This window comes from Mucilaginibacter koreensis (genome assembly GCF_054783355.1).
On the sequence record NZ_BAAGQS010000001.1, the window covers coordinates 2,272,485 to 2,733,857 of the forward strand.

The following is a 461,373-nucleotide window of genomic DNA, read 5'->3' on the forward strand; positions in this document are numbered from 1 at the left end:
GTGCTGCGCCTGCTGCGTGTGTTTCAAATGAAACACACGCAGCACCCTAATTTTTACATCCGCCTTACGCCTACCCTGCCCTTTGTTGCGTATATTTACGTAGTAAATCATGACACCCAACGCAGCTTCCCAATACAACGAACGTTTTCAAAAAATCATTGCCGGCCTCAATGCCGAGCAGCTAAGTGCCGTTAATAAAACCGACGGCCCTGTGCTGGTGGTGGCTGGCCCGGGCACGGGTAAAACACAGATATTAGCCGCCCGCATTGGTAAAATACTGCTCGAAACCGATGCTCAGCCCAACGAAATTCTGTGCTTAACCTATACCGACGCTGGCGCTGTAGCCATGCGCAAGCGCCTGTTTGAGTTTATCGGTCCCGATGCTTACCGCATCAGCATCTATACTTTCCATGCTTTTTGCAATGATGTCATCCAGGAAAACCTGGAGTACTTTGGCAAGCTAAGCCTGGAGCCGCTCACCGATTTGGAATCGGCTATGCTATTCCGCGAACTGGTGGATAATTTTGGTTCCGACCACTTATTGAAGCGCTTTACCGGCGATATTTACTTTGACGTTCCCCGCCTGCGCAGCCTGTTCTCCACCATGAAGCGGGAGAACTGGACATTGCCGCAAATTGAACTTGCCGTTCAGGAATATATGGACGACCTGCCCAACCGCGAGGACTTCGTTTATAAAAGAGCTAACGCAGCTAAAGGCATTCAGAAGGGAGATGTAAAACAATCGGCCATAGATGCGGCCAAAGAAGTAATGGATAAGCTGCTGTGCGCCGTGGGTGAATATGCCAACTACGAGCAGGCCATGAAAGACCGTAACCGTTATGATTATGACGACATGATCATCTGGGTACTGCGTGCTTTTACCGAAAACGAAGCCCTGCTGCGCCGTTACCAGGAAAAATACCAGTATATACTGGTAGATGAGTTTCAGGACACCAGTGGTTCACAGAATGAACTGCTCAAGTTCTTGCTGGCCTACTGGCATACACCCAACATTTTTGTGGTGGGCGATGATGACCAGTCTATCTTCCGTTTTCAGGGTGCCAACATGAAAAACATACTGGATTTTGCCGGCGATTATGTAGATACCTTGTATACCGTAGTATTAAAGGATAATTACCGATCCAACCAATCCATTCTGGATATATCGCGCCTGCTCATTAACAACAACAAGGAACGCCTGACCTCACAATTGCGGCTGGATAAAAATCTGAAAGCCTCTCATCCCCGCTTTTTGCAGGACGAGGTGGAACCTGCGGTACGTGAATACCTCAACCCCGATCAGGAAATAACCGATGTGGCCCTGCAAATCAAAAACCTGATTGCCAAAGGTACGCCGCCTGCCGAAATAGCGGTCATCTACCGTAACCACAACCAGGCTGAGGAGCTCATCCGCTATTTGGACCAGCATAAGATAGCTGTCAATACCAAAAAGAAAGTGGATATTTTGTCGTTGCCATTCGGGGAGAAGATCATCAACATATTGCGCTACCTGGCCATGGAGCTGGACATGCCTTACAGCGGCGATGAACTGCTGTTTGAAATCATGCACTATGATTTCTTCGATATTCCACCTATAGAAATTGCCAAGGCCAGCATTGCGGTATCGAAAGAAAACTATTCGGCCATGATGAGCAATGAGCCCAAAACCTCATTGCGCCGCTACGTAAGCGAGATGACACCTTCGCAGCAGTTGGGCCTGTTCGAAGAGCCGGAAACCAATGTAGCTATGCGCCAGTTGGTAAGTGATATCAACTTTTTGCTTAAGGCATCAGTGAGTTTGAGCTTGCAGCAATTCTTTCAGCAGGTAATTACCTGCATGGGTATTCTGAAGCATATTATGGAACAGCCCAACAAGGGCTGGTATATGGAGGTGCTTAATAGTTTATTCAACTTCATAAAAGATGAGAACCGCAAGACCCCTGAAATCCATCTGAAGCAAATTACGCAAACTATCGAACTGATGAAGCGCAACCGTATTCCACTGGAATTGAATCAGGTGATGTATACAGAGGATGGCGTAAACTTTATTACCGCTCATGGATCTAAAGGGCTGGAATTTGAGCATGTATTTTTAATAGGTTGCAATAAAAAGATATGGGATACCAAAGGCCGCAATACCGGCTTTGCTTTCCCGGATACACTGATGCAGGCTTCGGCCGATGACCTGGCACAGCAGGAAGAAGGCCGCCGCTTGTTTTATGTATCGCTCACCCGTGCCAAGCAGTGCCTCATGATCTCCTACCCTGCCAAAGACCGCAATGGCAAAGATTTGGAGCCTTCTCAATTTGTTGGCGAAATATTAGCTGAAACACACCTGCAAACGCAGCACCCTAAAGTAAGCGAAGAAGATATGATGTCTTTTTACCTCACCCAGTTTAATGAGGAAGACAAGCCGAAAGTGGAGTTGCTGGATAAGAACTATATTAATATGTTGCTGCAGAATTATGTAATTTCTGTAACTCATTTGAATACTTATTTAGATTGCCCGCTGAAGTTTTACTTCCAGAACCTCATTAGGGTACCTGCCGGGCGCAGCGCGGCTATGGCCTTCGGTTCGGCAGTGCACCATGCTTTGCAGAAAGTGTATAACCGCATGGAAAATCACCCGGAAAAGAACTTCCCGCCGGTGAATGACTTTATGCGCGAGTTCAGGTGGTACATGAACCGTAACCGCGATGCCTTTACCAGCGATGAATTCAGGCTGCGTTCTGAATACGGCGAAAAGATTTTGCCGGTATTCTATAACCAGAATGTGCCACACTGGAACAAGAACGCCCGTGTGGAGCTTCCGGTAAAAGATGTGGTAATTAATGGCGTACCGGTAAAAGGCCATCTGGATAAAGTAGAGTTCAACGGCAAGCAGGTAGTGATTGTAGATTACAAAACCGGCAAAATCAAGTACGCGAAAGAAAAACTGGTGCGCCCCGGCAATGCTCAGCCCAACGGCGGTGACTATTGGCGGCAGGCCGTATTTTATAAATTACTAATTGACAACGACCGCACCAAAGACTGGCAGGTACAGGCCTCTGTATTTGATTTTGTGGAGCCTATTAATCCCAATGAGTATCATAAAGAATATGTACACATTACGCCGGAAGATGAGCAATCCGTAACCGAGCAGCTCACCACCGTGTACCATAAAATTATGAACCACGAGTTTGATACCGGCTGCGGAAAAAAAGATTGCGACTGGTGCCACTTTGTGCGCAGTAACTTCAGGCAACCAGGCCGGATACTGGAGCGCACAGCGGATGACGCCGATGATGAATAAGCTTTAGCTACTGATTAAGTACATGTTTGCTGTGTGCAAGGCACCACTGGTACCTATCGGTAATTAAACCGAAAAGTATAAGGCTGAGCGAAGCTGACGGACCTGAGAAGAACAGGAAAAACATGGATTCGCCGCCGTATAAAGGAATACCTGTACCTAATATAAAAATGAGTACATCAATCAGTACATAATTGGCTACGCAAAACAAGGAGAATACGTTTTTGAACGCCGATTTACCTGTGGCAGCATAAGCACGTACATAATAAGCAAAAGCTGACATTACCCCGGCGAGCAGTAGCAGGCAAAAAATAATAAATATCCAGGTAGCTTGTAGGGGTGTCAACTGTGCATAATTGTTACCGCTTACTACAAACCAAAAGGCAGGGTATACCGCCACCAGCGGAAACACCGGAATCAGGCTGATTAAGGCCATAACGGCCGCATGAGTGGTGTAAGTTAATTTCATGAATTATATTCTCATCAAAATCACAAGCATACCGGGCGTCTAAACAAAAACTGATCAGCTGTTATGCTTCTGCAACTTTATTGGTACATTAAAATATTTAGAGCTTAGTTGTTTTAAACTAAATTTTTGTTTGTAATTTAACCACATCAACAAACTAAAATAAACCTTAAAACGATGCAAAGTTACGAAACGTACGACACAGGCTCGTCTGCTGCAGCTGCCGGTATTATAGGCGCTTTAATGATTCCACTTTTAGTGCTATCGGTAATCATGATTATCTCTTACTGGAAAATTTTTACCAAAGCAGGCAAACCCGGATGGGCCGCCATTATTCCTATTTATAATCTTATCGTGCTTCTGGAAATTGTGGGCAAACCAGCTTGGTGGTTCTTATTGTTCATCATCCCTTGTGTAAACATCATCTTCCTGGTATGGACATTCAACCTGCTCAGCAAGAGCTTTGGCCAGAGTGAAGGCTTTACTATTGGCTTACTGCTTTTAGGCATCGTATTCTTCCCTCTGTTGGCCTTTGGCAATTATCCTTACTTGGGCCCTGCCGGCGCAGGTCCGCTGCACTCTTATGACCCTTCAAAAGATTACAGGGATCCGTTTTCAAATAACAACCCACCTCCGCAGGTGTAATGAACTTAATTTTAGCAAATCAATTATGGCCCTGTAGCTTATTGTTCATCAATTGGCTGCGGGGCCATTTGCTTCCCTGCCCTATCAAATACCTTACGGGTATAGATTGCCCCGGCTGTGGTTTTCAGCGTTCTTTTGTTGCCTTATTGCATGGCAATTTTCATCAAAGCTTTTTATTTTATCCAGCAACATTACCCCTGTTGACTGTAACGGTATATACCATTGCCGACAACCGCTTCAAACTGGACACGGCAAATAACAGCATCAAAAAATGTGTTTACATTTTAACAGCAAGCCTGATATGGATCAGCTATGCCTTTAAAATGCTGCATATTTACACCATACCTTCCTGAGCTGAAACCAGGTAGCCGTAATCTTTAATAATGGTTTGCAAAAACTTCATGTCGTTCATACCGGCCGGCGGGGTAACACCCAGGTGTTCTTTAATACGTAAGGCCATATTATAAACCAGCATACTGTTTTGTGTTTTTACATAGGTATTAATTACATCCTGTATCAGCGCTACATTTTTTTCGCTTAACTGAACGGCCTCTTTAAATACAGGCTCGTAAACCAACCCTTCATCGGGCATAAAAGATATCTGGTTCATTTGGGTACGCGGGTTGGTTTTAATTAATGTGGTACCTGCCACCATATCTCCTATACGCTGCTTGCGCTCACTTACCGCAACAGCAATAAGTCCACCCAATTGTGCGGTTAAGCTAAAATCTACAATGCGGAATAGCCAGCGCAATAAATACTGCCCAATGGTGGGCTGCTTGCCCTCCAGGCTGATGACCTTAATCTTCATGATGCGCTTACCTATGCTCTGCCCGTGCATAAATATCTCGCACAATAAGTCGTAAAACACAAAAAGAAGGCCGTAAACAACAGCCAAGATGCCAATAATCAAGTAAGGCTCGTCATTGCTTCCCCTATTATCTGCCTTCAAACCTATTATGATTAAGGAAGCAATCAGGATAACGAAAAATAGCCCCATGTCTATAATCCGGGCTACCATGCGCTCACCCAAACCGGCCAGTTCGTAATCAATATCTATGTTTTGTGATGTGGTTATTCTTATGGTATCCATACGCTAACAAATATAATTTTTTAGTTGAAAGCTAACATATTTGTATTTAATTTATGCCACTGTAAAGCCTTATCATAAACTGATGCGCGAACCGCTGTTTGTAAAACAAAATGCCGAGAAATGGAAGGAGTTTGAGCACCAGCCCACCACCAACCCCGATGAGCTGGCTAATCGCTTTATCCGCATTACGGACGATCTGGCCTACGCCAAAACATTTTATCCGCAATCAAATACCACTGCTTATTTAAACGGATTGGCAGCCCGGCTACACCAGTCTATTTACAAAAACAAATCAGAAAGGCGCAGTCGCTTTGTTGAGTTTTGGGTGGCCGAACTACCGCTGTTATTTAAACAGTACCAAAAGCAACTACTCTATTCCTTTTGCTTCTTCATAGTATTTACATTAATGGGTGTACTATCCGCCAAGTACGACGATAGCTTTGTACGGCTGATTTTGGGCGACGGCTATGTAGACATGACTAACGAAAACATAGCCAAAGGTGATCCCTTCGGCGTATACAAAAGTCAGAACGCTTTTACTATGTTTTTCGCTATTGCTACCAATAACATCTATGTATCGCTGGTGATGTTTGTAAGCGGCGCGCTGTTTTCGCTGGGCACAGTTTACTATCTTTTTCGTAATGGGTTAATGCTGGGCTCATTTCAATATTATTTCATCAGCAAAGGATTGGGTGTAGCTTCGGTACTCACTATATTTATACATGGCACCATCGAAATTTCATCATTAATTATAGCCGGCGCTGCCGGGTTGGTATTGGGTAACGGCTTGCTTTTTCCGCGCACTTACAGCCGCATGGTATCTTTTAAACGCGGCGCTAAAGATGGGATGAAGATTGCCATTGGCCTGGTGCCCTTATTTATCATAGCTGCTATATTTGAAAGCTTTGTTACCCGCCACACTGAAATGCCGGTTTGGTTAAGCTGCGGCATTTTAGCCGGATCGTTATGCTTCATGATCTGGTACGTTATTATTTATCCTAACCAATTGTATAAACGCAACTCTTATGAAACCCAGAATTGAGCTCTCTAAACCCCGTGATTTTGGCGAGGTAGTGAATGATACCTTTACCTTTATCAAGCAAAATTTCAAGCCGCTGATGAGCTGCTTCTTTACTTTTTGCGGTTTCTTTTTGCTGGGTAGTGTTGTAGCTGCATCACTGCAGCAAATACGCATGGCTGATGCACTTAACAATGCAAGCGCTTACGGCACCGAAACGCCTACTATATTTTCAAACCTGGGCGTAATAGGTGTTGAGTATGTAGTAACCGTCATATTTGTTATACTTACGTATATGATGCTGCTGGTTACCATACTGAGCTACATGCACTTGTATAAAGATAAAGGCAGCGTACCGCCTACTACTGCCGAGGTTTGGGCTTATATCAAATACTTTTTTTGGCGTGTACTGGCAGCCGGCCTGCTCCTTACTGTAGCCATGGGCTTGGTATTCGGCTTGTTTATGTTGTTTGGTTATGGTTCGCGCTCGTTAAGCCTCATTATATTTGGTGGGTTGGTATGCTTTGGGCTGGCCTTCTGGATTTACCCTATCGCCTCTGTTATGTTCCCTATCATAGTAATAGAGAATGGCAGTATTGGTTATGCCATGAGACAAAGCTTCCGCCTGGTTAAAGGCAACTGGTGGGTAACATTTGGTACCTTGTTCGTTATTGGCCTTATTACCGCGGCTTGTGCCGGTTTGGTGGCACTGCCGCTGGCAGTAGCCAATGCCATCAGCATGGTATTCTCTATAAAAAATGGTGTCGGCACTTTCAATAAAACGCTGATGGTAGCCACAGCAGTTGTACAGCATATCGCGTATGTATTTTACATTATTCCGGTAGTGGCTGCGGCGCTGTGTTATTTTAATTTAACTGAAGTAAAAGAAGGTACCGGTATGCTGAGCCGTATCAACAAATTCGGCATGGCCGATGATGCCGAGAGCAAAAACTCCGGCATCGAAGAATATTAATATGCGGCAGCTATTTCTTATACTGAGTTTAATTTTATTAACTGCGGCTACTCCGTTATCAGCGCAGCCCAAAGTTAAAAAAGCGCCGTTGGTGTTAAAAACAGATACCAGCCAGTTGCAGGTACGCCACTTCAATGCCAGCAGCATTAACGAATACCGTAACCAGTCAGATTTTCAATATCAGGAAACCGTACCCCAGGAGTCATGGTGGGATAGATTTTGGCGTTGGTTCTGGAGTTTGTTCAAACCGGTAAAAACCAGTAAACGTGGCATTTCCTTATTTATGACGGCCTTAAAATACCTGTTTATCATATCGGGTATTGCGGCTATTGCCTTTATCATATTAAGGGTAATGGGCGTGGACATGGCTACCCTGTTCAGGCGTAAGCCGAAAGCTGCCGAAATGCCTTACAGTGAAGTTTTTGAAAACATTCACGAGATTAATTTTGATACCGAACTTGAAAACGTACTGGCTCAACATAATTACCGCCTGGCCATCAGGCTACTGTATTTGAAGAGCCTGAAACAGTTAAATGATGCCGGTTTAATTAACTGGCAATTGAACAAAACCAATAGTGCCTACATCGCTGAGTTACAAAATGCCGAACGCCGGCAGGAATTTAGCCAGCTCACCCGGCAATTTGAATACGCATGGTACGGCGAATTTGCCATTGATGCCCAGGTCTATCAAAACATCAACACACTGTTTGTAAATTTTAAAAAGCACATGGCATGAAGGACTTTAAAATTTACATCACCATCGCTTCATTGCTGCTGGTTGGCTATATAATAGCGCAGTATAACCGCCCAAAACCCACCAACTGGAAATCGACTTTATATTATAATGATAAAATTCCCTATGGTACTTTTATTCTGCATCATCAGCTAAAGCAGCTGTTTCCGGGGGCTGAGGTGAGCCGCACCAATTTATCACCTAGCCAAGTATTTCAGGATACTGATATGGCACCAGGTAATTACCTGATCATCGCACACGGTGTGGCATTTCAAAAAACCGATTGGAAAGCGCTTGAAGGGTACATCCGCAGGGGCAATAATGTATTTATATCAGCATTTAGCTGGCGTGGCACATTGGCAGACACTTTAAACCTTGAAACTGGTTATACAGATGCCAAAGAGATGAGGTTTGCCTTTACTAATCCTCAACTAAAAGCTGGCACCGATTATAAATTTAAAGGTGAACTTGGAGCGCAATATTTTAGCAGTTTTGATACCACCCGTGCCATTTCATTGAGCCGTAACCAGCAGGGGCAAACCAATTATTTGCGCTATCAGTTTGGCAAGGGTAACTTGTACCTGTTTGCCACCCCGCATTTGCTTACCAATTACAGTTTATTGAAACCTGCGGGAGCGGCGTATATTTCGCATGTACTCTCTTACCTGCCTGATGCCGAGCACATTTACTGGGATCAATATCAAAACCATGATATTCCGGAAGATGAATCACCTTTGCGGGTACTGTTTGCTCATGAAAATTTGCGTTGGGCTTATTACATTAGTTTGGCAGCCATGCTGCTTTTTATCGCATTTGAGGCCAAACGCCGCCAGCGCATTATCCCAGTTATCGAGCCGCTTAGTAATGCCACTACCGATTTTGTGAACGTAGTAGGCCGTGTATATTACGAGCAGCGGAACCACAATGACATTGCCTTAAAGAAGATCACTTACCTGGCCGATTACCTAAGAACCCGCTACCAACTGCGTGCTGCTTTTGGTACTAAAGAGTTTGCCGAGAAACTGACGCAAAAAACCGGCATGCAACCGGCCTTTATTCATGAGTTATTATCGCACATCAATTATGTGAGTGTTCAAAGCAAGATTGATGACCATGAACTGATTCTACTAAACAACCTGATTGATAAATTTTACGCCCAAGCCTAAACGCTGATATGGAAGAACAACCCTTATTCGAACAAAGAACTGATTTGAGCCGCCTGAATACTGCGGTTGAGCAAATTAAAACTGCGCTGGCTACCATCATCATCGGCCAGCACGATACCATTGACCTGCTGATTGCCGGCATACTGGCCGACGGCCATATTTTGATTGAGGGCGTACCCGGCGTAGCCAAAACTCTGACGGCTAAACTGATTGCTAAAGCCATTGATGCCAAGTTTTCAAGGGTACAGTTTACGCCCGATTTAATGCCGTCTGATGTGATTGGTACCTCAGTATTCAACCCGAAAACCACAGCTTTTGAATTTAAGCATGGCCCGGTATTCGGCAATATTGTACTGGTAGATGAAATTAACCGCGCACCGGCCAAAACCCAGTCTGCCCTGTTTGAGGTGATGGAAGAACGGCAAATTACAGTTGACGGGCAAAGCTACCCCATGGATGAGCCCTTTATGGTGCTGGCCACCCAAAACCCTGTAGAGCAGGAAGGTACTTACCGCTTACCGGAAGCACAGTTGGACCGTTTTCTGTTTAAAATTGAGGTTAAATATCCATCGCTGGAAGAAGAAATACACATCCTGACCCAGCAGCATCAGCAAAAAACAACAGATCAGTTGCAGCACATTCAACCCGTATTAAGCGCAGCAGATGTGGTTGCCTTACGCCAACAGGTACGCAGCCTGCATGTGGAAAGCAAAATATTGGAGTTTGTGGCTAAAATTGTACACGAAACACGCAACCATAAATCGTTGTATTTAGGGGCTTCACCAAGGGCTTCGCTGGCTATTGTTAACAGTGCCAAAGCCATTGCTGCCATGAGCGGGCGCGATTTTGTAACGCCCGAAGATGTCATTAAAGTAGTAACGCCTGTGTTGCGCCACCGCATTATTTTAACTCCCGACAAGGAAATGGAGGGTGCTACGCCCGATGAAGTAATTACACAACTGGTACAAAAGATAGAAATACCCCGCTAAGTCACTTGAAAAAGTTTACCCGCTTTTATAAAACTTTGTTTTTAACGCCGCGCTTGTTTGCCGTGCTCACGGGTTGCGCTGTGTTTTTTATACTGGCTTTCTTTTTTCCGTGGCTGGGCGTGTTGCCTCAGCTTGCCTTTTTCGTCTTTCTTTTATTGTTACTGGTAGACACTATATTGCTATACCGTACACCAAACAGTATGTTTGCCCGTCGCCATGCCCCGGAAAGACTAAGCAACAGCGATGAGAACGAATTGGGTATTTATGTTGAGAATCGCTACCCTTTTACTATTCGGGCAGCCATTATTGATGAGATTCCATTCCAGTTTCAGCGGCGTGATATTTGGTTTACCACTACAATTAACTCTGGGCAGCACAAACTGATTAATTACCAGTTGCGCCCCACCAAACGCGGCGAATATGAGTTTGGTGATGTACGGGTTTTCGTGATGTCATCACTGGGCTTTGTTCGGCGGCGGTTTACCTTTCCGCAGGCGGAGATGTTACCGGTGTACCCCTCATTTTTACAAATGCGGAAGTATGAATTAATGGCCATATCTAACCGCTTAAGCGAAATTGGCATCAAGAAGATACGCCGCCTGGGCCAGAGTATGGAATTTGAGCAGGTAAAGAATTATGTAGCCGGTGATGATTACCGTACCATTAACTGGAAAGCCACTGCCCGCCGGGGCGATTTAATGACCAACTCATTTACCGACGAGAAATCGCAGCAGGTATATTGTGTTATCGATAAATCACGGGCGATGAAAATGCCTTTCGAGGGATTGAGCCTGTTAGATTATGCCATCAATGCCTGCCTGGTGCTTAGCAACGTGGCGATGTTAAAGGAAGATAAAGCCGGACTGATTACCATTGCTGAAAAATTAGGTGCCGTAGTGCCGGCCGAGCGTAAACCTGCACAGCTCAACCGCATTTTGGAAGTGCTATATCGCGAGAAAACCCGGTATCTGGAAACTAACCTGGAGTTGCTCTACGCAACCATCCGCAGGGTAATTAAACAACGTAGCTTGGTGGTATTCTTCACCAATTATGAGAGCTTGTCGGCTTTAGAGCGGCAGTTGCCCTTGTTGAAACGCATTAACCGTTATCATTTATTGCTGGTGGTGTTTTTCGAAAATACCGAATTGAGTAAACTAAGCGATAAGCCTGCGGCAGATGTGGAAGAGATTTATATTAAAACGATTGCTGAAAAATTTGCCTATGATAAAAAGCTCATTGTAAAAGAGCTGAGCAAACATGGCATTCTTTCCATTTTAACACCACCCGAACAGCTTACTATAAACACCATCAATCGTTATTTGGAGATAAAAGCTCGCAAGGGTATTTAAATATTTAGCTGAACACCTTTTGTTAAGGCATCATATATTAAATGTTTTGGCCCTGACGGATGTCTCCGTCAGGGCCTTTTTCTATATATAGTTTCTGCGCGTCTATAGTCCCAGACTGTAGACTATGCATACGTCATTGTTTATGACATAAAGCTATGGATGATCTCCGGGCCATTTACTGCCACCCACTCAATAATCCTTGACTGCAGTTGTTTCCGATTTTGAAGTATCTGTTTCATAGTACTGAACTATATTCAAAGCGTATGCCTTTTGACAGGCTGTTTCAAATATTTATTCACATTATTTACATTTATACTAAAAACAACTAAAATCAATCAAATGATTAACAATTATCTATACAGAACTGCTTTTAAATCACACAGAAGCGGTTCTGTATAGTATACAAAACAAAAGGCCTTGTCTGAAAAATCAGACAAGGCCTTTATATATGTGGAAAACAATGATGATTACATCATGCCGCCCATGCCGCCGCCCATTGGAGGCATACCAGCACCGGCTTTCTCTTCTTCCGGATCATCAGCTAACACACACTCAGTGGTTAACAGCATTGCAGCGATAGAAGCAGCGTTTTCTAAAGCAACACGAGATACTTTGGTTGGGTCAATTACACCGGCACCAATTAAGTTTTCAAACTTATCAGTACGGGCATTGTAACCGTAATCAGCAGTACCTTCTTTTACTTTTTGTACAATGATAGAACCTTCGATACCTGCATTTGCACAGATTTGACGCAATGGCTCTTCGATAGCACGTTTGATGATTTGGATACCGGTTTTTTCGTCTTCGTTGTCTCCCTGAACACCATCTAAAGCAGCAACGGCACGAATGAAGGCTACACCACCACCAGCTACGATACCTTCTTCAACGGCAGCGCGGGTTGCGTGTAAAGCATCGTCAACACGGTCTTTCTTTTCTTTCATTTCTACCTCGGTAGCAGCACCTACATAAAGTACAGCCACACCACCTGATAATTTAGCTAAACGCTCTTGCAGTTTTTCTCTGTCGTAATCAGATGTAGTAGTTTCAATCTGGGCTCTGATTTGGTTTACACGAGCTTTAATCTCGTCTGGAGAACCAGCACCATTGATAATCGTAGTATTGTCTTTATCTACTACTACTTTTTCAGCAGTACCTAAGTAGCTCAGGTCAGCATTTTCCAATTTATAACCTCTTTCTTCAGAAATTACAGTACCACCAGTCAGGATAGCGATATCTTCCAGCATGGCTTTACGACGGTCGCCGAAACCAGGCGCTTTAACAGCAGCCACTTTCAGCGAACCACGAATTTTGTTTACCACCAAAGTAGCCAGTGCTTCACCGTCTAAATCTTCAGCAATAATTAACAATGGCTTGCCGGTTTGTACTTGTTTTTCCAGGATAGGAAGCAATTCCTTCATTGAAGAAATCTTTTTGTCGTAGATCAGGATGTAAGGGTTATCCAGATCGGCTTCCATTTTATCAGCGTTGGTCACAAAGTATGGAGAAAGGTAACCACGGTCAAACTGCATACCTTCTACAGTTCTAACTTCAGTTTCAGTACCTTTTGCTTCTTCAACAGTAATTACACCATCTTTACCTACTTTACCCATTGCGTCAGCAATCAATGAACCGATTACTTCGTCATTGTTGGCAGAGATAGAGGCAACTTGTTTGATTTTGTTATTGTCTTCGCCTACAGTTTGAGACTGGCTTTGCAGGTTAGCTACTACAGCAGCAACGGCTTTGTCAATACCACGTTTCAAATCCATTGGGTTGGCACCGGCAGCTACGTTTTTAATACCTGCGGTTACAATAGCTTGTGCTAATACTGTAGCAGTAGTAGTACCATCACCGGCAATATCAGCAGTTTTTGAAGCTACTTCTTTCACCATCTGGGCACCCATGTTTTCTAAAGAATCTTTCAGTTCGATTTCTTTAGCTACAGTTACACCATCTTTAGTGATAGATGGAGAACCAAATTTTTTGTCGATGATTACGTTACGACCTTTAGGGCCCAGGGTTACTTTAACCGCATTAGCCAGTATATCCACACCGCGTTTTAAAGCATCGCGGGCTTCTACGTTATATTTTACAACTTTTGCCATGTTCTTAAGATTTGAGATGTGAGATTTGAGATGTGAGATTTATTTCTGCAACATTCAAATTTCAAATCATTTTTTTCTTTTTATTAAATAAGTTCAATTAAGCGAATGAGGTTGAGCACTTTCTAATGTCTCAAATCTCATATCTAACATCTTTTTATAATACTGCGTAGATGTCTGATTCACGCATAATCAAATACTCTTTACCTTCGTAAGTAATTTCAGTACCTGAGTATTTGCCATATAATACCTTATCGCCAACTTTAACGGTAAGCGGCTCGTCTTTTTTACCTTCGCCTACAGCAACAATAGTACCTTGCTGAGGTTTCTCTTTGGCTGTATCAGGAATAAAGATACCTGAAGCAGTCTTCTCTTCGGCAGGAGCAGCTTCTACTACTACTCTGTCTCCAATAGGCTTAATGTTTACTGACATAATTATAATTTAATGTTGATTGATTAAAGTTATTTTCGCTTCCTGTTGCACAGCAATTGTGCCAACTGCCGCTTTAAAGCTGATTTGACAGTTTTGCTGTTGTATTGTCATGACAATGTTTGCATTTCCATATACGTGTCAGGCTGACAGGCAGGCATAAAATAAAAAAGGCTTTGAAACGTATTCAAAGCCTTTTTTATTAATGGTATGTATTATTTTTTGGCTGGTGCCGGAGCCGGTGTAGTTGGCTTGGCAGCGCCCGGTAAATTCAGAGGCCCTGTGCTTACCGGCGCGGTAGGCTTAGAAGCTTTTTGAATCTGATCGCGGTATTCAGAACCTGCGCTGCTGGCAGGTGCAGTTTTTACAGCTACGTTAATGGCTAATGAAAGTACAATTAAAGTAATGGCTAAAATCCAGGTACCTTTTTCTAAAATGTCTCCTGTTTTTTGTACGCCCAGCAATTGCGATGAACTTGAAAAGTTAGAAGTAAGGCCACCACCCTTAGGATTTTGTATCAGCACAATAACGGCTAACAGCAAGCAAACCAGGATGATTAAAATCAATAATAACGTATACATAATATTTAATTAGCTTATTTTTTGTTGTAGTCGAGCAATTTGGTCTGCAAAGTACGTGCTTTTTTCCGGAAATTTCAATATTAATTTTTTGTAAGTAGCTATGGCTTTTGCATATAGCATTTGGTCGGCATAAATGCGGGCCAGGGTTTCCGTTATTAACTCATCCTGGTCTTCGGCGCTGCGCTTGGCCTTGTTTTCACTACCCAATTTTTCGCTGCTGGGCGGTTTGATTTGCGGTTCTTCCTGTATAAAACGCTCAATAATTTTATGCTCTTTATCGCGTATGGCAGGGTTTACCGTTTGGGTATGGTCGGCCTCAAAACCATCCACCGGGGTTTGATGTAAAATACTTTCTATATACTGATGCTGCAAATTCGCATCGGGCTCAGTAGTTGTACCCTGTGGCTGCACCGGCGCAGATTGCGGCTTGATGTAAGGCTGATAAATACCGGCATGCTCGCGGCGGGTTTTATCCAGCCACCACATAAAGCTGTACGGCATCTTTTCGTCGTGGTATTTAGATACATCACTGTTTTCGTCAGCTATTGGCGGCGTAGATGCAGCGGCAGGCTGCGGTACAGCTTCCTGTACCGGTGCTGATTGCTCTTTAGCTGTTGCCGGGTTACGATCGCGAAAGGCCTGATCAAAAATAAAATAATCGGTAGCTGCTATATTTTCAATAATCAGCTTTTCAGTTACATCTGTAGTTTTTGGTGTTGCTACCTCGGCGGGACTATCCTCAGCTATTAGCTCATCCCCGGCAGGGTGAGTGGCCGGCGGTTCGGGTTCAGTAGCAAATTGCTCACCCTCTACTATTGCATTATCACTTTGCTGTGCTTCCTCAGCCGGCTGAATTTCATCTTGCTGGTCTGCCAAAGCGGCTTGGTATTCTGCCTCATCCTCAACTTCATCATCTGCATCTGCCGATATTGATGGTTCCTCTATGGCTTCAGTAGTTTCCGGCGCTTCAGCAACTATTTCTTCATCCTGCTGCTGAACAACTTCTTCAATAACTGATGGTTCTTCCGCAGGCGCTTCTGTTACGGGTAGTGAAGTATTTTCGTTGTCTTCTTCGGTTTCCTGTGCGCCGGTAAATCCTTCTTCAGGTTGCTCTTCATTATCAACAAGAGTCGCGCTGTCAGGCTCTGCAACTTGTTCCAGCTCAGCCATTTCTTCAGTCACCTGTTGTGGTTCGGCCTCCTGCTCAGCCAGTACAGCTACGGGCGGCGTAGCAGGTTGTTGCTCGGGTGCATTTTCTTCGGCGGTTACTTCATCCGCCATTTCAGCCAGGTGTTCAGAAGCAGCTACAGCTGCCAGCGGCTGGTTAATGGGTGTAAAGTTGATATCTTCAATACCAACAATCTCCTCATATATCTCATCATCCTCTGCTGCAATTACAGGTTGAACAGGAGGCTCATGAGTAACTACAGGTTCAGAAGCTGCTACTTGCAGGTTTTCGGATTCGCTTTCACCGCTTAAGGATTCATCAGAAAAACTTTCTTCTGTCTCTGAAGCGTCGTCGATTGGCTGATGCTCCGTATGGTTAATGTGATCATCCTCACCTGCTTCTGATTGACCATCAACAGCATCGGGCAAATCATCAACTTTTGGTGATTCAGATAGCCCTGTTCCGGTACTTGCTTCAGAATCCTGCACTTCTTGCTCAAGAGACGGCTCAATTCTGGTTGATTCAGCAGAGTTTAACTCTTCCAAATCTCCGGCTGGCACAGCTCCGGGTTGAATTTCTGCTAATGATGTATCACTTACCGATATAGATTCTGCTGCATCTTCAGCAGGAACATCCGCCTTATCAAATTCAGGCGATGGATCAAGCGCTGCAGGTGATGCGGTTGCAAGCGGCGATGAGATGACCAGTTGCCCTTCGTTTAATGCCGCAAGAGCCGAGGGAGAATGCGCTGTTTTATATAAAGCAGCACTGTTAAAATATACACCGGCCTGCTTTAATGCAGCGCGATCAGCTATGCAGGCATACAGCGCTTGCAGCAATCCGCTTTGCGGATGCTCTTTTACCAGTTGCTTTAAAAGGTTCTGCTCCTCGTAACCTGCATTACCCGGCTTACTCAGTAATTCCTGTAAAGTTTGGTTACGTTTGGCAGTTTGTTCCTGTTCCATATTTGTGCGAGGTTGAAACTACGAATTACCTACCAATTTGCAAAAGCCCGGTTAAAAATATCTTCGGTTAATTGCTGGTTGATGCGCTGTATGAGGGTTTGCTCCTGCGCAGCCAAATCGCCGGTAAAGTCGATATACCGGGTAAATTGCTGCTCATAGTTATATTTAGGGTTGGCCTCATTGGTATACTTTACGTTTACGGTAATAGATAAACGTGTAGCGTTGGCAATAGGCGCCTGGTTGTTATTGGTAGCCTGTACAGATACCGGCGCATAACTATAATTGGTAATAGTACCGGTAAGGCTGCCGCTTGATTTATCGGCAGTTACCTCCGGGTTTTGGGTAATCACCAAACGTGTTTGCGAACGGATGCGGTTTTTGAGCGCATCGGTAAAAATCTGGCTCAGGTTGGTCACTACCAGTTGCGAGGTATTTTCGAAATAACCCACATAAATAGTCTTCATAGTGCCCGGAATAGAGGCACCACTGAGGGTTACCGAACAGGAAGAACACAGGCATACCATAGTCATGATCATGACCACTATGCCACTCAACTTTTTCATGTATGCGTTTATAAGTTTAATTCTTTTATTTTACGGTAAAGGGTGCGTTCTGATATACCCAACTCATTGGCAGCCAGCTTACGCTTGCCTTTATGCTTTTTGAGCGCCTTTCGTATCAAATCCGACTCCTTCTCTATCAGAGATAACGATTCTTCTACCTCTTCCGCGTGGTGAGTGATAAAATTATCGTTATGTGAATTAGTGGCAGGCTGCACTACGGGCTGCTGTATGGTGAATTGAGGTTCGGTATGCACAGGCAGCTCCAAATCAGGATAGATTTTATTGAGCGTTTGGATATTGCCGCTGTAATTGGCTGCACCGGCGCCGTTTTCAATAATATCGGCCACCAGTTTTTTCAGTTCCACCATATCGCGCTTCATATCAAACAGCACCTTGTACAGGATGTCGCGCTCTGAAAAATCTTCCTTCCCCTGGTTTTCTACCCGCATGGGCAGATTACTGCGCCCGCTTTCATAAGGGATATAGTTTTGCAAAATCTGGGCAGTAATGGTACGGTCGCGCTCAAGCACGGCCAGTTGTTCGGCCATATTACGCAGTTGCCTTACGTTGCCCGGCCATGAGTAACTCATCAACATTTGCTGTGCAGCCTCATCTAACTGGATGGGCGGCGTACGATATTTATCAGTAAAATCGGCCGCAAACTTGCGGAACAATAGGTACACATCCTCCTTACGGTCGCGCAGGGGCGGAATGCGTAGCGGAACGGTATTCAAACGATAGTATAAATCTTCGCGAAACTTACCGGCTTTTACTGCCTCATATACATCTACGTTAGTAGCTGCAATTACCCGCACGTTGGTTTTTTCCACTTTTGATGAACCTACACGGATGAACTGCCCCGACTCTAATACCCGCAGCAAACGGGCCTGTGTACCCAAGGGCATCTCTCCTATTTCATCTAAAAATATGGTACCACCGTTTACGGTTTCAAAATACCCTTTACGCTCGCCTACAGCACCAGTGTAAGCGCCTTTTTCATGACCAAATAATTCAGAGTCAATAGTACCCTCAGGGATAGCGCCACAGTTTACGGCAATAAAAGGCCCATGCTTGCGCGCACTCAATTGGTGGATAATATGCGAAAAAGCCTCTTTACCACTGCCGCTTTCCCCGGTAATGAGCACCGAAATATCGGTAGGTGCTACCTGGTTAGCTATATCTATCGCCCGGTTCAACAACGGCGAATTGCCGATGATGCCAAAGCGTTGTTTTATTTCTTGTACGTTCATAAAGTAGAATCAAGAGCCAAGAATCAAGAGTCAAGATGTGCTTTCTTTTAAAATGTAATCTCTAAAAGAAAAAAGCATTCTTTGAATTTCTTGTACTAACTCTAAACATTTATTTAACCTTAATTCATCCCCATAATCTCTTCTTCTACAAATCAGCAACTGTGTTTCCAATTCAAAGGAAGAAGTGAGTGCAGTTGATAGAAACTCTGCTGTATGTATTGTTGTACGTTTCCCTGAACCTTCGGCTATATTTGATGGGATTGAACAAGAACATCTATTTATTTGATCAATTAAATTAAAACGCTCATCTGACGGTAAGCCCTTACAATATTGATAAGTTAAGTCTGTTAAATCCATCGCCTTTTGCCAAACCAATAAATTCTTAAAATTATGCTTTATCATAAGAAAACTCTTGGTTCTTGATTCTTGGCTCTTGGCTCTATATAACCTGGCCTAATAAAGTTGCCGTTGTACACCTGTCCACCAGTACATCAACATACTGGCCTGGTTTGTAGTTTTCACTTACCGGGAACACCACCATGGCGTTCTGGTCGTTACGGCCGCAGTAATCCTGGTCTGATTTTTTAGAGAAACCTTCAATCAGTACGCGTTGCACCTTGCCTACCTGCTGCTGCAAGCGCACATGCGAATATTGCTGTTGCTTGGCAATAATTTCTTTCAGGCGACGGTTCTTTATGGCTTCGGGTACATCATCAGCGTAGCGTTTAGCGGCTAAAGTGCCGGGGCGCTCAGAGTAAGAGAACATGTAGGCGTAATCATACTGTACGTAGTCAATCATGCTAAGGGTATCCTGGTGTTCTTCTTCAGTTTCGGTACAAAAGCCGGCAATCACGTCGGTTGAAATAGCACAGCCCGGTAAAATACGCCGAATAGCATCCACGCGGTTCATGTACCATTCGCGGTCATAAGTACGGTTCATCAGTTCAAGCACCCGGCTGTTGCCTGATTGTACCGGCAGGTGAATATACTTGCAGATATTATTGTACTTCGCCATGGTATAAAGCACCTCATCGGTAATATCTTTAGGGTGCGAAGTAGAGAAGCGAACCCGCAGCTCAGGGCTAATGTTCGCCACCATTTCGAGCAGGTTGGCAAAATTAACTACCCCTCCAACCTCCCCGAAGGGGAGATTTTCAATAGTGCTTGCCCCCTCCCCTCCAGGGAGGATGGGTGGGGTAAATTTATAAGAATCCACATTTTGCCCCAGCAAAGTTACCTCGCGGTACCCTTGGTCAAATAGCGACTGGCACTCATTGAGGATAGATTGCGGATCTCGGCTGCGCTCGCGGCCACGAGTAAATGGCACTACGCAGAACGAGCACATATTATCGCAGCCACGCATAATGGATACAAAAGCGTTGATACCATTGCTGTTTAAACGCACGGGGTTAATGTCGGCATAAGTTTCCTCACGCGACAGCAGTACGTTTACCGCTTTCTGGCCGCCATCTACCTGATCAATCAGGTTAGGCAAATCGCGGTAAGCATCAGGGCCCACTACTACGTCTACCAGTTTTTCTTCTTCTAAAAACTTAGCTTTTAAACGCTCGGCCATACAGCCCAGCACCCCCACTACCATGCCGGGGTTTTTAATTTTGGCAATGGTAAATTCTCTCAGGCGGTTGCGTACACGCTGCTCGGCATTTTCACGTATAGAGCAGGTATTGATGAAAATTACATCGGCCACCTTAAAATCATTGGTGGTTTCAAATCCCTTTTCCATCAGGATGGAAGCCACAATCTCACTATCCGAAAAGTTCATGGCGCAACCGTAACTTTCAATGTACAGCTTGCGACCATTCTTTTTTTCAGTATCTATATCCAGCATTAATGCCTCACCCTGCCTGCTTTCGTCGTGCGTTTTATCCGGAATCAACAAATCCATCAATTTTCTATTTTTTTAGCGCAGCAAAAATACAGAATTTTAATTATAGAATGACACTTTGGCAGCATTTAACAAAATCGAATTTGCTGTGTTATCCATAAGTTGATGCAAGTGCTTGTGTAACAATTATGCGTTTGTGTACAAATGTTTATATTAGGAGAGTTAAATACTAATACCATTTAATAACCACAGCTGTTGAGGAAGGCCGTATTGTTTTTACATGACCGTTAAGTTTTTAGGATATACCTGTAGAAAAAAAATATTCTACCCTGTAATCAGCCTCATTGGCCTTGTGATTATCGTTTCTTTCCTGATTAACCGCTACTGGTCGCCCATTTTGGCCGATAAAGTTAAAAGCACGGTACTGACCAGTACGGACAGCCTTTATACTGTTACTTTTAAAGATGCCCGCCTGCACATTCTGCAGGGAAAACTGATAATATATGATATTACCATCAAACCCAACTTGCCGGTTTACAACAAGCGCAAACAGCAACACCTGGCGCCCAATAACTTGTATGAACTGCATGTAAAAAAGCTGGTGCTGCGACGTATACATCCTTTTCGACTGTATTTCAGAAACAAGTTATTGATAGACCAGATAGTGGTGAGCGCCCCGGATTTGCATGTGAGGTACCAACTAAATTATACTAAAGATACCGTTAGGAACGACAGGCGCACAGCCTGGCAGCGCATACGCTCCATGCTTAAATCCATCGAAATTAAGGAGATTAATTTAAATGATATTAAGTTCAGGTATGATGATTACTCGGGCATCAAGCTGGATATCTCCGAGCTGCGTGAGATGAATATTACTGCGAAAGATCTGCTGATTGACTCTACTACCCAACATGATAAATCGCGCTTTTATTACTGCCGGGATTTGATTACCGAGTTAAACAACTACCATGGCATGTCGAAAAATAACCTGTACCGGTATGAGGTAAAATCACTGGTATTTTCAACACTCACCTCAAAACTGCAGGCTTACGATATGGCTTTGCTGCCTGCTCAACCTGAAGTATATTACCGCCAGGCCATGCACAACCGTTATGCGGTGCATTTAGACACCCTGCAAGCCGACCGCTTTGATTACCGTAATTATATTAAATACCATACCCTTAAATGCTCAAAACTTTCCTTAACCGGTGGGCGGATCAATTTTACAAGTAATGCTGCTATTGATTCGGCCAGTAAAAAAAATAAGTTGGGCAGCTTCCCTAATGTAGCTATACATCGCTTACATAGCCGTTTCCGAATAGATAGTGTAGCTTTGCGCCGCTTTGATGTGCGTTACGAAGCCTATAGCAAACGATCAAAAAAAGCAGGTTTTATCAGTTTCAACAACACTTATGGCCTGATGCAAAACGTGAGTTCAGACCCGGAGGTATTGCAGAAAAATTATATATGTGACATGCAATTCACCACATGGCTGATGGATAAAGGCCGGGCCGATTTGCAGTTTAAATTTAATTTAACCGATAGCGCTAAAAGCTACCGTGCGCACGGACGGGTAGATGCCATGAAACTGAATGCATTGAACCCTGCTACCAAGCCACTGGCCCTGCTGGAATTAAAATCGGGCCAGTTAAACAGTTTCACATTTGACATTACCGGCAACCGCAAACGGGCAGACGGCCAGGTAAAAATGCTGTATAATAACTTAAAGGTACACATTTTACGCCCTGATACTTTAAACGATAAATTCAAGCACTTTGCCATTGGTTCCATATTTGCTAACTACGTAATTTTGGAGCGCGATAACCCATCGGTAGCTGGCGCAACGCCCCGCACTTACCCCGTGAGCTACCTGCGGCCGGATAATGCCGGCTTTTTCAAGACATTGTTTAAAACCCTGTTGCCGGGTGTAAAAGCCAGCGTGGGTTATGGGGCAGCTGTTGAGCAGAAGGTAAAGGCAGAAATTATTCAACGCCGGCAGCAGAAACAAGAACGCCAACTGAAAAAGCAGCTGCGTAAAGAGCGCAAAGCCTTGAAGATGCGCCTGCAATCGCAAACCCGTCCGCATCATAACTTTTTAGATGCGATTGCCAGGTATGATGCCAAATTGAGCGCAAGGCGGTAACCATGCTTTGTCATGGCGAGGAGAAACGACGTGGCCATCGCACGGAGGCATTTACGCCTCTGCATAGCAAGCGATGGCCACGTCGTTCCTCCTCGCCATGACAGTTGATTTGCATTTTTGAACTCTACTACTGGAACAATAACTTCAAATTCACCCCAAAATTGGTGTAAGCCGTGTTGAAGTTTTGTGAAGTATATGGCCGGGTGATATTGGAGTCATAGAACAGGTTGACATTGAACCGCTGGCTGATGATATAATCAATAGAAGGCCGGACAGTAATATTTTTGGCACCTGATGATACTTCTGCTGTTTCCACATCGGCACGGTAAATTAATATTTTATTATCGCGCAGCGCCAAATCCACTTTAAAGGTAACATCATTATCAGTTCCGCGCGAGCGCAGGAATGGAATGCGAATATTGCGGGTGTGGTAACCAAAGCCAAATACCCCAATGTTTTCGGTTTGCTGCGCCAGCTGACTGTTCAACAAACTTAAACTCAGTGTACGGCTTTTGCGGTATTCGGATGTAACCGTCATACCATTCTTAAAGCGCATATTGGCGCCCAACAACGGTACAAATTGCTCAAATATGGTTACCTGCGTAAATTGATAAAAAGGCAGAAAGTCGTTGTTCACATCGCGCGTTACCACTTTACCGTTTGCTTCCTGATAACGGATTAGCGTGTTATAGCTATTTACGGTATAAGCCGAGCGGTAACCATGCGTTAACTCCAGGCCATCAAAAAGGGTATTGAAGAAAGGCAAACGGCTCAGGCCATTATAGCGGATATCCCAGTTAGGTACCGGAATGCGCGGGAAACTATTCAAGCTGGCTGAAGCCGCATTTTTACCGGTATAAGCAGCCAGGAAGGCAGTGTTCAACACGTCCTGCTGATTAGCGCTGTAGCCGTCGGCATAACCGCCGTTAGCACCTGCAGAGTTTGGATTTTGCTGGCCCAATCGCTGAGAAATGATTACCCGGTTGGCCAGCATTTTCTGGAAGGTGCCTGATTGATTGTTAATGCCGCTTTCTTTAGTAAATGCAGTACCTATGGTTAAGAAAGATATACTGTAATTACCAGAGGTAATAGGGCTTTGGCTCTGAAAAGCGCCGGTAACTGAATTGTATTTAAAATTGGTGTTAAACTCCCGGTTTTGGGTACGGAAAGCCAACAGCTCGATATGCAGATCGCGTATCGGCTCAATGATGCTTCGCAAATGAATATCTTCATTCAGCGAGGTATGATATAACAGGTTTTGTAAAGTATCGGTACTTAACCAACCGTTAGCGGCGGCTTTGTACCGAATATCGGCTTGACTACCCAGTAAGAAGCCTATGCCGGGTGCATTGTAATTTAAGTCCTGCCCGGCAAGGTTGCTTTGTGGCAGGTACCCCGGCAGAAAAGTGCTTTCGGTACGTGTATAGGTACCGGTGATGCTTTTAATACTGGTTAACAAATCAACTAGGTAACGCAAACCCGAACGGCTTTGTGAACTGTTGTTTACCGCGTTAGGGTTGCTTTGCCCGTTTGGTGTTAAGCGCAGCATACGGTACAGGTTACTAAAGTTGAGGTTAGGATTCAGCTGTATAGTACGCCCGTTTTGGATGCTGTTGCCTACGTTATAGGTAGGATCATTAATGGCAAACAGCGGCTGGGTTATCCAGGTAAACTGGGTGGTATAACGTGCGGTTAAAGTAGTCCAGCTCAGGCCGGGTATTTTATTGATTGGTGTATTGTAGGTAAAGTTTAAAGTATGATTATAATTGGTGGTACGGCCCAGTTTCAACAAGTTATTCCACAGGGTATCTTTTTTCAAACCGTTCACCCGGCCGGCCGGCTCATCAACTACTGACAGGTTGGTGGCATCAATATCCATTTGCAGAGATTTCGATAAATTCCAGCCAATACCGTACACCCTAGTAATGTTGAAATTTTTGTTAAATGTGGTTGGGATCGGAATAAAGTTATTCGGATCATTATCACGCAGCGTATTCTCCGAATAGAAACGATCAAAGTTAATCTGGAAATTTAACCTCGAAGGCAGCAAGCTAAAATTCACATCGCGCAGCAAAGCCAGGGTATTGCTTTTGATGATCTTGCTGAGCGGACTGTAATATTTGGGTGCATTATTATAATTATAAGCTAAGCTTACGTGATACGTTTTTTGCAAATCGCTCAGCGTAATAAAATCCCGGTGCTGGTATTCGGTATAAGCATAGGTCGCATTGAAGTTCTCTACATCCCACAAGTGATTCACTGCCGCCGGATTGGTTTTAGAGATATGTACATTGGTAAAGTTAATGCTCTTACGCTTGGTAAAATTCTCTGCAGCATTTTTAATTGAATCGCGCTGCTGGCCGTTAGCAGCACCGTTGAGGCTTTGCTTCAGCTCCACATCGGGCGAGGCCGGATCATACAGCGGGGTGCTGCTCAGGGTAGACACGTTCATGTACACCGGGATATGCACACCGCTTTTAGCCGGAAAGAATTTACCCAGCTCGGCGCTGGCCGCTACATCAATGGTGCGGGTATTATCCAAAGTGCGCTCTTCCATAGTTTGCTGCAGCGTGCCAAAACCTGGCGTGGTCTGGCTACCGGCTACACTAATATTGGCAAAATCGGCCAGTTGTGTATTTAAACGTGCGGTGGCTGCATAGCCGCCACGCTGGTTAAAGTCGGTTAAACGCAGTTCGTTGAACCAAACAATAGCCGATTTATCGGCACCATCGTCTGTTCGGCTTTCATTACCTGAGTATGGGTTACGTACACCCAGCATAATGGTGCGCAGGCGGCTTAAATCGGGTTGGCCTTTAATGGTTACCCTGCTGGTGCCAATGGTTACAGTATAAGGTATATTCAGAGGCCAGGGCTGCCCGTTCAGGCGGGCATTATTACGCTTTACTTTAGCCTGGGTAAGTACATCCAACTGGATATCGATATTATTAGCGTTGGGCCAAATCAGGTCGGGGTCGGTAGTGCCCGATGGGGTTACCTGCAAAGGAATCTCGTATTCATAGAAGTTATCCTGATAATCAACACCCAAACGGATAAAGGCGTTCATATCATTGGTACGCAGTTGTGCGCCCTCGGCGTGTACAAACATTTGCAGGTGCTTGTAAAAGCGCAAATCGTTATAAAAGGTCTTATAAGCCGTACGCGAATAACCATCGCGCAGGTTGGTGACTGTTAACTGCAACGATTGTTCGTTCAGGCGGGTATCGGTGCGCAGGTTATTATAATCGCGCTGGCGGGTAATGCCGGGTGGCACTACATAAGGTATAGGGCTGCGGTTACCGTTAGCTTCAATATTAATGGTACCAATGTCCAGATTTGACCTGTCTACCGGCGGGTTAATAATGGCCGGGTCGGCAATAACCTTAGCAGGATTATTCTCAATATTATAATTGCGCCACTCGCCGCGTACCAACTGCATGGTGGCCATACGCAGAATAGCAGTATCGGCAAAATTGGTCATGAACATACGGACGAAGCGGATCGCTTTAAAATCCTGAATATTGCCGGTTTTAGATGTATAGCTATCAATAGGAATGCGGAACTGGTACCAGTTGACGCTTTGGGTGGTACCATCGGGCAGCTTTACCTGGGCGGTTACTTTATCATTGATGAAGTTCTGGCCTACTACCAAATCCTGAGGCCGCACAGATACTTTGTACTGGAAGTACTCATCCGTTTGGCTCATGTTGTTATCCCGGTTGATATCTTCACCATCGGGCAATGAGGTGGATGCCGAAGTGGTTAAACCCAGTTCGGCGCGAGATTGCTCGGCCGTTTTGGAGTTACCTTCAGTACCATTGTAACGACTATAACGCTGCAAGATGCCTGCGCGTGCCTGATCGAGCGCCGGGCCCTGGTAGTACTGGTAGTCGTCTGATGAAGGGTCGGCAATAATAGCGGCTGCGGTTGCGGCATTTACTGTACCTTTAATTTGTTGTAAAAAGGTATTAAACTTCTTTTGTTCGTCGGTACTGCTCAACCCATCCAAACCAATATCCTGCAGGCGGCGGGCATCAGGGTTGGTATCAAAGGCATTAATAACGGGTTGCAGTTTGGGTACACGGCCCCAGTTGGTTTCATCTACTTTGGTTAAATCGCCATCTACCGGCAACCCGTTCTCCAAACCTTTACGGCCGTCTTTCAATATATCTTCGGAGAGGCTGCCCAGGTTCAAATACAAGTCACCACCTTGTGAATTGGGCTTATAGATGAAAGGATCCATCATCCAGAACTCTACATATTGCACGTTGAGCGATTCAAAATCATTAGTCTCCAGTTTACGGAAAATACCTCCCCAGCGTGAGCGTGGGTTTTGCAGCGTACCGTCAGCGTTTACGCCAGTAGTGGTATAGTTATACTGTCCGCGGATGTTAGGGTAAAACGCCAAATCCAGCGTAGGCAGAATAAGCGGCTGCCCGGTTACCGATTGTTTGTAAGGGAATACCTCGTTCTCCAGTACCTGCCTTACATAGTGGTTGGATAACTCTATGCGGGAGTTAGACAATAGCGAACTTGAGTTGGTATAAAATATAGGGTCAATGTTGTAAAAAGCTAAACGGGCACGATTATACCCATAGCTCAAATCATTAAACAACTGCGACTCCGGGAACAATTGCGGTGTTGATGAGATTTGCCAGTTAATGGCAGATTTTAAGTCAATAATAGACTGGCTACTTTCAAAATCATCCAGATAAGAGGTACCTTTTTTAGAACCGGCAAAATTAAGCGCACTCGGGTTGCCCGGAAACAACTTGGCAAACTCACCCGCAAAACTTACGGTTGAAGGTGCTTTGGTATCAATAAACGGAATCTTATCTACCAAGCGGGTAAGCAGGCGGGAATTGGAGTTGTAATTCACATCAAACCCGGCAATGGTATTAGAAATAGACTCATCGCCTATCTGCTCTTTTTGAGTAAGCGGCAGTTCAGACAGGTGCATTACCGTAGCCCCGAGGTTCAGTTTATTATTCATCCGGTAATCAAACCGTGCACCGTATAATGATTTTTGCTGTACGCCGAACAACTCATTGTTCTCAATATTTACCGTAATGGGCTGCCCGGAGGATAAAATGGCCGTGTTGAGAATGTGGATACGCCCAATGTTATAATCTACTGTATAATCTGTTCCTTCAGTCAGCCTCAGCGTTCCGGCATTTACAACCACCGAGCCTTGCGGGATGTTTACCGCATTCAATTGAAACTCCGAACCGGATTGCGATGAGTAAGTACCTTTTATAACGTAGCGGTTCAACCTCGGGAATAACTGCTGTGCTATGGTTTTCAAAGAGTCGTACAAGGGCTGGTATACATACCGGTCACGTAGTGCTTGCTCTGTATTGGTAAATTTCGCAGATAGATCAGCGCCGAAAGGCTCTATAGTAGGGAACATAATGCGCCCGTTCTGCGAATCAATAGTGATGCCTTCCAGAAAATCGAAATAACCATCCGGCTGTTTGTTATTTTGCTGGTTCAGGTTATCCAAGCCGGTAAGTTGCAACCATAGTTTGCTGGTGGTGTTCTGCCCTTCGTCCATAATGGGCTTCTCAATACCGGATTTATCGTCCAAACGCGATACGGTTAGCCTGAAATTCACCGGGCTTACCTGATAAGCACCGAGCGAATAGATGTTTTTCATCATCAAATCCCAGGTGGGCAGGCTGGTTTTTAGTATTTCGTTCTTCAACAACTTGGTGTACAACACCTGCGGTGTGTTCGGGTCTACCGGACGGTCGGTCGAAAACTCACCCACTTGATACTCTACCCCATTGTAGGTGTAACGGTACGCTACGGCCAGCACTTCATCGTTATTAAGCGGGTTGTTCAATGAGATGTAACCCAATTGTGGATTTAAAACAAATTCCTTCTCGCTCAGCTTACGGGCGTAAGTTAAACGGGCATAATTATCCGTTCCGCCGGTAGACTGGAAGAAAGCCACCACATCATTAGAATTGGTTTGGCGTGCCCCTGCCGGTAACCGGCTTAATAAGGAGTTAGACTGCTGTGCAAAACCCGGCCCGTTAAACCCTGCGGGCAGTGCCGAACCCCCACCTGTAATTAAAGTACGGTTGTAAGGTACGTTCTCTCCCAAATCGGTAAAACCCAGAATGTCACGCGAGTTGGTGGTTACGTTAGTACGGTTGGTGGTCCATACCTCTATTTTGGTGATGGTGATGTTTGAGCTGATAATAGGGATATTCGCCAGCGCCTTGTTGTAATTATTGCGAAAGTACTGCGATAAGAAATAATGCCGGTTTGCTTCGTAATCCGACGGACTTAGCCTGAACTCACCTTGTTGTGCACCATTGGTAATGGTAATGGTTTTGGCTTGTGAACGCTGTTGCGAAAAGATGGTATTGACATCCAGTTTGCCAAATTTGAGCTTGGCCTTTACCCCGAACAGCGACTGGCTGCCCTGAATTAAAGTGGTGGGCAGCGGCAAGCTTACTGTACCGGCCTCTATCTTTTGTATAATTTCGTCGGCATGGCCAGTATAGTCCAGCTTGATTTGGTTTTCAAACTGAAACTGAGCATCGGTATTATAGTTAGTGGCAATCCGCAGTTTATCACCAATAGTACCGGTGAGGTTCATTTGAATGCGCTGATCGAAATTAAAATTGAACTGTGTGCGCTGCCTGGAATTGAATAGCGGGTTCTGGTTGGTATTCACCTGCCCGGCCAGTATCATTTGCGCCGAACCTTGTGGCCGGATATCAATTGTTGGACTACCAAAAATTTGCTCAAACGTGCGGCTGCGTACTTTTATTTGCGGAATAAAGCCCGGCTGTTGCGACTGGTAGTTATAATTATCAGAAAGCTGCTGATAGTATGTACGTTGATTTTGCCTCGAAGTGAGCTGCAAATACTCATCAAACGTAAGATAACGTGTGGGGCGGTATAACAGGTTGCCCACCTTTTCGGTTAAAATATAGCGGTTGGTAATGGCATCGTACTGGATGGTACGCACCAAGTTAGGCGGATCAGGATCTAAAATACCTTTGCGGAGTTGATTGTTGCGCGAGCCCGTACTTTTGAGCGGAATGCTTACTGTTGCCGTATCATTATTGCGGTTAACAGGGCGGCTTTTTTGGGCAATAGCGTTGTGTATTCCGCAAAATGCGAAAAAACATAAGGTGCCCACTAATAACTTTGAAGTAAAGTTGTTACCCAAGCGCTACGCGTAAAAAATCAATCAATAGTTATAAACTTTTCAGTGCTGCCTTTATCAGTTGTTCAACCGTCTGATCGGGCTGCTTTTTGATTTCCTGATCCAGTACTTTCTCGGCAGCATTACGCACAAAGCCCAGCATTACCAATGCCGACAGGGCTTCATCCTTAGCTGTTTGAATGGACGGAGCGGAAATCAGGGAATCAGGCCCATCTTTGCGCAATTTATCCTGGAGTTCCAGAATAAGGCGTTGCGCTGATTTGGGACCGATACCCTTTATACGTTGTATAACGGATACATTACCTTGAACGATGGCGGCCTGAATTTCTTCGGGCGAAATAGATGACAGCATCATACGGGCCGTATTAGGGCCAATACCTGACACTGAAATTAAATGCACAAATAATCTCTTCTCGCCTTCGTCAACAAACCCGTACAGGGTATGGGCATCCTCTTTCACATGCAGCCAGGTATACAAGCGGCAACGCTCGGCATCGCCCAGCTTTGCATACGTATTTACCGATATATTGATCTGATAACCAACCCCTCCCACATCAATTATGACATAAGCGGGGCTCTTAAAGGCTAATTTACCATCAATATAGGCGTACATGTTAGTATTATAGTATCTGTTAAATTAATTTTTGTATACGATAAATTTAGCGTTTGGGTTATACCTAAATGCCTTCTTTTTCTTGCGCGTCTACTACCGCTATGGTCACCATGTTTACAATCTCGCGTACTGAACTGCCTAATTGCAATACGTGCACTGGTTTGTTCAAGCCTAATAAAATCGGGCCTACCGCCTCGGCGCCACCTACTTCCTGCAACAGCTTATAGGCAATATTACCTGCATCCAGCGTTGGGAAAATTAAGGTATTAGCCGGTTTACCGTTCAAAGTAGAAAACGGAAAATTATCAGCCAGCAAATCGCGGTTCATGGCAAAGTTGGCCTGCATTTCACCATCCACTATCATTTCAGGATGTTGATCATGCAATATCCGCACGGCTTCTCGCATTTTTTCCGGCACTTCCCCTTCATTTGAGCCAAAATTGGAGTAAGATAGTAATGCTACCCTCGGACTAACATTTAGGCGCTGAACAGTACGTTCAATTAATACGGTAATGTCTACCAGGTCTTTGGCAGTTGGGTTTACATTAATCGTAGTATCACCAAAAAACAATGGGCCCTTTTTGGTCAGCATCATATACATACCTGCTAATTTAGGTACACCAGGCTCAGTACCAATTACCTGCAATGCCGGTTTGATAGTACTTGCATAATTTTTGGTTAAACCCGAAATCAGGGCATCGGCATCACCAAACTGTACCATTGAGGAGCCGTAATAATTACGGTCGCGCAGCATTTTTTTGGCCTCGTACAAAGTTACGCCACGGCGCTGGCGCTTATTGAACAGGAACTCAGCGTACTTTTCTGATTCGCAGGTACCCTCACGCGGGTCAATAATTTCTACATTGCCTAAATCCAGTTCATTATCATGAATGATTTGCTGGATTTTTTGAACATTGCCTAATAAAATAGGGGTAGCAATACCTTCGTCTTTTACAATCTGGGCGGCACGCAGAATTTTATAGTTATCAGCCTCAGCAAATACTACCCGTTTAGGGTTCTGCTTGGCTTTTAATGACAGGCCCCGCAGTAATTTATCATCACTCGTGGTACGGTTACGCAATTCTTCACTGTATGCATCCCAATCCGTAATTTCTTTACGTGCCACACCGGATGCAATAGCCGCTTTGGCTACCGCTACTGATACCTCGGTGATCAAACGCGGGTCCATCGGTTTAGGAATGATATAATCGCGGCCAAAGCGCAGGTTACGGGTGTCATAAGCCAGGTTCACCGCTTCCGGTACCGGCTTTTTGGCCAGTTCGGCAATTGCTTCGGCAGCGGCCAGCTTCATTTCTTCGTTAATGGCGGTTGCTCTAACATCCAATGCGCCCCTAAAAATGTAAGGGAAACCCAGTACGTTGTTTACCTGGTTAGGATAATCAGAGCGGCCGGTGGCCATGATAATATCTTCGCGGGCAGCAATACCAATTTCATAAGATACTTCAGGCTCGGGATTAGCCATGGCAAACACAATAGGATTAGGTGCCATGCTTTGCAGCATTTCGGCATTCACCAAATTACCTGCCGATAGGCCAATAAATACATCAGCGCCTTTCATGGCATCAGCCAGGCTGTGTATATCGGTACGACTGGTGACGAAGGCTTTGCGAATATCGTCCAGATCCGTACGGCTTTCATCCAGTACGCCGTTCACATCGAACATCACCAGGTTTTCTTTACGTACACCTAATGACAAGTATATTTTGGTACAGGAAACAGCAGCAGCGCCTGCTCCGTTTACTACCAGTTTAATATCTTTTACATCTTTACCCTGAATTTCGCAGGCATTAAGCAGGGCAGCTCCTGAAATAATGGCGGTACCATGCTGGTCATCGTGCATTACCGGAATGTTCATTTCTTCCTTTAGCCTGCGCTCAATTTCAAAACATGTAGGAGCCGAAATATCTTCGAGGTTTACGCCGCCAAAAGTTGGTTCCAGCGCTTTAACAATCGTTACAAACTCATCTACGGTTTTAGCATTCAACTCCAGGTCGAACACATCAATATCAGCGTAAATTTTAAACAGCAGGCCTTTACCTTCCATTACCGGCTTACTGGCTTCGGGACCAATGTTGCCTAAGCCCAACACAGCCGTACCATTGCTGATTACGGCTACCAGGTTACCTTTAGCTGTGTATTTATATACATCATCAACGTTATCGGCTATGCGCAAACATGGCTCGGCTACACCAGGCGAATAGGCCATGGTTAAGTCGCGCTGTGAGTTGGTAGGTTTGGTGGGTACCACCTGTATCTTGCCCGGGCGGCCCTTGGCATGATAGTTTAAGGCATCCAGTTTACGATTGGTTTTTTTCATCTCTCAATAATTCAAGCCCCCAAAAGTACAATTCTTTTCAGGCGAACATGAAATATAAATCAGGTTTGCCGTTTCAACTATAAAAATTCAAGCAGTTTCCACATGGCCCATCACCCGAAAACTCCCCTTTTTACAGTCGAAACGACAACGGTATATAATCAATAATTGGTTTTAAAGCTTCGCTGCTACGGTGTTGTTAGGTTGTGTTTTGTAAATAACCTGTGCTGAGGCATTGCCTGTATCAGCAGCCACTCTAAGCGTTTGACCCGGCACAGCCTGGCGGTTACGCAAATGGTTCCACTGAATCAGGTCATCTACCTCAACCCCGTATTTATCGGCTATACTACTCAGTGTTTCGCCCTTTTTTATTTTATGGATAGATGGCAACCGCGGCTCAATGGCAGCAGAATAAGCTACCGCCGGGCTCACATTGGTTTCATTCAGTTCGGCATACACCGGCTCAATAGGTGCATTGGCTACGTCTGAGTTCAAAGCATTGTATAAAGCTGTAAACTTTTCTTTACCTAACTGCGGTAATATCATGCGGCGTGGCGCTTTCACTGTACCATTAATGATGTGCTTTTTATAGGCCGGGTTCAGTAAACACAATTGATTATAATCAATATTTAATACGCGGGCAATGTTAGGCAACGAGATAAACTTGTTCACCAGCACCGTATCAGTATTCACGGCCAGGCTTGATGTGCGTGGCGCGATATTGTGCTGGTTATAATAATTCATAATATAAGCTACCGCGATGTAAGCAGGTACATAACCGCGGGTTTCAGCCGGCAGGAATGGGCGGATATCCCAGTAATCTAATGAATTGGCCTGTTGCACGGCGCGGGCAATAGTACCTTTACCGCAATTGTATGAGGCGATAGCCAGCAGCCAGTCGCCAAACTCTTGATAAGCATCTTTAATATAGGCTGCGGCGGCGTAGCTGGCTTGTATAGGGTCGCGGCGCTCGTCTACATAATTATTCATGTTCAAGCCATAAATTTTAGCGGTACTGAACATAAACTGCCATGGTCCGGTGGCGCCCACACGCGATACCGCATTAGGATTTAATGCCGACTCTACAATAGATAAGTACTTAAGTTCTTCAGGAATACCGGCATCACGAAAAGCCTTTTCGTAAATCGGGAAATAATATTTGGATAGGCCTAAAATCTGGCTTACTTCGTCGCGGCGGTTAACAGAGGTGTAGCTGTCAATATAATTTTGTACGTAATCATTATAATCCAGCTGAACATCTTTAGCAATAGAATCAAGCCGGCGTTTAACCGGTGAAAAACTGTAAGCGGTGGCACGCAGGTTAGCATTGGTTTTGGGTGCATAATCTACATGTAAGTTTTGGATGGGGAAAAGGCTGAATTGGCCCGGCTTTTGTAGTATTAAATCAGAGTCGCCCTTGGCGATTATAGGTAGGTTAGAAATAGCTGCTTTGCCTGAGAGTGCCGCAAAAAGGCACACTGCCATGGTAAAAAGTCTCTTCATTCGCTAAGGGGTTTAATCAATACAACACTTTACACTTTCCGGTTACTAATTTATTAACTTCGAAGCAATTTTAAAGAATATTTCGAAAAATTTAACAGTTGCTGTTCGCCAAAACGCGAACCCATGAGTTGAATACCTAACGGTAAACCTGCCGAGTTGTTTCCGGCAGGTAAAGAAATTGCCGGCACACCGGCCAAAGAAGCCTGCACTGTATAAATATCTGCCAGGTAGGTAGTTACCGGATCCTTCTCTGCAATACCAAACTCAAATGCAGGTTCGGGCGCTGTAGGCAGTACTAAAAAATCATATTGTTGCAGTAATTGTTCGGTTTCCTCGCGTATTAAACGGCGGATTCTTTGTGCCTTGGCGTAGTAGGCGTCATAGTAACCAGCACTCAGCACAAATGTACCCAGCATAATACGGCGCTTTACCTCTTTACCGAAACCTTCGGAACGGGATTTTTTGTAAGTGCTCATTAAATCGGTAGCCTGCGAACTGCGGTAACCATAGTGCACACCATCATACCGGGCCAGGTTAGACGAAGCTTCGGCCATGGCCAGTATATAATAGGCCGGTACAATATAATCGAGGTATTTAAAGGTAACCGGTTCTACAGTGTGTCCTTCTTCAAGCAAGGCGTCCAAATATGCAGACATTGCCTGTTTAACTTCCCGGGCGGTGCCTTCGCTATCCAATGCTTCTTTCAAATAACCTATTTTTTTCTTTCTGGGGTTTGCGGTCAAGTCAGCGCTATAAGCAGGAACCGTACGTTGTGAGAGGGTGCTATCATATTCATCGGCACCTGCCAAAACTTCCAGCAGCAAAGCGGCATCATCAACATCATTGGTAATAATGCCCGGCTGATCGAATGAGGAAGCGTAAGCGATAACACCATAACGTGAAATGCTGCCATAAGTAGGTTTCAGGCCAATGACACCGCAAAAAGATGCTGGTTGCCTTACCGAGCCGCCGGTATCAGTACCGATGGCCGCATGGCACATGCCTGCCTGCACCGCCACAGCCGAACCACCCGATGAACCACCGGCTACGCGGTTTTCATCAGTCATGTTTTTTACCGGGCCGAAATAGGAACTTTCGTTAGATGCCCCCATGGCAAACTCATCGCAATTGCAGCGGCCAATAATAATGGCATCTTCTGCCAGCAAGCGTTCGGCAATGGTAGATGAATAAATGGAAGTAAAATTTTCTAAAATCCTGGAAGAGGCACTTACTTTATGGTCTTTATAGCAAATGTTATCCTTCAGGCTGATGACCATACCGGCCAGGCGCCCGGTTGGATGACCCGCAGCTATTTTCTCGTCAAGTTCGGCTGCTTTTTGTAAAGCCTCATCTGCAAAAACCTCGTTGAAAGCGTTGAGATGCACATATTGCTCAATGCGCAGTAAACAGGTGTCCACCAGTTCTTTAACCGTTATGGCCTTGGCTTTAAGATCAGCCCGGATATCGGTTAATGTAGAATATGATTTAGCCATAGGGGCCTAAAATAAAAAAACTTATCTGTTGATGAAGCAATTCATCAACAGATAAGTTAATATCCTTTAATTAAAATACCAGTTAGCGCTGCTTACGGGTTAACGTTAGTATGCGTATTTGTGGTATTGGTAGTGCTGGTTGTACGAGCGTCGTCTTTACGGTCGCTGTTTGATGCGTCTTTAAATTCTTTAACGCCCTGGCCCAAACCTTTCATTAGTTCAGGAATTTTGCGTCCGCCGAACAGAATTAAAATTGCAATGATGATCAGAATAATTTCTGGTGCGCCTAATCCACCCATGATTTTTAGTTTTTTATGAATTAATATCTTTCTTTACAGGTTCTTCTGTTGCAGTTTCAACTACAACCGGTGTATGTTCCGGCACTTCAGTTACCTCGGTAACGGCAGGTGTATGTTCTTCAACAGTATTATTGGTATACGTATTTATATGCTCTGATGGTTTTGGCTCATCATAACTATTAATCTGGTTATGTATTTCGCGCTTTACGCCTTCAGAGGCATCTTTGAAATCGCGCAGGCCTTTTCCTAAGCCCCTTGCCAGTTCCGGCAATTTTTTACCCCCAAACAGCAGCAAGGCTGCAAACAGTATTACTATTAATTCGGGAGTGCCGATGTTTAAAAATAAAAGAACAGAGCTTAACATGCTTTTGAGTTAATAAATACAAATATATAAACAAATATAGCGTATACAGTTTGGAACGTTCAAATTAATATTTTATTGTGGTGCCAGCCATTCTTTAGGGTTTACCGGCTGGCGCACATTATACAACTGGAATTGCAGGATGGCATCGCCCGAGGCAGGATCTGTAGCCACAGAACCAATAGTTTGACGGGTACTTACTTTCTGGCCCTTGCTTACACTTACCGAACGTAATCCATTATAGGTAGTAAAATATTTACCATGTTGAATGATGACCATGTAGGCACCGCTTACGTCTACTACTGTAGTTACTTCGCCTTCAAATACGGCACGTGCGGCTGCACCAGCCGAGGTACGGATGTCAACACCTAAACTTTCGTTTTTGATACCATCAGTATAATACACGCCAAATCCCTGAATAATAACCCCATTACCTACCGGCCAAGGCAAGCGGCCACGGTTACCCATAAAGTTATTTGACAGGTTAGCGGCTTCCGGCGTAGCGGTTAACACCTCGCTATCACTTAAAGATTTGGTTGGCTTGGCAGGCGCTGGCGCTTTTGCTACAGGTGCGGGCCGGTTGTTAGCGGCTGCCTCGCGGGCTTCACGTTCGGCTTTTGCTTTTTCTGCAGCTGCTAATGCTGCGGCACGGGCACGGGCTTCAGCTTCGGCCTTACGGCGGGCTTCAGCAATTTCGCGGGCAATGGCGGCGTTAATTTCACGACTGGCGCGGGCAATTTGGGTACGCTTGTCGCGTTGCTGTTTTTTCAATAATCCCTGCTGCTTGCTTAAGTTGGCCGCAATCTCAGCTTGGGTAAGCTCTTGCTTGCCCAACGTTTCTTTTTCCTGTTGCTGATCTTTTAACAGTGTACTTTTTTCGTTTTTAGTACGATCGAGCTGATTAATTTTGACATGCAAATCTTTCTGGGTACCCTGAATAGACTCAGCCTGGCGCTGACGGTAGGTTCCGAACTGCTGTAAATATTTTAAACGTTTATAAGCCTGATTAAAATCTTTAGCAGCAAAAATGAACATCAGCTTATTGTAAGCGCTTTGATTGTGATAGGCAAACACAATCATGGCCGCATATTCCTTTTTCAGGGCATCCAACTGCTCCTGTAAAGTATGCACAGTATTGGTGCTTTGCGATATCTGGTTATCCAGTAACCGGATATCGGAGTTGATATTGGTAATCTTGTCCTCACGCAGTGTAATCTGCGCTTTCAAGATATTGAGCTGCTTAAGGGTGGCCTTCTTATTACTGGCCGTTTGACGGTATTCTTCGTTCAACTGCTCCAGTTCTTGGTTGAGCCTTTCGCGCTTGCGCTTTAATTCGGCACTGCTTTGCGCATGGGCGTTAAAGGCCACAAACAAGCCAGCTGCCAGTAATAATAGTTTAAATCGCTTCATTCAGGTTCAAAAGTATTGAAATTAATCTGCAGGTGAAAACCTGGAAGGAATACTGAACGGATATTCCAACACCTGATTAAATTCGGTACGGCTATAACGCAAATCGGCCTGTATATTATTATTTTTCACCTCTGATTTAATATTGATTTGCGAAGGCACCACTTTACCATCAGCCTGCACAAATTCACTGTTGGCTACCTGTAAACTTTGCCCTGCTGCCTGGTTGCTCAAATTGGTTTGCGTTACCCGGTAACCCTGATTTAAAGTTAACTGGTAGATTAAGCTCTGCAAATTTCCTGACAATACTGTGTTGCCATTAGTACCAGTTTGTAGTTGCACATTGGCATCATTTACCAGTTCAGGGATGGCATTACCAATCAACAATGACTCAACCGTTTTATAATTTACCTGCCGGCCAGCGTAATTATAAATATAACTGAATGGCTTTTTTAAATATATACTCTGCAGACGGTTAATTACCTGTATACTATCGGGCGTAATTAAGGCACGGGCTACTTCTACTCCTAACAAAGCTGTAATAGACACCCATATCCGTTGGTTTTTTTGAATGCGGATATTCAACGTTACATCATTGCTTTTGCCGTTAATATCCAGTTTGGTTTTAGCTTTACCCGAAAAGGTGTTAAAATCAATCTGATTGGCGCGTATTGCTGCCAGTTTAGCAATCATGGGGTTGGCTGCTGGTTTTTCTGCCACTTTGGGTTTGTTAATTACTACCGCCTGCTTACGTGCTTTGCAACTGGCTAATACTGCCAGAACTGCAATCAGCAGCAGTTTATTCCAAATATTTCTTCTCATTTATTTTTCGTTCTAAAGTGGGCGACTGGGCGCCGTATTGCCTGGCTTTGAGCCAGTTTTGCATAGCCCCTGCTGTATCACCTAAGTGAAACAAAATATCGCCGTAATGTTCGGTTTGCGTACTGCTTTTTGTTTTACCGTGCTGCAACGCCTTTTCCATCCAAAGCCTGGCATCTGCATACTTTTGTTGCTTAAATAGTATCCAGGCATAGGTATCTTCAAACGAAGCATTTTCGGGCTGCAGCACATTGGAACGGGCCGACATTTGTGCCGCCTTGTCCAATCGTTCATTTCTTAACGATAAATAATAGGCATAATTATTAAGCGTATAGGCATTATCTGCATTGATCAGCAAAGCTTTATCATAGGCATCATCCGATGCGGCATTGTTTTTCAGTTCATGATAACAATCGCCAAGTACCGAATAAATCTGCCCTGACAATTCCTCGCCCAACGCAGGTAATGAGGCCGCTCTGTTCAGCTTTTCTACGGCCTTGGCCGGTTGACGGGTTTGCTGGTAAGCCACTCCTGCAAAATAATTAATCCATCCCTCGTTAGGGAACAGGGCAAGCGCCCGTTCGCTATCCGCAATAGCCGCTTTGTAGTCGTTCTCCGATAAATCGAGCCTTACCAATTGCTCGTGAACGGCATAAACGCTGTTGTTGAGTTGTATGGATTTATCAAAAGCCTGCCTGGCTTCATGGTACTGTTTGTTTTGCACCAGCATATCACCATATAAAGCGAAAGCTTTAGCATCTTCTGGGTGAGCTTTTGTGATGATCTGGCTTAATTCAAGCGCACTGTTCAGCGCATTTTGATCAGGAAACTTAGGTACATAGCCCAATACAATTTTCACCTTTTGATCAATGCCTAAATCGGCTATGGCAAAAGCCAGCTTTAATTGGTTATAGCTGTTTTGATAATCTTTTTTATCTCTGTAAATATCGGCCAGCCCTAAATGGACAAAAGCATTTTCGGGGTGTTGGGCCTGCGCTTTTTGCAATACTTCGAGCGCCTTGTTAGGCGAACCGTTTGAATTATAAATTTCGGCTAACAGCAATTGATAGCGTACCTGTTCGGGGTGGTCGGCAATTACTTGCTGCACCTGAGCAGCAGCCTCATCTACCCTACCTTGTTTCAGGTAAATTTTCTGCCGGCCTGAAAGTATCTCATCCGTTAGGCCGGTTTGCTGCTCCAGTTGCGTATAAATAGCCAGCGCTTCTGCATACTTTTTTTGCAAATACAGCGCACTGGCTTCATCCATATAGTACTCCGGCTTATCCGGATTAATCTTTACTAACTCCCTGAAAGCATTGGCAATTTTGGGCAGGTCGTTTGTTTTTTCGTAACTATCGGTAAGTGCTACCCAGTACCATTCGTTTTCAGGCTTTACGGTTACAGCACGTTCCAGTAACTCACGTGCTTCGGTGAGGCTGTTCTTGCGCTTTTTAATCAAGGCAAGCTCATACATAGCGGCATCATTGGCTGGGTCAGTTTGCAATACCTGGTTAAATAGCTCGGCAGCTAAATCAGTATTACCCATAGTACGTTCGCGTAGCGCCGAAAGGAAGATACGTTTGGCATCTGTACTGTCTGAAGCAGTCATAGGTTTGCCTACCACCATTACAATGGCGCCGGAGCTTTCTTTACTTTGTGCCGAAGCTGCTAAAGAAATCCCTGTAAATATAATAGCAAGCCAATGTGCTCTCATCAGGTTTGAATTAAACGCCGGTATGCCCGTAACCTCCTGTTCCGCGCAAAGTTTCCGAAAGTATAGCTACTTCTTCCCATTCTACTTTTTCATGCTTGGCTACTACCATTTGGGCAATACGGTCGCCGGGCTGAATTTCAAATACCTCGGCAGATAAATTCACCAGCAATACTTTAATCTCGCCCCGGTAATCCGCATCAATAGTACCCGGCGAGTTGACGATGCTGATACCGTGCTTATAAGCCAAACCGCTGCGCGGGCGAATCTGCGCCTCATAGCCTTCGGGCAATTCTATATACAAACCGGTAGGAATAAGTTTACGCTCCAACGATTGTAACCGGATAGGTTCTTCGATATCAGCACGCAAATCCATCCCGGCGGCATGCATGGTTTCGTAAGCCGGTAACGTATTGTTCGATTTATTGACTACTCTAATAATCATAGGTTTATTTTCTAAGTATGGCCATTAATTCTTTTTTCTCACTTACAAACGCACCTGCTGCAAATAGAAGCAGTAAAGCATTGCCTATAAATATATTGCGATTGAACACATGGAAAGATAGAAATACCAATACAACTGAAACTCCAATATACGCCAGGCACTTTTTTAAGTTATACGGAATGGGGTAATTTTTTTGCCCCCATAGGTAAGACAACACCATCATGGTGGCATAGGCTATTAACGATACCCATGCGGAGGCCATGTAGCTGTACTTGGGAATAAAAATTACGTTAAGCACAATGGTAAGTATGGCACCAATACCCGATATGTAAAGGCCGTATTTGGTTTGATCAGACAATTTATACCATACCGATAAATTCATGTAAATACCCAAACTCACATAACCGAATAGCAAAGGCGGCACTACATTTAACCCTACCCAATAAGCCGGGTTGTTGACATAGTACTTGAGAATTTGAATATTAGCAATAATACCCACGAACATGATGCAGATGGTCATGACAAAATAGGTCATGATACGGGAGTAGGTTTGACCCGAATTTTTGTTTTTGGCGTGACTAAAGAAAAACGGTTCGGCCCCCAGCCTGAAGGCTTGCACAAAAATACTAAGGAAGATAGACAACTTGGCACAACCCGAGTATACGCCTAAATCATGTTCGCTGATTTGATCGGGCAATAGTTTGCCTAATAGAAGTTTATCCAGGTTTTCATTGATAATAAAGGACAGGTTGGCGATGAGTATGGGCCAACTGTACAGTAGCATTTCACTAAATAAGCCTTTATTGAACCTTAATTGCACCCAAGTTAATTGCGGCAACAGCATCAGCAGGGAAATAAAACTTGCAATCAGGTTAGACAAAAACACATAGCCTACCCATCCTTTTACATACCAGCTGCTTAGCCAGCCGGCGCCTGCCAAATGATGGCTAATCCAAAACGGAATACCGAAAATAAAGATGAGGTTGAGCGAAACCATCACAAAAATATTGGTCAGTTTTACTACCGCATACATCATAGGCCGGCCATCGGCTCGTAGCTTGGCAAAAGGCAATACGCATAAAGCATCCAGTACCAGTATGCCTATAAAAAAACGGATATAGGGTTCAAACTCTGCACGCTGGTTGCTTTTACCAATATTGATAATACCTGCCAGCTGATGTACAAACGGAAAGGTAAGCAGAAAGAAGGCTGCGGCCAGCAATGCCACCGCCCAGAAACCATTATTATATACCTGCCTCTTATTTTCAGGAAACTTATTCAAGTACCTGAAAAAAGTAGTCTCCATCCCGAAGGAAAGTATCGCGTTCAGAATAGAAGCGTAGCTGAACATGGTAGTAAACACGGCATATACCTTTGGCAAATACGCGGTAGTATAAAGCGGTGTAAGTACCGAGCCTAACAGGCGCTGCACAATAGTGCTTAAGCCATAAATAGCCGTTTGCCCGGCAAACTTCTTAGCGGTTGACAAGTAATAATCGGATTATAAATGAATAAAGCAGCAAAACGCCTAACGCTTTACCACCTCAAAGTTACGATAGTTTTTGAGTTCGCCTTCAGTGCTTTCCACGCTTTCTACACGGGCACGTTCAGGGCCTTCGTGGCACCAGTCTAAAAACATTTCCAGGGTACCGGCATCAGCCTCAGCTTCAATCAGCACGTTGCCATCTTCTGCATTTTTTACCGTGCCGCGTACGCCCAGCTGGTCGGCCACGGCTTTGGTACTTGCACGGTAAAACACACCCTGTACTTTGCCTTTTACGGTAATATTTAAATGTTGTATGGCCATAGCACCAGCAAAAATAAAATTAATTCAGCAATCTACGCCAAACGCTGCACCCGGGTTTCGGGCGTTAAAGTGTAACCATCCATCCCGGTAAGCAGGTTAAGGCCGGGCGCTTTTCCGGCTTCAAGGCTTCCCATTCGGTCAGTTACCCCTAAAAAGCGTGCGCCGTTTATGGTAGCCCACTCCAACAGGCGGCTAAATTCCAGGTTTGGAAATCCCTGCTGCAGCGTAAGCATTTCGTTCAGGATGGATAATTTATGATTAGAAGCCAAACTATCAGTACCTAAAGTGATATTAAAGCCCTGATCCAAAAATAAATCTACCTTAGGTAATTTGTTTTGAATAAACAGATTGGCATTTGGGCAAAAGCACCAGCTGATCTTACGATCAAAACGTTTGGCAAAGTAAATGTCCTTCAGGTTGGTACAGGTATTATGCACCAGCAATATTTTTTGCTTATGGGTAAGCAAGGGCACCACAGTTTGCAGCGAGTTACGGGCCTGGGGCTTAAAATAGCTGATATCTATTCCAAAATGCTCGTACAAATCATTAAACTCTCCCTGTTTGTACCTGAAAAATTTATTCTCCTCATCGCACTCCTGGTTGTGAAGGCTAAGCAAATTTTCATGGGTTTCACAGTAATCACGAATCAGCCTGAATAACTCCTTAGATACTGAATACGGTGCATGCGGCGCTATAGATACCGGCAGCGGCCTGAACTCTTCCTGTAACTCTAAGGCTTTATTAAAAGCCGGAACTGCATTTTCGGGCAGAAAGCTAAAGATCTCTATGAATGTATGATAATATAATTTACTGTTTTTTTTCAGGCCAATGGTAAGCGCTGTGTTCGAAATATCGCCCACGGCCACAATACCGTTGTTGTACATTTCTTCATCGGCCTGCAGGGCGGCTTCAGTTACCTCGGCCAAATCGGCATTACGAAATTGCTGTACGTTTTTAATAAACCCTACCAAACGGGTATGTTGCGGCAATTTCCCCTTAAGATGTGAAAGCTCCACATGGCAGTGGGTATTAATAAAACCCGGGCAAAGGATGCCTTTAAGGGTTTGAACCTGTACCCCAGGCTCACCTGTGGTATTAACGCTGATAATATTCCCGTAATCATCTACGGTAACTACACCATTTTTTATCGGATCGGCACTAACTGGAAAAACGTAATCGGCTCTAAAACTTTTCATTAAAGTAAAAATAACGGTATACTCAAGCCTTGTTCATTAAATTCATTAATTGTTAAAACTTAAGCTACAATTAACTTTGAGTTGTTGTTTTTTAATTTTTACAATTAAGCAACACCTGCGCTGTAAGAACAGCATTTAAAATTAGTTATCTTTGCTAAAGTGAGCGCAATTAATAAAAAAACAGACATCCGCAGCCTTAGCTTAGAGGCACTTCAGCAACAGTTTATACAACTGGGCGAAAAGGCATTCCGGGCTAAGCAAGTTTATGAATGGCTTTGGAAAAAATCATGTTTTTCATTTGATGACATGAGCAATATTTCAAAAGAACTTCGTAATAAACTGAAAGACAATTATATTATTAATGCTGTTAAAATTAATTCCTCGCAGTTTAGTGCTGATAAAACTATAAAAAATTCTTTTATTCTGCACGATACCCATTTAATTGAGGGTGTTTTAATTCCGGCTACCGACCGGATGACGGCCTGCGTTTCCTCACAGGTGGGCTGTAGCCTTACCTGTAAGTTTTGCGCCACCGGTTATATGGAGCGTAAGCGCAACCTTAACCCCGATGAAATTTATGACCAGGTGGTACTCATTGCCCGCCAGGCGCAGGAAAATTATAACCAGCCCCTTACCAATATTGTATACATGGGCATGGGCGAGCCTTTGCTGAACTACAGCAATGTTTTAAAATCAATAGAGCGCATTACTGCCGAAGATGGACTGAACATGGCGGCCAAACGCATTACGGTATCTACTGCGGGTATTGCCAAAATGATTAAAAAATTGGGCGACGACCAGGTAAAGTTTAACCTGGCGCTTTCGCTGCACGCGGCCAATGATGAAAAGCGCAATACCATTATGCCCATCAACGAGCAAAACTCGCTGAAAGCGCTGGCTGAAGCGTTGAAATATTATTATCAGAAAACCAAAAATGCAGTTACCTATGAGTACATCGTGTTTGACGGTTTTAACGACAATATTCAGGATGCGATGGAGCTGGCCAAATTTTGCAAGCATCTGCCTTGTAAAGTGAATATCATTGAATATAACCCTATCTCATTCGCCAGCTTTTTAAATGCAGGCGAAGATAAGATAGAAGCTTTTGCCGCTTACCTGCGCAAGCAGGGCATCATTACCAATGTACGCCGCAGCCGTGGCAAAGATATTGATGCGGCCTGCGGGCAGTTGGCTGTAAAAGAAAAAGCAGCAGCTTTGGCCGTCTAATCAGATTTCAGTTATCTTTAAGCCATGAAGCTGCAGCGCACTTACCTGGCCGATTTTCTATCTCTGCTCTTCCCGCAATTGTGCCAGGCCTGCAACACCGGTTTGTTAGGGCACGAGGAGGTATTGTGCACGCAATGCCTGTTCACTTTACCCTATACCGATTATCATCAGCAATCTGCCAACCCGGTAGCGCAGCAATTTTGGGGGCGCATACCTCTACAAGGTGGTTATGCCTTACTGCATTTCAGCAAAGGTGGTAAAGTACAACACCTTATTCACCAGTTAAAATACCAGAACATGCCGCAAATTGGCAATAAGCTGGGCTATCTGGCAGGCGAACAATTGCTGGCTAACGATATATTTCGAACGGTTGATTATATCATCCCGGTACCTTTGCATCGCAGCAAACTACGTAAACGCGGGTACAACCAGAGCACCCGTTTTGCCGAGGGCATAGCAAAGGCAATGCATCGGAATGTTGAAGACGGCAACCTGATGCGTACCAAAGCCACCGAAACACAAACCCATAAGTCGCGCTTTTCAAGGTTTGAGAACATGAAGGCGGTTTTTGCGGTTCGTTATCCCGAACGCCTGGCTGGCAAGCACATACTTTTGGTGGATGATGTGGTAACTACCGGCTCTACATTAGAGGCGTGTGCTCTTGCCTTACTTGCAGTGCCGGGCTTAAGCTTAAGCATTGCTACCATTGCATATGCCGAGTAAAAAAGCACACCGGCATCTCTACTCAGCATAGTTGTATACTTATTGAATTACCTTTACTTCTACCCTGCGATTTTGGGCTTTGCCTTCTTCGGTGTTGTTGCTGGCTATAGGCTTGGTTTCGCCATAACCTTTAACAGTAAGGCGGCTGCCATCAACACCGGTATTGGTTAAATAAAGTTTTACTGAATTAGCGCGCTCTACTGATAAAGCCATATTATGCTCGGCTGTACCTTCTGTTGAAGAATGCCCGTTCAGCATAAATTTAGCGGTATTATCCTTTTTCATTTCAGCAGCGATATGGTCAAGTACCGGGTAAGAACCTGTTTTTAGTACCGCAGAATTAAACTCAAATTGGATGTTTGAAAAATTATAATCAGGCGCGGCAGGTGCAGGCGCTGCCTCTTGTGGGGCTTGTGCTGGGGGCTCGGCCTTTTGCTCTGCTACAGGCGCAGGCTGTGCTGTTTGTACAGGCGGCGCTGGCTTTTGCGCTATCTTTTTAGTTTTACAGGCCTGAAATGTAAACGCAGTGCAGGCCAAAGCCAATAGCAAATAATTAGGTGATGCGGATTTCATGTTTGGGGTTGTTTTAAGCAAAACTAAACATAAAACTTTTGAATATAGAAGAGGCCCGGGCTTTACTTATGCATCTTTCTTTATTACACTCACTTCGCCGCTGGGTTCCATGTGTATTTCTTTCACCGCCGCCAGGTTATCTATACTCCCTTTGGTGCGTACATCACTCATTAAATCTTTTTCACTCATAATAGCCTGCCTCAGGTTATCGTGTAAAATTTCGTCGTTTTGGAATAACAGTAAATTTTCGCCTTTAATATATTGCCTTACAATATCACTTTTTGTACTTAACCAGGCCAGTAGCCTGTGCAAACCTACCAGTACAAAACAGCAACTCACGGTAGGCACAAAAGCAGAGGCACCTACCACTGCCCTGCTTAATACAGCTCCTAAAATCAAAGCAATTGAATTATCAAAAGCTGACTTTTTACCGAATGTACGCCGGCCTGCAATCCGTATCAATACCAATGCAATAAAATACACCACAAATGCCCGGCAGCACATCTGGCTTACCGACAAATCCTTCCCCTCACCAAATATTTTTATTAAAATATCTTCCATACCCGTTATTAAAAGCCAATGTTAACACACAGTAAATTTAACGTTAACCCAATTTAATAACACGTATAGCGCTGTGGTGTTTACAGCATACAAATCATTATTGTAAACTCAATATGCTGCTGTTACAAGCCTCCCAAATTTTAATGGCTTCTACCGCTTGTTTAACGTCGTGTACCCGCAAAATAGAGCCACCTTTGGTAAGGGCAATAGTATTTAAAGCGGTGGTACCATTCAGGGCATCAGCCGCTGTTCCGCCGGTTAGGCCGTAAATCATGCGCTTACGGGAGATGCCAACTAAAACCGGTAAACCTAAAAGCTGGAAATCCTGCAAACGGTTAATGAGTTCGTAGCTGTGCTCCGCTTTTTTGGCAAAGCCAAAACCGGGGTCAATAATTACGTCATGTACACCTAAGTTGCGCAATTGGCGATATTTACCAGCCAAATGATCAAACACTTCGTTAAATACATTTTGATAATCAGCTAACTGCACCATATTTTGCGGGGTACCTTTCATGTGCATTAAAATGTAGGGGACCTGCAATCGGGCCACAGTGGCAAACATCAGTTCATCTAACTGCCCGCCCGAAATATCATTAATGATATGTGCACCTGCTTTAATGGCCTCCTCGGCTACCGAAGCACGAAAAGTATCTATTGAAATTATAGCATCAGGGTAGTTTTTTACTACAGCCTCTACCGCCGGCAGCAAACGGTCGGTTTCCTCCTGCACCGAAATATCCGTAGCGCCAGGACGGGAAGAATAAGCGCCCAGGTCTAAAAATGCAGCGCCCTCATTCAGCATCTTATGCGCTTGCTGCAACACAGTTTCCGTATCTGTTTTGCGGCTGTCGGCATAAAAAGAATCGGGCGTGAGGTTGATGATACCCATCACCTTCGGGCGGCTCAAATCTATCAAACGCCCTCGGGCATTTATCGTGGTCTTTTTATTAAAAACTGTATCTTTAGCCATTATTGGCAGTTGTTAAAAAGGCTGCCGTAGCAAATATCGTTAAAAATTAAAATCTACCGAGTTGAGCAATACCGCAGCCGAATACGATGCCGTTATAAAGGTTTGTAAAAATCTGTTTATCAAAAAAACACGTGACTACGGCACCGCCTGGCGCATTTTGAGGCCATCTTCTATCACCGACCAAATTTTTATCAAAGCGCAGCGCATCCGCACGCTCGAAGAAAAAAAGGTATCTATGGTGGGCGATGATGTGATTGGTGAATACATCGGCATCATCAACTATTGTGTAATTGCTGTAATGCAGCTGGAATGTGAGCCCGGTACGCCTACCGAGCTCTCAGCCGAACACGTGAGCCAGCGGTTTGATGTTTGCGTAAATGAAACGCGCGACCTTATGTTTGCCAAAAACCATGATTATGGCGAGGCCTGGCGCGATATGCGCGTTAGTTCGTTAACCGACCTGATTTTAATGAAGTTGCTGCGCGTAAAACAAATTGAAGATAATGCCGGGCAAACGCTGGCCTCAGAGGGGGTAAAGGCCAATTATCAAGACATGCTTAACTATTCAGTATTTGCACTCATTAAACTGGGCGTAAAATGAAAAACACACTTATTTGGGTTTGTCGCATTGCGGTAGGCCTCCTCTTCATTTTTTCAGGATTAATTAAAGCCAACGATCCGCTTGGCTTTTCTTATAAATTACAGGAATACTTTGAGGTATTTCACCTCACGGCATTAAATGGCTTAGCGTTGAGCACCGCTATTTTATTATGCGCGCTGGAAATGCTGCTGGGCTTTGCGCTCATTATAGGTATCCGTGTCAATGCAGTAGCCTGGGGCTTATTGCTGTTGATTGTATTCTTTGGTTTTCTTACTTTTTACTCGGCCTACTTTAAAGTTGTGCAAACCTGCGGCTGCTTTGGCGATGCTATACCGCTGACTCCTTGGCAATCTTTCAGTAAAGACATGGTGCTGTTGGCACTGGTGCTGGTATTGTTTTTTAACCGCAAACAGATGCAGTTGCTAGTGAACCAAAAACTGGAAAATACTTTATTAATTATAGCAGTTATCGCATCGGTAGGTGTGGGGTTATATACCTATAACTTTTTGCCGGTAATTGATTTTTTACCTTACAAGGTTGGCGCTAACCTGCCCAATGAAATGAAAACGCCACCCGGAGCGCAGCCGGATGAGTACGAACTAACTTATCATTTAAAAAATAAGTCAACAAGCGCCACCAAAGACATCACTGATAAAGAATACCTGAAAAGCGGTATCTGGAAAGATGCCAACTGGCAGGTGCAGGGCGACCCGGAACGCCGCCTGGTAAAAACTGGTTTTACCCCGAAGATACGCGACCTTTCAATTCAGGATGCACAGGGAAACAGTTATACTGATGAATTACTATCCAATCCGTTTTACAGTTTATGGATTGTAGCATACGATTTAAAGCATACCAATGCCGAGGCCATTGACCGCGCCAATGCCTTAGCCATGAACCTGACGCAGAATTATAACGTGCGCACGGTTTTTCTTACCTCAGCCAACGCACAGGAGGCAACAGCATTTGCCAAGGCCCATCGTTTGGTATCTGAAATATTTTATGCTGATGGCGTACCCCTGAAAACTATGGTGCGCGCTAACCCAGGCCTCATATTGTTAAAGAATGGAACTGTGGTTAATAAATGGCATTATCACACCATGCCGAAGTATGACCGGCTGGTAAAAGAGTACCTGCAACAACAGTAACATGCTGCGCTATCTGCTACGTAAAACCGTATATGGATTGGCTGTAATGCTGGGCGTGGCCACGGTAGTATTTATCTTGTTCAACATTTTACCAGTTGACCCCGCCCGCATGACGCAGGGGCAGCGCAGTGATGTACAATCATTACAAGCTGTACGCAAAGAGTTTGGCCTAGATAAGCCTGTACCCGTGCAATACTTGTATTACTTGAACGACTTATCACCCATCAGCTTCAATGAGCGGAGTGCAGAAGCGCAGGAACAATATAGCTATATTACTTTATTACCCATATCAAAGAACAATGTACTGGTTTTAAAATGGCCTTATTTGCGCCGCTCCTATCAAACGCACAAAGCTGTAGCACAATTATTATCTGAGGTAATCCCTAATACGCTCATCTTGGCTACCACCGCCATGGCCTTGGCTATTGTATTAGGTATATTGTTAGGTATGTTAAGCGCCGTTTATCAGGGTAGCTGGATAGATAAAGCGGCTTTATCCTTTTCGGTATTAGGTATATCGGCACCTTCTTTTTTTGCAGGTATTATTATTGCCTGGCTGTTTGGCTTTGTACTGAGCCGGTATACCGGCCTGGATATGTCGGGCAGTTTATACAGCTACGATCCGTTCAGAGGCGAGGTAATTACTTGGCGCAACCTGGTACTGCCTATGGTTACGCTGGGGTTACGCCCATTAGCCATTATAGTTCAATTAACCCGCAATGCCATGCTGGACGTATTGAGCCAGGATTATATTCGCACCGCCAAAGCCAAAGGATTGGGGCGCTGGCGCATTGTGTTCCGGCATGCTTTACCCAATGCGCTTAACCCGGTAATTACGGCTATTGCCAATTGGTTTGCCTCTTTGCTGGCCGGCTCCTTTTTTGTAGAATACGTATTTGGTTATAACGGCTTGGGTAAGGTAACGGTGGATGCGCTGGAGATGTCGGATTTCCCAGTCATTATGGGCTCTATTTTATTTATTGCCCTTATTTTTGTGATCATCAATATACTGGTAGATTTATTGTATGTGTGGATTGACCCGCGGGTGAAATTAAGTTAAGTGTTATGATTATTTTTTTAACCGGCTTTATGGGTTGCGGCAAAACTACACTGGGTCGCAAATTGGCCACACGGCTTAATTATGAGTTTATAGATCTGGACCATGTGCTGGAAGCACAGGCCGGAATGAGTATACCGGAGTACTTTTCCAAATTTGGTGAGCCACATTTCAGAGTTATGGAATCACGCGTGTTAAAAACGATGGATTATCCCGAAAATGCCGTGGTTTCTACCGGTGGCGGCTTACCATGCTTTGACGATCACATGGCTTGGATGAACCGGCACGGGCGCACTATTTATATTAAGCTTGCCCCAAAAGTATTAGCCAGCCGCCTGGAAAATGGCAAAGCCGACCGCCCCCTATTGCGCGACAAACAAGGTGATGAGCTGATTGCCTTTATTGAGGAAAAATTAGCGGAACGAGAGCCTTATTATATGCAAGCCCATGTAATTGCAGATGGCTTAAGTTTAACAGCAGAGAAGCTGGAGGAGATTATAAAAGCGGAATAATTCATTACTTTTCATTGCGAGCGATAGCGTGACTATCGCTCGCAATGAAAAAAACGATTTTACTTCAACGCCACCAGCCTCTCACCTTCCAGTACAGGTATAGCAGTGGTTATATCCACGTTCAAACAAAAGGCAATATCTTCTTCGATGCCTAATTTTTTCAGGCGTTCGCCATGAGAAGTTTTTTTGAGGTAGCCGCTTAAATCATCTTTGCCTAACTGGTATAAATCATTGGCAGCAATGGCAGGATCATCCAGTTTCATGCTTCCGGCCTTGAGTTGTTCCACTACAGCCCCGGCAAACAGAGTATCTTCAAGGTTGAAGTTATTTTTCCAGCCGGCACAAACCAGTAATATGTTTTCGTGCTGGGTTTTCAGCCAGTTGCATAATGCAGTCAAATTCAAAAAAGAGCCGATAACTACCCGTTTGGCGCTGCGCGATAAATGCAGGGCGTGGGTACCATTGGTGGTAGTAAGCACTACCGTTTTACCGGCCACTTTATCAGCTGTGTAAGCAAAGGGCGAATTGCCAAAATCAAACCCGGCTACTACTTCACCGTTACGTTCGGCAGCCAGCAAGTAATTCAGTCCCTTTTCACGATAGGCAGCACATTCCTCCACCTGCGATACCGGAATAATAGCCTCTGCCCCATTATCAATACCATAGCAAATAGAAGAAGTGGCACGAAATATATCTATAATGACCACCACATACTCCTCTACGTTGTAGAGTGGCAACAAAGCAGGCGTAAGGCAAACCTCGAGTTTAGCCCCCCAGCCCCCTGAAGGGGGAGTAGAATTGATATACATATCAGTAAAGTATTAAGTTCCCCTTCAGGGGATGTAGGGAGTTCTTATTTATAAAAAGGCGGCTTGGCTACTTGTGCTTTCACCTTATTATCGCGGATCTTTATATAAATTTCAGTACCTTCTTTAGCAAAATCAGTATTCACATAACCCATACCGATAGCTTTTTGCAGTGAGGGCGACTGCGTACCTGAAGTTACTTTACCAATGGTGTTACCTTCGGCATCCACAATTTCATAATCGTGGCGGGGAATACCGCGCTCCAGCATTTCGAAACCGACCAGCTTTTTGCTTACGCCTTGCTGCTTTTGCTCTTTCAGCGCAGCAGAATTGGTGAACTCTTTGGTAAATTTGGTTACCCAGCCCAAACCTGCTTCTAAAGGCGAGGTGGTATCATCAATATCATTACCATACAGGCAGAAACCCATTTCCAAACGCAGGGTATCACGTGCACCTAAACCGATAGGTTTGATACCGTAGGGCTCGCCGGCTTTAAAAATGGCGTCCCAAACCTCTTGCACGTGTTCATTGTCTACATAAATCTCGAACCCGCCTGCCCCAGTATAGCCTGTGGCAGATACCAGAACGTTGTCAACCCCTGCAAACTTACCTCTGCTAAAGGTGTAATACTCCATAGAGGCTAAGTCTAACTCAGTCAGGCTTTGTAATGCTTCAGCAGCCTTAGGGCCTTGTACGGCGAGTAATGAGGTGCGGTCAGAGATATCTTTCATCTCTACTCCGTTAGTATTGTATTTACTGATCCAGTTCCAGTCTTTTTCAATGTTGGACGCATTTACCACCAGCATATACGTTTTTTCGTCGATGCGGTATACCAGCAGGTCGTCCACAATGCCGCCCTGCTCATTGGGCAAACAAGAGTACTGCACCTTACCATCATACAATTTAGAAGCATCATTACTGGTTACACGCTGAATCAGGTCAAGCGCCTGGTCGCCTTTCAGAATAAATTCGCCCATGTGGCTCACATCAAACACCCCTACCGACTTGCGTACGGTATCATGTTCAGCATTAATACCTACGTATTGCACAGGCATGTTGTAACCTGCAAACGGTACCATTTTGGCACCCAATTGTATATGAGTATCGGTTAGTGCAGTATTTTTCATTCAAACAACGGTTTTAAGGCCACAAAAGTAGTAAATTAACTATGCTTTTTCGGCTAAAACCTGTGCATAAAAGGCGAGCAACCTTTGGGTAACGGCGCTGATGTTGTGCTGCTCTTCTACCAGCAGGCGTGCATTACGGCCAATAGTGCGGCAATATTCCTCATCGGCAATGCAGCGCTTAATAGCCCGGGAGAACTCTTCGTGCGTGTTGGCAATCAAAATATTTTTACCATGCTCATACGCAATACCCTCAGCACCTAACGAGGTGGAAATAATACATTTCTGCATAGCCATCCCCTCTACAATTTTCACACGCATTCCTCCTCCCGAGAGCAGGGGCACAATCATAATAGCTTTGCTGTTTACAAACTCCAGCGCATCATCCACCTCACCCTGAATATAAATGCGGCCCATTACCTCGTAGTCATCAAAACTCTCGGGAATGTCATTACCGGCCACATAAAATTTCACTCGAAGGTCATCACTGCTCAGCTCGGTATGAAAGGTATCTAAAAACCACTCAATACCCTCACGGTTTGGCATCCAGTCCAGCGAGCCTAAAAAGAACAAGCTGGGAAATTCGACCTTACTCAAATCGGGGTGGTAATTTTCAATATTTACCCCTACCGGCAAAATTTCGATGGGTGGTTTGGCACCATATTGCAGCATGGTGTTTTTATCCTGATCGGTAAATACGCCTATGGCATCAAAACGGTTTAACTGCTGCAACTCGTAGCGCTTAATACGTTTAGCTATACGGTTGAGATAAAAACGCTTGAAAGGATCTTTTTTCTGTGCGGCCAAGCGCTGCCATACCTGGTGTTCGATATGATGTGCACGGTATACCAGCTTAGCTTTTGATGCTTTGCGCAGCGCAGCTACATAAGTACCCACAAACAAACCCTCAAACTGTATAATATCATAAGCCCCGCCTTTTACCTCCTGCACGAGTGCCTGCTCAAATTCTTCGCTGTAAAACCGCTCAATATTACTGGCACTGCGCCCGAAGATATTAACAATGGCCTGCCCCACCGACACACTGATATCTACCGGCACCACCCGATAGTTAATACTGCCCATCAATTCCCGGTCATGCTCACCTTCTTCGGTGTGATGGGATGTATGATGCTTAGGATTGAGTGAAAAAAGGGAAACGGTATGACCTTGAGCCACAAAACCACGAATGGTATTGCCTATAACAATAGGATAACCTCCGTTTTGCGGAAACGGCGGACGATGGGTAATGACCAGTATCTTCAAAGCGGGCTAAAATCGGTTGATAACAAAGGTATCAACGTTGAAAGCCTTATGCAAAGTATTTTAAAAAATACGTAATTGCGGATCTGTTACCTTGAAACTGCGGCGGTGATGCGGCGTTAAGCCATGGGTCAGAATACTGGTGCGGTGTTTAATACTGGGATAACCTTTATTTTTTTTCCAATGATATTCGGGAAAAGCTTCGGCCAGTTGCATCATATAATCATCACGATAGGTTTTGGCCAGTATGGATGCTGCCGCAATACTGAAATATTTACTATCGCCTTTTACAATGCACTGGTGGGGCACATGCGGATAGGCCTTAAAGCGGTTACCATCAATAATCAGATATTCAGGCTTAATTTTTAACTGCTCCACCGCGCGGTGCATGGCCAAAAAAGAGGCATTCAGGATATTAATTTCATCAATTTCGGCTGCACTTACCGAGGCTACGGCATAGGCCAGCGCCTGCTGCTCAATTTCGGGCCGCAGTTGATAACGCTGCGCTTCGGTAAGTTGCTTGGAATCATTTAAAAGCGGGTGCTCAAAATCATCAGGCAAAATTACGGCTGCGGCAAATACCGGCCCCGCCAGGCAGCCACGCCCCGCTTCATCGCATCCGGCTTCTATAAAATCTTGCTGATATCTGGCTAATAACATTTGGTAGAAAAGTCAAAATTAAAAATTCAAAAGTCAAAAAAGGAGATACAATTTTGAAAATACTATTGTACAATGAGCAATATGAAGGTTAATTTAAAGCACAACTTATGCTGTCATTTCGACCGCAGGCAGAAATTTTCTGTAGCATGGCTTGGTGAAGAAGATTTCTCCCTGCGGTCGAAATGACAAGTTGGAAAGTAGTTATTCAGGAGATTTAATAATAGCCTTTTTTAAATTTTTAAGTTTGATTTAACGCTCAACTGATCTTCAAGGTTAGCAAGGTAATATCATCAATGGGTTTGCCTTTGATAATCAGGTTGAGATAATCCATTAATGTTTGGTTAAACTTGTCGGGAACCAGGTGCCCGTTTTGTACCACAAAGTTCACCAGCACGTCTTCGTTCCAGCTATTTTCTTTGTCCAGCTCGTAATCCATCAAGCCATCGGTGTAATTGAAAATCAGCGTATCGGGTTCTACATCAATTTCGCCTTCATTAATAAACGGCAGCGGGTCGAATACACCAATCATGGTGGTTCCTAATTTCAAAGGCATGGCTTCCCCTTTTGAATATAGTATAGACGGATTATGGCCCGCATTCACATAAGTAAGTTTTCGGGTTTCTTCGTTATAGCGGGCTAAAAAGAGAGTAATAAAGCGTTCGCCTTTGGTATTTTGAATTACAATCTGGTTCAACCGCTCCACCACATTGGTTAAATCATCTTCTACCGTAGCCCAGGCCCGTAAGCTGGCCTGAAAGTTGGCCATCAGCAAGGCGGCCGATATTCCTTTGCCCGATACATCGGCAATACACCATAAAAATTCCTTATCGTTAAGCCTGATGAAATCGAAATAATCGCCGCCAATGTTCTGGTGCGGTAAATATTTGGCACCAATTTCCACCGCTGCATCTTTATGCAACTTTACCGGAATCAGCATGTTCTGCACCTCAACAGCCAGCTCCATCTCGCGCTGAAAGCGTTCAGCTTCCAAACGCTCGCGAAACAGGCGCTTATTTTCCAACGCTACCACAATTACATTAATCAGCGTTTGCAGAAAGTTAAGGTCGTTGTCCAGCATATCGCCCGTGGTGTGAAAATCACCAATCAGGGCATAAGCCAGTATTTTAGTTTTATGATAAAAAGGAATGTAATAATTATACTGCTTTAGTAACGGATGCGGGTGCTTATGCAAGGCTGTAAGCCTGCGTACCTTTTTAAGCTGCTGATAGGCTTGATGTAATGCCGCCGGACTTTCAAATTCGCCCCCATATTTAGCCAGGCAAATAAAGCCACCGCGTTTTTCTACCATAAAACGCAGTTTACCCACTTTAAGGTAATTTTGTAAAATTACCTCCAGCATTTGTATTAAGGTTGGGGTAGATGAGTTTTTATTAATGGCCCTTGTAACCTCGAGCAATGAGTTTAACTCCGACTGCCTTTTCAACAGCAGCTGGATTAACTCACCCTCACCCGAACCATTTTCAAAACCTTGCATGAATAGTGGAAAACCCGAAAATATAAAATTATTTTCAGATGCGAATATTTTGTGATTTTACGTCAAAAGCATCCCGCAAACCTACGGTAACCATGTTAAAGGCATACACCATTAACATGATAGCTAAACCCGGCAATATGGCTAAATAGGCAGCATCCATAATAATGTAACCATAATGTTCTTTAATCATGCTGCCCCAGGTAGGCATAGGCGGCTGTGCACCAAAACCTAAAAAACTCAATCCGGCTTCTAATAAAATGGCAGCCGCAAAATTAGATGAAGCCAATACTAAAACCGGCCCGGTAATGTTGGGCAAAATATGCCGGGTAATAATTCGAAAGTTACCGTAGCCAAGCGCACGTGCAGCTTCAATATACTCAGCCTGCTTAAGGCCGATGACCTGCCCGCGCACAAGCCGGGCTACCTCTACCCACATAGACAGGCCTACAGCGATGAATATTTGCCATAGTCCTTTACCCAATGCGAATGACAGGGCAATCACCAGCAGCAAGGCAGGCAAAGCCCACAAAATATTCATAATCCAACTGAGCGTACTATCCAGCCAGCCGCCAGAATAACCTGCAAGTGCGCCTATGCTAATACCCACCAACAAGCTAATGATAACAGACATTAAACCTACCGCCAGGGATACACGTGCACCTAAAATTAAACGGCTTAGTAAATCGCGCCCGTAAATATCGGTACCAAGCCAGTATGTGCGGGTAATAATGTCCTCGTGCAATATCTGGGCTCTGAGATCTTTGTACTTCTTGCTTTCAAGCTTAGACGCTTTTACCACATCAGTTAATGCATAGGCTTTAACTTCCGGTTTGTCTTCGGCGCTGATGTATTGGTTTACGTAAACTGAATCGCCATTGAAATGATAACCTGTTATCGGCACCTGATCGTAAAACGCAGGTTGCCCGAACAGCATTTTTTGCAATATATTCAGGGTATCTACCGGCTCGGCTTTGCGGATGCGCAACATCATCATACGGGTACTCGGCTTTTTAATACTGAGCTGGAGGGTCATGCTGTTGGCATTGGGCGTACTGTCGGGCATAACGATGTACCCCAGTACTGCTGCCAGCACCGTTAAGCTGATAATGACTAAGCCTGCCACCGCCGTTTTACTACGTTTAAAATTTTTCCAGGCCTGCTGTACCGGTGTAAGGGAATTGTTCAAAGCTTTTGTAAAAGATGACCCGGTTAAATATCGTTGATTTTAGCAGAACTGCAAAGGCATTACCGTACTACCCTGCCCTTCCAGGCGTATTTACGTGTATTACCGATAAGGCCTACATATACAAAGTATAAAATATGGATGGGCGACAATAACAGCAGCAAAGGCAACAATCCCATGCGTTTAAAAAAAGCGGTGATCGGCAGTAAAAATGCCGCCTCGAAACAGTATTTCACCAGCATTTGCAGCAGGAACAGCCATAAAAAGTGAATATTAAAAATCCCGGCAATCAGGTTCACCAGCAATGACAAGTTGAATAACCAAATACCCACCGCCAGCGCCACTACTTTTTTGTCTTTGTATTTGGTTGATTTTGAAGCCCAGCGGCGGCGCTGTTGCATAAACTCCTTGAGGTTGGGTTTAGCCTCAGTAAAAACTACGGCTTCTTCTTTTTTCAAAAAAGCAATTTTACCCGGGTATTGCTCTGCTACTTTTTGCAGCAACAGTTCATCATCGCCCGAGGCCAAGTCATCAATTCCTTTAAACCCGCCCACGGCATAAAAAGTATCTTTACGGTAGGCCAGGTTGGCCCCATTACAGGTAGAAGCCCTTTTATTGCCGATAAAAGCAGCCCCAATACCAATCAGATAAGAAAACTCAAGTGTTTGCAAACGCTCAAACAAACTTTTTTCCCGAAAGTATACTACCGGAGATGAAATCATGACCGGATGCTCAGTTTCATAATAGCTCACAATACTGCTTAACCAGTTAGAGCCCATGCGGCAATCGGCATCAGTAGCCACCAGCAAGTCGCCGGAGGACAAGTCAATTACCTTAGCGATGGCTTTCTTTTTATAAGAGTTGAGCTTTTCAGCCTCATTGAGCTGCAACAATTTCACCCCTTGCGCTGCGTAGCTTCGAATAATATTGGCCGTATTGTCGGTAGAGTGATCATCAGCAATGATGATTTCTAATAAGTGTTTAGGATAATTTTGAGCCAGTATATCGTCAATAGTAAAACGGATGTTCGCTTCCTCATTACGGGCCGCAATCATTACCGTTACTTTGGTATTAAAGTTTTGCATACTCAATACCGGGCGCTTTAAAGCCGCCCAACCTTTAATCAGATATAATAGCACTACCAGGTAAAGGCTAGTGAGCAGGAAGATAATAACGTTATATAGTGTTATCAAAAAACTTAACTTTTAAAACGAATACCGAACCTAAAACCGCCGGTATAATTAAATTAATAAACCAGATGGAGGCTACTGCCGCAATAGCCGCCAGGTGCTGGTTGGTCACATAGGCAAACAGGGTATCGGCAGTTGCTGTACGCACGCCGATATCCAGCAAATCAATAGAGGGCAGCGCCGATTGTACAAAGAACACAATAAATACGAAAAAGTAAGTTTGATATGCCGGAATTTCTGGAATTAATAAATGCACCACAAAATAGTACTGGGTGGAAAACACGGCAAAGCGGGCCAGGCAATAGCCCATTACCTGCATTAGCTCATGGAGCCGGTAACGGCGCATGATATCAAAAAAACGGTGAAACTTTTTTAAAGGCTTAATACTATTCAGCATTCCGGCCAGCCAGCGGATATTGAAATAGAACAACACAAAAAAGAGCATGAACCCTATGGCCAGTATACATACCCCAACATACAGCCAGCCCTGCAAATGCATAAAATGGTATAAGAACCAAAGGATAGCTGTTGCCCCCACCACATTGGTTACCACGTTTTGCCCGAAAGAGCCTACCGCCATGGCAAAAACACCGTATACCCGCTTACGGGTTGGCAGGTACATTACCCGCCCTCCGTACTCGCCAAGGCGGTTGGGAGTAAAAATAGCAAAGGTAAGCCCGCAAAATACACCTTCGATGGCCTGCCACACACTTACCTGGTGCAGGCGCCGAATTAAGTAGCGCCACTTAAAGGCTTCCAGCACCCAGTTCATCAGCATAAACAGCACCACCAGCGCCAGCGTGAAATACACAGTGGTTGTGTTAATGTGCTTAATAAGCTGCTGAAAGTTGTGAAGATCAGACTTATTGGTGAGCTGCCTGTAGATGTACGAAAAAGCTATAATTATAATGCCTGCCTTAAGCAGCCACGAAATTATGGTTTTAGCTTTTTTTGTTAACACAAGGTTGATTTTTGTGCAATGTTAAGGAAAAATAAATAGCCCCCCAACCCCCTGAAGGGGGAGTAGAAGGTAAATAGTTGTACAGTTATATTTCTGCTCCCCTTCAGGGGGCTGGGGGGCACCAATTACTTCAGCCTTTGCTTTAAATAAGCGATGGTGTAACCATAAGCTTCTTTGGTAGCTTCGCTGTTATAAATAGGATTGCTGGGGTTGGCAAAGCCGTGGTCGGCATCGTACTGGTGCAGGTACAAGGTTTTGCCTGCTTTTTGCATGTTCTCTTTAAACTGCGCTACCACTTTGGTATTAATAAATTGGTCTTTGTTGGCAAAATTGCCCAATACATCGCTGTGCAGGGTTTTCAGTTTGTTTACATCCTGCTCGGGCATACCATAGTACATTACGCAGGCTACAGCTTGCTTGCCGGCCAGCAGGGCGCTTTGCAAACTCCAGCCACCGCCAAAGCACCAACCCAACGTGGCAATTCGGGCTTTAGAGCCGGCATAAGTTAGCGCACCTTTAATGATAGCCTGAGCACGATCTTCTTTTACGGCCTGCATATATTTACCGGCATCCTGGCGGTTGTCGGCTATTTTGCCATCATACAAATCAAGCGCAATTACATTTACATTGCCCAAATCATTGTACACTTTTTCTGCTTCATGTTTAATAAAATCATTTAGTCCGTACCATTCATGAATGACCAGCAGGTAATTTTGAGTCGGCTTTTTAGCTTTCAGCAAATAGGCGTTTGCGGTACCGCCATCGGGCGTTTTGTAAGTGATGCTTTTACCTATTTCGCTTTGAAAATGATAGCGCTTCGGGTTTAAATGCGCCATCCTGAACGCCTTACTGGAAGCCAACATGGCAAACTGACGGGTAGCACTGGGCTTCTCACAGCAGGCCATCTTACTTTGGCTGAATACGGTAAAGCTGCCCATAATTAAGGCAAGTAAAAGGAATAGTTTTTTCATGGTATCGTATAATTATGTGAATGAGCTTCTAAGATACCGGTTTTACAAGGATATTTTGAAATATTTGCAGCCATGGATCATCAGGCAAAATACGAGCGGCTGGTAAAACTAAGCCAAGGCGACTTTAAAGCTTTTTTATATGATTGTGACGGCACCCTGGCCGATAACATGCAAGCGCATAAAGACTCTTATATACGTGTAGCGGCCGATAAAGGCGTAATGATGGACGGGGCCATTATTGATGAATTTGCAGGCCTGCCTATTACGCAGGTGATCGGTAAAATCAATGAGCGCTACAATGCCACGCTTGACCCGGATGAGTTTTATACCCTAAAGTACAGGTTGTTTTATGACGAGTATATTGAACATACCCAACCTATTGAGTATGTAGTAAACCACCTGAAAAGCCATGCCGGTAAAGTACGCATTGGCGTAGTAAGTGGCAGCAGCCGTGCCACGGTAGAAAAAACTTTAAGCGTGCTGGGCATATTAAATTTGGTGGAGGTATTGGTATGCAGCGGCGATACCGGGCGCGGCAAACCCTACCCCGATCCCTTTCTGGCTGCGGCCGAACAGCTGGGTGTGCCTCCGCATCAATGCTTGGTGTTCGAAGACGGCAACGCCGGTGTTGAAGCCGCTAAAGCCGCAGGTATGGAATGGATAAGGATAGATCAGATATAAAAGCGTAAGTTATTTTGGTAAAAGCGAAGGGCCTATAAGTTTAATTAAGCGCATTTTGATTTAATACAGTGCTTACCTACCCCTTATAAAAATCATTATACTCTATATTTAAGAGGATTGGAAAACACTACCGCTGTCATGCTGAGGTACTCGAAGCATGGGGTGCATAGGCCGTACCGATGAACGTTACTACAACCATGCTTCGAGTGCCTCAGCATGACGGTGTGGGTTCGCTTGCAGCTATCATCATGTATATAGCTATTTTGCTGCCGCCTATGCTGATAAGTGATAGTTTGATGCAATTACCTTACCAGCTTCCCCTTAAAACTTATACCCGAATTTCAGCCTAAACTCCGGAAATAGGTACATACTGCTGGGCGTAGCCGAAAGTTCAGTTACATAAAAAAAGCGCTTAATCTGCATGTAAAAGCTGGCTGCCATGTACACGCTTTGCAGGGTAACGGCATCACCATCATACTGCCCGGCCCTGCGGTTATAATTGCCAAATGTTCGGCCCAAAAAGCCGCGTAAGGCGTATTGGCGGTCTTTGTTGTAGGCACCATGCCATAAGGCTTCGCTGGTTAACCCCACCGTAAGCAGGCGGGTATTAGTGTAAGCATAATAGTCATCCACACCAGAAACCCGTTTACGATACCGGGCATAATCGCCAAATTCTTTGCTGTATACCGCTTCGAAACCAATAAAGCGAAAATCTACATTATCAATTTTAGTATACAAGTTACCCGACAGCCGTGCACCTGCTCCGTAAAAACTTTTGGAACCCTGATAAGCGTAAGGATCGGAGTTGGTATATTGATAATTATCATCGTCGCCCGAATCGCCGTTGGTAATGCTTCCGGCAAAGCCAAAAACACCATAGGCCAAATTAGCGCCTTTAAAGGTATGAGCGGCGGTGGCTTCAATACTGCCAAAACCGATGCCATCGTGATTGATATCGGCCCCCTGGCCAAAGCCCGTACCGCCCGAAACGTATACAGCGCTTTTTACCGAATCGAACGAAGCCGGCTTGGGCAGGTAAGAAATATCATTGTTAAACAACGCCGGGGCGTAATAATGCTGTGAGCATGATGCCAGCAGGAATGCCGCAATCACAAAAAAGTATGAATACCGCTTCATGAAATTGTAAATAAGGTAGGCCGAAGATAAGAAATACTCTCTTAAGCCCTTACATCATCACAGCGTATAATTTTACTTAACTTATGCTTGGGTTACCTCTACCGGCAGCGTGAACCAAAAAATACTGCCTGCTCCAATTTTACTTCTCACACCAATTTGGCCTTTATGCCGGTCAATAATCTCTTTACACAAATACAGCCCGATACCAAAGCCTGCTATTGATTTTGTATGCTCGGTTTTTACACGATAATAACGCTCAAATAATTTTTCGCGGTCTTCCTCGGCTATGCCTGCGCCTTCATCCTGTACACTTACATGCGCCATGCCATCTTTGGTAACGCAGGCTACCTGTATGGTACTATCAGGCGGTGAATATTTAACGGCATTGCTGATCAGGTTGTTAATTACCTGGCCTATTTTATCGCGGTCGGCGTGAACCAGGGTTTTTACTACCGGTGCAAATACGACTTTATGGGTTGATATTGTGGCGATTGATTCTTCCTCTACTTCCTTAACCAGTTCGGCCATATCAAACACCTTAAGGTCCATATGTATCTTACCCGATTCCAGGCGGCTTACGTTCAGAAAGCCGTTAATCATGATGGTCATTTTTGATATCTGCTTATTGGCTTTGTCCAATATGCCAGCAGTTGAATGATCCTCATTGCGTTTAGCTTTTAAAAGCAGCATTTGAATATAACCGTTCATTGAGGTGAGCGGGGTTTTTAATTCGTGGCTTACCATGCCAATAAAATCGTTTTTACGCTGCTCGTCCCGCTTTTCCTCAGTAATATCCATTACAGTACCAATAAAACGCTGCGGCTGGCCGGTTTCATCAAAAAACACCTGCCCTATAGCGCGTACATGCCTTATTAGTCCGTCATCGGCTCCAATAGTACGATATTCTATATCATACCTTCCGCCGGTAAGCTGCTTATTATAGGCGGCTGCTACGGCTTGTAATGTTCGTTCTTTATCTTCGGGGTGCAGGCCGCTTACAAAATCGGTGCTATAGGTCACCTGTTTTTCGGCACTTACACCAAATAGCTCCTTACAGCGGTCATCCCATACCAGTATATCACGCGCTACATCTAAATCAAACAAACCCAGCTTTGCGGCCTGCTTAGCCAGGCTGGTTTGCTCCAGCGCATCAGCTAACCGCTGTTTTGATGCCGTGAGCTGTTCATTGATAGAAAACAGCTCTTCGTTGGTTGTGCGCAATTCTTCATTCACTACAGCAGCCTCTTCGTTGGCACTTTGCAAATCCGACTTATATTTGTCCAACTCCACATTCATGGCGCTGATTTGTAAGTTTGCAGCTTCCAATTCTTTCAGCTTTTTGCGCAGCTCCAGTTTATCCATCACCTGCCGGCCCAATACTTTCAATGCCATTTGCTGCTGGGTGGTTAATTGCTTAGGCTTTTGATCTAACACGCAAAGCGTACCTAAGGCATAACCCTGCCTGTTTACCAGTGGCACGCCGGCATAAAAACTAAGGTTCATGCCTGTTACCACGGGGCTTTGGGCAAATCGCGGATCAAGGGTAGCATCAGGCACCACCATAATTTCCTGGGGCTCAGCAATGGCATGGGCACAAAAAGAAATATCCTTGCCTGATTCGGTTAATGCAGTGCCTTTGCGGGCTTTAAACCAATGCCGCTTATCATCAATAAACCCAATAAGGGCAATAGGGGTATCGCAAATTGCAGAAGCCAGTTCGGCAATATCATCAAAATCCTGCTCGCTGGCAGTATCCAGTATATGGTAAGTTTCAAGTACGGCCTGACGCTCATTTTCGTTAGGCAGGAGCGGAATATTTGACATGGGTGGGCTATAGCAAAAATCGGACTAAAGGTAACTTTTTTATTACATCTTTCAGAGAACTAACTGTTTATTAAGCGGTGATCTATTTCCATATCATTTCCCATCAAGGTCTTAAGCAGCTACCAGTGATCTATGAATTATGACGGCCACTATCTATCCTAAAAAATGAAAAGCGTACCGTTACTTCAATACGCTTTTCATCTTTTAAAATATGGATTTGTAATTAACCTAACCGAACAATTCGCTGCTCTACTTCTTTTAATGCTTCCTGTATGCCACTACGCTGTTCTTTCAGCAGTTCCAAGTGGTCGGCATGGTCTGCGTAATCGGCTATGCACTGGTCATATTTTTCTATAGCCGCCTTTTCGCCGGTGGTAATGGCCTGTAAAATTGCCTTATCTTCTTTGCTGCTAAATGCTTGTTTTAAGGTAAGCCAGGTACGGTGCAAGCCGCCCAGCAAGCCACCTTCATCATTACCAGCCTCACCACCGTGTGCCGCTATATGTTCTTTTAATTCTGCCTCGTAAACAATGCGTTCGCCAGATAATTTCAAAAACAATGCTTTTAGCTCGGGTGAATCTGTTGCTTCCGCAGCCGATTGATAGCCCTCTTTGCCATCATTAACCAGTACCAGCAACTGCTTCAAATCAGCGATTACTTCGGGTTTGGTTTTTAACGAGGATGATTGAATGTTTTCCATAGTAAATAGATAGTATATCGTAAATAGAATACCGAGCTGCAAAAAGCCAGCCATGATACGTATTAATCGATGTCACACTACGCTGCACATTTTCAATCCTTCCCCCTTATTCTATTATTGAGGTGATTAAAGTACAATTCGTAGTTTATCCGGTACTTATGCAAAAATCTTATCTATCATTATTTCCCCTTTGCCATCATGTAATCAATCGTTAAGTCGCACAAAGCTTTTACCCCCAGCGTAAAGCCGCTTTCATCGATATAAAAATCGGGCGTATGGTGGGCCGGGGCAGTTAGCGGATCTTGGTTTTTCGGCATACCACCTAAAAAGAAAAACAGGCCGGGTACTTTCTCCTGATAAAAGCTAAAATCTTCGGCACCGGTTACGGCAGGGCGCAGCAATACGTTGCTGGTACCGGCCACAGCCTGTAAAGTGGGCAGCATCCGATCGGTAAGTGTAGGGTCATTATAAGTTACCGGATAGTGGGTGGTATAAGGTATTTTTACTTCGGCTTCGGCACCGGCGGCTTCAGCGGTGTGGGTTACAATTTGCTTTACGCGGCTAATGAGCATTTGCTCGTCGCTTTTGCTCAAAGCCCGCAGAGTACCTGTCATTTCTACCCGTTCGGGGATAATGTTGGAACGGTTGCCGCCGTTGATGGAGCCAATAGTTACCACTGCTGCGTTTTCTGTTACGTTCAAATTTCGGCTCACAATGGTTTGCAGGGCATTCACAATTTGAGCAGAAGTTACGATAGGGTCAACGCTCGACCACGGGTAAGCTCCGTGTGAGGATTTACCCTTTACGACGATTTGCATATCATTTACCGCAGCCATAGTACCACCCGGGCGGTAAGTTAATTTACCCACCTCGGTTTGCGAATTGATGTGCAGCCCGAAAATAACATCCACCTTTGGATTTTGCAGTACGCCCTCTTTCACCATCAGCGCTGCGCCGCCCTCCTCACCTACCGGCGGACCTTCTTCTGCCGGTTGAAATATAAACTTTACCGTGCCGTGCAAGTCGCTCTTCATGGAGCTGAGTATTTGCGCTACGCCCATCAGGATGGCCATATGTGAATCGTGCCCGCAGGCATGCATGGCGCCTACCTCCTGCCCGTTAAATGTAGTTTTTATTTTGGAAGCAAAAGGAACCGGGGTGCGTTCAACTACAGGCAAGGCATCCATATCCGCCCGCAGGGCTACCACCGGGCCGGGCTTACCACCCTTTAGCACACCCACCACACCGGTTTTGGCTACGCCCGTTTTTACTTCGATGCCTAATGATTTCAGATAACCGGCGATGATGCCCGAAGTACGTACTTCATGATTGCCTAATTCGGGGTTGGCATGGAAATCGCGCCGCCAAGCCACTACTTTGCCGCTCAGGGCATCTGCCTTTTTGCTCACCTCGCTTTTTAAGGCATCAGTTTGGGCAAAGGCGGAAAGCGAAAGCAGAGAAAAAGCTAATAGTAAAGGTTTCTTCATATCAGGGGATTGTGTTCTAATATAAAAACAAAAAGCCGGCTTTAATAAGCCGGCTTTTTGTTTTTATATGAATTTTATTTAGTTAAACCCTAATAAATCAATAGTAAATACCAATACAGAGTTTGGAGGTATACTACCCGCAGCCTGGTTGGCGTATCCCAACCCTGATGGAATGAGTAGCAGTATACGTCCGCCTTTATTGATATGAGGTACACCATATTGCCAGCCTGCAATTAGGCGGGCTAAAGGAGAGCTGTTAATTGTACCGCTATCAAACACAGTTCCATCCAATAACTCTCCTTTGTAAACTACAGATACTGTAGAAGTACTGGTTGGATAAGTACCGCTACCAGGCGTAAGTACCTGATAGTATACGCCTGACGGATCTTTTTGTGCATCAATGTTTTTGCGTTTGATATAAGATTGGATAGCATTATCATCAGCCACTGCCTGGGCAGCAGGATCAAAATTATCCTTCTTATCTTTTTTGCAGGCGGTAAGTGTAGTGGCCGCAATGAAAAATAGTAATAGAAATTTCTTCATCCTTTTATAACGCTTAAACGGTGGTTTTAATATTCAGTTCTTTCATTTGCGCTTCGGCAATGGTAGACGGCGAATCAATCATCACATCGCGGCCTGAATTATTTTTAGGGAAGGCTATCACATCACGAATGGAATCCAGGCCGGCAAAAATAGAGCAGAGGCGGTCAAACCCAAAAGCAATACCACCATGCGGCGGTGCGCCGTATTCAAAGGCATCCATTAAAAAGCCAAACTGCTTTTGGGCTTCTTCGGCTGAAAAGCCCAGGTGCTTAAACATCAGCGCCTGTACATTACGGTCATGTATACGGATGGAGCCGCCGCCAATTTCAGTACCGTTAATCACCAAATCATAAGCATTGGCGCGTACCGCATCAGGATCGGTATCCAGCAGGGCAATATCTTCTGGCTTAGGTGAAGTGAACGGGTGGTGCATGGCATGGTGGCGCTGGGTTTCCTCGTCCCACTCCAGCAGCGGGAAGTCAACCACCCACAGCGGTGCAAACTCATCTTTTTTACGCAAACCTAAGCGATTGCCCATTTCCAGGCGCAGTTCGTTCAGTTGCTTGCGTACCTTATCCGTTTTACCGGCCAGCAGCAGCATCATATCGCCAGGCTCGGCACCAAAGGCAGCAGCCCACTGTTTCAGGTCTTCTTCGTTGTAAAACTTATCAACTGATGATTTGATGGTACCATCGGTATTGTAACGGGCATATATTAAACCGGTAGCACCAATTTGCGGGCGTTTCAGCCAGTCAGTTAACTCATCTACCTGCTTACGGGTGTAACCGGCGCAGCCTTTGGCATTGATACCAACCACCAGTTCGGCATTATCGAATATTCCAAAGTTTTTACCTTTTACAATATCGTTCAGCTCTACAAATGGCATCCCAAAACGCAGATCTGGTTTATCAGAGCCATACAAGCGCATAGCATCAGCATACTGCATGCGCGGAAAGTTGTCCAGCTCCAAACCTTTTACCTGTTTAAACAGGTGGCGTGTTAAGCCTTCAAATATATTCAGGATATCTTCCTGGGTAATGAAAGACAGTTCGCAGTCAATCTGGGTAAATTCCGGCTGACGGTCGGCACGTAGGTCCTCATCACGGAAACACTTTACAATCTGGAAATAACGGTCAAACCCGCTCACCATTAGCAACTGCTTGAAGGTTTGCGGCGATTGCGGCAAGGCGTAAAACTCGCCCGGATTCATGCGGCTTGGTACCACGAAATCGCGCGCCCCTTCGGGGGTTGATTTTATCAGCACCGGGGTTTCTACCTCAATAAATTCCTGCTCGGTTAAGTAACGGCGAATCTCTTGTGCAATTTTGCTGCGCATCATCAGGTTATTGCGCAGCGGGTTACGGCGTAAATCCAGGTAACGGTATTTGGCACGCAGTTCCTCGCCCCCATCGGTATCATCCTCAATTAAAAACGGTGGAATTTTTGATTCGTTCAGTATAGTTAATTCTGATACGGCAATTTCAATTTCACCGGTCGGAATTTTCAGGTTCTTGTTAAATCGCTCCAACACCTTTCCGGTTACCTGAATCACAAACTCGCGGCCCAGGTTACGGCCTTTTTCACGCAGTTCAGCATCGGTATCTGCATTCAGTACCAATTGGGTTAGGCCATAGCGGTCGCGCACATCAATAAAGGTAGTACCACCTAAATCGCGCGATTTCTGTACCCATCCGCACAAAACTACTTCCTGCCCTAAATGACTGAGATTTAACTCGCCACAAGTGTGTGTTCTTAACATTGTTACCGAAATTTTGTAAAGTTCGCAAAAGTAGTATTTTTTGAATAAAAGGGTTTGCTTAATGTTATCACAGTGTTGGTGTTTCATTAGGACAAGGATGTACTGTTATGAAAGCCGGTGGATGTTACTTTTCTTTTTCCGCAAAAGAAAAGTAACCAAAAGAAAACTCGTGGCTGCGTCTTTTTCTATGAGTGTGCAGTAAGTAGGCAACTGTAGTGGTAGCCGAAAAAGCCAAGGCCACAGGTGGAGGTATTTAAGGTTTTGTGGTTGCAGGTGCTTAAATTAGAATTTGTAGGATTTAAGAATGAGCAGGATGCTTTGCGGCACTTTGTTATTCACCACGTCATTGCGAGGAACGAAGCAATCTTTCACCACCTGACTAAGGCAGGATGCATAGAGATTGCTTCGTACCTCGCAATGACGTGGGGGTGTATGTGTGGTACCAAGTATTTCTTGATTCTTGCGTCTTACCCTTGGTACTTGTCAGCCCCTCAGCTTTGGGCGAAAGGCAGGCAGCACTAGGTGGGCAGTGTGGTGGCAAGAGGCCTTTTAGTGTTTGCACTGTCAACGGGCAAAGCACAGCCCGTTCATACGCAAACACTAAACAGCCTGTGGTGCTGCCTGCCTTTGCAGGATTGGCCTCGTGCGGCAAAAAGCCTAATGGGGCTGTACTTGATTTTTTGTTACTTTTTGATCAAGCAAAAAGTAAACAGACGACAATAAAGCACACCCCCCGCAAAGCGGATAGCAGCATAACTAACCGCCTTTACCTTGCAATTACATCATTAAACAACAAAATCTTTATCTTTGCTCTTACATCCGGGATAAAAACCCGGCAGTAATAACCATGATTAAAGAAGCAGAAATTGTATGCTCACCCCAGGAGCATGAAGATGCGGCGGCATTAAAACGCATCGCCTCGGCCAAAATTAATTTTCCTGTCAAACGCATACAGGACGTACAAATTGTTAAACGCTCCATTGACGCCCGTGGGCGTAAAGTACTGTACCGTATGCAGGTGCGCGTGTTTATTGACGAACAACGCCCGGTTGAACATTATACGGTTCAATACCCAACAGTACAGGAAGCCCAGCCGGTGATCATTATCGGCGCAGGCCCGGCCGGATTATTTGCTGCCCTGCAGTGTTTACAACAAGGATTGAAACCTATAGTACTGGAACGCGGCAAAGATGTAAAGCAGCGCCGGCGCGATTTGGCTAATATTAACAAGCAGGGACTGGTGAACCCGGAATCTAACTATTGTTTTGGAGAAGGCGGCGCCGGCACGTATTCGGACGGTAAACTGTACACCCGTTCCACCAAGCGAGGCGACGTAAATAAAGTACTGGAGGTATTTGTAGCGCATGGCGCTACTGAAGACATTTTGGTAGACGCCCGTCCGCATATCGGTACCAACAAGCTGCCACAGATCATCACCGCTATCCGAGAAACCATATTAAACGCCGGGGGAGAGATTCATTTTGATACAAAAGTAACTGCTTTACAAGTAGCTTTTGATAAAATTAAAGGCGTACAAACAGCCAATGGGCAACAGTTCAACGCTGATGCGGTTATCTTGGCTACCGGCCACTCAGCACGCGATGTATTTGAAATGCTGCACCGCCAGAATATTTTAATTGAAGCCAAACCCTTTGCCCTGGGTGTACGCATTGAACATCCGCAGCAAATTATTGACCAGGCGCAGTACCATTGTGAATACCGCGGCCCGCATTTGCCGCCTTCGTACTACAGTTTGGTAGAGCAGGTGGATAACCGCGGAGTATTTTCCTTTTGCATGTGCCCGGGCGGCATCATTGCCCCCTGTGCCACCGACCCGAACGAGATTGTGGTGAACGGTTGGAGCCCATCCAAGCGCAATAACCCTTTTGCTAATTCGGGCACTGTAGTGCAAATCAACCTGGAAGATGTACCGGGTAATGATAACGACCCATTCAAATTACTGCGCTTTCAGCAGCAGATAGAGCAAGTAGCCTTTACTGCCGGCGGTGGCAATTTAGTAGCCCCGGCGCAGCGCATGGTTGATTTTGCAGAAGGGCGTATCTCTGCCGATTTACCCGTAAACTCTTACTTGCCTGGCACCACAAGTGTAGCCTTAAAAGAAGTATTACCCGACTGGATTGCCGAGCGCCTACGCAAAGCCCTGCCTGCATTTGGGCGCAAAATGAAGGGTTATTATACTAATGAGGCGATATTGGTGGGTGTAGAATCGCGCACCTCATCGCCGGTAAAGGTGCCGCGCGACCGTGAAACGCTGCAACATCCGCAGATTAAAGGATTATTTCCATGTGGTGAGGGTGCCGGTTATGCAGGTGGCATTATTTCTGCTGCGATAGATGGTATCAACTGTGCCGCAGCAGCGGCCAAAATTTTAGCATAATGGCAACATCCGCACAACTGGCAAAACAGTTTACCGAAATTTTTTCGGGGCAGCCCTGGTATGGCAATCATATTTATTCAATACTGGAGCCGGTAGATTTTGAAACGGCGTATGACCGGCCGGTAAACGCAGGGCATTCTATCATCGAAATTTTGCTGCACATGCTCAGCTGGACGGAGGAAGTAACAGCACGTATGGGCGGTAAAATGGCCAGCGAACCGGCAGGTGGCGACTGGCCTGAGGCCGGCGACCCTGACGAACAAAAATGGCCCCAGCTGGTTAATAATTTAAAGCTGGCCAATGTAAATCTGGAAAAAGTGATTCAGGATTTTCCTGCTGAGCGGTGGAGCGAGCCGGTAAACGACCAGCGCGGCACCGAGCCGGTGAGCACTTACCAGGGTTTGATAGAAGGCTTTTTACAACATCAGATTTACCATGCCGGCCAGATTGCATTACTAACCAAACAACTCCATGGCTGATAAAAAAACATTAGTACTGGGTGCCACGCCAGATTCAAGCCGGTATGCGAACCTGGCTGCTAACCGCCTGGTGCGCACGGGGCACACCATTGTAAACGTGGGCATTAAGACCGGCGAAGTAGCAGGTGTCCCCATTGAGAAGCCTGAAACCATACATGATGATATTGATACAGTGACTTTGTATATCGGCACCCGCAACCAGCCGCCTTTGTATGATTACATACTGGCGACTAACCCCAAGCGCATTATTTTTAACCCGGGTACTGAGAACAATGAACTGCGCCAGCTGGCCCGCGAGCGTGGCATTGAAACCATATCGGCTTGCACACTGGTGATGCTGGCAACGGGGGAATATTAAGGGCTTTTCTGTTTCAAACAATAATACCAATTTACGTCATTGCGAGGTACGAAGCAATCTCTCTGCGCCTTAACTAAGACTGATATATAGAGATTGCTTCGTACCTCGCAATGACGTGTTAGGGGTCGGGATGAAGCTTTTATATTAACTAAAGATGGATGACGCTACACGTCCTTCACCTCATACCCTGCCTTCACAAAATCCGTCCAGAATGCAGGGTATGATTTTTCTACTACGGGTGCATCTTCAATTTCTATCTGCGGTATCAGCAGTGCCAGTGGCGCGAAAGCCATCGCCATACGGTGATCTTCGTATGTACGGATCAGGATATGTTCGGGAATGAACTTTTCGCTGCAATCCAGTTTATAAACCAATCCTTTTTCAATCAGCTTTACGCCCATTTTGGCCAACTCGTTTTGCAGGGCATTAATGCGGTCGGTTTCTTTTATTTTTAAAGTTTCCAGTCCGGTAAACGAGGCATTATGGCCCAAGGCTGCACATACCACAATCAGCGTTTGCGCTAAATCGGGACATGATTTCAGGTCAAATATCTTTCTCACAACCGGCTTGGGTTCCTTCTTCAGGTACACACCGCCGTTTTTGAATTGCGAAGTGATACCGAAGTTGGCCATTAGTTCAGTAATTACACTATCGCCTTGCAAACTGTAAGCGGTTAAGCCGGGCAAAAACAGTTCAGCCTCATCGGCCAAAGCCGCTACCGAATACCAGTAAGATGCAGCACTCCAGTCAGGTTCCACCCAAAGGCTGCCTTCTTTAAAAGGTTGCGGCGCAATGCTGATGGTATTTTCATTCCAGTTGTGTTGAATACCGGCTTGCTGCAACATGCTCAAAGTCATTTCCACATAAGGGCGCGAAGTGAGTTCGCCTTTAATATGCAGGTTTAACCCTTGCGGCAATTGCGAAGCAATTAATAACAAGGCGGTAATATACTGGCTGCTGATATCGCCTTTAACGCTGATATCGGCTGTAGTTTGCTGAAAGCCGCCGGCAATATGCAGGGGCGGATAGCCTTCCTGCTCTGCGTAGCTGATGTTAGCGCCCAAGGCACGCAATGCATCTACCAGTATGCCGATAGGCCGCTGTTTCATCCGCTCCGAGCCGGTGAGCAGTACCTCACCTTCCTGTAAAGCAAAATAAGCAGTTAAAAACCGCATAGCTGTACCTGCCGGGCCTATGTTCACCACAGGTACTCCCTCTATATCAGCAACTTTTTGACTTTTTACTTTTGAATTTTGATTTCGGAGTATCTCTGCCAAAGTTACTGCATCAGCAGCATCCGATATGTTTTCTACCTTAACAGCTCCTTTGCTCAAAGCCTCTATCACCAGTGCCCGGTTGCACTCACTTTTAGAACCGGTGAGCTGTATGGTTGCATTAATGATTTTAGAAGGCGCAGAAACGATGATATTTTTTGATGACATGCGTAAGTTTTATAATGACGATAAAAAACCTTGTCATTGCGAGCGCTAGCGTGGCAATCGCTTGCTCTACCGAGGCGCAGATGCCTACGTGCGTTTGCCGCGCTATCGCTCGCAATGACAGAAAGAACAATTACGCGTGTGTTAAATTTTCTTTGGGCTGCTCTGTGGCCTGGCCTTCGTTCATAATTTCAGTTTGCTTGCGGATGGATTCGCCGTGGATAAGTTCCAGCAGTTTCTCGGTAAACTCGCCGCTTAGTTTTAAGGCTTTGGCGTAGTTGGTACGTTTCTGCAAAATCTCGTCCCAACGGTTTACCTGTAAAATGGTAATGCCGTTTTCTTTTTTGTGGTTACCAATTTTCTCTACAATCTGCATACGCTCGGCCAGTTTCTGTATCACCAGGTCATCGAGCTTGTCAATTTGTGAGCGCAGGTCGGCCAGTTTATCTTTCAGGTCAGTGCTTACGGCTTCTGGTTTGCGCAGGGTCAGGCGGTCAATCAAATCAGCCAGTGCCGATGGGGTTAACTGCTGCTTGGCATCCGTCCAGGCTACTGATGGGTCAATATGCGATTCGATCATCAAACCCTGCATATCCAAATCCAACGCTTTTTGAGAAACGTAAGGAATCAGTTCGCGGTTACCCGAAATGTGGCTTGGGTCGTTAATGATTGGCAATTCAGGTGCATGAGTTTTCAGGTTGATGGCTAAATCCCACATCGGTTCGTTACGGAAAGCGGTTTTTTCGAAAGAAGAGAAACCACGGTGAATAGCCGCCAGTTTAGTGATGCCCGCACGGTTAATACGCTCCAGCGCACCAATCCACAAAGACAAATCAGGGTTAACCGGGTTTTTTACCATTACCGGGATATCTACACCTTGTAGTGCATCGGCAATTTCCTGTACGGTGAAAGGATTAACGGTTGAACGGGCACCTACCCAAAAAATATCAACCCCTGCCTTCAACGCCTCCTCAACGTGTTTACCGGTGGCTACTTCTACTGCGGTAGGCAGGCCGGTTTCCGCTTTAGCACGCTTCAGCCACTCGAGGCCAATGCTGCCAATGCCTTCAAACTCGCCGGGGCGGGTACGGGGTTTCCATATACCGGCGCGCAGGGCGCTTACTTTACCGGTATTGGCCAGCAGGTGTGCGGTGGCTACCAGTTGCTCCTCGGTTTCGGCACTGCAGGGGCCGGCAATTAATAAAGGTTGTTTGCCGGTATTGATCCAGCTGCTCAGGGGTTGTATGTTCAAATCCAGTTTCATCTTTGTTGGGTTTTAAGTTTAATTCATGGACCATAGTTCATGGTTCATGGTATGTTTAAATATTTTAATTTTTGTATTTACTTCTTTTATCAGTTAAGCTTTTAGCAACAGACACCTATAATCTCTCTCGCTATGGTCTATTAACTATCGACTATTAACTACGAGCCGTCCGCTCCCCGCTCATACTCGCCTAGTATGTTAAAGTTGTGGGTGTATTTGAGTATCTGCCTGATGGCGGTATCATAGTTTTGGCTGTCATCCCACTCTACATCTACATAAAAGTTATACTCATTACGCTTACCCAGCACCGGCATGGATTGTATTTTGCTCATGTTCACATTTTCCTGCGCCAGTATATTCAGCACTTTGGCCAGCGCGCCTACTTCGTTGCTCACTTGGAAGCATAGCGAGGCTTTGTTGGCCTTTACCACCTGTGCGTTTTCATGATGGGTAAGGATTAGGAAACGGGTAAAATTCTTTTTGTTGGATTCGATGCGGCGCTCCATTACCTGCAAATCGTACAACTCGGCGGCCAGTGTATTGGCAATAGCCACGGTATCGGTCAGTTGCTCCTCGCGGATGCGGCGGGCGCAAGCGGCGGTATCATTACTTTCGATGACTTTCAGTTGCGGGTACTCATCAATAAAATCAACGCACTGGCGGATGGCAATGGGGTGTGAGATTACCGTTTTTACATCCTCAAAATTCACACCCGGTAAGGCCAGCAGGTGCAACTGAATGGGCAGGTACACCTCGCCCACTACCGGAAAGTTGTAGCTGAGCAGCAGCGAGTAATTAGGCAGGATGCTGCCGGCAATGCTGTTTTCAATAGCCATTACCACATAATCAGCTTCCTTGTTTTTAAGCGCCTCAAAGGTTTGCTTAAAAGAGTTACACTCCACGGTTTCTATATCGGTGCCGAAATACCGGAAGGCGGCTTCCTCGTGAAAGGAAGCGCGGATGCCCTGGATGGCTACTCTTGGCTTTTGTGTTTCCATTTTTGCGTTAAAGCAAAAAGTCCCGGCTCTCTTTCGAGGCCGGGACTTTTTGTGTGTTTTATATGCTTTAGTTTACACAAATCAGTTCCGGCCCTTACTGCTAAAGTAAAAGTAATAACCAAAACCAAAAGTGTATGCGTTGTTCATTGCGTTGTTATAAAAGTAAAAGTACAGGTTAAAATGAATTTGTCAAGAGAAAATTTTAAATTTTTAAAAATAAATGAGGTGAACAGAATTTTATTTGCCTAAGCACCCTTACAGCTTACAATTATAAAGTTCATTATATAATAACTGATACGAAACAATCGCACAGAGGCTTCTATGCCCTGCACCCTAATGCTGTGAAGCAAGCGGGTGCCACGCTATCGCTCACAATGACAGAAATCAGTATAAGGGTAATACGTAATGCTAATCAAGCAACTCTGTATTCGGAAACTTTTCCATCAGGACGAGTGGCGGAATAATGTATCTTGAAATATGCAGCCGGCGGCCGTTCTTAAACTCCACGTAGTCAACTTCGGCATTTTTACCCCGTTTCACCTTTACTAACCGTACATCAGATTTTAAATAAGTCGTTTCTTCACCCACAGTACCATAATAAAACTCATTTTTACCCCGTGAAATAATGAGGCGTAGGTTTTTAACTTTCTGATAAGTGGAATAATTGAACAGTATAACAGTAAGGCCGATGATAAAAATAACCAAAGACACAATCACGGTACCGGTACTCTCCGTGTAAAAAGAAAATAGAACTGATACAAGCTGCAAGCCGAACACTCCTGTAAGCAAAGCACCCATAAGCAGGTAGGGTAACATGTATATCCACTTAAAGGTATATTCAAAATTACGGGTAATAAAATGCCTGGCTGCACCAATACTAAAGGTATGCTTTTCGAAAGGTTTAAGCGGCAAAGCAGTTTCATAAAAAGAGGTGACCACCACACAAGCTTCTTCCAGCGTAGCTACATGCATTTCGTACAAATGGTGCCCGGCATCCAAATAGTACAGGCAATATTTGTGGTTAAAATACGGGCCTAATTTTAAATATTCACCCAGTTCATTCATCACCGTAACCGAAGGACAGGTCGGTTCCACCTCAACCATATAACGCTCAGTTTCCCAAGGGTAATTTTTAATAATAGCCAATGTTTCTTCCAACGTACGCGGCTGCTCATCAGTAAACTCGCCGGGTTCGTAATTTTTGTATTGAAGTTTGGAGATAAAGGCGGACATATAGACGAGGTACTCAAATATGAATGGTACCTATTGTTAGATTTTGATGGTATGCATTAGTTACAGTAGCAATATGTAAATATTATACTGCCCAAACCTCGTTACACAGTTAAGTGAGAGCGTAAATAAGCAAGTAAATATGACTAACGTTGTCATGCTGAGGCCCTCGAAGCATAGGTGCACAGGCTTGATATCGCAGCGTTTCTGCACCTGCCCTTCAACGGAGCTCAGGGTGACAACGGAGGTGTTTGCTTTACCCTTTTGAGCAGCAACAGTATGTATTATATTACTCAAATAATACTGTTAACCACTTTAACTTATGAATACCTCACCAGTTCTTCCCGGTTCACAAACTTGTTCAGCAGAGTTTCACCGGCAATCAACCCTGAGGGAATTTCCAGTGTATGACCATCGTTAAACTTAATATATTTAACGCTAACAGATTTACCCCGCCAGGCTTGGATATATTTGATATCTGATTTTAAATATTTCACTTCCTTACCCACCGTTCCAAAGTAAAATTTCTCCTTGCCTCTGGAAATAAACAACCGAAAATGGAATGATGATTTATATAGCTTATAAACTGCCCTTAAAATAACAATGCCTATACCCAAGAAAAAAGCCATCCCTAAGAAAAAGAAGTACAGGTTACGACTATGGGGCGCATGTATTTCATCCGCAGTTAACCATACGGCAAGCGAGATCATCATCAAACCAATTAATATGAGCGGCACCATCTCAACCGGCTTAAATTTATATTCGAAATTATTAGTTACAAAATGCCGGGCAACACCGATGCTGAACATCCGCTTTTTGAATAATTTGAGTGGCAAAGCATCCTGAAAAAATGAGGTAACCAGATTATACACTTCATCCAATTGCTCAACCACCATTTTGTGCAACTGCCGCTTTCGGTTTAAAAAATAGATACCGAATTTATGGTTAAAGTAGATAGCTACCTTCAGATACTCCCCTTTTGCATTCATGATGGTAACCGATGGACAGGTGAGCCCAATAATAGCATAATCCCTCTCGGCCTGCCACGGAAAGTTGCGGATGCGCTTAAGAGTATCATCCAGGTTGCGCGGCTCCTCCATAATGAACTCACCTATTTCATAATTTTTATATTGAAGTTTGGAAATAAGTTCAACCATAGCTGACAGATAATGTGAGTGTGATGAATGGCAGTGATTATTTAACAAGCTTGAACCGAAAATGATTTTTTACAAATCTAAAGCTCCTGTTACGCTTATTATGCCCCCACCAAGGAGGGACAAAAACGCATTATCATTTCTATTAATATCACTGCACACTCATACCCTCCACCTGTGGCCTTGGCTTTTTCGGCTACCACTACAGTTGCCTACTCACCGCACACCTCAAAGAAGAAGACGCAGCCACGAGTGTATTCGCTAACGCTCATGAGATCGCTTACGCTAAGTCTTCTTTGGTTACTTTCTTTTTGCGGAAAAAAGAAAGTAACATCCACTGACGTTCATAAATGGCAACCCTTGCCTCATGAAAAACTAAACTTAAAGTTCATTCCACCCATCAAAATTCAAATCTGTTACACTTAACTATCTAAAAAGCACTGACACATTTACGCCAGTGCTGCGCCTGCTGCGTAGTGCTGCGGGTGCTGCGCACTGCTTCAGGGTGCTGCGCCTGCTGCGTAGTGCTGCACATGCTGCACCCGCTGCGCGCAGCACCACGCAACACCTGCACTATACAAACAAGTCCGCCGCAAAAACCTTATCTTTGCAAACTTATTTATAAACCCCATGACGGCTAAAGAAATACGCCAGGCTTTTCTGGACTTTTTTGCAGCCAAAGGCCACCAAATTGTGCCTTCGGCCCCTATCGTAGTTAAAAACGACCCAACACTGATGTTCACCAATGCAGGGATGAACCAGTTTAAAGATATTTTTCTGGGTGAAACCACACCCAAATTCACCCGTGCGGTAGACACCCAACGCTGCCTGCGGGTATCGGGCAAGCATAATGATCTGGAGGAAGTAGGTGTAGATACCTACCACCATACCATGTTCGAGATGCTGGGTAACTGGAGCTTTGGCGACTACTTTAAAAAAGAAGCCATTGCCTGGAGCTGGGAACTGCTGACCGAAGTATACAAAATAGATAAAAGCCGCCTCTACGTCACCATTTTTGAGGGCGATGAGAAGGAAGGCCTGGCGCGTGACCAGGAAGCGTACGACTACTGGGCGCAGTACGTAGAGCCCAGCCACATTCTGAACGGCAACAAGAAGGATAACTTTTGGGAAATGGGCGAAACCGGCCCTTGCGGCCCATGCTCCGAAATTCACTACGATGGCCGTACCGATGAGCAGCGCGCTGCTGTGGATGGTGCCACCCTGGTGAATGGCGATGATGCGCAGGTAATTGAAATTTGGAACAACGTATTCATGCAGTTCAACCGCCTTAAAGATGGTTTGCTGCAGCCGCTGCCGGCTAAGCACGTAGATACCGGTATGGGCTTTGAGCGCCTGGTGCGCGTATTGCAGGGCAAAACCTCCAACTACGATACGGATGTATTTATGCCGCTGATTGATTATGTTTCTCAAAAATCGGGCATTGCATACGGTGCTGAAGAGCGCACTGACATTGCCATGCGTGTAATGGCCGATCATATCCGCGCCATCAGCTTCGCCGTAGCCGATGGGCAGTTGCCGAGCAACAACAAAGCTGGTTACGTGATCCGCCGTATTTTGCGCCGGGCGGTGCGGTATGCTTACCAGTACCTCAACTTTAAAGAGCCATTTTTGAATCAGTTGGTGCCTTTACTGGCTGCGCAGTTTGAGGGGGTGTTTGATGAGTTGTACTCGCAGAGGGATTTTGTGCAGAAGGTGGTGTTGGAAGAGGAGGTTTCTTTTCTTAAAACATTAGAAAGAGGACTCAATCAATTTGATATTATTCTTAGCGATTATACGTCTCAACTAATCAATACCATAGCTTTTGACAGCTCAGAAAAAGCCAATTACGAGTCAACTTTAACAGACTTTGATAAAAAGCTACTCAATGGTATCATACCTGGCGAATCAGCATTTTTATTACAGGACACATATGGGTTCCCAATTGATTTAACAGAATTATTAGCCCGTGAAAGAGGCTTGGTTGTAGACATTGAAGGCTACAACCAAGCCCTCGAACAACAAAAAAACCGCTCACGCGCTGCTACAGCCATTGATACCGGCGACTGGGTAACTCTGCGTGAGGATGATACCGTTGAATTTACCGGTTATGATGAAACTGAAACCGTAGCCCACATAGTAAAATACCGTAAAGTAACCGCCAAAGGCAAAGAGCAATACCAGTTGGTGCTGGATAAAACCCCATTCTACGCCGAAAGCGGCGGTCAGGTAGGCGATACCGGCGAGCTGGTATTCCCTGATGGTGAAATTGTGCCGGTAACCGATACCAAAAAGGAAAACGGCCTGATTGTACATTTTACCGACATACTGCCCGAAGATATTGATGATGCACTAACCGCCATTGTAGATGCCGGCAAACGTACCAGCACCGAGAACAATCACTCGGCTACCCACCTGCTGCATGCGGCCATGAAACAAGTACTGGGCAGCCACGTAAACCAAAAAGGCTCCCTGGTAAATGCCGATTACCTGCGCTTCGACTTTTCGCATTTTGCCAAGGTAACCGAAGCAGAGCTGGCGCAGATTGAAGCCATTGTAAACCAGAAGATACGCGAGAACGTGAACCTGGTTGAGCAGCGCAATGTACCTTACCAGGAAGCCATCAGCAGCGGTGTAACCGCCCTGTTTGGCGAAAAGTATGGCGACTACGTGCGGGTAATTACCTTTGACGAAACATTCTCCAAAGAATTGTGCGGTGGTACTCACGTAAAAGCCACAGGGCAAATTGGTTATTTTAAAATAGTAGCTGAAAGCGCCGTAGCAGCCGGAGTACGCCGTATTGAGGCCATTACCGGTGCAGCTGCCGAGCGTTTTATCAACGAGCAGAACCAATTGGTGCAGCAATTAAAAGAGCTGCTGAAAAATCCAAAGGATATTTCAAAAAGCATTGAAAGCCTGCTGGAAGAGAATACCCGACTGAAAAAGGAAATTGAAAAAACGGTACTGGAAAAAGCAGCCGGCCTAAAGCATGACCTGGCCAAACAGGCCGAAAACATCAACGGTATCAACTTTATTGCTGCCAAAGTAGACTTGCCTAATGCCGATGCAGTAAAGAACCTGGCCTACCAGTTAAAAGATATCGTTTCTGACTTGTTCCTGGTGCTGGCGGCCGATTTTGAAGGCAAGCCCAACCTCACCGTAATGATTGCCGAAAATTTGGTGAAAGATAAAGGCCTGAATGCAGGCACCATTGTACGCGAACTGGCGAAGGAAATACAAGGCGGTGGCGGCGGTCAGCCATTCTTTGCTACAGCAGGTGGTAAAAACCCTGCTGGTTTAGATGCGGCTTTAACAAAAGCCAAAACATTCGTTAGCTAATGAGGTTGTAAATCCAGCCAATTATAAACGCATCATATAGTAGGCATAGTCTCCCACATATGATGCGTTAACAAGATTTTAAAAGCCATCCCTGTTCATAAAGGATGGCTTTTTTCATGGTTGCTTATTCTTTGATTTTTTTAAGGCACCCTGTAACATTCCGTTGTTTTATCTCGTCAGATATGGTATTAAAACTCAACCTTATCATGATTACCATACAACACAAAACCACATTTAAAAAGAAACAGGTAGATGTTCGGGAATGGCTGGACTACCGTCCCTGGCAGGCAAGTCAGTACACTATTGTTCAAGTAAACCAGATAGTGAAACTATTTTACAACAACCGCTACATGGGCCTGTTCGAGGAAAGCCTGGCGCAAGATTTCTTGAAAACCAACCAGTACTGGATTGTAAAAGAACTTAACCAGTTCGATTATTTTAACCTGGCTCACCGTACTACACCGCAACGTATAAAAGGCTTACTGGCAATAATCAGTGGCAAACCCTTAAACTTCATTAAGGCAACTTAGCATATTATAAGCTTTTGTCATTTCGAGGGACGAAGCAACTTCGTAGCTGTGTACTTCGCTTTGTAAACGATGAGATGGCGCCCGCTCCTCGCAATGGCAAGCTTTTGGCTATACTATTTTAAACCTTTACAACGCTCTCACTCGTTGCCATATTTGCTCATCTACCGGTATACCTTCAGCCAGATTGCGTTGGCGGGTGCGTAACGTATTTTCGCCGGGGTAGGTAATGGTGCGGCCTAGCTGTACAGGCTCACTGCTTTTAGTATAATCTAAAATTTGCTCAATTAACTGCCCGGTAAGTGCATCATCATCCGGCCTGATGCAAATAAACACCTGCGATACGCCGGATTCAATTTTACCTTTGGTAATTGCTGCTGTAGAGTTGCCCCGGCTCAGTATAGTGGCCAATAAATCGAGCATTAAGGATAAGCCCGAACCTTTCCAAAAGCCGGCAGGTAATAGGCGTTTAGATGCAATAATAGCTGAGGCATCGGTGCTCAGGTTCCCCTGTTCATCATAACCGCCGGGCAAAGGCAGTTCTTCGCCCGATGACTGGTATTGCAAAAGCTTACCGAAAGAATACTGCGAAACCGCCATATCCAATACCACATGCCCTTCTGCACGGGGCACGGCAATTACCAGCGGGTTATTGCCCAGGCGTGGGTCGAGGCCACCCCAAGGCGGCAAATTTGCAATGGTATTGGTAAAGCAGATGCCTATACACCCGGCATCGGCAGCCTGCCAGCCATAGGTACCGCCGCGCATCCAGTGGTTGGTATTTTTGATAGCCACACACCCAATGCCATGCTGCTTCGCCAGTTGAATAGCCCTGTCCATACAAAAGCGGGCATTTAACATGCCGGGGCCTAAATTTCCGTTCCAGCGTTCTATCAATCCTAAACTCTGTTCGGCTGTTGGCTCCGCATCAACATGAATCACCCCCTGCTTAACGTAATCCACAAATACAGGGAAACGGTTTAAGCCATGCGTATATACACCGTTTAAGCTGTTCTCCGCAAAAATAGCAGCCACATCGCTGGCTTTTCCGGCTGCGAATTGCAGCCCAAGCAGTACACGCTCGAATTCGGCTTTTAGTTGGTGAAAGGGGATACGCATAAATTGGGGTAAATAACAGAAGGACAAAGGATGAAAGGTAAAGGTTTTTTAAAATGTAACTCAACTGATTTTTTCGGTATTGCCAACTTTCTTACCACATTGGGGTTGTAACCACCACTACATGATGACATCTGCTATTAACCCCTTTCAATCTTTTTGGATGGCTGGCTATGAATGTGCCGACCAGCTCAATTGCCACCGCCAGCGGGTAGACCTGCTTACCCAAACCGGGCATTTACAACTTATTGATGAAGATTACCAGCTATTACAGCCTTTTGGTATTAAAACCGTGCGCGAAGGCATTCGCTGGAGCGTAGTGGAAAAGACGCCTTACCATTACGATTGGAGCACAGTTGCACTGATGCTGCAAGCCGGCCAGCGTGACGGCATACAGCAAATATGGGATATCTGCCATTTCGGCTTTCCGGATGACCTGCATCCGCTGCACCCTGATTTTACCAGCCGCTTTGTGGCTTTATGCGAGGCGTTTGCGCGCTTCTATCGCTCTCAGTATCCAACCGCAACACTAATAGTAACGCCTGTAAATGAGGTGAGCTTTCTTTCCTGGTTGGGTGGCGAAAACTGCGGTACAGCGCCTTACTTAACCAATCAGGGGTGGGAGGTGAAATATCACCTTATGAAGGCTTTTATTGCAGGCGTGGCCGCCATGCGTAACATCGATCCGTCGGTAAAAATATTAACTACCGAGCCGCTGGTAAACATGGTACCCCCATTGAACCCTACTGATGAGCAAATAGAAGAAGCAGCCTTTCAGCAAAACTTGCAATTTCAGTCGCTGGATATGCTGTGCGGTTTTATTTGTCCCGAACTGGGCGGTAAGCCGGAGTATGCAGACGTTTTGGGGTTCAACTTTTATTATAATAACCAATGGGTAATCGGCCAGGAAGAGTTTTTGCCCTGGTTTAATGAGAACCCCGATCCGCGCTGGATGCCTTTGCATGAATTGCTTAGTGTAGCCTACGCCCGCTACCAAAAGCCCATGATACTGAGCGAAACCAGCCACTCGGGTGTTGACCGCCCCAACTGGTTGGATTTTATTACCAACCAATGCGCTGTATTATTACAGCAACACATACCGCTTTGGGGTGTATGCCTTTACCCCATTATTGACCGGCCCGACTGGAATGATTTATCCTGCTGGCACCATTCTGGCCTATGGGATGTAACAAACCCTGATGCATCGGTGCCTGAACGGCTGTTGCATCAGCCCTATGCTGAGGCATTGCTCAAAGCCCGGCATCAGTTAGAACAAATACCCGGCGCAATACGCGCAGATACAAAAGTTGAAGAGATTGAGAATGATATTCAAACTATAAGTTAATAGCTGCTGTTATTTTCTTGAAATACAATTAAACCAATGGAAAACCAGCACCCTAACCCCGATGCGCAAATTACCTCGGGCACCCATGTTTCTTACTGGACAGATAGCGTTCAGCCACTGAATTATGAACCGCTAACGCAGGATGTAAATGCTGAAGTGGCCATCGTAGGTGCTGGTATATCAGGGCTTACTGTTGCCTATCGCTTAGCTAAACAGGGTAAGCAAGTTATCGTTTTAGAGGATGGCACTATTGGCAGCGGCGAAACTGGCCGTACCACAGCCCACCTGGTAAATGCCCTTGATGACCGGTATAGTGAATTAGAAAGCTATTTTGGCGAAGAAGGTGCTAAAGCCGCAGCCGAAAGTCATACAGCAGCCATTGACCTGATTGAGCAGATTGTAAAAGAAGAAAACATCAATTGCGATTTTATACGCCTGGATGGCTATCTCTTTTTACACCCTACTGATAAACAGAAAACTTTAGATGAAGAACTAAAAGCTACCAATAAAGCAGGCATAGCCACACAAATGGTAGATGCCGCCCCCAGCATTAACCAACAGGGGCCATTTTTAAAATATCCGCAGCAGGCACAGTTTCACCCGATGAAGTATCTGAACGGATTGGCAAAAGCCTTTGTTGAACTGGGTGGAAAAATTTATACGCAAACACGGGTAAAAGATGTAAAAGAAGGAGAACTTACAGCTAATGGACACAAAGTTTCGGCCCAGCACATTGTAGTAGCTACCAACAGCCCGATTAACGACCGCGTGGTAATGCACACCAAGCAATATGCTTACCGCTCTTATGTAATAGGCGCTAAAATACCTGCAAGCAAAATTGAGCCCGCTTTGTGGTGGGACACCGGCGACCAGGATTCGAAGTGGCCCAGCTACCCTTACAATTATGTGCGTACCCAGCCTTACGATGATGAGTACCTGCTGCTGATACATGGTGGTGCCGACCATGAAACCGGGCAGGCCAACCGCGAGGATCTGCCGGAAGAAGACCGCTACCTGCAACTTGAAACGTGGCTGCGCGAACGCTTTCCGCAGGCCGAGGATGTGGTATACCGCTGGTCGGGCCAGGTAATGGAGCCGGTGGATGACCTGGCTTACATCGGCAAAAACCCGGGTGATAAAAATGTATACATTGTAACCGGCGACTCGGGCAATGGAATGACGCATGGCACTATAGCGGGCATTTTAATTCCGGATTTGATTGATGGGAAAGATAACGCCTGGGCTAAATTTTATGATCCAGATCGCATTACGCTTAAATCAGCCCCGCATTATATCAAAGAAATGTTTTTTGTAGGCGGGCAGTACCTCGACTACCTGCTGCCATCAGATGTAAAATCTATCACCCAAATAAGGCCAAACGAAGCCGCCATTGTAGGTAACCTGAAAAAAGTAGCCGTTTACCGCGATTTAGATGGTAATTACCAGGCTTACAATGCTATTTGCCCGCACCTGGGTTGTATTGTACAATGGAACAATGATGAAAAATCATTTGACTGCCCTTGCCACGGCTCACGTTTTACCTGTGAAGGTAAATTGATGAACGGGCCTGCAGTAAGCGATTTAAGTAAAGTAGAGGTGCCCGAAAAATAAACCTGCTGTTTTTACGTTATCAGAAAATATCTCCCGGCAACATGAGGGTTTGCCGGGATTATTTATTTTTGTCAGGTGCATCGTACTTCCGTCTCCGTTTTTATGGTATTGCTGGCCGGCGTTTTAACCACGCTGCTGTTTAACTCCTGCAAAAAAGATAAGCAAGAATCGCTGCGCGATTATTTAAGCACTTACGGCAGCTGGCAACTGGTTTCGCTGCAAAGCACCTCGGTAAAGCGGTTTAATACACCGGTTACTGATACGCTGGTTACCACCTGCGGAACTGACCGGCTTAGCTTTGACTTTGACGGATCGGGCAACGTGATTTGCAGAAATTTTCAATGTCTTAAAAACACCACCAGCGGTAACTGGACACTGAACAAAGATTCATTGATGCTGCATATCAATGTTAAAGTAAAAGACATGATTTCAAAATCTACCACACAAAACAAAGATGTACCCTTTGCCGATGCTTACATTGAAACTCTGGGCCGCAATGCTTTTGTAATTATAGTGGGCGATATTAAACCTTACTACGCTGACGATAAAACGCATGTATCCTATCGTTATAGCTTCATTCACCCCGCAGGCGTTATAACTAAATAAGGTTGTGATAAACTTTTGCTGCTAACGTAAACAAATTACAAGCTTACGCTTCAGTTGGCTACTTGCGTTTACAAAAATTTCAATAATTTTATTTTCCCTGTTGTCATTTCGACCGCAGGGAGAAATCTTCTTCGGGCTGTAAACTTACCGTAGACCGGCTTAGTAAAGAAAATTTCTCCCTGCGTTCGGAAATGACAGGTATGAAGTTTCACAACAAAAAACATCCCCTTTATCATGACCGACAACCTAGCCAATCCTAAAGTTGTTTTCTTTTTTAATAAAGCCGGAAAGTGGCAGGAAGCCGCTATACACTTACGAGATGTATGCCTGAGCACAGGGCTAAATGAAGAATTAAAATGGGGTTGCCCTTGCTACACCTTGCAAAAAAGCAATGTGGTGCTTATTCATGTATTTAAAGAATACTGCGCCCTGCTGTTTTTTAAAGGTGCACTACTGAGCGATGCCGAAGGTATGCTCATACAGCAAACCGAAAATGTGCAATCTTCGCGGCAGATACGGTTTACACATACAGATGAAGTTACCGGCAACGAAGCCAACCTGAAAGCTTATATTTATGAAGCGATAGAAGTGGAAAAAGCCGGGTTAAAAGTAGAGTTGAAAAAGACGGAGCAATTTGCGGTACCCGAAGAATTTCAGCACAAGTTAGATGGCGATAAAATTCTTAAAGCTGCCTTCACTGCATTAATGCCGGGAAGACAGCGAGCTTACCTGCTGCATTTTGCCCAGCCTAAGCAAGCCAAAACCCGTGAGGCCAGAATAGAAAAATGGGCGCCTCATATTTTAAGCGGTAAAGGCATGAATGATTGAAGTAGCATCAGGCATTATATTAAAAAGGCCGGTATGCATATACCGGCCTTTTTTTATTCTTGTGTTGCTGCATTTTCTGCAACAGGTACTTCATCTTCAATAACAACACCCATGGAACAAAACTTATCGATACGCTCGGCTACCAGTTGGTCAATGTTATATTCTTTTAAAGTTTTCAAGTCTTTCAGCAATTGCTTTTTCAGCGTAGCTGCCATAGCTACAGGATCTTGGTGTGCCCCACCCAGTGGTTCTTTAATGATACCGTCTATCAGCCGGTTCTTATACATTTCAGTTGAAGTCAGCTTTAATACTTCAGCAGCCCGCTCCTTGTAATCCCAGCTGCGCCATAAAATAGACGAGCAAGACTCAGGGGAGATTACCGAATACCAGGTATTTTCCAGCATGTATACCCGGTCGCCAATGCCGATACCGATAGCACCACCCGAAGCACCTTCGCCAATAATGATACAGATAACCGGCACCTTCAATACCGACATTTCCAGCAGGTTACGGGCAATAGCTTCACCTTGTCCGCGTTCCTCAGCTTCCAAACCGGGAAAAGCACCGGGGGTATCAATTAAGGTAATGATGGGCTTATTGAACTTTTCGGCCATTTTCATCAGGCGCAAAGCTTTACGATAACCTTCAGGGTTAGCCATACCAAAATTACGATACTGGCGGTCCTTGGTGTTTTTACCTTTTTGCTGACCGATGAACATAGCAGTATGGCCGCCAATGGACCCGAAGCCGCCAATAATGGCTTTATCATCACCTATAGTACGGTCGCCATGCAACTCAATAAAATCGTCGCACATCATTTCAATGTACTCCAGGGTATATGGGCGGTCGGGATGACGAGAGATCTGTACTTTTTGCCAGCCGCTCAGGTTACTGTATACATCCTTTTTCAGCTGCTCAAATTTCTCCTGCATTTCATTCACCGTGGCCGACATGTCGACTTTGGTTTTCTCCTCTGCCTGCTTTACTTTGTCAATCTGCTGCTGCAGTTCGGCCAAAGGTTTTTCAAAATCAAACGTAATCTTCATACACTTAATAACGGGGCGCTAAATTACGTAAATGAAACCGTATATTAATCATTAGGTTTTTGCAGTTGCTCAAACTTTGTATTTTGCCTTGGGGTAAGCACCTTGCCGGTTTGGGCGCAGGCGTTTAATACGGCTGTGCGCATCTCCCCTTCATACAGGCCATAGCGGTTACCATAAAATATCAGTGCACCTTCTTCGGGCTTGCGGGTATCAAATAATTTATTCAGCGTTTTTTCATTGGCCGTTACCGATTGCCTGATTTCAGCCTTCTTTAAATTCAGGGTTTTGATGATGGCCTGTAGTTTAGCCAGTTGTTCCGGCGTTAATTCTAATTGCTTTTGGTAAACCAAAACATCATCAGGCAATGGATAATGGTGCAGGTTGGCTACTTTAGCCATCGTGCGGATGTCCATCCCGGCAGTCATGCCTTTGCCGGCTGCTGAGCTATCAGCAACAGACTGGGCCATCAGGTGATTACTCCATACCACAACGGCTAATACCATAAATGCTCTAACCGTCTGCTTTTTCAGGTTTACTATTAACTCCATCTTTAACTACATACTTTAAAGTTAAACCATTTATACAAATACAAGTTACCAAAGAAAACACATCTACTATGAAAAAGCAACTTTTAGGTATTGCACTGGCATTATCGGTGCTGGGTTCAATGTTTGCCGGCTGTGCAGCGCCACGCCACCCGCACCATCCGGGGCCGCCAAGGTTTGGGCAACACCATTTTCGTAATTTTTAGCACATAAAAAAAGCACCTGCCTTTAAAGGGCAGGTGCTTTACGATTAAATTTATAGTGATATTTAAACTACTCTAACTTTTACCGCGTTCGGGCCTTTTCTGCCCTCTTCAACTTCGTAGCTTACTTTATCGTTTTCACGAACCTGGTCAATTAAACCTGTAGTGTGTACAAACACATCTGCACGGCCATCATTCGGTGTGATAAATCCAAAGCCTTTCTCGGTGTTGAAAAACTTAATTGTTCCTTCTTGTTGCATTATATTATTGTATTAAAGGCTGCAAGGTACACATTTAAATTGGCATCGCTTTACTTTTAGTAAAATACTTTAAACAAGTGTTTAAACAACAGCCGCCTATAAATTTATAACCCAGTAAATACAATAAGGAATGACATTCATCGTTATTGTATTTTACATTAAGCAACTGGTTAAAAAATATCACTGCATATTTTGTGAAATAAATACTTATATTTATACGCTACCTCTACCTGCTTAAGCATTGCTATTTTTTCTGATACAGTGATATTTAAGAGACATTTATAAACCACGTATCAGATGCAAAATATTAGTAATGCCATTTTTAGATTACGTACTGCAGGCACCATCTTACGGATGGAAAGACGAGCAGGGCAAATTGATTAAACCCACCGCAACACAAATTTTTAAAGAATTCTTTTCCCGGCTAAACATCTTTGCCACACGTAAAAACTGGCTTCCGTTTGTGAGCTGGTTAAGAGTGTTGCTGCTGGTTCCATTCCTGCTGCTATTTATCTTCAAGTTCTTTACCATTCCTTTATTGATCGCCGCCTTCTTTTACAGCATGATCGTAATGGGAACACATGGTACCATTTGGCACCACCGGTACTGCACCCATGGCGCCTATACTTTTAAGAACGGCTTTTGGCGTTTTTTCACTCAAAATTTAACCCCTCGCATTATACCTGAGGAAATTTATGTGATCTCGCACCATGTGCACCATTCTAAATCCGATCAACCCGGCGATCCTTATAATGCGCAGGCCGGTTTTTTATACTGCTTTCTGGCCGATGTTAATCACCAGCCTATAGCCAAAAACCTAAGCGAAGGTGATTACAACCGCGTAACATCATTAATGAAGCATACCGGTATCAAAGGCAATACGTATAAGCAATATCAAAAATGGGGCTCGTATGTAAACCCTGCCAATGAAGTACTCAGCTGGATTTTAAGTTGGGGGTTTTGGTATCTGGCCTTTTACCTTATAGGTGGCCATGCGCTGGCTTGTACACTTTTGGGCGCGGCTGGTTTTTGGGCAGTAGGCGTACGCACTTACAATTATGAAGGCCACGCCAAAGGTGAGGACAAACAACGTGCAGGTACAGATTACAGTGATAATGATAAATCTATCAACCAGCTATGGCCTGGTATTGTGGCCGGCGAGTGGCATAATAATCATCACCTGTATCCTAAGAGTGCACGCAGCGGCTTTAAACCCTACCAGGTAGATTCGGCCTGGTACTACATAAAATTCATGAATATAATGGGGGCTGTAAGCAGCTATCGCGATTCAAAGAAAGATTTTTATGAGCGCTACCATAAACCCTATTTGCAAAGCAAAGCTGCCATAGTTCCGGTGCCGTCTGTTAGGGCAGGCAAAATATTAGAAGTTTAATTCACAAAAAAGCTTCAGATTCAGGTCTGAAGCTTTTTTGTTAGCTGGCTATTGCCTTGCATCCGGTTTACCAGAAGACTCAATCACCAAATCTTCGTCACTCAATTTACTTATGGCTACCCGCTGCGAAGTATATATTCCTGAACGGCCACTAAAAAAGTAAGCGGTAAAACAGGCTACTGCATATAGTAAAGCATGCTCGCCGCCAAACAGCTCAATGCCCATTAAGGTACAGGCGAGTGGCGTATTGGTAGCGCCTGCAAACACCGCAATAAAACCCAGGCCTGCAAATAAGCTTACAGGTGCGTCCATTAATCCGGATAAAGTATTACCCAATGTGGCGCCAATGTAAAACAGCGGCGTTACTTCTCCTCCTTTAAAACCTGTGCCTAATGTTAACGCTGTATAAACGGTTTTCCATAACCAACTCCAGGCATCGGCCCCGCCGCTATGAAAAGCCGATGGAATGGTAACTGCGCCGGGGTATTCGGCATCTACACCCAAACTCAAGTAATCGGGCTTACCTAAAATCAGCGTTAATAAAATTATGCTTAAGCCTCCGCAAAGCGGAATCAGCCATCGGCGGTTAAACAAATTTAAACTGATGTTTTTTACCTGATGCACCATTTGGGCAAAAAGTGCGCTAGCCAGGCCGAATATTGCTGAGGCGATAACTACTTTACTCAACAGCAATACATCAAAAGGCAGGTAGGCAGATAAGAAATAAGGCGTTTTGGCTAAGGCATCAATATGATAGGCAGTATGGTGCACGTGCCAAGCCGATACCGTAAAATCGCCTACAATGGCAGCCACAAGCGCAGGCAACATGGCATTGTACTGGATGCGGCCAATACTCAATACCTCAAGCGCAAACACAGCGCCGGTAAGTGGCGTACCGAATACGGCCCCAAAGCCGGCAGCCACCCCGGCGGTCAGCATTAATTGCAAATCAACTGCACCGAGCTTGAACCATTTACCAAACATAGCCGCTACACTGCCGCCAATTTGTACCGCTGTACCCTCGCGCCCCGCAGAACCTCCAAACAAGTGGGTAATTACCGTGGTGACTAAAATAACTGGCCCCATACGCTTGGGTACACCTGCGCCGGGCTGATGTATTTCATTAATAATGAGGTTGTTGCCCTTTTCGGCTGATTTGCCTAAGCCTTGATAAATCATGTGAATCAGTAAACCGGCGAGCGGCAACAAGTATAATAACCAGGGGTGACTAAACCTGTAATGAATAGCCTGGCCGAGCAACCACAAAAATAGCGCTACCATACTACCGATAGCCGCCGCCGCAGGCAATACCAAAATTGTCCATCTTAAAGATTGTATCAGGATGCGTAAAGGCGGCAATGCAGTTAAGCGTTTAAGCATGGGATGAATGTAATAAATAATGGTAAAGTGTATAATAAAACGATGGACCAAATTTCAACAACAGTGCTTTGCAATACAAGCAAACAATGATGTATTTAAATTTGAACTGAAATTGATACTGAGACCTGAACTTAAAAAAGATTTTCACCTGCAAAATATTTCAGGCTGCCTGTATTTACAGGAAGCCGGTTTGCAGGCGTCATCAGCGAAATGCGGTTTGTTGGAAGAGCATCCAACCGGAAGAACACCATTTCCGTGCTGCAAATATATACAACCAAAGTGCGTAAATAGGTTGTTGCGTAAACAAATTATTTACTAAAATCTTAATATTGTTCAATAACATGTGCTTTCAGATGCAGATATTTCAATTCTGATAAAGAACTGAATTGCCCATTGGTGTTGTTTCTGCTTTTGAATGCTTTTACCGAATTTGATACTTTTAGTTATTGTAATTGTGTTGTGCTTATGAAATCAATCTTTTTGCTGCTCCTCTTTACACTCAACACTTTTACCCTTTGGGCCCAGCAAGATACCTCCGGGCAGGTAGTTGATTCTACTACCAACCAAATAAATTCACAATTGAACCGCATCCGGCAACTTTCGGCGGAACGCTTGGCTGATTCATTGAAAAGAGTAGATCTGGAACAGCAGGTGGCCCGCTTGTCAAATGCAGACAATCTAAAAAAATCTACCCTGCTGAAAGAGTTGAATGGTTTAAAGCAACAGGATTCACTGCGCCTTATCCGCCAGAAACACCAGATAGATTCATTGCGGCGTTTTGTAAAAGGTTACCCTGTGGTGTTTGCCCATCAAACACTGTTTACCTTGTTCGTAAGGCAAGGGAGCTTCACTCCAGCCGAACGTGCCCAGGCTATTGAGCACAGATTGGAGAAACTGGGCGAAACGTATGGCTTTAAAACAGACTCGCTGAAGCTGGTACCTGCAGAGCAAACTACCGATATTGTATATCATGAGCAATTATTATTGTCGGTATCAGAGCAGGATGCCTTGTGGCAAAACAGCAACAGACCTGCGCTGGCGGCTCAATATCGCAATGCCATTGGCAAAGCGGTAGTATTGTACCAGCAAGAGCATAGCTGGCAAACGCTGCTTAAAGAAGGATTGATGGCAGCGCTGGTTATTGCTTCAGTTCTTTTATTTATCTATTGCATTAACCGCTTGTTTTCCTGGCTGCTAATGAAATTCAGAGCTCACCCGGGTAAACACACCAATGGTATATACATCCGTAATTACGAGCTGCTCAATGCCGAGCAGCAATTCAGGATGGTTACCGGGGCATTAAAGCTGATTAAATGGGGGTTAATTTTACTGGCGGTATTCCTGGCTTTACCGGCGCTGTTCAGCATTTTTCCGTTTACCAAAAATATATCAACCACTTTACTGGGTTATGTGATCAATCCTTTACGGGCCGTAGGTTTGGCTATATGGCGTTATGTTCCAAACCTGATTACCATTTTGGTGCTGATTATCATTTTCAGGTATGTGCTGCGTTTTTTCAAGTACATTAAAACTGAAGTTGAACGCGAGCGCCTAAGCATACCCGGCTTTTACCCCGACTGGGCCAACCCTACCTATCAGATTTTAAGGGTACTGATTTTGCTGTTCATGCTGATTATCATTTACCCTTACCTGCCGGGGTCGGAGTCGCCTATATTTAAAGGGGTATCGGTTTTCGCAGGCGTATTGTTCACTTTTGGCTCGGCAGGGGCGCTTGGCAATATTGTGGCGGGGCTGGTGCTTACCTATATGCGTGCTTTTAAAATTGGCGACCGTGTAAAGATAAACGATGTTACGGGCGATATTATTGAGAAAAGCCTGCTGGTTACCCGTGTAAAAACCATCCAGAATGAAATTATTTCTATTCCTAATTCGATGGTGATGGGCAACTACACGGTAAACTACAGCAGCGATGCTTCAGGCAACGGTTTGATTGTAAACACTACAGTAACGATGGGGTATGATACACCATGGCGGCAGGTGCACCAATTACTCATTAAGGCTGCATTGGCCACTCCAATGATTGAACCTATGCCCGAACCTTATGTACTGCAAACCAGTTTGGATGATTATTATGTGAGTTACCGGCTGAATGCTTATACCAAACAGCCCAGCCGGCAGGCGGTCATCTACTCAGCCCTGCATGCTAACATACAAGATAAGTTTTTTGAGGCCGGTGTAGAAATTATGTCGCCGCATTACAGGGCCGTGCGTGATGGCAGCGCATTAGCCGTCCCACCTCCTGATCAGCAAACGAGATCTGCGCCACCCACACAAAACTAAACGGCTACTTTCTTTTTGATAACAAAAAGCCTATCCCTGTTGCCATCAGCGCTACTGCGCCGGTAAATAGCACACGTTGGGTGCCAATCCAAAAATTAGGGTTAGCCGCCCAGGTTGACCCCTCGAAATTACCATGTGCACCATGGTCGCCAGGCAGGGGTTCATATAGATTATCTTTACGGTTAGGGTCGGCCGGTACTTCTGTTTGCTGACCCTCTATACCGGTTTTACCTAAAAAATAATCTAAAAACCACGGAATAAATTTATTACCCAATATGGTTTGCAGCGTAGGGTACCCCACCATAATTTCGCGCTGATGATGAAGTGCATTGGCCACAATGGCGCGCGCAGCAGCTTCGGGCTGGTATACCGCCCCCATAGGTTTAGGCTTGTTGGGCAAATAGCTCTTTACAAAGCCGAACTGTGTGGTATTCATGCCCGGCAGTTGAGCCATACTTAGTTTTACATTACTTTTTTGATGAACCAACTCGGCCCGTAGGGATTCAAAGAAACCCAGTATACCATGCTTGGCCCCGCAATAGGCAGATTGTAGCGGGATGCCACGGTAGGCTAAAGCAGAGCCCACCAAAATAATAGTTCCTTCATCTTTAGGCAGCATTCTTTTAAGGGCTGCTTGGGTGCCGTATACCTGCCCCAGGTAAGTCACCTCGGTTACCCGCCTGAAATCTTTTACATCCAGCTCTTTAAACTCCCCGAACACACTGTTCATGGCGTTGTTTACCCATACATCTATACTGCCAAAATCCGTTTCAATGGCTTGCGCAGCGGCCTCAACAGCATCCGGGTCGGCTACATCGGTAGGATAAGCTTTAGCCTGGCCACCTAAAGCTTCTACTTCTTTAACTGCAGCGTTCAGTCCATCTTCGCCACGAGCAATCAGGGCTACGTTAGCGCCCTGTTTGGCAAACTCCCGTACAATGGCACGGCCCAAACCGGCTGATGCACCTGTAACTACTACTGTTTTATTTTTGAAATTTTGCTCTGCCATAAGTGTATTGTAAAACTTAATCATTAAACAGCCGATGCTTAAATTGTTTAACTTTTGAGCAAAATAAAAGCCCGATAATATTTTACCGGGCTTTACAGATGTAAGTATGCGAATACTTATTCCATTACCAATTCGGCCAAAGCCTCTTTACTGAAACCTTTCAGCTCATCCAAACGGTGCTCCTGTATTTTTTTAACCCAGTTCGGGTCAGATAATAACGGACGGCCTACAGCTACCAAATCAAAATCTCCCCTATCCATACGGCGGGTTAATTCATCCAGTGAGCTGGGCTGAGAACTTTCGCCGGCAAAGGCGCCAAAGAAATCGCCGCTTAAACCTACAGAACCTACGGTGATGGTAGGCGTACCTGTAATCTTTTTAGCCCATCCGGCAAAGTTCAGGTTCGAGCCCTCAAACTCAGGTTCCCAGAAACGGCGCTGCGAGCAATGCAGAATATCTACACCAGCATCTACCAACGGCGTAAGCCAGGCTTCCATTTCCTGCGGGTTAGCAGCCAGTTTGGTATCATAAGCCGAAGGCTTGAACTGTGACAAACGAATAATCAGCGCGAAATCATCGCCCACCTGGCGGCGCACTTCTTTGATGACTTCCACGCCGAAGCGGGTACGCTCGGCCAGTGTTTTACCGCCGTAGCTATCTGTACGCTCATTGGTACCGCTCCAAAAGAACTGGTCAATCAGATAACCATGCGCACCATGCAGTTCTACTGAGTCGAAACCCAATCTCTTGGCATCGGCAGCAGCACGGGCATAAGCGGCTATGGTATCAGCAATGTCAGCATCCGTCATGGTGTTACCGTTATTATTGCCGGGGCGGTTTAAGCCTGATGGTCCTTCGAACGGTTGATTAGGCACCCAACCTGATTGGTGATTATCCATCACACCCATGTGCCAAATTTGTGGGGCCATAGCACCACCGGCTTGGTGTACGCTATCAATTACATTCTTCCAGCCGGCTAAAGACTCCTCGCCATAAAAATGAGGAATATTAGGATCATTAGAGGAGGACACACGCTCGATTACCGTACCTTCTGATAAAATTAACCCCACTTGTCCTTCGGCACGCTTACGATAATAGGCGGCTACATCGGCAGTAGGTACACCATTGGGTGAAAAAGAGCGCGTCATGGGTGCCATCACCAGGCGGTTTTTAATATTTAATGATTTCAGGCTGAATGGCCTGAATAAACTTTCTGTGCTCATGTTAATTTAATTTATGTTTTTGTTATAAAGTAGTTTGAATAATTTCGCTTAACTGCGCAAACGCTTCTTCGTTACGCTGATAGTAAGTCCATTGCCCCTTACGTACTGATTTTACCAGTCCTGCTCTTTGCAGGGTAGACAAATATTCGGATACGGTGGATTGGGTAAGCCCGGCTTTTTGCTGAATCTGGCCCACGCATACGCCGTTATCATACCCATATACCGCCTGTTCAGGAAAGTTTTTCTCCGGTTGTTTTAACCAGTTTAAGATTTGCAACCGGGTTTTGTTAGATAGTGCTTTAAATATCTCTGCCTGATCCATGCCACAAATATATATCGGCTTTTCCCGATATACCTTTTTAAATTCTATTGATGACATCAGGTTGATGGTATTAAGACTAACTGACAATACGCTGATTTTATGCAACGCGCAGAGTAAAATTTGCTTCCATTATAAACTTTCATATATTTGACTACCAAATCTATAGATTATGTATAAATATACTTTAACCTATTGCTCTCCTTATCCCCTAATCATCTGCACTGCCTTCTGCTGTTGTTGCTGTTAATTCGCTTTTCGGCTTTTAATCACATCATTCCTTCATTTTCATTCACTTATTCAAATGCAATTTTTTATTCAATGGCTGCGCTATGCAGCGGCGGTAAGCTTTATTATATTCACTTTCAACTCAAGCCATGCGCAGGAAAGCACATTAATTGTTATTTCCGGCCAGGTAATAGATCAAAACACCCGCGAAACCTTGCCGGGAGTAAGCGTTAGTATTAAAGGTACCGTTGCTGGTACCACTACCAATAACCGGGGCGAGTTTGCCCTTAAAACCCGCCTAAAATTTCCGCTTACATTGGTGTTTACTTACGTAGGCTTTCAACAGCAGGAGTTTGTGATTCAGAACGCCAACTCTAAAGTAAATGTGGAACTGGTCACCCAAACTATGCTGGGCAAAGAGGTGGTTGTTACAGCTTCAAGAGTAGCAGAAAATATTTTGCGCTCGCCGGTAGCTATTGAAAAGTTAGATATCAGGGCTATTAAAGAATCACCGGCTCCCAGCTTTTACGATGCTTTGGAAAATGTAAAAGGGGTACAAATGACCACATCCAGTTTAACCTTTAAAGTACCCAATACACGCGGCTTTAACATTCCCAACAACTTCCGCTTTATGCAACTGGTAGATGGCGTAGATATGCAGGCTGCTACCCTGGGTGTACCATTAGGCAACGCCATTGGCCCCACCGAGCTCGATATTGCCAGCGTAGAAATTACACCGGGTGCCGCATCGGCCTTATATGGAATGAATGCCATTAACGGTATGGCTAATTTACTCACCAAAAGCCCGTTCACTTACCAGGGCTTGAGCCTGTACCAGCGTACCGGCGTCAACCATGTAGATGGTGTTGACCATAGTCCGGCCGTATTAACCGAAACCGCTTTACGGTACGCCAAAGCTTTTAATAACAAGTTTGCCTTTAAAATTAACGGCAGCTATATGCATGGTATCGACTGGATATCGAACACCCGCAAAGATCAGAACCCGAATAATTTGAACAGTGCCAATCCTGGTTTTCCGGCGCTGAACAATGCCAACACCGCTTATGATGGTTGGAACCGTTATGGCGATGATGCTTTAGCCGGCAGTAATTTAGTTTCATTGAGCGGATTAACTATTGATGGTAAAGCCAACCAAACCCTGCGTGTGGCCCGCACCGGTTACTGGGAGAACGAACTGGTAAGTCCGGAAGTATCGAACTTAAAACTGGATGGCTCATTGCACTACCGGGTGAATGATAAAATTGAACTTTCGTACGGTTACCGCTATGGTAAAATGGATGGCGTATTTCAGCGGGGCAACAAAATACGGCTGGATGGCGTAACCGTGCAGAACCACAGCTTTGAAGTAAAAGGCAGCGATTTCAAGGTACTAAGCTATGTATCCATCGAAAACACCGGCGACTCCTATAACGTAAAACCACTGGCTGATAATTTGGACTTGTACAGCGGAGGTTCCAACAATGCCTGGGCCACCAAATACCGTAATGCATTAAATGCTTATGCAACAGCCAATGGTGGCGCGCTCACCTCAACCAACCTGGCGGCTGCCAACAATTATGCCCGCCAAATGGCGGATGCCAGCCGTGTGGTGCCGGGCACTGATGCCTTTAACCAGTTAAAAAATACCATCATTGGTATCAACAATTGGGACATTAAATCAAGCACTATACCCGATGCGCCCGAAACCGGCGGCGCGGCTTTGGTACAAAGCAGCCGCCTATACCATGTTGAGGGCCAATGGGATTTATCGAAGCGGGTAAAAATATTTGATTTACTGATTGGCGGCGATACCCGCATTTACCAGATCATCCCCGACGGTAATAATTTTGTAGACTTCTCGCGCCCTATTGCCGACCGCAACAAACCTTTAGAGGACGGCTCTTTTGGCAAAGATGTATATTACAAAAAGTTCGGTGCCTTCTCTCAGGTGACCAAAACCTTCTTTGATAATACTTTGAAACTGTTTGGCTCTTTGCGCTTTGATTACAACCCGGAATTCAACCCGAAAATAACCCCTCGCTTGGCGGCGGTATATTCACCTGTAGAAAACCAGAATTTTAGAGTTACTTACCAGCAGGGTTACCGTTTTCCATCTATTTTTGAGGCGCTGTCTTACGTAAACAACGGGCGGGTAAAACGTGTAGGTAGTTTATCTTATATCAATGAGGGCTTGGGTTACCTGGAGAACAGCTATACACAAGCCTCTGTAATTCAGTACAACGCTGCGGTAAGTGCAGCAGGTAATACCGATGCTGCCGCTTTGGCTAACCGTAACCTGCTACAGGTAGCTAACCTGCCCCAAGCAAGGCCGGAACACATTACCTCTTACGAAATTGGCTACAAAAGCGTACTGGCCAATAACAAAGTAACAGTAGACATTGATGCTTACACCAATAAATACGATGGCTTTTTGGGTCAGGTGCAGGTATATGTACCCAAAGGCACCACGGTAGGCACCGATGCCGCCGTACTGGCCATGCTCGACCGTAACCGCGATGCCACTACGGCCACCTCTACCACCGCCGCCAGCAACGGGCAGGACCGCTACCGGGTGTATACCAATGCCAAGAATAATTATTACAACTATGGTTCGGCCATCGGTGTTACCTACAATTTCTACAAACGGTACACCATAGCCGGTAATGCCAGCTTTAACAAGCTAAAAAGCAACCATACCGACGACATTTTTGTAACCGGCTTCAATACGCCTGAATGGACGACTAACATCTCATTCGGTAACCGCGAAGTGGTTAAAAATTTAGGCTTTAGTGTAGTGTACCGTTGGCAACAGGCCTTTTTATGGGAAAGCCCATTGGTAACTGGCGAGGTACCGGCCATTACCACTTTTGATGCGCAGGTGACCTTAAAAGTACCGGCCTACAAAGCCAACTTAAAGCTGGGCGCTTCAGATCTATTTAACAAACGCTATATCCAATACGCCGGCGGCCCTACCATTGGCGGCTTGTATTATCTGGCAGTAACTTTTGATGGATTGTTGAATTAGAAGCCCCCTAACCCCCTGAAGGGGGAACTTTTATTTTCCTGCTGCATTCAAATTTTGTCATTGCGAGCGGCAGCGTGGCAATCGCTTGCTGTACAGAGGCGCAGATGCCTACGTGCGATTGCCACGCTACCGCTCGCAATGACAAGGCGATTCAAAAGCAAAAGGGTGAAAATAATTTTCACCCTTTTGCTTTTATGTTTATAAAACTTTAGCTTGTTAAGTACTTTCCCTTCCGGGAAAATTTGGAAGGCCATCACTCTACATTAGCCCTTAACATCAATGCCCCTACTGTTACGTTAGTACGGCTATCAATGAGAATAGCGCCGCCGTTGGCTTTGTTGTTTTGATAAAGGTCAAAGGCCAGCGGTTCGGCTGTTTTAATAACGATGCGACCGATATCGTTGAGTTTGAAGTCTTCATCGTATACCTTATCCAGCGTGTTAATGTTCACTTTGTACAATATTTCCTGCACACGGCAGCGGGTAAGCTTGCTGTTGTGTTGGATGAAATAGGTATGCGAGCTGTCCAGCGCGCGGGTATCCATCCAGCATAAATCGGCCTCAACCAACTGCGATACTTCGGGTCGTGCTGAAGCGTTCACCAACACATCGCCGCGACTAATGTCGATGTTATCTTTCAAATGCAAAGTAACCGACATACCGGCAACAGCTTCCTCGAAATCTTTATCTAATAATTCGATTTTGGTAATGGTAGAGCTAAAGCCCGACGGCAGTACCGTTACTGTGTCATTCACCTTAAATGCGCCACTCAATACCCGGCCGGCATAACCGCGATAATCGTGTAACTCGTCAGTTTGCGGGCGTACCACCCATTGTACCGGGAAGCGGGCATGGGCAGTACTGTCATCTACCGTTACTTGTACAGTTTCCAGATGATTGAGCAAGCTTTTACCATTGTACCAATCCATCTGTGTAGAAGAATTCACAATATTATCGCCTTTTAAAGCACTCACCGGGATATAACTTACCTGTTGCAGTTTCACCTTGGCGGCTAAAGCTTTATAATCGGCCACAATTTGGTTAAATAGTTCTTCACTGTAGTCCACCATATCCATTTTATTTACACAGACCACTACCTGCGGTAAACCGAGCAGTGATACCAAAAAAGAGTGCCGGATGGTTTGCTCTACCACGCCCTTGCGGGCATCAATCATGATAATAGCCAGGTTGGCGTTTGATGCACCCGTCACCATGTTGCGGGTATACTGAATATGGCCTGGCGCATCGGCAATAATGAACTTACGCTTATCGGTTTGGAAGTATTTATAAGCCACATCAATGGTGATACCCTGCTCGCGCTCAGCTTTCAATCCGTCGGTCAGGATGGCCAGGTCAATGGTGCCGTCGTCATTTTTACGGTTAGAGCGGTGCAGGGCTTCCAGTTGATCGGCCAGAATAGCGTCACTATCATATAACAAGCGGCCAATCAGGGTACTTTTGCCATCGTCTACACTGCCGGCAGTAATAAATTTGAGTATTTCCATCTTAAAAATAACCTCCTTTCTTGCGGTCTTCCATGGCCGCTTCCGATACCTTGTCGTCCATACGGGCACCACGTTCACTTATTTTGGAGGTGCTGATTTCGTTTATAATATCATCAATTAAAAAAGCTTCAGATTCTACCGCAGCGGTACAGGTCATATCTCCTACCGTACGAAAACGTACCGTTTTCGGCACAATCACATCTTCCTCATCCATATTCAGGTACTCGGCAGCGGCCATCAACTGGCCATTGCGGGTAATGCAATCGCGCTGGTGGGCGAAGTAGATGGTAGGTAGGGGGATGTTTTCGCGACGGATATAATTCCATACATCCAATTCCGTCCAGTTGCTGATGGGGAATACCCTTACGTTTTCGCCCTTGTGAATTTTACCATTGTAAATATTCCACAGCTCAGGGCGCTGGCGCTTAGGGTCCCACTGGCCAAATTCATCACGAACGGAAAAAATTCGTTCTTTGGCGCGTGCCTTTTCCTCATCGCGGCGGGCGCCGCCAATACAAGCATCAAACTGGTAATGGGCAATGGTATCCAGCAAGGTTACGGTTTGCAAGGCGTTACGGCTGGCATTTTTACCTCTTTGCTCTACTACGCGGCCTTGGTCGATTGAATCCTGCACATGGCCCACGATTAGCTTTTCACCCAAGCGGGCCACCATTTCGTCACGGTACTGTATGGTTTCCGGAAAATTATGCCCGGTATCAATATGCACCAGCGGAAACGGGAACTTACCGGGGCGAAATGCCTTCTCGGCCAAACGCACCAGCGTAATGGAATCCTTACCGCCCGAAAACAGCAGGGCGGGGCGCTCAAACTGCCCGGCTACCTCACGCAAAATATGAATAGCTTCTGCCTCAAGCTCATCTAAATAATCTAAAGATCGTGTACTCATTTTTCTGTAATAATCTCCTGTGCCGAATGCAAACCACACTCTTTTTTCGACTGGTCTTCCCACCACCACCGGCCGGCCCTGAAATCTTCGCCCGGCTGAACGGCACGGGTGCAGGGCTGACAGCCAATGCTGGGAAAACCCCGGTCATGCAAAACATTATAAGGTATCTGGTTAGTTTTAATGTACGCTTTCACCTCATCCAGCGTCCAGTTAAATATGGGATGAAATTTAACCAACTGGTTGCCCTCGTCCCATTCCACATTTTCCATATCCTCACGGTTGGGTGATTGCTCGGCTCGAATGCCTGTTATCCAACATTTATTGCCAGCCAGAGCCCGCTTCAAAGGTTCAATTTTACGTATGCCGCAGCATTCCTTCCGGTTCTCCACCGAATCGTAAAAGCTGCTGGGTCCTTTGGCAGTCACCATTTGCTGCAACGCTTCGTGCTGCGGGTAGTAGGCATGTATGGGTTGGCCGTATTTTTCCATAGTGCGGTTCCAAACATAATAAGTTTCAGGGAACAGCCTGCCGGTTTCTAAAGTAAATACTTTAATGGGCAGGTTATTGCTGAATATCATGTGGGTAATTACTTGGTCTTCCCAGCCAAAACTGGTGGAAAATACAACCTCGCCCGGGAATGTATCGGCCAGCCGGGCTAGCGCCTGTTCGGGCGTTTTGCCCGTGGTGTGTTGTTTTAATTCTTCGGTCAGCCTGTTCATGTACTATATCAGTTTAGCCACAAAGGCATAAATACTTTTTAAACTTACTAATATCACAATGATGCCTACGGCAATCATAATCACTTTGGCCGATATTCGGTTTGAAATACGCGCTGCAATAGGCGAGGCCAGCGCACTGCCAATAATAAGCCCGGCAACGGCATCCCATCGGGCACCGTTAAGCATGGCAATGAAAGTGAGCGAGCCCATCATGGCAATAAAAAACCGGGTCAGCTTTACGGTACCTAATGAAAACCGCGGATGCCGGCCACCGGCAATCAGGGTGGATAGCACGATAGAACCCCAGCCACCGCCGCCTACTGCATCAATAAAACCGCCGCCTAAGCCCAGCAGCGAGATCCGTTTAATTTTATCGGCAGACTTTTTCCGTTTTATATTCGCAGCCTTGTTTAAAATCACGAAGCCTAAAACTAAGGTGTATATAGATACCAGTGGTTTGGTATAGTGGGCATAATGTTCTAACGAGGACAGCAGGTAAGCACCGGTAACAGCACCGGCAATACCAGGCAGCAATAGTAACCTGAACAACTTCCAGTTGATGTTACCCATGCGGTAGTGCATCCAGCCGGCAATGCCGTTGCTCATAATTTCGGATAAGTGCACACCCATACTTGCCGAGGCCGGTGGGATGCCCATAGACAGTGAAAAAGTAGTAGAAGTTACCCCGTACGACATACCAATGGCCCCGTCAATCATGGCAAACACAAAACCTGCACCCAAGAAGTAATAGAAGGCAGGTTGTATATTTTGCACATAATTTTTAAAAGCCGGCTCGTTCATCCATAAAGCCGTAATTCCAACAACTAACGAAAAGATGATGGTGAGCCAGATGAGCCATTTAAAATTAGGCTTTTGCACCGGCTTATTGCTTACCAGCACCGCAGTTGCTTTATTGAGCGCTTTTACCTTGCCTGCAAAATCACCGCTCAGTGTATTACGCAATGCGCTCATTTGTTGCAGGGTCTGGTTAAGTTCGTTAGGTAGTGCCGTGTTAAGCACTTCTTTTAAACGCTTGGCTACGGTGGGTGATTTGCCGTTCGTAGAGATCGCTATTTTTAAATCGCCTTTTTTAACAATGGAGCCTAAATAAAAATCGCATAAATCTGGCTTATCGGCTACGTTTACCAGCAGCTTACGCTCGTGTGCCGCAGCGCGGATGTACTGGTTCAGGTCATTATCAGCCGTGGCGGCAATAACCATATCCGCCTGATTCAAATCGTCTTCGGCAAACGCTTTTTGTATAACTCTCACCTGCGGATAAGCAGCAATAAATTCATTTACCTCGGGCAATATGGTTTTAGCAATGATTGTGACACGCGCCAGCGGACTGTTGTTCAAAACAGCCGTCAGCTTCTCCAGTCCTACAGGGCCGGCACCAATCAGCACGGTATGCAGCTCGTTCAGTTTTAGAAAAACCGGAAAGAGCTGATTACCGCCAACAGTGGCTGCATCACTATCAGCAGCTAAAATTTTACTGCCCGGCGCTGAACTCATAAAATTCGCGAATGGGTTGAAACTTAGGGTGCAGGGAAACCACTTCGCCGAATACCATCAGGGCAGGCGCTTTAATTTTATGATCCTGCGCTACCTCGGCAATGGTATCTACTATACCTATGGCTACTTTCTCTTCAGCGGTAGAACCACTCTGAATCAGTGCCACCGGCAACTTGCCTTTTCCTTGTTGCTTGAATACTTCGGCAATTTCGGCCAGTTTATTGATGCCCATCAGTACCACTACTGTAGCTTTGGTTTTGGCGGCTTCGTACAAATCGGCCGAAATCTGTCCGCTGGCTGTGGTACCGGTTACCACCCAAAAGCTCTCGCTCATGCCCCGGTGAGTTACCGGTATTTGCTGCAGGCCGGGTACTGCAATAGAGCTTGATATGCCCGGAATTACTTTAGCCGGAATGCTGTAGGAGGCAGCAAAATCAAGCTCCTCGTACCCACGGCCAAACACAAAGGGGTCGCCACCTTTCAAGCGTACCACATGGCCATAATTAATCGCGTAATCAATCATCAGCTTATTCACAGCATCCTGCGAGTAAGAATGATCACCGCTGCGCTTGCCTACATATACTTTTACGGCATGAGCGGGCGCAAAATCCAGCAATTCTTCATTTACCAGTGCATCGTACAATACCACATCGGCCGTTTGCAGGGCTTTAATACCTTTTACGGTAATCAATTCCGCATCGCCGGGACCGGCACCTACCAGAGTAATGTGCGGTTCTTTAATTTGAGTTTGAGTTGTGGTGGTTAGTTTCATACGTGTAATTCCTCCCGTTTGGCTTTCATTTCGTTTAAAAATTCATTGGCCTGCTGCAGGTAAGTAGCTGCAAAGGCTTCTGAGGGTTCATTTTGGTTAATTTGCAGCACCAGCTCGTTAAAACTGGTAGGCAGGCTGATCAGGCCGGTATCTATAAACTGGGCATCAAATTCTTTAATTACGCCGGTTTGGGTGCTGCTGTTTACGCCTTTGTCCAGCAGCAATGCTTTAGCCGAACTGACCAGCGTATTGTAGCTATGGTAAATGGCATCCGCCCAGCGGCTCTCGGCAAAGGCAGCTTTGGCCCAGCCTAATTTTTCTTCGGCCTCAAACAATAGTGTAGCAACCAGATCAATCATTACCCCGGCACATTCGCCTACACCTATAGCGGTGGCAAAGGTTTCTTCGTGGCCCCAATCTACAAATTCATCTTCGGTGAGGTTGGTTAAATCGGCCAGGGGTTTCAATAGTTGATAGAAATAATCTTTGCCTTTACTGTCGTAATAATTATGAAAAGTTTCGCCGCCTATGGCATTGGCCTGGTAATCATCCAGCACATAACGCAATACATGGGTAGCACGCTTTGCCGGCACTTTAATTACTTTATCGGCCGCACGGCCTATGCCGTTACCTACTGTACCACCACCTAACAGCACTTGTACTGACGGCAGCACCCGACGGTCGGCCTTCAACGAGCTGCCATGGAAACCGATATGCGCCAACCCGTGCTGACCGCAGGAGTTCATGCAGCCGCTGATTTTAATTTTGATATCGCGGTTATATACCAGTTGCTCGTATTCAGTAAAAATCAATTCCTCCAGCACACGCGAAAGGGTCATGCTGTTGGAAATCCCTAAATTACAGGTGTCGGTACCCGGACAAGTGGTCACATCGGCAATACTGTCAAAACCCGGGTCGGCCAAACCCGCAGCCGTTAAAGCTTCGAATAAAGCAGGCAAAGCTTCTGCACGTACATATTTTAATAAAAGCCCCTGATTTTGGGTGATGCGGATTTCATCGGCCACTAAATCTTTAATACCTTCAATGAGCTGACGGGCCTGTGGCGTATGGATATCGCCCATGGTGACCTTAATGTATACGCCATAAAAACCCTCTTGCTTTTGCTCAAATACATTGGTAGCGCGCCAGATGTCGTATTTCAACTGGTTGCTGATGGTTACTTCCGGGTAAGCAGTTGCCTGAGGAATTACCGGTTCACTCAACGCTTCGCGGTTAATTTTGAAAACTTTTACCTTGTTTGCCGTCTTTTCAATTTCGGCTAAACGTAATAATTCATCCAGCCCGATTTTTTGCACCAGAAACTTCATGCGGGCTTTGTTACGGTTATTGCGCTCCCCATAACGGTCAAATACCCGGATGATGGATTCAATAAAAGGAATCAGTTCGTCTTCGGGTAAAAACTCGTGTACCGGCGCAGCCATGGCGGGCTGTGCGCCTAAGCCGCCGCCTAATAGTACCTTGAACCCGCGCTCCTCGCCGTTGCGCAGTTTGGGGATAAAACCCAAGTCATGTATATAACTGAACGCCGTATCGGCATCACTGGAGGAAAAAGATATTTTAAATTTCCGCCCCATCTCTTGGCATATGGGGTTGCGCAGAAAGTATTGAAACACGGCCTGTGCATAAGGCGATACATCAAAAGGCTCCAGCGGGTCAATTCCTGCCGTGGGCGATGAGGTCACATTACGTACGGTATTACCGCAAGCTTCCCGCAGCGTAATATCGTCCTGCTCCAGTTCGGCCCAAAGTTGTGGGGTACGGTCGAGGCTTACATAATGAATCTGTATATCCTGGCGGGTGGTGAGGTGCAGGTTGCCGCTGCCATACTCATCGGCAATATAAGCAATGCGTAACAACTGCTTGAAAGTCACCTTGCCAAAAGGCAGCTTAATGCGTACCATTTGCACGCCGGGTTGCCGCTGCCCGTACACCCCACGGGCCAGGCGCAGGCTCCTGAATTTTTCCTCATGTATTTTACCTTCTCGAAACAGCTGGATCTTTCTTTCCAGATCAACAATATCCTGCTCTACTATCGGGTTCTCCAGCTCGGTTCTGAAACTTTGCATGTGTTGTAATTACCAATATGAATAAAAATGCCTCTTCATCCTGTACGGCTAAAGAGGCATAGTTCTAGTTTAGTTAGTTTAAAATACTATCCTGCCGCAGCCATTAAATGTCAGGGCACATACAACAAAATATAGTTCCTATTACTGTCATAGCTGAATGTATAATCACAAATATAGATATACTATACAGAAATAGTAGACTTTTTTGAAAAAAGTTTTTTGATGACGCTGGATTAACAAATAGATGGGGCGATTTTCAATTTTTAATGTCATGCTGAACTTGTTTCAGCACCTCATTTGTTAAGTCTGCGCATTATCTGTCGCTTTGCTTGTCCTGTGGGGTGCTGAAACAAGTTCAGCATGACATTTGGATTCATAATATTGCTATTTGAAGAAGATTTCTCCCTACGACCAAAGGCAAAGCAGTTCATAAAGAAAGCATACACAAACTACAAAACATTCCTTACTTTGCCTGTTCAAATCTGCGCTATGAAATTAATACGCTATGGTGCCTTCGGCCAAGAAAAAACAGGCATTGTACTCAACGATGCCTACTATGATACTTCGGCCTTTGGCGAAGATTATAATGAGCACTTTTTCGAAACGGATGGGTTAAAGCGCCTGACCGAACTTGTGGAAAGCAATAAAAACCAATTACCTCTGGTAGCAGCAGGAGAACGGATTGGCGCTCCTATAGCACGGCCGTCCAAAATAGTATGCATCGGCCTTAATTATAAAGACCATGCGGAGGAAACCGGCTCGCCGCTGCCAAAAGAGCCGATTATCTTTTTTAAATCTACTACTGCGCTGGTTGGTCCTTTTGATGATATCATTATCCCCAAAAATTCAGTAAAAACAGATTGGGAAGCAGAGTTGGCTATTGTTATCGGTAAAAGGGCAAGTTATATAGATGAAGCAAATGCGCTCAATTATGTAGCCGGATATTGTTTATTGAATGATGTATCAGAGCGGGAGTTTCAGATGGAGCGCAATGGCACCTGGGATAAAGGTAAGGGCTGCGATACTTTTGCCCCCGCCGGCCCATACCTGGTTACGCCTGATGAAATTGAAGATGTACACCAGTTGGGCATCTGGCTTAAGGTAAACGGCCAAACAATGCAGAATGGCAGCACCTCAAACCTCATCTTCAATGTACCTTACCTGGTATCGTACATTAGTCAATTTATGACACTGCTGCCCGGTGATATCATTTCTACCGGTACCCCTGCCGGCGTAGGCCTGGGCATGAAACCACCTGTGTTTCTAAAACCCGGCGATGTAATAGAATTGGGTGCCGACGGCCTGGGCACTGCTAAACAAAAAGTAAAAGCTTACCAGCCATAAAACGAAAAAGCGCGCCGGCTTTAACCGGTGCGCTTTTAATATATAATAGAGTTAGTATAGGGCTTAGTTTACTTTGGCAAATTCGCCTGAAGCTTTGAAAGTAACTTCGTCGCTCAGCATAGGTGAACCATATTTGCTGCCGAATTTAAAATCAGAACGTTTGATGGTACCGGTTACGGTAAAACCAGCATCAGGCGCTTTGCTCATAGGGTTAGTGATAGTACCACGGTAAATCATATCAAATACTACCGGTTTGGTTACACCACCTAAGGTCATGTTACCGCCTAATTTATAGTGGTTTTTGCCGGCAGGCTTAATTGAAGTGCTTTTGAAAGTAACGTTAGGATTTTTAGCTACGTTAAAAAAGTCTTCGCCTTTCAGGTGGCCATCGCGCTGATCGTTGTCAGTACTTACTGAATTGGCATTGGCAGTGAACTCAACTTTAGCATCGCTGAAATCAGGCTTTGCAGCTACAATAGTAGCGTCGAAATCTTTAAACGAACCGTCAACATCAGATACCGCTAAGTGGGTAATAGTGAAAGTGATGTGTGAGTGTGCTTTGTCAACCTTCCAGGTTTGTGCAAATACAGCAGTGTTTAAAGCAACTGCAGCGATAAGGGTTAAAATCTTTTTCATTATGTGTTTTGTTTGAGTTTAATAACAGTGCAAATATAGAGGCTTATTTTAATTTAAATGTTTAAACACATACTTTTTGTGTCTGCAAATTGTAAAGAAGATATTCACCTCATTTCCATGTCCAACATTCACCTGTTGGAGTATACCGCTTGCATTTGGTTTAATTAGCTTTTACTATCCCTAATGCTTTTCTTACGGCCGGTGCCACATGGGTGCCCAGCAACTCAATAGTTTTTAGCATGTCTTTATGTGGTGTATGCCCTGTTACCAATTGCGCCAGAAAACGGGTATTGCCAAATAGCTCATGCTGGCCTAATATTTTATCAATAGCCTGCTGCACATTGCCTACCACCAACGGCCCATCGTTACGCAGGTATTCAAACTGTGCTTTCGACATCGGCGACCAGCCTCTATCGCGCCCCACCCGGTTCATCAGCGCCTCATATGAAGGGTAAAAAGCATCAACCGCCTGTTGATCGCTTTCACCCACAAAAAACTGTGAGCTGATGCCTAATTGCAGTTTACTTACATCATGCCCTGCCTTCTCAGCTGATTCGCGGTACAACTCCACAAAAGGCAAAAAATGCTTAGGAGCGCTGCCTAAAATGGCAATCATCATGGGCAGGTTCAGTTGCCCGGCCCGCACCGCAGATGCCGGCGTACCACCCACACCCAGCCATACCGGGATAGCCGGCTGCAACGGGCGCGGATACACGCCCTGATTGGTAAGCGGTGCCCGGTGCTTACCGCGCCAGGTAACTACAGTTTGTTTATTGAGCTGTAAGAACAAGTTCAGCTTTTCAGTGAAAAGCTCATCATAGTTGTTTAAATCATACCCAAACAGCGGATAAGATTCGATAAAGGAACCCCGACCTGCAATAATTTCGGCACGGCCTCCCGAAATTAAATCTACCGTAGCAAGGTTTTGAAAGGTACGTACCGGGTCGGCCGAACTTAGTACAATTACAGAACTTGACAGCTTGATTTGTTTGGTAACTGATGCTGCGGCTGCCATCATAATTTCGGGTGCCGAGATCACAAAATCGGGGCGGTGGTGTTCGCCAAAGGCATATACATCTAAGCCTACCTCGTCGGCCAGTTTAACTTCTTCCAGCAGTTGCTGCACGCGCTGGTGTGCATGCGTGGCATTGCCAGCCTTGCTATCCGGCTGTACTTCGCCGAAGGTGCTTATTCCTATTTCCATGGGTTGATGTTTTATAAGGGTAAAAGTATAAACTCAATTGCCATTTAAAAAATCAATCCATCATCAGCTTAATATATACCTTAACTTTGTTAATTGTAAATAGATGAGCCAGCTATTAGAATTTATACCCAGCAAAAGTTTTACTACCGGCACCCGCCGGTGGATATTGTATGCTTTTTTGCTTGCACTGGCTTATGCACTTGTGCGCTTCTATGCCCCCGAATTTAAGATTCTGGTTTTGATTGCGGCCATAGTATTGCTCATTAGTGCCTGGCTGGCAAAAGACCCGGTAAGCGTACATATTGATATTGAACGCCACTGGTTATACTATACTTATACTAACGGCTTTAACCGAAAACATACCACTACAGTGGATTTAACTACCGCGGGCGGGCGCTATGAATATGAAAATACCCGCAACCACCATGGCTGGTACCTGCTGCTATTTAGTGGCGGTTACTTTAAAAACAGGGTACTATTACTGCAAAAGTTTCAAGGGGGATTTACTAAGCAGCAGTTAGATGAAATAGCGGCCTGGGTGCGCCGGTGCAAGCAGGGTTAAATTCTCCGCTTCAGCGTAATAATTACATTTTCATACTTATGCTGATTTTGAACTTCCAGTAACAGATTGCGCCCATCACGTGAGCGAAAGAGCTGGTCAATCTCCTCTAAGCTCATTTTGGCTACAGGTTTAAAGTTGATGGCGGTTAGCTCGTCACCGCTACGCAAATTGGCCAGTTCGGCCGGCGAACCAGGCTCTACCCGGCTAATGATGATATGTTTTAGATCATCGCCTGCGGCATAATATTCCAGGCCGGTCATATCATGTTCAAATGGTTCTTTAAAACTACCGCTACGGTCTTTGAAATATACTTTTTCGTTCGTGTAATCAAATATTACAGTAAACTTCTTTAAAATGTTCATACCGATATTGCCATCAAAATCGGTTTCAGTGAAAGAGTAAAGTGCAGTATCCGGAATAGACGACAATACTGATTTCAAGCGGTATTTACCTAAGTTGAGTTCATCTACCCTTCCTATCCGCCCCTCGATGATACCGGTTAGTCCTACGCCTAAATTGGCAGGTATAGTTTGGTTAAAAGGCCAGATACGCTTTTTCATTCCGTTGAATATTAACGCCTGCCCCGATCCTAAGTCGGCAATGAGCTTACAATAGCGGGTAGAACCATCGTTAAAATGGATGGGAACATTAAGATAAGGTTTGTTTCGTTCAATGGTAATGGGCATCACCGTGTATTTTTTGAGCTTTTTTAAACGCCCGGGGTCACATGCGGTGATGGTACTGTCAGAAAAATCGATTTTTACGGCCAAGCGTGTAAAAAACTCGTACCCCAGCAAGCCATGAATGGGCATACCAGTATAATTAGACAAACCAAAATGATCTTCGGTAAATACGGCAGCCCCTACCCCATGCGCTGTAAATCCGGGTATATCCACATCAAGCGAAGGTATCACCTTGGCTTCATACAAATCCTTACCATCGACCCCAACAAGCTTCATGGTACGATATAATTGGGGCTGGAGATTTTGAAAAAGAGAAGGGTCGGTGATTACCATCAGGCCCACACCGGTATCTAATATAAAATTGTAAGGCCCGGTTTGGTTGATCCGCAGGCGGATAACCACCAAATTGCGCACTATTTTAAAATGCAGCACACTTTTTTTGCGGTAAGGTTCCACATCAAAATACTGCGCCTTAGCACTCCACATCGGCATTGATACCCAACACAGGGCTATCCATGCAATTATACGCAAGCATCGCACCCACATATCCTCAAAAATTAAACTATCTGTTAAAAATAGACAATGCCTTTATTCAGGCCTGCGCTGCAGGCAGCGCTTATACAATTGGTTTGTAATAATAAAGTTACGTTATATATTTATAATTCAAAGGCTTACCCTAATAAATTATTTGCATTCACCGTGTGTTAATTGCCCCATCTGCTTATGGTAAACTTTACACCGCGGTAACACATTTACCATTTATTGCTGTTAATTTGGCAACCGTAAAATACAGGTCAACCATCTGCAAATGAAAATCGGAATTGTTTGTTACCCAACCTTTGGCGGCAGCGGGGTGGTAGCTACTGAACTGGGCAAGGCTTTAGCCGCCCGAGGCCACCAGGTCCATTTTGTTACCTATAACCAGCCCGTCAGGCTCGACTTCTTTTCCGAGAACCTGTTTTACCACGAAGTTGCCGTAAGCAAATATCCTTTATTTGAATATCCGCCTTACGAACTGGCCTTGGCCAGCCGCCTGGTGGATGTGGTGCGTTTTGAAAAACTGGATGTTTTGCACGTACATTATGCCATCCCCCATGCTTCGGCTGCATTTATGGCCAAGCAGATACTGGCCACCTACGGCATTCATATCCCGGTAATTACCACTTTGCACGGTACCGATATTACCCTGGTAGGTAAAGACCGTACGTACCAGCCGGTGGTTACCTTTTCCATTAACCAGAGCGATGGTGTTACCTCGGTATCTGAGCATTTAAAGCAGGATACTTACCGCTTTTTCCCGGAGGTTACCAAAGATATTAAGGTGATACCGAACTTTATTGACTTGGAACGCTTTAACCACAAGCCCAAAAGCCATTTCAAAAAAGCAATTGCGCCCGAAGGCGAAAAGATACTGGTGCATGCTTCCAACTTCAGACGGGTAAAGCGCGTGAACGATGTGGTACGCATTTTTGCCGAAGTAAACAAGCAGATACCTTCCAAACTATTAATGGTGGGCGACGGGCAGGACCGCGCCGAGGCCGAGCAGTTAGCGCGCGACCTGGATGTAAAGCAAAATGTACGCTTTTTGGGCAAGCAGGATGCGGTGGAAGAAATACTGTCGGTATCTGATTTGTTTTTGATGCCTTCGCAATCCGAAAGCTTTGGTTTGGCTGCTTTAGAAGCTATGGCCTGCCAGGTACCGGTCATCAGTTCTAACACCGGCGGCTTACCCGAACTAAATGTAGACGGCGTAACCGGATTTTTGAAAGATGTAGGCGATGTAGACGGAATGGCACAAAAAGCTATTTATATGCTGGAAGACGAAGAACGCCTGAACCAGTTTAAGGCAAACGCTCTGGCGCATGCCCAAACCTTTACGCTGGCCAACATTATGCCCATTTACGAAAGCTTTTACCAGGAAACTATAGATAACAGCAAACGGGTTTTGGTATAATTATACCGCTTCACTTATAGTATTATTACAATAATGGCAAGGTTTATGCTTGGTTGGTGGTGAACTTATATCTATCAACTATGAAAAAGTTACTTTCCATTTTAATAGCGGTAAGCGCTATCACTTTATTATTTGCTTCATGCTCGGGCCCCAAAAATACCGCAGGCGGCGACGTAGCCTCGAGAAGTAAATTCACCGGTAACTGGACCATTACCAATGTTACTTACGACGGTTTGGTTGAAAATGCAGTACAATCGGTATTTGACCAGGCCCCTCCACGTGCTTTTGTAGGCAGTACCTGGCAACTCACTAACAGTGGCAACGGTTTATACACCTTAACCAACGGTACTTCGCAAACCATCTACTGGTCGGTAAACAACAATGACCCACGCGGGCAGCTGTTCCAGTTTAAAAAGATTTATCAGGGCGATAAAGCTAAAAATGTAGAAACTGGCTACCAATTGATCGTCTCCGGCAATGATGGTTCAACCATGACCCTGAGAACCCCCATCAGCATTGGCAGCAGCACCGGCTATGTGGTGTATACGTTTAGAAAATCATAATTGATTTATTGACAAAAAGAGAAAGGACAAAAGATAAAGGAGTTACATCCTCAATCTTTTGTCCTTTCTCTTTTTTTGTCCTCCGTCAGTAGCCTATCTTGATTCTTGGCTCTTACTTTACTATTTCGAAAACTACCCTTACGCTGTAAGTCAGTTTCACATTTTTAAAGCTGACATCGCTTTCAGGCATCGAGGCGTCAGCAACTTTCTCCATCCGGGCCATATACATTACCGGGCGTGGAGAAGGCAGGTTAATATCATCGTTCTCTACAATACTGATGGGGCGGCCCAGTTTTTCACCAATACCGGTCAGCATATCACCTGCTTTTTCGCGGGCATTTAACAAAGCTTTTACCCGCATCTGCTTACGCAAATCATTCAGTTTAGAATAATCATAACCTTCCACGTTGGTAGACTGAATACCTTTAGGATCCACTGCGGCCATGATCTGATCTAAACGGTTTAAATCGTGCAATTTCAGGCGGTATTGCTTAGAAGCCAGAAAATCAGGGTTCTTCTTTTTCTCAGTAGTATAATTGTAAGAAGATACGTTGCTGATGGTAAAATCCGCTTTAACTACTCCGGCTGCGGTTACTGCTTTTTCCAGCTGATTTTCCAGGCGGTCAATCGTCACTTTATTTTTCCCGTCCATGTATTCTCTCAATGATACAGACACATAAATAATGTCGGGGGTAATTTCCTGTTCGGCACTACCCGAAACTTCAATGCGGTTACGCAGGTCAACTGCTTGTGAAAATCCGGCTAAGGTTGAGCATAATAGACCGGCTAATAAGAATAACTTTTTCATATTTCAATTTTAAGATATGACTATAAGACGTACTGAGCGTCTAATTTGCAACACGAATGTTACAAAAAATCAGACATTATGTTTCAGCAATCAACCTTAAATGCAGTTAAAACGCAGGTATTCAGTTGAGTTATTACACGGGCTTTATTACATTTGAAAACAAAGCATTGCTAAATTTAACATGAATCATAAACCACTTTATGCGTTAATGGCTGCAGGTTTGGGCCTGTTAGCTGCCTGTAACCAGCAGGAGAATACCAAACTCAACTACGCCATTAAACCCGAAGACATTAAAGCCCATATTGCAGTACTGGCCGATGATTCGCTGATGGGCCGCAAGCCCTTTACCGCCGGCGAAACCAAAACCATTAACTACATTGCCGGCCAGTATAAAAAGCTCGGACTGCAACCGGGTAACGGCAGCAGCTATTTTCAGGATGTGCCGATGGTAGAAGTCACCAGCAAACCCGCCGGCGATATGCAGATTGGAGGCAAGGTCAACCTTTCGCTTAAATCGTTAACCGACTTTGTGGCCACCACCCGCCAGGAAGTGCCTACGGTAGAAGTAAAAAACTCTCCCCTGGTGTTTGCCGGCTATGGCATTGTAGCCCCTGAATTTGGTTGGAATGACTATAAAGGCCTTGATGTGAAAGGCAAAACTGTAGTGGTATTGGTAAACGATCCTGGCTTTAAAGCCAAAGATAAAAAGCTGTTCCACGGCGATACGATGACTTATTATGGTCGTTGGACTTACAAATACGAAGAAGCTGCCCGCCAGGGTGCTGCCGGCGTATTGATTGTACACCAGAAAGACCCGGCCAGTTATGATTGGCAGGTACCCGTTAACAGCTTTTCGGGCGCTAAATTATACTTACAGCAGGCCGATAAGCACATGAGTCGCTGCAAAATTGAAGGCTGGCTTACCGAAGGCACAGCAACCAAAATGCTGAACGCTGCAGGTATCAAAGGCGACATCCGTGAGTATGCCCGCAACAAAGATTTCAAAGCGGTGCCCTTAAACGAAACTGTAAGCGTTACGCTGAATAACAAACTCAAATACTCTACCTCGCACAATGTGGTAGCCATGCTGAAAGGCAGTACGCACCCCAATGAATACATTGTATACTCGGCCCATTGGGACCACCTGGGCATTGGCAAACCTGACGCCAAAGGCGACAGCATTTATAACGGCGCAGTAGATAATGCCAGCGGTGTGGCCGCCCTGTTAAGCGTAGCTAAAACCTTTGCACAGCAAAAACAGAAACCCGGCCGCTCCATTGTATTCTTAGCAGTGACCGCCGAAGAGCAGGGCTTGCTGGGTTCGGAGTATTACGCTACCCACCCGCTTTACCCTCTGAACAAAACTGTGGCTAACCTGAATATGGATGCCTTGGGCAATTACGGCGAAACCCATGACATTGCTGTAACCGGCAAAGGCCAGAACGAATTAGAAGACCAGCTGGAAGCCATTGTTAAGAAAGAAAAACTAAAACTCACCGGTGATAAAAACCCAGGCGCCGGCAGCTACTACCGTTCTGACCATTTTAACTTTGCCAAAGTAGGTGTACCTGCGCTGGACATCAACACCGGCGCCGACAGTTTTGAGCGTGGCCCGGACTGGGGCAAACAGCAGCAAACCGACTATAATGATAACCACTACCACCAGCCCTCAGACAGTTACTCGCCTGGCATGTTTGTGCAGGGTATGGCCGAAATTGCTGACCTGATGTATAAGTTAGGTGTACAGCTCAGCAACGAAACCACCTTCCCCGGCTGGAAACCCGGTTCGGAATTTAAAGCGGTGAGAGAAAAATCAATGCAAAAGTAGTTGCGCTTATTATCCTTTCTTGTCATTCCGACCGTAGGGAGAAATCTTCTTCATCATGCTGATCTGCTGTAGACTCATCGCTTGAAGAAGATTTCTCCCTACGGTCGAAATGACAACGGGGTATTTAATCTAAAGCTTCTTAAACAGCAAAGCCAGCGCTCATTACGCTGGCTTTGCTGTTTAAAAATAAATAAAAGTATCCGATCAGGCTTGCAGTTCAATATCAAACTTGGCCAGCTTCACAAATTCCTGCACACGGGCAGATACCTCCTCCTGGCTTAAGTTCTTAATTTTTTCGGTACCGAACTTTTCTACACAGAATGAAGCCAGTGCCGAGCCGTAGATAATAGCGTTCTTCATGTTATTAAAATTGATGGTACCTACCTTGGCCAGGTAACCAATAAAGCCGCCGGCAAAAGTATCACCTGCACCGGTGGGGTCAAACACTTCGGCTAAAGGCAATGCCGGGGCTGAGAATACCTCATTCTCGTGGAACAATAAGGCTCCGTGTTCTCCTTTTTTGATAATTAAGTATTTAGGCCCCATGGTTAATATTTTGCGGGCTGCCTTAACCAGCGAGTATTCGCCTGATAACTGGCGGGCCTCGGCATCGTTAATGGTGAGCACATCTACCATTTTGATCGTATCCAGCAAATCGTTCATAGCAATATCCATCCAAAAGTTCATGGTATCCATTACAATCAGCTTAGGGCGGTTATGCAGGCGGTTAATTACCGTTTGCTGTACTTGCGGGGTCAGGTTGCCCAGCATCAGGTATTCGCAATCCTGGTAGTTGTCCGGAATGATGGGGTCAAAGTCGGCCAGTACATTCAGTTCGGTAGCCAGGGTATCGCGGCTGTTCATATCGTTATGGTAACGACCGCTCCAGAAAAACGATTTTTCGCCCTGTTTTACCTGTAAACCCTCGGTATCAATATAATGTTCGCCAAAGCTGTCAATGTCTTGCTGCGGGAAATCATCCCCTACTACGGCTACAATCTTCACCTTATCATAAAAGTACGAAGCGGCCAGGCTGGCAAAGGTAGCAGCGCCACCTACAATTTTATCTGTCTTCCCGAAAGGGGTCTCAATGGCGTCAAATGCCACAGTACCAATCACTACCAAACTCATTGAAAAATATTTTAAATTTTTTTTGTGCAAATATTGTGAAATTAACTCAGAAACTCTACTTTTGCATCACTCTAATCGAGACACACACTCCTGAGTAGCTCAGCCGGTTAGAGCATCTGACTGTTAATCAGAGGGTCGCTGGTTCGAGCCCAGCCTCAGGAGCACAAGCCTTGCACGTCTGCAAGGCTTTTTTTGTTTTTGACCTTTTTTCTGTCGTCAGAAATTAATGTTTATTAACAACTTATAAATACACTTCAGCCTGTCGATAACATTGATTTACTCTATCAAAAATGATAATCTTTTGCATATCCAGTTAACAATTGCGCCATTACAAGTGCAGACTTTTTGCGGTAAACCCCTACCGGCCAGGTAATATTGGCCTGCCGAGTCATATTATCGCCGGTAAGCTTTATCGCTTTTAATTCCGGATAGCTTAAAATAGACGAGCCCATGAGTATCGTCGCCCAGTTACCGCTATTCACCAATTGCAGAAGCATATTGATGTCATTGACTTCCATTTGTGTATCAATTGACACACCGTGTTGTGATAGCAGAAGATCAAAATAATTACGAATACTAAACCCTTTGGACGGTAAAATCAATGACAGCTTTTTTAACTCTTTGAGATCAATCTGTTTTTCTACACACAAAGGATGCCCCGCATGTATAATTAATGCGAGGCACGAAGAAAACAGGCGCTCGACCTGGTAGCTTCCGGATTTTTCTTCCTGCGAGAAAGACAGCATCATATCTATACGGCTTTGGTCAAGTTTCTCTAGCAGGTCTTGTGTGGTACCAAAAACAATTTCGAGGTGAATATTGGCAAACTGCTTCGAAAAATCCAGCACCGCTTTAGCCAGCAGATGAGTTAAGCCATAGGTTACCCCAATCTTTAAAGTTCCGGTATTGAGGTTCATCAAATCTTTCAATATGCTTTTACCGTCGCTGGCATCCTGTACTGTTTTATTAGCATAGGGCAAAAACATCCTTCCGGCCTCTGTTAACCGCACCCGCTTGGCAATCCGGTCAAACAAGGGTATACCCAGTTCATCCTCCAACTGCTTTATCTGTTGCGATAAGGTACTTTGGGTGATGTATAAAGCGCCTGCGGCCTCCGTAAAATTTTGCAGCTCTGCGGCCTTAATGAAATACTTAAGTTGACGAAGTTCCATTTTTCAAAAATATCAAGCTAATCGGTTTTACCAATTAAGTATATCGAAAATAAAAGTTTAGACGATTAACATTAGATGCCGACCTTTGAAATATCAAACACAAAACACCTCATGGAATTTATACAAACCTCGGAAAACGCGCTTTCGCATTCAATAGTTAAAGCCATTATCAATGCACCAATTGAAAAAGTAAACATTGCCGACTGGTTGTTTAATCTGCCCGACGAAGAATATCAAAGGTGCTCCACAGCTCACATTGCTGCCGGCTTTACCCGCACCATGAATGGCGAACCCATGTCTATCAACGTTGAAACCATTGGCGGTGCGCTGGTTATTCAGCATTATGTAGCTACGGAGTACAGGGCCGATTACTGCCGGATGCTGTCTGTTTCTGATACCATCTCTGCAAACGGCCGCAGTAAAGTTCAGGTATTATGGGAATTAAAAGCCGTTAAAATAGATGACTATACCTGTGAATACATCAATGAAATTCATGCGACAGCTACGCCTGAATTTTTTGAGTTTATGAAAGCTCATCAAATTACGCTGGAGCAGGCCGCTCAAGCCCGCCAAGCTGCTTCAGATGCACATAATCATGAAGAAACACCGTTGTTTGCAAAAAGCATTGAGAAAAAGGCGCTCACCGGCGCTTATGGCATTTAATTAAATCTTTAAACATGAAAAGCAAATTAATCAGGTTAATGCATATCCCGGAAGGTATACCCCAAGCCGGCGACTTTCAGATAGAACAAGACGAAACATTCCCCCTCGCTGATGGGGAGTTATTATTAAAGCCGCGATATATTTCTGTTGACCCCTATTTGCGGGTTGCAATGAGCGGCAGCCACCCGCCCAATTTAAATGCCGGTGATATCATTACATCGCGCGGTATAGCCGAAGTGCTCAACTCCACCCATCCAGGCTTTTCGCAAGGTGATATAGTAATGGGGCTCATGCAATGGCGGGATGTTTTGACCACCAAGGCAGACGGATTAACCCGCCTGGAAACTGAGGGTCTGCCGTTAAGCAGCTATTTAAGCGTATTGGGTTCTACCGGTTTATCAGCCTATTTTTCGCTTACGGAAATAGGCAAGCCCAAAAGAGGAGAAACGATACTTGTCTCGGGCGCAGCAGGTGCTGTAGGGAGCATTGCCGGCCAAATTGGCAAAATTTATGGCTGCAAGGTTATTGGTATTTTAGGAAGTGATGAAAAAGCAGCACTGATCACCTCCGGGTTTGGGTTTGATGCAGCCATTAATTACAAAGCTGAGAATATTTATAATGCTATAAAAGAACTTTGCCCTGAAGGGGTTGATGTTTACTTTGATAATGTTGGCGGCGATATATCCGATGCAGTAATTGGCCATATGAACGACTATGGGCGTGTAGTAGTTTGCGGCACTATAGCAGAGTATAATGATAAGCCGGGAGCTGTGGGGCCAAGATTATTCCCCCTTGTTGTTTATAAAAAATTGCTGATACAGGGCTTTCTTATTAGTGATTATAAAGAGCGTTTTGAAGAAGGCAGAACTGTGCTGAAACAATGGCTGGCCGAAGACAAAATTCGTTACAAAGAAACAATTGTCAAGGGCTTCGAAAAACTCCCCAATGCCTTTATCGGGCTTTTTAATGGCAGCAACGAAGGTAAGATGTTGGTGGAGATATAAGCGTAGTGTACCATTCTAATAATGCAATGACTCGGTAGAATACACAAGACTACTAAAAACCAATGCATAACATTGAATCAATAATGTCATTACTTTTTCGCTACCATAGTAAGCTAAAAAATAATGCCCAGCCTTTAAAAAAGCTTTGCACGCCTGCAAGGCTTTTTGTTTTAGTTGGACTTTGTTAAGCTTTAAAGTCATTTCTGACTTATCTCGATACCATCATTTTACGAATCCGGCTTAGTGATTGAGGTGTGATATTTAGATAGGAGGCAATATCTGCAAGTGCAACCTGTTTGGCCACCTCGGGTTGATCTTTTAAAAACAGCTCGTATTTAGCTTTCGCGTCACCTACCAGATAAGCGTTCTTAACAGTAACCATCTTCGCCATCGACAATTGTGCAATCTCATCAATTAAGGCTCGCACATACGGCAGTTGTTCAAATAGTTTCTGTAAGTCAGAGTAGTTGATTGCCAAAGCACTGGTTACAGAAGCAGCCTGAAGGCCCTGCTGTGCAGGCACTCGTCCGTACATACTGTATAAGAAAGACATGAATTGCCCCGGCTCCATAAAGTAGTAAACCAAATCTTTCTCTGTAGGATGCGGAACAGTGATCTTCAAGATTCCTTCCTGAATAAAAAACAACTTGTTAGTGACTTCACCTGCTTTAAGCAACCAATCGCCGGCTTTAAATTGATAACCTTTAAAATAGCTATTGATTACTGTTTGATCTGATGATGCTAAAGGATGAAATTGACTAAGGTATTTGATCAGTTCGACATTCATGAGTTACTTAAACGAAAAATCAGCCATTGCATTGCCACTCATTAAAAGAACACAGATCATATATTATTTAACCTATGTTAAGTGCGGGTAGTGGTGTTTGCAATTACGTTTGCTACTGTTAAATAAATAAGTTTTTTATGATACCAACTTACTGGCTGTTTGGTTCAAAACAGCGAATTTTAAAAAATGCAAATGACACCGATGGTCATTATGATTTGATTGAAGGCGTTTTTCCACCGAGCGCCCAATCTCCTTTGCATGTACACGCAAATTACTCAGAAACCGTTATTGTTCTCGAAGGCCATCTCACCATTTTTATGCCAAACGAGCAGCATGATTTAAATGCTGGTGAAAGCCATTTTATTCCGAAGAATGTTCCTCATGCTATCGTAAACTCGTCAGATAGTAAACCCTTTAAAGCACTTGCCATTGCATCGCCAAGCGGATTTGCACACTTGATTGAAAGTGTTGGAATTATTGCTGATGAAAACAGTGACCAGCCTGCGCTCAACCATAATATGCAACTTGCAGGCCAGGTAATGGCAGAGTTGGGAGACACCATTTTGGGTCCTCCAGGAGCCCGCCCATAAGCTGTAAATATTCAGATCAACGGGCACAACAAAAGAGCCTTGCATATCTGCAAGGCTCTTTTGTTTCGAATCATCCTTTATAAATTACTTCAATCCTCTCAGTATAACATTGCATTTCAATCTGCACTGCATAAAAGCGCTTTGCTTCATTGTTTCAGATAAGACGACGAAGCGGTTGTTGACTTACAAAATACCACACCATCAAACGCGGTATTTATGATGCCGAGGTCACGGTAATCTTCATCATTACTGGTTTGGATGTAGGGTATGTCCAATTGCTTCATGGGTATACGGAGCCAGGCGGCTCCTTTTTCTTTCACTGCAGATGTATTAAGGGATAAAAAGTAAAGGGCCTTTTTTGCTTTGGCAAAAATGTAGGGGTAAGTACCTCTATAGGCGGTTTCAAACAGGTACGCTTTCCATACCTGCTGCGTATAATCAGCCGCTGCCGTATAACTGCCCGAGGCGGAGGTGAAGGCAATAGGTATGTAAGCTTTACCATACAAATCTTTCAGCCATGCTCCCATCATTTTGGAGCCGCCATTGGTCAAATTAGCAATGTGTGCATTGTGTGCCCATACCAATATTTTATCACTTGGGTGCTGGTCGGTATAATATTTCAGATTTTCTGCCATATAACGGTCGCGCGCATCGGCCGATTGATTGTAAAAACGGGTATCGAGCCACTGCTGGCATACACGCACGTACGTTTTCAATTTAAATAACTGTTCAGGAGCAATCTTTTTGTACTGTGCATTTATATAAGTATCCAACTTGTTTAATTCGTCTTTTAAATTATTGGCAAGGCTTTGTATAAACGCCTGATTGTTTTTTGATGAATTAGCGGCAATCAGGGTATCCAGTTTGATACTGATTTGATCTACCTGTTTCGCAATGGCCGGATCATGCTGAAGCCCGATTTGCTTTATGATCCGTCGGGACGACTGTATACGGACATCTTCCATATCTATTCCTATCAATTTTACTTTGCCCGAATGCGTTTGATTGTAGCGGCTTATCCACGCAAAAAGCTCATTCATTTCAACAGATTTCCACAACTTATAAAATGGCATACTCAAAAGGCTATCCTTAATTGCGACGGGGTTGTTATTTAATACATCATTCATTTTATCGCAGGTGGGTATTACCTCTTCCAGCGCAATTGTATTGAAGCCTTTTTCATTTACCAGATAATCCAGTAAACGGAGTTTGAACTGCAGGGCTTCGTGCGTACCGTGGGTAGGTTCGCCAATACCCACTACGGTAGCCTCACCGCAAAACTTACCTATACCTGCCATGTCTGCATGCGATGGCTGAACCTGAACTGATGCTAATGGATATAAATTTTTGTTCAGCCAATTGACATCATTAACCGTAGGTTCGTAGTACAGGCTTAGAGGATCGGCAACCGGTTTTCCGTCCACCTTTACAGTTACATCATCCAACCAGGCCAGCGCGGTACGGTTCAGGGCAACACCGTAATAAAACCCTGCCCATGGCTGTTTACTGTTAACGGTATGGTGTATGGTTACTTTTTGCCATTTATTAAGCATGGAGGATGCCACCTTTGCATAACCCTTATAAATTTGCCTGCCGCTTAGGCTCTGAATAAATAGGCTGACTGCAGAATCGGCCGCATGCGTTATTTTTATCCATCCGCTAACTTCAATGGTGGCAATAGTTTTATACGAAGATAGCCCATAGCTGTTATAAGCAATTATTTCTGAGGCTTTAACTGCATTTGACGCCTCTAATTTTAAGGCACATTTGCCGGTATGTGTATTTGTCGAATCAAGATAAATTTCATTACCAGGTGAATTGCCCGACACGCTCCACCCCCTTGAAATGCCTTTAGCACTTTTGAGTTCAAAGCTTCCGTTTACAGTTTCCTGCGCCTTGCTCGTTTTGTTGATGATTAATAAGGCTATTAACAGTTTAAAAAGATGTTTCATTTGTTTAACTCTTTTGGTTGAATAGCTGCAAATAAAAGGGCGCTTTATTACAGTTATTCAACTTTTTCGACAGGCCGTCTTAAGCGCTCCATCAAATAATGGGGCACGCTATTCGTCGTGCAAAAACCACAATTCGCCGAAAAGCAGTTGCCCGGCATAGAGAATTTATTACATCTTAGCATCGTGTTAAAAACAACAAAAATTACCTTTCCACTGGCTTTTGAATTGCTGATCTGGCTCTCATACGTAGGTATGTACAAATACTCATATCTGGTCGAGCAGGCACATTTGCCGCACATTCCAAATTCCAGTTTTCCATATTTTGAGGTTTGTCTTTATGGCCTCGCTACTACCCTGTATCTTATACCTTATTACCGCTGGGTAGTACCCAGGCTACTTAATCAAAAAAGCTACGGGTGGTTGCTGGCCTCAACCCTTATAGTATTGTTGTTTTTTAGCATTTGGAACAATGCCGCCATTGCATGGCTATTTATGCAATTTACCGATGGCCCCTTGCACCATTACTTTTACCTGCGCAGCCAAACCCGTTTCGTTGATTTTAACCTGCTGGTTACTGATTTTCTTGCCTTCTTCTGCCTCGCCTTCGCCCGTTTCTCTTACCATAATGAAGTACTGCGCCGCAGGATAGAAACCGACCACCTGAACCTGCAGTTAAGTATGCTGAAAGCTCAATTACAGCCGCATTTTCTATTCAACACGTTGAATGGCTTATATGGCATGAGCCTGACGGGGTCAAAAGATACACCGCGTTATATCCTGTTGCTCTCGCAAATGATGCAGTATATTTTGTATGATTGCGATAAAGAGCGGGTTGACATGGCAAACGAACTTGATTTTATGAACGGGTATTTCGAACTGGAACATAAAAAGTTTCCCGGTGCCAGCATTCATTTGGAGGCTGTGGGTACTGCTGCCCATCTTGAAATACCGCCCTTGTTATTTTTACCCTTGATAGAGAACAGCTTTAAGCACGGCCGCCACAAACTTACTGACCAGGCCACGGTAAAAGCCCATTTGCAAATACAGCCCGAGGATGTAGTATTCAGCATTATGAATGATGTTATGCCACAGATGAACGCCACCGAAAAAGCACCTAAAGGCGGCATAGGCCTTCGCAATCTTGAAAAACGGCTGGAGTTATATTATCCTAACGGGCGCCACCAGTTAGCCATTATACAGGATGACGATACTTATACAGCTACCTTAACGTTAAAGCGCTCATGACCTGTGTAATTATAGATGATGAACCGCTGGCCCACCAGGTGCTGCAGCATTATATAAATGAAACGCCGGGGCTGATACTGGCAGCAAGCTTCCGCAACACCATTGAGGCTTTTGAGTATTTAGGCAAAACACGTGTTGACTTGCTGTTTTTAGACATTGAAATGCCCTTGGTGAACGGACTCCATTTTCTTAAAGCCCTTACAGAACCTCCGCCTACTATATTTACTACCGCTTACAAGCAATATGCTTATGATGGATTCGAATTGAATGCTATTGACTATCTACTGAAGCCTTTTTCATACGAGCGCTTTGTTAAAGCCGTACAGAAAGCGGAGAGTTTACGGCCTAAAATGCAGCCCGTTCAAAACGGCACTTTACTCATTAAAGACAAGCAGGGTGCACAATTAATTACCCAAGCAGAGATTTTATACATAGAAGGCTTTGGTGATTACGTGAAGATACATACCGTAAAACAAACCCATGTAACCTACCATACTTTAAAAGGATTACTTGAAAAACTGGATTCTACCCTGTTTATACAAGTGCACCGTTCACATATTGTAAACAAAACCCAGGTTAGCCGCATTACGGCTGATGCGCTTATTCTTCACAATCAAACCTTTGTGCCTTTAGGGCAGGTATACAAAAAAGAAGTACTTGATAAACTTTCCGGTAACTCATAAAATCGCTTAAATGCAAAACGCCCAAATCATGATTAGTGAATTTGGGCGTTTTGCAAATGCCATCAACCGCATAAACAACTTATTATCCGGCTATCTGACCATATAGCGGCCTTTTGTTTAAGGCATTGGTGAAGCCGCTATTTTCAACAGGGCTGCGTCAGGATGATTGCGCAGTACCGGCTTTACATCAAATATCATGGTTGCACCATTGGCTGCTGTATACGCCGGCCATTGTGGTAAGCCGGGGGCATTAGGGTTGCCGGTTTTGGCAAAATTAATCCAGGCACTGCTCATTTTTGCAGCCAGTGCATAGGCGTCTTTGCCTCCGCCTGTCATTTCCTCACAGCGTTTAATGTTATCAAACTGAAACGCAATATCCATGCAGTGCATGGCTTTGTACATACCATCGTTTACCGGAGACTGCCAGGTAAACAAATACATATACACAGGCGCAGCACCTGCCAGGCCCGATTTCTGGTCGGCCTGCTTTATGGCCAATGACCGGAAACCAAACTCAATATCGGTATATTCTGATGGTTTTGTGGTATTAGGATATGCCTGCTTAACAGCAGCAATGTAGGCATCGGTATTGCTTCCGTATTTTTTCTGAAGTGAAGCTTTTACCTGGTCCATAGTCAACCCTTTTGGAGTAGGCGCAAAAGCCGCAAATTCGTTTTTGGTGGTTCCAACCAGCAGGGGCACGTTTTTGGCAAGTTCCATGGCTTTGGCATCAGTAGGTTGATAAGGGAACATTTCTCCATCAAGTACAGCATTCCATCCTACATTGGCGGATTTGCCTTCCTTGCGTAATTCTGCACTTACTTTTCCCATCGCTTTTTTGCTGGCTACGTTCAACGTTTCGTACGGAATTTTCTGAAGTGAATCTACCTGTGAGGGTTGCAGGTGTAACTCAGTAAGTACAGCCGCTGCCAACTTTTGCGAAACAGCTTTATCTGTAAACGAGGTAATGTAACTACCGCTTTCCACAATCGCTTTCTGAAACAGGCCTTTCGCCATTGGCGTATTCATCATACATGTTACTTTACCGCCGCCGCCAGACTGCCCGAAGATGGTTACGTTATCCGGATCACCCCCAAACTGGGCGATATTTTCTTTTACCCACTGTAAGGCCGCAACCAGATCGGCGAGGCCTGCGTTGCCAGAGTTTTTATACTTTTCGCCATAAGCCGACAAGTCGAGAAAGCCAAGCACATTTAAGCGGTGATTAACGGAAACCAAAACCACATCGCCTTTTTTGGCCAGATTTTCACCATCATATGATGGCAGTTCAATAGACGAGCCGGCCGTAAAGCCTCCGCCATGCAGCCAAACCATTACCGGCCGCTTTTTACCGTCATTCAGTTTTTGAGTCCAAACATTTAAAGTTTGGCAATGCTCATTGGAGTAGCCCAAATTGTGGTTAAAGGCAAATTCAAAAGCGTCATTTACTTGCGTAGTTGGGTCGGTAGGGCAAACAGGGCCATAAGCCATTGAGCTGCGTACATCCGTCCAAGGCTTAGGTTTCTGTGGAAGTGTAAAACGGTCAGCCTGTGCGTAAGGGATACCCTTAAAAGTAAAAATGTTATTGTGGATATAGCCTTTTACTTTTCCATACACGGTAGAAGTAACAGCAATATTTTCACCGGCTTTCACGGCGTCCTGGTTCTGGCAAAAGGCCGGCGAACTTAAAAAGCAGGCGGTTGCCAGCGTTAAAGTAGTAATGAGTTTTTTCATGAGGTTATATAATGGGTTACTGATGCTATTGTGTAAATATAACTCAATGAGATGAAAAAGCAACTTATAGGGTAGAAAATATGAAAATAGCATACTTTATAAAACTAAGTTTTATAAAGTATTTTTATGTTTTAAATGTAAAACCCCTTTTAGCACAGATGTAATTGAAAAAAGGAATTTTAGTTGGAGAAATGCTGGTTCAGGCCCGGCCTCAGGAGTATAATACTCGCATACCTGCAAAGTGCTCTTTGCTTTTGGTGAGCTTTATTAAGTTATAGTGGAAAGATGTAGCAGTACTTGTTTAATTTTTACACTCAGAATAATGAGCTTGATTGGTAACTGTTATATTAGCCGTAACATTATACTACCATGATATATATTAAGTGCCGCCTTATATTTACCATTCTGTTAATATCATCGCTACATCTCTTTTCTCAACCGAAACAATTGAATGTTGGCAATTCGTTCTGGCACAATTATAATACTTTAAACCAAAGCAGGTTAGGCATACCCGACTTGGCACTAACTACTGACAACGGCTTTCATTGGCGATTATGGTATAATGGGCAAGCAGCATCATATGTTCTTAATCTTGACAAGAAAATTGATTCAAATTATAAGGCAAACATTTACCTGTTCACAAAAAAATATGTTGACACATGGAAAGAGAAGCCAACAAACAGGATATTTATTAAAACATATCAGCTAACTGCACAACAGGCTAATCAAATAGCAACCCTATTGCAAGATCAACACATTAGTGAAATACCTACTGATAGCCTTATTAAAGGGTGGGGCGATATAATAGGGTTTGATGGTATTACTTATAACATAGAAGAGGTAAGCGACAATGCTTACAGCTCTAAATCCTATTGGACACCTTCATCAATTAACGTAAAAGAAGCAAAGCATATACAGGCTTTCTTAAATAGTATCGAAAACATTGTTGATAGCAAGCAGCTCTTTGTAGATTTTACCAAGCATGTACCTTTTGCAGCTTATAAAACAGGAGGTCCTACGACAGGCATTAAGATTATGACCAAGAAGCAGCAAAGTGAGCTAAAAAAGGAACGCGATGCTTACCGTAAAACTCATGAACTTGTTGATCAATAATAATGCTACGCACGGAAATATTCTGTGCGTATTTCTAAAGTGAAATTAAAAATAATTCAAGATACACTAAAGCATTTAAAAGCATTAAACAATATTCACTAGTTAAAAAGCTTTTACTGTTTATACATCTCTCCCTTTTTGCATCTCCCCCACAATTGCACGATATTAGCGAACCATGAAAACACCAATCCACTGGTTTGCTACCCTCATCACTATATTTTCACTGCTCTGCACCACTGCATTTGCTGCCGGGCCAACTCACCTGAAAACCGAATACCTGATTAACCCCATCGGCCTAGACAATACCCACCCTCGCTTCACCTGGATGATGGATGATACCCGGCAAGGTGCTAAACAAACCGCTTATCAACTGCTAATTGGTACCGATTCGGGCGAGGTAAGCCATGGCAAGGGCAACGTTTGGTCTACTTCAAAAATCAGCTCCCCGGCGGCACTGGTTACCTATCAGGGGCAAGCACTTCAGCCTTTTACCCGCTATTATTGGCGTGTATCGCTTTGGGATAAAAATGGTAAAGTCATGCCTGCATCTGCTGTCAATAACTTTGAAATGGGAATGCTGAAAATTACCAACTGGCGCGGTACCTGGATCAGCGACCAAGAAAGTCGCAATTTTGGCCCGGCACCTTATTTCCGTACCACGTTTAGCAGTGGTAAACAAATCAAATCGGCACGGGCATACATTGCTGCAGCGGGGTTGTACGAATTATATATTAACGGCCAGAAAATAGGTAACCACCGCCTCGACCCCATGTATACCCGCTTCGACCGGCGCAACCTGTATGTTACCTATGATGTAACACCTCAGCTCACCGCAGGCAAAAATGCTATAGGCGTATTGCTGGGCAACGGTTGGTATAACCATCAATCTACCGCCGTTTGGGATTACCACCTGGCGCCCTGGCGGCAACGGCCTACCTTCTGCCTAGATCTGCGCATTACCTATATCGATGGCAGCGTGGAAATCATCAGTTCTAACGAACGCTGGAAAACAGCGCCAAGTCCAGTCATCATGAACAACATTTACACTGCCGAACATTATGATGCCCGGCTGGAGCAAACCGGCTGGAACACCGCTAATTTTGACGACAGTAAATGGAAAGCTGCCTTTAACCGCCCTGCCCCATCGCAAAACGTAACAGCCCAGGCTATGGTGCCAGTACGTAATGTGGAAAAAATTCCGGCTCAATCCATTACCCGTTTCAGTGATGAAAATTATGTGTTCAATATCGGTCGCAATATCTCCGGCGTGTCTAAAATCACCGTAAGCGGCAAAGTCGGAACCCTGATTCGTTTAAAGCACGGAGAGCGTTTGCAGAAGAACGGGCATGTGGATTTGTCGAATATCGATATCCATTATCGCCCCACTGATGATACCGACCCTTTCCAAGTGGACATCTTTATTCTGAGCGGCAAAGGCCCGGAAACTTTTATGCCTAAATTTAACTACAAAGGCTTTCAGTACGTGGAGGTGAACAGCAGTGAACCTATCCAATTGAGCAAAGAGAACTTAACCGCTTACTTTATGCACAGTGATGTGGAACCCATTGGTCAACTAAGCACCTCAAACCCCACCATCAACAAAATATGGAGCGCCACCAATAATTCCTACCTCAGCAACCTGTTTGGCTACCCCACCGATTGTCCGCAGCGCGAAAAGAATGGCTGGACGGGTGATGCCCATATTGCGGCCGAAACCGGCTTGTACAGTTTTGACGGTATTACGGTGTATGAAAAGTGGATGGCCGACCACCGCGATGAGCAGCAGCCCAATGGTACACTGCCTTCTATCATTCCATCACCAGGTTGGGGTTACGAGTGGGGCAATGGCCCCGACTGGACAAGCACCGTGGCCCTCATCCCCTGGAATGTGTATTTGTTTTATGGTGATACCAAAATACTGGCCGATAATTATGAGAACATCAAGCGCTATGTCAACCATATCAACAACCTCTACCCTACCGGCTTAACCACCTGGGGCTTGGGAGACTGGGTGCCGGTAAAATCAAAATCGCCGGTAGAGCTCACCTCAACTGCTTACTATTTTGCAGATGTAACCATTGCCGCTAAAATTGCAGGCATGCTGGATCACAAAGCCGAACAGGAGCAGTACTTGGCTTTAGCCGATAAAATTAAAAAGGCGTTTAACAACAAGTACCTCAACCCAAAAACAGGAGTTTATAACACCGGCCTACAAACCGAACTGGCCGTGCCCCTGTATTGGGGCTTGGTACCGCAAGATGCAAAGGCTAAAACCGCTGCACGTTTAGCAGAACGGGTGAAAGCAGACAACTATCATCTGGATGTAGGAATATTAGGTGCTAAAGCCATTCTGAGTGCGTTAAGCGACAATGGCTACGCCGATGTAGCTTACAAAATCGCTTCGCAGGAAACCTACCCTTCATGGGGATGGTGGATGGTGAACGGGGCTACCACTCTGTATGAGAACTGGAATATTGAAGCCAAAAATGATATCTCACTTAACCACATTATGTTTGGCGAAATTGGTGCGTGGCTGTATAAAGGCATAGGCGGCATTAAACCGGATGAAAAGCAGGCCGGATTTAAACATGTGGTATTACAGCCCAACTTTGTAACCGGCCTTGAGCAGTATACCTCAAGCCATACCGGCCCTTATGGTAAAATCATATCTGCGTGGAAGCGTGATGGCGGCACCATTGAATATGCCGTAACCGTTCCGGCTAATTCATCGGCTGATATTCAATTCCCGGCGGGAACCAAGGCTTTTTTGAGTGGTAAACCGGTAAGCAGCACCTATCACATCGAAGCAGGTAATTATCGTTTTTTCATACAAAAAGTAATAACGGCATACGCCAAAACCAACTATTAAAGGTTATATAAACGCTTTTTGGCTGGTGGTAATACATCAGCTGTGATTGCCGATATAATTAAATATTAAGCATTTACGTACAATGCTAAAGTATTAAGTCATTGCGAGCGATAGCGTGGCAATGACATCTCAATTGGGCTTTTATGCCATCTTAGGGTTAAAATATTTTATCCTATTGCATTCAACAGTGCACATTAATTATCATTGTTTAATTAATCGCCAACCCTTATGTTATCAGAACCGACTTACTTAGCAGCACGCATGGTATCCGCTACCATAGCCCGGCATTTTGCCAGGCACCTGCAGGCGGTTTCTGCCCTAACTAATCAGCCTTTGGCCTCGCCGCCTGAGGCTTCTATGATTGAAGCTATTATCGACATTGCCTTCTGGGCAAGTTTGCAGCGCGAAGAAGGCCATTCGCCCAAGATATCTATTGCCTTACTACAACCCGAACAATCGGAAAAGCCGCTGCTGTTTGGTGAAAAGCTGCGGATGACACCTCAAAATCTGGTCAAACTGGCCCCGGCAGTAGCACAACCGGGCATCCATTTAGGGGTTTGGCCCGATGGTGATAACCTGTGCATCTGGGGCACCACCCACAGCGTTCCGGGTATTTGCTTTGTGCTGGAAGTAGTAGAACCCGGATTGCTGGTCATCAAACACCGCCGGGTGGAAGGCTTTGGCAAGTTTGTGAACGTAGCGGTATTACAGGGCGATCAGATTAAAATTCTGGATGAAGACCGTATGGGTATTGCCGATTGCCCGGCGCTGATGGCCTCGTTAAATAGTATGCCCCTACCCTCTACCATGGGCGAATCTTTCAATCTGCTGGTACAGCTGGCGGCTTCTATGCGCCTGCACGGCAAAGGCGGACTGGTGCTTATGGTACCCGAAAACTCGTATGACTGGCAAAATTCCATCATTCAACCCATCAAATATCCGGTAAGCCCGCCCTATAGTGCTATTTCAGATTTGATGGCACAATCAGAAGCCGAACAAGATGAACTGGAATGGCAGGAGGCCCTGCTGCAAGCGATTGACCTCATTGGCGGCTTTACCGCAGTTGACGGCGCTACCATCATCACCCAAAACTATAACCTCCTGGCTTTCGGCGCTAAAGTAGCCCGTTCGGCAGCCAGCATTCCGGTAGAAGAAATGGTACTCACCGAGCCTTTGGCCGATGGCAAAGCTACCCGCATACACCCCGCCCAGCATGGCGGCACCCGGCACCTGGCCGCCGCCCAATTCGTGCACGATCAGCCCGAGGCTGTGGCCCTGGTGGCCTCTCAGGATGGGCAGTTCACCATATTTGCCTGGTCGGCAGCATTGAAAAGGGTACATGCCCACCGAATTGATGCTTTATTGTTATAATTTCAGTAGCGCATCATCGCAGCTTTTGTTATATAAGCAGCGAATGTATAGCCGAATATTAAGATGCAATAAACTGAGCTACATCTTTGGCTAAATCTGATAAAAAGGCATTTCGGTTGGGTTGGCAATCTTCAATCTGAGGCGGCAGTTCATCCATGTAACTAAAATGCCCGGCTTCCTCATCCAGCACCAATTTTATTTGATCCTGGTTATCAAATGTTTCTTTGAATAGTAACGCCTTAGCGGCCGGAGTGATATTATCCTTGCCACCATTGCGCAGATAGATTTGCGTATCGACTAACTGCAATGCGCCCGGGTGCAGAAAAAAATCAACTGGTGGTGCCAAAAGGGCAAGCCTGTCAAACTTTTGAATTGACTTGGCACCCAAATGATTACCAGAAAACGTAATTGCTTTTCCTCCGGCAAGAGTAAGCAACAACGTTGCGCCAATAGAATGCCCTATACCTGCCATAGGCTGATCGAAATGCGAATACATTTTCAAACTGATTTCAAGCCGCTCAATACGAGCCTCTAACTCCTCTTTGGCAGGGGTCAGAGCGTTCAGCATATCAAAATATGGAGCGACAACAGTGCATCCACAGCTGGCTGTAGTTCTCAATAACGCAAGGTGCCGATCAGGGCTTCCACCACGCCCTGCTGCAAAGGTAACTATGCGCTTAGGCTGTTCAGCTTCAAAAACTTTTACGTCAAAACCCTTTCCGCCATTCCGTATCTGCCGGATACTCTCAGAAAATTTCATGCTTTGAATTGATTCTCCTGTAAAACTAATGATAGCATATACATCCAGAAAACTTCCATAAAAATAATAAAGCATCAATATTTTTACTTGTCAGCAGTACATTTTTATCAGTTAAATTGCTTTATCTTTAGCTAAACGGCTGCGGCGCTGTGCCTTCCCGGGCAAGCATTACAGCTAAACTGATAACCAATTTGTACCTATGAACAAAAAAACTTTGTTGTTACCGGCGTTTGCATTGTTAATGCTTACTGCCGCCACCCGCACTTCTGCACAACAGCCCCATTCGCTTAATCAACTAACCGCTCAGGAAAAAAAGGAAGGTTATAAACTTCTTTGGGATGGAAAAACTACTACGGGCTGGCGTGGTATTTTTAAAGACCGTTTTCCTGAAAAAGGATGGACGATGAATGAGGGTGTGCTTACCATTCAGGCATCCAACGGTAAAGAAGAAGGTTTAGGTGGCGATTTGGTTACAGATAAAGAATACAGCGCCTTTATCTTAAAATTCGATTTCAAACTCACCGAAGGCGCTAACAGCGGTGTTAAGTATTTTGTGACCGAACAGGAAAAAACCTCGCAATCCGGTATCGGCCTGGAGTACCAGGTGCTGGATGATGAGCGCCACCCAGACGCCAAACTGGGGCGTGACGGTGACCGTACCTTAGCTTCGTTATATGATTTGATTACCGCACAAAAACCGGCAGCGTCCATCAGGCCTATAGGCGAATGGAATTCTGGTATCATTAAAGTATTCCCGAATAACCATGTGGAGCATTGGCTCAACGGTTATAAAGTATTGGAATATGAACGTGGGTCGAAATCATTTGAAGATTTAGTAGCGATTAGTAAATACAAGGTTTGGGAGCATTTTGGGGAGGCTGCTAAAGGCCATATACTGTTGCAAGATCACGGCAACACAGTATCCTACAGAAATCTTAAAATTAAAGAATTGAAATAAGTTGGCTTATGAAAAACTCAAGAAGAAAGTTTATCAAACAGGCAGCCATTGCCTCGGCCGGAACTTATATAGGCACCATAGGCTTATCGGCAAAAAGTTATGCCAACATTATGGGTGCTAATGACCGGGTTCGTGTAGGCATAGTAGGTTTTTCCGACCGCTTTAAAGACACACTGTTCCCCTGCTTTTTAAACCACCACCAAGATTTAAATTTTGATGTGGTGGCCTTGTCCGACTTATGGAGTTACCGGCGCAATTTAGGCCTGGCTCATATTAAAGATAAGATAGGTCATGAGATAACCGCCTGTCGTAATAATGATGAGTTGTACAATTTAAAAGATGTAGATGCAGTTATCATCAGTTCGCCCGATTTTGCCCATGCCTCGCATGCCATTGAAGCCGTGAACCATAAAAAGGATGTGTATTGTGAAAAGCCCTTTGCCGAAACTATGGAGGATAACCGGGCGGCATTGAAAGCAGTAAAAGCATCGAAGCAGATCCTGCAAATTGGCTCACAACGGCGCAGTGGGCAAAACTATCAGGCCGCGGCCGATTTCATTAAAGAGGGCAAATTTGGCAACATCACCATGGTAGAACTTACCTGGAACGTAAACCAGCCCGGCCGCTGGCGCCGGCCCGATTTGGTAGCCAAGTTGAAAGAAGAAGATACCGACTGGAAACGTTTTTTACTCAACCGCCCCTACGAGTCTTTTAACCCGCGCATTTATTTAGAGTACCGCCTGTTTTGGCCGTATTCATCGGGTATGCCGGGGCAATGGATGTCGCACCAGATTGATACCGTACACTGGTTTACCGGCCTGCCGCATCCGCGCAGCGTAACCGCTAACGGCGGCATTTATATGTGGAAAGATGGCCGCCGCAACTGGGATACAACTACGGCGGTGTTTGATTACGGTCCGCTGGATGACATGAGCAAAGGGTTTCAGGTTACCTTCTCTTCGCGCATGCACAATGGCGACGAAAATCCTGCTGAGATCTACTACGCTAATGGAGGCGAGTTGAACCTCATCACCAATACCGTTTCGCCCAAAGGCGGATTAAGTGAACGGGCTGCGGCAGCTATGCGCATGAAGCCTAACCTGCTGCCCGAACTGAAACTGGCCTCCCCAACCTTAAAAGCAGTAGCCTCAGCCAACACCGGTGCCGATATATTAAGCTCCAACCACATGCGCAACTGGATGGAGTGCATCCGCAGCCGCCAGCAACCCAACGCCCCGGTGGAAGCTGGTTACGCTCACTCCATTGCCAACATCATGACCAACGCCGCCGTACACACCGGAGGCAAAGCCACATTTGATGCCGCAAGGCAGGAGGTGATGGTAAATGGTAAGGTGTTTAAGTATTAGGCTTTTCCCTATCTCTGCCTCTTGTCATTTCTACCGCAGGAAGAAATCTTTTTCATCAAGCCGGTCTATAGTAGACTCATCACACGAAGAAGATTTCTTCCTGCGGTAGAAATGACACCTTAACTGAGGCTTACAAACCACCATACACCTTCAATTTTGTCACTTCCTTCTGAAACAGCGTCTGCGGCAAATCATAAAACCGTTTAAAATCTGCAGCCGAGACATGCCCGGTATAAGGCACGTAGTATTCCATCGAGTCATCTTGCTTTTTATATCCGGCATTGCGCCAAAGCATCACATAAGCAATGCGGTGAGTACCTATGCCTTTGGCCAGTACCTGCGTCCACCAATTGGCATCGGGGACTAAATTGTACCCAATCTCACCAATAGCCGGAACTTTGTGCTGTTGTGCAGTAACTTGTTCTAATATGGTTAATTTACTATCCAGCATCCGGGCGAATGCTGCACCATTGTTGGGATCACCGGTTTGGTAGGTGTCGAAGCTTACCAAGTCCACCATATCATCGCCGGGGTATCGTTCTAAAAACTCAGCTACTGAGTTAAACTCAGTGCCGGTATTGTATACATAAAGCAGGTTGTGCAGTTGCTTCACATCCCTCAGATAATGCACCGTGAAGCGGTACAATTGTTTAAACTCATCTGCGTTGCCGGAGTTTTTGCCCCACCAAAACCAGCCACCGGTCAGCTCGTGCAAAGGGCGGTACAAAATGGGGATCGGCTCCCCATGTTTACCTTTTAAACCGGCTAAAAATTCTGCTACTTTATCCAATTGCTGCCGGTATACTTCATATTTGGCTCCACCGGGCAAAGCTGCGGCAATACTGCCTGCCGCCGGATCCCAAGCCGATTTACCCGTGAGCGGATTGGTACCATGCCAGCTAATGGTGTTGATGCCGCCACGCTCATATACTTCTTTAATATGCTGCTTGATATTATTAAACGGCACAGTATCAATATTCACAGCTTCATTCAGTTCCAAGTGTGAAAGCTCCCAGCCGTACAGGGCCGGGTAATCGCCGGCGGTCTCTTTTACATCGCTGCGATCGGGTTGGTATTTCCATTTTACGCCATAAGCCAAATCATCCTGATGGCCGAACAGGTAAGCCTGTTGCCGGATTTGATTCAGATGATTAAGTAAGTTGCGGGTTTGTGGTGTAACTTTAATATCAGCAGGCAGTAGTTGTTGGGCTTCTGTTATAGTAAAGCACATGGCCAGTAACAAAACAAATGCGGCTCTCATCATATCAGTTAATTTAACTTTATACTTTAAAATCTCATTGGTGTTTCTTCCAATTAAATTTTGCATATTGAATTACCAATTATTGCACCTTCAATATGTCAGTAAATTTCTCGGGGGCTGGGGCAGGTGATGCGCAGGCCCGCACTTTTGATGCCATTGTGGTAGGCTCGGGCATCAGCGGCGGCTGGGCAGCCAAAGAGCTTTGTGAACAAGGGTTGAAAACCTTGGTACTGGAGCGTGGCCGGCCGGTAGAGCACATCAAAGATTACCCTACCGCTACCACACCGCCCTGGGAGTTCCCCTATCGCGGCCGCATGAGCGCTGCCTTTTACAGGGAGAACCCTTTAATTACCAAAGCCGCCGGTTATGGCGACGATTGCGACCACTTTTTTGTGAAAGATGCCGACCATCCCTATGTGCAGGAAAAACCTTTCGACTGGATACGTGGCTACCAGGTAGGCGGCAAATCACTTACCTGGGGGCGGGCTACTCAGCGCTGGAGCAATTTTGAATTTACCGCCCCTAAACGCTTTGGCTATGGCATTGAGTGGCCCATTGGTTATAATGATGTAGCGCCCTGGTACTCGCATGTAGAAAAATTTATTGGTATCTGCGGCAGTAAGGATGGGCTGGAAGCCATGCCCGACGGCGAGTTTCTACCCCCTTTTGAGATGAACGCCCCCTTGAAAGCTTTTAAGGAAAATCTAAAGGATAATTACACCGACCGCCACCTGGTACATGCCCGCTGGGCGCACCTCACCGAGCCAAAAGAAATTCATTTGCAGCAAGGCCGGGGCAAATGCCAGGCACGTAATATGTGTATGCGGGGCTGCCCGTTCGGAGGCTATTTTAGCTCGGTAAGTTCTACGCTGCCCTGGGCACAGAAAACAGGCAACTTAACTATCCGGCCGCACTCGGTAGTACATTCCATCATTTACGATGAGCAATTGGGCAAAGCTAAAGGCGTACGGGTGATTGATGCACAGACCAAAGAACCTGTAGAGTATTATGCCAAGATTATCTTCATGAATGCTTCGGCCTTGAATACCAATTTGGTACTGCTTAATTCTACCTCCAACCGTTTTCCTAACGGTTTGGGAAATGATAACGGGCTGCTGGGTAAATACATTGCTTTCCATAACTACCGCGCATCCATTGGCGGCACGCTGGCAGGTTATGAGGACAAATACTATTACGGCCGAAACCCTACAGATTTGATATTGGTAAACTACCGCAACCTGCATAAACAGGAAACCGATTACTTTGGCGGTTTTACCACTTTTGTGAACGCCTACCGCGAGTCGCCTATGGGGCACCAGTTAGACGGCCCTGAGATTGGCGCTAATTATAAAGATACCATCAGCGAACCTGGTGGCTGGCATGTGTTTATGTATCTGCAAGGCGAAACTGTGCCCAAAGAAAGCAACCATGTACGCCTGAGCAAGACCGAAAAAGACCAATGGGGTATTCCGTTATTAGTTACTTCGGTAGCGTATGATGATAACGACGAGCGCATGATAACCGACTTTTTAAAACAGGGCACCGAAATGCTGGAAAAACTGGGCTGCAAAAACATTAAGGGGAATAATAACAAGCAAGCTCCGGGTCTGGACATTCACGAGATGGGTGGCGTACGCATGGGCAAAGACCCTAAAACATCGCTATTGAACGAATGGAACCAGCTGCATCTATGCAAAAATGTATTTGTAACCGATGGGGCATGCATGACCAGTACCGGTAACCAAAGCCCATCTATTTTATACATGGCACTTACGGCACGGGCAGCCAATTATGCGGCTGATGCCGTTAAAAAAGGCATACTTTAACATATTATCATCAAAATCTATATTTAAACATGAAAGTTATTGCATTAGCATTGGCCGCAGCAGCGTTGCTCAGCAGCTGCCAATCGCCAACAAAACAAACCCAAAGCAAAGCCGACTCCACTACCACCGGTAACCAAAGCACTGATGATTGGACCACGCTTTTCCCTAACAATTCAACTACTGGCTGGCATGCCTATGGCAAATCGGCTCCTGGCAAGGCCTGGCAGATAAAAGACGGCATATTGCACCTGGATGCCAGCCAAAAGGCCGACTGGCAAACCAAAGATGGCGGCGACCTTATCAGTAACGATGAATATGAAAATTTTGATTTCAAAGTAGATTGGAAGATATCGCCCAAAGGCAATAGCGGTATTATGTTTTATGTGCACGAGGATACGACCCAGTTTAAATATCCATGGCAAAGTGGCCCCGAAACGCAGATTGCCGACAATGTGGGTAATGAAGATGGCCGGTTACCCAAACGCCATGCCGGCGATCTTTACGATATCATCTCCTGCTCAAAAGATGTAACCAAACCAGCCGGTGAGTGGAACCAAACCGAAGTGATTGCCAACCACGGCAAACTGGAGATACTGGTGAACCAGCAAAAAGTAATCAGCACCACATTGTGGGATGAGCATTGGAAGCAACTGGTTGCAGGCAGCAAATTTAAGGAGTGGCCCGGCTTCGGCACCTACAAAAAAGGCCATGTGGCATTACAGGATCACGGCGCTGATGTGTGGTTCAGGAACGTGATGATTAAACGATTAGACTAAGCAAAAAAGGCCGGAGAAATCTCCGGCCCTTTTTAATTTATAAAATATATAAATACGTTACATTCCCTTCTGTATAGCTTCATAAATGGCATCCTGGATGCGTGGACGGATGCGGAGGTTAGAAAGCTTATCGGTTACCTGTGGATAAACACGGTTAGACAAGAAGATATACACCAGGTTATATTTCGGATCTACCCAAACGCAGGTGCCGGTGTAGCCAGTGTGGCCGTAAGTGCCCGGCGAAGCAAGTGTGGATGGGTAATGACTTGCTTCTAAAGGACCCCAGCCATCAAAACCTAAACCACGACGGCTTCTGTTCGACTGACGCGAAGTAAACTCCGTTACAGTTTCGGGCTTAAAATATTGTACACCGCCGTAAGTGCCCTTGTTCAGTAACATTTGAAACTGTATGGCCAGATCATTGGCACTGGCAAAGTTACCGGCATGGCCTGATACGCCCCCTACCATGGCCGCACCCTGGTCGTGCACATAACCCACGAGCAATGAATGGCGGAAATAGGTATCATTTTCTGTAGGAATAATACGATCGGCCGCAAAGCGGTTACGGGGCAAAAAGCCTTCGGTTTGTGCGCCCAGCGGATTAAAAAACTGTTCCTGCACATAAACATTCAACGGCTGGGCTGTAATGCTTTCTACTACCTCTTTGGTAAAATACATGCTTAAATCGCTGTATACATACTGCCCGGGGGTACGCAGACCGCTGTTCAGCATTTGCGGCAGCATCACATCCCTAAAATAATCCTTACGCAGGTAGTACCCTTCGGCTACCTTAGTAGGGTAAGCGGCTGATGAATCAGTGCTGTGGTCGCTGGCCCGCAGCTTTTCATAAAATGGGATATAGGGCACCAAACCGGCCTCGTGCAGCATCAACTCACGTATCTTGATATTACGCTTATTGGTGTTTGCAGCTACAGGCACATAAGTACTCAGGGTAGAATCCAGGTTGAGTTTGCCCTGCTCCACCAAACGCATTACCTCCATAGTGGTGGTGGTAATTTTGGTTACTGATGCCAAGTCGAAAATGTCGGTTATTTTCTCAGGCTGGGTATGGTCGTACTTATGGTAGCCGTAAGCTTTGTTAAAAATCACCTTACCATCCTTAGCCACCAACACTACGCAGCCCGGTGCGGCCTGCCGGTCAATAGCTTCCTGCGCAATCTGGTCAATGGGGCGCAGATTGGCTGAGTTGATGCCCACCTCTTCAGGAATGCTGTATTGCAAACGGGTTTTACCGGTGGTAAAGCCCGTACCTGCGGCATATTTGGCCGAAAAACTTTGCGGCAGCTTTTGAATGAAAGCAATACCGCCAAAAATAGATTGCGCTGCATTGGCAGTAGCTACTTCGGTTTGGCGCTGGCACCACACAATGGGGTTGCTTACCTCGCCCAACTGCGCCAAAATTCTGCCGCTCCCGAATACTGTAATAATCAAATTCTTCAGATGATCCACCGAATTGATAAATTGCATTACCTGCGGATTGGTCAGATCGCCATCGGCTACCTGCAGAATAACGGTGTTATACAGCTTCAAATCGTTCGCCAGCTGCATGGTGCCTGCCGAGCCATATTTGGTGGCATCAAAGGGCTGCACTTTGGTATACTTGTTCAGCAGGCTATCAAACACCGCCGCGTTACTGTAAGTATAATGCACGCTGGCAATCTTAGCCGTTTCGAGGTGGTTAATGGGAATGAGCTGCTTTTCATTGTTCAGCAGCACGGTACTTTGTTGCGCCAGGCGCTCCTCGGCTAAATAAGCATTGGGTGTCAGGCTCATTTGCGGTGGCACCTGTGCACAGGCAGCACTAATTAACATTGTACAGCCGCCGAATACACCCAGCAACTTTAACCACTTATTTTTGCTCATATACTTTCTCACCGTTTACATAGGTTTTAAGCACTTTCACTTTGGGTAGCTCATTGCCTTTTACCTTCATAATATCTTTATCCAAAATCACAAAGTCAGCATACTTGCCTACCTGGATGCTGCCTTTTTCATTCTCCTCAAAATTAGAACGGGCCGCCCAAATCGTCATGCCGCGTAAAGCCTCTGTACGGCTTAGCGCATTCTCAGGCTGAAAGCCGTTTACCGGCTGGCCTTTTAAATCTTTACGCTCTACTGCTGCATAAAACGTATACAAAGGATTAATATTTTCAACCGGCATATCAGTACCTAGCGGGATCCAGCCGTTTTGTTTTAGCAGCTGCTTATAAATATAAGCCGATTTCAAACGCTCGGCACCCAAACGCTGCCCGGCCCAGTACATATCGGATGTAGCGTGGGTAGGCTGCACCGAAGGCACTACATTGTTATCACCAAACAGGTGCACATCTTGCGGGTTAATTACCTGTGCGTGCTCAATGCGCCAGCGGCGGTCGTTTTTCCCTTTCAATACACTGGCATATATTTTCAGTATCGCCCGGTTAGCCGAATCGCCAATACAGTGCGTAGCCATCTGGAAGCCTTTATCGGCAATCTTTTGCGCCACTTCGGCAAAATGCTTTTGGTCACTTAACAGAAAACCTTTCCACCCTTTCTGGTCGCTGTAATCCTGCAACATGCAAGCCCCTCTCGAACCCAAAGCGCCATCGGCATATACCTTAAACGAGCGTACATTTAAGCCGGGCGTTTTGTAGGCACCACGTTTGAACAGGTAATCAAAGTTTTCCTGCTTGTCTGATAACATCAGGTACATGCGCATTTTCAGGCTGCCTTTGTGCTGCAGGGCGGCAATGGTATTTACCATAGGGTAATCCAGCCCGGCATCATCTACCGTGGTTAAGCCTACAGCAAAGCAGTTGCGTTGTGCATCCAACAGGGCAGCTTCAGTAATCTGGTCGGTAGGCTCAGGAATTTTATGGGTAACCAGTCCGACCGCATTATCAACCAGTATCCCGGTAAGTTTCCCGTTTATGGTTTCAATTTCGCCGCCATTAATTTTTTGTCCCGCCTTGATGCCTGCAATATTTAATGCGGCCTGGTTGGCAATGGCTGCGTGGCCATCTACACGGGTTAGCACTACAGGCCTGATGGGAAAGATAGAATCCAGCGCTGCCTTGTTCGGAAACTGCTTGGCTTTCCAGTCGTTTTGGTCCCAACCACGGCCAATAATCCAGCCTTCGGTATTGCGTTTGGCATAGCTTTGTACACTGTCTAATACCGCATCCCAACTGTTGGTGCCCGCCAGCTTGGCTTCCTGCAAGCTTAAGCCATAACGGTAAAAATGGGTATGGGCATCAATAAAGCCGGGGTATACGGCTTTGCCCTGGGCATCTATAACCTCGCGGGCGGTGTATTTTTTTTCCAAGCTATCTTCATCGCCTACGGCTACTATTTTGCCGCCGCTTACCACAAAGGCCTGCGCAGTGGTAAACAGGCTGTCTACCGTGTAAACGGTGGCATTTTTAACCAGTAAATCGGCGTTATATTCTTTTTTGTGGCAGGCGCCCAGCCCGAGGGCTAACAGCGCAGGCCATAATTTTTTGAGGGTCATGCTAAAATATCAATAGGTACAAATGTAAACGCAATGCTATATACAAGGTTACAAACATAAAGTTATGGGTGCAAATAAAGAAGTTGCGTTTTTGGGGGCCGGGTAAATAATGCAGCGGTGCTTGAGCAAGATTTATGAACTATATACCTTTGTAAAATATTTGATCCGGATTTGATAAATTAAGTAACCAAAAATCGATATTCAAATATTTTCACATCAATAATGACCTGTTTAATTTTAAATCGTATTCCACGTTCTTCGAAGTTTTCAACTTCGAGGCTTTATGCACGTAGGTTGCATCTACCTAAAAAATTTACTGACACGTTTATGCCACTGTTACGGGTGTTGTGCCTGTTGCAAATATTACACCTGCCCCCTTCAAGAAATCATGCGCAACAGGCATTGAATGCAATAACCAACACAATTCAACATCCGCACTCCGAAATCCCCGATTATCCGCTTCTCCTTCTATCGAAATAACCTTAATTTAGCACCGAAACGAAATTGAAGGGATTTGTTACATGTCTGATATTATACAGCTTTTACCTGATGCCGTTGCCAACCAGATTGCCGCCGGTGAGGTGGTGCAGCGCCCGGCTTCAGCGGTAAAAGAATTGGTTGAGAATGCCATAGATGCCGGCGCCGACAAAATACAGCTGATTTTGAAGGATGCCGGTAAAAGCCTGATCCAGGTGATTGACAATGGCTGCGGCATGAGCATTACCGATGCCCGCATGTGCTTTGAGCGCCATGCCACTTCCAAAATACGTAAGGCTGACGACTTGTTTGCCATCCGTACCATGGGTTTCAGGGGAGAGGCCATGGCTTCTATTGCCGCTATTGCGCATGTAGAGCTCAAAACCCGCCGGCATGAGGATGAGCTGGGTACCTGTATTGAAATTGAAGGCTCGGAGGTGATTAGTCAGGAGGCTTGTGCAGCCAGTGCCGGTACGTCCATCTGCGTTAAAAACCTGTTTTACAATGTACCTGCCCGCCGCACTTTCTTGAAAAGTAACCCGGTAGAGATGCGCCATGTGCTGGATGAATTTCAGCGTGTAGCGCTGGCCCACCCGCAAATATTTTTTACCCTGCATCATGACGGGCAGGAGGTATACCATTTACCACCCGTAGCCCTTAAACAGCGCATTGTACACCTGCTGGGCAACAACTACAACCAGCGTTTAGTACCGGTGGAGGAAGATACCACCATCATTAAACTGCGTGGCTTTATCGGCAAACCGGAGTTTGCCCGCAAAACCCGCGGCGAACAGTTCTTTTTTGTGAACAACCGCTTCATCCGCGATGCCTATTTGAACCATGCGGTGATGACGGCCTATGAGGAACTGCTGCCCGATGACAGTTTCCCGCTATATGTGCTGTTCATTGAGATTGACCCGGCCAAGATTGATATTAACGTCCATCCCACCAAAACAGAAATTAAGTACCAGGATGAAAAGGCATTATATGCCATCATCCGCTCGGCGGTAAAACGAGCGCTGGGTAGGTACAACATCACCCCCACGCTTGATTTTGATCAGGAGAATAACATTGAGCGCATGATTACCCATAAACCGCTCGATCAGATTGTGCCGCCTACCATTACCATAAATCCTGAGTTTAATCCTTTTGGCACTCCATCGCCCAAGCGCGAAACGCCTTTTATGCGCGATGTAGCCGAGAGTAAACCGGCTATTCCGCAAAACTGGGAAACATTGTACGAAATCAGCAAAAAGGACACCCACCGGCAGGAGGAATTGCAGGTACAGCAACTCATTGAGGTAAACAACCAGCCGGTAAGCAAACCCAGCGAGCGGCAGTTGTTCCAGATTCATAACCGCTTCATCCTGTCGCAAATTAAATCAGGCTTTATCCTCATTAACCAGCAGGCGGCGCACGAACGTATTTTGTATGAGCGCTTTTTACAGCAATTGCAAAATCATTCGGGTGTTAGCCAGCAAAGCCTCTTTCCGCAAACGGTAAGTTTTAACAGCAGCGACTTTGAACTGTTGCGCGAACTGCTGCCCGACATTCGTGCGCTGGGTTTTGATGTACGCGAGTTTGGCCGTAACACCGTAGTGGTAGAAGGCATCCCCGCCGATTTAAATAAGGCTAATGAGCATATTTTACTGGAGAACTTGCTTGAAGGCTTTAAAAACAATCTGGCTATACTGAAGTTAGATAAGCGCGATACCCTGGCCCGTACACTGGCCCGCAATGCAGCCACCAAAGCCGGTACGCCACTCAGCCTCGAAGAAATGAATTTACTGATTGACCAACTTTTTGCCTGCCAGATGCCGAACTTGGCCCTTAATGGCAAACCAGTCATCAGTACCTTCAGCCTGGCCGAGTTACTGGAACGATTTGAGAAATAGTTAGACCGAGTCCTTGTCCGCTGAAACTGAAAAGGACAAAAATATATTACCTATGAGCGCCTACCGACGGAATCCGCTGGCCAACTTAACGCCGGTTGTAAAAAATATACTGATACTGAATGTCATATTCTTTATTGCAACCTATGTGCTTGAAAAATCAGGAATTGATTTGAGTCAACACCTGGCGGCTTATTACTTTGACTCGCCTAATTTCAGGGTATGGCAAATCATCTCTTACATGTTCATGCATGCCAACATCATGCACATCTTTTTCAACATGTTTGCGTTGTTCGTATTTGGCCCGGCACTGGAGTATAGCTTAGGGCCAAAGCGGTTTTTGCAACTATACTTTATTACCGGCGTGGGCGCACTTTTATTGCAATGGGCCGTGCAAGCCATACAGGTTCACCCTATCATCGGAGGATACCTGATTTACCATCATGATATTTCTCCTTTTACAAACCGGCCAGGTTTCGAGCAATTGCAAGAAGTATATTATGGTGCTATAGTAGGTGCATCAGGCGCTATATTTGGCCTGCTGGTGGCTTTTGGTATGCTGTTCCCCAACGTAGAATTATTTATTATGTTTATCCCACTGCCTATTAAAGCCAAGTATGCGGTAATTGGGTATATTTTGATTGAATTGTACTCGGGGGTGGCTCAATACGGCGGCGATAACGTAGCACACTTCGCCCACCTGGGCGGTGCCTTGTTCGGCTTTATATTAATTAAAATTTGGGGCCTGCGCCGACCGAACAATTTTTTCAATTAATGGTAGTTATCAAATAAAAACCTCTGCATTTTTATGAGTACCCTTTGGCAGGAAATACGTACAAAAATGCTGCATTCCGGCAGTAAACTCGGCTTGCTGATCGGTATCAATGTAGCGGTCTATGTCATCATCGCTGTGGCCGGCGTGTTTGAATTTTTAACGCTTGGCCGCAACAGCCAGCAGGTGGCTTCGTTTGCAAGCGATTACCTGGCCCTTACCTCTTACTTACCCAAACTGCTCACCCGTTTTTGGACGCCCGTAACTTATATGTTTATGCATGCGGGCTTTTTTCATATCCTGTTCAATATGCTATGGCTGTATTGGATGGGGCAGATATTTGAAGAATATTTAGGCACCAAGCGTACCGTTGGCTTATACCTGATGGGGGGCCTGGCCGGTGCATTGCTGTTTTTAGCGGCCTATAACCTGATTCCGGCGTTTGCTGACGTGAGAGATACAGCCTTAATTGTAGGCGCTTCGGCCAGTGTAATGGCTATTGTAATTGCCACAGCTACGTTACTGCCCGATTATACTATTTACCTGATGTTTTTAGGTCCGGTAAAATTGAAATGGCTTGCCATTGCTTATGTTATTATTGACTTTATCGGCATAGCCGGAGCCAATGCAGGCGGCGAGATTGCACACCTGGGCGGCGCCTTGCTGGGCTTCATTTACATTAAGCAACTGCAGCGCGGCAACGACTGGAATAAACCGGTGAGTAAAATATTTACGCCTCCGGCCAAGGTAAAAGTGGTTTACCGTAGCAACTCGGGGTATACTACCCGCACTGCCGCACCTGCTTATCCCGACCAGGATGAGATTGACCGTATATTAGATAAAATTTCGCATACCGGCTACAAAAGCTTAAGCAAGCAGGAGCGTGATACCCTGCAACGTGCCAGCAATAACGAATGAAAAGTAAAAAGCGCGGCATATTTACCACCTTTATGCTTGGGCTTAACGGGCTGGCTGTTTTAGGCTTGCTGTTAAGTTATCTTTCGCCGTATGTAGACCCTCAGAGCAACAGTTATATTGCCTTCTTTGGTTTAGCTTATCCTCCATTGCTACTGGTGAACGGATTGTTTATAGCTTTCTGGCTATTGGTCAACTTCAGGTATGCTTTACTTTCATTCATCATTATTCTGATAGGCTGGAACAGTTTATCGAATCACATCGGTTTTCATTCGTCCAAAAAACAACGCCGACCGGATAGTACCAATATCCGGATGATGACCTACAACGTGCATAACTTTCAACGTTATGGTGCCACGCATGATGGCAGTACCCGGCACGAAATACTAGAAATTATTAACCAGCAGCAGCCTGATATCATCGGTATACAAGAGTTTTATACCCGTAAGCGCGGCAAATATGCAATGAGCGATTCGATACAAAAAATTCTTAACAGCAAGCTGTATTACTTTTTACAGGTAAACAACAATCCTAATGATGCACTGGGTATTGCTTTATTTACGAAGCTCCCAATCACAAATCAAGGCATCATTCATTTATCTGAGCCGGAAAGCGGCAACCAATGCCTCTTTGTAGACTTAAAAAAAGGCAATCAGGCCTTTAGAGTTTACAGCATGCACCTGCAATCTATTAAGTTTCAACCTCCGGATTATGACTATTTAGATAGTGTGACCCATCAGGGTAAAACCAACATTACTTCCTTCAGGCGTATTTGCAGCAAACTGAAGCTGGCTTTTATTAAGCGCAGCCAGCAGGTGGCTTTAATTAAACAACATGCCCAACAGTGCCCTTATCCTTATATATTTTCGGGGGATTTTAATGATACGCCGTCCTCCTATGCTGTACATCAGTTAAGCGAGGGCTTACAAAACACGTTCAGAAAATGCGGACGTGGCTTAGGGCGCACCTACAATGGCGATTTCCCGAATTATCAAATTGATTACATCTTGGTGAGCCCGCAATTTAAGGTAAAGAGCTACCAGGTGGTAGAGAAAAAACTGTCAGACCATTATCCGGTGTACAGCGATTTGTCTTTAGTACCTCAGCCCACTGAAGGGGGAGTTAAAAGCGGGAAGTAATTTATCTTCTCAATACTGCACACCTTATTTACTTAAAGTACGTCATTGCGAGGAACGAAGCAATCTCTTTACGCCTAATTAAGCAGGATACAGAAAGATTGCTTCGTTCCTCGCAATGACGTGTTAGATAGCACGAAGTTGATTTGAAAAGTAACTACTGTTTCGGATTGGCCCTTGTGGTATCTTTAGCTGCCGGGTTGATGGTGCCATTCCTTGTGGCTGTACTATCTTTTGCGGGTGCAGCTTTGATACCGTTTGCGTGTGCGCTGTCTGGCCGGCTAACCGGCTTGCTGCTGTTGGGTATCACAGGTTTTGCGGCTGCGGTGCTACTTGCCGAAGGCTTTGCCCCTGCACCAGTTACAGCTTTAGCTGCAGGTTTTACAGTGGGCGGCGCTTTGGGTCTGCTGGCAGCGGCACGTGCTTCGGCCTGTCGGCGGCTGTAAGCTTTGATTACATATTCTTTAGAAGTGGGGCGGTCTTTGGGTTTCCAGATGAAATTTTTGAGCAGGCGCTCATCTTCTTTAAACTTACTAAGCGGCCCATACCTGAACTCTGGCTTAATGAGCCATTTAATATTGGCTACCTTATTATCCTTAAAATTCACTTTAATGCGGCTCGTTAATGAGCGTTGCATTTCAGTAACACGGCCACTATCGCGGTTAAAGTAAATGGTTTCGGCATTGCCATCCACATACATCTGGCTCATTTTGTTGTCCACAAAAAAGCCGCGCATCCGTTTACCGGCTACCTGATTGAAATGGGTAGAATCGTTTTCTTCAATATTTACTGCAAAGGCATTTTGGAACAATTCCATGTTGTTCAACTTCCGGTTTTTCATTTGCAGGTGAATGGTATCGCCTGATAACTGCGAGCCTTGCGTCCACAACATGGGTTTTACATATAGCCGGATAATGGAGTCGCTGGCACTGTAAAACATCGAGTCGGCCTTGCCCTGCAAATCTGATTTAAACAGCAGGGCATGGTGATGAGCAGTTAAGATCCGTATGCGCGAAGTATCGCTTAGATTTATCTTATAGCCCATATTCATGTAAACTGAATCGCGCACGTCGGCCTTTTTCGCTTTTGGAGCCACAGGCTTTTTAGCCGCAGCTTTGGCTTGTTTTTGTTTGGCCGTATCGGGTGGCAACACGCGGGGCGGGCCAAACAAATTGCGGTGCAAAGCGCCGGTATCGCGGGGAACACCAGCCATAGGCGGACTGTAAATATGCTTAGCGGTACTTTGGGTGTAAAGCGGCACACGCTGGGCCTTTGCCATTTTGGCCAAGGAGTCGCGCAGCTTATTAGGCCGCATATTTTCCTGCTTCAGCTTTAGGGCTTTAAAAGTTAATATCTGCGTTTCAAGTGTGTCGGCACCAATGTAAACCGAATCAATTTTGGTGCGTTTGACTGGCGGCGTTAAAACCGGCCGTTTACTTTGTGTAGTATCGCCTGGTGCAGCAGGCGGTTGATTTGCAGTTTTTGCCGGGGCTGATGCAAGTGCCGGTTTATTTTTATCGGTTTGCTTAACCACTTTGGTAGAATCTTTTGCCGTAACCGTTTTACTTGTACTATCCGTTTTGGTAGAATCGGTTTGCTCGGTTTCCATTATTACATAAGCATTTTTGGTAACTACTGCCCGTTCGTCGGCATTAAAGTAGGTACCCAAATCGCCTTTAATGGTGATTTTTTGCTCGCGGTCATTAAAGGTAACATGCCCCATAGCACGGCCAAAGCCCTTAAGCCGGTCATAAAATAAACTATCGCCTTTAAGGGTTTTTGTACCCTGTGCATAGCGGTTTTTGCGACCAAAAAAAGCCTGTTCAATCACTGTATTGTAAGTTCCGTTTTCGGTGTATAAGGTATCCTTATTTTTATTGCCGTAAATATGACTGGGGCCCAAAAAATAAGCAATACGCGAACCGGAGTTATACCGTAATGTATCTGTTTTAATTACCGCATCTACAGTGGTTAATACCACATCATACCTAAAAAAGGCATCGCGTGTAAACGCATAATAATAACCATTTTTACTTACCAGCGTGTTTTGCTTGTTTACCAGTTTACCACCGCCGGTATAAGTACCAATGCGGGTGGCAGTGTTATAAGTAAGGTAATTGGTAGATAATGTGGCATCTTTATCTACCATGCGCACATTGTCGGTTAAGATAGCAGTATGTGTATTGCCGTTATAATTTAGTTTATCGGCATAAATATTCAATGTATCGCCCTGGTTGATAACCACGTGACCAAAAGCATCGAACGAATTATTTTTTGAATAAAAATAAGCGCTGTCTGAACTGAGCTTAGAAGATTCTTGTTGAAAAGTACCTTGATAAACTTTAAGTACACCGTTATCTTTAGTCCCCATACTTTTACGCGACTGAATTAAGTTCACGATAGACTTTGGGGTTTTAGCAGCCGGCTTGCGCTGGGCAGCAGCTCCTAAAGTTAGCAACAGTAATACGCAGAAACAGATATATTTATTCACCAAGTGCAAAATTAACTTTTTGGTTCGGTTTTGATTAAGCGTGTAATGAATAATGTAAATACACAATGTGATGACTTGAGCCAAGCAGGCAAAGTTTAACATTAAACAAATGTTTTACTTACCGCTGACTGGTAAGCACCTTCTTATTTTTCAAATCGAACACCAATGAGTTGGCTACTAAGGCTGGTTGGTTACCCTCTTGTAAAAATGCATGGGCAGTTTTGTGCCCCTGGGCATCAGGGCTGCTTTTTACATAAGCTTTCATGCTTATTTCATCAACTGTAATCTGGTCGCCCTCAATACCAATATTCCCATAACTGAGTTTGGCGTGTCCGTAAAACGTAATCAGATGATTTTGTTGATCATAATAGCTGGAATCGCTGCCACTCATTTTTACTCCTTTTAATGTAAGGCTGCTATCAGCTGGCAATACAGCTACGCTATGTAAACCTTTTAATTCACCAACCGAATAAGATTCAGTACTGCACATGGCTATACCCACCACCAACATACTGCAAATTAAAAATTTGCATGAGTTACTTTGCAAAAGGATAGATTTTGATTTCATATGATAAGTTATATTTGAAACGGTTTACAATTTGTGCTCGATTACCATGCTGCAACGCTTTGTCCAGTTTATTACCGAAAATCAGCTGCTTATTCCTCAAAGCCGGGTACTGGCAGCAGTAAGCGGCGGCAAGGATTCTGTGCTGATGGCCCATTTGCTGAAAGCGGCCAACTACCAGTTCGGCATTGCCCATTGTAATTTTCAGCTACGCGGTGATGAGGCGCTGGCCGATGAGCAGTTTTGCCGGCAGCTGGCCGGGCAATTGGATGTCCCTATCTACGTTATCCGTTTTGACACCGAAGCTTATGCCCACACTCATCACGTTTCCATTCAGATGGCTGCCCGCGAGTTGCGCTACCAATGGTTTGAACAAATCAGGCAACAGCATCATTATGATGTGATTGCAACAGCGCACCATCAGAACGATACAATTGAAACAATATTGCTTAACCTGGTACGGGGTACCGGCATAGCAGGACTGCATGGTATATTACCCCTTAACAATTATATCGTACGCCCTTTACTGGACCTTACCCAAACTGAAATTACAATAGCCGTGAGGAATGGGAAAATTAACTATCGCGAAGACAGCTCTAACGCCTCTGCCAAATATGCCCGGAACCTGTTACGCCTCGAGGTAATACCCCGCTTAAAGCAGCTTAACCCCAATTTAGAGCAAACCTTTCAGCGTAACCTGGATCACTTTCGCGAACTGGAAATGCTTTTGCAACAACAGGTAGCACAGGCCCGTCTTCAGGTATTTGGCACTTATCAGGGCGAACCTGCCCTATCTGTTAAAGCACTGCAGCAGTTACCTTCGCAACGTTTGTTGCTAAGTGAATTACTGAAACCCTATGGGTTTAACCAAACTGTTGCAGATGATTTAATATCCTCATTGCGCAAACACTCAGGCAGGCAATTTGCTTCGGTCACCCACCAACTTACACTTGATAGAGATTGGGTTATACTTACTCCAGTTGTTCAGGAAGCCAGACAGCCATCAGTGATGATTGAATCCGGAGACGAAATAGCCCAGTTCGATCGTTATCAAATACGTATTCATACTACAGATAGCCATAAAGCTGATGCCGGTAAAAATACAGCGGCACTGGATGCTGAATTACTTAGTTATCCGCTCAGCTTACGCAGTTGGCAGCAGGGTGATGAATTTTACCCGCTGGGGATGAAAGGCCGCAAAAAACTGAGCGATTTTTTTATTAATCAGAAAGTACCTTTAAACCAAAAGCACCGTATACCCATCTTAGTTAATGGTAACGGTGATATATTGTGGGTAGCCGGTTACCGTATCAGCGACCGGTACAAACTCACGCCCAACACCAAAAAAGTTATTATCTTCGAACTGGAATAACAGCCTTATGAGTAAAGCCATATTTGTAGAAAAACAGTACCTGGGCCGGGAGTGGATCCCGATCAGCATTCGTATGGTGCTGGCTGTATTTTGTTTTGCCGTATATGTATTTACCGACTCGCATGACCCCAACGGTGATGTAATGGCTGTGGTAGGCTTTGCCATTATCATTGTATCCATTGTGCTCGGCTTCGTACTGCATTTCAGTACTTGTGTGGAGGATGGCTGCCTGATTATTGATGGCTTGTGGACATCCCGCCGGGTAAGAATTGACCTTAACACCATTGTAAGTGCCGAAAAAGGAATATATAGCCGCTACCTGTTTAACAGCCCGGTATACAACCTGCATAAAAAAGACACCATTCGCTTCTATACCGCCGGTAACGAGGCCATTCACCTCACCGACCGTGATGGTTTGGAGTATATCATCGGCTCACAACACCCCAATGAGCTATTGAGAGCTATACAGGCAGAAATGGGAAAAATTAAAAAGTAATATTTTAACTATCATGCTGAGCGTCAGTGAAGCATCTGTACATTGTCTATAGGCATCTGCAAACGAGCCAACGTTGTCATGCTGAGGCACTCGAAGCATGGGCGCACAAGCTTCAGCCATGAACGCCTCTGCACCCACCCTTCGACGGAGCTCAGGGTGACAACGTCAGACCATACAAAAATAAAATAGCGAAGAACCATAAGTGCAGATTCCTCGCTATCATTTAATAACAATATAGTTGCTTTTATATCTTACTCCAGGTAGTCCCCTCTTTACTGTCTTTTAACTGGAAACCGATTTTTTGCAAGCCGTCACGAATTTTGTCAGAAGTGGCGTAATCGCGGTTCTGTTTGGCATCGCTGCGCAGGTTGGTAATAAAATCAAGCACGGCAGGCAGTTCATTGCTTTCTACCTGCTCATTCTTCAAACCTAAAATGTCGGTTACAAAGTTTTGCATCAGCTGCTTCAGCAAAGTAAGGTTAGCTTCGTCAATTTTCAGCTTATTATCATGCACTGAGTTGATGATACGGGTAGCCTCAAATACCTCAGCAATCAGCACAGGACTGTTGAAATCATCATTCAGCGCAGCGTAGCAACGCTCAATCAGGGGCTGAACTTCTACCTCAGTAGTTCCTGATGCTTTTAAGCCATTCAATAAACTGTAAGCATTCATTAAACGCTTAAAGCCTTTCTCCGAAGCTTCCATAGCATCGCTGCTAAAATCGAGCGTACTGCGGTAATGCGCCTGCAACATAAAGAAACGCACCGTCATGGGGCTGTAGCCCTTGCTCAGAATGTTGTTATTACCTGTAAACAATTCATCAGGCAAAAAGCTGTTCCCTAACGATTTCGACATTTTCTGGCCGTTTACCGTCAGCATATTGGTGTGTATCCAATAAGTAGCCGGGTTAGTGCCGCAGCAAGCCACGCTTTGCGCAATCTCGTTGGTATGGTGGGTAGGTATGAGATCCAAACCGCCGCCATGAATATCAAACTGGTCGCCCAGATATTTCTGACTCATGGCCGAGCACTCCAAATGCCAGCCCGGAAAGCCAACGCCCCAGGGCGATGGCCATTTCATCAGGTGTTCGGGTTTGGCTTTAATCCACAGGGCAAAATCAAGCTTGCCGCGTTTCTCCTCCTGCCCGCCCAGGGTACGGGTATTGTTCAGCAAATCCTCCAGGTGACGGCCATTCAGGATACCATAATCCTGGCGGCTGTTGTATTTTTCTACATCAAAATATACAGAGCCATCTACCTCATACGCATAACCGGCATCCATAATGCTCTTCACCATTTCAATCTGCTCAATGATGTGGCCGGTAGCCGTTGGCTCAATACTGGGTGGCCAGGTATTGAAAACCTGCATCATCTCGCGGAAACCCAGCGTATATTTTTGCACAATCTCCATCGGCTCCAGTTGCGAGAGCTTTGCTTTTTTAGCAATCTTATCTTCGCCGCTGTCGGCATCGCCTTCCAGGTGACCGGCATCCGTAATGTTGCGCACATAGCGTACCTTGTACCCCAGGTGGGTAAGGTAACGGAAAATTAAATCGAACGAAATATAGGTACGGCAATTGCCCAGATGCACATCACTGTAAACGGTTGGCCCGCAAACATACATGCCCACATGCGGGGCATTAAGGGCTTTAAATTCTTCTTTGGTACGTGTTAAACTATTGTAAACAAAAAGCTTTTGTTCCATGCGGACGAAGTTACAGTTTTTTAAGCGGTGATGGTAAAACGGGCCATTGGAATTACGAAATATTGGCAAAGATGATAAAGGACTGAAGTAAGTAAGAGAAAGTTTAGAAGGTATGAGTAAATATTAACGAATGTTATTAATAAGCATTTTCAATCGAATTATTTAGTCACCAATTCACGCCTCCATTCATTATTCAGATGGGCGTTGCCTTTCAGGCCGGGCTATCCACTGCAAGTCCTCGCTCGTACCTCGCTGCGGGCTTTACGCTGCTATCCCTAACGCATTGTCTGAACCGGAATTTGTAGAATTGGAGGAACGAACAGAATTTTGAAAATGATGGGCTATTTTAACGCTCACAATGATGTCATTTTGAGCGTTAGCAAAGCACCCATACCCCTGGGTCCTGTAAGCGAACCAACGTTGTCATGCTGAGGCACTCGAAGCATGGGCGCACAGGCCCTTACATAGCAACGCTTCTGCACCTACCCTTCGAGTGCCTCAGGGTGACAAGCGTTTGCAGTACCTTATCACACAAATCAACACTCCGGTAAGCTGATTGGGATATTTACCGCCAAGCCGCCGTCGGAAGTTTCTTTGTATTTGGAGTTCATATCCAGTGCCGTTTGCCACATGGTACGTACTACGGCATCCAAGCTAACTTTAGCCTGGTCGGGGTTGCTTTGCAGGGCAAGTTGCGAGGCGGTAATGGCCTTAATGGCGCCCATGGTGTTCCGCTCAATGCAGGGCACCTGTACCAGGCCACCAATCGGATCGCAAGTGAGGCCAAGGTGATGCTCCATTGCAATTTCGGCAGCCATTAATACCTGCCGCTGTGAGCCACCCAAGCATTCGGTTAAAGCCGCTGCTGCCATCGCAGAAGATACTCCAATTTCGGCCTGGCAACCACCCATCGCGGCTGATATGGTGGCGCCTTTTTTGAAGATACTGCCAATTTCGGATGCAGTAGCCAGAAACTGTAAAATGCGCTCTTTGCTATACCCATCGCAAAATGCCATAAAGTATAGCAGCACTGCCGGAATTACCCCTGCAGCACCATTGGTAGGCGCTGTAACCACCCGGCCGAAAGAAGCATTCTCTTCATTTACAGCCAGGGCAAAGCAGCTTACCCAATCTAATATATTTTGAAAGCCATTGCCGGTTTGGCGGATGGCTGCAATCCACTCATCAAAGTTATGATAAGCAATACCTTTGACCAGCCGGCGGTTCAGGCTGGCAGCGCGGCGGGCCACGTTGAGGCCGCCGGGCAGGTAACCGGTGGTATGGCAACCCCGGTAAGTACATTCTTTAATTACCCTGAAAATATCCAGCATCCCGGTTTCGGTCTCCTGCTCCGAGCGCCAGGCCTGTTCATTTTCCATCACCACTTCTGATATTTTCAGGCCGGTTTTGCGGCACCAGTGCAGTAACTCGGCTGCAGTTTCAATCGGGAAGGGCAAATCCACTTCTGGGCGTTGGTGTCCGCCACCATCTTCTTTTACTACAAAGCCGCCACCTATCGAATAGTAAGTTTCTGATATGGCCCTGCCATTTTGCAATAATGCCTGAAAGGTAACCGCATTGGGGTGGAACGGCAGGCTTTCATTAAACAAGAACAGCAAGTTATCCTCGTAAGAAAAAGGAATAGTTTTGTGCCCGCCTAATTGTATAAAATGGCTGGTTTTAATTTGGTTTACCTTGTCATCAATGCGGTTAACATCAAAGGTAACCGGATCATCACCACTTAGCCCCAGTAAAATAGCAATATCGGTACCGTGGCCCTTACCGGTTTTGGCTAAAGAGCCATACAACAGTATTTGTACACCACTAACTTCATTCAAAACGTGGCGTTCCTGCAAAAGTGCTACAAATTGTTGCGCCGCACGCCAGGGACCCAATGTGTGCGAACTGGACGGACCGATGCCGATTTTAAAAATATCAAATACCGAAATTTGCTCCTTTTGCATTACCGCAAAGTTACGCACCGGAGCTATGGATTGAGGCATGAAGATTTATTTAATTAAGATTATTATAGATAACGTGGTAATGAGAAAAAAGTGTCGTACCAAACATGGTCATTGCGAGCGATTGCCATGCTATGGCTCGCAACGAAAAATTATAATTTAATGATAGGACTACGCTTTCATTACCCCAATCCGTTCACCTTTCCAATCGGGGAACAGCACACGGTCGTTACTAATACCCAAATGCTTATCTGCAACTTCGCTGAATACGCTCCTGAAATCGGTAGTTACCGCTAAATCGCGGCCATCGGCTAAATTTTCTACTGCCAGCGGTTGTATATTGCCATGTACCAAACCGCCGTTGGCATTATTGCTCAATATAAAATTGCAGGAAGCTCTGCCATGGTCGGTACCGCCGGTGCCGTTTTGATGCACGGTGCGGCCAAATTCGGTCATGGTCATTACGGTAACGTCATCCTGGTAAGCCCCCAAATCTGTCCAGAAGGCCATCATACTGTTGCTTAAATCGGCTACGTTGTTGGCAAATGTCCCTTTGGCTGTACCCTGGTTAAAGTGCGTGTCCCATCCGTTAGATTCGGCAAAAGCCACTTCCAGCCCCACATCCATTTTTATCAGCTGGGCAATCTGCTTTAAAGAATTACCCAAAGCAGAGTTAGGATAAACCGCGTTATTAGCCGGTTTGTAATTACGGATATCAGTTTTCTGCAGCATCTTCATGGCATCAAAACTTTCCTTGCCGGTTTGCTTTAACAGGCCGGATGAAGTTTGATCATACAAATCTTCAAAGCTTTTAGCGGCCAGATTAACGCCGCCGGGGTTGCCGCGCATTTGCAGGGCAAAATCTTGCAGGTTACTGATGGCCAGCGCCGGGTTATCACCATAAAATGAGCGGGGCATAGCCGAGGTCATGCTCACGGCACTGAACGGTGTTAAGGTATCGTGCCCTAACAGACCTACGGCACGGTTCAGCCAGCCGCTGGCTGTGCCTTTATTGAATGGCGTACCTGCCTCCATATAATCCTGCGCATCAAAATGCGAGCGGGTGGTGTTGGGCGAACCAATGCCATGCACAATGCTCAGGCGCTTTTCGAGGAACATAGGCTCAAAAGCCTTCATCATGGGGTGCAGGCCAAACTTACCATCCAAGTCAATCAGCGCTACATCACCTGCCGCCTTTGCGGCCGACATCATTAGTGTTGGGCGGGCCTGCTGCAAATAATTATCATTAAACGGTGTAACAGCCATCAAGCCATCCATCGCACCGCGCTGAAAAATACACACCAGTGCTTTGCGTTTTTTATATAATGGAATGATTTTATCGCTGGCGGCAGCTTCGGCCAAAAAGCCGGGTATACCGCCCATTAAGCCTACACCAAACAGGCTTAGGCCGCCTGCTTTTAAAAATGCTCTTCTGTTTAACATGAGTTAAATATTTTATTTAGCGCCGTTGATATTCAGGCGACCCGATAATTACCCCTACCACCTGCGATAGCATTGAGTTGCTGCCACCGGCATTTTGCATAGCCAGCATATTGCCAGTACCGGCCCTCTTGGGCCTGAACTTTTGCATTGTATCTGTTGCTGCAACCTGCGTGTTCATATTGTTGCCTGCCGGTGTTACTTTGGCGCTTGCGGCATCTACTTTAACTGCCAAAGCCGGATCATTCAGCATGGGCGTTAAACGCTTAATGGTGGCATCCAGATTACGCTCGGGCATAATTAGTTTACTGTATACCACCAGTGCCTGCTCTGCACTTTCCGGTTCTCGGTGGTGATTTAAGGCTGCAAGATCAATCTTCACCCCCGGTATGCGCCCTGAAGCCAGCGCCAGGCCGAAGTTCATTCGGGTAAGCAACGAGCCGGTGTTGATCCAGTATTGCCCTTTATCAGGGAAACCGGTAGGGGCCTGGTAATAATATTTTTTTTCGCCCATGCGCGCTACCCAGTTGTATAACTGGTAAGGTTGGGTAATGGTAGCATTCAAGCTGCGTACTGCACCAATAGCCAGTTCAAACGGCGATTTGGTTTTTTCGCGCAGGGCATTACTGCCCCAAAATTCAGGTGCGCTTACCATCGTAATTAATACCTGTTTAATATCGCCATCCTTTTGCTCAAAAGTTTTCGCCATTTTATCAGTCAGGGTTTTGGGTGGGTTATCACTCACAAAGTGTACCGCCAGTTTACGGGCAATAAACTGAGCTGTAGCATGCTGATGGGCCAGCATATTCAATAAGTCTACACCATCCTGGTAGCCCCCGTTGGGGCCGAAATGCTTGCCCAACACCATGGCTTCTCCTTTATCATGCTTGTTCATGTTAAAAAAGAAATCACAATCATGCACAAAACCGCGTTGGGCCAATTGGTCGGGTGTAAATCTTTTCAGGATGCCTTGTGCTCCGTTACCATAAGTACCCAGTGGGGCAATAGTCCAGCCGGTGAGCACACGGGCGGCTTGAGTAACATCCTGCTGGGTATAGCCGCCGTCTACGCCCAGGGTATGCAGTTCCATTACTTCGCGGGCGTAGTTCTCATTTAAACCACCCTGGTTGGCTTTTACCTGCTTTAGCTTTGCGGTAATTACCTTCCGCACGTTGGTATCCATTTGCATACCCGTTAAAGCGTTTTGAGTCATCATGGCATCCACCACCGGAGTGGCTGTATTGGGTGCAACGCTGGTAAAATTATCCAGATAGTACAGCATGGCCGGTGATTTAGCCGTAGCCAGCAGCAAGTCACTAAATTTTCCTAATGCATTTGGACGAATCACATCCCGCTCATAAGCAGGAATGAACTGGGCACAATCGTTTTTAGTGATAGATACATTAAAGTGGTTAAACCAGAAATCAGACATCACCTCCTGTAACTGATTATGGGTATATGCTGCCCGTAGTACTTTCTGGTTGATGAACTGACGAAATAATTCCTGTTCGGGTTTATAACCCTTTTGCTGCATATAAACCTGGAGCGTATCACGATAAGCTTTGCGACCGGCACTTTTCACCGAATCTTTATTGATAAAGCCATCCTTTACTGCCATGCGAATGAGTTGCCCAGGCTTAGGGTAAGTTTCTGCAATTTGTACATTGCTCAGCTTAAGTGCATCGTATTGGTTAAGCGTTTGGTTCAAAGAGTCATCAGGCAAACCGCCATCTAACTGTTGTTGAAACCAGTTTTCTAAACCCTGCTGTACTACCTCGTCCACCTGCCCGGGCGTACTGCCGTAAGTAAACCGGCTGAGCAGGTGCGCTGCCGCCTGACGCTCGGTTAAGCCTTGTTTTTTGTAAGGAAATTTGGCACCACGATATAATGAGGTATTAAAAAAAGAAGACAGCAAAAAGACACTGCTCAAAAAAAGCATCCCTATACTTAAAAACTTTAAAACTGGTTTCATGGCACCTGCCTGTAAATCAATAATGTTTAGACCACCGATAAAGCTATAGGTTCAATATATATAACGTATAAACTACGAGTTAAATTAAAGTTACGCACAAAAAAAGGCCGTTCAAATTTGATTTTGAACGGCCTTGTATATTTACAGGAACATATTATCTGCTGCCTGCTGAAATTTGCATTGGGTTTACGCCAACAGACTGGCCACGGGCGGCGCCTGAACGCTGCTTAAACACCTGGAATTTTGAAGGCGAAGGCAATTTACCCCAATAGTTATTGGTTTCATCAATATCGGCGGTTTCGCGCAATGGGTCTAACTTAATAGAAGCCACTTCTTTATCCTGTACATAGAATTTAGAGGCAGTCCGCTCATTCATGCGCCAAATTTGTGCCGGAATGCGATCGGTCATTTTGGTACCGTCTTTAAAGGTAAACTCTACAATAATCGGCATTACCAAACCACCTTTGTTGCTAAAGTCTAACTCATAAAAGTACTTGTTACCGTATTTACCTTGTTCTGCCTCGGTAAACTCCTGCTGGGTGGCAGGGCTGGCCGGTGGCATTTGTGCTTTAACTACACCGGCAAATTTAGCAGTATCTACAGCGGCTAAACCACGGTCGTATTTCCAATAGAAATCGCGTACAGCGGTATCACGGTCGGTATAAAATTTGATGTTTTTATCCTGACGGTTACGGATTTTCGAGATATCATCGAAATCATTCACCGCCGGTGCAATAGCCTGAGCGTTCAACCTCGGGCCACCACGGCGACCACCAAAGTTAACCGCATTGCCTTTGCTCAAATCGGCACGGCCTACCCTAACTGAGTCTAACGAAATATCGCAGGCATCAGTACCGTAAAACCAGCCTCTCCAGAACCAGTCCAAATCTTCGCCGCTGGCATCTTCCATAGTGCGGAAGAAATCGGCAGGTGTAGGGTGCTTGAAAGCCCAGCGTTTAGCATATTCTTTAAAAGCATAATCGAACAGTTCGCGGCCCATGATGGTTTCGCGCAGAATATTCAAACCGGTAGCCGGTTTTGAGTATGCGTTCGGACCAAAACGAACAATGTTTTCAGAGTTGGTCATGATCGGCTCCAGCTCATTTTTAGGCAGCTTCATGTAATCTACAATGGTATAGGCTGCGCCTTTTTTGCTGGGATATTTATTATCCCAAAGCTCTTCGGTCAAATATTCTACAAATGAGTTCAGGCCTTCGTCCATCCAGGTCCACTGGCGCTCATCGCTGTTAATTACCATCGGGAAGAAGTTGTGACCCACTTCGTGGATAACCACACCAATCATACCGTTCTTGGTGCTTTCGCTATAAGTACCGTCTTTTTCGGTACGGCCATAGTTAAAGCAAATCATCGGGTATTCCATACCGTTTGAAGCCTCAACACTCTGGGCTACCGGGTATGGGTAAGGGATAGAGAAATCAGAATAGGTTTTAATGGTATGCGCTACCAAACGGGTTGAGTATTTGCTGTACAGGTTATAAGCCTCTTTACCATAATAGCTCATGGCCATTACTTTTTTGCCATTCATGTTTACGCCCATGCCATCCCATACAAATTTGCGGGAAGAACCCCAGGCAAAATCACGCACGTTATTGGCTTGAAATACCCAAGTCTTCTTAGCTGAACTTGGGTTAGCTTCGGCACGTTTAGCTTCGGCCAGGGTAACAATTTCAACCGGTACAGCAGAAGTTTTGGCTTTTTCATAGCGGCCCAATTGCTGAGGCGTTAATACAGCGCTATAGTTTACACACTCGCCGGTGGCACCGATTACGTGGTCGGCAGGGACGGTCATTTGCACGCGGAAGTTGCCAAAAGTTAAAGCGAACTCACCACGACCAGCAAACTGGTGGTTTTGCCATCCCTGAAAATCACTGTACACGCATAAGCGCGGGTACCATTGGGTCATGGTAAACAGGTAATTTTTATCTTCGGGGAAATACTCATAACCACCACGGCCACCAAACACAGCGCGTTCTGATATTTTATAATTCCAATTGACGTTGAATACGAATTTCTGCCCCGGCATTAAACGTGCAGGCAGGTTAATGCGCATCATGGTTTTATTAATCACATAGCTCAGCTTCTTGCCGGTAGCATCGGTAAGTGAGGTAATTTTATCACCATAACCATTATCCTGGCTGTTTTCAGCAGCACGTTCCAGAAGCTGTGCGCTTACGCCACCGCGTGGCATGGCCGAGCTGGTTTGATAACCGGCGTTATTTACACTGCTGTGCTCGTTTTCATCTAACTGCAGCCACAGGTAATCCAATGGGTCGGGCGAGTTGTTGAAATAAGTAATGGTTTCGCTGCCGGTCAGGTGCTGATTCTTTTCATCCAGCTCGCACTTAATGTTATAATCTGCACGTTGTTGCCAGTATTTATTGCCTGGCGCGCCGCTTGCCGTGCGCTGTTCATTAGGTGTGGTAAGGATAGTACCCAACTGCTCAAATTTGTTGCCGTGGTTACTGCCCGGATTGTTCTGGATGTTTTGCGCCACTGCAAATTGCAGCAGGCTCACCGAGAAGATGGTAGTAGAGAGTAATTTTTTAATCATGTGAAAAGCTATGCGTGCACTAAAGCACTAAAAATAAATGTTTTTTATTAAAAAGGCCACCTTTCTATCGCCATTTTTACAGAAAGCGCAAACACACCGGCCGAAAGGAACAAAATCCAGTCGCGCCGTTTAATTTTAAGCAGATTTAACACTACAAATGCAGCTGCTAATATAAAAGCCACCACAAAAATTTGCCCCGCTTCCAGGCCAACATTAAAACCAAACAAGCCCAGGCCCAGCGCCTGATCTTTGGCCAGCATCATACGTATGGCATTGGCAAAGCCCATCCCGTGTATCAACCCGAAACCCAGGGCCAGGTAATAGTTAATTTTTGCGCTCCGGCCCTTGTGGTTAATTTGTACCAGGTTATTCAACGCTGTAATTACAATGGTACAAGGAATCAGAAATTCTACCCATTTGGTTGAAAAACGAATAATATCGAGCACGCTCAGCACCAATGTGAGCGAATGCCCAATGGTGAAAGCGGTTACCAGAATCAGCACCTGCTTAATGTCTTTAAACACATATACCGAGGCCAAAGCAAGTACAAACAGTTGATGATCGAGCGCTTCAGCGCTGATGATATGCTCCCAGCCCAGCTTGAAATAGAAACCAAAATCAGACATGCTATAGAATTTCGTTGAGAAAGCGCTAAATTTAAGGCGTTTTTTGATATTTAAAACTATTGTGCGGAATGATGACCCTGATGGCCAAGCCCTTGTTGATAGGCGCCCTGCTTTTTGAATTAATTTTACCTGTTAAATTCAACAAACCGGCTTTTCATCCGCTGCATGTGAGTACCAGCGATATCAGTTATAACAACGCTGACCATCAGTTGGAAGTCATCTGCACCATTTATACTGACGACTTTGAGACGGCCTTGGGCAGACAGTACAAAACCCACACCGATTTAACCAAGCCCGAGATGCACAAGGCGATGGATGCCCTGATAAAAAATTACATTGGCAGCCATGTTATCCTTAAAGCCGGCACTGCCGCAGTACCGCTTAATTATTTAGGTTATGAGATTGAACGTGAGGCCGTAAATGTTTACCTGGAATCAAACGCTATCAGCTCGCCAAAAAAATTGATTGCCGATATTAGCCTGCTGCATAATTTGTACGACGATCAAATCAACATTGTGCACATGACGGTAAACAAAGTGCGCAAAAGCGAAAAACTGGATTATCCGAATACCAGGGTAGTGCAGGACTTTTAATTCAAGTTCCTTTTTTAGTGAAGTTCCTTCTTGCTTTTTTATTATCTATCTTAACTTTCGCTACCGTATATGCACAGCATAACCAGGTAAGCGGCATAGTTACCGACAGCGCTTCGCACCTACCACTGAGGGGTGTAACTGTAATGCTAAAACCCAAAAATCAGACCTTCATCACCGATGAAAGCGGCCACTTTTCGTTTAAAGCCCCTATGTCAAATTCGGCTTACGTTTTATTGTCGGCTGTTGGGTACCGGCAGAAAAATATTCCTGTTACTGCCATTTCTACAAACCGCATTATTACACTGATACCTCAGCAAACGCAGTTGTCTGATATTTTAATTACGGTCTCAAACATCAACCCTTACAAAATCATCAGCGAGGCTGATATCAAACTGCGCGGCATTACCAACTCGCAGGAAGTGCTGCGTATAGTACCGGGCTTGTTTATAGGCCAGCACCAAGGCGGCGGCAAAGCAGAGCAGATTTTTCTGCGCGGTTTTGATAACGACCATGGCACCGATATTAACATGAGCGTAGATGGTATGCCGATCAACATGGTATCGCATGCGCACGGGCAGGGTTATGCCGACAGCCATTTCATCATTCCGGAAGTTATTGAAAGCACTACTTATCAGAAAGGGATGTACAACGCCGAAAAAGGCGACTTGGCCGTAACCGGCTTTGTGGATTTTCATACCATGGATGCACTGAGCAGTAATGTGATTAAAGCCGAGGCGGGCCAATTTAATACCTACAGATTGCTGGGTATGGTTAATTTATTGGGTAAAAATGCTAAGGCTAAAAATCAATCTTGGTACGCGGCATCGGAGTATCGGTACAGCGATAGTTATTTTGAAAATCCGCAGCACTTTAAACGGTTTAACTTTTTTACCAAATACCATGGGCAGCTTAATGCCAGCAATTGGCTTACCTTGAGTGCCTCTACTTTATACAGCAAGTGGGACGCCTCGGGCCAGATACCCGAAGATGCTGTAAACCGCGAACTGGTTAGTTTTTATGGTGCGCTTGACCCAAATGAAGGCGGTGAAACTTCGCGCACTAATGTAAACTCACAGTTACTGACCACGCTTTCCAATAACGATGTTATTAAAAACCAGCTGTATTACTCACGCTACAAATTTAACCTACGCAGCAATTTTACTTTCTTTCTGGAAGACAGCATCAATGGTGATGAAATTAAGCAGCGTGAAGCAAGAAACTTGATAGGCTACAACGGCAGCTATACACACGAAGGCTATTGGGGCAGCACCCGCCTTACTACCACCGCCGGTTTAACCGCACGTTTTGATGCCACTCAAAATTCAGAACTTTCGCATGTTACCAACGGCTATACGCTGGTAAACCCCATTAAGCTGGGCGATATTACAGAACTGAGTACCGGTGCTTATGCAAGCGAAATTTTTAAATTTAATACCCAATTCACTTTAAATGCCGGATTACGGTTCGATCAGTTTTATTACCGTTACAACAACAAACTGGCAAGTGATAGCACACTAAGTGGTGCCGGTGTTTACTCGGCCCGTAATAATACCATTAGCCCTAAACTCAATTTGTATTACCAGGCTACTGATAAGGCTCAGTTCTACTTATTCTTGGGCAAAGGCTTTCATTCTAATGATGCCCGTGTGGTGGTAGCCGAAAAAGGCTTGCAAACATTACCAGCCGCTTATGGTGCTGATTTGGGTACCGTTTTAAAACCAACAAAAAACTTAGTGCTCAACGCTGCCTTATGGTACAGCTATTTACAAAAAGAGTATGTGTATGCAGGCGATGGCGGCAATGTAGAGTTTAGTGGCCGCACCCGGCGAATTGGGGTTGATATATCTGCCCGTTACCAGCCGGTGCAAAGCATTTACCTGGATGCGGATGTAAACTATGCGCACGGTCGTTCTTTAGATGACCCTGCAGGAGAAGATTACATTCCCTTAGCCCCGGTTTGGAGCAGCACCGGTGGATTAACTTATATTTTCAAAAACGGCTTTAATGGTAGTTTGCGTTACCGCTGGCTGGGGCACCGCCCGGCCAACGCCGATTACAGCCTTACGGCACAAGGCTATTTCATTAACGATTTGGTATTGAATTACACAAAAAACCGTTACGAGATTGGCCTTACCGTCAATAACCTGCTTGGTATACGCTGGAAAGAAACGCAGTTTGAAACTTTAACCCGTCTGCGTAACGAAGCACCCGTAAATGGCATTGCTTTTACTGCCGGCACCAGGTTTACAGCGCTGCTGCATGTGAGCTATTTTTTCAACTAATAAAGATTTCTCCCCGCGGCAAAGCAGCAAACCTGAATTTCTACGCAGTACTTACTGGTCAAAGCGACGGTGCAGCAGGGCGTAAAATTTATCGGCAGTGGTTGTTTTACCTGCCCAGTTGTTTTTGGTGATGTAATCTGTTTTAAGCAGGCGGTCGGCCTCCTCAAAAGTTTTGCAGCGGTTTAAACGATCAATAGCTTCTTTGTAAGCCAGGTTGTAGCCATTAAACAGGTCTTTTACAAATAGCAATTTATCATTCAAATTTACGGCCGATGCAAGGTCACTTACCGGTTTACCGGCAGGCGCAGCAGATGAGGTTACAGGTTGTCCGCCATTACGCTGGGCAGATAAACGCTGGTTTAACGTTAAAGGCACTTCCGGCTGTACTTCAGTCGGCTCAGCGCTGGCTGCATCCGCAGTTACTTCAGGTTTTAAAGGTTCTGCCGGTTCGGCGTTCCCTAATCCTGATATACCTGCTACCGGTGCTGCCGGTTCTTCGGCGGTACGGCCACTGCTGATGCTAAAGGTACTTTCAGTTGCCGGCTCAGGCGTTTGCCTCACATAATTATACGTATCTGTTTGGCCACCTAAATCAATACTGGGCACAGGTGCCGGCTCGTTTACTTCAGCAACAACCGGGGGTGCTGGTTCGGTATTCTGCACCGGTTTGGGTTCCGGCTCAATTTGCTCCGGTTCAATTGGTCCTGCTTCAACTTCACCCGGTCCAATTAATTCTACTTCAATTGGTTCAGGTTCAACCGGCGCTGGCTCGGGCAGGTTAATTTCTTTGGGTTCGGGCGCTGTAACTTCAACTGGGGCCTCTTCAGGTTCCGGCAGTGCAGCTTCGGGTGCATCCTGCGGACCTTCGGTTATGGTTTGCACATGCTCCCATTGCATTACAGGTGCCGCAGGTTCTTCCGTTATCACCGGGGTGATAACCGGTAATTCGGGTGCCGGAGGCAATTCTTTAACTGGTGGAGCAGCATTGCATATTTTTCGCAGTATTTCGGCATGGTCGGCTAAAAAATGTGCATTGGCCACAAACAGCTCCAGCTCCAGTTGATTTAAATGCTCCGGTTCGGCTTGCATGTATTGGTATTGCTCACTCAGTTCGCTGATAATTCCGCCTATCTTTTTTAATACTTCCTGCTGCTTCATGGGGGTATATGTTGAAAACGTACCTCTTCAAAAATAAGAGATATTTCTGATATTAGCAGGCTGTAAATTGTAGCGCATGCTGTTTAGTGACGAGATATTTAAAAGAAGGGGTGAGTTGGGCGGAAGCGTGGAAGTAATCTGCGGCTCCATGTTTTCGGGCAAAACCGAAGAGTTGATTCGCAGGCTGCGCCGGGCGCAGATTGCCAAACTGCATGTAGAAATATTTAAGCCCAATACCGATACCCGCTACGATGAAACCGCCGTTGTAAGCCACAACCGAGATTCTGTCCCGTCATCGCCGGTTGAAAACTCGCAGGCTATTTTGCTGCTGAGCAGCCATGCCCAGGTAGTAGGCATTGATGAGGCCCAGTTTTTTGATGAAGAATTACCCCATGTATGCAATGTGCTGGCCAACCGTGGTGTGCGTGTAATTGTGGCCGGCCTGGATATGGATTTTCAGGGCCGCCCCTTTGGCCCGATGCCGGCACTGATGGCCATGGCCGAAAGTGTAACCAAGGTGCAGGCTGTATGTGTGAAATGCGGTAATCCTGCCTTATACTCCTACCGCCTGGTGCCCGATAATGCACGGGTGCTGCTGGGCGAAAAGGAAAGCTACGAGCCCCGCTGCCGCAGCTGCTACCAGGCCGATGGCCTGCTGTAGAATTTAATTCAGGGACTTTGAACAAATTGCAGGCACTGCAGGTTATATCCTCATTTAACAATACAGTTAATGGGAATAAAACTGATAGCCTTGTTACAGGGCAAGGCAGATGCCGAAGAAACAATTGAACTGGAATTGCAGCGCCTGGTAGAAGCTTCTGCAAAAGAAGAGGGTTGCCTGCAATATGAACTTTATAAAGATGGCAGCAAACGGTGCGCGTACGTAATTGTGGAGGACTGGGCCAGTGAGGAAGCCTTACAAAACCACAACGAAGCATCCCATCACAAATACTTTAAACGCATTGCCCCGGTACTGCTCGAAAAACCGGCCGAACTGCTTTTTCTTAACCGACTGGCCTGACTTTACGGCTTTGTTGACTTAAAATCTCTATTCATCAAAAACAAAAATAGAGATTTGTGTTGTTTAGTAATTATTGCTGATGAGCGGCACTTTAAACGCGCTGAGCATCATTTTTTGACGATACGATTTTTTAAATTATGGCCCGGAAAGTTTTACTTATTGAAGACGACAGAGACATCAGAGATACGATTGTGTATGCATTGGAAGATGCAGGTATGGAGGTGATTGCCTCTGACAATGCCCGTATCCTGAAATCACTGAACGAAATTAAGCCGGACCTGATTTTGCTCGATAACTGGCTAACCGACTGGAAAAGCGATGCCAACGGCCAGCAAATCAGTAAAGAATTAAAATCAAATCCTGCCACACAGCATATTCCTGTAATCATAGTATCGGCCGTGAGCAACATCCAGGAAATTACCAAAGCCGGCCTGGCCGACGGTTACATCAAAAAACCTTTCGAACTGGATGATTTAGTTAGAGTAGTGAACCAACATATAAACAACGCTGCCTCTAAAGCTTAACATCTCATTACTTATTCTAATCACACTTTCTACCTTCAAAGCGGTTCTGCTTTGGGATTTTAATTACGTACAGTAATTTATTAGTTGTTAAACTACTGACTTTCATTCATTTTGAGTTGCGGGCGGCTTGCATTTTAGTATAAGTTTTATAATTTCGTTGCCAACCAATTATAAACTTATTTAAACCTATGTCACTGCATGTGATGCATGAGATTACTCCGCTTACGCCCGGAGATTGTTTTACTGTGTTTGCGAGGCAGAAAACCATGTTTGATTTTCCGCTTCATTACCATGACGAATTTGAGCTCAACCTCTTGCTGGGCGCTGCCGGCACTAAGCGCATCATAGGCGACCATGCCGGGGTAATTGATGACTTAGAGCTGATACTGATTGGCCCTAACCTGTACCATACCTGGCTGAAACACCAGTGCCATAGCGCAACGGTTACCGAAGTTACCATACAATTTCCGAGTGATTTGCTGGATGAAAAATTTTTGCGCCGCAATCAATTAAGCGATATCAAAGCCATGTTTGATGCAGCCCGGCACGGATTAAAGTTTTCGGCCGAAACGGTGAATACACTTAAGCCACGGTTGCTCCAATTGGGTAACAGCAACGGCTTTGCCTCAGTACTTGAACTCATTACCATTTTACACGATTTATCGATTTCGCCCGGCAGGGAGGCCTTATCGGTAAGGGGTACACTGCAAGACAGATTGCTTTTTAACAGTCGGCGCATCGAAAAAGTGTATGAGTACATGAATACCTATTATTACCGCTCCATCACACTGGCAGATGTAGCTAAAATTGCCGGGATGCCCGAGGCTTCGTTCAGCCGCTTTATTAGGCGGCGCACGCATAAAACTTTTGTTGATACCCTGAACGAGATACGCCTGGGGCATGCTTCGCGCCTGCTGATGGATACCCAGTTAACCATAGCCGAAATTGCCCTGAAGTGCGGTTTTACCAATATTTCCAATTTTAACCGCCTGTTTAAACGCAAAAAGATGTGCATCCCTAAAGAGTTCAGGGAACTGCATACGGGCGGACGGATATTTATATAAATTTATACCAGCAACACCTCCACATGAAACTCATAAATCTCTATATAAATATTGGCTGCGCGCTCGGTATGTTACTGGCCGGCAGCGCAGCAAGGGCACAATCTGCTCACATCAGGCTAAATCAAATCGGCTTTTACCCCAATGCACCAAAGATAGCCGTCATCACCACAGGTAATGTTCAAAGTTTTACGCTGGTTAATTCAACAGGCAAAACCAAGTATACTGGTCGGCTTGTGGTTTCCCCTACACCAAGCCTGGCTGGTAAAACCGTTTACTTAGCTTATTTTTCGGCATTTCATCAGCCCGGTACATATACATTGCATCTGGCCGATGGCAGCGCCTCTTACCCTTTTCGCATTGCGGCGCAGGTGCACCGCGGGGTAGCTGCCGGCAGCATAAAAGCTTTTTATTATCAGCGGGCCTCGGTGGCTTTGCCTGAGCGCTATGCCGGGCAATGGCATCGTGCCGAAGGGCACCCGGACAATGAAGTACTGATACATCCATCGGCCGCGAGCAGCAGCCGGCCCGAGGGCACGGTCATTGCCTCGCCGCGCGGCTGGTACGATGCCGGTGATTACAATAAATACATTGTAAACAGTGGCATTACCATGGGCACAATGCTGTCGCTGTATGAAGATTTCCCTGCTCATGTTAAAGCCCTGAAACTGAACATTCCGGAAAGCAATAATGCCGTACCAGACTTGTTGGATGAACTATTGTGGAACCTGCGCTGGATGCTTACTATGCAAGACCCTGCCGATGGCGGTGTGTATCACAAGCTCACCAACGCAGCTTTTGATGGTATGATTATGCCGGATAAAGCCACCAAACCCCGTTATGTGGTGCAAAAAAGCACTGCAGCCACACTTGATTTTGCTGCGGTAACTGCACAGGCTGCACGGATATTTAAAGCATACCAACAACAATTGCCCGGCCTCGCCGACTCGTGTATGTGGGCATCTGAGCTGGCCTGGCAATGGGCAGTTAAAAACCCCAAAGTGCTGTACCGGCAGGAAGAAATGAACCAGCATTTTCAGCCAGCTGTAAGCACCGGTACTTATGGCGATAACGATGTACAGGATGAATGGATATGGGCAGCCTGCGAACTATACATCAGCACTCAACAGGATCAGTATTTGAAAGCGGTTAATATCATCCCCGATGATCAAATGCCTATCCCATCCTGGGGTCAGGTGAGATTACTAGGTTATTATTCCTTGTTGAGAAATAAAAATCAACTAACTGCAGCAGGTAAAGCACCGGTGGCCCGGCTCAGTAAACAACTAATTGCCCTGGCCGATGGCATGGTTAAGCATAGCAAAGCCAGCGCTTACCAAACCGTAATGGGCCGTTCGGTAAAAGATTTTGGTTGGGGTAGCAACAGCGAAGCCGCTAACCAGGGTATAGCCTTGCTACAAGCTTACCGCCTCACGCACCAGCAAACGTATTTAAATGCAGCGTTAAGCAATCTGGATTACCTGTTGGGCCGTAATGGCAGTGGTTATGCTTATGTTACAGGCTTTGGCAGCAAAACACCTATGCACCCGCACCATCGTCCGTCGGTAGCTGATGGCGTAACAGCGCCAATACCGGGCCTGCTGGCAGGAGGCCCCAACCCGGGCATGCAAGACCATATTCAGGTGCCAAGTATCGTACCCGATGAAGCTTATATCGATGACGACCGCGCCTATGCAGTTAATGAAATTGCCATTAACTGGAATGCGCCTTTAGTATATTTAGCCAATGCAATAGAGGCCCTGCAACAACAGTGGCATCATCAATAAAATAAGGTACTTAAACAAACAGGCCCGGCTTTGCAAAGCCGGGCCTGTTTGTTTAATAATATCAGGATTACTTTTTAGTAGTATCAGTAGCATTGGAGTCCAGCCGTGCAGCTGCGTTTGAATCGGCGGCCATGGTACCCGCCTTGTGGTTAAGGGCCGATGTAGAATCCATACGATCGCGGTCTAACATGGTCGAATCTTGTTTTTCGCCGCTAACGCCGCCTTTACAGGCGCTTAGTATACTCACTGTAGCCAACATTACTATGGCTGCTTTAAATCCGTTTTTCATACTTTGTTGTGTTTGTCGCTTAATGTTATTAAGTAATAACTTTGGGTTTTGTTTGCTTGTACAGCTCCACAACAAGGCCATTTTAATTTCCTGCATAAAACACCTATATTTGCAACATTCCTGTTACAAAATGTTGCTTAAAAAATCCATTAATTCCTTTAAACTGGTGTGCTTGCTATGGTTCGCGGTGTCGGTAGCCATGTGGGCATTCAAGTATTTCAACAATCGCTATAATAACTATCTCATATTTAAATACGTTTATTACCATACTGTTGCCCATAAAAACCTGTACAATTTTTATCCGCTCGAGTATGGCGACTCCAATCACTATGGCCCGGTATTCAGCGTTGTAATTGCGCCTTTTGCCTTATTGCCCGATGCCGCAGGCTTACTGTTATGGAACTTAATGAACGCTGGGTTGCTGCTTTGGGCTATCTCTTTACTCCCCATTACCAACAGGCAAAAAACATTTGTAGCACTACTCAGCTCCCTCGAATTTGCAGCAGCAGAACATTATATCCAATTTAATGCGGTAATTACCGCCTTCATCATTTTCAGCTTTATACTGGTAAATAAGCAAAAAGATCAATGGGCTACATTATTTATTGCTTTGGGTACGCTGATTAAGCTATACCCCATTATTGGCCTCGCATTTTTCATGTTCTCAAAGCAGAAAAAGAGGTTTATAATTTCAGGTTTGTGCTGGATGGCGCTGTTCTTTGTATTGCCAATGCTGATATCGAGCCCACAGTTCGTGGTGCAATCCTACGCCGACTGGTATGCTTCCCTGCATGAAAAGGTAGGCTTAAACATTGATTTCTCCAGTTCGCAGGATATATCAGTGATGGGCACCTTCAGGCGGCTAACCAATAATGTGAACTTGCCTAACCTGCCTTTTGTTATTGCCGGTGCCGTGTTGTTTGCTGTTCCTATGTTCAGGTTTAGTCAGCATCAATCTGTCACTTTCAGGTTATATGTACTGGCAACCGCACTGCTTACCGTAGTGCTTTTCAGCAGCGGTTCCGAACATCCTACTTATATTATTGCAGCCGTGGGTGCTATGCTGTGGCTAATGTTGCAGACCAAGCCTTTTAGCGGCTATAATTTGATAGTGCTTATTTTATTCCTGCTCATTACAGGCCTGGGGCCTACCGATGCTTTCCCGAAAACCATCAGGCACGAGTACATTAATAAATATGTAATGAAAGCCTGGCCATGTATATTGATATGGGCTACCATTTGCTGGCAGCTATGGTTCAAAAAGTTCAACATTGTGGTAAATAAGCACCAGGCCGAATTACCGGTGCTCCATTCATTAGCTTCCTGAGCTTTACACCACATAAAAAAATGTGGGTATGCTATAATTATCCGCAATTAATTGAAATTTGTTGCAAACAAGCAATTGCAGCATGCTTAGGGCAGCTAAACTGCTATATCAGGCTTGTTTAGTTTCTGAATGATATCAATAATTATTTCATCTGCTAATGCAGCGCAGCTTCACCAGGTTAAACAAAACATAGCTCAAACTATTGGTGTGCCTTATGAAGTGATTGGTATTGATAATAGTACCGGCAGCAAAGGTATATGCCAGATTTATAACGAAGGCACCCGGCAAGCCGCATACGATCTGATATGCTATATGCACGAGGATATAGAACTGCTAACACCGGACTGGGGCGTATATGTTACCGAAACGTTTAAACAACATAGCCGCCTGGGCGCTTTAGGTGTAGCCGGATGCAGCTACAAAACGGTCGCGCCATCAGGTTGGGTAGCTTATGGGAACCTCAAAATATTGCATTATAATTTAATGCAATCTTATAAACACACCGCAAAAGCCACCGAGCATTTGCACCATAATTCTACCCAAACACAACTGGCCAAAGTAGTTACACTGGATGGCGTATGGATTTGTGCCCGTAAGTCTGCAGCTTTAGCTTACCCTTTTGATGAGCAACTGCTCACTGGCTTTCATGGTTATGATATTGATTTTACTTTGGCTCTTAGCCGGCATTACGATATTGCAGTAACCTATGAGGTATTGCTTCGCCATTTTTCGGAAGGGCGTTTTGAGGCCGAGTGGCTGGCAGCAACATTGCAGGTAGCTGATAAATATAGAAAGCACCTGCCCCTCTCCACTATCTCTTTAAGTAAAAAGGAGCAGGCAGATATTGAAGTTAAAACGGCTAAGCATATTATTTTAAAAATGTTGGAAGCCGGCTATTCAGCAGCAAATATCAGAGCCGAGGTATGGAAGTTGAAAGGGACACTTAATTTATTTAAGCGGCTAAAATTATGGAACTATACCCGCAAAAAAGCTTAATTATTGGGGTTTAACTGACCTTAATACCCCTGGCGTATTTATATGCAAAGTTGAAGAGCGAAAATCCCGTTCTGTTTTTGGCGTTAAATAGCGAATGATAATGCTGATACACCAACTTCAATAAAGGCACAGACAGCCGCCCCTCCTGTTTTAACATCAAAGCTGCTTTCAGCTCACCGATGAATGTGCGGTCTTCGGGCTTCAGGTTTTTATAGTGCTCCATTTCAACCATCATATCTAAAATCACAGCAAGGTTATGCTTATTCATCTGAGCTGCATTTTTTTGCTGTTCCTGCTGAATTACGGATGCGGCATGTACCCGGTAATGAGTTAATGCTTTGTTGAGATAAGTTATTTTATGGTGATAAAAGGCAATAAAGCCCATCCACCAGTCATAATATCCTTTTTGAGGAAAGGGTAAAATGTAAGCTAACAACTCCCGTTTAAATAGCGTGGTGTGCCCGGTTACCCAGTTTTGCAGCAGCATACCCCTATAATTGCTTTTTTCAAAATTAAAACCGTCCAGCAATAGTGTGGGCAAGCGTTCACCCTCCGGACTCATATTAACAGAGTTGGAAAAAACCAGCCAGTTATCTCCGATATGAGCTAAAAGCAGCTCCAGTTTATTTAATTCCCATATATCATCCTGGTCGCTTATGGCAATGTACTCTCCTGTGGTTAAAGATAGTGCCTTTTCAAAATTACGGTTGAAGCCTAAATTATGCTCGTTCTTGATGCACCGTACCCGCTTATCCTGCTGCGCGTAAGTTTGCGCCAGTTCGAAGGTACGGTCGGTTGAGCCATCATCTACAATAACAAGCTCTAGGTTTGTATGGGTTTGGTGGAGTATACTTTCAATTTGCTCCCGCAGATACCGTTCACCATTGTAAGTGCACATGGCTACCGAAATTAAAGGCATTTCACTCATGTTACAGGTATTGGTTTAAGCCGTTGGGGCAATATACTGTTTTGTTTTTTACGGCATCCTGCAATAGCTCATCATTACGGTTCAAACCGGAACGCGATTTTTCCGGGTGATAAATATGATATACTACACCTCCAAACTTAATTACCCGCTTTTGCAGTCCGATGTTCAGCAAGCGAATGGCAACCTCGTTATCTTCACGGCCCCAGCCTGAAAAGTCTTCGTTATATCCGTTTACGGTTACTAAATCATTCCTCCAAAAGGCCATATTACACCCACGCATAAAATAAATATCATTAATGCGGTAGCGGGAGGCCATGTAGTTTCTTAGCCATAAATTACGAATGCCATTCGAGCGGTTAGACATTCCCCCGGTAAAAAGGCTCAGTTTAACTGAACCCGATTGCAACAGCCTGGCTGATAATTGCGGATTAAGCACCACCCGGCTTCCGGTTACAAAGGTACCAGGGGCCGCAAACCGGGCATGGTCACGTATAAAATGCGGATGCAGTATCAGGTCGCCGTCTACCTGGATGATATAGCTCCCTTTTGAAGCGGCAATGCCTTTATTACGTATACGCGCCAGCTGGAAGCCTTCATCGGGTTGCCATACATGCACCAGTGGTACCGGAAAATCCTTTTGAAAGCGCTGTATCAGTTCAGTAGTTTCGGCAGTTGAGCCATCATCAGCTATAATTACCTCTGCAGGCAGCTGGCTTTGGTTCAATACGCTTTTTAAGCACAGCTCCAGCGCCTGCGGCCAGTTATAAGTGGATATATTTAAAGAAATGTCGGTTAACTTATTCATAATTTAAACACTGGCTATAGCCATCGGCACATACCGAAATATGCTGCGCTTTAATGTGATTAATTTTGCTCCGCTGCTCGAGGGCACTGTTACGATGATCGCCGGAGTGGTGCAGGTGAAACTGTACCGCCAGCAGCTTTACCGACTTTTTTACCAACCCGTAGTTAATCAGGCGGGTAGCCAGCTCCTCATCCTCGTGGCCCCAGCCTGCAATGGTATTATCATACCCGTTAACTGCTGCAAAATCGGCTTTCCAAAAAGCAAAATTACTGCCCCGCACCTGTCTTGATGATTTTTCCTTTTTAACCATCAAACTGCTTAACAGCGGTAAGCGTAAAGCATTAAAACGGTGCTCAACCCCTGCTGAAAAAGCATTTAATTGCGCCCGGCCTTGCTGTAATAAAGCCTGGGTTTTACCGGCTGTCAGCATTCCGCGGGTTCCGCGTATAAAAGTACCCGGTTCCCTGATATACAAATGGTCGGCAATAAAATGCCTGTTCAGTATCACATCGCCATCAATCTGAATGACATAGTCAGACTGCGACCTGCTAACTGCTTTATTTAATATGATGGTTTTTCTGAAACCTTCGTCTTTATGCCACACGTGGTACAAGGGAACAGGGAAACCGGCTTGAAATTGCTTAATCAGCGCAGTAGTTTCCTGGCCGGAACCGTCATCTGCTATAATTACTTCATCGGGGAGCTGCGTTTGCCCGGCTACGCTTTGCAGGCAAAGTGCTAACGCTGCAGGCCAGTTGTACGTTGAAATTAGTAAAGAGCACTTGCTTTTTGCCATGCATTACGGTTTGTGCAAAAATACAGAAATATTTTTAGCGACTGGCTTATGCTAAGTTAAGGCTACCTGTGCGTTGCTGTCGCCAAACTTGCGGGTCCAGCTTTCGTACACAATTTTGAGCCAGATGATAAAGCAAGGCAAGGCCTTTAAAGCATAGGGCTTTACATAATGCTTATTGATGTACTGAGGAAATAAATCGGACGGCGAAAAACTGGTGAGCACGAGGGCAAACACCAGTAAAAATACCTCGAACCTGGCTACCGGGCGCTGCAGGTTCTGATACCAGATAGCCACGCCGGTAAAGGCAATAATATAAGTAGGCGACTCGGAGCCGGTACTGAATATAACTGTAAAAATTAAGGTGGAGGCCAAAATTAGCAACTGGTAAGAGCGATTTTGAAAATCTTTTATCCTGATGTAAGAGGATAGAAATACAAGCACAGCAATCAGCAGTACCCAGGCATCTTTAAAAGCCGGGTAGCTAAAAATACGGCGTATCATACCCATTACGCATATATCCTGCATGGTTGAGGTGGCATTGGCCATGTTTTTTTCGGTGAGGCTATGGTACCAGTCTACATAACTTTCGATCACAAAAGCCGGAGACGAAAAAAGCATGGGCAGCAAAAACAGCGCTATCCCCCAAAACAATACAGACAGGGTAAACTTTCCTTTTTGCCTTGAAAAAAAGAAAAACGCCAGCCCCACAATACCATATAATTTGATAAAAGTGCCCAGCACAATAACAAATGCCGCCCAAAAATCCTGCTTTTTGCTGATGAGGAGGTATGACCATACAATGAGGGCTGCCATAGAGGGATTGAACTGCACGTTGTAAGACGCCGTCATTAGCTCATGGGCACACAGCAAGATAATGATGGTACGCTGCGGCAATGAAAAAGGCAACTGCTGTATCACATAATACAAAAATGCAGTATTCACCATTACCCACAGCACCGCTGCCACACCATCAGGCAACAAGGTAAACGGACTGATGACCAACGCAAACAGCGGCCCGTAATGGTTGGTATCGGCAAAATGCTCGGGCTGCGGTATATACAGGTTGATACGGCTCACCAAGTTGATGAACGTATATTTATAAATAAGGTAATTATTGATGTTATGCCGTGCGGCTTGCTTAATTACCGCAAACAGGCTTAACCCGAACCATAAAAAAGCAACAACATATCTATTGGTAAAAAATCGGGCTAAACGGGTCATTCATCAAGAGTATTTTCAAATATACAAATACAGGCTTAAATTTGAAGTGATGGCATAAACGGAGCCTCGGGGTATATTGACGAAGTGGATCTGTCAACGGCTTTTTAGCAACTGCTGCCCATATGTTTAAGGCTTTGAAAATTTTGAAGCACAGCACAATAATGAGGTGATTAAAATTGTAAGAAGGCACCGCTACGGGATATAACAGATATTAAAAGCAGAACGCTCAAACCCCTATAAAAGCAAAACGGAGACCGATCTCTGTTCGAAATGGTCTCCGTTTCTTAACTTCTTCGCTAACCGTAGCTGGCGCCGAAGCATCAATAACGTTTTCTCGTATTTAACCGACCGGCTTTATTTGCTAACTCGCAGCATTTACTCACCTGGCCATAGCAAATTGCACTATTTTCCGTAGATTACGGTGCTTGCCATACCTCTTTTAAATCAACTCCGGTAATTTAACTCCTTTTGAATTGCAACAACTTGATGATTTTGCACTTGCGTGAATGTTCATCCTGCCGTTAGCTTCAATTCCTGCGCTCACTTGCATGAATTCAGGTTTTGCGGTGCCAGTGATTTTCCGTAGCCACTTAGAGTTGTCCCTTGATCTTTAGTTCGCCCGAAGGGTCACCCGATTCAATTTCTGTCACTCAAGGCTGTCAAAGTACGTCGTTCTTGATAAATGAAATATCGGATAAAAAATATATACGTGTCAAGTAAAAAATGAAAAATATTTTCTTTTTTACTTATATCATTGATTATCAACATAATAATTTTTTTTTAAAATTATATACAATAGGGTTATTCACATTTCAATCACACAAAAATTTCAGATTTTTCCTTCAGCCAAATCGACATTTTGTTTTTTAAGAACATGCAACTATATTTAGCTCACCTGAACTTAAAACTATGCCTAAAATATTGATCCTGTTCCTGTTTACCACTTTTGGGGCTCTCAACTACACCTATGCGCAGGATGAGAACAAAAAACCCTGGGATGCTACGCAGCCATTGCAATGGTCCGACTTTCAGGGCGAGGTTGATGGCACGAGCCCGTTTACGGCATGGACTTATACCGGCATCAGTTACACCTGGAAGGTTCAAATTGATCCACAAACCGCACCCAAATTTTCTTTTACGGTATTTGGCTATATGGATAAGTCAAAATCATGGCTGCGCGAAGGCCGGCCAACTGAAGGCTTGCTGGCACACGAACAGCTGCATTTTGATATTAACGAATACTTTGCCCGTATGCTGCTCGAAGCGTTAAAAACTTCCACCTACTCTACCACTAACTACCGCGATGAAATTAAGCAGGTATATGACCAGATTATGAAAGTGCGCCGCGAAACTCAGGAAAATTACGACAGGCAAACTGAGCACTCTAAAAATAAAGCATACCAGGCTGCCTGGGAGGAGCATATGGCTAAACTGCTCAGTTCGCCCATTCAACTGGATAATGCGCCCGCTAAAAATGCTTCGGCTCCATAAGCTAATCTACATGCGTTTATTTACGGTTGCCAATTGCTATAACCGGCAAACAACTACAGCAGGTTGCGCTTTTTACAATAATGGATGATGTATTTTTACTACCGGTAACTTATAAAGGCGAGGAACTGGAACTGGAAACCCAGCTACGCCCCTGGGGCTACACTTACCGCTTTGAGGTACAGGTAAACGGCATACCCGTACAATTTGAACCAGACGAGGAACGCAACTACCGCGCCCTTATTGACCCCGAGCAGGTAGAGGCCAAAGGCAGCCAACTGAGCATTGAATTATTACAGGCCATAGCGCTGCAACTGGCCACTTTACATGGGTAACAGTTCAGCGTAGCTGCTCATTAATCTGGTAAAAAGATTTTAAGTAATTAACCGGCTTATGCACACCGGTGAGGCGCCTATTGATTTCTGTGCTGTTGTTTAAGTTGAAATAGCCAGATGTTAATGCAGCTTCGTCTGCCGCTAATATTTTAAATCCCATGCTCCAGGTGGGGAAATTACGCTTGTTGGCGCTGGCTTCATCCAGTACCTGTATTTCATGATGCCGGTTATCCTTGCTAATGCTGGCAAATACGGCGGCTACTGCCTGCTCCTCACCTTCTATTACCTGCATAAAACGCCCTTCGGGCTGGTTGCCGCTGTTGCGCGAGGCGTAGAGCAGCATACCGGTAATTCCCATAGCCAGGTTATGCGTTCGTGCCTGCACCAGCAAATCAGCCAGCTGCACTTCGCTCATGGGCTGTACCGCCTTGCTGATGTAGATCAGGTAATAAATCATGGCACTTGCAAGGTATATTTTTTTAGGATAAGGCAGTCTATACCCCATGCTGTAGCATGAATATTACAATTAAAGAGATTTGTCTCTTCTGCAGATTGACCATAACTCTTCACCTGAGCAGCCGGATATACAGGTATATTCTTACACACCTATTAGCCTTGATAATACATAAACCATGACATCTATTTACCTCACTTTAATCTACTTGGCTTTAAGCCCGGCCTGGTCAAGATACTTCTTTTGCATAGCCAGCACCTGATCAGGCATTTGATTCAAAGCTTTGTATTCATTCATCAACAGTGCGTAGAGAGCGGCCTTTTTATCGCCACCGGCCGAGAGCATGGCTTTGGCAGTAATGCCATACTGTTGTATCTTACCAAAGTAACCCAGCACACTTTCATGAAAGTTTTTGGCCGCATCACTTGGCTTAAGGTCCTGCATGTTTTGAATATCCTGCCGGGCATTGTTTTGGGTGTTCTCTGCTTTCATGTTTAATGAGATCAGATCACCTGCATCGGCATGTAAAACCTTAACCGAGTCGGCAAAAGATTTTTGCACGTCATCAATCTGCCGCATTTCGTTTAAAAACAAATCGGTGGTCTTTTCATTGTAAGCCAGCTCCTTGTTTGAACAGCCATAAAATACACATGCAGCCATAGCGTAAAAAAGCAAGCAAATCAGTTTCATAAAAAATTGACTTATGATTTCATAACACCGTAAAAGCTCAAAAGTTATATTACTTGACTCCTTTTGCTTGCGGCATTTACTGTTAATCCATTTTTCAGCTTACTTTCATCATTATTTACTTGCAGTTGGCGCTTTGACATTAAATAAACCTGTGCTATTTCATGCTGTCAATCTTAGCGGTCAATTCGCCTTTCAGTTCTTTGTAAAAACCGCTATATGATTGTGCAATCTGCCCCTGTTTATCTACCAGGTAAAAAGCCGGGTAACCTGCATAAGGGTAAATTTCACGTACAGATTTATCGGTGGTAAAGCTTGGGGCTTTGGAAGGAAACTTGTGCCCATATTTGGTAATGGCCGCCCTATCATCCAGCGGGTAAATACTGGCCAGCACCACATCGGTACCGGTATATTGCGCTGCCAGGGCATCCATCATTTGGGTAGCGCCTACACAGTGCGGGCAGCCAATCCAGGTAAAGTTGAGTAGTACGGTTTTGCCTTTTAGGTCAGACACGCGCAGTTCCTTCCCTTTTAAATCATACAATTTCAGTTCGGGTGCTGGGGTGCCCTGGGTTAACCAGGCCACAGGCTTACGGGGTGGCGGCAGCTTAAACCCTGCCGGAACCGAGGCCAGCGACAAATCGGGAAAATGAGTATCATCAAACTTCAGATTCTGATAAGCATGCAGTTCGGACAGGCTGAATTGAGAACCATCATCGGCCTGGCCGCTAAACTCATCCCTGATCATCACAGGCAAATCTGTTTTCTTGTCTACGATGTAATCGGCATGGGAGAAAGTGCGGATCTTATTTTTCAATGAATCAAAAGCTGTGTAGCGAATATGGCTGTAGCGAACGTTACGGATTATGGTATCGGGCAATACACTCAACTTTTGAGGCGTTTGCTGATATTTTTCGAGCTGTTTAACATAGTACGCCAGCGTACGCGAGTTTTGCCCGGTAACAGCCTCACTGCTCAATTCGTAAGTACTATCAGTAAGATAAAGTTTAACATGATTGCGACCATCATAGGCATCGCGCGCTGTGGGGATAGATAGCCGGTAGTACCCACCTGTTTGCGCCTCACCGGGCATAAAGGCCACCATGGAGCGAACAGTATCGGTATAAGGTTTATCCTGAAAGGAGAAGCGGGTAGTCACCAAATCGGTATAGGTGGCGGTGCGGTGCGCTTTGAGGCGTTGCAATGTACGAGCCAGCGGCTGCTGCGCGTTTACTGTTGCCGAGCAGGCCAGCATCATTACTATACTCAAGGAAAAAATTGCTTTCATACGGAAAGGGTGTAAACCGTAAATGTAAAATAAAACTGGTTAAAAGCCAGCCCTTTAATGTTAAATTATGTTAAGGTGAATGTGGATAGCAAATAGTTAACAGCAACCCAAACACCACGGCTTACCAATAGTTAAATTTGCTTACAACAGGTAATATAATTAACCATGAAAATAGTCACCTTAGAAGAACATGTATCATTTCCGGAAATGACGGATTTGTTACCACCCGATATACAGCAGAACAGAAAACCATCAGCTGCCGCTATGCAAATGATGCCTAAACTTTCCGATATCTCCGGCGAGCGTTTAGAGAGCATGAACGCATCGGGTATTACCATGCAGGTGCTTTCGGTTGAATCTACCGATGTAAATTTATTAGGCCCCGATGCAGCCCCGTTCTTTGCTGCCAGGTATAATGATTTACTGGCAGCTAAAATAAAAGATCATCCGGACAGATTTACAGCTTTTGCCCACCTGCCCATGCCAGCACCGGATGCTGCTGCCGATGAGCTGGAGCGCACCGTAAAAACCTACGGCTTTAAAGGTGCCATGATCAGGGGGCACACAAACGGCGAGTTTTTAGACCATCCGAAGTTTGACCCCATATTTGCCAGGGCCGAAAAGCTGGGTGTACCCATTTACATTCACCCCGGCTTGCCGCCGCAACCCGTTATGGATGCTTATTACAGCAACATTGGTGATAAAACCGGCCCTTTTGATGCCATTGCCTGCTGGGGTTGGGGCTGGCACTCAGAAACTGCCATCCATGTGCTGCGCCTGCTGGCGGCAGGTACATTCGACAAATACCCGAAGTTAAAAATCATCATCGGCCATATGGGCGAAATGCTGCCGATGATGTGGGCACGGTCTGAACGGGCATTCAGCCCCGGTGCAGGCGGCACCAACCAGCGTACAATGGCCGATACGTTCCGTCAGCAGCTTTACATCACCACCAGCGGCTTCTTCACCCAGCCGCCTCTGCAACTGGCTTTAGATACCATTGGCATTGACAATATCTTATTCTCGGTAGACTACCCCTTCAGCAACAACCAGATGGGTATTGATTTTTTGAACAACACCCGGTTACCGCATGACCAGCTGGAAAAGCTCGCCTATAAAAATGCTGAACAACTACTAGGGTTGAGCTAATTTAATGGGCTGTGGTTGTTTGAGCAGTAACCGCAGCCCATTAAATTATCATTACTTTTAACCATGCTTAAATCCATCTTCCTTACCTTAACATGTATAGTCTTCTCGCTATGCTTAAAAGCACAGCCATTTGTGATTGGTGGCCAACATTATACTATCCCCCGGTTTGATACCGATACGGTGGAACTTACCAACGGTTGGGCAATGGCAAGTAAAATGCTGCCACCTGTCCGCTCGTCGAAGGATGATATAGAGATCAGAATTCATATGGGCACGGTGTGGCTATCGGAGCCGGAAACCTTGCTGTGCATTCGGGGCAACCGGGATAGTTTGACAGCTACGGCTTACGAAGTTCATTTATTCCGTGCACCTGAGCCATCCGGCCAGTACCATAAACTACGTATAGACAGCACCCATAATCTATTCTATAAAACGCGGCGCATAAGCAATACCCCGGCGCTTCATGCGCTCTTACACCGGCTCATTGAGCACCACTTGTTCACCTACCAGGATGAAATGCACATCATTAAAGCTTTGAATGAGGCAGGCGTTCAACCCACCACGCATACCACCATGGATGTGTACACCGATAACCTGGTAGAAATTAATTTGCAAGGCAAATACCACAGCTTTTATTACAACGAGCAAAACCACACCCTGTACCCCAAGCGCAAAGAACTGGCCTGGAACAGAAAGATGGGTGCAGATGTGAATAATTTGCTGAAGCTGATTAAAGATTGATTTTACTTTATGGCCTGCGGTTGGTGCTCACACTAAACGCAGGCCATAAAGCCTTTTCTTTACAACCCGAATTTCTGACGTGCTTCGGGCGTAACCGGAGTGAAGAAATTGACCAGGTTACCATCCGGATCGCGGAAGAGCAGGGAGCGGTTACCCCAGGGCATGGTGGTGGGTGGCTGTGCAATTACAGCAGCGGTAGCCTTCACCTTTTCATAGGCGGCATCCACATCCGGTACCCTGAACTCGATAATGACGCTCCTGTTACTGCCGGGCGTCATCAGCCCTTCTCCAAACAGGGCCATTGTTTCTGTACTGCCGATGGCTAAGGTAGCGGTAGCGGTAACCACTTCGGCAAACTGCCCGGTATACCAGGTGGCTGTAATGCCGGTAACTTGTTCATAAAACTTCACCAGGGAGCTAATCTCTGCGGTAATAATTCTTAAAGATGTTAAATGCATGGAAAATTCACTAAATGTTTTAAATCATGACAAAGATGAATTCCTTTAGTGACAACCTTATGTCAGCAGGAAAGCGGAGGCATAATTAAAGTTTATTTTTGCCAGCAACGGTGTTATTGCCTATTATGCTTTTATTATTTTAGGGCAGGGCAATTTAAATCAATGAGGGAGGGGTTGTCCTTACTGCTACCGGATTACCACCAACACCTTTTCAACTAAATTTAATTAAGATTTAGTTTATTCACTGAATATCAGTATCAGGTTGGTAGTCAATGGGCAGCAGATCGCCGAGACGCAGGCCGGCCCAGTAACGCTCCACTTTTAAACTCATGGGATTAACCACAACGCCGTTCCGGTCAAATACAACATGCCCGTCAACAACAGAAATCAAGCTGGCCATTTTGTCCATTTCAGGCGTAGGTGTAAATGACTCGGCATAGCTGTAATTACGCCCTTTGGCACTTACTGCGAGTTTTTTAGGAATATTTTTAATATAAGTAACGTACAGCAAGTTTTTAAACGAGCAGGTATCGCATGTGAACCTCTTTTTGCCTTTTACACCGGGCACACTTATATTACCCCACTTTTTAATATAATTGCTATCGGTATTCAGCTTCAGTGCATATAAGCCACTTTGGTCGGTTAACTGCACCAAATTGCCTGCGCGCATCTTTGTGGTATCAAGTACTTCAATGTACCGGGCCTGCCTGAACATCGTATTCCAATATAGAAGCGAATCCCGGTATTCCCTGTTGTATTTGCTACTATATAAACTTATTTTCTCTTTAATTTTAGCATCTGCTGCCCGGTTTTTGTTCAATACTCTGGTATCTGTAACTACCAAAAAGCCCGGCTCTTCTTCCCTGCTCACCGCATTACCAATTACCGATCTGAAAAAATGCTGCAATGAACCCGTATACGCCTCTAATCGCTTTTTTTTCCACTCCAAACGCTGCTGCTCGCTACCTTGCATTTCTTCAAATAAAACATAGCCTACGTATGACAGGATTTCTGCATTTTCATTACGTTCAAAATCCTCAACCAAGTATTTCAAACGGTAACCCAGGGCCTGGTTTTCAATAATCATAAAATCAGAGGTGTAGCCCGTAAGTTTATTTTTACGCTGATCAAAATTAAGCTGTATTACTTTCGGATTCATAATTTGGCACTGCCTGCCAAATTTAGAAGTACCCAGTATTTCCTGCTTGAACATATCCAGGTACTTATTTTCCGGCTTTTTGGTAGTTATAATCTGCACTTCATTTAAAGCCGTAGTTCTTTCGTTTATCAAAATTGCAGGCACCTTTATGTCAGCTTGTACATTGATGGAAACCTTATTGGATTTAAAGCCGACCATAGAAACAACAAGTTCATAATGTCCGGCCCGCAGCTTAGAAATTACGAAATTTCCGTATGAATCTGTTTTTGTGCCATAACTTGTATTATTTACAAACACAGTAGCCCCCTCCAGCGGTTTGCTGTCTGCTGTGTTCAATACCCTGCCTGATATCTTGAATTGTGCAAACAACAAGGTGGAAGTCAGTAAAAAGAGTAAGGTAAAACAGGTTCTTTTCATTGCAGCAATCTATTAATATAAGTTACAATAAACAGTATTTAACGCAAAGGCTTTGCTCTAAACCTCCACGCTGGTGCGAGTTTACAACTCGTACCCCTTTGTGAAGATCAATCAAAAGAGCGGATATACTTACGTGGTCACGAGTTGCAAACTCGCGCCAGCATAGGGGACACGAGTTACAAACTCGCGCCAGCGGAGGGGGGGCACGTGTGCGCCAGCAACAAAAAAAAGACCATTATGCTTAAGGAAGCTTAACACTTTGATGGGCGACAAACTTCCACTGCGCATCATCCTGTTTCCATACACCCACATAAGCGCAATGCAGAAAGACAGGCGCTGATTGAATAATTGCCTCCACCTTAACTTCCCCGTTTAAAGTAAATGCGCTGCACCCCAAGTCGACCACCTGATGCACCTGTGTAGTAACTGCATCATATCGGACAGAACCGGAGGTCAGACGCTCAATGAAACTCTCGAAAGTATCAGAAAAGCCACCTGCATGTCCGTAAAATAAGCTTTCCGAAAAGTATTTCTTTAAATCTTCAACGTTGCCGGTCACCATTGCCGCACAGCGCTCTTCTTCCAATTGAACCGCCAGCGCTAATAAATCTTGATTATCCATTTTTGTTGCATACTTGTTGAACGGCAAGTTAAAAAAAAAGCAGGATTGGTGCTTTATACAGCGCACTAAGCCCTCGCACTATCAACTCCAAAACCTGACCGGAAAACCCTTCCGCTGGTGCGAGTTTGTAACCCGTACCATTTTGAAATTATGATTACGTGGTCACGAGTTACAAACTCGCGCCAGCGAAGAGGCAAGGAGGCACGAGCTACAAGCCCGCACCAGCGAAGGAATCGTCTGCAACTTGGTAATTGAATCTTACTTATTCCAGAACACAATAAAGGAAATTGCAATAGCCACTATCCCAATGATTATCAAAACTGGTATGATGAGTTTTGTATCTCCACCCTTGCTTTCAATTTCAAAAGTTCCAGAACCTGTTTTTAACGTTTGTTTTGATTTAACATACATCCCCTTTTTATTCAAGGCTGATAGCTCACCCATAACAGTAACCAAATCATTATGAGCTATACTACTTTGGGTCATTTTTTCAAGTGCCTCTCTCCGTATTTGAATATCATCTGAAGCTATTTTCAAAGCTAGTTGATGTCTATCTTCATCACTTATGTTTGGAATTTTGGCGATAATTTCGAGCATATTTAAACTATCAATTTTCGCTAATTGACTATTTTCCATATCTGTTTATTTGTTGAATTGTTGAATAAACTTTTCTCACGAGTGTTGAAATACCTGATAGCAATGATAGTGTAACAATGAGCCCAATCCAAGCAGCAGCTGGATAATGGAACAAGATAATAATCAAGGCAGATATTATCAGCAACAAAACTGTAATTTTAATTGAATCCTTTAAAACAGCGGCTCTTAACATATTAAGTGGTATATGTTCGATGCTTAACCTTAATGTTCCTCCACTACCTTCAAAGGTCGACTTTATTGATATTTCTGTTTGGTTCAACTTCAATTTGTTAAACTCAGTAAATGAAAAATTTAAATCGTGTTCCATTACAACTGAACGTGATTGTTTCTCTTTTGCATTGAATGATACCTTTAATAACTCGTTCAGATAGTACTCCTGACCAAAGCCATCAAAAGAGTTGTTAAATTCAAATTTGATCGTTTCTAATTTATTTAGCACAAATGTTTGTCTATTTGCATTAAGAAGATCAATCTCCTGATTGAATGAGGTTACCATATAGTCAGCCGATTTTATGTTATTACGGAAATGGCTGATTTTTGGAAATAAAATATTTAGATCGTCATATATTGATTTATGAAGTTGAATCAAGTTTTGGTTCAAAACATACTTACACATCTCCAAATATTTCTCCACTAAGTCATTAGTAAAAATATTCTTTCCAATAAACCATTTTAAATTATCTGCATTGAATGTAAGTACTTGGCGTTGAAATTCCTCAAACCTATTATTAAGCTGTATAATAGTAGTTTTTTTGTCTTTCGGATTTGTAATAAAAAGTTCATCAACAAATCTTTCGACCTCCGATTTTAAAATATAGAACCGCTTTTCTTTTGTGAGATAAAGAGGCATAAAAGTAACTACTCGTCCAAAAGTCTGTGATGATACTCCTGTGGAACCCATCTTCCAAGAATAATAGGTGTTTCTTAAATAGTTACCAGCACCGTTCCCGTACTGCCGATAATAATGATCTATGATTGCAGAAAGAGTCTTTTGATCTGCATTCAGAAACTCATCTAAAAGAAAGTTATAAATTTTATTACGAGTCTTATATGATATTTCTGATTGACTCATCTGTGGCATTAATGCTTCCAATTTTAACAAAAACTATAGTTTCAATAACTCAATGACTGCTTTTATAATTTATAGCATTATTTAGATTAACTTTTCTAAATTATTATGTTTTGACTTTAATTGTTCAAACAGTTGAAATTAAATTTTAAAAGTATTCTTATACAGTTGGTTCTACGTTCTGTCTATTCTATAATTGGAGTATATTCATCCCCCGCTCTTTGAAGTTTCCAACTTTGAAGCTTTATGCCAGTAGATTGCATCTACCCAAAAACCACTGACACATTTATGCCACTGCTGCGCCTGCTGCGGGTGCTGCGCACTGCTTCAGGGTGCTGCGCCTGCTGCGTAGTGCTTCACCTGCTGCACCCGCTGCGCGCAGCACCTTGCCTGCGCTTGCTTATCATTGCTCTCCTTCCCCACTCCCAAAATATCACAGCATCCTTGCGATATCCCCAAGCAAAACCCTAACTTTGCGGCGTTAAAAAACAGATAAACCCTATGAGTTTCAGAACCGAACATGATACCATGGGCGAGGTACAGGTACCTGCCGATAAATACTGGGGCGCACAAACCGAGCGTTCCCGCAATAACTTCCGCATCGGCCCGCCGGCCTCCATGCCCAAAGAAATCATCGAGGCCTTTGCCTACCTCAAAAAAGCAGCCGCCTACACCAATACCGACCTGGGCGTACTCCCCGCCGAAAAGCGCGATTTAATCGGTCAGGTATGCGACGAGATCCTGGCCGGTCAGCTGGACGGCGAGTTTCCGCTGGTGATCTGGCAAACCGGCTCGGGCACCCAAAGCAACATGAATGTGAACGAGGTGGTAGCCAACCGTGCCCACGTATTGCAGGGTAACCAGCTGGGCGAAGGCAAAACCTTCATCCACCCCAATGATGATGTGAACAAATCACAATCCTCAAACGATACTTACCCTACTGCTATGCACATTGCCGCCTACAAAGTGGTAATGGAGTGCACTATACCCGGCGTAGAGAAACTGCGCGATGCCCTGAAAGCCAAATCAGAGCAATTTATGAACGTGGTGAAAATCGGCCGCACCCACCTGATGGATGCCACGCCGTTAACCCTGGGTCAGGAGTTCTCGGGCTACGTATCACAATTAGACCACGGCCTGAAAGCTCTGCGCAATACGTTAGACCACCTGAGCGAATTAGCTTTAGGCGGCACCGCCGTAGGCACCGGCATCAATACCCCTAAAGGTTATGATGTAAAGGTAGCCGAATATATCGCCCGGTTTACTGGCCTGCCCTTCCGCACTGCCGAAAACAAATTTGAGGCCCTGGCCGCACATGATGCCATTGTAGAAAGTCACGGCGCCCTGAAACAACTGGCCGTAGCCCTGATGAAAATTGCCAATGATATCCGTATGCTGGCCTCCGGTCCGCGTTCAGGTATCGGCGAAATCCATATTCCGGACAATGAGCCGGGTTCATCCATTATGCCGGGCAAGGTAAACCCTACCCAAAACGAGGCCGTTACCATGGTAGCTGCCCAGGTAATGGGTAATGATGTAGCCATCAGCATTGGCGGCTCTAACGGTCATTACGAACTGAACGTGTTTAAGCCGGTAATGGCCGCCAACTTCCTGCAATCGGCCCGCTTAATCGGCGATGCCTGCGTATCCTTTACCGACCATTGCGCCGTAGGCATTGAGCCTAACTACGAGGGCATCAAAAAGCACCTGGAAAACTCCCTGATGCTGGTAACCGCCCTTAACCCGCACATTGGTTACGAGAACGCCGCCAAAATTGCCAAAACCGCCCTCAAAGAAGGCACCTCCCTGCGCGAAGCCGCCATCGGCCTCAGCCTGCTCACCAACGAGCAGTTCGACCAGTGGGTGAAGCCTGAAGACATGATCGGCAGTTTAAAATAAACCCAAAGCCCCCCAGCCCCCTAAAGGGGGAGCTTTTGAAAAATATGCTAACTTATTTTATACCCAAAGCCAGAAACTTCCGCTCCCCCTTTAGGGGGCTGGGGGGCATGGCTTTGGGGTTCTTACTGCTCTTTGCGTCCTGCTCTTCCAACCCGCCCCTGCAACAGCCCGGACAGGCTTACCTGCAGGGTGAATGGCAGCAGGATTCGGTAGCCGGGCAGCAAAAGCTTTTGCAATACTCGCTGTACCGCTTCAAGTTCACCTGCGATTCTTTTTACGTACAGCAGCAATCGTTCAGTAAAGTCAACAACGGTGCTGATACCTGCATGGCTCACGGCCGGTGGACGGAATACATGAAAGGCCAGTACATACAACGGAATGATACCCTGCGCCTGCGTGGCTTTTTTTGCCAGGCCAACTACCGTTTAAAAGAACCGGGCGGCTGTTTCCGTACTGGTGTGTATGATGAGTATTTTAAAGTAACCCGCAAAGCGGATTCATTGCTGCAACTGCAAAGCACCCTGGAGGTAGTACCCCTGCAACTGCACCTCACCAAAAAATTGGATTGTCATCCCCAACATTTGTAAACGATATGAAATTGAACTTATTTAAAAAACTGGCCATTGGCGCTGCGCTGCTGTATGCACCGCTGCAAAGCATGGCCTGGGGCACCGAAGGCCACCGAGTGGCCGGGCAAATTGCCTCTACCTACCTCACCCCCAAAGCCCGCCAGGCCGTAGCCGCCATTTTGGGCCACGAAACTATTGCCTTAAGCAGCACCTGGGCCGATTTTATTAAATCAGACCCAAACTACAGCTACCTGTCGCCTTGGCATTATGTAGATTTGGATAAAGAATATACTTATCCCGAACTACAGGAGTTTTTAAAGGGCGATACCCAGGTAGATGCCTACACCAAAATGAACTTCCTGATTGCAGAACTGAAAAAGAAGAACCTGCCGCAGGAGCAAAAACTGCTATACCTGCGCGTACTGATTCACCTGGTAGAAGATGTACACCAGCCCATGCACGTAGCCCATACCTCTGATAAAGGCGGCAACGATGTAAAAGTACAATGGGGCAATAACCCGAACCTCACCAACCTGCACTCCATTTGGGATAGCCAGCTGATCGAGAGCCAGGAATTGAGTTATACCGAGTATGCCGCAGCCATCAACTTCACCACGCCCGAGCAACGTGCCGAGTGGCAGAAGGACCCGATCAGTAAATGGCTGTATGAGTCGAGCCAACTGGCTACCCAGGTTTACGCCAGTGTAAAGCCTAATGAGCCGGTTCGTACCTACCAATACATCTTTAATAATATTGGCACCGTAAACCAGCAATTACTGAAAGCCGGTGTACGTTTGGCCGGTGTGCTGAACAGTATTTTCGGATAAGCCGAATTTGTATAATCGTTAAAGCGCCATTGCCCACCCGCAATGGCGTTTTTGTTAAAGTATGTTAAGATATCGGCCACCATCCCGAAAATACTTTATACTTACCGCATCAATCATCCTTTTGCATGAAAACCTTTTATATATTCTTACTGCTAAGTTGTACCTGCTCCATTGTATTTGCACAAGCTATTCACATCAGCGGACAGGTTACTGATGCTAAAACCCATCAGCCTGTAGGCTATGCTACAATTGGCGTTAAGGGCAAAAGCATTGGCACCGTTACAGATGAGCAGGGCCGCTATAATTTTCAGGTTGCAGAAACGCAGGTGCAGGCGAATGATGCAGTGGTGGTTTCATCCATAGGTTATCAAGCGGTAAGTATGCCTTATTCAACCTTTAAATCTTCTACCCGTATACTTCTTGCCCCGGCAGTTACCCAACTGCGTGCGGTTAAGGTAAACCCCGGCAAGGTAAAAACCAAAACCTACGGGCGCACGGGTACCAGCACCCTTATGGTATCGAACATGTTTACACAAAAGCAGCTGGTGGATGATAATTTGGGGAAAGAGCAGGCCGCTATTCTTAACATTGATAACAATTGCTATCTCAAAAACTTCAACATGTTTGTGGTCACCAACCGCTTTAAAAATGTAAAGTTCAGGTTAAACTTATACAGCGTTAAAGATGGTTATCCCGATAGCCTGATCAACGACAAGAATATCCTGTTTGATGTACCTCAAAAGCACGGTTGGGTAAATGTAGATTTAACGCCTTACCAAATCTATCTCACCGGGTACCGTAAAATTGCAGTAGCCATACAATGGCTCAAAAGTGAGAAGATAGACAGCGCCTCTAAGTTCTTCACGGTATCGGCCACCTTATCGCCGGGGCATGCTATTTTTTTCCGGGATAAAAGTCAGGCCGAATGGAATAAAATCAGCAGCGCCTATGTATCATTCAACCTCACGGCAGATTACTTTAAAGGCAGCAGTAATGAGGTAGAAACAACCGCGGCCAACGAGCCAGAGCCGGCATTTAGCGACAGCCTGCAAAACCTGCTCAATTACACCAAATACGCAGAAGAAGCAGCTGCTTCACCCTATGGCAGAAATGAACGGACAGGCCACAGCATACACTTAAATAATTCGGTTATTTATTACGAGGTATATGGCAAAGGCCAGCCCCTCTTATTATTGCACGGCAATGGCCAATCCATTTCGGCTTTTTACAGGCAAATTGAACCCCTATCGAGGCATTATCAGGTAATTGCGGTAGATACCCGCGCTCAGGGAAAAAGCCGCGATTCATTGAACCATGATTTGAAATATGAGTTATTTGCTTCGGATATGAAGCAATTACTGGATAGCCTTCAGCTCAAAAAAGTGAATGTAGTAGGCTGGAGCGATGGCGGTATTACGGCCCTGATGATGGCCATTAAATACCCGGAATATGTGAATAAAATAGCCGTAATGGGTGCTAACCTTTTCCCCGAGGGCATTGCCCCCGGCACCTTGCAGTACTTTCAGAAAAATTATCATCCGGCATCAAAAGATACTGATTATGCTTCAGCAAATCGCCAGCGCCTACTAAAACTGCTGCTTACAGAACCGCATCTACGGTTCGAAGATTTACACACCATTAAAGCCCCTACTTTGGTAATGGCAGGTGAACACGATGTAATTTTGCCTGAACATACCCAAGGTATTGCCAAAGCTATTGCTCACTCGCAACTGATTATATTTAAAGGAGCCACTCACTATGCGCCTCAGGAAGTGCCCGATGCGTTTAATAAAGCGGTATTAGATTTTATGCGATAGTCCGTTCAAACATTCTTTTACCGGCTTGTCATTTCAATCATCATCCGCATATTTGCACTTTTAACGCATTACATTTCTCTTATATGAAAGTATTAATGGTTTGCTTAGGCAACATCTGCCGTTCGCCGCTGGCTGAAGGAATTATGCAGCACCTGGCTGATGAACAAAGATTAGGCTGGCAGGTGGATTCGGCCGGTACCGGTAATTGGCATATTGGCAAGCCGCCTCATTATGGCTCTATTAATGCGGCCCGCGGACACGGTATCGACATCAGCCAGCAGGTTTGCCGCCAGTTCAAAGTAAGTGATTTTGATGAGTTTGACCTCATCTTCGCCATGGATCAATCTAACCTGAGCGATATCCTTTCGCTTGCCCGCAACGAACAGGATGCGGCCAAAGTAAAATTACTATTAAACGACAAGGAAGTACCCGACCCTTACTTTGACCATACCCAGTTTGAGCCGGTATATGAATTAATTGAAGAGGGATGTAAGGATGTAATCAGGGAGTATACCCGAGATTATAAATAATAGCTGGGTGATTATGAATTGTCATTGCGAGCAAGAAAGTGACAATTGCTCGCAATGACACATAAAACCAATTCTTTTATAACTTCAACCCAATCCCCACATTAAAAGTGGTACCATCAGCAGGTAAAATACCAGGACCAGGGTACATATTGATGCGGCGGGTAAAATATTTAGCGTTGAAGATATTGTTCACATTAGCGGTTACATGATAATGTTGCAAAAAGCTGTAGCTAAACGCCCAGTCGAACACATGATAGGCCGGCACAATGCCCGATAAGCCGGTAGCATTAAATACGGTATTATTGGCATCACTGTAATTTTTGCCTACATAGCTATATTGCAGTGTGGTAAGCACATGGCGATTCAAGTAACTTAAACCGGCCCTGTTAATTATGGCTGGCGTACCTTCCGCCCTTTTGCCCACCAAGCTCACATTTACGCCCGATTGATTAACCAAGCCGCTGATATAGCGCGCATGGTCATAAGCCAGCGAGTTAAACAGTTTGATATCGTTTGATGCAGAAGGGTTAATGAGATGCAGCAGGGAAAAATTCACATACGCTTCTATGCCTTTGGCTACCAGGTTACCAATATTAGTGGTATACAAGTGCGGGCCGCTGGCATCTGCTACCGTTAAGTTACCTACACGGTTGCCATAATATACATAGTAGGCGGCTATATCATAGCTCAGCACATTGTGTAAATTGCCCCGGTAGCCCAAATCAATATCATATCCTTTGGTATCTTTCAAGTTAGGATCAATAATAGCCAGTTGATCAGCAGGGGTAACGTTGGCATAAATATAAGGGCGATAAGCCTGCGAAATGTTGCTGTATACTTGTGCACTGCCTGACACCTGATACTGTAAGCCCGTACCAAACAATGGAAACCTACGCTTGCCCGTATAGGCTACCGGCGTTTGGCGGCTATTAATCACACCTTTGGTATCAGTATTAATCATCTCGAACCGTACCCCCGGCGTAACCGAAAAACGCGGCGTAAGCTGAAAAATATTCTCTGCAAAGGCCGCATAATTTACGGTATTCAAATTCAGGTCGATGCCGTAGGGTTGGGTCAGCGTTAAATCGTAATCAAAGCCAGTGGTACCCACACCCTTTTGCTTGCGGCGGGTTTCTTCGGTAAAATATCGTATGCCACCAGTGATAGTACTTCGCAGGTTGCCCAATTGATAAGTGTGCAGTAAGCGGGCCTCTGTGGTGAATCCCAGATAATAGTCGCGGTCTACCTGGCGCGGATTGTAGGTTTTAAGTGTGGTATTTGCGGTATCGGGCACATTGGCATTAGCCAGAAACTGCACACTGTTGCGCTGCCCAAACAGTACATGCGAGGTGACTTCCAGTTTAGTAGCAGGATTGAAATTATAGTTAAAGATAAGGGCGGGCAGGTTAATCTCCGGACTAAAGAAGTTACGGAAACGGGTACTCTGGTGGTTATCAGCCACAAATTGGGCATCAGTTAAGCCGCCGGCTATCTGCTGCCGGTAGCTCATCCGCGAAAACTCAAAGGTGATGCTGCCTTTAGCATTAAACTGGTAACGCAGGTGTGCATAAAAAGCCTGATAATTGAAGTCGGCATTACTGCGCCAGCCATCGCCACTGCGGTTATCAAAATAAGCATAGTAGTTGAGTTTGCCAGTGGTACCGCCTATGGCATTGAACGAATTGAAGAAGCGGTTAGAACCGGCCGACTGTTCACTTTCAATAGTAAAGGGTTTATCCGGGTCGCCTTCTTTCATTTTAAAGTTGAACATGCCACCATACTGACTGCCGAATTGCAGTGCAGCCGAACCACGCACTACCTGTATTTGTCCAACACCTTGCATAGGCGGGGTATAGTGCGCCTCGGGATAACCAAATATATCAGAATTAAAATTATAGCCGTTCTGGCGCATATTGGTTTCAATAGAGCGGTGGGTATCGGTACCACGGGTGCCCACATTAATTTGTGTACCTGCCCCATCCATTTCCCACACGTTTACACCCGGTATTTGGGCAAACAGCATCCGGGCATTATTATTTGCCAAATTGGCGCTGCCTGATGCCGGGTATATTAAATGAGTACGTTTACCAGAGAATACGTTTGTACCTGCTACATCAGGTAAAAAACGGTTGCGGCTTTCGCGGATGAGTACACTATCAAGCGTAACACTATCACGACTGTTGATCCGTTGCGCCTTTACGGTAAAGGCATTGGCCACAAGAAAAAATATAATCAGTGCAAAAAAGTAGTTTTTAAAGTTCATATCAACAGCTGAAGGAGGTAATACTGGCAGGTATGCGCATAAGCATGGTGCTGGTACCGGTTGTCAAAAAAATAGAATAAGTTAAATTCCACCTTATACTTTTACAGGCTGCATAATAGTAAAGCAACGATGTTTCACAGCAAGGCCTCTGCTTTAATGCAGAATGATAATGCTGTGAAAATAAGAGGTTAAATAAAAGAATTTCAACTGATGAGCTGAGGCGGTTGTTTAATTGTTTTTAGTTCGCCGCTGTGCACAGGCGGCGCGCCTGCTATTTGTTGAGCAGATTCAATAATAACTGGAGGCAGCACCGCTACATGCGGCTGATGCACCGTATATGCGGCCATCATAAATATACCAGCTTCGGGTACATGGTGCTTTTTGGGTGCAGGTATGTCCTTAATTGGGTCGGCCCGGAGGATATTATCTTCGCTGAAACGGGTGGTTTTATAGTTTGGTACGCATTTAAGGTACAGGTAATGGCTGGTCATGCGCATTTGCACATAGTTGTACACATTATCCCGAAAATGTATTTGTCCGCTGATATGTTCGTATGCATCCCAATCATGTATCCCTGGCAAATTTACCGGTATTTTTACCTCAAATAAATCTGGAATGTAATAACGATTTTTGGCTACTTCGGCATTAAAGAACTGCTCGGAGCGATGCACCAAGTATTGCCGTAGCGCCAAGTAACCACCAATGGTATACAATTGTATGCTTAATAACACCAGGGCAATAACTTTTCTCAATGCGGCAATAAATAAATTGGTTACCGCTAAAATACTATTTTATATTCTTTCTAAATAAGTGAATGAGAAAATAATATTATAAAAAAAGCGCCGGATGAAAATCATCGTCCGGCGCTGTAAGTATGCTGAATAAGCAGGAATTGCTGGGATTATGACCAGCGTCCGCCGCCTCTGTTATCACCACCTTTAGAGTAGCCGCCACGATCGCCGCCGCCGTAACCACCACGGTCACCGCCGCCGCCATAGCCACCACCACGGTTGCCACCGCCGCCGTAACCGCCACGGCTACCGCCGCCGCCACGGTTGCCACCGCCGAAACCACCGCCACCGCTTGGTTTGCGTTGCTCAGCCTGGCTTACTGCAATAGCACGGCCGCTAATTTCACTACCGTTCAGACCTTGGATAGCTTTTTGAGCTGTCTCATCATCCGGCATTTCAACAAAGCCGAAACCTTTGCTGCGGCCTGTTTCTCTGTCTGTAATTAATTTCACAGAGCTTACTTCGCCATAAGCTTCAAACAGCTCTTTCAAATCTGCTTCCTCTAAACGATAGGGAAGGCTTCCTACAAAAATGTTCATTATTTAATTTTTACAAAGTGCTAAGCTAATGTTTTATTTTTCAGTTTCACAATAGCAAGATATTAATATTTGTTTAATTTTTAAAAAAGTGGTATTATTTAGGCGAACAAACCCCGATAGCACCATTTTAACCAGTAATTAAAACCGGAGTAGGGGTTTGTTTTCGATATTTGCAATTAAAAGATTATTTTAACCAGCCTGTTTCACTTTGTTCGGCCAGCGAATGATGGCTATTGCAAAGCCTGCTACTTTCCATTTACATTTTCAAACTAACCTATAAACTCAAAAACAATGAAAATCACAATGATTATTGTACGTACACTGATGGGGCTTTTGTTACTTTTTGCCTCGGTTACTTACTTTTTTAAACTGGTACCGGTGCCACCTGTTACCGGCGATGCTAAAATTTATAACGATGGCCTGGCCGTTGTAAATTTAATGGTTGTTGTTAAAGTACTGGAATTGCTTTGTGGCCTGGCTTTTGTAACCGGCCGGTTCGTTACGCTGGCTATAGCAGTTATCTTTCCAATTTTAATCAACATCGTAATTTTCCATGCGGTGGTTGCGCCCAGCGGCTTAGGTGCAGGTGCGTTTTTATTGATAGGAGATTTGTTTTTGGCTTACTACTATCGTCATAACTACAAAAGCTTATTTGCGGTAAAGTGAAACACTTAGCCCTTGAAACTTATGGAACAAAAAATATTCAAAGACTTTGATTTCACTGATTTTTGGGATGACAATGCTTATGCCTTAAAGGCTTATGTAGAAGATACGCCGCCCGATGATCAGCTCATTGCAGACATTGAAAATGAACTGGGATACAAATTACCGGATTCCTACATCGAACTGATGAAACTGCATAATGGTGGCATACCACGCAACACCTGTTTCCCCACGCAAACGCCTACCTCATGGGCAGAAGACCATGTGGCTATTACCGGTATAGCCGGCATTGGACGTAAAAAAACATATTCATTAGCCGGCGAATTGGGCAGTCAGTTTATGATGGAAGAATGGGGCTACCCCAATATTGGCGTTTACATTTGCGACTGCCCCTCGGCGGGGCATGACATGATTGCGCTTGACTATACCAAATGCGGCAAAAACGGCGATCCGGAGGTAGTACACGTTGACCAGGAGTTTGATTATAAAATCACTTTCCTGGCTAAAGATTTTGAAACTTTCATTCGCGGTTTAGTCAGTGAGGACAAATATGACAACCTAAGCTGATCGAATAGTGTAAATTACAGTTACTAAATCAAAGAAGCCAACTACTTATAAACTCTAATATTAAACTTTACCCTTATGCAAACAACGCAACCAGAACCTCTTGCAGAAAACTCGTCGACTATCTTAAATGGAGATATTAATTTGGTGTGGAGCGCATCTCGTAAAGTACTGTTTCGGTTTGTCTTTGTTTTTCTCCTCTTGTATGCACTGGTGTTTAGTAATGGTGCCTACCCTTATTTGTACCCGCTTATTATGCTTATTACTATGGGCTTGCATGCATTTACGCCCTGGGTAGGCGCTCACCTGCTGCACCTGCCCGAAGCCATTACCATATTTACCAATGGCAGCGGCGATACCACGTATGATTATGTGAACCTGCTGATAGTACTCATCATTTCACTGATTGGCTGCGCCGTCTGGAGCCTGGTCGACCGCAAGACTATCGGCTATCCTAAAATGTATTACTGGCTTACTGTAGCCGTACGGTATTATATAGCCTTTACCATGGTAACTTACGGCCTGGTGAAAGTTTTCCAGTTGCAATTTCCGCCCACGGCTTACAGCCGCATGCTGCAAACCTTTGGCGATTTTTCGCCCATGGGCCTGGCCTGGACGTTTTATGGCTTTTCGCACGGCTATAACATCCTGATCGGGATAGCTGAACTGAGCGCCATAACGCTGCTGTTCAGGCGCACGGTTACTTTCGGGGCTATTATTGCGCTGTTTACCTCGCTCAATATCATGGCCGTTAATTACTTTTTTGATGTCCCGGTTAAAATCGTATCTACAGGCTTGGTAGTAATGTCGTTGTTCCTGCTCTCGCCAAACATCGTAAACTTATGCCGTTTCTTTTTTAAAGATGAGCAGGTGAAATTGTGGGTGATCCGTATGGCCCCCTTCCGTAAAAAATGGATGTGTATTACCCGCTTGGTACTTAAAGCATTACTGGTGCTTTATGTGGTAGCCGGCTTTGTAGGTACTGGTATGCGGTACGCAGAAATGACCAAAATTACCAATACGTTGCACGGCGCCTATAAAATTGACAGCTATACGGTAAACGGGCAGCAGTTACCACCCAATAGTCCCAATTTACAAAACCAGTGGAAAAGCATCGCCTTTGAAAAAAACGGGTTTGGCAGTATACAGCACCCTGGCAGCAAAACGGAATATTTTAGTGTAACTCAAAATTCAGCTAAAAAAATGTTGCTGCTCAAAAGGCAGAGCAGTCAGCAAACGGACACCCTAAACTACAAACAACTATCGCCTACCCAACTGCAGCTTTTTGGCAAATTTGAGGGGCAAAGAATAGACGTTGCTTTAAGCCGTATAAAATTTGAGTTGAACGACAGGGGCTTTCATTGGGTGAGCGAGCAACCGTATAACAGGTAGATGAAAAGCTGATTTGTAGTTAGTGTTGATTAGTATATAGCGTTTGATCTACCAGCGGGTGGTGCGGTGATAACACCGACCACAGGCAAGGAAATAAATTAAGAGAATATGGCGAATTTGAAACAGCATCAGGAAAAGCACCTGCAAAGCTCAGATACGATAAAAGATATTGTAATTGGTATGTCTGATGGGCTTACCGTTCCATTCGCATTAGCAGCTGGATTAAGTGGCGCCGTGAATTCGTCGGGAATAGTAGTGACTGCCGGAATAGCCGAGATTGTCGCAGGTTCCATCGCGATGGGTTTGGGCGGTTTTTTGGCGGGACGTACCGAAGCTGACCATTACACGTCAGAACTTCGCCGGGAGTATGAGGAGGTAGAACGTGTACCTGAAATGGAAAAAGAAGAAGTCAAACAAGTCTTTGCAGAATTTGGTTTATCAGACTCATTGCAAATTCAAATTGCTGATGAACTGGCCAAAGACAAGGATAAATGGGTGGATTTTATGATGCGCTATGAACTGGGGCTGGAGGAACCCGCACCAGGTCGGGCAACAAAAAGTGCAGTCACAATAGGGCTTTCTTACGTGGTGGGAGGCATAATTCCTTTATCGCCTTATTTCTTTGAAAGAGATTCAACCCATGCATTGTACAGATCATGTCTTGTTACCATATCTGTCTTTTTGTTTTTGGGTATTTTAAAAGCAAAGTTACCGGTCAGCCAGCCATTGGAGGCGCATTTAAGGTGCTGGTTATCGGAGCGCTTGCTGCCGGAGCGGCATTTGCAATGGCAAAACTGATAAACGGAAAATAATTGGAATATGGCTATTATCGAACCTGTTAGAAATGACATTGAACAACCAGAAAGAATTAAAAAGAATTCTGCCTCTTTGAGGCTTTGGCATTGGGCCAGCGTTTTAATCATTTCGGGATCCTTAATTACAGTGCTCATCAATTCCACTGTTTTGGATGAACATGAAAGCGGTAATTTTATTAAGAGCAAACTTGCTAACCCAACTGTAACGGATCAGCAGGCATCAGGCGTTTCTCATGCCTTGAGCGATGAGATTTGGGGTGTACACATATATTTTGGGTATGCACTGGCAGCATTCCTGCTTTTTCGCCTTATTCTAGAAGGTTTTCCAAGCACCAAACAGCGCTTTTTTAAGAAGCTTGGGAAAGCCTGGAAAGATTTTAAACTTAAAAACTCAGATTACGCAATTGCCCGTCACGAGCTGGCTGTAAAAATCACTTACCTGGTATTTTATATAACACTGATGGTTATTGTCGTCACAGGCTTAAGCCTAGCTTTTAAAAAACAATTAGGCATTCCGCGAAGCATTAGTCATAGTATAAAAGAAGTGCATGGGTTCTGCATGTACATTGTCATTGCTTTTATTTTAGTTCACATCATTGGTGTGATATTAGCGGAACGCAAGGCAAATGCGGGTATCGTATCGGATATGATCAATGGCGGGCGGGACGAATAATTAGCCCGCTACTACAAAATTATTTCCGCTCTTCGAAGTTTCCAACTTCGAAGCCGTATGCCCGTAGATTGCATCTACCCGAAAAATCACTGACACGCTTCTGCCACTGCTGCGGGTGCTGCGTGGTGCTGCATCTACTGCGCGCAGCACCTATCGTACACTACACATAAAAGGCCGTTGCTATCATTCAGCAACGGCCTTTCATATATCAAGTAAAATCCGAAATCAAACCTCCAACTTCCAAAATCAAAACTTATTTCTTAGCTGCCTTAGCCCAAGTATCTTTTAAGGTTACGGTACGATTAAACACCGGCTTTTCGGCAGTTGAGGTTTTATCCAGCGTAAAATAGCCTTTACGGATGAACTGGTAACCTTTACCGGGCAGAGCTGTGGCTAAATCGGGTTCTATGTAGGCGGTTTGTACTTGTAAACTCTCGGGGTTCAGGTATTCTTTAAAATCGCCCTCCTCATTACTGGGGTCTTCTACCTGGAACAGGCGCTCATACATGCGCACTTCGGCTTGTTGGGCATGGGCAACGCTCACCCAATGGATGGTGCCTTTCACTACTAAGCCGCTGGTATCATGGCCCGATTTAGAGTTGGCCACATGCGTACAACGAATTTCAGTGATATTGCCTTCGGCATCTTTTACAAAATCTTCGCATTTAATAATATAGGCATTCTTAAGGCGTACCATCAGGCCCGGGCCCAAGCGGAAATACTTCTTAGTCGGCTCCTCCATAAAGTCGTCGCGCTCAATATACAGCTCGCGACTGAACGGGATTTCACGGCCGCCCTCGCCACCTTCTACCTCGGGGTTATTCTCACCAAACAGGGTTTCGGTTTGGCCTTCAGGGTAATCGGTAATCACCAGTTTCACCGGGTCCAGCACGGCCATACGGCGCCAGGCGGTTTTATTCAAATCCTCGCGGATGCAGAACTCCAGCAAACTCACATCAATCATGTTCTCGCGCTTGGCCACACCAATGCGGTCGCAAAACTCACGGATGGAAGCCGGCGTGTAACCACGGCGGCGCAAACCGCTGATGGTCGGCATACGTGGGTCATCCCAATCCTCTACATGGCCCTCGTTTACCAGTTGCAGCAGCTTACGCTTGCTCATTACGGTATAGGTCATGTTCAGGCGCGCAAACTCATACTGGCGCGATGGGAAGATTTCCAGCTTATCAATAAACCACTCGTACAGCGGACGGTGCGGCACAAACTCCAGTGTACACAGCGAGTGGGTAATTTCCTCAATCGAATCCGACTGGCCGTGGGCAAAGTCGTACATGGGGTAAATACACCATTTGTCGCCAGTGCGGTGGTGGTGCGCGTGCTTAATGCGGTACATCAATGGGTCACGCAGCAGCATATTGGGCGAAGCCAGGTCAATTTTAGCACGAAGCACTTTGGCCCCATCGGGATATTTACCGGCTTTCATGTCTTCAAACAGTTGCAGGTTTTCTTCAACGCTGCGGCTACGGTAAGCATTAGGCGTACCCGGCTCGGTAGGCGTACCTTTCTGAGCAGCAATTTCCTCCGAAGTGCTGTCATCCACATAGGCCAATCCCTGCCTGATCATGTTCAGGGCAAACGCATACAACAGGTCGAAGTAATCGGAAGCATACAGCTCATTGGCCCATTCAAAACCCAGCCAGCGCACATCTTCCTTAATGCTTTCTACGTATTCAGTATCTTCGGTTACCGGGTTGGTATCATCGAAACGCAGGTTGGTTTTACCGTTATATTTTTTCGCCAGGCCGAAGTTCAGGCAAATAGATTTGGCATGACCAATATGCAGATAGCCATTCGGCTCGGGTGGGAAACGGGTATGTACCCGGCCCAGGTGCTTGCCCTCGCGGATATCCTCCTCAATAATTTCCTCTATAAAGTTTAATGATTTTTCTTCGCTCATGGTATTGCATACAGCATTAATGATATGCCGATACTTAAGGGCAAAAGTAGTAAATTTTTGCAGCAGCTAAGTAAGGGGATTTTGAGCGTGATATAATGACTGATGTGATATTGCTATCTACTTTGTTGGTATTGTACTTTAATGTACATAATTTATCTTTTTGCTTACTCAAAAAGTAAACAGATATTCATAACAGCACAGAACGCCAAAGCGCATAGCGGCACTTTACCAAACACTCACCAACACACTTACTTTACATTTAAAACTTTGTACATTTACCGCTATACAACACTATAGAACTCGTTTCTACCAATGAGTAACCAATTTAACCGCCCCATCAGGGTATTAGTAGCTAAAGTAGGATTAGACGGGCACGACCGCGGTGCGCGCATTATTGCCACCACCCTGCGTGATGCCGGCATGGAAGTCATTTACACCGGTCTGCGACAAACGCCCGAAATGGTGGTGAACACTGCCCTGCAGGAAGATGTGGATGTAATCGGCATTTCCATACTTTCAGGCGCACACATGACGGTGTTTCCCAAAATCATCAACCTCGTTAAAGCCAATGGTATGGATGACGTATTGCTTACCGGCGGGGGCATTATTCCGCAAACCGATGCAGATGCATTAAAAAATATGGGTGTAGGCGAACTTTTTCCGCCCGGCACCAGTACACAGGATATAGTGAGCTACATTACCGGCTGGGTGCATGAGCACCGTAATTTTTAAATATCATGACATTTGAAAATCTGCGAATAGAAGATAAAGAACGCATACGTTACATTATCATCAACCGCGAAAGCAAACTGAATGCGCTTAACAAAGCTACTTTAAACGAATTGCACGATGCCATGCTGGAGGCCATAAAAGATGTAGCGATTGGCGGCATCGTTATCACCGGATCGGGCACTAGGGCTTTTGTAGCCGGCGCTGATATTGCCGAACTGGCCGGGCTGAATATCAGTCAGGGCGATGACCTGGCACGCACAGCGCAAACACGGGTATTTAACTTCATTGAAAAATCGCCAAAGCCGGTGGTTGCTGCAATAAACGGTTTTGCCTTAGGCGGTGGTTTAGAACTGGCCATGGCATGCCACATACGCGTGGCTTCTGAAAATGCAAAAATGGGTTTGCCCGAAGTATCACTGGGATTAATTCCGGGTTATGGCGGCACGCAGCGTTTAACCCACTTGGTAGGCAAAGGTAAAGCCATGGAAATGATTTTAACCGGCGCTATGGTTACAGCAACCGAAGCACATACTTATGGCTTGGTTAACTATGCAGTAAGTAGCGAAGAGCTGTTGCCAAAAGCCGAAGAATTACTGGGCAAAATGCTGGCGCATTCTCCGGCGGCTTTGTCATCGGCCATTACGGCTATCAATGCAGCACACAAGCCGGTTAATGGTTTTGAAACCGAAATTAACTTGTTTGCCAACTGCTTTGGCACCGATGATATGAAGGAGGGCACGGCAGCATTTCTACAAAAACGAAAGCCCAATTTTACCGGTGGTTAAATTGATATGATATCAGTAAAAAACTGTGGTGTTTTTTACCCGTTTTTAATATATTTACAAAAACTATGCCCATTATTCTTTTAATATTGTAGAAAAAACTAGCCGGATTGAATCTGATATGAATAAAATTCTGATTGTTGATGATGAGGTGAACACCTCCTTGCTGCTTTCGCGGTTCTTAACCCGTAATGGGTTTAATGTAACCACAGCATCAAGTGGTGCCAGTGCAATGGAGTACCTGAAATCGGAAGAATACAACCTGGTACTGTGTGATTTCAGGCTGGAGGATACTGATGGAAGGGAAATGCTGAAAAATATCAAACAGCAATACCCAACCACCGGGGTAATTATTATTACCGGCTATTCTGATATTAAAATGGCGGTAGAACTCATTAAAATGGGGGCTTACGATTATATCACCAAGCCGCTGTACCCCGATGAGATTCTCAACACCATCAACAAAGCCATTGAAACCCACAACGCACTGGTGGTTGACCCACAGGTAGAGCCTGCGGCAGTAACACCGGCCAAAGCAGCCAAAGAAGGCAAGAAGCAGGTACTGGCTAATGAATTTGTAGTAGGCCACAGCCGCGCTTCAAAAGAACTACTGCGCCAGATTGAGCTGGTAGCGCCTACCAACTACAGCGTTATTATTTTAGGTGAAAGCGGCACAGGTAAGGAGTCGGTAGCCAAAAGCATCCACCTCAACAGTCCTCGGGCCGATCAGCCTTTTATTGCGATGGATTGCGGCTCCTTAACCAAAGAGCTGGCCCAAAGCGAATTTTTCGGGCACGAGAAAGGGTCATTTACCGGTGCCCTGTATACCAAAATCGGCCACTTTGAGATGGCCAACGGCGGTACACTCTTTTTAGATGAAGTAGGCAACCTATCATACGATATTCAGGCCGCCCTGCTGCGTACTGTACAGGAGCGCAAAGTAAAGCGCATTGGCAGCACCAAAGAGATTGATTTGGATGTGCGCATTATTGTAGCTACCAATGAGAACCTGCAAGACGGCATTCAGAGAGGCCGCTTCCGCGAGGATTTGTATCACCGCTTCAACGAGTTTAGTATTCATATGCCGCCATTGCGTGAGCGGGGCAACGATATTATGCTGCTGGCCAACCACTTTTTAAAAATGGCCAACCAGGAACTGGGCCGCAATGTTGAAACGTTTTCGCCCGAGGTAGAAGACTGCTTTTTGCACTACCGCTGGCAAGGCAACATTCGCGAACTGAAAAACGTGGTACGCCGGGCTACACTGCTTACCGAAGGCAGCGAAATTCAGCTTAAAGCCCTGCCGCTCGAGATATCCACCTATAATCAAAGCCGGCAATTAACAGCTACGGAGCAACCGGTTTTCACGGAAACGCAGTTACCAAAAGAGCCCAAGCATGATTTGAAAAATGCAGCCCTCGAAGCAGAATATGATACCATTTTAAAAGTACTGCGTGAGGTAAACTTCAATAAAACCAAAGCGGCCGAGATTTTGAAGATTGACCGCAAAACGCTGTATAACAAAATGAAGGCCATTAATTTAGGAAAATAGTAACAATGCAGCCCGAAGATGATAAACAAAAACTACGCGAAATAAAGCACGATATCAAAAACCAGTTATCAAACGTATATTTTGCCATTGACCAGTTACGGCATGAGCTTAGCAATTCGGAAACCAATTCATTTACTACGTTTTGTATTGATACGATAGCCAATAGCTGCCAGGCCATTAATAAACATATTGAAGATTTAAACTGATACATTTTATAGCTGCTTCATAAAGCACGCGCTTGCAGCAGATTAGCTGTCATCACACTTTTAAAACATAAAAAATTATACAGATTGATAAAGCTGCCATGAACAATGTGCAGCTTTGTTGGTTAGATAATTGACGAATATAAGAGTTGAATAACCTATAAATACCAAACATATGTCAAACAACCAATTCTCCCGGATAAATAAAAAATTGCCGAGCAACCTTAAATTTAAGCAAGATAACAGCGGTGTTAAAATTGCCGTAGCCATACTGGCCGGTTTAGCCGCAGGTGCAGCTCTGGGTATTTTATTTGCCCCTGATAAAGGCGCCGAAACGCGCGATAAATTAACCGACTCATTTGGCAACCTTACTGATAGCATTAAAGAAACTGCCGCCGCCGAGCTTGACCGCCTGGCTGATTTAAAAGAGCGCGTAGTAGGCAATCTAAAAAACCGCATGAACGGTGTTGAAGAAGAATACCAGGACGATTTAGAGCACGCATAAATTAAGAAGTAAATTTATTCTGGCTGAATTTGCTTTAACCGGAATGATATAAAAGTGTTATGGAAGAACAAAAGGATACGCAGCAAACCCCGCCACAGCCAATTTTGGAGCAGGTACGTGAATTTGCCGAAACCCAGATTAAGCTGGCCAAGTACAAAGCCATTGAGAAGGGAACATCGGCCGCAGCAGGTGCCATGATTGGTACAGTAATCGCCGTATTTTCGCTGCTGTTGTTTTTGTTCCTGCTGTTTACGCTTGCGCTCTACCTGGGCGAAGTGCTGGGCGCATACTGGAAAGGCTTCGGCTGTGTGTCGCTGTTATTTCTGATCATCGTACTGGTTTGCGTATTCGCGAAGAAGTCGGTTGAAAAACCATTAGTTAATTTACTGATTAAAAAGATTTTCAAGTAAGATGGATTTACCTGTTCAGAACATAACCGATTTACAATCAGAAATACTGCGCCTCGAAAAATTGCGCCAGCAGCAAAAAATCGATCTGAGAAAGCGCTTCAGCAGCCCTTCAGCTATTTTTGCTACTGCAAAAACCCTGTTTCCGCGTAGCCAGGAAGATTCACATTCCAATCACCTGTTCGGTCAGGATATACTGGGGCTTTTATCCCGCGTGGTACTACCGTTTACATTGAACAAAACTTTGTTCAAAAACTCCAATTTCATTGTTAAATCATTAGTGGGCTTAATTTCACAAAAGGCATCTACGTATGTAAATGAAGGCGCTGTAACCGGCGCATGGGGGAAAGTAAAAAACCTGTTCAGTAAATTGCCCAAAAAGCCTAAAGCAGCTGTAGTTACCGCACCGCCAACCGGCGTACCTGCTGAGGTAGATGCTGCTTTGCCGATGCCGGTAGCTGCAGTTCCGGTTCAGCAGGAAAGTACCATTACAGAAGGCTATCCTGAACCACCTAAAAATTATTAAACTACGGCACTTACAATTAGCCGATGTTAAAAGCAGCAAAAGATTTACTTTTGCTGCTTTTATTATTTATAGTGGGAAAAGATAAATTAAAGCGTTTTGCAGAAATTGCAACTTTCAGCAATGTTATAGAATTAGAAGCCGGCCAGCCTTATAAAGGCACATGGGCTCAGCAGTTTTTTAAAAACAGCAATCCGGTGGTGCTGGAGCTGGCCTGCGGTAAAGGCGAGTATACAGTAAACCTGGCACAGCTGTTTCCGGACAAAAATTTTATTGGTATTGATTATAAAGGCAACCGCATTTGGCGGGGCGCTAAAACTGCACTGGAAGATGGCGTACCCAACGTGGCCTTTCTACGCATTCAGATTGAAAATCTGCTGGATTATTTCGGCCCGGGCGAAGTAGACGAGATCTGGATTACTTTTCCTGATCCGCAGCCGCAAATCAGCCGTGAAAAGAAACGCCTCACCTCTCCCCGCTTTTTAGAAAAATATAAACTGATATTGAAACCGGGCGGCTTTGTAAACTTAAAAACCGACAATGACAACCTATATGCCTATACAGTAGAAAAACTCTCAGAAGCAGGCGTTAAACCGGTAATTAAAACCGAGCATTTGTACAATTCTGTTTATGCTGATGAAGTACTCTCTATCAAAACATATTATGAGAAGAAATACTTACAGCATAACAAGAATATCAATTACCTGAAATTCGCGTTATCATAAATTCAACCTCAATGGCGCAGGATAACTTTTTTGAGCGGGTGTATGAAGTAGTGCGGCAAATACCAGCCGGGCGGGTAACTTCTTACGGTGCCATTGCCGAATATTTGGGCAGTAAAGGTTCATCACGTGTGGTGGGTTATGCCATGGGCGCATCACATACGGCCATGCCGCCGGTACCGGCGCACCGGGTGGTTAACCGCCAGGGCTTATTAACCGGCAAATTTCATTTTGGCTCATTTGAACGCATGCAGCAAATGCTGGAAAGCGAAGGCGTCAAGGTAGAAGATAACCAGGTGCTTAACTTCAAGGAGCTATTCTGGAACCCGGCCGTGGAGTTAGCTTGATTGGGTAACCACCTCATCTTCGGCAAAAGTGAGCAAGTAATTATTGTTGTCTACAATAGAAAACTCCGTGGAACCGTAAAAAGTAGTTTCTAAACCTTTAGCTACCGTAACTTTGTCCTTTATATTTTCAAAAAACACCCGGATATCCTGAGTTTTGATGTATAATAACAATGAACCGCCGTCTTGCCGACTGATTTGCGGTAAGTCCTCAGCTAAACTTTCAAAAGTTTGGAACATCAGCATTACTTCGCCGCAGGTTAGCATTGCCCAAACTGCAGCATCGCCGCTTTCTGGCGGTACAGCGTTTACTACTTCGAAGCCCAGCATACGGTAAAAGGCCAGGGTTTCGCTCATACTGCGCACAAAAATATTGGGGGTAAGGCTTTGCATGGTTTGTTGAAGTTGAAGGTCAAATTTAAAAAGTAAAAATTCAGAAACAAGGTATAATGTAAGGATATTACCTTCCAATATATTTATTTAATAATTCAATAATTTAAGTTAGATATGGGACAATTAGTTGATGATTTTAACGCCTACCGTACGCGGATGAACGACCGCATTATGGACTCGGCCAATACCAATATTAAGCGTTTTTTTGCTTTGGATACCACCAGCTATGCTGAAGGTGCGCTTGATGTAAAAACCAAAGAAATGCTGGGCCTGGTAGCCAGTATGGTATTACGTTGCGACGACTGCATTAAATACCACCTCGGCAAATGCCACGAAGCCGGCGTAAATACCGATGAGATGAATGAGATCTTTATGATTGCCAACCTGGTGGGTGGTTCTATCGTCATCCCGCATTATCGCCGGGCGGTGGAGTATTGGGATGAGTTGTGCGGGGTGTAGTTTTGCATTGGTGGTGCTATCCGCTTTTAAGTTCTGTGTTTCATTAATGTCTGTTTACTTTTTGCTTGATCAAAAAGTAACAAAAAATCAAGGCAGAAAAAAAGCTTCCCCGCGCAAGGCCACTGCATGGCCCACTTTTTCCGCCGGGCCACAGCGCTTGAGTGCATAGGCGCTTTGCCTTGCACTTATGTGTTCCTCCCTTGGGAGAGTAGGAGAGATTTTGTACACAAGGCTTTTCCAGTCAGTGCTTCATAATGTAGCCATCCTACCATAGCTCACCGCATCCCTCACCGATCAGGCAGATGGAAACACCGCCCATCTCATTAATACAAATAGGGCGCTTACTCATCGTAAGCGCCCTATTTGTATTAATGAGATGTATTACTTAATTCCGTAATGGTCACACATCAGCTTTTCAAATAAGCTGCCCGGTAGTATACGTTTCAGTTTTGGGGCGATAGTTTGACCTATTAAGCCTACCAGGTAACTGTGGTTGGGATTGCTGGTACTTACAATGTTTACCAGCTTTTTGGCCAGCATATCGGGGCTCGGGGCAATACTTTCGTCTTTTTCCATGCTGGCAACCGCTACGTCGTAAGCATTCTTCAGTTCGGCATTATCTAAATTGAAGTTGATTTTTTGGCGGTTCTGGCTAAAATCAGACTTAAAATCGCCAGGGTTAATCACCACTATTTTAATACCGGTTTTACGCAGTTCCATCCGCAAACTTTCCGAGTAACCCTCAACGGCATATTTAGAAGCGCTATACATACTTTGATAGGGTAAACCAAACAAGCCAGCCAGTGAGCTAATATTCACAATCATGCCGGCGTTGCTTTTAATCATGCCAGGCAGTACGGCGCTGCACATACGTACTACACCGAAAAAATTTACTTCAAACTGCTTTTTCGCATCTTCAACCGGCATCGCATAAGCAGGGCCAGCTACACCGTTACCGGCATTGTTTACCAGTACATCCAGTTTGCCTTCGGCGCTTACAATTTTATCAATAGCGTTTTTCGCTGAGGCATCATCAGTTACATCCAGTTCTATAGGTTTAAAGCTTACATTAGCTAAACGGCTCAAGCTGCGGGCCGAACCATATACCGTATGCCCGGCGGCTTGCAAAGCATTAGCGCAGGCCAGGCCGATGCCTGATGAGGCGCCTGTTACCAGTATTACTTTTTTCATATTTGTTTTGAGGGGAAAGTCTATTGTCAAAAATCAGGTTCTAAAGTACTGATTATTGCCGAATTACCTGCTTTGACAACAAAACTGCGGTAACTTTTATACATTTAAAATATTAGATGCCTGCAAAAGCAGAACAGGCAGCATGGATTACATGCTGCCTGTTCTGCTTTTGAGTTCGGATAGATTACCGGCTTTCAATAGCTGTTGTAATGGCGTTCATCAATTCAGCATCAATGGGCTGACCTAACAACATTTGCCATCCTTCGGGTTGCTTTTTTAACCAGCATAAACACTGGTTACCACATACCCTGCTGTTAAGTACCACTTTATAAAAAGATTCTGCTTCGGTGCGGCCTACTTTTACCACGCGGCTACGATGCACATAATTTTGGTAATAGTAAGTGATGGAAAAGACATCAGCCATATCACGAAGGCTTTTAGTAGTAGCAAGGGTATCGATATCCTGCCCTGGTATGGCATGCATAGCCGGTTCAATAACCGGGTTTACCACTTTTAATTCTGTATTAGATAGTTGGTATGGTTCAGAGACTGTCATGTTGATGTTGCAATTAATAGTATGGTATCAGCGTATCGCTTTAATAACCCTGATACCATACAAAAGTTTTCATAACAGTTAAATATCACCAACTTAAATTTAATATCTAATATATGTAGCCGAGCTTAGTTTTTACGTTTGGGATGAGTGTTGAGTTAAATAATTCAAACCATAATACAGATACACAGTTCTTAATTAACGCGCAACACCTGCAATGCGGCTGCGTTTAAACACCCAATGGCTATGGAAAATCCGATTAAAAGCAACCCGGAAGAAAAAAATCAGGAAGAGGAAAAGCTAAAAACACAGCATCCTATGAGTGAGAAAGATGAAGTGAAACAAGCCGAAGAAAATACAACGCCGGCTTCGAAAGAAGACATGGAAAACCTGCTGAACAAACCCGATAACAAGGAAACTCATTAAGCTATTAAAAGGAAGCAATAGCTGATCATAATCATACCTTTTTTACATGAGTAAAGGCTTTGTAACTTACTGTGAATTTAAAGTGTTCATTTTGTCCAGTTTTACAAAACACTAATTTAATCCAAAGGTTACATATTAAATCTACAGTTAAATTTAATAAACATGAAAGTAATAACATCATTCATCGCCGCTGTGGCGCTCGCCTTTACCTTCCAGGCATCCTCAGCACAGGTTACTATGCCTTCGGCTTCAAAGCCAGATACAGTAACCGCTAACTTTTTACATAACGCCACCGTAGGCGGATTAAAAGAAATTAAAACCGGCCAGTTGGCAGCCCGCAAAGGCAAAAGCATGAGCGTAAAGGCTTACGGCACCAGAATGGTGGTTGATCATACCAAGGCCAATAGCAAACTCAAAAAGCTGGCCGAAGGTAAAGGCTATATCATTAAAGCCCCTACCAGTGCCGAGTTGGCTACACCTGCTATGTTAGCCAACACCACCGGTGCTGCCTTCGACAAAAACTATGTAAGCATGATGCTGGTAGATCACCAGAACACCATTAAGATGTTTGAAAACGCGGCGCTCAATTCATCAGACGCCAGCATTAAAGCTTATGCCAACCAAACATTGCCCACTTTAAGGGCACATTTAACCTCGCTGCAATCCATAGCTAAAAATATGGGTATAACTACCATGCAGTAATTGTTATTATCCTTACACAAAGAGGGCCATGTTAATCAACGTGGCCCTCTTTGTGTATAATGGCTACGTTTCCCTTATCCACCCTTTGCCTTCTGCAAAACGTGCCACCAGCATGGCAGCTACGGTATCACCTGTGGCATTCAACAGGGTAGCCATGGGATCTACCAAAGTACCGATAATCATGGCTGGCGGTAAAGCTTCGGGCGGGAAGCCGTATGCCGATATGAACAGCAATTCGCCCACATAGCCTCCGTTAGGTATACCGCCCTCTACTACGCTTACCAGCACCGTCATCCCCAATGCAATAGCAATTACGCTCGCACTATCAAAACTGCGCCCAAACAGGGCAAACACCACTGCCATTTTAATAATAGATGATATGCTGGATCCATCTTTATGCAAGGTGCCTCCCAAGGGGATAGCTACGCTGGCAATGGTATCGGGCACACCTATGTTCTTTGCAGCTTCCAGATTGGCAGGTATGGTAGCAATGCTGCTGCAGGTGCCAACAGCGGTAGCCGAGGGCACAATATTGTTGCGCCAATATTTTTTAAAGCCGGTAACTCCGCCGGCAATAAACGCATATAAACTATAAAACACTACGTAATAAAAAGCGCCCACCGCATAATACAGTCCCAATGAGCGGGCATAAGTACCAAATAACTGCGGCCCAAAGATGCCTACCTGGTAAGCAAAATAAGCCCCCAGTCCCAAAGGCCCCAGTTTCATAATCAGCACGAACAGCTGCCCGAACACCTCGTTGCCTGAGTGCAGTAAACGGGCAAAAGCAGTCCCTTTTTCTCCGGCACGCAGGGTGGCAAAGCCAATCAGTAAGGAAAAGATGATAAGCGCCAGCATACTTTTGCGCGAAAGCAGTTCATAAAATTCGCCGGTGGTAAACAACTGCGTAATCTGGTCGCCGATATTATTTTTCTGTATGGTTTCAATCAACGGAGCTGATACCAGCCGTTCGTGCACCGGGAACAGGTGTACAGCAGCCATGGTAACCAGGGCCGCTACCAGTACTGTGCCTAAAAACACCAAAGTCATTACGCCCATTACCCGGCTCAACCGTTTTGAGTTATCCAAGCCGGCAATGGCCGAAGCGATGGCAAAGAACACCAGCGGTATTACGGCTGTGAACAGTAGATTTAAAAAAATATCACCAATGGGCTTAAGTACAGCTACGCGGTTACCCAGCAGCAATCCGGCTACACTGCCTGCTACAATGCCACCCAGCAGAAAGATAATGCCCTTATAATTTTTAAACCAGCTATTCATGGCTTCTAACATAAAAAATAATTGGGATAAAGGATGTAAGGAAGAAAGATGAAGGATGGAAAAAATATGCGTGAAAATCAATTTTCACATCTTTTGTTCTTTATCCTTTCATCATTTGTCAATACCGCCATTCATCCTTTATCACTCTAACATTTTTTATCCAGAAATCCTTCGTACTTTCAGCGCTGTAAATACTTTTTTGCACATCATGAAAACATTAGGCACTATGGCTGCAGCGCTTTTGTGCGCAACGGCAGCTTTTGCACAACCGGCTCAAAAAGCCATTTACTACAGAGTATCATTTCCCAATGCGGAACACCATGAGGCCGAAATAGAAATGACCGTACCTCAGGCTCCTTCGGGTAAACTCAGGGTACGCATGAGCCGTTCATCGCCGGGGCGCTATGCCACGCATGAATTTGGAAAAAACATTTACAACGTAAAAGCCAGTGGCCCGGATGGTTCAGCTTTAGAACTAAAACAGGTAGAAGGCGATGTGTATGAAGTACCCGAGCACGGAAGTACTGTTGTAATTAAATACACCTTATTTGGCAACTGGACCGATGGTACCTACGCCGGAATTGACCCCAGCCACGCCCACCTGAATATGCCTGCCGCCTTTATGTGGGCTGTAGGGCTGGATGACCGTCCGGTTAAGTTTGAATTCAGGGATATGGATAAGTACGGATGGAAAGTGGCCAGCCAACTGCACCCCGAAGGCGACAATGTTTATAGTGCCCCCAACCTGCAATATATGATGGACAGCCCTACCGAACTGGCCGCTTATAAGCAAGCCAGCTGGGAGGTAACCAACACCAATGGCAAAAAGGAAACCATCCGCCTTACCACGCATAGCGACGATGACCAGGATGTAATTGACAATTTTGCTAAAATGGTGCAAAAAGTAGTACTGGAGGCCAAGGCTGTATTTGGCGAATTGCCTACATACGATTATGGCAATTATACTTTTTTACAGGATGTATACCCTACTGATAGCGGCGACGGCATGGAGCACCGCAACTCTACCTGCATTGTGCAGCCCGTAGCAAAAGTAGCAGGCATGGAAGTACCGTTACTGGGCACTTTCTCGCACGAGTATTTTCACAGCTGGAATGTGGAGCGCATTCGCCCAAAAACCCTGGAGCCATTTAATTTTGAGCATGCCAACATGAGCAATGAATTATGGTTTGCCGAAGGCTTTACCCAGTATTACGGCGAACTGCTGCTGGTACGTGCGGGCTTTCATACGCCCGAAGAATATACCCGCACCGTAGCCGGACTGGTAAACTCAGTGCTGAATACACCTGCGGCTGCGCACTATAGTCCGGCGCAAATGAGCCGCTACGCTGTATTTGCTGATGCAGGAGTATCTATTGATCCTAATAATAATACCAACGTATTTACCAGCTACTATGTATATGGCGGCGCTACTGCCCTGGCTTTAGATTTACGCCTGCGCAGCGAGTTTAATTTAACGCTGGACGATTACATGTGCCAGGTATGGCTTACCCATGGCAAAACTGAAAAGCCTTACACCATAGCCGACTTACAAAATGTACTTGCCAAATTTACAGGTAAGCCAGCCTTTGCTGCCGATTTTTTTAAGCGCTACATTAACGGCGTAGAAAAAAATAACTATGCCGCGCTACTGGCCAATGCCGGTATGGAGTTGCGCCAGGCTCAGCCCGGCAAAGCCTGGATTGGCCTGGTACCGGCCACCCCTGCCCGCGGCCGCTCGGGCATGGCCCGCACAATTGATAGTGAGGGATTGCCCATACAATCAAGCACGGTAATGGGTTCGCCTATTTATAATGCCGGTATTGATGCAGGTGATATTATTACCAAAGCCGACGGCAAGGACATTAAATCCGTGCAGGATTTAAACGGCGTTGTAAACGGTAAAAAACCGGGTGACCCAATCAGCGTAGAATATAAAAACCGCACAGGTGCCCATACCACCACTATTACCTTAGCCGAAAACCCGGCGCTGGAAGTAGTGACTTTTGAAAAAGCCGGCAAAACCCCTACTCAGGCACAGCAAGAATTCAGAACCAAATGGCTGGCCTCTAAAGTAAAATAGAAGCCCCCTAACCCCCTAAAGGGAAAATATAAATTAATATAGACAAATTATAATATAGGACACATTAAAAACAAGCCTCAATCACTCCCCCTTTAGGGAGTTAGGGGGCATCAAATCATGAAAAAACAACTCATTACCTTATCACTTCTGGCAGCTACATTAACGAGCTTTGGCCAGGATGTAAACAAGCTGATACAGCAAAACGATGTAGAGCGCATCATTAAAACCCTCACTGCAGATGACATGCAGGGCCGCGCCACTTTTACACCCGGCATTGAGAAAGCCGCGCAGTTTATTGAAAGCGAGTATAAAAAAATCGGTTTAAAACCTATGGCGGGTAATACCGGCTATCGCCAGAATTTTACCATGTTGAAAAACACACCGGTAAAAACGTTGGCCAGCATTAATGGCACTGCCATACCTGCAGAAAAAGTATTTGCTGCCAGCAGCACATCTTTCGAATGGGCAAATAACGCCGACGTACAGGTAACTAAAATCAGCTCTGATAAAAACTTTATTGCTGAGTACAGGGCTGCTTTGGGCACCGACAAAAAGATGCTGATCCTGGTTGACCCTACCTTTGAAGCCATCTTTAAAAGAATACAGAATTTTAGCGCCAGAGGAAGCGTATCCTTTAAATCGGGAGCGAGTAAGCCCGAAAAGGTATTCATTTTAACCGATGCTGCTGAGGTAAAAAATTTCCAGGTAAGCTATATGGTAAATAGCCAGGAGTTGCCACTTTTCAATGTAGCCGGTGTAATTCCGGGTAAAAGTAAGCCGAATGAATATGTGGTATTCTCAGGCCATTATGACCACCTGGGCATCATTAAACCGGTAGAAGGCGACAGCATTGCCAACGGTGCTGATGATGATGCATCAGGCACTACAGCCGTAATTACTTTAGCCAAGTACTACAAAAAACTGAACAACAACGCCCGCACCTTAATTTTTGTAGCTTTTACGGCCGAAGAGATTGGTGAGTACGGTTCTACCTATTTTGCCACCCAAGTAAACCCCGAAGAAGTAAAAGCCATGTTTAATATTGAGATGATTGGTAAAGCTTCCAAGTTTGGCGAAAACTCTGCCTTTATTACCGGTTACGAGCGGTCTGACTTTGGAAAAATACTACAGCGCAACTTAGAGGGCACTGCTTTTAAATTTTACCCGGACCCTTATCCTCAGCAAGATTTATTTTACCGCAGCGATAATGCCTCCCTGGCGCGCGTAGGCGTACCGGCCCATACCATTTCTACCGACCAGATTGATGTGGACAAATATTACCACACTGTAAAAGACGAGCTCAGTACGCTTGATGTAGCTAACATTACCTCAACCATCCGTGCCATTGCCCTCAGCTCCCGCAGCATTGTAGACGGCAAAGACACCCCAACCCGGGTACCAAAACTGGAAAGATAAAGGGGAGTTAGAGCCAAGAAACAAGACCTGGACAATATCTTTAAAAGAGAAAGGACAAAAGATTGGGAATTACTCCTACATCTTTTGTCCTTTCTCTTTTATCCGAAATTTATCTTGTCTCTTGGCTCTTGTCTCTTGATTCTTATTTTTTGTCTCTTGCTTCTAATTCTTTCCTCATCACATAATCATTCATCCAGTACGGGCCAATTGCAATATCCTCTTCGTAAGCTACATTGAAGCCCATTTTTTCATAAAACGTTTTTGCATTATTATAGCGGTTTACATTAAGTTCGAGTAAGTGGCTTCCTGCAGTTAAAGCGCGGGCGGCTACTTCTTCCACTAATATGCGTCCGTAACCTTTGCCCTGGGTTTGGGGCAGGCAATACAGTTTATGCAGCTTGTAAACTTCGGGCTTTTCTTCGCGCGGAGAGTAAGCAGCAAAGGCTACCGCTTCTTTGCCTTCTTTTAACAGCAGGTAAGTCTGGCTGCCTGTCGCCAGCTGCCGGGTAATATTTTCAGGTGAATAAATAGTATCGAGCATGTATTGCAGTTGCTCAGCTGACAAAATAGAGGAATATGTTGGCCACCAGATTTGTTCTGCCAAACGGATGATGGTAGAAGCGTCAGTAGTAGTGGCTTGTTGGATGGTGTACATGTAATAAATTATTTTATTTACGCTACCCTCAGCACGTCATTGCGAGGTACGAAGCAATCTTTCAATATCACGCCTCAACGGGAGCAGAAAGATTGCTTCGTACCTCGCAATGACATGCCTAATAGTATTAATAATCACTAAAAATCCTTATTCAACAACTTCTCCAGCTCAGCAAAGCTGATGTTCATCTTTACTTTGCCCTGTTTGGCATAAGAGATCTCCCCGGTTTCTTCAGATACAATAAGTGCCGTGGCATCATTGTTCTCGGTTACACCAATACCTGCCCGGTGGCGCAGCCCGAATTGCGAAGGCAGATTGGTATTGTCTGTTAATGGCAGAATACAACTGGCCGATTTTATTTTATTGTTTGAAATAACCACCGCCCCATCATGCAGGGGACTGCTTTTCTGAAAAATACTCTCTAAAAGCCGCCTCGATATTTTGGCTTCCATTACCTCGCAACTGTTTTGGTAAAATTGCTCGTCATAATCTTTCACAAACACAATTAGCGCACCCGTTCGGGTTTGTTTCATGCTTTTGCAAGCATCAATAATGGGTTTAATGCGGGCGTAATTATCTTTTTCAGCTTCATTTTTACCCAGCAGATACCGCCACCAGGCCCGGTTGCGCTGCAAGGAAGCATTACGCCCCACCAATAGCAAAAACCTGCGTATCTCGGGCTGAAATACCACAATAATAGCAATGATACCCACATCAACAAACTTACCCAGTATACCGGTAAGCATAGTCATCTGCAATGATTTAACTACATAGTACAGCAGATAAATAATAGCCAGCCCGATAAATATATTGGAAGCTATGGTACCCCGTATTAAGTTATATAATTGGTACAACAAAAAAGCTACCAGTAAAATATCCAGTATGCTAAAAAAGTTGAGCTTTAGAAAGCTAAGATCGAGGCCATGCATAAGAACGAAGTTAGCCAATTTTGATGGATATGATTAGAGATATTCCGCATGAATTCTATTACTGCTTTATCAATTTACGCACGGTGTTTGAAACAAAACAAGTTTAACTATTGTGTAATTAGAAATTTTAATAACTAATAGTCAAAACATCTCACCTCATGAAATATTTAGATCATTTAATGAAATCGGCCGTAGAACCGGTTACCGGATATAACCGGCGGGAATTTATCGGTAATGCCAGTAAAGGGATCATTGCCGCAACAGTGATTGGCGGACTTACCTCGGGTGGCTCGGCCGAAGCGCAAACCACCAGCAGCGCAGGTCCGGGGCCGCGTTCCATGGCCGATGCGATCAAAGTTGAGGTACCTACCCAACATGCGCCAAGCGAAGGCAGCCAGTCCTCTTTCCCATCTATTCTGCCTAAAGACAAACGGGTAGGCTATGCCATAGTTGGCTTGGGTGAGCTTACGTTGGGTGAAATTATGCCCGCCTTTGCCGAATGTAAAAATTCCAAGCCGGTAGCTTTGGTAAGCGGCAACCCCGATAAGGCCCATAAGGTAGCCCTGCAATATGGCATCGACCCTAAAAATGTATACAGTTATCAAAACTTCGATACTATAAAAAACAACCCGGAGATTGAAGCGGTGTATATCGTACTGCCCAACAGCATGCACGAAGAATATACCATACGTGCCGCCCAGGCTGGTAAACACGTACTGTGCGAAAAACCGATGGCTGCCAACTCAAAAGAAGCACAGCGCATGATTGAGGCTTGCAAAAAAGCGGGCAAAAAACTGATGATTGCCTACCGCATACAGTATGAGCCTAACAACCGCCAAATGATGGAATGGACCCGCAAACAGAAATTTGGCAAGGTGAAGGTGATTACTTCTACCAACGTGCAAAATATTGGCAACCCCAACCAGTGGCGTTTAAAGAAGGCATTGGCAGGTGGTGGCTCATTGCCTGATATTGGCTTGTACGATATTAATACCAACCGCTTTTTGTTAGGAGAAGAACCATATATGGTAAATGCCAGCATCTTTACCACACCTAACGATCCGCGCTTTAAAGAGGTAGAAGAAACCGTGATGTTCCAGATGTTTTTCCCGAGTGGAGCAGTAGCCAACAATACCTGCAGCTATGGCGTGCATGATTCTAAACACTATCGGTGCTATGCCGATAACGGTGGTTGGTTTGGCTTAGACCCGGCTTTTAACTACAAGGGCCTGATGCCGGAGGCCTCACATGCTGAAGGAAAGGTAGAAAATAAAATGCAACCCAAAATTCAGGAAAAGAACCAGTTTGCGCTGGAGATTGACCATTTTTCGGAATGTGTGATTGAAAACAAGGAACCCTACACACCTGGTGAAGAAGGCCTGCAGGATCATAGAATTATGGAAGCCATCTATGAATCGGCCCGCACCCATAAACCGGTGGAATTAGAACGTATAGTAACGGTGGATACGTTTAGAAAAACACCGCCGAAAGAGGATTAACGTAAACCATATACTTATGGTTGTCATTGCGAGGTACGAAGCAATCTCGTCGTATACAAAACGAATAAGCATAACTACGAGATTGCTTCGTACCTCGCAATGACAAGCTTTTATGAATTACATTATTGTAAGTATTCTTACTGCGCCTTTAAAAAAGCAATCAGCTTTTCCATCGCCTTAGCACGATGACTGATGGCGTTTTTCTCCTCCATGCTCATTTCGGCAAAAGTGATATCATATCCTTCGGGTTCAAAAATGGGATCGTAACCGAAGCCTTTGGCCCCCGAACGTTCCTGGCGAATGCTGCCTTCGGCTACGCCTTCAAAAAAGTGTTCTTCACCATTCCACAGCAAAGAAATTACCGTTTTAAAACGAGCTTTGCGGTTAGCCTGACCTTGCAGGCGCTCTAAAAGCTTATCCATATTGGCTTCGCTATCTGAAGGTTCGCCTGCATAGCGTGCGGAGTACACGCCGGGTTCACCATTTAGGGCATCTACCTCAAGGCCACTGTCATCAGCAAAGCAGTTCAGTTGGTAGTTTTCGGCCACAAAATGGCTTTTAAGAGATGCATTTTGGTGGAATGTATTGCCGGTTTCGGGTATTTCGTCATGGCAATTCAAATCAGTCAAGCTAAGCAATTGAACCACGTCGCCCACTTTGGCCGCCACTTCCTGTAATTTATGCTGATTATGGGTAGCAAATACTAATTGATAAGCCATGTTTAAAACTGTTTAATTTCATTCCAGAATAATTTGGTGTTCTCTTTGTTACCCATCATTTCGTTAAAACTAAAGGTATACAGCAACTGTACCTCATTTACCACCTGCGGCTGGTTAAGGGTAACAAAAGGAGCTTCGGCCGGCAGTGCGTATTGCCCCAGCATCACCATCTTTTGTGGTTGCAAATGCTTTAAAAACAACTCATAATTTACGTCTGAATGCGTAGCCAGGTTTAATATCGCTACTTCATCCAAACTTAAGTTGATCCGTTTCAGCGTGCTCTCCAGTGCGGTTAAATGCGCCGGTTCCATGTGCTCATGCTCCGGATAGTGAGCAATAATCAAAAATGCTTTTTTATAACCACCCATGTACTTAAATTCCGGCTCAGGCGTTTGTTCCTCAGCAGCAGGCTGTTCGGGCCGGTGCAGGTAAAACTCGCGGTCGGCAGGCAGTAAATACAGGTCTTCCGGAAGGAAATAGCGAAGCGTGGCAGTGGTATCGGGCGTCATTTAACAATTTTTAACAAAAATAAGTAAAGCGTTCAGGTTTTGAACCGCCATATTCGCATAAAAGTATAACAGCCGGCATATTAATGACACTATTATGCTGCCTGAGTTGAGAAATTTTGCGAAATTCGGAAATTCATTTTTAAAGAGATTAGCAGTAGTAAATTATACATGAGAAAGTTTGGGTTAACCCTTTTATGTTTAGTATTTGCCCTAAGCTTTGCACAGGCGCAAAAACAAACTTTAGACAAAATTGCCGGTGTAGTAGGCAACAGCATCATATTAAAATCTGATATTGAATTTCAGTATGCCCGTTACCTGGCGCAAGGTGGCCAGCCTGATGAGGCAGTTAAATGTCAACTCATGCAGCGTTTGCTGATGCAAAAATTACTGGCCCAGCAGGCAGTAATTGACAGCGTAACCGTTAGCGACGATGATGTAGATAACAACATTGACCGCAAAATGCGTTACATGATACAAAACGCAGGCGGTCAGGAACGCCTGGAGCAGTTTTTAGGTCGTTCCATCATCCAGTATAAAGATGAAATCCGTCCGGATGAAAAAGAGCAGGCCGTAGCTGAAAAAATGCAGCGCAAAATCACCGAAAAGGTGGCCGTAACTCCGCAGGAGGTAAAACGCTTTTATGAATCCATACCGAAAGACAGTTTGCCATCATACAACAAAGAAGTAGAAGTGGGCGAAATTGTGTTTCAGCCTAAATTAAGCAAGGATGAAAAAGCGATATATAAAAAGAAAGCTGAAGAACTGCGCGACCGTGTAAAAGCAGGCGAAGACTTTGGTAACCTGGCACGCTTATATTCACAAGACCCTGGTTCAGCGCCACAAGGTGGTGATTTAGGCTTCTTTGACCGCTCTACCATGGTAACCGAGTTTACCGCCGTAGCATTTAAGTTAAAAGCCGGCGAATTGTCTAACGTGTTTGAAACTGAAAACGGCTTTCACTTTCTACAGGTAATAGAACGCCGCGGTGAGCAGGTGCATGCCCGCCACATCTTGATTATGCCATCCATTACCCAGGCTGCTTTAGACCGCGACAAAGCCAAAGCCGATAGTATTTATACCATCATGAAAAAGAACGACAAGATTTCTTTTTCAGAAGCGGCAGCTGTGTACTCAGATAGCAAAGACACCAAATACAATGGTGGTATGCTGATGAATGAAAGAAACGTAGATACCCGTACCACTTTCATCCCTACCGACCAGTTGGATCCGCAAATGGCCCTGGTACTGGATACCATGAAGGTAGGCAGCATCAGCAAACCGCAACTGTTTACCGACCAGCAGGGGAAAAAAACGTACAAAATTTTATACCTGCGCTCGGCAACCCCGGCTCACAAAGCCAGCCTGGAGCAGGATTATCCTAAACTGAAAGAACTGGCGCAAAGCAGCAAAACCAACCGCACCGCAAGCGAGTGGTTTGAAAAACGCCGCAAGGAAACTTTCATAAAAATTGATCCGGAGTTTCAGAGCTGCCCGATATTGAAACCATGGGTGGCCTCAGCCGCAGCCAATTTAACTACCGCACAGGTAGCAGTAGCGCCACCGGCTAAAACCGAAGACACTGTAAAGCCATAATTATTACATGACGGCATACCTGTCTGACGTAGAAGCAGCTGATGCTTTAAAGCAAACCTATCAAACCATCAGGGCAGAAATTGCCAAGGTGATTGTAGGGCAGGATGAAGTGGTAAAATCAGTATTGATTTCCATCTTCAGTAATGGCCATTGCTTGCTGGTAGGGGTGCCCGGTTTGGCTAAAACATTACTGATACAAACTATAGCTCAGGTGTTGGACCTGAGCTATAACCGTATCCAGTTTACGCCTGACCTGATGCCATCAGACATTACCGGTGCCGAAATTTTAGGCGAAGACCGCAATTTCAAGTTCATCCCCGGCCCGGTGTTTGCCAACATTGTACTGGCCGACGAGATTAACCGTACGCCACCCAAAACCCAGGCCGCCTTGTTGGAGGCTATGCAGGAAAAAGCGGTAACCACCGCAGGTGTTACCCGCAAATTATCCCCGCCTTTTTTTGTACTGGCTACCCAAAACCCCATTGAGCAGGAAGGCACCTACCCCCTGCCCGAAGCGCAGTTAGACCGCTTTATGTTTAACGTAACGCTGGGCTACCCTACCCTGCAAGAAGAGCTACAGGTGGTTAAAGCTACCACCGGCAGCACTAAACCACAGCTTAGTAAAATCATTACCGCAGAAGAAATCATTGCTTTTCAGCAACTGGTGCGCAACATCCCGGTAACCGACCACGTGCTGGAATATGCCGTAAAGCTGGCCGCCAAAACCCGCCCCCAGGGCGAACTGGCTACGCCGCAGGTTAAACGCCTGCTGAGCTGGGGCGCAGGGCCAAGAGCTTCGCAATTTTTAGTACTGGGCGCCAAATGCCATGCCGTAATCAGCGGTAAATACTCGCCCGATATTGAGGATGTGCAAGCCATAGCCAAACCTATATTGAGGCACCGTATTGTGCGCAGCTACCATGCCGAAGCCGAAGGTTTATCGGCCGATGCCATTATTGAACAGTTGTTTTAAGCACGGTTCTCACTGCATCTTATTGTTCGTACTGATTTTGGATACATCTATCCGTAATACGGATACGTTTACTCACTACTGCTTCATGACCTTTGTATTCAAATCATACAAACATCATGAACAGCATTAAAAAAGTAAAATTAGGCAATCAAGGGCTCGAAGTACCTGCTATTGGTTTGGGCTGCATGGGCATGACCCAAATTTCGGGCATAGACATTTATGGCAAGGCCGATGAGCAGGAAGCCATTGCCACTATCCACCGCTCGCTTGAACTGGGCGGCAATTTTTTAGATACCGCAGATTTATATGGCCCGCTTGCCAATGAGCGGCTGGTAGCTAAAGCCATTCAAGGCAATCGTGATCAATACATCATTGCTACTAAATTTGGTTACGAAATTGATGACCAGGAGCAAATGACCTGGAAGATTAACGGCAGCCCGGCATATGTTAAAAAAGCGGTTGAGCGTTCATTAAAGAACTTAGGTACTGATTATATTGACCTTTACTACCTGCACCGTTTAGACCCCAATACCCCGATTGAGGAAACGGTAGGCGCCATGGCAGATTTGATTAAAGAAGGCAAAGTGGGCTACATCGGCCTATCCGAAGTTTCATCAGCCACCATCCGGAAGGCACATGCCGTGCATCCTTTAACCGCTGTACAAACCGAATACTCATTGTTTGAACGCAGCGTTGAGGAAGACGGCATTTTAAATACCCTGAATGAATTAGGTATAGGCTTTGTAGCCTACTCGCCACTGGGCAGGGGCTTCATCAGCGGTGAAATACAGAAACCGGAAGATTTTCCGGCAGGTGATTTCAGGGCGGCCATTCCACGTTTTCAGGGCGAGCAGTTTGAAAAAAATATTGAGCTGGTGAATGAGATTAAACAAATGGCCGATAAAAAAGGTATCACCTCGTCGCAACTGGCTATTGCATGGGTAATAGCCAAAGGGCATTTGCCTATTCCGGGCACTAAACGGGTAAAGTATGTGGAGCAAAACATTGCTGCTGCCCAAATCAGTTTAACCGAAACAGAGTTGAACCAGTTAGAAGCCATCATCCCACTCGGCACCCAAACCGGAGCCAGGTACGATGAAATGAACATGGGCTATATTAACCAGTAATTATTATGCTTGGCTGTCCAATCATGGAAAGGGTTTAAACAGCTTCTTCCATGATTAATATCTATATTGTAATTATGAAAGTTGTTACCGCACCGCATATCATTAATTCCATATCCGATTTGCACCGTTTACTGGAATTGCCCAAACCTCTGCACCCACTAATTAGTGTAATTGATTTGGGAAGCATTAACTGCCGGCTCACTAACGAACTTAAAAGCTTCGGTTATAATTTCTATTCAGTTTGCACCAAAAAGGATTTCAATGGCAAAATGAAGTACGGGCAAAATTATTACGATTTTGATGAGGGCATACTTACATTAATGGCTCCGGGGCAAATTATTGCCACAGAGGTAACCGAAAATCCCTCTTTATCTGGCTACTGGCTCGTATTTCACGCCGATTTTATTCAGCAATACTCATTGGCAACCACAATAAAGCGCTACGGTTACTTTTCCTATACGGCTTATGAGGCGCTGCACATGTCGGAACAGGAAGAACGCATGATTGAAAATACTATGCTGAACATCAGGCAGGAATATAGCAGCGCTACTGATACAAGCAGCCATGATGTATTGATTGCCCACATGGAGCTCTTACTGAATTATTGCAACCGCTTTTACAACCGGCAATTTATTACCCGCAAGCAAGCCAGCAATGATTTACTGAGCCGTATGGAAAAACTACTGTCGGCTTACTTTGATAATACCACTACCCACAATACCCTGCCAACCGTACAAGAACTGGCCAGCCAACTCAATGTATCGCCTAATTACCTGAGCGATATGTTGCGCACGCTTACCGGGCAAAGTGCCCAGCAGCACATCCATCAGGCGCTTATTGAAAAAGCTAAAGCTTTAATTACCACTACCTCGCTCTCGGTAAGTGAAATTGCGTATCAACTGGGCTTTGAGTACCCACAGTCTTTTAATAAACTGTTTAAAAGTAAAACCCAGCTTTCACCACTTGAGTACAGGCAATCTTTTAATTAATGATGCTAAAATATCCTTTAAACAAAAAGCCCCGCAGTAGCGGGGCTTTTTGTTTAATTCTCAACTGCTGAGAATACCTCAAGCAGGATATTCCATTTATGGCTGGCATCTACTTCCCAGATGCGCACATAGTTGTAATTGCTCACAATATCACCTTTACGCACGCGGGCCTTACCATAGCTATACCCTAAATCGCCGCTGCTTGAACGGCCGGAGTTCAAGGTTTCGTCACTCATGCTGATGCCTTCGTTGGCAATAAATTTCATTACCTTATCACGTCCGGCAATGGGTTCAAACCCTGGGAAATACATACGTCCTTCGGGGCTTAAAAATTCTTTGTAAGAAGCCAGCACCGACAGGCCCAGCGTAGCATTAAACTGCCGGTCGGTATTGGTAATGATTTGCTTACCGTTAAAGGGATCTTTGCTCGGGCCGGTACGCTTGGCCGAGTCAGGCTCTCTGAAATCGATCAGTTGTTCCTGCTCAGGCTCAGGGTGCTGTATACCCAAATCAACCAATAACTTCAGCTTATTGCTGGCCGGGTCGAGCCGCCAGATGGATACATAATCGCCAAATACTTTATCATCCTCATTTTTTTTATCTTTTTGATAAACATAAGGGCCGGCGCTAAATCCCAAGTCGCCATTGGCTGATATACGGGCAAACTTAGGCGTCCAGGTTAAGGTACCTGGTTGCTTGTCTACATGTGAATAAAAGTCTGTAATTTTTACCGGTTCTGGTTTAAATACCATCCCCTCAGGATCGGCAACACTAATAAAAGCATCTTTAATGCCTTTTTTAGCAACTAATTTATCAAAGCTTTCTTCAGCAGCTACTATACTTTGTACTGTAGCCGCAGGTTTAGCTTTTTGAGCCAGCGCCATGCCGCAATATCCGGTTAATAAAGTTGCAGCAATAGCTACCTTTTTGATCATCATAAGTAAGAAGTGTAGTGATAAATGTGTTTAAATTAAAGTGGCTTTGCCTGCCATTTGGCCCGACATCCGCTGTGTTATTAACTTAAACTGCGCCAATTTATTATAATAATCAGGCCGAAGTATAATTTTTAAGCTTTTTTAACACTTACGAAATATTATTAGCCCGACGATTAATCAATTTCGGTTGCAGGCAAGCAGAGGGAACACGAATGTGTTGTTTTCAGGGCAAAGAGGATTTAGACAAAGGACGAAAAGACAAAATATAATGGATTTACCTTATTTAAAAGCTCGTCCTTCATCTTTTGTCCTTCCATCCTTAATCCAAATAGTTATTTCTTCAAACCAATTTCACGCAGGCGCTCATCCAGGTACTCGCCGGCGGTCATGTCGCTATATTGTTTGGGATGCTGCTCATCAATGGTAGATGGCAGGCTGGTTAAATCCATATCTGATTTGGGGTGCAAAAAGAATGGCACCGAAAAACGTGACTGGGTCATCAGTTCGCGTGGTGGGTTCACCACACGGTGTGTGGTCGATTTCAGCTTGTTGTTGGTTAAACGTTGCAACATATCGCCTACGTTTACTACAATATCTTCGCCGTGTGCTTTTACCGGGAACCAATCGCCCTCGCGGGTTAATACCTCCAAACCATCGGCGCTGGCGCCAATAAGCAGCGTAATCAGGTTAATATCTTCGTGAGCACCCGCACGCACCGCGTCAGCAGGCACTTCATCAGGGTTTTCGATAGGGAAATAATGCAGGGTACGCAATATGGAGTTACCATTGTGCACCTTGTCATCAAAATAATTTTCGGGCAGGTTTAAGTAAACGGCAATCGCCCTTAACAGGTGCTGACCTGCTGTTTCCAGTTTCTGGTAAATCTCCCGGGTAACTGAGTTAAACTCCGGCAGTTCTTTTACCTGCAGGTTTTCAGGATATTCATCTTTCACCGGATCGTTATCGGTAACGGTTTGGCCGATTTGCCAAAACTCCTTTAAATCGGGTACTTTAAAGCCTTTAGCAGTTTCTTTTCCTTTACTTGTATAGCCACGCTGGCCTGATAACTCAGGTTTTTCATAGCTTAATTTTACTTCTTCGGGTAAAGCAAATAAAGCTTTTACCTGCTCATAAAGTTTATCTATCAGCTCTTTGCTCAGGCCGTGGTTAGCAATGGTCACAAACCCGGTTTCGTTAAAAGCTTTGCCAATCGCATCTGAAAATTGCTTGCGCTCTTCGGCAGTACCGTTCAGGTACATATTGAGGTCAAGCCGTGGAATATTTACTGTGCTCATAATTTAGTGTATAAAACCGGGCAAAATTACTTATTAAGTGGTGACCGGGCAAATTATTAACATCGGCTTCGTGTAAATTGTTGAAAACAATGCACCGGGTTAAACGATTGAACCTGAATGCAGTCGAATAAATACGAACCCCTAAGCATAAACCTCATATGAAGAGATTACATAAACTTTGGCTTGCAATGTTACTTATAGTAACTACAGCTTTCACTCATACACAAAAAGCAGTTGCTCAGGGTGATGAAACCATTACGTTTCAAACATTTTATGATGAGCTTTCGCCCTACGGTACATGGATTGAAGACCCTGACTACGGCGCAGTATGGCTACCCGATGTAAATGATGATTTCAGGCCCTATGCCAATGCCGGTCATTGGGCACTTACCGATTATGGTAATACCTGGGTTTCTGATTACGAATGGGGATGGGCGCCTTTCCATTATGGCCGCTGGCGCTTTGATGATTATTATGGCTGGGAATGGATACCCGGCTATGAGTGGGGACCTGCCTGGGTGAACTGGCGCAGCGGCGATGGCTATTACGGCTGGGCACCTTTAAGCCCGGGTATTGATATTGACGTAGCGTTTGGTGGTTACAACGTGCCCGATTTTTACTGGACATTCGCTCCGCAGACCTACATTACCAGTCCGCGCATTTACAATTATTATCTGCCGCGTACCCGTGTAGGCAACATTATTAGCCGCACCAATATTATACAAAATACTTACAACAACCGTAATATACGTTATATAACAGGCCCCCGCATTAATGATATCCGTACTGTAACCCGTAACAACAATATCAGGGTATATCACATTAATAATTCCGGTCGTCCGGGTATTACCCAAGTTAATAATACAACCATTAATATTTATCGCCCTGCGGTAAATCGTGGTGGCAATGCGCGCCCGCCCCGTATTATAAACGCACAGGCGTACCGTAATGCCAACCCCAACAGCGCTATTGCCAACCGTTATAACGGCACTAATAATGGCAGCCGGGCAGCTGATTTTTCGCGCACTGCACGTACCAACAACAATTATAATTACAATAATAGCAACATACCTGTACGTCGCGGCGATTACCGGAATGACAACCGCAATAACAATAACTTTCCTGCTAACCGGCCATACCAGCAGCCAGCCAACGGGCAAAGCAATGTAAACAATGCTCCGGTGCCTAACGCAGGCCAGCCTGCAGGTACTCCTGCCGACCGCAATCGTTTTGGCAGGCCAAACCCAAATAGCGGTGAAAACAATAACGGAACAGACAATGGTTACCGCAGATACCGCTTTAACCGCGACAACGGGCAAAACCCCGGTCAGCCGCAACCAAATAACGGGCAGCTCAACCAGCAGCAAAATGCCACTCAGCAGCAGCAGTTAAATCAGCAGCAACAACAGCAAAATGAGCAGCGACGCCAGCAATGGCAGCAACGCTGGCAGGAGCAGCAGCAGCGCCATTCGCAACAACAGCAAGATCAACAAGGCCAGGCTCAGCAACAACAAATGCAACAGCAGCAAGCCGAACAACAACGCCAGGCCCGCCAAATGCAACAACAACAGCAAGTGCAAAGGCAGCAGCAAATGGAGCAGCAGCGCCAGCAACAGCAAATGCAACGCCAGCAAGAAGACCAACAACGCCAACAAATGCAACAGCAACAGGCAGAACAACAAAGGCGGCAGCAAGAACAACAACAGCGTCAGCAGCAAGATCAACAAAGGCAGCAGGAGCAGCAACAGCGCCAACAACAAGAGCAACAGCAACGCCAACAGCAGCAAATGCAGCGGCAACAAGAGCAGCAACAGCGTCAGCAGCAAGACCAGCAACAGCGCGAGCAGCGCCGGCAGGCCTTTCCAGAAGGTGGCCGGCGTGGAGGCCGCCCGTAATATCAATTAAAATAACACATACGGCATAGTTGCAGTATGTGTTATTTTTATAACCCTATATTTAAACCCGATGTTAAAACTATTCAAACACTTTTCTAAACTGCATGTAACCTTAGCCATAGTGGCTTTAATGCTTACGCAAGTAGCCTGTTCACAAAGCCCGGCTTATGTGGCCGGAGCAGGTAACGGGCAAATTAACTTTATTGAGAATTCATGGCCGGAGGCTTTACGCCAGGCCAAAATACAGCATAAATATATTTTTGTAGATGCTTACGCCACCTGGTGCGGCCCTTGCAAAATGTTAAAAGCGATCACTTTTAAAAACAATAAAGCAGCCGCTTTCTTTAATCAGAACTTTGTAAATGTAGCCTTAGATATGGAGAAAGGTATCGGTCCGCAATTGGCTGCACGGTGGGGAATGCAGGCTTATCCTACCTTGATTGTTTTTGATGAAAACGGTAACCCGGTAGCCGGTACAGTAGGTTTCATGAATGCCAAAAACCTGATTGAATTTGGCCAGCAGGCACTCAACAAAAAGGCCTATAATTAAAAAGGCCGGAACAGCTCTCGCAGCTTCTCCGACCCTACATCTACCTATGAAAAACAGCCCTTGAGAGGGCATTAATATATATCCAAAACTCATACCAATAGTTAAAAATGGCGTTTTAAGCACAAAAACATTAACTATTTAATTGCTTTTTGTTCTATTGTAGAAATATTTACTGTGGAGTGTGGAATTTTAACCTCTTCTTAACATTAATTTTCCACAGTTTCACGAAGCGAATTGCTGTGGTGGTACCTGACCTATCAGCACAATAATTTCTCAAAAGCCGGCAGCAGTTGCAATTACCTGTCGGCCCGGTCTCCTGCTGAACTGGTATCGCGGCGGGAAATGGATGTATCTTGCGGGCGGTTAGATGGGCCACCGAACGTATTATTAGGATTGGGATGACAAGCCTGCGCTAAAACCAAACTCAAAACCGACATACACAAATACACTAAACGTTTCATTTTAAAGCATGTTGATATATAGCAGACAATTAACAGCGAATTAATGTTTAGCATTTATTCTATTTACACATTATTATAAAACAGAAACCTAATTGCCTGTTTGTTGTTGAAACTCCTATGCACGAAAATGTTTATTTACTGGCTACTGATCCGCACGACCCCTGCCGTGATGTGATTCATTCGCGCGATACCAGCCTGAAGATAAAGGTGTTTTGTGTGAGCGAAGAAGAGTTCAGCCCCAACACAGACGAAATACAATTGTATGCCTACGCCGGCGAAAAATTGTACGCTTTTGAAACCATTAATATCAGTGCCGATGATGCCATGGATGTGGTAAGCGCCATACAATGGTATGCTAATTACATTAATTTCCCCAATATGGAAATTTTACCTGAAGACCCCAGGGCAGATCATGACCAAACGGCCTGAGGCAGGAATTTAGTGAATGCATTTGCGCTATCGGTTCAAAATCTGGTAGTTACAAATAAATATTACATTTGCTCAGATTACATCGAAAACTATGGCAAATATTACCGAAAAAGACATTATTGATCACCTGAAAGAAAAAATCAGGTTTCATCAGCACGAAGCCAAACGCATTGAAGGCTTACTGAGCGCGTTTACCGGCGACACCTCTACCCAGCGTGGCCGCGGGGCAAAAGTAGAAGCTGTAAATGAAGCCATTGATGGCGACGAACAGCAAACAGCAACAACCCGCAAAAAACGAAACACGTCTGGCACACCGGCTAAAGCTTTGGAAGTACCCGAAAAGTACACGGATGATTTAACCATTAATGCCCGTATTGCCTTCGCCTTAAACGAGATAGGTTCGGGTTTTAATGAAGACATTGCCGCCGCTATGGCGCAATATGAGCCTAAGTCAGACGCCCAAAAAATCAGCAAGCAAATCTCGGGCGTGTTATCTACTTTAAAAAGCAAAGGCCAGCTTAAAACTGTAAAAGAAGGCCGGAAAGACAAATACTCCCTCGCTTAGTTTAGCGCTGAATTTAAACTTACATAAAAGCCGCTTTATTAATTAAAGCGGCTTTTATGGTATATATGAAGGCCAGGCTGATTGTAACAATTGGATTTGACGGCAAACACCTCACCACAATTGATGTTGTAACCTGTGCTTTATTATTTGCAGATCTTATTTTATACCCGAATGCGAACTCATTATAAAATTTTAACCTCTATCCTGTTCGTTTTGCTATTGGGCTGTACTCGTGCTCAGGCCTTTTCCATACTGGCGCACGAAGCCATCATTGATGCCGAATGGGATATTGGCATTAAACCGCTGCTGGTTAAAAAATTTGGCGAACTCACCGGCCCGCAATTTAAAGAAGCACATTCTTACGCTTATGGCGGCGCACTGATGGCTGATATGGGCTACATGCCAGGCGGCAATTCATTGTTTACCGATTTACTGCATTACGTACGCAGCGGCGATTTGGTAATGAATTTATTTAACGAGGCACACACCATAGATGAATATGCCTTTGCACTTGGTGCAATGTCGCATTACATGGCCGATAAGTACGGGCACTCCCTGGCTACCAACCGTACCGTACCGCTGGTATATCCAAAACTGCGCAATAAATTTGGGGATGTGGTTACCTACGGAGAAGACCATACCTCACATAGCCGCATGGAATTTACTTATGATGTATTGCAGGTAACGGAGGGCAGCTATGCTTCAAACGCTTATCATGATTTTATTGGGTTCAACATGAACGTACCTTTGCTGGAACGGGCATTTAGAATGACTTATGGACAAAATTTAAATGAGTATTTTAAAGATATCAATTCAAGCATCAATACTTTCAGGTGGGGTATACGCAACCTGTTTCCGCGCCTGATTAAGAATGCAGGGAAAGCACATAAAAACACCATTGACCAAATTAACCCTACCCCGGTAGCCAAAGTATTTCGTTACCGCATGAAACGGCATATGTTTAATTTGGAGTATGGTAAAAAGAAGCATATCCAAAGCTTTACAGCTTCGTTATTGGCAACATTGGTAACCATTTTGCCCAAAGTAGGGCCACTTAAATCGTTGAAATTTATTGATCCTACCCCTAAAGGTGAACAGTTATTTGCAGAAAGTTTTAAGGTCATTATCCAAAATTACTCTGCAGCCCTGACAGCCGCAGGCAACAATCAACTCAATTTGCCAGATATTAATTTTGATACCGGTGGCACCACAAGTTTAGGCCAGTATTCAATTACAGACCAGTCTTACGCCAAATTAATCACCAATTTGCATCAAGACAATTTCGCGCATCTCACTCCAGATCTGAAGCAAAACATACTAGACTTTTACAAAGGTGCCAGTATGCCATCTTTTAATAATATTGAAAAAAAGAAGGACAGAAAGAAAGCAATAGCTGCTTATACCGCATTGAAAGAAGCCAGGCCGGTTACAGCCAGCCTGAACCAGGAAGACATGGCGAACAGCAAATAAGCAAGTAGTGCCTGTGCTTATTTAATTAGCTTATAATTCCGGTATTCGCCCACGCGCCACCCGGTTACATCCTCCACCCATTGCAACAGGCGGCGGCGTAAATCCATATACTTAGATGCAGCGTTGGGGTCTACTTCCAGTTTCCAGTTTTGGGCGGCAATGCGCTTTTGCATTACGACCGGGTGGGTTCCCTCGAAAGGCAGCAGGCGGTCGGCATTCCCGAAATCAAATTTAAAAGTGGTACCCATGTGCTCGTTCATCCAGTTTTCATCATGATAAAACTGGTTAAAATTGCGCACTTTGTTTTCTAAACCTTTAGGCGGCTTCACCCAGCCATAATGATAAATCCAGGCATCAATTAATTTTACCTGAATTTTGCGATCATCAAACCTAAAGCCTTGCGCATCGCGGTAAGAGTGAATATGCTGCGGATTATTGCGCAGCACCCTGATTTCGCGCCGGTACCAGCGGCGCGAGTGGCTGTAATAATCATAAGAACCATAAAAGTGCTTATATTTAAACAGCAGGCCTTCCACAGCAGTATCTTTCAGGTTATTTTCCATTTCCTGTTTAATAACCGGCAGATATTTTTCATGCACTACCTCATCGCCTTGAATATAAAAAGCCCAGTCTGCATCGGGCGAAATGGCCGCAAAGGCCTTATCTGTTTCCTGTGCAAACACAGTGCCTCCTTCGCGCAAGCTTTCATCCCATACAGTATGAATAACGCGGATTTTAGGCGACTGAATATTATAAATAAGCTGCTCGGTACCATCATCACTGTTACCCAATGCCACTATAAACTCATCGCAAATGGGTAAAATAGAGGTGATGGCTTCAACCACCGGATAATCATTTTTTATCGCGTTGCGGATAAATGTACAACCGGCTACTTTCATGATTTAAACACGTTTTTGAAGTTTCAAACGTAATTATTTTAAACAGAACTTCGAACCTCAGCTCACAAAGTTTATTAATTAGCTAATATTGTAACATGGCAGGCATCCCGGCACATACTCCGCTTAGCATCAGCATTTACAGGCAAATAGCCCGCAAACTAACCATAGTGGAAAATGATTTAACCGGGGCCGATGAATTGCTGAAAAACTTACCAAAGGTAACTCATGTACCGGTAATTGGTATTACTGGCCCGCCGGGCGCAGGTAAAAGCACTTTGGTTAATTCCCTCATCAGCACCCTGGTGGCTGATGATAAAAAGGTGGCGGTTTTAGCTGTTGACCCTACTTCTCCCTTCAACTTCGGCTCCCTGCTGGGCGACCGTATACGTATGGCTACCCATTTTAATCACCCTAATGTGTTTATCCGCTCGCTGGCTACCCGTGGTTCATTGGGTGGGCTATCCATAAAAACTATGGAGATGGCTGATGTGCTGCGGACTTCGGGGTTTGACTATATATTGGTAGAAACTGTAGGCGTGGGCCAGTCTGAGGTAGAAGTAGCAGGTTTGGCCGATGTAACTATGGTAGTATTGGTACCTGAGGCTGGTGATGAGATACAAAACATCAAATCGGGTTTGATGGAAATTGCAGATGCTTTTATTATAAATAAAGCCGACCGGGCCGGGGCTGATGAGTTTGCCAACAATTTGCAAAAGCTGCTGCACCAAAACCATAAAACCATCCCCGTCTTTAAAACTGCAGCCACGCGCCACGAGGGGATTGAACATATTTATAATTATATACATACCTCAGCCTATACTGCCAACACCCGCCGGGAACTGTTGCTCACCGAAAAGGTATACCGCCTTATTCAGCAAAAGCAGATGGCCGGTATTGATAAAAAAAAGCTTCGGCAAGCAATTACCAAAGCTTTTGTGCAACCTGATTTTAACTTATACCGCTTTGCCGATAGGTATTTAAGATAATACGGCTTGCGAGTTCATGATTTCTTCTATCTCCTCCGCCTCTACCGGAATATCAGCCATCAAATCTATATTTCCGCCTTCAGTAATTAATATATCGTTCTCAATGCGGATGCCCAAACCTTCTTCTGGTATATAAATACCCGGTTCGCAGGTAAGTATATTGCCTGCCTCGAACGCGCGGTAACGACTGGCATAGTCATGCACATCCAGGCCCAAATGGTGCGAGGTGCCGTGCATAAAATATTTTTTATACAAAGGCATTTTAGCATCCTGCTTTTCTACGTCGTGCTTATCCAACAAGCCCAACCCAATGAGTTCGCTGGTCATCACCTTGCCTACTTCTTCATGGTACTCGTTCCAGATGGTACCGGCCTGCAACATTTGGGTGGCGGCGCGCATTACACGCAACACTGCATCATACACCTGGCGCTGGCGTGGTGTAAACCGGCCATTTACCGGTATGGAACGGCTTAAATCTGCATTGTAGTTAGCATACTCAGCACCGAAATCAAACAGGATTACATCACCATCTTTACAGATTTGGTTGTTATCATTATAATGCAGTACTATGGCATTAGCTCCAGAGGCAATAATAGGGCTATAAGCATGCCCCGTTGCCCGCTGGCGCACAAACTCGTGGATAATCTCTGCCTCTATTTCATACTCTGCTACACCCGGCTTGGTAAACTTCAGTACCCTAACGAAGGCATCACGTGTAATACTGCATGCTTTTTTTGTAAGCTCAACTTCAATGGCCGATTTTACCGGGCGTAAATCGCGCAGTATAGGAGCAGCACGCTCATATTTATGTAAAGGGTATTTGCTGCGCAAATCCTCCAGTACCCGTATATCGCGGTAAGGAACGGTATGCGCGTAGCGATCATTTTCGTTTAAATTGATATAAATATGCTCGGTATAATTAATAATACTGTGCAATATATTTTCAAAATCATTCAGCCAGTAAATTTGCTCTATGCCCGAGGCCGCTCTGGCTTCTGCTTTGGTATACTTGTGTCCTTCCCAGATGGCAATGTGTTCATTGGTTTGTCTTAAAAAGAGTACTTCTCTGTATAGTGGATTAGGACAATCCGGAAAAAGCAACAAAATACTTTGTTCTTGGTCAATGCCACTGAGGTAAAAAAAGTCCGGGTTCTGCTTAAATAAAAAAGCCTGATCTCCGCTGCGGGGAAATTCATCGTTTGCATTGAAAACAGCCAGAGAATGAGGCTTTAGTCGTGAAACGAAATTTTTTCTATTAAAAGAAAATAAACTATTATCCGGCAGTATATATTTCATGTTTTAACAATTTTTAATTTTTCGAAAACATTTTTTTGCAGTTATTTGTCCAGTGTACAACGCAAAGTTGGAACGGTGTTTGGTAACCATTCAAACATAATTACTAATTTTGTAAAAAATCACAATTAAAATTGTTTAATCTTTAAAAACTATGAACTACTCTACATTAAAGAAAACAGCCGCACTCTCAGTTGCGTCTTTGATGGCAGTTGGTGTGTTGAAAGCTCAAACTACAGATTCAACCAGAACAGCCACTACCACCACAACCACCATGTCTACCGACTCTACTATGATGTCTAACGGTATGACTAACGCTAAAGTATTTGGCGGTGCGAAACAGTACAACCGTTTCAGCATTGGTATCAACGCAGGTGTTTTATCACCATCTTTAGCTACCGGCGGCTCATTCAATGATTTTACCGACAAAAACCTGAAATTAGGTTACGGTGCGTCAATCAGATGGCAAGTTGCCCACGTGTTCGGCTTACAATTAGACGCTCACGGTGGTAAAGTATCAGGTGATAACTTCTCTGCTCCTGGTAAATACCGCGTTTACCCTGCTCCAAGCCCTGCTGGCGTAGGTGTTTACAACTATGAAACCCGTATCTGGACCGGTACTTTAAGTGGTGTAATCAACTTCGGTACTATCGACTTCTTACACCGCAAAAATGCAGTTAACTTCTTCGGTACTGCAGGTGGTGGTTTAGCGTTCTACCATCCGGTATTGCAGTTAACTCCTAACGGCGGTAACAACTTTGCTTATGTAAACTCTGATGGTTCAGCTCATTACGTAAAAGAATTAATTATCCCTGTAGGCGTAGGTGCTAAATTCAGACTGAATGACGCCGTACAATTCGTATTAGGTTACACTCAAACTTATGTTGACGGTGATAACTTTGACGGTGTTAAAACCAGCGGTGGCGGTTACTCAGCCAGAGATCATTACTCATACGGTTACGGTGGTTTCGAATTCACTTTGGGTTCAAAATCAAAACCAAACCTGGATTGGGTAAACCCAGTAGCTATGATGTATGACGAACTGTATGATGCAGCTTTACGTCAAGAAGTTGAAGCTTTGAAAGGCCGTGTAACTAACGTTGAAAACGCAGTTAACGATCTGAAAAAAGATTCTGACGGTGACGGTGTATCTGATCAATTCGACAAATGCCCTAACACTCCAGCTGGTACTGTAGTTGATGGTGCAGGTTGCGAACTGAAAATGCCTACTCAAGACAGCACTATGCAAAATGGTACTGCTTACTCAAACATTCAGTTTGACTTCGATAGCTCAGTATTACGTACATCTTCTTACCCAGTATTAGATGCTACTTCTGCTGACCTGCGTTCAAGCACTTCAAAAACTGTTGAAATTGACGGCTTTGCTTCATCAGAAGGTACTGCTGCTCACAACATGACTTTATCTAAAGACCGTGCTAACTCAGTAAAAACTTACTTAGTTAACTCAGGTGTTGAAGCTCGTCGCTTAAAAGTTAAAGGTTACGGTGAAACTAAACCAATCGCTGATAACTCAACTGAAGAAGGCCGCGTTCAAAACCGTCGTGTTGAATTCAAACAAAAATAAATTTCAGTAAAACACTGGTTTATAATCAGAGGGCTCCGGAAACATCCGGAGCCCTCTTTTTTTGTTATATTTGTGTATGTATTTCTTTCGAAAAAAAGATCCCAACAGGCCTCAAAGCTTCAACCTAAAAGTAATGCATATTATCAATGCTACGGCCATCATCATGTTTGTGCTGGGCATCATTTATAAACTGATTGACATCTTCATTCTGAAAAAATGAACACCATTATTAATACGACTAACGCACCTGCACCTATTGGTCCTTACAGCCAGGCCGTAGCAACCGGTAACCTGCTGTTTGTATCAGGCCAAATTCCACTGCACCCGCAAAGCGGCGAACTGGTAATGGACAGTATTGAGGCCCAAACCACTCAAGTGATGGAAAACATCAAAGCCATCCTTACTGAAGCCGGGGCTGATTTTGGTTCAATTGTAAAAAGCAGTATCTTTTTAACTAACATGGGCGATTTTGCTAAAGTTAATGAGGTGTATGGCTCCTATTTTACTGCTGACTTTCCGGCCCGCGAAACCATACAAGTAGCCGCCCTGCCTAAAAACGTGAATGTTGAAATTTCGGTAATTGCTGCTTTAAAATAACACCCTCCAGCCGGGAGTTTGCTTTGTATATACTGGCATCCGGTTGAAGTAATTATATTCGATGCCGAGCAATTACCTTTGCCGTTAATGAAGAAGCGGCTGTTGAAAATTGTCCTCCAATTGTACTCTCGTGAATCAGCCCTTTCAAACCCCTATTGATTATTTAAAAGGTGTAGGCACCTCACGAGCCGATGTGCTGAAAAAAGATCTGGCTATTTTCACCTACGAAGACCTGCTAAAGCACTACCCTTTCCGTTATATAGACCGCACCAAATTTTACAAAGTGCGCGAAATAGATGCTGAACTTCCCTACGTACAGGTAATTGCCCGCCTGGTTTCAAAAGAATTATTAGGCGAAAAACATACCAAGCGCCTGGTAGCCCAGGTGCAGGATGATACTGGTGTAATGGAACTGGTGTGGTTTCAGGGCATCAAATGGATTGAAAAGAGCCTAATACCCGGTAAAGCCTACATTATTTTTGGTAAGCCTGGCATGTTTAATGGCAAGCCCCAAATGTCGCATCCGGAATTGGAACAGTATAGTCCGGAGGCGTTAAAAAAGAAGGGGAATCTTACGCTTCAGCCCATTTATAGTTCCACCGAAAAGTTAAAGCAGTTTTCGCTGGATACCAAAGGCATTCAGAAACTCACGGCCATTTTATTGGATCAGCACCTAAAAGACATCCATGAAAATCTGCCGCTATACGTTCTACAACAGCTCAATTTAATGGGCCGTGCAGAAGCTTATAAAAACATTCACTTCCCCGAAGATGCTGTGGTTTTAAATGAAGCCGAACACCGGCTGAAATTTGAAGAACTGTTTTTCATTCAGCTCAAACTACTCCGTAACAAACTGCTGCGTACGCAAAAATTTAAAGGAAATGTATTTGGCAATGTAGGCGAGTATTTCAACGAGTTTTATCATCATAAGCTCCCCTTCCCGCTTACCAATGCGCAAAAACGGGTAATCAAAGAAATCCGGCTTGACACACAGCGCGGCGTACAGATGAACCGCCTCTTACAGGGCGATGTAGGTAGTGGCAAAACTGTAGTGGCCTTAATGAGCATGCTGCTGGCTATTGATAACGGCTTTCAAACCTGCATGATGGCCCCTACCGAAATATTGGCTAACCAACATTATATTTCAATCAAAAGCCTGCTGGGTGATGATTTCCTGACCGTAGGTTTACTTACCGGTTCCACCCCCAAAAAGCAGCGCAAAATTATACATGAGCAACTGGTAAGCGGCGAACTGAAAATTCTGATTGGCACCCATGCTTTAATTGAAGATACCGTACAATTTGCTAATCTCGGCTTTGTGGTAATAGATGAGCAGCACCGTTTTGGCGTAGAGCAGCGTGCAAAACTGTGGAAGAAGAATGTGTTGCCGCCGCACGTACTGGTAATGACGGCCACGCCTATTCCGCGCACCCTGGCCATGACTTTGTATGGCGATTTAGATGTATCTGTAATTGATGAACTGCCCGCCGGACGTAAGCCCATTGAAACCAAGCATGCCTATGAAAATCAGCGCCTGGCCGTGTTCGGATTGATGAAGCGCGAAATTGCTTTAGGCCGACAGGTGTATATTGTTTACCCGCTGATACAGGAGAGTGAAAAGCTGGATTTAAAAAATCTTCAGGATGGCGTGGATACCATCTCGCATGAATTCCCGCTGCCGGAGTACCGCATCAGTATTGTGCATGGTAAAATGCCTGCCGCCGATAAAGATTTCGAGATGCAGCGCTTTGTAAAAGGCGAAACTCAGATTATGGTGGCTACTACTGTAATCGAGGTTGGCGTGAATGTACCCAATGCATCAGTTATGATTATTGAAAACGCCGAGCGCTTCGGACTTTCGCAACTGCACCAGCTACGCGGCCGCGTAGGCCGTGGAGCCGAGCATTCGTATTGTATTTTACTAAGCAGCCACAAACTGAGCCGCGAAGGCAGAATCAGGATGGACACGATGGTGCGTACCAACAACGGCTTCGAAATATCGGAGATTGACCTGGAACTGCGCGGCCCAGGCAACATTGAAGGTACACAACAAAGCGGCGTGTTAGACCTTAAACTGGCTAACCTGGCTACAGATCAGCCGCTGCTGTTACAAGCACGCCATGTAGTAGAAGATATTTTCACCAATGACCCGCAACTTACCAAGCCTGAACATCAGGTACTGCTCCTGGCATTTCAGGCAAAAAATGCAGGTTTAAGTTGGGATAAGATTTCATAATTTTTATCTTAACCGCATTATTACAACAAAACCTGCGGTTCTCATGAAAAAATCCCTGCTCTTTTCTGCATTTCTTTCCTTAACACTGGCTGCGCCACTGGCAAAAGCACAAGATTCGGCCATGATTCGTAAAATTTATGATGAGGCGTTGGTCAACGGACAATGTTATGGCAATTTGCGCTACCTGTGCAAACAAATTGGCCCGCGCTTAAGCGGTTCGGCCAATGCAGAAAAGGCCGTGCAGTGGAGTAAAAAGTTAATGGAAGGCTATGGTTTCGACCGCGTGTACCTGCAGCCGGTAATGGTACCCCATTGGGTACGCGGCGCCAAAGAACAGGGCAAAATTATTTTTGGAAAAACAGAAATACCGGTAGCCATCTGCGCCTTGGGTGGCTCGGTGGCTACGCCGACCAATGGCTTAACCGCAAAAATAGTTGAAGTAAAAAGCTTAGCCGAACTGCAAACACTGGGTGAAAGCGTTATCAAAGGTAAAATTGTGTTTTTCAACCGTCCGTTCGATCAGCGTTTTATTGAAACCGGGCAGGCCTACGGCACTGCCGGCGATCAGCGTAATGCCGGTCCGGCCGCTGCTGCCAAATATGGCGCAGTGGGTGTAATTGTACGTTCGCTGAGCAGTACACTGGATGATTATCCACATACAGGGGGTACCAATTATGGCAACGGCCCGAAAATTCCGGCTGCGGCTATTTCCACCATTGCAGCCGATAGATTAACACAATTGTTAAGGCAGCGCTCGGCCATTCCGCTTACATTCTATTTTAAGCAAAACTGCGAAACCCTCCCCGATGCACCATCATACAATGTAGTAGCCGAAATTAAAGGCACCGAAAGCCCTAATGACTATATCACCGTAGGCGGCCACCTTGACTCCTGGGATTTGGCCGAAGGCGCCCATGATGACGGTACCGGCGTAATGCAATCAGTTGAAGTATTGCGTGTGCTGAAAGCGGTAGGCTATCACCCCAAACATTCCATTCGGGCTGTATTTTTCATGAACGAGGAAAACGGCCATCGCGGCGGTACCGAATATGCACGCCTGGCTGCAGCTAACAAAGAAAACCATATTGCCGCTATTGAAACCGATGAGGGCGGCTTTACACCCCGGGGATTTAGCTTTAGCGGCGTAGATGCCAACTTTGTAAAAGCCGTAAACCAGCGCTGGCAACCGCTGCTGGCACCTTACGAAGCTGACCGCTTAACGCAAGGCGGCGCTGGTACCGATATTGAACCACTGCAAAGCCAGGTGCCGGGCATTAAACTTATTGGCTTCCGCCCCGATTCGCAGCGTTACTTTGATATTCACCATACCCCGAATGATGTGTTTGAAAATGTGAATAAGCGCGAACTGGAACTAGGTGCAGCCGCCATTACCTCACTGGTATATTTGATTGACCAGCAAGGATTGACATTTTAATAGGTTAACCAACCCGCTTTTTGTAATTTTGCAGTGCATCAATCCTTTTGCCCTGTGAGTAACGAAGACCCGAGTAGTGTTAAGCCTGATAGTTTTGCCGCATTAAGATATAAAGATTTCCGCTCGTACATTGGTATGCGTTTCTTTTTTACGTTCGCTTACCAAATGCAGGCCGTTATTATTGGTTTCTACATTTATCATATTACCCAAAACCCATTTAATTTGGGTATTGTGGGTTTATGTGAAGCTATACCCGCTATCAGCATTGCGTTGTATGGCGGTTACGTGGCCGATAAATCGGAGAAGCGGAAGATGTTGCTCATCATTTTCTTCCTGGTGTTTTTTGCCTCATTGGCTATGATGGCCGTTACCATGCACAGTGTAGCCACTCACCTTACCACCGGCTGGATTGTGGCTGTTATTTACAGTATGATTTTTTTAAATGGTGTGGCCCGAGCTTTTTACGGCCCTGCTACTTTCGCCATTTATGCCCAAAGCATCCCCAAAGAACTGTACCCCAACGGCAGTACCTGGAGCAGTTCCAGTTGGCAGATTGCTACTATTTTAGGCCCTGCGCTGGGTGGTTTAGTTTACGGCTTTGCCGGGATTACGCCCACCTTTGCCATTATTGTAGTATTCGAACTTGTTTCGTTAGTACTGGTATTTTTGCTGCGCCGCTACCCGCCGGTGTTTATACCTAAAGAAGATATTAAGGAAAGCCTGATGCAGGGTATACGCTTTGTGTTTAACAACAAAATGATGGTGGGTGCGATGAGCCTCGACCTCTTTTCGGTTTTCTTTGGCGGCGCGGTAGCTCTACTACCTGTATTTGCCAATACCATATTAAAGGTTGGCCCCGAAGGTTTGGGCATTATGCGCGCTACTACAGCCTTAGGTGCAGTGTTAACCATGCTGGCCATGACCCGCTTCTCGCCCATGAACCGCCCATGGCGTAATCTGTTGATTGCTGTAACCGGTTTTGGCTGCTCTATTATCGGTTTCGGCCTGTCGCGTACGTTTTATCTTTCTTTACTATTTCTCTTCACTGAGGGCGCCTTTGATAGTGTGAGCGTAATTATTCGCAGTACCATCATGCAGCTGCTCACCCCCGAAGATATGCGCGGACGAGTTTCGGCAGTAAATTCCATGTTTATTGGCTCTTCCAACGAGATTGGAGAATTTGAATCAGGCACGGCAGCGAAACTATTAGGCACTATACCGGCCGTTATTTTTGGCGGTAGTATGACGTTGCTGGTAGTTGGTTTTACTTACCTGAAAACGAAATCGCTAATTCCAAGTAAGCTAAAGGATATTACGGTACCAAAAACTTCTTAGTTATTCATTTAATTTTTTTTCTCCTCTACGTCATTGCGAGGAACGAAGCAATCTCTCTGCACATTGTCATAACCAAACGTATAGAGATTGCTTCGTTCCTCGCAATGACGCGGTGGAGTTTACGCCTGCGCTACAGTTGCATCATCAGTAATACGCTCACCTATCTGCTGGCGCCACATGGCGTAGTATAAACCTTTTTGCTGCAATAAATCCGCATGTTTGCCGGATTCTATGATGCGCCCTTTCTCTAATACGTAAATCTGGTCGGCGTGCATAATGGTACTCAGGCGATGGGCAATCAGGATGGTAATATGATCTTTCAATACAGATACATCCTTAATCGTTTCGGTGATTTCCTCTTCTGTTAAAGAATCCAATGCCGAAGTAGCTTCGTCAAAAATCAAAATATCCGGACGGCGCAGTAGTGCGCGGGCGATGGACAGGCGCTGCTTTTCGCCACCTGATACTTTTACTCCGCCCTCACCTATTACAGTGTCCAAACCTTTGTCGGCACGGGCCAGCAGGGTTTGGCAGGCGGCCCGGCGCAGAGCCTGCATACAATCTTCATCAGTAGCATCGGGGCGTACAAACTTTAAATTCTCACGAATGGTACCTGAAAACAATTGGGTATCCTGCGTCACAAAACCAATCTTTTCGCGCAGCTGGTCTAAATCAATTTCCTTACCGGCAGTGCCATTATAACAAATTGAGCCTTCTAAAGGCTGATACAAACCTACCAGTAACTTTACGAGTGTAGTTTTACCTGAGCCTGAAGGACCTACAAAGGCAATAGTTTCGCCGGTTGCGGTGGTAAAGTTAACCTGCTGCAAAGCGTTACGATTGGCAGTAAGGTGTTTGAAGCTCACGTTCTCAAACTCCAACTGCTTTATCTTTTCAATTAATATCGGCTTTTCCGGCTTCTCTTCAATCGGGATAGATAATATGCGTTTGAAGTTGGCTAATGATACTTCCGCCTCGCGCCAGTATTGGATAACGTTGCCCAGCTCCTGTAAAGGGTTAAACAAAAAGAAGGAATAAAACAGGAACTTAAAATAATCACCGGGCGTAAGCGTGTTCTTAAAAATCAGCACCAATAGTACCAATACCATGGCACTGCGAACCAGGTTAACTACGGTGCCCTGCACAAAGCTCATACTACGTACAAATTTTACTTTACGCAACTCGAGGTCTAATATTTTATAAGTGGTTTTGTTGAGGCGTTCAATCTCCTGCTTGGCTAAACCCAAGCTTTTTACCAGCTCGATATTGCGTAATGATTCTGTAGTGGAACCTGCCAATGCCGTAGTTTCGGCCACAATACTGCGCTGAATATTTTTGATGCGTTTGCTTAATGCCAAACTCACAAAGGTAATTACCGGTATGGCCGCAAAGTATACCAGCGTTACCTTGTAGCTTACACTCAGGGAATACACAATTACAAAAATCATCCCTACTAAGCTTACAAACAGTACGCTGATGAAGGAAGTAATAAACTTTTCGCAATCCAACCTCACCTTTTGCAGAATGCCCAGAGTTTCGCCGCTGCGCTGGTCTTCAAATACCTGATAAGGTAGTTCTAATGAATGACGCAAGCCATCAGAATACATTTTAGCACCTACCTTTTGTACAATGATATTGGTAAAATAATCCTGAAAATTTTTAGCAATGCGCGATACCATGGCGGCACCAATGGCTAAACCAATCAGCCCCAGTGAACCATACAGGCGGTATTCAAATGAGTAGTTCTTTCCGTCCTTGGGCACCATATAGCGGTCTACAATGTTACCGGTAATCATAGGGTCGAGCAGGGAAAAGCCAATATTGAAGGCGGCCAGCACCAGGGCCAGTATCACCAGCCAACGGTGTTGCGATAGATAAGATAATAGTAACTTCATACGTGTAGGTACAAAAGTAAAAAAGGGAATGGCGCAATACGCTCATTCCCTTTAATTTGACATTTGCTTGGCGGTATTATACCGTCATGATATCTTTTTCTTTGGCTTCGGCCAGTTGATCAACCTTTACAATGAAAGAGTCGGTCAGCTTTTGTACTTCGCCTTCGCCGGTTTTCATCTCATCTTCAGATACACCTTCGGTTTTCAGCTTCTTGATTTTATCGTTGATGTCTTTACGAATATTACGTACAGCCACTTTACCGTTTTCGGCCTCACCTTTTAACTGTTTTACCAAATTACGGCGGCGCTCTTCAGTTAACGGCGGTACATTGATACGGATAATGGTACCATCGTTTTGTGGGTTTAAACCTAAGTTTGACTCCATAATGGCCTTCTCAATTGGCACCAGCAATGATTTTTCCCAAGGCTGAATCACCAGGGTACGGGCGTCAGGCGTGTTTACGCTGCCTACCTGGGTTAAAGGGGTTGGTGTACCGTAGTAATCTACAGTCAGGCCATCCAGCATAGCCGGGCTGGCTTTACCTGCACGGATCTTTGATAATTCGTTATCGGTATGTTCAATGGCCTTTTGCATCAGGGCCTTTGCATCATTTAACTGCTTCTTAATGAGTTCGCTCATCTTAATTGGTATTTGGTGCAAAAATAAGGTTTATCAAAGCAAGAAGCAATAGGAAGCTTACAGTATTCTAAAGCTTGTATTTAAAAGCAGATTTTAAAGTAATTCAGGCAGATCTTTTTTACTTCTGGCTTTTAGACTTTTAATTCAATAAAAGGCATTGCCCTGCGTTCCGCGCTTTACGCTGCAATTGCTAACGCGAGAGGATGTAGCCCCATTAACTGTTTTTCGCTCCATTTGTAACCAATCTTTCGTTTTGATATCTTAATTATAACACGCCACATAGCTTTTACATATCTCTAAATTAAACCTGAATGAAAAAATTAATTTTTACTGCTTTCAGCCTTATATACACATTGGCAGCCTTTACTCAGCAGAATAACACGGTTGATGAATATGCGAAGGCAAAAGCTATTATTAAAGATTTAGACTCTATTGTAACGCCCAATGGTGTACAAGAAACTTATCAGGTTCAAATTAACGGTGTAAAGCAATGGGTGTATGTACGTGGGCAAGACCGCGACAATCCTATCATCTTGTTTGTGCACGGCGGTCCGGCTTCGCCTATGGCACCGCTCACCTGGATGTTTCAACGCCCGATAGAAGAATATTTTACGGTGGTGAACTACGACCAGCGTGCCTCGGGTAAAACTTATGCTACTAATGATACATTACATTTGGCCGCAACACTGCACATTGAGCAGTATGTAAACGATGCCATTGAACTGGCAGAGCAAGTCTGCAAAAGATACCGTAAACAAAAGCTGATTTTAATAGGCCATAGTTGGGGTACCATTATAGGGATGAAAGCCGCATTGAAGCGCCCTGACTTATTTTATGCCTATGCAGGAATAGGCCAGGTAATTAATACCACGGAAAATGAGCGGCTAAGCTTTGAATATGGTATGGCCCAAGCCAAAAAGTTTAGAAATGAAAAAGCCTTAAAAGAGCTGCAATCTATTGCGCCCTACCCGGGCAACAAACCCATCACACGCGAAAGAATTATCATTGCCCGAACCTGGCCGCAGTATTATGGCGGATTATCGGCTTACCGCAATAACTCGTTTTACTTTTTTAACGGCCCGCTGCTGTCACCTGCTTATAATTTAACGGATGCAGATGCTATCAGTAACGGTAGTCTCTTTACATTATGGCGGGTGATGCCGGAGTTTTTAAACGTGAATTTTAAGCCGGTACACCGCTTCCCTATCCCGGTGTTTATGTTTATGGGCCGGCATGATTATACCACGCCCAATGTTCCTACCGAGGTTTGGCTTAGTCAGGTGAAAGCCCCGATGAAGAGAGGCATATGGTTTGAGCACTCCGCACATTTGATTCCGTTGGAAGAACCGGGTAAACTACTGGTATCGTTGCTTAATTATGTGCGGCCACTTGCTGTTGGTAAGCATAAGTAGATACAGCAATAAAACAAGTATGGCGACAACATAAACACTTATGCTGTCGCCTTATTTTTATTTTGTATAAATGGATTTACTTTACTAAAGTACCAATGGCAGCACCTTCGGCAATCTGTTTAAAGTTGCCTTCTTTGTTCATATCGAATACGATGATCGGCAATTTATTTTCCTGGCAGAGGGTAATGGCGGTCATGTCCATTACGTTTAGGCCTTTGTCGTACACTTCCTGGAAAGTGATCTCATCATAACGGGTAGCGGTTGGGTCCTTTTCCGGGTCGGCAGTATAAATGCCATCTACACGAGTGCCTTTCAATACCACATCAGCTTTAATTTCAATAGCACGTAAAGAGGCAGCGGTATCGGTAGTAAAATAAGGGTTACCGGTACCTGCACCGAATATCACAATTCGACCTGATGCCAGGTGGCCCATGGCACGACGGCGAATATACGGCTCGCAAATCTGCTCCATTTTAATGGCCGATTGCAGGCGGGTTTCAATACCAATACCTTCTAAGGCGCTTTGCAGGGCCATACAGTTAATTACGGTGGCCAGCATACCCATATAATCGGCCTGCGCACGTTCCATGCCCGATTTTTCGGCACTTAAGCCTCTGAATATATTACCTCCGCCTACTACAATGGCTATCTCTATCCCGGCATCAGCTACGGCCTTAATATCGTGTGCATATTGCAACACCCGGTTATTATCAATACCGTATTGCCTGCTGCCCATTAATGATTCGCCGCTCAGTTTCAGTAATATTCTTTTGTATTTCATTGGGTTTGAATAGTTTTCAGTTCAGCTTAAAATAATTATTTGTTGATATGAATGGACTGCCCCAGCAGGTAAGCGCCCTGCACTTCGTAACCGGGGTTAAAAATAATCAAATCTGCATCATATCCGGCAGCAATTTTCCCTTTGGTTAACTGCCCGGCCAGTTGTGCAGGGTACAAAGAGGCCATGTTAATGGCTTCGGCTAATTCAATGCCTACCTGCTCTACACAATTTTGAACTGCTTTTAGCATGGTTAAGCAAGAGCCGGATAAGGTACCATCAGGCATGGTATAGCGATCGCCGGTAAACTGGTGCTGGTAAGCACCTTCAGTCGCGGCAGTTACCGCGTCGGTAATCAGGAACAACTTATCGCCCAGTTGCCTTTTGGCCAGCCTGATCATTGGGAAACTTACGTGAATACCATCGGCTACCACACTGGTATAAGGCCGCTCTTCAAATATGGCCGGAATGATGCCCGGCTCGCGGTGATGCATTTGCGGCATGGCATTATATAAGTGGGTAATAGCCTGTATAGGGTTATTGATAAATGCTTTAGCCTGCTCATAAGTAGCATCGCTATGACCTGAGGAAATAACAATATTCTGGCTGTGCAGATAATCAATCACCTCCTGATCCTGCAGCTCAGGTGCAATTGTCATCATTTTAATTTCGCCTTCGGCCATTTCTACCCAGCGCTGTACTTCAGCAAGCGTTGCTTTCTTGATATACTTTTCGGGATGGGCACCTTTGCGCCTGGCGTTCAGGTAAGGACCTTCTAAATGTAGCCCCCAAAAGCTGCCTTTGGCTTGGGCGCGGTAAGCTTTGGCAGCAGTGATGCCTGCTTCTACCACCTCATTGCTATTGGTAGCCATACAGGCGAAAAAGCCGGTGGTGCCCTGGCTTAGCATGTCGCTTTCCATTTGCTGCAGTGCGGCTACTTCTGGCAAACTGCCAAACATTTTGCCGCCACTGCCATAAATTTGCAAATCGATTAAACCGGGCGCTACGTAGGCGCCTTGCAGATCTACCTGTTGGGCATCGGCCGGAATTTGAGCGCTATCAACAATGGCACTGATCTGTTTGCCATCAATCAGAATGGCTTTGCCTGAACTGATGCTACCATTAGTAATGAGCTTGAGGTTAAATAGTGCAGTTAGCATGGCTGTATAGAAATGTAATTGCAAAAAAAATCCCCGCCTTGTAGGGCGGGGATAAATATAAATGACTTAGGCTCCTAAAGCAACCCGCTTAAATGCGGTTACAGTTAAACCTTTTTGTACGGTATCTAAAAACTGAGAAACGTTTTTAGAAGAATCCTTCACAAACTCTTGGTTTAACAGGGTTGAGTCTTTGTAGAATTTGTTCAGTTTACCGGCAGCAATTTTTTCTACCATTTCTTCTGGTTTACCTTCAGCGCGAATTTGCTCTTTAGCAATATCCAATTCGCGTTGAATGGTGGTAGCATCTACACCGTCTTTATCAACGGCTACAGGGTTCATGGCAGCAATTTGCATTGCGATGTCTTTACCTGCGGCTTCTACGTTATCACCATCAGCGCTCAGGCCTACCAATACGCCTAAACGGAAGTTACCGTGAATGTAAGCTACTACTTTATCACCTTCTAATACTTCGTATTTAGATACACCAATTTTCTCTCCGATTTTACCGGTTTTGTCGATAATCAGGTTACCAATGGTATGGCGTTCGGTTTCAGTATCCAGTTCTAAAGCGTTCAGTTCATCCAGGTTAGCTGGTTTTTCCTGAACGGCTGCATTAGCAATGGCATTACCGAAAGCAATGAACTCTGCGTTTTTAGCCACGAAATCGGTTTCGCAGTTCAGCTCGATAATTACACCGCGTTTGCCATCTTCAGAGGTACGGGCAATTACCACACCTTCGTTAGACTCACGGTCCTGACGGCTGGCAGCTACTTTAGCACCTTTTTTTCTTAAATAGTCAATTGCTGCTTCAAAATCGCCGTTAGTTTCGGTCAGCGCTTTTTTGCAGTCCATCATACCTGCACCGGTTTGCTGGCGCAGTTTGTTTACGTCTGATGCAGAAATTTGTACTGTAGACATTGTATTGTGAATTGTGAGTAATGAAATTGTGAGTAGTTAACTCCCTTTTCACTACACCAGTTAATTATTCAATTTATGTAAATGGCAGCTTACGGTATATAGCAATAGTTTAATACTACCCACTGCATACTGTAAGCTGCCAAGTTATAATTACTCTTCTGAAGTTTCAGTAGCCGGAGCTGGTGCTTCTGCAGTAGCTGCAGCGCCTTCAGCGTTGCCTCTTCTTCTGCGGCCGCCTTCTGGTGCTTCGCCACCGTTATCAGCTTTAGCTTTAGAAGCTGCTGCTTCTTTTTCAGCTTCGTCGTCTTTCTCGCGTTTGCGCTCGTCTAAACCTTCCTGGATAGCCTGTATCATGATACCGGTAATCAAAGAGATTGATTTGGTAGCATCATCGTTAGCCGGGATAGGGAAGTCGATGTTTGACGGATCAGAGTTGGTATCTACCATTGCAAAGGTAGGGATGCTTAATTTTAAAGCTTCGGCTACGGCAATGTGCTCTTTCTTTACGTCAATCAGGAATAAGGCGGCTGGTAAACGGTTCAGGTCGGCAATACCACCCAACAGGTTTTCCAGTTTCACGCGCTCACGCTGAATCATCAGACGCTCTTTTTTAGATAAGTTGCTGTAAGTACCGTCTTTGGTCAATTTATCGATGTTTGACATCTTTTTGATTGACTTGCGTACGGTAGCAAAGTTGGTTAACATACCACCTAACCAACGCTCGGTTACGAAAGGCATGTTTACGCTTTTTGCATAATCAGCCACGATATCTTTCGCTTGCTTTTTGGTAGCTACGAATAATACTTTACGGCCTGATTTTACTATTTGTTTGATGGCCGCTGCGGCATCTTCAACCTTTGATAAGGTTTTATTTAAATCGATAATGTGGATACCGTTGCGCTCCATGAAAATGTACTGCGCCATTTTCGGATCCCATTTGCGGGTAAGGTGACCAAAGTGTACACCTGCATCCAGTAAGTCCTGATATGTTGTTCTTGCCATTGTTGTGTCCTCCTTAAAATATTAACGTTTACTGAACTGGAATCTTCTGCGTGCTTTGCGGCGTCCTGGTTTTTTACGTTCCACCATACGTGGGTCACGGGTCATTAAACCTTTAGCGCGCAATGCAGGTTTCTTTTCAGCATCGAGCTCAACAATAGCTTTAGCAATGGCTAAACGAACGGCCTCGGCCTGTCCTTTTACGCCACCACCGGCTACGTTTACCTGTACATCAAATTTACCCTCTGAACCAGATACCAGTAAAGATTGGGTAACTACGTATTGTAAAGGCAAAGTAGGAAAGTACTCTTTGTAATCTTTACCGTTAACGGTAATAGCGCCATTGCCTTCGCTCAGGTAAATGCGGGCAACAGCTGTTTTTCTTCTGCCTGAAGTGTTAGTTGTTGGCATGGTGTGTTTCTCTTTTTAGAAAATTAATGGTTAAACGGTTTTAGGGTTTTGTGCAGCATGAGGATGCTCAGCACCGGCATAAACATGCAGGTTGCCATAAATTGCACGGCCCAAACGATTTTTAGGTAACATACCACGAACGGCTTTTTCAATTACGCGCTCAGGGAATTTAGCCATTAACTCCTTAGGAGAAATGAAACGCTGACCACCCGGATAGCCGGTATAAGAAACATATTGCTTGTCGGCAAATTTGTTTCCGGTCAGTTTTACCTTGTCTGCATTGATAACAATTACATTATCACCGCAGTCTACGTTTGGGGTGAAGCCTGGTTTGTGTTTACCGCGAATCATCATCGCGATTTTTGAACACAAGCGCCCCAAAATCTCGCCTTGAGCGTCAACAACAACCCATTCCTTGTTAACGGTCTTTTTGTTGGCTGAGACAGTTTTGTAACTTAACGTATTCACTTGCTTTAAATTAAATAAATTAAACAGTTTGTATTACCCCGTAATTTCGGGACTGCAAAGATAGTGGTAGTTTAATTAATTTGCAAGAGGCTGAAATATATTTATGCACTTGCAGATGAGAAAGTTAAGCAGGTGTTGCATAGGTGCTGCGCGCAGCGGGTGCAGCAGGTGAAGCACTACGCAGCAGGCGCAGCACCCTGAAGCGGTGCGCAGCACACGCAGCACCACGCAGCAGTGGTATGAATGTGTCAGTGGTTTAGGGTAGATATAATCTACTTGCATATAGCTTCGATTTGGAAACTTCGAAGAGCGGAGCTATTACCCTTTATATTGACTGCGATAAACTTTTAAAAAAACAAGCTTAAAGTTAATGCTTGATATAACCGTAAGGCGCAAATTTAATCTTACCGCTTTTTACCCTGTAGTATGTTCCTGATTCATTTGTACCCACTATTTTATAAATATTTGCAGTGAGCGAAGTGTGCTTAATAATATAGCCATGCAAATTGTGACTGGATTTACTCTGTTTGGAAAAATCATCGCCCATGTGATAGTGCAGGGCGCAGCCGGAATTTAAGCATGCGCCAAAAGCGATGATTACAGGCTTAATCAGCACTTTCCTGAACAGTAAACAAACCCATATGGTAACCAACGCTGCGGCCAGCGCTCCACATAAACCATATTGCTTATACATGCTTGCAGAAAAGAGCCAGAAAAACAGCAACCCCAGAAGGATTAAAACAGTGGAGTGGGTTTTGGTACTAACCCGTTTTCTTTTCATATAAGGAGTAGTTTTGTTGAGCGTTTCACCCGTTAAGTTTAGCTTCGCCCAATCTCAATACTTCCCACATCTGCCACCTGTAACGACTATAAATTTTTATGCCCTGCCGCTACCGGCATTTTACTTAACGTTAAGCCGGTTTGCTTTTTAAGCAGTGCAATACAAAACTATGTGCTGTATAATTAAGCCCTTTACGGTTTACCGTAAAGGGCTTAATTAAAAGATAAATTTTAAAGAATGCGATACTGCGCCTGATACGATGATTAATAATCAAGCGAACGAGTTGCTGCTGAATAAGAGTAGAAAATTGCGGTATATGCGTGGTTTGTATTATTACAGATGACAAACAAGATATAGGTTGAACGTAAAACAACTTATATTTGAAGTTCAACTATGAACCTAAAACTTACATCAATTGCACTATTAACTGCCGGCTTATTGGGCAGTTGCACTAAAACCCCACAAACCCCTGCGCCACCAACAAACAGCGGCTTAAAACTGGAAATTATAAAAGGCGATGCACAAACAGATACTGTGGGCAATGAACTCCGTACACCTGTAACTGTTAAGGTGAGTAAAGACGGAAAGCCGGCAGCTAATTACACTTTGAATTTCCAGGCGAGCGGCTGCGACGAAAACTCATTTACACAAAAAACAACGGGCTCCGATGGCCAGGCTGAGTTTACATGGCAGCTCAACGGACTTACAGGGAAGCAGGTAGCCAAAATTGTAGCCCTGGATGATAAAAAGCAAAGGCTGGATTCTATCAATGCCAGCGCAACCGGCATAAAAACAACGAGAGGTTATGTAAGGTCAGCCTGTGTGCCTGATGCCCCTACAAATACACTTTGCAGATTGCCAAACGGCCGATTGTTAGCCACATTTTATGATGATGCATCTCTTTATTACTCGGATGACATTGGCATTTCTTGGCATAAAATGGCTTCTACATTATCATTTTTAAGAACCGACCCTATTGTTTCAACCCCTACTGGAGATTTATTTATAACTACTCCTTTAGGCCTTTATTTTTCAAAAGATGGTGGAAAAAGCTGGGATAACCGCAATCCTGCCAGCGTTCCAAGTACTTCAATAAAAGTTATATATTACAATTATACGCGCAGTGGTAAACTCATAGCAGTTATTAATACCGATGACAACAAAAGTACAGCATGGGTTTCAAGTGATAAAGGTGTAAGCTGGATTAAATTTTCAGCTCCGATTACCAGTCTCAACTATGATTATATAGATGAGCTATCAAACGGCGACTTTTTATTATTAACTGATAACAGTCAACTCTATGGTTTAAATAGCACGGGCAATCAATGGCGTACTGTTTTTAGTAACCCTTTGAGAAGATTTTCTGGATTTGTGGTTGCTAACGATGGCACTATGTATGCATCTATACAAAGCCAAAACACTGCCAATTTAAACGATTTCGTTAAATCTGTAGACAATGGGCTCAACTTTACTACAATCAGCAGTAACAGATACTCAGCCATGAAATTTTCTATATTAACTGATGGAACCATTTGTTTTATCAGAGATTTTGATGGTATCTATAAATTTATTGCGCCTAATACCTTCATTAAATTAAGTCCTGCAGACATAAAAAGCGTTGCGTCATTATATTTATATACTGGTAGTAATCTCCTTTTTAACTATTCGGATCCTAATTCTAATACTTGGCCAAAATTATATGTAACAATACCTTAAATAGTAACACAAACTGTTTGTTTATATTCAACATAGTATACTTATAGGCAACAATTGTTAACTATTACCACATCTGGTACAACTGCACCCAATTCCCGCAAGTATCATCTAAAATGGCTATAGTAACCCCACCTGCTGCCTGGGGCGCTGCTTTGAACTCAACACCCAGCGCTTGCAGACGCTCGTATTCATGGGTAATGTCATTTACCACAAAAGCGGTGGCAGGTATACCCTGCTGATATATGGCTTGTTGAAAGGTTAGTGCAGCCGGGTTGGCGTTGGGTTCCAGCAGTAGCTCAGTGCCGTCGGGTTCATCGGCCGCGGTTACGGTGAGCCAGTTGTGCTCACCCATCGGGATGTTGTGCTTCACTACAAAACCTAACTTTTCGGTATAAAATTGCAGGGCCTCAATTTGGTTGTTCACAAAGATGCTGCTGAGTTTGATTTTCATTGATGTTGTAGTTTATGCAGTTGCGGGCTGGTTAAGATTGGCTTTACGTTTTAATATCAGTGCACTAATGAGGGTAACAATCAAGCCCACCGGTAAAACTTCAAAGTAGGTAAACAGGATAACCCCAAGCGGATTTTTATACATTTCGCGGTATTCGGTAATGCTGTCCATTTCCTTGCGCAACTCAGCAACGCTGGCACCCGAGGCTTTGGCCTCCTGCAAGGTATGGGCGGCGTACTTATCTATAAAATCTGGCACGAATACATAATAATCCACCAGCCAGGTAAGCACATACATAGTAGAGCCAATGAGGGCAATCAAACCGCCTACTTTAAACGCCTGCCCGAAGCTGATGTAGCCGCCGTTATACTGATCCCGATAATTTTTAATGCCCACAAAAGCAAACGAAAAAGCGATGAGCATGCCGGTATACCCCAGCAGCATACTGGTAGTGCCCGAAAAATTAGGATTGCGGTAACATAACGTAGTAGTGACCAACATAAACAGGGCCACCACCAAACCGGCCGACAGGCCAAAAGTCCATACATTTTTTTTCATGTGTGTTATTGAGTTGAGTGGTTCAAATTTGCCTTATCGAGCCATTATACGCTTCATACTTTCGGGTGATTTTAATGAGAACAGCCGTTTTCATCCTTTAAGGCTATTTTCATTATGCAATTAAATTCAAGTTCCGGGCTTTATCTACGGCTTGTGTACGGCGCTTCACCTCCAATTTTTCATATATCCGTGCCGAATGGGTTTTTATGGTATTGAGTGAAACAAACAACCGTTCGCCTATTTCCTGATTGCTCAGGCCTTCTGCCATCAATTCCAATACTTCCAATTCGCGCCGGCTTAGGTTCAGGCGGGTTTGGGCCTCCTGGTTAAATGTAAATGTAGCGGCAATTGGTTCAGGCACCGGCTTCTCTATCACCAGGGTTTGTATTTTAGGGCGGGCCAGTTTGAGGGCCAGCCATATGCCCAAAGCCGTAAAAATTATGGCGATGAGGCCGGCATAAACTTCAAACGAATGATGTAAAATCAGCAAACGCAGCTCAAGCCAGCGCAATACAAACAATAACGCCGCCATGGCTATACCATAAATGATGGTTTGTTTATGCCTGTTTAAAAATGCGGTGTTCATGTAATTTCAGCTACGGTTATTTAGGTGGCTGAAAATTAAGAAATAAAATTAACACGGATTGATAACTAGATGGTGGAAACAACAACACGGGTGATATGAATAAGACCACGGCCTTGTCGCTACCGAACTCTATCTTACTTTAACAAGTTCTTTGAGGTAAGCATAATCATCAGGAGATATTAACATCAGGCTGGCAATTAAGGTAGCTTGATGCAAAAATTCTTCATCAACTTTAATTTCATATTCATACAACTGGGTTACTATGGTATCGAAAGCCAATTTTTGTTCGTTATGTGTTAAAAATCCGTGTGCATTTAAGCAGTCCTGTTCAGGCAATCCAAACGCTTTTGCTTTTTGAATAAACTCTTTCAATAACGTGTTTAGTTTAGCCATATTAATCTTGACAAATAGCTTTCATCATTATTTAAACTATCCGCGTGTAGCGCCATAAATAAACCAAACATTTAGCACCACGTAAATACCCAGCAGTAATTGTGCAGCTATGAAATCAAACCGGCGCGATTGCTCCATCTTATCCTGTTTAATGAGCCGCAAAGAGTAAGCCGTACAGGTAACCACCGTAAGGATGAACAGCAATGTGATGCCGTGCAGGGTATCTACCAGCGTAAATGAGCTGGACTCGGGCAGTGAAGAATCAATAATATACTTATTACCCACCACGGCAAACAGGGCGCCTACGCTAAGGCCAAAGCGCGAATCAATGCTGTCGGCATGGATATAAAAACACATGTAAGCAATCAGGAAGGCCACGTACATACCTAAAAACATTTTCCAAAACAGACCAAAAGCGCTCCGGTCAATTTGCATTACTACTTTGTAGTTGCTGTATTCGGTATGCGGCTTTTTCAGGCTCTGATCGCCAAAGGCAGTTTCATAAGATTTTACCCCTGTGGTGATAGCCATACTGTCAATATACCATCCCCGCAGGGTAAATTTGGGGTCGAAATGCTTACCGGCGGTATCGGTAGCAAATACCAGCGCTTTACGATCAAACTGGGAGTTTTCTATCGAGAATCGCAGCTTTTGCTTATCAAACGGAAAGTTCTCGGTCGACCATGAATCTTTCATTACGCATTGCAGCTTCATCATCAAAAACGTTTGGTTATTGCTCGAGTCCACCGTAGAAAAAGAGCGGGTTACGCTTTTGGCCTGCGGCACTTCCAGATTTTGCAGAAAATCGAATTTCTTATTTTTATAACGCAGCCACAGCCACATGGTGATGGCGTACTCTTTGTCTTTAAAATTGATATCATGAATACTGGTGATGTAAACACCGGTATAAACGGTATCGGGCCTGGTTTGCTGTGCCCGGGCAGGCACAAAGGCAAACAGGCCTATCATCAGCAGTAAAAATTTAATGCAATAGCTAAGTAAGTATTTCTTCATAAACGCCCAACTTAAACCCATTTAAGTTTTTGATGTGAATGTAACGAAAAAACAGCCGCTTTGGTTGTAGCAACCAATGGTGTACATACAAAAACGGCCTGTTATTTTCATAACAGGCCGTTTTTGTATGTGATGTTACGCTTATTACATTTCTTTCAGAAAGTTAGCCGCACAAAATCCATCTATACCACTATCGGTATGTATGTAGTACCAGTTGTTATACATGCGTTTAATCAACTGCACCGTGGAACCATGCGCCGCTTTGCCTACAATATCAAACTGGGTACCCGGCCCTTTCCTAATGTTCAGGTTCGACTCCTGGGTGGCAATTTTCATTTTAATGTTTTTCGCCGTCAGGTCTTCCATTTCCAGCAGGTTTACTACGGTAGTAATGCCTGGCTGGCTTTGCAGCACTGATACTGCCTTTTCGCCGGTTTGAGTATCGGGCACAGTACCTACTATGGTTAATATACCATCTTTACCCTGTACCCTTAAATTTTGCACAGTTACACCTGCAGCCTGCAGGGCAGCACTATAATCGTTTTGCTGTTGTTGGTTTACAACTGCATTGTTTACTTCATCAAATAGTCCCATAAATTTATAGTATTTAATTTACAGCGATACAGGTTACGGTATTGCCTTTATTGGTAAGCACTAAATTGTCTTTGTCCAGTTTTTTAATTTCATACACTTCGTTGCTTTTACCCGCGGTTGAAGTAGTTGAAAGGTCTTTGCCATCCTCATTCAAAACATAAGTACCTTGGTCGGCACCGATACCGCCTGTGGTTGTGTAGTTACCTTCTTTGGTAAAGGTCATTTTCGAATTGGCAATCATGGCATTAGTTACACTTTCTGGCAATTTGGTGGCGGTTTCAATTTTGTTTACCTGCCAGGTTTTGGCCAATTCCTCTTTAGGGTTTTTACTGCAAGAGGAAACCAGCAGCGTGAGCAGCACCACACTTAGGGAAAGCAGCTTGTTTATGTTTTTCATAGGAGTAAATTTTTATCGTTAACAGAAAAACGCTACTGATGTTTGGTGCACGGATAACCTCGGTATGAAAATCATCCCTACTAAATAGTTGGTGTACCGCCGGTTACCTGCACGGTTGAACCTACCATATAGCTCGAATCATCAGAAGCCAGCAGCACATAAATGGGTGCCAATTCGGCCGGCTGACCAGCACGCTTGAGGGGTACGCTCTGGCCAAAATTCTTTACCTCTTCGGGCGGCATGGTAGCGGGGATGAGCGGTGTCCAGATAGGCCCCGGCGCTACACAGTTCACCCGGATACCTTTTTCCGCCCAAAGCTGCCCTAAACTGGCCGTAAAGTTTTGAATCGCCCCTTTAGTTGCCGAGTAAGCAATTAATTGCGGCGGCGCTTTATAAGCATTTACCGAGGTAGTATTTACTACGGTGCTTCCCGGCTTCATGTGCGGTTCGGCGGCTTTGCACAGGTAAAACATGGGGTAAATATTAGTTTTAAAGGTGCGGTCCCATTCCTCAGCGGGCACTTCCTGCAAAGAAGTTCGCGCCATTTGGAAAGCCGCATTATTTACCAGCACATCAATCTGGCCAAACTCCTGCACCGCCTTTTCAATAATGCTTAGGCAGTGCGCTTCCTCGCTGATATCACCAGGAACCAGCACAGCTTTTTGGCCGGCCTCTTCTACCAGCCGGGCGGTGGCCTGAGCATCTTCATGCTCATTCAGATAAGAAATCAGCACATCGGCACCTTCGCGAGCAAAGGCCAGCGCTACGGCCCGGCCAATGCCGGAATCTCCCCCGGTAATGATGGCTTTTTTACCGGTTAACTTACCTGAACCTTTATAAGTTTTCTCGCCGTAATCAGGCTGCGGATGCATTTCGGCCGATGAGCCGGGCACTTCTTGCTTTTGCTCTTCCTGCGGCGGGGTAGGATACTTTGTTGTAGGGTCTTGATTCATGGCTTTTGTGTTGTAATTACTTCATTCAGCAGTTAATATAAATTTCAAATATTAACTTTTAATTAATTACAAAAGCTACGCTTCAACAAATAAATGGTTTTATGTTTTTCGAATTAAGCCACTTGTGCCTCATTCACCCACTGCTGATAAAACCGCACCGCCTCATCAGGCGAGATCAGCAGGGTACGGTTATTTTTGGTAATGATGGCCAGCACATGATCTTTATTGGTGAGGTACCAGGTCATGTCACCCAATTGCTGGTTGGCAAATTTGCCATAATAGCCAAACAAGCCGCCCACACCAAAGGTGCGCAGGGTGCCTGACAAATGTTCGGGACCTAACACCTTAATTTGTTTTATATCGGCTTTCCATATGGTTTTACTGCCAATGTATTTGTTGATAACAATACCATTGGCCGACAGGCTATAATTTTTAACGCTAAACAAAAACACGACAGTTCCAATCAGCACCAGTCCGGCGGTTACCATACCATAATCCTGTTGCCTGCCTGTTAAAGTGAGTGTAAGAGGAATAAGGGTGATGATGCCGTAAGCTGTACTTACCCAGCGCACGGTGGTATCATAAGAGGCTTTATAAGTGGTATTCATCTGTTGCGGATAGCAGGCATTGATGACCCGCTATTCACAAAATAAGACAGTAAACTCAGCGAGTTGTTACTCACCTACAGTATAAATTGTAAAAATTTACAAGAAAATAATTCATTGTAAATAAGCTATTTAATTAAGCATTATTAAAATATTTGCCTGCCAGTGTAACGCATTTGTTGCAACAGTCGTCAATACATCCGAAAAACGCAATGGAAGCGCAGCCGGTACCCTGCCTTCTATTGCAACTCAAGTAAATGTCAACAGGGCTATAGCGCCCGCTAATTTTTTATTACAATGAAAAAACTTCTGTTTTCTTTAACCGCCTTATCTGTATTGTTTTTTGCTTCGTGCAAGAAAGATGACAACCAAAAACCGGGTGATGATACCGCCGGTGCTTATCAGCCTGTAACCAACGGCTCTACCTGGAGCTACCGCAATACCTTTAATGCCATCCCGGATGTAACAGCCGGCAGCGTAGACACCACAGTGACTACCATGACTGCCGGTACCGAAAAAATTGGTAATATTACTTATCATAAATTAAACGCCGTAAGTGGCGGCACCACTGAAACCTCTTATTTAGGGTACAACAACGGCATTTACAGCGCCTACATGAGCGGTGAAATGGCCATGGAAGCGATGGATTTGCCTTACCTGGATGAGCGTGAAGCTGCCGGCGAAAGCTGGACCAACCAATTTACTGTTGTGGATGAAGGTGAAACTATCCAGTTACAAACCAAAACTACCGTTGCCGAAAAAGGCATTAGCAAAACCATACTGGGCAAAGCTTATAGCAACGTTATTCATACCACAGTTGATGTACAGCTTAAACAAGCAGGCCAGTATAACACCGTAATGACATACGACTATTATATTGCCAAAAACGTTGGTGTAATTGGCATCTATACCAAATTTATGGGTGCTGAGCGTTTTAAATCTGAACTGATCAGCGCTACGATTAAATAATTGAGTAAGCTGAAATTGAAATAAAAAAGGCGCGCCTCTCTGGCCCGCCTTTTTTATTTCAATTCATGCCTCGTTATGAAGTCTTTAGCAAATGTTATTGGATGTAGTGTGAGCGTAAAAATGACGAGGTTGTAAAGTTTAGCTATTCCACTTTATCTTTCATATCAGCTACCGAAAACTGTTCCTCCGTATTATTTACAATAGTTTTAATCACACTATCCAGTTCTTTTACAGATACATCCAGGTAACTTAATAATTTGGGGTCGGTTTTATCCTGGTCTTCCTGCACTATTAAATTGGTTAAAGCCATAATCCGGGCCAGCGGTGCACGCACTACATGCGATTGCATAAAAGCAATTTCGCGTAGCTTGCTGTTTTGCTGTTCAATGGCCCTGATGTGTAAAATTTGAGTAGAAATATTCCGGGCCATTACCAACCTGGCCTGCTTGCCGTTAAAAGGGATAGTGCTGCAGCGTACGTCTACATCGAAAATACTCCCGTCTTTGCGCTGATGCCGGGTAACTAATTGTGAGCGCCCGGTATCATTCAATACATCCAGCAGTGCATCAATACTGCTTTCCTGCCTTATATCTTTAATGGTCATCCCTAAAAATTCATCTTCGTTATAACCATATTTATGCATAGCCGCATTGTTTACCTGCAAAAAGCGTAAACTGTCCGCATCAAAGATCCACATGGGCGTAGGGTTCAGAAAAAACAAGCTCTTGTAATGTGCTTCTGATTCTTTTAACTGTTCGTTACGCCGGTTCTTTTGCGCCATTTCGGCTTTCAGCTCTTGCATTAGGCTTACCTCGGTATCAATGGCATCTTCAAAACCACTGATCACATGCCGTATCTGCACTGCAATAATGATATTAAGCAGAATAAAATTCAAACTGTAAGTAAACCAGATATCGGTAGTATAATACTGAGTAATTGGCAAATTAAAAAGCTTGAAGTAGATAACCAGTCCGAAAGCGGTATAGATAGCTGCATTACCTGCAATAGATTGCATAATCAGCTTATTACTGAACAGCAATGAAATGCAAACGCTCATGGTAAGCAGGTAGATGGATCCTATACCAAAGTCACCCAATACAGCGATCAGCACAATGCCTAATAAATACAGGATACCAATTACTGCCTTTTTCTTGGTTACAATTTTAAGCTGTTTATTAAATAAAACAACTCCAATGCCCAGAACCGAAGCAGAGGCAAAACCTATAAGATAGAAGTATTGGTTGGCAAACAGCACATAAATGCACGGCACCAAAATAATTAAACCAATGGGCAGGCAGTATAAAATGCAGTTTAAAAAAAGCCGTTCGCGCCAGTAAGCCATGTTTACCTTGTCATCCGGCGCACACTCTTGCATCGCGTTTTCTACAAACACTTTATATCGATGCCAAATTTGCCCGAATGCATGTACCATTATTATCGGATAAGCGCTAAAAATTACTACAGCCCAAGAAGGTTGAAGAGCCGGGCAGTAGATGTTTGATATCTAAATTAAGACAATATTAAGAAATAAGATGTTTTTATTTTTACACAACTTTTATGTTTAAAGACGTTTTAAGCAGAAAACACCGTTGCATAACAACAACAATAGGTTCAAATCATCTAAAAGTATCAATTTTGTTACAATTGATAAGTGGCTCTCTTTTTTGAACATCTGCCTTAACTATACCTATTATTTTTCACCTACCTGCTACCGGCAAATTCAACTCCAGCAGCTGTAGTTTATTTACATTTGGAAAAAACACATACCGATGTCATTTGCTACCAAAAAATATAAAATCGATACTGATCGCCGCAATTTCATCCGGCAATCTGCCATTGCTGCCGGAGCTGCATTGCTAAGTACTACACCTGTATTAAGTAAAGCCTCTGCCCTGTTAAGCACCAACGCGCCAGTTACGGTAGGGCAAATTATAGATTTGTTTATTAGCCAGGTACCGGGCGGCGCTATAAACAATACAGTTGACACCTTAAAAGCGGGCAGCCGAGATACGGTGGTAACCGGCGTAGTAACTACCATGTTTGCCACCATTGAGGTAATTAAAAAAGCGATTGATTTGGGCGCCAACTTTATTATTGCCCATGAGCCTACTTTTTATAACCATGCTGATAACACCCAATGGCTGGAAAGCAGTGATGTATACCAATACAAAGCAAAATTGCTGAAAGAGCACAACATAGCGATATGGCGCAACCACGATTATATTCACACCACGAGGCCGGATGGGGTACGAAAAGCCATTACTGAGCAGTTAGGCTGGCAAAAGTTTTTAGTGGCCGATGAGCGCCTGTACGAGCTTAACCCTGCCCCTACCCTTGCACAGCTAATTGCAAATGCCAAACAAAGATTAAATATTCAAATGGTAAGATACATAGGCAACCCTGCGCAAATATGCAAGAAAGCGCTGTTACTGGTAGGTGCTCCCGGTGGACAGCGCCAAATTACCGATTTAATTAACTATCAGCCCGATGTACTGCTGTGCGGCGAATTATCAGAATGGGAAACTGCCGAATATGTGCGTGATGCACGCGCTATGGGTAAGCCGCTGGCTTTAGTGGTATTGGGCCATATCGCCAGTGAGGAGCCTGGTTCGGCCTTTATGCTGCAATGGCTGAAAACCAATGTGCCGCAGGTAAAAGCCATGCACATTCCACCCGGCAACTCTTTATCGTTTATGTAAGCCGGCAACACCGGCATGGCTGCTACTTGGGTTTACATACCAGTTGCAGCTGCGTCATACCGTTTGATGCCGGCATAGACGGGCTTTTGGGTAAGTCGACAGCTAAAATCATCTCGTTGGTTTTCAGCGAAGAAACTTTCAGGCGTTCGCCACCTTTAACCGCCATGCTGATGCAGTGCTGCTTGAGATCGTACACCCAAGTGCCCTGGCCCTTTTTACTGCTTAAATTACCCGATGTTTTAAAAGTTCTGTCTTTAAAAAACTCAAACTCCATTTGCTGATTGCCCGGCATCTGGCCTATACGCATGCCCTGCATAGTAGCGTAGCTGATTGTCCATTTTTTGCACAGCATTTTTTCCACCGCCGCTACAGGCTGCGTAACTTGCTGTGCCCGGGCGCTACTGGTTACACCTATAATTACAACCGAAAGTATATATATGAATTGTTTTGTGCTCATTACAGATGATTAAAGAGGTACGCACCAAATATAAATTAAGACAGTTTATTTTAAGCAATCGTAACTTATTTAAATGTCTTGCCTATTTCATTAAGCAAGGCGTTGATTTCCAAACACGAACTGTTTATATTTGAAGCCAATCTAAACCACATGAGCAAAATCAACCTTTGTTTACTGGGGCTGCTGTCTGCATTATTCATCAGTTCCTGCAAAATTTCAGAACCGGTTTTTCCTGAGAGCAATTTTGGCAATGCGCCTGCAACAGCAGATACCTATCAGCCTGTTACCAAGGGTTCTTTTTGGAAATATCAGGCTATTGTTGGCAATATTCAGGATACCTCTACCAATACCATTACGGGAGCTACGGCAACTTTCAACAATAAAAACTACTATGTAACCAATAGTGTTTCGCATGCTGCAGGCTCAAATAACGGATATTATTATGCAGCAGATCATAAATACATGCTGCGCTCATCAACAATTGCCAGCGGCATTACCCTCGAATTTTATTACCTGAACGATACCATGGCTGTAAACCACACCTGGACCGCCCCTTTGAGTGATAACGGTTTAGTAAACGGCGTACCCGGGCGTGTGGTAGGAAAAGTGATGGAAAAAGGCATCAACAAAACTGTGGGCGGCAAAGCTTTCAGTAATGTAATCCACACACAAATCGATCTTCAGTATGACCTTTTGGGCACCGGTTTTCAATCCATTACACTTTATGATTACTATGTGGCCAAAGGGATAGGTATCATTAAGATAGAAACTTCAGCCATGGGAGTACTGGTAGGCAGCAGTGACCTGATTGATTACAGCATTAAATAGCATTTGTAAGCTAAATGCCATAAAATAGCTGACAGCACTGCCAGTTGGCTGCCACTGCCCGGTTTTTGTGCAGCTAAAAGCATGAATACAAACCCCATCCGCCTTAGCGTATTGGATCAGTCGCCGGTGCGTAAAGGTGTAACCGCAGCGCAGGCCGTACAGGAAACCATTGCCCTGGCTAAACATACCGAACAATTGGGCTACACCCGCTTTTGGGTAGCCGAACACCATAATACCACCAGCCTGGCCGGCTCTACACCCGAGGTGTTGCTGGCCAACCTGGCTGCACAAACCGAGCGTATCCGCTTAGGTTCGGGCGGTGTAATGATGCCAAACCATAGCGCCCTCAAGGTGGCCGAAAACTTCAGGATGCTGGAAGCCTTGGCTCCCGGCCGCATTGATTTGGGCATGGGCCGTGCACCTGGTACCGACCGCATTACAGCATCAGTACTTAACCCCAGCAACCAGTTTAAAGAGCAGGATTTTATTGAGCAGTTAGCCGACTTGCAGGATTACTTTCATGATACCGCTACACCCGGCACCATACAAGAACGGGTGCAGGCTATCCCAAAAGTGAAAACCGTGCCTGAAATGTGGCTATTAAGCTCGAGCGGTCAAAGCGGCTTGTTTGCCGCACACTTCGGCATGGGCTTGTCTTTTGCACATTTTATTAACCCGGTGGGCGGAGCGCAAGCCGTTGATTTGTACCGCAGCCGTTTTAAGCCTTCGGCAGATATGCCTACACCACAGGCCAGCGTAGCTATTTTTGCGTATTGCAGCGAGGATGAAGAAGCCATACGCCGCCACGAAGCCCTGATGCAGCACCGCTTTTTACAACTGGAGCGCGGCGGGAGTTTAGAGCCGGTATCGTATGAAGATATTGAACACGAAGATTATACCCCAGCCGAGCTTGAGCGCATGGCCTACCATGCCCGCCGTATGGTAACCGGTACACCCGCGCAAATAAAAGATAAGCTGACCCGCATGGCGTATACTTACCAGGTAGATGAGATCATCCTGATTACCATTACTGAAACTTTTGAGGAGCGCCTGCAATCGTATAGCTTAATTGCCGAGCAGTTATTGCAACCGGCTGCTGTTGCTGCCGGTGAGTAAATGTTGGCAAGGTTATTGTTTTTATCTCAGCACATCTATTTAAAAACATATATTATGGCAACTACAACAGAAAATTCGCAAGAGGTACTGAGTGACCTGGTAAAGATCAATAACGATCGTGTAGACGGTTTTGAGAAAGCGATCAAAGACCTGAGTGATGAGAACCAAGACTTAAAATCGGTATTTGAAGAATACAGCCAGCAGAGCCGCAAGTTCTCTCAGGAACTGACTGCAGAGCTGGGCAGACTGGGCGGCGATGCCGAGACTTCTAACTCGGTAAGCGGCACATTGCACCGGGCATGGATTGACGTCAAAGCGCTGTTTGGCGGCTCAGACCGCAAGAGCATCCTGGAGGAGTGTGAGCGCGGTGAGGACGCCATCAAGAAAGCTTACCGTGATGCCCTGTCACCAAACAGCGGCTTGTCGGCCGAGTACAGCTCAGTGGTGAGCCAGCAGGCCAGCCAGATCAACGCTGCACATGACCGCATCAAAGCACTGCGCGATAGCCAGTAAGCTCAATATTATACAGCTAACAGAAAAGCCCTGCAATGATAATTGCAGGGCGTTTTGTTGATACAAATTTGCAGATTAGTGATTATACTTAATAAAGGTACCCTGATATTTAGTTACTTTTATACAGTGAACCTTCAGCCCGAACCTTATTACCCTCAGCATCCGCTTTTAAAAGAGCATATCAGTTACTTTTATTTCCTCCGTACCGATGCTGATTTTGAAGCTAAATACTATGCTTTTCCCCATACCCACACTGTGCTTAATATACATCAGCACGCAGCTACCGTATTTGAACAGCAATATATTACGCGGGTTTATGGAGATGTAACAGTGCCTTATCTAACTTCGGTTCAAGGCATCAGGGAGGTACCATTGCTGGCACACCTTTGTGGTTGCCTGAACAAGGTTACCATTCTATTTAAGCCGCTTGGCTTAAATCAGTTCATCCGTAGTCCGCTTCAGGAAATCATTATAAGCCCGAGTCAATTATTTACCCATTGGGATCATTCTCCAGGTTACTCTTACTTTCTGAAAAAATTTTATGCAACCAGCAACAATCATATTCGGGCACAGTTACTCGAAGCTTATTTGTTGCAACAATATTGCCCGCTACCCGAATACCAGCTATTGAAAAGGGCTGTTGAATTATTATCAGATTTTGAAGCCGAATTACCTATTGAAGAAATAAGTATACAAATCGGTTTAAAAGAACGCACTTTCAACCGTTTATTTAACAGGCATTTGGGCGTTTCGCCGGTAACTTACAGAAAGGTGGCCCGTTTCAGGCACTCCTTACAAAATAAGCTGTTCGAAAAAAACTTCAACCGCATGACGGATCTCGCCTATCGCAGCAATTTTTATGATCAGGCGTATTTCAATAAAATCTATAAGAAACTCACCGGGCTCAATCCGCAAAAATTTTTCAGCGATATTAATCAGCTGGCTGATGATCAGCTGATATTTCAATTCATAAAATCAGAGGTTGTCTGAAAAATACAAGTTTGCGCCAATTATACCTCCTTAATTTGGAGCTATGAAAACGAACGATATGAAAACTTACATTGCTGTCTTTTTACTGTTATTTACCCAACTATCATTCGCGCAAACCTATAATAAAACTTTATCAGCACAGCTGGACAGCATTGGCAAAACCGACGAGTTGTACAGAGGAAGCCAAGTTGAAACTTTGGCAAAAAAATATGGATGGGAATCTGCACAGGTAAAATCCATGATGAACCAGCAAGCACAAATTGACCTGCAAAACTTAAAGCAGGTAGAGGCCATTATTAAACAATATGGTTACCCGGGCAAAAGTTTGGTAGGCGAAAACCGCAAATCGATTGCTTTCCTGGTCATTCAGCATAATGATCTGGAGGTACAGGAAAAATACTTGCCTTTACTTACCGAAGCTGCCAACAAAGGCGAACTGAACAAATCATCACTAGCCATTATGATTGACAGGATAAATACAGGGCATGGCAGAAAGCAAATTTACGGATCTCAACTTCATGATAGCGACCATGGCACTCAGATACAAATGATTGAAGATGAAATTAACGTAAACAAAAGAAGAAAAGAAGTTGGGTTGATGCCTTTGCAAGATTATTTGAAGCAGTATTACGATGTTACTTACTTGCCGGTTACGGCAAAAGGTAACCTAAACCCGCCAAGTTTATATTATGACCAGTCGGCAGTACGCAAAGAAGAAAGCCCTGTAGAACCGGTTAATGGCTATAATGATCTATATAGCAGATTACAATATCCGCCGGCAGCTCAAAAAAATCATATTGCGGGTAAAGTAACCCTCCAGTTTACAGTTGATAAAGATGGCTTTACAAAAGATATAATGGTAGTTAAAAGTTTAGGCTATGGCTGCGATGAGGAAGCTATCAAGGCAATCAAAGCTACCCGGTACAGTAATAAATTGGGCGAGGATCATGATTTGCGTGTAGCTTTACCCTTTCCCTATAAAAAATAATGAATAGCCATTGAATGGATACCCTGTTCGTTTCTCTCTATTAGTTTTTAATTAAGCGCTTAACCAGTAGCAGCGATCTGTGCAATCTACTTTTACAATAACAGCCTAATTGCCTATTGGTATATATATTTAATCAATAAGATACAAATCCAACTTTCCATAATACTTCCTGTCTAAGACGCCTTTGCCTTAGTGTTACCTGTACACTCATTTGTCATGCAATCGTCTTATTTGGTCAACTTATTTGACTAATATAGTCAACTTAGTTTACCTTTGTTGCGTTATCATTCAAAGTGTTATGAAAGTTCTCAACCTACCGCAATATTTTACTACGCTACCCCTTACAAGGTTACCCATAAAATCATTCGCTAACATTGCCGTTAACGAATTGCTTAAACAAGCTATTCCGGGCAATGAAGATATTAACGCCAATTACTTAAAACTGGTGCTCAGTATGCAATTACATACTGTAGTAGCTGCAGCTATAGTGTTGTTTACAGTAGTTAGAAAATTCAACCAAAATTTAAGCTGTACGTTGCGCAAAGCGGCACATTATGTGTCATCGGTTGCAGCACACCATACCTTTAAGGTTCCGCATAATTCAGGCTGGTTAAAAGGCTGTGCCATGTTATTTGTGCTGATGAATTTTGGCTTACTGGCCCATGCACAGAACCCTACTACAGTAAAAGGTACCGTTACCGATGCCAAAACACACGAAGGTTTGGGCTTTGTTACCGTATCATTTGCCGGCAGCACCAAAGCGGTAAGCACTAATGAACAAGGTAAATTTACGTTAACTGCCAATGGCGATTATAACCAGGTAAAAGTATCTTTTGTAGGCTACAAAACTGTATTAAAAACCATAGAAGCCGGTAAAGAGCAAACTATTAACGTAGCATTGGCAGAAGACAAGCAAATGCTGAATGCTGTAGTAGTAACCGGCGCTAAAAAAACAAAGTATCGTAATAAAGGTAACCCGGCAGTTGAACTCATCCGCAAGGTAATTGCCCATAAAGACCAAAACCGCCTGGAAAACTTTAGCTACGCGGAGTATCGCCAGTACGAGCGCATGAATTTTTATTTGAGCAACCTGTCTGACAAGTTTAAAAACAAACGGTTGTTCAAAAACTACCAGTTTATGTTCAGGGAGCAAGACTCGCTGGCTATGGGTGGTAAAACCATGTTGCCTATCTACATGGAAGAAAAGCTGTCTAAAAATTATTTCCGCAAAGCTCCTTTCACCAAAAAGCAGATTATTGAGGGCAGCAAGCAGGTAAAATATGATGAAAAATATATTGATAACGCCGGTTTAGCCGCTTATTTTAACCGCCTGTACCAGGATATCAATATTTACGATAACAACATTTCACTGGTAACTAACCAGTTGTTAAGCCCTATTGCCGACCATTCTCCTGAATTTTATAAATTCTTTATTACCGATACCTTAAAAGATCAGTCACCTAATCTGATCGAACTGAGCTTTACCCCGCGCAACACCACCGACCTGTTGTTTGAAGGTAAGTTGTACGTTACCATGGACGGTAATTATGCAGTGGAGCATGCGGTATTAACAGTAAACAAAAACATCAACCTCAACTTTGTGCGCCAGATGCAAACCACTCTGGCTTATGAAAAAACTACCGGTGGCAAATACCGCCTGGCACAAAGTGATTTGCGCATGGAGTTTGGGTTAAATAAAAATAAAGGCGGCGGTATTTACGGCGAGCGAAAGGTGATTTTAGATAGTTTTGCCGTAAACACCCCACGCCCTAAGCAAGTATATGATGGCCCTGCCCTGGTATACGCCATGCACTCCGACGATAAAAACGATAAATACTGGGCCCTAAGCCGCCCCGACAGCCTGAGCAATGCCGAAGCCAGTGTATACCGTGATATTGACAGTTTGCAAACCATCCCGTCATTTAAGCGCACCGCCGATTTAGTGACGCTGTTTGTGGCAGGTTATAAAAACGTTGGTCCGTTTGAAATTGGCCCTGTTAACACTTTTTATAGCTTTAACCCGGTAGAAGGCTTCCGCGGCCGTTTGGGTGGCCGCAGCACGCCGGAGTTCAGCAAACGTTATTATTTTGAAACCTATGGCGCTTACGGTACCCGCGATCAGCAATTTAAATACTTTTTAAGCTCCACTTATTCCATCAACAATAAATCCATCTACGCATTCCCGCAAAATTATGTACGGGTAAGCTATCAGCACGATACCAAAATACCCGGCCAGGAACTGCAGTTTGTGCAGGAGGATAACTTCCTGCTGTCATTCAAACGCGGCGACAATGACATTTGGTTATATAATAACATCTTCCGACTGGATTATGTGCATGAGTATCAAAACCACTTCTCATACAAGGTGGGTTTCAAAAAATGGGATCAGAGTGCCGCAGGTTCGCTCTACTTCAAAGATTTGGTGAACAATCAATTGAACAACGTAGATGCCATCCATACCTCTGAAGCCAGTTTAGAACTGCGCTATGCACCCAACGAGCGTTTTTACCAGGGCAAGCTTTACCGCACGCCTATTATTGACAAGTACCCTATATTTACCTTACGTTATACCCAGGGCCTGAAAGGTTTTGCGGGTGGCGATTATAATTACTCCAGCTTTACCGGCAATATCAGCAAGCGCTTTTATCTGTCGCAATTGGGTTATACTGATGTATTTGCTGAGGGTAATTATATTTTCGGCAACCATATTCCTTTCCCGCTCCTGGATATACACCATGCCAACCAAACTTATGCTTTCCAGCTGCAATCCTACAACCTGATGAACTTCCTGGAGTTTGTGAGCGATCACTACGCCAGCATCAATGTAGATCATAATTTCAACGGCTTTTTGTTCAACAAGGTGCCGCTGTTTAAAAAGCTGAAATGGCGCGAGGTGATAGATGTGAAAGCCTTGTGGGGCGGCGTGCAAAGCCAAAACAACCCGGCCAATGACCCTTCACTGCTGCGCTTCCCGCTCAATGGCGTAAACAGTGCAGGCACCTATACGCTTAACAACGGCCCTTATGTAGAAGGCAGCGTAGGCATCAGTAACATTTTTAAATTTTTAAGGGTGGATCTGGTAAAACGCTTTACCTATCTGAACAATCCGGGCGCGCCTGAATGGGGTATCCGGGCTATGGTGAAACTGGATTTTTAATCACTATATTGGTCATAAATATTGCCTTTGTTGCGTTATAAATACAATTAGAATGGCCCTGTACATTATGGGACGATATTTGCTGTAATTGCTATGGAGATGGACATGAAAATAACAGAGCCTAAAATTCCGCTGATTAAACTGGTGTACATGCTGAAACGCGCCACCGAAGACTGGGCCGATAAGCAGCTCTGCTGCGGTGCGCAATGCTTTAATAATGCGCACCTGCCCATGTTTATGAGTATAGGCACGCAGGGTATCTCCAACAATGCACTGGCTTCAAAGCTTAACGTTACTAAACAGGCAGCCAGTAAGGTGATTAAATTATTGGAGGCCGACGGATTGGTAAAAAGCGAAAAAAGCCCTACTGATGCACGCAGTGTAATGTTATACCTTACGCCCAACGGCATGCAGTTGTTTGAGCATTTGAAAAGCCAGGTTACCTACCTGGAAACCAAATATCAGGAATTGGTAGGCTCAGAAAACTACGCTATTGCACTTGAAGTAATGTCGAAACTGGTAGAGTTTCATGATGCCAATAAGTGCCCGGGTACCGGGGATTGATTAACTTTGATAGCATACACTATAGTTTAGCTATGCGTTGCAGATAGCCATTTATGGTGCCGGGCTTGCTATTGCAGCCTGCTCAACCTGCGCCACACTCTTCTTTTTACCTAATTTCATGAATGGCCGTTCGCAACAGATAAAAAATAAATAAGCCAACGGAATAATTACCACCAAACTCAGCGCTAACAAGAGCAAGGCAGAGTTGTATCTGCTTAAATGTAATGGTGCAATTATATACTGACTAAGCACTTGCAGTATAGGGGCATGTATGAGATAAATGCTGTAAGCAAAGCTCCCGAAAAACACCAGCGGTTGCCATGAAAGTGCATTTTTCAGCCACTTAACACTACCTGAAGAATTTGTATAAATACTTGAACAAAATATAAGCGCACAGCAGCAGCACAATCCAAAGGCAATAGGAATCCATTGATAAACAAAACTGTCAGCGTCTGCATGGGTGGTAGCTACCAGTTTCCTGGCCATAAAGAACACGATTACTGACAGAAAGAGCAACAATCCTCCGAGCAAGTATTTGCCTTTTATGCCCCTGCGGTTAGATGAATCTGTTATCTCTGCAGCAAACATCCCCATACAAAACAACACTATATAGGGGCTTACTCCCGGAGAAGGCACATCAATATTGCTGTAATATTGATGTGCATAGCCTAATACCAAGTAACCGGCATAAGAACCTGCCAAAGCAACCAGAATGGTAACAAAAGGCCCTGTTTTACGCCATAAATAAATAAGTACCGGAAACAGAATATAGATGCGGCACTCCACTGAAACAGACCAAAATGAATGGTTGATCTGATAGATTTCATTAATGAAAAAATCATGAATTAGCAGCAAGTGAGTTAACAGGCCATTAAAAGTAATTGGAATACTGATATCCCAATGGGTACCTGTTTTTTGCCCTACCAAAAACACAATCAGAATTGCGGATAATGTCATAGCCAAATAATACGGTGGCAAAATTCTGATAATGCGGCGTTTATAAAACAACCAGTTCCCTCCCTTTAGCTGTAGATTATTATAAATTACAGGCCGCATGAGGCAAAATCCGGAAAGCACAATAAAAAGATTAACAGCAAACTGACCAAAGAAAAAAGCACTGATACCGGCTTTCTTTATACCAGTAAGGTCAAACACATTAAAATCATAATATTGCAAAACCGCATGGTGCAACATTACATAGATGGCTGCTAAACCCCTTAAAGTATCTATGTACAATAAATTTTGTTGAGCGCCGACAGCTTTTTGCATTGTAGAATATTTGGTACTGATAATTTCCTATAGCAACAGCCGAATAGTATTCATTAACGTTTTCGAAGCGGCGCTTATACAGGAAAGCACAATCTGAATTGATTTTTTATTTGATTGATTGCTAAAATGTGAATATAACTTAAGGTTTCAAATTTACTGCGCTTTTTTGTTAAAAAGCCTTCTATTACCTACATACACTATTTTAACTGTTAAGTCCGGCATTTTCTTATGACATTCAACTGCCAAAAATAACTGTACCTTTGTGTATATGTTATGAGCAACAGTACAGTTGCTTGCAACACAATACCAATACATGTTATTTAAAGAGTTAAATTTAATAGCGCCCATTTTAAAAGCGCTCGAAACCGAAGGATATACCAATCCTACCCCTATACAAGAGAAATCAATCCCCCTTATATTACAGCAGAAAGATTTATTAGGTTGTGCCCAAACCGGCACTGGTAAAACGGCTGCATTTTCCATTCCGCTATTGCAGCTGATGTATCAGCAACGCAGCCAGCACAAAGAGCCCAAAGCCATTAAAGCGCTGATTTTAACGCCTACCCGTGAGCTGGCTATCCAGATTGATGAAAGCCTGGAAGCTTATGGTAAACACACTGGCTTAAAGCACCTGGTAATTTTCGGCGGCGTATCGCAAAACCCACAAACCGATGCTTTGAAAAGAGGCGTGGATATTTTAGTAGCTACGCCAGGCCGGTTGATCGATTTGGTTAATCAAGGCTACATCCACTTAAACCAGGTTAAGTTTTTGGTACTGGATGAAGCCGACCGTATGCTGGATATGGGTTTTGTGCACGATGTGAAACGCATTATTGCCAAACTGCCTTCCAAACGCCAAACTTTATTCTTTTCGGCTACCATGCCTAAAGAAATTCAGCAACTGGCCGATACCATTTTGCACGAACCAGCTTATGTTGAAGTAACTCCGGTGTCATCTACTGCCGATACCATTCAGCAATGCGTGTATATGGTGAACCGCGAAAACAAAAAGGCACTGTTGGCACATGTGTTAGAAGATGATACCATTGCTACAGCGCTGGTGTTTACACGTACCAAGCACGGTGCCGATAAAGTGGTAAAAGATTTAGCCAAAGTAGGTGTTACTGCCGAAGCTATACACGGCAATAAATCACAAAATGCCAGACAGCGTGCGCTTACTAATTTTAAAAACCGCACTACCCGCGTATTGGTAGCCACTGATATTGCCGCCCGCGGTATTGATATTGATGAATTAACCCATGTCATCAATTTTGAATTACCTAACGTGCCCGAAACATATGTACACCGTATTGGCCGCACCGGCCGGGCAGGAGCTAATGGCATTGCGCTATCTTTTTGCGATGATGAAGAAAAAGACTTCCTGAAAGATATTGAAAAGCTTATTGCCCGTAAAGTACCGGTAAACGATGCGCATCCTTACCCGATGAAGCAGCTGAGCCAGACCGAACGCTTGCGCGAAGAGTTAAAGAAGAATCCGCAGCATCGCAACACACCATCCAGCAGTCAGCGAAATCAGCAGCGCCGCAAACAACAAAACAGCCGCCGGCCTGCCGGAAAAACAGGCCACAGAAGCAGCAAGAGCAACGCTTAAGTTTCGGTTTAAAAAATTTGTAAAAGCCATTTTTCTGATGCTTGAAACGAGCTTAAGAAAGATGGCTTTATAGTAATCATTCGGTTGGGCAATTATAAAATCTGCCTTATACTTTATTGCTTTTTCTTCATATTTGCATCCCTCAAAACTTTCAGTTAATTTTAAGATGAAATTACCCCTGCGCCCTGACATGAAACGTTTGATTGATTTGCTCAAAAATAAGTTCTTTTTAGTCACCTTGGTATTCATTGCTTGGATGCTATTTTTTGATAAAAATGATTTGTTTTCGCAGTATGAGTACCGTCAGCAACTCAGCAAACTGGAACAGGAACGCGATTTTTATCTAAAGGAAACCGCCCAGGTTTCTAAAGAACTGGATGAACTCTCCTCCAACCGCGCCAAACTTGAAAAATTTGCCCGCGAGAAATACCTGATGAAAAAGGATAACGAGGATGTATTTGTAATTGTTAAAGAGAAGAAAGAAGAAAAGAAATCGTTGTTTTAAAGGTGTCTTTTTAGCCTCTATCCGCTATATGGTTTTGTGCTGTGCTGATTGGCAGTTTACTTTTTGCTTGATCAAAAAGTAACAAAAAATCAAGGCAGAAACAATCCTTCCCCCACACGATGCCAACGCATGGCCCGGGCGGTTTCTGCCAGCCCACCACGCCTGGGCGAAGAGGCATTCCCTCAAGCACGTCATTGCGAGGAACGAAGCAATCTCTCTGTTCAATGCCTTTACTCGACGTATAGAGATGGCGCCCGTTCCTCGCAATGACGGTGGGATAATATGTGTACGTTGTTTGTTCCTTCTTAATCTCTGTTTCTTGGCTCTTTGCTCTTGACTCTCCTTTTCTCCCTGTCAGCCCCTCAGCTTTGGGCGAAAGGCGGGCAGCACTGATGGCTTTGTGTGGTGGAGAGAGGCCTTTTAGTGTTTGCACTGGCAACGGGCAAAGTACAAGCCGCACATACGCAAACACTAAACAGCCTGTAGTGCTGACTGCCTTTGCAGCCAAGGCCCCGTGCGGCAAAAAGCCTTACGGGGCTGTACTTTATTTTCGTTGTTGTTCTTTTGTATCAAGACAAAAGAACAACAACGAAAATAAAGCACAGACAAGAACTAACCGTTAACACCACAATGTTCAAAACCCCTTCCTCACTACAAACACATTCTCTCCCTCCTTATACTCATACCCAAACTCATCAGCTACTTTAGCAATAATTAATAAACCAAAGTGCTCAGGTAATTGATGATAATCAGGTATGCTAACATTCCAATCATGTTTTGTACAGGTAAAACTTATTCGCTGAGGTGCGGTTAATGAGGCGTGTAAGGCATGTAAGGCATCATGAGTGATACAGGTGGTATCTCCCGGTTTACACAGCTGTGGGTGCTGTAACAAAGCCATTGCGCGTCCGCTATCTTTTTTTACAAAGCAGATACTATTTTTCTCTATCTCTATGCGCAGACAGGTAACCTGACCGCCGGAATGCTTAATTCCATTGGTGAGCAACTCCGTTAACACGACCTTGGCTTCAAATAATAGCTGCTCGGTAGCGGCATCGGGCAAAATTATATGTTGCCGAATGTACTGCAGCATTTGCTGCAACAAAGGCACAAACCGGTGCTCGCCGGCCGCTAACTTAAACTCCTGTAATGGCATAATTACTGCAATCGACTCATTAAGACAGCGACTGAACAGCCTCAGGTAAGGTATTATAAATTTTAAATACTTTATCCAGCCTAATGAGCGCCATCAGGTTATGTACGTCTTTATGCAGATCAGTCAACAACACTTCTTTTTTCAAGCTGATGGCATGTTTCAACACGGCTACCAATGCGCCTAAAAAAGAACTATCTACATACTCCACCTGCTTTAAATCAATAATCAGATTATTTTGATAGCGGTTAAGCAGATCAATCAGTTGTTGTTTGAGGCTCTCAGAATTATTTAAGCTGGCTTCGGTTACATCTATGTTGGCCACTATGTAATTGGCATGCTGGTCTATCAGGTTTATCATGTTCGTTCAATATGTATAATACTGCTGTCATCCACCTGCTGGCTTACCGACAGGTTGAACAATGTATTTTTAAGTTCAGTAAATGATATGCGCTGCTGTAGTAAAGGATGCAGGCGCTGGGCAAAAAGTTGGTAGTCTGTCTTTTTACCTTCGTTATCTGCAAAATCAATTAGTCCATCGGTAAAAAGCAGCAGGCGGTCGCCAATTTGCAGTTCAATCTGCTGCTCATCATAACCACCATCAGCAAACAGGCCCAGCAACAGGCCTGATGAACGTATTTGCTGCAATTCGGCAGTATTGGCTTCATATTTCAGCAAAGGCAAATCGCCGGCACCTGAGTAACTAACGAGGCCTGTCTGCCTGTCGAGCATCAACAGGGCGGTACTGGCCATCATATCTTTTAGCACTTCATCCTCACAAATCACCGCATTCACTTTTTGCAGAATACTGGCGGTAGAATAATCCTGGTTAAATACGCCAAACCGGATGGCCGCCCGCAGATAGCTTAGAAAACTGAAGGTAAAAAACCAGGCTGTCCATTTTTTACCCATAATGTCACCCAATACAATAAAGGTGTAACGGTTCTCTACTTCAACAAAATCGATAAAATCTCCCCCGGGGATATCCTGATAAGAACGGTGCCAGAAATCCAATGAAAAACCCTCTGCCGTGGGAGCTTTGGCCGGAACCGAACGTACATTTAATGCTTCGGCAGCCCGCTTTAGCTCCTGCGCCGATAACTGGCGCTGGGTTTCAACGGTATGCAGCAGATTGTTAATCTTGGTAATAATTACATTAACGGGCGTATTTTTTAAAATATAATCTGCCGCCTGCATACCCAAACCTTTAATCATTACATCCTGGTCGGTATCATAAGTAAGAAATACAAAGGGGATATCTTTTAACGTATCATCACTCAATACGTGCTGCCTGAACTCCAGCCCGTTCATTTCGGGCATCTGATAATCAGATAAAATTAAATCGGGCTTGTGGCCAGCCAGATAGGCTATAGCTTCGGTGGCCGACTCGCAAGTATAGCACCGGAGCCCGGCCTTTTGAATGGCATGGCATAACACTTTTAAAAACAGGGGATTATCATCCACCAATAACACATGCCTTACCAAAGCTTCTGCCATATTATTTCTTCAGGCCCGAAGGTTGTATCAGGGCTCTGATAAACAAATATATGCCGGTAAATACAATCAGCAAAGAAATTAAGTCCATCAATGTCACCCCATCTTCGCGGTTAAAGTAAAAAATGGTAAACATTTCAAAATAAGGAGGCGCGGGCATTACAATCATGGCAAAGCCCAGGGCAATTAAAATGATGCCGATAGCCCCGCTAACCAGTCGCTTCATCTGCTTGGCCAGCAAATATTTGCGCGAATCTTTACTATTTACTTCGTGGGCAGAAAGCAGCATGCTAAATTCATCCAGCAGTGCGTCCCGGGAGGTCATTTCATCCGGATTAAAATCGCGGAAGGCTTCAATAGATTCTGTGCGACTTACTGATTTCTCAACCGCAGTATTAAAGCGTTGCTTAAATTCACGGGCTTTTACACTATCAATATCACTTATAGAAAGCAGATTGAGCAGTTCATCCAATTTTTGGTCAATAGCCGTATTACTTTGGGCAATATGCTCAAAACTGTTTAAGTCTTTTTTTATATTATCTTTAATATCCAATTTAATTGATATTTTCATCAAACCATTTGCACACCGTTACCGTAAGCAAGCATAATGAGCAAGGTTTCAATCATTACGATAAATTTCAACCAAAGTTTCGTTACTGAGCAACTTTTAAATTCAATAGCCGCCACCAATACGTATACCGATATTGAAATTATTGTGGTAGATAATGCCAGCAAGATCAATAGCATACCCGAGTGGAAGAACAAGTATCCTGATATTAAGTTTATCCGCTCCGAAAAGAACCTGGGGTTTGCCGGCGGCAATAACCTGGGCATTGCAGCGGCTACCGGCAATTACCTGTTTTTGGTAAATAATGATACCGAGTTTACCCCCGGTTTGGTACAAACGCTGGTAAATGTATTAGACACTCATAACAACGTAGGTGCAGTATCGCCCAAAATTAACTACTTCGATCAGCCCGATACGTTGCAATATGTTGGCTATACGCCCATGAATTATTATACCGCCCGTAATTATTGCATTGGGCAGTTTGAAAAGGATAACGGGCAATATGACCAGCCCGCCCATGCCACCGGTTTTGCCCATGGCGCGGCTATGATGGTGAAGCGTGAAGCCATTGATAAAGCCGGACTGATGGCCGAGCACTTCTTTTTATATTATGAAGAAATGGACTGGTGCGACCATATTAAGCGTGCCGGTTACGAAATATGGGTAGAGCCTGCTGCCAAAATTTATCATAAAGAATCCATGTCGGTAGGTAAAGCCAGCGGATTGAAGGAATATTTTATGAATCGCAACCGCATACTATTCATCCGCCGCAATGCACCGCTGGCAGCCAAGCTGTTTTTTTACCCTTACTTTCTTTTGTTGGTAGCGCCCCGAAACATTATCAGCTATATGCGCAAAGGCTATAAAGGTTTTACCGGCCTGCTGCTCAAAGCTATTGGCTGGAATTTTACGCATAACCAAAACAGCACCGATTTAGGATACCCGATACAAACACTATGACCCTGTTACTCTGGATAAGTCTTTTTATTGTTTTTTATGCCTTCTTTGGTTATGGCATTTTAATGTTTTTGATTATTAAAATTAAACGGGCACTGCGTGGCAAACCGGTAATTCCTGTAGTAAGCGACAATGAACTTCCCGAATGTACATTAGTAGTAGCTGCCTATAATGAGGAAGCGTTTATTACTGAAAAAATACAAAACAGTTTAGCCCTAAATTACCCGGCAAGTAAACTCAAATTAATTTTCATTACAGATGGGTCATCTGACCGTACGCCTGATATTATTGCACAATACCCGCAGATCCAGTTGATGCATTCGGCAGCACGGAGCGGTAAAATTGCGGCGGTGCATCGGGCCATGACGCAGGTAAACACCGAAATTGTAGTGTTTACTGATGCCAATACCTTTTTAAATGCTGATTCCATGCGCAATATTTGTCGCCACTATGCTAACCCTAAGGTGGGTGCTGTAGCCGGCGAAAAGCGGGTACAGGTAGAAGAAACAGCCGATGCCACTGCAGGTGAAGGTTTCTACTGGAAATACGAATCGAAGCTAAAAACCTGGGATTCGGAATTGTATTCGGTAGTAGGCGCCGCAGGCGAACTGTTCAGCATTCGTACGGCACTGTACCAGCCCGTACCACCAGATACAATTCTGGATGATTTTATGATTTCATTGCTGGTGGCCGAGGATGGCTACCGGGTAATTTATGAGCCCGAAGCTTATGCCTCAGAAACCTCATCGGCCAATGTAAAAGAAGAGTTAAAGCGAAAAATACGTATAGCAGCTGGCGGTATTCAATCCATTGTACGCCTGAAAGGTTTGCTTAATCCGTTTAAAATACCGGTACTTACCTTTGAATACATCAGCCACCGCGTACTGCGCTGGACGGTTGTACCCTTTTTAATGATACTGGCATTAATTCTTAACATTATTATTGTTACCCAAGGCAACGCTGCGCTTATTTATCAGTTACTATTGGTAGCCCAGGTTGGGTTTTATTTAGCTTCGTTAGCCGGCTGGCTGCTAGAAACCCGGCAGATGAAAATAAAGCTGCTCTTTATACCGTATTATTTTTGCATGATGAATTATGCCGTAGTACGTGGAATATTCCGTTACATGGCCGGTAGCCAGAGCGCGGTTTGGGAAAAAGCCAAGCGTAAATAAAGCCTGCTGTTTATTTTAAATTAACTTTAGTTACCTGATGTCAGTAAAAGATACCATAAAAAATAACCCAAAAATCAAAAAGCTGGTGCACCGCATGCTCATTCCCAAAGGGGAAGCACGGCCGCGCGGCTGGGTGAAGTTACTGGTAAACCCTTTTATTCATAAAGCTGGTAAAGGCGCTACTGTACGCAGCCGAACCCGTATGGATGTGTTGCCTTTCAACAAATTTGAGCTGGGCGAAAGATCGGTAATTGAAGATTTTTGTACCGTAAATAATGGTGTGGGCGATGTTATCATCGGCAGCAATACGCTGATTGGGATGAGCAATGTTATCATCGGCCCCATCACCATTGGCAATAATGTAATACTGGCGCAAAATATTGTAGCCAGTGGCCTGAACCATGAATATCGTGACATTAACACCCCAATACTTGAACAGCCCATTCTAACCGCACCAATTGTAATTGAAGATGATTGCTGGATAGCCGCCAACTCGGTAATCACCGCCGGGGTAACCATTGGCAAGCACAGTGTAGTGGCTGCCGGGGCTGTAGTTACCAAGAGTATTCCGCCTTATTCGGTAGCCGTAGGCAACCCTGCCAAGGTGATTAAAAAATATGATTTCGAGCAGCAGGATTGGGTAAGGGTATAACTGCGGATTATACTGCTTCTTATTTTTTATACTGATTTAATAAGTGCTCAAATGTATAGCGGGGCTGATAATTTAGTATCTGCTCTGCTTTATCACAACAGTAAACACGATCTATACTATCGGGCAATGACCAATTATTGCGCCGATAAATATCTAAAGCTTCAGGGAAATATTTAGCAATTACTGAAGGTGCATTGTGTTTCAAATCAGTTACATCTTCTTGCCGGAAAGGTGAACCACTGGAGATATTAAAAATTTCAAATTTTTCGAAATTGTGCATCAGGGCTAACCCCAACGCCTCTGCACCGTCACGCTCATCAAGTCCCCGGTACATCCGATGGGTTAATTTAAGGTGATCCGGCTCAGGCAAGAAACGCCCTACCCTATATACTGTAGCCTGGATGTGCTCCTTTTCAAAAAAGTCGCGGCACAATTCCTCGCAGGCTTGCTTAGTAATGTCATAAATGTCCCGGGGCTGTACAGGCAAGTTCTCATCTACCCAAACGGCTTTACGGCTATCAACTAAATATTTCCCGTAAATTGAAGTTGTACTGGTAAACAAAAATTTGCCAACACCATTGGCTACACATGCATTCAATAAATTTAAAGTGCCTTTGATGTTTGTATCCACAAAGTCCTCCCTGGGACATTGCAAATCCATGTGCCTGCCATGCAAGGCCGCAGTATGTATAACAGCCTCCATGTTTTGGGTAACCTCAAGCATCCGGCTCTTACTTCTTACGTCAGCAAGCAGGTGCGTAGTTTCACTGCTTGTAAGGTCTATACCTGTTACCTCATGGCCGAAACTTTTTAAAAGATGAACGGTAACACTACCCAACCTGCCAGATGAACCAGTTACCAAGATTTTCATCTTACAAAAAAATAAGGTTTTTTACGCTGCCCGACGATTACTAAAGCGCTGTTTTAAAGCAATATATATAGGTGGCAGTATAGACACCAGAATGATTCCTAAAGCAATGAGCGAAAAGTTCTTTTTAAAGAAGAGGATATTACCCAGCAGGTAACCAGCAGCCAGAAACAGTACAATCCACAGCAGGCCGCCCACAATATTATAGATACTGTAACGGATAAAACTCATGCGCCCCACCCCGGCCACAAATGGAGCCACCGTGCGAATGATGGGCATAAAGCGGCTTAAAATCACCGCTGTGGCACCATACTTATTAAAAAACTCCTGGGTTTTATTGTAATACTCCAGCTTCAATATTTTATTCTCCGGTTTAAACACCCTCGCCCCTAAAAAATGCCCTAAGGTGTAATTTAGGGTATTACCTAAAAAAGCCGCCGCCACAAGGATAATCCCCAGCAGATAAATATCTAAGCCGGTTTGCCCGCCTGCAATTAAGGCCCCGGCAGCAAACAGCAATGAATCGCCAGGCAAAAATGGAGTAACTACAAACCCGGTTTCAGCAAAAATGATAGCAAAGAGAATGAGGTAAGTCCAGCCCTGGTATTGGCTGATAATTTCGCTCAGGTGCTTATCAATATGAAGTATAAAATCAATAACGTGGTGCAGCAGTTCCAAAGTGTGGTGATTTAAGCCTCAAAAATAAAAATACATTTGGTATACCTGCTTACTTATTCACAATAACCCCTGCACCCAGGGCTGCTGTGTCTGTGCGCCCGGTAATGCCGCGACTATATAAGGTATACAGCCGTCCATCTTGCACTCTTACACCCGTTTGAGCAAAGAGCACATTGGTGTTCGTATTTACATTACGCCCTGCATATACAAACTTAAAATCGTAAGTACCGGCTGGTAGCTCAACATAATCTGTCACTTTCAACGATCCTACGTTGGAAAAAGCTTTGGTTCCGTTGGCATACACATCATAACTTGGCGAACCTATGGGCAGGCGCAATGAACCGTTTACATAGCGAATCTTCCCACGTCCTAAAGCTGGGGTAGCGGTGCTATCCAACGTTAAAATAGCGCCCAGCGTACCATCGGTTAACAGCCCGGTCAGAAACAGCGTGTATCGCTTTAATGATTGCAGCTTAGTTGTATCAAGGGTAACAAAAATAGAGTCGCCGGGGCGGGTGGAGCGCAATTGCAAGGGCCCGTCTGAAGAGCGTATGCCAAAGTAAGCTGAAGGCGCATTGTAACCATACGAGGCATAAGTTTGCAAACCCACCAGATTGGTAGTGGTATTGGTTTGGTTTTGCCGCTGGTTATTGATCCATAACTGTACCGGATATGCATCCGGACTTAAATTGTTAATAGTCAGCAGTACGTTTGAACCTATAGTACCGCCATTGCTTTCCTTTTTGCATGACACCAGAAAAGCATTAATTAACAACACTACCAAAGGCAATGCAAATAAATAAGAAAGGTTAAATTTGCGGTTACTCATATCAAACAAATCTTAATCGTCATGGCGGCCTATACTCACCGTGTTATTGGCTGAATCGCGTGCAAATATGGTATACTTCTTACCGGTTTCAAATTCAAACGTCTGACTTGTATAAGCAGGCGTGGTACCATTTGCCTTATACAGCTTAACTACCATACTTACAGGGCTGGCCGCAGGAGTAATTGACTGACTGTGTACACTTTGATATTTTACATTATTCAATTGCAGCACATTATCATTAAGCGTAACGCGTAATGGGCCAGAAACGGGTGCTGCGTGCACAAAGCGGATTGACACTTTACCGGCATCAACATTAGCAGTAGTATCGGGCACTAAAAAGGTAGTAGTAGTTTTTGTAGTCCCTCCTACAAATAACGAATACTGCTTGCCACTGTCTAAAGTTAGCACCCGTGCAGATAAAGTATCATTACGGGCTATATCCTGTCCGGTAGTTAACACATCGTATGGAGTTTTAAAAGCAAAACGCTGCTGGTTAGCCAGTACCTCAAGAGAATTTGAGGCCCCACCTACACCAATATTAGCTGAATTGCTTAAACGTGTACCGTTTTGATATACGTTAAATATATAATCGGTTGCATTATACACCCGCAAGCTGGCTTTATCAGGGGCGATGTAAATATCACCATCCTGCTTTTTGCACCCGCCTGCAATTAAGCCTAGCGCCAACAAAAACAATAAGTATTGATAATGAAACTTCATGGCTATATGCAGCTATAACTGAATAATTTGGCGTTTGTTATCCCGTTAATTAAAAAGTCCGGCTATTTGCATACCCGGACTTACGTTTTTCTATTACTGAGTTTATAATTAGGCGTAGCTATTCAACATTACCGGCATCACCAGCATTAATACGTCCTCACTGTCATCACCTCCCTGCGGCAGCAACAATCCGGCACGGTTAGGGGTCGACATATGCAGTGATACTTCCTCGCTGCCCAAATTTTTCAGCATTTCAATCAGGAAACGGGCATTGAAGCCAATTTCCAAATCTTCGCCTTCGTACTGGCAGCTCAGGCGCTCGTGCGCTTCATTGGCAAAGTCAATATCTTCTGATGAAATATTCAGTTCGTTACCACTGATTTTCAAACGCACCTGGTGGGTAGTTTTATTGGCGTAAATAGCCACACGACTCAGGGTACTTAAAAACGACTGGCGATCAATAGTTAACTGGTTAGGATTGTTTTGCGGAATTACAGCTTCGTAATCAGGGTAACGCTCATCAATCAGGCGGCACACCAAATTGATGTTACCAAACTTGAAGAAAGCGCTGGTATTGTTATATTCAACCGACACATTCACATCCTCGGCCGGTAAAGCTGATTTCAACAGATTTAATGCCTTTTTAGGCAGAATAAAAGAGGCATTGCTGGCGGCACGTGCATCGGTGCGGCGGTAGCGTACCAATTTATGCGCATCGGTAGATACGAAAGTTAGCGCATTGGTTGACAGTTGGCAGTAAACCCCTGTCATGGCCGGGCGCAGTTCATCGTTGCTAACCGCGAAGATGGTTTTGTTAATAGCCTCGGCCAATACCGATGCCGGCAGGTTAACTGAAGAGGCATTCTCTACCGTCGGGATTTTAGGGAAATCTTCACCGTTCTCACCGCTCAGTTTATACTTACCATCACCGGCGCTTATTTCCACACCGAAGGTACGGTCATCAACCGAAAAGCTTACCGGCTGTTCAGGCAATGATTTCAGGGTATCCAGTAAAATGCGTGAAGGAATAGCAATGCGGCCGTTTTGCTGTGCTTCTACCGGTAAAGAGGTAGTCATGCTGGTTTGCAAATCAGTGGCCGATATCTTTAAATTACCATCAGTAATTTCGAACAAAAAGTTTTCCAGTATAGGCAATACTGTGCTGTTGCTTAACGCACCGCTTACCGATTGTAATTGCTTCAGTAATGTGGATGTAGAAACAATGAAATTCATAATCTATAATTGATTAACCCAAAAGTATTAAAAATTAACGGGCATACTTTCTTTTGCGCTGGTAATGTTGAAAAATCGCCCAAATTGTTAATAGTACTAAAGGCAACACGGTATTTACCAATTGCCAATATGTTTTTTCGCTGCGAATGCGCGCCCTATCCAGCAGCCGCAGTTTAATTTCTTTATTGCGCAGGCCAATCAGGCCGCTGTCGTCGGTCAGGTAATCGGCCATGTTCAACAGCAGGTTTTTGTTGCCATAGGTTTGCTGCGAGTAGCGGTTATAGCCCAATGGGAAAGGAGAACCGTCTTGCCCTACCTGGTTTTTCAGCACATCACCATCACTAATTACTATCATTTTGGCAGGTTTGCTAATGTTAGCCACAGGGCCATTATAACCAGCACCTATAGGTACAGGCCGGTTCATAAAGGCCGATTTAAATTTACCTTCCAGCAATACCGCAACCGGCTTGGGCGCACTTTGAAATTTACGCGGATCGGGTTCCTGCTCCAGTGCTTGTAACGATAAGGGGTATGGGGCCGAGAAAACTTTGTTATAAGGCGATGAGGCCAGCAATACTGTTTTACGCACATTCTTAATGGCCAAGGTATCGATAGTGCCGGCAAACTCACTGTATATACCATCAAGGTTGCGTACTATCGGGTGCTTGGTTACGGGCATAAACACCGGGTAAAATAACCAGGGCAGCAGTTGTATTTGTGCCTGCCCACCTACATTACCGGTAGCTACCGGTATTTGGGCACAGTTCATATCGGCTATCAGGTTATAATTGAGGCGCACACCGTAGGTAAACAACTGGTCATCCAGGTTCAGCTGCTTCGGGAAGCTCAACTGCTCCCCGCCGTGGCCGCGCAAGCTATCCAGTTCGGCATTTACCTGGTCAATGGTCCACAATATGCTGCCGCCATGCATCAAATATTGATCTATCTTGAACTTCTCGGCCTCGTTAAAAGCAGTATCAGGTTTAGGGATAACCAATAATTTGAGCCGATTCAGCCCGTCAAGCGAAATACTGTTTAAGTTAACCCTGCCCACCCGGTAACCGTCTGATAATGATTTCAGGGCATCGTTGAGCTGAACATCATTAAGTTCATGATGCCCTTCGGTGAAACCTACCAACGGTTTACCGGCACCGGTTACTTTTTTAATAGCCGAAGTAAAAGCATACTCCAGGTTCTCAATCGAGTTATTCAGCACCTCATCGGGCGAAAGGCCAATGCGGTTCTGCAGCAAGCGTACCGGCACCTCATTCTCCCCCGACTTTACCAGCGCTGCCGGAAATATCAATTTCTGCGATACACCATCATCGGTTTTTACACTGAAATTAGTAGCCTCCACCCCATGCCGCTGCAAACTATCCAACACTGCATTTTGCTGATCCTGCGGCACATCTTTCATAGGGTCTACAAATTCATATTGCAATTTGCGGTGACTGTAAGCCTGCAACTCGTTCAGCATATCGCGAGTAGCGCCTTGCAGCCTTTTCATGCCCCCCGGAAAGCCATTACCCTGCAGGTATACAATAATTTTTACTGGCTGCGGCAGCTGCTCTTCAATATTGCGGCTGATTTGCGTTAGGGTAAAGCGCTTATCTGCAGTGAAATCAATACGTAACAAAACAAACGAGGAGAGTACAGCAAACACCAGCAAACCGGCTGCATACTCGTAAAACCGGCTTTGTTTAACTGACGACTGCCGTTGCAGCGTAAGCACCAGCAAGGTAAGCAGCAGGAAACCCCAACTGAGTACTAGGAAATAAGCCAGATCGCGCATATCCAGCACACCACGACTAATTGATTCATAGTGCTGGGTGATGCCTAAAGCCTGCAGGTTGAGTTCTTGCAGGGAGAGCAATTGGCTCAAAGCATCAAACCCGGCATAAAAAAAGTAGCATACAAATACCGCAATGGTGAACGCTATAATTTGATTTTTGCTGATGGCCGAGGTAAAAATACCAATAGCAGTAAAGCCGGCACCTAATAAAAATAAACCGATATACGAACCAATAACAGCCCCTGTATCTATATTGCCCTGTGGGATGCCCAGCGTATATACCGAGTAATAATAAATGAGTGTGGGCAATAAGGCAAACAACACCAAAGCCAGGCAGGCTAAATACTTGCCCCATATAATTTGCCAGTTGGTTAAAGGCCGTGTAGCCAGCAATTCCATAGTACCCTCACGCCGCTCTTCGGCTACCGAGCGCATGGTAATGGCCGGAATAAGGAACATGAACAGGTAAGGGGCAATATTAAATAAGCTATCTAACCCGGCATAGCCATTGGTAAGAATACTGGTATCAGGAAACACCCACAGAAATAAGCCCAGCACCAGCAGGAATACACCAATGGTAATATATGCCACCAGTGAACTAAGGTAGGCTGCTATTTCTTTTTTAAATATGCTAAACATGTTATTAATGCTAAACGCCGGCTTACTGTTTTAGTTACTCCCTTGGTATGAATATAATGCGAAATTGTACTTTTCCTACCCAATAAAAAAGGCCGGTGATAATTTTCGCCCGACCGTTTATATGAAATCTTATTCTAAAGTTTGTTATAACCGTACCCGGTTGAATTTATAAGCCAAACGCAGTACTAAATTATTAATGTTATCAGCGCCTTTAATCCAGCTTTCGTACCTGAACCCAATATCTACCGCATTTCTGGCAGCCGTAGTTAAAGAAACACCTACACCCGGCGCATAAGCAAAATACCTGCCGGGGCGATAACTGCTTACACTGTTAGATATACCGGCTTCACCCTCAGCATAAAAAACAGAGCCGGCATAATATTTTAACCCCAACTTTACCGGAATGTAAGCTACATTAGGGTTACGGTAGCTGCTCTGATAAGTACCACTTCCGGTGTATTGTAAATAGTCTACCTTTTTACCAAAGTAATTGAAGTATCCTGCAGTGAAGGTAGCATGCAATCCTGATTGGGAAAACGGCACTTCCAGTTTAAAACTCCCACCGGCACCCAGATCATATCGCTGGCTTTCCGGTCTGCCAATGGGCAAACCCACTTCCGGGCCAATGCTGATTTTTACAGGATTCTTTTGAGCAAAACTCATGCTGACGGACAGACAAAATAAAGCAGCTAAAAATATTCGTTTCATTGTTACAGGTTTAAGTATGAGTGGTTAAATAGCGTATTAATTAAATATACGCATGTTGTTTTTAATAAGTTAGTTTGATAAATATCTTTTCCAGGTTGGGTTCCTGATATTTTGCGGTAAGAGCCGGCAGACTGTCATCAGCTACAATTCTCCCTTTGTTAATAATAATCACCTGGTTACACACGGCTTCTACTTCCTGCATAATGTGGGTGGAAAGAATTACGGTTTTGGTTTTCCCTAATTCAATAATGAGCTGCCGGATACCCACTAGTTGGTTAGGGTCGAGACCGGAGGTAGGTTCATCCAACACAAGCACCTCAGGGTTATGCAGTATAGCCTGGGCTAGCCCGACCCGCTGCCGGTAACCTTTGGAGAGCTGACCAATCAGTTTATGCTGCTCGGGGCCAAGCCCGGTTTGTTCTATTACTTCAGCAATACGTTTTTGCGGCTCCGGCAACCGGTGCAAGCCAGCTACAAAATTCAAAGCCTCTTTTACATACATATCGGTATACAAGGGGTTGCTCTCGGGCAGATAACCGATATGCCGACGCACTTCTAAAGATTGTGTGCTTACATCAAATCCATTTACCGTAGCCGTACCCGAAGTTTGCGGAATAAAGCCGGTCAGTATTTTCATGGTGGTAGATTTACCCGCACCGTTAGGCCCTAAAAACCCTAGTACGCCCTTCCCTGCCGTAAAGCTAATCCCGTCTACTGCCCGCTGCTGCCCGTATACTTTAGTCAGGTTTTCTACCTTGATACTCATATGGCTTCAAAAATAAAGATTTCGGGCGGAAGTAAATAACACATATTCGAAGGCTGGCTGTAACCTGATGCTCAGTTTTGTCATCTTATAGTGTAAATTTACCATCAGAACTTTACACCTCATGTTCAAAAACACAATCTGTTCCTTTTTCGCTACAGCTTTAACGGCTGCTTTCCCTTGTATAAGCCGGGCTCAAACTACGCCGCTCGAGAAAAAAACCGACACCGTAGCCCGGCAGGTGATGCGATTAATGAACGCCCATCAAACCGACAGCTTATATATACTCGCCGGTGAGCACTTTAAAATGCAGTTTGATGCTGCCACCTTCAAAAAGGTTTGCGACAACGGATTATATACCCTCACCCCGTTACCGCAGGCGGTGTTTGTGAGCAGCAAAAACGGCGTAAACAAATACAAGCTGAATGAATTGCAATTTCTTGTTAGCCTGGATAAGCAAAACAAGTATGAGGTACTGGCGGTACAGGGATACCAGGAAGATGCGCAAAAGACGACGAAAGCATTAACCGACAACCCACTGAAAACCCATTTAGACAGCTTGGTTGATGAAGCGGCATCAGCTTACATACAGACTAAAGGCAATGTTGGGGTAAGCATAGCCGTATATGCCAAAGGCACCGACCATTATTATAACTACGGCGAAACGAAATTGAATAACAACCAGCTGCCGAACCGCAATACATTGTATGATATTGGCTCCATTACCAAAACGTTTACCTCCACCTTGTTGGCAATGGCCGTAAACAGCGGTAAAGTAACTTTTAAAACCCCCATCGTCCAACTGTTGCCCGATTCGGTAGCTGCCAATCCAGCCTTAAAAAGCATCACATTAATGCAGCTGGCCAACCACACTTCCGGCCTGCCACGCATGGCAAGTAACATGGACGAGGCAGTGCTTAACTCTGGTCAGCCTTATGCAGATTATGATGTACCTCAGTTGTTTGCTTATCTGAAAAGTTTTAAACCCACACACCAACCCGGAACACAATACGAATACAGTAATTTAGGCGCCGCTTTGTTAGGTGTATTGCTGGAACGCATTTACCATCAGCCTTATGCGCAATTAGTAAACACTTATATTATTAAACCCACCGGCATGACTTCAACCGGCATGAACATCAGCACCCCAAATACCAGCCGCATAGCACAGGGATATGACGAGGCCCTGAAGCCTGTAGCGCCTTGGTATTTTAAAGCGTTTCAATCTGCCGGCGGCTTAAAAAGCTCAGCTGCCGATATGTTGCGCTATGCCAAACTGCAACTGCAAACCGGAACCACAACATTAAATAAAGCCGTTCAGCTTACCCATCAAACTACTTATCAGGATGGTCAGCAAATAGTTGGTTTGGGCTGGCATTATTTAGGCAAAACATCCAAAGTATTACAACACTCTGGTGGCACCGGCGGCTACCGTTCACTTACCGCTGCCGATTTAGAGCATAACATGGCCGTGGTAGTACTTACTAATAATGCCACTAGTGGTGATGCATTAGGAATTAAGTTGATACAGGCTTTGAGAAAGGATTGATTTTTTATTGCTGCTACGCGCTTGTTTGGTTAGTGCTATGCTTTCGTTAGTGTTCTTTTGTCTTGATACAAAAGAACCAAAAACTTAGCGTAGCGGTCTCATGAGCGATAGCGAATAAATCAAGTACAGCCCCGTAAGGCTTTTTTGCCGCACAAGGCCTTGGCTGCAAAGGCTGGCAGCACCACAGGCTGTTTAGTGTTTGCGTATGAACAGGCTGTACTTTGCCCGTTGGCAGTGCAAACACTAAAAGGCCTTTTCCCTCCGCGCAAGGCCAACGAGTGCTGCCCGCCTTTCGCCCAAAGCTGAGGGGCTGACAGAGGAAGGAGAGTCAAGAGTCAAGAACCAAGAAGTAGGGATTAAGAAGGAACAAGCAGCACACACATCACCATCACGTCATTGCGAGGTACGAAGCAATCTCTATAAGCTTGAAGAGGTTAAACGCAGAGAGATGGCGCCCGTTCCTCGCAATGACGTGGTGGATAATAAAGTGTCATAAAGCATTCTGCTCATTCTTAAATTCTATACATTCTGATTCAAATAATTACACCCACTGCACACCTATACCCTCAACCTGTGGCCTTGGCTTTTTCGGCCACCACTACAGTTGCCTACTTACTACCCACCTCAAAGAAAAAGACGCAGCCACGAGTTTTCTTTTTGGTTCTTTTTCTTTTGCGGAAAAAGAAAAAGAACATCCACTAACACTTCATAACTGGCAACCCTTTCCTAACGAAGCATAATTACGTTCCCAACTCCCACATCCCTCTTCACAACTTCCTGACAAATACCTACATTTGCCAAGTTATGAGCAAAACGACTGACGAACAGTTTAAAAACGTGGTGGCCCATGCCAAAGAGTATGGCTTTGTGTTTCCTTCGAGCGAAATTTATGATGGTTTAAGCGCGGTGTATGACTACGGTCAGAATGGTGCCGAACTGAAAAATAACATTAAAACCTACTGGTGGAAGGCCATGGTGCAGATGAATGAAAACATCGTCGGCATTGATTCGGCTATTTTTATGCACCCCAAAATTTGGGAGGCCAGCGGCCACGTTGGCGGCTTTAACGACCCCATGATTGACAACAAGGATTCGAAAAAGCGTTACCGTGCCGATCAGTTGATTGAAGACAAAATTGCCAAGTACGATGAAGAAGGCTTAACCGATCAGGCAGAAGCTTTGCAAACGGCAATGGACAACGCCCTGAAAAGCGACGACCTGAACAGCTTGCGCGATTTAATATTGGAACATGACATTAAAGATCCGGTTAGTGGTACCGCCAACTGGACCGAAGTTCGTCAGTTCAACCTGATGTTCAGTACTCAAATGGGCGCCATGGCTGAGAATGCAGATGTAGTTTATCTTCGTCCCGAAACCGCCCAAGGTATCTTTGTAAATTACCTGAACGTACAGAAATCGGGCCGGATGAAAATTCCGTTTGGTATTGCACAAATAGGTAAGGCTTTCCGTAACGAGGTAATTGCCCGCCAGTTCATTATCCGCATGCGCGAGTTTGAGCAAATGGAGATGCAATTTTTTGTACGCCCCGGTACCGAAATGCAATGGTACGAGCACTGGAAGCAAGCGCGCCTTAACTGGCACTTAGCCCTGGGCACCGATACTGCCAAATACCGTTACCACGATCATACTAAGCTGGCACACTACGCCAATGCCGCCGTAGATATCGAGTACGATTTTCCGTTTGGCTTCAAAGAAGTGGAAGGTATACACAGCCGTACCGATTTCGATTTAAGCCAGCACCAAAAGTTCTCGGGTAAAAAGATGCAGTACTTTGACCCAGAACTGGGTGAAGACGGCAAGCCATACGGCAACTATATCCCTTACGTGATTGAAACCTCTATTGGTTTAGACCGTATGTTCCTGCTCACGCTGATTAACGCTTACGAGGAAGAAGACCTGAGCACACCTGAAAAGCAGGACAGCCGTACCGTATTGCGCCTGCACCCTTGTTTGGCCCCGGTAAAAGCTGCCATTTTCCCGTTAACCAAAAAAGACGGTTTACCTGAAAAAGCACGCGAGATTATGGCTAACTTAAAAACCGACTTCAACCTACAATATGAGGAAAAAGATGCCATCGGCAAGCGTTACCGCCGCCAGGATGCTATTGGTACGCCTTTCTGTATCACGGTTGACCACCAAACTTTAGAAGACAATACCGTTACCATACGCCACCGCGATACCATGGCCCAGGAACGTGTTCCGGCCGACCAGCTGGACCGCATTATTGGCGATTTGGTGAGCTGGAAAAATGTGTTGAAGTAAAACTGCTTCTATATTAAAATATAAAAGCCGCTGTCATATCTACAGCGGCTTTTATGTTGAGGTTTGAATCTGATTATAACTTCGAATCTGCTTTCTTTACCATTTTAGGCATATCTTTTTGTAAATCAACCATCAGTTCTTCTAAAGCGCTTTCGCACATAGGTAATATCTTTTCGGGCGTTAATACCGGCACACCCGCAATCAAAGGACTACCACCTTTTGATTTAGCATCTTCTTTCACAGAAAATACTTTATCTCCCGCTTTATTGAACAGTGTAATACTAGCGTGCGCATTTACTTTAACTACGCCCATACCGCCAAAACCTATTTTAACCAAGTCAAAATCAATATATACTTTTAATATACCATCAGCCTGATTAAATATTTTAAGCATATTATCCTCATTGCCATGACCTGCCAGCGGTAATAATATTTTGTATCCTGGATAAGGCATGATAACTGTTTCTGCACTTACACCGGCAATGCTACCAAGGCCAGCTGGAGTAAACGCTTTATAAGCTTCATTGTTAATTATTTGATCTTCAGGAAGTAACTGGAACGGAAAGTCCTTAGCGTAAGAGTTAAAAAATTGATCATGAAATTTTTGCAGCAAAGGATTCATATTGAAATTGGGATCCTCGCTTAATTTTGTCATGGAAGCTATAACTGCGCCAGAGCCAAATTCCTGAACACCAATCGCTTTATTGATGTAAAAAGTAACTACAGCCACCTTCTTCTGGGCATAACTGCTTGTCGAAATTAAAATAAAAAACAGAACGCTAAATAGTAAGTTTTTTTTCATACTTAAGTTTAAATAATGGGGTTTGCTTTAGCCAATAAAGGTAACCAAATCATTTAAACCACTAACCTCAGTTGCTCTTCTTATATACAAGTAGCGTACTTTTACTTAAACTCCAACACCACCTTTTTACCAGAAATATTTTCCAGCAAAGGTTTAAATATCAATTGGGCATTGCTTTGAGCTTTGCCGAGGATGTTCATTTGGGTGGCATTGTCCAGCAGGCGCTTTTCAGCAATTTTGTAGGTATCTTCTACCATGTTTTTGGTGTGCTCAGAAAAGAAGGTACCACTTACGTCGTATACTTTTGATTTGTCGTGGTCGAGTTTAAAATAACAAATTTCGGCTCTGGGCAGGCGTACGGTTACGGTACTGTCGCCAGAAATGATGTCTTTGGGAGTAACTTTAGCGAGGTCAATACAGGCGGCTACCTCGCCTACGGCCACCAATAGTACACGCTCATCAGGCAGTAAAGTATGGGGCTGGCGTTTTTCAATCACATCTTTCATGCTGTACTTAACCAGTTCGAGTTTGCCCATGCTGGTAATCTTTTGCACCATTACATCTTCGGCTATGATGGGCTTTTTAGCCTGCTGATGGCGGATGTACAGGTACAACATGCCGCCAAAAAGTATAATCAGAATAAAAGCAAATACAAAAGGAAAGCGCGAACGGGTAGAATATGCCATGTATAAAATTAAATATTAAACCTATAAAACCAACAAAGCAGGCCCTTATTGCCTGCTTTGTTGGTTTTTACAGTAAGCTTACTTTTTGCTTATTGGTAAGATACCGATAAAGTGATATTGGTATTTAATACTTTAGAGATAATACAATTAGCTTTAGCGCCTTCGGCTATCTCATTAAATTTCGCTTCGTCTACACCTTCAATTTTTGATGCTTTCAAATCCAGGTGAATAGCTGTAATGCTCAGGGCATTCATATCTAAATCCAATACCGCTTCAGTATTTAAATCACCGGGAGTAAAACCGGCCTGGGTTAAGGCAGCGCCTACGGCCATAGTAAAGCAGCCGGCATGTGCAGCGGCAATCAATTCTTCGGGGTTGGTGCCTACACCTTCTTCAAAACGGGTTTTGAATGAATATTGAGTATTATTTAAAGTAGTACTTTGCGTAGTTAACTCGCCTTTACCATCTTTTAAAGTGCCGTTCCAATGGGCTTTTGCAGTACGTTTCATTGCTTTGTGTTTTATTTGGTTAAATGTAATTCAAATATAGTTGCTACACTGCACATTTAATGCCACTGTGCACGTTCATATTGTTTGGGCCATTCAATTTGCTGACCTAACTCGTGTGCAGCCCTTAGCGGGAAATGAGGGTCACGCAACAGTTCGCGGGCCAGCAGCACCATATCGGCTTCGCCTTTTTGTATAATTTGGTTAGCTTGCTCCGGCTCGGTGATTAACCCTACTGCCCCGGTGGCAATACCGGCTTCGTTACGTATTTTTGCCGCATACTCAACCTGATAACCGGGTTTCAAAGGAATTTCGGCATGTATATTACCTCCTGACGAGCAGTCAATCAAATCAACGCCCTGCGCCTTCAATACTTTGCTTAGTTCCACAGAATCTTCGGGAGTCCAGCCGCCCTCCGTCCAGTCGGTGGCCGAAATGCGTACAAACAATGGGTATTCTGCAGGCCAAACTTCTTGCACTGCGCTGACGGTTTCAGTTAATAACCGGATACGATTCTCGAAACTACCGCCATATTCATCGCTGCGCTGATTGCTCAATGGCGATAAGAACTGGTGAAATAAATACCCATGTGCACCATGAATTTCAACCACCTTAAATCCGGCCGCTAATGAGCGGTGTGCAGCTGCTTTAAAATCGGCTTTCACTTTCTCAATGCCTGCCTTATCCAGTTCAACAGGTGCCTCCGGGCTGCGCCCGAATGGAATAGCACTTGGCGCAACCGTTTCCCACCCCCTGGCATCACCAGATGGGATTTGCTTGCCGCCCTCCCAGGGCCGCTGCTGGCTGGCTTTACGGCCTGCATGCGCCAGTTGTATACCGGCTACACTCCCCTGCTGTTCAATGAAGGTGGTAATTTCTTTCAGCTTTTCAATGTGTTCGTCTTTCCAGATGCCCAAATCGGCCCAGGTGATACGTCCTTCGGGCGATACGGCTGCTGCTTCAGTAATCACAAGGGCAGCACCGCCCACGGCCCGGCTGCCCAAATGCACCAAGTGCCAGTTGTTGGCAAAACCATCCTCACTGGAGTATTCGCACATTGGCGAAACCACCAGGCGGTTTTTGAATTCAATACTTTTTATAGTGAATGGTGAAAATAAAGTTGCCATATAATAATTTGTACAAATTAACACCATATACCGGCAGGCAGTTTTAACCCGATATCATTAACTCAAAACATCACCCAGCGATGACAAAATAAGAAAAATGAACCGAGCAGACATCATCAAAACTTTCTTACCTCTGTTTGTTAAAGTATTAACTTATATTAAGCAAAACTGATAATACTGTTTTATATTGAGCACTTATACTACACTCATTGTACTCAGCGGACTGGTAATTTTCTCGTACCTGTTTGATCTACTTGCCGGGAAAACGCGAATCCCCTCGGTATTGCTGCTATTGTTTTTGGGTATTGGTTTAAGGCAATCAGTTACCTACTTTCATTTAACGCTGTTTAATTTTGCCAATATCTTACCCACACTGGGCACCCTCGGATTGATTTTGATTGTATTTGAAGGAGCACTGGAGTTAAAATATAGTCCGGACAAGAACACGGTTATACGAAAGTCCTTTTTTTCGGCTTTTTTTATTTTGCTCAGTACCGCTTCCATTATTACCTGGATATTTCATGAGTTGAGTGGATTTGATTATTACCGCTGCCTGGTAAATGCAATTCCGTTTTGTGTAGTAAGTTCGGCTATTGCCATTCCCTCTGCTGCAAGCATCAATAAAGTTAAGCGCGAGTTTATCATCTATGAATCTTCGTTTTCTGATATCCTGACCATTGTATTCTTCAACTTCATTATCCGCAACCCACATATTAGTGTAGGTTCATTTGCGAGTTTGGGGGCCGAACTGGGTATTATTTTAGTAATGGCATTATGCGCCTGCTTGTTCCTGCTGTTTCTGATTGGCCGTATTTCACACCATGTTAAGTTCTTCCTGATTATTTCTATACTGGTATTGGTGTATGCCATCGGGCAATCTTTCCACTTATCGGCTTTAATTATTGTATTGGCTTTAGGGCTGTTTCTGAATAATGCCAATCAAATTCAATGGCCCTGGTTCCGTAAGTATTTTTTGTACCCGCACCTGCATATTGATTTACGGCAGCTATTTCAGCTTTCGGCGGAGAGTGCCTTTCTGATGCGCACATTCTTCTTTGTGCTTTTCGGCTTTACAATGGAGGTTGATCAGCTACAACGCTGGTCAGTACTGCTGATTGGCGGTATTGTTTTACTTGCTATTTACTTGATCCGTTTTTTATATATCTCTTTCATTTCAAAAACCGATTTGATGCCAGAGCTGGTAATTATCCCTCGCGGACTCATCAGCGTATTGCTCTATTACAATTTGCCACAGCAATTTAAAATACCCGGCATAGAAACCAGCCTGCTGTTTATTGTTATTCTGGCTACCAGTGTGATTATGAGTATTGGACTGCTCATCAGCAACCGAAAAGTGGAAGGCAGTAAAGAGTTTTTGGATGTGTAAAGCCCCCAACCCCCTAAAGGGGGAATAGTAAAGAATCAAGATACAAGAGCCAAGAAACAAGACAGGTACAAATGAAAAAAGAGAAGTAAAAAGGCAAAAGAGCGATCGTTTCTCTGTCATTTGTCTTTTTTTCTTTTTATCAACGCTTTCCCAACTCCTGTTCCCCCTTCAGGGGGTTAGGGGGCGGCAATTCCTTTACGGCGTGGTCACTGCAACTGGTAGTATCTTTCCATTAAAGAATTTATGCCCGGTGGTGGCAAAATCAGCCACATATTTACCCATTTCGAAAGCCATTACCGGCGATTGATAATCAGGAAATGCAGCCTCCAGCATCTCGGTTTGTACCGAACCTAAGGCCAGGCAGTTCACGCTGATTTGCTGTTCAATTAGTTCTTGCGCCAGGCACTCGGTTAAATTGGCCAGCGCCGCTTTACTGGCCGAATAGGCCGAAAGCCCTGTAAATTTGGCGCTGCCCTGTACCCCACCCATACTACCAATGTTTACAATATGGCTGCCCTGCGGCATTATCGGCAGCAGGCTTTGAATGATGCGCACATGCCCTAAAAAATTACTTTGCAGCATTTCTACAAAATCACTTTCACCGGTTTTTATGAAAGGTTTGTTCACTAAGGCACCGGCATTATTAATAAGCACTTCTACCCGGTTATCAAAACGGGAGGCGATGAAATTGCGCAAGCCGTCGTAATCATCATGTACAATATCAAAAGCAATAGGATATAAGGTACAATCAGGATTCAGGCCTTTGGCAATTTCCAGTAAGCGGGTCAGTTTCTCCTGCGAACGGGCCAGGGCAATTACTTTATGATGGTTAGACAGTATCAGTTCCAGCACAGTTTCAAAACCTACGCCACTGCTGGCTCCGGTTACAATAATATTCATAGGGTAAATGGTTCTGTATCTCACAAATGTACATAAAAGCGTTATTGCTTCATTTTTGGCATCAGCAAGATGAATACTTTATACTTCCAGTTTCTGTTCTACAGGATGAGCAATGAGGTAAAAGCCATCCTCAATCAGTTTTTTATATTCAGGCTGCGTAGCTGCCTTGTGCTCCAAAAACTGCTTGATTTCCTGCGCCAGACCAGCGTGCGTTTCGTCCTCATTGGCCAGCTCCAGTATTTCTAAAGCACACAGCCAATCAGTGGGATGATTGGCTCGTAGTTGTTGCCATATAGTGGTTAGTTGTTGGTAATTACCATGGTGTTCGCGGCAATTGCGCACCTGCTGGTAAAGCCAATGCAGTTCTTTAGTGTGCTTGTCATACACTGCATGGTGAGTTTGGGTGGATGATTGCAGCACCACTGGTTCAAATGCATCTTTATCTGCTGCACCGCAAAATACTGAGGTGATGGTTTCCCCAACGGCCATATCATACACCCCCCAGGCCGGATCAAATAAAACTTCGCCCTGAGCATTAGTAACCGTACATGATGTAAAAGTGATCAATTGAACTTTATCGCCTGCAGCAATTACATGCTGAACAGTACCTTTTACAATGATACCGCTTTCAAATTCAAGTTGGGTTTCATTACCGGTTACCATACCGGCTGCTTCTAAATCAGCAGCAGTAAAGTTTTCTAATGCTATATCATACCCTTTCAATTTGCCTACAGGCGAGCTGAAACCGTCCGGGTGCTGTGCTTTGCCTTGACCTTCTAATTCTTTATTGTTTACAGCCAAAGCCGTGGCTCCGGCGGTTTTAATAAAGGCTACTTGGCCATTTTCTTCTTCAAATTCAGTAAATGTCCCACTCACCTGTAAACCCGAACTGTATATGGCTGTGCAAGTATTGCGGCTCTCTACCGCCTTTTGTAAACCGTAAGCACCTCCCCGACGGAAGGACATTGTATCAGCAAATTGCTCCAGCACATCAATCAGGTTCTGGAAGGTTGGCGTTACAAACAACTGGGGCTGCGGCTTGGTAATATCATAAGTATAATTAACCGCATCCGGCGTGTAAGGTATTTTTTTTACTTCGGGCTGCATACAGCTTACGCTTTCACCAATAGAGGATAGCAGGCCCGCGCCATAAATTTTAGGATTATCCAAAGTACCAATAAGGCCGTACTCTACCGTCCACCAGTGCAGCCGGCTTAATAAGGCCATTTCCGAAGGCTCACCCATGTTTTCCTGCCTATAGGCCAACCGCTGTTCAGCATCGGCTATAGCGGCCGGATCGGCATCGGGCATTTCTTTCAGGATGGATAGTTCACGTATAACTTCATATAACTCAAAATCCTGCGCCGAGAACATTGCTTTCGCCCCTATTGAACCAAAATAACTTAAATAATCATGGTAATCTTTATCGGCAATAATGGGCGCATGTCCGGCAGACTCGTGGATAATATCGGGTGCAGGGGTATATTCAATATGATTAAGTTGCCGTATATCTGCCGCAATCACCAGTACCCGGTAAGCCTGGTACTCCATAAAGGCCGCAGGCGGAATAAATCCATCTACCGTAACCGCCCCCCAGCCAATTTTGCCCAAAGCATCGTTCACCTCCTGCATATCGGGTATATGCTCAATGGTTAAACCAGCTTTTTGCAGGCCTGGGATATAAGGGTAATAAGCAACGTCTTTTAAGTAACTGTAGTTTTGGCGCATTACATACCGCCACACGGCCTGGTCAACCGGGGTATAATGCTCATAATGCTGCTGTACAATAAACTGCTTTAAATGGCGTGGCAACGCACGTACCTGTGCGTTATTAAAATCATTAAAACTGTCCATTTACGTATAATTGGTTTATAGGTAAACGTAAAGGTAGGGAATAAGTTATGAATGCTACAGCCAAATGACCGCTAGCATAACTACTTTTCTTCTATTGAGGGCAAGCCTTCTTCCAGTTTAGCAGGGCGAAGCAAATAATAAATACCCAGCAGGGCTACCACCAGTGATACCAGATAAAATGAGATACTCAAAAAAACCGCCAAGCCTACATCCATATTGAACACGGGCGAAAGCTGGGTAAATATCCATTCGCGTATACCCGCACCTCCCACGCTGATAGGAATAACCGAGGCCATAGAAGATAGCAAAAATGATAATAGGTAGGGCGCATATTTACCAGTAAAATTCTGCCCCTGCATAATCAATATAATTGTGCATACCTGCATGGATTGCACCAGTACGGCCTTCACATGCCCCTGCCAAAAGTACCGGGTATATTCTTTAAAAAAGTAATGGGCAACAATATAATAAACCAGTGTGCCCACCACAAAGATACTGCCGGGTATAGCAATATGAATATAATCGCTGATTTTGGGGATGAACAAAATCAGCGACACCAAAATCAGCCCGATGGCCCACATACCGCTCAGACGATCGAATAAAATGGCCCAGAACATTTTTTTGGCGGGTTGTTTATAGCGTTTGTTTAACAACCATATTTTATAACCATCGCCGCCGATACCACCGGGCAGCAAAAAGTTATAGAACATACCCAGTAAGTACAAACGCAAGTTAAACCGGGAGTCGAGCTGCAAATCAATCGACTTAAAGAAACTCATTAACCGCCATGCTGATATTACTGTAGATGCAAAAAAGCAGACCACAGCCGCAGCCATCCACCAGTAATTGGCATGCAGCAAGCGCGATTTCACTTCGCCGAACGGCACCTTGCTGAATACATACCAAAGCAACGCAGTAGTTACACCAATTTTTAATAGCAGTTTAGTGGCACTCCATAGTTGATCTTTCCAGGTTTTAGGCTTCGGTATTTCGGCAATTTCTGTCATTACGGCGGCAAAGGTAGGTATTTGGCTGAATTAGTTAAATGGGTTAACAATTCATTGACTTTGCAAATACGTAACAATCTTATTTAGAGCATCCCATTAGATGGTTTTATGATGACGATTGAATCCATAAACCCATCAACTATTTATGTATTTTTGCGCAAAATTTGATAAACGCTATGGCTAAAGTAAAAGTAGGATTGGTACAAACCACTTGTACGGCTGACAAGCAGCAAAACTTGCAGAAAGCTATTGAAAAAGTACGTGAGGCGGCTGCCAAGGGTGCACAAATTGTGTGCCTGCAGGAATTGTTTACCTCTCTGTATTTTTGCGATGTAGAGGATTATGATAATTTCAAATTGGCCGAACCTATTCCGGGCCCGTCAACTGATGAATTATCAAAAGTAGCTGCCGAGCTGGGCGTAGTAATTATTGCTTCGCTGTTTGAAAAGCGCACACAAGGTCTATATCATAATACAACTGCGGTATTAGATGCCGATGGCACTTATTTGGGCAAATACCGTAAAATGCACATTCCTGATGATCCTGGCTTTTACGAGAAATTTTACTTTACCCCTGGCGATTTAGGCTATAAAGTATTCAAAACCAAATTTGCTACTATAGGCGTACTCATTTGCTGGGATCAATGGTACCCGGAAGCTGCACGTATTACCTCATTGATGGGTGCTGAAATTTTATTTTACCCTACCGCTATTGGCTGGGCATCTACCCAGGAGCCTGACACCAATACCGAGCAGTACAATGCATGGCAAACCATACAGCGCTCGCATGCGGTGGCTAACGGCGTACACGTGGTAAGTGTAAACCGTGTGGGCGAAGAAGCCGGCCTGAAATTTTGGGGTGGTTCGTTTGTAGCCAATCCTTTCGGTACCGTCATGTTCCAGGGTTCGCATCATGATGAGCAGGTAACCGTAGTAGATATTGATACCGAGCAAACCGACCATTACCGCACCCACTGGCCGTTTTTGCGTGATCGCCGCATTGACAGCTATGCGCCGGTAACTAAAAGATTAATTGACGAAGACTAATTACTGTAATCCCCAATCATTACTCCCACTTCGTCATTGCGAGGCACGAAGCAATCCTCTATTTACAGAGCCACTATGCAAGCCCTGCATATTTAGGATTGCTTCATTCCTTGCAATGACATATTATATTTGACAGCCCCCGATGTCTACACCCCATAATCCACATATCGACAGCATTTTAAAAGCAAGCAGCGAAATCCTGAAATCCGGCTTTCCTGCTCAGGCAGGCTACTTTTTCCCGGCTGAATGGCATCCGCATACGGCTACCTGGCTGAGCTGGCCGCACAAAGAGGCATCATGGCCTGGCAAATTGCACAGCATATTTGAACATTACTGCGCTTTTATTAAAGCCTTAACGCCTGGCGAACTGGTACGCATTAATGTAGGTAGTGATGACATGAAAGCTTTTGCCATTGAGCAGTTGCAGATAGCAGGTGCCGATTTGAGCCGAATTGAGTTTTACAACTTCCCCACCAATGATGCCTGGTGCCGCGACCATGGACCAGCATTTCTAATCAATCCGCAGGAAGGTAAGAAAGCCATTGTAGATTGGGGTTACAATGCCTGGGGCGGCAAATACCCGCCTTTTGATCTGGATGATGTGATACCTACACACATTGCCCAGCATTTCGGCTTACCGGTATACCATCCGGGCATAGTAATGGAGGGCGGCTCGGTTGATTTTAATGGCAAAGGCACTTTGTTAACTACTACCGCCTGCCTGCTCAACCCGAACCGTAACCCGCATTTAAACCAGCAGGAGATTGAAGCCTTTTTACACAACTACTATGGTGTTGAACAAGTGCTTTGGCTGGGCGATGGCATTGTAGGCGATGATACCGACGGCCACATTGATGACATTACCCGCTTTGTGAATGAGGACACCGTAGTTACTGTGGTTGAAGAAGATAAAAACGACGAAAACTTCCACATCTTACAAGAAAACCTGCAAACGCTCAACACCATGCGCCTGCTTAACGGCAAGCAACTTAACGTGGTTGAACTGCCGATGCCGGATAGTGTAACCCACGAAGACCAGCGTTTGCCGGCCTCTTATGCCAACTTTTACATCGGCAACGAGGTGGTGGCTGTACCTACCTACCGCTGCGATAAAGATGATAAAGCATTGGATATTCTGCAACAATGCTTCCCCGACCGTAAGGTGATCGGCATTGATTCTACCGATTTGGTTTGGGGCTTGGGCAGTTTCCACTGCCTCAGCCAGCAGGAACCGGCGGTGTAGTGTGATTATAAAGTATAAAAAAGCAGCGGTTAAGTAACCGCTGCTTTTTTATTGCCCAATTTTTCACCGACAAAATACACCGCTTTACCGACTTGTTACCTTAAATTACCATGTTCGCTTAGGTAACATTGCAGTAGCCTGTTACCTTTGAAGCATAATAATTACACAAAGCCATGAATATTCAATCTCCATATCCACGCAAAAACCGCAACGGCAAAGTACTTGCCGGGCTCATTTTGTTAGCGGTAGGCGGCATACTACTGTTAAACCGCCTTGATTTATTCTTCTTTCCCGGATGGCTGTTTAGCTTTCCTACTTTTTTAATTGTACTGGGTTTGTTTGTGGGTGCGAAAAACGACTTTCGCAAACCGGGTTGGTTTATCCTGGTGATACTGGGTGTAGCTTTCCTGATTGATGATATTTTTGATACCCACGAAATGCGCCACTTGGTTTGGCCAATCCTGCTGATTGCCTTAGGAACATGGCTGGTGCTTAAGCGCAACCACCGCACTGAACCTATCACCTGGGATGCCCGCATCAACCCTAACCCTACCACTACTACCGACGCAGATAAAATGGCGGCCGACCCTTTTGCCGGTCAGTTTGAAAGCACAGATACTTATACCCAGCAAGAGGCAGACAGCACCGGCAGCACTACTTCTAACCCGCCGCCGCATCCGCACGATGATTTTGTAGATGCCACCTCAGTATTTGCCGGGGTAAAGCGCAGAATTTTATCTAAAAATTTTAAAGGCGGCGATATTGTCAACATCTTCGGCGGCACCGAGATAGATTTCAGTCAGGCCGATATCAATGGAAAAGTGATGCTTGATATTACCCAGCTAATGGGCGGCATTAAGTTGATTGTCCCTCCACACTGGCAGGTGATCTCGGCCATGTCGGCCGTGCTGAGCGGCGTGGATGACAAACGCAAAGCCTTTGGTGCTGTACAACAATCGCCCGATAAGATACTGGAATTGCATGGCGTATCTATTTTGGGTGGTGTAGATATCCGCGCATATTAAGAAACAACCTATACTTCATATAAAACCTAAACCTTATCACATTTTGCATTAAAACTCCCCTTTTAGGGGGCGGGAGGCCAAATGTCAACATCAAACAACCTGTTCATCAAACTTAACATTACCATTATCAGCGGAAGCCTGATGTGGGCTGCTTTACAAGCCTACATTATACACAGCTTCGGCTTTTGGTGGTATACGGCATTAATTGATAGCCTGATTTTTACTATTCCTTTAGGCATAGCCTGCTGGCTGATCAACAATAGCCTTAGCTATTATCAACCCGGCAAAGGCAGTTACTTTAATTTACTGATTGGCTGCCTGGTGCTGGCCGGCATCAGCACTGCAGTAAGCTGGGGTATGCTCACCTACATACTGCCCAACGATATTTACAGCAGCTTTTTAATGCAATCGCTTATTCTTCGCTTTTGCATCGGGTTTATGGCCATCGGTTGGATAGCCATGATCAGCGTGGTATGGTATACGCAATTGGATCAGAAAGAGAACGAGCAACGCAAAACTGAAGCTGAAAAGCTGGCACGTGATGCCGAGCTATACAACCTGCGCCAGCAATTACAGCCACACTTTTTATTTAACAGTCTAAACTCCATCAACGCCCTCATCGGCTTTAAACCCGACCAAGCCCGCACCATGATTCACCAGCTATCTGAGTTTTTGCGCGGCACCCTTAAGCGCGACGACCAGCAGCAAACTACTCTGCAGGAGGAATTGCAGCACCTCAATTTATATTTAGCTATTGAGAAGGTACGCTTTGGGCACCGCCTGCAAACCGAAATCAGCTGTGATGATAAATGCCGTGAGGCTGTAATGCCCTCACTGCTATTGCAGCCGGTGGTAGAAAATGCCATCAAATTTGGCCTTTATGATACTACGGGCGAAGTAACCGTAAGTATTCGGGCTGAGCTAGATAAACCCAATCTCACCCTTACCATACAAAATCCTTTTGATTTACAAACTGCCCGGCCGCGCGAAGGTACCGGCTTTGGCCTGCGTGGCTTGAAGCGCCGCCTGTATTTACTGTTTGGCCGTAATGATTTGGTAGAAACTTATGCAAATGATGGTATATTTACCACCATTATCACTGTACCACAACCATGAAACGCGCCCTCATTATTGACGACGAACCCTTAGCCCGTATGGTAGTAATGGAGTACTTGCAACAGTACCCGCAAATAGAACTATTGCAGGAATGCGGGGATGGTTTTGAAGGCGTAAAAGCCATACAGCAGTACCAACCCGACCTGATTTTTCTGGATGTACAGATGCCCAAAATTAACGGCTTTGAAATGCTGGAGTTGATTGAGCAGCCCCCTGCAGTTATTTTCACCACGGCGTTTGATGAGTATGCCATCAAAGCCTTTGAAGCCCATGCGGTGGATTATTTGCTGAAACCCTTTTCGCGTGAGCGCTTCAATAAAGCCATAGATAAATACTTAGCGCAAGTTCCAGCAGCTGCACCACAGCAACAGCAACAAACCGAGCAGTTGTTGAATGCCGTAACCCAAACAGCCGCCGCCCAGGAGCGGGTAGTGGTTAAAACCGGTACTAAAGTAAAAATCATCCCTGTACATGATATTTTATACCTGGCCGCCGATGATGATTATGTAAGCATTCATACGGCAGAAGGCTCGTTTTTGAAAAACAAAACGATGGGTTATTTTGAACAGGCGCTTAATCCCAGTCAATTTGTGCGGGTACACCGCTCCTACATTCTCAAAATATCAGAAATTACGCGGATCGACCCTTACGAAAAGGATGCACATTTGGCCATCCTCAAATCGGGCGATAAAATACCGGTTAGTAAAACGGGGTATGTGAAGCTGAAGCAAGTATTGGGGATATAGAAATTTGCTTTTCCTAACTCTCATGGCGAGGAACGAAGCAATCTCTCCACATAAAGCCTTAACGCGCGCAGAGAGATTGCTTCGTTCCTCGCCATGACGCGTTAAAAATATTAGAAAAAATAAAACTTACTTATTTCGCTCTGTAGTATATCTTACCAACTGCTCCAAACCCGTACGGGCTTCGCCGGAAGGAAAAGTGTTGAGAATTTCGAAAGCTTCTTCCTGATATTTTTTCATCTGGCTTTCCGCATATTCTAATCCTCCAGCGGTTTTAACAAAGCTGATGATTTCCGCGATTTTAGCAGCATCATCGTTATGATTTTTTACCAGGTTGATCATGCGTTTGCGTTCGGCAGGTTTGCTGTTGTTCAGCGCATAAATAAGCGGCAACGTTACTTTCTTTTCTTTGATATCGATACCCAATGGTTTACCTACGTCATCGGTACCAAAATCAAACATATCATCCTTAATCTGAAAAGCGATACCAATTTTCTCACCAAACAAACGCATTTTTTCAACCGTAGCGTCATCCGCCCCGGCCGAAGAAGCGCCACTGGCACAACACGAGGCAATTAAGGAAGCCGTTTTTTGGCGAATGACCTCATAGTATACCGGCTCACCAATATCCATGCGGCGTACTTTTTCAATTTGCAGCAGTTCCCCTTCGCTCATTTGCTTTACCGCCTCATTCACAATGCGCAGCAACTGAAAATCATTATTGGCTAAGGATAAATCCATCCCTTTAGCCAGCAGAAAATCACCTACCAATACAGCGATTTTATTTTTCCATAAAGCATTAATAGAAAAGAACCCACGGCGTTGGTAAGAGTTATCAACTACATCATCGTGCACTAAAGTAGCGGTATGCAATAATTCAACTAAGGCAGCTCCCCGGTGGGTAGCCTCGGTGATGCCGCCGCAAAGGCTGGCCGCAAAAAAAACAAACATAGGCCGTATCTGCTTGCCCTTACGCTTTACTATGTAATGGGTAATTCTGTCGAGCAGGGGCACCGAACTTTGCATGGAGGCTTTAAACCTTTCCTCAAAAACATCAATCTCGGCAGCTATGGGTTTTTTAATCTCGTTGAGGCTCAGCATTTTAATCTAAACAGCCCGATATAGGGGTACCTTGGGTAATTTGTGGCAAACATACTCAAAATTATTTACCTGTGTGCAAACATCTGTTTTTCAGGCGATGTTCACATTAAACCATTTAACAATACTTCAATCTATTACTTAAAACTAAAAAACTATGAAAAGCAAATTTTTTGGAGGTGTATTGATTGCTGCTTTAGCATTCACCTCAGTAGCCGAAGCGCAAACCAGAACACCATTACTTAACGCCCGCGAACGTAACCATGTGGCCCGTATACATGAGGGTGTGAACACTGGCACACTTACCCGTAAAGAAACCCGCCGGATAGTGAAACGGGAAAAACATTTGAGAAAAGACATCCGCAAAGCGAAATCTGATGGCTATGTATCGCCAAAAGAGAATGCTAAACTGCTGCGCAAACAAGCTCGTATTAACCGTGCCATTGTACGCAAAAAAACAAATAGCCGCAATCGTTATTAATAATATTAATTATTATTTAAAACATTGCACTATGAAATTAGCAATCATGGGAGGTATATTTATGGCTGCTTTGGCCTTTACCTCTGCCACACAGGCGCAAACCAAGCCCGGGCATACCGAGCAGCAAAAGAAAATTAATCAGGGCCGCAGCTCGGGCAAACTCACCGGCAGTGAAGCGCACAACCTGAGTAAGGAAGACAAAATGCTTGACCGTGAACGCAAGCACGCATTGAAAGATGGCAAGGTAACCCCAAGCGAACGTAAGCGCCTCAACATACAAGAGAAACGTGTGAGTAAAAAGATTGCTAAAAAGAAAAACAATGATAAAAAAGATTAGCCGCCCATGGCTTAGTTTATAATTTGTTGTGTTAAAGTTTGTAAAAGCGGGGCCTTTAATTAAGGCTTCGCTTTTTTGTTGGCAGCCATAAAGATTGTATTATCTTTGTGCCCTGCTTTATTTTAAAGCAGACTACGGAGAGGTGTCTGAGTGGTCGAAAGAGCACGCCTGGAAAGTGTGTATACGTCAAAAGCGTATCGAGGGTTCGAATCCCTCCCTCTCCGCTGATTTTTATACCAAAATAAATTAAAAGCCCGTATTTCGCATAGAAACGGGCTTTTTTTATTTTCCGTTGAGATGTTTTATACGTCGATTCGTAAGTTTTTGGTGCGTAATTCGGTGAGTCATTTCAATTTTTACCTTGACTCACCAGAAAGAGCTTAATTACCTGACTGACAGCCAGTTCAAAAAATGAACATCTTGTTTAAAAGTGACCGTAGATCTAAATTTGTTTAACCATTTAGTGAGTCATTATGAAGACAATTTTCAGCGTACTTTTCTACTTGAAAAGTCCAAGAAACTATGTATCCGGCACCAAGCCTGTATACATGCGTATTACCGTCGATGGCAAGCGTTCCGAGCTGAGCACAGGTCGTGAATGCGAACCGTCACAATGGGTGAGTTCCGCGGGGCGAATGAAGGGCACCAAAGAGAACATCAAAGCCTTTAATAACTACCTGGATACACTCCGGTCCCAAGTGGATGATGCCCACAGCGCGATGATCAAAGGCGGTGAATGGATCACCGCAGAAGCATTAAAGAACCGTTTCCTCGGTAAGGACGAGCAACCTAAAATGCTGATCGAGATATTTCAGGAGCATAACGATCGCTATGAAAAAATGATCGGGAATAGCGGCTCTAAAGGAACATTGAGCAGGTACCGGATCTCATTGGCGCATACCCAGCGCTTTCTCCAGTGGCGATATCAATTAAAGGACATTCCGGTTCGGAAAATTGACCATCAGTTTGTGATAGATTACGATTACTGGCTCAGGTCGGAAAGGAACTGCGGCAACAACTCCGCTGTAAAGTACATCCGGAACTTTAAAAAGATCGTATTGATATGCCTCGACAATGGTTATATCGACCGTAATCCATTTATGAAGTATAAGGGGAAAACGAAACGCGTACACCGTGTCTGCCTTAAGCAGTCCGATATTGACCGGCTGATGTTCAAAGCGTTCGCATCAAGCCGCCTCGAACAGGTAAGAGACATATTTTTGTTCAGTTGTTTCACCGGCCTGGCCTATGCCGATGTTAAAAAACTGCATCGCGATCACCTGACCAATCGCTATGATGGTGAGATATGGATCGTTACGAATCGTCAAAAAACAGATATACCGACTAGGGTACCCTTACTGCCACAGGCCATTGAACTGATGCGTAAGTATGATTATCACCCGAAATGTTCTAATACTGGTTTAGTTTTCCCTGTCCCGTCTAATCAGAAAGTAAATGATTATCTCAAAGAGATCGCAGAAATGTGTGGGATCAAGACAGCACTGACATTCCATATCGCCAGGCACACTTTCGCGACGACAGTGACCCTTGCTAATGATGTGCCCATTGAAAGCGTCTCAGTAATGCTTGGTCACTCCAGTATTAAGACGACCCAGGAATATGCCAAGGTGCTCAATATCAAATTGAGTAAGGACATGAAGGCCCTTAAATCTAAAATACCCACGTTACACCGATAGCTACTTCACAATACCACCATTGGGGGTCCTGTTCGATTGCGAACGCAGTGCGTTCGCAATCATTTAGACGCGTTGGGTTAGCCATAGTTTTCACTGAATTAGAAACTTTAATGTCTTATCCATCAACTTCACACTACCTAGATTATCATTGTAATTTAATGTTTGATAAATTAAACATATACACGCAATTTTGTTTATTATATAAAACGTTATGAAAACTGAAGTGATTCTGTTGCCTAAAGCGCAACGTGTTTTAACGGAGTTTGGCGGGAACCTCAAATTAGCCCGTTTACGGCGCAAACTGAGCATGGACCAGGTCAGTGAACGTGCCGGAATCAGTCGGTCAACTTTATGGCAGGTAGAGAAAGGTAGGCCCTCTGTTACCATGGGTGCTTACTTTCAGGTTTTATTGGTCTTGGGTTTGGAAAAGGATTTTCTAAAGTTGGGTTCAGATGACGATTTAGGCAGAAAATTACAGGATGCCGGATTGATCACCAAAGCACGCGCACCAAAGAAATAACATTATGGAGATTTACGTATATGCTGATTGGGATGGCTTAAATGCAAGGCTACAGATTGGTGTGCTGCATGCCGAAGTCGTACGCGGTAAAGAGGTGTTTTCTTTTGAATACAATGCAGCCTGGCTGCAGCACCCGCAGGCGCAGGTACTTGATCCCGATTTACAGCTGTTTGCCGGTCCCCAGTACCTGAATGATGGTAAACCGAACTTCGGAATGTTCCTGGATTCCTCGCCTGACCGTTGGGGCCGTGTGCTGATGAAAAGACGTGAAGCCATCTTGGCCCGTCGAGAAGAACGCAAGGCAAAGCAACTTTTCGAACAGGATTTCTTACTGGGCGTATTCGACGGAACCCGTATGGGCGGCGTACGCTTCAAAACCAACCCTGATGGCATCTTTATGAACGACGAACAAGCCCTGGCTGCACCACCTTGGGTAACCCTGCGCGATCTGGAGTCCGCCAGCCGGCAAGTTGAGCGGGATAGCGCCAAAGATGATTCGGAAGAACTAAGGTGGTTGAATATGCTAATGGCACCGGGCGCATCGCTTGGCGGCGCGCGTCCGAAAGCCAGCGTGACCGATCTGGGTGGCGACCTTTGGATCGCCAAATTTCCCAGCGTCAGCGACGAGTATGATATGGCAGGCTGGGAAATGGTGGTGCTGGAATTGGCACGAACAGCCGGACTAAAGGTACCGATTGCCCAAGTCCAAAAGTTTTCGGGAAATCACTATACCTTTTTGAGCAAGCGTTTCGACCGGCAGCAGCAAATGCGGATCCATTTCGCCTCAGCGATGACATTGTTGGGGCAACAGGATGGTGCAGACCATAACACCGGCGTCAGTTACCTGGACCTTGTCTCCGTTATACAGAAACAAGGAAGAAATGTCGACCATAACCTGAAAGAGTTATGGAGCCGGATCGTTTTCAATATACTGATCAAAAATACGGATGATCACCTACGAAACCATGGCTTCCTACTTCGAGCTGGCGGCTGGGACCTGTCACCGGCATACGATATGAACCCTAACCCTTATGGGACAGGTCTTACATTGAACATTTCTGAAGACGATAATTCATTAGACACGGAACTGGCGCTTGAAGTAGCCGCTTTTTTCCGACTAAATTCAGCGGATGCAACAAAACGCCTCGAGGAAATTGAAGCGGCGGTCAATACTTGGCGAGATGTTGCGGCAAACCTCGGTCTTTCACGCCGGGAACAGGAATTGATGGCAGACGCATTCGAATCATAATCCATTATTATAATCAATTAGGCCCGAGTCATTCCAAATTCAACTCGTTGAATGTGATGATCAAGAAATTGGGTCTGAATTGTACTGTTAAACTATGTGCAATTTCTTTAGTGTTTCTCAAACGTAATGACAGATTCCACTGGTTTCAAGTGGTGAAATTTGATTACGGAGGCAGCATCATAGCCCACCTTTTAAGCTTTTGCTCAAGATTAACCTCGTCTTTAAAGCCAAATCCGATATTATAGGGCAGGTCAAAAAATTTGTTCATATCAGGGCTGAATATCAATAGCCCTTTACGAACTATTCAGATTAATTGATCCTCCGACTCGGATAACATCGGACGATTGAGCACGCTGGGGAAATAATTTTGCTTGAAAAATTATCATTATGGCGGCAATAGAAATTGTAACGAAAGACGACCTGCAACAATTCAGGCAACAGCTATTAGAAGATATTAAAAACATGATCTCCATGCCAAGCATGCAGGTGAAGCAATGGCTGAAAAGTGATGAGGTAAGGAAAATGCTGCGAATCTCTGCCAGCACCTTACAGACTTTGAGAATCAATGGTATACTGAAATATAGCCGGGTCGGCAGGATTATGTACTACAAGCGGGAAGACATTCTGAAGCTTTTGGACGGAGGCATAAAATGAACGCTTTAAAACAATTGAACAGCTTTTTGGAAACCGCCATCAGAGACGAGCGCCTGCTGCCCAGCCATATCAGCCTGTACACGGCCGCCGTTTCCTTGTGGAGCAAAAGCAATGGTGAACCTGTATTCAAGATTGTCAGAAAAGATCTGATGCGGTTGTCCCATATCAGCTCTATTGCGACCTATCATAAATGCATCAAGCAGTTAGACGATTACGGCTACTTAAAATACAGCCCCTCCTATAACTGCTACCTTGGTTGCCTGATCCAAATCTATCCCTGCCCTTTGTGAATCTGACCAGATGAGTGCCTTTAGTACGTCGTCGCTGCAGGTACCGGCAGACTAAAATACGGCTTGCCGGTGACTCTTCAATATCTGTCATCATCCGGCAGGTCAGCACTGCGCTTCACTTGCCAAGCAGATAAAATGTGGCCAAATCTGTAGATGACAGCTCAGAGAAACCAACCTGATGCAACAAAGTAATCAGTTGCCCGCGATGGTAAGTAGAATGATTGACGACATGGGCGAAACTTTGGTAGTAAGGCATCTGGCCGGTACTTCCATTCGGGTAAACAAAGTTGACCGGCCGGTCAAGCTCATTTTCAGGATAGTTGCTGATGAAATTAACCAGATCTTCGCCGGCCTTTCGCCATATGGCAATTAATTCATCCTTATCACCCGAAAATACGGCGGACAGGTAAACCGGTGTAGCCGTACCTGTCCAAAAGTCTACCCAGATCTTTTCTGCACTGGCGATGTGAATAGCCGTCTGTCTCACACTGCTGAAGCTGCTGGGATTCAAGCGTTGCCACGCCTCATGATCAATAGCGGACAGCCAGTTCATGGCTTTTTGGTCTGCCCAGCGGTTGTAAGCCGCCAAGACAGCAAAATAATCTTTCTTCATCAGGTTGCTACTTTGAAAGACTGGCCAATAGTTCAGGCAAGGTAGTAATGCCCCAGTGCTCCATGTACTTACCGTCTTTCAACCTGACCATATCAATCACTTCTATTTGGACCTTATTCTTTGTTGCAGGGATACCTAACAAGGTGCCGGTATGCCGGCCGCTGATGGTCTTGCGCGTAGTCACCCAATCCGCCTCGGCAACTTGCTGGTGAATGGTTACTTCGATGCCGGTGAGGGCGGGCCTTAATATCTCGTTGAAGAAATAGCGCATCCCCTGCGGGCCATTGTCCATCCCCGCGGGTGCAGAGCGGTTCACGAACTCTGCATGCATGAGCGCTTCAAAGCTCTGTTCGTCCCATGAGGCGATCACCTCCTGATTAAAGCGGCTTACCGCTTTTTTATTACTTTCCAGTGTTTCCATTTGGTATATTTTGATGGAACAAAGGTAACCTGATATCATCAGGCCGGATTAAGGGTAAGCGTTCAGATACTATGGCGTAACGTTCAATCTTAATTGTTGGTATTCACTTGGCGTACATCCGAACAGGTTTCGGAAAGCTTCAGTAAAACTGGAGTGATTTTGATAGCCAACCTGCAGGGATACACTTGCCGGGGTTTCGCCGGGTGACCGCAGCAGGTCTGCAGCCATTTTCAGCTTCTGATCAAGAAGCCATTGCTGCGGAGTGGTATGGTATAATTCGCCGAATCGCCTTTTAAACGTTGATATGCTCATATTACACAAAAAAGCCAGCTCTCCTACGGTAATGGACTGCCCCACGTGACTTTCTACCACTTTTTTCAGCTGCAATTCATTCTTATCAAGTGTGATCTGCTGTATGGCGCTGAAACGTTCGGGGTCGGCACGTAGCAGATATAAAAGCAACTCTTCTATTTTAAGCAGGCATAGCTCCGGACTTAATGCATCGCCTGCACCGACCAATGCCTGCACAGTGGCAATAAACTGGTTGATGAACAGATCCTGTTTGAAAATGAGAAACGATCTTCCATCGCTATTTCTGTTAGAACCTGCCGGTAACAAATGATGATATTTGATCAGGAAGCTGTTCAGCACTTCATTAGTGAAATACACCAAAACGCTACTGAAGCAGTCTCCTCCGGTGAGTAATTCGGAAGTAAGTACATTGCCGGCAGACAATACTACCAATTCCCCGCCAGTAACCACTGCAGTTGAACCAGGATATACAATGGTCTTGGTGCCACTGACAAGCAGGTTGATCATATTCTGAGTAAGTATGATCTTATTTTTGACGGAATCCTGTCCGGAAGTATAACACCGTATCCATACGGCTTCAGTACTAATCGCCGTACCATCTAACAGGTCATCCGGCAAATGGAAAGTTTTCATTGGCTGCTCCCCTTTCTATCGTTCATTATATGTCCGTATTTCCTCCTGTCGTGCACAAACAAACACCTCAGCGGCAGGGTCAACCTTCGCTCATCCACGCTAATTCACATCCTTCATTCCGCATGAATGACAAAGACCTACGGATAACCAAACCACTGTGTTCCAAAACCCTGCTGAAAGTTCAACCATTTTACCAACTGATCTGATTACTGATTATCCGTAAGCAAAATAATAAAATAAAAATAATGTAATCCGACTCGGACCGTATCGGAGCTTTGACCATACCAGATCCTAGACCTTTGTTGTACAAATGTTCAATTATTCACTTGTTCAAATCGGCATTTGAACAGCATTGCAAACGCAAATGACTAAGATCATCACATTGGCACATCAAAAAGGTGGCGTAGGTAAAAGTACCTTAGCGTTAAACCTTGCTTTGTCTTTCAAAGACCAATTAAAAGTTGCCCTCGTGGATGCGGATCTGCAGGGCAGTATTTATCATATCAGGGAAGACTTTCCTGATATGGACATTTTATCGCCCGAACAGCTTCCGGCACTGCGGAACTTACCTTATGATCTGATTATTGTTGACACTCCGCCTTACCTTTCCAATCGTTTGGGTGACCTGTTTGACCAATCAGATTTTATACTGATACCAACAAAGGCAGGCTTCTTCGACGTGATGGCAATCCGGGCGACCCTGGCGCTTGTCAAGTTCGCACAGGCCAAGAACTATGGCCTGAGAGCCGGGATCGTCCTGAATATGTTAAAGCCACGTTCCGGTTTGACCCAAGAGGTTTACGACCTGTTGGCTACCCTGGGCACGCCGTTGCTGGCCACCCGGATCTACGACCGGGTGAGTTATACACGCTCCTCAATTTCAGGTGGGATCTTGCAGGGTAACGATATGAAAGCCGTCGCGGAGATCACCGGGCTCGCTGAGGAAATCGTTGAACAGATCAGCGCTTGATTATGCTGTTGCATATGACTGCAAAACGTCAATGGAACAGATCAGGAAATGAACAAAGGCACATTTCGGGTATTGAACAAATGTTCATTTGCAGCAAGGTTCATATGTTCATTTCTACAATTGCAGCATTGTTCAACCCTGGCTTCACCATTTAAATCATAACGCTGATGACAGATTACAAGGGAAAGCTCGGTTCCCTGGCCGATAAGCTTAAAAAGGAAATACCGCCGACGCCGATTCAGGCCGTACACCCGGTAAAGGCACCTGAGCAGGAACCGGAAAAGGAATTGCGTTTCAACAACTGGATACCCAGGTCTTTGAAAAAACAACTAAAAGCATATGCCGCGGAAGCGGATATCACTTTAAAGGAACTGAATATCCAGGCACTTAAAGAATACTTAAAAAACCGGGACTTTTAAAAAATCAAAAACTTCGAAGACAATGCAAGGTGCAGTTTACTGCTGTCTTTGTGCAGAAAGCAAGATGTACGTTTGTACCACAAACGGATCTTGCCCGCAGCCTCCAAAGTCGGGCGGGTCTGGACCTCAACCTCCGGAGTCGGTTTAGGAGGACATATGAGCCAGCAAGAAAACAGGTCAAAATGGATGAAGATCCGATTAAAGCCCAGTGAGGAGGAAACCTTGACCCAAAGGTACGAACGGACAACTTTTCAGAATTTAAGTGAGTACGGAAGGGCGTTGCTCCTGGGCAAACCCGTCACCGTTCAGACGCGGGATAAGGCCATGGATGACATATTAGAAGAACTGATCCTGTTGCGCAAGGAACTGAACGCCATTGGTCACAACCTGAACCAGGCCGTAAGAAATATCAATGCGGCTCACGGACAGGCAGACCACCGGATGTGGATGAGCTTACTTTCACTCATCACTGCCCAACTTGAACCCTCAATTTCAGAAATCAGATTAAGGGTAGCCAACTACGCTGATTTATGGTCGCAAAAATTAGAAGCGGGAAAAGCCTGAAGGGCGCCCTATCCTACAATGAGGTCAAGGTGGCCACCGGACGTGCTGAGTTGCTGGCTGCGATCGGCTACAGCATGGATCCGGAGGAGCTAAGTTTTCGTGATAAGCTATTTCGTCTTACTGATCTTGCCGGCAGGAACCAGCGGGTAAGGACCAATACCGTCCACATCTCCCTGAACTTTGACATCAGTGAGCACCTGACCAAAGGCACACTGTCTGCAATTGCCGAAAGGTACATGACAGGTATTGGTTTTGGAACACAACCCTACCTGGTCTATCAGCACTTCGACGCAGGACATCCGCATGTTCATATCCTAACGACGAACATTGATCGCGACGGACACCGGATCTCTCTGCATAATCTGGGCAAAACCAGATCGGAGGATGCCCGTAAAGCCATTGAATTTGAGTTTGGTCTGCGGAAGGCGGAGTCGAAGTGCCAGGCGGAGGCCCCCCGGATCGAACCTGTTCTTTACGGAGAGGGCGCCTCGAAGTTAGCGGTTGAGCAAGTGGTACGGGTGGTGGCCGATACTTACCGCTTTACCAGTTTACCGGAATTCAATGCGGTCTTGCAACACTACAATATTATGGCGGACAGGGGGAACACAACCTCCGTGATGTACAAAAACAACGGGTTGCGGTACTGGATCCTGGATAATAGCGGTCAAAAGATCGGCACACCGCTCAAAGCAAGCGAACTGCGAGGCAAGCCGACACTGAAGCTTTTAGGGCAAAGATTTTTACTGAATGATGCGCTCCGGCGCGCAGTTAAAGAGCAGATCAGGTCGAAAGTGGATGCTGCAATCCGGGAGAATGCGACTTTGAAAGGATTTCAACGATCACTCCAAAAAGCGGATATACGGACGATCATCCGCCGGACAGACACTGGCGTGATCTACGGCCTGACCTTCGTTGATCATCACCTGAAGGTCGTGTTCAACGGTAGCGACCTTGGAAAATCTTATGCTGCGGCAGCGATTGCATCAAGGTTCGCAGGAGACCGGCACGCACCGGACCTTCAATTGAGGAGCAGTGCTGATAGGAAGGAAACGCTCATCATTGGAGACGGCAATGATTCAAGTGAGCTGTTAACAGCTCTTTTTGGCAAAACATCGGACGAGCCGGGTATTCCCGCCGCTCATCGGACAAAGAAGAAAAAGAAAAAAAGGTTGAACCTCTGATTAAAATTTATGCAAACCGGAGAAAACGAACAAGCCCTCCGTAAGGTCATTGACTTTACCCGGCTCCTCAGTGTCTGTGTACTCATCATCCATGTATACCTCTGTTGTTACAAAGCCTTTGCCGGATGGCAGCTGACCTGGCCGGTCATTAATACCATCTTAGCACACCTGGCGCGCCTGCCTGTGTTCCAGTCTCTACTCTTGGCCAAGCTTACGGCGCTGGTCTTGCTGATCGTTTCCCTGATCGGCAGCCGGGGAAAGAAAGATACAGCGATCCGAAAAAGAGTGGTCATGCTGTACGGAGCGGCGGGCTTATTACTCTATTCATTATCAAGCTTATGGTTGACATCCGGCCTGCCTGAAGCGCTCAGCAGCTCATTGTACTTAGGCGCCTCTGCCATCGGCTACCTGATCATCATGCTGGCCGGCGCTAAATGGTTCAGGATGCTAAAGGTCGATCTGAATCACGATATTTTCAACCGGGCTAACGAAACGTTCCCGCAGGAAGAGCGAAAACTGCACAACCCGTATGCCATCAACCTTCCCGCCGAATATACACTGAAAGGCGAAACCCGAAAAAGCTGGATTAATATTGTCAATCCTTTCCGCGGGACTTTGGTTCTGGGCAGTCCAGGCGCGGGTAAATCCTACTTTGTCATCCGCCATATCATTACCCAACATATCCGAAAAGGTTTTGCGATGTTATTGTATGACTTTAAGTATGACGATCTAAGCCGGATTGCCTATAACACACTTCGGCGGTACGGCAGCAGCTATGCGGTACCCGCCCGCTTCTACACCATCAATTTTGAGGACCTTTCCCGGACGCACCGCTGCAATCCGCTTGATCCGGCCGGCATGCAGGACATCACGGATGCCATGGAATCATCACTGACCTTTATGCTGGGCCTGAACAGGGACTGGATCAAAAAACAAAGCGACTTCTTCGTGCAATCGCCGATCAATTTCGTAACTGCCCTGATCTGGTTCCTGCGCAAATATCAGGACGGAAAATATTGTACGTTACCCCATGTAATTGAACTGGCTCAGGCCGACTACAAGGATCTGTTTGCACTGCTGCAGACCGAGCCCGAAGTAGAGGTCCTGATCAACCCCTTTGTATCCGCCTGGCGGAATGAGGCCACTGACCAGCTCGAAGGTCAGATTGCCAGTGCCAAGATCAGTATGGCCCGGCTGGCCTCGCCCTCCTTGTATTATGTGATGTCCGGGAACGATTTCACATTAGACCTCAATAACCCGGAAGCACCCAAAGTAATCTGCGTGGGCAATCACCCGCTCAAGCAGCAGGTGTATGGGGCTGTACTCAGCTTATATATCTCCCGGGCGATCAAACTGGCCAATCAAAAAAATAAACTCAAATGCAACCTCATCTTCGATGAGTTCCCCACCATTTATTTTAGCAACATCGATAGCCTGATCGCCACTGCACGTTCCAACAAAGTCGCCACGACATTAGCCGTGCAGGATTACAGCCAATTGAAAAAGGATTACGGGCGGGACCAGGCTGAAGTAATCATGAATATTGTTGGTAATGTCATCTCCGGGCAGGTGATGGGTGATACCGCCAAACAATTAAGTGAGCGCTTCGGCAAGATCAATCAGGAAAAGCAGAGTTTGACCATCAACAGCCAGGACACTTCGGTCAGCCGGTCGAGCCAACTGGACTATGCGATACCAGCCTCCAGGATCGCCTCCTTATCCTCCGGTGAATTCGTGGGTATGGTCGCTGACAATCCCGATGAAGCGATTCAGCTTAAAATGTTTCACAACCACATCATCAATGATCATGCGCAAATCAAAGCAGAGGAAACTGCTTATGAAGACCTGCCTGTTTTACGTGAGGTGACCAGCGATATGATCCTGTCCAATTATCATAATATCAAAGCAGATATCGCTAAAATCATCCAACAAGAAGTGAACAGGTCATAAAAATTTTCCGATAAGGGGAACAAATGGTGCTAGATGAAAACCCATCAAATGAAAGGTTCAGGCTATGTTTTGTTGATGCTGAACGCGCCATCCATCACCAATATCGAAAATCAAGCTCAAACCTCCCCTATTCACCAGTGTTTAAGCTTTATAATTAAGCGGTTATTTGATCACATGTTGATCAAATAACCGCTACAGACATCACTTACCAACGGCTTCAGCGCATCGGAACATTGGGCACGGGCTTGCTGATCTTTCCGTTTGTGTACACGGCATGGAGCAAACTCCTGAGATTTGATAGGCTTGAAGCACAGAGGCGTGTACAAGCCATACCCGCCTGGTCAGTTGACCCGCTTGCTTGGGCAATTCCCTTGTCCGAATTGCCGGTGGCCTTGCTGTTGCTGACACGCCAGTGGCGTTACGCCGGGATATGGGGCGCAGTTATCGGATGCCCCCATATCCCGGCTACTCGGGACTGGTGGGGTTAGGCGCCTCTCATCAGGGTCCCTATTCATGCGCAGGTGTTTTGCAGGATATGGGTAGGCATACGTACCTGCTCTTCAATATTTTTTCCTGCTGTTAAGCGTCATCTGCATATCGACCATTAACAGGGAAAGCAATGTCTTTGGCAAAGGGTGAGCTGAACAACCGCCGCGAACAGGAACCAGGTGAGTGAGCGCGGCCAGGAGATGCTAAAAAGCCGTCAACAGAGTAGGCCATTAACATTTTATAACCTTAGGTTTTCGGGTGTTTTTGATAGAACAAAGCACTACATTTCATGAAAAAGAACATCTCAGGCTAATGGCGGGTGCCATTGCAGTCGCCACCAGTGCATTCGTAAATGCGAAGCCTGCGTCACACCGCAAAGCCATGGCCTGCTACTGTAGGTACCTGGTCAATGCAAGCGGGCAGTTCGTATCAGGTTTGGAACAATTTTACGGAACCGCACGTGATATCAGCTCTGCTGAGAACAACCTGCCTTGTGAGGCTGGTAAAGATGCCGACTGTATCCGCTTTTTGTTTAGCAAACCATCAGCAAATTTGATGCTGATGTAGTAAGTCATAAATGAAGGTACCCACGACACATGCATAGGTAAAATGCGTTCAGATAACCAGATTGCTAATCTTGTAAACAGCAGCAAGAATAACGGTATCAGGAATAAAGGACGCGAATTCATGGATATTGAAGTCATGTTGCAATTTATATCAAACCATCGTCCTTAGCTATTTACAACAACTGCTTTATTCTTTTCATAAAACCGTCTTTAGTTGACATCGATGTCAGGAGTGTAAATGCCTATTCGCTTCCCCCTGCTATGTAATGTGAATGGGCAGATGTAACAATAGTTTCTTGAGTACATCTAACGGCTAAACACGACACATGAAACAGCCAGGGAAAGGAGTAAGTCTTCTTGTTCTTACATTGCTCATACCGTACCTCAGCTTCGCTCAAATACGACCCGATTCCATTCGCCGGTTTATAAAAGCGCAGATGCTTACCCGCAAAATACCAGGATTACAGGTTGCCATTGTCAGGGGTAACAGCATATGGCTTAATGAGTCCTTCGGCACAGCTAATATAGAACATCAGACACCAGTGACACCGGCCACGCTATTTTCTATCAACTCTGCGACTAAAGCTTTCACCGGTGTTGCCATTATGCAGCTGGTCGAAGATGGAAAATTAGACCTGACGCAGCCGATCAGCAATTATCTGGATAGCCTGCCCCTGTCCTGGCAAAACATTAAGGTTAAAAGCCTGCTCAATCATACCTCGGGTATACCTGATTTTGTGAATGTAAAAAATGGAGGGTACATTCAGGGACTGCCTTATGTACAAGCTTTTAAAGCTGCACGCGAGCTACCTATGGAGTTTGCAGAGGGAGAACAAACTTCTTATAATCAAACCAATTATGTGTTGTTAGGCCAAGTCATCGAGAAGTTGAGCGGTAAGCGTTTTGAAGTATTTGTAAAAGAACGTCAGTTTATACCGGCAGGCATGACGCTGGCAGGCTTTGGCGATTCCCGCGATGTCATCCTGAACAAAGCACCTACCTACACTATATCCAGGGTAACAGAAAGAAACTTTGTAAAAGGACACACCTGGGAACGCACCTGGGAAGAATTCCCGGAGCTCAGGTCAACCGCAGGTATCAATTGCACAGCAACCGAATTAGCACAGTGGATCATCGCCCTTCAATCTGGAAAATTATTGAAATCGACCAATACCATAAGGGAGATGTGGGCGCCTGAAAAGTTAACAAATGGCAGTTACGGGGGATGGGCATTAGGATGGGTAGCCAGAAGGAATATATCACCACGGGCCGTAGCAGGAATAGGTGGCAGCAGGTCATGGTTTTATGTATATCCTGACCAGAATCTAGCCGTTATCGTCCTTACCAATATGAAGTCCATAGGCCCGGAAAACTTAGCTTCAGAAATAGCCGGCTTTTTTTATCCTGAACTTAAAGCCGCCAATGGCGGTAACCTTTCGGATGCACTAATACCGTTATACGACTTATGGAAATCAAAATCCTATAAAGACCTGAACGCAGCATATAACCACATAAGCTTAAAGCGCCCGGGCTATAAGATTCCTGAACGCGATTTGGTTAATTGGGCATATCAAACGCTATTAATAGACAAAAAGCCAGCTGAGGCCTTGCCGGTATTTAAACTGCTGTTACAGCTTTACCCCAATAGTACAGATGGTAAAGAAGGGCTGCAAGCGGCTACAAATGCTCAATAAATTGCATATTAAAACCATTGTACTTCAACACGTTGAGCAGTCGAAAGTCAAACAACGTGTGCCGCTGCACTGATTTTTTCATGCCCACGCTTTAACGGGGGCAACAAAGGATTCAAGCTTATCCATGGCATTTAGTTGCACTATTTCGGTGCATTCTCTACTGTTGGTATATACTTTCGAGTCCTTTGATGAATGCAATCAGGCCCACATCCATATGATCCAAATTCGGATAGGTAAACATCGTGGTTTTCAATCTGCTACCCGTTTGGGAATGAAGTTGAGCTGACAAGCGCCTGACGGGGGATATGGTCCAGGTTGAGTCTTCCAACCCGCCTACACTTAAATACAGGCTTAGGGAATCGGTAGAGGCTCCTAGCGATATGTTTTTCGGCAGCTGAAACAAGTAATTGTTGTGATACCATAATGAAGGGCTTGCTGAAATGAAATTTGAAAAGTCAGCTCTGTTGGTATTAAGCTGTTCCAGCAGCGCATACGCAGAAAAATAGCCGCCAAATGAATGTCCCATTAAGGTACGATGCCCCTGTTGCGTGCGGTACTTGGCGTCAATCTCCGGCAATAATTCGCAGGTGATAAAGTGATAGAAGCGCTGACCACCTCCAACTGCCTGCATCTCATCGGAGGTAATGGCTTGGGGATACAAATAATCTCTTACTCTCGAGGCATTCATTGCTTCGAATGAACGGTAGCCTACGCCTACCAGGATTAGCGGTGGTAGCAACCTCCCTTTTTCATATTGGTGCAGTACGGGGCCAAGCATCGGAAAAAAAAAGTTAGCATCGGTCACTACTACTACCGGGTAGCGCTGCAATGGCTTTTTGGAGTAGGCCAAAGGCACCTGTACCGAGATATAAAAGCTATCTTTCACATGTTTTGAAAACATATGCCGGGAATTGAATGCAGGTGCATCTTCAATATCCGCATGCCGGGATGGTTTGCAACCCACGATCAACATGAGCGGAGCAAACAGGTAGATAACGATGCTATCGCGAATTATTTTCATACAAATTTATTTGGATTGATGGATTAATAAGATGAACTCCAGTTACTAAGCTATTGACATTCATCCCGAATGGCATTAATTTAACGAATTTTAACACCTGTTGAGGTAACGCGAGTCCCTGCGCTCCTGAGCATAAACGCTTTTCGAACGTTCGTTTACTAAAGCATAGTCGATTTGGCTTCCAGCCCGTACGCTTTGTACTCTATCGCTAATTTTCGCCGCTTTTAATCTCACGCCCTCGTATTTGTGTCCAATCGAAAACTTTTATGCCATCTCAGGAATATCAATGCACCAAGTCTATAGCTTTCGATTGGATGAGTCCGATCTTCAGTACCTGAAGGTGTCAACCCAATAGTGATTGGCAACGCTGCCTTGTTTTTGGGCATGGAGTATAATCTTAATTAATCAAAGGCAAGGCAAATTTCACGCGATTCTTCTGAGCGTGATGACTTTACCAACACATTAATCACAAACACTTAGCGTCCATAGGGACAAAGGCGGGTGCTGGTAAGCTGCAGGTGGATCAGCTAATCCTTTATGCATTTATCGCTTAGACCATGGTGCAAAATGTACGGCATATCTGGGAGGACACAGAACGAGTGGCTTAGTACTGCACTAGCAATCTTGTATATGCTTTCGTTGTTCCAAAAAATGGCATTCGGCCGATAGCAGGAAGGCTACCATACCCACGCTCGCTTCATTCGTAAGACCGGAGGTGATGCGATAGACACGGCGGATGCTTCGGTTGGGTTTATCTGTCACCTATGCTATCCCTATTTGATGTTACTGCCGGGTACGACTTTTTTTAGAGTGACGTTCATTCTCCGGCCGCCAGCAGGCTACTGTTCATCACTGCACCTTCGCATGTTCGTGAGCAATCGGTGCAGGTTACGTTTCCCAGTGCAAGCAGCAGCTATGTGATTTCCGCCAATGTTCGATATGGTCATCATCACTCCCAATTCGTTCTTTTGAATGATGAATTTAACAGGAGGGCAGCAATTTCCGCCGCCCTCCTGTTAAAGTAAATTTTTACGGTTCAATCAGGAGGAGTTCCCGTGCCTGCCGGGCAGCAGCTACCATGTTGACCAGTGCTGCTTTCGTCTCCGGCCATTTGCGTGTTTTCAGCCCGCAGTCCGGGTTGACCCACAACTTAGACGCGGGCAATAACGCGGCAGCCTTCTCCAGTAAGGCGACCATTTCTTCCACGCCAGGCACCCGCGGCGAGTGAATATCATAGACACCGGGCCCGATTCCGTTCGGATATTCAAAATGGGCAAACGCTTGCAACAACTCCATTTGGGAACGGGAAGTTTCGATGGTAATCACATCCGCATCCATCGCGGCGATGTGCTCCATGATGTCGTTGAACTCACTATAGCACATATGCGTATGAATCTGCGTTTCGTCCTGAACACCACTGGCGGAAATACGAAAAGCTTTCACCGCCCAGTCCAGATAGTGCGGACGTTTATGCTGGCGCAATGGCAACCCTTCCCGGATGGCGGGTTCATCAATCTGTATGATCCTGATGCCGGCTTGCTCTAAAGCCACCACCTCATCGCGTACCGCTAAAGCAATCTGGTTAGCCGTCACTTCTCGCGGCTGGTCATCCCGTACAAATGACCATTGCAGCATCGTGACCGGACCGGTAAGCATCCCCTTCATCGGCTGATGCGTGTGTGCAGCTGCAAAACGGCTCCACCGTACCGTCATGTCCTGCTGGCGGCTCACATCTCCGTAAATCACTGGCGGCTTCACACAGCGGCTGCCGTAACTCTGTACCCAGCCGTTTTTAGTAAATAAGAAGCCGTTGAGCTGCTCACCAAAGTATTCCACCATATCATTACGTTCGAACTCGCCATGCACCAGTACATCCAATCCGATCTCTTCCTGCCAGCGAATCGCTTCGATGGTCGCCTGCTCCAAGGCGCGATCATATTGCTGGGTGGTCAATTCCCCTTTTTTGTACCGGGCTCTCAGCTGGCGAATATCAGCCGTTTGCGGGAAGGAACCGATGGTAGTTGTCGGAAATGCGGGAAGTTGAAGCCGCGCTTGTTGTACCTGCTGGCGCGCCGGGAAAGCACTTAAGCGACTGGCCTGAGTTGCATCAATTCCGGCTACCCTGGCTTTGACTTCAGCACGGTGCACCTGTTCGGAAATGCTGCGGCTTTCGATCGCCTGCTGATTCGCTTGCAGCAGGGTGGTATTCCCTTCGGCTAGCTCAGCCAATTCAGATATTTCGGATAGCTTTTGCCGGGCGAATGCCATCCAGCTTTTCAGCTGGTCGTCGAGTTCAGTTTCCAGTTCCAGGTCAAACGGTGTATGCAGCAGTGAACAGGAAGGTGCAATCATAATACGGTCAGTTCCTCTGCGGTCCACCGCCTGTTGAATGAGGGGTAATGACCGGGCATAATCGTTTTTCCATATGTTGCGGCCATCCACCACCCCCAGTGAAAGTTGCAAGTGCTCAGGCATCAGTTTCAGCACTTCATCTAATTGTTCCGGTGCCCGCACTAAATCCAGATGCAGTGCTGTCACCGGCAAACTCACCGCGAGTGCGGTATGATCCAGCAAACCTTCAAAGTAAGTGGCCAGCATCAGTTTTACGCCACTCACCCGGTTGGCGATAGCGCGGTAAGCATAAGTAAAGGCGTCTTTCTCTGCTTTGGATAAGTCAAGTGAGAGGAACGGTTCGTCCAGTTGAATCCATTCTGCGCCCAAGGATCTGAGTTTATTGATAATCGCGACATACACGGGAACCAATTTCACAATCAAGTCAATCCGGTGAAAGCCGGCTTCTTTTTCTTTACCCAGCAGCAAATAGCTCACCGGACCAATCAACACGGGCTTTGCTTTGTTGCCGACCTGTTGTCTGGCGGCATGATACTCAGCGAATATCTTTTCAGAAAAGAGACGAAACTCCTGATCAGCCGTAAACTCCGGAACGATGTAGTGATAGTTCGTGTCGAACCATTTGGTCATCTCCATCGCGGTGATATCCAAGCCATCTTGCTGATAGCCGCGCGCCATGGCGAAGTACAGGTCGATTTCCTGATTGGAGGGCACCTGACTAAGCACAGGTGAGTACCGTTTGGGGATAGCGCCCAGAAGCAGGCTCATGTCCAGTACCTGGTCATAATAACTGAAATCATTGCAGGGAATCAGGTCAATCCCCGCATCCAGCTGGATTTGCCAATTTTCTTCTTTGAGCTGGCGGGTGACCTGATTGAGTTCCTTCAGCTCTAAGGTTCCTGACCAATACTGCTCGCTGGCCTTTTTCAGTTGTCGGTGGCTGCCCATTCTGGGATAGCCGAGGTTGTTTTTTAGCATACGCATAAAACTTGTGGGTTAAACATTAATGAAAGATTAATGCTCCTTACGTTTTTGGTATGCCTTCGGGAAATGGGTGTAGAAATAAACAATAGAAGTCCATTACTGCCGGGCGCAACTCAGCCCTGCTGCTATAGCTATCCTGTTTGTCCATTGACTACTGCTTCAATCGCGAAAGCATCGGTCTTAAAACAGCAGAGGCAAGTCTCCTGGCTTGTAACATGATGAACCGTCCTTCTCATTTGCCTGGCAAACAATGGATTTTCTTTACGTGGTCATCACTGGAAATGTTACTTACAGTTGCGCGACAGCCCGTGATTTGCACACGGTTCCTTATTAATTCCCCTCGACGGGGAAACCTTTGCTGCTGGAAGATTTCTTCTGGTAAAGAACGTCAGTGGCAAAGGTAAGTGATTTCCAGGACTAAACTCCCAGCATTCCTGGCTCTTTATTGCGCTGTTGTTTCAGAAACTGGACTGGCCGTCCTATGGCCATTGGGCTCATGTACAGAATTTCACCAACATCCTCTTGCAGATAGCATTTAAGAAGCAGGCCTTGACACCTCGGGAAAGTGACAAGTGAATAGCCGCGGTTATGAGGTAAAACGCGATATCCCTGACAGCCTAAAATTTGCAGGCAGATCGTGGCGGACTGCAGTGATGCCCGAGTTTTTATGCGTCCATCAGTACAGCGATGAATAGCAATAGTTTTCATTAATTGAAACATACGTTTGAATCAAGGGTTCTATCCACACACATCCCTCAAATCAAAATCTGCAAATTTTATGAAAAAAGAAACGGGTACGGAACCCAAGTTCACGACCAAAACCTCCCCCAAGGCGGAACCGGCTTTACAGGAACTGTTCCTGGACGGCATCATGGATATCTATTGGGCAGAAAACCACCTGGCCCAAAACCTGCCGAAGATGATTGAGGCGGCCACATCTGCAAAACTCAAGAAAGCCATTAGTGATCACCTGGCAGAAACCCAGGGACAAATCAGCCGGCTGGAACAAGTGTTTGAATTATTGGGCGAAAAAGTGCTCGCCAAGAAATGTGATGCCATGGAAGGGCTGGTCAAAGAAGGCCAAGGCATCGTGGAAAGTACCGAATCGGGTACCGCCACCCGTGACGTGGGCATCATTCTCGCTTCTCAAAAGATCGAACATTATGAGATAGCCACTTATGGTGGGTTAACACAATTGGCTAAAACATTGGGACACGACGATGTGGCGGAACTGCTTTATCAAAACCTGACAGAGGAAAAGGCAGCCGATCAATTACTGACGGAGGTAGCCGAAGGTGATATCAATTACAAAGCTTCCGAAGAAGCCTAACCCCAAAGATTCATTTCAACATGACAACTAAAAAAGTTACGGAAAAAGGTGTGGATGCGACCGGCGATACCAAAAATTTAGATAAAGGCGCGCAGCCGGCCAATCTCAAAACAGAGAACCTGGCGCCCCATACGGCAGACGCGACAGGCGAATTCATGACCACCAACACCGGTCTGAAGATAAACGATGATCAAAACTCACTGAAGGCAGGTGATCGTGGCCCTACTCTGCTGGAAGATTTTATTCTGCGTGAAAAAATTACGCACTTTGATCATGAACGGATTCCTGAACGCGTGGTCCACGCACGCGGCTCGGGCGCGCATGGCGTGTTTAAAGTATATGAATCTTTGGCTCCCATCACTAAAGCGCTGTTCCTGAACGATACAGCAACAGAAACACCGGTTTTTGTTCGCTTCTCTACCGTAGCCGGCTCCAAAGGTTCCACTGACCTGGCCCGTGATGTGCGTGGCTTCGCGGTCCGGTTTTATACCCAGGAAGGCAACTTCGATCTGGTCGGCAACAATATGCCGGTCTTCTTCATTCAGGATGCGATCAAGTTCCCCGACCTGATTCATGCGGTGAAGCCGGAACCGGATAACGAGATCCCGCAGGCTGCTTCGGCGCATGATACGTTTTGGGATTTTATTTCCCTGACACCGGAATCGGCCCATATGATCATGTGGGTGATGAGCGACCGCGCTTTACCTCGCAGTTACCGCATGATGGAAGGGTTCGGCGTGCACACCTTCCGCCTGGTGAACGCGGAAGGCGTAGCCTGCTTTGTGAAGTTTCACTGGAAACCTCTATTAGGCGTACACGCTGTCGCCTGGGACGAGGCGCAGAACATATCGGGCAAAGACCCGGACTTTCACCGCAGGGATCTGTGGGATGCCATTGACAGCGGTAACTTCCCGGAATGGGAATTAGGCGTGCAGATTGTACCGGAAGAAGATGAGTTCAAATACGAGTTTGACCTGCTGGATTCCACGAAAATTATTCCTGAAGAGTTAGTGCCGGTACAACGCGTTGGAAAAATGACATTGAACCGCAACCCTGACAACTTCTTTGCCGAAACCGAACAGGTTGCCTATCACCTGGGCCATATCGTACCAGGCATCGACTTTTCGAATGATCCGCTGTTACAGGGCCGTTTATTTTCCTATACCGACACGCAGCTCACCCGGCTGGGTGGCCCTAATTTCCAGGAGATCCCGATCAATCGTCCCGTGGTACCGATCCATAATAACCAACGTGACGGCCACATGCGCCAAACGATCAATAAAGGCAAAACCAGCTATAGTCCGAATGCCATAGGCAACAACGATCCGCGACAGGCCAAAGCAGCCGATGGTGGTTTTGTGACCTACCCGGAACGGATATCGGCCAGTAAGGTGAGAGCCCGGAGCAAAAGCTTTTTTGATCATTTCAGCCAGGCGCGGCTATTCCTGAACAGCCAATCTGACCCAGAGAAAAATCACCTGACCGATGCACTATGTTTCGAGTTGGGCAAAGTGAAAGTGGTGGCCATTCGCGAACGAATGCTGGTCTTTCTGGCCCAGATCGACAAAGGTTTGGCGGCCGAAGTGGCTTATGCATTGGGTTTACATATACCTGAAACGCTGGATAACGAACTGAACCAAAACATTCCGGCAGACGCCAATCCGGCTGACTATGCCTCTATACAGGTGGAGGGCGCTTTGATCAAATCCGAAGCTTTAAGTATGGCGAATACCATTAAAGACAGCATACAAACCCGTAAAGTAGCCATACTGGCGGCTGATGGTGTGGACGGAAAATCTTTGAGCGAAGTGAAAGCAGCCATCGAAGCAGCAGGCGGCGTAACAGAAATTATTGCGCCCCGTTTAGGTTACCTGACATCAGCTAACGACGATAAGATACACGTAGACGAAAGCCTGCTGGGCGCAGCATCTGTGTTGTTTGATGCAGTGTATATACCGGGTGGCCTGAACAGTGTAGCCACCTTGGAAGCAGATGCCGATGCGGTACACTTCCTGAACGAAGCGTTTAAACACTGCAAAGCCATAGCCGCCGATGAGCAGGCGCTGCAAGTGTTGGAAGCCACCTACTTCAGCAAGAAGATGGAAAGCGATGAGGGCGTGATCGTGAGCGGCGACGCAGCTCAATTAGCAACTTCATTTATTGAGGCCATCAAACTGCACCGTTTTTGGGAAAGGGAAAAGCCTAGGAAAATTCCGGCTTAATATCAATAAGTATTTTCTTAAAGAAGCCTTGCCGCAATTGCGGCAAGGCTTCTTTGTTATAAAGGTTCTTGTTGTAAAAGCTGGATCGCTTCGTCATTGTTCTGCTGAACAGCTAAATCCAATACGGTCAGGCCTCTGCTATCTTGGATATAGCGGTCAGCTCCCGCTTCCAGCAGCAGTTTAACCAACTCGTTGCGGCCAAACATCGCCGCAAACATCAATGCTGTACCGCCATTGCCATGTTGCAGGTTCAGGTTAGCGCCTTGTTCTATGAGCAATTGGGCAATATCCGCATACCCTTTAAAAGCAGCGCCCATCAGCGCGGTGTTCCCGCCCAAATCAGCTGCATTAACGTTGGCCCCATGTGCCAGCAGCAACTTTGCGGCCGCAACCTGATGGTTGTAACAGGCGATGATCAAGGGGGTGTACCCTTTTTCATCACTGACGTTCAAATCGGCGCCTTGCCTAATCAGCTCCTGTAAAACCGGAAGTTCGCCTTTTCGCGCGGCGGGTATCACTAAGTCGTTGATGGGGATCATGCGTGATTAAATTTTCCTAATAAAGGGCTCGGATGCTTTTTTGTTTGCTTCATCGGGTATGACTTTCGGCCCTTGGCCAACGCCGTACCGTCATTTTAGTAAGCCGAAAGTTTACCTTAACATATTACTAACAGACCTTATGCCTCTCGTGTTACCCGAGACTTGACATTGTGGATCCACCTTCAATTTTACTGACGGTTCCGGAACTTACCATTGGTCCCGGCTGGGCATTTGCGCCACCGGTACCCAGCGCCAGCAGTGTAATTATTGCAACTATAAATTTGTTTAATTACATGACAAATCCTCAAGGTGAACCGTGTCTTTAATTTTTGAGGACAATGTAAGCATAAGGTTTCATGGTAATGGTAGCACCTACGGTGGTTTTGGCGCCGGTGAAAGCATCTTTCCAGGTTCCAGCCAGGGCGGTCGGCACAGCGAAAGTGAGTGACTTGTTTCTTAAATTAGAGATCACCACTACTTTTTTACCGCCATCCTCTTTGGTGAAAGCGCAAATATCATTTGTCGTATATGAAGTTAATTTTCCGCGACGGATAGCGGTGCTGGCATTACGGAAGGCTATTATTCTTTTATATTCTGCCGTTACCTCAGGGTTAAGGCTCCAGTCCACTTTGGCAGAAGTGAAGGGGAACACCAGGCGGTAAGGCAAGCCGACCTCCTGTCCGTTGTAAATGAGCGGTACGCCCTTCATATAGGCCACCACTACAAAGGCCGCCATGGAACCGTTTTTGCCGCCAAAAATTTCCACTGCCGATCCGTTAGAGCCATTTACATCATGGTTGGTCAGGTAACGTACAATTTGCTGCCCCCCTGCAGCACCCACATAGTTCAAGGTGTTTAGAGTATCGATCACTTTAACCGATCTGCCTTTTTTGAATACCGACTCCAACCCTTCAAAGAATTTGAAACCAAAATTATAATCGAAGCCTGCCTGGTAATTGCCCGGCCGTTGCCCTTCAGCCAGCATGAGCAGTTTGTGGGTGCGTATATTTTTAAGCGTATCAATCGCTTGTTTCCAGAAGTCAACCGGTGGGCCATCGGCGTAATCACACCTGAAACCGTCGATATTAGCGGCGTACACCCAGTATTTCATCGCGCCGATCATGGCCCGCCGCATTGCTGAATTATCGAAGTTGAGCTGGGCCACATCACGCCATCCCATGGGGCTCACAATATTGCCTTCGGCATTATGCTTGTACCAGTCCGGATGTTCGGTAATCCAGGCGTTATCCCAAGAGGTATGATTCCCTACCCAATCCAGCAACACAGCCATTTTGCGTTCGTGGGCACCGTCGACCAAGGCTCGTAAATCCTCCAACGTTCCAAATTCTGTGTTAATTGCCAGATAGTCTTTTACGCAGTAAGGGGAATTGGCAGTTTTTAATACGCCCACCGGGTGAACGGGCAGCAGGTAGACGACGTTTACCCCTAAAGCTTTAATGGAATCCAAGCGCGCAATAACGCCTTTGAAATTGCCATCCTTACTAAAGGCGCGCATATTTACCTGGTAGATGCTGACATCCCGCCTGTCGGGCATATGGGTGTAAGGCTTTCCATATTGAACGGGATTTAAAATTTGCCCTATGGCAACAAATGGCACAAGGAACGCCATCATCAGCGCCCATACCAACCGTGTTATATCGTTTTTCATGTGTTTATGTATTTGATTAAAATGTCAAGATTTGCAGTGTGCAATTACCTCCAACAACGTTGTAGCTACTTCCCTGAAATAAAGCGGATATATTTTGCAAACTCGGTTTGAAAATCGCCGTCCTTAAAGCTGGTCAAGGGCTTTCCGCCTAAATAACAATGGTCGAATACGACATTCTCTACCCAATTATCAGGCACCCCGGCAATCACGAAAGGCTTGTTGGGATTTTGCCAGCGGATGTTTTTCAGGTAAACGCCTTTAATATTCCCAGGGCCGGCGGTGCCATACCTCCGGCCTTCGGTAACGATCAGCTCCAGGTTTTTATACTCCATTTTATCTTCTACCCTGATGTCTTCGAAACGGATATCCTGCACCAGTGCGGGGCCATCACACACGATGCTAAACCCGGCATGGCCGCCGGTTCTGCCTTGCCCGCCCGAAGCCAGTATATCACAGTTTTTTACCAGTACATGTTGCGCCAGACCGCCCTGCAGTTCAAAACCCATGGTTACCCCATCGGCATGTGACCAGCCCATCAGCACACAATTGGTTACCGTAATCGAATCGGTGTTGATGTTCTTTACCGTATCGTTGCCAAAGCGCTCCATGGATTTAATGGAGATACAATCATCCCGGGTACGGATGAAGCAATCATCGATGGTAAAATTCTTGCACGATACCGGGTCGATTCCGTCTATCCCCCAAACGGTCTGGTAGCTGAATACTTTTACATTACGGTAAGTCGTATTATGGCAATCAATCAGCGTATTGCTCCAGCTTTTGGTGTTGCGGATGAATACGCCATCTATGAAAATATCACTGCTGTTGGCAATACGTACATTGCCGTTCAAGATGCCGCGGCCCAAAACTTTAACGTTGCTGATATTACGGCCGCGCAGGTCGGCATTCACTACAGCACCGCCGGCTATATAAAGCGTTTGGTTGGTTTTGAGCTCTATCTTGCCTTCATTGTGCACGCCCGGACCGTAATAAGTTACACCGGCATCGCTTTTTTGTGGCACCTCTACTTCCAGCGGGTTGGCAAAAACCGCCAGATCAGGCAGGTGATTGACTTCGATATACAGCTTTTGTGGACCCGGCAAGGTGAAAGTGAGTGTGTTACCCTTTATCCGTGCGGCTATTTTGCGACTCGCCGGCCGTATCGCATAAGTGCTGATTTTCTCGGGTGCGGTAATCGTTATTACCTGAGCCCCGGCACAGGAGAAATTAGCGGCATGCAGATTTTCCCTGCCCCCGCTGCCCACCTGCTCTACCTCTACAGGCGTGTTGTTTATCTTGACGATATAAACTGTACTGGCTTGAAGGCCTGATGGAAGCGGATAAGTCACTAATGTATTTTTTTGAACCTTGGGTGTTGCTGCAGCCATGACATAAAGTGGCAAGGCCAGCAACAAAAAATGAACGAAGGTGCTGCGTATGGTTTTTAACATAGTGGTGATGTAGAGATGTATAAAATGGGTTTAATGAGCAATGGTGTAGAAAGTGTAGGTTAATGTCCAGCTTATCTCCTGCCCCGGTGGCAGACTGATGTTGATGTAGGGCTCAGGGCAAAAGGTTTTCAGTGATGACCAAAAGGCAATTTTTGCGATGGGCCGGTCGCCCGTCATTTCTACTCCTGCCCCCGTTTTTCGGTTTTCAACCCGGATGTGGTAAGCCGATCCTTCCCCATGGGTAAGATCTGGAAAGGAAATATATTTGTTTTTGAGCTCTTTGGTAAACTCGAGTTGATTACTGTCAATCCTGATGTAATCGGCGTCTCTGCTGATGTTCTCTTTTAAGTTAAAAGGAAAGATTACCACCGAGCCGGGCCCGGTGGTCGTGGAATCTATCACAAAAAAGTTATGGTTATAAACAGTGGTGTTGATCGGCTGCCGTCCGTTGTTTTTCAGGGTATGGGTAATCAGCATAACCGGCTTTCCGGGTTTCAGCTGCACACACTTCTGGTAAATATAAGCATACCTGCCCTGATTTAACGCCTGAACAAACTGCACCTGGTTAGCTTGGGTCGTTACCGTCCATTTGCCGGAATTGGCCATGGCATAAGGTTTCATAAAATCATAAGCCTGATCATCAGGTTTGACCAGGGCACCTATTCCTATTTTAATAAAGGCTTCGCTTGCTTTAGCGGTTTCAAAGCCTACCGGATCAAAAACCTCAGCAGGGCCCATGGCTGCATCATGTGCAGCAGGATTGTACGTATCCTGCCACTTGCCAAAGTAGTCATGCCCCTGGTATTGTAATTTATTGATCACTCCGGCCCAGTCAAACCTGGGCCCGCGGTTGTAGCCTGTATGCTTATCCGGCAGGTAAACGCGGACTTGTAGTAAACCGTTAGTGATTATCGCCTCGGGGGAGTTGGGTACTGTTTGTGCATAGGCTTTTACTGCCATGGTCATATACAGCACACCGCAAAACCAGTTCATTCTACACCTGTTCATTTGCACCTAACTGTTATAGCAATATGATCACTAAATACTAATGTTGATAAACTATTGTACCAAAACCATATGCTGAAAAGGTTGTAGGTACACCTGACTATTCAGTGTTACAGCTGTATTGGTAAAAGCGTTTTTCCAGCCGGATGCGGTGAGCGCAGATGGCATAATATAAGTAACGGCCCTGTTGCGCAGGTTGGCAATCACCAGCACTTTTTGCGCAGCAGTGGTTTTGGTAAATACGGCGACGTCATCACTGCTGTAAGCGGTTAAATCTCCGTTTCTTACTGCATCACTGCTTTTTCTGAAATTCAGGATGCGCTTGTATTCAGCCGTCATATCCGGGTTAGCGGTCCAGTCAATGGGATTACGATAGAAAATATTCAAATCACGAGTGGTCCCGACCTCCTGACCGTTATAGATCATGGGTACCCCCTTCATATAAGCAGTGACCAAAAAGGCGGATAAGGAACCCGTTCTTCCACCGTAAATATTTACCGGACTGCCGTCACTGCTGTACACATCATGGTTGGTGATGTACCGGAGCACCTGCGAGCCCGGACGAGAGCTGGCGTATTCGTTTACGTTCTCGTTTTGCAATAAAGTCACCGAACCGGCATTGGCAAACACTTTGCTCGAAAGTGTAGCATAATAAGACATGCCGTATACCATATTAAAGCCAGCTTTGATATGATCACTGCGGGTCCCCTCCGCCAGCATCATCAGCCGGTGGCTGGTGATGGTGCGCAACGCGTCAATGGCCTGTTTCCAGAAATCCATAGGTACGTTATCGGCAAAATCGCAGCGGTAGCCGTCAATATTGGCGGTGTACACCCAGTACCTCATGGCATCAATCATGGCGCTACGCATATCCTGATTACTGAAATTGAGCTGTGCTACATCCGAGTAGTTTGAGGGCGATGTAATATTACCATTGGCATCCTGCTGGTACCAGTTTTTATGTTCAGTAATCCAGGCATTATCCCATGACGTATGATTGGCGACCCAATCCAGCATCACGGCCATGCCTTTGGCATGGGCAGCATCAACCAGCGCCCGTAAATCATCCAGGTTACCAAACTCGGTGTTTACGTTTTTATAATCCTTCACTGAATATGGTGAGCCCAACCCACCGGCTGATTTGACTACACCAACCGGATAGATCGGCAACAGGTAAACCACATTGGCGCCCAAAGCCTTGATTGAATCCAGGCGTGCAGTCACCCCATTTAAGTTGGCATCCTTGCTAAAGGCGCGTACGTTTACCTGATAGATGATGGCATCCTGTGTGGCAGGCACACCAGCAAAAGGGGTATTGTATTGGGGGTAAGCAGGGTTGGCTGGTTGATCATTGCTTTTTTTGCAACAGCTAAAAATAGTGATGACCGAAAGCAGCAACGCTTTTATAAGGTAACTTTTCGTTTTAAATTTCATAGCGGTTTAAAATTCCAGGCCGTGTGTGCACGGCCTGATGATTAATTTTTCTTCAGCTTGTAAGTGTAATTGGTCGGGTCGTGCAAATCGAGCATGATGGTATAGTTGCCGCTGGTAGGCACGGTAATATTTTGTATGGCTGCATTGTAACCGTATACCGGACTGTCTGCATAAGCCAGCTTACCGTTAGCATCAACCCCAAAATCAATGACCCACGCATTATTCGCCCTGAATTTGAATGAACCCGTTGAAACCATGTTAGCAGTAACGGTCCAAACTTTATTACTGGCATCATAGGTTAACTGCGTATCGGTAGTCCAACCACCAGGTGTTGCATCTCCTAAAATAGACCATGTAGTTTTAGTATAAGTCCAGGTATTAGTGTTCAAGTTGGCTGATACTTCATAATAGCCGGGGCCGGGCACCTGTAAGCCTGCAGCCAAACCATCGGTGGATAATTTGCCACTGCCGCCATCGCCATAGTTAATGTGGTTCCAGTCGCGGGCGCTGGTAAATTTAAAATAGTTGGTACCACCAGCCGGGATGTTGATGTAGCCCTCATAAATTTTATCTGACCGCAACGCCGCTGCTACGGGCGCAGTTGCAGGGTCCCAGCCCTGATAATCGCCCGGAATATATAACACTGGATAAGTAGGTGCTAATTTATAAGGCGTAACGCTTACAGCTACGGCGTTTGAATAGGCATAGCGGTCCTGATAAGCCTGTATCCTGAACACCAGTTTACCTTGAGCACCGGCGGTGAGGCCAAGTGCGGTAGCCATGGTATTCAAATCTGAGCCTTTAAACGATTTACTCAGTACATCTTTACCAATCACGGTGCTGGTGGCACCCGCCCAGGCATTCGTACCTACGGTATCGGTTGCAACATCGGCTTGCAACGTATAAGTTACCGATGCTTTAACCGGGTAAACGACCGCCGGCCACGACAGGGTGAGCACCGACGATGTATCATTGGCCGCTGTCAGCGCTACGGTACTTGCCGAACTGGTGAGTGCCGAGCTGTAGCCTATCGGCTGCAGGGTAGTTAGCTGTGCATCTTTTTTACAGGACGCCAGGAGACTACAACCTAACAAGAAAACGCTGTATATATATCTTTTCATGGTGATTAAGGATTAATAGCCGGGATTCTGTTTTAAGTTCGGGTTCGCATTGATGGCACTGGTGGGGATCGGAAACAACCGTTGCGTTACCGGGATCGGGGCGGTGACGAACTCGCGCGGGTCTTCGTAGTGTCCGAAGCGAATCATATCCTGCCGGCGGTGTCCTTCAAAGACCAGCTCAAAGCCGCGCTCATCATAGAGGTTATCCAGCGTTACGGTGGTCAAATCCGGTAGTCCGGCCCGTTGCCTTACCCGGTTAATGAAGGGCAGCGCTGCGGCAGGATTTCCCAAACGCACATTACATTCCGCTTGCATCAATAACAAGTCAGCATAGCGGTAGATCGGAAAATCGTTAGATGCGCCACTGGCATCCACCGGTGCTGCCGGAAAGAATTTTACATCGCGGATACCTTCATCAGGCGCAGCGCCCGGAGAAATAATAGAGGAAACCGTGGGGTTATAAGTCGTAGCACCTTTGGCCTGCTGCCCGACCAAAAACTGCTGCCGCCTGATGTCACTTGCATTAAACTTATTATAAAACGGGGCCAGGATGATCGTACCATTCCAGCCATTATAACCAATCAGCGCATTCCCGTTCGCACTGTTTAAACTTCTGATCCCATAGATATTGCCGCTCACGACATTTTCTTTTAAATACAGGGCGAAGATGGTTTCGTCGTCGGGGCATACATCACCAAACAAATCAAAATAAGTGTTGCCAAGCGGGCTGGCTGTATTGGCGCTTGCAGGATGTAACGTAAAACCGCCGGAGGCGACTTTATTACAAGCCGCCAGTGCATCACCCCAGGCAGGGGTACCGGTGTATACACCGGCATTTAAATACACTTTGGCTAAGAACATATAGCCGGCCCATTTATTGAAACGGCCGTAGTAAGCGCCACCCCGGGTTTCCGAAAGTACATCCACGTTGGCTTTCAGCTCATCGACAATAAATTTGTAAATGGTGGCTCTTGGAGTTTGCGGTATCTTGGAAACGTCGGTATTGTTATCCGTGTAAAATGGCACATCACCAAAATCATCGATCAGCAGGTAATAAAACCAGGCTCTCAACACCTTCGCCTCAGCAATCTTAGAGGGTTCGGCATTGGCCGAAGTCAACTGTGCCACAGCCAGGTTGGCACTGTAAACCGATGAGTACAACCAGTTCCAGGTGTTGCTGATGATGCCTAAACTAGGCTGGGCGGTATGGGTATACAGCTGGGCAAAGTCCAGCTGCCAGTCGCCGGTGTTACGGTGCGGAATCACCTGGTCATCGGCCGAGAAGCTGTTTAAATCGTACCAGCAATTATCGCGGCCGGCATAGTTGCTGCCCCAGGTACCAGAAATCTTTCCGTATACGGTGGCCAGCGCGTTATCCGCACCGGCAGGCGTACTGTAAAATTGTGAAGCAGGATATTTATCGTATACTTTTTCATCGACCTTGGTACAACTGGTTGCGGCAAGGGTGGCGAAGAAAATGCAGGGTAATATTTTTTTCATGATATTCTTATTTAAAAATAACATTCAGTCCAACAGAGAATGTGCGGGTACGGGGGTAAGTACCGTAATCGCCGCCCGACAGGTTTGAGCCGACGAGTTCAGGGTCGAGGCCCTTATATTTGGTAATTAAGGCCAGATTCTGACCGGTTAATGATACGCGTAAGGCATTGATGAATCTCACATTCGGCAAATTGAACCGGTAACCAATCGAAAGATTTTGCCATCTTAAATAGGCGCCGTCCTCCAACCACAAATCAGAACTGTATTGGGTAGATTCGATACCCAGCGGAATAGCGCTTTGCAATACATTAGATTTACCCAAGTTTTGCAGTAAGCTAAATTGCTGGCGAACGCCATTATAAATCTTATTACCGCCCGAACCGCGCCATACCATAGATACATCAAAGTTTTTGTAAGCGAAACTTGGGGTAAAGGCATATGTATATTTAGGCAACGACTGGCCGGCCTCTATTCTGTCCGGGCTGGCATCCTGTAATTCAATAGTGCCGTTCCCATTTTGGTCAACTACCGTTTCGGCATTGTTGGCGTCTTTGCCCTGGTGTTGTAAAATGCGGTAAACCCCTACTGGTTTGCCGACTACCAGATAAGCATTTGAACCTAAACCGACGTAATTTGTAGGAATGTTATAGCCTTGAATGTTGCCCCCTAAGCTTAATACTTTATTTTTCAACAATGTTCCGTTACCGGCAAGGGTTAAGCGGGTATTGCTGCTTTTAAGTACATCGTAACTCAAGGTCAGCTCCAAACCCCGGTTTTGCAGGCTTCCTACATTGGCCAATATATAATTAATTAAAAATGGTCCCTGTACAGGTACAGTATAATTAAACAATAGGTTATCGGTATTGGCCGTAAACACATCTACCGTACCGGTCAGCCTGTCATTCAGAAATCCAAAATCAATACCGGCATTGGCCTGCTTCTTCGTTTCCCATTTCAAATCAGGGTTGGCGTTTTGACTGGCGGAATAGTTAGGAATCAAAGAACCGCCGAAATATACCGTCGGACTGGTCGGATTTAAGCCCACCAATGCAATGGAATTTTGAGGCCCTATACCCTGCTGGTTACCCGTCACCCCATAACCTACACGAAGTTTAAAGCTGCTGAAGATATGCTGGTTCTTCATGAAATCCTCCTGATCTACACGCCAGGCCAATGATGCCGAGGGGAAATTTGCCCATTTGTTATTCACCCCAAACACGGTTGAACCATCGCGACGGAAGCTGGCAGTAATTAAGTAGCGGTTATTGTACGAATAATTAACTCGTCCTAAGAAAGACACCAAACCACGGTCGTTTTTGTAGGATGACACATCGCCGGTCTGGGCATTGGCGAGGGTACCTAACTGCAACGCGTTATAAGTGGCAAAGTCATTGATAAACCCTCTGGCAGCGGCGTAGCTCCCGTTATAGGTTTGCTTTTGCCATTCATAGACTACCGTAGCGTCGAAGTGGTTGACACCCATATCTTTTTTATAGGTCAGGTTGATATCCATCAGCTTTTCGTCGACATGATTGTTATTGATGTGGGCCTGACCATTATAGCTCACCGCACTGGTAATGGTGGAAGCCGCCGGGGCATAGTAACCATTGTTGGAATCCACCTTGCGCCAGCTGCCGAACCATCCTGCAGTCAACCCTTTGGTCAGCTCCAAATCAGCCCGCAGGCTGCCGAAGAGGTTATTGATGTGATTATCGTTACTCACCGTTTGTGCAACCGCGTAAGGGTTGGTGTATTGAAACACGTTGGGGTCGACATAATAGGTTCCGTTGGTGTTGAACACCGGGTCGGTTGGCCGTGCGACATAAGCCTGGCTGATCAGGTTGGATGTATACGCTGCATTACCTACCCCTGTAGGGCTGTAAGTATAATCATTGGTCCCGCTGTTCAGGTTCAGCGTAAGCGTCAGGCGGTCATCCAAGGCCTTCTGTGTCGCGGTCAGCCGGCCGATATAATTACTGAACTTTGAATTGATCACGATACCTTGCTGGCTGATGGCCGTTACCGATGCCCGGTAATTGAAACTGTTGGTACCACCGCCGAAAGCCAGGGTATGGTTTTGCGTATAGCCATTGCGGGTCAGCAAGCCAAACCAATCGGTATTTGAACCGTGGTTGGCCGAAGCATCCACGCCCTGGGCAGCGGCCTGCTGGGTCCACTGGTCTGCACTTAATAACTTCAGTTTGTTGGCGATCACATCCAATGAAGAGTTTTCGGTGTACTCCACGCTGGTTTTGCCGGCTGCTGACTTCTTTGTGGTCACAATGATGACGCCAGGCGCACCGCGTGAACCGTAAATAGCCGTTGCCGAAGCATCTTTCAGAATGTCTACCGATGCAATTTCACTGGGGGGTACCTGGTTAAACAAGTCCATATTTCCCTGTACACCATCCACGACCACCAGCGGGTCGTTACCCCCCTGCAAGGAAGTGATCCCGCGGATACGCACGGTGGGCGTCGTACCCGGCTCGCTGCCGCTTTGCGTAATGTCCACACCGGCAGCCTTGCCTTCCAGTTGCTGCAAAGGATTGGTAATCGGGCCCGGATTTAAATCTTTGCTCCCAACGGTAGAGATGGATCCGGTTAAGTCCGATTTACGGGATGTCCCATAGCCAACGACGACCACATCGGTTAAATTGCGTGAACTGGGGCGGAGTTGGACCGTGGCTGCTTTCCCTTGAGTCAGCAAGGTTTCGGTCGCATCGTACCCAATAAAACTCACTGAAATGGTAATCGAAGGGAGGGTGATATTGGACAGCCGGAAGGTTCCGTTACCATCGCTTACCGTCGACTGACCGGTTTCCTTGACCCGGACAGTAGCGCCGGGTAAGGGCTGATTGGTTTCATCCAGCACTTTTCCGGTAAATACGGTTTGTGCAAAAGTGGTGAATGCACAGAGCATTAACAGCATAGCCAAGCCATACTTGAATAAGTAAATTTTGTTCATCTATTGCGGTTTTAATTGGTATGTAAAACGTGGCTGATCGGGAGATCACAGCCATGTCCAAAGTAAGCGGGGCGTAGCGGCAACCACAAGACTTACAAAAGGCAATATTAAAAAAACATGGTTCGATTAAAACGAATTCAATTGACAATCAATTACTTATAACTTATTTTACCATACAGGGATATAGATAATAATTTATGGAGGGCTAAGAAACGCGGGCAACAGACCTGCTATTTTCCCGCATATGGTGATAAAATAGTGCAGCTGTTCAGCCCCTGCAAACGGTTTTTACTTCAAACCACATCTGCAATTTCCTTCAATGCTTTAATCAGCATGATCCGGCCTTCAAACTCCTCATTTGGAACAAAAGAGCGGTTCTTCACTTTGGTTTTGTACGTATAGATGGTGTTGAGTGAGTAATTTAGAATTTTTGCCACGCTCTCGTTATCTGCAATTCCCAAACGAATTAAAGCAAATATCCGCAGTTCCGTATTCAGCAACTGGCCGGAGTGCAGGTGTATCTGCTGATCCGGGTGAAACAGCGCATTGAAATCTTCAACAAAATTGGGAAATAACGACAAAAACACTTCATCAAAGCTGTGGGACAGGTTCTCACGCTCAAAATTGGTGTTCAGTTTATGAAGCACGTGCAACACTTCATCATAGTTCTTTTCTTTTACGTGCTTTTCAATCGAGCGCTTCAGCCGGTCAATTCGCTCAATGTAGTCCGAGTGGACATTAAAGAAGTAGCCGATATACTCGTCTTTAATCATATTGGCCTCATCCAGCTTCGAGTTTATTTTAGATAAGGAACGGTTAGCCACATCTAAATGGGTATTGAGTTGTGTGAGCGCCAGGTTGGCAGCGTTCAAATCATTGTTCTTACTCAGAATCTGCTGGTCGGCTATACGGAGCTTTTTTAACTGCCTGGAAGTGATGAAGGCAAAGCCAATCACCACCAGAATCAACAAGGTGATCGTAGACGCATACACGATTAACGTCCGTTTTTGCCTCTCAATGCCATTGATCTTGTCACTTTCGATGACCGGCATAATCGTACTGATGGCCGCCTCGCGGTGCCTGGCCCCATAATAGTTCGCATCGGCAATGGCGTTATGTATACAGTTGAAAGCGGTTTTCGTATCCCCCTGCTCATAATAGTAATTGGCCAGATTGGTCAACGCGACCGATTCCTTGGTGGAATGTGCATTATCTACCAGGGCCGCTCTGATGAGCGCGGCCAAACCCTGCTCTTTTTGTTTCAGTTGAAAGCAGGTATAACTTAAGCAGCTCAGGTTGACAGCGCTATCTTGGTACGACTGCGGAATCTGCAAGAGTTGATGGTAGGCAGTCAAGGCCCGCTTGAACTCTTGTTTGCGTATGGACTTTAACCCGATGGCAGACAACGACTCGTAAGACCCTGCTGCCGAGAAGCGGATGATGGAATCACAATACTGCTGCCCCAGGGCATAGTATTTATTGAAGTAATCGTTGATGCGGTAAAAGTCGGCCATGTCAAAGTAACTCCTGGCTTTCAGGAACAGAAACTCATAGCGCTGCCGGGGTGTAAGGTATCTGGCGTTAACGGTATTCAGCGTATCCTGCCCTTCGCGGAATAAGCCTGCCGATACCAATACAAAGCCCATCTGGATGCGGGCCTCATTTATCTTATTGAGGTCTTTTAATTGATGCGCACAAAGGTTCAGCCTTTTGCAGTACACATAAGCAGAATCATGCACAAAAGATTTATAGGCATTAAATAGTTGCTGATAGGCATGATACCGGTCTGTTAACGAAGCGTAATTTTGAGCGAGTGTAGCTTGCAGGCGCATAATTTCATCGTGTTTTCTTTGATCATATGTCGGCTTATTTTCCAGTTCGCGATTGAGTACCTGTTGCAGGCTATCTGTCTGAACAGCCGCGTCAGCTCCAGTAGCAATGACCAGCTGGTACAAACTGCAAAGCATAAAAACGATGACTTGAATTGTTAATTTACTTCCACTAAACATACGCACGAAAAAAAATGACGCGAGGCTTTTACAGTCGGAAAAGTAAAATTACAATAATAGTCATATAAATTACCTGTTAATGATGAATAAAGGCTGCCAAGTGTGATGACATACTGTTACAGATCATATACTAATTAAAATGGATTCGGGTGCGTTTTAGCAGTAGCCGGAAACTTGAAAAGACAAGCAAAAATTTGAATGAACAAACCTTCTATGAATTGACCTACATCTGAAAATCACGGCAATGTGACCCCAAATTTATAGAGGTTGAATACAACAAACAATGGATTCAAAACAAAAGTCTGCAAATTTTAAGTTGACAGACTTTTGATACGTTTTGAGGATAATTTTAGTAGACCGTAGGGGGAATACACCTGCATTCATAACCTACTTGCTTTTAATATATTACGATGGAGTCATATTCGTACTCACCGAATCACTCAACAACTTTATAATGCGATTTGATTGCAAATTTCAACAATTGAAAATAGTGGTTTATGCAATTACATCAATTTAATGATAACATATGTACCAATCAATACCTCATTACGAATAGCGACAGAATAAGCATTTAATTTGATGAAGTTCCAATTTGCATGCTTTCCAGTGCTGCAAGTTCAACCCTATAAACTACTGATTAAGGCTGCTATAGCTACCTCTTGAAATCATTGAAAAATCAGCATATCAATATCTCTTTCTTGCTTGACAAGCCGCAAACCCAAGTTAGAAAGTACCTACCGTAAATCGCCTTTCTTTTCCGGCAGATGGATAAAGGCAATATCGTACCGGTTCGTATTGCCGGTATCATCCACTACCGGCATTTTTATTAACCCGAAACCCTCCAGATATTCTGCCATCTTAGCTAACCTTACTCCATCCCCCGTGAACGTGCCGCTTCCGCCAGCCATCTCTTCCTCAGCAGCAGTCGATAGCTTAAGCGCTTTCACTTTAGCTGGATCGCTCACGGTGAGCACATAGACCGGCCTTACTCGTTTTTCAACAGACACCGGCTGGTTAAATCGCGCTTTTAGTTCCCTGCGCAAAGCCGGTAGTAGGTCATCTTCCTTGCCTTTGGGTATAATGAGGTCAATGCAATACATTTGACCATTCTCAGCTGCGGCTTCCTGGTTAGTGAGGTCGATGGTCCGGCCATAAGGCAAGTCGCCGTACGTAGGCGATCCGGGTAGATGGACTCCAGCGGCAGGCCAGATGAACCATTTGTATATTTTATTTCTTATTTTCACTTCAGGGTGGGGCTGACTGGTGATAAGGATTTCAAACGCCCGCTTTAAAAAATGCTGGAAGAAGAACATTTCGTGGTGGCGACCCTTTCTCAAGATGAATTTAGTGCGATAGCTGCTGACGAATTGATTGCGGAGAAACTGCGGCTTAATACCGGAGCCCCAATCCTATTCAAAAAACGTTATGTATTTGACCTTGGTGAACCGCCCATTGAATATAATTTAGGTTATTACAAAGCCAGCAGGTTTGTTTACACAATTCAAAGTACTCGTTAGTTGGTAACATGTACTTAAATATTACTCATTTGAAAGCTGATATTGCAGTTTTCAAATGAGTAATATTATTATAACGCATCAAACGCCCGGCAACCGGTATTGAGCCCGATAGTCATTGGGTGAGCAATGATAGATTTTTTTAAACTCCCTGAAAAAGTAAGTCTTGTTGTTAAAACCTGTGCGGTAGAATATTTCTGATACCGTCAGGCCGGTGGTTTCCAGATAATAAGCTGCTTTTTGCAACCTCACCTGCCGAATCAATTCTGTAGGAGTCATACCGGCCAGTGATTTGGTTTTGCGGTATAACTGCATTTTGCTGATATTTAACTTATTTTCTAAAAAGGCGCTATCTAAATCTTCGTCTATATACTGTTCGATGATGGTTGCCGCTTTCTCAATAAATAATTTATCATCGTCCTTAACATCAGGCACTGTGATAATGTCGGTTATGGGGCTACCGCTTCTCATATATTTATGCAAGCGATCACGATATTCTAACAGTTTGTGAACCCTTACCAACAAGTGTTCAGTTTGAAAAGGCTTGGCAATGTATGCATCTGCTCCTGAGCCGTAGCCTTCAGTTTTTTGTTCAATTGTATGACGCGCTGTAAGCAGCACTATAGGTATATCACAGCTAGCGGGTGTTTCCTTGATCATCCGGCACAGCTTCAATCCATCCATATCAGGCATCATAATATCGCTGATGATCAAATCGGGGGTATTACGAGCAATCACTTCCAAAGCTTCAACCCCACTTGCGGCCTCAAATACAATATACTGCTCCCCAAGTATATCTTTTAATAGATATCTAATCAGCTGTTCATCCTCAACAATAAGCACTATTTTTTTATGCTCTTGCTCAAAGCTTTTCAGCATTGCCTTTTTATTACTCTCGGCTATAACTGGCTGCATCCATTTTTCATTGGGTACGAGCAAAGAATTGAAAATTAATGAAGAATGCTCCAGCTGTTCTGTCGGCCCAGCTAAGAGGCTGCCTGGCTCAGGCTTAAAATCAAGCGGCAGCGTAACCTTAAAAGAAATCCAGCCGTTTTCCTGACTTGCCGAAATCGATCCGTTAAGTTTATGCACCAATTGCCGGGTGAATGCCAGCCCTATTCCTGAGCTAATTTTGGTTTGCTGCGAATCATCTGCCGTAAAGTATAAATCAAACAAACGGCTCACTTGTAGTGCTGATAATTGGCAGCCGGAGTTAGCAACAACTATTTCCAGTTCGTTTTTCGCCGGAACGCGATTAACCGACAGAATAATATATTGTTCCGGCCGGGTATGCTTAACCGCGTTTGACATTAGGTTAAAGATGATTTTTTCTACCTTATCCTTATCCGTCCATAAACTGATGCCGGGTTCAATATAAGCCGAATAATCAAGCTGCTTTTGTTCAACTACGGCAACAAACAGGCCGGTAATGTGCTGGAGCAGCGTAGAGATATTAAGATGACTGTAATGATTTTGCAGATGTCCCGATTCAGCTTTGCGAAATTCCAGTAGCTGATGCACCAAGTAATGCAGCCTTGCGGCTTCATGCTTTACAATGGATAAAAACTGCCCGCTTTTTTCTTTTTGCGGCTCCTGCCCTCGTTTATACAAGTACCTCTCTAAAGCGCCTAATATAAGCGTTAGTGGCGTTTGTAATTCATGGGCAATGTTGGTAAAAAATCCCAGTTGTTCTTGGTGCAGCTTTTCTTCCTGCTCGCGCAGCATATGCTCAACCGCCAGCTGGTGCCTGAGCAAAAACTTATTTTTACGATAACGGTAGTAAATTACGCCGCATGCCAATATAATAGAAGCATAAACAATAAACGCTAGGGTAGAGAGCCACCAATACTGTTTCACAGTTAAAGTATAAGCGGTTACAGGGGTAGTCCACCCACCCTCACCATTCGACCATTTGATTTTAAGTGTGTAATCTCCGGGCGCAAGGTTGTTGTAATATATGGCCTGATCATGCGTGGCCGGATGCCAGGCCGCATCATTACCCTCCAGACGATAGCTGTACTGGCATTTTTGAGGATTAGTGAAACTGATAAACTCCACTTTCTGCTCAAAGTAATTCTCTTGCGGTGAAAGTTCATAGTGTCCGAATGATGAGGGTGTACCTGCATCCAATACCTTAATTACATTGGTATTTATCTTTTTACCCGCCAGCTGCAGGTTACTTAGCATCAGATGAGGTTGATGCGGGTTTACTCGTACACTCCCCGGCTTAAAGTAGTTAAACCCATAAATACCGCCAAAGTACAGTTCTCCATCATCGGCCTTCCATACCGCATTATCACTAAACTCATCACTCTGCAAGCCATCGGCCTGCTTGAAATTTACAATTTTTTGGTTCTGCGGATCAACCTTGGCAATACCTTTGTTGGTGCTGATCCATATATTGCGTTCATCATCTTCGGTTATGGCATGCACCGTATTATTAGGCAATCCATTATCAGAGTTCAGCTGCTTAAAGCGTGGCTGAGGCTGGCGGGTTGCATTAAGTTCATCCGTCCAGTTCAGCCCGTAGCTGGTGCCCACCCAGAGTTTGCGGCTTTTATCAATATATAACGAAAGTACATCGTTGTTAGACAACCCTCCCGGATACGCAAAGGCTTTAATATGCCTGAATTGTTGCGTTGTTTTATTAAACAAGCTCAGGCCGCCATAGCGGCAGCCTACCCATAATGTATTGTTACTGCCGTTAGCCAGTGAATAAATTACATTGTTGGCCGGCCCTGTATCTGCCTCATTATAGCTATACATTTTAAGGTAAGCAATGCCGGGGCGATGCTGTGCGTTCTGCCTGATTTTTAAATGCACCAAGCCATTAGAATTCAGCCCCAGCCACACAGAACTATCTCTGTCATACAATATGCAATGCACAGAACTGAAAGCCGGATAATGTTTGCTCCCTGCAATATCTTTCCAATCTGTAAATTTCTGGGTAACCTGATTATACAAAGTAATGCCTGGCGCATCCGAGCCAATATATACAAGCCCATCGGTACCTTTGGCAATGGTATATACGCAGTTATCAAGCAAATCTTCGCCCGCACTGAAGGAACGCATGCCGGTTAAATACATGTCGGGCCTGCCCCAGTTCTTAACTGCAATAATGCCATTACCCTTGGTGCCTACCCAAAGTTCATTATGTACTTTGCAGAATGCCCGCACAGGTATGCTAAATGGCTGACCATTGGCTTGCCGCAATACAGCACCAAAATAATCAGGTTTTTTGGTCAGCTTAATTACACCGCTGCCATCGGTTCCTACCCACAAGGCATTCTCTTTACCGGCACATAAGGAGGTAACACGGGTATTGGCTAATGATGATTGCTGCTGAATAAAGTAATTACCGGGTTTGAAATCAGTAGTGTACTCGCCAATTCCTTTAGAGGCCCAGGCAAAAATGTAATGATGCTGATAATAAGTGATTGACCTCACCTCATGCGGTAAATGCACACAAAAAACCGGTTGCTGGCGGGCATTAATCTGATAGAGTGTACCATTATTAGTGGTATAGAAAATCTGTTGATTTACTTTAAAGATACCGATGACATCTTTGACATCAGTTTGATCAAATGCTTTCACAAAACACTGTCCTTCAGGCCGGTAAAGCTCCAGTAATACCGGATTCTTTTGTACCCACAAATTACCTTGCCGGTCGAACTTAAAATCAGCAATCATGCCCCGCAAGCCTTTAATGTTATAGGGTAAAAATTGATCGGCAGCTGCATTATAACAGTAAATGGTAGAAGTATTACGCCTGGCGGCAAATACCTTACCCTGATTATTAATTGCAATTACATACCCGTTTGAACTTACCTTTTGGCTGTTATAAAAGTAGTTACTAAGGGTACCATTCCGTTTATTGATTTTTGAAACTCCTTCAATAGTGCCGGCCCAGATGTTGCGCTGCGCATCTTCATGCAGGTTAAGAATGATGTTACTGGCTAAATAATTTTGCCCTTTACCGCTACCGTAATTAAATACGTGCATCGAGGTGCCGTTATACAAGTTCAGCCCATCCCATGTGCCCAGCCACATCAGATCATCAGCATCCTGTAATACGGTGTTGATACAGCTGTTAGACAACCCGTCTTTATTGTCAATCTGCCTGGCTATATAACTGGTTTGAGCAAAGGCCACCCCCATACTGAGGCTTAGCAAGAGCAACCCAGCAACAACGCAAATCCTTGTCATGATGTAACACATTATTGTTTATAACCGAACCCTGCTGCTGCACCCGGTGAGGTTAACAGGTGAAAGTTCAGGGAGATGAATATAATTGGCAGTACTAATATAATCAGAAGTATCGGAGTATGCATACGGCTTGAGTAACATTTAGCTATACATAGCGACTTAACAACATTACAACCTGCAACCGCTCGCCGGCTGCAGGTTGTACATAAACCAATTTTAATATTTCTATAGTACGTGTTACCCGGACGGGTAAGACAATGAAAGGGCTATGTGATAAATTTTTTACATTATTTCCAACCCGGCATTTTGTCTAAAGTAGTAACATTGGCCGCATTATAAAGGCTGCTTACCTGCGCATTGGTGTTTTTGGAAAAGGTAAGTTCTGACCAACTCATGAAAAATGCCCATTTCGGTTGGGTATATAATTGATCGGAGGTGGGCAGCTTGTCGCACTCTCCAATGGCGATGGGCTTACCATTGGCTACGCCCACCATAGTATTATATTTGGCCGTGGTATAACCACTGCCATCATATACATCCAGCGCGGCTACATCCCAATAATCATTACCTGGGTTATAACTGTTTACGTCATCGGCCAAGCTACCGAAATCCTGTACATCCCACACCCAGATCAGGTTGCTCAGGCCCTTGGTTTTGGTCATGTAGTCGTGCAGTTGCTGGTATAATTTGCGGGTGCCATTTGCGCCTGGCCTGCCTCCCCACCAAAAGCTCCCTTGATTCATCTCATGATAGGGCCGCCAAAGTACTTCTATGTTTTTATCTTTCAATTGCTGTAAGTATACACATACTTCATCTACCAAATTTTTCCATTTGGCATTGATAGCAGTCCCATCAGTAAGCAGCTCAGTCCATTGGGCGTCGGTAAGTTTGCTTTGTACACCCTGGCTATCAAAACCACAAGGCTCACTAAGTGCCGGATTACAAGAGTGCCACATGATATTGATGACTGCGCCTTTACTATATTGATTGGCGGCTTCGTCTATCATCACCTGCCGGTTATTGATGTTATCGGCCTGAAAAAGGAAGTCGCCGCTCCAGAGTGCAGGGTACTTTCCGCTGACGGTAAAAGCCTGATTGGTCCATACGGCCGGCGTTACATTCGGCTCGCGGTTGTGCATACCGCTCAGTGTTTTTGCACCCGATATTGAGTATAAATAATTCAGGGTTTTAAACGGCGTACGGGGTATTGCAGGTGCGGAAGTGCCGGTTCCGGCCGGGCTGCCTCCACCGGTATCACCGCTGCCCTTTGCGCCGCCGCTTTTTTTGCAGGCAAAGCATAATAGTGTTACCGATAGTGCGCAGAGCATTACTTTGAAAATGTTTTTCATAATTAGATCAACTAAAGACGTTTGGAAAATGGGCATCATATTGAATGCAGAAGCAGACTGATAACGGTGGATGATTGATTTCGGAACGTGCCCTTCATTGCCCGTTCCGAAAGCATTGAGTTTATTGTTTTTTAACATCGACCCAAAGTTTATATGGCCGCTTTACAATTTTATCGTAATCCGAATAAATGTTTCCATAATCATCAGCTCCGGCTAAAGTGAAAGTAAAGGCATTATTGGTTATAACTTTTGTCAGGTTGTTTCCTAAAGCAACGGTTCCGGCTGCATCAAAGGTACAAGTGGTGGTAGTTCCGTCCGCAAAAGTGAATACTACCGTATTGTTAGCATAGTTATGCAACCATTTGCCGGTACCTTTGGGTATCACACGGTATTTATTATTCACATCCGTTACGGGGCTTTTATTGAAAATAAAATTAGCATACAGTCCGTCAGCACCAGCGCTATTCAGTACGGTGCCCTGCGTATTCCCATCAGCCGTTACACCGGTATAGGTAAAGGTAAGGGTGTTGTCATATTCTGTGCCAGGCCCGTCAGCAGGCCATACTGCTTTGGTAGCGATATTAAATACGCCGCCGCCGCCATATTGCGGGCCGGTGCCACCATACAAGGTATAATCCTGAATAGTAAACGTGCCCAGCAAAGCCTCTGTAAATGGTTGCAAAATTACGGTCCATTGACGCGATTCACCGGTTTCGGCGGTTACGGTATAGGTGGCTTTGTTGCCTGACGCAGAAAAGTTCACCGACTCGCCGGATGCCGGGCTTACGGTAGATTTATATGAGGTTTGAATAGCGGGTTTTACATCATTATAGGTTGTACCTGCCTGTTGCAAAACCCGTACAGTAACCGTAGCACTGGCACGATCAACCACTGCCGGCCCGACCTGTACGAGTCCATTACCTAAAGTTACAGCTTCAATAGCCCGCTCATGACTTTGAATGCCTTTGGCCGGATCTTTCCGGCAGGCCGCCAGCAGCAGGCAGGCAATGATGAATATATGATTTATACGTTTCATAATAATGCTATTGCTTAATTGTTTAAGTTAGGGTTACGGTCAACTTCTGACTGGGGGATGGGGAAGAAATAAGGATCTGTGGTAACCGTTTTGCCATATTGCTTCACCAGGATATTTTCCATATTATGGGTTCTGCGCAAATCAAACAGGCGCTGGCCTTCAAAGCACAACTCCCACGAGCGCTCTTGCAATACGGCGTCGCGGAATTGCTGCAGGGATAAGCCCGGTGGCAAATTGCCCAGCCCGGCCCGGTTGCGAATCGCATTTACCGCAGCATACCCATCAGCAGTGGGCCCGCTGGCTTCAGCATATACCAGCAATACATCCGAGTACCGGAGGATAGGTGTGTTGCAGCTGGTTTGATCACCAGCCTGCCAGCCCGAATCATTAAATTTATTGCTAAACGGCCGGGTATAAGCATCGGTAATGCTGAGTACCTGCGTAGGGCCGCCGGTGCCGCCCAAGCCTGCATTCACGTTGTAAATAGTGGAGACGATTAACTGCGTTTTACGCTTATCATTCGGATCAAAGCTGTTGTAAAAGCCACCTTCTGTTAAGAATTCATTAAAGCCGCCAGGCACAAATACCCCATTGGGTAACTTAAAATTCAGGTTAGGCATAAACATTTTAGGTAACTTGGAGTACAAACCTTCGCCGGTACCAGTGCGGTCGGTTGAAGCATCCAATAAATGCTCAGGACCTGTCTTTTTATTGACATCATAGATGGACACCAAATCGGGATCTAAGCCGTATACGGTTTGATTTTTTACTACCATGCCCGAAAACTGCTGCGCCTTGGTATACATTTCATCAGCACTGGTCACAAAATCATATCCCGGCGAGCCAGTAGCTTTTGCTGAGGCCATGGTGAGGTAAACTTTGGATAACAAACCCCAAATACCTACCTGGTTAATGCGGCCTAAACGGCGTACCTGATCTGTCATACCAGCTGCTTTGGTTAAATCTTCAACAATCTGATTATAGATAGCCTGCATAGACGATTTAGGCAAATTGGTCTTGCTGGGGTCATCCACCGGCTCCAGGTGCATAGGCACTGAGCCGAACAGACGAACCAGGTTAAAATAATGAAGTGCGCGCAAGGCATAAGCTTCCCCCAAAACCTCATTTTTCGCGGCATCACTCATGGAAGATATGCGCGGTACATAAGCAATCACCAGGTTTGCCCGGTTGATACCCACATACGGCAACTGAAAGCCCGGGCGTAATACGCCGTTTACCGGGGTAGCCGCTAGTTTATCCAACAGTACCTCATCGGCACTTTTACCGCTCGCAATTTCAATATCTTCTGTGGGCGACTCGGTCAGCGTAATAAAATTCCGAGAATAATAGTCCAAATCCGGCAACACCGAATACGCATAAATTAAAGCAGAATTGGCATCAGCCTCAGTTCGGTAAAAATTTTCTGTAGAAAGAAAACCGTAAGGCTTTTCTTCCAGCTGTTTACGGCAAGCGGTAAGAGAAAGCGCAGCCACAGCGAATAGGATATAATTGATTTTTTTCATTACTTTTTATGTTAAAGTTTAGAAAGTCACGCTCAGGCCTATTGAATAGGCGCGCGGTTTGCGGTAGTTACCGGCAAACTGACCATTTTCCTGAACCTCAGGGTCGAAGCTGGGGTTGAATTTGGTGAACGTATATATGTTATTACCGGAGAAATAGACGCGAAGGTTAGAGACACCCTTAATCAGCCCCGGCTTAAAGTTATAACCCACATTGATGTTCTGGATGCGCAGAAAAGAACCATCCTCTACATACCAGCTTGAAGCGTAATTTACCCGGGTAGAGTTAACGCTTGGAAAATCATTGGTTGGGTTATCAGGCGTCCAGCGCTGTAATTGTGCGCTTGGAGTAAACTTGGAGAAGTTGAATACATCATTACCCTTTACACCATAAAACTGCGCATACAAATCAAAGCGCTGGAATTTGAGCGACGTATTGAAGCTGTAGTTAAACTTAGGGTTGGGGTTACCAATAATATACTTGCCATTTTGTCCTACTGGCAGCGGCCCGCCTGCAATGTAGCGTAAATCGCCAGCCTTTTGCACGGTACCATCTACCGGCGATACGCCACCGGTTTGCTGGATGATGCCCCCAAACAGATAACCTGCGAACACCAGTGCGGGCTGCCCGTTGATAAAGTAGTTTAACGGCGCCCTGATCGCTTCAATATCTCCCTGTGCAGCCTCAATAGCATTGCCACCACCAATGTTGAGCACTTTATTGCGGTTGATGTTGAAATTTCCGCCTATGCTCCAGCTTAGCTTGCCGTTCAAAATTTGAGCATTGGCGCCAATTTCTAAGCCTTTGTTATCAATTACTCCATCATTAATTTGAATTACGCTATAGCCCGATGACAAGGCCACTTGGTTAAGGCGCAACAAATCGGTGGTATGCTTGTAATAATAATCGGCTGTTAGCGTAAAGCGCTGGTCAAACAGGCCCAAGTCAAAACCAATGTCCAACTGGCGGGTGGTTTCCCACTTTAAGCTTTTGTTACCTAAGCCATTAAATACTTTACCGTTGGTATTGGAACCATCATAATAAAACGGCGGGCCATAACCAGTTTGAAAGCCACCATCTGTAAAATATTTGTAGCTGCCCAGCAGTGATAAAGATTGGTAGGGTGAAATCCCTTGATTACCAACCAAACCATAACTGCCCCTTATTTTCAGTTCGGAAACTTGCGGAATGGCTTTCATGAAAGCTTCCTCATTCACTTTCCAAGCGATTGCACCTGAAGGGAAGAAACCATATTTATTGTTTTCACCAAACTTGGATGATCCATCCGTACGGCCGGTAAACGTAAACAGATAGCGATCTAATAACGTGTAATTGAAGCGGGCGTAATAAGATTCCAGTACCGTGCGGGTAAGGTTATTGGCAACCACATATGTGGTAGCACCTGCCAAGTTTTCATTTTGTAAAATATCGTTCACAAACCCTTCGCCGGTAATGTTCGACGTGCGGGTGGTGGTGGTTTCGTAACTGGTACCGGCTACAACATTAAAGTGATGCGCTGCGCCGAAATTACGGTCGTAGGTTAAAAAGTTTTCTACCGTTAAGTGGTTAGAGTTGTAATTATCAACCGAGCCAAAGCCCTGAAACTGATAACCTGTACCTGTAGCATCGCGAGGCTGGTAATTATCGCCCACAGAATTACCATAAGCATTACTGATGCGCGAACGCAGATTTAATCCCTTAATAATATCCCAGCTTACAAAAGCTGAGGAAAGCAAATCAATGGTTTTGCTTTTGTTCAGCACTGTATTAGCAATCTGTAGCGGGTTACCGAAATCATTGGTTCCAATATGAAAGTAGCTGCCATCAGGATTATAAGCCGGAAAGATGATGTTCCGGTCGACTGACAAACCCTGTCCATAGTTTTTGGTCCATGTGGAGATCACGTTGATCCCTACAGTGAGGTTCTCCTTCAGCTTTTGCTCGAGATTTACACGGCCTGTATATTTTTCATAACCATTTTTGATGGCCAGCCCCTGCTCATTATAGTAGTTACCTGAAACAGAGTACTTCGTTTTTTCGGTACCGCCGTCTGCCGAAAGCGTGTAACTGTGTGAAAGCGGGTTACGATAAACCAACTTGGCATAATCAGTATTGTATGGCCACCTGGGTTTGGTTGGGTCAATACCCCGCAATTCAGCTACTGAAGGATAATAAATGCCGCTGTAATTCTGACCAATATACAACGGTGCTTCACCGCCATTTATGCGCGACTCGTTACTGATAACGGCTACATCTACCGGGTCATGAAACACATCCAGCTGATTGGACAGCGTAGATAATGTAGTTAAAGTATTGAGTGAAATGCGGGCCTGCCCTGCTTTACCCCGTCGTGTAGTAATCAGAATGACCCCATTGGCACCGCGCGAGCCATAAATAGCGGCCGACGATGCATCTTTCAATACCTCTATAGACTCAATATCATCCGGGTTTACCTGTTTAATATTCCCGGCGTCACCTAATGGAATCCCATCAATCACAACCAAAGCGTTGGCATCGCTCCTTGACCCAAAACCACGTACACGGATGGTAGCACCAGCGCCCGGCTGACCGGAAGGTGCAATTACCTGCACGCCCGGAATCTTGCCTTGCAGGAGATTATCCACGTTAGCTGCAGGTGTACGATTGAGGTCACTGCCCTTAATGGACCCCACCGAGCCGGTGACATCACTCTTTTTGGTTACACCATACCCTACTACCACTACTTCATTTAAATCGCGCTGGGCATTTTGCAAGGAAACTTCAAGTTTAGTTTGAGTTGCTGCAACCGGCACTTCGCGGGTTTGCAGGCCAATAAAGCTGAACACCAGCGTCCCCTCAGGACCCGGTAAATTGATGGTAAAAGCGCCCTTTGCATCGGTAACGGTGCGGGTGCCGGCGCCCTTAACAGCAACGGTTACGCCCGGCAAAGTAATACCCTGCTGGTCTGATACCACCCCTGTTACCGGCCTTTGCTGCGCCCATGCATTGATGGCATGAGTGCACAGCAAAAATGCACACAGCAATGTTGTGTAAAAAAATGTCCTCATAATTTTGAATTGGTTAATGAGGACAATATTAGTTTCGGGCAGCCGGGCTACTGTCCACTATTATTTCATTATAGTACAGTAATAGCCCCATGCAGCAGATTTTCAAGAATTGGGTTTGCCATCAATACTACCTTATTTGCACTGATAAACTTTTTTTGGCCCGCAGATAGATGGTGTACCCTTTTGCAATTGTAGTGTACCGCTTCCTACCTATTGCCGCCTTAAATTGCGCTTAACCAACAAAACCATTTTTATGAGAAAACATGTAAAATTAATGAAGGCAGGCAGCATTGCGATGCTGTTGGCAACAGTTTTTACCGCCTGTAAAAAAGATGCTAAACCTGTTACTGATGCAAATGCATCAACACAAACCACTGCACGGGCTGCTGTGCCGCAAAGCGCCTTTAACTTTTGGGGTAATTGCCTGCAGCCTTACAACATTTCGGGTAGCAACGGCATTTGTGTACCGCTGGGCAGCTGTGGTTCGCAAAATAACGCTGCGCAACAAAAAGTTGGGCAAACAGCAACGGGCCTGCAATTTAACGGCGCCTTTAAAGGCGGTAAAAATGCCAGTAGCGGGGCAAGTGAGGAAGCCGTTTTTCTGTGTGATAACGTATCAACCTGGCAAGGCAACGAAATGGGTTTCGTAAAAACCTTAGACAACAATGACCTGAAGGCTTACATTCAGCACGGTATTGGAAACGGACAGGTAGAGTACAAATACCAAGTGGTGCTTACTAATGATAACGGTTACCACACCTTTAAATGCCAGGCCCGTTCGGATAACCACAACATGGTTGATTTTTATGTAGATGGCACTTACAAATGCACATTAACCAGCACACAAGGCGGCAGCTACTATGGTAACTACTTTTACTTTGTAGGCACCAACCACTGGTACGGTGGCACTGACCCTACCGGGCAGCAAATTGAAATGTATAACATGACTACTTATTAAAGCCAGATCATCCATTTTTACAACAAAGGGATTGCAGTAACGCAATCCCTTTGTTGTAACTATTATTATTTATCCTGTAGCTTTACATCAACTATTCGCTTAACAATCCCATGAAAAAATATTTGCTGGTATTAGGGCTTTGTTCTCTCAACTATGCATGTGCGCTGGCACAAATTCAACATATTAGTGGTGTAACACCACACCCAGCCCGATATCAAAAAACAGAATTCAATATCCAATTGAATGAACGCTGGCAAAACCCCTATCAGCAGGAAGATGTTGCGCTAGATATGCTGCTGACTTCACCATCAGGCAAAAAGTTAGCACTGCCATGTTATTATGAATCCGGCGAAAGTGGACGGATGTCTTTATGGAAAGCCCGTTTTGCACCGCAAGAAAAAGGCCGGTACCAATATCGTTTTCAACTGACTAAGGCCGGCAAGGTGGTTTCGGTCTCACCGAAGGCGATTTTCGCGGTAGCGGCGTCTGCAAAAGGTGGCTTCTTGCATGCAGGCAGCAATTGGACCTTGCAGTTTGATAACGGCAAACCGTTTAGAGGAATTGGTGAGAATGTGGCCTGGGAGTCGAGGATACATGATGACTCTAAATACTTAAGCAAGCTGCACGAACAACCTAAATACAGTTATGATTACATGCTGCGTGCACTCGCTCAGCATGGCGGCAATTTTTACCGCACCTGGATTTGCCCCTGGAACCTGCCTTTAGACTGGCAGAAGGATTTTAACAACAACCGGTACACCCCTGCTGATGCTTATTATAATCCGAGCGCTATTCAGCGGATAGATCACGTGGTACAGCTTTCAGATTCGCTGGGGCTGTACATGATGCTCACGTTAGGGCCGGGCAATTACCAGCTGAACAGCGGCGGATTTGCATCAACAGCAGCCGATTTTTTTGTAAATCCGCTCAGTAAAATGTGTTACAAAAACCGGCTGCGCTATATTGTTGCCCGTTGGGGTTACAATACCAGCATTGCGGCTTGGGAATTTTTTAATGAAGTTGACAATGTGCAGTTTGGCGATAAAAATCATCCCATAAGTGCAGATGCTATTACACAATGGCATGACGAGATGAGCAATTACCTGCAGCAAATTGACCCTTACCATCATTTAATTACCACCAGTATTTCGCACCGGGATGTGAAGGGGATGAATACGTTGCCAGCTATCGACATTAATCAAAAGCATATTTACAAAAACACCGCCGTTATACCTGCTACCATTAATGAGTATGAAGACCGCTTTCATAAGCCTTATGTTATAGGCGAATACAGCTACGAGTGGGACTGGGCCAAAAACTTTGATGATTTCGCATCCGAAATGGATAGCGACTATAAACGCGGCTTATGGTATGGCTTGTTCTCACCAACACCTATACTGCCTATGAGTTGGTGGTGGGAATATTTTGATAACCGTGGTACTGATGCCTACCTTAGCAGGATACGGTTTATTTCCACCCGGATGTTAAATGCCGGCAAGGGCTCGTTTCAGCAGATCAATCTGCCACACGTACAACCAGGCATTACCACACTGGCCGTACGCTGCGGAACGGAGAAATTTATTTATGTGTACAATGCTACTTCCCAGGGGCAGCAGCTGGCCATGCCACCAGATATAGGTTTAAATGCCCGCAGTAAAGTTCAGCTCTATCAATGTGATACAGGTCACCTTACCCCGGTGCAAATCAAAAGGGTAAAAGGCAACGGGTACATGGCACCTCCTTTAACTTTAAACCCGCATAGTGATGTGATATATATCATAAAAATTTAAAGATTGAGCCTATTAAAAAAAGAGCGGATTTTTGCCGCTCTTTTTTGTAATGGGTAATTTGGTTTAGGGTTTAAATATTATTGCAGCGGAAGCTCTTGTGCTGGCGTATTCCAGCCGCCAACCGCTAATGAGATTTTGCCATTGTTTAATTTAGCAAGTGGTGCACTTACTGTAACCTGCATACTTTGGTGCGGCGCCAGCGTTACATAACTGGCCGACCAGTAGCTGGGCATTACCTCCTGCCCTGCCACCATGAGCTGCGGGCGCACAAAGAAAGCGATTTGATTGCTGTTGTTGGTTAGCTCTACCTTCCACCCACGGGAAGCGTAGCTTCTTGTACCACCAGCTACCTTTACCTGCACCTGCGTTTTAGTCATGGTATTTAACACGTGATAATCGTTACCCGGTGCCATCCAGTAGGTGTTGCATGACAAGGTTTGCCCCTGTGCATTCTTCAGCGTAAGCAGCACAAAGCTGAAGCTGTTTGCCTTCTTCAGCGCGTCACTTAACGGAATCACCTCCTTTACACTCTCATCAGGCAGGCTTACGGTGCCGGTTTGCCGGTACACAGGCTTGCTGTTGATGTCAAAAACTGTTGCTTCGGCGGTGAGGTTGCCGGTAGGCCGATGGGTGCGGTTAAGCACTGCTACGGTAGAGTCATTCTGATTAAACTGCACATGCACGGGCTCACAGGCGGTCTGCATAAAATAGTAACCGGCATTTGGCTCCAAATACCAGTCATAAATTTGCCAGATCACACTCGGAAATGCAGCATTCAGTTTCCACAGCATTACCCCACCGGTTTCGGTAAGCTTATGGCCGGCAGCCTCGAATATGCCCTGATAGCCAGTCGCATTCATTAACTGCATTTTATTTGAGAAATCAAGCCGTGTAACGGGCTGGCCATACCGCTTTACCATGCCTTTGTAATATTCGTCATATTTGCCTGCACCCGTAGCAGCATCATGATAACCCCAGCTATTATTGAGCGGAAATGGCAATGATTTATCCCAGGTCGTATCCGGAATATTCATTTTCAACGTATTATAGGGTGGTTGTGAAGGAATGCCGGTTTCATCCTTAAATACCCAATCTCGACCGGCATCTGCCAACCGGTAATATTCTTTCGGGTCTTGCCAGGCATAAGGGCCACCACTGTACACACCGGTTTTCTGGCCGTCGGGGTAAGTGCCCGGCCAGCCATCGGGCAATTTGGCAAAGCCTGATGAGCTGGGAATAAAAGGCCTTGTACCATCCAGCGCAATAATACTGTTGCGCATGGCATCATACAATTGGCGGCGGGCATGCCCCTCGTTGCCGCCCGTCCAAACCAATAGGCTGGGATGATTACGGATGCGATAAATGGTGCTGAGTACGTTTTCAATGAATACATTTCCCTCCAGCGGCCAGTCGGGCGAACCTTTAAACTCACCCTGGGTATCACCGGTAATCCAAAAGTCTGACCATACCATCAGTCCGTACCGGTCAGCAGCATTCCAAAAAGCATCAGGAGGGGTAATACCGCCACCCCAGATGCGCACCAAATTTACATTGGCATTACGGCATAAATGCAGCTCATCATCATACCGGGCCGAATCTCGGTTTACCAGCATATCGGGCACCCAGGCGCCGCCGTTAAGGTGCACCCGTTTGCCATTCACAAAAAACTCTCGGCGGGTAAAGCCTTTTACCTCAGTAGCACGGGTACTTACCGTACGAATACCGAATATCATGGTGGTGTCGTCGCTCAGGCCGCGCTGATTATCTTTGTACTGTAGGCGTATGCGGTAGAGGTTAGCGCGGCCATAACCGTTGGGCCACCACAACCGGGGCTGTTTAACTAACATACTTTTTACCTGATCGGCATCTAACTGCATCTGCACAGCGCCATTAGCCTTTATATTTACCGGCTGCGATATTGCAATACTACCGCCGGTAAAATTTTCAGGACTGATGTTGATCTGGAGTTTGCCTTTAGAGGAAACGGCAGTGTGATTAGTCAGCATCAAATTCAAGCTCAATTTAGCGACACTGGTATCAGGCAGATTGGGAAGCTCTGTTTTCAACTGCGGCCGGCCAACCGTAACGCCGCCGGTAGTCAGCAGGTACACCGGCTGCCAAATGCCCATATTACGGTCGTGTACCGGGGGTATCCAATCCCATCCTGCGGAGCAGAGCATGGTTACATTTTTGCCGATATCACCTGTAGGGCCACCGTTTTCATAAAATGGCCCCAATGCTTCCAGTTGTTCTTTGGCAGGATAGCCGGCCACATCAAGCGGGTATATTTTTACTGCCAGCGCATTGCTGCGGCCGGCTACAATATGGTTGCTTACTTCCAGATTGTGTTCGGCAAACATGCCTGCCATTTGCGAAGAGTCGGCAATGCGTTTACCGTTCAGCCAAACTTCTGCACGGTAGTTAATGCCTTTAAACACCAGCTGAAAAGTGCGCCCCTTATCAGCAGCGGGCACTGTAAACGTAGTACGGTACCAGTACGGCCTTCGCCAAGGGTTTACTTTGCCGGGCATGTGACTGTACTGAATCAAATTATATTCTTTATTGAACTGATCAGATGCATCAGGAATGTGCATATTGTTCAGTCCCTGATATGGATCGGGATAAACCTTATTGGCTACCAGGCCGGCCAGAACAGTAGAAGGCACTTTTACCGTATACCAATGCTCGCCGTTACCCTGGTAAGCAGTCGAAGATAACTTGCTGCCCGGGGCTTTGATAATTTCTGAAGATTGCAATTGAAAGCTGCCCAGTTTTACCATTTTATGCTGGCCAAGTACCGGACACACATCCCCCAAGGCAAAAGCCAAGAGGAAAAAGAAAATTTTTGTCATAATCAATAAATGAATAAGCGCCCAGATTGGCGATAGTAAATCTGTTGCTGTAAATTAGGTTTCAATATTACAACTTGATGTGTTATAACCACTGCACTCATCTTGCAATTAAGTAAACAATAATTGCATGTAAGATGAAGATCCGGATTATTAATTAGATACGGTATTGTGGCTATTATCGTCATCTACATTTTTTTTACTGTGGTGAAGTTTTCAAAGCATAGATATTCATACAGAAATCACGCAGATATTAGATCATAAGGTAGAAAAATACGATTCAAGTAACCAAAATCCACCCAGGACAAGAAACAATGGTTGCCAGTATGAGCGTCGCTCAGGTAAGACTGCCCTCTATTATCATTGTGCAAAAAGGGCATTATGCGTCCTTACTGATTCACTCACTATTTACCTGATGTAATTTGATTACCAACCTTAATAATTAAAGATAGCAGTTTTATATGCCCCCCGCATCTTAAACTGGCTATCCATCATCTTCCGCTAAACTTAACGATGGTTTGGTGGCACAGGGCAATCAGTGGGTGATTAACTTTATGGCTATTATAAAAAGGGTTGACGAATTAGTCATCCCTTTACTGGCCAAACAGTGCAGCTATCTCACTTCCAGTCGAGATATCACTTACAATATATTTCACCTCAAAGCCATTTCCCTGGTACTGCAGCTCGTTGGCTTCAGCTGCGGCAATATCTTCCGGCTGTGCCAGAAGCAATTAATCTTTACCGCTATAGTTAGGCCAAACATATTCTTACTTTTAATCAATGGGGATATCCCTGAAAAAGTTAACAAAGAAAAATCCTGATTTCAAACAGTTATAGTCACATCAGTTAATTGGCGTAATATCTGCTCCACGCGGTGTGCGGTAGTAAAAAGATGACCGATACCGGCAGACCGTCCAAGCACCTCCTTTCCGGCTAGCAACAATACTGAGTAGATAAGGAAACATTTCAGGTGTTTGCTACGTAATTTTTGCTCATAAATAGCGATAGTAACAAAGGAGATAGCTGGCCGTGACTACAGCCCCTTTAATTAACAGCGCCTGATGGCCGTCCTAAACATTAGAAGTTAGGTTTGCCAAATAAGCATTCAAAGTTTTCACCTTAGCTTTGTTGGCGGCAGCTTGGCCCGCCTTGCTGTTCCATCGTGCGGGTCAATGTCACGTCCGGCGGAGGCTTTTTTTGTCTCCTGTCAACAGTGATGGCCATGTAAAATAGGTACAGGGTCGAAAAGCAGTGCTTCGCTTTTTTGATCTAAAACAGTAAGCTTTAGTTCGTTTTCATTTCTGCGGGGCAATAAAATGAGTAAAACAAAGATAAGCTTGCAATCCAAGAACATCAAGATGTTCAGCGCGTGAAACAAGCTAAAGATTAATGTACTGGTGCAGATTCGGTAAGTCGTTCGGTTCCTTTTTTTCACTCACCGAATTATGCACTTAATTGATGTGAAATAGTAGATAATATAGGGGTTTGATGATCAAACAAAAGCCTGCAAATAGCTAATTTGCAGGCTTTTGTTAAATTTTGATGTTGATCTCAGTAGCCCGTAGGGGAATACGCCTGCATCCATAACCTACTTACTTTCAATATGTTGCATTGGCTTCATTTTCGTATTCACCGAATTACTCACCAATATATAATGCGATTTGATTGCAAATCTGAATAGTTAAAGATAACAGTTTATTATCAATAGACAGTACAAAATAGTCAGTTCAATGGAGCTTCCATAAATTAAGTTGTTTATTCATTGAAAAGTTAAATTGCAAGATGATTAAAGGCAAGTCGATGCATTGCGGTTATCAAGTCTTTGACAGGAACTCCTTAGGACGATATTTGCGCTTAAGCCAGATATTAATGGTAACTTTAAATAAAAATAATAATGCTTAACCGGCAAACACTCAAAAAACGAGCACTTAAATGAATGCCAGTCAAACCATTTCTATAACCGCACTTGTGCTGCGTGGCAATCATCTGAAAATGAGCGAGCACCTCTCTAACGGAGAGGCGCTGGTTTCGCAAAATGGCAAGTTTTTAGCCTTGATTGGCAATGACGGCCGCCTATGCATCTATCAGCGTAGAGCAGGCGGGAACCAGGCTGATTTGTATCATTGTGCGCTGATGACGGGCTGGCCTGCCGGCGCATACCAAGGTATGCTTCAGACCAATGGAGTTTTCATGATCACCGCAGTAAGTGATCAACCCGGAGCTTCCACTGTGGTTTGGTCTTCCAAGACAGAGCATGGATTTGATGTGGCTTATTTTTTAATTATACAGAATGACGGCAATTTGTCTGTTTACGGTGGCACGGGACCTACTAACTACCGGGAAAGGCGCTGGTCAACGGCAACTTCGATAAGTACTGAAGATGTACTCAAGCCTCCGCCGGCACCTGAAGAAATTGTGATGGGCACCACCATGGCGTACCCCAGTGGGGTATCCTGGGGCATGCTTCCCAACGAGCCGGTGCGACAACAATTCCGGGTGCAAAAAACAGGTTGCCCTGTAACTTTATTTATCGGGATGGGCAATAATCAAAACCCATACGACGCAAAAATCAGGTTTCTACGCGGAACGGACGAAATTTTTGAACGATCCTACTCCCATCTGGTGCAAAGAAGCCAGGATTGGACAACGCCTTACCCGCTGGATGGATTTTCCGAAACGCTGTTGCGTGGAGAGTCCATCACAATAGAACTTACTGTCTTCCAAGAAGTGGGTATTGAACCGGTATACGCGAGCCTTGATGATTATCCGAAAGGTATCATCAACAACAGCGCGGCTGCGATCAAATTTTATCTGGATGGCATCACCCGATCTGATACCAATATAGATTTCCATAAAAGTGTCAATGGCCAGATTCTGCTGCGCGACGGCACAGAACCGGTAGTTGCCGTCGGACAGGAAATGACAGTGCGCCTGAACACAGAGGAACAGATACTGGAAACTACTTGGTATTTTCCTCCGCAAGCAGTCACCAGATGGGAGCAGTCAAGACAACTTGGAGTGATGGCCTCCCAGGCAGAAATCTTTGAACTAAGGAGTTTGACTCCCACTTTCTTTTACTCTCAAAAAGGACGCTATTCCGAAAGGGTGAGTTGGGTAACAAGAGACACACACGGAATAGAAACACGTGGGGAGGGTAGGACACCTGTTTGGAGGGTAACTGGTTTGGAAGGCTGTCGCGTGACGGGCAAATCCCACCCTGTAGCTGTGCACCGCCTGCGCAGAGGGGCAGTAAGGTTGCAGCTCGGATCCAGTGAAGTTCCGGGAATGATTATCAGATTTGAGGCGGCGATGGAGGAAGGGGCTGGAAATATGGAATTATCCGTTATTCAATTTGTGAAGGGAACCCGAAGGTTTACAAAAGCCGACGGTTCGACGTTTTTACTGAGCACGGGTGAAGAATGGTATCTTGACCGCACGGATGATTACCCAGAGATCTATTATAAAGCCCGGGACGAGGATAGTGGTTCACATGCTGTGTTGGTAGGCGAAGTTCCGCGTAAAGTATTTATGCTTGATAATCCGTCTTCATATTTAGACCAGCTTAACCTTGGCGTGAGAATAGATGAGACTTTCAGAACCTATCTGGTGGTCCGGCCAATAGTGCCCGATCCGGCCAAAGCACGCTGGAGTACCGTAGGGTATGTGGAGTGGTCTTGGAGCGCTGCGATATCCCGGGCATCAGTCGAAGAGTTATGGCCTCAAGAACCGGCTACATCGTATGTTACTCCTGACACGGCATTGGTCATGACCGAGACGGATAGATTGCCGAACTGGGCACATGACACTCGGGAGCTGGTCACACGGGCGAAGTCAGCATTTCCACAAGAGTCACTGTCTACGCCGCCAGCAACGGGGATTTCCAAGGCCGAAATCGTTGAAATCAAAGCGCATGGCGTAATGACCAGTGAGCTCAAACGTCAGATTGAAGAAACGATTGGTGTTCCCGTATCTAACTTGCATCATGATGTGTCTTCCTGCTTACTTTGGGCGGAACTTGCCGATGCCAACAAAGCACTCTCTGTCCCCGGAATAGCATCAGTCAGCGCCGTCGAACCGGCCAGGCGGTACTCACTAGCGCACAGTGATGTCCCGCATACGATGACAGTTGATGTAGCGCCCTTTAATCTTTATAAAGATTCGGTAACCAATTTTAGATTTGCGGAGGCTTTCAGCCTTTACACGCTGAGTGAACTGGCAGAGCTACTGGTCACGGAAAGTGCCAGACGATATCCTCATACGACGCTCGGCGCACAGATCGTGTCCGCCGATACGCTTTTTTTAACTTTTTCTTCGGGGATAGACGAGGATTTTCTCAGGTGGGTAGCTTCTTATAATCAAGTAAGCATGGCGGTTCGCGCGCAGGCTTTTCGTTCAGATGATCCGCCACCAGTCCATGACGGCCCGCTGATGTAGTGATTTTATGGCAATTTTATAAGCACGTTTTTAATAAGTCAGACAGCTTATTAAAAACGTGAAGATCTGTTAAACAACTGGAAATTCCGTTGAACTTGATCACTCTATCCCCGCAAAAAGCCTAAGCTCGGGAGCTACTGCAAATTCATGTAATTGTAAAACTCCCTCCCAAAACTGGACGGGACATGCGTTCTATCCAATATCTTGCTGTTTTCCAATATTTTATGAAATTTTCAAATCAGTACTCACTAGATGCTCACCAATTTTCATACTAATTGACTGTAATTGTCTTATATTATGAAAGTTACGCAACATTCCTTAAAATGCAAATCGTAATACCATATAAAATGAACCTGATCGGTTCGCCATTTCCCTTTCGGGAGCCCCAATAAGACTAAAGTCGAACTAATTAATGGATGATCTAAAGCGTATGATATGGTAATACATGGCGTTGATAAAAATAATTTCAAGAATATTAAGTTCAGCAGTCCTCATTCAGCCTAAAACCGACTCCGCGTATACTTTCAAGCTGAACGCGCGAATCGGCAGACAGATATTTGCGTAACCGGCTGATAAATACATCCAGGCTGCGCCCGTTGAAAAAATCCGGCTCTCCCCAGAGTTCACGTAAGACATCATCTCTATTGACCAGATTATTCTTATTGCTGGAAAGCATTTTTAATAACAGGGCTTCCTTTTCAGTAAGCGCTCTCTCACCCAACGGCCCGGCAAGCAACAGATTGTTAAAGGCAAACCTAAACGCTCCAAATTGATATACCTCTGGATCATGTTTGCCAGGCTTGCTTCTTTTTAAAATATTATGCAGGCGTAAAACCAATTCTTCCACATCGAAAGGTTTCCTGATGTAATCTTCGGCACCCAAGCCGAAGCCTTTCAGTACGTCCTGCTTTTGATCTCTTGCCGTTAGAAACAGAAAAGGTACTTGCGGATGACTGCCTGTAAGGTATTTGGCCAGGGTAAATCCGTCTTCCCTGGGCATCATCACGTCAACCAGCAGCAAATCATAGCTTTTTTCCGATAATAACTGGCGTGCAATGACACCATCCCGCGCACACTGTACTTTAAAAGCGCGCATTTGCAGGTACTGTGCCAGATGGGTAGCTAAATCCTCATCATCTTCAACAAGCAGTATGCTATATTTCATTACCAGGAAGAATTAACTGGAAACAATTGCCTTCAAGGGTAGGCTGGTATTTAAGCTGTCCTCCAAGTGCGGCCGCATTTTTCTGACTGAGGTACAAGCCCAAACCGAGACCTTTAACTGTGTGATTGTCCTCCTTTTCAGGTATCCTGTAAAATTTGTCAAACAAATAAGAGCGGTATTGCTGCGGAATAGTTTCCCCTTCATCCTCTACCTCAACTATGCAGGTCTTGCCCGTCGTATAAAACCGAATTATAATTGCTGTTCCTGGCTGACTGTACTTGATTGCGTTATCCAATAGGTTTCCTATGATGCTTGCTAATAATGTTTCGTCAGTAAAAATTAGTTGATCACCATTGCACTCAATCTGCAGCTGATGCATGGCAACGGGCTGGTTATCCACCAGGTCATTCAGCCAAGCCCGAACATCAACAGATCCGGTATTAACATGTAACGGACCTGTCATGGCGCTTTCCAGAACCTGATCTACCGTTTTAGCAATCTTACTATGCTGCTTCTCCAGCGATAAAAGCTGCTGGTGAAACGCTTCTTTGTCCTTTGCGGCATCTATAATTCCCAACGTTTTAATAATTATTCCGGCAGTACTTAACGGTGTTTTCAGTTCATGCGTGATGTTATGCGCAAAATCGGTTTTCATATCCGCTATTTTCTTTTGCCGGAGCAGCGCCGCTATAATGCCATACAACACCAGTACGATTAATATCACCAAGCCTGCACCTAAAAGAAACGTGGCTGTTAATCGCTTCAGCGCCTGTGATCGCCAGTCTGCAAGGTCCGCATATTGTCGTATACTGACTTCGAGTGTGCAGGTAATGGACTGGCCATTTGCCTTTACAAGGTCGAAAGTGGTGCTTTGAGCGCCATTGCTAATGAGTAATCTCTTTTGCGGAAGAATATGCTCACCAGCAACCTCTACCGGCAGCTCTTTGTCTGATAACAGTGTGTCAGCGTTATTACCCTGCCAAAGTAGGATGCGGAAATAGCTTAAATTGTAATGCACGTGGTTCAGTTCCGGCACTTTGCGGATAGCTGATGATAATGCTAAACGTTGCGCTTGGTTGTCTTTGGCGATTTGTGTACGAATAGCAGCCAAAATATTTTTTGATAAAGCTGGACGATCCTTTACAACTTCGATAATCGAGGTAACAGCTCGACTATGCACGTTTTCTATCGGTTCGCGTAAATGTTCGACTATAGCCTCGCGGATTTCGCTGACATATTTTCCCTTTTCCAGCCGGTAGGTTTTGATGATAAGCAGGTATTGCAGCACGCAAAACAAACCAACAATCAATCCGCAACCCGCTATAAGCAATCTAATGTTGTTCTTGAACATCAAGTCAAATATAGGCAGTTTGATGGTACAGCAACAGATGCTGACCTGACATTAACCTTTCATTAACCTATCGTTCGATTAGATAAAATAATATTTGCACGCTAACATAAATATGAATTTAAATCTCATGAACTTTTTCCGCAGCTTTTCATTAATAACAATTGTATGCACTTTATCTATAAGCATATTATTTGGTCAGACGAAACAAAGGGATATTATAACGTCTTCCAATTTGGACTTACAAAAACGTATTGACCAGTACCTGTCAGCTCTAACACGACTTAAGAAGTTTAACGGCTGTGTTTATATCTGTAATCAGGATCAGGACGTTCTGAAGAAAGCTTACAATCTATCGACTAATCCGCATAGCAGTTTGCGCGTTGATAATACCAGCCAGTTCGATATACACTCTGTAAGCAAGCTGATGGCCTATGGCATTCTGGTAAAGATGCAAGAAGAGCATAAAATAAAACTGACAGATACGTTAAGTAAATACCTGCCTCATTTTTCTAACAGCAACCAAATCACGATCAATCAACTCCTGCACCACAGCTCTGGCCTACCGCGTGAGCTTACTAAAAAGCCTGAGCATGCATTATCGTTGTCACCTGACGAAATTATAGCGGCAGCAAGCGAGGAGAAACTGGAATTCGCCCCCGGAACCAGTACCTTGTACTCTAACGTGGGTTATGAGGTAGTGTACTATCTGATTGGAAAGCTTACCGGTAAATCTTTTGTGCAGTGTGTGAAAGAGTACATTTTCGATCCGTTGCATATGAATGCATCAGGCGCTCACTTTTTTATCCGTCATGCCAATCTGAAGCATCCGGCCCAGAATCACCAATTGCAAAACAGAAAGATTACCCGCATACCGAATATCACTCCGGATGAGTTTCCCACTGCACGGATTTATTCCACTACAGGCGATTTGATGTTATACCTGCGATCCCTGCAAGATGAGCCGTTTCGCTCTGCTCTTAGTGACAGCTTGCGTGTGATTCAGAAGAATGGTGGAGCGGATGGTATTAGGGCGCAAATCTATACTCATACACAGCTGAACTACAGCTTTGTACTGCTCTCTAATTATGACGAAATCCCTTTTCAGCAAACCATCAATGATCTGGTCAACATTATAGAGGGAAAACCCTACCAGTTCCCTGTTGAAATCAATAGGAAAGCACCCCCTGTACCTGTAGCTGTTTTAAAACGGTATACCGGTACCTACGACTTTGCAGAAGCTAACCATACAAAGCTGGAGTTTAGGGTAGAAGGTATCAAACTGACACTCTTTAAGGATGGAAAGAAGTTAACAGATCTCTTCTCAGAAAACGAAACGATGTTTTTTGAAGATGCCAAGTCAGCTGAGTGCTTTGAGTTCAAGCCGAATGGAAGTAGCTGGGAAATTATCTGGACGTATCAGGGCGTGAAGTTTAGAGGAGAAAAAATTAGAATATAAAGATGAGATAAGCCTTTTATGGGCAAATCATACAGTTACCTCATTAATCAAAAATGCACTTTCACTTATCATATCGGTGTTTTTATCGCTGAAGATACCTTTAATTGATTAAAAAATTTGCCTGTTTCTCCTTATTTATAAGATGTCACAAAAAATTGTCAAGAATGCAAAGTAATGGATAAAAGCAGACAATCTTGTTCGGTAAGGCGAAAGAACTCGAACCTAAAACACCTGGGAATTTATAAAACTTGCAAAAATCCCAGGCTAAGTAGCAGCAAAAATAAAGAATAAACAAAAAAGCACCTGATTTTCATCAGAGGTCTCTTGGGTGGCCCCACTTTTGACCCACCGGATCACTCACTTAAATGATGCGAAATATGGGAGTCCAGCGAAAAAAACAAAGCCAGCAAACGATTACTTTGCAGGCTTTTAATGCATTATGATGTTGATTTTTGTAACCCGTAGGGGAATACGCCTGCATTCATAACCTACTTGCTTTCAATATCTTATGATGGAGTCATATTCGTACTCACCGAATCACTCACCAACTTTATAATGTTCTTTGATTGCAAATCTTAATAGTTAAATATAGTAAATAACTACTGAATGCACAAATTCAAGCTATATAAATATCGTGCAAATCATCGTGTTACAAAGGTATCTATTCGTTGTTTATATTGGATATAGTTGATGAGTTATCACATGAATAGGCATTCAAGAGCTTTTAATGGAAATTGAATCAACATATATCTCTTCGGTATTACTTAAAAGCTATATTGTCTGTGAATTCAGTAGTTGATTTAATTGCTTTAATCGACTAAATTTGATACCGCCGTCAACAATTATTGACCTTATTCACAACATGCTGGAATCTATACAAGCGAAGCTGGAAGCTTCACGTAAGGAACTATTGGATCTTGGTTTGAGAAACCCGCTGCTCAATTATAAAACGCCTCAAGGAAAAGGGCTAAAAATTGTCCAGGAAAAATCTGAATTCATCTTTGACATACTGGCCAGACAGCATAAGGCCATGACCTTTTTAGGTATTTCTGAAAAGAAGCGCACTACCCAAGCGCAATTAGAGATTATTGAACATGCGGATGAAGAGCCTGAACTGGCCCAGCCAACTGAGGAGTCTTATCATGACACCAAGTTACAGACCAATGAATCCGAACAAAAGCTTCAAACAAAATTACTGAATACCTATTACTTTGCGCGTACCAGCATTGAGGAGCAGGGCGTCAATCTACTTTACCTGGCATTGGGCAAACTCAAATGGTATGAAGCAGGTAATATAGAAACACCGCGTTATGCGCCACTCCTACTCATTCCTGTGGAGCTTGAACGTTCCAGCGCACAAGAGCGTTTTCGTTTAAAATATACCGGCAGCGACATTGGGGCAAACCTATCGTTACAGGCCAAAATGAAGGCTGACTTCAATATATCTATTCCTGATTTAGCTGATTTTGAGGATTTGGATGTGGTATCATACTTTAATTCCATAACTGAGCATATAGCAAAGGAAGACTTATGGTGTGTTGAGCATGACGAGATTGAGCTTGGCTTTTTCTCTTTCGGTAAATTCATGATCTATAACGATCTTGATACCGCTAAATGGCCGGATGCCCACCAGCCAGGCTTACATGAAAACATATTAGCACTATTTGAAACCGGCTTTCAATCGGACTATCAACCTGACGAAGAAGAGAGTAAAGACTTGGATGAGGAAACAAACGCCAATGCCCTGTTTAAGGTAGTTGATGCGGACAGCTCACAGATGCAGGCTATTCTAGCGGTGAATGAAGGTCATAATCTGGTCATACAAGGCCCTCCAGGCACAGGAAAATCACAAACCATCACCAATATTATTGCTGATGCGATCGGCCAAGGCAAAAAGGTATTGTTTGTTGCGGAAAAAATGGCTGCGCTGGAAGTAGTTAAGCGCAGACTGGATGCTATTCAGTTGGGAGAAGCTTGTTTGGAACTACATAGTCATAAAGCTAACAAACGTGACTTGTTGGAGGAGCTGAAACGGGTGATGGAACTCGGAAGACCTGCAATTAACCAATTGGAACAAGAGGTACAACAATTAGCAGTTTCCCGCGATGAATTAAACAGATATTGCAACGCCGTTAACGCAAGCATTAGTGGTAGCGGTTTAAGTGCTCATCAGGTTATCGGTTTCTTATTGCAGATTGATGCCGAAATTGGTCAGCAGCACCTCTTGAAAGTACCTATTCCTGATATTGAGCAGTGGAATGCGGAGAAGGTCCGGGAGGCATCAGCGATCTGTGACCGTCTTCAGGCCAGGTTGAAAGATATCGGCGTCCCTCAACGCTTGTTGTTCTGGGGAAGTGAGCTTACTGTATTGCTGCCTCATGAGAAAGGTCCCGTTCAAGAGCAGGTACGGCAGGCTGGCCAAGCTGCTACTGCTTTGCGTGAAATGTCAGAAAGCATACAGGCATCCACTGGCCTTAGACCTGCCGAGGACAATCACTCATTGGACTTGCTAATCACAGAATTAGAAGTAGCGTCTCAAGCGCCTGATCTTGCAGGCATTGACTTAGTTAGTGATACATGGCTGTTAAAGCAACACGATATTCGTGAATTGATAGAAATAGGGCAGGCACGTGACACATTATACAAGAAATACAAAGACAAGCTCATCCCCGAAGCCTGGTCTCAGGACATTCTGGACATAAGACAAAATTTAGTAGCCCATGGCCAGAAGTGGTACAAGTTCCTCATCGGAAGTTATCGCCGGGCAAACCAGCGACTAGCGTCGTTTCTAAAAGTTGGTCTACCTGCCGATGTTTCTGAACGATTAGAGATTGTTGACGCGATTTCTGAAGCCAGGCGTATGGAAACTGAAATGGCTGCATTGGATCCATTGGCGGCGTCATTGTTTGGAAAGCGCTGGTTGAAACAAAAATCGGAGTGGTCAGCGCTAGGCCGTGGGGCCGAATATCTTGCTGGTGTGCATCAACAGTTCGCTGAAAAACGAATAAGTCGTCAGTTATTCGAATTCTTAAAACAGAATAATGCTGCCCGCACTGCTGCGGCTTTTGGAAGTGAGCTTAAACAAGCTGCCCAACATATTGAATTACAACGCCAAGCCGCTTTCGCTTCGCTAAAATTCAATGAGTCGAAAAGCGCCAAGCAATCAGAGATCGCCGCGATGACCTTCCGTGCACAGTCGGCATTTTGGTCGAAACGCGCAGAGCGGTTTGCAGAACTTCAGCTAGCTATTGATTGGAACAATCTGGCTCAGGCAGCAAGTCAGGCCGGATTTAAATACCTCGCTGATTTGGCAACCAGTTGGGATCAGGCGGCGCAGTCATTGAAAACCTCCTTATTGAAGACCTGGTATGAATACCTGATTGAACAGTCCTTCAAACTCAACCCGGCACTTACCCAGTTTGAGCGCGTTAGCCACGAAAGCGTGATTGGTCAGTTCCGGCGGCTTGACCAGCTAAATTTAGTATATAACCGGGCACGGGTTGCGTTGAAACATTGGGAAAACATTCCTAAACAACATGCGGGCGGCCAGGTAAATGTTTTAAAAACCGAATTTAACCGCCGAGCTCGTCACATGCCTATACGAAAATTAGTTGAAGAAGCGGGCGCTGCTATGCAGGCGATTAAACCTGTGTGGATGATGAGCCCGATGTCTATTGCCAATTTTCTTCCGCCGGGAAGCATAGCGTTCGACTTGGTTATTTTTGACGAAGCCAGTCAGGTACGGCCTGTTGATGCTTTAGGTGCTATTATGCGTGGCAAGCAGCTGGTCGTGGTTGGTGATACTAAACAACTGCCGCCAACCAGTTTCTTTGACAAACTGAATACCGATGTCGGGGATGAGGATAATCAAACGGCCGATATGCAGAGCATCCTGGGCATGTGTGACGGCCAGGGTGCTCCAAGCAGCATGTTGAAGTGGCATTATCGCAGCCGGCATGAATCGCTCATCACCTTATCTAACCATGAGTTTTACGAGAATAAACTGGTGATATTCCCAAGTCCGGGTTCACGGCAAAGCTTAGGATTGCGCTTCCATCATCTTGCAGATGCTGTCTATGATCGGGGTAAAACACGCACCAATCCTATAGAGGCTGAAAGAGTTGCGCAGGCCGTTATAGCACATGCCAGGCAATCTCCTGAATTGAGCTTGGGGGTTGTGGCTTTCAGTACTTCACAGATGCAGGCCATACAAGCAGCATTAGAAGTGCAACGCCGCCAAGATCCAAACGTGGAATCCTTCTTTAAGAGTCACCCACATGAGCCCTTTTTCATTAAGAATTTAGAGAACGTTCAGGGCGATGAGCGAGATGTCATTTACATAAGTATCGGATATGGACGCATAGATAACGGTACCGTACCTATGAGCTTTGGCCCATTAAACAATGAGGGCGGCGAGCGCAGGCTAAATGTATTGATCACCAGGGCGAAGATGCGTTGTGAGGTCTTTACCAATATCACTTCCGCGGATATCCTCGTGGGAGATAATGCGAGGTTTGGTATTCGCGCATTAAAAAGTTTCTTGTATTTCGCACAATATGCAAAATTCGAGCACAGCAGTGAACCAATAGCAACAGATACCAGGCCTTTTGAAGACGAGGTGTTCAAGCAATTGAACGCACTGGGTTACGTTGTTAGAAGCAAAGTCGGATCAACTGGTTTTTACCTTGACCTTACAGTTGTCGACGAACATAATCCGGGACGTTATATCATAGGAATTGAATGTGACGGCCAGAACTATGCCAAGGCGAGATCTGCAACTGACCGTGACCGCTTGCGTGAGCAGGTGCTGAAAATGTTTGGCTGGAATATCTATCGCGTGTGGAGCACGGACTGGTATCGAAACCCTGAACGTGAATTAAAGCGGTTGATTGTAGCTATAGAACAAGCTAAAGCCTTGACCGCTACAATAGACCAGGAAACGAAAGTTTACGAAGAAGAAAAGCAGTTATTAACGCGTGAAAAGGTTGAAGAAGTAAAAACTCAGATCACTTATTATCAGCAAGCGACGCTGCCAGCGGCTATCGGTCATTTGGAAATGCATTTGCATTCCTTCGGAAATTTGTCCACCTGGATCAGCGAAGTGGTAAAAGTAGAGAGTCCTGTGCATTTTGATGAAATGGCCCGGCGAATGGTGGAAGCAGCTGGCGTATTAAAAATAGGATCACGCATAAAATATACGCTTACCCAAGCGTGTAAATACAGCGAGCAAAACGCGTTGATTAGAATAAAAGGTGACTTCCTTTGGCTTAATGAAATGGATGAACCTGTAGTTCGAAATCGTAGCCAACTTCCGGCTAGTTCAAAAAGGTTGCAGATGATTGCACCGGAAGAAATCAATTTGGCGATAAAGCAAGTCGTGTCTGAGGCTGTCGCCATTACGAACGAAGGTGCTGCCAACCTAGTTGCCAAATTGTTTGGGTTTAGCAGAGTAACTGAAGAAATGAAGCAGCTGTTAATAGAGGCCATTAAACTTGCAGAGTATAATGGAATAATAAAAAAGGATAATGGCTATCTAAAAGTAGTTTGACCAGTTGAAACCACGAAGCAAATCAAAAGGCATGGACAGAACTCGAACCAAATTTCTTCTCATCTCACTGTCAATATTTTATCAGCCGTTTTTAAAATTGACTCACCAAGAACTCACTTTAATTTGAGACTGTTTAAATCCACATGATTGATATTAAGTTAACAAAAAAAACATTTATTGCAAAATAAAATAGCACTAATAGTTCACGGTCAATACTAACTTTTAAATTGATTGTCGACTACCAGATGCTGTTCAGTTATTCTTATTAAGATTATTTTGAATCACTGAGGCATAAGCTCAAATATACTAAAGCTTATCCTGATTTCATAGCCCGGATGCCTTGCTGATGGCCATCATAGTCACCGCCAGCCACGTAGGTCGCCTATTACACAACTTCATCTTTGGCGATTGTGTCATATTGCAGTTCCGTCAGTTGTGAGAATAGGTAGTCGTCGTTAAGCAATTTAAGAAATAGTCTTTTTGAAACCCCAGTATCCAGTGATATCTGTGTCTCATCGGCGTTGAAATGGATTCGCCCAGTTAGCTTAGGATGGTTTCTAATGAAGTTGATCCCGTTGGCAGTCGGCACCCGAAGCACAGGAGAGCGTCTTACCTTCACCAGCTTCTTCGCATTTGTCAATTGGGTAGCTAAATCCAACAAAGGCTGAATATCCGCCAGCAGCGCAATGTTTTGAATAATCGCGATCGTTTGTTGCGCCTGGCCCATGATTGCAGCTTCGTAACCGAATGATCTTTTTAGGGTAGACAGTTTAATTACAAACAACTCATCTTCAACCAACATGAAATCAAATTTTTTATCGAGTACAATGGCATCTTGTGCGGCAGGTACAAAACGTGTGTTGGAAATAGGTACCAGTAAAAACCTATCCCTTTGTAAAATATTTACCGGGTAATTTTTTTTATACAGAACAACCCGGTGTGCTTCATCGCCAATCACAATGATAAATCCTTCCAAGTTCGCCAAATTATCATGGTCAAACCGAAATTGCTCAAGGATATTATTTTGCAGAACCTCTTTCATCACGTTTAAGCTATCGATTGGTTGCTCCAAATCATAACTATAGAAGGCATTTCGCCGCTCATCCGCCTCAGAAAGCGGCATCAAATGCAATTCTTCGTTTTCAACGAGCATCTCTCGAACCGAGTCTGTATAACGCATCCGCAGACTTTGCTGTGCGTCGCCCTCTAAGTCTACACGTTTGATAATGCGTTGTTGCCCATCATTCAATACAAAATACAGGATAGCTGCTAATACTCGTTGTTCATCTAGATTCTATGCTAACGATTTTAATTCCTCTAGAATGTTGGAAATTTTCAACTGATTGCTTTCAATTTTAGTGATGATTGCCTTTCTGTCGTAAGCAACTTCTTCTACAATCTTATTTGGATTTTTAATGTCCAAATCAAACTTGCGTTCGCTAATGGTTTGTATATTTACCTTCCAAGCCACTTCACTTTCTATTCGATCTTTCCACCACGCTTTTATTGGCTCAAACTCTTCGATACGAATAGGTTTAGTTTTGCTATATGCTTTTTGCCCTTCAGGCAAAGTATGTTCGTAGTACCAAATTTCTTTTGTTGGTTTTCCTCTTTCAAAAAAAATCAAGTTGGTGTTTACAGTGGCATAAGGTGCAAAAACGGATTGTGGTAACCTGATTATTGTATGCACATTACAATCCTCCAATAACTTTTGACGTACCCGTTGTTTCACGCCATCGCCAGTCAAACTTCCATCCGGTAATACAATCCCAGCCCTTCCACCTTCTTTAAGCATTTGAATAAAAAGGATAAGAAAAAGATCAGCACTTTCCTTTGTGCGGTAATTTAAAGGGAAATTAGTTTCCATTCCATCACCTACTACACCACCAAAAGGGGGATTAGCAACAATGATATCGACATGATCTTTTTGTTTTATAGAAGTTAATTCATGACTTAACGCATCATCGTTTTGTATTTGAGGTATTGCAATATCATGCGTAATCAAGTTAACCACAGCCAGCATGAAAGGTAAAGGCTTCAACTCTGTACCGGTTATGGACTCCTGCAGAATTTGACGATCAGCAACAGTTTTTAGTTGCTTACGTAAATGCTCAATACAGCATACAAGGAACCCTGCGGTTCCAAGTGCAGGGTCCGCAATTTTCTCACCCAATTTAGGATTAACCATATCTACAATAAATTGGGTTACCGCTCTGGGCGTATAAAACTCTCCTGTATCCTTTTTAGTGGCTAATCCCTGCAATATTTCCTCATATATCACATTAAAAACATGGTGTTCTTTGCTATTGTTGAAATCTATTTTATTGAGTTTATTAACCGCCTGGCGAAAAGTAGTTCCACTTTTCATATAATTATTAGTGCCATCAAAAATTTGACGGATTATAATTCCCAGCCTATTTTCTGTTGAAATAGTAAGATTCTTTAGCTCTGGGAACAAGCGGTTGTTAATAAAGTTAATCAATGCTTCACCTGTTATACCCTCATCATCAGCAGCCCAGTTCCTCCATTGTAAGTCTGTAGGGATTGGTGATTTATATTTTGTCAAGTATCTCCTTTTCTTGGTCTTTATCATCAAACAGCTTCAAAAAGATCATCCAACCCAACTGCTCAATGCGTTGTGCATCGCCACTTAGACCAGGATCTTTTCTAAAAATATCTCTGATTGATTTAATTACACCGCCTATATTGCTCATTAAAAATATTTTTTGAAGGTCTTTTGAAATTTTTCTGCATTCTTATTAAGCCATAGAAAATATTCGTTCCATTTTGCTTCATCTAATGGATTACACGAATAGTATTTTATTACTCTAAAGGCTGCGCTTTCTGGCAAATCCATAAATTGGATGTCGTCACCTAAAGATTGCTCTATTGGCCCCCTATGCTGTTTGATTGCTTCATATATACTTTCATCATTTTTTATATATAATTCACAACCAATTTGATTTTGTTTAGAGTTAAACGTCAACGATATAAGAGCTTTGGACGTTCCAAAACTAATGTCATACCAATGTTGAGGCCTTGGAGTTCTTCCATAATTAACTAATGTTTTTACCTCTAGCTTATCAACGTAATCTTTGAGGCATTGCCAAAACTTTTGCTGAAACAATTTAAGCTCCGAAGGGCTACCCTTTTCTGAGGAAGAAGCATTTTTTATAGTTTTTGCCCAATTATTTGGTTGAGAAATAATATTAAACTTAGGTGCAGGATCAGATGATCCGATCTGCCAAAGCTCAATTTGCACCAGAAAAAATGAAATTTCTTCCGGCATATGTCGGTTGAGCCAATCAATAGCTTGTTTATGTTCTTCTGTGTAGTCTTTAACTATCCAAATGATAATACCGGCATCATGAGCTGAAGCATAAGTCAATATTTGCCCTAAATGTTTATGGTCTGTTGCTTCTAGTTGATTCTCTATGATCACCTTTCGCTTAGAGATAGCATCATCAGCTAAAATATCTGCAGTATATCTTCCAGCTGATTCTTCAGGTTTTATATTTTCTAAATCAATGTCCAATTCATCAGCAAGCAAACCTATGTTTTCATCTTTGGCTAGCCATCTGGTAAAGTGTAAAGCTTCGTGCCCCCAAACACTTCTAAGATCAATATTCTTTAATGTTCCTAATTTGATAGTCATCACGCTACACTGTATAATTCTCGTTCTAGATCTTTAATGGCTATATCGTATTGCTCACGATTTCCGAATATCTTCATTATTTCAGTAACGGAACCTAACTCATTAAGTGGCGGTATAGTAAGAATCGTAATGTTTTCCATGTTTTCGATACCCTGATCAGCATACTTTTCAAGCAACGCCTCCAAAACCATTCTGGCCTGCTCACCATACTTAGTAAAATAATTACGCTTTTTTACATTATTTGCCCGTTCTTTTCTTGTCAATGGAGGCTGATCATAAGCTACATGGCAAATTAAATCAAACAAATCGACCTGTTTGTCAACAGCTGAATATAATGCCTCAATCAAAACGCCTTGCTCTTCTAATTCAGCAATAATTGCTTCCTTGCGATCTGTAGCACCCCATTTATTTAAAAATTCGTCTAAAGAAGCAAATTGCCCTGTTATAATTTGCTTAGTATGATCTTTTAAGCTTGTAGTTATGGGCCGACCGTGTTGATCAAAGTGAAGTTCGCGACTAATTAAAACAGAAACATCTACACCGTTTACGTAAATTTTTTCTCTTCGCGATGGTGTAGTTACACCGTCATCTTCAGGACTTAGCGTTCTTATCTTCGGACGTTCAATCCTAATTTCTTCACCTGTTTCGGTATCAATAATTGGATCCGTTATTTCCTCTTCTTCGTCAATGACATTACCTAAGTCCGTTTCTTCTGTTACTGGCTTAATCCGTATTGGGTCTCCATCAAAAGCAGGGTCGGCAAAATTATCAGTCGCATTTCTAAAATCCAGTATTGTGAAGTAAAGTTTTCCATATTCTTCATTTATCCGCGTACCTCTGCCAATGATTTGCTTAAACTTAGTCATTGAATTAATAACAGTGTCCAGGACTATGACTTTACAAGTTTGGGCATCTACACCTGTAGTCATTAATTCGGAGGTGGTAGCAATGACAGGATATTTTTCTTCAGGATTGATAAAATTGTCTAATTCACGCTTACCTTCTGCATTATCACCTGTGATTTGCATTATGTACTTATAATTTGCTGCTACTAGATCGGGATTATGCTTGGCTAAAGCGGTTCGCATTCGTTCAGCATGATCTATATCTACGCAAAAAACTATAGTTTTCGCAAATTGATCATAACCTTCCAAAAACTCGGTTATTTTTTCCGCTATAGTATCAGTCCTCTCATCGATTACTAACTTACGGTCGAAGTCGCTACGATTGTAAATTCTATCTTCGACCTCATTACCAACTTTGTCTGTTTTACCCTGTTCAGGTCGCCAACCTTCAGCATCAACATTCAATCCAACCCTAACTACACGATAAGGAGCTAAGAAGCCATCATCAATCCCTTGTCTTAATGAATAGGTATAAATTGGACTCCCAAAGTATTCAGTGTTGCTGGCTTGAGTTGTTTCTTTAGGTGTAGCAGTTAAGCCAATATGTGTTGCTCCTTTGAAATAATTTAAGATCTCCCGCCAGTTGCTATCATCTTTAGCGCTACCTCTATGACACTCATCAATAATGACCAGATCAAAAAAGCTTGGAGAGAAATCTTTGTAGGCATCCTGCATAGCTGGATCAGAATTACTTAATCCTTGATATAACCCAAGAAAAATTTCAAATGCTTTATCCGCGGAATCGATGCCTCTTTTAAGGGTTGAAATAAGCTCTTCCTTTCCATCTTGATTGACCACGACCTTTTTTTTAATTACAGTCATCGCACCTTTGAAATGCTTAAAGTCACCTCTTCGCGTTTGATCAACCAATGCGGTTCTATCTGCTAGAAATAAGATTCTTTTCTTAGCTCCACTCTTCCATAATCTGTATGCAATTTGAAATGCGGTATAGGTTTTCCCTGTACCCGTTGCCATTACAAGAAGAATTCGGTTTTGACCTTTAGCTATCGCTTCAACCGTTTTATTTATGGCTATTTGCTGGTAGTACCTTGGTTTCCTGTTTGTATTATCAAAATGATACTCCTGTGAAGCAATCTTCTCAGCTTCTTCTGTTTCAATACCTTTATATTTTTTGTATTTCTCCCAAAGTTGTTGGGGAGAAGGAAAACTGTTTAAGTCTAATTCGGTCTCAATATTACCGTCAGTAGCAGTGCGGTCATGAAATAAAAAGCCATCTCCGTTGCTACTAAAAACGCAAGGAATATCTAATATTCTAGCATAATCCAAGCCTTGTTGAATACCTGCTCTTATAGAATGGTTATTGTCTTTCGCCTCTATAATGGCTACCGGTATATTAGGCTTATAGTAAAGAATGTAATCAGCTCTTTTTCTTTTCCCTCGCGCAGTAAATTTTCCACGAACATAAATTTTACCATCGGTAAAAAACACCTCTTCAAGTACTTGCAGTTCTATATTCCATTTTGCATCTTCCAATGCTGGAGTAATAAACTTTGTGCAAATGTCTCTTTCTGATAATGATTTTTTGTTAAGCATTGATTGTGATAAATCGGCCTTTAAAAATATAAATTATATTATATATTCTATTTGCCATTTAGCACGCTTTCCCTACATATTATGTATTTTGTATGTCCATACAAGATTTCATACAATCCTTTGTTTATCAATATTTTACATCATTTCACAACTGAATAATTGATTGCTGATCATCCATGTAGGGTCATACATTATTGTTTATAACCTTTTACAGATGTATACAGGTGAATACTCGAAGAAAAGAACCTCCCTCTCCGCATATTTGACTTAAATTCACTTGCTAAGTCAGTTCAATAAGTTAAATGTATGCTTAACAGCATACATAATGCCAACTCACTATTGACTGTTGTTTCGTTCATCTCACTTGGTAACCGATTGCATTTCAGAACATTATTATTGTTCAGCTAATCCCATTTAACCAATTCAGTACTGCCTGCTTCAACATATTTTCAAAAATCTTTGATCTTGAAATGAGCTATGATTTCCTATAAATTTTAAACTTTTCAAGGAATCTATATAAGCTACAAACATAGAATCGGACAGATATACCCTTATCAACCCCTTATAAATAATATAAATAAAAAGTGCATGCAGCTTTTAGCTGCATGCACTAACCAATAAAAACATATTTAAAACTATCCCGGAGGCAACATTAAGGTATTTTATCTAATGGCGGCACATTAGATTCTGATCCGCTATAACCAACGTTTTGATTAATATGCCCGTTGATATTAAGCAAAATATCATTATTGGGAATAGGCCACAACACGTGATAAGGCGACATGGTATAAGTGTTACCTGAATTAGTCACTACCCCTTTGTTGTAAAAATCATTTTTTTCCATAATACGGTCATAGAAAAAGTTTGAGGCAGAGAAGTTGGACAAGCTATATGACTTTCCTTTATAGGAAGGCTGCCCTGTAAGTGCATAGATATAAGCAATACGGGTAAGTTCTGTTTTACGCGGTTCTTCCCAATACAGCTCTCTTGCACGCTCATCCAATACTGTACCAATATTAACAGCGTTCGGATCGGTTAATAGCTGGGCTTGGGCACGGGCACGAACTGTATTTAAGTCTGCCATGGCCAGGGCCAGGTTGCCTTTCCATACATAAGCTTCGGCTCTCAGCAAATAGGTTTCTGCCAGGCGGAATACATACCAATCAGTATTCGTACCACGCGGTGGGCTCCAATATTTGTCGGTAGCAATGTTGGTAGAGCTGATGAATACCTTGTAATGCGGCCAGCCAAACCAGTTACGAATGGTATCCTTAGCACCATTTTGGAACGCAGTACCCACTGTTGCAGCAGTATACTGCACCAAATGTTTGCCATACCAGGTAGGGTCAGATGTTTTAAGGGCAGGATTGTTATAAACCAAATCCGTCATGTTCATCCAGTTACCCGGGGCGTGGCGCAGGTCGGTATTATCTGTCCAGATGTACTTGGTACTGTAAGGTGTGCCCCGATAGCGGCCAATACCACGGCCATAGTAAAGCGAGAGCGGAAACTCAGCGTTAACCGCATCCGTCATACCTGCCTTTTTATTTGGGGTAAGAATAATATTGGCATTAGCATAAAACGGCGTACAGTTACGCATCAGCTGCGAACCGAACGAAATGGCACCATCCAGATTCTCGCGGTCTAAAACCACATACAGGGCCTCCGTATTGGCGCCAATAGCTTTGTTATCAGGGCGGTGTAAGTCCCAGATCACATTTTTGGTGGCATCACCACCGGTACTACCAAAACGACTGGTCATCAGCCTATATTTACTGCCACTAATTACACTTGTTGATACTGTAATTGCATCATCAAACTTCCCTAACGCCAAATCTACCTTGGTGAGCAAGTGCCCGATAGCGCCCTTGCTTACATCGCCTATATTTACACTATTGCTTACATTGGCAAAAGCATAATCCAAGTCAGTTTTCATTTTCCCTAAAATCACATCTCTTTTAGTAGAAAAATAGCTGGTATTGGGCTCGGTTTCTTCTTTTAAAATCAATGGCACATCCCCAAATTCATTACAAAGCCTATAGTAACAATAGGCACGGTAAAAATACGCCTGGCTTAGTGCAGAGTTTCGGTCGGAAGCAGATCCCCAACTAATGTTATCAATACGAGTGATAATGACATTAGCCTCTTGTATACCTCTATACCAATTTTGCCAATACCAACCTATTTTATTGTAATCATTATCATTCAACTGAGCCGTAGGGGTAATGCGCACGTTCAGATCCTGGGCATTGGTTGTTTTATCGGTGGTACCATCAACGGCCACGTCAGAAAAAAGCGATTCTGTAATCATTGGCGCTGAGTCTCCAAAATATTCGCCACGAACAATTGTATTAATTTGTTCCAAGGCGCCTTGTACTGCGCCGGGTGTAGTTAATGAAACATCGGGCGTGAATTTAGAAAGCGACTGCGGATTTAAATAACTCCGCTTACAGCCATTAACACTTATCAACAGGCTGACGCTCATTGCAAGTACAGATGTTCTATATATTTTTTTCATCTTTAATTCTTTTAGTTTAAGTGATACTTAGAAGGTAGCGTTGATACCTGCCGAAATATAACGTGGGGTTGGCCCTGAGTTTTCCGGATCCCAATAGTTCCAGCCTGTGGCTACGTAAGCATTGTTTGCATTGGCATACACCTTTAAATTTTGCATATGCAGGCGCGTTACCAAGCTCTTTGGCAAATTGTAAGCAATCGATACTGTATTTAAGCGTACAAATGATGATTTGCGCCAGATATTATAAGATGTGCCACTTGAACCGGAATTTAAACGGGCAAAATCGTTAATCGGGTTGTCAGCTGTCCAGTATGGATATACATATGAGCTTTGGCGCTGATTGCCCACACTGCCGGGATTGTTTTTTGCCTGATTAAATTGCCTTAACTGACCCAAACTTGACACCAGTAAGAACGAAAAATCAAAGTTTTTCAGGAAATGGAAATCATTGCGTAAAGACCAGTTGTAACGTGGATTAGTGTAGCCTAAAAATTGCTTATCATCATTGGTGTATTTGTACTGGTTAGGGCCGGTGTTTACTACTTTTTCCAGTTTGAAATCGCCTGGGGTAGCACCGTAAAGTGCAGCCTGTGCTTTTTCATCGGTTTGCCATACACCCAGTACTTTGTAATCCCATACCACGTTAATATCGCGGCCGATAAACCAGTTATTTGCCGGATCATCTGCTTCTGTTGTAATGGTATTGCCATTGGCATCAGTAGTAGTTCTTGTTCCATACAGATGCACCAATTTATTGCGGTTAAAGAAAAAGTTTGCAGTGGTACTCCAGCTAAAATTACTGCTTTGAATATTTTTGCTGGTAAGAGTAAGTTCCAGTCCGTTATTATCTAACTGCCCGATGTTTGAGATGAAATTAGATTGAAAATATCCTTGTACACTCGAAAGACTACGATTTACCAGTAAGTCGGTAGTTTTCTTGTGATAAACATCTATACTACCGGTAAGTCGGTTATTTAACATAACCAAATCCAATCCAAGGTTAAATGAAGCAGTTTGCTCCCACTTTAAATTTGGATTTGGGATATTATTTACTACAATCGTGTTACCTGCAGTTGCAACCCCACTACCATTAATAACAGGATATTTACCTGTGTTTAAAAGAGGAAGAGCTACAGTGGGGTTATAAGTACCGTCAGATTGCAAATCGCGGTTACCATTAACGCCATAGCTCAGGCGAAGTTTACCATAATTAAGCCAGTTGAAGTATTTACTTTCTTTTGCAAAATTTTCATCGGTAAATACCCAGCCCAATGCTACGGCCGGGAAGGTCGCGTAAGGATGATTTTGACCAAATGCCGAGTAACCATCTCGCCTTACTGATGCAGTAAGCAAATAACGCCCTAATAATGAATAATTGACCCGAGCCATTAATGCATTAGCAGTAACAAGGCGGTCATCACTACTTACAGTAGGCAATATACCGGCACCAATGTTATGATAGCTCAAATCTGCCGTTGGGCTGAAGCCCTGATTACCATCGCTGGTATACCATGATTGGTATTTCTCTTGCTCTGCTAACAAGGTAACATCAATGTTGTGAATACCAATAGTTTTGTTCCAGGTAACCAAATGGTCAATGGTATATTTATACCTGTTTTCCATGGAGCGGGTAGCCGAGCCGCCAGGGATGGTTACATTAGGATTAGCCGGAGAATTGAAGTAGAAATTGCGGTAAAACTCCAAATCGGGCGAATAATTCAGTTGATACTGAATTCCTAATGGTAATTTCACTTTAGCATACAAGTTAGCAAATAATGTATTTTGCACGGCCATTTGCTGGTTGTAGTAATTATCCAGAAAGGGGTTACGGGCATTTAAACCATTATCATCTGTAGGTATACGCCTTAAACTTCCATCGGCTTTGTAAAAATCACCGTAAGGCGAGTTGTTCACAATCTGTGTCCAGTCGGCCTCAATTGCACCTTCATTTCTCGAGGCAAACTGAGAACTAATACCCAAAGTTAAAAACTTAGAGGCTTTACCTTCCAGGTTTACCCGTACGCGGTAGTTTTCATATTGCCCGCCTTCAATTAAGTTCTGATTTTTAACGTAGTTACCAGACATGTAATAATTCATGGTTTCGTTACGGCCGGATAAACTGATGGTATAATCCTGACGCAAGCCATTACGAAATACTTTATCGGCCCAGTCAATGGTATTACCGGCAAAGTAATTAGCCCGTTCGTTACCTACCAAACCCAAACGGGTCAGCCATTGGTCAACAGGATCGCCGGTGGCTCCGGTTAGTGCCAGCCATTGTGCAACGGTTACACCTGCCGGCAACTGGCGCGGATCTGTAAATTGATAGCTGGGCAAACTGGTGTTGTTAGCGCGTTGCACATCAGCCCGCCAGTTTAAAAAGCCTTGCGGGTCATAAACCTTTTGCTGCCTTTCCAGTTGTGCAATACCAGTGTTGGCATTAAACGTAATGGTCGGCGTCCCGTTAACCGAGCTGCCTTTCTTGGTGGTAATTGCCACTACGCCTGCTGCAGATTTAGAACCATATACGGCTAAAGCACTTGCATCTTTTAACACGTCAATAGTTTCAATATCATTTGGGTTTATGTCTGCAAGTTGCCCTTGGTAAAACACACCGTCTAACACTATCAACGGAGTTGTATTGGCAGTGAGTGAAGTTTTACCCCTCACCAAAAGATCACCGCTACCGCCTCCTTTTGGTGAGGTATTCATGGCTACGTTAATACCCGGAATATTACCTTTCAAAATATCAGTAACACTGGCAGGGTTTTCATTCTCCAGTTGCGTTGCTTTAACGCTGGAAATTGCACCGGTAACGTCGCGCTTTTGCCGGGTACCGTAGCCTATCACTACTACATCACTGAGTTGCTTTCCATCATCTTTTAAAACAACGTTAATTGTTGTCTGATTATTAACTGGTATTTGAACTGTGTTATAGCTAACACTGGAAAAGCTTAAAACGCTGTTAGCAGCTGCTGTGATGGTATAGTTACCGCTAATGTCTGTAGCTACCCCACGTGGCGTACCCACCACCCGAACGCTGGCACCGGGAACTCCCAGCCCCTTGTTATCTTTTACAGTTCCCTTAATAACACGATCCTGACCTAACGCGAGGAAGGTACAGGTCATGAGTATTGAAATAAGTAGAGTAATTTTTTTTCTCATAATATAGTTTAAGAATTAATAGAATTTACTTGCAGCCCTAGTAAAGGCGGCTCTCATTTGTTAAATGCTGAAGCGAGCATTACAGGCCATCGGTACTGCTGCTACCGCCAGGTAGTGATTATACTGCATAATTATTCCCCTTATAATTTAACTGAGCAGCGCTCAACAACAGGAAAATTTAAGCTATGCATTTAATCAAGGCAGCGGCCCGCGAGAGGTAATGCCGATGTTATTGAATAATGATTTGTGTTTTCATCTTCTTCAAAAATTAGGGTTAAAAACTTTGTTAATTAAAATTGGTGCCCTAAAGATAAAGCGGTTCTAAGCAAAAAACAAAGGTATAATTTTACATAAACTACTGAATATTAGTTATTTATGAAATTTTTGTTGCGGTTTATGCACAAGATAACAATCATCAAAAAGTGGCATTTAACAGCAGGCAGCCCATATTTTCTGATATGTAAAAAACGGGGTGTTACACTTCAATAACAAGAAGTTACATTTGAAAAAAAATTTGAAAAATTAGCTCAGTGAGCCTCTGAGAAGCATTAATGCACAGCAATATCTAAGGGAAGGCGTTCTGATAACCTGCAAAACGCATAGCTGCCCGAAGCATTAGAAATGCTCCGGGCACTTAAATAAGAAAGAGACAGGTAATTTTGACGAAACCTTGGTTACGGAGTTAATGCGGATCGGGTATTTATCCGAGTAAACGCCTCGCTGCATTCACATTCAGGAATAAGTATGAGATGAATACAGTTAATAGCTAAACAAAACGAACAGCAAATAAATCGCCTAAGCATTTACAGCCTTGGCAGATGATTTCTTATCTATCACCAATGAAATCCATCCTTCTTTCTGGTTATGCTTTCTGAAGCCCTTTTGCTCTTCCATAGCGCGCTTTACACGAATGGCATAAGCCCAACAGGTGCTTGCACGCAAGCTCAGTTTCTCAGACAACTGGCGGGCCGAAATACTTCCCTTACTATGATACATCAGGTATACCAGATAAAAGGCTTTTACAATAGGTATGCGCGTGTTATGAAAAATGGTGTTTAACATCACCGATTCTTCGTAAGTACATTTGGTACACCGGCGACTGTATGGAACCCGACCGTTACAGTAATTTGTATGATTACATTTTAAACAGCTATAACCCTGTTTCCATTTTAATTCGGCCAAAAATTTATAACAATGTTCTGTATCCGGGTACTTTGCACTAAAATCTTCATAACTCATTTCAGTTAAAAGCACCCGCGCATCATTTACTTTCTCAATTTTTGTTTGAAGCTGTACATTATCCTGAGCTAATAGTACATTCATCCGGCTAATCTCAGCTGCCTGTAGGGCTAACTGCTCATTAACATGAAGCAAATCCTCGTTTTGCCGGGCAATGGTGGCTAAATTTTCCTGAATTTCTTCTGATTGTAAAGTCAGCTTGCGGGTGCGATCCTGTACCTGTTTTTCTAATTCCCGGTTTACCGAGTCCTTCAAATCCACATTGATCTTCATTTGCTGAATCACTTCTTCCTGCGCCAAATCTTTATCTTTTCTAAGTATACGAACCTGGTCGCCGATAGAGAAGGAAAGAAAAACCATTTCGAAAACGAAACTGATGGTCAGACTGTAATGAGCCTGCCAAAAAGGAAGCGAGCGCCCCAAACCCAATACATATATACCCTTAATTACTACGCCAATAAACAAAAAGGTATACCCTACTATAAAGAACCTGGCTGGCTTGAAACCATTTCTATACATGGTTATACCTGTATAAAAGGCAATAGCTAAAGGTATAAAATCAATAAACTTGAGCATGAACAAGCTATTGTTGAAGCAAAAACAATACACAAAAAATACAGTTCGTGCAGCAATAGTGAAGTTGATTAGGCGGTACAAACCCAAATTGCGCTGCTTTACCTGAAGAAGCTGTTTGGTGAAAACCAAAGCGAATAAACTAATGCTATATAATGCTACGCCAAACACATAATCATTCAGCAACGGTGCATTTGGCCATAAATATTGAAAACCGATACCATCAACACTCATTTCGTAAACGCCTACGCTTACAATATACATTACATAATACAAGTACTGCAAACGCCTGACGGCAAAGTACATAAGTATGTTATGCAGGCAAAAAATGAGTATCATACCATAAAACACGCCAAATGATATATATTCGGCAAGCGTATAGTACACAAACCGTTTAAGGCTACGGTAAACCATAATTACATTTACCGGATATTTTGATTTTATCCGGAAGTAATACGTACGTTCCCCTTCGGAAAAATTATTGATAATAAACTCAAAATTTTTGTGCGCCAGTATGCGTTGCCCGAAAGGGATACTCTCCCCGGCAACAATCTGCTGGTAATTACCGGCAGCATCTGGCATATAAGCCGTAATTTGATCTGTAGTTTGATCAAAAAACTCAATCACACTACTGGCGGAAGGAAGCGGCTGGTGAAACCTGATTTTAATTTTATACCAGTAATACGATGCTTGCTGAACATTTTTAGGATAAAACCCGGTGTTAGGTTTAAATCGCACATCAAAATTGGGGCTTGCTACTTGCTTTATATCATATATTCCCTTAGTGTCTTGAAAACATAGAATTTCCTTTCTGATAAAAATGTGTTCAAGCGAATCACCGGTGATGTTAATTGATTTCTGAGCAATAACCAATTGCGTACTGAACAACAGCACAATCACATATATTAATTTACTGATCTGCATTAACGGAATAAGTATAACTGGCTTTGCACTGTTAAAATAACTGGTGCAGTTGTTTGCGCGATAATAAAAACCTAAAAAGTATTTTTTTTTGAATAACTGTTATAGCGACAAGTGTTGCTATGCAAATTATCGAGAAATATAATACTTTTTAAAGAAATATTTTATCTTGATTGGTATTAATTTATGTTACACAATGCATATACCTTGATGCTGAAACCTCAACACTCATGTCAGGCATGCTCCATAATACAACTGTATGACACAACCTACATTCAGAGTAAATGGATTAATGTATTTAATTATTGTATTACCGTAAATCCATTATTAAAAGCTCTTTTAATGATGCCGGTATAACTAATTATTTAATTAAAAAAAGCAACTCCATTTATGAATTGCTTTTTTATTGCCTTCAGGCAGTGTCCTGATGTTACTTTAGTACTACATTTTTAAAATGGGTGTCATCATTAGGCAGTAACCGTTAAATTGTTGCCTGTAATATTTACTTTATACTCTTTAAGCGCTATAGCGGCCGGGCCCTGTAACACAGCGCCATGTGTATCAAACTGGCTGCCATGCGCCGGGCATACAAATTTACCCTGCGCGGTATTCCACCCTATAGAAACGCCCTGATGTGTGCAGGCTGCCTGTACAGCAGTAAAGGCGGTGGCAGTGCTGCCCTGGCTTAATCGCACCAATATAATACCGTTAGCAATTTTAAATTCACCTGCATTCTTGAGCTCACTGCTTAAATCTGCATCTAACAAACTATTCCCATTGCTGCCACCGTTGTTGCCTGTTCCGGTACCACCTTCGGGTATAGGGTCGTCTTGCTTAGGCATACTACCGCAAGAAGCTATACTGCAACCTGCGCACACCGCGGCTAAACTGATACCCAACTGGGTTAAAAATTCTTTTCTTTCCATTGTGTTATAAGTGTTGGTAATGAAAATTCTATTTATAAGTTCCCTTGTGCTTATGGTTCATATCAAATACGCGGGAAATGGTAAAGCCCAGGCGGTACTGCCCTTTAGTCCATTTTGATTCCGTATCGCTCAGGTAATTGATCGGATTAATGGCCTGTGCATTGCTCAGGTTCAGGGTAAATACGTGCCCGCCAGTTTCCATTTCGATACCTATACCTGAGGGATCATAAAATTTAGGGCTGTTGCTATGACGGCGGAATTCGGAGAACGGATGTGCATAATCTACTACTACGCCCATGTGCTTGGTGACCTTGAAGCGCCCGGCTGCAGAAAGCGAAAAGATGTTTTGCTCGTTACCCTGTATATAAGGAAAAGGTAAATTATTCCTCAGAAACGAAGGAGCTACCTCAGCAGAAAACCGGGAGGAAAACTTTCGTGAAAATATGGCCTGATAGAAGTAAGACAGGCGGTTACTGTAATCATCAAATACATTGGTGTTTACTTTGTAGGGCTTTAAGCCTACATCGGCCAGTACCGTTAAAGTAAACGGCATACTGTTATCTGTCTTTTGCTGCAACAGATTATACTTTAAGCCCAAATCAAGCAATTGTTCAAATTTACTCCGGCCAAAGTTTATATCTAAACGGTCGGTGAGGCCGTATTCGAATCCGATATAAATGTCTGACGAGTTATCTAAACCCCAGAAGGTTTTACCGCCGCCATCCCTGCCGGCAATGTCGCCAAACCGGTGAATCACCATAAAATTTAATGTATTTTTCTTATTGGTTTCAGTGGTAGGCGTTAAAATCAGGCGGGTAGATTTAAAAGCTGCCTGCACTGGTTCTTTGTCATCATCGCCGGCCAGGGCATTCATCAGCGAATCGGCAGAAGCTACGGAACCGGTATCGGTTTGCATAATGGCCGGCCGGTTGGTTCTTTGCTGTGCATTTACCAATGTACAAGCCAGCAGCAGGGCAAATAAAATAAAATAGGGTTTCATAAAAATTGTTGATCAGTAAGGCAAGGGTTAAGCTATTTTTTGTAAACTGTGTAAGTAGCAGCTACTTCCACTTGTATAGTTTCTGCTATTTTTTCAAACACCAGCTTCGGTATCTCAATGTTATGGTCTTTGCATTTCACCATAAAAGTTGAATTCATACTCACCACACCATTATTCACCATGATTTTGCCCGAAATACTACGGTTTTGTTTAACGCCATGCACTTCAAGTACACCTGTAGCCGTAACCGGGTAAGTGCCATTTTTAGTTACATCTACTTTCTGCTGAATTTTGCCACGGAAAGATGCCTGCGGAAACTTGTCGCTTTCCATATAATTCTCGTTGAAATGTTCCTGCATTAATGACTTTTGAAAAACGAGGGAACGAATGGGCACATTGAAAGCCAGGTCGCCCGTAGCGGCATTAAATACCGAGGTGCCTTTGGTGGTAATCGCATCAATATCTTCTAAAGGTGCCTTTGAATAAATACTGATTTTAGCATTTTTACAGACATAGGTTTCCTGCCCGGCCTGGATCATCCCGATCCAAGTCAGTAAAATTAAAGCGATATGTTTCATGTTTTTACTTGGGTTTGGCCGAACTCAGGTTCCAGCTAAAGCCTACGGCAACGCCTGCAGACTGCAGATTGACCTGTTCCTGCCCGATTTGAGTAATAGGTAATTTTAAATATGGCTGTATCAGCAATTTTAAATTAGGACTTACCTGTTGTTGATAAGTGGTATTCAAGTTAAGTACCCCCAAAACGTGTTGGTTTTTGTTTGCGATATCAAGCTCACGCACCGAGTTATCGGCATAATTAAAGCTGTAATGCTCGGTAAGCATAAAGTAAGATGACAAACCTGCACCTGCGCTAAAACTGCGCTTTGCATTACCTGATACCTGGTAATTTACATTTACCGGAATATCGAGCACGGTACAGTTTGCCATTACACCCGTTAAAGGGTTAACAGGAGCTGTAGCACTCAATGCAGCCGGCCTGGCCACGGCAAGCGTTCTTACAGCCAATTGATTACCTGCATGTGTTACAGCAGTTGTACCGGCCCCTGGCGCAGCGGCTATACCCGCCGCACTGGCCGAAGCAAAATACTGCGACAATAAGCTGCTTTGGTTAGCACCGATACGATAAGGCTTATACGCATAAGTGGCCCCTGTAGTAATGCTCCAGCGGCTGGAAATATGAGCCGATACCTGTAGCCCTGCATTACCACCCAGTTTACTTCCGCCACCCGGACCTGCTTTATTTACATCAGGCGCTGTTAATAGCGCTGCAGTGAGTAATGCCCGCCCTCTCAGCTTTGGCGTGGGCTCATCATGCGCGGCAGCCAGCCAAGCCAGGTCATCCGGTGTGTTAGCTGTAATTACACTGCTTTTAACCACATTTACCGGGTTAACCAAAGTTGTAAAAGGCTGGTGTTCCTTAATTCTTGTTAAGCCGGTAACAGATAACGGTTCAGTTCCTAAAATTGAATTAACCGGTAGATAAGCGGTTCCGGCTGACACAGCTAAACCATCTTCACGCAAGGCGCTGTCAGCAATTAGCCCTTTGTATGACCTATGCTGCGCAGTGTGTGCTGATTTAGCAGAAGATGTGTACGTTAATCCTTCAGTTGTAGCCGGATTAAGTTGATCATCTGGTTGCTCAGTTTTTACGTCAGGTTTCACTTTCGGTTGATGAACTTTAACCAGTGGATGATTAGGCTTAGTACTTGTGTCATTATACCAGTTTAAACCGAAGAAAAGCAACAGCAGTGCTGCAATACTTCCTGATACCCAGTACAGCCAGATAATTCCCCGCTTTTTATCTTCCTTTTTATCCAGTAATGCTTCCATGGCATCCCAATCCTCCTCACGGAAGTTAGCAGGTTTGCCCTCAGCACCGGTTAAACCGTTTCTGAAAAGCTGATCTATTTTATTATGGTCAGGCTTTTTCATTTAAACGGATTGCTGTGATTAAAAAAAGTAACTTTTAAATTTAGTGGATGCACGGCCACAATAGGGTTTGAGGCATTACCTGATATCCCTTTGGGCAGTTCATCTGCCGCTGTAATCATCTGCTTTAGTTTTTCTCTGGCTTTAAATAAATTTGATTTAGAGGTACCTGTACTGATTTGTAATAACTCCCCGATCTCTTCGTGCGAATAGCCTTCAATGGCATATAAATTAAATACCGTACGGTAGGCTTGCGGCAACTGCTGCACCATGGCCAGCAGGTCATCATACTGCAACTTCCTGTCCGGAAAATCATCGTTACCAATTTGCTCCGCAGTTTCAATGTCTTCAGAAAAAGCCATCCGCAAATTGCTCCGGTAATAATCAATGGCGGTATTCATCATTATCCTGCCCAACCAGGCTTTAAAGGGCTTGCCAGAGTCATATTTATCCAGATGCGTAAACACCTTCAAATATCCCTGGTTCATTACCTCTGCAGCTTCGTAACGGTTGTTGGTATACCGCAGGCAAATACCCATAGCAAAGCCGTAAAATGTTTGGTATAACATTTTCTGATCTTTTCTTTGCTGCTTTAAGCAGCCGGCTATCAGTTCAGGTATAGCTGCTTCTTCCATAGGCCCCGGAGCTACTGCTTCAGATCAATTTGTGTTGTTTAATTGTATCACGTTATCAAACGGGCAAAGGTTGCCTCTATAGTAAAATTTATTTTCAGGTGTAATGCTGTTGCCGCCCTGCATTACACCTGATAGCCGATTTAAAGCGCGGCAGCAGTAGCGGCGTTATTCACTGGCCAGGCGCCAGGTCCTACACTCACCCCCTTATTGTTTCCTCTTACCCCGTTATCTGCGCCAAACATATACAATGGCCAGCCTTTATAGGTTAGCTGCGTTTTACCGAATACGGTAATTGTACCAAAATCAGCCTGATTGAGTATAGATGGTACGCGGCTTACACCGGTCACCTCATTAATAGGCCATACCGCGTTGTTGCTTAAATCGGCTTTGGTAAAGTTATTGGTTTTTGCTTTATCATTTTTAAAATGATACAATGTACGGCCATAAGCATCAGTAATGTATTGCACTACCTCAGTACCCTGTACGTACTGGCTGGTATAGTTGGCGCCATCGGCACCCACCAATTGCTTATTTACCAGCATTACGGTATAGTCGGGCTTGGCCACAAACCAGGTTTTACCACTGCCTTCGCCATTTACATCACCGGCTTTGCTGTCGCCTGCAAAGGTGTATAGCGGCCAGCCTTTGTAGGTAGTTTGCTTGCTGCCGTCGGCACGGGTAATGGTACCAAAATCGGTAGCGGTGAGGCCGCTGGCCAAAGTAAGTGATGCATCATAGAATGTTGGCCATGCAGTAGAGCAACCGCCATTACAACCCGACTGCCCATCGGCATCTATAGCAAAAAAGTAAAGTGTACGGCCATCTTTATTGGTAAGTATGCTACCCAGAGTTGGATCAGTAGCCAGTTTGATTGAGGTGGTTCCGGTAGTAGAAGTTCCACCGCCTGTTCCGGTGGTGGGTGTGCCGGTGTTGTAACCATTATCAGGAGTTGTGCCTGTGCTATCTTTTTTACAAGCCGAAAAAGCAGCCATGCATGCCAGCAGTGCAAAACCTGCGGCTTTGCGTAAATTCATTTTCATAATAGTGTTGTTGTAAGTTAAACCTTAATTTTTTACATTAAATATTAGCTTGCTGGCCAGCGTATTAAAATTCAATGCGGTTGTAAGACTGAAAGCAACGATGATTTACTTTTATTAAAAACAGAACTGCCAATACTGCTTTACTTAGCAGCAACATCCAATATATGGTGTCTGTAACGGTAAGCAGATGCGGGTAATTCATTTCTTAACACTAATCGGTTGATTTCATTTACACCAACAACACGTACTCAATTATTGAAAGGTTGCCTCTATTATAAAATAAATTTAAAAAGGAAAAGTAGCCCTTATACATTGGAGTATCCGCAGGTGTTCACCTTGTTGGGCTACAAGGGTAATAATAGTAATTTTCAGGAGGTTAAGTAGGCGCCAGCAAAGCCACATGCCCTGCAGACGCCTGTCACTATTTTTAATGGTTAATTACTTGGAGTCGGTTAAATCAAGATCGTAGCGTTCTTCACGAAGCATTTTGCCCCATTGTTCCATTTCTACAGATGTAGTTGGCCGGAAACCTGCTTTTTTATACATGGCAATAGCCTTTTGCTGCACATCAGTAGTTAACAGGTAAACATTGTCAAATTGCTGCTCGCGGCAATGCGTAAGTGCGGTAGTAAGTAAATGTTTACCTACACCGGTTCCTCTGAACACGGGATGTACCAGAAACCACCTGAGCTGCGCCTCATTATCTGGCTTGGATAAAATGGCAATGCAGCCAACAATCTGATCATTATAAGTAGCCAGCCATATTTTGTCTTTCTGGATATTATAATGTTCCAGAAAATCGTAAAAAGTTTTGACTACATATCCTTCAAACTCCTGCGAATAGCCGGATTCTCGTGCATATAGTATACCATGCAAATAAATCAGATACCCAACATCGCCTGGTTTCAAGCCCTCTCTGTAAGTTACCTGATGGGCAAGTACTGTGTTGTTATAATCTGAGGATAATAAGTTTTCAACCGTTCTCATGGAACTAACCAGCATTCCTGCTTCATCGGCTGACAGTTTTTTTAGAAAGTCTTCTATTTGCATGTCTGATTTCCCTTGCAGATCATTCAATAAACGGAAACCCTGATCGGTAAGACTGATGTGATAAACCCGTGAATCTTCCGTCGAGGGGGTTCGCATTATCACACCGTCATTGCTAAACATTTTAATAATCTTACTCAAATACCCTTTATCCAATCCCAATAAAGCCCCCAGCTTTTGGGATGATACCGGTTGATGTAAACCAATTTCGAATAAAATGCGGGCTTCGGCTAACGAATACGGTCCATCTAAAATATGCTCGTTAAGCAAGCCTAAATGTGAAGTGTAAAATCTGTTGAAGCGCCTTATTTGCTCTATTTGCTTTTTCATAAAAGCAAATATAAGCTAAAGTTGATAATTGTCAACAATAAATGTTGACAATTATCAACTTTAGCTTATATCTTACCTCTTTTTTACAAATAACAGTTACACAATCAACCCCAAAAACAATGCCCTTACTCTATTTTTGGTAAAGTCATTGTCTCACTCTTATTGATAGAATAAATTTATTTTTATGAGACAAAAATACTTTCATCTATTGCTTTCGGGTAATCAGTATAACCACTTTCGCCACCGGTATAATAAGTTTCACGGTTGCTTTCTGATAAAGGCAAGTGATACATAAAGCGTTCTACAAGGTCAGGATTGGCAATAAACGGTATACCAAAAGAAACCAAGTCTGCATTGCCTTCTTCTAATATTTGATTTGCGCTCTCTTGGGTGAAACCCAGATTAGCCATCAGGCGGCCGTTATAGTTCCTGCGAAAATGACTGAAGTAATTATCCAGCAGTACCTCCCACGGTGTTCCGGATAAATCATCCGCAGGGCCCGCAATGTGCAGGTAAGCAAGATTGTAGTCGTTCAATTTTTTAAGAATGTATTGATACATTGGGATGGTTTCTTCATCAGGTGTAACAATACCCACACTACTGATAGCCACCGGGGTAAATTTGATTGCAACGCGGGTACTATCCCAAACCTCTGTAATGGCGTCCAATATCTCGAATACAATTCGGGCACGGTTTTCTATACTACCACCATATTCATCGGTACGATGGTTTACAGCCAGGCTAAGAAATTGAGGAATCAGCATTCCGGATTGTGCATGCACCTCAACACCGTCAAAGCCGGCTGCTTTGGCATTTTGAGCAGCTTGCTTGTAATCCTGTACGGTCTGTTTAATTTCAGCAACAGTCATTTCCCGCGGTGTAAGTGTTTCTTTAAACCCCTCTGGCGTAAATGATCTGGCTTGGGGATTAATGGCCGAGGGCCCTGCAGGAAGTTCGCCGTTAAGATGGTCAGGATGAGAGGCCGATCCGATGTGACCTAATTGAGAAAAAATCAGGCCGCCTTTGTCATGTACCGCCTGGGTTACCAGTTTCCAGCCATCAACCTGTTCTTGGGTGTAAATGCCCGGCACATTAATAAAGCCTATAGATTTTGAGTTTACCCAGGTACCTTCACTTAAAATTAATCCCGCCGATGCCCGCTGGGCGTAGTACTCAGCCATTAAAGGGGTAGGCACTAAGCCTGCATTGGTGGCTCTTCCACGAGTCATAGACGCCATAACCACCCTATTTTTTAATTTTAAATCTCCTAATTGATATTCCGCTAACAGCGGGTGTGCTATATTTTCCATGATTTGCATTTATTTTAATACAAACTTCCGGTATGTACGGCAGGCAAACAATATAGGATAAACTTATGTCATAGGGATAAATTTATCCCCTATAACGATTTGAGGGGCAATGCTTAATTTTGTGTAAGAAAGGCATAATTATGTACGAAAGAAAGATTCCGTTAGCTATTGATTGCGGCTTGCATTTAACTAAGGAAGTGCTGAACGGCAAATGGAAACCAGCACTGCTTAACGCCATCTCTATGGATATTAAGCGGCCAAGCGAAATTTTGCGTCTTTTACCGGGCGCTACCCGCCGTGTGCTAAACGTACAACTTAAAGAACTTGAGGAGCACGGTATGGTGCAGAAAAAAATCTATCCGCAATTACCGCCTAAGGTAGAGTATTCATTAACTGAAATAGGATGGTCATTAATGCCCATTATTGATGCAATGAACCAATGGGGCGATACACACCGTGAGTTTCTGGAATCCGTCATCACACAGGATCCAAGAACGACACAAACTTCAAAATCAGTGTGCCAGGTTTATCGCCAAATGAAGGTGGACCGGAAAATTGGATAAGGTCATTAAGGATATCAGCCCGGCATCAAAGGGCTGGGCCAAATTAAACTTCTGCTAATTTATACCCTTGCCCCCGGATACTTTGGATAACCAGCGAGGGTTCAGTTTTGAGAAATTTGCGCAACCGGGTAATGTAAACATCCATACTGCGGGCATTGAACCGGTTATCTTCGCCCCAAATTTTCAGTAAGGCCATTCTACGGTCCAATAACCTGTTTTTATTTTGCAGCAACAGCAGTAACAGATCGGCTTCACGCTGTGATAATACAGCGGTTCCCTCTGTACCAGAAACTTCCAGGCGCTGGTAATTGAACTGCAGCCGCCCTAACGGATGAATTACCGGCTGTGCCGGGCTTTCTTCCTGATGATCGTTTCGCCGCAATAATGCTTTAATGCGCAAAATCAACTCTTCCATGCTGAAAGGCTTCTTCATATAATCATCTGCACCCAGTTCCAGCCCTTTAAGTACATCTTCTGTTTGTGTTCTTGCGGTGAGAAAGATCAGCGGTACCCGCTTATCTACCATACGGATATCTCTGACCAAGGCAAAACCATCCTTTTTAGGTAACATTACATCAATTACGCATAGCGCAGGCTTCAATTCATTAAATAAACTCCAGCCTTCAACACCGTTAGCGGCCAAAGCAACCTCGAAATCCCGGCTTTCCAGCGATTCTTTGATGATGGATGCTAATACAGGTTCATCTTCAATTAATAATATCTGCGGTTTACTTATCATAAAGGAAAAGTGATGATAAAGGTAGTACCCTGGCCTGTTTTACTTTTCACTTTTATTTTTCCTTTTAAAGACTCAACCAAGCCTTTTACCTGGCTTAATCCCAATCCATACCCCTTTACATCATGCAGGTCGCCGTTATTTACCCTGTAATATTTATCAAAAATGTAAGGCAGATCTTCGGCATTAATGCCTGTTCCTGTATCACTTACCATCAGTTGCCAGCTATCAGCCTTAATTGCCGCTTTTACAGCTACTGATGCCGCAGAGCCAGCATACTTTAATGCATTATCCACTAAATTACTTAAAATGGTTTCTATCTTGTCAGGGTCTGTTCTCACTTGTTTATTCTGATCCGGGCAAATCATTTCAATTGGAGTATCTTCAATGAGTTGAAAGCGTTGGACGAGGTTGCTAATAAGCACACAGATGTCAACCTCTTGAATTGGTTTCACATCCGGATGATGCTTAATCAGGCTGATATCCATAATTCGTTCAATCTCGCTTTCTAATTTATTGATAATGTCTGAATTGATATCGGTATACCGGGTAAGCTTTTGAGGGTCAGCGGCTACATTGAAACTGGCAATGGCCTCGTTAGAGGAACGAAGTATGGTTAACGGCGTTCTGAGTTCGTGCGTAATATTGCTGATAAAATCATTTTTAAGCCGGTCAAGTTTTAGTTGCCGCCTGATGATAACTCCCATATACCACAAGCTGCCTGCCGAAAGCAAAATCAATAAAAGAGAGACTGAAGCCGGTAGCAGGTTGTGCCGAAGCAGCCACCGGCTACTGTCTAATTTCGCAGCAATAATTATCGGTGATTTATAAAAATCTATTCTGGAGGCTACTTCGCCCGGCCTGATCCCCAGTGGCTTGCTCCTGGATGCTAACGATACGGGTATGTTTATACCACTGTTCCCTAGCTCCCTGGTATAAATACCGGTTAATACCTTTAAATCAAACGGCTTATGCAACTGCTGTGTCATCAGCCTGGCAATTAAAGCTTTTACATAAGGCACATGCTGCTTATCAATGGCAACCGTACTAAATTCAGCGTTAAATATCCGTTTATGCTTTGGCGTATCGAGATCAAAAGCCTCAACGCTGGGCGTAGTACGCATAAACACGGTAAGCGAAGGCTTTTTATAATTAAGCGAAGTCGGCAGTTCAATTTGTTGCGATTGATATGACGCTATACTTTTCTCTAAAGCATGTACAGCAGTTGCATGGAAGGTACGCTCAGTATTACTGTAATTATAATACAACCAGTATAGCTGAAACAGCACAATACTGCATACCGTAAGGGTGGCGATGATAAGCGTAAACTGTAGTTTTTGCTTCACTGTAGAACAAAGATAAATTAATTACATGCACGAGCCTTTCGTATTAACACTGGTTAACACTAAACCCTCGTGCGTTAACATTTACCAATGCCAGCACCACTAATTTTGTCGGAAAAAAGTGCTAATGAAAAAATATTTAAGCAGCATTATGCTTCTCGCTCTTTCGCTATCGGTGCGTGCCCAGCAGACTAATCAGGTTCAATACAAGCTGCCGGATGGCAAAATCGTAAGTGAACATCAATTGGACAGCGTAAATAAAGCCTGGGGTAGCCGGGGCTTTTTAATGAACCATAATACAGCACATCCTGAAATAGTGGTTATTTCACCCATGACGGATGAATATCTTAAAGAAAGGGCAGAACAAGACGCGACCTTAAAATTGCTTTTGAATAAACCAGCTCCTGATTTTACTTTAACCGACGTAAAAGGCAAACAGTGGAAGCTTTCTGCATTAAAAGGCAAGACGGTTGTGCTTAACTTTTGGTTTACTACATGTACAGGTTGTGTACAAGAAATGCCTGAACTCAATAAGTTAGAAAAAAGCTATACAAACAACAATGTTGTGTTTTTGGCACCGGGCCTTGACGATGCAAAAGCCATAAACCACTTTCTTAAAAATCACCCATTTAACTATACGCTGCTACCAAAAGCTAAAACAGTGAGCGAGCTATATCATGTCAACACTTATCCTACTTCAATGGTGATCGATCCGGAAGGGATAATCCGGTTTCAGCAGGTTGGCGGTAAAAACATTGAAGACGCGCTTTCAGCAGCTATAAATAAATTTAATCACTAATAGAATTTATAAACCCGGGCAAGCGCAGGTATTGAAGCAATATTCAATGGCAGGCCCATAATAACACAAATATGCCAGTTCAACAATTCGGTTTTTTTACAGACGGTTTATTACCAGGGCAGCGCCAGGTAACCGACTATACAGTAGACACTAATTTAGATGATGAACGCCTTTGGGTGCCCTTCGGGCCGGGCGTTGCTTTTCAGCCCTGCCAGTTTAATTTGAGCAATGGTGGGTTTATCGTCATCCTGCGCGCTGACCCAGGTGCGCAAATGCCACCACATTTTCATTCAACTTCGGTAATTGGCTACACCTTAAGAGGTAATTGGCATTACCTGGAACATGAGTGGGCGGCTAAACCAGGTACATTTATTTACGAACCCGCCGGCGAGGCTCATACTTTGGTAGTAGAACCAACAGCAAAAGAACCTGCGATGATTCTATTTGTGGTTACCGGAGGCTTTATTTATATAGACCAAGTTACCAACGGCAGTATGCTGGCCTATGATGACGGCTTTACCATTTTAGACATTGCGCGCAAGCATTATCAGGCAGTGGGATTAGATCCGGCTCTGCTTGATGCAATGATCAGATAATAAGCGAGGTGCCCGCATTAACTACAATCGGACGGTTGTAGTTGATACGGGCACCTCTGTTTTTTCATTTTACAGTGAACAGGCATCGCCACAAGTTAGCGTTCTTCCAACCACTGCAAAAAGGAGGACGTTTTATCTTTACCAACTAGAAGCTTTTCTTCCGTTTCTACTATAAGTTTAACAAGCAGTTTGCGGGCAAAGTAGTGCTCTACTTCTTTAATAGCTTTAAAGCTGATAAGGTACTGCCGGTTAAGTTTAAAAAAGCTTTTGGGATCTAACTGGTTTGTAGTTTCGTCAAGCGACTGATTAAGCGTAAACATTTCGCCTTCAAAAGTTACCAGAGTAGTTTGCTCATTTCTTACAAAAAAGTAAGCAATATGAGTTACAGCAACCGTGGTGTATTTGCCGTATTTGTATACCAGAAAGCTTTGCTTACCTATGCCCGCTTGATTGATTTGAAGCAATTGCCTGATCATTTCTGATGGCACCTGCTTACTTCCGATGGCGTTACTGATTTTTTCCAATTTTGTAAAAGCTGCTTTAATTGCATCTTCAGAAAACGGTTTTAAAATATAAGCTATACCGTTAGCCCTGAAAGCTTCGAGAGCGTATTCATCAAAGGCGGTACAAAAGATAACCGGTACATCTATTTCTATTTTCTCAAAAATTTCGAACGATAATCCATCAGCAAGCTGAATATCCATAAAAATCAAATCGGGTGAAGGATGTGATGACAGGTATTCAACAGTTGATGACACCCGCTGTAATGGTCCGGCTATATGGCTATCTGGTTTGATAGAGGCAATGAGCCTGATCAACGCCCTTGCAGTCTTTAATTCATCTTCAACAACCAGGATATTCATTTACCGGAAGCTTTATGGTGAAAGAATGGCCGTCTGATATGACCTCTATTGGCTGGCCTGTTAAGTGCAGGTAACGCTGATTAATATTTTCCAGGCCAATTTTTGTAGAAGGCTCAGGAATACTTTTAGGCTGCAGATTGTTTTGTACCACCAGCCAGTTACCTAACGAGGTCAGTTTAATATTCAAAGGTTGGTCTATAGATATGATATTGTGTTTAACTGCATTTTCAACCAATAGTTGCAAGGTAAAAACAGGAATCATCATCTTTTGGTGCTCGGGCGAAATATCTATACACAAAGAAACACCATCTTCAAACCTTGCTTGTATAAGATAAAAATAGGCTTTCAGCATCTTGAGTTCCTCTTGCATCGGCACAACGTTCTTTTGGCGGCTCTCCAATGAAAAACGGTAAAAGTCTGATAACTTTACAATAAAATCGGCCGAGTTGTCATCGCCCATTTCCACCATTGATTTCAAAGTATTCAGGCTATTGAATAAAAAATGAGGGTTCACCTGTTGTTTCAACAACTCATACCGGGCTTCGAGATGATCGGCTTTGGTACGCTCCAGTTCTATGGCAATTACCCTGTTAATATAACTTTGATACAGCAGGTATAAGAACATGTATATAGTAAGGTTAATTAAAACGCCCCTGAATTGGTACATGAGTATCATGGAGCCAATCAAGCGGTCATTGAACATTAACTGGTTTACTATTACCAGTATTCCCATCACCAAGAACCCCAGCAGCAAACTTCTGATGAGCCTTGCGCCAAAAAAGCGGGTTGTAATGGCTTGATTTGCATATTTAGGCAAGGTATACAGGTTATAAAACCACACATACAACGAATAAAAAAAGGCAATGATGCAGTCAGCAATTACCTCGCCTAAGCTTACCTGCAACTGCAAAATTTTTGGAATGGAAGCTAAAATGCCCATAAACAGGGCTGATAGCCAGATTACCTTCTGCGAAATGATAAATGCCCTTGAATTTTCTCCTTGTATGTACCTTCCAAAAATCATGGTGTGATTGATGCCTTTTGCAATAGTATATATCTAATCCGGTCTGTATTTCCGGTAGTATCTGCAAATTTAACCAAATCCTGGCCAGAAAATTTCTGATATTGATAAGCCGGAGCATTATCCTTACCGGTTAGTGTTAAAGTTTCGGCCGAAACCAGGTTACCTGGTATACGTGCGCCAAACCAGTGTTCATCATTCTGCTGCTGCCAGGTTACCAAAGTAAATGATTCGCCGGGCGCTTCAATCCTGGGAGCAGCACTTGCAGCCATATATGCTTTATTATTGCCGTACAGCAAACAGGTGGTATGGTTCCTGTTGTTAATAAAGGTGGTAATTACTTTTTGGTGCAGTTCAGATAACTTGAAAGTTTGCGGCAATGATGCCTTTTGATTTATCAACTGATCAGGATCTGTTGATGATTTGCAACCTACCCATATAAAAATGGCACTGACGAGTAAAAGAAATATCGGCTTCATAATTAATTTTTGATTGGAAAGGTGAACACCAGATCATTTGCCTGCATAGGTTTATGGCAGTTAATACACTCAGTGGTAAACATTACATCTTTGCCATATGGCTTCAGTTTAGGTGTTTTAAACCTTGCAAAGCCCCAACCGTTGGTTGATCTGTATTTTTCAGTATTTTTAATCATAAATTCCACCTGCTTAAATGCACCCGTAGTCACGTTTCCATGGCTATCCTCTATTTTATCCCACGCGGCTTTAGCAAAAACAGCCCCGTTTGGCCATGGGTTAATATGATGTTCTTTAACAGCTTTTATGGCAATATCATTTCCATATATTACACGCATGGTTCCGTTATCAAACCGGTCAGAGGTACTGATTACCTGCCAGTTCTTATAGTCGGGGATGTAGGTAATGCCATTTAAAGCAACGGGCGGTTGCGGTGGCAACTTTACTGAGGCTGCCCGCAGTTGCTTGTTCCGCGTATTTATTTTTGCGGTATCATTGGGCATTTCATGTACCATTCCCGTCAGGTAATTTTTCAGTATGCTGAGATCCTGCATGGAAATTTTGGCATCAGTGTGCACAAATGCGTAGCTTTTTATTGGCATCGCACCTTGCTCAATTTGGTTGACGGCTTCCCAAAGTTTCCCTTTTCTGTCTGCCGGCGATAGCTTGTCCCAGTTCGAGAAATTTAAGCCTTTCCGCCCTTCGCGCACGTGCTCGGCTACCTGCCAGTATACAGGTTGTATCTTATCATACCAGCGTAAATGCGTTTGGTTGGAGTGGCAGTCGTAGCAGGCTTTTACCAATATCGCCTTAACGTTGGCCGGCGCCTGCAAATCTCCTGTTACCGGCGGATGATCAATATGCGGCCGGAAAAATTGTAAGCCAACAAGCATCACAAATACTACTGCTCCCGAAATTAAAAGAAACTTTTTCATGCTCGTTTTATAAATTCCCGGTAGCTAATTACCACATTCATCTGCTTGCAGAAAACAAAAATGCCGTGTACACGGCATTTTTGTTGTTGAGCGCGGCATTTTGCGGCTTCAAAGTAGCTGTAAATTTATCTTGATAGCTATTCAGGTTCGCTATCCGGCGCCTTTGCTATAGCTCGTTCCCTTGCCCGTTGTGTATAGTAGGCAATTGTACTCTCTTTTTCATTCTTTAATTTTTCAATGAGATTTTCTGCACCCGGAGGATTGTATTTCGAACCCCAGATCATCAGTTCGACAATGGCCGGAATCAAGTCAATACCTTTTTCGGTAAGGCTATAAATAAATTTGTTTTTCTTTTCAAGTGAAACGGTAGATTTAATGAACCCGTTCGCTTGTAACAACTTAAGCCGGTCGGCAAGAATGTTGGTAGCTATCTTCTCTTCAGAAGTTAAAAACTCCCCATAAGTAGCTTTGTTAGTGAATATCAAATCTCTTAATATTAACAATACCCATTTGTCGCCTATATAATCTAATGAGTATGATACCGGACAATTTGATCGCTGCTGAATTTCTTTCATGACATTAATATGTTAAATTATACTTGCAAATAGCAAGTATAATATCTTACCTTTGTTTACTTGCAAATCGCAAGCAAATTTAAGAATAATAATTTAAAAAATAGAAATCATGAACATTACAAAGAAAACAGTATTGATAACCGGCGGCGGTTCAGGAATTGGTTATGCAACAGCAAAACTTTTAAGCGAAAAAGGCAACAGAGTAATTATCTCTGGCCGTAATGCTGAAAAATTAGACAAAGCAGCCAAAGAATTAGGTATTGAGTACATTGTTAGTGATGTTACCGATGCGGATTCGGTTAAAAGTCTGGTTGCAAAGCTGGAAGCTAATTACAGTGACCTGAGCGTACTGATTAATAATGCCGGAGTAGGATTCGTTTATAAGCTGGGCGAAGGCGCCAATGCCGTTGATAAATCAAGGCAGGAATTTGAAACCAACTATTTTGCCCCGGTTCGGCTGATTGAAGCGCTGTTGCCACTGTTTAAAAAACAGCCCGAAGCAGCTATAGTGAATATTACTTCCAATGTAGCGTTCCATCCGCTGGTGGTTTTACCTACCTATTCTGATGCAAAGACAGCTCTGCATTCGCATTCTGTAGCTCTGCGTTTAACGCTTTCAACAGATACCAACATCAAAATTTTTGAGGTAATGCCTTCACTTATCAACACTGATGCTACCAAAGGTATGGGTGGAGAGCAGTATGGCTTGCCACCGGCAGTAGCAGCTGAGGATATTTACAATGGCATCCTGGAAGACCGGTATGAAATATTTGTTGGTGAGGCCGGCCGGCAATATGCTGATTATTTCGCCGACCCAAAAGCAGCCATTGCCAACTTTAACAAAGGCCTTTATTAATCTGCAGATTAAAGTCAACGCTGTTCGTGTTCAAGAACAGCGTTGCTTGATAAGCGTTCATTTCAATCAAATTTATATCAGATACACTCGTAAACATTACCGTTATGACAGACAGAAGAAGTTTCATTAAGCAAACCGGCCTGCTATCAGCAGCTGGTATTATTGGTGCAAATCATATAGCGATGGCTGAAAAGACAGATAAAACTACCTATACACCCGCACGATCAAAATGGGCAGACGGCTCAAGGCTGGTAGTTTCTGCTACCATGCTGTTTGAGGCAGGCGGCCAGCCGGATAACGCACCAAGCCCTTTTCCTCCCAATATGAAACCGGGTTATAAAGATTTACCAGCAACCACCTGGTATGAATATGGATATAAAGAAGGTATACCGCGCATGCTGGATAACTGGGACAAATTAGGCATCAAGGTTACTTCACACATGGTGGGTTCCGCTGTATTAAGAAACCCGGCTTTGGCTAAAGAAATTGTGGACCGCGGCCATGAAGCCTCGGGCCATGGCATGACCTGGAAAGATGAATACGACATGTCTTATGAGGAAGAGAAAAAATTCATCAAAGAGGGATTGGACACGATTAAAAAAATAACCGGAAAAACAGCGGTTGGTTACAATGCTAACTTTTTGCGCCGTAGTGAAAACACCCTAAAAATTTTACAGGAATTGGGGTGCATTTACCACATTGATGACCTGAGCCGCGACGAGCCCTTCATCATCAAGGTGAACCAAAAAGATTTTGCGGTGGTTCCATATACCATACGCAATAATGATTTGGGCATGATTGATTTATGGAACTTTTCGCCCGACCAGTTTATCACACAGGTGAAAATGGATTTCGACCAGCTTTACGAAGAGTCGGCAACACGGCGCAGACAACTTTCCGTAACATTTCATGACCGGGTTAGCGGCACACCGCAGATGGTTAGAGCTGCAACGGAACTGATCAAGTATATGCAGAAGCATCCTGGTGTTGCTTTTAAACGCAAAGATGAAATTGCTGAGATGACACTTAAAGATCCTACAAGCATCCGTGAGTAAAGATGCGGGGAATGATTAAGAGGCTGTATGCAGCCTCTTTTTGCACGCAACCTTACTGTTATGACTCCTTATTTATATGAAGGTTACCCCCGAATACAGTACGCACCTTTAATTCTACCGCAAGTGTAGTTTAATGTTTAGAAGCAAACCGAACAAACAATTCAGCTAAAGGCAGAGGATGCCCTTGTAACTGAATAAAATTAAAAGCTCTGGTAATAGAAAGGCCTTTTACATCTACAATACGGCACTCGCCGGATCTGAGTTCTCTAACAATGGCATGAACAGATAAAAATGCCAGGCAGTTACTGTTTAACAGGTATAATTTTATGCTTTCGGTACTGCCTAACTGCATTTCCACTTGTAAATCTGACAGCCGTATACCCTGCTGCTTCAACTCATAAACTATAAAATCCAATGTACCTGAACCATGCTCGCGAAGCACTATCGGATAATTTTTCAGTTCCTCAAGCTTTAATGTTTCCTTTTTAAGTTTAACATTTATTGTGCGGCTCACCAATACCAATTCATCATCTGCAAACTTTTGATAATTAATTTGCGGTTGCCGTGCCCTGCCCTCAATTATACCTAAATCTATTTCTTTATTAATTAAGGCTTCTTCTATCTGCTCGGAATTCCCTGTGGTCAGCACCACTTTCACGTCGTTAAACTTATGATGAAATGCTGCCAAAACAGATGGAAGTATGTATTGCGCAATTGTAGTGCTGGCACCTATACGTAGTGTACCGCTATGCTGGTTACGCACAGCATTCATATCAAATTCAAGCTCTTTGTAAGTTTGCCATAACTGATCTGCATAGCTGAGCAACGTTTGCCCGGCTGGCGTAAGACTAACCTTCCGGTTACCGCTTCGCTCAATAAGCGAAGTTTTGTAGTGGAGCTCCAATTCACGTATATGTTTAGTTACTGCAGGTTGCGTAATATGGAGCTCTTCGGCGGCCCTGGTAAAACTGAGCCGCTTGGCAACTGTATGAAAGACCTGCAATCTGAAATCAAACATTCTGTAGTGCTTTAGCTAATTTAGTATTAAGGTTTCTTTCTAAGCTATTACTCTGTAATGAACCCATATTTTTTATAGATAGCTTTTGCTTGTGCGCTTACCAAAAAGTTCATAAAATCTTTCGCAGCTTGTTTGTGCGGCGCTGCTTTCATCAGTCCGGCAACATACTGTGCCTGTATGTTTTCACTTTCAGGTATTTCTATTAGTTCTACCGGATGATTAACCATTTTCTGGTAATACGCTTCTGTATACCATACCGGCGCAGCATCGCTTTCATTATACAAAATACGCATAGGCGTTTCCCGGTGATGAATTTGTGTTAAGTAAGTAGTACTATCTTTTACCTTGGTTTGCATAATGGCGCGATCGAGCTCTTCTCCACCGACTTTACGGTAGGCTTCTTCAATGCGCTGCCCTACGCCCTCCCAGGCAGGGTTTGGCATACTTACCCGAACATCGCTACGCCCTAAATCTTTCAAGCCCTTTATGTTTTTAGGATTATCTTTTCTGGTCATGATAGCCAGCCGGTTTTTAGCATATAGCTTAGTTTCGGTAAAATATTCAGGCATCTGATCAATTTTGCTTTTCCCGGCAGTGTAAACATCGGGTTTAAGGGTAATGCGCATATTACCTATTACTATACTGCCGTTTTTAATTTGTTTGGCCAGTATGCCCGGCGGCAGGGTTTCGGAAAATACGCGCTGATACTGAGGATAGTTCTTCTTAAAAGCACCTATCAGTTCGTCAATGCACATAAATTGGTTACCGGCGAAGAATACAACCAACTGCGGGTCATTAATATCGCCAAAAAGGTCTGGTACGTTATCAACGCCGTATACGGTAAATTGTACTTTGCTTTCAGGCGGCGTGTTCCACGGCGGGTCGAAACGATGGCTTTGTGCCTGAGCAGCAGACCCCGCCAGTACAACAACGCTTAATGCCGTAAACAATGCTTTTTTTGAAAATAACATGATTAGTGGTTATTGAGTAAAACTTATAAAATTCCCCCCCATGTTAAGGATGAACAGTGGCCCAGCCTTCGTACTGGCGCAAAATAATTTCTCCGTTGCCACTGGGCACATAAGATATAAAATCGAACAGTGTGCCTTTATCAATATTACGTTCTTTAACTGTGTTGCTGCATTGTGCCAGTATCACACCTTTGGCTTGCAGGTCTTTAAGCGTTTGTTCGAAAGGGCCGGTTTTCTGGTAAGTTGCTACGCCATCTCCGAAAGCAATCAGCTCGACATGAAGCTTGCCTTTCAGCCTAGGATCTTCCAGCGCATTATTCAGGTTACGAAGAGTAGCCCTGATCCTTTTTTCATCATTGGAATTGATAATGTACAGCGCATTGTATGATTTCAACTTTGGCTGAGCACCGGTAAACGCGGCAGGATTAGTGGTTTGTGCAATGGCGGGTTTGAACACCAGCATGGCGGTTACAATGGCAAGTGCCTGAATTAACTTTTTCATGATTTTGAGAATTGATGATTAATAGATTATGATTTTTTATGAGCTGCTTTTATAGGTTGAAAGGGGCCGTATTTATGCTGCTTCTCACTAAAGCGGTCAGCATATGGGCCAAAGGGAAAATCAACCGGTTTTTTACTGATATCTTTCCAGTCATGCTGCTGATTTTTGTGAGGCCGGGGCTGGGAGTTAACAAAAGCTGCAATATCCCAGGCTTCTTCATTGGTTAACTGTGGGTTCTGGTAAGAAGCGCCATAGGGCATATTATTTTTGATGTAACCTGCAAAATTTGATATGCGGTACAAGCCAGCTCCGTCATTATAACTGTGCCCGCCCCATAGCGGCGGATAGGTGTATGACTTTTTATCTGCAGCCCATGTACCTTCTCCGTTAGTGCCATGGCAGGTAACGCATTTGGCCTGGTACAGTATAGCGCCTTTTGCAGCATTGGCAGCCCTGTTGAGGTAAGGTAGTTTCTCCAATCCTGCTCCGTTTGGAGTAGTTCCTTTTTTCACATTTGCGCCTAAGAACTTCATATAGGCCACTATAGCTTTCATTTCTTTGCCCGTGCTATCTGGTGCATTACCGTTAAGGCTTCTTTCAAAGCAGTCGGAAACTCGTTTCACTATTGTTTCTTTTGTTCCGGAACGTGCCCGGAATTTAGGATAGGTAGAAAAAACGGCAGCATAGTTGTTCCCCCAAAATTTTGTACCTGCATCCAGATGGCAGTTCTGGCAATTCATTCCATTCGAAATTTGCGCCACCATCCCCTTAGGGCCGAGATATAAACTGGTATGGGCAATCAGGTTCCGGCCGTATGCAATCATCTTGCCTTCGTTGCCGGCAGGAATTACGCTTTCATCCGGGGCTTTCCAGTCAGCCACCTGTTTTTGCGGGGATGTTAATGACGCAACGGTTTGGTTACTATTGCCCGAGGATGGAGGCAATATCCGAAGCCCTGAATTAACAGCTAAAGTATTTTCCGGGTTTTTGGTAAGCAGAAAAGCAATGGCAACCATACAGGCAACCAAAAGCAGCGTTAAGAAAATTACATATCTGGTTATTTTAACCCAAGACTTTACGCCCTCTTTTGCTTGCTGATGATTTTCCATTTACTGATAGTGCTTTTGAATTAACATTCCAAAAGTACTGGCTTAAAGCGCTGTATTTTCATCACAACTTCTTATTAATCATAACCACAAGTTATGATTATCATACAACAACTTATAAGTTTAACCTTGTACCTGTTTAAAGCTAACCATTATAAATTAACATCAGCAATTTGAAATCAAACACTTGTATTTACCTGCTGTTAGATAAATATTTGAATCAGTTTACGCTGTTCAGTGTTTACCCTAATGAGTTAAGCCATAGCAAAAATGAGTGAACATGTAAACAAGCAGGAAGCAGTAACCAATGTAAGCGACCACTTAGCCAATGAGCGAACCTTTCTGGCCTGGATACGGACAAGTATTGCACTAATGGGTTTTGGCTTTGTAGTAGTTAAATTCTCTTTATTTGTTAAGCAGCTTTCGTTTGCAATTACAGACCAGATTGTGCTGCCCAGCAAGGGGTTTTCTGCTGCCATCGGCATTACCCTTGTTGCCATTGGCGCTGCTATTGCTCTTTTGGGTTATCTGCGTTATCGTCATATCGAGAAGCAATTACTCAACAACGCCTATTACCCGTCATTCGGACTGTCAATGTTACTTACAGCCGCTATTGTACTGGTTAGTTTACTTTTACTCTGGTATCTGCTTCCTAATGTTTAACCTTTAGTTACGGTTGTTATTTAATAATTTGCCCCTCTTTTAACTCCTCCCCGGCATGTAGCACAATCCGGTCACCTGCTTTAAGGTTACCGAAAACTTCTGTGGACTGCTCGCCGGCTATGCCTTCTTTTACGTCAGCGTACACAGCTTTCCCATTAATCACTTTAACTACGTATTGCCTTTCTGTTGACCTGATGATCGCACTATTGGGTACTAACAAAGACTTAGAACCTAACAGAAGCGGTATCTTTACCTCGCCATACATCCCCGGCTTCAACAGCTGATTTCCGTTGGGTACATCCACCTCAATGGCTTCAGAGCGTTGGGAACCTAAAGCATTGGAAGATCGGCTGATACGCGCTTTGTTCTCCTGCCCTGGCAATGCATTGAAAACAAACGATACCGGCTGTTGCAAATCAACTTTATCTACATAATTTTCAGGTATCATTACCTCCAACCGCAGCTTGCGTGTATCCTGTAACACCAGCATCGGCTGGTCTGTAGATTTGCCCGGGCCCACCAAGGCTCCGGCCGAAACATTGCGCTGCACAATAGTGCCGTCAAACGGTGCGCGGATACGGAGGTAATCCTGCACATCGCTCACCGAGGTGGCATTTGATTTTTCAGATAATGCCACAGCCTCATCGGCCTTCATTTTAGATAAAGCATTATCCAGATCGAGCGGCGATACGGCCCCTTCTTCTTTGGCAGCCTCTTTCAGCCTGCGGTACTTTTCGCGGCTGGCATTTGCAGTTTCCTGCGCCTGCAAATACCTGGCCTGTGCAGATTGCGCCTGCGATGCCATTTCTGGCGCTTCTAATACCGCCAACAACTGGCCTTTGTGTACAATTGAGCCCCGGTCTACATAAATCTGCTTTATAAAGCTGTTGATTTTGGCAAAGATGTTTACCTCGTTAAACGGCTTAAGCTGCCCGGGCAACCGCACATAGCTTAACATGGCTTTTTCAGATACTGTACCGATTTCAAATTTACTTTCGGCATCTGCTTTTTTTGCTGTTAAATCAACCGGCTTTTCCGGGCCCGAACAACTGTATAGGGTAAACAATAAGGCTGAAATAGTTATAGTGAATATACGTTTCATGATTTTTATTCTTCAATTAAAATGAGGTCTTCGGTTGGTTTTTCAGGCATCAGAGAGGGTGAACTATATGTAGTCTTATTTTGCACCCAGGCAAATATCAATGGTAAAATAAACAGGGCGGCAATGGTAGAGGCAAACAGCCCTCCAATTACAGCTCTGCCCAGTGGGGCTGATTGTTCGCCTGCTTCTCCCAAGCCTGAAGCCATAGGGATCATCCCTGCAATCATGGCCAAACTGGTCATCAAAATAGGGCGTAAACGGATGGAGGCGCTGGTTACGGCTGCACGGGTGGCATCCTGATAATCGAGCCGTAATTTTTCGGCATTGGTTACAATTAATATGGCATTGGCCACCGATACCCCTACCGACATAATCATGCCCATATAGCTCTGCAGGTTTAGGGTGGAACCGGTAATCAGCAAAGCTGTGATAGAACCTAATACCACCGCAGGTACGGTAGACAATACCGTAAGCGACAATTTAACCGACTGGTAATTAGCTGCCAGCAACAGAAAAATAACCAGGATGGCAAATAACAACCCATTTTGTAAGCTGGACAAGGTATCGGTTAATAAACTCGACATACCCTGCACCTGTGTGACAATGCCTTTCGGAGGCACACCTAATGATTTTACTGCTTTCTGTACTGCTGAGGTAGCTGTACCTAAATCTTTGTGATGGATGTTTGCGCTCACCGTCAGGTACCTGCGTGGCCCCATGCGGTCATACTCGCCCGGAACGTAAACAGTTTTGAAATCGGCTACGTCGTCTAATACAGGGCTGCTTTGCCCTTTAACCAATGGAATTTCACGAATTTCATCCATATTATTCATTACATATTCCGGAATTTGCACCTGCACCTGGTAGGTGTTGGAGGCTTTTTCATCTAACCACTGGTTTTTTTCTGAAAAGCGGCTGGATGAGGTACTTGCGGTAACCGAACGGGAAATTTCACTTACAGTTAAACCCATTTGGGCAAGTTTAAGCCGGTCTAAAGTGATTTTTACTACCGGAAACTTCAGTGGCTGATTGATTTGCACATCGCGCAAGTAAGGGACCTGTTTCAATTTATCCACTAGTTTGTTGCTATATGCCTCAATCTGATCCATATCCTTACCCGCAACAGTTACCTCTATTGGTGTTGCCGCTCCCTGACTCATGATTTTTTCAGTCATGTCAATAGGTTCAAAAGTCACCCGGAGTTCAGGCAACGCGTAGGCAATGTTCTTGCGCAGGGCTTCTTTGAAATCATCCATGTTCACATGATATTCGGCATCTAAATTAACTTGCAGTATAGCCTCGTGCGTGCCTGTATTGAATACATACAGGTTACTTACCCCGTAACTGCTGGGTATCAATCCCACATAACCAGAACTGATAGCCACATGATGATCAGAGGTACTGTCAATAATTTGCAGCACCTGTTTCAACTTGGCTTCTGTACGTTCCAAACGGGTTCCGTCTGGTTCTTTTATCCGTATTTGGAACTGCCCGTTATTAAGTTTGGGCATCATATCTTTACCAATAATGATAAACCCCACCAAAGCCAAGGCCAGTACGCCCAACAGGTATGCCGGCACAATCCATTTTTTGTTGGGCATCCATTTGTTAAGCACATTCATAAAACGCAATTTAATGCGTTCAAAAAAGTCATTGCCTTCCGGGTGTTGAGTTTCTTCCCTGAGATGGTTCTTTACTTGTTTCTCCTCCTGGTTGTCCAATGTTTCGCCGGCATGGGCATGCAGTTGGTCATGATGGTAATGCTGGTATTGTTCCGCCTTAATCATCCAGTTACTCAATATGGGCACTAAGGTTTGTGCAATAATGTAAGAGACAATCATGGTTAAGCCAATAGCCAGCGAAAGCGGCAGGAACATGGCTTTAGGCACCCCCGTCATCATAAATGATGGCGCAAATACGGCCAGTATACAGAGCAAAATGAGCAGTAATGGAAATGAGATCTCCTCGCAGGCATCAAAGATAGCCAGCTTTTTACTTTTGCCCATTTCCAAGTGCTGGTGTATATTTTCAATGGTTACCGTGGCCTGGTCAACTAATATACCAATGGCCAAGGCCAGCCCGCTCAGCGTCATGATGTTAATGGTTTGACCGAAGAAGCCCAATAGCATTACACCAATCAGAATAGATACCGGAATGGTGATTACCACAATTAAACTGCTGCGCCAGTCGCGCAAAAAGAGCAGCACCATCAGACCGGTAAGTAAAGCACCCAGCCCCCCCTCGGTAAGCAAGCTTTTTACGGCGTTAATTACAAATACCGACTGGTCAAACTCGTAAGATACTTTAACATCGTCGGGCAACAGGCTTTGAATATCAGGCAGCTTACTTTTCAGGGCCTGCACTACGGCCCAGGTCGAAGCATCGGCAGTTTTAACGGCCGGTATATATACCGAGCGTTTGCCATTAATCAGCGCATAGCTAACGGTGACATCAGCACCGTCTGACACACGGGCCACATCTTTTACAAATACCGGGTTGCCGTTTTTGGTAACCACCGGTATGTTGCCAAAGTCTTCTACCTGGCCAATCAGGGAGTTCATGGTGGTTACATACATGGTATTGTCCATACGCAGATTTCCTGATGGCGACATCACATTGTACTTGGCCAGTGCGCCCACCACTTCATCGGGCGTAAGGTTGTAACTGCGCAATTTGCTTGGATCTACATTGATAATAACCGACCGGGAGTTGGCACCGAATGGCGGTGGCGCCGAGAGGCCGGCTACTGATGAAAACATTGGCCTAACCCGCGTGGTAGCCAAATCGTAAATATCCTTCAGGCTTCTGGTTTTAGAAGATAGCACCAATTGGCCTACAGGCAGTGATGAAGCATCAAACCGAAGCACTTGTGGCGGCAGGGCTCCGGGCGGAAAAAACTTCATGGCCCGGTTCACCTGCAAAGCTACCTGGGCCGAAGCTTCGCCCATATCTGTTCCTTCGTAAAAGCTGAGCTTTAATAAGGTTAAACCCTGGATGTTTTTACTGGTAATGGATTTGATACCGTTTACATACAAAAACTGATCTTGCAAACGCGTAGAAAAGAATCCTTCCATTTGCTGTGGCGACATCCCGCCGTATGACTCAATTACATACATGGTAGGCATATTGAGCTGCGGAAAAATATCAATAGGTATTTTTATTGCACTGAGTACCGAAAAGATAAGTAAACTGATGGTGATGATCACCGTAGTAACCGGCCTTTTCAGTGCAGAGGTAACCATGGACATATCTGTATTTAATTTAAAAGGTTGATAACTGTGTTTACTTGGTTCTCGGTCACCGCTTTTTGGAAAAGGGCCTCCATATAGCCGTATTTGGCAGATATTAAATCTACCTCTGCCCTGTAAAGCAGGCTTAACGCTGCGTTAAGCTCTATTACATCGGTTAAACCGCTTTTGTATAAAGAGAACTTTTGCCGGTAAGCCGCATTGGCCGCTTTAAGTTGCCGGGGTATTTCCTGCAGGCGCTCCATGGCGGTAGCCACATTGGCATCGGCCTGAGTTGCGCTGGCCGCCAGTAAAACTTTCTGTTCATTTAATTTGGCAAGCGCATACTGGGTGTTTACCTTTTGGGTATTTAACTTTAACTGCCTGCGCTTTAAATCAAACAAATTATAAGTAATCCCCACTCCAACTAAATAATTCTCCCGCTGAAAGCCCCAGCCGTTATGCAGGCTGGTGAAACCGTTATTGGCATCCAGGCTGGCCGCCCTGCCCCAGGCGGCTGCCTGTAATAATATTTTAGGGTTATAGCTTTTCTTTACCAAATCTTCGCGCTGCAGGCTATTGTTGTACAATGATTGATAGTATCGAATAACCGGATGGTTCAACGTATCTGCATAAAACAGGCGGTGTTCTGCTGACTGGCTGAATAACCGTGTTTCTGAAGTAGTATCGGGCATGATGTTTTCATAAGGCAGACCACTCACGGCAGACAGCTTAAGTTGGATTTGCTTTGCCTGATTTTTCAGTTCAATATAATTGAGGCGTGATTTGGACAGCTCGGCTTCTGCAATACTGGTATCCACACCCGCTCTGATACCGCTACGGGCCAGCGCACGTATAGACCGCCTGATTTCTGTGTTTCGATCTATGTTTCTTTGCTGTACTGTAAGAAACTCCTGCAATCGGAGCAACTGCAGGTAATTATCAATGGCATACGCCTGAAGGTTATATTTTGATGTGGCAAATTGCCGTTGCTGTAAGGCAATATCTGCCTGGGCTACTTTGTTTTGCGCTTTGTAAGCTCCAAAATTGTAAAGTTCCATATCAAATGCCGCTATGCCCAAATTGGCCAGCACGGCGGTAGTATTGCTTTCATCGCGCACACCCCGGTTGTTGGAGGGCACTATACCGTAGCTGAAATAGGGGCCACCTACGTTATTGTTGGTACCCAGGTTAGCCTGGTAATTTAACTTTAAATTAGGCAGCCAGTTATGGGCTGTTTCCTGCGCCTGGGCTTCTTTGATGAGGATAATGGTAGAATCTGTACCCAGGGTAGGCGCATTTTTAGCAACCTGGACAAGCAGTGCTTTTAATGAAATATAATTAGCTGGCGCTTGCGCATATATGGTACCGGTAACCAATAGCAAGAATGCCAGGCACCAACCATGTTTAAAACGTGGCATTAGTAAGATTTTTGAGGAAATGAAAAATTAATTTACAGCGAAACTGTAAGCTACATCAGGCTATCGCCTGGGTTTGAAAGAAAAGAAGTTCAGATTGTAAGCTGCCGGGTAAGCAAATAAAGGGGCCGCGTATGGACACAGGTTTGCCATTGCTGGTAATGGCGTCTAAATCTATTACCGTTTAAAACGAAAAGTAAGGGGAACAGGTAAATTAAAAGTGCCTGAAAGCTAAAGGTAAATTGTTTGGCTTTGTCTCTTAACTGTGCCCGAATTGAAATAGATTTGGCAGTAGCTTCTTCTAAAAACTCGGGTTTACGTTTAGCAAAAACTTTGGCCATCAAACTGTTTTCCTGAGCACCATCACCGAGCCTGTCATAAACACTAAACCCCACGAAAGGCTTGGCAATAAATAATATTGCTGCAATGGCTAACAGAAGTTTGTAAGTTTTCAACCGGCGCACTTGTTAATGACTTTTGTTTTAACGATTAAAGTTGACAAGATTTCATGTGAATATGTTGGTGTAACACAAATGTTGCACTAATGTTGACTTATTCCTTTTTACGTAAATTTAGATTACGCGATTTGACATATAGATTAACCCTGAGTATCCATCAGATAAAAAAACGGACTGTCAACTCACGCGTATTGTTGCTTATGTTTATGCTTAATTAACTTAACATAACATAGGCGCTATCCCTCTTTGTATAATGTCTAAGTTGCCATGCCAGTTTGTTGCCTGGCTGCTATCTTACAACCTGTGCTTCTGTAAACGGAGAATCATTCAGTAAAATTTAATGCCTTGATATGGCAAATTTGTTATTATAAATCATCAGGCAACTGTCTGCAATAACCAGGTAAACCACAGCCGGTTATTAATAAACTTCTTTCAACATTTCACAAAAAGGGTTAACTTAGAGATTTAATATCCCTTATTCAGCAGCATTATAAAAGTGCTGACACATAATAAGTTAGCCACAAAATTGTGATTTACGCGGCGAAGCCATGCCCGATAAGCAATAACAAACCCCGTACATGCCTCAAGTAATAAAAGTTGAAAACTTGTCGAAAGCCTATCAACTTGGGTATTTTGGTACAGGTACCCTATCCCGCGATTTGGAAAGGTATTGGTCGAAAATACGGGGTAAGGAAGATCCGTTTATTAAAATTGGTGAAACCAATGATCGTACGGTAAAAGGAGAAAGCGATATTATCTGGAGCCTTAAGGATGTCAGCTTCGATATTGAACAGGGCGATGCGGTAGGAATAATAGGAAGAAACGGTGCCGGTAAAAGTACTTTATTAAAAATATTAAGCCGGGTAACCGCTCCTACTACAGGTTCTTTAAAAGTAAAAGGGCGTATTGCCAGTTTGCTTGAAGTAGGCACAGGCTTTCACCCCGAACTTAGCGGCCGTGAAAACATATTTCTTAACGGCGCTATACTGGGTATGCGCAAAGCCGAACTGAAGCGGAAGTTTGACGAAATTGTAGACTTTTCTGGCGTAGAGCGCTATATTGACACTCCGGTTAAACGTTATTCATCGGGTATGTATGTACGCCTGGCCTTTGCTGTGGCTGCCTACTTAGAGAGCGAAATATTGATTGTGGATGAAGTGCTGGCCGTAGGAGACACCGAGTTTCAGAAGAAGTGCCTTGGCAAAATGAATGAGGTAAGCAAGGGGGAAGGCAGAACTGTGCTTTTTGTAAGTCATAATTTAGAAGCAGTAAGAAAGTTGTGTAAAACCGGCATTGTTTTAGAAAAAGGCAATGTGAATTTTATAGGTTCTGCACATTCAGCAATAGACAATTACCTCAGAATTGAGCAGCAGAAAGAAGCAGTGATTCACATCCCGCTACCACAGGATGCTGAAATTTTGCCCTGTTATGCCTATAAAATTCAAATTGAAGATACAGACGGCAATATTTCCAATCAGGTAAATGTGGGTGGTGAGTGGCAGGTGCGTGTTTTTTTTAAGCTAAATAAAGCATCCACCAATTTTATAACTGCCATTGGCCTGGTTACCCATACCGACCTGCCGCTGGTAACCACCTGGAGTAAAAAACGCGATTTAGAAGCCGGTAATTACGAAGCCCTGTTTTCCAATAATCAGCTCATTTTATCGCCCGGAGGGTATACAATTAATTTGGGGCTTTCTATAGAAGAAAGAACCTTTCATTATGTAGAGAACGTGATCAGCTTTACAATTAATGATGTTGCAGCGCCAGAACTAAACCCATCTATCATCAGACTGCAAAATGTGGGGCTGTTACTCAACCCCATGGACGTAGCCATTTCACCTTTGCCAGCACCGGGCAGCATTTCACCTGCTCAATAAAATCTCTGTATTTAAATTGATTGTTGTTAAGTTACAAGGTGGCCTGGGTAATCAAATGTTTCAGTATGCTGCGGCAAAAGGCATAAGCGGCCGGCAACCTGTATATGTTGATTTATCATTTTTAGCACAACAAACCGAAGCTACCGACACTTTTACACCGCGAAAGTTTGAATTGAATCTTTTTTCAAACGCTACCTACACAATAGCCAACAATTTCATCCACGATATTTTTACAGCCAAAAGCTGGTTTTGGAATGGCATGAGGCGCTTATTATTACCTAAAGCCAGCATTACAACCGACGAGACACCCCTATCTTCTTTAACAAGCTCCGCTCCACCAAATTTATATTTAGATGGCTACTTTCAGGATGAGCGGTATTTCAGGCATATTAGAGATATCATTTCAGAGGAATTTACATTCCCTCATTTAAATGAGCGGGATGCACTTTTAGAAAACGAAATTAAAGACAGCCATAATCCGGTAAGCGTTCACATTCGTCGTGGTGATTATCTTAAGCCTGCAGTGGGGGCTTATCACGGCGTACTGCCTGTTAAATATTATGAAGATGCAGCAGCCGTTATTGAACAGCAAATTACATCGCCCAGCTACTTCATTTTTTCTGATGATATTCACTGGTGCCATGAGCATTTATCATGTTTTAACCATGGCCGCTTTATTTCTGCCAATAGCCGCGAAAGCTGGGTGGATATGTATTTGATGACGCTTTGCCGGCACCATATTATTGCCAACAGCAGTTATAGCTGGTGGGGCGCCTGGTTAAGCAAACACCCTAAAAAAGTAGTGATTGCACCTGAAAAATGGTTCAGCAATCAAACTTCAAACATCGTTCCCGAGCAATGGATCAGCCTTTGATATCTGTTGTGATGCCCGCTTTCAATGCAGCCTTATATATAAGTGAGGCCATTGAAAGTGTGTTGCAGCAAACCTATCAGCATTGGGAACTGCTCATTGTTGATGACGGCTCTGCTGATGATACGCAGGCTGTTGCCTCAAAGTACCTGAGCGATGACAGGGTAAGCTACTTTTATCAACCCAATAAAAAACAGGGTGCAGCGCGCAACCTGGCTATAGCAAACAGCAGAGGCAACTACCTCGCATTTCTTGACGCAGATGACATCTGGTTGCCTGAGAAGTTGCAACTGCAGATGGATATATTACTAAGCCACCCCGAAATCGACCTGCTGTTCTGTCAAGGTTATATGCTTGAAGACAACAAGCTAAGCCCTATGGATGTGGTAGAGAAAAATAATTGGACGATAAAAAACTTCCCGGATTTTATTGCTCAAAATCAAATCCCCATATTATCTGTGTTGGCAAAAAAGTCGGCTATTGTTGCCGCCGGTGCCTTTGACGAACGCATTGCGATACAAAACGCCGAAGATTACCACCTTTGGCTAAAAATGCTGATTAATAGCGCTGTATTTAAATCTACAACCGACAGGGTGTTTAAGTACAGGGTACATTCAAGGCAGTCAACTTATTTGAGTAACAACTTAAGTTTGGCTGTTTATAGTGCAATTGAAGACATATTTTATAGAACAAGTGACATTGACCTGCAAAAAGCAATCATTGTTAAAATTAAGATGCAATTGTTTAACAAAGAGTTGCATCAAAAATCGTTATTAATGATAATGAGCTTCTTACGTTTGAGAAGAAAACGTTTTTATGCTTTTTTGCTAAAATATATTCTCTTCAAACCAGTACCCCTACAGCAGCGAATAGCTTTTAAGATAATAAGTGCATTCATATAAAACAGAAAGTCCCTTAATATCAATAATCGTTCCTTGCTATAATCAGGGCAGGTATTTGAGCGAAAGTTTAAATAGTGTGCTCGGGCAAACTTATACTAATTGGGAATGCATTATTATTAACGATGGTTCCACTGATGATTCAGAGCATATTGTGCAAAATCATCTAACTACAGATAACAGGTTCAAATACATTAAACAAAAAAACGGAGGCTTGTCAAATGCAAGAAACAATGGCATAAAGGCAAGCACAGGCATCTATATTCAGCTTTTAGATGCAGATGACACATTGGAGCCAAACAAGCTTGAGCAGAATTTGAAGGTATATGATTCTGTATCAGAAGCCGAATCAACAATTGTTTATTCAAGCATGCGTTATTTTGAGGATAATGATCCTTCTGATTTAAAAATACTCGGCCGTTCACACTTTATTGCTCACATAGAACTTAAAGAAGATGATAATCATAAAAGTCAGCAAGAACTTTTATTGCAAAAGAATCCCTTTGTAGTTTCAGCACCATTGTATCCTTCAGCAGTATTTGAACGCATTGGCTTGTTTGATGAATCTTTAAAAGCATTAGAAGACTGGGACTTTAATATCAGATGCAGTATTGGGGGGTATAAGTTTCATCATTTTTATGCAAACAGCGCCTTAACTCATATTCGCCTGCACGATAAAAGTATGATGAGAAATCAAAAGCTGCTGGATGAAAATTATTACACCCTTCAACTTCGCTATAGCATTGCCTCCCCAATTATCACTGAAGTCAAACAGCCTTCAATGATAAAAAAGATCATAAAGCAATTCATTCCGCCTATTCTTATACAATTGCTTGTCCCAATAAAAAAACAACTGTAATCTATGGCTTCAAGTAATATCAGAGCTATTGCTTTTTACCTTCCGCAGTTTCATCCTATACCTGAAAATAACAGTTGGTGGGGCACGGGATTTACAGAGTGGACTAATGTGGCCAAAGCTAAACCACTTTTTAAGAAACACGATCAGCCACGTATACCCTCAGAGCTTGGTTTTTATGACCTCAGATTAGCTGAAACCAGAGAAGCTCAGGCTAAAATGGCTGCAGCCTACGGAATTGAAGGTTTTTGCTATTGGCATTACTGGTTTGGTAACGGCAAAACAATTCTTGAAAGACCCTTTGCAGAAGTACTTGCCAGCAAAAGTCCAGATTTCCCTTTTTGCTTGGCTTGGGCAAATGGTTCATGGACTGGCATTTGGCATGGAAGCCCCAAGAAAATATTAATTCAACAAGAATATCCGGGTGTTGAGGACTATACAAACTTTTTTAACTATTTACTCCCTGCTTTTAAAGACGAGCGATACATTACAGTAAATAATAAACCGCTGTTTTGCATCAACGAGCCTAATGATATTCCAGACATTAAATTATTCACTGAAACCTTCAGAAAGCTGGCTAATCAAAATGGATTACCTGGTTTATATATTGTTGCTAACACAGGCAGCGAAGACTGGGATCCAACTCAGCACGGTTGCGATGCTGTGAATCATGTGATGATCGGCAATTTATATAAAGGTTTACCAGTATCAAATCATAAAATGTTTTACAAATTGAAAAATCAATTTATAAAACACCCTGCATTAACCCGAATTTACCGGAAACTTTTGAACCGGCCAGTTCATATTTTTAACTACAGGCAGATTTTACCTTTCCTGATTACACAAAAACAATTGCCATATGATCATTTTCCGTGTGTGATACCTAATTGGGATAACTCACCTCGTTCTGGCATAAATTCTATGATATTAACCAATTCTACACCGCATCTTTTTAGTCAGCACATAAGAGATGCCATTGCAATCATAGAGAATAATGAAGATGAAAAGAAAATTGTATTTCTTAAATCATGGAATGAGTGGGCTGAAGGGAATTATCTGGAACCCGACCTCAAATTTGGCAAGCAATATCTCGAAGCTTTACATGAATGCCTGAAGTAACTGATAAGGCACGAATTTTTATACACTCGCATTTTGCAGCAGATCCGTTTGGACATGGTGGCAACAAGCGAACCAGCCAAATTAAAGGAATTTTACAGCGCTCAACCGAATCGGGTTTAATTAAACATTTTATTTGTTTCCCTGCTGTAAGCTTAAGATTGAGTCATTGTGATTATGCCGCCCACAAGTAAGCATGTTTAATACCCCTGTTTTATTCATAGTTTTCAACAGACCCGCCGAAACCCGGCAGGTGTTTGATCAAATTTGCGAACTCAAGCCCCGGTATCTTTTCATTGCCTCTGATGGGCCTCGCGAAAATCATGTTGCTGATGAGCAACTTTGCCAAGAAGTGCGGAGTATCATAAAACAGATTGACTGGGAATGTGAACTCAAAACCTTATTTCAAAATCAAAACTTAGGATGTGGGGTTGCCCCGGCAACTGCCATAACATGGTTTTTTGAACATGTATCTGCAGGTATAATATTAGAAGATGATGTATTACCGCATCAGTCTTTCTTCTTCTTTTGTGAACAGATGCTGAACTTGTATGAATGCGATGAGCAGATTATGCATATCAGTGGATGTTACTTTTTAGACTCGTTCACTCCAAAGCTGCCTTACAGCCATTATTACACTAAGCATATTCATGTTTGGGGGTGGGCTACTTGGAGGCGGGCTTGGAAATATTATGATTATGAGATCAAATCTTATTCACCAACGCAATCACTCAATTTATTAAAGCAGTACTACGGCAGCTACTACACCTTTTGGCGAGACATTTTTAACCGCATGATGAACAAAGAGGTTGATGCCTGGGATTACCAATGGATGTATATTATATGCAAAGCCAATGGATTGGCAATCAACCCTACAGCAAACTTAACGAAGAATATCGGTTTTAATCAACGCGCCACCCATACGCGCAATCAAGATTCTATATTTACCAAAATACAATTATCATCCGTAACTGAGACTGCTCTGCCAGATACTCACATTACTGATAAACTGAGAGATGATTTATATTACAAATACTTTCTGGACTTTGATTTGCAAACCAGACAAAGCGTATCATGGCGATTGAAAACTTTTTTAAAAAAATTAAAAGCAAAGCTCCGTCGTTTTTAATTGCTGATGATGGACTTTCTTATATGGAACGCTACCGCTTGCGAAAGCTCAGCCGGTTTACGCCTGCCGATATAATATTTTTTGAAAAAAAGTTTAAAATAGGAGACGTATTGACATTTCGTTCATCCTATTATGAAATATTCAAACAGCAGATCTATCACTTTAAAAATTCCAATCCTGATGAAGTCATAATAGATTGTGGAGCAAATATTGGTTTGGCAACAATTTATTTAAAAATGACACATCCAAAGGCACAAGTTATAGCGTTCGAACCAGATCCTGCAATTTTTTCCATTCTACAATACAACATTGAATCATTTGGCTTAAAAGACGTTCTATTAAGAAACGAGGCGGTATCGACTGCCGATAAACATGTAAGTTTTATCTCTGATGGTGGCCATTCGGGTAAAATTATTCAAGAAGCGCTTCAAAATAGAATTGAAGTTAAAGCTGTAAGGTTAAAAACGGTTTTAGCTGGTTATGAATGTATCACTTTTTTAAAAATAGATATTGAAGGCGAAGAAGTAAAAGTAATTCCTGACATAGCAGATCAACTTACAAAAGTTGAGTATATGTTTCTTGAGTATCACTCATATCTAAACCAGACTCAAGAACTTGATACATTACTTACCATCATTCGTAATGCGGGTATGCGGTATTATATTCAAGAAGCAGTTCAAAAAAAACATCCTTTTCTCAACAATGAAATCTTTTTGGGAATGGATCTTTTAGTTAACATCTTTTGCTATCGTTAATGAGTAAAGAAGAGGTTGCAGTAATTATTCCTATCTATAAAAAGCATATAGATCAGGATGAGACTTCTTCATTAAATCAATGCTTAAACGTATTAGGCAGGCACAAAATTATTTTTATATTTCCTCAGAGCCTGGATACTTCTTTTTATAAAAAATATTGTGAAAATCGAATCAAGTATGATGATTATTATTTTGACGATGTCTATTTTAAAGACATCGCTGGTTACAACCGCTTAATGTTGTCAGCACACTTCTACAAACAATTTCTGAAGTACAAATTCATTTTAATTTATCAGCTTGATTCATTTGTTTTTAAAGATGAGTTGAAATTGTGGTGCGACAAAAACTATGATTACATCGGTGCCCCTCAAATTGCCCATACTAACGGCCTTAATGAAATAAGCTTTTTAAAGAACTACACTAAGCTGTTAAACTTAGTAAATAAGCTATTTGGAACTCACTTTAAAGTTAAAAATGTAGGAAATGGTGGATTTTCGCTGCGTAAAACGCAAGCTTGTTATTTTTTAGTTAAATATTTAAAAAGGCAAGTAAAAAATTGGGGAGAAAATAATGAGGATGGCTTTTTTAAATACTGGGGTAATTTACTTTCCCCGTTATTTAAAATACCTGATGATAATGATGCTGCACATTTTGCAATTGAAGCCGAACCTAAAAAGTATCTTTCATATTTAAATAATGAATTACCCTTTGGTTGCCATGCTTATAAAAAATATGATTGGCCCAGCTGGTAACTATTTAGAAATAATGCAGACTAAATGAGAGAAGACCAATTAAGTCGCCTTAGCAGTACCGATATAAATTTGAATAATTCTTTATACCTGCATTATAAATCATATCATAAGGCATTATTTAGAGCATTTAACATTTATGCGAAAGGGCAATTATTAGATATCGGCTGTGGTAATAAACCTTATCACGAGGTACTTGCTGCACAAATTGAAAGTTATACAGGTTGTGATATTGCGCAATCCGATCAAACTGCAGTTGATATCATATGTCCGGCCAATAACATTCCTCTTGAAGATGGCATTTTTGATACCGTCATTTCTACCCAAACTATTGAGCATGTAGAAGATCACCAGGGTTTAATTAATGAAGCTTATCGCCTGCTTAAAAACGGAGGATACTGTATCATCAGCGGCCCCATGTATTGGCCATTGCACGAGGAACCTTATGACTTTTTCAGGATTACAAAACATGGGTTCAGGTATTTATTAGAGCGAAGTGGGTTTACTGTGCTGGAAATCAATGCCAATGGCGGCAAATGGGCTGTTGCAGGGCAGGCATTAATTCATGCGGTATATCCTACATTATTAAACATAAAAGGCTTTAAAGGTAAAGTAATTAAAACCCTGTTCAGAGTATCAGGAGGTGTGAAGACCATTAATAAATTATTTGACTATATAGACAATAAGGCGATTGATACCACCAATACCATGAATTATGTGGTGATAGCTAAAAAAGCTGAAGCTTCAAATGAAAATCAGCCTGCCTGATCTCGTTTCATACAAAGAAATTCTTTTAAAAACGGGTATTAGTTATCCCTTACCGCTTGTTACAAATTTTGCAGCAAGCGGCCTGTTAGATCAGCTTCCCAAACCTGCGCATCAAGGTACAGGATGGCCGTGGACAGAACAGGTGAATCAGGCCGTTTATACCGGGCAAACCTGGCCTAAAATTACTATTGTTACGCCATCCTATAATCAGGGGGCTTTTTTGGAGCAAACCATCCGTTCGGTACTATTACAAAACTATCCGAACCTTGAATATATCATCATGGATGGCGGCAGCACAGACGAATCTCGCCAGATATTGGACAAATATTCACAATGGCTAAGCTACTGGCATAGCGAGCGCGATCGGGGACAAAGCCATGCCATCAATATGGGTTTTGCCTTGGCCAGCGGAGATTATTACGCCTGGCTGAACAGCGATGACTATTACCTTCCGGAAACATTGGTAACGGTTGCCCAAAATTTTATCCAATCTAAGGCAGCGTTTTTATATGGGCACTCTTTGAACTATAACATTTACACTCATACTTTTACAGAAGTAAAGCCGGGCCGCTTGCTCGATTATTTTTTGCGTTTCCCTACTTTGGCTCAACCTTCCTGTTTCTGGAGTAAAAACATCCATCAGCCGCTTTGGGAAGAGTTGCATTGCTCACTTGATTATGAGTTGTGGCTACGCATTGTAAAAGGCAACAAGCGTAAGCGTATTAAGAAACCGTTGTCGGTAGCTAATGTACATGATGATGCCAAAACCCACGACCCTAAAATGGGTGAAAAATGGTCACATGATCATCAACTGATTTGTGCAGATGATGCGCACGGACCGGTAAAGGATTGGACTAAGCGGCAATTCTTATATAAAATTTTAAACCTTTTTCCGTAAGCTCTATCTTTTGAAAATAGTGTTCTGTGCACATGATGGTAAAAATGTAACCAATGGTATCAATGCCTGGCTGTTAGGGCTATTACCCGAATTTCAAAAAAAAGGATATGACATTCGCGTCTTATTTACCTCTTGGTTTCCAAAAGATGAATGCACAACTATAACTCAGTTAGAAGATAAAGGAATACCTTGTATAAAGGTTACCGGAAAACGCTATTCAGAATCAGAAGTTAAATGGATTTTAAAATTTGTTAAAAGAGAAAATCCTGATGTGGTGATTGTAAGTCATATTCTTCCTGCATTATTTGCAGGTAAATGGATAATTGGTGCAAACATTCCAACCGTGATGATTTTGCATAATGATGACCATGAGTATGATTTATTGACACAATATTTCATTCAAAAGCAAACACCTTTCACCCCTACCGCTACTGTGGCGGTTTCCAAGCATATAAAACAGAAACTACTCTCCTATCGCTATAATTCATTAATAAAAACTATACCCTACGGTTCAGCAATCCCTGAAATAAAAAGCAGCTTTAACCAAACACCGTTTAAAATACTTTATGCCGGCAGGCTGGTAAAACAGCAAAAGAACATTGATAACATTACAGAAGCTTTTTGCCGTATCACTGCCAAACTTACAAACGCCGAAGCCTGTATTTATGGTGCGGGAACCGATGAAAAGCTGGTGTATGATATTATAAACAAATTACAATGCAAGCATGTTCATGTAGGCGGCTTAATCAGCAATGCTGAATTGCAAAAGTTACTTCCCTCGTTTCAGGTTATTGTATTGATGTCTGATTATGAAGGATTGCCGGTAGCTTTAATTGAAGCAATGGCCAATGGTATTGTACCCGTAGTAAAACGAATCAACAGCGGATTGCCTGAACTTGTAATTGAAGGTGAAACCGGCTTGTATGCCAACAGTATAGATGAGGTGGTAAATAAAATATGCTATTTACACAGCAATCCAACTGTTTGGGAGCAATTATCAATAAATGCCAAGCACCATATTAAAACACATTACTCGAGAGAAATTGCGCTGCACAAATGGACAGAACTTTTTGAGCAGTTCCGGCCAGTCAACAAAAAGTCTATACAAATCCCTTATCGGGTAAAATTACCTTTACCGGTTTTATCACAACTGGGCGATAATAGAATGCCACCTTTTATAATCAGGTTGCTGCGCAGAATGAAAAGAACATTTGCCTTTGACTGATATTAACACATATGCTTTACTAGTTCCCTGTTATAATGCAGAGGCTTATATTGAAACGTTCTTACAAAACCTGTCAGCGCTTTCTGTCCCGTTTAACGAAGTATTGTTTTATGATGATGCCAGTACAGACCATACTGCGGAGTTGCTAAGCTCCAAAGGTTTTAAAGTTATCCGGGGCGAGGTTAACCGTGGGCCGGGTTACGCCCGCAACAGGCTGGCGGAAGCTGCTACCTGTAGCTACATTCATTTTCATGATATTGATGACGAAATAGTACCCGATTATATTTCAAAAGTTTCGGCAATAGCCAATGCGGGTAAATATGATGTAATTTTATGCAATGTTTACTGGATAGATGCTGTAACCCGGCAGCCGGTATTAAGCTGGCATTATTCAAATGAGCAGATACAGACATTGCCGCTGGCTTACGTAATTGAACACCCGATAGGCGGCATAAACGGCCTTTATAAACGCGATGTTTTTTTGCAGGCAGGAGGATTTGATGAAAATTACCGGATATGGGAGGATGCAGATATGCATGTACGCCTTGCGGAGCATGGCGCCCGTTTTTGTGTGATAGAAGAAGTGCTATCCGTTTCTTTACGATATTCCCATTCGGGTAGTACCAATCAAAAGCAAGGTTGGCTGAACAGGCTGCAATTATTATTACAGTATGAAAGCAGGTTTAACCATCCTTTGGTTCGTAAGGCAATTGGGCGTGAAGCCCAGCGTACCGCCGGCTCCTTCATAATGAGCAAAAATGATGATGCCGCTGCCTGCGCTATGCGCCTCAGTGAGCGCTGCAGTGTACCGGTGCCCAGCAGTCAGAATATGGCTTGGCGTGTACTTAAAGCAGTTTTACCACCGGTGCTTCGCATCAACATACGATTACTGCACCTGAAACTTGCATTCCGTAAAGTTCGAAAATCAAGCAATATAGCTTCATCTTAATTGAAACCCTTTGGTGCATAAAATACTTTCCTCCCTTTATATACTTGTTTTTAAGTGGCGGGGTGTGATAATCAACAAAGGTGTTAAAATTATGCCCGGTGCGTTTCTATCTAACGGATGGCTGAACGGCCAAAAAGGACAGGTAATTATTGGGCAGGGCTGTGAACTCTCCCGCGGAGTTATACTCAAAGCTTATGGCGGTAAAATAGAAATTGCAGCTCATACTTTTTTGGGTGAATACGTAACAGTATACGGGCACGGGGGGGTTACCATTGGCAGCCATACACTGATAGCCATGCACACTTGCATTGTAAGCTCCAATCATACCATACCCGGTAAAAATGCCCTCATACGTTCAATGGGCGATATCTTATTGCCGGTCCAGATTGGCGATGATGTTTGGATTGGTGCCGGGGTAAAAATATTAGGTGGCGTTACCATTGGCAATGGCGCCGTTATAGGAGCCGGATCGGTGGTTACAAAAGATATACCCGATTACGCAATTGCTATCGGAGTTCCTGCTAAAGTAACAGGCTACCGTAATGATTAGCATTTCTGTTATTATACCTACCTACAACCCCAAAGCGCACATTTTGAGGCGCACGCTGCAGGCGTTGAGGGAGCAAACCTTACCGCTGCAACATTGGGAACTGGTGATGGTAGATAACAATTCGGCTGATGCCATAGATGCTGATATCAGCTGGCATCTGCACAGCTGCATCATCCGCGAACCCAAGCCCGGGTTAACCAGTGCACGCCTGGCCGGTATCAAAGCTTCGGTAGGCAGTATTATAGTAATGGTGGACGATGATAATCTCCTCGATCACAATTATCTTAAAAATGCATTAGACATTTTCACCAGGCATCCGTTCATGGGTGCAGCCGGAGGCAAATCCATCCCTGATTTTGAAATACCTCCGCCTGCCTGGTTGAAAGAGTTTTATAATAACCTGGCGCTGCGTAACCCTGGTGAATATGAGTCAGTATCAAAATGGGATAACAAATATCCGGCTGATGCACCGATAGGTGCAGGTATGGTATTAAGGCGGCAGGCGCTCAAGACTTACATCAGTAAAAAACATACCATCTCAGACCGTAGCGGTAATGCACTTTCTTCGGGCGGCGACAATGATATGGTTATCGAAGCTTTAAAATCAGGCTGGCAGGTTGGCTATTTTCCATCATTATCACTTACTCATGTAATACCCGCAGCGCGCATGAGTGAGCATTACCTGGCAAACCTTATTCATCAAACCAATAAATCGTGGGTACAATTGCTGCATAGTCATCAAATCTGCCCCTGGCCTAATATATCGGCACTTTCATTACCATTCAGAAAAGCCAAGGCATGGTTTACCTACCGGGCCTGGAAAAAACCGATAGGCTATATTAAATGGCGTGGTGCATGCGGTTTATTTGATGGCCTTGCTTATTCTGTAAATGATAAATAAGCTAAAAGCATCATTGGCCTACCGCTTGCCGGCGCTATACAAGCTACTTTTGCAATACCGCTCTGTTACCATTGCTAAAGGCAAATCTTATAATGACACCCAAGTGGTAATGATGACCGGCAACAATCACCTTCTGATGACCAAGCTTGCTGTTGCTTCTATTGCTGACAACTGGTCTGTACTGCCCAAATTAATTATCAGTACGGATGGTAGTCTGAGTACAGAGGTAATCAGAAAAAATCTGGCCTTTTGGCCGGGTGAACTGCACGTGCTTGACTGGAAAGATACGGTTAGCTTTCATAAGGCACATGATCGCAAAGCATTACTAACCTATGCCGAAACTCAACCTTTCGGCAAAAAAATGGCGTTGATACTCCGTTTTGCTGCCAATGCGCCTGTGCTGTGGCTGGATAGCGACATCCTATTTTTTAACGATTTCGCCCCTTACCTACCCCAAAATGTGCAGAGCTTTTTTTGCGGCGGTTCAGAAGATTTTCAAAGAGCTTACCATCAGGCAGTACTTGATATATATCATACCACGCTGCCTGATCATTACTGTTTTAATGCCGGCATCTTATATGCATCGGGCGGCGACATTTACGAACGGTTTAACCTCGAAGAAACCTTAAACCGCATTCATCCCGCATATGACTTTTTAACCGAACAAACTATTTTTGCTTGCATTGCCCAAGCTTCGTTGGGTGTGCTATGGCCAAAAACCATCATCAAAAGTTTTCATGAAGATAACCAGCGGGTAAAACCCATGAATATCAACAATACGGTTGCACGCCATTACACCAGTAATGTGCGGCACCTTTTCTGGCGCGACGCGTTTTATCACTTATAGATTTTGCTGCAACAACTAATTGATGTACTTTTTCGCCACCCACGTTCAACCCTTAAGCGGTATAAGCGTTTTGGCGGCTTTTTCAGTTACCAGGCCATGTTAAAAGGTCAGCGGCAAATGCAGGCAGCAGCATTAAGGTTGCCGCCGGTTTATGCGGCTCCCGGTGGATTGCCGGTTTATATGCTTACCGGAAAAAAGTATTTATATCAAACCTTATTTTGTATCGAATCACTTGCAAAAGCCGGTGTTAATGAGTTTGAATATCATTTGGTAGATGACGGCACCTTTGATGAAACACTTATTCTGCAAATCAAGCTGCAACTGCCCGGAACAGTTATTCATACCGCAGCCGAAATCAATTCAAATATTGAACGTACAATACCTTCAGCAAAATTTCCGGTTATTCATTCAAAGCGCCGTGTATACCCTCACCTTAAAAAACTGAGCGATGTGCACACCATAGCGCCTTACGGCTGGAAACTAGTGATAGATGCTGATATGCTTTTTTGGAGCAAGCCGCAGGAAATGATTGATTGGCTTAAAGTGCCCGTCCGCCCTCTTTATATGCAGGATTGCCAAAACTCCTACGGTTACACAGAAGCGTTAATGCACGAACTCTGCGGAAGCACAATTGCTAATCAGCTTAACGTTGGAGTAATTGGGTTAAACAGCGCCATGATTAACTGGATGAACATTGAACACTGGATTGCCCGGCTGGAAGACCAGGAAGGTACAAACTATTATTTAGAGCAGGCATTAACGGCTATGCTGATTGGTAACCAAAACAGTGAGGTGCTGCCGTCGAAACAATACATAGTAAACCCTGATGATGAAAGCATAGCAAGCGGTTATGGCATTTTACATCACTACGTAGACCTGTCAAAACAAGGATATTTTAAAACAGCCTGGAAGAAAATTATATGAACCCTACTGTACAGTCGCTTTGGATTGGGAGCCAGTTATCAAATGTGGAGCGCTTATGCATTAAGTCGTTTCTTGACCATGGGCATCCCTTCCATTTATATGCCTACGAAGAAATTAAAAATCCACCCGCAGGTACTACAATTATAGATGCACGTACCATACTGCCCGAAAGCGCCATATTTCGCTACAAGGAAGGCTGGGGAGCAGGTTCAGTGTCGGGTTTTGCCGATATATTCCGGTTGCAGATGATTAAAAAAACTGGCGGCTGGTGGGTTGATATGGATATTATTTGCCTGAAACCGCTTGATTTTGAGCAGGAACTAATTTTTTGTTCAAGTTATGAAAGTGAATATGGATCACTGGTTAATAACTGCATTTTTCGTGCACCTCAAAACAGCCGGTTTATTACTTACTGTCTCGATGAGATTGATAAAATAGACCTTCAGAATATGAGCTTTGGCTTAGCAGGTCCGTTTCTGTTTCAACAAGGCGTAAAAGCATTACAACTTGAAGGTGCTGTAATGCCCTTTGACTATTTTAATCCTATAGGCTGGCGTAACGTCAACGAAATGATTTTAGGAAACGCCAACTTTAAAAGTAGGTTTAAAGAATCTCTTCGCCCAATACTCAAGCCGGCTACGCTTACTGGCAGGCGCATTACTAAAAACTCATATACCCTGCATTTGTGGAACGAAATCTGGAAATCATCAAATTTTGATAAGAATGGCCGCTACAGTTCTTCGTCGTTATTTGAAAAATTAAAACGCAAGCACGGTATTGATTAACCAGCCCTTAGTATCCGTTTGTATACCGGCCTTTAACGCGGCTAAATACATCGGGCAAACCTTAACCGCTATATGCAACCAGAACTACAGCAACTTAGAGGTGGTGGTGGTAAATGATGCCTCTACTGATAATACCCTTGAAGTTATTGCTGGTTTTGATGACGAACGGATAAAACTTTACGATACCTTAAACGCAGGGGCTGCCGTAGCCCGCAACATTGCCTATGCCAATTGCAGCGGCGACTACATCATTTTTTTTGATGCCGACGATTTAATGGAACCCGGCTTTGTTGCATCTCAGGTGCAGGCAATAGCCGGGCGCAACAATGTGGTGGTATTATCGGCATGGGGGCGGTTTTACGGTGATGATACTGCTGCTTTAAACATAGAGCCGCTGCCAGCTGCTGACATGAGTTTTAAAGAATGGATAAACCATTATTGGTATAACGCTAACCCCATGACCAATCCCGGGCGGGCATTAATTCCGAGGAAACTGATTGATGAAGCTGGCGGGTGGAATGAAGAACTGAGCCTGAATGATGACCTGGAGTTTTTCACACGGATATTTCTGAAGGCAGAATCACTCGTATTTAATCACAACGCTGCCCTTGCATACCGTTCAGGTGTAAAGGGCTTGTCGGGCGTAAAAAGCTACCCGGCTTATGTATCGTTATATCAATCCATTGCCCTAAGCGTAGATTTGGTGTTAACACATTATAAAAACGAGCCGGGTATTCAGCAAAGCTGCGCCAATATGTGGCAAAGTTTTATTTATGAGTTATATCCTAATTACCCACAGCTTGTTACCGATGCAGAAGCGCAGGTAAAAAAACTGGTCAGGCCAACGCTCGGGTTCCCATCTGGCGGAGTAACTAAAATTCTCTCCGGCATATTGGGCTGGAAAGCCGCTAAACGGTTAAAGCAAATGCTCAACTAATGCCGGCTTGCTGCAGAATTTATTTATTTACTTATAAACGAAACCGCTTGCTGAAGCGAGCGATTGACAGTCTGCTGGCTCAAACTTATACCAACTGGATTTGCGAACTGCATAATGATTGCCCCGACGATTCTTTTCCCGGCCAATATATCGCCTCACTGCACGATGACCGTTTCCTTTTAAAAAACCACCCGCAGAACCTCGGCCCAACCCAAAGCTTTAACCTCGCTTTTGCGGGTTGCGCCGAAAATTACGTCAGTATTCTGGAAGATGACAACTGGTGGGAACCCTCTTTTTTACAGGAGATGGTAAGTTTAATGAATAATAACCCTGATCTGGATGTGGCCTGGAGCAACATGCGGATTTGGAAAGAACAGCCCGACGGAAAATACCTTGATACCGGCTGTACTACATGGCCCATTGAAAACGGCATCCGGTTATTTAACTGGCCGCAACCGCAGCAGGCCATGGGTGCCTTGCATTCCAATAGCGCTTTAATATATCGTGCACACAAAGCGGCTGAATACCAAGCCCCGCCAAGCAGCGATTCCAGCGCTATTGAATTGATCAGGGAACGGGCTTTTAAATTTCCGATGGGCTTGCATGCCCAACCACTGGCTAATTTTTCAGACACCATTCATACCAGCCGTACCCAGGTAACATGGATCTGGACACTCAACCAGGTCATGGTACTCAACAGTTTCATTATCACTGCCCCCCATCCTGAAGATAGCTTTAAATCATCACTCGCCTGGTACCGCCGTCAGTCGCCCTCACCGGTTGCCAATTTTTTGCTGGCGGTTATGCTGTTAAATGTAAACAGCCATTTTTTAAAGCATTTTAATGTTAAAGACTGGATGGTGGCAGTTAAATGGCTATTAAAAAACGGGCGGCATCTATCTAAAATGAAACGCTATTTAAATGAGCATCAAACTGTAAATCAATTCCTCATGCAAGAAACGAGTAAAAGGTATGCCGCATCATAAACTGCATGTTTGTATTGTTACCCAGTCTCACCTCTGCCGCAACCCAAGGGTTTTAAAGGAAGCGACTACGCTTGCAACGGTTTACAAAGTAACTATAGTCACCAGCATATTTTCAAGTTATCTTTTCGAAAAAGATAGATCACTGATTGCCGCTTACCCCAATATCACGTTGCAGATTGTAAGCGACCTGACCCAGGCAGGCAGGCAGGCTTTTATAGATAGAGCTGTAAGAAGAGCAGCCGGCTGGATGAAGCGCACTTTGAATATCAATTCGGCACTTACCTTGGGTTATGGTGCTGGTCGCTATTATGCTGCTTGTTGTCAACTTAACGCCGATTTATATATCTGCCACCAGGAACTGGCCGCTCATATAAGTACTAAACTCATTAAGAAGGGTTACAAGGTGGGATTTGACCTGGAGGACTGGTATTCTGAAGATTTGTTACCGGCAGCACAAAAAGAACGCCCTCTTCAACTACTACGCAATGCCGAAGCCGCAGCATTAAATACGGCATCGTTTTGTTACACAACTTCACATGTGCTTGCCGAAAAGCTGACCGCAGTATATGGCGGCCGTAGGCCCGAAGTTATTTATAACGTATTTCCCTTACGGCAGGATCTTTTAAATAAACCAAAATCTTTCAATTCGCCACTAAAGCTGTTCTGGTTTTCGCAAACCATCGGACCGGGGCGAGGGTTGGAAAACTTTTTTACCTTGCTGAGGCATATCGATACCCCTCTTGAGGTGCATCTTTTGGGTAACATAACGCTTGCCTATACTCAACACTTAAAAGAACTGATTCCCCAACAGCATCAACTGAGCTTCCATAAGCTCGTTGAGGAGCAGCAACTGGCTGATAAAATTGCTTGTTTTGATATTGGCCTGGCGCTTGAACGCGATATGCCGCCGAGCCGGAATTATACCATTACCAATAAATTGTTCCAGTACATACAGGCTGGCTTACCGGTAATAGCCACCCAAACGGAGGGCCAGCAGGAGGCTTTTAAAACATTTTGCCCTGGGTTAATGCTATTGCAACAGGCCAGTGCTGATGATGTAAATAAACTCACTCAATGGCTTAATGACCTTGAACAGTTGCAAACTGCAAGGCTGAGCGCCATAGCTGCTGCCGGTATTTATAATTGGGAAAAAGAATCTGCCAGATTGTTAAAAATTGTACAATCAGCTATTGAAAAATAAAGCTACGCTACAAATTAACCTTGCGCCGGTTGATTATTTGCATGCCAGGGTTTTACTGAAACATCAGCTTAGCGCTTTGGCCGGGCAGGTTGATGAAGTACTATTGATTGTAGATACCCAACCTGCTCAAGGCAGGTTTGCAGAAGGCTGGAACACTTACAAAACGCAATTCGACCATTTTTTATCTGCCGAAATTGCAGCAGAATTTAAAGTGAGGATTGTACCGGTTGATTACTCAAAAACTGCAAAAGAAGCAGTAGCCCAGCTATTTTTTGGCACTACTTATATACCTGATAACGATTTTAGGGGCGGCCCCTTCTATGTTTACTTTTTCGGCCTTTGGCAGGCAAAAAACAATATTGTTTTCCATCTCGATTCTGACATCTTTTTAGGAGGCCAGAGCCAAAATTGGATTAACGAAGCAGTAAATTTTTTCGAGCAGGATGATCGGTGCTTGATTGTATCCCCCCTCCCCGGCCCGCCCCATCCTGACAAAGTGCTAAAAGGGCAATCAATAATTAGGCATATAGCGCCATATACCTATCAACTGGATGGCATGAGTACACGCCTGTTCATGATTGATAAGTTCAAATTCGAGAAAAGAAAGCTATCCCTGCATCAACCCTCATTGCGCAACCAGTTAAAGGCTGTAATAGAGGGCAATGCAAATGCCGATTTACCTGAACATATAATAGCTTCTTATATGCGTGCACATGGGTTAAAAAGAATTGACTTTTTGGGCAGTGGCGATGGGATGTGGTCATTGCATCCCCCTTATCGAACCCAAACATTTTACAGGCAGCTTCCAAACCTGATAGAGCGGATTATCAATAATGAGCTTCCGCTATCACAAAGGGGCTTTTATGATATTGTAGATGAGGTTTGCGATTGGACGGAGGCCCGCCAAAAGCTGAAACATAACCGCTGGTGGAAAAGAATATGGAACCGATAAAAAATTGAAAGAGAACACAATTGCGCTAATGGTTTCGGTGGGCAACCGCTGTCATATTACAGATATCACTTATCACCGGCTGTCGATGTGGGCGGCGTCGCACGGATATTCAAGCATGCTAATCAAAAAAGATTTATCTGAAGGTAAACTTGCGCCACATTTTAATAAACTTATTGCTCATCAAAGCGCACCTGGGTATCAGCGCTACATTATAGTTGATGACGATATTTTGTTTGGTACCAATTGTCCGCCAATGGAGGATGTACCGGCAGGGTATGTAGGCCTTTGCAAAGACCCAGTACAAACATTAACTACTGCTGCCCATATTAAATGGACCGGCAATACCGGTTTTATAGTGGCCGGCACCGATGCGCTGCGCCTGTTGGAAGAAGCTTACAGTAATGGAGAATACCCTTATAACTTTTGGGATGGGACAGGTAAGGGAATATGGGGTCCTCACGATCAGGCAGCACTAAATAATGTTGTCTTTAGCCATAACCGCGTTTTTAAATTAAACCAGCGTTGGAACTATCAGGCAATAGTAGCCCATTACAGCCGGCAAAATATTGGATGGCACAAATGGAAAGATAGCAAGTGGCACCGTTTATGGTATTATTTTTTACTGCTATTACCCTTTAGCAAAGCCAGGCGGCTAATAAACCAATGCTATGGCTTGCATTTAACCATGGGGTTGTACCCCAAGTTCTTCTCACGTATACACCTGTAGTGAAAAAGCTTCTCATTATATCCCCCTACTTTTCGCCGGTAAACGCTGCAGACATGCAACGGGTGCGGATGAGCTTACCTTATTTTGCGCAAAACGGATGGCAGGCCGAAGTAGTGATGGTAGATGCCGCCTATGCCGATATACCCCAAGATGACCTGTTACTGCAAAGCCTGCCGGAAGGTGCCGTGATTCATAAAGTTAAAGCACTGAATAAGTCTGTGACCTCAAAGTTTGGATTGGGGAGTATCGCATTGCGCTCGCTGCTGTATTACAAGAGCACAGTTAATAAGCTTTTGAGGAAACAGCAATATCATCTCATTTATTTTTCTACCACGCAGTTTCCGGTTTGCATATTAGGGGCGTACTGGAAGAAAAAATTTGGCATCCCCTATGTGATTGACATGCAGGACCCCTGGCATTCTGAATATTACCAGGACAAACCTAAACATCAGCGTCCGCCCAAATATTGGTTCTCGTACAGGATAAATAAATTGATGGAGCCTATTGCCATGAATAAGGCTGATGGGCTGATCAGTGTATCGCCTGATTATATTACAGACCTGCAAGAGCGCTATCCTGCAACTCGAAACGTCCCTTCGGCTGTTATTCCCTTTGGCGCATTTTACCGCGATATGGAAATTGCAAATTACAACCGCAACAAGTTTGAGCGGTTGCTGAATCCGGACCATATCAATGTAGTATACATTGGCCGTGGGGGCACAGACATGCACAAGGCCATTGCGCCGGTATTTTCAGCATTAAAGCAAGGGTTGCATGATAACCCGCAACGATATCGAAAAATAAAATTTTACTTTATCGGTACCAGCTATGCAGCAGCAACCCAGGGTAAACCCAGCATTTCCCCTCTGGCCGAACAATACGGCGTTGAAAAGCATGTAACGGAAATTACTGATAGGATCAGTTTTTATCATTCCCTCATTACCCTCCAGCAAGCCGATGCATTATTTATACCAGGCTCTGATGATCCTAAATATACCGCATCAAAACTGTACCCTTATTTGCTGACCCAAAAGCCTTTATTAACTATATTTAATCCGGCCAGCCCGGCAATGAAGATATTAGCTGAGTATGGGGTAAAGCACGCATATAGTTATGATCAGATCAGCATGGTAGATGTGTTTAAATTTTTTGAAGCAGTTACCGGGCATCAGGCATCTCAACCTGAATATAATGTTGATGCTATACATAAATATTCGGCACAACAGCTAACCCGGCTGCAATGCGAGTTGCTCGGCCTTGTGACAGATGGAGAAACTTAAACGTACGCTCGGATTCCTGTTCCAGCATCCGCTGGCAAAAAAGCATCCTTTCAAGGCACTTTTTCGCCTGTTGTGGTGGCAATTACAGAACATAGTAACCCCAATCGTTTCAAAACAAAGCCATATATTGGAAAGGTACGATTTAAGGCACGCAAAGGGCTAACCGGAATTACAGGCAATATTTACACAGGGTTACATGAGTTTAACGACATGTCCTTCCTGTTGCACTTTTTACGGCCCGAAGATACTTTCTTTGATATTGGCGCCAATGTGGGCTCTTATTCGTTGCTGTCTGCCGGTGTATGCGGAGTGCACACTGTGGCTGTTGAAGCTGTTGAAGCCACAGCCGCTATCTTAAGCCAGAATATTGCGCTCAATCAATTGCAGCCAAAGGTAAAAATTATCAAAGCAGCAGCCGGTGCGGCAAGCGGCTTCATATCTTTTTCTACCGATGGCGATACCACCAACCATGTAATGAGCGACCAGGAACAGGGCGTTAGTAATGCCATTCAGGTAGATGTAATCACTATTGATTCCATTCATACCAACCAAGCCCCGGCCCTGATAAAAATTGATGTAGAAGGCTTTGAAACCGAGGTGTTGCGGGGAATGCCCCATACGCTCGCGCAGGACAATTTAAAAGCCATTATTATTGAACTTAACGGCAGCGGTAGCAGGTATGGCTTTGATGAACGCAATATTCACAGGCAGCTTTTGGCACACGGCTTTAAGCTTTACCAGTATGATCCCTTTATACGAAACTTATTGCCGCTGAATAACTTCGGATCATATAATACCATTTACTGCCGAGACATTGAATTTGTACTTAAACGGCTTCACACCGCAGAGCCGTTTAAAATTTTAGGCGAAGTGATATAATGCGTTTAGCCATTATTACCAGTCATCCCATACAATACTACGCACCGGTATTTCAGTTACTGAGTCGGCGCGGATATTTAAATATCCGCGTATTTTACACCTGGGGTAAGGCAGCGCTGCAAAAGCATGACCCAGGGTTTAATAAAACAGTAGAATGGGATATCCCATTATTAGAAGGCTATTCTTACGAGTGGGCAGAAAACACCTCTGCACATCCGGGCTCACATCATTTCAAAGGCATTGTAACACCGGGGCTTATTAAACAAATAGCGCTTTATGAGCCCGATGCTGTACTGGTGTTTGGCTGGGCATACCACAGCCATTTACAAGTACTAAAATATTTTAAAGGTAAAATACCTGTTTATTTCAGGGGCGATTCTACCCTGCTGGATGCTAACCCCGGTTTAAAATCAATGGTACGGGCAGTTTTTTTACGATGGGTGTATAGCCATGTAAATCATGCTTTTTATGCAGGTACCAACAATAAAGCTTATTTTCAAAAATATGGCCTGCGCCAATCGCAGTTATCGTTTGCCCCTCACGCGGTAGACAACGAGCGTTTTGCAACACCACAACCATCAGCAGCACTAATCAAAAAAGAGTTACATATTGAGGAAGGTGATATCGTCATACTCTTTTCAGGAAAGCTGGAGGAGAAAAAGAATCCGCACCTGCTGTTATCGGCATTTTTACAAGTTGATATGCCAAACCTGCATCTTATTTTTGCAGGCGACGGCGAACTAAAGCATCAGTTGCAGTTAAGCGCCTCAACTCATAAAAAAGTACATTTCTTAGGGTTTAAAAATCAAAGTGAAATGCCAGCCCTTTACCAGCTATGCGACATTTTTTGCCTGCCTTCCAAAGGCCCCGGCGAAACCTGGGGGCTGGCCGTTAATGAGGCTATGGCTTGCGGCAAGGCCGTTATAGCGTCAGACCGGGTAGGTTGCGCTGTTGATTTGGTAACCCCACACAACGGTGAAATTTTTAAAAGCGGCGACATAAAAGGTTTGGTTAATAGCCTGAGAAGGCTTGCTGCCGATAAACACCAGCTTAAAGCCATGGGCAGTCAATCAGCCATTTTAATTAAATCATATAATTTTAAGACCATTGCTGAAGTTATAGAAACTATTATACTGCAGCAAGCAAACCGGTAATGAACAAAAGGATATCATTTGAACGCATAATTGCACTTTTTATACCATGGATGCTTTCCTACCTTTTTGCGTTCGATTATATTTTATCCTACTGGATTGCCTGGCTAGGGTCGTTCATTATCTTCTTTCTTACACTTACCGGCTGGGCACATCCGTTGCCTGATGACAGGCCTGTATCAGCCCAATTAATGAGGCCCCTTTTTTTAGTGCAAATCATTTTTGCAGGCTATACCTGCTGTACCTCTATTTTTTATTTTTTGAATGCTTCAGGCTATACTTATTTTACCAAAACAAACTTTGCTTACCTCTTAGATATCAATAAACTGCAAATTACGGCACAATGCCAGCGGTATTATTGTTTAGGCCATGCCGCCTTTGTGTCAGGCATCTTGCTTTTTATGAATTATCCGGTAAAGCACCGTTATAAAGTTCATACCAGCGATGTTACCAACCTGTTGTTTTACGCAGCCATTATCTCGTTGCCGGTTTCAGTAATATTTTTAAAACTCCCAGGCCTTTCGCAGTTTTCCTATCAATTTAGTTCTTTAAGTTTTATTGCAGGCACATTAGCACTGGCCTTTGCCATTCCTCAAAAAAAAATCAAAAACACGCTGATATGTATAGCGCTATACCTCTCTAATTTTTATAATGCCTTAACTTCGGGATTTAAAGAGCCCATTATTATCAGCGTACTGGTATTAGGCTTGTTTTTGTATCCTACTTACAAAAAATTGGTTATTGCCACCTTTGTTCCGGCAATACTGGCCTTATTCTTACTGTTACCCACTTATGCACGTGTATTCAGGCAAAATGCCTGGGCTGGAGATACCAATGCCGATGATGCCTCTGAACTGGCTATCAATGCTGTAATTAATCAGGATGGTGTGGTAGATACTAACTGGGACTTTTTGGTATACCGGCTGAGCGAAATAGATATGTTTACCACCTTTGTACGGTCAACCCCTGACAAAATTGACTTTTATGATACCAAGTTGCTTAAGCAATCGCTTACCGCCCTTATCCCACGTATATTCTGGCCAGGTAAACCCAATACCGAGGCGCTGGTAATGGAGCGGGTATACGATGCCGGTGTAATTAACCCTAATTCGTCTGTATCAGCCAAACCTGCTTTTATTGTTGATGCTTACCTCTCTTACGGAGCCTGGGGAGTGTTTATATTTATGTTCATTTATGGCGCTGTTGCTCAAACCATCTCTGCCAAGGCCGAAGAACTTTTTGGTGGTTACCTTTTAGGTACAGCGCTGGTATTTTCAGGTTTGTTTCAAATCTTTTGGCGCGGCCTTAGCTTCGAGTTTATTATTAATACTGTTTTCTGGTCTTATATCAGCATGTTGGGTATTGCCTGGGTATTGCGGTATAAGAACATATTGAAAGCGGCATAACCCGCAGCCGAAATTTTCCTGCTCTATAATCTGCTACTCCAGTAGCTAAATCCCTCTACCAGCAGCCTCGCCAATTGGTCAGAACCTGAGCTTACAGCGAGCATTCTGCCGATTACCCCCTCAAAGCCATTCTTATTTAGTCCTGCTGGGTTAAAATCTTATGTTGTGCCCGCAACTGGATAGATAACATTTTCAAAACAGATTTCAAGCAAGCGCTTCTCTCATTCACACCCCTTCGCCAAATTTGATTTCCTTAACTTTGCGGCATGACTAATAAAGAGCTGCGCTCAATATCTACATTTAATAATGACCTTAAATTGAAAGGTTTTAATGTATTTGAACTGGAGGGCGACAGGCAGGCTACCCGCATATACAGCCGGAAGGATTTTTACAAGATATGCCTCACCACCGGCAAAAGCATTATTCATTATGCCGACCGTAGCTTTGAAGCCGAGGGTACGGTGCTGTTTTTTGGCAACCCGCACATTCCCTATTCCTGGGAAACACTTTCTACTACTTACAAAGGTTATACCTGCCTGTTTTCTGAAGATTTTTTGAAGCTATCCGAGCGGTCGGAGAGCTTGCAGCAGTCGCCCTTTTTTAAAATAGGCGGCACACCCATACTCAATATCAGCCAGCAGCAGCGTGATTTTATTACTACCATCTTTGTTAAGATGATTGAAGAACAGCAAACTAATTATGTGTACCGGGATGACCTGATACGCAATTACATGCACCTGATTATGCATGAGGCCATGAAAATGCAGCCTTCCGAAAATTATGACCAGCATAAAAATGCGGCTTCGCGCATTACCGCCGTATTTTTGGAGTTGCTGGAACGGCAGTTTCCGATTGAAAGCCCGGATAAGCCTTTGCAATTAAAAACCGCGCAGGATTATGCGCAAAATCTCTCTATACATATCAACTACCTCAACCGGGCGGTAAAAGAAGTGACGGGTAAGCCCACCACTAATCATATTGCCGAGCGCATTATCAGTGAAGCAAAAGCGTTGTTGCAGCACACCAGCTGGAACATTGCCGACATTGCTTATGCCTTGGGTTTCGAATACCCCAGCTATTTTAATAATTACTTTAAGCGTTTTACCGGCACCACCCCCTCAGCACTGCGCGGGCTGGAGGTTTGATTTTCTTAAGCATTGGTTTGATAGTTATAAACGCCTACCATATTTACTGCCGATATTTGCACTATAAAATATTGTTGAATCAGAAAAAGTTTATGCACATACCGTAGTTGGCGGCAACCAGCCAAAATCATAAAATCTATTTAAAAAATTATACACACATCAATTTATGGAAGTAACCTCAGTAAAAGCTTTTGGCACCGAAGCTGCCGAAGCGCCATTAAACCAGTTAAACATTAACCGACGGAAACCCACCCCGCACGATGTAGAAATCGACATTCTGTTTTGCGGCGTTTGCCATTCCGATTTACACACTGCCCGCAGTGAATGGGGCCCATCTATGTACCCATGCGTGCCTGGGCACGAAATAGTAGGTAAAGTGATCAGCGTGGGTAACCATGTTACTAAATTTAAGGTAGGCGATACCGTTGGCGTGGGTTGCATGGTAGATTCCTGCCGCGAATGCGAATACTGTAAAGAAGGCTTGGAGCAATATTGTGAACCCGGCATGACCGGCACCTACAATGCGCCTGATAAAAACCTGCCGGGTAACCATACCTTCGGCGGCTATTCTGAAAACATTGTGGTAGATGAAAATTACGTGCTGCACATTCCTGAAAATCTTGATCTGGCAGCTGCAGCACCTTTATTGTGTGCCGGCATCACCACTTATTCACCGTTGCATCACTGGAAGGTTGGCCCCGGCCAAAAAGTGGGTGTAGTTGGTATTGGCGGTTTGGGCCACATGGCTATCAAAATTGCCAAAGCTATGGGTGCTACCGTAGTGGCTTTCACCACTTCTGAATCAAAATTTGAAGAAGCGCAGCGTTTGGGCGCCGATGAAGTGGTATTATCTAAAAGCCCTGAGCAAATGGCAGCATACGCCGGCAAGCTGCACTTTATTTTAGATGCCGTTTCTGCCGAGCATGATATTAATGCTTATTTGAACCTGCTGCGTGTGGATGGCTCATTAGCATTGGTTGGCGCGCCCGAGCAACCGCTACCGGTAGCTGCCTTCAGCCTGATTTTGAAACGCAAAACTTTTGCCGGCTCCATGATTGGCGGCATTGCCGAAACCCAGGAGATGCTGAATTTCTGCGGCGAGCATAACATCACCGCCGATATTGAGATGATCAACATTCAAAACATTAACGAGGCTTATGAACGCATGCTGAAAGGCGATGTAAAATACCGCTTTGTAATTGACATGCAGTCATTGAAAAACGCGAACCAAAATTAACTCTTAACATGGAAATTACCAGATCAGCCACTAAGCCATCGGTCAAAGGCCCGGCCGATTGGTTTACCGGTGCCGTACGCATCGACCCGCTGTTTGATGCCAATGCGGCACGCCGCGGCGCGGCGGCCACGGTTACTTTTGAGCCTGGCGCGCGTACAGCCTGGCATACTCACCCGCTGGGACAAACTTTAATCATTGTTTCCGGCCTGGGCTGGGTGCAGCGTGATGGTGGCCCGGTTGAAGAAGTACGCCCCGGTGATGTGGTTTGGTTTGAACCTAACGAAAAGCACTGGCACGGCGCTTCGGCCGGCAACGGCATGTCACATATTGCCATACAGGAAAACCTGAACGGCAAAGTGGTAGACTGGCTGGAGCACGTAAGTAATGAACAGTACCAGCGTTAAATAAGGGCTTAGCTTTTATTTACGCTCACTTATTTCATACAAAGGTATAATTGCCACAGCAATTATACCTTTGTTGTTTATTACCGCCAGCTTAAATGACGCGCCACAAAATTATCAGGCATTTTATTTTCCTGCTTCCGTTGATGTGTATACTTACATTGATGGCTTTTGAGTGGCATACTTTAGCCGCAAGCAACCTGCTTGCCGATAGCCTGGTATTTCGCGTACCTGAAAACTTCCCGCCGCTACCTGCAGCACAAAGAGGCTTTAAAATTACGCCGGCCGGCTTTGCTTTAGGCAAAACGTTGTTTTACGATCCGGCTTTATCAGCTGATGGATCAACGGCCTGTGGCAACTGCCATCAAGCTTCGGCCGCTTTCGCTAATTTGGGCAGTGCCTTGAGTACAGGTGTAAACAAATGTAAAGGCACCCGCAATGCGCCGCCCCTGTTCAACCTGGCATGGCAAAGCAATTTTATGTGGGATGGTCGCATTGCACACCTGCAGCAGGTGCCTACCAATGCTATTACCAACCCCTGCGAAATGGCCACCTCAATGGCCGATGTACTGCATACACTTAACCAATCAGCAGCATACCGACAGCAATTTATACAGGCATTTGGCAATAGCGGCATCACATCTGCAAACGTACTTTCCGCCCTGCAGCAGTTTACCATGATGCTGGTTTCGGCTAATTCCAAATACGATAAAATTAAAAGGCAGGAACCCGGCTTTGCTTTTACACCGGCCGAGCAAGCCGGCTATGCACTATTTGTAAAAACCTGCAGCACGTGCCATAATGAGCCTTTATTTACCGATCAATCTTACCGCAATAATGGTTTGGATGAAAATTCGAAAGATATAGGCCGCGACAGCGTAACGCACAACCGGGCAGATGCGGGTAAGTTTAGAGTGCCGTCCCTACGCAACATTGAAATTACCGGCCCTTACATGCACGATGGCCGTTTTTACTCGCTCAAGGAAGTCTTACGACATTACAGCACAGGCATGAAAAACCACGCCAACCTCGATCCTGCGTTTAAACATACCGATACCCCTAACGGCATTACACTTAGCCCATCAGAACAGCAGCAGATCATCATGTTCTTAAAAACGCTGACCGATGTTGACTTTATCAACGACCGCCGCTTCAATAACCATTAAAAAAGTAACTGCAATATAGCAGCGCCTTTATTTATCTTTTTCGGCTTTAAGCTGTGTTAGGGCTTCTTGGCCGTAAGTACATCAATATTGGTAACCCGCATGGCGCTTCGGGCGGGCTTTTTATCGCGTGGTACAATCAAGCGGTAAGGGCCAAAATTGGCCGCTAAATCTTCGCCGTCTTCTTTATTAGCCAGCAGTACGGTTTGGTCGGTAAACGCAGGGTCAATTTCAGGTAGGGCAATAACCACCTGATAACCATCTGCAGCAGTAATCAGCACATATTTGGTTAATGATTTACCCCGTAATTGCTTGTTGGGTATTGCTTCAGCGGCAGTTAAGATATCATACAATGGCACGCCGGTATATTCATGCTCGCGGCCATCGTTGGCTTTTACTTTTACCGAAATTTGCTTCATGCTGCCGAAGGTGTCCGCTGTGATTTTAAAGGGCTTTGCTACATCTCCTCCCACGGCCACTTCTGCAGTTTGTGCTTGTGCGCTCATGCCGGTTACGCAGCTTAAAGCGGTGATGATAATGAATACCCAACGTATTATTTTGTTCATGACGGCGATGTTAGTAGTTATAAATCATATTTGCAAAAGAGTTAAGGCCCTTGTATTAAACAGTCGTTATCTAAACGTTATTTATGCCCGGCTAAAATTCATACCCAGATCTCATTATAATGCTATTGGTTAGATACTCAAAGCCACAAGGGCATAGTTAATATGGGTGAGCTTTTGAGCAGTAATAGTATCTACATCGATTACTTTACCCCAGTAACCGCCTACATAACCTATAATTACGGGCTTAAGCTTACTGAAGCTGGCCGCTGTGCTGCGGGCGGGTATGCAAAACCCAATAAGAACACAGGCGCAAAGCAGGTAATTTTTCATGATATAGCTGTACAAAGGTGTTAGTTACCGCTTAATTTTATTGGCTGGCATAGCTATGGCGCGGCATCCATTTGTCAAAATTCAATATACAAATACCTGACGGCTTTTTCTGCTCAGGCAAACTTAATCAGGGATGGGCTTTATACTGGCCTGCCCAGTTCAAACATAACATAAACATGTTTGTAATAGTTCTGATAGTTACTCAGCATGTATAATTGCTGCTGCCATTTGCCTTTTTTGACCGTTTCAATTCCAACGCGATGCCTGATATCTTAGCCCCCTTATTTGAAACTTTAGGAGCTTGCTCTGCTGACGTATATTTCGTTTATCAAATAAACGAAAGGCGTTTTATTTACCTGAGCCCGGCCTTTGAACAAGTGTGGGGGCAGCCCGAAGCGCTGGTTAAAAATCAGCCAGCTTTATTATTACCGACTATTTGTGAAGAGGACCGTGCCTATGTTATGCATCATTACCAACAGGCATTGCAAGATCGGCAAGAGCATAAACTGGATTTCCGCATTCAAAAACCCGATCAATCAACCGCATATATAGATTTAAGTTTATCTGTAGCCGATAATGAGCAAGCCGGACTGGTGGTGGCTGGTATAGCAAAAGATATCACTACCCTTCGCACCAACATCTTATATGCTGAAAAAATAAATGCCCGCAAAAACTCCATGCTCGAAATTCTTTCGCATGATTTAAAAGAACCGATGGGCATTATGCGCATGATGGCATCCGCTATTCAGCAGGATGCCCGGACAGCAGGGAATGAGGCGATCCTGCAATCGGCAAAAATGATTGAGGACTTATGTAAAAGAAACATTGATCTGATACGCGAGTTGCTGAAGCAGGAGTTTCTCGAATCGCCGGAGGTGGATCTGCGCAAAGAAAGAGCGGATATTGTATGGCACCTCACTGATATGATAGATAATTACAAGCGCTCGGCCGATGTGCTGCACAAGCAGTTTGTGATTACCAGCAATACCGAAAAGTTGTTTATGCAGGTAGATACGCTGAAAATTATACAATCTTTTAACAACCTGATCGCTAATTCTACCAAATTCACTTATGACAATGGTATCATCTCCATTCATATAGAAGACCAGGACCCGTGGGTGATCATTATAGTTACCGACAATGGCATCGGCATACCGGTCGATTTACAGCCATACCTGTTTGACAAATTTACCCGCGCCCGTCGCCCCGGCCTGCATGGCGAGGAAACCACAGGTTTAGGCATGTCTATCATTAAAACCATTATTGAGTTGCATGGGGGCAGTATCTGGCTGAAAAGCGAAGAAAACAAAGGCTGTACGTTTTTTATTAAATTGCCTAAAACATAAAAGCTCTTGTTTTTTATGTAGTGAAATAGTAATGGCACCTTATAGTTCGTAGTCCAACCCTTAGTTATACCATTTTTTATCATGATTAAAAACAAATTCTTACTCACTCTTGCCCTCCTGATGTTGAGTTGCTGGGTAGTTTCGGCCCAGAGCTTACGGGTAGCCACCTACAATCTTCGGTATGACAGTAAAGATGATTCGCTGAAAGGTGATGGCTGGGTAAAACGCCGGCCGGTTATTGCTGCCCTGGTGAGGTTTCATGATTTTGATATTTTCGGCATACAGGAGGGTTTACACCACCAGCTTACTTCATTAAATGCTGGTTTGACCGGCTATGCCTGGCTGGGTGTAGGGCGCGATGATGGTAAAGAGAAAGGTGAATATGCAGCCATATTTTACAAAACCGACAAATACAAAGTGCTGCAGCAAGGCCACTTCTGGCTATCTACCGTTACTGACCGGCCCAACACAGGCTGGGATGCGGCCCTGCCCCGCATTTGCACCTGGGCACAATTTGAGGATAAGAAAACACATTTCAGGTTTTACTTCTATAACCTGCACATGGACCATATTGGCGTAACCGCCCGAAGCGAAAGCGCCAAGCTGATTTTAGCCAAAATTAAAGCCATGCCGCACAGCGAGCCCGTTATCCTCACCGGCGATTTCAATGTAGACCAAACCTCGCCCAGTTACGAGCTGCTGAACACCTCGGGTGTACTGAAAGACTGCTATACCCTGGCCGACCACCCCTACGCGCCCAGCGGCACCTTTAACGACTTTAACGTACGTACTAATACCCCCGAACGCATTGACCACATTTTTGTCACCAAACAGTTTAAGGTAGAACGCTACGGCATCCTTACCGATAGTTACAACGGGCGCACCCCATCAGACCATTATCCGGTAATGGTTGAGCTGAAATATGGAAAATAGTAGTGCAAAACCTATACAAAAAAAGCCGCCCGCTATTGAGCAGGGTGGCTTTTTTCATAAGTAAGCAACTAACAGTTTAAAGCTAATTAATTACATTTAACCATCTTGAACCGTAACCTGCACAACCAACTCATCAACCTTTTGTGGACGGCCTTTGGCTTCGCCCCGATGGTGATTTATTGGAGCAGGGCCGGCTCATTGGTGCCTTTGTATGTTTTTTGCATCATCAGTTTGGCGGGGGCGTTTGTTCCGCCTAAATTTTATCAGTTAAGTACACAACCCAAGCTTTACCGGCAGTTGGGCGCGTTAAAAGTACGTGCCCTGGTGCAAGATGGCGATTGGGTAAAACCGGCAACCACATCTGGTAAACAGTCAGCAGCTATAATACGTAACCGGGCGCAGGCCAAACGCTACCTGCATACCCTGCGCATGTACGAGAATTTCCATTGGGTATGCTTACTATTGTTTTTGTTGAGCAGCGGCCATGCTATTATTATGGGGCAATACCTACGGGGCTGTTTAATATTGCTGGCAAATGTAATTTACAATGTGTACCCTATCCTGCTGCAGCAATACAACAGGCTTCGTATTACGGGGCTCTTTCAATCCCGTCCATAGGTTTAGCATCGGCAATTTAACCTTTTACCGGCGTAACAACGGCAGCGTTTGTTCGTCCAACAGGTATATACCTCATCCTTATGAAACCTATCCGCATTTTTCAAATTACCATTGCTGCCCTGTTAACTACAATTACTGTTGTTAAGGCACAACCTAACGCCCAAACCCCTAAAACACAAATTATGCTGCTGGGCTGCGCACACTTGGGGCAGGAAGCATTTTACAAACAAGGCCCCAGCATGGACATGTTCAGCCCCGGCCGGCAGAAAGAAATTGCCGAAATTAACCGCCAGCTGGCGGCCTACCGGCCCGACCTGATTTTGGTAGAACGCGAACCGCAGGAACAGGCTACTGTAGACAGCGCCTACCAGGCATTTAAAACTGGGCACTTAAAATTTACAGACCTGAGCCACGGCCGGGCCGAGCAATATCAATTTGGTTGTAATTTAGCTAAACAACTGAACCATAGCCGCATTTATGGAATAGACTTTTACCAAAGCATTTCAACCCGGCTGTTCAAGAGCGGGCAGAATCTGGAGCAGTTTACCGAAAATATAAACAATTTTGCCGGTTTGGGCCGCTCGTTAGACCAGCAACTGAAAGACGAAAAGCTATCCTTAAAGCAATACCTGCTAACACTTAATTCGCCCGAAATTAACCGCCTTACCTATTACACGCTGTTTATTAAACCCGCCGTAGTTACCGAAGGAACTTTCGGTAAGCTGGATGCTACGGTGGATAGCGCCTCCATCAATAAGCACTATATCGGTGCCGAGTACATCTCCATTTTTTACGGCCGCGAGCTTAAAATTTTCAGTAATGTGCTGAATGCGCAGCTGGCGCATCAGGCCAAACGCATACTGGTAATTATGGGGCAGCGGCACACGGCGGTACTTTCAAAACTATTTGCCGAAGAGCCGGCTTATGAAGTAGTGCCGGTAAGTAACTACCTGAAATAAACCATTTTGCAAATTACCCGCAAAAAAAGAAGCCTTCCTGCACTCGCTGCCGGAAGGCTTCAACCTAAACCTTATCACAAGTTCAGACCAGGGGTCTGAACAATGCAAACGTAATCATCCCGAACCTTTATCGCAAATCATTTTTTGCTATACGATATCAACAATACCAATATCGCCCCATACATGCCTGAAAGGCAGAAAAGTAATTTATTGCAGCAACAGATAAATTTATTTTGCCCTAAAGATACCGCCCGTTTAATGAAAAACAGGATTGCTTGGCTGCTGATTTCATAGTTTGTGGTTCGCTGCTGCAAACGTATCTTAGCCAATAAACCAAATCTTGTAAAATCATTTCACTACCGAACCGTGTGGCTAAACTACCTATATTGATTTAAGTCCCCCTGCGAAAGACTTAAACCAATAAGTGAGCACATTTAGCAGTAGCTGCGATGCTGATTTTGTGCCATATGACGCACGGAGTGCTGGGTGTATGGGCTCGAGATTTAAGTCCTCCTGCGGAAGACTTAAACCAGTGAAGGTACAATCATCTCAAAGGTCGCGCCAGTCTGTTAACAAAAATTTAGGCTTATAAAACATGAAAATAGCAAATCTAAAAAAAGAAGAAGATGCATTAGTTATGGACTTTTACACCTTAGATAGCTGGGACGATTTTGAACATATAATTAGTTTATTGGAACAATATTTCAAAGCTAAAGTAATTGAAAGAGTGGATGGACCTGAATCTAAGTTTGTCGTCGTGATTATTGATAAATGTGAAATGACGCTTATTAATAATCCTTACGGCAATACTTTGAAAGCATTTAATATCAATGCTTTCAAAGTATTGCAAGAAATTTATGATAGATGGAGTGAATTTGTGAACTTATAGTTTACCGTTTTTTTAAGGATTAATATTAAGGTAAAATTTATATTGTTCTCTAGTAAAAGTGTTTGAATTCAATCGCCCCTTTTCTGGTTTAAGTCTTCCTACAAGGAGGACTTAAATCTAACCAATAAAACCAGCACTCTGTGCGTCATCACAGCACTGTACCTCTCACTATTCTAAGTTTACTGCAGCGTATCTGGGCCTATTGTTGTTAAGTACAGACTCCGGTTTTAAAAGACAAGTTTACTTTAATCCCGGAATGCACTAAGCATTGTGTCGTAGGTCAAATTCAAGATTTGATATTTGTCTTTACTGAAAGGAGTTACTCATTTGAAATAGCGGTAGGTACATGGAGACGAGGATAAGGCCTACCACCAGCCCTAAAAAGATAATGATAAGCGGCTCCATCATTGAGCTTAGCGTAGAGGTCTTGTACTCCACTTCCTCCACATACTGCTCGGCCACGCGGGCAAAAAAGTAGTCGAGCCTTCCGGTTTCCTCGCCCACTTTCACCAGCTGTATCAGCTTGGCCGGGTATACGCTAAAGCGCTGCAGGCTCTGGTGCAGCGCCTGGCCCTGCATGATGTCATTCTCCACTTGTCTCAAGGAGCTTTCCAGCGGGTAAAAGCTGATCATCTGCCGCACCAGCGCAATGGTACGCAGCAGTGGCAGCTTGGCGCTGATAAGCAGCCGCATGGAGTTACACATCCGCGCCAGATAAATCTTTTGCACCAGCGGCCCCACCACCGGCACTTTAAGCAGCAAAGCCGTAGAGAGCCGCCGGAAGCGCTCCGTCTTGCGCAGGCTGAACAGGGTAGCTGCTATAGCCACAAAAGTTAGCAGCACCGGAAAGAAGTATTGCTCCAGTCCCTGCGAGACGCCGATGATCTTTTGGGTAATCCAAGGCAGCTGCCCGCCAAAGCGTTTGAACACATCGCCAAACATAGGCACAATAAACTTGAGCATAAAAAACACCGCGCCGCCCGAGGTGGCCAGCACAATACAAGGATAGGTGAGCGCCGAGATGATTTTGCGCCGCTGCTTGATTTTGCTTTGGTAGTACTTAGCCAGTTCTGCTAATTCTGCAAAGTTACCGAACCTCAAAGCCTGATGCCTGCAGGGCATCCCACTAAAAGTAACTGACACGTTTACGCCACTGCTGCGCGTGCTGCGTGGTGCTGCGGGTGCTGCGCACTGCTTCAGGGTGCTGCGTCTGCTGCGTAGTGCTGCACATGCTGCACCCGCTGCGCGCAGCACCCCTGCTAATTTGGCTGGCGGCTTACCCTTCCTTTTCAATAAATCTATGTGGCGTTTGTAGCCGGCGGTTTGCATCGGCCCCAACCCATATACAGGTTTACCACAAAAGCCGTATTTTCGCCCTCCCATGCCCGAACGTAACCAGATTTATTTTGCTTCCGATTTTCATTTAGGTGCCCCCAATGCCGCCATGAGCCAAGCCCGCGAGGCCCGGCTGGTACGCTGGCTGGATATGATTAAAGCTGATGCCGCCGAAGTGTTTCTGATGGGCGATGTGTTTGATTTTTGGTTCGAGTACAAAACGGTGGTACCTAAGGGCTATATCCGCTTTTTAGGCAAACTGGCCGAACTGGCCGACAGCGGCATACAGCTCTACTTTTTCAGGGGCAACCACGATATGTGGATGCGCGATTACTTTGAGAAAGAGCTTAAAGCTAAAATCATCAGCAATGAGCTTACCATTGAACGGGGCGGCAAAACCTTTTACCTGCACCACGGCGATGGCCTGGGGCCGGGCGATAATGGGTATAAGCTGCTGAAAAAGCTGTTCAGGAGTAAAACCTGCCAGTGGCTGCTCTCCCGCATACACCCCAATTTAACCATGGGGGTGGCCAATTACTGGTCGGGCCATAGCCGGGTAGTGAACGAAACCAAAGAAAAAAAAAAGGCTTCAGAACAAGAATGGCTGGTTACCTACTGCAATGAAGTACTGCAGCAGCAAACGTTTGATTACCTCATTTTCGGCCACCGCCACATCCCAATGCAGGTGCAATTGAACACCCGTAGCCGCTACATTAACCTGGGCGAATGGATTGTGCATAACAGCTATGCCGTGTTTGATGGCACTGATGTACAGCTGCGCTACTTTGAACAGCCATCTACCTGATTTTTTTTGACCCGCCGCTTACCTGCCTTTGTAAGCCTGCCCTGTAAAATGCCGCCGAAATTCTGTATTTTTGCCTGATTACTACTGCACTGCGTAAACTAAACCTGATTGCAGCGGAAAGCCTTTGAGCGGGCGGCCCGCAGCGCAGGCCAAAAGCTTGCAGTGTAAAGCAGGGCTACCGTAACCTACATAACACCAACCTTGCTTTACTGATATTATACGAACAACAGACCATGTTAGAAAAGTTAGAACTGATAAGAGACCGCTGGAAAACTGTGGAAACCGAGCTAAGCAGCCCCGATGCCATGGCAGATATGAAGCGTTTTGCCCAGCTAAGCAAGGAATA

General features: G+C 44.5%; 406 protein-coding genes, 2 tRNA genes, 3 pseudogenes and 2 riboswitches (1 of these 413 cut by a window edge). Of the genes and pseudogenes, 198 read left to right on the forward strand and 213 right to left on the reverse strand.

The window, feature by feature from the left end; all coding sequences use genetic code 11:
- Positions 1–109 precede the first annotated feature (109 nt).
- Positions 110–3,292, forward strand: coding sequence for an ATP-dependent helicase (locus tag ACYVNW_RS10370; RefSeq protein WP_460679793.1), 3,183 nt, complete (start codon positions 110–112; stop codon positions 3,290–3,292).
- Between the two features lie 7 nt (positions 3,293–3,299).
- Here ACYVNW_RS10370 and ACYVNW_RS10375 read toward each other — a convergent pair whose 3' ends face one another.
- The gene (locus ACYVNW_RS10375; protein WP_460679794.1) at positions 3,300–3,758 is read right to left on the reverse strand and encodes a hypothetical protein; all 459 of its coding nucleotides are present in this window, start codon (positions 3,756–3,758) and stop codon (positions 3,300–3,302) included.
- 174 nt (positions 3,759–3,932) lie between these two features.
- Between ACYVNW_RS10375 and ACYVNW_RS10380 the strand changes: the two genes are divergently transcribed.
- Both ACYVNW_RS10380 and ACYVNW_RS10385 read left to right on the forward strand, forming a co-directional pair.
- A complete protein-coding gene (locus ACYVNW_RS10380) occupies positions 3,933–4,400 on the forward strand; it encodes a DUF5684 domain-containing protein (protein ID WP_460679795.1) in 468 nt (155 codons plus the stop codon).
- The gene (locus tag ACYVNW_RS10385; protein WP_460679796.1) at positions 4,400–4,753 is read left to right on the forward strand and encodes a DUF2752 domain-containing protein; all 354 of its coding nucleotides are present in this window, start codon (positions 4,400–4,402) and stop codon (positions 4,751–4,753) included. Before ACYVNW_RS10380 ends, ACYVNW_RS10385 begins: the two co-directional genes overlap by 1 nt.
- Here the strand turns inward: ACYVNW_RS10385 and ACYVNW_RS10390 are convergent.
- Positions 4,735–5,493, reverse strand: a complete 759-nt coding sequence (locus ACYVNW_RS10390) for an RDD family protein (protein ID WP_460679797.1) — start codon at positions 5,491–5,493, stop codon at positions 4,735–4,737. The two genes, ACYVNW_RS10385 and ACYVNW_RS10390, sit on opposite strands and share 19 nt — an antisense overlap.
- Before the next feature lie 82 nt (positions 5,494–5,575).
- Here ACYVNW_RS10390 and ACYVNW_RS10395 point away from each other — a divergent pair, with 82 nt between their 5' ends.
- Genes ACYVNW_RS10395 through ACYVNW_RS10420 form a run of 6 tightly spaced genes read left to right on the forward strand, consistent with a single transcriptional unit; the run spans position 5,576 to position 11,721 of the window.
- Complete coding sequence (locus ACYVNW_RS10395) at positions 5,576–6,535, forward strand: stage II sporulation protein M (RefSeq protein WP_460679798.1); 960 nt, start codon at positions 5,576–5,578, stop codon at positions 6,533–6,535.
- The gene (locus ACYVNW_RS10400) at positions 6,519–7,484 is read left to right on the forward strand and encodes a DUF2189 domain-containing protein (RefSeq protein WP_460679799.1); all 966 of its coding nucleotides are present in this window, start codon (positions 6,519–6,521) and stop codon (positions 7,482–7,484) included. Before ACYVNW_RS10395 ends, ACYVNW_RS10400 begins: the two co-directional genes overlap by 17 nt.
- A gap of 1 nt (position 7,485) precedes the next feature.
- Positions 7,486–8,220, forward strand: coding sequence for a DUF4129 domain-containing protein (locus ACYVNW_RS10405; RefSeq protein ID WP_460679800.1), 735 nt, complete (start codon positions 7,486–7,488; stop codon positions 8,218–8,220).
- Positions 8,217–9,383: a DUF4350 domain-containing protein gene (locus tag ACYVNW_RS10410; RefSeq protein WP_460679801.1), complete on the forward strand. Its 1,167-nt coding sequence runs from the start codon at positions 8,217–8,219 to the stop codon at positions 9,381–9,383. Before ACYVNW_RS10405 ends, ACYVNW_RS10410 begins: the two co-directional genes overlap by 4 nt.
- 8 nt (positions 9,384–9,391) lie before the next feature.
- Positions 9,392–10,372: an AAA family ATPase gene (locus tag ACYVNW_RS10415; RefSeq protein WP_460679802.1), complete on the forward strand. Its 981-nt coding sequence runs from the start codon at positions 9,392–9,394 to the stop codon at positions 10,370–10,372.
- Positions 10,373–10,377: 5 nt separating this feature from the next.
- Positions 10,378–11,721, forward strand: coding sequence for a DUF58 domain-containing protein (locus ACYVNW_RS10420; protein WP_460679803.1), 1,344 nt, complete (start codon positions 10,378–10,380; stop codon positions 11,719–11,721).
- A 467-nt stretch (positions 11,722–12,188) separates the two neighbouring features.
- Here ACYVNW_RS10420 and groL read toward each other — a convergent pair whose 3' ends face one another.
- The 8 genes from groL to miaB all read right to left on the reverse strand — a co-directional run bounded on the left by groL (position 12,189) and on the right by miaB (position 20,689).
- On the reverse strand, positions 12,189–13,826 hold the full coding sequence (gene groL, locus ACYVNW_RS10425; protein ID WP_460679804.1) for a chaperonin GroEL: 1,638 nt from the start codon (positions 13,824–13,826) through the stop codon (positions 12,189–12,191).
- Positions 13,827–13,980: 154 nt separating this feature from the next.
- A complete protein-coding gene (locus tag ACYVNW_RS10430; RefSeq protein ID WP_460679805.1) occupies positions 13,981–14,256 on the reverse strand; it encodes a co-chaperone GroES in 276 nt (91 codons plus the stop codon).
- A gap of 212 nt (positions 14,257–14,468) precedes the next feature.
- Positions 14,469–14,834, reverse strand: coding sequence for a preprotein translocase subunit SecG (gene secG / locus ACYVNW_RS10435; protein WP_460679806.1), 366 nt, complete (start codon positions 14,832–14,834; stop codon positions 14,469–14,471).
- Between the two features lie 9 nt (positions 14,835–14,843).
- The gene (locus tag ACYVNW_RS10440; protein WP_460679807.1) at positions 14,844–16,967 is read right to left on the reverse strand and encodes a hypothetical protein; all 2,124 of its coding nucleotides are present in this window, start codon (positions 16,965–16,967) and stop codon (positions 14,844–14,846) included.
- A gap of 29 nt (positions 16,968–16,996) precedes the next feature.
- On the reverse strand, positions 16,997–17,530 hold the full coding sequence (locus ACYVNW_RS10445) for an LptE family protein (RefSeq protein WP_460679808.1): 534 nt from the start codon (positions 17,528–17,530) through the stop codon (positions 16,997–16,999).
- Between the two features lie 8 nt (positions 17,531–17,538).
- Positions 17,539–18,780, reverse strand: coding sequence for a sigma-54 interaction domain-containing protein (locus ACYVNW_RS10450; RefSeq protein ID WP_460679809.1), 1,242 nt, complete (start codon positions 18,778–18,780; stop codon positions 17,539–17,541).
- Between the two features lie 30 nt (positions 18,781–18,810).
- Complete coding sequence (locus ACYVNW_RS10455) at positions 18,811–19,182, reverse strand: four helix bundle protein (protein WP_460679810.1); 372 nt, start codon at positions 19,180–19,182, stop codon at positions 18,811–18,813.
- Positions 19,183–19,219: 37 nt separating this feature from the next.
- The gene (miaB, locus tag ACYVNW_RS10460) at positions 19,220–20,689 is read right to left on the reverse strand and encodes a tRNA (N6-isopentenyl adenosine(37)-C2)-methylthiotransferase MiaB (protein ID WP_460679811.1); all 1,470 of its coding nucleotides are present in this window, start codon (positions 20,687–20,689) and stop codon (positions 19,220–19,222) included.
- A gap of 217 nt (positions 20,690–20,906) precedes the next feature.
- Here miaB and ACYVNW_RS10465 point away from each other — a divergent pair, with 217 nt between their 5' ends.
- Positions 20,907–22,769, forward strand: a complete 1,863-nt coding sequence (locus ACYVNW_RS10465) for a hypothetical protein (RefSeq protein WP_460679812.1) — start codon at positions 20,907–20,909, stop codon at positions 22,767–22,769.
- A gap of 127 nt (positions 22,770–22,896) precedes the next feature.
- On the opposite strand, the gene sov is transcribed toward ACYVNW_RS10465, so the two are convergent.
- The 14 genes from sov to ACYVNW_RS10535 all read right to left on the reverse strand — a co-directional run bounded on the left by sov (position 22,897) and on the right by ACYVNW_RS10535 (position 43,941).
- Positions 22,897–29,955, reverse strand: a complete 7,059-nt coding sequence (gene sov, locus ACYVNW_RS10470; protein ID WP_460679813.1) for a T9SS outer membrane translocon Sov/SprA — start codon at positions 29,953–29,955, stop codon at positions 22,897–22,899.
- A gap of 28 nt (positions 29,956–29,983) precedes the next feature.
- The gene (gene ruvA, locus ACYVNW_RS10475; protein WP_460679814.1) at positions 29,984–30,565 is read right to left on the reverse strand and encodes a Holliday junction branch migration protein RuvA; all 582 of its coding nucleotides are present in this window, start codon (positions 30,563–30,565) and stop codon (positions 29,984–29,986) included.
- A 64-nt stretch (positions 30,566–30,629) separates the two neighbouring features.
- Positions 30,630–32,903: an NADP-dependent malic enzyme gene (locus ACYVNW_RS10480; RefSeq protein WP_460679815.1), complete on the reverse strand. Its 2,274-nt coding sequence runs from the start codon at positions 32,901–32,903 to the stop codon at positions 30,630–30,632.
- A 171-nt stretch (positions 32,904–33,074) separates the two neighbouring features.
- Positions 33,075–34,403 (reverse strand): lytic transglycosylase domain-containing protein, encoded by a 1,329-nt coding sequence (locus ACYVNW_RS10485; protein ID WP_460679816.1) that lies wholly within the window; start codon positions 34,401–34,403, stop codon positions 33,075–33,077.
- A gap of 53 nt (positions 34,404–34,456) precedes the next feature.
- Complete coding sequence (gene gatA, locus ACYVNW_RS10490; RefSeq protein ID WP_460679817.1) at positions 34,457–35,896, reverse strand: Asp-tRNA(Asn)/Glu-tRNA(Gln) amidotransferase subunit GatA; 1,440 nt, start codon at positions 35,894–35,896, stop codon at positions 34,457–34,459.
- Between the two features lie 92 nt (positions 35,897–35,988).
- The gene (locus ACYVNW_RS10495; RefSeq protein ID WP_460679818.1) at positions 35,989–36,195 is read right to left on the reverse strand and encodes a Sec-independent protein translocase subunit TatA/TatB; all 207 of its coding nucleotides are present in this window, start codon (positions 36,193–36,195) and stop codon (positions 35,989–35,991) included.
- Between the two features lie 13 nt (positions 36,196–36,208).
- Entirely contained in the window at positions 36,209–36,559 is a 351-nt protein-coding gene (locus tag ACYVNW_RS10500) for a Sec-independent protein translocase subunit TatA/TatB (protein WP_460679819.1), read from the reverse strand.
- Between the two features lie 72 nt (positions 36,560–36,631).
- On the reverse strand, positions 36,632–37,966 hold the full coding sequence (locus tag ACYVNW_RS10505; RefSeq protein ID WP_460679820.1) for a murein hydrolase activator EnvC family protein: 1,335 nt from the start codon (positions 37,964–37,966) through the stop codon (positions 36,632–36,634).
- Between the two features lie 21 nt (positions 37,967–37,987).
- The gene (locus ACYVNW_RS10510; RefSeq protein WP_460679821.1) at positions 37,988–38,785 is read right to left on the reverse strand and encodes a DUF4292 domain-containing protein; all 798 of its coding nucleotides are present in this window, start codon (positions 38,783–38,785) and stop codon (positions 37,988–37,990) included.
- Positions 38,763–40,496, reverse strand: coding sequence for a tetratricopeptide repeat protein (locus tag ACYVNW_RS10515; RefSeq protein ID WP_460679822.1), 1,734 nt, complete (start codon positions 40,494–40,496; stop codon positions 38,763–38,765). The genes ACYVNW_RS10510 and ACYVNW_RS10515 overlap by 23 nt, the downstream gene beginning before the upstream one ends.
- 10 nt (positions 40,497–40,506) lie before the next feature.
- A complete protein-coding gene (gene dut / locus ACYVNW_RS10520) occupies positions 40,507–40,938 on the reverse strand; it encodes a dUTP diphosphatase (RefSeq protein ID WP_460679823.1) in 432 nt (143 codons plus the stop codon).
- Between the two features lie 4 nt (positions 40,939–40,942).
- The gene (locus ACYVNW_RS10525) at positions 40,943–42,427 is read right to left on the reverse strand and encodes a lipopolysaccharide biosynthesis protein (RefSeq protein ID WP_460679824.1); all 1,485 of its coding nucleotides are present in this window, start codon (positions 42,425–42,427) and stop codon (positions 40,943–40,945) included.
- 39 nt (positions 42,428–42,466) lie between these two features.
- On the reverse strand, positions 42,467–42,739 hold the full coding sequence (locus ACYVNW_RS10530; protein ID WP_460681008.1) for an acylphosphatase: 273 nt from the start codon (positions 42,737–42,739) through the stop codon (positions 42,467–42,469).
- A gap of 38 nt (positions 42,740–42,777) precedes the next feature.
- Entirely contained in the window at positions 42,778–43,941 is a 1,164-nt protein-coding gene (locus ACYVNW_RS10535; RefSeq protein ID WP_460679825.1) for an amidohydrolase family protein, read from the reverse strand.
- 159 nt (positions 43,942–44,100) lie between these two features.
- On the opposite strand from ACYVNW_RS10535, the gene rlmN reads away from it, so the two are divergent.
- Positions 44,101–45,168, forward strand: coding sequence for a dual-specificity RNA methyltransferase RlmN (gene rlmN / locus ACYVNW_RS10540; RefSeq protein WP_460679826.1), 1,068 nt, complete (start codon positions 44,101–44,103; stop codon positions 45,166–45,168).
- Positions 45,169–45,192: 24 nt separating this feature from the next.
- Entirely contained in the window at positions 45,193–45,891 is a 699-nt protein-coding gene (locus ACYVNW_RS10545) for a ComF family protein (RefSeq protein WP_460679827.1), read from the forward strand.
- 39 nt (positions 45,892–45,930) lie between these two features.
- Here ACYVNW_RS10545 and ACYVNW_RS10550 read toward each other — a convergent pair whose 3' ends face one another.
- From ACYVNW_RS10550 to folP, 3 genes are all read right to left on the reverse strand, one after another.
- Positions 45,931–46,464, reverse strand: coding sequence for an OmpA family protein (locus tag ACYVNW_RS10550; protein WP_460679828.1), 534 nt, complete (start codon positions 46,462–46,464; stop codon positions 45,931–45,933).
- Positions 46,465–46,530: 66 nt separating this feature from the next.
- The gene (locus ACYVNW_RS10555) at positions 46,531–47,025 is read right to left on the reverse strand and encodes a DUF421 domain-containing protein (protein WP_460679829.1); all 495 of its coding nucleotides are present in this window, start codon (positions 47,023–47,025) and stop codon (positions 46,531–46,533) included.
- A gap of 97 nt (positions 47,026–47,122) precedes the next feature.
- Positions 47,123–47,995: a dihydropteroate synthase gene (folP, locus tag ACYVNW_RS10560; RefSeq protein ID WP_460679830.1), complete on the reverse strand. Its 873-nt coding sequence runs from the start codon at positions 47,993–47,995 to the stop codon at positions 47,123–47,125.
- Positions 47,996–48,056: 61 nt separating this feature from the next.
- Between folP and ACYVNW_RS10565 the strand changes: the two genes are divergently transcribed.
- Genes ACYVNW_RS10565 through ACYVNW_RS10580 form a run of 4 tightly spaced genes read left to right on the forward strand, consistent with a single transcriptional unit; the run spans position 48,057 to position 51,313 of the window.
- On the forward strand, positions 48,057–48,596 hold the full coding sequence (locus ACYVNW_RS10565) for a DUF1599 domain-containing protein (protein ID WP_460679831.1): 540 nt from the start codon (positions 48,057–48,059) through the stop codon (positions 48,594–48,596).
- Complete coding sequence (locus ACYVNW_RS10570; protein WP_460679832.1) at positions 48,593–49,744, forward strand: BT_3928 family protein; 1,152 nt, start codon at positions 48,593–48,595, stop codon at positions 49,742–49,744. Before ACYVNW_RS10565 ends, ACYVNW_RS10570 begins: the two co-directional genes overlap by 4 nt.
- Position 49,745: 1 nt before the next feature.
- Positions 49,746–50,804, forward strand: coding sequence for an ABC transporter permease (locus tag ACYVNW_RS10575; RefSeq protein ID WP_460679833.1), 1,059 nt, complete (start codon positions 49,746–49,748; stop codon positions 50,802–50,804).
- Between the two features lie 5 nt (positions 50,805–50,809).
- Complete coding sequence (locus ACYVNW_RS10580) at positions 50,810–51,313, forward strand: shikimate kinase (RefSeq protein WP_460679834.1); 504 nt, start codon at positions 50,810–50,812, stop codon at positions 51,311–51,313.
- 59 nt (positions 51,314–51,372) lie between these two features.
- Here the strand turns inward: ACYVNW_RS10580 and ACYVNW_RS10585 are convergent, their stop codons facing one another.
- From ACYVNW_RS10585 to ACYVNW_RS10625, 9 genes are all read right to left on the reverse strand, one after another.
- On the reverse strand, positions 51,373–52,122 hold the full coding sequence (locus ACYVNW_RS10585; RefSeq protein ID WP_460679835.1) for a 2-phosphosulfolactate phosphatase: 750 nt from the start codon (positions 52,120–52,122) through the stop codon (positions 51,373–51,375).
- 44 nt (positions 52,123–52,166) lie between these two features.
- Entirely contained in the window at positions 52,167–53,246 is a 1,080-nt protein-coding gene (gene gcvT / locus ACYVNW_RS10590; protein WP_460679836.1) for a glycine cleavage system aminomethyltransferase GcvT, read from the reverse strand.
- A 39-nt stretch (positions 53,247–53,285) separates the two neighbouring features.
- Positions 53,286–54,506, reverse strand: coding sequence for a glycosyltransferase family 4 protein (locus ACYVNW_RS10595; protein WP_460679837.1), 1,221 nt, complete (start codon positions 54,504–54,506; stop codon positions 53,286–53,288).
- Between the two features lie 60 nt (positions 54,507–54,566).
- A complete protein-coding gene (locus ACYVNW_RS10600; protein WP_460679838.1) occupies positions 54,567–55,163 on the reverse strand; it encodes a ribonuclease HII in 597 nt (198 codons plus the stop codon).
- A gap of 256 nt (positions 55,164–55,419) precedes the next feature.
- A complete protein-coding gene (locus ACYVNW_RS10605; protein WP_460679839.1) occupies positions 55,420–56,658 on the reverse strand; it encodes a PP2C family protein-serine/threonine phosphatase in 1,239 nt (412 codons plus the stop codon).
- A 34-nt stretch (positions 56,659–56,692) separates the two neighbouring features.
- The gene (locus tag ACYVNW_RS10610; RefSeq protein WP_460679840.1) at positions 56,693–57,844 is read right to left on the reverse strand and encodes an ABC transporter permease; all 1,152 of its coding nucleotides are present in this window, start codon (positions 57,842–57,844) and stop codon (positions 56,693–56,695) included.
- Between the two features lie 59 nt (positions 57,845–57,903).
- Positions 57,904–59,034 carry a glycosyltransferase family 2 protein gene (locus ACYVNW_RS10615; RefSeq protein ID WP_460679841.1) on the reverse strand — a complete coding sequence of 377 codons (1,131 nt, stop codon included), beginning with the start codon at positions 59,032–59,034 and terminating at the stop codon, positions 57,904–57,906.
- Entirely contained in the window at positions 59,018–59,992 is a 975-nt protein-coding gene (locus ACYVNW_RS10620; protein WP_460679842.1) for a lysylphosphatidylglycerol synthase domain-containing protein, read from the reverse strand. The genes ACYVNW_RS10615 and ACYVNW_RS10620 overlap by 17 nt, the downstream gene beginning before the upstream one ends.
- A 125-nt stretch (positions 59,993–60,117) precedes the next feature.
- The gene (locus ACYVNW_RS10625; protein ID WP_460679843.1) at positions 60,118–60,963 is read right to left on the reverse strand and encodes a dienelactone hydrolase family protein; all 846 of its coding nucleotides are present in this window, start codon (positions 60,961–60,963) and stop codon (positions 60,118–60,120) included.
- Positions 60,964–61,035: 72 nt separating this feature from the next.
- Between ACYVNW_RS10625 and ACYVNW_RS10630 the strand changes: the two genes are divergently transcribed.
- The gene (locus tag ACYVNW_RS10630; RefSeq protein WP_460679844.1) at positions 61,036–61,644 is read left to right on the forward strand and encodes an HAD family hydrolase; all 609 of its coding nucleotides are present in this window, start codon (positions 61,036–61,038) and stop codon (positions 61,642–61,644) included.
- A 321-nt stretch (positions 61,645–61,965) separates the two neighbouring features.
- Here the strand turns inward: ACYVNW_RS10630 and ACYVNW_RS10635 are convergent, their stop codons facing one another.
- The 6 genes from ACYVNW_RS10635 to aspS form a co-directional block, all read right to left on the reverse strand.
- Positions 61,966–62,781, reverse strand: a complete 816-nt coding sequence (locus ACYVNW_RS10635; protein ID WP_460679845.1) for a hypothetical protein — start codon at positions 62,779–62,781, stop codon at positions 61,966–61,968.
- Between the two features lie 81 nt (positions 62,782–62,862).
- Positions 62,863–64,605 carry an ATP-binding protein gene (locus ACYVNW_RS10640; RefSeq protein ID WP_460679846.1) on the reverse strand — a complete coding sequence of 581 codons (1,743 nt, stop codon included), beginning with the start codon at positions 64,603–64,605 and terminating at the stop codon, positions 62,863–62,865.
- Positions 64,606–64,828: 223 nt separating this feature from the next.
- Positions 64,829–65,305, reverse strand: a complete 477-nt coding sequence (locus ACYVNW_RS10645; RefSeq protein ID WP_460679847.1) for a PA2169 family four-helix-bundle protein — start codon at positions 65,303–65,305, stop codon at positions 64,829–64,831.
- A gap of 179 nt (positions 65,306–65,484) precedes the next feature.
- Positions 65,485–66,792, reverse strand: coding sequence for an amidohydrolase (locus ACYVNW_RS10650; protein WP_460679848.1), 1,308 nt, complete (start codon positions 66,790–66,792; stop codon positions 65,485–65,487).
- Positions 66,793–66,870: 78 nt separating this feature from the next.
- Positions 66,871–67,335 carry an FKBP-type peptidyl-prolyl cis-trans isomerase gene (locus ACYVNW_RS10655; RefSeq protein WP_460679849.1) on the reverse strand — a complete coding sequence of 155 codons (465 nt, stop codon included), beginning with the start codon at positions 67,333–67,335 and terminating at the stop codon, positions 66,871–66,873.
- A gap of 13 nt (positions 67,336–67,348) precedes the next feature.
- The gene (gene aspS / locus ACYVNW_RS10660) at positions 67,349–69,094 is read right to left on the reverse strand and encodes an aspartate--tRNA ligase (RefSeq protein ID WP_460679850.1); all 1,746 of its coding nucleotides are present in this window, start codon (positions 69,092–69,094) and stop codon (positions 67,349–67,351) included.
- Between the two features lie 847 nt (positions 69,095–69,941).
- On the opposite strand from aspS, the gene ACYVNW_RS10665 reads away from it, so the two are divergent.
- The 3 genes from ACYVNW_RS10665 to ACYVNW_RS10675 are packed head-to-tail and all read left to right on the forward strand — an operon-like array spanning position 69,942 to position 72,329.
- A complete protein-coding gene (locus ACYVNW_RS10665) occupies positions 69,942–71,492 on the forward strand; it encodes an NAD(P)/FAD-dependent oxidoreductase (RefSeq protein WP_460679851.1) in 1,551 nt (516 codons plus the stop codon).
- On the forward strand, positions 71,492–71,971 hold the full coding sequence (locus ACYVNW_RS10670; protein ID WP_460679852.1) for a DinB family protein: 480 nt from the start codon (positions 71,492–71,494) through the stop codon (positions 71,969–71,971). Before ACYVNW_RS10665 ends, ACYVNW_RS10670 begins: the two co-directional genes overlap by 1 nt.
- Positions 71,964–72,329 (forward strand): CoA-binding protein, encoded by a 366-nt coding sequence (locus ACYVNW_RS10675; RefSeq protein WP_460679853.1) that lies wholly within the window; start codon positions 71,964–71,966, stop codon positions 72,327–72,329. Before ACYVNW_RS10670 ends, ACYVNW_RS10675 begins: the two co-directional genes overlap by 8 nt.
- Before the next feature lie 164 nt (positions 72,330–72,493).
- Here ACYVNW_RS10675 and aroA read toward each other — a convergent pair whose 3' ends face one another.
- From aroA to ACYVNW_RS10700, 5 genes are all read right to left on the reverse strand, one after another.
- The gene (gene aroA / locus ACYVNW_RS10680; protein WP_460679854.1) at positions 72,494–73,771 is read right to left on the reverse strand and encodes a 3-phosphoshikimate 1-carboxyvinyltransferase; all 1,278 of its coding nucleotides are present in this window, start codon (positions 73,769–73,771) and stop codon (positions 72,494–72,496) included.
- A 130-nt stretch (positions 73,772–73,901) separates the two neighbouring features.
- Positions 73,902–75,032, reverse strand: coding sequence for a chorismate mutase (locus ACYVNW_RS10685; RefSeq protein WP_460679855.1), 1,131 nt, complete (start codon positions 75,030–75,032; stop codon positions 73,902–73,904).
- A gap of 158 nt (positions 75,033–75,190) precedes the next feature.
- Positions 75,191–76,030, reverse strand: a complete 840-nt coding sequence (locus ACYVNW_RS10690; RefSeq protein WP_460679856.1) for a prephenate dehydratase — start codon at positions 76,028–76,030, stop codon at positions 75,191–75,193.
- Positions 76,031–76,438: 408 nt separating this feature from the next.
- The gene (locus tag ACYVNW_RS10695; RefSeq protein WP_460679857.1) at positions 76,439–77,263 is read right to left on the reverse strand and encodes a hypothetical protein; all 825 of its coding nucleotides are present in this window, start codon (positions 77,261–77,263) and stop codon (positions 76,439–76,441) included.
- Positions 77,264–77,580: 317 nt separating this feature from the next.
- On the reverse strand, positions 77,581–78,417 hold the full coding sequence (locus ACYVNW_RS10700; protein ID WP_460679858.1) for a hypothetical protein: 837 nt from the start codon (positions 78,415–78,417) through the stop codon (positions 77,581–77,583).
- A gap of 627 nt (positions 78,418–79,044) precedes the next feature.
- Here ACYVNW_RS10700 and alaS point away from each other — a divergent pair.
- Positions 79,045–81,750 carry an alanine--tRNA ligase gene (gene alaS / locus ACYVNW_RS10705; protein ID WP_460679859.1) on the forward strand — a complete coding sequence of 902 codons (2,706 nt, stop codon included), beginning with the start codon at positions 79,045–79,047 and terminating at the stop codon, positions 81,748–81,750.
- Between the two features lie 206 nt (positions 81,751–81,956).
- Complete coding sequence (locus ACYVNW_RS10710) at positions 81,957–82,280, forward strand: hypothetical protein (protein WP_460679860.1); 324 nt, start codon at positions 81,957–81,959, stop codon at positions 82,278–82,280.
- A 126-nt stretch (positions 82,281–82,406) separates the two neighbouring features.
- On the opposite strand, the gene yiaK is transcribed toward ACYVNW_RS10710, so the two are convergent.
- On the reverse strand, positions 82,407–83,396 hold the full coding sequence (gene yiaK / locus ACYVNW_RS10715; protein WP_460679861.1) for a 3-dehydro-L-gulonate 2-dehydrogenase: 990 nt from the start codon (positions 83,394–83,396) through the stop codon (positions 82,407–82,409).
- Between the two features lie 121 nt (positions 83,397–83,517).
- Here yiaK and ACYVNW_RS10720 point away from each other — a divergent pair, with 121 nt between their 5' ends.
- From ACYVNW_RS10720 to ACYVNW_RS10735, 4 genes are all read left to right on the forward strand, one after another.
- The gene (locus ACYVNW_RS10720; RefSeq protein ID WP_460679862.1) at positions 83,518–84,738 is read left to right on the forward strand and encodes a family 1 glycosylhydrolase; all 1,221 of its coding nucleotides are present in this window, start codon (positions 83,518–83,520) and stop codon (positions 84,736–84,738) included.
- A 36-nt stretch (positions 84,739–84,774) separates the two neighbouring features.
- Positions 84,775–86,349: an FAD-dependent oxidoreductase gene (locus ACYVNW_RS10725; RefSeq protein WP_460679863.1), complete on the forward strand. Its 1,575-nt coding sequence runs from the start codon at positions 84,775–84,777 to the stop codon at positions 86,347–86,349.
- A 75-nt stretch (positions 86,350–86,424) separates the two neighbouring features.
- Positions 86,425–86,955 carry a hypothetical protein gene (locus tag ACYVNW_RS10730; RefSeq protein WP_460679864.1) on the forward strand — a complete coding sequence of 177 codons (531 nt, stop codon included), beginning with the start codon at positions 86,425–86,427 and terminating at the stop codon, positions 86,953–86,955.
- A 234-nt stretch (positions 86,956–87,189) separates the two neighbouring features.
- Positions 87,190–87,783 (forward strand): YdeI/OmpD-associated family protein, encoded by a 594-nt coding sequence (locus tag ACYVNW_RS10735; protein WP_460679865.1) that lies wholly within the window; start codon positions 87,190–87,192, stop codon positions 87,781–87,783.
- 53 nt (positions 87,784–87,836) lie between these two features.
- Here ACYVNW_RS10735 and ACYVNW_RS10740 read toward each other — a convergent pair whose 3' ends face one another.
- Complete coding sequence (locus tag ACYVNW_RS10740; RefSeq protein ID WP_460679866.1) at positions 87,837–88,829, reverse strand: acetyl-CoA carboxylase carboxyltransferase subunit alpha; 993 nt, start codon at positions 88,827–88,829, stop codon at positions 87,837–87,839.
- A gap of 44 nt (positions 88,830–88,873) precedes the next feature.
- Positions 88,874–89,377, reverse strand: a complete 504-nt coding sequence (locus ACYVNW_RS10745) for a Spy/CpxP family protein refolding chaperone (protein ID WP_460679867.1) — start codon at positions 89,375–89,377, stop codon at positions 88,874–88,876.
- Positions 89,378–89,445: 68 nt separating this feature from the next.
- Here ACYVNW_RS10745 and ACYVNW_RS10750 point away from each other — a divergent pair, with 68 nt between their 5' ends.
- On the forward strand, positions 89,446–89,580 hold the full coding sequence (locus ACYVNW_RS10750) for a hypothetical protein (protein WP_460679868.1): 135 nt from the start codon (positions 89,446–89,448) through the stop codon (positions 89,578–89,580).
- A 62-nt stretch (positions 89,581–89,642) separates the two neighbouring features.
- Here ACYVNW_RS10750 and ACYVNW_RS10755 read toward each other — a convergent pair whose 3' ends face one another.
- Positions 89,643–89,837 carry a cold-shock protein gene (locus ACYVNW_RS10755; RefSeq protein WP_460679869.1) on the reverse strand — a complete coding sequence of 65 codons (195 nt, stop codon included), beginning with the start codon at positions 89,835–89,837 and terminating at the stop codon, positions 89,643–89,645.
- 313 nt (positions 89,838–90,150) lie between these two features.
- Here ACYVNW_RS10755 and ACYVNW_RS10760 point away from each other — a divergent pair, with 313 nt between their 5' ends.
- On the forward strand, positions 90,151–91,230 hold the full coding sequence (locus ACYVNW_RS10760; protein ID WP_460679870.1) for a fatty acid desaturase: 1,080 nt from the start codon (positions 90,151–90,153) through the stop codon (positions 91,228–91,230).
- A 48-nt stretch (positions 91,231–91,278) separates the two neighbouring features.
- On the opposite strand, the gene ACYVNW_RS10765 is transcribed toward ACYVNW_RS10760, so the two are convergent.
- A complete protein-coding gene (locus tag ACYVNW_RS10765; protein WP_460679871.1) occupies positions 91,279–92,610 on the reverse strand; it encodes a chloride channel protein in 1,332 nt (443 codons plus the stop codon).
- 186 nt (positions 92,611–92,796) lie between these two features.
- Positions 92,797–92,874, reverse strand: a riboswitch (Fluoride riboswitch).
- A 201-nt stretch (positions 92,875–93,075) separates the two neighbouring features.
- Between ACYVNW_RS10765 and ACYVNW_RS10770 the strand changes: the two genes are divergently transcribed.
- A complete protein-coding gene (locus ACYVNW_RS10770; RefSeq protein ID WP_460679872.1) occupies positions 93,076–94,911 on the forward strand; it encodes a mechanosensitive ion channel family protein in 1,836 nt (611 codons plus the stop codon).
- A gap of 4 nt (positions 94,912–94,915) precedes the next feature.
- Here ACYVNW_RS10770 and ACYVNW_RS10775 read toward each other — a convergent pair whose 3' ends face one another.
- The 3 genes from ACYVNW_RS10775 to ACYVNW_RS10785 form a co-directional block, all read right to left on the reverse strand.
- Positions 94,916–95,920, reverse strand: a complete 1,005-nt coding sequence (locus ACYVNW_RS10775) for an SDR family oxidoreductase (RefSeq protein ID WP_460679873.1) — start codon at positions 95,918–95,920, stop codon at positions 94,916–94,918.
- A 116-nt stretch (positions 95,921–96,036) separates the two neighbouring features.
- Positions 96,037–97,143 carry an NADH:flavin oxidoreductase gene (locus ACYVNW_RS10780; RefSeq protein WP_460679874.1) on the reverse strand — a complete coding sequence of 369 codons (1,107 nt, stop codon included), beginning with the start codon at positions 97,141–97,143 and terminating at the stop codon, positions 96,037–96,039.
- Positions 97,144–97,165: 22 nt separating this feature from the next.
- Complete coding sequence (locus ACYVNW_RS10785; RefSeq protein ID WP_460681009.1) at positions 97,166–97,465, reverse strand: ArsR/SmtB family transcription factor; 300 nt, start codon at positions 97,463–97,465, stop codon at positions 97,166–97,168.
- Positions 97,466–97,766: 301 nt separating this feature from the next.
- On the opposite strand from ACYVNW_RS10785, the gene ACYVNW_RS10790 reads away from it, so the two are divergent.
- Entirely contained in the window at positions 97,767–100,715 is a 2,949-nt protein-coding gene (locus tag ACYVNW_RS10790; RefSeq protein ID WP_460679875.1) for a TonB-dependent receptor domain-containing protein, read from the forward strand.
- Between the two features lie 253 nt (positions 100,716–100,968).
- On the opposite strand, the gene ACYVNW_RS10795 is transcribed toward ACYVNW_RS10790, so the two are convergent.
- From ACYVNW_RS10795 to ACYVNW_RS10820, 6 genes are read right to left on the reverse strand one after another with little or no spacing between them, the layout of a single operon-like run.
- Positions 100,969–102,219: a sulfate adenylyltransferase subunit 1 gene (locus ACYVNW_RS10795; protein ID WP_460679876.1), complete on the reverse strand. Its 1,251-nt coding sequence runs from the start codon at positions 102,217–102,219 to the stop codon at positions 100,969–100,971.
- Between the two features lies 1 nt (position 102,220).
- Positions 102,221–103,126 carry a sulfate adenylyltransferase subunit CysD gene (gene cysD, locus ACYVNW_RS10800; protein WP_460679877.1) on the reverse strand — a complete coding sequence of 302 codons (906 nt, stop codon included), beginning with the start codon at positions 103,124–103,126 and terminating at the stop codon, positions 102,221–102,223.
- A complete protein-coding gene (locus ACYVNW_RS10805; protein ID WP_460679878.1) occupies positions 103,123–103,845 on the reverse strand; it encodes a phosphoadenylyl-sulfate reductase in 723 nt (240 codons plus the stop codon). Before ACYVNW_RS10805 ends, cysD begins: the two co-directional genes overlap by 4 nt.
- Before the next feature lie 3 nt (positions 103,846–103,848).
- Positions 103,849–105,360 (reverse strand): TSUP family transporter, encoded by a 1,512-nt coding sequence (locus tag ACYVNW_RS10810; protein ID WP_460679879.1) that lies wholly within the window; start codon positions 105,358–105,360, stop codon positions 103,849–103,851.
- The gene (gene cobA / locus ACYVNW_RS10815) at positions 105,338–106,132 is read right to left on the reverse strand and encodes a uroporphyrinogen-III C-methyltransferase (protein ID WP_460679880.1); all 795 of its coding nucleotides are present in this window, start codon (positions 106,130–106,132) and stop codon (positions 105,338–105,340) included. Before cobA ends, ACYVNW_RS10810 begins: the two co-directional genes overlap by 23 nt.
- Positions 106,129–108,219: a HEPN domain-containing protein gene (locus ACYVNW_RS10820; RefSeq protein WP_460679881.1), complete on the reverse strand. Its 2,091-nt coding sequence runs from the start codon at positions 108,217–108,219 to the stop codon at positions 106,129–106,131. Before ACYVNW_RS10820 ends, cobA begins: the two co-directional genes overlap by 4 nt.
- A gap of 489 nt (positions 108,220–108,708) precedes the next feature.
- Between ACYVNW_RS10820 and ACYVNW_RS10825 the strand changes: the two genes are divergently transcribed.
- A complete protein-coding gene (locus tag ACYVNW_RS10825) occupies positions 108,709–109,563 on the forward strand; it encodes a fumarylacetoacetate hydrolase family protein (RefSeq protein ID WP_460679882.1) in 855 nt (284 codons plus the stop codon).
- 63 nt (positions 109,564–109,626) lie between these two features.
- Here ACYVNW_RS10825 and ACYVNW_RS10830 read toward each other — a convergent pair whose 3' ends face one another.
- Complete coding sequence (locus ACYVNW_RS10830) at positions 109,627–110,199, reverse strand: YceI family protein (protein WP_460679883.1); 573 nt, start codon at positions 110,197–110,199, stop codon at positions 109,627–109,629.
- A gap of 160 nt (positions 110,200–110,359) precedes the next feature.
- Positions 110,360–111,403 (reverse strand): Atu2307/SP_0267 family LLM class monooxygenase, encoded by a 1,044-nt coding sequence (locus ACYVNW_RS10835; RefSeq protein WP_460679884.1) that lies wholly within the window; start codon positions 111,401–111,403, stop codon positions 110,360–110,362.
- Positions 111,404–111,506: 103 nt separating this feature from the next.
- Between ACYVNW_RS10835 and ACYVNW_RS10840 the strand changes: the two genes are divergently transcribed.
- Positions 111,507–111,965 (forward strand): hypothetical protein, encoded by a 459-nt coding sequence (locus ACYVNW_RS10840; protein WP_460679885.1) that lies wholly within the window; start codon positions 111,507–111,509, stop codon positions 111,963–111,965.
- Here the strand turns inward: ACYVNW_RS10840 and ACYVNW_RS10845 are convergent.
- Entirely contained in the window at positions 111,962–113,134 is a 1,173-nt protein-coding gene (locus ACYVNW_RS10845) for a PDZ domain-containing protein (RefSeq protein WP_460679886.1), read from the reverse strand. The two genes, ACYVNW_RS10840 and ACYVNW_RS10845, sit on opposite strands and share 4 nt — an antisense overlap.
- Positions 113,135–113,456: 322 nt before the next feature.
- Between ACYVNW_RS10845 and bshA the strand changes: the two genes are divergently transcribed.
- Positions 113,457–114,602 carry an N-acetyl-alpha-D-glucosaminyl L-malate synthase BshA gene (bshA, locus tag ACYVNW_RS10850; RefSeq protein ID WP_460679887.1) on the forward strand — a complete coding sequence of 382 codons (1,146 nt, stop codon included), beginning with the start codon at positions 113,457–113,459 and terminating at the stop codon, positions 114,600–114,602.
- 80 nt (positions 114,603–114,682) lie between these two features.
- A complete protein-coding gene (locus ACYVNW_RS10855) occupies positions 114,683–115,165 on the forward strand; it encodes a hypothetical protein (RefSeq protein WP_460679888.1) in 483 nt (160 codons plus the stop codon).
- A 112-nt stretch (positions 115,166–115,277) separates the two neighbouring features.
- Here the strand turns inward: ACYVNW_RS10855 and ACYVNW_RS10860 are convergent, their stop codons facing one another.
- The gene (locus ACYVNW_RS10860; protein WP_460679889.1) at positions 115,278–115,973 is read right to left on the reverse strand and encodes an SIMPL domain-containing protein; all 696 of its coding nucleotides are present in this window, start codon (positions 115,971–115,973) and stop codon (positions 115,278–115,280) included.
- 181 nt (positions 115,974–116,154) lie between these two features.
- On the opposite strand from ACYVNW_RS10860, the gene ACYVNW_RS10865 reads away from it, so the two are divergent.
- Positions 116,155–117,801 carry a M28 family metallopeptidase gene (locus tag ACYVNW_RS10865; protein ID WP_460679890.1) on the forward strand — a complete coding sequence of 549 codons (1,647 nt, stop codon included), beginning with the start codon at positions 116,155–116,157 and terminating at the stop codon, positions 117,799–117,801.
- A 204-nt stretch (positions 117,802–118,005) separates the two neighbouring features.
- Here the strand turns inward: ACYVNW_RS10865 and ACYVNW_RS10870 are convergent, their stop codons facing one another.
- Complete coding sequence (locus ACYVNW_RS10870; RefSeq protein ID WP_460679891.1) at positions 118,006–118,932, reverse strand: PfkB family carbohydrate kinase; 927 nt, start codon at positions 118,930–118,932, stop codon at positions 118,006–118,008.
- 88 nt (positions 118,933–119,020) lie between these two features.
- On the opposite strand from ACYVNW_RS10870, the gene ACYVNW_RS10875 reads away from it, so the two are divergent.
- Positions 119,021–119,094: transfer RNA gene (locus ACYVNW_RS10875), tRNA-Asn, on the forward strand.
- 122 nt (positions 119,095–119,216) lie between these two features.
- Here ACYVNW_RS10875 and ACYVNW_RS10880 read toward each other — a convergent pair.
- The gene (locus ACYVNW_RS10880) at positions 119,217–120,104 is read right to left on the reverse strand and encodes a LysR substrate-binding domain-containing protein (protein ID WP_460679892.1); all 888 of its coding nucleotides are present in this window, start codon (positions 120,102–120,104) and stop codon (positions 119,217–119,219) included.
- A gap of 111 nt (positions 120,105–120,215) precedes the next feature.
- Between ACYVNW_RS10880 and ACYVNW_RS10885 the strand changes: the two genes are divergently transcribed.
- Positions 120,216–120,767: a hypothetical protein gene (locus ACYVNW_RS10885; RefSeq protein WP_460679893.1), complete on the forward strand. Its 552-nt coding sequence runs from the start codon at positions 120,216–120,218 to the stop codon at positions 120,765–120,767.
- A 14-nt stretch (positions 120,768–120,781) separates the two neighbouring features.
- Positions 120,782–121,771 (forward strand): NADP-dependent oxidoreductase, encoded by a 990-nt coding sequence (locus ACYVNW_RS10890; RefSeq protein WP_460679894.1) that lies wholly within the window; start codon positions 120,782–120,784, stop codon positions 121,769–121,771.
- A gap of 208 nt (positions 121,772–121,979) precedes the next feature.
- Here ACYVNW_RS10890 and ACYVNW_RS10895 read toward each other — a convergent pair whose 3' ends face one another.
- Positions 121,980–122,558, reverse strand: coding sequence for a Crp/Fnr family transcriptional regulator (locus tag ACYVNW_RS10895; protein ID WP_460679895.1), 579 nt, complete (start codon positions 122,556–122,558; stop codon positions 121,980–121,982).
- A 137-nt stretch (positions 122,559–122,695) separates the two neighbouring features.
- Here ACYVNW_RS10895 and ACYVNW_RS10900 point away from each other — a divergent pair, with 137 nt between their 5' ends.
- Positions 122,696–123,148, forward strand: coding sequence for a cupin domain-containing protein (locus ACYVNW_RS10900; RefSeq protein ID WP_460679896.1), 453 nt, complete (start codon positions 122,696–122,698; stop codon positions 123,146–123,148).
- A gap of 146 nt (positions 123,149–123,294) precedes the next feature.
- Here the strand turns inward: ACYVNW_RS10900 and ACYVNW_RS10905 are convergent, their stop codons facing one another.
- Positions 123,295–125,100, reverse strand: coding sequence for an erythromycin esterase family protein (locus ACYVNW_RS10905; protein WP_460679897.1), 1,806 nt, complete (start codon positions 125,098–125,100; stop codon positions 123,295–123,297).
- Positions 125,101–125,283: 183 nt separating this feature from the next.
- Between ACYVNW_RS10905 and ACYVNW_RS10910 the strand changes: the two genes are divergently transcribed.
- Positions 125,284–126,345 (forward strand): sensor histidine kinase, encoded by a 1,062-nt coding sequence (locus ACYVNW_RS10910; protein WP_460679898.1) that lies wholly within the window; start codon positions 125,284–125,286, stop codon positions 126,343–126,345.
- A complete protein-coding gene (locus ACYVNW_RS10915; RefSeq protein ID WP_460679899.1) occupies positions 126,342–127,028 on the forward strand; it encodes a LytR/AlgR family response regulator transcription factor in 687 nt (228 codons plus the stop codon). Before ACYVNW_RS10910 ends, ACYVNW_RS10915 begins: the two co-directional genes overlap by 4 nt.
- Positions 127,029–127,145: 117 nt before the next feature.
- Here the strand turns inward: ACYVNW_RS10915 and ACYVNW_RS10920 are convergent, their stop codons facing one another.
- On the reverse strand, positions 127,146–128,762 hold the full coding sequence (locus ACYVNW_RS10920) for a carboxylesterase/lipase family protein (protein WP_460679900.1): 1,617 nt from the start codon (positions 128,760–128,762) through the stop codon (positions 127,146–127,148).
- Positions 128,763–129,278: 516 nt separating this feature from the next.
- Between ACYVNW_RS10920 and ACYVNW_RS10925 the strand changes: the two genes are divergently transcribed.
- The 3 genes from ACYVNW_RS10925 to ACYVNW_RS10935 all read left to right on the forward strand — a co-directional run bounded on the left by ACYVNW_RS10925 (position 129,279) and on the right by ACYVNW_RS10935 (position 134,115).
- The gene (locus tag ACYVNW_RS10925; RefSeq protein WP_460679901.1) at positions 129,279–129,875 is read left to right on the forward strand and encodes a hypothetical protein; all 597 of its coding nucleotides are present in this window, start codon (positions 129,279–129,281) and stop codon (positions 129,873–129,875) included.
- A 175-nt stretch (positions 129,876–130,050) separates the two neighbouring features.
- The gene (locus tag ACYVNW_RS10930) at positions 130,051–132,744 is read left to right on the forward strand and encodes an alpha-L-rhamnosidase (protein ID WP_460679902.1); all 2,694 of its coding nucleotides are present in this window, start codon (positions 130,051–130,053) and stop codon (positions 132,742–132,744) included.
- 228 nt (positions 132,745–132,972) lie between these two features.
- Positions 132,973–134,115, forward strand: a complete 1,143-nt coding sequence (locus ACYVNW_RS10935; protein WP_460679903.1) for a putative sensor domain DACNV-containing protein — start codon at positions 132,973–132,975, stop codon at positions 134,113–134,115.
- Positions 134,116–134,173: 58 nt separating this feature from the next.
- On the opposite strand, the gene ACYVNW_RS10940 is transcribed toward ACYVNW_RS10935, so the two are convergent.
- The gene (locus ACYVNW_RS10940; RefSeq protein WP_460679904.1) at positions 134,174–134,950 is read right to left on the reverse strand and encodes an alpha/beta hydrolase; all 777 of its coding nucleotides are present in this window, start codon (positions 134,948–134,950) and stop codon (positions 134,174–134,176) included.
- Positions 134,951–135,074: 124 nt separating this feature from the next.
- On the opposite strand from ACYVNW_RS10940, the gene ACYVNW_RS10945 reads away from it, so the two are divergent.
- Together ACYVNW_RS10945 and ACYVNW_RS10950 are read left to right on the forward strand one after the other, a co-directional pair.
- On the forward strand, positions 135,075–135,833 hold the full coding sequence (locus tag ACYVNW_RS10945; RefSeq protein WP_460679905.1) for a 3-keto-disaccharide hydrolase: 759 nt from the start codon (positions 135,075–135,077) through the stop codon (positions 135,831–135,833).
- 8 nt (positions 135,834–135,841) lie between these two features.
- The gene (locus tag ACYVNW_RS10950; protein WP_460679906.1) at positions 135,842–137,200 is read left to right on the forward strand and encodes a Gfo/Idh/MocA family protein; all 1,359 of its coding nucleotides are present in this window, start codon (positions 135,842–135,844) and stop codon (positions 137,198–137,200) included.
- Positions 137,201–137,330: 130 nt separating this feature from the next.
- Here the strand turns inward: ACYVNW_RS10950 and ACYVNW_RS10955 are convergent, their stop codons facing one another.
- On the reverse strand, positions 137,331–138,464 hold the full coding sequence (locus ACYVNW_RS10955; RefSeq protein ID WP_460679907.1) for a glycoside hydrolase family 26 protein: 1,134 nt from the start codon (positions 138,462–138,464) through the stop codon (positions 137,331–137,333).
- Positions 138,465–138,556: 92 nt separating this feature from the next.
- Between ACYVNW_RS10955 and ACYVNW_RS10960 the strand changes: the two genes are divergently transcribed.
- Both ACYVNW_RS10960 and ACYVNW_RS10965 read left to right on the forward strand, forming a co-directional pair.
- Positions 138,557–140,287, forward strand: coding sequence for a GMC oxidoreductase (locus ACYVNW_RS10960; RefSeq protein ID WP_460679908.1), 1,731 nt, complete (start codon positions 138,557–138,559; stop codon positions 140,285–140,287).
- 29 nt (positions 140,288–140,316) lie between these two features.
- Positions 140,317–141,063 (forward strand): 3-keto-disaccharide hydrolase, encoded by a 747-nt coding sequence (locus ACYVNW_RS10965; RefSeq protein ID WP_460679909.1) that lies wholly within the window; start codon positions 140,317–140,319, stop codon positions 141,061–141,063.
- A 57-nt stretch (positions 141,064–141,120) separates the two neighbouring features.
- Here the strand turns inward: ACYVNW_RS10965 and ACYVNW_RS10970 are convergent, their stop codons facing one another.
- Positions 141,121–142,947, reverse strand: coding sequence for a serine hydrolase domain-containing protein (locus tag ACYVNW_RS10970; protein ID WP_460679910.1), 1,827 nt, complete (start codon positions 142,945–142,947; stop codon positions 141,121–141,123).
- A complete protein-coding gene (locus tag ACYVNW_RS10975; protein ID WP_460679911.1) occupies positions 142,934–144,574 on the reverse strand; it encodes an amidohydrolase in 1,641 nt (546 codons plus the stop codon). Before ACYVNW_RS10975 ends, ACYVNW_RS10970 begins: the two co-directional genes overlap by 14 nt.
- A gap of 521 nt (positions 144,575–145,095) precedes the next feature.
- Here ACYVNW_RS10975 and mutL point away from each other — a divergent pair.
- Genes mutL through ACYVNW_RS10995 form a run of 4 tightly spaced genes read left to right on the forward strand, consistent with a single transcriptional unit; the run spans position 145,096 to position 149,769 of the window.
- Positions 145,096–146,946 (forward strand): DNA mismatch repair endonuclease MutL, encoded by a 1,851-nt coding sequence (gene mutL / locus ACYVNW_RS10980; protein WP_460679912.1) that lies wholly within the window; start codon positions 145,096–145,098, stop codon positions 146,944–146,946.
- 52 nt (positions 146,947–146,998) lie between these two features.
- Positions 146,999–147,718: a rhomboid family intramembrane serine protease gene (locus ACYVNW_RS10985; RefSeq protein WP_460679913.1), complete on the forward strand. Its 720-nt coding sequence runs from the start codon at positions 146,999–147,001 to the stop codon at positions 147,716–147,718.
- A gap of 33 nt (positions 147,719–147,751) precedes the next feature.
- Entirely contained in the window at positions 147,752–148,633 is an 882-nt protein-coding gene (locus ACYVNW_RS10990) for a rhomboid family intramembrane serine protease (protein WP_460679914.1), read from the forward strand.
- The gene (locus ACYVNW_RS10995) at positions 148,630–149,769 is read left to right on the forward strand and encodes an endonuclease/exonuclease/phosphatase family protein (protein WP_460679915.1); all 1,140 of its coding nucleotides are present in this window, start codon (positions 148,630–148,632) and stop codon (positions 149,767–149,769) included. The genes ACYVNW_RS10990 and ACYVNW_RS10995 overlap by 4 nt, the downstream gene beginning before the upstream one ends.
- 154 nt (positions 149,770–149,923) lie before the next feature.
- On the opposite strand, the gene ACYVNW_RS11000 is transcribed toward ACYVNW_RS10995, so the two are convergent.
- Positions 149,924–152,224: an OstA-like protein gene (locus ACYVNW_RS11000; RefSeq protein ID WP_460679916.1), complete on the reverse strand. Its 2,301-nt coding sequence runs from the start codon at positions 152,222–152,224 to the stop codon at positions 149,924–149,926.
- A 151-nt stretch (positions 152,225–152,375) separates the two neighbouring features.
- The gene (locus ACYVNW_RS11005) at positions 152,376–152,825 is read right to left on the reverse strand and encodes a hypothetical protein (RefSeq protein WP_460679917.1); all 450 of its coding nucleotides are present in this window, start codon (positions 152,823–152,825) and stop codon (positions 152,376–152,378) included.
- 46 nt (positions 152,826–152,871) lie between these two features.
- Between ACYVNW_RS11005 and tilS the strand changes: the two genes are divergently transcribed.
- Together tilS and ACYVNW_RS11015 are read left to right on the forward strand one after the other, a co-directional pair.
- Positions 152,872–154,194 carry a tRNA lysidine(34) synthetase TilS gene (tilS, locus tag ACYVNW_RS11010; RefSeq protein ID WP_460679918.1) on the forward strand — a complete coding sequence of 441 codons (1,323 nt, stop codon included), beginning with the start codon at positions 152,872–152,874 and terminating at the stop codon, positions 154,192–154,194.
- 7 nt (positions 154,195–154,201) lie between these two features.
- The gene (locus ACYVNW_RS11015; protein ID WP_460679919.1) at positions 154,202–154,690 is read left to right on the forward strand and encodes a hypothetical protein; all 489 of its coding nucleotides are present in this window, start codon (positions 154,202–154,204) and stop codon (positions 154,688–154,690) included.
- 244 nt (positions 154,691–154,934) lie between these two features.
- On the opposite strand, the gene cysS is transcribed toward ACYVNW_RS11015, so the two are convergent.
- The 6 genes from cysS to ACYVNW_RS11045 form a co-directional block, all read right to left on the reverse strand.
- The gene (cysS, locus tag ACYVNW_RS11020) at positions 154,935–156,395 is read right to left on the reverse strand and encodes a cysteine--tRNA ligase (protein WP_460679920.1); all 1,461 of its coding nucleotides are present in this window, start codon (positions 156,393–156,395) and stop codon (positions 154,935–154,937) included.
- A 536-nt stretch (positions 156,396–156,931) separates the two neighbouring features.
- Entirely contained in the window at positions 156,932–158,359 is a 1,428-nt protein-coding gene (locus ACYVNW_RS11025; protein ID WP_460681010.1) for an L-serine ammonia-lyase, read from the reverse strand.
- A 168-nt stretch (positions 158,360–158,527) separates the two neighbouring features.
- Positions 158,528–159,799: a DUF1501 domain-containing protein gene (locus ACYVNW_RS11030; protein WP_460679921.1), complete on the reverse strand. Its 1,272-nt coding sequence runs from the start codon at positions 159,797–159,799 to the stop codon at positions 158,528–158,530.
- 16 nt (positions 159,800–159,815) lie between these two features.
- Positions 159,816–161,768 carry a DUF1800 domain-containing protein gene (locus tag ACYVNW_RS11035; protein WP_460679922.1) on the reverse strand — a complete coding sequence of 651 codons (1,953 nt, stop codon included), beginning with the start codon at positions 161,766–161,768 and terminating at the stop codon, positions 159,816–159,818.
- Positions 161,769–161,922: 154 nt separating this feature from the next.
- Positions 161,923–164,340 carry a M1 family metallopeptidase gene (locus tag ACYVNW_RS11040; RefSeq protein WP_460679923.1) on the reverse strand — a complete coding sequence of 806 codons (2,418 nt, stop codon included), beginning with the start codon at positions 164,338–164,340 and terminating at the stop codon, positions 161,923–161,925.
- 47 nt (positions 164,341–164,387) lie between these two features.
- Entirely contained in the window at positions 164,388–164,966 is a 579-nt protein-coding gene (locus ACYVNW_RS11045; RefSeq protein ID WP_460679924.1) for a HupE/UreJ family protein, read from the reverse strand.
- Between the two features lie 68 nt (positions 164,967–165,034).
- On the opposite strand from ACYVNW_RS11045, the gene ACYVNW_RS11050 reads away from it, so the two are divergent.
- Positions 165,035–165,559, forward strand: coding sequence for a DUF6702 family protein (locus ACYVNW_RS11050; protein ID WP_460679925.1), 525 nt, complete (start codon positions 165,035–165,037; stop codon positions 165,557–165,559).
- Positions 165,560–165,576: 17 nt separating this feature from the next.
- Positions 165,577–167,841 carry a TonB-dependent receptor gene (locus ACYVNW_RS11055; RefSeq protein ID WP_460679926.1) on the forward strand — a complete coding sequence of 755 codons (2,265 nt, stop codon included), beginning with the start codon at positions 165,577–165,579 and terminating at the stop codon, positions 167,839–167,841.
- Positions 167,842–167,892: 51 nt separating this feature from the next.
- Here the strand turns inward: ACYVNW_RS11055 and ACYVNW_RS11060 are convergent, their stop codons facing one another.
- Positions 167,893–168,999, reverse strand: coding sequence for a hypothetical protein (locus tag ACYVNW_RS11060; protein ID WP_460679927.1), 1,107 nt, complete (start codon positions 168,997–168,999; stop codon positions 167,893–167,895).
- Positions 169,000–169,075: 76 nt separating this feature from the next.
- On the opposite strand from ACYVNW_RS11060, the gene ACYVNW_RS11065 reads away from it, so the two are divergent.
- From ACYVNW_RS11065 to ACYVNW_RS11085, 5 genes are all read left to right on the forward strand, one after another.
- On the forward strand, positions 169,076–169,660 hold the full coding sequence (locus tag ACYVNW_RS11065) for a thymidine kinase (protein ID WP_460679928.1): 585 nt from the start codon (positions 169,076–169,078) through the stop codon (positions 169,658–169,660).
- Positions 169,661–169,729: 69 nt separating this feature from the next.
- Positions 169,730–170,020: a putative quinol monooxygenase gene (locus ACYVNW_RS11070; RefSeq protein WP_460679929.1), complete on the forward strand. Its 291-nt coding sequence runs from the start codon at positions 169,730–169,732 to the stop codon at positions 170,018–170,020.
- 137 nt (positions 170,021–170,157) lie between these two features.
- Entirely contained in the window at positions 170,158–170,544 is a 387-nt protein-coding gene (locus ACYVNW_RS11075; protein WP_460679930.1) for a response regulator, read from the forward strand.
- Positions 170,545–170,732: 188 nt separating this feature from the next.
- Entirely contained in the window at positions 170,733–171,608 is an 876-nt protein-coding gene (locus ACYVNW_RS11080; protein WP_460679931.1) for an AraC family transcriptional regulator, read from the forward strand.
- Between the two features lie 23 nt (positions 171,609–171,631).
- Positions 171,632–173,392 carry a glycoside hydrolase family 9 protein gene (locus ACYVNW_RS11085; protein WP_460679932.1) on the forward strand — a complete coding sequence of 587 codons (1,761 nt, stop codon included), beginning with the start codon at positions 171,632–171,634 and terminating at the stop codon, positions 173,390–173,392.
- A 67-nt stretch (positions 173,393–173,459) separates the two neighbouring features.
- On the opposite strand, the gene ACYVNW_RS11090 is transcribed toward ACYVNW_RS11085, so the two are convergent.
- Positions 173,460–173,681, reverse strand: a complete 222-nt coding sequence (locus ACYVNW_RS11090) for a hypothetical protein (protein WP_460679933.1) — start codon at positions 173,679–173,681, stop codon at positions 173,460–173,462.
- 130 nt (positions 173,682–173,811) lie between these two features.
- On the opposite strand from ACYVNW_RS11090, the gene ACYVNW_RS11095 reads away from it, so the two are divergent.
- Both ACYVNW_RS11095 and ACYVNW_RS11100 read left to right on the forward strand, forming a co-directional pair.
- Positions 173,812–175,008 (forward strand): glycosyltransferase family 87 protein, encoded by a 1,197-nt coding sequence (locus tag ACYVNW_RS11095; RefSeq protein ID WP_460679934.1) that lies wholly within the window; start codon positions 173,812–173,814, stop codon positions 175,006–175,008.
- Positions 175,009–175,137: 129 nt separating this feature from the next.
- A complete protein-coding gene (locus ACYVNW_RS11100; protein WP_460679935.1) occupies positions 175,138–176,004 on the forward strand; it encodes a glycosyltransferase in 867 nt (288 codons plus the stop codon).
- Positions 176,005–176,014: 10 nt separating this feature from the next.
- Here ACYVNW_RS11100 and ACYVNW_RS11105 read toward each other — a convergent pair whose 3' ends face one another.
- From ACYVNW_RS11105 to ACYVNW_RS11120, 4 genes are read right to left on the reverse strand one after another with little or no spacing between them, the layout of a single operon-like run.
- On the reverse strand, positions 176,015–176,932 hold the full coding sequence (locus ACYVNW_RS11105) for a glycosyltransferase family 2 protein (RefSeq protein WP_460679936.1): 918 nt from the start codon (positions 176,930–176,932) through the stop codon (positions 176,015–176,017).
- A gap of 1 nt (position 176,933) precedes the next feature.
- Entirely contained in the window at positions 176,934–177,737 is an 804-nt protein-coding gene (locus ACYVNW_RS11110; protein ID WP_460679937.1) for a glycosyltransferase family 2 protein, read from the reverse strand.
- The gene (locus tag ACYVNW_RS11115; RefSeq protein ID WP_460679938.1) at positions 177,730–178,533 is read right to left on the reverse strand and encodes a glycosyltransferase family 2 protein; all 804 of its coding nucleotides are present in this window, start codon (positions 178,531–178,533) and stop codon (positions 177,730–177,732) included. The genes ACYVNW_RS11110 and ACYVNW_RS11115 overlap by 8 nt, the downstream gene beginning before the upstream one ends.
- Before the next feature lie 51 nt (positions 178,534–178,584).
- Complete coding sequence (locus ACYVNW_RS11120; protein ID WP_460679939.1) at positions 178,585–179,754, reverse strand: glycosyltransferase family 87 protein; 1,170 nt, start codon at positions 179,752–179,754, stop codon at positions 178,585–178,587.
- A 909-nt stretch (positions 179,755–180,663) separates the two neighbouring features.
- Between ACYVNW_RS11120 and ACYVNW_RS11125 the strand changes: the two genes are divergently transcribed.
- Positions 180,664–181,245, forward strand: a complete 582-nt coding sequence (locus ACYVNW_RS11125; protein ID WP_460679940.1) for a DUF922 domain-containing protein — start codon at positions 180,664–180,666, stop codon at positions 181,243–181,245.
- A gap of 80 nt (positions 181,246–181,325) precedes the next feature.
- Positions 181,326–181,577: a hypothetical protein gene (locus ACYVNW_RS11130; protein WP_460679941.1), complete on the forward strand. Its 252-nt coding sequence runs from the start codon at positions 181,326–181,328 to the stop codon at positions 181,575–181,577.
- 4 nt (positions 181,578–181,581) lie between these two features.
- Here the strand turns inward: ACYVNW_RS11130 and ACYVNW_RS11135 are convergent, their stop codons facing one another.
- From ACYVNW_RS11135 to ACYVNW_RS11145, 3 genes are all read right to left on the reverse strand, one after another.
- Positions 181,582–182,034 (reverse strand): BLUF domain-containing protein, encoded by a 453-nt coding sequence (locus ACYVNW_RS11135; protein ID WP_460679942.1) that lies wholly within the window; start codon positions 182,032–182,034, stop codon positions 181,582–181,584.
- Positions 182,035–182,235: 201 nt separating this feature from the next.
- The gene (locus tag ACYVNW_RS11140; protein ID WP_460679943.1) at positions 182,236–182,691 is read right to left on the reverse strand and encodes a hypothetical protein; all 456 of its coding nucleotides are present in this window, start codon (positions 182,689–182,691) and stop codon (positions 182,236–182,238) included.
- 184 nt (positions 182,692–182,875) lie between these two features.
- A complete protein-coding gene (locus ACYVNW_RS11145; RefSeq protein ID WP_460679944.1) occupies positions 182,876–184,006 on the reverse strand; it encodes a TlpA family protein disulfide reductase in 1,131 nt (376 codons plus the stop codon).
- A gap of 165 nt (positions 184,007–184,171) precedes the next feature.
- Here ACYVNW_RS11145 and ACYVNW_RS11150 point away from each other — a divergent pair, with 165 nt between their 5' ends.
- Complete coding sequence (locus ACYVNW_RS11150) at positions 184,172–185,155, forward strand: amidohydrolase family protein (RefSeq protein WP_460679945.1); 984 nt, start codon at positions 184,172–184,174, stop codon at positions 185,153–185,155.
- A 63-nt stretch (positions 185,156–185,218) separates the two neighbouring features.
- The gene (locus tag ACYVNW_RS11155; RefSeq protein ID WP_460679946.1) at positions 185,219–185,896 is read left to right on the forward strand and encodes a hypothetical protein; all 678 of its coding nucleotides are present in this window, start codon (positions 185,219–185,221) and stop codon (positions 185,894–185,896) included.
- A 59-nt stretch (positions 185,897–185,955) separates the two neighbouring features.
- Here ACYVNW_RS11155 and ACYVNW_RS11160 read toward each other — a convergent pair whose 3' ends face one another.
- The 5 genes from ACYVNW_RS11160 to ACYVNW_RS11180 form a co-directional block, all read right to left on the reverse strand.
- Entirely contained in the window at positions 185,956–186,354 is a 399-nt protein-coding gene (locus tag ACYVNW_RS11160) for a VOC family protein (protein WP_460679947.1), read from the reverse strand.
- A 241-nt stretch (positions 186,355–186,595) separates the two neighbouring features.
- The gene (locus tag ACYVNW_RS11165; RefSeq protein ID WP_460679948.1) at positions 186,596–187,930 is read right to left on the reverse strand and encodes a carboxypeptidase-like regulatory domain-containing protein; all 1,335 of its coding nucleotides are present in this window, start codon (positions 187,928–187,930) and stop codon (positions 186,596–186,598) included.
- A gap of 241 nt (positions 187,931–188,171) precedes the next feature.
- A complete protein-coding gene (locus ACYVNW_RS11170) occupies positions 188,172–188,552 on the reverse strand; it encodes a nuclear transport factor 2 family protein (protein ID WP_460679949.1) in 381 nt (126 codons plus the stop codon).
- A 258-nt stretch (positions 188,553–188,810) separates the two neighbouring features.
- On the reverse strand, positions 188,811–189,188 hold the full coding sequence (locus tag ACYVNW_RS11175) for a hypothetical protein (RefSeq protein WP_460679950.1): 378 nt from the start codon (positions 189,186–189,188) through the stop codon (positions 188,811–188,813).
- The gene (locus ACYVNW_RS11180; protein WP_460679951.1) at positions 189,178–190,302 is read right to left on the reverse strand and encodes a hypothetical protein; all 1,125 of its coding nucleotides are present in this window, start codon (positions 190,300–190,302) and stop codon (positions 189,178–189,180) included. The genes ACYVNW_RS11175 and ACYVNW_RS11180 overlap by 11 nt, the downstream gene beginning before the upstream one ends.
- Before the next feature lie 477 nt (positions 190,303–190,779).
- On the opposite strand from ACYVNW_RS11180, the gene fumC reads away from it, so the two are divergent.
- The 5 genes from fumC (at position 190,780) to ACYVNW_RS11205 (ending at position 195,920) form a co-directional block, all read left to right on the forward strand.
- Positions 190,780–192,177 carry a class II fumarate hydratase gene (fumC, locus tag ACYVNW_RS11185; protein ID WP_460679952.1) on the forward strand — a complete coding sequence of 466 codons (1,398 nt, stop codon included), beginning with the start codon at positions 190,780–190,782 and terminating at the stop codon, positions 192,175–192,177.
- A gap of 44 nt (positions 192,178–192,221) precedes the next feature.
- On the forward strand, positions 192,222–192,764 hold the full coding sequence (locus tag ACYVNW_RS11190) for a fumarate hydratase (RefSeq protein ID WP_460679953.1): 543 nt from the start codon (positions 192,222–192,224) through the stop codon (positions 192,762–192,764).
- A gap of 5 nt (positions 192,765–192,769) precedes the next feature.
- Positions 192,770–193,573, forward strand: coding sequence for a S1/P1 nuclease (locus ACYVNW_RS11195; protein WP_460679954.1), 804 nt, complete (start codon positions 192,770–192,772; stop codon positions 193,571–193,573).
- A 125-nt stretch (positions 193,574–193,698) separates the two neighbouring features.
- Positions 193,699–195,390 carry an alpha/beta fold hydrolase gene (locus tag ACYVNW_RS11200; RefSeq protein WP_460679955.1) on the forward strand — a complete coding sequence of 564 codons (1,692 nt, stop codon included), beginning with the start codon at positions 193,699–193,701 and terminating at the stop codon, positions 195,388–195,390.
- Positions 195,391–195,473: 83 nt separating this feature from the next.
- Positions 195,474–195,920, forward strand: a complete 447-nt coding sequence (locus tag ACYVNW_RS11205; protein ID WP_460679956.1) for a low molecular weight protein-tyrosine-phosphatase — start codon at positions 195,474–195,476, stop codon at positions 195,918–195,920.
- 76 nt (positions 195,921–195,996) lie between these two features.
- On the opposite strand, the gene ACYVNW_RS11210 is transcribed toward ACYVNW_RS11205, so the two are convergent.
- The 3 genes from ACYVNW_RS11210 to ACYVNW_RS11220 form a co-directional block, all read right to left on the reverse strand.
- The gene (locus tag ACYVNW_RS11210; RefSeq protein ID WP_460679957.1) at positions 195,997–198,183 is read right to left on the reverse strand and encodes a TonB-dependent receptor family protein; all 2,187 of its coding nucleotides are present in this window, start codon (positions 198,181–198,183) and stop codon (positions 195,997–195,999) included.
- A gap of 203 nt (positions 198,184–198,386) precedes the next feature.
- Positions 198,387–198,935: a hypothetical protein gene (locus ACYVNW_RS11215; protein ID WP_460679958.1), complete on the reverse strand. Its 549-nt coding sequence runs from the start codon at positions 198,933–198,935 to the stop codon at positions 198,387–198,389.
- A gap of 149 nt (positions 198,936–199,084) precedes the next feature.
- On the reverse strand, positions 199,085–199,513 hold the full coding sequence (locus ACYVNW_RS11220) for an RNA recognition motif domain-containing protein (RefSeq protein ID WP_460679959.1): 429 nt from the start codon (positions 199,511–199,513) through the stop codon (positions 199,085–199,087).
- Between the two features lie 291 nt (positions 199,514–199,804).
- Here ACYVNW_RS11220 and ACYVNW_RS11225 point away from each other — a divergent pair, with 291 nt between their 5' ends.
- From ACYVNW_RS11225 to ACYVNW_RS11245, 5 genes and pseudogenes are all read left to right on the forward strand, one after another.
- Positions 199,805–200,179: a DoxX family protein gene (locus ACYVNW_RS11225; protein WP_460679960.1), complete on the forward strand. Its 375-nt coding sequence runs from the start codon at positions 199,805–199,807 to the stop codon at positions 200,177–200,179.
- 21 nt (positions 200,180–200,200) lie between these two features.
- Complete coding sequence (locus ACYVNW_RS11230; protein WP_460679961.1) at positions 200,201–200,743, forward strand: SMI1/KNR4 family protein; 543 nt, start codon at positions 200,201–200,203, stop codon at positions 200,741–200,743.
- A gap of 75 nt (positions 200,744–200,818) precedes the next feature.
- On the forward strand, positions 200,819–202,132 hold the full coding sequence (locus tag ACYVNW_RS11235) for a hypothetical protein (protein WP_460679962.1): 1,314 nt from the start codon (positions 200,819–200,821) through the stop codon (positions 202,130–202,132).
- Positions 202,133–202,312: 180 nt separating this feature from the next.
- Positions 202,313–202,944 (forward strand): annotated as a pseudogene (locus ACYVNW_RS11240) (VIT1/CCC1 transporter family protein).
- A 7-nt stretch (positions 202,945–202,951) separates the two neighbouring features.
- Positions 202,952–203,620, forward strand: coding sequence for a cytochrome b/b6 domain-containing protein (locus ACYVNW_RS11245; RefSeq protein ID WP_460679963.1), 669 nt, complete (start codon positions 202,952–202,954; stop codon positions 203,618–203,620).
- A 253-nt stretch (positions 203,621–203,873) separates the two neighbouring features.
- Here the strand turns inward: ACYVNW_RS11245 and ACYVNW_RS11250 are convergent, their stop codons facing one another.
- Positions 203,874–205,538, reverse strand: a complete 1,665-nt coding sequence (locus ACYVNW_RS11250; RefSeq protein ID WP_460679964.1) for a glutamine--tRNA ligase/YqeY domain fusion protein — start codon at positions 205,536–205,538, stop codon at positions 203,874–203,876.
- A 312-nt stretch (positions 205,539–205,850) separates the two neighbouring features.
- Here ACYVNW_RS11250 and ACYVNW_RS11255 point away from each other — a divergent pair, with 312 nt between their 5' ends.
- From ACYVNW_RS11255 to ACYVNW_RS11295, 9 genes are all read left to right on the forward strand, one after another.
- Positions 205,851–206,270, forward strand: coding sequence for a cobalamin B12-binding domain-containing protein (locus ACYVNW_RS11255; RefSeq protein WP_460679965.1), 420 nt, complete (start codon positions 205,851–205,853; stop codon positions 206,268–206,270).
- A 5-nt stretch (positions 206,271–206,275) separates the two neighbouring features.
- Entirely contained in the window at positions 206,276–207,055 is a 780-nt protein-coding gene (locus ACYVNW_RS11260; protein WP_460679966.1) for an enoyl-CoA hydratase/isomerase family protein, read from the forward strand.
- 118 nt (positions 207,056–207,173) lie between these two features.
- The gene (locus ACYVNW_RS11265; RefSeq protein WP_460679967.1) at positions 207,174–208,604 is read left to right on the forward strand and encodes a sigma-54-dependent transcriptional regulator; all 1,431 of its coding nucleotides are present in this window, start codon (positions 207,174–207,176) and stop codon (positions 208,602–208,604) included.
- A gap of 5 nt (positions 208,605–208,609) precedes the next feature.
- Complete coding sequence (locus ACYVNW_RS11270) at positions 208,610–208,810, forward strand: hypothetical protein (protein WP_460679968.1); 201 nt, start codon at positions 208,610–208,612, stop codon at positions 208,808–208,810.
- A 172-nt stretch (positions 208,811–208,982) separates the two neighbouring features.
- The gene (locus tag ACYVNW_RS11275; RefSeq protein ID WP_460679969.1) at positions 208,983–209,312 is read left to right on the forward strand and encodes a YtxH domain-containing protein; all 330 of its coding nucleotides are present in this window, start codon (positions 208,983–208,985) and stop codon (positions 209,310–209,312) included.
- A 59-nt stretch (positions 209,313–209,371) separates the two neighbouring features.
- Positions 209,372–209,722, forward strand: a complete 351-nt coding sequence (locus tag ACYVNW_RS11280) for a phage holin family protein (protein ID WP_460679970.1) — start codon at positions 209,372–209,374, stop codon at positions 209,720–209,722.
- 1 nt (position 209,723) lies between these two features.
- Positions 209,724–210,245: a hypothetical protein gene (locus tag ACYVNW_RS11285; protein ID WP_460679971.1), complete on the forward strand. Its 522-nt coding sequence runs from the start codon at positions 209,724–209,726 to the stop codon at positions 210,243–210,245.
- Between the two features lie 71 nt (positions 210,246–210,316).
- Positions 210,317–210,967, forward strand: coding sequence for a tRNA (guanosine(46)-N7)-methyltransferase TrmB (trmB, locus tag ACYVNW_RS11290; RefSeq protein ID WP_460679972.1), 651 nt, complete (start codon positions 210,317–210,319; stop codon positions 210,965–210,967).
- An 11-nt stretch (positions 210,968–210,978) separates the two neighbouring features.
- Positions 210,979–211,311: an MGMT family protein gene (locus tag ACYVNW_RS11295; protein ID WP_460679973.1), complete on the forward strand. Its 333-nt coding sequence runs from the start codon at positions 210,979–210,981 to the stop codon at positions 211,309–211,311.
- On the opposite strand, the gene ACYVNW_RS11300 is transcribed toward ACYVNW_RS11295, so the two are convergent.
- Complete coding sequence (locus ACYVNW_RS11300; protein ID WP_460679974.1) at positions 211,303–211,701, reverse strand: VOC family protein; 399 nt, start codon at positions 211,699–211,701, stop codon at positions 211,303–211,305. The genes ACYVNW_RS11295 and ACYVNW_RS11300 overlap by 9 nt on opposite strands.
- A 114-nt stretch (positions 211,702–211,815) precedes the next feature.
- Here ACYVNW_RS11300 and ACYVNW_RS11305 point away from each other — a divergent pair, with 114 nt between their 5' ends.
- A complete protein-coding gene (locus ACYVNW_RS11305) occupies positions 211,816–212,160 on the forward strand; it encodes a carboxymuconolactone decarboxylase family protein (RefSeq protein ID WP_460679975.1) in 345 nt (114 codons plus the stop codon).
- Between the two features lie 381 nt (positions 212,161–212,541).
- Here the strand turns inward: ACYVNW_RS11305 and ACYVNW_RS11310 are convergent, their stop codons facing one another.
- Positions 212,542–213,351 (reverse strand): SDR family oxidoreductase, encoded by an 810-nt coding sequence (locus ACYVNW_RS11310; RefSeq protein ID WP_460679976.1) that lies wholly within the window; start codon positions 213,349–213,351, stop codon positions 212,542–212,544.
- Positions 213,352–213,535: 184 nt separating this feature from the next.
- Positions 213,536–213,907, reverse strand: coding sequence for a hypothetical protein (locus tag ACYVNW_RS11315; RefSeq protein WP_460679977.1), 372 nt, complete (start codon positions 213,905–213,907; stop codon positions 213,536–213,538).
- A 243-nt stretch (positions 213,908–214,150) separates the two neighbouring features.
- Here ACYVNW_RS11315 and ACYVNW_RS11320 point away from each other — a divergent pair, with 243 nt between their 5' ends.
- Both ACYVNW_RS11320 and ACYVNW_RS11325 read left to right on the forward strand, forming a co-directional pair.
- A complete protein-coding gene (locus ACYVNW_RS11320) occupies positions 214,151–214,330 on the forward strand; it encodes a hypothetical protein (protein WP_460679978.1) in 180 nt (59 codons plus the stop codon).
- Positions 214,331–214,492: 162 nt separating this feature from the next.
- The gene (locus tag ACYVNW_RS11325) at positions 214,493–215,032 is read left to right on the forward strand and encodes a DUF4142 domain-containing protein (protein ID WP_460679979.1); all 540 of its coding nucleotides are present in this window, start codon (positions 214,493–214,495) and stop codon (positions 215,030–215,032) included.
- 63 nt (positions 215,033–215,095) lie between these two features.
- On the opposite strand, the gene ACYVNW_RS11330 is transcribed toward ACYVNW_RS11325, so the two are convergent.
- On the reverse strand, positions 215,096–216,325 hold the full coding sequence (locus tag ACYVNW_RS11330; protein ID WP_460679980.1) for a dicarboxylate/amino acid:cation symporter: 1,230 nt from the start codon (positions 216,323–216,325) through the stop codon (positions 215,096–215,098).
- Positions 216,326–216,521: 196 nt separating this feature from the next.
- Between ACYVNW_RS11330 and ACYVNW_RS11335 the strand changes: the two genes are divergently transcribed.
- Both ACYVNW_RS11335 and ACYVNW_RS11340 read left to right on the forward strand, forming a co-directional pair.
- Positions 216,522–218,393 carry a M61 family metallopeptidase gene (locus ACYVNW_RS11335; RefSeq protein WP_460679981.1) on the forward strand — a complete coding sequence of 624 codons (1,872 nt, stop codon included), beginning with the start codon at positions 216,522–216,524 and terminating at the stop codon, positions 218,391–218,393.
- A gap of 117 nt (positions 218,394–218,510) precedes the next feature.
- Complete coding sequence (locus tag ACYVNW_RS11340; RefSeq protein ID WP_460679982.1) at positions 218,511–219,809, forward strand: M20/M25/M40 family metallo-hydrolase; 1,299 nt, start codon at positions 218,511–218,513, stop codon at positions 219,807–219,809.
- 142 nt (positions 219,810–219,951) lie between these two features.
- On the opposite strand, the gene ACYVNW_RS11345 is transcribed toward ACYVNW_RS11340, so the two are convergent.
- The gene (locus ACYVNW_RS11345; protein ID WP_460679983.1) at positions 219,952–220,464 is read right to left on the reverse strand and encodes a GNAT family N-acetyltransferase; all 513 of its coding nucleotides are present in this window, start codon (positions 220,462–220,464) and stop codon (positions 219,952–219,954) included.
- 137 nt (positions 220,465–220,601) lie between these two features.
- Positions 220,602–221,393, reverse strand: coding sequence for a diadenylate cyclase CdaA (cdaA, locus tag ACYVNW_RS11350; RefSeq protein WP_460681011.1), 792 nt, complete (start codon positions 221,391–221,393; stop codon positions 220,602–220,604).
- Between the two features lie 158 nt (positions 221,394–221,551).
- Here cdaA and ACYVNW_RS11355 point away from each other — a divergent pair, with 158 nt between their 5' ends.
- Positions 221,552–222,892, forward strand: a complete 1,341-nt coding sequence (locus ACYVNW_RS11355) for a Gfo/Idh/MocA family protein (RefSeq protein WP_460679984.1) — start codon at positions 221,552–221,554, stop codon at positions 222,890–222,892.
- Positions 222,893–223,029: 137 nt separating this feature from the next.
- On the opposite strand, the gene ACYVNW_RS11360 is transcribed toward ACYVNW_RS11355, so the two are convergent.
- Together ACYVNW_RS11360 and ACYVNW_RS11365 are read right to left on the reverse strand one after the other, a co-directional pair.
- The gene (locus tag ACYVNW_RS11360; protein WP_460679985.1) at positions 223,030–223,611 is read right to left on the reverse strand and encodes a non-canonical purine NTP diphosphatase; all 582 of its coding nucleotides are present in this window, start codon (positions 223,609–223,611) and stop codon (positions 223,030–223,032) included.
- 2 nt (positions 223,612–223,613) lie between these two features.
- On the reverse strand, positions 223,614–224,120 hold the full coding sequence (locus tag ACYVNW_RS11365) for a hypothetical protein (RefSeq protein WP_460679986.1): 507 nt from the start codon (positions 224,118–224,120) through the stop codon (positions 223,614–223,616).
- A gap of 168 nt (positions 224,121–224,288) precedes the next feature.
- On the opposite strand from ACYVNW_RS11365, the gene ACYVNW_RS11370 reads away from it, so the two are divergent.
- The 4 genes from ACYVNW_RS11370 (at position 224,289) to ACYVNW_RS11385 (ending at position 228,802) form a co-directional block, all read left to right on the forward strand.
- Entirely contained in the window at positions 224,289–225,713 is a 1,425-nt protein-coding gene (locus tag ACYVNW_RS11370; RefSeq protein ID WP_460679987.1) for a peptidylprolyl isomerase, read from the forward strand.
- 7 nt (positions 225,714–225,720) lie between these two features.
- Complete coding sequence (locus ACYVNW_RS11375; RefSeq protein ID WP_460679988.1) at positions 225,721–226,686, forward strand: AAA family ATPase; 966 nt, start codon at positions 225,721–225,723, stop codon at positions 226,684–226,686.
- A gap of 116 nt (positions 226,687–226,802) precedes the next feature.
- A complete protein-coding gene (locus ACYVNW_RS11380) occupies positions 226,803–227,813 on the forward strand; it encodes an aldo/keto reductase (RefSeq protein WP_460679989.1) in 1,011 nt (336 codons plus the stop codon).
- A 74-nt stretch (positions 227,814–227,887) separates the two neighbouring features.
- Positions 227,888–228,802 (forward strand): helix-turn-helix domain-containing protein, encoded by a 915-nt coding sequence (locus ACYVNW_RS11385; RefSeq protein WP_460679990.1) that lies wholly within the window; start codon positions 227,888–227,890, stop codon positions 228,800–228,802.
- A gap of 53 nt (positions 228,803–228,855) precedes the next feature.
- On the opposite strand, the gene ACYVNW_RS11390 is transcribed toward ACYVNW_RS11385, so the two are convergent.
- Together ACYVNW_RS11390 and ACYVNW_RS11395 are read right to left on the reverse strand one after the other, a co-directional pair.
- Complete coding sequence (locus ACYVNW_RS11390; protein ID WP_460679991.1) at positions 228,856–229,740, reverse strand: hypothetical protein; 885 nt, start codon at positions 229,738–229,740, stop codon at positions 228,856–228,858.
- Positions 229,741–230,069: 329 nt separating this feature from the next.
- Positions 230,070–231,032, reverse strand: coding sequence for an isopenicillin N synthase family dioxygenase (locus ACYVNW_RS11395; RefSeq protein ID WP_460679992.1), 963 nt, complete (start codon positions 231,030–231,032; stop codon positions 230,070–230,072).
- 188 nt (positions 231,033–231,220) lie between these two features.
- On the opposite strand from ACYVNW_RS11395, the gene ACYVNW_RS11400 reads away from it, so the two are divergent.
- Positions 231,221–232,927 (forward strand): DUF6600 domain-containing protein, encoded by a 1,707-nt coding sequence (locus ACYVNW_RS11400; protein WP_460679993.1) that lies wholly within the window; start codon positions 231,221–231,223, stop codon positions 232,925–232,927.
- A gap of 70 nt (positions 232,928–232,997) precedes the next feature.
- Positions 232,998–233,477, forward strand: coding sequence for a thioredoxin family protein (locus ACYVNW_RS11405; protein ID WP_460679994.1), 480 nt, complete (start codon positions 232,998–233,000; stop codon positions 233,475–233,477).
- 296 nt (positions 233,478–233,773) lie between these two features.
- Here the strand turns inward: ACYVNW_RS11405 and ACYVNW_RS11410 are convergent, their stop codons facing one another.
- Positions 233,774–233,938 carry a hypothetical protein gene (locus tag ACYVNW_RS11410; protein WP_460679995.1) on the reverse strand — a complete coding sequence of 55 codons (165 nt, stop codon included), beginning with the start codon at positions 233,936–233,938 and terminating at the stop codon, positions 233,774–233,776.
- A 117-nt stretch (positions 233,939–234,055) separates the two neighbouring features.
- Between ACYVNW_RS11410 and ACYVNW_RS11415 the strand changes: the two genes are divergently transcribed.
- From ACYVNW_RS11415 to ACYVNW_RS11425, 3 genes are all read left to right on the forward strand, one after another.
- Positions 234,056–234,367: a hypothetical protein gene (locus ACYVNW_RS11415; RefSeq protein WP_460679996.1), complete on the forward strand. Its 312-nt coding sequence runs from the start codon at positions 234,056–234,058 to the stop codon at positions 234,365–234,367.
- 91 nt (positions 234,368–234,458) lie between these two features.
- A complete protein-coding gene (locus ACYVNW_RS11420) occupies positions 234,459–234,932 on the forward strand; it encodes a hypothetical protein (protein WP_460679997.1) in 474 nt (157 codons plus the stop codon).
- 171 nt (positions 234,933–235,103) lie between these two features.
- Positions 235,104–236,402 (forward strand): zinc dependent phospholipase C family protein, encoded by a 1,299-nt coding sequence (locus ACYVNW_RS11425; RefSeq protein ID WP_460679998.1) that lies wholly within the window; start codon positions 235,104–235,106, stop codon positions 236,400–236,402.
- Between the two features lie 17 nt (positions 236,403–236,419).
- Here ACYVNW_RS11425 and ACYVNW_RS11430 read toward each other — a convergent pair whose 3' ends face one another.
- Positions 236,420–237,301, reverse strand: a complete 882-nt coding sequence (locus ACYVNW_RS11430; RefSeq protein ID WP_460679999.1) for a glycosyltransferase family 2 protein — start codon at positions 237,299–237,301, stop codon at positions 236,420–236,422.
- Between the two features lie 95 nt (positions 237,302–237,396).
- Between ACYVNW_RS11430 and meaB the strand changes: the two genes are divergently transcribed.
- Positions 237,397–238,287 carry a methylmalonyl Co-A mutase-associated GTPase MeaB gene (gene meaB, locus ACYVNW_RS11435; protein WP_460680000.1) on the forward strand — a complete coding sequence of 297 codons (891 nt, stop codon included), beginning with the start codon at positions 237,397–237,399 and terminating at the stop codon, positions 238,285–238,287.
- Here the strand turns inward: meaB and ACYVNW_RS11440 are convergent.
- Positions 238,279–239,583, reverse strand: a complete 1,305-nt coding sequence (locus ACYVNW_RS11440) for an aminopeptidase P N-terminal domain-containing protein (RefSeq protein WP_460680001.1) — start codon at positions 239,581–239,583, stop codon at positions 238,279–238,281. The two genes, meaB and ACYVNW_RS11440, sit on opposite strands and share 9 nt — an antisense overlap.
- Before the next feature lie 151 nt (positions 239,584–239,734).
- Here ACYVNW_RS11440 and ACYVNW_RS11445 point away from each other — a divergent pair, with 151 nt between their 5' ends.
- The 6 genes from ACYVNW_RS11445 to ACYVNW_RS11470 all read left to right on the forward strand — a co-directional run bounded on the left by ACYVNW_RS11445 (position 239,735) and on the right by ACYVNW_RS11470 (position 246,768).
- The gene (locus ACYVNW_RS11445) at positions 239,735–241,165 is read left to right on the forward strand and encodes an OmpA family protein (RefSeq protein WP_460680002.1); all 1,431 of its coding nucleotides are present in this window, start codon (positions 239,735–239,737) and stop codon (positions 241,163–241,165) included.
- 76 nt (positions 241,166–241,241) lie between these two features.
- Complete coding sequence (locus ACYVNW_RS11450; RefSeq protein ID WP_460680003.1) at positions 241,242–241,385, forward strand: DUF6728 family protein; 144 nt, start codon at positions 241,242–241,244, stop codon at positions 241,383–241,385.
- Complete coding sequence (locus ACYVNW_RS11455; protein WP_460680004.1) at positions 241,382–241,762, forward strand: RidA family protein; 381 nt, start codon at positions 241,382–241,384, stop codon at positions 241,760–241,762. The genes ACYVNW_RS11450 and ACYVNW_RS11455 overlap by 4 nt, the downstream gene beginning before the upstream one ends.
- A 130-nt stretch (positions 241,763–241,892) precedes the next feature.
- Positions 241,893–243,998, forward strand: a complete 2,106-nt coding sequence (recG, locus tag ACYVNW_RS11460) for an ATP-dependent DNA helicase RecG (protein ID WP_460680005.1) — start codon at positions 241,893–241,895, stop codon at positions 243,996–243,998.
- Between the two features lie 43 nt (positions 243,999–244,041).
- Positions 244,042–245,433: a M20/M25/M40 family metallo-hydrolase gene (locus tag ACYVNW_RS11465; RefSeq protein WP_460680006.1), complete on the forward strand. Its 1,392-nt coding sequence runs from the start codon at positions 244,042–244,044 to the stop codon at positions 245,431–245,433.
- A 54-nt stretch (positions 245,434–245,487) separates the two neighbouring features.
- Positions 245,488–246,768 carry an MFS transporter gene (locus ACYVNW_RS11470; RefSeq protein WP_460680007.1) on the forward strand — a complete coding sequence of 427 codons (1,281 nt, stop codon included), beginning with the start codon at positions 245,488–245,490 and terminating at the stop codon, positions 246,766–246,768.
- A gap of 119 nt (positions 246,769–246,887) precedes the next feature.
- Here the strand turns inward: ACYVNW_RS11470 and ACYVNW_RS11475 are convergent, their stop codons facing one another.
- Entirely contained in the window at positions 246,888–248,663 is a 1,776-nt protein-coding gene (locus tag ACYVNW_RS11475) for an ABC transporter ATP-binding protein (RefSeq protein ID WP_460680008.1), read from the reverse strand.
- A gap of 76 nt (positions 248,664–248,739) precedes the next feature.
- Positions 248,740–249,303, reverse strand: coding sequence for a ribosome recycling factor (frr, locus tag ACYVNW_RS11480; protein WP_460680009.1), 564 nt, complete (start codon positions 249,301–249,303; stop codon positions 248,740–248,742).
- Positions 249,304–249,614: 311 nt separating this feature from the next.
- On the opposite strand from frr, the gene ACYVNW_RS11485 reads away from it, so the two are divergent.
- Entirely contained in the window at positions 249,615–250,715 is a 1,101-nt protein-coding gene (locus tag ACYVNW_RS11485) for an alpha/beta hydrolase (protein ID WP_460680010.1), read from the forward strand.
- Between the two features lie 76 nt (positions 250,716–250,791).
- Here ACYVNW_RS11485 and pyrH read toward each other — a convergent pair whose 3' ends face one another.
- The 7 genes from pyrH to ACYVNW_RS11520 form a co-directional block, all read right to left on the reverse strand.
- Positions 250,792–251,496 carry a UMP kinase gene (gene pyrH / locus ACYVNW_RS11490; protein WP_460680011.1) on the reverse strand — a complete coding sequence of 235 codons (705 nt, stop codon included), beginning with the start codon at positions 251,494–251,496 and terminating at the stop codon, positions 250,792–250,794.
- 35 nt (positions 251,497–251,531) lie between these two features.
- Positions 251,532–252,653: an N-acetylglucosamine-6-phosphate deacetylase gene (gene nagA, locus ACYVNW_RS11495; protein ID WP_460680012.1), complete on the reverse strand. Its 1,122-nt coding sequence runs from the start codon at positions 252,651–252,653 to the stop codon at positions 251,532–251,534.
- A gap of 66 nt (positions 252,654–252,719) precedes the next feature.
- Complete coding sequence (gene tsf, locus ACYVNW_RS11500; RefSeq protein ID WP_460680013.1) at positions 252,720–253,571, reverse strand: translation elongation factor Ts; 852 nt, start codon at positions 253,569–253,571, stop codon at positions 252,720–252,722.
- A gap of 150 nt (positions 253,572–253,721) precedes the next feature.
- Positions 253,722–254,573: a 30S ribosomal protein S2 gene (rpsB, locus tag ACYVNW_RS11505; protein ID WP_460680014.1), complete on the reverse strand. Its 852-nt coding sequence runs from the start codon at positions 254,571–254,573 to the stop codon at positions 253,722–253,724.
- Between the two features lie 21 nt (positions 254,574–254,594).
- Positions 254,595–254,981: a 30S ribosomal protein S9 gene (gene rpsI / locus ACYVNW_RS11510; protein WP_460680015.1), complete on the reverse strand. Its 387-nt coding sequence runs from the start codon at positions 254,979–254,981 to the stop codon at positions 254,595–254,597.
- Positions 254,982–255,011: 30 nt separating this feature from the next.
- Positions 255,012–255,449, reverse strand: coding sequence for a 50S ribosomal protein L13 (rplM, locus tag ACYVNW_RS11515; protein WP_460680016.1), 438 nt, complete (start codon positions 255,447–255,449; stop codon positions 255,012–255,014).
- 367 nt (positions 255,450–255,816) lie between these two features.
- Positions 255,817–256,143, reverse strand: coding sequence for a hypothetical protein (locus tag ACYVNW_RS11520; RefSeq protein WP_460680017.1), 327 nt, complete (start codon positions 256,141–256,143; stop codon positions 255,817–255,819).
- A gap of 657 nt (positions 256,144–256,800) precedes the next feature.
- Between ACYVNW_RS11520 and ACYVNW_RS11525 the strand changes: the two genes are divergently transcribed.
- Complete coding sequence (locus ACYVNW_RS11525; protein ID WP_460680018.1) at positions 256,801–257,946, forward strand: VPS10 domain-containing protein; 1,146 nt, start codon at positions 256,801–256,803, stop codon at positions 257,944–257,946.
- Positions 257,947–258,010: 64 nt separating this feature from the next.
- Here the strand turns inward: ACYVNW_RS11525 and ACYVNW_RS11530 are convergent, their stop codons facing one another.
- The 9 genes from ACYVNW_RS11530 to ACYVNW_RS11570 form a co-directional block, all read right to left on the reverse strand.
- Positions 258,011–258,397, reverse strand: a complete 387-nt coding sequence (locus ACYVNW_RS11530; RefSeq protein ID WP_460680019.1) for a VOC family protein — start codon at positions 258,395–258,397, stop codon at positions 258,011–258,013.
- A 12-nt stretch (positions 258,398–258,409) separates the two neighbouring features.
- Complete coding sequence (locus tag ACYVNW_RS11535; protein WP_460680020.1) at positions 258,410–258,955, reverse strand: DUF4199 domain-containing protein; 546 nt, start codon at positions 258,953–258,955, stop codon at positions 258,410–258,412.
- A gap of 112 nt (positions 258,956–259,067) precedes the next feature.
- The gene (locus ACYVNW_RS11540) at positions 259,068–259,541 is read right to left on the reverse strand and encodes a helix-turn-helix transcriptional regulator (RefSeq protein WP_460680021.1); all 474 of its coding nucleotides are present in this window, start codon (positions 259,539–259,541) and stop codon (positions 259,068–259,070) included.
- Positions 259,542–259,670: 129 nt separating this feature from the next.
- Positions 259,671–259,934 (reverse strand): MafI family immunity protein, encoded by a 264-nt coding sequence (locus tag ACYVNW_RS11545; RefSeq protein ID WP_460680022.1) that lies wholly within the window; start codon positions 259,932–259,934, stop codon positions 259,671–259,673.
- Positions 259,935–259,970: 36 nt separating this feature from the next.
- Positions 259,971–260,948: a ligand-gated ion channel gene (locus ACYVNW_RS11550; protein WP_460680023.1), complete on the reverse strand. Its 978-nt coding sequence runs from the start codon at positions 260,946–260,948 to the stop codon at positions 259,971–259,973.
- Positions 260,949–261,092: 144 nt separating this feature from the next.
- Positions 261,093–261,542 (reverse strand): SH3 domain-containing protein, encoded by a 450-nt coding sequence (locus ACYVNW_RS11555; RefSeq protein ID WP_460680024.1) that lies wholly within the window; start codon positions 261,540–261,542, stop codon positions 261,093–261,095.
- Positions 261,543–261,555: 13 nt separating this feature from the next.
- A complete protein-coding gene (locus ACYVNW_RS11560; protein ID WP_460680025.1) occupies positions 261,556–261,939 on the reverse strand; it encodes a hypothetical protein in 384 nt (127 codons plus the stop codon).
- 80 nt (positions 261,940–262,019) lie between these two features.
- Entirely contained in the window at positions 262,020–262,892 is an 873-nt protein-coding gene (locus ACYVNW_RS11565; RefSeq protein ID WP_460680026.1) for an SDR family oxidoreductase, read from the reverse strand.
- Between the two features lie 113 nt (positions 262,893–263,005).
- Entirely contained in the window at positions 263,006–263,500 is a 495-nt protein-coding gene (locus ACYVNW_RS11570) for a PH domain-containing protein (protein WP_460680027.1), read from the reverse strand.
- A 294-nt stretch (positions 263,501–263,794) separates the two neighbouring features.
- Between ACYVNW_RS11570 and ACYVNW_RS11575 the strand changes: the two genes are divergently transcribed.
- On the forward strand, positions 263,795–264,466 hold the full coding sequence (locus ACYVNW_RS11575; protein ID WP_460680028.1) for a hypothetical protein: 672 nt from the start codon (positions 263,795–263,797) through the stop codon (positions 264,464–264,466).
- 142 nt (positions 264,467–264,608) lie between these two features.
- On the opposite strand, the gene ACYVNW_RS11580 is transcribed toward ACYVNW_RS11575, so the two are convergent.
- Positions 264,609–265,898 (reverse strand): PAS domain S-box protein, encoded by a 1,290-nt coding sequence (locus ACYVNW_RS11580; protein ID WP_460680029.1) that lies wholly within the window; start codon positions 265,896–265,898, stop codon positions 264,609–264,611.
- Between the two features lie 337 nt (positions 265,899–266,235).
- Here ACYVNW_RS11580 and ACYVNW_RS11585 point away from each other — a divergent pair, with 337 nt between their 5' ends.
- Positions 266,236–267,165, forward strand: a complete 930-nt coding sequence (locus ACYVNW_RS11585) for a Nif3-like dinuclear metal center hexameric protein (protein WP_460680030.1) — start codon at positions 266,236–266,238, stop codon at positions 267,163–267,165.
- 22 nt (positions 267,166–267,187) lie between these two features.
- Here the strand turns inward: ACYVNW_RS11585 and ACYVNW_RS11590 are convergent, their stop codons facing one another.
- Complete coding sequence (locus tag ACYVNW_RS11590; protein WP_460680031.1) at positions 267,188–267,622, reverse strand: hypothetical protein; 435 nt, start codon at positions 267,620–267,622, stop codon at positions 267,188–267,190.
- Positions 267,623–267,772: 150 nt separating this feature from the next.
- Between ACYVNW_RS11590 and ACYVNW_RS11595 the strand changes: the two genes are divergently transcribed.
- From ACYVNW_RS11595 to ACYVNW_RS11625, 7 genes are all read left to right on the forward strand, one after another.
- On the forward strand, positions 267,773–268,450 hold the full coding sequence (locus ACYVNW_RS11595) for a hypothetical protein (RefSeq protein WP_460680032.1): 678 nt from the start codon (positions 267,773–267,775) through the stop codon (positions 268,448–268,450).
- Between the two features lie 81 nt (positions 268,451–268,531).
- A complete protein-coding gene (locus ACYVNW_RS11600; RefSeq protein WP_460680033.1) occupies positions 268,532–269,566 on the forward strand; it encodes an LLM class flavin-dependent oxidoreductase in 1,035 nt (344 codons plus the stop codon).
- 54 nt (positions 269,567–269,620) lie between these two features.
- Positions 269,621–270,079 carry a ferritin-like domain-containing protein gene (locus ACYVNW_RS11605; RefSeq protein ID WP_460680034.1) on the forward strand — a complete coding sequence of 153 codons (459 nt, stop codon included), beginning with the start codon at positions 269,621–269,623 and terminating at the stop codon, positions 270,077–270,079.
- 126 nt (positions 270,080–270,205) lie between these two features.
- Positions 270,206–271,069 (forward strand): helix-turn-helix domain-containing protein, encoded by an 864-nt coding sequence (locus tag ACYVNW_RS11610; protein WP_460680035.1) that lies wholly within the window; start codon positions 270,206–270,208, stop codon positions 271,067–271,069.
- A gap of 43 nt (positions 271,070–271,112) precedes the next feature.
- Complete coding sequence (locus tag ACYVNW_RS11615) at positions 271,113–272,057, forward strand: TonB family protein (protein ID WP_460680036.1); 945 nt, start codon at positions 271,113–271,115, stop codon at positions 272,055–272,057.
- A gap of 298 nt (positions 272,058–272,355) precedes the next feature.
- Entirely contained in the window at positions 272,356–275,214 is a 2,859-nt protein-coding gene (locus ACYVNW_RS11620) for a DUF5686 and carboxypeptidase-like regulatory domain-containing protein (RefSeq protein WP_460680037.1), read from the forward strand.
- 105 nt (positions 275,215–275,319) lie between these two features.
- On the forward strand, positions 275,320–275,778 hold the full coding sequence (locus ACYVNW_RS11625) for a MarR family winged helix-turn-helix transcriptional regulator (protein WP_460680038.1): 459 nt from the start codon (positions 275,320–275,322) through the stop codon (positions 275,776–275,778).
- Positions 275,779–275,829: 51 nt separating this feature from the next.
- Here the strand turns inward: ACYVNW_RS11625 and ACYVNW_RS11630 are convergent, their stop codons facing one another.
- A complete protein-coding gene (locus tag ACYVNW_RS11630) occupies positions 275,830–277,047 on the reverse strand; it encodes an acyltransferase family protein (protein WP_460680039.1) in 1,218 nt (405 codons plus the stop codon).
- Positions 277,048–277,360: 313 nt separating this feature from the next.
- Between ACYVNW_RS11630 and ACYVNW_RS11635 the strand changes: the two genes are divergently transcribed.
- Both ACYVNW_RS11635 and ACYVNW_RS11640 read left to right on the forward strand, forming a co-directional pair.
- A complete protein-coding gene (locus tag ACYVNW_RS11635) occupies positions 277,361–278,659 on the forward strand; it encodes a DEAD/DEAH box helicase (protein ID WP_460680040.1) in 1,299 nt (432 codons plus the stop codon).
- A gap of 190 nt (positions 278,660–278,849) precedes the next feature.
- Entirely contained in the window at positions 278,850–279,164 is a 315-nt protein-coding gene (locus ACYVNW_RS11640) for an FtsB family cell division protein (protein ID WP_460681012.1), read from the forward strand.
- A 634-nt stretch (positions 279,165–279,798) separates the two neighbouring features.
- Here the strand turns inward: ACYVNW_RS11640 and ACYVNW_RS11645 are convergent.
- The 4 genes from ACYVNW_RS11645 to ACYVNW_RS11660 are packed head-to-tail and all read right to left on the reverse strand — an operon-like array spanning position 279,799 to position 282,382.
- Positions 279,799–280,320: an ATP-binding protein gene (locus ACYVNW_RS11645; protein WP_460680041.1), complete on the reverse strand. Its 522-nt coding sequence runs from the start codon at positions 280,318–280,320 to the stop codon at positions 279,799–279,801.
- A 19-nt stretch (positions 280,321–280,339) separates the two neighbouring features.
- Complete coding sequence (locus ACYVNW_RS11650; protein WP_460680042.1) at positions 280,340–280,678, reverse strand: STAS domain-containing protein; 339 nt, start codon at positions 280,676–280,678, stop codon at positions 280,340–280,342.
- On the reverse strand, positions 280,675–281,814 hold the full coding sequence (locus ACYVNW_RS11655) for a SpoIIE family protein phosphatase (protein WP_460680043.1): 1,140 nt from the start codon (positions 281,812–281,814) through the stop codon (positions 280,675–280,677). Before ACYVNW_RS11655 ends, ACYVNW_RS11650 begins: the two co-directional genes overlap by 4 nt.
- A 1-nt stretch (position 281,815) precedes the next feature.
- Entirely contained in the window at positions 281,816–282,382 is a 567-nt protein-coding gene (locus ACYVNW_RS11660) for a hypothetical protein (protein WP_460680044.1), read from the reverse strand.
- A 36-nt stretch (positions 282,383–282,418) separates the two neighbouring features.
- Between ACYVNW_RS11660 and ACYVNW_RS11665 the strand changes: the two genes are divergently transcribed.
- From ACYVNW_RS11665 to ACYVNW_RS11675, 3 genes are read left to right on the forward strand one after another with little or no spacing between them, the layout of a single operon-like run.
- Complete coding sequence (locus ACYVNW_RS11665) at positions 282,419–283,339, forward strand: glycosyltransferase family 2 protein (RefSeq protein ID WP_460680045.1); 921 nt, start codon at positions 282,419–282,421, stop codon at positions 283,337–283,339.
- The gene (locus ACYVNW_RS11670; RefSeq protein ID WP_460680046.1) at positions 283,336–284,508 is read left to right on the forward strand and encodes a glycosyltransferase family 2 protein; all 1,173 of its coding nucleotides are present in this window, start codon (positions 283,336–283,338) and stop codon (positions 284,506–284,508) included. The genes ACYVNW_RS11665 and ACYVNW_RS11670 overlap by 4 nt, the downstream gene beginning before the upstream one ends.
- 37 nt (positions 284,509–284,545) lie before the next feature.
- The gene (locus ACYVNW_RS11675) at positions 284,546–285,160 is read left to right on the forward strand and encodes an acyltransferase (RefSeq protein ID WP_460680047.1); all 615 of its coding nucleotides are present in this window, start codon (positions 284,546–284,548) and stop codon (positions 285,158–285,160) included.
- Positions 285,161–285,179: 19 nt separating this feature from the next.
- Here the strand turns inward: ACYVNW_RS11675 and ACYVNW_RS11680 are convergent, their stop codons facing one another.
- The 8 genes from ACYVNW_RS11680 to ACYVNW_RS11715 form a co-directional block, all read right to left on the reverse strand.
- Positions 285,180–286,031, reverse strand: a complete 852-nt coding sequence (locus tag ACYVNW_RS11680; RefSeq protein ID WP_460680048.1) for an NAD-dependent epimerase/dehydratase family protein — start codon at positions 286,029–286,031, stop codon at positions 285,180–285,182.
- Positions 286,032–286,052: 21 nt separating this feature from the next.
- Positions 286,053–286,706, reverse strand: coding sequence for a DedA family protein (locus tag ACYVNW_RS11685; protein WP_460680049.1), 654 nt, complete (start codon positions 286,704–286,706; stop codon positions 286,053–286,055).
- 49 nt (positions 286,707–286,755) lie between these two features.
- The gene (locus ACYVNW_RS11690; protein ID WP_460680050.1) at positions 286,756–287,535 is read right to left on the reverse strand and encodes a DUF4397 domain-containing protein; all 780 of its coding nucleotides are present in this window, start codon (positions 287,533–287,535) and stop codon (positions 286,756–286,758) included.
- A 12-nt stretch (positions 287,536–287,547) separates the two neighbouring features.
- Positions 287,548–288,255, reverse strand: coding sequence for a DUF4397 domain-containing protein (locus ACYVNW_RS11695; protein WP_460680051.1), 708 nt, complete (start codon positions 288,253–288,255; stop codon positions 287,548–287,550).
- A gap of 108 nt (positions 288,256–288,363) precedes the next feature.
- Positions 288,364–289,488, reverse strand: coding sequence for a DNA polymerase III subunit beta (dnaN, locus tag ACYVNW_RS11700; protein ID WP_460680052.1), 1,125 nt, complete (start codon positions 289,486–289,488; stop codon positions 288,364–288,366).
- Positions 289,489–289,522: 34 nt separating this feature from the next.
- The gene (gldG, locus tag ACYVNW_RS11705) at positions 289,523–291,919 is read right to left on the reverse strand and encodes a gliding motility-associated ABC transporter substrate-binding protein GldG (protein ID WP_460680053.1); all 2,397 of its coding nucleotides are present in this window, start codon (positions 291,917–291,919) and stop codon (positions 289,523–289,525) included.
- A 144-nt stretch (positions 291,920–292,063) separates the two neighbouring features.
- Positions 292,064–292,627: an outer membrane beta-barrel protein gene (locus ACYVNW_RS11710; protein WP_460680054.1), complete on the reverse strand. Its 564-nt coding sequence runs from the start codon at positions 292,625–292,627 to the stop codon at positions 292,064–292,066.
- Positions 292,628–292,688: 61 nt separating this feature from the next.
- Positions 292,689–293,393: an ATP-binding cassette domain-containing protein gene (locus ACYVNW_RS11715; protein ID WP_460680055.1), complete on the reverse strand. Its 705-nt coding sequence runs from the start codon at positions 293,391–293,393 to the stop codon at positions 292,689–292,691.
- 121 nt (positions 293,394–293,514) lie between these two features.
- Here ACYVNW_RS11715 and ACYVNW_RS11720 point away from each other — a divergent pair, with 121 nt between their 5' ends.
- Complete coding sequence (locus ACYVNW_RS11720; protein ID WP_460680056.1) at positions 293,515–294,939, forward strand: serine hydrolase domain-containing protein; 1,425 nt, start codon at positions 293,515–293,517, stop codon at positions 294,937–294,939.
- 804 nt (positions 294,940–295,743) lie between these two features.
- Positions 295,744–297,222, forward strand: coding sequence for a glycine--tRNA ligase (locus tag ACYVNW_RS11725; protein ID WP_460680057.1), 1,479 nt, complete (start codon positions 295,744–295,746; stop codon positions 297,220–297,222).
- A 73-nt stretch (positions 297,223–297,295) separates the two neighbouring features.
- Here the strand turns inward: ACYVNW_RS11725 and ACYVNW_RS11730 are convergent, their stop codons facing one another.
- The 4 genes from ACYVNW_RS11730 to namA form a co-directional block, all read right to left on the reverse strand.
- Positions 297,296–298,024, reverse strand: coding sequence for a hypothetical protein (locus ACYVNW_RS11730; RefSeq protein WP_460680058.1), 729 nt, complete (start codon positions 298,022–298,024; stop codon positions 297,296–297,298).
- Between the two features lie 101 nt (positions 298,025–298,125).
- Positions 298,126–298,710, reverse strand: coding sequence for a DUF4230 domain-containing protein (locus tag ACYVNW_RS11735; protein ID WP_460680059.1), 585 nt, complete (start codon positions 298,708–298,710; stop codon positions 298,126–298,128).
- Positions 298,711–298,799: 89 nt separating this feature from the next.
- Positions 298,800–299,219 (reverse strand): OsmC family protein, encoded by a 420-nt coding sequence (locus ACYVNW_RS11740; protein WP_460680060.1) that lies wholly within the window; start codon positions 299,217–299,219, stop codon positions 298,800–298,802.
- 56 nt (positions 299,220–299,275) lie between these two features.
- Positions 299,276–300,343, reverse strand: coding sequence for an NADPH dehydrogenase NamA (gene namA, locus ACYVNW_RS11745; RefSeq protein ID WP_460680061.1), 1,068 nt, complete (start codon positions 300,341–300,343; stop codon positions 299,276–299,278).
- Between the two features lie 187 nt (positions 300,344–300,530).
- Between namA and ACYVNW_RS11750 the strand changes: the two genes are divergently transcribed.
- A complete protein-coding gene (locus tag ACYVNW_RS11750; protein WP_460680062.1) occupies positions 300,531–301,730 on the forward strand; it encodes a cation:proton antiporter domain-containing protein in 1,200 nt (399 codons plus the stop codon).
- A gap of 195 nt (positions 301,731–301,925) precedes the next feature.
- Here the strand turns inward: ACYVNW_RS11750 and ACYVNW_RS11755 are convergent, their stop codons facing one another.
- The 3 genes from ACYVNW_RS11755 to ACYVNW_RS11765 all read right to left on the reverse strand — a co-directional run bounded on the left by ACYVNW_RS11755 (position 301,926) and on the right by ACYVNW_RS11765 (position 305,491).
- Positions 301,926–302,630 (reverse strand): SDR family NAD(P)-dependent oxidoreductase, encoded by a 705-nt coding sequence (locus tag ACYVNW_RS11755; protein ID WP_460680063.1) that lies wholly within the window; start codon positions 302,628–302,630, stop codon positions 301,926–301,928.
- 78 nt (positions 302,631–302,708) lie between these two features.
- Positions 302,709–304,484 carry an aromatic amino acid hydroxylase gene (locus ACYVNW_RS11760; RefSeq protein ID WP_460680064.1) on the reverse strand — a complete coding sequence of 592 codons (1,776 nt, stop codon included), beginning with the start codon at positions 304,482–304,484 and terminating at the stop codon, positions 302,709–302,711.
- Between the two features lie 80 nt (positions 304,485–304,564).
- Complete coding sequence (locus ACYVNW_RS11765; protein WP_460680065.1) at positions 304,565–305,491, reverse strand: lysylphosphatidylglycerol synthase transmembrane domain-containing protein; 927 nt, start codon at positions 305,489–305,491, stop codon at positions 304,565–304,567.
- Positions 305,492–305,667: 176 nt separating this feature from the next.
- Here ACYVNW_RS11765 and ACYVNW_RS11770 point away from each other — a divergent pair, with 176 nt between their 5' ends.
- The 5 genes from ACYVNW_RS11770 to ACYVNW_RS11790 all read left to right on the forward strand — a co-directional run bounded on the left by ACYVNW_RS11770 (position 305,668) and on the right by ACYVNW_RS11790 (position 310,667).
- Positions 305,668–306,537 carry a carbon-nitrogen hydrolase gene (locus tag ACYVNW_RS11770; protein WP_460680066.1) on the forward strand — a complete coding sequence of 290 codons (870 nt, stop codon included), beginning with the start codon at positions 305,668–305,670 and terminating at the stop codon, positions 306,535–306,537.
- 142 nt (positions 306,538–306,679) lie between these two features.
- Entirely contained in the window at positions 306,680–307,780 is a 1,101-nt protein-coding gene (locus tag ACYVNW_RS11775; protein ID WP_460680067.1) for an agmatine deiminase family protein, read from the forward strand.
- A gap of 173 nt (positions 307,781–307,953) precedes the next feature.
- Positions 307,954–308,805: a LiaF transmembrane domain-containing protein gene (locus ACYVNW_RS11780; protein WP_460680068.1), complete on the forward strand. Its 852-nt coding sequence runs from the start codon at positions 307,954–307,956 to the stop codon at positions 308,803–308,805.
- An 81-nt stretch (positions 308,806–308,886) separates the two neighbouring features.
- Positions 308,887–309,921, forward strand: a complete 1,035-nt coding sequence (locus tag ACYVNW_RS11785) for a sensor histidine kinase (RefSeq protein ID WP_460680069.1) — start codon at positions 308,887–308,889, stop codon at positions 309,919–309,921.
- Positions 309,918–310,667 (forward strand): LytR/AlgR family response regulator transcription factor, encoded by a 750-nt coding sequence (locus tag ACYVNW_RS11790; protein WP_460680070.1) that lies wholly within the window; start codon positions 309,918–309,920, stop codon positions 310,665–310,667. The genes ACYVNW_RS11785 and ACYVNW_RS11790 overlap by 4 nt, the downstream gene beginning before the upstream one ends.
- A 126-nt stretch (positions 310,668–310,793) precedes the next feature.
- Here ACYVNW_RS11790 and ACYVNW_RS11795 read toward each other — a convergent pair whose 3' ends face one another.
- Positions 310,794–311,765 (reverse strand): polyprenyl synthetase family protein, encoded by a 972-nt coding sequence (locus ACYVNW_RS11795; RefSeq protein ID WP_460680071.1) that lies wholly within the window; start codon positions 311,763–311,765, stop codon positions 310,794–310,796.
- A 154-nt stretch (positions 311,766–311,919) separates the two neighbouring features.
- On the opposite strand from ACYVNW_RS11795, the gene ACYVNW_RS11800 reads away from it, so the two are divergent.
- The 7 genes from ACYVNW_RS11800 to ACYVNW_RS11830 all read left to right on the forward strand — a co-directional run bounded on the left by ACYVNW_RS11800 (position 311,920) and on the right by ACYVNW_RS11830 (position 316,700).
- Positions 311,920–312,243, forward strand: a complete 324-nt coding sequence (locus tag ACYVNW_RS11800; protein WP_460680072.1) for a hypothetical protein — start codon at positions 311,920–311,922, stop codon at positions 312,241–312,243.
- Positions 312,244–312,274: 31 nt separating this feature from the next.
- Entirely contained in the window at positions 312,275–312,580 is a 306-nt protein-coding gene (locus ACYVNW_RS11805; RefSeq protein WP_460680073.1) for a hypothetical protein, read from the forward strand.
- Positions 312,581–312,716: 136 nt separating this feature from the next.
- Positions 312,717–312,804: transfer RNA gene (locus ACYVNW_RS11810), tRNA-Ser, on the forward strand.
- A 249-nt stretch (positions 312,805–313,053) separates the two neighbouring features.
- Entirely contained in the window at positions 313,054–314,277 is a 1,224-nt protein-coding gene (locus tag ACYVNW_RS11815) for a site-specific integrase (protein WP_460680074.1), read from the forward strand.
- Positions 314,278–314,488: 211 nt separating this feature from the next.
- Complete coding sequence (locus ACYVNW_RS11820) at positions 314,489–314,797, forward strand: helix-turn-helix domain-containing protein (protein ID WP_460680075.1); 309 nt, start codon at positions 314,489–314,491, stop codon at positions 314,795–314,797.
- Positions 314,798–314,801: 4 nt separating this feature from the next.
- Positions 314,802–316,046 carry a type II toxin-antitoxin system HipA family toxin gene (locus ACYVNW_RS11825; protein ID WP_460680076.1) on the forward strand — a complete coding sequence of 415 codons (1,245 nt, stop codon included), beginning with the start codon at positions 314,802–314,804 and terminating at the stop codon, positions 316,044–316,046.
- Positions 316,047–316,433: 387 nt separating this feature from the next.
- Entirely contained in the window at positions 316,434–316,700 is a 267-nt protein-coding gene (locus ACYVNW_RS11830; protein ID WP_460680077.1) for a helix-turn-helix domain-containing protein, read from the forward strand.
- Positions 316,701–316,705: 5 nt separating this feature from the next.
- Here the strand turns inward: ACYVNW_RS11830 and ACYVNW_RS11835 are convergent, their stop codons facing one another.
- From ACYVNW_RS11835 to ACYVNW_RS11850, 4 genes are all read right to left on the reverse strand, one after another.
- Positions 316,706–316,864 (reverse strand): hypothetical protein, encoded by a 159-nt coding sequence (locus ACYVNW_RS11835; RefSeq protein ID WP_460680078.1) that lies wholly within the window; start codon positions 316,862–316,864, stop codon positions 316,706–316,708.
- A 241-nt stretch (positions 316,865–317,105) separates the two neighbouring features.
- Positions 317,106–317,603 (reverse strand): DinB family protein, encoded by a 498-nt coding sequence (locus tag ACYVNW_RS11840; protein ID WP_460680079.1) that lies wholly within the window; start codon positions 317,601–317,603, stop codon positions 317,106–317,108.
- A gap of 7 nt (positions 317,604–317,610) precedes the next feature.
- On the reverse strand, positions 317,611–318,063 hold the full coding sequence (locus ACYVNW_RS11845; RefSeq protein WP_460680080.1) for an ester cyclase: 453 nt from the start codon (positions 318,061–318,063) through the stop codon (positions 317,611–317,613).
- Between the two features lie 30 nt (positions 318,064–318,093).
- Positions 318,094–318,969 carry an AraC family transcriptional regulator gene (locus tag ACYVNW_RS11850; RefSeq protein WP_460680081.1) on the reverse strand — a complete coding sequence of 292 codons (876 nt, stop codon included), beginning with the start codon at positions 318,967–318,969 and terminating at the stop codon, positions 318,094–318,096.
- Between the two features lie 364 nt (positions 318,970–319,333).
- On the opposite strand from ACYVNW_RS11850, the gene ACYVNW_RS11855 reads away from it, so the two are divergent.
- From ACYVNW_RS11855 to ACYVNW_RS11890, 8 genes are all read left to right on the forward strand, one after another.
- Positions 319,334–319,939 (forward strand): AAA family ATPase, encoded by a 606-nt coding sequence (locus tag ACYVNW_RS11855; RefSeq protein ID WP_460680082.1) that lies wholly within the window; start codon positions 319,334–319,336, stop codon positions 319,937–319,939.
- A 167-nt stretch (positions 319,940–320,106) separates the two neighbouring features.
- Positions 320,107–320,358 carry a hypothetical protein gene (locus tag ACYVNW_RS11860; protein ID WP_460680083.1) on the forward strand — a complete coding sequence of 84 codons (252 nt, stop codon included), beginning with the start codon at positions 320,107–320,109 and terminating at the stop codon, positions 320,356–320,358.
- Positions 320,359–320,514: 156 nt separating this feature from the next.
- Positions 320,515–320,922, forward strand: coding sequence for a plasmid mobilization protein (locus ACYVNW_RS11865; protein ID WP_460680084.1), 408 nt, complete (start codon positions 320,515–320,517; stop codon positions 320,920–320,922).
- On the forward strand, positions 320,889–322,103 hold the full coding sequence (locus ACYVNW_RS11870) for a relaxase/mobilization nuclease domain-containing protein (protein WP_460680085.1): 1,215 nt from the start codon (positions 320,889–320,891) through the stop codon (positions 322,101–322,103). Before ACYVNW_RS11865 ends, ACYVNW_RS11870 begins: the two co-directional genes overlap by 34 nt.
- A gap of 9 nt (positions 322,104–322,112) precedes the next feature.
- Entirely contained in the window at positions 322,113–324,053 is a 1,941-nt protein-coding gene (gene mobC / locus ACYVNW_RS11875; RefSeq protein WP_460680086.1) for a conjugal transfer protein MobC, read from the forward strand.
- Positions 324,054–324,286: 233 nt separating this feature from the next.
- Positions 324,287–324,541 carry a MauE/DoxX family redox-associated membrane protein gene (locus tag ACYVNW_RS11880; protein WP_460680087.1) on the forward strand — a complete coding sequence of 85 codons (255 nt, stop codon included), beginning with the start codon at positions 324,287–324,289 and terminating at the stop codon, positions 324,539–324,541.
- Between the two features lie 313 nt (positions 324,542–324,854).
- Positions 324,855–325,109: a hypothetical protein gene (locus ACYVNW_RS11885; RefSeq protein ID WP_460680088.1), complete on the forward strand. Its 255-nt coding sequence runs from the start codon at positions 324,855–324,857 to the stop codon at positions 325,107–325,109.
- Positions 325,110–325,434: 325 nt separating this feature from the next.
- Positions 325,435–326,802, forward strand: coding sequence for a serine hydrolase domain-containing protein (locus ACYVNW_RS11890; RefSeq protein ID WP_460680089.1), 1,368 nt, complete (start codon positions 325,435–325,437; stop codon positions 326,800–326,802).
- Between the two features lie 157 nt (positions 326,803–326,959).
- On the opposite strand, the gene ACYVNW_RS11895 is transcribed toward ACYVNW_RS11890, so the two are convergent.
- A complete protein-coding gene (locus tag ACYVNW_RS11895) occupies positions 326,960–327,823 on the reverse strand; it encodes an alpha/beta hydrolase (protein ID WP_460680090.1) in 864 nt (287 codons plus the stop codon).
- A gap of 1,029 nt (positions 327,824–328,852) precedes the next feature.
- Positions 328,853–331,153 carry a 5-methyltetrahydropteroyltriglutamate--homocysteine S-methyltransferase gene (gene metE, locus ACYVNW_RS11900; RefSeq protein WP_460681013.1) on the reverse strand — a complete coding sequence of 767 codons (2,301 nt, stop codon included), beginning with the start codon at positions 331,151–331,153 and terminating at the stop codon, positions 328,853–328,855.
- A gap of 182 nt (positions 331,154–331,335) precedes the next feature.
- Positions 331,336–331,531: riboswitch (cobalamin riboswitch) on the reverse strand.
- 406 nt (positions 331,532–331,937) lie between these two features.
- Between metE and ACYVNW_RS11905 the strand changes: the two genes are divergently transcribed.
- Positions 331,938–332,489: a YciE/YciF ferroxidase family protein gene (locus ACYVNW_RS11905; protein ID WP_460680091.1), complete on the forward strand. Its 552-nt coding sequence runs from the start codon at positions 331,938–331,940 to the stop codon at positions 332,487–332,489.
- Between the two features lie 20 nt (positions 332,490–332,509).
- The gene (locus tag ACYVNW_RS11910) at positions 332,510–334,711 is read left to right on the forward strand and encodes a catalase (RefSeq protein ID WP_460680092.1); all 2,202 of its coding nucleotides are present in this window, start codon (positions 332,510–332,512) and stop codon (positions 334,709–334,711) included.
- Positions 334,712–334,767: 56 nt separating this feature from the next.
- Here the strand turns inward: ACYVNW_RS11910 and ACYVNW_RS11915 are convergent, their stop codons facing one another.
- The 10 genes from ACYVNW_RS11915 to ACYVNW_RS11960 all read right to left on the reverse strand — a co-directional run bounded on the left by ACYVNW_RS11915 (position 334,768) and on the right by ACYVNW_RS11960 (position 349,648).
- Positions 334,768–335,250 (reverse strand): ankyrin repeat domain-containing protein, encoded by a 483-nt coding sequence (locus tag ACYVNW_RS11915; protein ID WP_460680093.1) that lies wholly within the window; start codon positions 335,248–335,250, stop codon positions 334,768–334,770.
- A gap of 322 nt (positions 335,251–335,572) precedes the next feature.
- A complete protein-coding gene (locus ACYVNW_RS11920; RefSeq protein WP_460680094.1) occupies positions 335,573–336,919 on the reverse strand; it encodes an alpha-amylase family glycosyl hydrolase in 1,347 nt (448 codons plus the stop codon).
- 65 nt (positions 336,920–336,984) lie between these two features.
- The gene (locus ACYVNW_RS11925) at positions 336,985–338,370 is read right to left on the reverse strand and encodes a glycosyl hydrolase family 28 protein (protein ID WP_460680095.1); all 1,386 of its coding nucleotides are present in this window, start codon (positions 338,368–338,370) and stop codon (positions 336,985–336,987) included.
- Between the two features lie 30 nt (positions 338,371–338,400).
- Positions 338,401–339,363: a hypothetical protein gene (locus ACYVNW_RS11930; protein WP_460680096.1), complete on the reverse strand. Its 963-nt coding sequence runs from the start codon at positions 339,361–339,363 to the stop codon at positions 338,401–338,403.
- 66 nt (positions 339,364–339,429) lie between these two features.
- A complete protein-coding gene (locus tag ACYVNW_RS11935; RefSeq protein WP_460680097.1) occupies positions 339,430–340,809 on the reverse strand; it encodes an alpha-amylase family glycosyl hydrolase in 1,380 nt (459 codons plus the stop codon).
- A gap of 41 nt (positions 340,810–340,850) precedes the next feature.
- A complete protein-coding gene (locus ACYVNW_RS11940; RefSeq protein WP_460680098.1) occupies positions 340,851–341,930 on the reverse strand; it encodes a SusE domain-containing protein in 1,080 nt (359 codons plus the stop codon).
- A 12-nt stretch (positions 341,931–341,942) separates the two neighbouring features.
- Entirely contained in the window at positions 341,943–343,430 is a 1,488-nt protein-coding gene (locus ACYVNW_RS11945) for a RagB/SusD family nutrient uptake outer membrane protein (protein WP_460680099.1), read from the reverse strand.
- A 7-nt stretch (positions 343,431–343,437) separates the two neighbouring features.
- Complete coding sequence (locus ACYVNW_RS11950; RefSeq protein WP_460680100.1) at positions 343,438–346,395, reverse strand: SusC/RagA family TonB-linked outer membrane protein; 2,958 nt, start codon at positions 346,393–346,395, stop codon at positions 343,438–343,440.
- Between the two features lie 293 nt (positions 346,396–346,688).
- Positions 346,689–348,362 carry a DUF6377 domain-containing protein gene (locus tag ACYVNW_RS11955; protein WP_460680101.1) on the reverse strand — a complete coding sequence of 558 codons (1,674 nt, stop codon included), beginning with the start codon at positions 348,360–348,362 and terminating at the stop codon, positions 346,689–346,691.
- A gap of 776 nt (positions 348,363–349,138) precedes the next feature.
- Positions 349,139–349,648, reverse strand: coding sequence for a DUF3738 domain-containing protein (locus ACYVNW_RS11960; protein WP_460680102.1), 510 nt, complete (start codon positions 349,646–349,648; stop codon positions 349,139–349,141).
- A gap of 51 nt (positions 349,649–349,699) precedes the next feature.
- On the opposite strand from ACYVNW_RS11960, the gene ACYVNW_RS11965 reads away from it, so the two are divergent.
- Complete coding sequence (locus ACYVNW_RS11965; protein ID WP_460680103.1) at positions 349,700–349,921, forward strand: UTRA domain-containing protein; 222 nt, start codon at positions 349,700–349,702, stop codon at positions 349,919–349,921.
- A 78-nt stretch (positions 349,922–349,999) separates the two neighbouring features.
- Here the strand turns inward: ACYVNW_RS11965 and ACYVNW_RS11970 are convergent, their stop codons facing one another.
- The 5 genes from ACYVNW_RS11970 to ACYVNW_RS11990 form a co-directional block, all read right to left on the reverse strand.
- The gene (locus ACYVNW_RS11970) at positions 350,000–354,124 is read right to left on the reverse strand and encodes a two-component regulator propeller domain-containing protein (protein ID WP_460680104.1); all 4,125 of its coding nucleotides are present in this window, start codon (positions 354,122–354,124) and stop codon (positions 350,000–350,002) included.
- Between the two features lie 287 nt (positions 354,125–354,411).
- The gene (locus ACYVNW_RS11975) at positions 354,412–355,611 is read right to left on the reverse strand and encodes a glycoside hydrolase family 26 protein (RefSeq protein ID WP_460680105.1); all 1,200 of its coding nucleotides are present in this window, start codon (positions 355,609–355,611) and stop codon (positions 354,412–354,414) included.
- The gene (locus tag ACYVNW_RS11980) at positions 355,595–356,509 is read right to left on the reverse strand and encodes a hypothetical protein (protein WP_460680106.1); all 915 of its coding nucleotides are present in this window, start codon (positions 356,507–356,509) and stop codon (positions 355,595–355,597) included. Before ACYVNW_RS11980 ends, ACYVNW_RS11975 begins: the two co-directional genes overlap by 17 nt.
- Positions 356,510–356,523: 14 nt before the next feature.
- Positions 356,524–358,032, reverse strand: a complete 1,509-nt coding sequence (locus tag ACYVNW_RS11985) for a RagB/SusD family nutrient uptake outer membrane protein (RefSeq protein WP_460680107.1) — start codon at positions 358,030–358,032, stop codon at positions 356,524–356,526.
- An 18-nt stretch (positions 358,033–358,050) separates the two neighbouring features.
- Positions 358,051–361,077, reverse strand: a complete 3,027-nt coding sequence (locus ACYVNW_RS11990; RefSeq protein WP_460680108.1) for a SusC/RagA family TonB-linked outer membrane protein — start codon at positions 361,075–361,077, stop codon at positions 358,051–358,053.
- A gap of 253 nt (positions 361,078–361,330) precedes the next feature.
- On the opposite strand from ACYVNW_RS11990, the gene ACYVNW_RS11995 reads away from it, so the two are divergent.
- Both ACYVNW_RS11995 and ACYVNW_RS12000 read left to right on the forward strand, forming a co-directional pair.
- The gene (locus ACYVNW_RS11995) at positions 361,331–362,035 is read left to right on the forward strand and encodes a hypothetical protein (RefSeq protein ID WP_460680109.1); all 705 of its coding nucleotides are present in this window, start codon (positions 361,331–361,333) and stop codon (positions 362,033–362,035) included.
- Between the two features lie 110 nt (positions 362,036–362,145).
- A complete protein-coding gene (locus tag ACYVNW_RS12000; protein WP_460680110.1) occupies positions 362,146–363,825 on the forward strand; it encodes a DUF5060 domain-containing protein in 1,680 nt (559 codons plus the stop codon).
- Between the two features lie 77 nt (positions 363,826–363,902).
- Here the strand turns inward: ACYVNW_RS12000 and ACYVNW_RS12005 are convergent, their stop codons facing one another.
- Positions 363,903–366,677 carry a glycosyl hydrolase 2 galactose-binding domain-containing protein gene (locus ACYVNW_RS12005; RefSeq protein ID WP_460680111.1) on the reverse strand — a complete coding sequence of 925 codons (2,775 nt, stop codon included), beginning with the start codon at positions 366,675–366,677 and terminating at the stop codon, positions 363,903–363,905.
- 590 nt (positions 366,678–367,267) lie between these two features.
- Positions 367,268–367,405, reverse strand: a complete 138-nt coding sequence (locus tag ACYVNW_RS12010) for a hypothetical protein (protein ID WP_460680112.1) — start codon at positions 367,403–367,405, stop codon at positions 367,268–367,270.
- Positions 367,406–368,606: 1,201 nt separating this feature from the next.
- On the opposite strand from ACYVNW_RS12010, the gene ACYVNW_RS12015 reads away from it, so the two are divergent.
- On the forward strand, positions 368,607–371,108 hold the full coding sequence (locus ACYVNW_RS12015; RefSeq protein WP_460680113.1) for a hypothetical protein: 2,502 nt from the start codon (positions 368,607–368,609) through the stop codon (positions 371,106–371,108).
- Between the two features lie 481 nt (positions 371,109–371,589).
- Here ACYVNW_RS12015 and ACYVNW_RS12020 read toward each other — a convergent pair whose 3' ends face one another.
- Positions 371,590–372,273: a response regulator transcription factor gene (locus ACYVNW_RS12020; protein WP_460680114.1), complete on the reverse strand. Its 684-nt coding sequence runs from the start codon at positions 372,271–372,273 to the stop codon at positions 371,590–371,592.
- The gene (locus tag ACYVNW_RS12025) at positions 372,263–373,624 is read right to left on the reverse strand and encodes a sensor histidine kinase (RefSeq protein ID WP_460680115.1); all 1,362 of its coding nucleotides are present in this window, start codon (positions 373,622–373,624) and stop codon (positions 372,263–372,265) included. The genes ACYVNW_RS12020 and ACYVNW_RS12025 overlap by 11 nt, the downstream gene beginning before the upstream one ends.
- A gap of 127 nt (positions 373,625–373,751) precedes the next feature.
- Between ACYVNW_RS12025 and ACYVNW_RS12030 the strand changes: the two genes are divergently transcribed.
- Together ACYVNW_RS12030 and ACYVNW_RS12035 are read left to right on the forward strand one after the other, a co-directional pair.
- Entirely contained in the window at positions 373,752–375,080 is a 1,329-nt protein-coding gene (locus ACYVNW_RS12030) for a serine hydrolase domain-containing protein (RefSeq protein ID WP_460681014.1), read from the forward strand.
- Between the two features lie 862 nt (positions 375,081–375,942).
- Positions 375,943–380,628: a DUF3320 domain-containing protein gene (locus ACYVNW_RS12035; protein WP_460680116.1), complete on the forward strand. Its 4,686-nt coding sequence runs from the start codon at positions 375,943–375,945 to the stop codon at positions 380,626–380,628.
- Positions 380,629–381,013: 385 nt separating this feature from the next.
- Here the strand turns inward: ACYVNW_RS12035 and kwaB are convergent.
- The 16 genes and pseudogenes from kwaB to ACYVNW_RS12115 all read right to left on the reverse strand — a co-directional run.
- Positions 381,014–381,898: pseudogene (kwaB, locus tag ACYVNW_RS12040) on the reverse strand (anti-phage protein KwaB); the annotation flags it as partial.
- A gap of 24 nt (positions 381,899–381,922) precedes the next feature.
- Positions 381,923–383,194 (reverse strand): HsdM family class I SAM-dependent methyltransferase, encoded by a 1,272-nt coding sequence (locus ACYVNW_RS12045; protein WP_460680117.1) that lies wholly within the window; start codon positions 383,192–383,194, stop codon positions 381,923–381,925.
- Entirely contained in the window at positions 383,181–383,342 is a 162-nt protein-coding gene (locus tag ACYVNW_RS12050; protein WP_460680118.1) for a type I restriction-modification system subunit M N-terminal domain-containing protein, read from the reverse strand. The genes ACYVNW_RS12045 and ACYVNW_RS12050 overlap by 14 nt, the downstream gene beginning before the upstream one ends.
- Complete coding sequence (locus ACYVNW_RS12055; protein ID WP_460680119.1) at positions 383,342–384,283, reverse strand: DUF4268 domain-containing protein; 942 nt, start codon at positions 384,281–384,283, stop codon at positions 383,342–383,344. The genes ACYVNW_RS12050 and ACYVNW_RS12055 overlap by 1 nt, the downstream gene beginning before the upstream one ends.
- Positions 384,283–386,742, reverse strand: coding sequence for an EcoAI/FtnUII family type I restriction enzme subunit R (gene hsdR, locus ACYVNW_RS12060; RefSeq protein ID WP_460680120.1), 2,460 nt, complete (start codon positions 386,740–386,742; stop codon positions 384,283–384,285). The genes ACYVNW_RS12055 and hsdR overlap by 1 nt, the downstream gene beginning before the upstream one ends.
- A 652-nt stretch (positions 386,743–387,394) precedes the next feature.
- A complete protein-coding gene (locus ACYVNW_RS12065; RefSeq protein WP_460680121.1) occupies positions 387,395–389,260 on the reverse strand; it encodes a RagB/SusD family nutrient uptake outer membrane protein in 1,866 nt (621 codons plus the stop codon).
- Positions 389,261–389,287: 27 nt separating this feature from the next.
- A complete protein-coding gene (locus ACYVNW_RS12070; RefSeq protein ID WP_460680122.1) occupies positions 389,288–392,389 on the reverse strand; it encodes a SusC/RagA family TonB-linked outer membrane protein in 3,102 nt (1,033 codons plus the stop codon).
- Between the two features lie 1,617 nt (positions 392,390–394,006).
- Positions 394,007–395,161, reverse strand: a pseudogene (locus tag ACYVNW_RS12075) (7TMR-DISM family protein); the annotation flags it as partial.
- A 464-nt stretch (positions 395,162–395,625) separates the two neighbouring features.
- Positions 395,626–396,084 carry a QcrA and Rieske domain-containing protein gene (locus ACYVNW_RS12080; RefSeq protein WP_460680123.1) on the reverse strand — a complete coding sequence of 153 codons (459 nt, stop codon included), beginning with the start codon at positions 396,082–396,084 and terminating at the stop codon, positions 395,626–395,628.
- 28 nt (positions 396,085–396,112) lie between these two features.
- Positions 396,113–397,084 carry a DUF5777 family beta-barrel protein gene (locus ACYVNW_RS12085; RefSeq protein WP_460680124.1) on the reverse strand — a complete coding sequence of 324 codons (972 nt, stop codon included), beginning with the start codon at positions 397,082–397,084 and terminating at the stop codon, positions 396,113–396,115.
- A 32-nt stretch (positions 397,085–397,116) separates the two neighbouring features.
- Positions 397,117–397,662, reverse strand: a complete 546-nt coding sequence (locus ACYVNW_RS12090; RefSeq protein WP_460680125.1) for a YceI family protein — start codon at positions 397,660–397,662, stop codon at positions 397,117–397,119.
- 4 nt (positions 397,663–397,666) lie between these two features.
- A complete protein-coding gene (locus ACYVNW_RS12095; protein ID WP_460680126.1) occupies positions 397,667–399,037 on the reverse strand; it encodes a hypothetical protein in 1,371 nt (456 codons plus the stop codon).
- Complete coding sequence (locus ACYVNW_RS12100) at positions 399,034–399,669, reverse strand: RNA polymerase sigma factor (protein WP_460680127.1); 636 nt, start codon at positions 399,667–399,669, stop codon at positions 399,034–399,036. The genes ACYVNW_RS12095 and ACYVNW_RS12100 overlap by 4 nt, the downstream gene beginning before the upstream one ends.
- Before the next feature lie 140 nt (positions 399,670–399,809).
- Positions 399,810–400,709 (reverse strand): hypothetical protein, encoded by a 900-nt coding sequence (locus ACYVNW_RS12105; protein WP_460680128.1) that lies wholly within the window; start codon positions 400,707–400,709, stop codon positions 399,810–399,812.
- A 438-nt stretch (positions 400,710–401,147) separates the two neighbouring features.
- Positions 401,148–402,086, reverse strand: a complete 939-nt coding sequence (locus ACYVNW_RS12110; protein WP_460680129.1) for a bifunctional helix-turn-helix transcriptional regulator/GNAT family N-acetyltransferase — start codon at positions 402,084–402,086, stop codon at positions 401,148–401,150.
- Between the two features lie 182 nt (positions 402,087–402,268).
- Positions 402,269–403,405, reverse strand: a complete 1,137-nt coding sequence (locus ACYVNW_RS12115) for an alkene reductase (protein ID WP_460680130.1) — start codon at positions 403,403–403,405, stop codon at positions 402,269–402,271.
- 131 nt (positions 403,406–403,536) lie between these two features.
- On the opposite strand from ACYVNW_RS12115, the gene ACYVNW_RS12120 reads away from it, so the two are divergent.
- Positions 403,537–403,959: a winged helix-turn-helix transcriptional regulator gene (locus tag ACYVNW_RS12120; RefSeq protein WP_460680131.1), complete on the forward strand. Its 423-nt coding sequence runs from the start codon at positions 403,537–403,539 to the stop codon at positions 403,957–403,959.
- A 43-nt stretch (positions 403,960–404,002) separates the two neighbouring features.
- Here ACYVNW_RS12120 and ACYVNW_RS12125 read toward each other — a convergent pair whose 3' ends face one another.
- Entirely contained in the window at positions 404,003–404,698 is a 696-nt protein-coding gene (locus ACYVNW_RS12125) for a response regulator transcription factor (protein WP_460680132.1), read from the reverse strand.
- Positions 404,695–406,041 (reverse strand): sensor histidine kinase, encoded by a 1,347-nt coding sequence (locus ACYVNW_RS12130; RefSeq protein ID WP_460680133.1) that lies wholly within the window; start codon positions 406,039–406,041, stop codon positions 404,695–404,697. The genes ACYVNW_RS12125 and ACYVNW_RS12130 overlap by 4 nt, the downstream gene beginning before the upstream one ends.
- A 124-nt stretch (positions 406,042–406,165) precedes the next feature.
- On the opposite strand from ACYVNW_RS12130, the gene ACYVNW_RS12135 reads away from it, so the two are divergent.
- Positions 406,166–406,837 (forward strand): peroxiredoxin family protein, encoded by a 672-nt coding sequence (locus ACYVNW_RS12135; RefSeq protein WP_460680134.1) that lies wholly within the window; start codon positions 406,166–406,168, stop codon positions 406,835–406,837.
- A 71-nt stretch (positions 406,838–406,908) separates the two neighbouring features.
- Positions 406,909–407,433, forward strand: coding sequence for a 2,4'-dihydroxyacetophenone dioxygenase family protein (locus ACYVNW_RS12140; RefSeq protein WP_460680135.1), 525 nt, complete (start codon positions 406,909–406,911; stop codon positions 407,431–407,433).
- A gap of 95 nt (positions 407,434–407,528) precedes the next feature.
- On the opposite strand, the gene ACYVNW_RS12145 is transcribed toward ACYVNW_RS12140, so the two are convergent.
- The 5 genes from ACYVNW_RS12145 to ACYVNW_RS12165 all read right to left on the reverse strand — a co-directional run bounded on the left by ACYVNW_RS12145 (position 407,529) and on the right by ACYVNW_RS12165 (position 411,303).
- Positions 407,529–408,296: a LytR/AlgR family response regulator transcription factor gene (locus ACYVNW_RS12145; RefSeq protein WP_460680136.1), complete on the reverse strand. Its 768-nt coding sequence runs from the start codon at positions 408,294–408,296 to the stop codon at positions 407,529–407,531.
- Entirely contained in the window at positions 408,277–409,320 is a 1,044-nt protein-coding gene (locus ACYVNW_RS12150) for a sensor histidine kinase (RefSeq protein ID WP_460680137.1), read from the reverse strand. The genes ACYVNW_RS12145 and ACYVNW_RS12150 overlap by 20 nt, the downstream gene beginning before the upstream one ends.
- Entirely contained in the window at positions 409,317–409,796 is a 480-nt protein-coding gene (locus ACYVNW_RS12155) for a hypothetical protein (protein ID WP_460680138.1), read from the reverse strand. Before ACYVNW_RS12155 ends, ACYVNW_RS12150 begins: the two co-directional genes overlap by 4 nt.
- Positions 409,797–409,798: 2 nt before the next feature.
- Complete coding sequence (locus ACYVNW_RS12160; RefSeq protein ID WP_460680139.1) at positions 409,799–410,728, reverse strand: heme-binding domain-containing protein; 930 nt, start codon at positions 410,726–410,728, stop codon at positions 409,799–409,801.
- A 137-nt stretch (positions 410,729–410,865) separates the two neighbouring features.
- Positions 410,866–411,303 carry a winged helix-turn-helix transcriptional regulator gene (locus ACYVNW_RS12165; RefSeq protein WP_460680140.1) on the reverse strand — a complete coding sequence of 146 codons (438 nt, stop codon included), beginning with the start codon at positions 411,301–411,303 and terminating at the stop codon, positions 410,866–410,868.
- A gap of 109 nt (positions 411,304–411,412) precedes the next feature.
- Between ACYVNW_RS12165 and ACYVNW_RS12170 the strand changes: the two genes are divergently transcribed.
- Positions 411,413–412,159 (forward strand): SDR family oxidoreductase, encoded by a 747-nt coding sequence (locus ACYVNW_RS12170; RefSeq protein WP_460680141.1) that lies wholly within the window; start codon positions 411,413–411,415, stop codon positions 412,157–412,159.
- A 104-nt stretch (positions 412,160–412,263) separates the two neighbouring features.
- Complete coding sequence (locus ACYVNW_RS12175) at positions 412,264–413,214, forward strand: polysaccharide deacetylase family protein (RefSeq protein WP_460680142.1); 951 nt, start codon at positions 412,264–412,266, stop codon at positions 413,212–413,214.
- A gap of 130 nt (positions 413,215–413,344) precedes the next feature.
- Here ACYVNW_RS12175 and ACYVNW_RS12180 read toward each other — a convergent pair whose 3' ends face one another.
- The 4 genes from ACYVNW_RS12180 to ACYVNW_RS12195 are packed head-to-tail and all read right to left on the reverse strand — an operon-like array spanning position 413,345 to position 416,814.
- Positions 413,345–414,232, reverse strand: a complete 888-nt coding sequence (locus ACYVNW_RS12180; protein WP_460680143.1) for a LysR substrate-binding domain-containing protein — start codon at positions 414,230–414,232, stop codon at positions 413,345–413,347.
- 47 nt (positions 414,233–414,279) lie between these two features.
- The gene (locus ACYVNW_RS12185) at positions 414,280–415,203 is read right to left on the reverse strand and encodes a molybdate ABC transporter substrate-binding protein (RefSeq protein WP_460680144.1); all 924 of its coding nucleotides are present in this window, start codon (positions 415,201–415,203) and stop codon (positions 414,280–414,282) included.
- A gap of 43 nt (positions 415,204–415,246) precedes the next feature.
- Positions 415,247–415,705 carry a DsrE family protein gene (locus ACYVNW_RS12190; RefSeq protein WP_460680145.1) on the reverse strand — a complete coding sequence of 153 codons (459 nt, stop codon included), beginning with the start codon at positions 415,703–415,705 and terminating at the stop codon, positions 415,247–415,249.
- A 26-nt stretch (positions 415,706–415,731) separates the two neighbouring features.
- Positions 415,732–416,814 carry a c-type cytochrome gene (locus tag ACYVNW_RS12195; protein ID WP_460680146.1) on the reverse strand — a complete coding sequence of 361 codons (1,083 nt, stop codon included), beginning with the start codon at positions 416,812–416,814 and terminating at the stop codon, positions 415,732–415,734.
- Positions 416,815–417,081: 267 nt separating this feature from the next.
- Here ACYVNW_RS12195 and ACYVNW_RS12200 point away from each other — a divergent pair, with 267 nt between their 5' ends.
- A complete protein-coding gene (locus ACYVNW_RS12200; RefSeq protein ID WP_460680147.1) occupies positions 417,082–417,474 on the forward strand; it encodes a YidH family protein in 393 nt (130 codons plus the stop codon).
- Between the two features lie 16 nt (positions 417,475–417,490).
- Here ACYVNW_RS12200 and ACYVNW_RS12205 read toward each other — a convergent pair whose 3' ends face one another.
- The 4 genes from ACYVNW_RS12205 to ACYVNW_RS12220 form a co-directional block, all read right to left on the reverse strand.
- Positions 417,491–418,576 (reverse strand): efflux RND transporter periplasmic adaptor subunit, encoded by a 1,086-nt coding sequence (locus tag ACYVNW_RS12205; protein WP_460680148.1) that lies wholly within the window; start codon positions 418,574–418,576, stop codon positions 417,491–417,493.
- A gap of 5 nt (positions 418,577–418,581) precedes the next feature.
- Positions 418,582–421,824, reverse strand: a complete 3,243-nt coding sequence (locus tag ACYVNW_RS12210) for an efflux RND transporter permease subunit (RefSeq protein ID WP_460680149.1) — start codon at positions 421,822–421,824, stop codon at positions 418,582–418,584.
- 8 nt (positions 421,825–421,832) lie between these two features.
- Positions 421,833–423,224 carry a TolC family protein gene (locus tag ACYVNW_RS12215; RefSeq protein ID WP_460680150.1) on the reverse strand — a complete coding sequence of 464 codons (1,392 nt, stop codon included), beginning with the start codon at positions 423,222–423,224 and terminating at the stop codon, positions 421,833–421,835.
- Between the two features lie 89 nt (positions 423,225–423,313).
- Complete coding sequence (locus tag ACYVNW_RS12220) at positions 423,314–423,676, reverse strand: hypothetical protein (protein WP_460680151.1); 363 nt, start codon at positions 423,674–423,676, stop codon at positions 423,314–423,316.
- Between the two features lie 581 nt (positions 423,677–424,257).
- Here ACYVNW_RS12220 and ACYVNW_RS12225 point away from each other — a divergent pair.
- The 30 genes from ACYVNW_RS12225 (at position 424,258) to ACYVNW_RS12370 (ending at position 453,249) form a co-directional block, all read left to right on the forward strand.
- Positions 424,258–425,559 (forward strand): ABC transporter ATP-binding protein, encoded by a 1,302-nt coding sequence (locus ACYVNW_RS12225; RefSeq protein WP_460680152.1) that lies wholly within the window; start codon positions 424,258–424,260, stop codon positions 425,557–425,559.
- Positions 425,560–425,575: 16 nt separating this feature from the next.
- Positions 425,576–426,433 carry an alpha-1,2-fucosyltransferase gene (locus ACYVNW_RS12230; protein WP_460680153.1) on the forward strand — a complete coding sequence of 286 codons (858 nt, stop codon included), beginning with the start codon at positions 425,576–425,578 and terminating at the stop codon, positions 426,431–426,433.
- The gene (locus ACYVNW_RS12235; RefSeq protein WP_460680154.1) at positions 426,418–427,332 is read left to right on the forward strand and encodes a glycosyltransferase family 2 protein; all 915 of its coding nucleotides are present in this window, start codon (positions 426,418–426,420) and stop codon (positions 427,330–427,332) included. Before ACYVNW_RS12230 ends, ACYVNW_RS12235 begins: the two co-directional genes overlap by 16 nt.
- Positions 427,319–428,188 (forward strand): glycosyltransferase family 2 protein, encoded by an 870-nt coding sequence (locus ACYVNW_RS12240; RefSeq protein ID WP_460680155.1) that lies wholly within the window; start codon positions 427,319–427,321, stop codon positions 428,186–428,188. The genes ACYVNW_RS12235 and ACYVNW_RS12240 overlap by 14 nt, the downstream gene beginning before the upstream one ends.
- A gap of 3 nt (positions 428,189–428,191) precedes the next feature.
- The gene (locus ACYVNW_RS12245; protein WP_460680156.1) at positions 428,192–429,304 is read left to right on the forward strand and encodes a glycosyltransferase WbsX family protein; all 1,113 of its coding nucleotides are present in this window, start codon (positions 428,192–428,194) and stop codon (positions 429,302–429,304) included.
- A 193-nt stretch (positions 429,305–429,497) separates the two neighbouring features.
- A complete protein-coding gene (locus ACYVNW_RS12250; protein WP_460680157.1) occupies positions 429,498–430,430 on the forward strand; it encodes a hypothetical protein in 933 nt (310 codons plus the stop codon).
- A complete protein-coding gene (locus tag ACYVNW_RS12255; RefSeq protein ID WP_460680158.1) occupies positions 430,376–431,185 on the forward strand; it encodes an FkbM family methyltransferase in 810 nt (269 codons plus the stop codon). The genes ACYVNW_RS12250 and ACYVNW_RS12255 overlap by 55 nt, the downstream gene beginning before the upstream one ends.
- Positions 431,185–431,937 carry a DUF5672 family protein gene (locus ACYVNW_RS12260; protein ID WP_460680159.1) on the forward strand — a complete coding sequence of 251 codons (753 nt, stop codon included), beginning with the start codon at positions 431,185–431,187 and terminating at the stop codon, positions 431,935–431,937. Before ACYVNW_RS12255 ends, ACYVNW_RS12260 begins: the two co-directional genes overlap by 1 nt.
- A 24-nt stretch (positions 431,938–431,961) precedes the next feature.
- Complete coding sequence (locus ACYVNW_RS12265; protein ID WP_460680160.1) at positions 431,962–432,702, forward strand: class I SAM-dependent methyltransferase; 741 nt, start codon at positions 431,962–431,964, stop codon at positions 432,700–432,702.
- The gene (locus tag ACYVNW_RS12270) at positions 432,683–433,600 is read left to right on the forward strand and encodes a glycosyltransferase family 2 protein (protein WP_460680161.1); all 918 of its coding nucleotides are present in this window, start codon (positions 432,683–432,685) and stop codon (positions 433,598–433,600) included. The genes ACYVNW_RS12265 and ACYVNW_RS12270 overlap by 20 nt, the downstream gene beginning before the upstream one ends.
- Before the next feature lie 19 nt (positions 433,601–433,619).
- Positions 433,620–434,825, forward strand: coding sequence for a glycosyltransferase family 4 protein (locus tag ACYVNW_RS12275; RefSeq protein ID WP_460680162.1), 1,206 nt, complete (start codon positions 433,620–433,622; stop codon positions 434,823–434,825).
- On the forward strand, positions 434,818–435,774 hold the full coding sequence (locus tag ACYVNW_RS12280) for a glycosyltransferase family 2 protein (protein WP_460680163.1): 957 nt from the start codon (positions 434,818–434,820) through the stop codon (positions 435,772–435,774). Before ACYVNW_RS12275 ends, ACYVNW_RS12280 begins: the two co-directional genes overlap by 8 nt.
- A gap of 64 nt (positions 435,775–435,838) precedes the next feature.
- On the forward strand, positions 435,839–436,324 hold the full coding sequence (locus ACYVNW_RS12285; protein ID WP_460680164.1) for an acyltransferase: 486 nt from the start codon (positions 435,839–435,841) through the stop codon (positions 436,322–436,324).
- A complete protein-coding gene (locus ACYVNW_RS12290) occupies positions 436,317–437,225 on the forward strand; it encodes a glycosyltransferase (protein WP_460680165.1) in 909 nt (302 codons plus the stop codon). Before ACYVNW_RS12285 ends, ACYVNW_RS12290 begins: the two co-directional genes overlap by 8 nt.
- On the forward strand, positions 437,215–438,072 hold the full coding sequence (locus ACYVNW_RS12295; RefSeq protein ID WP_460680166.1) for a hypothetical protein: 858 nt from the start codon (positions 437,215–437,217) through the stop codon (positions 438,070–438,072). Before ACYVNW_RS12290 ends, ACYVNW_RS12295 begins: the two co-directional genes overlap by 11 nt.
- A gap of 3 nt (positions 438,073–438,075) precedes the next feature.
- Positions 438,076–438,996, forward strand: a complete 921-nt coding sequence (locus ACYVNW_RS12300) for a hypothetical protein (protein WP_460680167.1) — start codon at positions 438,076–438,078, stop codon at positions 438,994–438,996.
- On the forward strand, positions 438,993–439,781 hold the full coding sequence (locus ACYVNW_RS12305; RefSeq protein ID WP_460680168.1) for a glycosyltransferase: 789 nt from the start codon (positions 438,993–438,995) through the stop codon (positions 439,779–439,781). The genes ACYVNW_RS12300 and ACYVNW_RS12305 overlap by 4 nt, the downstream gene beginning before the upstream one ends.
- Positions 439,774–440,718, forward strand: a complete 945-nt coding sequence (locus tag ACYVNW_RS12310) for a glycosyltransferase family 2 protein (RefSeq protein WP_460680169.1) — start codon at positions 439,774–439,776, stop codon at positions 440,716–440,718. Before ACYVNW_RS12305 ends, ACYVNW_RS12310 begins: the two co-directional genes overlap by 8 nt.
- Positions 440,718–441,704, forward strand: coding sequence for a glycosyltransferase family 2 protein (locus ACYVNW_RS12315; protein WP_460680170.1), 987 nt, complete (start codon positions 440,718–440,720; stop codon positions 441,702–441,704). Before ACYVNW_RS12310 ends, ACYVNW_RS12315 begins: the two co-directional genes overlap by 1 nt.
- The gene (locus ACYVNW_RS12320) at positions 441,691–442,905 is read left to right on the forward strand and encodes a glycosyltransferase family protein (RefSeq protein ID WP_460680171.1); all 1,215 of its coding nucleotides are present in this window, start codon (positions 441,691–441,693) and stop codon (positions 442,903–442,905) included. The genes ACYVNW_RS12315 and ACYVNW_RS12320 overlap by 14 nt, the downstream gene beginning before the upstream one ends.
- Positions 442,895–443,857: a hypothetical protein gene (locus tag ACYVNW_RS12325; RefSeq protein ID WP_460680172.1), complete on the forward strand. Its 963-nt coding sequence runs from the start codon at positions 442,895–442,897 to the stop codon at positions 443,855–443,857. The genes ACYVNW_RS12320 and ACYVNW_RS12325 overlap by 11 nt, the downstream gene beginning before the upstream one ends.
- A 4-nt stretch (positions 443,858–443,861) precedes the next feature.
- Entirely contained in the window at positions 443,862–444,584 is a 723-nt protein-coding gene (locus ACYVNW_RS12330) for a hypothetical protein (protein WP_460680173.1), read from the forward strand.
- The gene (locus ACYVNW_RS12335) at positions 444,584–445,864 is read left to right on the forward strand and encodes a glycosyltransferase (RefSeq protein WP_460680174.1); all 1,281 of its coding nucleotides are present in this window, start codon (positions 444,584–444,586) and stop codon (positions 445,862–445,864) included. Before ACYVNW_RS12330 ends, ACYVNW_RS12335 begins: the two co-directional genes overlap by 1 nt.
- 210 nt (positions 445,865–446,074) lie before the next feature.
- The gene (locus ACYVNW_RS12340) at positions 446,075–446,743 is read left to right on the forward strand and encodes an FkbM family methyltransferase (protein WP_460680175.1); all 669 of its coding nucleotides are present in this window, start codon (positions 446,075–446,077) and stop codon (positions 446,741–446,743) included.
- Complete coding sequence (locus tag ACYVNW_RS12345; RefSeq protein ID WP_460680176.1) at positions 446,743–447,897, forward strand: glycosyltransferase family 4 protein; 1,155 nt, start codon at positions 446,743–446,745, stop codon at positions 447,895–447,897. The genes ACYVNW_RS12340 and ACYVNW_RS12345 overlap by 1 nt, the downstream gene beginning before the upstream one ends.
- Positions 447,897–449,300, forward strand: coding sequence for an exosortase Y-associated Wzy-like protein (locus ACYVNW_RS12350; RefSeq protein ID WP_460680177.1), 1,404 nt, complete (start codon positions 447,897–447,899; stop codon positions 449,298–449,300). Before ACYVNW_RS12345 ends, ACYVNW_RS12350 begins: the two co-directional genes overlap by 1 nt.
- A gap of 266 nt (positions 449,301–449,566) precedes the next feature.
- On the forward strand, positions 449,567–450,445 hold the full coding sequence (locus tag ACYVNW_RS12355) for an AraC family transcriptional regulator (protein WP_460680178.1): 879 nt from the start codon (positions 449,567–449,569) through the stop codon (positions 450,443–450,445).
- A 166-nt stretch (positions 450,446–450,611) separates the two neighbouring features.
- Complete coding sequence (locus tag ACYVNW_RS12360) at positions 450,612–451,682, forward strand: NAD(P)-dependent alcohol dehydrogenase (protein ID WP_460680179.1); 1,071 nt, start codon at positions 450,612–450,614, stop codon at positions 451,680–451,682.
- A gap of 8 nt (positions 451,683–451,690) precedes the next feature.
- The gene (locus ACYVNW_RS12365; protein ID WP_460680180.1) at positions 451,691–452,086 is read left to right on the forward strand and encodes a (R)-mandelonitrile lyase; all 396 of its coding nucleotides are present in this window, start codon (positions 451,691–451,693) and stop codon (positions 452,084–452,086) included.
- 161 nt (positions 452,087–452,247) lie between these two features.
- Positions 452,248–453,249, forward strand: coding sequence for a cytochrome-c peroxidase (locus ACYVNW_RS12370; protein WP_460680181.1), 1,002 nt, complete (start codon positions 452,248–452,250; stop codon positions 453,247–453,249).
- A gap of 56 nt (positions 453,250–453,305) precedes the next feature.
- On the opposite strand, the gene ACYVNW_RS12375 is transcribed toward ACYVNW_RS12370, so the two are convergent.
- Both ACYVNW_RS12375 and ACYVNW_RS12380 read right to left on the reverse strand, forming a co-directional pair.
- Positions 453,306–453,812, reverse strand: coding sequence for a molybdopterin-dependent oxidoreductase (locus ACYVNW_RS12375; protein ID WP_460680182.1), 507 nt, complete (start codon positions 453,810–453,812; stop codon positions 453,306–453,308).
- 129 nt (positions 453,813–453,941) lie between these two features.
- Positions 453,942–454,142, reverse strand: coding sequence for a hypothetical protein (locus tag ACYVNW_RS12380; protein WP_460680183.1), 201 nt, complete (start codon positions 454,140–454,142; stop codon positions 453,942–453,944).
- Positions 454,143–454,402: 260 nt separating this feature from the next.
- On the opposite strand from ACYVNW_RS12380, the gene ACYVNW_RS12385 reads away from it, so the two are divergent.
- From ACYVNW_RS12385 to ACYVNW_RS12405, 5 genes are all read left to right on the forward strand, one after another.
- The gene (locus tag ACYVNW_RS12385; protein WP_460680184.1) at positions 454,403–455,488 is read left to right on the forward strand and encodes a PAS domain-containing sensor histidine kinase; all 1,086 of its coding nucleotides are present in this window, start codon (positions 454,403–454,405) and stop codon (positions 455,486–455,488) included.
- Positions 455,489–455,569: 81 nt separating this feature from the next.
- Positions 455,570–456,421, forward strand: coding sequence for an endonuclease/exonuclease/phosphatase family protein (locus ACYVNW_RS12390; protein WP_460680185.1), 852 nt, complete (start codon positions 455,570–455,572; stop codon positions 456,419–456,421).
- Positions 456,422–456,526: 105 nt separating this feature from the next.
- Positions 456,527–457,039, forward strand: a complete 513-nt coding sequence (locus tag ACYVNW_RS12395; RefSeq protein WP_460680186.1) for a glycosyl-4,4'-diaponeurosporenoate acyltransferase CrtO family protein — start codon at positions 456,527–456,529, stop codon at positions 457,037–457,039.
- Between the two features lie 80 nt (positions 457,040–457,119).
- Complete coding sequence (locus tag ACYVNW_RS12400; protein WP_460680187.1) at positions 457,120–457,998, forward strand: DUF5694 domain-containing protein; 879 nt, start codon at positions 457,120–457,122, stop codon at positions 457,996–457,998.
- Between the two features lie 595 nt (positions 457,999–458,593).
- Positions 458,594–458,887: a hypothetical protein gene (locus ACYVNW_RS12405; RefSeq protein ID WP_460680188.1), complete on the forward strand. Its 294-nt coding sequence runs from the start codon at positions 458,594–458,596 to the stop codon at positions 458,885–458,887.
- 306 nt (positions 458,888–459,193) lie between these two features.
- Here the strand turns inward: ACYVNW_RS12405 and ACYVNW_RS12410 are convergent, their stop codons facing one another.
- A complete protein-coding gene (locus ACYVNW_RS12410) occupies positions 459,194–460,270 on the reverse strand; it encodes a type II secretion system F family protein (protein ID WP_460680189.1) in 1,077 nt (358 codons plus the stop codon).
- On the opposite strand from ACYVNW_RS12410, the gene ACYVNW_RS12415 reads away from it, so the two are divergent.
- Both ACYVNW_RS12415 and prfA read left to right on the forward strand, forming a co-directional pair.
- Positions 460,269–461,027, forward strand: coding sequence for a UDP-2,3-diacylglucosamine diphosphatase (locus tag ACYVNW_RS12415; protein WP_460680190.1), 759 nt, complete (start codon positions 460,269–460,271; stop codon positions 461,025–461,027). The genes ACYVNW_RS12410 and ACYVNW_RS12415 overlap by 2 nt on opposite strands.
- A 233-nt stretch (positions 461,028–461,260) precedes the next feature.
- A protein-coding gene (prfA, locus tag ACYVNW_RS12420) for a peptide chain release factor 1 (protein ID WP_460680191.1) crosses the window boundary here: on the forward strand, positions 461,261–461,373 show its beginning. It continues 961 nt past the right edge of the window; the window shows 113 of its 1,074 coding nt (coding positions 1–113); its start codon is at positions 461,261–461,263; its stop codon lies beyond the right edge, outside the window.

Excerpts from the sequence above, each read along its gene's own strand:
- ACYVNW_RS10370 (WP_460679793.1), top strand. The coding sequence starts at position 110 with ATGACACCCAACGCAGCTTCCCAATACAACGAACGTTTTCAAAAAATC.
- ACYVNW_RS10375 (WP_460679794.1), bottom strand. The coding sequence starts at position 3,758 with ATGAAATTAACTTACACCACTCATGCGGCCGTTATGGCCTTAATCAGC.
- ACYVNW_RS10380 (WP_460679795.1), top strand. The coding sequence starts at position 3,933 with ATGCAAAGTTACGAAACGTACGACACAGGCTCGTCTGCTGCAGCTGCC.
- ACYVNW_RS10385 (WP_460679796.1), top strand. The coding sequence starts at position 4,400 with ATGAACTTAATTTTAGCAAATCAATTATGGCCCTGTAGCTTATTGTTC.
- ACYVNW_RS10390 (WP_460679797.1), bottom strand. The coding sequence starts at position 5,493 with ATGGATACCATAAGAATAACCACATCACAAAACATAGATATTGATTAC.
- ACYVNW_RS10395 (WP_460679798.1), top strand. The coding sequence starts at position 5,576 with ATGCGCGAACCGCTGTTTGTAAAACAAAATGCCGAGAAATGGAAGGAG.
- ACYVNW_RS10400 (WP_460679799.1), top strand. The coding sequence starts at position 6,519 with ATGAAACCCAGAATTGAGCTCTCTAAACCCCGTGATTTTGGCGAGGTA.
- ACYVNW_RS10405 (WP_460679800.1), top strand. The coding sequence starts at position 7,486 with ATGCGGCAGCTATTTCTTATACTGAGTTTAATTTTATTAACTGCGGCT.
- ACYVNW_RS10410 (WP_460679801.1), top strand. The coding sequence starts at position 8,217 with ATGAAGGACTTTAAAATTTACATCACCATCGCTTCATTGCTGCTGGTT.
- ACYVNW_RS10415 (WP_460679802.1), top strand. The coding sequence starts at position 9,392 with ATGGAAGAACAACCCTTATTCGAACAAAGAACTGATTTGAGCCGCCTG.
- groL (WP_460679804.1), bottom strand. The coding sequence starts at position 13,826 with ATGGCAAAAGTTGTAAAATATAACGTAGAAGCCCGCGATGCTTTAAAA.
- ACYVNW_RS10430 (WP_460679805.1), bottom strand. The coding sequence starts at position 14,256 with ATGTCAGTAAACATTAAGCCTATTGGAGACAGAGTAGTAGTAGAAGCT.
- secG (WP_460679806.1), bottom strand. The coding sequence starts at position 14,834 with ATGTATACGTTATTATTGATTTTAATCATCCTGGTTTGCTTGCTGTTA.
- ACYVNW_RS10440 (WP_460679807.1), bottom strand. The coding sequence starts at position 16,967 with ATGGAACAGGAACAAACTGCCAAACGTAACCAAACTTTACAGGAATTA.
- ACYVNW_RS10445 (WP_460679808.1), bottom strand. The coding sequence starts at position 17,530 with ATGAAAAAGTTGAGTGGCATAGTGGTCATGATCATGACTATGGTATGC.
- ACYVNW_RS10450 (WP_460679809.1), bottom strand. The coding sequence starts at position 18,780 with ATGAACGTACAAGAAATAAAACAACGCTTTGGCATCATCGGCAATTCG.
- ACYVNW_RS10455 (WP_460679810.1), bottom strand. The coding sequence starts at position 19,182 with ATGATAAAGCATAATTTTAAGAATTTATTGGTTTGGCAAAAGGCGATG.
- ACYVNW_RS10465 (WP_460679812.1), top strand. The coding sequence starts at position 20,907 with ATGACCGTTAAGTTTTTAGGATATACCTGTAGAAAAAAAATATTCTAC.
- ruvA (WP_460679814.1), bottom strand. The coding sequence starts at position 30,565 with ATGTACGCCTATATTGATGGTAAATTAGCCTTTAAGAGCCCCGCTTAT.
- ACYVNW_RS10480 (WP_460679815.1), bottom strand. The coding sequence starts at position 32,903 with ATGAAAAAAACCAATCGTAAACTGGATGCCTTAAACTATCATGCCAAG.
- ACYVNW_RS10485 (WP_460679816.1), bottom strand. The coding sequence starts at position 34,403 with ATGAAGAGACTTTTTACCATGGCAGTGTGCCTTTTTGCGGCACTCTCA.
- gatA (WP_460679817.1), bottom strand. The coding sequence starts at position 35,896 with ATGGCTAAATCATATTCTACATTAACCGATATCCGGGCTGATCTTAAA.
- ACYVNW_RS10495 (WP_460679818.1), bottom strand. The coding sequence starts at position 36,195 with ATGGGTGGATTAGGCGCACCAGAAATTATTCTGATCATCATTGCAATT.
- ACYVNW_RS10500 (WP_460679819.1), bottom strand. The coding sequence starts at position 36,559 with ATGTTAAGCTCTGTTCTTTTATTTTTAAACATCGGCACTCCCGAATTA.
- ACYVNW_RS10505 (WP_460679820.1), bottom strand. The coding sequence starts at position 37,966 with ATGAAGCGATTTAAACTATTATTACTGGCAGCTGGCTTGTTTGTGGCC.
- ACYVNW_RS10510 (WP_460679821.1), bottom strand. The coding sequence starts at position 38,785 with ATGAGAAGAAATATTTGGAATAAACTGCTGCTGATTGCAGTTCTGGCA.
- ACYVNW_RS10515 (WP_460679822.1), bottom strand. The coding sequence starts at position 40,496 with ATGAGAGCACATTGGCTTGCTATTATATTTACAGGGATTTCTTTAGCA.
- dut (WP_460679823.1), bottom strand. The coding sequence starts at position 40,938 with ATGATTATTAGAGTAGTCAATAAATCGAACAATACGTTACCGGCTTAC.
- ACYVNW_RS10535 (WP_460679825.1), bottom strand. The coding sequence starts at position 43,941 with ATGAAAAGTTTTAGAGCCGATTACGTTTTTCCAGTTAGTGCCGATCCG.
- ACYVNW_RS10545 (WP_460679827.1), top strand. The coding sequence starts at position 45,193 with ATGAAGCTGCAGCGCACTTACCTGGCCGATTTTCTATCTCTGCTCTTC.
- ACYVNW_RS10550 (WP_460679828.1), bottom strand. The coding sequence starts at position 46,464 with ATGAAATCCGCATCACCTAATTATTTGCTATTGGCTTTGGCCTGCACT.
- ACYVNW_RS10555 (WP_460679829.1), bottom strand. The coding sequence starts at position 47,025 with ATGGAAGATATTTTAATAAAAATATTTGGTGAGGGGAAGGATTTGTCG.
- folP (WP_460679830.1), bottom strand. The coding sequence starts at position 47,995 with ATGGCTAAAGATACAGTTTTTAATAAAAAGACCACGATAAATGCCCGA.
- ACYVNW_RS10570 (WP_460679832.1), top strand. The coding sequence starts at position 48,593 with ATGAAAAACACACTTATTTGGGTTTGTCGCATTGCGGTAGGCCTCCTC.
- ACYVNW_RS10575 (WP_460679833.1), top strand. The coding sequence starts at position 49,746 with ATGCTGCGCTATCTGCTACGTAAAACCGTATATGGATTGGCTGTAATG.
- ACYVNW_RS10580 (WP_460679834.1), top strand. The coding sequence starts at position 50,810 with ATGATTATTTTTTTAACCGGCTTTATGGGTTGCGGCAAAACTACACTG.
- ACYVNW_RS10585 (WP_460679835.1), bottom strand. The coding sequence starts at position 52,122 with ATGTATATCAATTCTACTCCCCCTTCAGGGGGCTGGGGGGCTAAACTC.
- gcvT (WP_460679836.1), bottom strand. The coding sequence starts at position 53,246 with ATGAAAAATACTGCACTAACCGATACTCATATACAATTGGGTGCCAAA.
- ACYVNW_RS10600 (WP_460679838.1), bottom strand. The coding sequence starts at position 55,163 with ATGTTATTAGCCAGATATCAGCAAGATTTTATAGAAGCCGGATGCGAT.
- ACYVNW_RS10605 (WP_460679839.1), bottom strand. The coding sequence starts at position 56,658 with ATGCAAGGTTTTGAAAATGGTTCGGGTGAGGGTGAGTTAATCCAGCTG.
- ACYVNW_RS10625 (WP_460679843.1), bottom strand. The coding sequence starts at position 60,963 with ATGAAAAAACTATTCCTTTTACTTGCCTTAATTATGGGCAGCTTTACC.
- ACYVNW_RS10630 (WP_460679844.1), top strand. The coding sequence starts at position 61,036 with ATGGATCATCAGGCAAAATACGAGCGGCTGGTAAAACTAAGCCAAGGC.
- ACYVNW_RS10635 (WP_460679845.1), bottom strand. The coding sequence starts at position 62,781 with ATGAAGCGGTATTCATACTTTTTTGTGATTGCGGCATTCCTGCTGGCA.
- ACYVNW_RS10640 (WP_460679846.1), bottom strand. The coding sequence starts at position 64,605 with ATGTCAAATATTCCGCTCCTGCCTAACGAAAATGAGCGTCAGGCCGTA.
- ACYVNW_RS10645 (WP_460679847.1), bottom strand. The coding sequence starts at position 65,305 with ATGGAAAACATTCAATCATCCTCGTTAAAAACCAAACCCGAAGTAATC.
- ACYVNW_RS10650 (WP_460679848.1), bottom strand. The coding sequence starts at position 66,792 with ATGAAGAAACCTTTACTATTAGCTTTTTCTCTGCTTTCGCTTTCCGCC.
- ACYVNW_RS10655 (WP_460679849.1), bottom strand. The coding sequence starts at position 67,335 with ATGAAGAAATTTCTATTACTATTTTTCATTGCGGCCACTACACTTACC.
- aspS (WP_460679850.1), bottom strand. The coding sequence starts at position 69,094 with ATGTTAAGAACACACACTTGTGGCGAGTTAAATCTCAGTCATTTAGGG.
- ACYVNW_RS10665 (WP_460679851.1), top strand. The coding sequence starts at position 69,942 with ATGATTAAAGAAGCAGAAATTGTATGCTCACCCCAGGAGCATGAAGAT.
- ACYVNW_RS10670 (WP_460679852.1), top strand. The coding sequence starts at position 71,492 with ATGGCAACATCCGCACAACTGGCAAAACAGTTTACCGAAATTTTTTCG.
- ACYVNW_RS10675 (WP_460679853.1), top strand. The coding sequence starts at position 71,964 with ATGGCTGATAAAAAAACATTAGTACTGGGTGCCACGCCAGATTCAAGC.
- aroA (WP_460679854.1), bottom strand. The coding sequence starts at position 73,771 with ATGTCATCAAAAAATATCATCGTTTCTGCGCCTTCTAAAATCATTAAT.
- ACYVNW_RS10685 (WP_460679855.1), bottom strand. The coding sequence starts at position 75,032 with ATGAAACTGGATTTGAACATACAACCCCTGAGCAGCTGGATCAATACC.
- ACYVNW_RS10690 (WP_460679856.1), bottom strand. The coding sequence starts at position 76,030 with ATGGAAACACAAAAGCCAAGAGTAGCCATCCAGGGCATCCGCGCTTCC.
- ACYVNW_RS10695 (WP_460679857.1), bottom strand. The coding sequence starts at position 77,263 with ATGTCCGCCTTTATCTCCAAACTTCAATACAAAAATTACGAACCCGGC.
- ACYVNW_RS10700 (WP_460679858.1), bottom strand. The coding sequence starts at position 78,417 with ATGGTTGAACTTATTTCCAAACTTCAATATAAAAATTATGAAATAGGT.
- alaS (WP_460679859.1), top strand. The coding sequence starts at position 79,045 with ATGACGGCTAAAGAAATACGCCAGGCTTTTCTGGACTTTTTTGCAGCC.
- ACYVNW_RS10710 (WP_460679860.1), top strand. The coding sequence starts at position 81,957 with ATGATTACCATACAACACAAAACCACATTTAAAAAGAAACAGGTAGAT.
- yiaK (WP_460679861.1), bottom strand. The coding sequence starts at position 83,396 with ATGCGTATCCCCTTTCACCAACTAAAAGCCGAATTCGAGCGTGTACTG.
- ACYVNW_RS10720 (WP_460679862.1), top strand. The coding sequence starts at position 83,518 with ATGATGACATCTGCTATTAACCCCTTTCAATCTTTTTGGATGGCTGGC.
- ACYVNW_RS10725 (WP_460679863.1), top strand. The coding sequence starts at position 84,775 with ATGGAAAACCAGCACCCTAACCCCGATGCGCAAATTACCTCGGGCACC.
- ACYVNW_RS10735 (WP_460679865.1), top strand. The coding sequence starts at position 87,190 with ATGACCGACAACCTAGCCAATCCTAAAGTTGTTTTCTTTTTTAATAAA.
- ACYVNW_RS10740 (WP_460679866.1), bottom strand. The coding sequence starts at position 88,829 with ATGAAGATTACGTTTGATTTTGAAAAACCTTTGGCCGAACTGCAGCAG.
- ACYVNW_RS10745 (WP_460679867.1), bottom strand. The coding sequence starts at position 89,377 with ATGGAGTTAATAGTAAACCTGAAAAAGCAGACGGTTAGAGCATTTATG.
- ACYVNW_RS10750 (WP_460679868.1), top strand. The coding sequence starts at position 89,446 with ATGAAAAAGCAACTTTTAGGTATTGCACTGGCATTATCGGTGCTGGGT.
- ACYVNW_RS10755 (WP_460679869.1), bottom strand. The coding sequence starts at position 89,837 with ATGCAACAAGAAGGAACAATTAAGTTTTTCAACACCGAGAAAGGCTTT.
- ACYVNW_RS10760 (WP_460679870.1), top strand. The coding sequence starts at position 90,151 with ATGCCATTTTTAGATTACGTACTGCAGGCACCATCTTACGGATGGAAA.
- ACYVNW_RS10765 (WP_460679871.1), bottom strand. The coding sequence starts at position 92,610 with ATGCTTAAACGCTTAACTGCATTGCCGCCTTTACGCATCCTGATACAA.
- ACYVNW_RS10770 (WP_460679872.1), top strand. The coding sequence starts at position 93,076 with ATGAAATCAATCTTTTTGCTGCTCCTCTTTACACTCAACACTTTTACC.
- ACYVNW_RS10775 (WP_460679873.1), bottom strand. The coding sequence starts at position 95,920 with ATGGCAGAGCAAAATTTCAAAAATAAAACAGTAGTAGTTACAGGTGCA.
- ACYVNW_RS10780 (WP_460679874.1), bottom strand. The coding sequence starts at position 97,143 with ATGAGCACAGAAAGTTTATTCAGGCCATTCAGCCTGAAATCATTAAAT.
- ACYVNW_RS10785 (WP_460681009.1), bottom strand. The coding sequence starts at position 97,465 with ATGGATCAGGCAGAGATATTTAAAGCACTATCTAACAAAACCCGGTTG.
- ACYVNW_RS10790 (WP_460679875.1), top strand. The coding sequence starts at position 97,767 with ATGCAATTTTTTATTCAATGGCTGCGCTATGCAGCGGCGGTAAGCTTT.
- ACYVNW_RS10795 (WP_460679876.1), bottom strand. The coding sequence starts at position 102,219 with ATGGAAATACTCAAATTTATTACTGCCGGCAGTGTAGACGATGGCAAA.
- cysD (WP_460679877.1), bottom strand. The coding sequence starts at position 103,126 with ATGAGTACACGATCTTTAGATTATTTAGATGAGCTTGAGGCAGAAGCT.
- ACYVNW_RS10805 (WP_460679878.1), bottom strand. The coding sequence starts at position 103,845 with ATGAACAGGCTGACCGAAGAATTAAAACAACACACCACGGGCAAAACG.
- ACYVNW_RS10810 (WP_460679879.1), bottom strand. The coding sequence starts at position 105,360 with ATGAGTTCAGCGCCGGGCAGTAAAATTTTAGCTGCTGATAGTGATGCA.
- cobA (WP_460679880.1), bottom strand. The coding sequence starts at position 106,132 with ATGAAACTAACCACCACAACTCAAACTCAAATTAAAGAACCGCACATT.
- ACYVNW_RS10820 (WP_460679881.1), bottom strand. The coding sequence starts at position 108,219 with ATGCAAAGTTTCAGAACCGAGCTGGAGAACCCGATAGTAGAGCAGGAT.
- ACYVNW_RS10825 (WP_460679882.1), top strand. The coding sequence starts at position 108,709 with ATGAAATTAATACGCTATGGTGCCTTCGGCCAAGAAAAAACAGGCATT.
- ACYVNW_RS10830 (WP_460679883.1), bottom strand. The coding sequence starts at position 110,199 with ATGAAAAAGATTTTAACCCTTATCGCTGCAGTTGCTTTAAACACTGCT.
- ACYVNW_RS10835 (WP_460679884.1), bottom strand. The coding sequence starts at position 111,403 with ATGGAAATAGGAATAAGCACCTTCGGCGAAGTACAGCCGGATAGCAAG.
- ACYVNW_RS10840 (WP_460679885.1), top strand. The coding sequence starts at position 111,507 with ATGAGCCAGCTATTAGAATTTATACCCAGCAAAAGTTTTACTACCGGC.
- ACYVNW_RS10845 (WP_460679886.1), bottom strand. The coding sequence starts at position 113,134 with ATGTGGAGTGCTAAGGCGCAGTATTTTGATGTGGAACCTTACCGCAAA.
- bshA (WP_460679887.1), top strand. The coding sequence starts at position 113,457 with ATGAAAATCGGAATTGTTTGTTACCCAACCTTTGGCGGCAGCGGGGTG.
- ACYVNW_RS10855 (WP_460679888.1), top strand. The coding sequence starts at position 114,683 with ATGAAAAAGTTACTTTCCATTTTAATAGCGGTAAGCGCTATCACTTTA.
- ACYVNW_RS10860 (WP_460679889.1), bottom strand. The coding sequence starts at position 115,973 with ATGAAAAAGTTATTCTTATTAGCCGGTCTATTATGCTCAACCTTAGCC.
- ACYVNW_RS10865 (WP_460679890.1), top strand. The coding sequence starts at position 116,155 with ATGAATCATAAACCACTTTATGCGTTAATGGCTGCAGGTTTGGGCCTG.
- ACYVNW_RS10870 (WP_460679891.1), bottom strand. The coding sequence starts at position 118,932 with ATGAGTTTGGTAGTGATTGGTACTGTGGCATTTGACGCCATTGAGACC.
- ACYVNW_RS10880 (WP_460679892.1), bottom strand. The coding sequence starts at position 120,104 with ATGGAACTTCGTCAACTTAAGTATTTCATTAAGGCCGCAGAGCTGCAA.
- ACYVNW_RS10885 (WP_460679893.1), top strand. The coding sequence starts at position 120,216 with ATGGAATTTATACAAACCTCGGAAAACGCGCTTTCGCATTCAATAGTT.
- ACYVNW_RS10890 (WP_460679894.1), top strand. The coding sequence starts at position 120,782 with ATGAAAAGCAAATTAATCAGGTTAATGCATATCCCGGAAGGTATACCC.
- ACYVNW_RS10895 (WP_460679895.1), bottom strand. The coding sequence starts at position 122,558 with ATGAATGTCGAACTGATCAAATACCTTAGTCAATTTCATCCTTTAGCA.
- ACYVNW_RS10900 (WP_460679896.1), top strand. The coding sequence starts at position 122,696 with ATGATACCAACTTACTGGCTGTTTGGTTCAAAACAGCGAATTTTAAAA.
- ACYVNW_RS10905 (WP_460679897.1), bottom strand. The coding sequence starts at position 125,100 with ATGAAACATCTTTTTAAACTGTTAATAGCCTTATTAATCATCAACAAA.
- ACYVNW_RS10915 (WP_460679899.1), top strand. The coding sequence starts at position 126,342 with ATGACCTGTGTAATTATAGATGATGAACCGCTGGCCCACCAGGTGCTG.
- ACYVNW_RS10920 (WP_460679900.1), bottom strand. The coding sequence starts at position 128,762 with ATGAAAAAACTCATTACTACTTTAACGCTGGCAACCGCCTGCTTTTTA.
- ACYVNW_RS10930 (WP_460679902.1), top strand. The coding sequence starts at position 130,051 with ATGAAAACACCAATCCACTGGTTTGCTACCCTCATCACTATATTTTCA.
- ACYVNW_RS10935 (WP_460679903.1), top strand. The coding sequence starts at position 132,973 with ATGTTATCAGAACCGACTTACTTAGCAGCACGCATGGTATCCGCTACC.
- ACYVNW_RS10940 (WP_460679904.1), bottom strand. The coding sequence starts at position 134,950 with ATGCTTTATTATTTTTATGGAAGTTTTCTGGATGTATATGCTATCATT.
- ACYVNW_RS10945 (WP_460679905.1), top strand. The coding sequence starts at position 135,075 with ATGAACAAAAAAACTTTGTTGTTACCGGCGTTTGCATTGTTAATGCTT.
- ACYVNW_RS10950 (WP_460679906.1), top strand. The coding sequence starts at position 135,842 with ATGAAAAACTCAAGAAGAAAGTTTATCAAACAGGCAGCCATTGCCTCG.
- ACYVNW_RS10955 (WP_460679907.1), bottom strand. The coding sequence starts at position 138,464 with ATGATGAGAGCCGCATTTGTTTTGTTACTGGCCATGTGCTTTACTATA.
- ACYVNW_RS10960 (WP_460679908.1), top strand. The coding sequence starts at position 138,557 with ATGTCAGTAAATTTCTCGGGGGCTGGGGCAGGTGATGCGCAGGCCCGC.
- ACYVNW_RS10965 (WP_460679909.1), top strand. The coding sequence starts at position 140,317 with ATGAAAGTTATTGCATTAGCATTGGCCGCAGCAGCGTTGCTCAGCAGC.
- ACYVNW_RS10970 (WP_460679910.1), bottom strand. The coding sequence starts at position 142,947 with ATGAGCAAAAATAAGTGGTTAAAGTTGCTGGGTGTATTCGGCGGCTGT.
- ACYVNW_RS10975 (WP_460679911.1), bottom strand. The coding sequence starts at position 144,574 with ATGACCCTCAAAAAATTATGGCCTGCGCTGTTAGCCCTCGGGCTGGGC.
- mutL (WP_460679912.1), top strand. The coding sequence starts at position 145,096 with ATGTCTGATATTATACAGCTTTTACCTGATGCCGTTGCCAACCAGATT.
- ACYVNW_RS10985 (WP_460679913.1), top strand. The coding sequence starts at position 146,999 with ATGAGCGCCTACCGACGGAATCCGCTGGCCAACTTAACGCCGGTTGTA.
- ACYVNW_RS10990 (WP_460679914.1), top strand. The coding sequence starts at position 147,752 with ATGAGTACCCTTTGGCAGGAAATACGTACAAAAATGCTGCATTCCGGC.
- ACYVNW_RS10995 (WP_460679915.1), top strand. The coding sequence starts at position 148,630 with ATGAAAAGTAAAAAGCGCGGCATATTTACCACCTTTATGCTTGGGCTT.
- ACYVNW_RS11005 (WP_460679917.1), bottom strand. The coding sequence starts at position 152,825 with ATGAAATCAAAATCTATCCTTTTGCAAAGTAACTCATGCAAATTTTTA.
- tilS (WP_460679918.1), top strand. The coding sequence starts at position 152,872 with ATGCTGCAACGCTTTGTCCAGTTTATTACCGAAAATCAGCTGCTTATT.
- ACYVNW_RS11015 (WP_460679919.1), top strand. The coding sequence starts at position 154,202 with ATGAGTAAAGCCATATTTGTAGAAAAACAGTACCTGGGCCGGGAGTGG.
- cysS (WP_460679920.1), bottom strand. The coding sequence starts at position 156,395 with ATGGAACAAAAGCTTTTTGTTTACAATAGTTTAACACGTACCAAAGAA.
- ACYVNW_RS11025 (WP_460681010.1), bottom strand. The coding sequence starts at position 158,359 with ATGCAAAAGGAGCAAATTTCGGTATTTGATATTTTTAAAATCGGCATC.
- ACYVNW_RS11030 (WP_460679921.1), bottom strand. The coding sequence starts at position 159,799 with ATGTTAAACAGAAGAGCATTTTTAAAAGCAGGCGGCCTAAGCCTGTTT.
- ACYVNW_RS11035 (WP_460679922.1), bottom strand. The coding sequence starts at position 161,768 with ATGAAACCAGTTTTAAAGTTTTTAAGTATAGGGATGCTTTTTTTGAGC.
- ACYVNW_RS11040 (WP_460679923.1), bottom strand. The coding sequence starts at position 164,340 with ATGATTAAAAAATTACTCTCTACTACCATCTTCTCGGTGAGCCTGCTG.
- ACYVNW_RS11045 (WP_460679924.1), bottom strand. The coding sequence starts at position 164,966 with ATGTCTGATTTTGGTTTCTATTTCAAGCTGGGCTGGGAGCATATCATC.
- ACYVNW_RS11050 (WP_460679925.1), top strand. The coding sequence starts at position 165,035 with ATGATGACCCTGATGGCCAAGCCCTTGTTGATAGGCGCCCTGCTTTTT.
- ACYVNW_RS11060 (WP_460679927.1), bottom strand. The coding sequence starts at position 168,999 with ATGAAGCAGCAGGAAGTATTAAAAAAGATAGGCGGAATTATCAGCGAA.
- ACYVNW_RS11065 (WP_460679928.1), top strand. The coding sequence starts at position 169,076 with ATGCTGTTTAGTGACGAGATATTTAAAAGAAGGGGTGAGTTGGGCGGA.
- ACYVNW_RS11070 (WP_460679929.1), top strand. The coding sequence starts at position 169,730 with ATGGGAATAAAACTGATAGCCTTGTTACAGGGCAAGGCAGATGCCGAA.
- ACYVNW_RS11075 (WP_460679930.1), top strand. The coding sequence starts at position 170,158 with ATGGCCCGGAAAGTTTTACTTATTGAAGACGACAGAGACATCAGAGAT.
- ACYVNW_RS11080 (WP_460679931.1), top strand. The coding sequence starts at position 170,733 with ATGTCACTGCATGTGATGCATGAGATTACTCCGCTTACGCCCGGAGAT.
- ACYVNW_RS11085 (WP_460679932.1), top strand. The coding sequence starts at position 171,632 with ATGAAACTCATAAATCTCTATATAAATATTGGCTGCGCGCTCGGTATG.
- ACYVNW_RS11090 (WP_460679933.1), bottom strand. The coding sequence starts at position 173,681 with ATGAAAAACGGATTTAAAGCAGCCATAGTAATGTTGGCTACAGTGAGT.
- ACYVNW_RS11095 (WP_460679934.1), top strand. The coding sequence starts at position 173,812 with ATGTTGCTTAAAAAATCCATTAATTCCTTTAAACTGGTGTGCTTGCTA.
- ACYVNW_RS11100 (WP_460679935.1), top strand. The coding sequence starts at position 175,138 with ATGATATCAATAATTATTTCATCTGCTAATGCAGCGCAGCTTCACCAG.
- ACYVNW_RS11105 (WP_460679936.1), bottom strand. The coding sequence starts at position 176,932 with ATGAGTGAAATGCCTTTAATTTCGGTAGCCATGTGCACTTACAATGGT.
- ACYVNW_RS11110 (WP_460679937.1), bottom strand. The coding sequence starts at position 177,737 with ATGAATAAGTTAACCGACATTTCTTTAAATATATCCACTTATAACTGG.
- ACYVNW_RS11115 (WP_460679938.1), bottom strand. The coding sequence starts at position 178,533 with ATGGCAAAAAGCAAGTGCTCTTTACTAATTTCAACGTACAACTGGCCT.
- ACYVNW_RS11120 (WP_460679939.1), bottom strand. The coding sequence starts at position 179,754 with ATGACCCGTTTAGCCCGATTTTTTACCAATAGATATGTTGTTGCTTTT.
- ACYVNW_RS11125 (WP_460679940.1), top strand. The coding sequence starts at position 180,664 with ATGCCTAAAATATTGATCCTGTTCCTGTTTACCACTTTTGGGGCTCTC.
- ACYVNW_RS11130 (WP_460679941.1), top strand. The coding sequence starts at position 181,326 with ATGGATGATGTATTTTTACTACCGGTAACTTATAAAGGCGAGGAACTG.
- ACYVNW_RS11135 (WP_460679942.1), bottom strand. The coding sequence starts at position 182,034 with ATGATTTATTACCTGATCTACATCAGCAAGGCGGTACAGCCCATGAGC.
- ACYVNW_RS11140 (WP_460679943.1), bottom strand. The coding sequence starts at position 182,691 with ATGGCTGCATGTGTATTTTATGGCTGTTCAAACAAGGAGCTGGCTTAC.
- ACYVNW_RS11145 (WP_460679944.1), bottom strand. The coding sequence starts at position 184,006 with ATGAAAGCAATTTTTTCCTTGAGTATAGTAATGATGCTGGCCTGCTCG.
- ACYVNW_RS11150 (WP_460679945.1), top strand. The coding sequence starts at position 184,172 with ATGAAAATAGTCACCTTAGAAGAACATGTATCATTTCCGGAAATGACG.
- ACYVNW_RS11155 (WP_460679946.1), top strand. The coding sequence starts at position 185,219 with ATGCTTAAATCCATCTTCCTTACCTTAACATGTATAGTCTTCTCGCTA.
- ACYVNW_RS11160 (WP_460679947.1), bottom strand. The coding sequence starts at position 186,354 with ATGCATTTAACATCTTTAAGAATTATTACCGCAGAGATTAGCTCCCTG.
- ACYVNW_RS11165 (WP_460679948.1), bottom strand. The coding sequence starts at position 187,930 with ATGAAAAGAACCTGTTTTACCTTACTCTTTTTACTGACTTCCACCTTG.
- ACYVNW_RS11170 (WP_460679949.1), bottom strand. The coding sequence starts at position 188,552 with ATGGATAATCAAGATTTATTAGCGCTGGCGGTTCAATTGGAAGAAGAG.
- ACYVNW_RS11175 (WP_460679950.1), bottom strand. The coding sequence starts at position 189,188 with ATGGAAAATAGTCAATTAGCGAAAATTGATAGTTTAAATATGCTCGAA.
- fumC (WP_460679952.1), top strand. The coding sequence starts at position 190,780 with ATGAGTTTCAGAACCGAACATGATACCATGGGCGAGGTACAGGTACCT.
- ACYVNW_RS11190 (WP_460679953.1), top strand. The coding sequence starts at position 192,222 with ATGCTAACTTATTTTATACCCAAAGCCAGAAACTTCCGCTCCCCCTTT.
- ACYVNW_RS11195 (WP_460679954.1), top strand. The coding sequence starts at position 192,770 with ATGAAATTGAACTTATTTAAAAAACTGGCCATTGGCGCTGCGCTGCTG.
- ACYVNW_RS11200 (WP_460679955.1), top strand. The coding sequence starts at position 193,699 with ATGAAAACCTTTTATATATTCTTACTGCTAAGTTGTACCTGCTCCATT.
- ACYVNW_RS11205 (WP_460679956.1), top strand. The coding sequence starts at position 195,474 with ATGAAAGTATTAATGGTTTGCTTAGGCAACATCTGCCGTTCGCCGCTG.
- ACYVNW_RS11210 (WP_460679957.1), bottom strand. The coding sequence starts at position 198,183 with ATGAACTTTAAAAACTACTTTTTTGCACTGATTATATTTTTTCTTGTG.
- ACYVNW_RS11220 (WP_460679959.1), bottom strand. The coding sequence starts at position 199,513 with ATGAACATTTTTGTAGGAAGCCTTCCCTATCGTTTAGAGGAAGCAGAT.
- ACYVNW_RS11225 (WP_460679960.1), top strand. The coding sequence starts at position 199,805 with ATGAAAATCACAATGATTATTGTACGTACACTGATGGGGCTTTTGTTA.
- ACYVNW_RS11230 (WP_460679961.1), top strand. The coding sequence starts at position 200,201 with ATGGAACAAAAAATATTCAAAGACTTTGATTTCACTGATTTTTGGGAT.
- ACYVNW_RS11235 (WP_460679962.1), top strand. The coding sequence starts at position 200,819 with ATGCAAACAACGCAACCAGAACCTCTTGCAGAAAACTCGTCGACTATC.
- ACYVNW_RS11245 (WP_460679963.1), top strand. The coding sequence starts at position 202,952 with ATGGCTATTATCGAACCTGTTAGAAATGACATTGAACAACCAGAAAGA.
- ACYVNW_RS11250 (WP_460679964.1), bottom strand. The coding sequence starts at position 205,538 with ATGAGCGAAGAAAAATCATTAAACTTTATAGAGGAAATTATTGAGGAG.
- ACYVNW_RS11255 (WP_460679965.1), top strand. The coding sequence starts at position 205,851 with ATGAGTAACCAATTTAACCGCCCCATCAGGGTATTAGTAGCTAAAGTA.
- ACYVNW_RS11260 (WP_460679966.1), top strand. The coding sequence starts at position 206,276 with ATGACATTTGAAAATCTGCGAATAGAAGATAAAGAACGCATACGTTAC.
- ACYVNW_RS11265 (WP_460679967.1), top strand. The coding sequence starts at position 207,174 with ATGAATAAAATTCTGATTGTTGATGATGAGGTGAACACCTCCTTGCTG.
- ACYVNW_RS11270 (WP_460679968.1), top strand. The coding sequence starts at position 208,610 with ATGCAGCCCGAAGATGATAAACAAAAACTACGCGAAATAAAGCACGAT.
- ACYVNW_RS11275 (WP_460679969.1), top strand. The coding sequence starts at position 208,983 with ATGTCAAACAACCAATTCTCCCGGATAAATAAAAAATTGCCGAGCAAC.
- ACYVNW_RS11280 (WP_460679970.1), top strand. The coding sequence starts at position 209,372 with ATGGAAGAACAAAAGGATACGCAGCAAACCCCGCCACAGCCAATTTTG.
- ACYVNW_RS11285 (WP_460679971.1), top strand. The coding sequence starts at position 209,724 with ATGGATTTACCTGTTCAGAACATAACCGATTTACAATCAGAAATACTG.
- ACYVNW_RS11295 (WP_460679973.1), top strand. The coding sequence starts at position 210,979 with ATGGCGCAGGATAACTTTTTTGAGCGGGTGTATGAAGTAGTGCGGCAA.
- ACYVNW_RS11300 (WP_460679974.1), bottom strand. The coding sequence starts at position 211,701 with ATGCAAAGCCTTACCCCCAATATTTTTGTGCGCAGTATGAGCGAAACC.
- ACYVNW_RS11305 (WP_460679975.1), top strand. The coding sequence starts at position 211,816 with ATGGGACAATTAGTTGATGATTTTAACGCCTACCGTACGCGGATGAAC.
- ACYVNW_RS11310 (WP_460679976.1), bottom strand. The coding sequence starts at position 213,351 with ATGAAAAAAGTAATACTGGTAACAGGCGCCTCATCAGGCATCGGCCTG.
- ACYVNW_RS11315 (WP_460679977.1), bottom strand. The coding sequence starts at position 213,907 with ATGACAGTCTCTGAACCATACCAACTATCTAATACAGAATTAAAAGTG.
- ACYVNW_RS11320 (WP_460679978.1), top strand. The coding sequence starts at position 214,151 with ATGGAAAATCCGATTAAAAGCAACCCGGAAGAAAAAAATCAGGAAGAG.
- ACYVNW_RS11325 (WP_460679979.1), top strand. The coding sequence starts at position 214,493 with ATGAAAGTAATAACATCATTCATCGCCGCTGTGGCGCTCGCCTTTACC.
- ACYVNW_RS11330 (WP_460679980.1), bottom strand. The coding sequence starts at position 216,325 with ATGTTAGAAGCCATGAATAGCTGGTTTAAAAATTATAAGGGCATTATC.
- ACYVNW_RS11335 (WP_460679981.1), top strand. The coding sequence starts at position 216,522 with ATGAAAACATTAGGCACTATGGCTGCAGCGCTTTTGTGCGCAACGGCA.
- ACYVNW_RS11340 (WP_460679982.1), top strand. The coding sequence starts at position 218,511 with ATGAAAAAACAACTCATTACCTTATCACTTCTGGCAGCTACATTAACG.
- ACYVNW_RS11345 (WP_460679983.1), bottom strand. The coding sequence starts at position 220,464 with ATGTACACCATCCAACAAGCCACTACTACTGACGCTTCTACCATCATC.
- cdaA (WP_460681011.1), bottom strand. The coding sequence starts at position 221,393 with ATGCATGGCCTCGATCTTAGCTTTCTAAAGCTCAACTTTTTTAGCATA.
- ACYVNW_RS11355 (WP_460679984.1), top strand. The coding sequence starts at position 221,552 with ATGAAATATTTAGATCATTTAATGAAATCGGCCGTAGAACCGGTTACC.
- ACYVNW_RS11360 (WP_460679985.1), bottom strand. The coding sequence starts at position 223,611 with ATGGCTTATCAATTAGTATTTGCTACCCATAATCAGCATAAATTACAG.
- ACYVNW_RS11365 (WP_460679986.1), bottom strand. The coding sequence starts at position 224,120 with ATGACGCCCGATACCACTGCCACGCTTCGCTATTTCCTTCCGGAAGAC.
- ACYVNW_RS11370 (WP_460679987.1), top strand. The coding sequence starts at position 224,289 with ATGAGAAAGTTTGGGTTAACCCTTTTATGTTTAGTATTTGCCCTAAGC.
- ACYVNW_RS11375 (WP_460679988.1), top strand. The coding sequence starts at position 225,721 with ATGACGGCATACCTGTCTGACGTAGAAGCAGCTGATGCTTTAAAGCAA.
- ACYVNW_RS11380 (WP_460679989.1), top strand. The coding sequence starts at position 226,803 with ATGAACAGCATTAAAAAAGTAAAATTAGGCAATCAAGGGCTCGAAGTA.
- ACYVNW_RS11385 (WP_460679990.1), top strand. The coding sequence starts at position 227,888 with ATGAAAGTTGTTACCGCACCGCATATCATTAATTCCATATCCGATTTG.
- ACYVNW_RS11390 (WP_460679991.1), bottom strand. The coding sequence starts at position 229,740 with ATGATGATCAAAAAGGTAGCTATTGCTGCAACTTTATTAACCGGATAT.
- ACYVNW_RS11395 (WP_460679992.1), bottom strand. The coding sequence starts at position 231,032 with ATGAGCACAGTAAATATTCCACGGCTTGACCTCAATATGTACCTGAAC.
- ACYVNW_RS11400 (WP_460679993.1), top strand. The coding sequence starts at position 231,221 with ATGTTACTTATAGTAACTACAGCTTTCACTCATACACAAAAAGCAGTT.
- ACYVNW_RS11405 (WP_460679994.1), top strand. The coding sequence starts at position 232,998 with ATGTTAAAACTATTCAAACACTTTTCTAAACTGCATGTAACCTTAGCC.
- ACYVNW_RS11410 (WP_460679995.1), bottom strand. The coding sequence starts at position 233,938 with ATGAAACGTTTAGTGTATTTGTGTATGTCGGTTTTGAGTTTGGTTTTA.
- ACYVNW_RS11415 (WP_460679996.1), top strand. The coding sequence starts at position 234,056 with ATGCACGAAAATGTTTATTTACTGGCTACTGATCCGCACGACCCCTGC.
- ACYVNW_RS11420 (WP_460679997.1), top strand. The coding sequence starts at position 234,459 with ATGGCAAATATTACCGAAAAAGACATTATTGATCACCTGAAAGAAAAA.
- ACYVNW_RS11425 (WP_460679998.1), top strand. The coding sequence starts at position 235,104 with ATGCGAACTCATTATAAAATTTTAACCTCTATCCTGTTCGTTTTGCTA.
- ACYVNW_RS11430 (WP_460679999.1), bottom strand. The coding sequence starts at position 237,301 with ATGAAAGTAGCCGGTTGTACATTTATCCGCAACGCGATAAAAAATGAT.
- meaB (WP_460680000.1), top strand. The coding sequence starts at position 237,397 with ATGGCAGGCATCCCGGCACATACTCCGCTTAGCATCAGCATTTACAGG.
- ACYVNW_RS11440 (WP_460680001.1), bottom strand. The coding sequence starts at position 239,583 with ATGAAATATATACTGCCGGATAATAGTTTATTTTCTTTTAATAGAAAA.
- ACYVNW_RS11445 (WP_460680002.1), top strand. The coding sequence starts at position 239,735 with ATGAACTACTCTACATTAAAGAAAACAGCCGCACTCTCAGTTGCGTCT.
- ACYVNW_RS11450 (WP_460680003.1), top strand. The coding sequence starts at position 241,242 with ATGTATTTCTTTCGAAAAAAAGATCCCAACAGGCCTCAAAGCTTCAAC.
- ACYVNW_RS11455 (WP_460680004.1), top strand. The coding sequence starts at position 241,382 with ATGAACACCATTATTAATACGACTAACGCACCTGCACCTATTGGTCCT.
- ACYVNW_RS11465 (WP_460680006.1), top strand. The coding sequence starts at position 244,042 with ATGAAAAAATCCCTGCTCTTTTCTGCATTTCTTTCCTTAACACTGGCT.
- ACYVNW_RS11475 (WP_460680008.1), bottom strand. The coding sequence starts at position 248,663 with ATGAAGTTACTATTATCTTATCTATCGCAACACCGTTGGCTGGTGATA.
- frr (WP_460680009.1), bottom strand. The coding sequence starts at position 249,303 with ATGAGCGAACTCATTAAGAAGCAGTTAAATGATGCAAAGGCCCTGATG.
- ACYVNW_RS11485 (WP_460680010.1), top strand. The coding sequence starts at position 249,615 with ATGAAAAAATTAATTTTTACTGCTTTCAGCCTTATATACACATTGGCA.
- pyrH (WP_460680011.1), bottom strand. The coding sequence starts at position 251,496 with ATGAAATACAAAAGAATATTACTGAAACTGAGCGGCGAATCATTAATG.
- nagA (WP_460680012.1), bottom strand. The coding sequence starts at position 252,653 with ATGCTAACTGCACTATTTAACCTCAAGCTCATTACTAATGGTAGCATC.
- tsf (WP_460680013.1), bottom strand. The coding sequence starts at position 253,571 with ATGTCTACAGTACAAATTTCTGCATCAGACGTAAACAAACTGCGCCAG.
- rpsB (WP_460680014.1), bottom strand. The coding sequence starts at position 254,573 with ATGGCAAGAACAACATATCAGGACTTACTGGATGCAGGTGTACACTTT.
- rpsI (WP_460680015.1), bottom strand. The coding sequence starts at position 254,981 with ATGCCAACAACTAACACTTCAGGCAGAAGAAAAACAGCTGTTGCCCGC.
- ACYVNW_RS11520 (WP_460680017.1), bottom strand. The coding sequence starts at position 256,143 with ATGTATAAGCAATATGGTTTATGTGGAGCGCTGGCCGCAGCGTTGGTT.
- ACYVNW_RS11530 (WP_460680019.1), bottom strand. The coding sequence starts at position 258,397 with ATGAAAATCAAACTCAGCAGCATCTTTGTGAACAACCAAATTGAGGCC.
- ACYVNW_RS11535 (WP_460680020.1), bottom strand. The coding sequence starts at position 258,955 with ATGAAAAAAAATGTATGGACTTTTGGCCTGTCGGCCGGTTTGGTGGTG.
- ACYVNW_RS11540 (WP_460680021.1), bottom strand. The coding sequence starts at position 259,541 with ATGAACACCGCATTTTTAAACAGGCATAAACAAACCATCATTTATGGT.
- ACYVNW_RS11545 (WP_460680022.1), bottom strand. The coding sequence starts at position 259,934 with ATGGCTAAACTAAACACGTTATTGAAAGAGTTTATTCAAAAAGCAAAA.
- ACYVNW_RS11550 (WP_460680023.1), bottom strand. The coding sequence starts at position 260,948 with ATGAAGAAATACTTACTTAGCTATTGCATTAAATTTTTACTGCTGATG.
- ACYVNW_RS11555 (WP_460680024.1), bottom strand. The coding sequence starts at position 261,542 with ATGGGACTATTTGATGAAGTAAACAATGCAGTTGTAAACCAACAACAG.
- ACYVNW_RS11560 (WP_460680025.1), bottom strand. The coding sequence starts at position 261,939 with ATGAAAAACATAAACAAGCTGCTTTCCCTAAGTGTGGTGCTGCTCACG.
- ACYVNW_RS11565 (WP_460680026.1), bottom strand. The coding sequence starts at position 262,892 with ATGAATCAAGACCCTACAACAAAGTATCCTACCCCGCCGCAGGAAGAG.
- ACYVNW_RS11570 (WP_460680027.1), bottom strand. The coding sequence starts at position 263,500 with ATGAATACCACTTATAAAGCCTCTTATGATACCACCGTGCGCTGGGTA.
- ACYVNW_RS11575 (WP_460680028.1), top strand. The coding sequence starts at position 263,795 with ATGAAAAAACTTCTGTTTTCTTTAACCGCCTTATCTGTATTGTTTTTT.
- ACYVNW_RS11580 (WP_460680029.1), bottom strand. The coding sequence starts at position 265,898 with ATGGTACATGCATTCGGGCAAATTTGGCATCGATATAAAGTGTTTGTA.
- ACYVNW_RS11585 (WP_460680030.1), top strand. The coding sequence starts at position 266,236 with ATGTCATTTGCTACCAAAAAATATAAAATCGATACTGATCGCCGCAAT.
- ACYVNW_RS11590 (WP_460680031.1), bottom strand. The coding sequence starts at position 267,622 with ATGAGCACAAAACAATTCATATATATACTTTCGGTTGTAATTATAGGT.
- ACYVNW_RS11595 (WP_460680032.1), top strand. The coding sequence starts at position 267,773 with ATGAGCAAAATCAACCTTTGTTTACTGGGGCTGCTGTCTGCATTATTC.
- ACYVNW_RS11600 (WP_460680033.1), top strand. The coding sequence starts at position 268,532 with ATGAATACAAACCCCATCCGCCTTAGCGTATTGGATCAGTCGCCGGTG.
- ACYVNW_RS11605 (WP_460680034.1), top strand. The coding sequence starts at position 269,621 with ATGGCAACTACAACAGAAAATTCGCAAGAGGTACTGAGTGACCTGGTA.
- ACYVNW_RS11615 (WP_460680036.1), top strand. The coding sequence starts at position 271,113 with ATGAAAACGAACGATATGAAAACTTACATTGCTGTCTTTTTACTGTTA.
- ACYVNW_RS11620 (WP_460680037.1), top strand. The coding sequence starts at position 272,356 with ATGAAAGTTCTCAACCTACCGCAATATTTTACTACGCTACCCCTTACA.
- ACYVNW_RS11625 (WP_460680038.1), top strand. The coding sequence starts at position 275,320 with ATGAAAATAACAGAGCCTAAAATTCCGCTGATTAAACTGGTGTACATG.
- ACYVNW_RS11630 (WP_460680039.1), bottom strand. The coding sequence starts at position 277,047 with ATGCAAAAAGCTGTCGGCGCTCAACAAAATTTATTGTACATAGATACT.
- ACYVNW_RS11635 (WP_460680040.1), top strand. The coding sequence starts at position 277,361 with ATGTTATTTAAAGAGTTAAATTTAATAGCGCCCATTTTAAAAGCGCTC.
- ACYVNW_RS11640 (WP_460681012.1), top strand. The coding sequence starts at position 278,850 with ATGAAACGTTTGATTGATTTGCTCAAAAATAAGTTCTTTTTAGTCACC.
- ACYVNW_RS11645 (WP_460680041.1), bottom strand. The coding sequence starts at position 280,320 with ATGCCATTACAGGAGTTTAAGTTAGCGGCCGGCGAGCACCGGTTTGTG.
- ACYVNW_RS11650 (WP_460680042.1), bottom strand. The coding sequence starts at position 280,678 with ATGATAAACCTGATAGACCAGCATGCCAATTACATAGTGGCCAACATA.
- ACYVNW_RS11655 (WP_460680043.1), bottom strand. The coding sequence starts at position 281,814 with ATGGCAGAAGCTTTGGTAAGGCATGTGTTATTGGTGGATGATAATCCC.
- ACYVNW_RS11660 (WP_460680044.1), bottom strand. The coding sequence starts at position 282,382 with ATGAAAATATCAATTAAATTGGATATTAAAGATAATATAAAAAAAGAC.
- ACYVNW_RS11665 (WP_460680045.1), top strand. The coding sequence starts at position 282,419 with ATGAGCAAGGTTTCAATCATTACGATAAATTTCAACCAAAGTTTCGTT.
- ACYVNW_RS11670 (WP_460680046.1), top strand. The coding sequence starts at position 283,336 with ATGACCCTGTTACTCTGGATAAGTCTTTTTATTGTTTTTTATGCCTTC.
- ACYVNW_RS11675 (WP_460680047.1), top strand. The coding sequence starts at position 284,546 with ATGTCAGTAAAAGATACCATAAAAAATAACCCAAAAATCAAAAAGCTG.
- ACYVNW_RS11680 (WP_460680048.1), bottom strand. The coding sequence starts at position 286,031 with ATGAAAATCTTGGTAACTGGTTCATCTGGCAGGTTGGGTAGTGTTACC.
- ACYVNW_RS11690 (WP_460680050.1), bottom strand. The coding sequence starts at position 287,535 with ATGAGTAACCGCAAATTTAACCTTTCTTATTTATTTGCATTGCCTTTG.
- ACYVNW_RS11695 (WP_460680051.1), bottom strand. The coding sequence starts at position 288,255 with ATGAAGTTTCATTATCAATACTTATTGTTTTTGTTGGCGCTAGGCTTA.
- dnaN (WP_460680052.1), bottom strand. The coding sequence starts at position 289,488 with ATGAATTTCATTGTTTCTACATCCACATTACTGAAGCAATTACAATCG.
- gldG (WP_460680053.1), bottom strand. The coding sequence starts at position 291,919 with ATGTTTAGCATATTTAAAAAAGAAATAGCAGCCTACCTTAGTTCACTG.
- ACYVNW_RS11710 (WP_460680054.1), bottom strand. The coding sequence starts at position 292,627 with ATGAAACGAATATTTTTAGCTGCTTTATTTTGTCTGTCCGTCAGCATG.
- ACYVNW_RS11715 (WP_460680055.1), bottom strand. The coding sequence starts at position 293,393 with ATGAGTATCAAGGTAGAAAACCTGACTAAAGTATACGGGCAGCAGCGG.
- ACYVNW_RS11720 (WP_460680056.1), top strand. The coding sequence starts at position 293,515 with ATGTTCAAAAACACAATCTGTTCCTTTTTCGCTACAGCTTTAACGGCT.
- ACYVNW_RS11725 (WP_460680057.1), top strand. The coding sequence starts at position 295,744 with ATGAGCAAAACGACTGACGAACAGTTTAAAAACGTGGTGGCCCATGCC.
- ACYVNW_RS11730 (WP_460680058.1), bottom strand. The coding sequence starts at position 298,024 with ATGAAAAAAAACTTACTATTTAGCGTTCTGTTTTTTATTTTAATTTCG.
- ACYVNW_RS11735 (WP_460680059.1), bottom strand. The coding sequence starts at position 298,710 with ATGGCATATTCTACCCGTTCGCGCTTTCCTTTTGTATTTGCTTTTATT.
- ACYVNW_RS11740 (WP_460680060.1), bottom strand. The coding sequence starts at position 299,219 with ATGAAACGTACTGCAAAAGCCCATTGGAACGGCACTTTAAAAGATGGT.
- namA (WP_460680061.1), bottom strand. The coding sequence starts at position 300,343 with ATGGCAACTTTATTTTCACCATTCACTATAAAAAGTATTGAATTCAAA.
- ACYVNW_RS11755 (WP_460680063.1), bottom strand. The coding sequence starts at position 302,630 with ATGAATATTATTGTAACCGGAGCCAGCAGTGGCGTAGGTTTTGAAACT.
- ACYVNW_RS11760 (WP_460680064.1), bottom strand. The coding sequence starts at position 304,484 with ATGGACAGTTTTAATGATTTTAATAACGCACAGGTACGTGCGTTGCCA.
- ACYVNW_RS11765 (WP_460680065.1), bottom strand. The coding sequence starts at position 305,491 with ATGACAGAAATTGCCGAAATACCGAAGCCTAAAACCTGGAAAGATCAA.
- ACYVNW_RS11770 (WP_460680066.1), top strand. The coding sequence starts at position 305,668 with ATGGCTAAAGTAAAAGTAGGATTGGTACAAACCACTTGTACGGCTGAC.
- ACYVNW_RS11775 (WP_460680067.1), top strand. The coding sequence starts at position 306,680 with ATGTCTACACCCCATAATCCACATATCGACAGCATTTTAAAAGCAAGC.
- ACYVNW_RS11780 (WP_460680068.1), top strand. The coding sequence starts at position 307,954 with ATGAATATTCAATCTCCATATCCACGCAAAAACCGCAACGGCAAAGTA.
- ACYVNW_RS11785 (WP_460680069.1), top strand. The coding sequence starts at position 308,887 with ATGTCAACATCAAACAACCTGTTCATCAAACTTAACATTACCATTATC.
- ACYVNW_RS11790 (WP_460680070.1), top strand. The coding sequence starts at position 309,918 with ATGAAACGCGCCCTCATTATTGACGACGAACCCTTAGCCCGTATGGTA.
- ACYVNW_RS11795 (WP_460680071.1), bottom strand. The coding sequence starts at position 311,765 with ATGCTGAGCCTCAACGAGATTAAAAAACCCATAGCTGCCGAGATTGAT.
- ACYVNW_RS11800 (WP_460680072.1), top strand. The coding sequence starts at position 311,920 with ATGAAAAGCAAATTTTTTGGAGGTGTATTGATTGCTGCTTTAGCATTC.
- ACYVNW_RS11805 (WP_460680073.1), top strand. The coding sequence starts at position 312,275 with ATGAAATTAGCAATCATGGGAGGTATATTTATGGCTGCTTTGGCCTTT.
- ACYVNW_RS11815 (WP_460680074.1), top strand. The coding sequence starts at position 313,054 with ATGAAGACAATTTTCAGCGTACTTTTCTACTTGAAAAGTCCAAGAAAC.
- ACYVNW_RS11820 (WP_460680075.1), top strand. The coding sequence starts at position 314,489 with ATGAAAACTGAAGTGATTCTGTTGCCTAAAGCGCAACGTGTTTTAACG.
- ACYVNW_RS11825 (WP_460680076.1), top strand. The coding sequence starts at position 314,802 with ATGGAGATTTACGTATATGCTGATTGGGATGGCTTAAATGCAAGGCTA.
- ACYVNW_RS11830 (WP_460680077.1), top strand. The coding sequence starts at position 316,434 with ATGGCGGCAATAGAAATTGTAACGAAAGACGACCTGCAACAATTCAGG.
- ACYVNW_RS11835 (WP_460680078.1), bottom strand. The coding sequence starts at position 316,864 with ATGGGACAACCGCATCAGATCTTTTCTGACAATCTTGAATACAGGTTC.
- ACYVNW_RS11840 (WP_460680079.1), bottom strand. The coding sequence starts at position 317,603 with ATGAAGAAAGATTATTTTGCTGTCTTGGCGGCTTACAACCGCTGGGCA.
- ACYVNW_RS11845 (WP_460680080.1), bottom strand. The coding sequence starts at position 318,063 with ATGATATCAGGTTACCTTTGTTCCATCAAAATATACCAAATGGAAACA.
- ACYVNW_RS11850 (WP_460680081.1), bottom strand. The coding sequence starts at position 318,969 with ATGAAAACTTTCCATTTGCCGGATGACCTGTTAGATGGTACGGCGATT.
- ACYVNW_RS11855 (WP_460680082.1), top strand. The coding sequence starts at position 319,334 with ATGACTAAGATCATCACATTGGCACATCAAAAAGGTGGCGTAGGTAAA.
- ACYVNW_RS11860 (WP_460680083.1), top strand. The coding sequence starts at position 320,107 with ATGACAGATTACAAGGGAAAGCTCGGTTCCCTGGCCGATAAGCTTAAA.
- ACYVNW_RS11865 (WP_460680084.1), top strand. The coding sequence starts at position 320,515 with ATGAGCCAGCAAGAAAACAGGTCAAAATGGATGAAGATCCGATTAAAG.
- ACYVNW_RS11870 (WP_460680085.1), top strand. The coding sequence starts at position 320,889 with ATGGTCGCAAAAATTAGAAGCGGGAAAAGCCTGAAGGGCGCCCTATCC.
- mobC (WP_460680086.1), top strand. The coding sequence starts at position 322,113 with ATGCAAACCGGAGAAAACGAACAAGCCCTCCGTAAGGTCATTGACTTT.
- ACYVNW_RS11885 (WP_460680088.1), top strand. The coding sequence starts at position 324,855 with ATGGCGGGTGCCATTGCAGTCGCCACCAGTGCATTCGTAAATGCGAAG.
- ACYVNW_RS11890 (WP_460680089.1), top strand. The coding sequence starts at position 325,435 with ATGAAACAGCCAGGGAAAGGAGTAAGTCTTCTTGTTCTTACATTGCTC.
- ACYVNW_RS11895 (WP_460680090.1), bottom strand. The coding sequence starts at position 327,823 with ATGAAAATAATTCGCGATAGCATCGTTATCTACCTGTTTGCTCCGCTC.
- metE (WP_460681013.1), bottom strand. The coding sequence starts at position 331,153 with ATGCTAAAAAACAACCTCGGCTATCCCAGAATGGGCAGCCACCGACAA.
- ACYVNW_RS11905 (WP_460680091.1), top strand. The coding sequence starts at position 331,938 with ATGAAAAAAGAAACGGGTACGGAACCCAAGTTCACGACCAAAACCTCC.
- ACYVNW_RS11910 (WP_460680092.1), top strand. The coding sequence starts at position 332,510 with ATGACAACTAAAAAAGTTACGGAAAAAGGTGTGGATGCGACCGGCGAT.
- ACYVNW_RS11915 (WP_460680093.1), bottom strand. The coding sequence starts at position 335,250 with ATGATCCCCATCAACGACTTAGTGATACCCGCCGCGCGAAAAGGCGAA.
- ACYVNW_RS11920 (WP_460680094.1), bottom strand. The coding sequence starts at position 336,919 with ATGAAAAACGATATAACACGGTTGGTATGGGCGCTGATGATGGCGTTC.
- ACYVNW_RS11925 (WP_460680095.1), bottom strand. The coding sequence starts at position 338,370 with ATGTTAAAAACCATACGCAGCACCTTCGTTCATTTTTTGTTGCTGGCC.
- ACYVNW_RS11930 (WP_460680096.1), bottom strand. The coding sequence starts at position 339,363 with ATGAACTGGTTTTGCGGTGTGCTGTATATGACCATGGCAGTAAAAGCC.
- ACYVNW_RS11935 (WP_460680097.1), bottom strand. The coding sequence starts at position 340,809 with ATGAAATTTAAAACGAAAAGTTACCTTATAAAAGCGTTGCTGCTTTCG.
- ACYVNW_RS11940 (WP_460680098.1), bottom strand. The coding sequence starts at position 341,930 with ATGAAAAGATATATATACAGCGTTTTCTTGTTAGGTTGTAGTCTCCTG.
- ACYVNW_RS11945 (WP_460680099.1), bottom strand. The coding sequence starts at position 343,430 with ATGAAAAAAATATTACCCTGCATTTTCTTCGCCACCCTTGCCGCAACC.
- ACYVNW_RS11950 (WP_460680100.1), bottom strand. The coding sequence starts at position 346,395 with ATGAACAAAATTTACTTATTCAAGTATGGCTTGGCTATGCTGTTAATG.
- ACYVNW_RS11955 (WP_460680101.1), bottom strand. The coding sequence starts at position 348,362 with ATGCTTTGCAGTTTGTACCAGCTGGTCATTGCTACTGGAGCTGACGCG.
- ACYVNW_RS11965 (WP_460680103.1), top strand. The coding sequence starts at position 349,700 with ATGCTGGAAGAAGAACATTTCGTGGTGGCGACCCTTTCTCAAGATGAA.
- ACYVNW_RS11970 (WP_460680104.1), bottom strand. The coding sequence starts at position 354,124 with ATGACAAGGATTTGCGTTGTTGCTGGGTTGCTCTTGCTAAGCCTCAGT.
- ACYVNW_RS11975 (WP_460680105.1), bottom strand. The coding sequence starts at position 355,611 with ATGTTAAAAAACAATAAACTCAATGCTTTCGGAACGGGCAATGAAGGG.
- ACYVNW_RS11980 (WP_460680106.1), bottom strand. The coding sequence starts at position 356,509 with ATGAAACGTATAAATCATATATTCATCATTGCCTGCCTGCTGCTGGCG.
- ACYVNW_RS11985 (WP_460680107.1), bottom strand. The coding sequence starts at position 358,032 with ATGAAAAAAATCAATTATATCCTATTCGCTGTGGCTGCGCTTTCTCTT.
- ACYVNW_RS11990 (WP_460680108.1), bottom strand. The coding sequence starts at position 361,077 with ATGAGGACATTTTTTTACACAACATTGCTGTGTGCATTTTTGCTGTGC.
- ACYVNW_RS11995 (WP_460680109.1), top strand. The coding sequence starts at position 361,331 with ATGAGAAAACATGTAAAATTAATGAAGGCAGGCAGCATTGCGATGCTG.
- ACYVNW_RS12000 (WP_460680110.1), top strand. The coding sequence starts at position 362,146 with ATGAAAAAATATTTGCTGGTATTAGGGCTTTGTTCTCTCAACTATGCA.
- ACYVNW_RS12005 (WP_460680111.1), bottom strand. The coding sequence starts at position 366,677 with ATGACAAAAATTTTCTTTTTCCTCTTGGCTTTTGCCTTGGGGGATGTG.
- ACYVNW_RS12015 (WP_460680113.1), top strand. The coding sequence starts at position 368,607 with ATGAATGCCAGTCAAACCATTTCTATAACCGCACTTGTGCTGCGTGGC.
- ACYVNW_RS12020 (WP_460680114.1), bottom strand. The coding sequence starts at position 372,273 with ATGAAATATAGCATACTGCTTGTTGAAGATGATGAGGATTTAGCTACC.
- ACYVNW_RS12025 (WP_460680115.1), bottom strand. The coding sequence starts at position 373,624 with ATGTTCAAGAACAACATTAGATTGCTTATAGCGGGTTGCGGATTGATT.
- ACYVNW_RS12030 (WP_460681014.1), top strand. The coding sequence starts at position 373,752 with ATGAACTTTTTCCGCAGCTTTTCATTAATAACAATTGTATGCACTTTA.
- ACYVNW_RS12035 (WP_460680116.1), top strand. The coding sequence starts at position 375,943 with ATGCTGGAATCTATACAAGCGAAGCTGGAAGCTTCACGTAAGGAACTA.
- ACYVNW_RS12050 (WP_460680118.1), bottom strand. The coding sequence starts at position 383,342 with ATGAGCAATATAGGCGGTGTAATTAAATCAATCAGAGATATTTTTAGA.
- ACYVNW_RS12055 (WP_460680119.1), bottom strand. The coding sequence starts at position 384,283 with ATGACTATCAAATTAGGAACATTAAAGAATATTGATCTTAGAAGTGTT.
- hsdR (WP_460680120.1), bottom strand. The coding sequence starts at position 386,742 with ATGCTTAACAAAAAATCATTATCAGAAAGAGACATTTGCACAAAGTTT.
- ACYVNW_RS12065 (WP_460680121.1), bottom strand. The coding sequence starts at position 389,260 with ATGAAAAAAATATATAGAACATCTGTACTTGCAATGAGCGTCAGCCTG.
- ACYVNW_RS12070 (WP_460680122.1), bottom strand. The coding sequence starts at position 392,389 with ATGACCTGTACCTTCCTCGCGTTAGGTCAGGATCGTGTTATTAAGGGA.
- ACYVNW_RS12080 (WP_460680123.1), bottom strand. The coding sequence starts at position 396,084 with ATGGAAAGAAAAGAATTTTTAACCCAGTTGGGTATCAGTTTAGCCGCG.
- ACYVNW_RS12085 (WP_460680124.1), bottom strand. The coding sequence starts at position 397,084 with ATGAAACCCTATTTTATTTTATTTGCCCTGCTGCTGGCTTGTACATTG.
- ACYVNW_RS12090 (WP_460680125.1), bottom strand. The coding sequence starts at position 397,662 with ATGAAACATATCGCTTTAATTTTACTGACTTGGATCGGGATGATCCAG.
- ACYVNW_RS12095 (WP_460680126.1), bottom strand. The coding sequence starts at position 399,037 with ATGAAAAAGCCTGACCATAATAAAATAGATCAGCTTTTCAGAAACGGT.
- ACYVNW_RS12100 (WP_460680127.1), bottom strand. The coding sequence starts at position 399,669 with ATGGAAGAAGCAGCTATACCTGAACTGATAGCCGGCTGCTTAAAGCAG.
- ACYVNW_RS12105 (WP_460680128.1), bottom strand. The coding sequence starts at position 400,709 with ATGAAAATGAATTTACGCAAAGCCGCAGGTTTTGCACTGCTGGCATGC.
- ACYVNW_RS12110 (WP_460680129.1), bottom strand. The coding sequence starts at position 402,086 with ATGAAAAAGCAAATAGAGCAAATAAGGCGCTTCAACAGATTTTACACT.
- ACYVNW_RS12115 (WP_460680130.1), bottom strand. The coding sequence starts at position 403,405 with ATGCAAATCATGGAAAATATAGCACACCCGCTGTTAGCGGAATATCAA.
- ACYVNW_RS12120 (WP_460680131.1), top strand. The coding sequence starts at position 403,537 with ATGTACGAAAGAAAGATTCCGTTAGCTATTGATTGCGGCTTGCATTTA.
- ACYVNW_RS12125 (WP_460680132.1), bottom strand. The coding sequence starts at position 404,698 with ATGATAAGTAAACCGCAGATATTATTAATTGAAGATGAACCTGTATTA.
- ACYVNW_RS12135 (WP_460680134.1), top strand. The coding sequence starts at position 406,166 with ATGAAAAAATATTTAAGCAGCATTATGCTTCTCGCTCTTTCGCTATCG.
- ACYVNW_RS12140 (WP_460680135.1), top strand. The coding sequence starts at position 406,909 with ATGCCAGTTCAACAATTCGGTTTTTTTACAGACGGTTTATTACCAGGG.
- ACYVNW_RS12145 (WP_460680136.1), bottom strand. The coding sequence starts at position 408,296 with ATGAATATCCTGGTTGTTGAAGATGAATTAAAGACTGCAAGGGCGTTG.
- ACYVNW_RS12150 (WP_460680137.1), bottom strand. The coding sequence starts at position 409,320 with ATGATTTTTGGAAGGTACATACAAGGAGAAAATTCAAGGGCATTTATC.
- ACYVNW_RS12155 (WP_460680138.1), bottom strand. The coding sequence starts at position 409,796 with ATGAAGCCGATATTTCTTTTACTCGTCAGTGCCATTTTTATATGGGTA.
- ACYVNW_RS12160 (WP_460680139.1), bottom strand. The coding sequence starts at position 410,728 with ATGAAAAAGTTTCTTTTAATTTCGGGAGCAGTAGTATTTGTGATGCTT.
- ACYVNW_RS12165 (WP_460680140.1), bottom strand. The coding sequence starts at position 411,303 with ATGAAAGAAATTCAGCAGCGATCAAATTGTCCGGTATCATACTCATTA.
- ACYVNW_RS12170 (WP_460680141.1), top strand. The coding sequence starts at position 411,413 with ATGAACATTACAAAGAAAACAGTATTGATAACCGGCGGCGGTTCAGGA.
- ACYVNW_RS12175 (WP_460680142.1), top strand. The coding sequence starts at position 412,264 with ATGACAGACAGAAGAAGTTTCATTAAGCAAACCGGCCTGCTATCAGCA.
- ACYVNW_RS12180 (WP_460680143.1), bottom strand. The coding sequence starts at position 414,232 with ATGTTTGATTTCAGATTGCAGGTCTTTCATACAGTTGCCAAGCGGCTC.
- ACYVNW_RS12185 (WP_460680144.1), bottom strand. The coding sequence starts at position 415,203 with ATGTTATTTTCAAAAAAAGCATTGTTTACGGCATTAAGCGTTGTTGTA.
- ACYVNW_RS12190 (WP_460680145.1), bottom strand. The coding sequence starts at position 415,705 with ATGAAAAAGTTAATTCAGGCACTTGCCATTGTAACCGCCATGCTGGTG.
- ACYVNW_RS12195 (WP_460680146.1), bottom strand. The coding sequence starts at position 416,814 with ATGGAAAATCATCAGCAAGCAAAAGAGGGCGTAAAGTCTTGGGTTAAA.
- ACYVNW_RS12200 (WP_460680147.1), top strand. The coding sequence starts at position 417,082 with ATGAGTGAACATGTAAACAAGCAGGAAGCAGTAACCAATGTAAGCGAC.
- ACYVNW_RS12205 (WP_460680148.1), bottom strand. The coding sequence starts at position 418,576 with ATGAAACGTATATTCACTATAACTATTTCAGCCTTATTGTTTACCCTA.
- ACYVNW_RS12210 (WP_460680149.1), bottom strand. The coding sequence starts at position 421,824 with ATGTCCATGGTTACCTCTGCACTGAAAAGGCCGGTTACTACGGTGATC.
- ACYVNW_RS12215 (WP_460680150.1), bottom strand. The coding sequence starts at position 423,224 with ATGCCACGTTTTAAACATGGTTGGTGCCTGGCATTCTTGCTATTGGTT.
- ACYVNW_RS12225 (WP_460680152.1), top strand. The coding sequence starts at position 424,258 with ATGCCTCAAGTAATAAAAGTTGAAAACTTGTCGAAAGCCTATCAACTT.
- ACYVNW_RS12235 (WP_460680154.1), top strand. The coding sequence starts at position 426,418 with ATGGATCAGCCTTTGATATCTGTTGTGATGCCCGCTTTCAATGCAGCC.
- ACYVNW_RS12245 (WP_460680156.1), top strand. The coding sequence starts at position 428,192 with ATGGCTTCAAGTAATATCAGAGCTATTGCTTTTTACCTTCCGCAGTTT.
- ACYVNW_RS12250 (WP_460680157.1), top strand. The coding sequence starts at position 429,498 with ATGTTTAATACCCCTGTTTTATTCATAGTTTTCAACAGACCCGCCGAA.
- ACYVNW_RS12255 (WP_460680158.1), top strand. The coding sequence starts at position 430,376 with ATGGCGATTGAAAACTTTTTTAAAAAAATTAAAAGCAAAGCTCCGTCG.
- ACYVNW_RS12260 (WP_460680159.1), top strand. The coding sequence starts at position 431,185 with ATGAGTAAAGAAGAGGTTGCAGTAATTATTCCTATCTATAAAAAGCAT.
- ACYVNW_RS12265 (WP_460680160.1), top strand. The coding sequence starts at position 431,962 with ATGAGAGAAGACCAATTAAGTCGCCTTAGCAGTACCGATATAAATTTG.
- ACYVNW_RS12270 (WP_460680161.1), top strand. The coding sequence starts at position 432,683 with ATGAAAATCAGCCTGCCTGATCTCGTTTCATACAAAGAAATTCTTTTA.
- ACYVNW_RS12290 (WP_460680165.1), top strand. The coding sequence starts at position 436,317 with ATGATTAGCATTTCTGTTATTATACCTACCTACAACCCCAAAGCGCAC.
- ACYVNW_RS12295 (WP_460680166.1), top strand. The coding sequence starts at position 437,215 with ATGATAAATAAGCTAAAAGCATCATTGGCCTACCGCTTGCCGGCGCTA.
- ACYVNW_RS12305 (WP_460680168.1), top strand. The coding sequence starts at position 438,993 with ATGAACCCTACTGTACAGTCGCTTTGGATTGGGAGCCAGTTATCAAAT.
- ACYVNW_RS12315 (WP_460680170.1), top strand. The coding sequence starts at position 440,718 with ATGCCGGCTTGCTGCAGAATTTATTTATTTACTTATAAACGAAACCGC.
- ACYVNW_RS12320 (WP_460680171.1), top strand. The coding sequence starts at position 441,691 with ATGCCGCATCATAAACTGCATGTTTGTATTGTTACCCAGTCTCACCTC.
- ACYVNW_RS12340 (WP_460680175.1), top strand. The coding sequence starts at position 446,075 with ATGTCCTTCCTGTTGCACTTTTTACGGCCCGAAGATACTTTCTTTGAT.
- ACYVNW_RS12345 (WP_460680176.1), top strand. The coding sequence starts at position 446,743 with ATGCGTTTAGCCATTATTACCAGTCATCCCATACAATACTACGCACCG.
- ACYVNW_RS12350 (WP_460680177.1), top strand. The coding sequence starts at position 447,897 with ATGAACAAAAGGATATCATTTGAACGCATAATTGCACTTTTTATACCA.
- ACYVNW_RS12355 (WP_460680178.1), top strand. The coding sequence starts at position 449,567 with ATGACTAATAAAGAGCTGCGCTCAATATCTACATTTAATAATGACCTT.
- ACYVNW_RS12360 (WP_460680179.1), top strand. The coding sequence starts at position 450,612 with ATGGAAGTAACCTCAGTAAAAGCTTTTGGCACCGAAGCTGCCGAAGCG.
- ACYVNW_RS12365 (WP_460680180.1), top strand. The coding sequence starts at position 451,691 with ATGGAAATTACCAGATCAGCCACTAAGCCATCGGTCAAAGGCCCGGCC.
- ACYVNW_RS12370 (WP_460680181.1), top strand. The coding sequence starts at position 452,248 with ATGGCTTTTGAGTGGCATACTTTAGCCGCAAGCAACCTGCTTGCCGAT.
- ACYVNW_RS12375 (WP_460680182.1), bottom strand. The coding sequence starts at position 453,812 with ATGAACAAAATAATACGTTGGGTATTCATTATCATCACCGCTTTAAGC.
- ACYVNW_RS12380 (WP_460680183.1), bottom strand. The coding sequence starts at position 454,142 with ATGAAAAATTACCTGCTTTGCGCCTGTGTTCTTATTGGGTTTTGCATA.
- ACYVNW_RS12385 (WP_460680184.1), top strand. The coding sequence starts at position 454,403 with ATGCCTGATATCTTAGCCCCCTTATTTGAAACTTTAGGAGCTTGCTCT.
- ACYVNW_RS12390 (WP_460680185.1), top strand. The coding sequence starts at position 455,570 with ATGATTAAAAACAAATTCTTACTCACTCTTGCCCTCCTGATGTTGAGT.
- ACYVNW_RS12400 (WP_460680187.1), top strand. The coding sequence starts at position 457,120 with ATGAAACCTATCCGCATTTTTCAAATTACCATTGCTGCCCTGTTAACT.
- ACYVNW_RS12405 (WP_460680188.1), top strand. The coding sequence starts at position 458,594 with ATGAAAATAGCAAATCTAAAAAAAGAAGAAGATGCATTAGTTATGGAC.
- ACYVNW_RS12415 (WP_460680190.1), top strand. The coding sequence starts at position 460,269 with ATGCCCGAACGTAACCAGATTTATTTTGCTTCCGATTTTCATTTAGGT.
- ACYVNW_RS12410 (WP_460680189.1), bottom strand. The coding sequence starts at position 460,270 with ATGGGAGGGCGAAAATACGGCTTTTGTGGTAAACCTGTATATGGGTTG.